Origin of the sequence: Burkholderia sp. AU16741 (assembly GCF_002223345.1) — a bacterium.
Classification (GTDB): Bacteria; Pseudomonadota; Gammaproteobacteria; order Burkholderiales; family Burkholderiaceae; genus Burkholderia; species Burkholderia sola.
Genome location: NZ_NKEZ01000008.1, coordinates 628,465 through 1,089,837, shown reverse-complemented (window position 1 = coordinate 1,089,837; position 461,373 = coordinate 628,465). Strand labels below are relative to the sequence as shown.

Sequence of the window (461,373 nt, the reverse complement as noted above, 5' to 3'; positions counted from 1 at the left end):
CTCGATCCAGCCGCTGCGCCCGCAGGCAGCGAGCGACGCGGCAGCCGACGCGACGAGGAACGTGCGACGGTCCATCAGCGCAGCACGTGCTTCCAGTCGTCGTCGAAGCGGCGCACGAGCGGCTGGTCGTTGAGTTCGTTCGGCGACATCGGCAGCGCCGGCATGTCGGCCGGAAAGTGGAACATCTCGGCGGCCGTTTGTGCATCGAGCCAGCGCGTCGGCACCGAGTAGTGCGTCGGCACCGTGAAATCGCGGCGCTTGCCGGCGATCACGAAGCCCCAGTCGCCGAACGACGGCACGTAGCAGTGGTACGGCCACGTGTTGAGCCCGGCTTCGCGCAGCGTCGCGATGATGGTCCAGTACGCGTGCGGCGCGAAATACGGCGACGTCGACTGGATCACCGTGTAGCCGTTCTCCGACAGGTGCCGCGCCAGCAGCCGGAATACGGGCACCGAATACAGGCGGCCGAGCCCGAAGTTGGTCGGATCGGGGAAGTCGACGACGATCGCGTCGTACACGTCGGCATTCGATTCGAGCCAGCGCACCGCGTCGTCGTTGATCACCTGCACGCGCGGGTCCTTCAGCGCGCCCTGGTTCAGCTTGACGAGTGGTGCCGACGTCGAGAACAGCTTCGTCATCGCCGGATCGAGATCGACGAGCGTGATCCGTTCGAGATGGCGATGCTTGAGCAGTTCGCGCACCGCGAGGCCGTCGCCGCCGCCCAGCACGAGCACGCGCTTCGCCCACGGCAGCGCTTCGATGGCCGGATGGATCAGCGCTTCGTGATAGCGGTGCTCGTCGCGCGACGAGAATTGCAGGTTGCCGTTCAGGTACAGCCGCATGTCGTCGTGCCACTGCGTGAGCACGATGCGCTGGTACGGCGTCGTTTCCGAATAAATCGTCTCGTCGCCGTACACGCCGTGTTCGGCCCAATGCGTGATGCGCTCCGACAGCACGAACCCGGCGATCAGCAGCCCGATCACGAGCGACGCGCGCATCAGCTTGCCGCGCACGTTGCGGATTTCGTCGCGGAACAGGTGCGTCGTCCACAATGCGACGAAGGCGTTCAGGAGACCGAACAGGAAACTCGTACGCAGCAGGCCGAGACGCGGCGCGAGCACGAGCGGGAAGATCAGCGACACGGCGAGCGAGCCGAGATAGTCGAAGGTCAGCACCTCGCTGACGGTATGGCGGAACGCCTGGCGCCGCTGCTGGAACGCGCGCATGACGAGCGGGATTTCCATTCCGATCAGCAGGCCGAGCGCGAGCACCAGTGCGTAAAGCGCCGCGCGAAACGGCGCGGCGAGCCAGGCGAACACGACGAACAGCAGCGCGGCCGATACGCCGCCGAGCAGGCCGACGAGCAGTTCGATGTCGACGAAGCGGTCGAGCACGTCGTCGTCCTCGACGAACTTCGCGAGCCACGAGCCGATCCCCATCGCGAACAGGTAGCAGCCGATCACCGACGAGAACTGCAGGATCGAATCGCCGAGCAGGTAGCTCGACAGCGCGCTGCTGATCAGTTCGTAGCCGAGCCCGCACGACGCGAGCACGAGAATCGACAGGACGAGCGCACGCTTATGCAGCATCGCGCATCCGTTGTGCAGTGTTCGGCAATCTGGATATACTGGCGCGGATTTTCGTCTGGCGGCCCCGCGCGGGCCGACCGGCGACGGGGCGGCGAACCGAGCACAAAATCCGAGGAAAAGAATGAATAGTGCCTATCTTTATGCGGTTCATTTACTGTCGGCGTTCGTGCTGCTGCTGGTGTTCGCGGCAGTGTACCTGAAGGTCACCCCGTTCGACGAACTCGCGCTGATCCGCGACGGCAACGCGGCCGCGACGCTGTCGTTCGGCGGCGCGCTGATCGGTTTCTGCCTGACGCTCGCGTCCAGCATCGCGCACAATTCCACGCTCGGCGAAGTCGTGATCTGGGCCGTCGGCGCGATGATCGTGCAACTGATCACCTACGCGGTGCTGACGCGCGTGATGCCCGGCATGAATCATGCGATCGAGGATCGCAACGTCGCGATGGGCGGCCTGATGGGCACCGCGTCGCTCGTCGTCGGCATCATCAATGCCGCCTGCCTGACCTGACGCGCCACGCGTTTCGAGGAGACCGACATGAGTCTGGGTTCATTCATCCGCAAGCAGTTCATCGACGTCCTGCAATGGACGGAAGACACCGACGGCGTGCTGGCCTGGCGCTATCCGATGGAAGACCAGGAAATCCAGTACGGCGGCAAGCTGACCGTGCGCGAAACGCAGGTCGCGATCTTCGTCAACGAAGGCAAGGTCGCCGACGTGTTCCAGCCGGGCCTCTATACGCTGGAAACGCGCACGCTGCCGGTGCTCACGAACCTGAAGAACTGGGACAAATTCTTTCAGTCGCCTTTCAAGTCGGACGTCTACTTTTTCAGCACGCGGCTGCAGCTGGGCCGGCGCTGGGGTACCGCGCAACCGGTGACGATCCGCGATCGCGAATTCGGCTTCGTGCAACTGCGCGCGTTCGGCATCTACTCGTACCGGATCGTCGATGCGGCCGCGTTCCATCGCGAGGTCAGCGGCACGCGCGCGGCGTATACGGTCGACGATCTCGAGCAGCAACTGCGCAACCTGGTCGTCACCGCGATGAGCACGACGTTCGGCTCGGCCGACGTGCCGTTCGTCGACATGGCCGCGAACCAGTCGCTGCTGTCGCAGCGCGTCGCCGACGCGCTGGTGCCGGTGTTCACGCGCTACGGGCTTGCGCTCGACGCGTTCGCGGTCGAGAGCGTGTCGCTGCCGGCCGAGCTGCAAAAGGCGCTCGACTTGCGGATCGGAGCGGGGATGGCCGGCGATCTCGCGCGCGCCACCCAATACCAGACCGCGCAGGCGATTCCGCTCGCCGCGCAAAACCCGGGCGGCATCGCCGGGGTCGGCGCGGGGCTCGCCGCCGGGGCGGCGATCGGGCAGGCGATGGCCGGCCAGATTGCCGGCGCCGCGCAACCGGCGCAGGCTGCGCCGCCGGCGCCCGTTGCGGCACCGGTGGCTGCGGCAGCGACCGAGGGCACCGATTACGTGCAGCGGCTCGAGCAGTTGAAGGCGCTGCTCGACAAGGGCCTCGTGACCGAAGACGACTATTCGCGCGCGAAGGCCGAGATCCTCGCGAAGCTCACGCGGTAAGCGTCACGCATGTTCCGTACCTCGTGCCCCCAATGCGGCGCGCCGGTCGAGTTTCGCTCGGCGGCGGCGGTGATGGCCGTTTGCGGGTTCTGCCGCAGCACGTTGCTCAAGCGCGGCGCCGACGTCGAGCGCATCGGCGAATTGGCCACGGTGCTCGACGATGCCTCGCCGATCCAGATCGGCACGGCCGGGCGCTACGGCAACCGCGCGTTCACGGTGCTCGGCCGCATCCAGATGACGTACGACGCCGGTGCGTGGAGCGAATGGTACGTCGTGTTCGACGACGGCGCGTTCGGCTGGCTGTCGGATGCGTCGGGCCAGTACGCGATCACGGTGCGCGAACCCGACGATGCGGCAGGCGGCACATGGCCCGCATTCGGCACGCTCGACCCGGGTATGCGGATCGACCACGGCGGCCGCGCGTATCTGGTATCCGACGTGCGTACCGCGCGCTGCACGGGCGGCGACGGCGAGTTGCCGTTCCGTGTCGATGCCGGCTGGGAGGCGCGCGTCGTCGACCTGCGCACCGGCAATGCCTTCGCGACCTACGACTATTCCGACGCCGAGTCGAACGGCGGCATCCCGGCCGTCTATTCGGGCGAGGCGCTGGAATTCGATGCGCTCGCGTTCACGGGATTGCGCGATACCGAAAACGATACGCGCGAGAAACGCGGCGCCGAGATGGTGCCGTTTGCGTGCCCGAGCTGCGGTGCGCCGCTTGCCTATGCGCCGAACGTGGCCGACTACGTCGTGTGCGGCAGTTGCCATGCGGGCGTGCAGTGCACGGCCGAGCAGCAAACCGTGTTCGCGGCGCAGCGCAAGCTCGAATCGGTGAAGGGCGCGCTCGAACTCGGCGCGATCGGCACGTTCGACGGCGTGAAGTACACGGTGATCGGCATGATGCGCTGTCGCGTGCCGGACGATGCCGAGACCTGGGACGAATACCTGCTGCTGAACCCGAAGCGCGGCTTCCTGTGGCTCGTGCAAAGCGAAGGGCGCTGGGAGCGCGTGCAGGTGCTCGACCACTGGCCGACGATCGGCAGCGAATCCAGCGTGACCGATGGCGGCAAGACCTACCGTTTGCGCGAGGAATACGAATCGGAGGTCGTCTACGTGGTCGGGGCATTCAACTGGCGCGTGCAAGCGGGCGACCGCACGTCGATCGTCGATTACGGCTGGCAGAAGGACAAGCTCACGCGCGAGCGCAGTGCCGCGGAGATCGTCTGGTCGCGTGCGCGGCCGCTGTCGGGCAGCGCGCTCGCCGAGCGTTTCGGCACGCCGGCGCTGGCAACGGCCACCGCGGCTGCCGCGGGCGCCAGCGGCGCCACCGGATCGATGGGCCTGTTCGGCAGGAAGGGGCCGCACAGTTTCGCGCCGCTGCCGTTCATGTTCAGCGCGTTGCTCGTGATCTTCAATCTGGGCTCGCTGTTCTCGTTCACCGGACGCTCCGTCTACGTGCTGGTCGGCCTGCTGGTGCTGTGGCTGCCGGAATGGCTGTGGGCGCGCTTTGCGTCGGACGGGGGCAACGCGTGATCCGCTACATCCTCTATGGCATCTACGGGCTGATCGTCGTCACGCTGTTCAGTTGCGCGTCGCTCGGCGGCGGCGGTTCGGGCGGCGGCGGGTGGGGCAGTTCGTCGGCGCGCAGCGGCTACTCGTCGTACGGGTCGCACAAATGACCGCGCGCGACGGGATCGCGCCGCCGTGCGCGACACTCGGCTCGCACGTGCTGGCGGACCTGGCCGGCATCGACGCGGCGCTGCTGCGCGACGCCGCGCGGCTCGAAGCGATCCTCACCGACGCGGCGCAACGGGCCGGCGCGCGCGTGATCGGCGCGCACTTCCATCACTTCGGCGGCGAGCATGGCGTGACGGGCGTCGTGCTGCTGGCGGAGTCGCACATCACGATCCATACGTGGCCCGAGCATCGCTTCGCGGCCGTCGACGCGTTCATGTGCGGCGCGGCGCGCGCGGCCGATGCGGTCGATGCGATCGCCACGGCGCTCGGCACGCACGCGCAGGTTCGGCAGCAGGTGGCGCGCGGCGGCATGCCGGCTTGAATACGCATTTCGCACCTGGGTCGTCAACGCGGCAGCGATGTTGCGCCGCGAAGCGGGCGCGGAAACGTTCGTGACGCGCTAGCGTTCGAACCGGGACGTCGACAACGACAGGCCGATCACGGCCAACGTGAGCGCAACGCGAATGCCGAACATGGGCATCTCCTCATCGGGGAGCGAGCGACTGTCACGCAGCCGTCATTTGCCGTGGCGGCGCGCGGATCGTTTAGAGAGCGTTCGACCCCGCACGCCGTGCGTCAATGTGCGTCTCAGCGATTGATTTCGTTCGCCGAGATCAGCTCGGCCACCAGCACTTGTGCGGGCCCTTGCAGGTAGTACTCGCTCTCGAGCGGCTCGCGCAGCTTCATGAACGTTTCCGTGCCGACCTGCATCGTTTCGCCCGCATGCATCCGCGCGCCGCTGTCCAGCAGGTAGTGCATCACGTTGTTGAAGATGCCGGAATAGCGTTCGCCTTCGTGATGGCCCGCCGCGAGCGCGGCGAAATCGGGCAGGCCGAACACGTCGGCGCCGTAGGTGCGCATCCACACGCCTTCGACGCCTTCGACCTCGTATTTCACGAAGCCGCAGAAGAACAGGTTCAGCGGGATGTCGCGCAGCACGTCGAGGCTTTCTTCGCCGAGTTCCTTCGCGTTGAAGACGCCGGCCGGCAACGACGTGTGCGCGTGCTCGTTCAGCACCGCGACGCCGTTCTGTTCGGCCAGCGCGCCGGCGACGGCCGCCAGCGCGACATACTGGTCGAGCGGATTCGCTTCATGTCCGGCGTAGTAGAGGATCACGTGGCTGCGGCTCGCGCGTACCTGCTGCTTCAGGTCCTGCCCGTAGTGGGCGGGCGCGACGCAGGTTTCCAGCGCGTCGGACGGATAGGGCGCATCGAAGCCGACCAGCCGGACGACGTGGTTGCCCCAGCCGGCGAGCCCGAATATCTGCTCCAGCGTCGGCTCGGTTTCGACGCGTGCCTGCTTCATGCTCGGGTGGTACGCGCGCAACGCAGCCGTCAGTGCGGCGATGTCGACCTGCAGCGGACCGTCGAAGACGACCGCCACGCTCAGCGGATTCTCGACGTCGGGTGCCGCGACCAGCGCGACGGGGTTTTCGGGCGTTTCCTTGCGGCCAAAGAATCGGGATATCAGGCTCATCGGATTATGTTTGTGTCGATGCCGTTACAGGGAGCGTGCCCTGTTCTCTCGGTCAGGGCATGCCGTCGGGATGACGGTGGCCCGTAGTTTCCCCGGCTTCGGCGAATCTGGCAAATATCCGATGGCGCGAGCGCCGGCGCATGCCGATCAGCGCGGCAGCGCTTCCGCCTCGGCCCAGCGCTTGAACGAATCGAGACGCCGGCGCGTCTGCACGAGATAGAACGCGCCGATCAGCGGTTCGAGCAGCCAGCGCAGCCAGGACGGCTGCGCACGGAAGTGGTACGTGAACTTCACCTCGGTCGACCCGGGCGTGCGCTCGGTGAAGTTCCAGCTGCCGCTGAAGCGTTCGAGCACTTTCGGCCCTTCGACCATTTCGACGGCGGCGACCTGCGGCGGACGGTACGAGATGTAGCGCGACACCATCGTCGCGCCCGACTGGCTGCGGCAGAACGCGTCCACGCCGACATCGGCGGTCGTTCCGTCGAGCAGATAGGCATCGATGAGAAAACTGTCCCACACGAGTCGCCGGCCGTAATCCTGCGACCACGTGAACAGGCGTCTGCGATCGACGCCGACGGTCCGGCTGACTGAGATCCTCATGAGGGCGGGTGCCAGGGTTCGGATTGGGATGCAGTCGAGTGTACCGCGCCAATAACCTGTGTTTCGTCAGACTTCGTCAAGTCGAGCGTGCGCTCGAATGGGATCGATTGACGCACCTCGGGAATTCCCCTAGGATTTGTCTCAACCCTTCGGGACAGACCCGGAGCGTTTCAATCTCTTGAGGGAGCCTCATGAGCACGCAACAGAACCGGCGCTTCGACGCGCTCGTTTTCATTGGTCGTTTCCAGCCTCCGCATCGTGGTCACCTGAACGTGCTGAAGTCGGCGCTGAGCCGGGCCGAGCGCGTGTGCGTGCTGATCGGATCGACCGACAAGCCCCGCACCATCAAGGATCCGTTCTCGTTCGACGAGCGCCGCCAGATGCTGGCCTCGCTGCTCGACGCGTCCGAGCGCGACCGCGTGACGATCGCCCCGCTGCAGGATTCGACCTACAACGACGGCGACTGGGTGCGCTGGGTGCAGGATGCGGTGGCCGGCGCGCTCGGCGACGTCGCGCAGCGCAAGGTCGGGCTGATCGGCCACGAGAAGGACGCCACGTCGTATTACCTGCGGATGTTCCCGCAATGGGAGCTCGTCGACGTCGACGCGACGGAAGACATTTCCGCTACCGAGATCCGCGACCAGTATTTCGCCGAACGGACCAACAGCTTCGTGCAGTGGGCCGTGCCGGAACCCGTGTTCGGCTGGCTCGAGCGGTTCCGCACGCAGCCGGAATTCGCGCAACTGAAGTCGGAAGCCGAATTCATCGCCGCGTATCGCAAGGCCTGGGCGGCCGCGCCGTATCCCGTCACGTTCGTGACGGTCGACGCGGTGGTCGTGCACTCGGGGCATATCCTGCTCGTGCGCCGCCGCAGCGAACCGGGCCGCGGCCTGTGGGCGCTGCCGGGTGGTTTCGTGAACCAGGACGAACGGCTCGATGCGGCGTGCATTCGCGAGCTGCGCGAGGAAACTGGCCTCAAGCTGCCGGAGCCCGTGCTGCGCGGCTCGATCAAGGATCGCCAGGTGTTCGATCACCCGACGCGTTCGCTGCGCGGCCGCACGATCACGCACGCGTGCCTGTTCAACTTCCCGACCGGCGAGTTGCCGCGCGTGAAGGGCAGCGACGACGCCGACAAGGCGCGCTGGGTTCCGCTCAACGAATTCGCGCAGATGCGCAACGTGATGTTCGAGGATCACTTCGACATCGCGTATCACTTCCTGGGGAAGCTGTGACGCGCTGATTCCCCGCATTCGGTCCGCCGCGACAGACGCGGCGGCACTTCAACGGCCTAGAGGAGCTCTAGCCATGCAAAACGATCCCGGCGGCTTTGCCGCGGTTCTCGCCAATCCGGTTCTCAACACGGATTCGTACAAGGCTTCCCACTTCCTGCAATATCCGCCGGACGCATCGGCGATGTTCTCGTACGTCGAATCGCGCGGCGGCCGCTACGACCGCACGCTGTTCTTCGGGCTGCAGATGCTGCTGAAGGAGTACCTGTGCAAGCCGGTCACGCACGCGATGATCGACGACGCGCGCGACTTCTTCACCGTGCACGGCGAGCCGTTCAACGAAGCCGGATGGCGTCATATCGTCGAGCACTACGACGGCTATCTGCCGGTGAAGATCCGCGCGGTGCCGGAAGGTTCGATCGTGCCGGTGCACAACGTGCTCATGACGATCGAATGCGACGATCCTCAGGTGTTCTGGCTCGCGTCGTATCTCGAGACGATGCTGTTGCGCATCTGGTATCCGGTGACGGTGGCGACCCGCAGCTGGCACTTGCGGCAAACGATTCGTCGCTTCCTCGACAGGACCGACGACGATCTCGCGCAACTGCCGTTCAAGCTGCACGACTTCGGTGCGCGCGGTGTGTCGAGCGCGGAATCGGCCGCGATCGGCGGCGCCGCGCACCTGGTGAGTTTCATGGGTTCGGACACGGTGCTCGGCGTGCTGGCCGCGAACCGCTTCTATCGCGAGCCGATGGCCGCCTACTCGGTGCCGGCGGCCGAGCACAGCACGATCACGTCGTGGGGGCGCGAAGGCGAGGCCGATGCGTATCGCAACATGATCAGCCGCTTCGGTTTGCCTGGCGCGATCGTATCGGTCGTGTCGGACTCCTACGATCTGTTCGCCGCGCTCGATCTGTGGGGCGGCGAACTTCGGCAGGCGGTGATCGATTCGGGCGCGACGCTCGTCGTGCGTCCCGATTCCGGCGACCCGGTGACGATCGTGCTGCAAACGGTGCGGGCGCTCGACGCATCGTTCGGGTCGACCGTGAACGGCAAGGGGCGGCGCGTGCTGAACCATGTGCGCGTGATCCAGGGCGACGGCGTCGACGAGCAGTCGATCGAAGCGATCCTCGCCGCGCTCGACGATGCGGGCTACGCGGCCGGCAACGTGGTGTTCGGCATGGGCGGTGCGTTGTTGCAGCGCGTGAACCGCGATACGCAGCGCTTCGCGATGAAGTGTTCGGCGATCCGGCGCGGCGGCGTGTGGCACGACGTCCGCAAGGATCCGGTGACCGATCAGGGCAAGCGCTCGAAGCAGGGGCGGCTCACGTTGCTGCGCAATTGGCGCACCGGCGAGTATCGGACGGTGACGCTGCCCGTTGCGTGGGACGATCGTGCGCTCGAAGGCGAATGGGACGAGGCGCTCGAGACGGTGTTCGACACCGGGCGTCTGCTCGTCGATACGTCGTTCGCGGAGGTCAGGGCGAGGGCGCACGCGGGGGAGGTGTGACGCAGGCGGTGGGGCAACCCGCCGCGGCACGGCCGGCGCGCGTCACCTGCCGGCCGGTATACGGCCGCCGGCATCCGCCGGCGCGCCGTCGCGCTCCGCTCCCCGCGCCGCATCCATCGCTCGCGCGAGCGCATCGAACACGGCGGGCCCCTTGCAGCGCGACACGTTGAAGCGCAGGTACGACGTCGCGCTGCGCGACGCGCTGAACACGTCGCCGGGGGCGAGCACCACGTCGTGGTCGAGCGCATGACGCGCGACGCGCGCCGCGTCGAGCCCGTCCGGCAATTGCGCCCATACGAACAACCCGCCGCGCGGCTCCGTCCAGATCCCGAGCCCGGCCCGCGCGAGGCGCCGGATCGTCTCGCCCATCGCATCCGCAAGACGCGCGCGCAGGCCGTCGAGATGGCGCCGGTACGTGCCGTCGATCAGCAGCCGATGCACGACGTTCGCGCCGATCTGCGCATTGCCGAACGACGTCGCGAGCTTCAGGTCGACGAGCGCGTCGATCCATTCCGGCCGCGCGGCGACATAGCCGCACCGGATCGCGGCCGACAGCGTCTTCGAGAAGCTGCCGATCGACACGACGCGCGACAGCCCGTCGAATGCCGCGAGGCGCGGCGCGGGCGTGCTTTCGAAATCCGCGAAGATGTCGTCCTCGACGATCAGCAGGCCGTGCTCGGCCGCGAGCGTCAGCAGCCGGTGCGCGACGGGCGGCGCGAGCGTCGCGCCTGTCGGGTTGTGCAGCGCGGCGTTGGTGATGTACAGGCGCGGTCGATGCTCGGCAAGGACTTGCTCGAAGCGCACGAGACCGGGGCCGTTCGGCGTGAACGGCACGCTGACGATCCGGGCGCGGTGCGCGCGCAGCAGCGCCTGGAAGTTGAAGTAGCACGGATCGTCGAGCACGACTGTATCGCCGGGCTCCAGCAGCAGGCGGCACACGAGGTCGAGCGCATGCGTGCCGCCGTCGGTCAGCATGATCTGCGCGGGCTCCGCGTGGACGCCGTGCTGCGCGAGCCGCCACGCGAGCTGCTGGCGCAGCGCCGGCAGGCCGAGCGGCGTCGCGTAGTCGGTCAGCGCGTCGGGTTCGTCGCGCGACACGGCGCGCAGCGCGCGGCGCAGGCTTTCGTCGGGCAGCCACGACGACGGCAACCATCCGCAGCCGGGCTTCACCGACGTCGGCGCCGCTTCGAGCGACTGGCGCGACAACCACAGCGGATCGAGCTCGCGATCGAGGCGCGGGCCCAGCTCGGCGAGCGCGAGCGGCGGCGCGTGGCCCGACACGTAGAAGCCCGAACCGCGCCGGGCGACGAGCACGCCTTCGCTCGCGAGCCGCTCGTACGCATCGACGACGGTCGATTTCGATACGCCGAGCGCGTCGGCCATCATCCGGATCGACGGCACACGCGCACCGGGCATCAGCGCGCGGCTCGCGATCCGCGCGTGGAGGGTGTCCATGACGGTTTCCACGCGCGTGCGCGACGGGGCGGGCGGAGCGGGCATCGGGGCGGAAGGGCTCATGACGAACGATGAACTGTACGGTCGTTTGTCCAGTACAGTTTGTCTGAATTGTATTGGGCTGTAGCTTACGCCGCTTTCGCCGGCGGCGGATCATCGGTCATCCACTTTCCATTCAGGGTTGACCGTGCAAAAGACGACCGACGGATGGCTCAGCGGCATGCTGGGCGTCATCATCTTCAGTGGCTCGCTGCCCGCGACACGTGTCGCGGTGCAAGGGCTCGATCCGCTGTTTCTCACGTTTGCCCGCGCGACGATCGCCGGCGCGCTCGGCCTGCTGCTGCTCGTCGTGCTGAAGCAGAAGCGGCCGTCGCGCGCCGAGGCCGTGTCGCTGGGCGTCGTCGCGCTTGGCGTCGTGGTCGGTTTCCCGCTGTTGACGGCGCTTGCGCTGAAGCACGTGACGTCGGCGCATGCGATCGTGTTCGTCGGGCTGCTGCCGCTCGCGACCGCGCTGTTCGGCGTATGGCGCGGCGGCGAACGGCCGCGGCTGCCGTTCTGGATCTTCTCGATCGTCGGCAGCGGCGCGGTGGCCGCGTTCGCGCTGCGCAACGGCGGGCAGGCGTCGGTGGTCGGCGATGCGCTGATGCTGGCCGCGATCGTCGCGTGCGGGCTCGGTTATGCGGAAGGCGCGCGGTTGTCGCGCCAGCTCGGCGGCTGGCAGGTGATCTCGTGGGCGCTCGTGCTGTCGCTGCCGCTGATGCTGCCGCTCGCGTGGCTGACCTGGCCCGCGTCGTTCGACGGCGTCGATGCCGCCGCGCTGTGGGGGCTCGCGTACGTGTCGTTGTTCAGCATGCTGATCGGCTTCGTGTTCTGGTATCGCGGGCTGGCGCTCGGCGGAATCGCGGGCGTCGGCCAGTTGCAACTGCTGCAGCCGTTCTTCGGCCTCCTGTTCGCGGCCGGGCTGCTGCACGAGACGGTGCCGCCGTCGATGGTCGTCGTGACGGTCGTCGTGGTCGGCTGCGTGGCGGGCGCGAAGTACTTCTCGAAGATGGCGCCCGCGCGGCGCGCGGGGTAAGGCAGGCGCCGCGGCGTGCCGCGCATCGGGCCGACGTTACCCGCTGCGCGGCTGGCGGCAAGCCTGGCCGTCGGCGTTCGTCACGCCGGGCGCGCGTTACTCGAACGTTTCGAGCGCGAGCAACTCGCCGATCGTCTGCCGGCGGCGGATCAGCCGCGGTGTGCCGCGATCGACCAGCACTTCCGGCGCGAGCGGCCGGCTGTTGTAGTTCGAGGACATCGACGCGCCGTACGCGCCCGCGTCGTGCAGGAACAGCAGATCGCCGATCTGCGGCTGCGCGAGCTTGCGGTGCGTGACCACGCCGCCTGCGTCCTGCGTGAACACGTCGCCCGATTCGCACAGCGGCCCGGCGATCGCGAGGTCGACGAGCGGCCGGCCGGCGGGCAGCGCGCCATCGTGCGCGTGCACCGACACCGCGTGATAGCTGCCGTACATCGACGGGCGCATCAAGTCGTTGAAGCCCGCGTCGATCAGCACGAAATCGTGCTTCGGCCGACGGTTGACGGCCTGCACCTCGGTGACGAGCGTACCGGCCTCGGCGACCAGAAAGCGCCCCGGTTCGATCTCGATGCGCACCGGGTGGCCGAGATGCCGTTCGATCCGCTTGCGCGCGGCGTCCCACTGGCTGAAGTAGTGGCCGACGTCGACGCGCGGCTCGCCGTCGCGATACGGAATCGACAGGCCGCCGCCGGCCGAGATCGCGTCGATGTCGTGGCCGAGCGACGTGACGAGATCGACCATCGCGTCGCACACCTGCGACAGGTGGCCGTAGTCGACGCCCGAACCGATATGCATGTGAATGCCGACCAGCTTCAGCCCGTACTGGCGCACGATCCCGATCGCGCGCGGCACGTCGTCGATCCAGATGCCGTGCTTGCTCTGCGGGCCGCCGGTGTTGGTCTTGTTGCTGTGGCCGTGGCCGAACCCGGGATTGACGCGCAGCCACACGCGATGGCCGGGCGCGTGCTCGCCGATGCGCGCGAGCATGTCGAGCGAGCCGGCGTTCACGGTCACGCCGTGCTCGAGCACCGCCGCGAGCGTCGGGCGGTCGATCAGGTCGGCCGTGAACACGACGCCTTCCGGCTCGCCTGCGGGACTGAACCCGGCCGCGAGGCTGCGCTCGATTTCGCCGAGCGACACGGCGTCGACGCACGCGCCTTCGTCGCGCATCAGCTTCAGGATATGGACGTTCGAATTCGCCTTCTGCGCGTAGCGGATCACGTCGAACTGGCGCAGTTGGGCGATGCGGTCGCGGATGACGTCGGCGTCGTACACCCACAGCGGGGTGCCGTATTGCTGCGCGAGCGTCGCGAGCTGGCGGGAATCGAGGGACATGGCGGATGAATCGGATCGAATGAACGGATAGCCGGATGATGCGCCCGATTGGCTATACAGTAAAATGCCTGTTTGTCATCATTCGATTCATTTCTGATATATACGATCATGCTGACGCACCGTCATATCGAGGTTTTCCGCGCGCTGATGGTTACCGGCAGCACGACCCGCGCGGCCGAGATGCTGTACACGTCGCAGCCGACGATCAGCCGCGAGCTGACGCGGATGGAGCAGGTCGTCGGCTTTGCGCTGTTCGAACGCGCGCACGGCCGGCTCCGGCCGACGATGGCCGCGCTCACGTTGTTCGACGACGTGCGGCTCGCGTATGTGGGGCTCGAGCGCGTCGCGGCGACGGCCGCCCGCCTGCGCGAGTTTCGCGACGGGCAACTGTCGGTGATCGCGCTGCCGGCGTTCTCGCATGCGATCCTGCCCGGCGCGTGCCGGCGCTTTCACGACGCGCACGCGGGCGTCAGCGTGTCGGTCGCGACGCAGGAATCGCCGGTGTTGGAGGAGTGGCTCACTGCCCAACGCTACGACCTCGGGCTGACCGAGCACGATGTCGCGCCGGCCGGCACCGTGCTCACGCCGCTGCTCGAAGTCGATGAAGTGTGCGTGCTGCCCGACGGCCATCCGCTGCTCGCGCAGGATGCGGTCGACCTGCTGGATCTCGCCGACCGCCCGTTCGTGAGCCTGTCGCTGAACGATCCGTACCGCATCCTGATCGACGAGGCGTTCGCGCAGCTCGGCGTCGCGCCGCGCTCGGTGGTCGACACGCCGTCGGCCGTGTCGGTATGCGCGTTCGTGCGGCAGGGGCTCGGGGCCGCGATCGTCAACCCGCTCACGGCGCTCGATTTCGTCGGCCGCGACCTGCACGTGCGGCCGCTGACGCGGTCGTTTCCGTACCGGGTCAGCATGATCGTGCCCGAGCACCGGCCGAAGAACCTGCTCGTCGATGCGTTCGCCGATGCGCTGCGCGCCGAAGCGAAGGCGATTCGCCGCCGGCTGGCCGCCCACCTCGGCTAGCGGCACCGCCGTATGATGGATGTTTCGCTGTCGTCATCGCTATCGTTGCCATCGCCGCCGTTTTCCGGAATCCCGTCATGACCGACGCATCGTCTTCCGTCGAACAACCGACCCTCACCGGCGCACGTATCGTCCTGCGCCCGCTCGATGCATCCGACCGGCAGGCGCTGCTGGACGCCGCGGCCGACGGCGAGTTGTGGAATCTGACGGTCACGGTCGTGCCGGGCGCGCAGACGATCGACGCCTACCTCGACGCGGCGTTGCAAGAGCGGGCGGCCGGCACCGTGATGCCGTTCGTGATCGTCGATCGCGCATCGGGCCGCGTAATCGGCAGCACGCGCTTCTGGAAGATCGACCGCAAGAATCGCAAGCTCGAGATCGGCCATACGTGGCTGAGCGAATCGGCGCAGCGCACGCGTGCGAATACCGAAGCGAAGCGGTTGCTGCTGGGCTATGCGTTCGACACGCTGCACTGCGTGCGCGTGCAGTTCACGACGGACGAGCTGAACGAGAAATCGCGCGCGGCGATCCTGCGGCTCGGTGCGAAACAGGAGGGCATCGTGCGTCACGAACGGATCATGCCGGATGGCCGCAAGCGCAACTCGGTGCGCTTCAGCATCATCGACGACGAATGGCCGGAAGTGCGGGCGCGACTCGACGCGAAGCTGGCGACGTAACGTGCGACGTGCGAGGCGGGGCGCTCGATGCTTGAGAAGTGCGTCGCTCCGCAGGCAGGGGAGGCGGCGCGACGGCGGGGAAACGGTGCGCCGCGCACGATGCGCGGCGCTGCATTGCATGAATTACTGCGCCGATGCGAGGTGATGACGCTGCGCGAGCTTCTGCGCGTCCGCGTAGTGCGCCTGCAGGATCGGCAGCGCCTGGCGGGCGACTTCCTTCAGCTTGGTGTCGCGGCCCGATGCGATTTCGGCCTGGAACGCCGAGATCGCCTTCTGCTGGCCGGCGAGCGCGACCTGTTCGATATACGCCTTGTCGAACTCGGCGCCGCGCAGGCTCTTGATGCTGTTCAGCACGGTCGTGTCGGGGTCGTTGGCCGGCACGTCGACGCCGCGCGGGCTGGCCGCGCGCATCGCCTGGATGATCTTCGCATCGTCGGTCGACACGCGTTGCGCGAACGCCTTGACCTGGCTGTCCGACGTGCGCGAATCGGCGATGCGCGCGGCGTCGTGCTGGGTCGACACGGTCTTCGTGCCGTCGGTGATGAAGGTCTGGTCGGCTTCGTGGATGCGCGTCGCGGTCGCGGCCGGCGCAGCCGATGCGCCGGGTGCCGGTTGTGCGGTTTGCGCGGTCGCCGTCACGGCGACGAGAAGCAGGCCGGCGGCAGACAAGGCAAGGCGCGAAATGTGGGGAAAGCGGTTCATGGGACCTCCTTTCGATCGGGGCTCTGGTTGAAAAACGGATCGTGCGATCCGTCGCTGTGCGAGAGACCGGGCGCGCCCGGGCCGGGTTCGACTGTCGCTCTGCCGCGGCGGCGTTCGAAGTGTTTTCCGGCCCGACTGATTCTAGGAGAGCGGTCGGCAGGCAGGTGCAACCGTGCTGTGGCTTGTGTAACGGTTGGTAAGACGAGTCGATTGGCCCGCGTGCAGGCCGGTAGCGCGTACCTGATGCGCATGCGGCGGCGGCAATTTTTGCGCGAGTGTGGCGCATGCAATGCATGAGATGCGCGTACGTGTCATCGGCATTTCATCGGCGCGATGTCGTCGCGGCTATTGCCGTGGCGGCGCGGCGGAGGCGAGTGGGCTGCGCGTGTGCGCGGCGTGCGTGAAGCGTTATACGCGATCGAGCAGCGCATCGAGGCGCGGCAGCAACGGCGTCGCGCAATGTGCCTGCAACGCGTCGGGCGCCGTGTAGCCCCACGCGACGCCCTGGAACGCGATATGTGCGCGGCGTGCCGCGTCGGCATCGCGGATTTCGTCGCCGACGTACAGCACTTCGTCGGCGCGCACGCCGGCCTCGCGCACGAGCGCGCGCAGACGGCGCGCCTTGCCGAACAGCGGAATGCCGCACGCGAAATGGTCGACGCGCGAGCCGGCGCGCGGGCCGAGCCGGTCGCGCACGACCTCCTCGGTATTCGACGTGGCGATCGCGATGCGGATGCCGCGCGCGGCGAGCGCGTCGAACGTTTCGTCGACGCCGGGAAAGAGCCGCACGTTCGCGACGCGCGGCCGCATCAGGCGGCGCATGTCGATCGTCACGCGTGGCACTTTCCACATCGGCACGTCGAGCGCGCGAATGATGTCGCGCGCCGACATCCCGCGCAGCGCCGGGCGCAGTTCGGGCGTGGCGTCGCGAAAGCCGTGCAGGCGCGACGCTTCCGACAGCGCGGCGAGAAAACTGTCGAGCGAATCGGCGAGCGTGCCGTCGAAGTCGAAGGCGACGAGGCGGTAGGTCATGAAGCGGCGTGGCAGGTTGATCGGGCACACGACATTGTCACCGAATCGAGGCCGGCGATGTGGCTACGTGGCCGCCGCGGATCGTGGCGCCCCTTGTCCCCCGCCCGACGGCGCGGTATCGTCGATGCTCCGCCTTCCGCCCCCGAACCGGAGAACAGACGTGCCCGCCGCCACTCCCGCCACGCTGAGATTTTCCACCGACAAGCGCGAACTCGACGTCGACGCGATCTTCGACTTCCTGCATCGCGACGCGTATTGGTCGCCGGGCATCCCGCGCGACGTGGTCGAGCGGGCGATCGAGGGCTCGCTGTGTTTCGGCGCGTATGTCGGCGACCGGCTCGTCGGGTTTGCGCGGCTCGTCACCGATCACGCGACGTTCGCCTACCTGTGCGACGTGTTCGTGCTGCCGGCCGAGCGCGGCAACGGCTACGGCCGCGCACTGATCGACCATATATTCGCGCAGGAGATGGTGCGGCGGCTGCGGCGCATCATGCTCGCCACGACCGACGCGCACGAACTCTATCGGCCGGTCGGTTTCGGTCCGCCCGCGAACCCCGAGCGGCTGATGGAGATCCGCCGCCCCGACATCTACGCGAAACGCTGACGCGCGGCGCAGCGCATACAATACGCGCTTTCCGTTTTTGCCGAAGAGCTGCCCACCATGACCGAACAGGAAGCCGAACAACTCGCGACGCACCGCCACTACAAGGGCGGCCTGTACCGCTACATCGGCGTTGCCCGCCACTCCGAAACCGAGGAATCGGTGGTCGTCTACGAGCATCTGTGGCCGCATGCGCGCGGGCTGTGGGTGCGGCCGGAAGCGATGTTCAACGGCAATCTCGAAGACGGCACGCCGCGTTTTCGCAAGCTGCGCGACTGAGCGCGCGACACCGGCGCGGGAGCCGGTGTCTAGCCGGCGCCGCCCGGCTTGTCGTGCGGCGCCTGTTGCCGCAGCGCCATCGCGAAGAAGCGCCGGATTTCATCCATCAATTCCACCCGGGCCGACGCGAAATCGAACGCGCGCCGGTTTTCGTGCGCGTAGCGCCGGCGCCAGTCGTCGGCCGCATGCCGTGCTTCCCGCGCGCGCAGATCGTCGAGCTCCGGCGTGCGCAATGCGTGATCGGCGATCAGCGTCACGCCGTCGCGGCTCACTTCCAGCACGCCGCCCGCGACGAGCAGGCGGCGATGTTCGCCGGTCGGCGCATCGACGAGCATCACGACGCCCGGCCGGATCCGCGTGAGCAGCGGCGCGTGGTGCGGGTAGATCCCCAGTTCTCCGCTTTCCCCCGGAACGACGACGAAATGCGCGTCGCCGGCATACAGCACCGCTTCCACGCTGACGATGTCGAGCTTCATCGACGTCTTCATGCGTACTCCTTCAGACTGCCGCCGCGCCGGCGACGATTTCGCACAGCTCGGTGGTGATCTGCGCCTGTCGCGTTTTCTGGTACAGGTGCCGCAGTTCGCGCAACACGCGGTCGGCGTTGTCCGTCGCGGTCTGCATGCTGAACATCCGCGCGCATTGCTCGCATGCGTGGTTCTCGACGACGGCCTGATAGAGCATCGCCTCGACGTAGCGCAGCAGCAACGTGTCGACGACCGGTCTGGGCGCGGGCTCGTACAGATAGTCGGACGCGGGCGCGCCGTCGGTCGGCGCGGCGGTGTCGAGCCCCACGATCGGCAGCATTGCATCGATGCGCGGCTCGTACGCGAGCGGACTCGTCAGCCGGTTGTACGCGATGTGCACTTCGTCGAGCTCGCCGTTGACGAACGCGGTCAGCGGCACGAGCAGCGCACCGAGCAACTGCTCGAAGTGCGGCTCGGCGGCCAGGCCGCTCGCGCGTGCGGCAATGGTCGCGCCGTGGCGCAGCAGCGGCGCGAGGCCGCGCGCGCCGATCACGCTCAGTTCGCACGCGACGCCGGCCCGGTCCCAGCGTTCGAGCGCATCCACGCACTCGACGAGCAGCCGCGCATTGAGCGGCCCGCACAGCCCGCGATCGGTGCTGACGACGATCAGGCCGACGCGGCGCACGGTGTCGCGTCGCGCCATCAGCGCCGATACGTGGTTCGGACGGTCGCGCAGCACGCGTTCCGCCATCGCGCCGATGAGCGCCGCGTACGGGCGGAATTCGCGCGCGCGTCGCTGCGCGCTCGCCATCTTGGTGCGCGCCATCATTTCCATCGCCTTGGTGATCTTGCGCGTGGACGAGGTACTGGCGATCTTCGCGCGGATTTCGCGTATGTGCATGTCAGGGGGCTCGCGGCTGTCCGGATGTCATCGTGCGGATTCATGCTATCGGGACTTCACCTGAAACGATTGACGGAAATCAAACGACTTCGCCCGGTCCCGCACCAGAATCCGTTCACATGATCCTCGCGAAGGGGCAGTCGATGACCGAGTTGCGCACGCATCAGAAATACGACGCGCTGATTGCGCGCTGCCGCGCATTGCGCCCGGTGACGGTCGCGGTCGCGCATCCGTGCGACGAGGTATCGCTGCACGCGGCGGCCGAGGCGGCCCGGGCCGGCATCATCGTGCCCGTGCTGGTCGGCCCGGTGGCGCGGATCACGAGGCTCGCCGCGACGCTCGGTGTCGACCTGTCCGGCTATCGGCTCGTGGACGCGCCGCACAGTCATGCGTCGGCGGTGCGTGCCGTCGAGCTGGTGCGCGCGGGCGACGCGCAGGCGCTGATGAAGGGCAGCCTGCACACCGACGAGTTGCTGGCGGAGGTGGTGCGCGCCGATACGGGGCTGCGCACCGGGCGGCGCCTGAGCCACGTGTTCATCATGGACGTGCCGACTTACCCGAAGCCGCTGTTCATCACCGACGCGGCCGTCAATATCCATCCGACGCTCGAGCAGAAGGCCGACATCGCGCAGAACGCGATCGATCTCGCGCATGCGCTCGGCATCGCCCGGCCGAAGGTGGCGATCCTGTCGGCGGTCGAGACGGTCAGCTCGAAGCTGCCGTCGACGCTCGACGCGGCCGCGCTGTGCAAGATGGCCGAGCGCGGCCAGATCACCGGCGCGCTGCTCGACGGGCCGCTCGCGTTCGACAACGCGATCAGCCCGGAGGCCGCGCGGCTCAAGCATCTCGGCTCCGCGGTCGCGGGCGATGCGGACATCCTGCTCGTGCCGGACCTCGAGGCCGGCAACATGCTCGCGAAGGAGCTGACGTTCCTCGCGAATGCCGATGCGGCCGGCATCGTGCTCGGCGCGCGCGTGCCGGTGATCCTGACGAGTCGCGCCGACAGCGAACGCACGCGCCTCGCGAGCTGCGCGGTCGCGGCGCTCGTCGCGGCGGCGGCGCGCGAGACGGCGACGCCCGTGGATGCGCCGGCGGTTGCGGCCGACGCACACTGACGAGGCCGCGATGCGACATCCCGTCCTGGTGCTCAACGCCGGCTCGTCGAGCCTCAAGTTCTCGGTCTACGACACGCGCGACGATCGTTCGCTCGATGCGGGCCTGCACGGGCAGGTCGAGAACCTGCATGACACGCCGCATCTGTTCGTGGCCGACGCGCACGGCGCGACGCTCGTCGACAGCCCCGTCGCGCGACCGGGGCATCAAGGCGCGATCGAGGCGCTGCACGCGTGGTTCGCCGCGCACGTCGGGCGGGAGGCCGCGTTCGACGGCGTGGGGCACCGGGTCGTGCATGGCGGCCCGTATTTCACCGCGCCGGTGCGGATCGACGCGCGCGTGCTCGATGCGATCGCGTCGCTTTCGCCGCTCGCGCCGCTGCACCAGCCGCATCACGTCGACGCGATTCGCGCGGTTGCCGCGGTTGCGCCGAACCTGCCGCAGGTCGCGTGTTTCGACACCGCGTTCCATGCGACGGTGCCGGCGCTCGAACGGGAGTTCGCGTTGCCGCGCGCGCTGACCGAACAGGGCATCGTCCGCTACGGGTTTCACGGGCTGTCGTACGAGTACATCGCGACGGCGCTCGCGGCCCTCGATCCGTCGTGGGGGCGGCAACGCACGGTCGTCGCGCACCTCGGCAACGGCGCGAGCCTGTGTGCGCTCGAGAACGGCCGCAGCGTCGCGACGACGATGGGCTTCACGGCCGTCGACGGGCTGCCGATGGGCACGCGCACGGGCGCGCTGGACCCGGGCGTGATCCTGTATCTGCAGCGTCACGCAGGCCGGTCGCTCGACGAGGTCGAGCATCTGATCTATGCCGAATCGGGCTTGCTCGGCGTGTCCGGCGTGTCGAGCGACATGCGCACGCTGCTCGCGAGCGACGCACCGTCGGCCGCGCATGCGGTCGAGCTGTTCGCCTATCGCGCGGCCCGCGAGCTTGCCGCGTTGGCCGGCGTGCTGGGTGGTCTCGATACGCTCGTGTTCACGGCGGGCATCGGCGAGCACGCGCCGCAAGTGCGCGAACGGATCTGCCGCCGCGCCGCGTGGCTCGGCATCGTGCTCGACGACGCGGCGAACGCCGCCGGCCTGCCGGTGATTTCGAGCGACGCGTCGCGCGTGACGGTGCGCGTGATCCCGACCGACGAGAACCTGATGATCGCGCGGCACACGCGCCGCGTGCTGGACGACGCGATCCCTTCCACGCCGTATCCGACCCGCTGAGACCTCCGATGACAGCACGCGACACGCCTTCCCCTGCCGTCAGCGCCCCCGCGCTGCCGATTTTCTGGCCGATGGCCGCCGCCACGGCGTTGTTTGCGGCCGGCTCCGAGATCACGGCGCGCAATCTCCGCTTCCTCGCGGAAGAGGAGAAGCTCCATTTCGAAGCGCATCCGGCGCTGGCGTCGGCGAACCGGCCGTTGCTGGCGCTGCGGACGATGACGTTTCGCGATTATTCGGCCGCGCCGGCGCACGGGCTGCCGACGATCGTCGATGCGCCGTACGCGGGGCACAGCGCGATGATCGCCGACTACCAGCCGGGGCAGAGCCTGATGCAGACGCTGCGCGAGCACGGCGTGACGCGTCCGTACCTGACCGACTGGCGCTCGGCCACCGAGGACATGAAGGACCTCGAGATCGACCAGTATCTGGCCGAGCTGAACGTGTGCGTCGACGAGCTCGGCGGCCGCGTGAATCTCGTCGGCCTGTGTCAGGGCGGCTGGATGTCGGCGATGTATGCGGCGCGTTTCCCGCACAAGGTCGCGAGCCTCGTGCTGGCGGGCTCGCCGATCGACGCCGACGCGGGCGACGGCCCGATCAAGCGGATGGTGCACACGTATCCGACGTCGTTCTACGAAGAACTCGTCACGATGGGCGGCGGGCTGATGCGCGGGCGCTTCATGCTGCGCGGCTGGAAGAACATGCATCCCGACCAGCACTATCTCGTCGAGCACGTCGACCTGTACGAGCATCTCGACGATCCCGACTACCTGCGCAAGCGCGAGGTGTTCGCGAACTGGTACGAAAGCCCGATCGACCTGCCGGGGCGCTGGTACCTGCAGGCGATCGTGCAGATCTTCAAGGAGAACCGGCTCGCGAAGGGCACGTTCGTCGCGCTCGGGCGCACGCTCGACCTGAAGGACGTCGCGTGCCCGGTCTATCTGCTCGCCGGCGAGGCCGACGACATCACGACGCCGGAGCAGGTGTTCGGCGCGCGCGATCTTCTCGGGACGCCCGCGTCGCGGATCGAGAGCCGGCTCGTGCCCGGCGGCCATATCGGCCTGTTCATGGGGTCGCGCACGCTGACGACGGTGTGGCCCGACATCGCGCGGTGGATCGCGGCGCAGCGCTAGATCGACACGGGGGCGACATGACGTTGCGACACAAGCGTGGGCTCGTCGTCGGCATCGCGAACGCACAGAGCATCGCGTGGGGATGCGCGCGCGCGTTTTGCCGGGCGGGCGCCACGCTCGCGGTGACCTGGCAGTCGGACAAGACCTTGCCGCACGTCGAGCCGCTGTTCGCGCAACTCGACGCGCCGATCCGGATGCCGCTCGACGTCGGGCAGCCCGACCAGATGGCGGCGGTGTTCGACGCGATCGCGGCGCAGTGGGGCGAGATCGACTTCGTGCTGCATTCGGTTGCGTATGCACCGAAGGCCGATCTGCAGGGCCGCGTGGTCGACAGTTCGCCGGAGGGCTTCTCGCTGGCGATGGATACCTCGTGCCATTCGTTCATCCGGATGGCGAGGCTCGCCGAGCCGCTGATGACGCGCGGCGGCAGCCTGATGGCGATGAGCTATCTCGGCGCGGAGCAGGTCGTCGCGAACTACGGGGTGATGGGACCGGTGAAGGCCGCGCTCGAGGCGAGCGTGCGGTATCTGGCGGCCGAACTCGGCGGCGCGGGCATTCGCGTCAACGCGATTTCGCCGGGCGTGCTGCCCACGCGCGCGGCGTCGGGCCTGCCGGACTTCGGCCGGCTGCTCGACGACACCGCACGCCGGGCGCCGCTGCATCACGCGCTCGACATCGACGACGTTGGCGCGTTCTGCGCGTTTCTCGCCAGCGACGGCGCACGGGCGATCACGGGCGGCACGCACTATGTCGACGCCGGCATGCACATGCTCTGACGCGCCCGCGGCACGCGGTGTTCAGGGCCGCGCGAATGCCTGCACGAGGGCCGGTGGCGCGTGGCCGACCGTGACCTCCGGCGTGCCGTGCCACGCCGCGAGTTTCTTCACGGCCTTCGCGACGTCGGCCGCGAGCCCGGTGCCGAACCGCACGCCGGGCTCGACGTGCACGGCCTTCAGTTCGAACGTGCCGAGCGTGCGATGCGCTTTCGCATCGACGCGGCCGACCAGCCGGCCACGATGCAGCACGGGCAGGCAGAAATAGCCGTAGCGTCGCTTGTGCTCGGGCGTATAGCACTCGATCGTGTAGTCGAAACCGAACAGCGTCGACGCGCGCCGGCGATCCCACACGACCGGGTCGAACGGCGACAGCAGCGTCGTGACCGTCGAGCGCAGTGTGTCGGCCGCGGCGGCAGGCAGTAACGCGTCGAGCGAGCGGTGCACGTAGGCCGGCTCCTTCCAGTCGTCGATCTGCACCGGTATCAGGTCGCCGGCCTCGGCGAGCCGCTCCAGCTCCGCGCGGTACGAACGGCGCGGCAGCCGATAGTAGTCGGCCACCCAGTCCGCGCGCACGACGCCGAGCGCGCGGCACGTATAGTCGAGCAGCGCCGGCAGCACCGCATCGCGCGGCGGCAGGTCGCGCGCATCGTCCCAGTCGGGCAGCACGCGCTCGCGCACGTCGTACACGCGCTGGAAATTGCGGCGCTCCGACACCATCAGGTCGCCCGTCGTGAACAGCACTTCCAGGTGGCGCTTCTCGGGCTTGCGATCCCACCAGCCGTTGCCCTTCACGCCATCCTCGCGCGCGAAATCGGCCGACCGCACCGGGCCTTCCTCGCGAATCCGCGCGAGCAACCGTTCGATCTCCGGACGATTCTGCTCGTGCCATTCGGCCGCATATTTCCAGCCCATCCCCGACGGATCGAGCATCTTGTAGCGCATCAGCCCGAACTGTTCGATCGGCAGGAAACACGCTTCGTGCGACCAGTATTCGAACAGGCGCGCCTCGGCGAGATGTTCGTCGAGCCAGTGCGGCGGGAAATCGCCGAGACGGCTGAACAGCACGAGATACGGGCTGCGCGCGACGACGTGGATGGTGTCGATCTGCAACTGCGCCATCCGGCGGATCGTGTCGAGCACGTCGGACTTGGTCGCCTTGCGGCGCGGCGGTGTGAGCAGGCCCTGTGCGGCGAGATGGAGGGCGCGGGCGGCGGCAGGCGAGAGCGTGAGCATCGGCGGGACGGTCGAGGATGGCGATCGGGAACCACTTTAGCGCGAAAGCGGCGCGCGCGTGCGACGTGCGACTGCAACGCGTCTGACAATGGTTGACAGATGCGTTTTGCAAGTTTCCCTATAGTGCAGTTCATGGCGCGACGACAAATGCGCGCAACGATTCCGCTTCCGACGCACATATGTCCATGGCACGCAGGAAGCGAATCCGGGATTCCCAACCCCCATCGGGAGACCCGGAGCCCTGAGCGGACATCCATGCGGCTGTGCACCGGCCCCGTGTGGATGTCCGCTGATTTTTTTGTTTTTCCGGTTTTCGTCCATTGCCGCGAGACAGGCCACGCCGCGCGCCAGCCGCTTATGCCCGCTTGCCGCGCGCGACTTCGTCGCCGGCGCCGGGCGGCAGCCGGCGCGTGATCGGAATCGACGCGAACGAGCACAGCCCGACCACGAGGAACGCCGGCCAGAAATCCGACCACATCATCGTCTGGTGGCCCTGGAGCCAGTGCGACACGTGCAGCACGAGGCCGGCCACCGTCACGCCGAGGCCGAGCGACATCTGCTGGACGACGCTGCCGAGGCTCGTCGCGCGGCCTGCGTCGCGCGGCGAGATGTCCGCGTAGATCATCGAATTCAGGCTCGTGAACTGCAGCGCGGGGAAGATGCCGCCGACGAGCACGATCAGCCAGATCGCCCAGGTCGCCATGCCGGGATGGAACACGCCGTACGCGGCGATCGCGAGGCCCGCGAACGCCGCGTTGTAGATCAGCACCGTGCGAAAGCCGAAGCGGCGCAGCGTATGCGTGGCGGTCGAGCGGCTGACCGCGCCGCCGAGCGCGGACGCGCACGTGATGAGCCCTGAGTGGAATGCGCTCATGCCGAGCCCTTCCTGCAGTGCGAGCGGCAGCAGGAACGGCACCGCGCCGAGCCCGATGCGGAACAACGAGCCGCCGACGACGCTCGCGTGGTACGTCGGGATCTTCAGGAAACTGAGGTCGAGCACCGGCCGCTCCTTGCGGCGCGCGTACGGCACGTACAGCGCGAGCATCGCGGCGCCCGCCGCGCACATGATGACGGCGTTCGAGCGCGACGTGAGCGAACCGTCGATCAGCGTGAGACCCATCAGCAGCAGCGCGGCGCCGCTGGCCGACAGCAGGAAGCCGAACCAGTCGAGCGGGCCGGGATCGGGCTCGTGCGTGTTCGCGATGTGCTTGCTCGCGAGGTAGATCCCGTAGAGGCCGATCGGCACGTTGATGAAGAAGATCATCCGCCAGTGCAGATAGGTCGTGATGAAGCCGCCGACGAGCGGCCCGACCGTGGGCCCGAACAGCGCGGGGATCGCGAGGTAGTTCATCGCGCGCACGAGATCGGCGCGCGGCACCGCGCGGAAGATGATGATGCGGCCGACCGGCACCATCATCGCGCCGCCCACGCCCTGGATGAAGCGTGCGAACGTGAGCACGCCGAGGGAGTTGGACGCCGCGCACATCAGCGAGCCGACGACGAAGATGCCGATCGCGGTGCGGAACACGGCGCGCGCGCTGAAGCGGTCGGCGAGCCAGCCGCAGATCGGGATGAACACGCCCAGACCGACCACGTAGGCCGTGATCGCGATGTTCAGCGTGACGGGGTTGTGCCCGAAGTCCCTCGCCATCGCGGGCAGCGCGGTGACGATGATGTTCGCGTCGACGCTTTCCATGAACAACGCACAGGCAACGATGAGCGGTGCTAGAAAGACGGGCGACATGGGCAGGGCGCGCGGTAAAGACGCCATTATGCCCACAATGTGACCGCTGCGTCACGTACGACAACAGTTGTTCCGCATGTTGCAACAGTCGTCTTTTCCGGCGGATGGCGCGGAAAGGACGACCGCGCACGTGCGAGCGATGCGCTGCCTGGGCGATGAACAACGCAGCATCGTCGTAGCGATGCGCATGCGTTTTCGATGCGAGGCAGGAGGGCGACGCGGCGATCTCCGAACCGCGTGTCGCGCGGCAGGTCGACCGCGCGTTCGAGCTGGAATGCGCGCAGAAGGATCGACGTTGGCCCGGCCATGTCGATTCCTTTTGACGGCGTGGCCGTGCGTTTCTAGAATATGAGCGCTTGCTCACATTCCAAGGCTGCCTTCCCGCCATGTCCGAATCGTCGTCGCGCATTCCGCTTTCGCCGCGCAAGGCGCCGCGCCAGCGCCGCTCGGTGGCCACGGTCGATGCGATCGTCGAGGCCGCCGCGCGCATTCTGGAGCGCGACGGTTTCGACGGTTACACGACGAACGCGGTCGCCGCGCTGGCCGGCGTGAGCATCGGCTCGCTCTATCAATACTTCCCGAACCGCGATGCGCTGACGGTCGCGCTCGTCGAGCGCGAGAGCGCGCATCTGCTCGACGACGTCGACCGGGCGGCCGCGCTGTCGTCTTGCGACGACGTGCTGCGCACGCTGGTGCGCGGCGCCGTCGCGCACCAGATGCGCCGGCCGGTGCTCGCGCGGCTGATCGATTTCGAGGAGGCGCGGTTGCCGCTCGGCGCGCGCGCCGCACGCGTCGCGGACCGCATCCACGCGACCTTGCTGCATGCGCTGGAGCTGCGCGATGCGCCGCGCGTCGCCGCGCCCGACGTCGTCGCGCACGATCTGCTCGCGATCGTGAAAGGCATCGTCGATGCGGCGGGCGCGCGCGGCGAGACCGATGCGGATGCGCTCGAAGCGCGTGCGTGGCGGGCGGTACGCGGTTATCTCCGGGAGTCGCGCGAATCGAAACTTGCTTGACATGCATGTTTCGTGCGACAGTCAGGCCCATTCGCACCACAACACATGACGCGTATCGATCGAAGGCCATCGAGACGAACGCGCGCGCGAACGAGACCTCGTGCCGATCCACTCACCATTCGAAAGGAGGGGACACGCCATGACGTCACGTCGTGCCGCACCGCTTGCATCTCGCTTCCCGTCGCGTCAGTCACCGCCCGCGCCGCGTCCGCGCTGGGCCGCCGCACTGGCCATCGCCTATCTCGCCGTCGCCGGCTGCGCCGCGCAGGCCGACAATGCGCACCAGGGCGCCGCGCAAGCGGCCAGCCAGTCCGCGTTGCCGGCCACATCCGCAGCCGTGCCCGCTCCCGCATCCGGCACGCTGCTGCCGCCGCCGAGCCAGCTCTACGGCGATCTGTTCGTCGCGGTGCAGACCGCGCAGCTCTATCCCGACCAGAAGACCTTCGTCGACGCCACGCCCGATACCGATCCCGCGACGATCGTGCAGTTGTATCAGCAACAGAAATCGCAGCCGGGCTTCTCGCTGAAGGCGTTCGTCGACCAGCATTTCACGCCGCCCCCGGAAGGCGGCGTGACGCCGCCGCCGAATCAGACGCTGCGCCAGCACATCGACTGGCTGTGGCCGCAGCTCACGCGCACGAGCACCACGGCGCCCCCGTACAGTTCGCTGATTCCGCTGCCGAAGCCGTACGTCGTGCCGGGAGGCCGCTTCCGCGAAGGCTACTACTGGGACACCTATTTCACGATGCTCGGGCTGCAGGTGTCGGGGCGCGAGGATCTCGTCGACGACATGCTCGACAACTTCGCATACCTGATCGATACGGTCGGGCACATCCCGAACGGCAACCGCACGTACTACGTGAGCCGTTCGCAGCCGCCGTTCTTCGCGTACATGGTCACGCTCGCCGCGCAGGTCGAAGGCGACAAGGTCTACCAGAAATACCTGCCGGCGCTGCGCAAGGAGTACGCGTACTGGATGCAGGGCGAAACCACGACGCCGCGCGGGCAGGCGGCGCGCAACGTGGTCGCGATGCCCGACGGCGCCGTGCTGAACCGCTACTGGGATGCGCGCGACACGCCGCGCGACGAGTCGTATCTCGAGGACGTGACGACCGCGAAATCGGTGCCGTCCCGTCCGGCGAACGAGGTGTACCGCGATCTGCGCGCGGGCGCCGAAAGCGGCTGGGACTACAGCTCGCGCTGGTTCGGCGACGGCAAGACGCTCGCGACGATCCGCACGACCTCGATCGTGCCGGTCGACCTGAACAGCCTGATGTTCCATCTCGAGACGACGATCGTGAAGGGCTGCGCGGTCACGCGCGACATCGCCTGCGTCGCCGATTTCTCGGCGCGGGCTGGACGGCGTGCGGCCGCGATCAATCACTACCTGTGGAACCGTCGCGGCTATTACGGCGACTATGACTGGCAGTTGCGCAAGCCGCGCGACGGCGTGACGGCGGCCGCGCTGTATCCGCTGTTCGCGGGCGTCGCGTGGCCGGAGCGTGCGAAGGCGACCGCGCGCGAAGTGCGCAAGACGCTGCTGCAGCCGGGCGGCCTCGCGACGACGACCGAGAACACGGGCCAGCAGTGGGATGCGCCGAACGGCTGGGCGCCGCTGCAGTGGATCGCGATCGACGGGCTGCGCCGATACGGCGAACCGGCGCTCGCGAAGGACATCGGCACGCGTTTCCTGTCCGACGTGAAGCAGGTGTACGCGGCCGAAGGCAAGCTCGTCGAGAAGTACGTGGTCGAGGGCGCCGGCACGGGCGGCGGCGGGGGCGGCGAATATCCGCTGCAGGACGGCTTCGGCTGGACCAACGGCGTGACGCTGAAGCTGCTGGGGCTGTACGGCGAGTAATGCACGGCGCGTGCCGCGTGCCCGCATTGCAACCCGACGCACGGGCCGGCCGGTCGCGCAAGCGCCTGGCCGGCCCGTGTTTTTATGCGGCGGGTATCAGAACGTGATCGTCGTGCGCACGCCGACCACCGTCTCGTCGCCGATGCGCGCGCCGGCCGCGTTCGGGTTCGGGATGCCGCCGCCCGGACGGAAGAAGTGCTGCAGGTCGGCCTGCACTTGCCACCACGGCGCGACCTGATACTGGTACGTCGCCTCGATGACCGTCTCCGCGCGGCGCACCGGATAGCCGGGCGTCGTGTACGCGCCGGTGTCGCCGTCGAGCCCGCGCGCATGCGAGCCGATCTTCGCATAGCCGATTGCGATGCCGGCGACGTCGTTGTCGCGTCCGACGAACGGCGCCTTCAGCGTCACGCCGGCGTTGGCCGCGAAATCGACGATGTTGCGGTCGCCTGGCGAGCCCATCACGCGCGCGAACACGCCGACCGAGCGCGGGCTGTCGGCCGACGGCCGCCACACCATCTGGTCCGCGACCGCGTAGAAGCCGTAGTTGCCGCGATGCGTGGCAGGCGTGCCGTTGCTCGCCGGATCGGCGAGCGACAACCCGTCGGTGCCGTAGCGCGGATCGTTCGCGTGCTGCGACTGATACCAGACGCCGAGTTTGTAGGTGCCGGGCAGGCCGGCCGGCTGCGGGGCCTTCGGATCGGCGGGCGGCGCGTTCAGCGCGTACTGCACTTCGCCGATCACGAATGCGCCGCTGCGCAGGTTGAAGTTGGTGCCGTGCGCGTTCAGCACCTGGGCGTCGCCGTCGCTGCGGCCGGCCGGGTTGCCGTCGAACACGCCGACCATCGCGCTCCACGCGTCGGCCGGCTTCACGCGCAGCCGCACGCCGAGCGACGACAGCGGATACGCGGGGCCGCCGGACGGCAGGTCGGTGGACGGCAGCACGGGCCAGCCGAACGTCGCGTTCATGAACGTCGCCGCGTTCTGGCTCACCATGAATTCCTGGTCGACGCTCTGCTGACCGACTTTCACGTCGACCTTGCCGTCGAACAGCGACTGCTGATACCAGAGCTCCCACAGGCGCGTGGTCGAATTGGCTTCGATGCCGGTCGCGGTCTGCAACGTCTGCAAGTAGCGCTGCGTGAGGTTGGTGCCGTGTATCTGCAGCCCCGACACGTTGAACGTGCCGCCCGGCAGGCCGATCGCCTTGCCGGTGTCGACGTTGAAGCCGAATTGCGTGAGCCCCTGGTATGCGCCGCCGCGACCCGTGCCGCCGGACGTGTCGTACAGGTACTCGCTGGTTTCCTGCAGGCTCAGCGTGACGCCGTGCTCGTCGAGCGCGTCGCGCAGGCCGCCGATGTTGCCGAGCAGGTTCGATCGCTCCCACAAGCCGGTGGGCGCGGGCGCGGCAGCATCGGCGGCCTGTGGTTGCGCGGAGGCGGCCGCATCGCGCGCGCCGGCCGCCGGTTCGGTCGTGGTGGGAGACGCTGCCTGCGCGAATGCGGGGCTGGCGGCGAGCGACAGCAGCAGCGTGGCGAGCGCATCGACGCGCAGCTTGCGCGGGACGGATTGCGGATGATTCTTCATGTGGTTCCGTTGGCGGTTTGATTAGTTAAGCTGAGGAAACGGGAACGTGATGCGGGGCGCATGGCGAGGCGGCCCGCACGAAGGACGAGGGATTACGGCAGCCAGCTGCCGACGCGCCACACCTGCGCGAAGCCGATGCGTGGCGCGACCGAGCACAGCAGCGCGGCGAGCGCGACCGCCGCCACCGTCACGGCGATCAGCACGCAATCGAGCCGGCGGGGCGCCGCCGGCACGTGGGCGAGCGCGAAGCCGCGCCGGTGGCCGAATGCCCAGGCGAACGGCGAGCGGCCGAAAAACGAGCGGTTGCACACGACGTGCACGACGCGCTTGAGTCTGACCGCGAACGATGGAAAGAACATGACGCTGCCTCCGTTTCCGTCCGGCGAACGCAGGACGACGTGATCGAGCGCGGCTGCGTGACGCGGCCTGCGATCGGAGGGTGGAACATAACGGAGCGTGCGACTGACGAACCGGCGATGGCCGGCCCGGGCGGAGGCGCGCTAACCCGACGAATGCGAGCTAGCGGCGAAAGACATGCGTCTGGCTGCTATCTCGCGATGGCTTGGCCGGCCTGGACCGGCATCGAACTGCAACCAGAGCATGTGTCCACGGAGGGACTCCCTTGATGAATTGGGGCGGATTGTAGTCGCGACGTTTGCTGCGGCGCAAGCAAAAAACGCACGAAGGATGCGCTATGTCGGGTGCGCGTCGCCGTGGGGCGGGGCTGCCACGCGGCCGCCTGGCGATCGTGAAATGGATGCGCGGCAGGGGGCCAGGTCCGTTGCTCGCGCGCATCGGCGCGCGGCTGCGTGACGGGGCCGCTGAAAGGTTTCGGAACGGTATTTCAAGGGCAAATCTTTCAGTCGCGTCAGGCGGGACATTTATTTCGAAAAATGGGGTTTCAAGGGGTTGACTTCACTTTCGGGCGGTCCATAGAATCCGCCATCTTCACTCTTGGGGCCGCCGCCTTGGACGCCTGCAGTAGTCGATCTTCGAACGAAATTTCCGCCTGAGCGACCGACGTCCGCGCCTCATCGAAGCCGCCGTTTGTCTCCCGGGCAAACGGTGCGCGCAGCAGTATTCCGCAGCAACTCCCTACGTGCACCCTGATTCGCGCCGGTTAGCGTGATGCGTTCTCGCATGCGTTGCCCGGTTTCGCCGCCGTCCGGCAGGCGGCCGTGTTCGCGCATCCGTTCTCCGGGTGCGCGAATGCCGGCCCGCCCGCCGGACGGCGGTCAACCGTGTTCCCCGGAACACCGCACAGGAGCCGCCATGAACGACAGTGACAGTTGTCCCTTATGCCCGTTGCATACGCAGACCCTTTTGAACCCGGGTCGCGGGGACATTCCGGCCAACTAGCCTGACACGTCGTTCAGGCCCCGGACTGGCCCCGCGCCCACGACGCGGCCGGCACGCCTGCCGTCGCCGCACGGAGCCAGACCATGAACTTCGGCCTTCTGCTGTCGAACCTTCCGCACGTCACGGAATCGCGCCACCACTACGACGCGATGCTGACGCTCGACGCCCGTCCGCGCGTGTTCTCCCGCCTGCTGAACCAGCTGAAAGCGTTGATCCACTGAAAAGAAGCGCCGAGCGCGCCTCGGCATGCGCACGCGCGCCCGTCTTCGAGCGGCCGTCCCGTGCGCATTCCAAGGTCACACGCTCATCGAATCGCATAACCCTTAGCCGTACGGAATACATCATGTCCACGCCCTCCAACGTCTCTCCACCGATCGCGGTCGAGCGCAGCGCCGTGCTCGACGAAGCCCATCTGGGCGACATTCGCGGTGCGCTCGGCACCATCTCGCACCACGACACCGGTGCGCGCGGCACGTGGTGGGCACGCCTGCGCACGCTGCTCGCGATCATCGGACCGGGCCTGATCGTGATGGTCGGCGACAACGACGCCGGCGCGTTCGGCACCTATACGCAGGCCGGCCAGAACTACGGCACGACGCTGCTGTGGACGCTGCTGCTGCTCGTGCCGGTGTTGTACGTGAACCAGGAAATGGTGCTGCGCCTCGGCGCGGTCACGGGCGTGGGCCATGCGCGCCTGATCTTCGAACGCTTCGGCAAGTTCTGGGGCGCGTTCAGCGTGATCGACCTGTTCCTGCTCAATGCGCTGACCATCGTCACCGAGTTCATCGGCATCACGTTCGTGCTGGATTTCTTCGGATTGCCGAAGGTGGCCGGCGTGTGCGTGGCCGCGGCGTTGACGATGGCGGCCGTCAGTACCGGCGACTTCCGGCGCTTCGAGCGGTTCGCGATCGGGCTGTGCGTGCTGAGCCTGCTGCTCGTGCCGGTGCTCGTGTCGATCCACCCGCCCGTCGCGCAGATGACGCGCGATTTCTTCGTGCCGAACTGGCCCGCGCACGCGAAGCTGTCGGACGTGATGCTGCTCGTGATCGGCATCGTCGGCACGACGGTCGCGCCGTGGCAGTTGTTTTTCCAGCAGAGCTACGTGATCGACAAGCGCATCACGCCGCGCTTCATGAAATATGAAAAAGCCGACTTGTGGATCGGCATCGCGTTCGTGCTGGTCGGCGCGGTCGCGATGATCGGCTTCAGCTCGGCGTTGTTCGCCGGCCATCCGGAAGCCGGCAACTTCACCGATGCGGGCGGCGTCATCGCCGGCCTCGAGAAGTATGCGGGCCGCACGAGCGCGACGCTGTTCGCGGTCGCGCTGCTCGACGCGTGCATCATCGGCGCGGCGGCCGTGTCGCTGTCGACTGCGTATGCGATCGGCGACGTGTTCAAGATCCGCCACTCGCTGCACCGCGGCGTGACCGACGCGAAGGGCTTTTATCTCGTCTATTTCGGCATCGTCGCGGCCGCGGCCACGCTCGTGCTGATCCCCGGCAGCCCGCTCGGCCTGCTGACCGAAGCCGTGCAGACGCTGGCCGGCGTACTGCTGCCGAGCGCGACGGTGTTCCTGCTCGTGCTGTGCAACGACCGCCAGGTGCTGGGGCCCTGGGTCAACTCGGCGAAGCTCAACGTGTTCACGGGCGCGGTGATCTGGGTGCTGGTGCTGCTGTCGATCATCCTGACCGCATCGGTGATGTATCCGGACATCAGCGGCGAAGCGATCGTCGACGTGCTGGTGGGCGGTACCGTGCTCGCGATCGCCGGCTATCTCGCGACGGTGCTGATTCGCCGCAACAAGCGCGTCGTCGAGCCGGCCGTCGATCGCTCGCTGCGCGACACGTGGCGCATGCCGCCGCTCGACACGCTCGAGCCGCAGAACATGACGCTCGCGACGCGAATCTGGATGGCCGTGCTGCGCGGCTATCTGGTGATCGCGGTCGGTCTCGTGATCGTGAAGGTCGTGCAGATGACGCTGCTGAAGTAACGGCGATCGTCCGCCAGGATGCGGCGCCTGACCCGGCGCCGCGCCGCTACCCGCACATGCCGGCCCGCGAGGCCGGCATGTGCGTTTACGCGGGCGATGATGCGCAACGGCGTTGCGCCGCCACCGCGTGTCAGATCAGCTCGAGCTTCGACGTCAGGTACGTGAGCTGGATCCGGTTCGCGACGCCGAAGCGCTTGCGCAGCTTGCGCAGGTGATAGTCGACGTTGTGCGCGCTGGTGTCGAGGCGCCGGCCGATCTCCTTGTCGGACGCGCCTTCGGCGATGCCGAGCAGCAGTTCCTGCTCGAACGGCGTGAGCCCGTTGACCGCACGCTCGCGCGACGTCGAGATCAGTTGCGGCGACGCGAACTTGTGGACCGACAGCCCGATCGACAGCGCCTGCTCGATCGTCGCCGGCGTGATCCATTCGCGCGTGCGGCGCGGCGCGGTGAAGCTCATGAAAGCGTGCAGCCGCGTGCCGGGCACGGCCATCGAATACATGATGCCGCTGCACATTCCGTCGTCCTGCATCGTCTGCAGGAAGCCGTCGAGCGCGGCCGGGCTCACGGACGGCGCGTCGTCGCGCTCGCGGTGCGCGCGGCGCAATTGCTGCAGGTCCCACACGATCGGCATGTTGCACACGCGCGCGCCGAGCGTGCGTGGATCGACGTCGTGATGGCTGTGCCGCACGTAGTCGCCGCGATAGGTGGCCGGCGTGAACGCTTCGTGCAGGTAGAGGCTTTCGACGCGTTCGCGCGCGAATTCGAGGGCGAAGTACGCGAACGTCGAGAAGCCGGTCAGATGCAGCAGGCTCGTGACGATCCGGTTGCGTTCGGCCGTGCTCTGCGCGTGCGCGAGCGTATCGGCGACGCCGAGCTTCGGCGCGTGCGGCTGCGCGTCGTCGCCGCGCTTCAGGTCGTCGCACCAGACGACCTGCACGGTGCGCTCGCGCAACGCGTCCGTGTCGGCGTTCGACACGCGCGACGAACGCGGCAAGCTGGTTGGGGCGACCGCTTCTTCATGCAATGCAATATCGGACATGAGCCATCCCTCGGAATCGACGCGCATCGCCTGGCGGCGGCCGTATCGTGTACGGCATTCGCGGCGGTGCGACCGAGCATCGTTGTGATTGCGCCGCTCGTCATCCCTGACGAAACGCGGGGGCATTGTACAAAAATGCCGGCGTGTGGGTAATATGCCGTAATACTAATCGCGGCGAAAGTTTCATGTTCGCGTGCATATAACGATGGCCAGAAAATCCTAAAGAAAAAGACCAGATCGTGACGGGGCGCAGTTTCACATATTGGGAAAGGGTGGGCTCCTCATGACATATGCTGACGGCGCACCACGCGTCGAGTGGTTCTCACAAGCCGATATAGCGGCCGCTGCCGCTTATTCGAACGAATATCACGCAATCGAGCGCGACGTTTTTACCGGTATTCAAATAACGCCCGGTAAAACCGACCTGGCGTCATTCGATTTCGCGCAATGCCATGCGCGATTGCGGCAAATCGGATTCAGTACGCTCGGTTACGGCGCGTATGAAATGATCGGGCGGCGCATTCTGCGCGCGCATCTGCTGCGCGATCTCGCGCCGGCGACGTTCATGCAGCCGTTCATCGAAGGGATGCTGTACGAAAGCGACCCGCGCTTCGCGCAGGTGCGGCAAAGCGGCTTCCCGGTCGCGTGGCGGCTCGACGAGATCGAGGCGGTCGCGCAGGGCAGCGGCGACCGCAAGGTGCTGGCGCTCGCCGGGCACTTGCGTGCGCATGCAATGAACAGCGGCGTGATCTTCAGCCTGTCGGCGCCGCGCCTCGATCTGCGCGTCGCGGTGAACCTGACGTCGGAAACGCACGGCACCGAATGGATCGACGATCGCGTGATCGGCGGCGCGCTGTCGGTCAGTCTTGCCGTGCACCGCGTCGCGCTGCCGTTCCTCGAGGCGCGTGTCGCGCGCATGCGTGGCTTCGCGCTCGCCGACGAGCAGCAGCAAGTGCTCGACCGGCTCGTGCACGGGCTGTCCGACCAGGAGATCGCGAGTGCGCTGCGCACGTCGCTGCACAAGGTCGGGCATCACATCCGCTCGCTGGAAAAGCAGTTCAACGTACAGAACCGCGCGCAGCTCGCGTACCTCGCCGCGCGGCGGCTGCCGTCCTGACCTGATGCCTGCCCGATGCGCGCCGGCAGCCGCCCGGCGCGCGATGGAAGCGGTTCCGGCCGCGCGTGCCCGAACCCGCCGCCGGGTTTCGTAGTCCGATTCGATCGTCTGAGGAAAACGCGCTTTCACGCTACGAGGCGCGCTTCTTTTTCCTTCAGTTCCCGTCGCTACACTCGTCCCATTCAACGGTCCGCGCAGCACGGGGAAGGGTTGCCCGTGCCAGCCGGCGATAACGACAGGACGACGGCACGATGGCTGAACCGAAGGCGCTCCCCCGCGACTGGCAGCGGTTGTTTTCCGCCGGCCGCGGCGTGTCCGGACGGCGCCTCGGAGGCGCGTCGCCGCGCGCCGACCTGTTTCTCGCGACCTTCATCGTCGCGGTCGTCGCGCTGTTCATCCTGCCGCTGCCGCAGACCGCGCTCGACGGGATGATCTCGCTGAATCTCGCGGCGAGCGTCGTGCTGCTGACGGTGTCGACCTACGTGCCGTCGGCGGTCAGCTTCTCGTCGTTTCCCGCGCTGCTGCTGTTTACGACGCTGTTCCGGCTCGCGCTGAACATCGCGTCGTGCAAGCTGATCCTGCTGCATGCGAACGCCGGCCACGTGATCGACGCGTTCGGGCGGCTGGTGGTCGGCAACAACGTCGTGGTGGGCGGCGTGGTGTTCCTCGTGATCGCGGTCGTGCAGTTCATCGTGATCGCGAAAGGGTCGGAGCGCGTGGCCGAAGTCGGCGCGCGCTTCTCGCTCGACGCGATGCCGGGCAAGCAGATGAGCATCGACGCGGACCTGCGCGCGGGCATCATCAGCGCCGACGAGGCGCGCGAGCGCCGCGAGCAGCTCGAGCAGGAATCGCAGATGCACGGCGCGATGGACGGCGCGATGAAGTTCGTGAAGGGCGACGCGATCGCCGGCCTCGTGATCGCGTTCATCAACATCGTCGCGGGGATCGCGGTCGGCACGCTGATGCACGGAATGGACATCGGCGAGGCGCTGCAACGTTACGCGATCCTGACCGTCGGCGACGGGATGGCGTCGCAGATTCCGTCGCTGCTCGTGTCGATCGCGGCCGGCATCGTGACGACGCGCGTGGCGACGCGCGATGCGCGGCAGCGCCAGCTCGGCGAACAGCTCGGCGAGCAACTGGGCGCGCATCCGCGCGCGCTGCTGATCGCGGCGTTCGTGCTGACCGGTTTTCTCGTCGTGCCCGGTTTTCCGAAATGGTCGTTCGCGCTGATCGCGCTCGGCCTCGGCGCGTTCGCGTTCTCCCAGCTCAGGCGCAAGACGGCCGCGCCGAGCTTCAACCTGATTCATGTCGCGGGGCGCGTCGGCGCGGCCGACGACGGCCAGCCCGCGAAGGTGTCGCACGCGGCGGGCGTCACGTCGCTGATCGCGGTGTCGCTGTCCGACGACCTGCGCACGGGCCTGAACCTCGCGCAATTGCAGGCGGCGCTGTCGAGCGCGAAGGCGCGCGTCGACGCGGACATCGGCACGGTGTTTCCGCGCATCACGCTGAACGACGACGAGGGCGCGCCGGCCGGCACGTACCGGATCTACCTGCAGGACGTGCTCGCCGCGCACGGCGCGCTGAAGCCGGGCTGGCTGCTGTGGGACGGCGTCGCGCCGCTGCCCGAGCGCGCGGAGCGCCAGCCGGCCGAGGCGTTCGGCCCGTTCGCGACCGCGCTGTGGATCAAGCCGGACGGCGCGGCGCCGGACGGCAAGTGGCTGTCGAGCGAGAGCGCGCTGGCCGCGCACGTCGAGCAGATCGTGCGCCAGCATGCGGACGAATTGCTCGGCATCCAGGAGACGCAGGCGCTCGTGCATCTGGTGCGCCGCGATCATCCGGAGCTCGTCGGCGAACTGACGCGGCTCGTGCCGCTGCAGCGCGTGACCGAAGTGCTGCGCCGGCTGCTCGCCGAACAGGTGCCGATCCGCAACTTGCGCGTGATCTTCGAGAGCCTGATCACGTGGGCGCCGAACGAGCCCGACGACGTGATCGCGCTGGTCGAACTCGTGCGCGTCGACCTGCGGCGGATGATCACCGACCGTCATGCGGGCACGGCGCGCCAACTGCGCGTCGTGCTGTTCGAGCAGAACCTGCAGGAGCGGATCGAGCGCGCGGTGATGCGCACGAAGCAGGGCAATTTCCTCGCGCTGTCGAGCGCGGTCAAGCAGGACATCGGCGAGCAGGTGCGCGCGATCGTGCAGGCCGCGCAGGCGGCCGGCCCCGGCGGCCACGGTGGCCACGGCAATGCGCCGGGCGCCGCGCGGCTCGCGGTGATGGTCGCGCTCGGCGCGCGCCGCTACGTGAAGACGATCCTGCAACCGGTGCTGCCCGACCTCGCGGTGCTGTCGTACCAGGAAGTCGAGGAGGACGTGCAGTTGCATACGGTCGGCTGGGTGAAGAACCCGCCGGACGACGGCACGGTCGGCGCGGGCGCCGACGTGCGCGTGCCGGGGGCCGTGCAATGACGAGTTCGACGATCCTCGACCTGACGCGCCAGGCGCTGATGCTCGTGCTGCTGCTGTCGCTGCCGATCGTGCTGATCGCGACCGTCACGGGCCTCGTCGTCGCGATCCTGCAGGCCGTCACGCAGGTGCAGGACGCCAACATCGGCATCGCGGTGCGCTTGATCGCCGTGATGGTCGCGCTCGTGCTGCTGTCGGGCTGGCTCGGCGGCGAGGTGCTGCGCTTCGCGCAGCAGGCGCTGGAACGCATGTTCGTTTCTTCCACAGGAGTCCTTTGATGCGTCGACGCGTCGCCTCGATCCGGTTTCAACCGCGCAGCCTGCAACGGGCCGCGCTTGCCGTGTGCGCGACCGCGCTGCTCACGGCGTCGCTGTGCATGGCGCCCGCGCAGCATGCGCGCGCCGCGGACCTGCGCTGGCGCAACAAGCCGTTCACGATCGTCGCGAACGGCAAGAAGATCGGCGACTTCATCCGCGAGCTCGCGTCGTCGCAGGGCGTGACGGCGGTGGTCGACCCGAAGGTCGACGGCGTGATCAGCGGCCGCTTCTCCGGCACGCCGCAGCAGACGCTCGATACGATCTGCTCGACCTACGGGCTCACGTGGTACTACGACGGCTCGTTCCTGTACGTCGATCCGGCCGACCAGTCGCAAACGCAGATGATCCCGATCCCGCCGAATGCGTCCGGCGAAATCGGCCGCGCGCTGCAGGCGATGCAGATTCCGGACAAGCGCTACACGCTGGTGATCAACGATCGTGCGAACAGCGTGTACGTCGCCGGCCCGCGCCGCTACGTCGAACTCGTGCGGCAGGCGATCGGCTCGGTCGGCGATCCGTCGGCGAACGGCGCGCATGCGGACATCCGCGCGTTCCGTCTGAAATACGGCTGGGCGTCGGATTTCACGATCAACCGCTCGGGCAAGGAAGTGACGGTGCCGGGCGTCGCGACGATCCTGCGCCGGCTATTCGGCAAGACCGGCGAAACGGTCGCGGCGCCGTCGAGCACGCCGCTCGGGCAGGCGGCGCGCCAGGTGAAGCTCGGCTCTGGGCTGACGATCGCGGTGCCGCGCCTCGACTTTCCCGACCTCTCCGGCGGCCCGCGGCAGGGCGGCTACAGCGGCGCGGACGGCAGCGCGGGCGGCGGGTTCTCGCCGTTCTCGAACACCCGCAGCGGCGATACGCTGCCGCAAATCGTCGCCGATCCGGCGATCAACGCGGTGATCGTGCGCGACCTGCCGGAGAACATGTACCGCTACCAGTCGCTGATCGGCGAGCTCGACGAGCGGCCGCGCATCGTCGAGATCAACGTGACGATCATCGACATCAACGAGGATTCGCTCGACAGCCTCGGGATCGACTGGCGCCTGCACACGACGCACGGCGACGTGCAGATCGGCAACGGCCAGAACGCGCTGAACGGCAACACGCAGTACAACGGCGCCGGCAACCCGCCGCTGACGTTCGGCATCGGCACGTCGGAAACCGGGCAGACGGGCGCCTTCATGCCGACCGGCATCGCGCTGACCGCGTCGATCGGCGGATCGCTGCGCAACTACCTGCTCACGCGCGTGAACGCGCTCGCGCAGAAGGGCCAGGCGCAACTGCGATCGAAGCCGAAGGTGCTCGCGCTCGACAACACCGAGGCGATCCTCGAGAACCTCACGCAGTTCTACGTGCAGGTGCCGGGCTACCAGGATTCGTCGCTGTACAGCGTGACGACCGGCACCAGCATCAAGGTGACGCCGATGATCGTCGACGAGGCGATCCGCAACGCGGCGGCCGTGTCGGGCAACATGCAGAGCGTGATGATGTCGATCGACATCCAGGACGGCAACATCGTGCCGGGGCAGGCCGTGTCGAACGTGCCGGTGATCCAGCAGCGCAACATCGTCACCAAGACGATGATCGACGAAGGCAAGAGCCTCCTGATCGCCGGTTTCAACGACGACGAGGTGCGGCTGAACAAGAGCGGCGTGCCCTGGCTGTCCGACATTCCGCTGATCGGCAACCTGTTCAAGTACACCGACAAGTCGGGGAACCACATGGAGCGGTTCTACCTGCTGACGCCGCGCGTCGTGACGAGCGCGTCGATGTATGCGCCGGACGGCTCGCCCGTGAACCCGGGCGTCGACGGTCCGGCGAACCCGGAAGGGCTGTCGATGTATCGGCCGCCGGACAACGACGTCGCGGTGCCGCTGACGCCGAAGCCGCTGCCCGGCACGAAGTTCGGTCCGCCCGCGTTGCCGCCGCCGCCCGTGGGCGCGGCGTCGCAGCCCGCGGCGACGACCGCAGGAGTGGTCACGCATGTCGACGAGCATCATTGATCCGCACGGCGACGGCGCGTTGCCCGGCGGCGCGGGAAGCGCGGGGGCCGGCTCGGCCGCGCTCGCGTCGCCGTGGAACCTGTGCTTCCTGAGCGGGCCGATGTACGGCCGCACGATGTCGCTCGCGCGCGGCGCGAACTGGGTCGGCACGGCGGCCGACTGCGAAGTGATCCTGCCCGATCGCGAGATCGGCGCGAAACAGGTGTGCCTGCAGGTCGGCGCGCTCGCGGTGACCGTGCAGAACCACGGCGGCGACGCCGGCGCGCCGGTGCTGTTCAACGACGAGCCGCTCGGCGCCGGCCGCCGCTCGCTGACGCCGAACGACGTCGTGACGGTCGGCTCGATCCGGCTCGGCATCGCGCGGCATGCGCAGGCGAGCGTCGCGGTGCCCGACGAAACCGATGCGCCGGACGCCGCGCGCGAGGCCGCGTGGCTCGGCTGGCTCACGGGCGGCCTGCGCCGGCTGGGCAGCCGGCGGCTCGTGATCGCGCTGGTCGCGCTGTGGGTCGGTGTGCTGCTCGGCGCGCTCGGCTATGGCTTCGTCGCATGGTCGGGGCGCCTGCCGTGGCAGCACGAATCGGTGCTCGCGCGCACGCATCGGCTGCAGCAACTGCTGCACGCGTATCCGGAGCTGGCGGTCGCGCCGCGCGACGACGGCGTGATCGTGTCGGGTTACGTGAGCGATCCGGCCGCGCGCGAGCGCGTCGCGCAGATCGTCGCGGGCGTCGACAACGCGGCGCTCGGCAACCTCTACGTGGTCAGCGATCTGGTCGCGACCGCGCAGACCTATTTCAGCGATACGGCGCTGACGGTCACGTATCTCGGGCGCGGCCGGATCGAATTGACGGGCACGGCCGCGCGCGCGCAGATCGAGCCGCGCATCCGCAACTACATGAAGGACGCCCGGCCGGCGCTCGAGGTGGTCGATCACGTGCGCGACGCCGATGCGGCCGCGCCGCGCACGGCGACGACACTTGGCGGCACGGCGGGCATTCCGGAGATCACGACCGTATTCGCCGGCGACGGCGATCAGCGCTACATCGAGACGGTCGACGGCAGCCGCTATTTCGAAGGCGCGCGGCTGAAGGAAGGCGCGACCGTCGTGTCGATCGGCCCGGACGAAGTGGTGTTCGAGCGCAACGGCCAGCGCATCACGATGCCGCTCGGCGGCCCGTCGGCGCATGCGCCCGAGCAGGCGCCGGCGCCACCCGTGGCGCCGCTCGCGAGCGGGGCGGCGGCGGGCGTCGCGCAGCCGGTGCCGGGGCCGACGCTGTTGCCCGATGCGCCGGCGACGCCGGCCGTCGCGGCGGCCGGCGCATCGAAGGGCGCGACACACTAGCGTCGCGACAGGATTTGCGCAGCGCGTTTCGCGATGCGCGCATTACGCGACACGCCGCGCGCATGCGGCGCGTCACGTCGCCGGCGGGGCATGGGGCCGCCGCCGGAAGGTGAAGTGTGGTTCACGTAAAGGAGCGAAGCATGGGTACCTCGGCAGCAGGTGGTGTGACGAACACGGGCGACGTGCAGAAGCAGGCCGACGACCTGACCAAGACGCAACTCGAACTGACCAAGATCAATTTCCAGGTTCAGCAATCGACTGCGACGTTCGAAACCAGCAACGCAGTGACCGCGCAGGAAGGGACGGCGAACGCCCAGGTTGCGCAACACCTGAGTTCCGCCGGCCGCGCGTGACGCCGGTCGCCGGCCGTGCCGCGCGACGCCGGATGCCGGGGCTGCCCGTGACGGGCGCTCGGCGTGGTGTCGATGCGTGCCGGCCGGCCCGTTTCCGGCTTTGCCGGTCAAGGAGGACACGATCATGTCGGTAACAGGCGTAGGCGCGGCGCCGCCGGGCGCGGCTGCGCTCGCGAGTGCCGCGCAGCAAACGGGCGCGACGTCCGATCCGGCGCAGGTGCGCCAGTTCGATGCGCTGATGCGGCCGGGCGCGTCGACGGCCGCCCCGCCGTCTGCGTCGGGCGTCGCGATGGCGCGTGCGCCGGCGGATGCGGCGCCGGCCGTGCAGATGACGCCCGCGCAGGCGAACCAGTCGTCGCTCGTCGAGCGGTTGCGCACGTACGGCAACGATCTCGATTCGCGGTACGCGAACATCGACAAGCACCGCAACGAGATGCTGACGTCGATGGCGGACAGCCGCAGCGACCCGCTGATGACGATGGTGAAGGCGATGGATTTCCAGTGGACGGCAACCACCACGATTTCGGAATACCAGTTGAGCCTGTCGGTTGCGCAGGCGGCGAACGGCTTCACGCATACGGTGCTGAAGACGCAGGAGTGAAAGCGCGCGTGCGGGCCGGAGGATCTGGCCTCACGCGCCCTGAAGCGGACAAACGATGACGACGATCGATTCGACGCCGCGCACGCATGCGTGGCGCAGCCGGGCGGCGCGCGCGCTGCTCGCGGGGCTGCTCGTGCTGTTGGCCGGGTGCCAGAAGGAGCTGTACTCGGGCCTGTCGGAGCGCGATGCGAACCAGATGATCGCGGTGCTCGGCGACGCGGGCATCAGCGCGTCGAAGGACAACGACGCGCGCGACACGTCGGACCGCAACGCGTGGCTCGTGAGCGTCGCGGACGGCGACATGCAGGCGGCGCTCACGGTGCTGCACGCGAACGGGCTGCCGAAGCCGAGCTATGCGAGCCTCGGCGAGCTGTTCCAGAAGCAGGGCCTCGTGTCGACGCCGGCCGAGGAGCGCGTGCGCTACCTGTACGGCGTGTCGCAGGATCTGTCGCGCACGCTGCAGGACATCGAGGGCGTGGTGGTCGCGCGCGTGCAGGTCGTGATTCCGGAGAACGATCCGCTCGCGGACAAGATCAAGCCGTCGTCGGCCGCGGTGTACATCCGCTACCGGCCGGGCATCGACCTGCGCGCGATGGCGCCGATGGTCAAGGATCTCGTCGCGCACAGCATCGAAGGGCTGCAGTACGACAACGTGTCGCTGTTCCTGCAGCCGGCCGCCGCGCGCGCGACGCGCGTGGACGGGATCGGCAGCGCGGTGTCGGACATCCTGCGGTTGCGCTCGCCGCTCGGCTGGCTCGTGTTCGCGTTGATCCTACTGACCTGCGCGGTGATCGCGCTGTCGGCCGCGCGGCGCGGGATGTTCGGCGCTCGGCTCGCGGGCCTGCTCGGCGCACCGCGCGGCGCGAACGGCGGCGGGGCGGCCGCGCAGCAGGCGGGCGGCGGGCTGCGCACGCCGGACGGCGCGCGCGACGGCGCATGAGCGATTCGCACGCGTTGCCGTCGGGCGAGCCGTACGATGGGGCCGCCGCGTCCGAGGCGGCGCGGCTGCCGTGGCTGCACCCGCTTGCGCCGCCGCCGGCCGCGCGCGCCGCCGCGTTCCATGCGCTCGTCTGCGATTTCAACCTGCGGCCCGACCGCTATCTGCACGTGACGCGCGTGCCGGCCGACTGGCCCGCGCGCTACCGTTCGCCGGACGCGTTCGGCGCGGCCGGCCGCAAGCTGCTCGCGCGGCATCTGCTCGCGTCGAACGGCGTGGCCGACCGGCACGACTTCGACGTCGCGAACCCGTGCGCGCGGCTCGCGCTGCTACCGGGCGCGGCGCTCGAGCAACTGGCCGCGTATGCGGGGCTGCTGCTGCACCGCGCATGGCTGCGCGACGCGCTGACCGGGCGCCGCATCCGCGCGGAAGTCGCGGCCCGGCTCGGCGGCGATGCGCTCGAACTCGCGCTCGAACGCGCGCCGGAATTCGGCGCGCTCGCGGAAACGCTCGAACCGTGGCGCGCCGATCCCGCCGCGCTGCCGGTCGTGATCCGTGCGCGCGGCGGGCGGCTGCTCGCGGATTTCATCGGCGTGGCCGGCGAGGCCGTCGCGCGGCGCGTGCGCCTGAAATTCAACCGCGCGATCGACGACGAGGCGCCGTACTGGCTGAACCGCGCGCAGCGCGATCAGTTCGGCGAACTGATGTTCCTGTTTCTTATTCCCGAGAGGCTTGCGTCATGGGACTGGCTTTTCTGATCACGAGCGACAACCTGCAGCTGCTGTCGGAGCGCAAGGTGCTCAAGGAGCGCGAATACGCGGCGCTGCTCGACGCGTCCGCGGTGATCGCGACCGCGCATGAAGAGGCCGCGCGCATCGTCGCCGACGCGCAGCGCGAATTCGACAAGCGTCAGGCGGCCGGCTACGACGAAGGGATGCGCCGCGCGCAGCGCGAGCAGGCCGCGCAGGCGTACACGCAGGCGCTCGCCGCCACGCGCACGATGGAGACGATGAAGGACGCGATGGCCGATATCGTCGTGAAGGCCGTGCGCGCGATCGTCGGCGAGATGAGCACGCAGAAGCTGTACGAGGCCGCGCTCGCGCGGATCGCGCCGCTGGTGCGCGACGAGGCGTTCCTGATCGTGCGGATCGCGCCCGGCCGCACCGACGAGATGCGCGATGCGCTCGACGGCGCGTTCGCCGGGCAGTCGAATCGGCAGAAGATCCGCATCGTCGAGGACGCGCAGCTCGAACGCCACGCGTGCACGGTCGAGACGCCGTCCGGGCGCATCGACGCGAGCCTCGACCTGCAGATCGACGCGTTGCGCCAGGCGATCCGCCGCGACGCGCTGAAAGGCGCCGCGCGATGAACGCGCCGCTCGACGAGCCGCAATCGTTCGGCGACGACGACGGCGCACCGTTCGATCGCGGCCGCCTCGTCGGCGAACTCGACGCGGGGCTCGCGTTCTTTTCGCCGGTGTCGGTGCAGGGCCGCGTCAACCACGCGGTCGGGCAGATATTGAATGCGACGGGCATCCGCGCGCGGCTCGGCGAGATCTGCGAGCTGCGCACGCCGAACCAGCCGACGCTGCTTGCGGAGGTGGTCGGCTTCTCGCGGCAGACGACGCTGCTCACGCCGCTCGGCGACGTGGCCGGGCTGTCGCCGGAGACGACCGTCGTGCCGTCCGGGCGCGAGCATGTGTTTCCGGTGGGCGAAGGGCTGTTCGGCCGCGTGCTCGACGGGCTCGGCCGCCCGCTCGACGATCGCGGGCCGGTCGCGGGCGCCGCATGGGTATCGACGCAGCAGGACCCGCCGAATCCGCTCGCGCGCAAGATGATCGACACGCCGTTTCCGACCGGCGTGCGCGTGATCGACGGGCTGATGACGCTCGGCGTCGGGCAGCGCGTCGGCATCTTCGCGCCGTCGGGCGTCGGCAAGAGCACGCTGCTCGGGATGATCGCGCGCGGCGCGCAGGCCGACGTGAACGTGATCGCGCTGGTCGGCGAACGCGGCCGCGAGGTGCGCGAATTCATCGAGCACAGCCTGTCGCCGGAGGTGCGCGCACGTTCGATCGTCGTCGTGTCGACGTCCGACCGCCCGGCGATGGAGCGCGTGAAATCCGCACTGGTCGCGACCGCGATCGCCGAGCACTTTCGCGATGCGGGCAAGCGTGTGCTGCTGCTGGTCGATTCGCTGACGCGCTTCGCCCGCGCGCAGCGCGAGGTCGGCTTGGCGAGCGGCGAGCCGCCGACGCGGCGCAGTTTTCCGCCGTCGACGTTCGCGGTGCTGCCGCGCCTGCTCGAACGCGCGGGGCAGGGCGCACACGGATCGATCACCGCGCTGTACACGGTGCTCGTCGAAGGCGATGAGGAATCGGACCCGATCGCCGAGGAAGTGCGCTCGATCCTCGACGGCCATATCGTGCTGTCGCGCAAGATCGCGCTCGCGAATCGCTATCCGGCGATCGACGTGCTCGCGAGCCTGTCGCGCGTGATGCCTCTCGTCGCGAGCCGCGCGCACCAGCATGCGGCCGCGCGCGTGCGCGAGCTGATCGCGAAGTATCAGGAGATCGAGCTGCTCGTGCAGATCGGCGAGTATCGCGAAGGCAGCGATCGGCTCGGCGATCTCGCGCTGCGCGCGCGCGACGCGATCGGCGCGTTCTGCGCGCAGGCGTCGGACGAGGACGTGCGCTTCGACGCGCTGCTCGCGAAACTGACGAAGCTGGCGAACGATCATGTCTGAAGCCGACGACCGTCTCGTGCTCGCGACGCTCGCCCGCCTGAAACGCGTGCGCGAGATGCGCAGCCAGATCGCGCGCGTCGCAGCCGCGCGTCAGCAGGGCATCGCCGCGCAGAGCCGGCGCGCGCTCGCGGCCGCGCAGGCGCAGCTCGCGCAGCAGGTCGCCGCGAAGGCGGCGATCCAGACGCGGCTCGCCGACGACGTGCGCGAAGCGCGCGCGTTGCAGGACGCGGCGGCCGATACGCGCACGTTCGACCGGCATATCGGCACCGCGAACGCGTCGGTGAGCGAGGCCGCGCACGTGCATCGCGGCCACGAGGCGACGCTCGCCGACCTGCAGCGCGCCGCGCGCAAGGCGAAGGCCGCCGAGGACAAGCTGGAGAAAGCCGGCGAGAAGGCGCTGCACGCGCGCGCCGCGCGGGTCGAACGCGATGCCGACGAAGTGGCGGACGGCTACGCGGTGCGGCGCTTCGCGACGGGCGGCACCTGGGTGGCCGGCGCGGGCGACGCGGCCGTTCATGCGTTCGCGCCGCCGCAGGCCGCGGCCGCGTTCGATGCGGCCATGACCGAAGCGGAAACGGGCGCGAACGCTGAAATCGCCGCTGAAGCCGACGCATCCGCCGCGCCCGACGATCCCGCCCCGCCCGCCGCCGCGGAGCGCCGATGCTAGACCAGGCCGCGGGTTTCAACGACGTCGCCGGCATGCTGCGGCCGCTGCTCTACGTGATGCCGCGCCTGCTGCCGATCATGTTCGTCGTGCCGGTTTTCAACGAGCAGATCATCACGGGCCTCGTGCGCAACGGGATCGCGGTGGTGATCGCCGCGTTCGTCGCGCCGACGATCGATGCCGCGCAGGTCGCGGCGCTGCCGTTCCTGATGTGGTGCCTGCTCGTCGCGAAGGAAGCGATGGTCGGCATGCTGCTCGCCGGCGCGTTCAGCGCGGTGCTGTTCGCGATCCAGGGCGTCGGCTACCTGATCGACTTCCAGACCGGCAGCGGCAGCGCCGCGTTCTTCGATCCGATGGGCGGGCACGAGGGCGGCCCGACTTCCGGATTCCTGAATTTCGTCGCGATCGCGCTGTTCGTCACCGCGGGCGGGTTGCAGGTGCTCGTGCAACTGTTCGCGCAATCGTACGCATGGTGGCCGATCGGCTCGCTCGGCCCCGATTTCTCGTCGATGCTGCAAACCTTCATCGTGCGGCAGACCGATACGATCTTCGAATGGATGGTGAAGCTCGCCGCGCCGGTGACGATCGTGCTGGTGCTCGTCGAACTCGGCATCGGCCTGGTCGGGCGCGCGGTGCCGCAGCTCAACATCTTCGTGTTCTCGCAGCCGCTGAAGAGCGCGCTCGCGCTGCTGATGATGGTCCTGTTCCTGCCGGTGGTGTACGCGTCGCTGCATTCGCTGCTGAGCCCCGACAGCGGGCTGATGGCGCTGCTGCGCGCGCTGTTCGCCGCGCACGGCGGCGGCTGAACGCGCGGGAGCCGAGATGGCCGAAAAGGACCAGAAGCCGACCGCGAAGCGCCTGCGCGAGGCACGCGAGAAGGGCGACGTACCGAAGAGCGCGGAAACGGTTTCGTCGGCGTTCTTCGTCGGCGTGTGCGTGGCACTCGCGGTGGGCATCGGTTCGCTGTTCGCGCGATTGCAGGCGCTGTTCCGGCTCGTGTTCGACGCGGTCGGCGCGGCCGATCCGTCCGCGCGGCTCGCGGTGCTGATCGACGGCGCCGCGCGCGACTGGGCGACGCAGTCCGCGCAGATCGTCGCGGCCGGGTTGCTGGCGGGGCTGCTCGCGGGCTTCGTGCAGGTGGGCGGCGTGATGGCGTGGAGCCGCCTCGTGCCGCAGTTGTCGCGGCTCAACCCGGCCGAGGGGATGAAGAACCTGTGGTCGCCGCGCAACCTCGTCAACCTCGCGAAGATGCTGCTGAAGACGGCGCTGCTCGTCGCGACGCTCGGCTGGCTGATCGTCGAGTCGCTCGATCCGTCGGTGCAGTCGGGCTTCACGCGGCCGGTCTCGATTCTCGCGCTGATCGTGAAATTGTTGATGCTGCTGTTCGGCTGGGCCGCGCTGATCTACATCGTGATGGCGTTGATCGACATCGTGCACCAGCGGCACGAATTCAACCAGAAAATGAAAATGTCGATCGACGAAGTGCGGCGCGAGCACAAGGAGGACGAAGGCGATCCGCACATCCAGGCGAAGCGCCGCCAGCTCGCGCGCGAAGTGCAGTTCGCGTCGCTGCCCGACCGGGTCGGCTATGCGTCGGTGGTCGTCTATTCGCCGCGCGTCGCGGTCGCGCTCTACTACGGCGGGATGGGCTCGCTGCCGTGGGTGCTCGCGCGCGGCGAGGGCGACGCGGCCGAGCGGATCGTGCGGCTGGCCCGCGATGCGCTGCGCCCGACGCTCGCGAACGTCGGGCTCGCGCAGGCGCTGTACGAGACGACACCCGAGAACGGCACGATCCAGCCGCAGCATTTCCGCGAGGTCGCGCAGTTGCTGAAATGGGCGACCGGGGCTGCTTGATGTGACGTGGCGGCTTGCCGCGGTGGCGTCATGTCGGCATGCGCTCCCTTTTTTTCCTGCCCTGCCGGCCGGCCCTCCGGCCGGATTCGATATGGCCCCGTCATGCGGGCATCCGCACGCGGCGCTTGACGTCCATTTTTTTCCGGACGGTGCCCGCATTCACTGGTGAATTATTGCTGATTTATTTCTTCGTAATATGGCTCGACCGTCATGCCCGACGGCGGGCCGCGAGGTGCGCGGTGCGTGACGGAACAGGTCAACAGGGGCAGACAAATCAATGTGCGGAATCGACGGCTTTCTGAATAGCGTCGCCTTCGATGAGGAGACAGCGCGCGGCACACTCGCGCGAATGACGGCGAGCCTTGCGCATCGCGGGCCGGACGGGCAGGGCATCTGGGTCGACCCGGAAGCCGGCATCGCGCTCGGCCACCGGCGGCTCGCGATCGTCGACCTGTCGGTGCACGGCCGGCAGCCGATGGCTTCCGCGTGCGGCCGCTACGTCCTCGTCTTCAACGGCGAAATCTACAACCATCGCGAACTGCGCGCGGAGCTCGAGCGCGCGGGGCGCGCACCGGCGTGGCGCGGCCATTCCGACAGCGAGGTGCTGATCGCGGCGATCGTCGCGTGGGGTGTCGAGGCCACGTTGCGCCGCGCGACCGGCATGTTCGCGTTCGCGCTGTGGAATCGCGCATCGCGGGTGCTGACGCTCGCGCGCGACCGGATCGGCGAGAAGCCGCTCTACTACGGCCGGATCGGCGACGCGCTCGTGTTCGCGTCCGAGCTGAAGGCGCTGCGCGGCTATCCGGGCTTCGACGGCACGATCGACCGCGACGCGCTGTGCCTGTATCTGCGCCAGGCGAGCGTGCCCGCGCCTTACACGATCTATCGCGGCATCCGCAAGCTGCCGCCCGGCACGTATATCCAGTTCGAACATGCGCGCGACACGCCGTGCGTGCGGACGTACTGGACGCTCGAACAGGCGATCGAGGCGGGCCGCGCGCAACCGTTCGAGGGCAGCGCCGGCGAAGCCGTCGACCAGCTCGACACGATCCTGCGCCAGGCCGTCGCACGGCAGATGGAAGCCGACGTGCCGCTCGGCGCGTTCCTGTCGGGCGGCGTCGATTCGTCGGCGATCGTCGCGCTGATGCAGGCGCAATCGGCGTCGCCGGTCGACACGTTTACGATCGGCTTTCACGAAGCCGGCTACGACGAAGCCGGTTACGCGAAGGCCGTCGCGCGCCATCTCGGCACGCGCCATACCGAGCTTTACGTGACGGCCGACCATGCGCTCGGCGTCGTGCCGAAGTTGCCGTCGATCTACGACGAGCCGTTCGCCGATGCGTCGCAGATCCCGACCTTTCTGGTGTCCGAACTGACGCGCCGGCACGTGAAGGTGAGCCTGTCCGGCGACGGCGGCGACGAGCTGTTCGGCGGCTATACGCGCTACTTCCTGACGCCGCGCCTGTGGCGCAAGCTGCATCGCGTGCCGGCGGCGGTGCGCGCGCGGATCGCCGCCGCGCTGCATGCGTTGCGTCCCGATCACGCGGACCAGCTCGCGGCCGTCGCGCAGGGTGCGTTCGGCGGCGGCGTGGAGGCGCGCGAATCGTCGTCGCGCATCGGCGATCGCCTGCACAAGCTCGGCCATGTGATGACCGCCGAGAGCCGCATCGGGCTGTACCGGCTGCTGATGTCGTCCGTGCATCATCCGGAGCGCATCGCGCTCGCCGGGCAGGAGCCGCCGACGCCGCTCGATACGGTCTCCGCGTGGCCCGCGCACCTGAGCTTCGCCGAGCAGGCGATGGCGATCGACACGCTCACGTACCTGCCGACCGACATCCTCGCGAAGGTCGATCGCGCGGCGATGGCCGTGAGCCTCGAGACGCGCATGCCGTTCCTCGATCATCACGTCGTCGAATTCGCATGGCGCGTGCCGGCGTCGGTGCGCTTGCCGGAAGGGCAGTCGAAGGCGCTGCTGCGCCGGCTGCTCGACCGGTACGTGCCGTCCGCGCTGATCGACCGGCCGAAGCAGGGCTTCTGCGCGCCCGTCGACCACTGGCTGCGCGGCGCGCTGCACGACTGGGCCGACGCGCTGTTGCGGCCGTCGCGCCTGCGCGAGGAAGGCTTCTTCGATGCGGCGGCGGTCGAGCGGCTGTGGCGCCAGCACCAGACGGGCCGGATGAACTGGCAGCACCAGCTGTGGACGGTGCTGATGTTCCAGGCGTGGCTGGAACATCAGCGGGCGACGTGATGCGACGTGATGCGGCGTGCCGCGCGCAACCGGTGCGCGCGGCGCGACGCGCCCCGCGCGCGGGGATCAGCCCACGATCAGCGGCGTGCCGATCGACAGGCGGTTCGGATCGCGTGAAACCGACGGATTGAGCTGCAGGATCTCGTTGAACGCGCGGGTATCCTGCTCGCCGTGCGTCATCGCCTGCTGATCGGCGCGCGACACGTGCGCGGCGTCGAGCAGCGACTGGCGATGCCGGTCGGCGATGACCCACAGCGAATCGCCGGCGACGACGATGTAGGGCTGCGGCGACCCGGACGGTTGCGCGGTCGACGGCGTGGCGCTGGCCGACGGCGAAGCCGGCGCGGCGGGCGACGCGCTCGCCGAAGCGCTTGGCGCGGCGCTTGCCGAAGGGCTGGCGGACGCGCTCGGCGACGCGCCGGGCGCGAGATTCGATTGCGACGAATTCGACGGGTTCGACTGATTCGACGAACCGGACCCCGAGCCGAAGAATGTCGTCCACAGACCTTCGATCAGCTTGTACGCGAAGGCGCCGACCGGAATCAGCACGACGGCCGTCGGAATCTTCTTGATCAGCGGCGTCGCGTTCGGGAAATGCGTGTTCAGACGCCCGCCGAGCAGCAGCGCGGTGGACACGCCGGTCGCGATCGCGAGGTCGTAATGGCCGCCGCTCCACTGCACGCCGGTGCCGAGGCCGCCGTACGCGACGGCCATGAAGTCGCTCGCCGAATCGGTGAAGCGCACGATGCGGCTGCGCTTGTCGGCATTCACGCGGTGCGCGCCGATCGTGTAGACGAGGCCCGCATACGTGGCGCCGAACGCCCCGCTCGCGATGGCGGCCGAGCCGTATGCGAGATCGAACGCCCCGTGCGCGTGCACCACGCCGCTGATGCCGACCGCGAGCGTCGCGGTCGACGTGATCGCGGCGCCCGCGCGGCCCGCGATCCCGAACAGGTGACGCGGGTTGCCGGTATGGAGCTGTTGCAGCGACGTGCCGCCGACGGTGCCCTGCATCTGCGCGAGCACGTCCGCGGCGAGCGCCTTGATGTGGGTGGTCGCGTCGTCGAAACTCATCAGCCCGACGCGGTTCAGCTCGACATACTGCGCGGCCAGCGTTCGCGCTTCGTTCGAGATCTGCTCGAGTTGCGCGCGCCGGTTCTGGCCGTAGTCGTGCGCACCCGAGCGCAACTGCCGCGACAGCGTCACTTCGAGCCGCGTGAGCACCGCCTGCGCGGCCTTCGGATCGCCGGCCTGCAGGCTGCGCACCGCGCCCTGGTGCATGACCTGGAACACGCGGCCCAGACGCGCGCCCAGCAGGAACGACGACGTCGCGCTGCTCAGCATGTCGTGCCGCAGCACGTGCGTGGCGCCGAGCGTATCGGCGATCACGAGCGCGCCCGCCCCGGTGACGAGCGAGCTGAAGCCGATCGACTTCCACAGCTCCGCCTTGCGGAACGACGGCCGATGCACGCGCAGCGCATTGATCTGCGCGAGCGCCTGCAGTTCCTCGATCATCTTGGCCTGTTTCGGGTTCGCGGCGATCTGCCGGCCGACGCTGATCGGCTTCGACGGATCGTTCTTCAGCGCTTCGCGCTCGACCACCGATTGCCAGTACGCGCGACTGTCGGGCAGCGGGCCGGCGGGATCGGCGGTCGACACCACGGTGCCGCGTGCCGGCGCGCGGCCGCCGGCTTCCGCGAGCCAGCGTTCGCCGAAGCGGCGGGCGAGTTTTTCGGTGCGTGTGGCGGGCGGGTGATCGGCCGACGCCCACTGCGTCATCGCATGCTCGATCGTCGCCTTGCGTGCCTGGTTGACGAGCGCGGTCGTGTTGCGTTCGTACAGTTCGCCGCGCAGCGTCGCGAGCGCGTCGTCGGACAGCCCTTTCGACTTGCCGATGCGCACGATTTCCGCGAACAGCACCTGCTGCTGGTTCGCGAACGCCTCCGGGCTCACCGGTTCGAACACGCGCGTGAGCGCATCGGCGCCGTGCAGCCGCGCGAACTTGCCGTGACGGTCGGTCTGGTAATAGTCGACGATCCGTTCCGCCAGCGCCCGCGTCAGGTCCTGGTTCGCGATGAAGTCGGCGCCGTGCGTGCCGTACGACAGCCCGACGTGCAGCCAGTCGGTCGCCTTGCGGTCGAGCAACGCATCGAGCAGCTCGACGTGGCCCGCGCCCGGCACCGGCTCGAGCACGGCGTCCCATCCGTGAAAGCTCAGCATCACGTTCGGCGCGGGCTCGCCGGCGTGACGGTGCGACCACGTCTCGAACGACGTCATCAGCCGCGTGTATTCGGCATAGCTGTCGTTGGTGCCGGCGATCGTGCGGCGATCGTCCGCGGAGACGAGCGGGCGGCCCGACGCCGCTTCGAGACGAAGCTGGAAGCCGTGGCGCGACGCCGCGGTGAGCCATTTGTGCAGATGCGCGATGTCGTCGAGTTCGAGCGTGCGCGTGGTGCCGTCCGGCGCTTCGCGCGTGATCGTCGCATCGGCCTCGTTGTAGCGCGCGCCGATCGGGGATCCGAACTTGCGCGCGCGGCGGATGAACGCCGGATCGTGCTTGCCGCCGCGTGCGGCCGCGAGCGTATGCGGATCGACCGGAATCGACACCACCGGCATCGCGCCGCCATATTGCTCGACGTAGCGCACCGCGAGCGCGGGATCGTCGCGCAGGTTGAACGCACGCGCCATCGGCGCGACGCGGTCCTGGATCTCGGCCGGCGCGCGCACGAACGCCTGGATCGCGCGCTTGTCGATCATGCGCGCCGCGCTGTGGCGCGTGGCGTACGCCTGCATCCACTTCACGAACCGGTTGTGATCGCCGCCGGGATCGGCGACCGGCCCGCGCGACGGCATGCTCGACACCTCGCGCGCGAGGCCGATGGGGATGCCGAGCGCTTTCAGCATCGGTGCGTCGGCCAGGATCGTCTGCGGTTCGTCGGTCAGCGCGAGGCCGCCGGCATCGGGCTGGTTCCTGCGTGCGGCGACCGCCTTCACGCGGTCGATCGTCGGGAACCAGTCGGGCACCTTGGCGGCGCCGTAGCGCATCACCCATTCCGCGACCGTGCTCGAACCGAGGCTCGGCTGGTAGGGCCGCAGCGTCAGCGGCTTGGCCGCCGGCGTTTTCGGCGGCTTCGGCGTGGCCGGCGCGTTCGATGCGTTTGCCGCATTCGCGGCGCGGCGGTTGCGCCGGCCGCGCTTGCCGCGCAGCGCATTGCGCACCCGGCCGGCGGGGCCCGTGGGGCCGCCGGCCGCCGGCTGCGCGGCTTGCTGGGCCGCGGCGAGGTCGGCCTGAGCGGCTTTCACGCGATCGATCTGGCCGGCGATCTGCGTGCGGATCCAGCGCGTCGCGAGGTCGAACTTCTGCGGCAGCGCGTCGAAATACGACTTCTCGTCGAGCAGTTGCGTGAGTCGTTGCGCGAGCGCGGCCTTCTGCGTGGCGGTCGCGCGCGGATCGAACGCCTCGGGCGCGAGCGTCGACAGCAGGAAGTGCTGGTTCGCGCCGAACGGGCCGCGCCCGAGCGGCATCTCGTCGAGCGGGCGGCCCGCGTCCGGGTGGTCACGCAATTGCTCGGCATGGTCGTACCAGAGCGCGTTGCCGTCGTGGATCGCGATGATGCCGCGGCGCGTATGCAGCGATTCGGCAACCGGATGATCCGTCTCGTACACGTACACGTAGTGATCGCCGCGCAGCGCCTTCAGCTCCAGCGCGCGCATCAGGTGCAGCGTGTTCGCGCCGCTGAAGTCGATCGCGAGCTGCTCGCTGTCCGGGACGAGCTTCGGCGGCAGGAACGGACTGTCGGCGCCTTCGATCGCGGCGATCTTGCGGCGCACGCCGGGGTCGGCTTTCGCGAGGCCGCGCTGTACGCGCGTGCCGAGTTTCTGCATCGGCGGCTTCTCGTCGCCGAGCGCCTTGCGCATTTCCGCCGGCGCGAAGCCGCCGTAGCGCTCGACCGTGTCGTGCGCGACGTCCGTCACGACGAATCGCACGCCGCGCCGGCCGCCGGACAGGTTGCGCGCGCGCCGGCGGAACGCGGCGCCGAGATCGCGCGGCGCGATCGTCGCGTCGCCGAGCGAGGTCGACTCGTGATAGGTCCAGTCGTGCGCGGCGTTGCGCGTCGCGTAGCCGAGCACCTTGCCGGTTTCCTTGTCGATCGCGTAAAGCGTCGCGCCGTCGCCGGCCGCTTTCGCCGCCTGTTTCGGCCGGCGAAAGCGCGGCGCGTCGGCCAGCGATTTCAGCGTCGTGACGACGTTCGCGTCGGGCGTCGCGGCCGCCTGCTCGGCCTCCCAGGCGCGGCCGTCGCTGCGCGCTGTGATCCGCGCGGCGCCGCCGTACTCGCGCAATTCCGCGAGCGACACGGGCGACACGTAGAAATCGACGTTCGCCCGTTCCGCGCTGCCGTTGTCCTTCAGCGCGCGATAGACCGCGTCCGGGATCGGCACGGCCGGATCGGCGGACGCCTTGTCGACGAACGTACCGTGCTCGTCGGTGCGCATGCCCGCGATGAACTTCGGCTGCGCATGGCGCGCGTCGATCGACGCGTCCGGCCGCGCGTCATGCTCGGCGATCAGCACGTGCGCATTCGTGCCGAACGCATCCTTCATTTGCTGGAGCGACGCGAGTTGCGAACCGTCGATGCGGATCAGGTCGCGCTTGCCGTGCGAGGCGAGGTGATCGAGCGCATGCTGGCGGCGCGCGGCGTCCTCCGTCGCCGCGGGCACCGGCGCGTTCGACGCGGGCTGCGGCGCGGGCGCCGGCATCTCGCGCGGCGCGCCGAGCCCGTGCATCGCATCGGCCTGGCTCGCATAGTACGCGCGATAGGTCGCGTGGCCCGGCACGGACGGCGCGACGTCGCCGAAGGCGGCCGCGAGCCGGCGCAGCCCGGCTTCGTCGCCGGGCATCACACGGTCGGCTTCGCGTGCGATCGCATCGGGCAGGCGGGCGTCTTTGGCGACGTCGATGCCGGCATCGTCGAGGATTTCGCGGCGCACCGCGAACGCGTTCGCCTGCGCGCGCGCTTCGGCCATCAGCGCGCTGTCGGTCAGCGCCTCGGGCGACGAGCGGTCGAGCGCGAGGCGGCGCGTGATCGTCTCGACCGCGTGCTGCGCTTCGTGCGCGAGCGTGTAGACGAGCGTGCCGGCGCCGTGGAACTGCCCGTCGAGCACGATCCGCTGCTTCGCGGTATCGATCCGGCTGCCGCGCCCGGGCCGGCCCACCACGATTTTCCAGCCGGCCTCGCCGGCCAGCGCGACCTGCTGGCGCAACAGGCTCGAGCGGTCGACCAGTGCATGGGCGGCCTTGGGCAGCGGCGCGCCGCCGAACCGCATCCGGATGCGCGTGATGACGGACGGCTTCTGCACGAACGCGTCGGGCGGCAAGTGCTCGGTGATGCCGGGATGCGCGAGCTCGATCGCGCCGCGCGCGATGCCGTCCTCGAGCATCACGCGCAGCGTGCCGATCTCGCGGACGATGCCTTCCACGTTCAGCTTCGGCGCATCGGTCATGACCGTCGACGGATCGCTCAGGTAGAAGTCGCCGTGCGCGTCGAACACGCCTTCGAAGTCGTAGTACAGACGGTGCCGCGCGGTGATGTCGCGCGCGCGATCGAGCTGCGCGAAGGCGTCGCGGGTGATGCGCGACGGCAGCATGCCGGCCATCACGTCGTGGCTGCTCAGCGATGCGAATGGCGCGTACATCACGGCCACGCGATCGAATGCCGCGAACGGGCCGCCGACCGTGAGCGTGCGCAGCCCGTGCGCGCGCAGCGCCGCGAGGCCTTCCTGTTCGAGGCGGATCGATTCGATGTGGCCGAGAATCGCGCGATTGTCGGTGCCCTCGTAGAGACCGATCGCATTGCGGCGGCCCAGTTCGAACACGGTCTTTTCGATTCCGGCGCCGGTTGCTGCGCCGGTGAAGCGCTCGACCGGCACGCGCGCGGCCGGATCACCGCTTGCGTGGACGCCGTTGCCGTCGACGTCGAGCGCACCCAGGTCCGGGCGCTGGTGCGGCGCCGGATCGTAGCGCAGCCACGCGTTGGTATGGCCGAGCCGCGCCTCGGCGCCGAGCCCGACCGCGATCGTCGGCGGCGCGTAGACGGGGCGCTGCCAGACGTTCGCGAGCCAGGCGGCGGCGTCGCGGCCGTTGCGTGCCGACAGGATCACCGACGAGCCGGGCAGGCCGAGCACCGAGCGGTGCGCGAGCGTGACCTCGACCGGCGTGTACGGCCGGCCGTCCGGATCGACGAGGCGGCCTTGCGCGTCGGTGACGCCATGCACGATCACGATGCGGCCGTCGCGGTCGTAGGACAGCGGGCCTGAGCGATCGAGCGTCAGCGCGTCGACGCTCGCGACCGGCTTGCCGTCGAACGGCGATGCCTTCACCGGACGTGCGCGCGACCATGCCGCTTCTTCGGCGAGCGTCGCGGCCGTCTCGCGCGGCGCCGGCATCGTGACGCCGGTGCGCTGCGCGGCCTGCGCGTGGCGCCGATACAGCTCGCCGTAGGTGACGCCGCCGTCGAGCGACGTCGGGCTGTGCTCGAACGCGTCGGCGAGCCGCGCGAGCGAGGCGGCGTCACCGGCCCGTGCGCGGCCGTATTCGTTGGCGATCGCGTCGGGCAGCGCGACGTGGCGGCCGATGTCGATGCCGAGGTTCGCGCGGATCTCGTCGCGCACCGCGAATGCGTTGACCTGCGCGCGCGCCTCGGCGAGCAGCGCGCTGCGTACGTAGCGCTGTGTCGAGCCGTAGTCGAGCCCGAGCGTGCCGGTCGCGGCCTCGAGCGCATGGCGAGCTTCGTGCGCGAGCACGTAGACCATCGATCCGGTCGACTGCAGGCCGCCATCGATCGTGACGCGCCGCCGTCGCGTGTCGATCTTGCTGCCGCCCCCGGGCTTGCCGAGCACGACTTTCCAGCCAGCGTCGGCGCCGAGCCGAAGCTGCTGCGACAGCAGGCTCGATGCGTCGATCAGCCGGTACGCTTCCTTCGGCAGCGGGGCGCCGCCGAAGCGCATCCGCACGCGCGTGATGACCGACGGCTTCTGCACGAACGCATCGGGCGGCGGCGTTTCGGCGAGCCGCGGATGCGCGAGTTCGACGTGGCCGCGCTCGAGGCCCTGCGTCAGCGCGCGCTCGATCACCGCGAGCCGCTGCAACGCGGTGAAGTGCTCGCCCGCGCCCATGCCGATCGAACCCGGGTCGCTCAACAGGAAATCGCCGCCGCGCGTGAAGAGGCCTTGCAGGTCGAAGCCGATGCCCGTGCGTTCGACGACTTCGCGAATCTGCCGGATGTGCTCGAGCGCCGCGCGCGAGACCACGCGCGGCAGCGCGCCCGTCTCGAAGCCGAAGCTGTGGAACACGCCGAGCGGCCGGTACAGCACGGCGACGCGATTCAGCGCGGAGAACGGACCGTCCATCGTCACGGTCTTCAGGCCGTACGACGCGAGATCGTCGAGCGCGATGCTCTCGTCGATCGCCGCCTCGATCTGGCGGGCTTCCGACGTATGCGGGCCGTTGTCGTACACCGCGAGCGCGGCATCGTGGCCGAGCGCGAACACGGTTTTCTCGCCGCCGGCGCCGAGCAGCTCGCCGACGTGACGCTCGACGTCGATCCGCACCGCCGGATTGCTTTCGAGGTGCACGCCTTCGGCGTCGGCCGCCAACTGCCCGAGATCGTGCGGTGCCGCGGGCGCCGGGTCGTAGCGGCGGAACACGCCGGTATCGAGCAGCGCCGCGCGTTCGCCGACCGCGTGCGGGGGCGGCGCATATACCGGCCGCTGCCACAGATTCGCGAGCCCGGCGGCAGCCGCCTCGCCACCGTGCTTCGCGGACAGCACGATCGAATAGCCGTCCCTGACCAGGAACGACGGCGCCTGGTCGAGCGCGTATTCATGCACGCCGGCCGGCTGCCCGCCCGCGAGCAGCGTGCCGTCCGGCAACGTGTCGGCGTGCAGCATCAGCACGCCTTCGTCCTGCAGCATCGTGAAGTGGCGGCTGCGCGCCGCCTGCAGATCGGCCGCCGCGGGCACGGGCCCGTCGCCGAACGGCGACGCATATTCGGCATGCGCGCGGCTCCATGCCACGCGTTCGTCGAAGCTGCGCACGCCGTGCGGCGCGTCGCCGGTCTCGCGCGTCTGCGGCGCGGGCATCCGGCGCGGGATGCCGCCGCGGCGCTTCTGCCGCGACCATACGTCGTCGTAGAAGTCGCGATAGGTCTCGCCGTCGCGGCCCGACACGGGCGCATCGGCGAAGGCGTCGACGAGGCGTCCGACCGTGCCCGCATAGTCGTGCGACGGCGCGCGCCACGCGGCGCCTTCGCGTTCGATCGCATCGGGCAGGCGCACGTGCGCGGCGATGTCGCCGCCGCCCGCGAGCTCGATTTCGTAGCGTGCCTCGAACGCGTTGATCTGCGCGCGCGCCTCGGCTTCGAGCGCCTTGCGCGTGAAGCGGCTGCGGTTGCCGTAGTCGAGGTTCAGCACGCCGGCCATCGCCTCGACCGCATGGCGCGCTTCGTGCGCGAGCGTATACGTGATGCTGCCCGGATGCTGGAGCGCGCCGTCGATCGTCACGCGGCGCTTGCGCGGATCGATGCGGCTGCCGCCGCCGCGCTTGCCGAGCGTCACGCGCCAGCCGGCGTCCTGCAGCATGCGCAGTTGCGTGGCAAGCGTGCCCGACTGCATCGCGAGCGCCTGAGCGGCTTCGGGGAGCGCCGCGCCGCCGAAGCGCATCTGCATCCGCGTGACCCAGCCCGGCTTCGAGGCGCCGGAGTTGGGCGGGGCGGTCTCGGTCGTTTCCGGGTGCGCGGCGGCGAGGCCGATGTCGTCGTTCGCCGCGGTGCGACGTTCGCCGCCCGTCGGCGCGCGGGCGGCCTGGCCGTCCGCGTCGTCGAGCGCGCGTGCCCCGCGGTCGGCCGCGGCGGTTTCGCGTTCCGCGATCCGCTCGGGCGTGCCGGCGCGTTCCGGCTTGACGAGCACGAGCACGCGGTTCGGCGCGCTGAACACGCCATCGAGCGCATTGACCGGCTCGGGCGGCGCAGCCGTACGCGGCATCGCCGGTTCGTTCGGGCCGCGCTTGCCGGCCAGCACGATCACCGTGTCGTCGGCCGCCGCGCGGGGTGCCGCCGGCGGCGCTTCGTCGGGCGCGATGCCGGCCGGCAGGCCGGCTTCATGGGCCGCCGCGGCCGTCTCCGGCGCGGGATCGAAGCGCAGCACGCGCGCGCCCGCGCGCAGTTGGCCGTCCGCACCGAAGGCCTCGGGCGCGGCCGCGTAGACGGGCTTCTGCCAGCGGTTCGCGAGTTCGGGCGCGAGCGCCGCGTCGTGTTCGCCGGCGACGACGATCACCGGTTCCTCGAGATCCTGCGGGCGCGGCGACGACGGCCGCGCCCCCGGCGCGTCGGGCGTCGCGCCGCTGCGCACCACGTAGACCGTGCGATCGCCGACTTCCATCGGCTCGGCGCTCGGCCCGCGCGGCACGGCGATGCCAGCCGGATCGGACGTCGCCGCGCGCGTGACGGGCGCGTCGTCCGTCAGATCGACGACCTTCGCGTCGACGCGCGGCGGCGCGCCGTCCGGCTTCGCGCGCGTGCCCGGGCCGGCCGGCTCGTCGGCCGCGATGGGCCGCCAGCGCATCGATTGCGTGTCGGCGCTGCGCCGGTTGGTGCGCGCGGTCGTGCTGCTTTCGGCATCGGTTTCGTCGCGCTGCTGCTGCACGCGGGCGCGCTCCTCGCTGGTGCGGCGCGTGCTGCGCGCGTCGGCGGACACGCTCGCGGCTTCGCCTTCGGCCGCCGTCTGCGCGAGGCGGCGCGGCGCCTGCGCGCCGGCGATCGTTTGCCGGTATGCGTCGCTCGCCTGGTCGAGCACGTGTTGCAGCACGTCGAGCGGCGTCTTCGCGACGATCTTCGGCGTCACGCTCATTTCGCCGTCGGAGCCGAACGACATGCGCTCGCCGGTGCCGGTCACGTCGTCGACGCGCGTGCCGTTGGTCCACGCCTTCGGCGACACCGAGACGACGGACAGCGTGCCGTCCTCGCCGAGCACCACCGATTTGCCCGGCGGCAGGCGCTTCGCGGATGCGCGGTCGAGCACGCGAATCGGCGTGTTCTCGTAGGTCAGCACCTTGTCGCCCACGCGCAGCGTGCCGTCCGGCGACACCTTGACGGCTTCGCCGTCGAGCGTCACGCGCGTGCGACCGGCCGCGAGCGACGACGCGTCGCCGCTGTCGAGGATTCGGCCGATCGTCCGGCTATCGACGCTGACGGTCTTGCCGTCCGCCCCGCGAATCGGCACCGGCTGGCCGATGCGCGTGCGCACCGACGTCACCGCGCGCTCCTTGAGGCCCCCGGCGGCCATCAATGCGACGTTGGTGATCCCGGACTTGAGCTGCTCGCCGGCCGCCTTCTTGTCGCCGGTGACGAAATACTCGTAGCCCGCTTCGCCGAACGCCTCGACCGCGCCGCCCACGCCCGTCACGACCGCGGTGGTCCGCGCGCCGGTGGCGAGCACCGACGCGACTTTCGGCGTGCGCGTGAGCGCCGTGACCGCGCGCGTGAACAGCTTGCTGCCGGCCAGCTTCGCGGCGCCCGCCGCGCCCATCGGCACGAGGTTGATGAAGTCGGCCCGTGCACCCGCGTCGGTAAACGGATTGAGACTGCGCCCGTGGTCGGCGCGGTTGGCGAGGTCGAGGCCGGCGCTCGTCATCGTCGCGCCGATCGCCGTGTACATCATCCCCGCGCCGAGGATGTTCAGCGGCACGCCGACGATCGCGCCGATGCCGGTGCCGTCGAGCAGCGTGCCGAGACCTTCGAGCGCCATCCCGCCGACCATCATGCCGATGTTCAGGCCCGTACTCGTCAGCGTGTTCAGGAAACTGTCGAAGCCGCTTTCGTGATGCGCGGCTTTCGACACGAGTTGCAGCGTGCCGTCCGCGTTGTGGCCGGTCGCGATGTCGACCGTGCCGTCCGTGGACAGCTCGTTGTTGTCGATGTAATCGTTGATGTCGTCGTAGTTGCTCGCCGTCTCGTCGACGTACTGCGTGCCGTCCTTGCCGCTGACCTTGAACAGCGCGCTGGTGGTCATGCCGGCATCCTTGGCGGCGTAGACCATCGGCAACACGCTGACCTGCGTCGTCGCGCCGCCGCCGATCGACAGCAGCTTGTCGCGCACGCTGTTGATCGTCTTCAGCTTGTCCTTGTCGGTGTAGCGCGCGACGTCGTCCTTCGTCGGCGATACGGGATCCGAACCGTCGCCCGACGCCGCGTCGTTACGGACGTCCGGCTGCATGCCGAGCGCGACGCCGATCAGGTTGCGCTGCTCGTTGTCGGTCAGCTTGCCGAACGCGATCGTGCCGCCGTTGTTCGTGCTCGCGCTGGCGGCGTCGAGCAGCGAATTCGACAACTCGCCGCGATGCGCTTCGTAGAAATCATGCAGCGCCTTCTTGTAGTCGTTCTCGGCGTCCGAACCGGGGGCCGCATAGCGCAGCCGTTCGTCGAGGCCGGCGTCGAACCCGTCCATCAGCACCTGCTGGTGCGACGTTTCGCTCAGCAACTGCAGGCGCTGCACCGCGTTGTCGGCCTGCGTGACGGCCGCCTTCGCCTTGTCGAGCTCGCCCTGATACAGGTTCGGACGCGGCGCCGACGGCGCCGGGATCATGTCGTCGCCCGCGACGGTGCGAAAGCGCATCGGCGGCGGATTCGCGGCTGCCCAGTCGTCGTACTTTTTCTGCACCGACTCGAGCGTGCTCTTCGCCTGCGTCTGCTTGATGCGCGCCTGCGACAGCGCGAGTTGGGTCGCGCGCTCGTTGACCGAATCCGACATCCGGCTGTCGGCCGCGCGGATCGCGCCCGCGACGGTCTGCATGCGCTTCACGTCGAGCATCGTGGGGCCGGCCTGCGCGGCGGTCGGGCCCGACGACTGCGGCAGCAGGAACGGGCGGTCGAGCAGCGGCGACGCGGGCAGCGGCGAGGCGCCGTTGGACCCGGGCAACGTCGGCGAGGCCTGCGGCGCCGCGCTCGGCAGCGTGGGCGTGCCGGTGGGGGCGGCCGACGTGGCCGTCGACAACGACGATGCGGGCAGGCCAGGCAGGCCGTTCGCGGTCGACAGCGACGGCGTCAGCAGCGGCGACTGAAGCGCGGGTTTCGCGAATAATGATTGCGGGTTCACCTTCGCCTTGATCTGCGCGGCCTGATCGTCGTACTGCTGCGCGAGCGTCGCGCCGTACGCGACGACGAAGCCGTCGTGCGCGATGCTCGCCTGCTGCCTCGCCTGATCGAGCTTCGCATACGCATCGCCGAGGTCCGTGTCGACCTGCGGATCCTTGATCATCGCGTGCGGATTGTCCTTGTGCCACGCGTTGGATGCGTCCAGCTTCGTCGTATAGTCGGCCTGCAGCGTGTCGACCTGGCGCTGCGCGGACAGCATCTGCAGATAGCCGCCGCTCGTGTTCGCGGCCGTTTGCGCGCGGGCGAGCGCGGTCTTCGCGTCCGACACCTCGTTCGGGACGACCACCGTCGGTCCTTCCTTGCCGCTGGCCGAATCGTAGCGCTGCTGGGCGTTCGTGAGCGCCAGGCTGTCGTTGGCCGCGCCGTACGCGGCGTTCGCGTAGTTCGCATCCTTCGCGGCCGACGTGACGGCCTGCTGCGCGGCGTCCTGCGAAGCGGGCGCATCGGGCATCGTGACCTGCAGCTCCAGCGGCTGCAGCGCGTCGTTCAGCCGCCCGACGCCCGCATCGAGCGCGGCCTTGTAGTCCGGATCGGCGAGGTACGACTGGAACTGCGTATACGCGAGATTGGAATTCGCGACGTCCGCGAAGTATTTCGACGCGCCCACGGCCGCCTTCGCGCTCGCGGTCTGCCAGTCGTCGTAGAGCCGGATCTGCAGCGGGTTCTTGCAGTCGCCCGGCTGCGGCACCCAGTTCGGATCGTTCGCATGATCGGGGAAGGCGGCCAGCAGCGTCTTGAACTGCTGGTCGGCCGCGTGCTGCGCGTCGCCGGGGTCGGTCACCTTGCCGGAATCGTCGATCTTCATTCCGGCCGGCATGTCGGCGTTCGCCTGTTCGCCGTACAGGATCATGTAGCCGGCGTCGGTCGTCACGTTCAGCTCGCGCTGCGCGGTGTCGGCGGCCGTGCGCGCCTTCGCGTAGTCGGCCTGCGCGGTCTTGCGGTCGTCGGCCGTCGACTCGGGATCGCGGCTGACCAGATGCAGCACGTTCTGCGCGCCCTGCAGCGTCTGCGACGCGTTGTCGTACTGCGTCTGCGCGTCCTGGATCGCTTTCTGTACCGCGCGCGTCTTGTCGTTCTCGACGGTGATGTCGGGCGGCGGCGCCGTATATTGCGCGGCCATGCTCTGGATCAGCGACGTCGCGGACTGGATCTCGGCGTTGGTCGGCTTCGACGGATCGGTGGCGAGCGAGGCGGTGACGGGAATCGGCGGCGCGGCGCTCGGGTTCGCGGGCCCGGCGGCCGGATCGTCCTTCTTCGGCGGCGGAGGCGGCGGGGGCGGCGGTGCAACGACCGGATTCAGCGTTTCCGACAGGAAGCGCTGCCAGTTGACACCCAGCCCCAGTCCGTCGATCAACAGCATGCTCGTCTCCGTTGAGCCGCGCGATGCGCGGCACGCGCGGCGCCCTGCACGCCGCGACGCGATCGTTCGAGTGTACGGACGCACCCGGCAGCGGGAACGCCGCTGTTTCGTAGCGGCAGGAAGGAGCCGGCGCCCCGGCGCCGCGCGGGCTACGAGACGCGCGCGGCGTGCGGCAACCATGCCGCGCGTCGTCGTTCGGACCCTGAAAGCGGCGTGGGCGGCCGCGCACGCCGCCGCGCGCGATCATCCGATCACTGATCGAGACACCGCACGCACAGCCGCTTCGCCTGGCTCGCCGGCAAGCCGCGGCACATCATCACGACCGGACGCGCGTGGCACGACGGGGCGTCGGCGGAGGCGGCCGGCAACGGCAGCCTGCGCGCGCGATCGGGCGGCGTGGTCGCGGCCGCGTCCATGCGTCGCTGCCGCGCCGGCGGCGGCACGTCGCGCACCACCGGGATCGGTTCGATGCCGCCTTCGTGCGCGTTGCGCTGCGCGCTCGCGACGACGCGGCTCACGTAGCCGCTCGAGAAGCCGGTCGTGAAGTTGCCGCTGTAATAGCACGACAGCGCCGCGCGCAACGCGGCCTGCGTCGCGCGGCCGGTGCCCGACGAGCGCGCGAAGCATTCGGTCAGGATCGCGCCGCCGGCACGCAGGTTGCGGCACGGCTCGAACATCGTCGCTTCGTCGAGCCCGTATTTCGCGAAATTGCGTTCGTTCACCTGCGCGAGCCCGACGCTGTAGCTGAAGCCGCGCGACGACAGTTCGCGCGCGGTCGCGCGCGCCTCGTCGAGCGAGGCGGGCTGGCGCGCCAGATGCCCGCCGACCACGCCGATCGCATACGGATTGAAGCCCGACTCGGTGCGCACGAGCGCGGCGAGCGTATCGGGGTCGACGTTCGGCGCGCACGCGCGCGCCAGTTGCGCGAAACCGGCGGCGCTGCGGGCCGCCTGCGCGACGCCGGGCTGGCCGCACGCGAGCACGAGCGCGACGAGCGCGGCAACGCACGCGGCGGCGGTTCGCAGTGCGTGCGCGCGCATCATCCGGCTCCCGCGACCCGATACGACAGCACGAGCCCGTGCACGAGCAGCGACCAGCCGTCGAGCGCGACGAACAACAGCAGCTTGAACGGCACGGAGATCGTCGTCGGCGAGATCATCTGCATCCCGAGCGCCAGCAGGATGTTCGCGACCAGTAGGTCGACCACGATGAACACGATGTAGATCACGAAGCCGATCTGAAACGCCTTCGTCAGCTCGGCGAGCGTGAAGCTCGGCACCAGCACGAGCAGGTCGTCGTCCTTGATGCCGTCCGCGCGGTTCTTCGGCCACACCGACGTCGCGGTGCGCACGAAGAATTCGCGATCGCGCTGCCGCGTATGCGAGACGAGGAAATCCTTGATCGGCGGCAGCGCGGCATCGGCGAGCGCGCCGATGTCCGAGGTCGACAACTGTGCCGACGCATCGAAGTGGCGCGCCTGCAGCGCGTCGCGGATCGACATCCCGACGGGCGCCATGATGAACAGCGACAGGATCAGCGCGATGCCGTTCAGCACCAGGTTCGGCGGCACCTGCTGGATCCCGAGCGCGGAGCGCAGCAGGCCGAGCACGACCACCAGCTTCGTGTAGCTCGTCACCATCAGCGCGGCGAACGGCGCGATGCCGAGCGCGGCGATCACCGCGATCAGCGCGACCGGATTCGGCAGGTTGCCCATCGTTTCAGCGCTCGCGCGGCGCGGGTTGCGTCAGCGTGACGACGCGTACGCCGAGCTTCTGGCCGACCGCGATCAGATGACCGGTGCCGATCAGCATCCCGTTCGCGACGAGATGGATCACGCTCTGGTTGATGCCCTGCTGCAGCTCGATCACGGCGCCCGGCTGCAGCGCGCTCAGCTCGCCGAGCGGCATCGACGTGGGCGGCAGCTCGAAGCGCAGGTCGACCGCGAGGCCGTCGAGGGAGCGCGGCGCGTCGGCGGGCGGTGCGTCGTGCGTCGTCGGCGGCGCGGAGTCGGTGCGGGTCGGTTCCAAAGGCATCTCCCTGATTCGTTCGACGGTCAGCCGGTTGCCCGACGGCCGTCCGGTGATTTCCCACGCCGGCGCGGCCGGCAGCCGCGCGACGCACAGCAGGTTCTGCTCGTGCGCCTGCCAGCGCTCGATCGCGATGATGTCGCCGCCGACGACGTCGGCGAGTTCGGCCGTCGTCAGCTCGGTGCGGCCGATCTCGAACACGAGCGGCACGGGCAGGCTCGCGTAGGCCGCGCGCGCGTCGGCGAGCGCGGCCGGCGCGGCCGCGAAGAACACGGCCAGCGCGTCCGGCGCGTCGAACAGCAGCGCGCCGTGGCCGCGCCACGCGGCGTCGGTGCGCCGCAGCTCGAACCGCAGCGCGGCCGGCGAGGCGCGCCAGGCCGGCGCGCCGTCGGGCGGCGGCAGCAATTCCACGCGCTGCCGCGTCGCCGCCTGCAGCACGGCCGTGAGCGGTGCGGCGAGATCGGCGAGCAGCGCCGCGCGGATCACGGCCGGGACCGCCGGATCGGCCGCGTCGCCGAGCCATTCGGTTTCCGCGATCGGGTCGATCCACAGCGTGCCGGCGGCCGGGCCGACGACGAAGCGGTATGCGTGCGCGTCGGCGGCCGGCTCGGCGTCGACGCGCCAGCGCACCTCGTACGCGTGCTCGCCGAGCGTGACCGGGACGGCGCCGGTCGCGCAGTACGCATGCGACAGCCCGCGCGCGGCGGCGGCGGACAGACGCGGCAGGTGGGGCGACGCGTCGAGCGCGACCGCGGCCGGCGCGGCGGCGGGCGGCGGGGAAGCGGCGGGCATGGCCGGGTTCGCGGCGTCGCCGGCGTCGGCATTCGTCAGGAACAGCGCAGGCACGGCGGGATCGGGGCGGATTCGGCGTCGGTTCGACGGGTTGTTCTGATGCCGGCGGCGCCGAGGGGCGCGCGGCTGCTGCGTCGATTGTAGGGACGGCGATGGCCGCGTGCCGCGCCGGAATCCGTAGTCGCGGCCATCGCGCGCGGATGGCGGGAGCGGGGCGCTACGAAGCGTGACGAGGTGCGGCGGCGTGGGATGAAGCGGGCCGCGCGACGGCTGGCGGTCAAAGGCAACCGCCGCCCGGAGGCGGCGGTCGGGGCGCGGCTGGTTGGCCGGCCGGGCGGCGTGCAGGCCGCATCCGGCCGGCTGGCCGCGAGGGGCTGCGAATCCGCGCAGCGCGGTGGGGAGGCGTTGCCGGCGCGCCGCGAACGGGCGGCGCGCGGATGAAGCGTTACGCGTAGTCGGCGGCCATCGCGGGCTGCGGCGCCGCGCGCACGAACGGCGCCGCGTCGTGACGCTCGACGTGCGTCATCGCCGCACCGAACAGCACGAGGCGATAGCCGACCGCGTAGATCGGGATGATGCGCAGGTTCTTGTCGTGTTCGAGCTGCAGCTTCGAACGGATCCGCGAGATATGGGTGTCGAGCGTGCGCGACGACACGCCGAGCTCACGGCCCCACACGGCTTCCTGGATTGCCTGCCGCGGCACGATCTTGTTCATGTTGTCGAGCAGGAATTCGACGACGTCGAATTCGCGCGGGGTCACGTCGACGACCTTGTTGTCGATTTCGATCGTGCGGCGGACGAAGTTGATTTTTATGTTGTCGATGTACAGGTATTTGCAATCCATGGTGGCCCTCGCATGTCCGTAAAGGAGTGTTTGCGGGGTCCTGTGCTGCAACTTCCGGGCCAGGGAGCGGTTGTCGGGTGATAACGGCGTGCGGGAGCGTCGCGGGCGGCGGGGAAGCCCTGAATTTAAAAGAATTTTTAACGCGCAACGCCGGGCGCGTGATGAAAGGGCCAGAGCAATAGTGAAGGATTGTTACGTAGCATCGGGCGCGGACGTTACGGGCGTTACGTCTGACGTAACGGGGGGCGACGCCGGTAACAAGCGGCACAACTCGAGTCGGCAGCGTGCGATTGGAACCCTACATGGAACCCTACATTGGACCCTACATGTTTACCTGAAAAATCAATATAAATCAGTGGGATAAGTGATTATAATTGCCGACTTGGAACCCTACATGGAACCGTACAGCGAAGCATGACGACCGTCGCTACCTTCGAACCGTTGTTTCCCGAGGATTGCGTACTCGATCCACTGCTCGAGCAGGCCGCCGAACTCGTCGATTCTTCGCAGCGGTTACTTGCCATACGCGATACGCCGCTGGCCACCGCACTCGTGCCGCAATTGCGCGCGATGAATTCGTATTACACGAACAAGATCGAAGGCCAGCACACGACGCCTGCCAAGATCGAGGCGGCACTGCATCGGGATTATTCGACCGATATCGTCGAACGCAAGAAGCAACGTTTCGCAGTTGCGCATATCGCCGCGGAAGCTGCGCTCGAGGAGGAGTGGCGTGCGCTTTCGGTCGCGGCGTTGTTCGAGCCGGCGCGAATCTCGGCCATTCACGATCGCTTCTTTTCCTGCCTGTCTGACGACGAGCGATTGACCACTGACGGGAATGTCGTCGTCCCGGGCGAATTTCGGCACGCGGATGTGACGGTCGGGCGCCATCTGGCGCCGGAACCGGAAATGATCGAGCCGCTGCTTCAGGCCTGGGCGACACGTTATGCCCGCATTCGCGCCAAGGAATATCAAGTGATCGGCATCGCCTGTTCGCATCATCGTCTCGCCTGGGTGCACCCGTTCATGGACGGCAATGGTCGCGTGGCGCGGCTGCATTCGCATCTCGGATTGCGCGCTGCCGATCTGACCCACGGTCTCTGGTCGCCGCTTCGCGGGCTGGCGCGAGAGCATGAGCAGTATTACGAGAGGCTGAGCGAGGCCGATCAGACGCGTCGCAACGATCTGGACGGTCGTGGCAACCTATCCCAGGAAGGATTGGTCAAGTTCGCCCGGTTTTTTCTCGACTGCTGTCAGGACCAGGTCGGTTTCATGGTGCATATGACCCAGTTCGATGGAGTGACGGGACGGCTGCTGGATTTGCTGAGGTTCCTGGAAGCCAATCCGTGGACGATTCGCTCGGAAAAATCCGTGATCAAACCGGAGGCCGCTGCGCTGGCGATGGAGTTCGTGGCGCTGCGCCGAACCGTCACGCGTGCGGAATTCGCGCAGATGCTGGGTGTCAGCGACGTATTGGCGCGCAGGATCATTCGATCGCTGCTGGACTGCGGGCTGCTGACCTCGCCTTCGCATCGCGGCGAACTTTCTTTTGGATTGCCGTTGAATAGCCTCCGGTTTCTGTTTCCGAGGCTTTGGCCTGAAGTCGAGCAGGAATGAGCGTGGCGGGCCGCGTCCTGTCACGCGGCTTCGGCCCGGATGAGCATCGCGTTCTCGCGATGTGCCGAAAAACGCCGGCCACGGGGCCTGCCTCACCCCGCAGCCGGCGTCCCGGTACCTCAAGCCTTCGTGCTTTCCGCCGAATCGAACGGCAGCACGTAATGCCGCTTGCCCGTCGCCGCGAAGATCGCGTTCGCCACGGCCGGCCCGACCGGCGCGACGCCCGGCTCGCCGACCCCGGTCGGCGCCTCGGCCGACGGCACGATATGCACCTCGACCTTCGGCATCTCGGCCATCCGCAGCACGTGATAGCCGTCGAAGTTGCGTTGCTCGACCTGGCCGTCCTTCAGCGTGATCGCGCTGTGCATCGCCGCGCCGAGCCCGAAACCGATGCCGCCTTCCATCTGCGCGGCGACGATGTCGGGGTTGATCGCGATTCCGCAGTCCACCGCGCACACCACGCGCTCGACCTTCACCTTGCCGTCCGCGTCGACCGACACCTCGGCCACCTGCGCGACATAGCTCTTGAACGCCTCGGCCACCGCGATCCCGCGCCCGCGGCCCTTCGGCAGCGGCTTGGCCGGATCCCAGCCGGCCTTCTGCGCGGCGAGGTCCAGCACCGCGCGCATGCGCGGCTCCTTCGCGAGCAGGTCGCGGCGGAACGCGTACGGGTCCTTGCCGGCCGCATGCGCGGCTTCGTCGATGAACGCCTCGACCGCATAGGCCGTGTGCGAGCTGCCGACCACGCGCCACCACAGCACCGGCAGGCCGACCCGGGTGGTGGTGAGCTCGACCGACACGTTCGGCACCGCGTACGGCAGGTTCGCCGCGCCCTCGACCGACGTCGCGTCGATCCCGTTCTTGACCATGAACGCCTCGAACGGCGTGCCGGCGAGGATCGACTGGCCGACGATCCGGTGACGCCAGCCGACCAGCTTGCCGTCCGCGGTCAGGCCCGCGTCGAGCTTGTGGAAGTACATCGGCCGGTAGAAGCCGCCCTGGATGTCGTCCTCGCGGGTCCATTGCAGCTTGACCGGCTTGCCGTCCGCGCCGAGCGCCTTCGCGATCGATACCGCCTCGACCACGTAATCCGACCACGCATTCGCGCGCCGGCCGAAGCTGCCGCCCGCATACAGCGTATGGATCTTCACCTGTTCCGGCTTCAGCCCGGCCGTTTTGGCCGCGTTGCCCTGGTCGACCGTCTGGAACTGGTCGCCGGCCCAGATCTCGCAGCTGTTCGCCGTCAGCTTGACGACCGCGTCGAGCGGCTCCATCGGCGCATGCGCGAGATACGGGAATTCGTACGTCGCGCTGATCTTGCGCGTCGCGCCGGCGATCGCCGCATCGGCATCGCCGTCCTTGCGCGCGGACGCGCCCGGCTTCTCGGCGAGTTGCCGGTATTCGCGCATCAGCTCATCCGAGCTGCGCTTTTCCGCCTTCGTTTCGTCCCAGTCGATCTTCAGCGCGTCGCGGCCCTGTTTCGCGGCCCAGAAGCCCGTCGCGACGACCGCGACGCCGCCCGGCACCTGCACGACCGAGACGACGCCCGGCACGGCCTTCGCGGCCGTCGCGTCGAACGATTTCACCGTCGCGCCGAAGCGCGGCGGCCGCTGCAGCAGCGCGACGCGCATGCCGGGGAACGTCGTGTCGAGCGTGAAATGCGCGGTGCCGTTCGACTTCGACGACGCGTCGACGCGCGGAATCCGATGCCCGATCAGCTTGAAATCGGCCGGCTGCTTCAGCGTGACCTTGTCGGGCACCGGCAGCTTCGACGCATCGGCGACGAGCGTGCCGTACGCGGCCGTCTTGCCGCTCTTCGCGTGCGTGACGACGCTGTTGGCGGTGGTCAGCTCGGCGGCCGGCACCTTCCAGCGGGCCGCCGCGGCCGACACGAGCATCGCGCGCGCCTTGCCGCCCGCTTCGCGCAGTTGCTGCCACGAGTTCGCCATGGCCGAGCTGCCGCCCGTGCCCTGCATCGTGCCGAACGCGAGATTCGCGTAGCGCTTCGCGTCGGCCGGCGCGCTTTCGACGCGCACGCTCGACCAGTCGGCGTCGAGCTCCTCGGCGACGATCGTCGCGATGCCCGTATAGGCGCCCTGGCCCATTTCGACGTGCTTCGCGATCACCGTGACGGCGCCGTCGGGCGTGATGCGCAGGAATGCGTTCGGCGCGAAATCGCCGGCCGGCGCGGTCGCGGCGAGCGCGCGGCGGCCGAGGCCGGCCCAGTCGAAGCCGATGGTCAGGCTGACGGCGGCCGTGGCGCCCGCGGCTTTCAGGAACGTGCGGCGCGACGGGCGCACCGAGTCGGTGTGGTCGAGTTCGATCGTCATGGTCAGGCTCCCAGCGTCGCGGCCGCGTCGTGGATCGCGGCCCGGATGCGGGCGTAGGTCGCACAGCGGCAGAGGTTGCCGTTCATCGCGGCGTCGATGTCCGCGTCGGTCGGCTTCGGGTTCTGTTCGAGCAACGCGGTGGCCGACATGATCTGGCCTGACTGGCAGTAGCCGCATTGCGGCACCTGCAGCTTGACCCACGCGGCCTGTACGGCCTGCGCAGGCTTGCTTTGCACGCCTTCGATCGTCGTGACGTGCTTGCCCGCGATGCCGGCGAGCGGCAGCACGCACGAGCGCACGGCCTGGCCTTCGAGATGGATCGTGCACGCGCCGCACTGCGCCATGCCGCAGCCGAATTTCGTGCCGGTCAGTCCCGCATGTTCGCGAATCGCCCAGAGGACGGGCATCGACGGATCGGCGTCGAGCGTGACGTTCTTGCCGTTCAGGACAAACGAGGTAGGCATGTTGTATGTCTCCGTGGGGAAAACCCGCCGCACGGGCAGGTTAGCCGGGAGTGTGCGCGAGGAGCCGGTGTTTGCGTCTACCCAATCCTGCAAATTTATTGAACAATCCTGCAAATCCCCGGCACGCCGCAGGCCGTTTCGCTATGCTCGCGCGACACGGGAAATCTTTCGAGGATGCGTCATGGACATGACCGATATCGTGGCGTCGCGCGAATCCGGGCGGCGCGAACTGGCGTCGCTGATCGGCCGTTTCGCGCCGGCGGACGGTTCGCATTCGACGGCCGTGCCGGGCCTGATGCTGCATCGGCACACGCGGCCGGTCGATCTCGGCTGCGGCGTATCGCGCGCCGCGCTGGTGATCGCCGCGCAGGGCGCGAAGCGCGTGATCGTGGCCGGCCAGGCTTACGAATACGACACCCACAATTGCCTGATTACGTCGATCGACTTGCCGATCCTCTCGCGCGTGACGCGTGCGTCGATGGACGAACCGTACCTGTGCCTGTCGCTGACGCTCGATCCGCAGCGCATCGTCGAGCTGGCGGCCGAGATGCGGCTCCCCGAACCCGACGCGGGCCCGGAAGGCGAGGGAATCGCGCTCGCGGAGCTGACGCCGCCGTTGCTCGATGCGGCGCTGCGGCTGCTGCGGCTGCTCGATACGCCGGCCGATATCGCGGTCGTCGCGCCGCTGATCGAAAAGGAAGTGCTGTATCGGCTGATGACGAGCGGGCAGGGCACGCGGCTGCGGCACATGGCGATCGCGGGCAGCCAGACGCACCGGATCGCGCGCGCGATCGAATGGATCCGCGATCATTTCGCGGAGCCGATGCGCGTCGAATCGCTCGCGCAGGCGGTCAACATGAGCGTGTCGTCGCTGCACCATCATTTCAAGCACGTGACGACGCTCAGCCCGCTGCAGTACCAGAAGCAACTGCGGCTGCACGAGGCGCGGCGGCTGTTGCTGCGGCAGGGCGGCGACGTCGGGTCGGTGGCGGCCGTCGTCGGCTACGAAAGCGCGTCGCAGTTCAGCCGCGAATACAGCCGGCTGTTCGGCGCGCCGCCGATGCGCGACGTCGTGCATCTGCGGAAGAAGGAACTGCTCGGCTGACGGGCGGCCGGCCATCGATCGTCATCGCACGACGGCAGCGCGTTGTGCTCGAGGACGTGTGTGGCGACGAGCGGCCCGCTGCGATTGCGCGCGGTGCCGGCTGGCGCCACTTCGCGACTGAAATCGTTGACCGTCCTCCGACGCAGGCCTTCGTCGATCGCGAACGTTTGTGTCTCACGCATGCGTCGTCGGAACAGGGACGAGCCCACGGCGATTGCCGGATCGATACGGTTCGATGCGACGAAGCGCGCGATGAATCAGGCTTTTACGAGATTGAAGGTCTGGGCGATTTTTTTAATAGAAATGTTTCAGTGATGAGAATCAAGCGGATAGCTGGATGAAGATGTCTATTCGATGAATCGACCGTTATCGCTTCGTGGGCGAAAGGTGAGTCGAGTGGAAACAAAAAAATGCACACGACGTTTTTTTTTGGGATCGCACGTTTTCATTGGTTCGGTTATTGCGCCTGAAACATGCCGGATGGCGCGATTTTTCACCGCGTGATCGTGGGGGGATTTTCACGGATGAATCAAATTCCTTGTGCATTTCAGGGAGAACCCGTGTTCCCGCCGTATCGGCGGCCGTTCGGCAGGAGGCACCGAGTGAACGGCCCCCGATCGTCGGGGTAATGGACGGCATGCTGGCATGCCGCGACACGCGGTTTGTCAGCGGAAACGCGCGGACTACGCGCGGTGAGTCGAGATTCGCTTCTCAAGATTGAAACACCCGTTCGCACGGGTGTCCGCCAACGCGCGGCGAGCCGGATTCTTCCGTCAAATCACGGGATTGCGCCACGATCTTCAATGATCGCTGTAGGGCCCGCCCCGTTATCGCGATACATTCATGAAACGAAAAAACGCCGTTTCCGGAGAAATGATCAGGCCTGGCGGACGCACGCCGCATGCAATGCTCGGTGGAATATCGCATGGCATGGGGTTTGCGATATAGGCCATACCGGCGAGCGGTCGACACGATGCAACAACGATGTGGGGGCGGCCAGTTCGTCACGAGCCTGTCGGGGAAACGGCGATGAACACTATAAGCAGTGGCATGATCCGCGCATTTCTTGCGCACCAAAGGGGTAGTGGGAACGATCGGGGTAGCGCTTGCGACGCAGTGCCAGCGTCGTCGGTAGCGCGTTGCCTGTTTCCTGCCCGCCGCGCACGCCGCGTGCTGGCGCGGCCGTCGCTTCGTGCGGCAACCCGCCGACAGCGGTGCTCGACTTCATTCAGCGTTTCCGGATGCGGCCGGCTGTTCGTTCCGGACAGCGTGGCGCCGATTCCTCTTCAACCGTGCAGCGCCGTTTCGATCGCGCCGGGCCAGCCCCGGCGTGGGGCGGACTAGATCGAACGCGCGTAGGCCGGATTGTCCGGTAGGACTTTCTTCGTCAGCTCAGGGAGCAGACATGTCGTCTGGCTGCAATGCAGGCCCGTTATCACCCGGATGAAGGGTGCGTGTCGAGCGGGCACTGCATTTTGCGGTAGTCAATACAATCGCCAATTTTCAATTCCGGAAACGGGTGCCAGTGCGGCATTCGTTTTCGACGGGGTATTGAAAAATAGCGAGCCGAAAAGGCGTGCGTGTCATTTCGGTTAATTGAATCAAGGTGTTTTTTGGATCTTCTCAATGATCTTAAAAATAATAGAAAACACCTACTCTGAAATTTTGGACAACGTAAAAACATAAAATTAGACTTCGACTTGGCAAAAATAATGTTGCCGATTTGTGATCGCAGATTTGCGAGGCGGCAATTGTTTATTGATTTGATAGTGATCCTTATTTTTAAGGATTGCTCGTGGCTGGAAGGTCGATGGCGTGCGATCTTCCGTGCTCATTCTCTCCACGCCGTTAGGAGTCCACCATGAAGAAGCTTCTGATTGCAGCAGCAGTTCTGGCGGTTTCGGGTGCAGCGTTTGCCGGCAGCGGCACGGTGTCGACCAGCAACTCGTCGAGCGGCGGCCAGACGATGGCCGGGGTCACCGGGTTCGGTCACTTCTCCGCGACCGATTCGGGTGCGGCGCTCGGCGCAGCCGGCGCAATGGCTGGCGGCGGCGGCAGCGGTTCGATCTCGTACACGAACCACACCCAAACGTCGACGGTCGGCGGCTTCGGCTTCGGCGGTGCGCAGGCTGGCGGCAGCAGCGGCGCGAATGCCGGCTCGACCGGCTGGACGTACCACCACTAAGCCGCGACGCGTAGCGTTCGTCATTGGCTGGCGGGTCGGATGCCGGGCCTTGCCCCGTGCGGACAGGCCCGGCTCCGCCACCGTCGAACTTCCTCACGGCAAGGAATTGCTATGAAAGCCAAAGTCATATTAGCGACAGCGCTCACCGTCCTATCGTCGGCCGTATTGGCAGCAGGTTCGTTCACGACCAACCAGACGCAATCCGTCGCAGCGGGTGTGTCCGGTTCGGTACTGGTCGGGTCCGGCAGCTATACGAGCAATTCGACATCGACGGCTGGTGCGAGCGCTGGAAGTACCGTGACACCCGCCGGTTCCGTCGGCACGGCGTCCGCCAACCACAACTCGACCTCGACGGCCAGCGGTTTCGGCACGAACGGGGGCGCGTTTGCGGCAGGCGGCGGTATCGGTGCCGCAGGCTCGTACGGCGGAAACAGCAAAACGAACGAGAACGCAAACGCACTGTCGGGAGGGGTGACCGCCACGATCGTACTCGGCGCGAACCACTACACGGCCACGGGCGCGAACGACAACGGTAATGCCAACGCGGGTGCCGCGGGGTGGACGGGCGGGGGTGGATCGGGCGCGATCACCGGCTCGAATCACACCAACGCGTCGACCGCGTGGAGTACCGGTCCGGCCGGTTCGCCGTCCGCGTCGGGCGGAAGCCAGAGCAGTTCGAGCGCGACCGGGAGCAGTCATTAGTCAGGGGTGGGGGGCCAGTTTCCCAGCGACGCTGGTCTCTTTTCCCGCCTTGTTGTCACGTAAGGAGTTGGCATGAAGCAGAACCTGATTGCCGCCGCTCTGATGCTCGCGTCACTGACGGCATATGGCACCGACCGTGCTGCCGATGGTGGGCAATCGACTATGCAGACGTCAAACAACCCTGCTCAGACAACCAAACCGTCAGAACAACAGTCGCTTTCGTCGGGCAGTGCCATCGGCGCACCGGGCACCCAGCAGCAGGGCATGCCGGATGGCCCGTGGTCCCAGCTGGGTAGCGGCTGGAAGCAGTTCGGGGAAGCAGCAAAAACTGAAGTCATTCAGGGGAAGTAGCACGGTTGCCTGGGTAGGAGGTCCAACCTCGTCCGGAGAGTGAAATGAACAGCAACAGGATCAAGGTGGCATGCGCGGCGATGTTCGCGATGTCCGCAATCGGTGCCCAGGCGCAAACTGCCGACTCGACTTCGAGCGCGCAATCCTCGACGTCGTCGACGGCGGTCAGCCAGGGCGGCGGCTCGAGCATGAACACGAACACCACGAGTTCGCGCGGCGGTAATGCAACGAGCAGCAGCGGGGTGCGCGGCAGCGGCAATTCGAGCGTGAACGTCAACGTGACGATGCCGTCCGGCACGGCCGGCGGCAACGTGACGCCGCAGAGCGTGAACTCGCTGCAGTCGTCCGGCGCGCCCGGCACCAACCCGTACAACACCCAGATTTCGGAAAACGTCAACTACTCGGGCACGCAGACGATCAAGACGAACCCGTCGATCCAGGCGCCGGGCCTCACGACCACGCTGTCCGATACCTGCATGGGCTCGGTGAGCGTCGGCGTGTCGTTCCCGGGGTTCGGCGCGACGGGCGGCACGACGCTGGTCGACCAGGCCTGCGTGCGGCGTCTCGATGCGCGTGAATTCCGTGCGATGGGCCTGACCGACGTGGCGCTCGCGCTGCTGTGCCAGAGCGACGCGAACCGGCGCGCGGTGGAAGCGACCGGGCACCTGTGCCCGGGCACGACCGTACCGCTCGCGCGTTCGAACGTGGCGCCCAGCGTCGAAGCGACCGTCGCGGACGACATCAAGTATCGCGATCCGATCGTGCGCAACCGGATGGGCCTGCCGCCGCTCGGCTCGGCCGCGCCGGTACCCGCGCCCGCGGCGACGCGCCCGATCGAGACGGCGTCGATGCGCGCTGCGCCGGTTTCGGTGCCGGTGCCGGCGATGGCGCCTGTCGCCGCCGCTCCGGCCGTTGCGACGCAGGCTGTTGCCGCAGCGGCCCCCGCTGTTGCAGCGCCGACGGTTGCCGCTGCAGTCCCGGCAGCCGCGGCACCTGCGGCTGCTACCACGCCCGTCGCGCCTGTTGCGGCCGCCGCCGCGCCCGCCGCATCTGTCGTGCCGGCCGTGCCGGCTGCCGCGGTCATCGCCGCGCCGGCTGTGGCCGACAAGGCATCGCCAGCGCCTGCCGCACCGGTTGCCGAGACGAAGGCGCCGGAGCCCGCGCAACCGGTCGCCGAGAAGGTGCCCGAGCCAGCGCCGGCTGTCGCCGACAAGGCCCCCGAGCCTTTACCGGCCGTCGCCGACAAGGCCCCCGAGCCCACCCCGGCCGTCGCCGGCAACGCATCGGAGCCGATGCCTGCCGCGACCGACGCCGCGCAGGCCGCGGGCGAACCGGTGGCCGAACCGATGCCGGCGGCCGCCGTCGTTGCGGCGCCTGCCGCTGACGCGAAGGCTACCGAGCCGGCGCCGCAGGCAATCGCCGAAGCGCCTGCTCCGGAAGCCGCGCAGCCTGCCGTCGCCGCGGCGCCCGCCGACATGCCGGCAGCCGCTTCTACCGTGCCGGACGCAGTCGAAACTGCTGGCACAGCGGCTGCGCATGCCGCCGGCATGCCTGCATTGACCGATCCCGCGCAAGCGTTGCCGCCCGCCACGGTCGAACAGCAGGCCGCACCGGCTGCGCCGCTCGCGCCGGCGCCGACCGTCATCTCGACGAGTACCTCGTCGTGAGCATGCGGGCCGGCCTGCCGTGCGACCGGCGCGCCGATCGCACGGCAGGCGTTCGGCCCGTTGCCCGATCGTCTTTTCCGGTTTGACGGGTGTTGTTCCGATCCCCGAGGTCAACACCTCTTTTTGCGTGACGAGGATGCAGGGAGGCCTCAATCATGAGGATCTTTTGGGTCGCTTTGCTGCTGGCCAGCGTGCAAGCCGCTGCGCAGTCGATTTTCCAGAATCCCGCGGTCTTCGTCATCCTGAACGAGCAGACGCTCGCGAACGCCGCGAGCGTCCAGCAGGCGCTGTCGACGCTCGGCCGTCCCGACAACACGGCGTGCGCGCCGATGATGATGATCGGCGACCCGCAGATGGTCTACATGATGCCGGAGGCGGGCCACGCGCCGTCGTGGCAATCGCCGGTGTACGGCCGCGGTGCGCCGTTCGACGCGCGGAACGGGCCGAAGTCCACCGGCAAGACGGTCGGCGCGATGCAGCACGCCGAGGACATGCAGACGCAACCGTGGAGCGACGGCGGCGCGATCACGCAGAAGATCGCGGGCGAGTCGAACGTCACGGCGGCGGACCGGGTGAACGAATGGCGGCACACCGGGCTCGACAGGATCGAGACGGCCCGCGCGTCGGACGTGACGGTGAACGGCAAGACCTACCGCGCCTATCGCGACGATCTCAACGGCCAGGCGCAGCCCGTCGTCGAGCCGCAGATCTACACGCAGCGCGTCGTGTTCTGCCGATGACGCATCGATTCGAGGACGGAGCGGCGTCGCGCCGCGGGATGGCGATCCCGCGACGCGCGATCGGGAAACGGCCGCTCCGATACACAACCTTATGCGGCGAGGCGATCGTGAACCATTGCTGTCAGCTCGGCATGTCGGTCCTGCAGGATGTAGAACGGGCGTTGAGCGCGCTGCCGTTCATCTCGGTCCGGCGCGACCCTGCCGCGTCGTCGCGGCCGCTCGTCTACCTGTCGCGGCAACACGATGCCGCGCTCGTCGATGTGCTCGCGTCGCGCGGCTGGGACGTGCGGCGCGCCAAAACCGTCGCGGACGCGCTGAATCTCGTCAAGGCGAACCGTCCGCACGCGGGCATCGTCGACTTCGCCGGTTTCGCGGCGCCGGACGTCGCGTCGTTCGAGACGCTGCTGCGCGACCCGCGCGTCGGCTGGGTCGCGCTCGCCGACGGCGAGCGGCTGCGCAACGTCACGATCGCGCGCCTGATCCGCCGCTGCTGCTTCGACTACGTGCGCAATGCGGCGGCCTACACGACGATCGGCTATCTCGTCGGCCATGCATACGGGATGCTGAATCTCGCGGACGGCGACCCGGCCGCGGAGGCGCCGCCGCCCGACGGCGCGATGATCGGCGCGTGCGACGCGATGCGCCGGCTGTTCGCGACGATCCGCAAGGTCGCGAACACCGAGGCGAGCGTGTTCATTGCCGGCGAATCCGGCACCGGCAAGGAGCTGACGGCGGCGGCGATCCACCGGCAGTCGTCGCGTGCCGACGCACCGTTCGTCGCCGTGAACTGCGCGGCCATCCCGGCGACGCTGCTGCAATCCGAATTGTTCGGGCACGAGCGCGGGGCGTTCACCGGCGCGCACCAGCGCTTGATCGGCCGCATCGAGGCCGCGCACGGCGGCACGCTGTTTCTCGACGAAATCGGCGACATGCCGTTCGAGAGCCAGGCGAGCCTGCTGCGGTTCCTGCAGGAGGGCACCATCGAGCGGCTCGGCGGCCACGCGTCGATTCCGGTGGACGTGCGGATCGTGTCGGCGACCCACGTCGATCTCGAGGCCGCGATGCAGGCCGGGCGCTTCCGCGCCGACCTGTACTACCGCCTGTGCGTGCTGCGTATCGACGAGCCGCCGCTGCGCGTGCGCGGCCGCGACATCATGCTGCTCGCCGATCACGTGCTGCGGCGCTATCGCGGCGACGGCTCGTACCGGATTCGCGGCTTCACGCCGTGCGCGATCGCGGCGATCCACAACTATCCGTGGCCGGGCAACGTGCGCGAGCTGATCAACCGCATCCGCTTCGCGGTCGTGATGACGAACGGCCCGCTGATCTCGGCCGCCGATCTCGAGCTGCGCCCGTACACGTCGCTTCGGCCGCCGACGCTCGCGCAGACGCGCCGGCAGGCCGAGCGGCACGCGATCGAGGAAACGCTGCTGCGTCACCGCCACCAGCATGCGGACGCCGCATCGGAGCTCGGCGTCTCGCGCGCGACGCTGTACCGGCTGATGAACGCGCACGGGCTGCATGGCTGACGCGCCGCGGCGCGCGACCGCTCAAGACCTCGCGGCGGCAGCCGTTAAAACACCCAACGGCCCCGGCCGGTTGCGCGCGGCGATCCGCGCGCAACCGGCACGCGGCGCATCACGTTTATCCGAGGTCATCGTGGCAGAGTGCAATCACTGCGGCAGGACGTTCCTGGTCGGCGGGCAGACGATCGACGGCCGCCGCTATTGCAGCCCGGCATGCGCGCGGGCGCATCCGGTCGTCGTCGAGGCCGAACGGGTGCCCGAGGCGAAGGTGCGGCAGTACGTCGACGACTGGCGCTACGGGCCCTGCCCGATCTGCCTGCGCGAAGGGCAGCCGGTCGACGTCCACGCGTCGCATCGCGTCGTGTCGCTCGTGTTCGTCACGCGCTGGGCGACGCGGCGCCACGTGTGCTGCCGCCGGTGCGGCCGCAGAAAGCAGGCGGTCGCGCTGCTCGCGTCGGCCACGCTCGGCTGGTGGGGGCTGCCGTGGGGCATCGTGCTGACGCCGATCCAGCTCGCGCGCAACCTGCTGGGCCTGGCCGCGCGCGACGCCGAGGCCGCGACGCCGCAGTTCGAGGCGTTCGTGCGGCGCAAGCTGGCCGCCCGCCGGCTCGCGCGCGCGGAGCGGGGCGCCGGCGCCTGACGCTTCGTCGCAATCCTCGCGCTCGGCCCTGCTGGCGGCCCGCGCAAGCCGTTATTAGCGTGAACAGCCCTATGCCGGCCGGTCGAAGCCCGATGCGACCCAGCGTTCGGCGCTGGCCTTGTTGAGCTTGAACCCGGCCGACACCTTCGCTTCGGCCAGCAGCTCGCCATACGGATCGAACGCCTTGAGCTGCGCATACGGCTCGAACTCGTCCGGCACGATGTCGAGCGTCACCGACACATCCTGCCCGGCTTCGTCCTGCACCGTCACTTCCTTGTGCAGCAGCGCGCGCCGCTGCTGTTCGTGCCGCATCAGCACTTCGGTCGCGGTTTTCACGAGCGTGCGGAACGCGTTCGCGTCCATCGGCTTCGGGTTCTTCTTGTCGCGGCCCATGGTCCACGGCCCGACGAGCGCGGGCTCGGACTCGCCGTCCTTGACCATCTCGACGGCCCAGCCGTCGTCGTCTTCGTTCTTGATGATGCGGGCCGTCCAGCCGTTGTCGCGCCAGAGGCCGTCTTCGTGGAGGGTGGTGTCGTCGGATTGCAGGTCGGAATCGGTCATGAGGAAAGCGGAGAGATCGGGCAAGCCGGCGAAGGGGCGGTGGCGCGCGGCCGGCATCGGCGCGTCGCTCGCCGCCGGCGAGCCCGGGGTGGCATGCAAACGCGCAATTTTACCTGCTGGCCGGCCGTGCGGCGCGCAACATCGGCCATCGGGCCGATGCCGCGACGGTCGAGCGCCGGCCGCCGGGCGTCGAGCCGGGGCAAATATCAAACCCGTATTACGTCTTCTGCAGCCAATTCGTACGCCGTCCGATATCGCGCGCGGGCAGACCTTCATAGAATCGACATTCGGGCTAAAAATAGCCTGAATGTCCTTTCAACGCCCAACCGGTCGCGTGCGTGTCGCGTGGCGCGGCCGGTGAACCACCAGGAATTGCGCATGAGGAAATTCAATGTTCGCATCGTCGTCGCGTACGACTGGCCGTTGACGCTGGCCGGTATCGAGCAGATCGCAGGCGGCGCCTGCGCGATCGAGCTCGCCGCGGTCTACCGGAGCACGGCCGAACTGATCGCGTCGCTCGGCGGCGTCGACTGCGACGTCGTGCTGGTCGACTATGCGATTCGCGGCGACGAGCAGATGGACGGCCTCGCGCTGTTCGACTGGCTGCGCCGCACGCGGCCGAACGTCGGGATCGTCGCGCTGGTCGCCAACGAGAACCCGCTGATCTTCCGGTCGATCCTCGCGATCGGCGGCGTGAGCGTCGTCAGCAAGCTCGACGAGGTCGGCCATATCGTCACGGCGATCCATTCGAGCTACAGCGGCGCGACCTACCTGTCGCCGTCCGTCCGCCGCGCGGTCGATGCGCTCGGCGCGCACGGCGACGCGCCGGTGAAGCTGTCGGCGCGCGAAATCGAGGTGATTCGCCTGTATCTGTCGGGCGTGCCGATCAAGACGATCGCGCAGCGCCTGAGCAAGGGCAAGCAGACGGTCAGTGCGCAGAAGATCAGCGCGATGAAGAAGCTCGGCGCGAGCAACGACGTCGAGCTGATCCAGCGCGCGGCGGGGCTGGGGCTCGGGAGCGGCGAGGCCGCGCTGCGGGCGGGCAGCGCGGCGTGAGTGCGGGGCGGGGCGCTTGCCGTCAGGCCGGCAACGCGAACCGCGTCACCGCGTCGCGCAGCGCCTCGGCCTGATCGCGCAGCGAATGCGCGGCGGCCGCCGCCTGTTCGACGAGTGCCGCGTTCTGCTGCGTGACCTGATCCATCTCGCCCACCGCGCGGTTGACCTGCTCGATCCCGGCGCTCTGCTCGCGCGATGCGTGGCTGATTTCGTCGAGGATCTCGTTCACGCGCCGCACCGACTGCACGATCTCGGCCATCGTCTCGCCCGCGTGCGTGACGAGCGTCGCGCCGTGCTGGACCGTCTCGTTCGACGACACGATCAGCGATTTGATCTCCTTGGCCGCCGTCGCCGAGCGTTGCGCGAGCGACCGCACTTCGGCCGCGACCACCGCGAAGCCGCGGCCCTGTTCGCCCGCCCGTGCCGCTTCGACGGCCGCGTTCAGCGCGAGGATGTTGGTCTGGAACGCGATCCCGTCGATCACGCCGATGATGTCGCCGATCTTGTGCGAGCGGTCGGTGATCTCGTTCATCGTGCGCACGACGTCGTCGACCACTTCGCTGCCGCGCGTCGCGACCTGCGCGGCCTGGCCGGCGAGCGACGCGGCCTGCGCGGCGCTGTCCGCGTTCTGCTTCACGTTCGCGGTCATTTCGTCCATGCTCGACGCGGTCTGCACGAGCGCGGCCGCCTGTTCCTCGGTGCGCTGCGACAGATCGGTGTTGCCGGATGCGATCTCGCTCGCGCCGACGTTGATGTTTTCGGTGCCCGTGCGCACGCGCGACACCATGTCGATCAACCCGCCCTGCATCGTGTGCAGCGCTTGCAGCAGGCTGCCGCGGTCGTCGTGCTTCACGCTCACGCGCGCGGTCAGGTCGCCCTGCGCGATGCGCTGCGCGGCGTCGAGCGCCGTTTCGAGCTCGCCGCCGAGGCTCGCGCGCACGCTTTTCAGCACCAGCACCATCACGGCCGTCGCGATCGCGCCGAGCACGGCCGTCATCACGAGCCAGCGGCCGATGCTCGCGAGCACCGCCGAGCGCACGTCGTTCATGTACATGCCGGTCACCAGATACCAGTCCCACGGCGCGAAGCGCTGCACGGCGCTGGTCTTCTCCTGCGGCTTGTCCGCGCCCGGCTTCGGCCACAGATACTCGACGAAGCCCTTGCCGCCTTCCGCGTTGCCGGCCTTGACGATCTCGACGAACAGGTGCTTGCCGTTCGGATCGGTGAAATTCGACACGTCCTTGCCGTTGAGCTCGGTCTTGATCGGATGCATCACGATCACCGGCTTCGAATCGTTGATCGACACATAGCCGTCGGCGCCGTGGCGCATCGCGGCGATCGCCTCGAGCGCCTTCTGCTTCGCATCGGCTTCCGGCAGCGCGTTCTGCTGCGACAGCTTGTAGTAGTGATCGGCCACGCTCGTGGCCTGCGCGACCAGCGACGCAAGCTGGTCGCGGCGGTCCGCGATCATCGACGCGCGGGTCTGCCATGCGCCGAGCCCGGCGATCACGAGCAGGCCGAGCCACAGGATGACGATCATCGAGGCGAGTTTCTGATTCAGGGAGAGGTTGCGCATGGTATGAGGTCGGTCAGTCGTGGAAGCTCGCCGGAGCGGTGTGACGGGATACATGTCTTGACGGCGCGCCGTGCGTGTCGCCGTAGACGGGAAATCCCTTAGAGATAGTCATTTTCCCGCTGCCCGAGACGCGGGCGCGGGCATCTATGCATATGCATAACAGTGGCCGCTATACTGTCGGGCGATGGTTTGCGGCGCGCCCGCACGGGCGGCAGCGCGACTTCGAACGAAACCGAAAGGAGGCAACGATGCGAATTCTGGTGGTAGGAGCCGGCGCGGTCGGCGGATACTTCGGCGGCCGGCTGGCCGCGGCGGGGCGCGACGTGACATTCCTGGTGCGCGATGGCCGCGCGGCCGCGCTCGCGCGCGACGGGCTGCTGATCCGCAGCCCGCGCGGCGACCTGACACTCGCGAACGTGCAGACCGTGCGCGCGGGCGACGCGGGCGCCGGCGTCGCGCCGTTCGATCTCGTGCTGCTGAGCTGCAAGGCGTACAGCCTCGACGACGCGATTGCATCGTTCGCGCCGTTCGTTGGCCCGCGGACGCTGATCCTGCCGATGCTCAACGGAATGCGTCACGTCGACGTGCTGCGCGAGCGCTTCGACGCGTCCCAGGTGCTCGGCGGGTTGTGCGTGATCGCGGCGACACTCGATCGCGAGCAGCGCATCGTGCACCTGAACGACACGCACGGCGTGTCGTTCGGCGAACTGGCCGGCGGCGAATCGCCGCGCGTGCGCGCGGTGGCCGACGTGCTCGGCGGCGCGGGCTTCGACGCGACGCTCAGCGACGACATCGCCGCGCGGATGTGGGACAAGTGGGTGTTCCTCGCGACGCTCGCCGCGAGCACGTCGCTGTTTCGCGGGTCGATCGGCGACATTCTCGCCGCGCCGGACGGCCGCCGCCTGCTCGAGACGATGCTCGCCGAATGCAGCGCGATCGCCGAACACAACGGCCACCGGCCCGACTCGGCGGCCAGCGAGCGGATGCAGCGGATGGTGCTGACGCCGTCGCCGCTGACCGCGTCGATGCTGCGCGACGTCGAGAATCATGCGCGCGTCGAAGCCGATCACGTGATCGGCGACCTGCTCGCGCGACGCGATCCGCACGCGGCCGATACGTTGTCGCTGTTGCGGATCGCGTACAACCACCTGAAGGCATACGAGGTGCGCACGGCGCGCGAGCACGCGGCTGCGTAAGCCGGCGCGGGCGGCCGGAGCCGGCGGCCGTCCGCACCGTTCCGCGCTGCAACAAATTTGCCGGCCTGCGCCATTTCCGCGCATGGGCGGCAAAAAAGTATCGGAAATCAGGCGTAAAGTTGGTGGAGCCGCGTGCTCGATCGACCTACATTGCTTCCCATGCGACCGGTCGCGGTGCCGCGCGAGACACGCGAATCACGCGGCGCCTGCGCGCACAGCCGAACAGGCCGGCCAGCGAATCATGGGAATGGAGACGCCAACATGATGCACCCCGATCTCGAAGTGGTCGACGTGCGACGCGACGAGTCGTTCAAGGTCTGGTCGCACGGCTATCCGTATCGCACGATCCGCTGGCATTTCCATCCCGAATTCGAGCTGCACCTGATCGTCGCGACGCACGGCAAGTACTTCGTCGGCGATCACATCGGCTCGTTCGGCCCCGGCCATCTCGTGCTGCTCGGCCCGAACCTGCCGCACAACTGGGTCAGCGACATGGCCGAAGGCGAAACCGTCGAGCGCCGCAATCTCGTGATCCAGTTCGATCCGTCGTTCGTGCGCCGCTGCATGGATGCGTTTCCCGAATGCCGCGATGCGCAGGCGCTGCTCGACGACGCGCGGCGTGGCGTCGGCTTCGACGCAGCGACGAGCGCCGCGATCGCACCATTGTTCGACGAACTGTTGAGCGCGCGCGGGATGCGCCGCATCGCGCTATTCATGACGATTCTCGAGCGCCTGTGCGATGCGGCCGAGCGCACGCTGCTCGCGAGCCCCGCGTACGACCAGGCCGATGTCACGCCGACGCGCCTGAGCCACGCGCTGTCGTATATCGGCAAGAACCTCGCGTCCGAGATGCGCGAATCCGATCTCGCGCAACTGACCGGCCAGAGCATCAGCGCGTTCTCGCGCGCGTTCCATCGCCATACCGGCATGCCGTTCGTCCAGTACGTGAATCGTCTGCGGATTGAATCCGCCTGCCAGATGCTGCTCGCCGACGACGCGAGCATCACCGACATCTGCTTCCAGGCCGGCTTCAACAACGTGTCGAACTTCAACCGCCAGTTCCGCGCGGTGAAGGGGATGGCGCCGTCCGAATTCCGTGCGCTGCAACGCCTGAACGCGCGCAGCCGCGAGCTGGCGCTGCATGCGGCGCCGACCGGTAACCCGCTGCCGCCGCGCGTGCTGACGCCCGGGGCGCCCGAACTCATGCCGCAGCCCGGATGATCGCCGGGCCGCCGCCCGCCCGAGTTTTCCTCGCCGTTTTACCCGCCGATCGCGTCGCTCACGTCGCGAGGGGCGCATTCACCCACGAAAAAGCCGCACACAATTCTGGAGACACCGTCATGACGCACGCATCGCCCGCTTCATCCCCTTGTCGCGCCGCCCGCCTGGCGGCCGTTGCCGCGCTCGCCGTCGCGGCGCTGTTGCCCGCCGCCGCGCACGCCGCGCCGCTGCGGATCGGCATGACGTTCCAGGAACTGAACAATCCGTATTTCGTGACGATGCAGAAGGCGCTGAACGACGCGGCCGCGTCGATCGGCGCGCAGGTCGTCGTCACCGACGCGCATCACGACGTCAGCAAGCAGGTGAGCGACGTCGAGGACATGCTGCAGAAGAAGATCGACATCCTGCTCGTGAACCCGACCGATTCGACCGGCATCCAGTCGGCGATCACGCAGGCGAAGAAGGCCGGCGCGGTGGTCGTCGCCGTCGATGCGAACGCGAACGGCCCGGTCGATTCGTTCGTCGGCTCGAAGAATTACGACGCGGGCGTGATGTCGTGCGAATACCTCGCGAAGGCGATCGGCGGCAGCGGCGACGTCGCGATCCTCGACGGCATTCCGGTCGTGCCGATTCTCGAACGCGTGCGCGGCTGCAAGGCCGGGCTCGCGAAATTCCCGAACGTGAAGCTCGTCGATACGCAGAACGGCAAGCAGGAGCGCGCGACCGCGCTGTCGGTCACCGAAAACATGATCTCCGCGCATCCGAACCTGAAGGGCCTCTTCAGCGTGAACGACGGCGGCTCGATGGGCGCGCTCGCCGCGATCGAGGGTTCCGGCAAGGACATCAAGCTGACGAGTGTCGACGGCGCGCCCGAGGCGATCGCCGCGATCCAGAAGCCGAACTCGAAGTTCATCGAGACGACCGCGCAGTTCCCGGCCGACCAGGTGCGCATCGCGCTCGGCATCGCGATCGCGCGCAAGTGGGGCGCGACGGTGCCGAAGGCGATTCCCGTCGACGTGAAGGTCGTCGATCGCGGCAACGCGAAGGGTTTCAGCTGGTGAACGACGTGCGACGCGACGCGAAGGGCGGCGGCACGGCCCGCGCCCTTCGCACGGAGAAGCCGATGGACACGATACTCAGGCTCAGCCACATCACGAAAAGCTTTCCCGGCGTGAAGGCGCTGTCCGACATTCATCTGGAGATCGCGCGCGGCGAGATTCATGCGCTGCTCGGCGAGAACGGCGCGGGCAAGTCGACGCTGATGAAGATCCTGTGCGGCATCCACCAGCCGGATGCCGGCACGATCGAGATCGACGGCGCCGCGCGCCATTTCGCGGATTATCACGACGCGGTCGCGGCCGGCGTCGGCATCGTGTTCCAGGAGTTCAGCCTGATTCCTCACCTCGATGCCGTCGACAACCTGTTCCTCGGCCGCGAGCTGCGCAACCGCTGGGGCGCGCGCGACCGCAAGCGGATGCGCGCCGCGGCGGCCGCCATCTTCGCACGGCTCGGCGTGACGATCGATCTCGATGCGCCGATCCGCGCACTGTCGGTCGCGCAGCAGCAGTTCGTCGAGATCGGCAAGGCGCTGTCGCTCGACGCGCGCATCCTGATCCTCGACGAACCGACCGCGACGCTCACGCCGGCCGAGGCCGAGCACCTGTTCGCGATCATGCGCGAGCTGAAGCGGCAGGGCGTCGCGATGATCTTCATCTCGCATCACCTCGACGAGATCTTTACGGTGTGCGACCGCATCACGGTGCTGCGCGACGGCCAGTACGTCGCGGCGACCGAGGTCGCGCACACCGACGTCGAGCAACTGGTGCGCATGATGGTCGGCCGCCGGATCGAGAGCAGCTTTCCGCCGAAGCCGGCGCTGCCGGCCGACGCGCCGGCCGTGCTCGAAGTCGATGCGCTGCAGATCGAGCGCGACGGCCCGGTGAACCGCTTTGCGTTGCATGAAGGCGAGATCCTGGGTTTCGCGGGCCTGGTCGGCTCGGGGCGCACGGAAACCGCGCTCGCGGTGATCGGCGCGACGCGTGCGCATCGCAAGGAACTGCGCGTGCGCGGCGCGGCGGCGAGGCTGGCCGATCCGGCCGATGCGCTGCGTGCCGGTATCGGCATCCTGCCGGAAAGCCGCAAGACGGAAGGGCTCGTCACGTCGTTCTCGATTCGCGACAACATCTCGCTGAACAACCTCGGCAAGTACCGGTCGATGCGCTGGCTGATCGACCGGCGCGGCGAGGCGCGCACCACGCACGACGTGATGCGCCGCGTCGGCGTGAAGGCGCCGTCGATCCATACCGAGGTCGCGACGCTGTCCGGCGGCAACCAGCAGAAGGTCGTGATCGCGCGCTGGCTGAACCATCACACGTCGGTGCTGATCTTCGACGAGCCGACGCGCGGCATCGACGTCGGCGCGAAAGCCGACATCTACGGGCTGATGCGCGAACTCACCGCGCGCGGCTACGCCATCATCATGATCTCGTCCGAATTGCCGGAAATCGTCGGCATGTGCGATCGCGTCGCCGTGTTCCGGCAGGGCCGCATCGAGGCGACGCTCGAAGGCGACGAGATCGATCCCGACACGGTCATGACCTATGCCACGGCCGGCACGCGAGGAGCGACCCATGAACCTGCCTGATTCTTCTTCCACGCGTTCCACGACGCTCGCGGCCGCGGCCGGCGACGCGCCGCCGCCGCGCCCGATGTGGGCGCAACTGCGCCGCTCGACGCTGTTCTATCCGCTCGTCGGCCTGATCGTCGTGTGCATCGCGATGATGATCGCGAGCCCGAGCTTCCTGTCCGCGGCGAACCTGGAAAACGTGCTGCGCCAGGTCTCGATCAACGCGATCATCGCGGTCGGCATGACCTGCGTGATCCTGACGGGCGGGATCGACCTGTCGGTCGGCTCGGTGATGGCGCTGTCGGGCACGCTCGCGGCCGGGCTGATGGTCGCGGGTGTCAACGCGGTCGCCGCGCTGGCGATCGGGATTGCGGTCGGGCTCGGCTTCGGCTTCCTGAACGGCGTGTTCGTCGCGTTCGCGGGGATGCCGCCGATCATCGTCACGCTCGCGACGATGGGCATCGCGCGCGGCCTCGCGCTGATCTATACGGGCGGCTATCCGATCGACGGGCTGCCCGACTGGGTCGCGTTCTTCGGCAGCGGCAAGGTGCTCGGCATCCAGGCGCCCGTGCTGATCATGCTGGCGGTCTATGCGATCGCATGGCTGCTGCTCGACCGGATGCCGTTCGGCCGCTACGTGTATGCGATCGGCGGCAACGAACAGGCGACGCGGCTCACCGGCGTGCGGGTCGCGCGCGTGAAGCTGATCGTCTACACGCTGGCCGGGCTCACGTCGGCGCTCGCCGCGATCGTGCTGACCGGGCGCCTGATGAGCGGCCAGCCGAACGCGGGCGTGGGCTTCGAGCTCGACGCGATCGCGGCCGTCGTGATGGGCGGCACGTCGATCTCCGGCGGGCGCGGCGCGATTCTCGGCACGCTGGTCGGCGCGCTGCTGCTCGGCGTGCTCAACAACGGACTGAACATGATCGGCGTGAACCCGTACGTGCAGAACGTGATCAAGGGCGGAATCATCCTGCTCGCGATCTATATCAGCCGCGAGCGATCGCGGTAACGCTTGATTCATCCGTCCTCCGCATCATTCAGGAAAGAGACAACTCATGACGACACCCGAAGCCCAGCCGCGCATGACCGCGGTCGTCTGCCACGGCCCCGAGGACTATCGCGTCGAACAGGTCGCGATGCCGCATCCCGGCGCGAACGAGCTCGTGATCCGCATCGCCGCGTGCGGCATCTGCGCGAGCGACTGCAAGTGCTACACCGGTGCCAAGATGTTCTGGGGCGGACCGAGCCCGTGGGTGAAGGCGCCGGTGATTCCCGGCCACGAATTCTTCGGCTATGTGGAAGCGCTCGGCGACGGCGCGGCCGAGCATTTCGGCGTCGCGCCGGGCGACCGCGTGATCGCCGAGCAGATCGTGCCGTGCGGCAAGTGCCGCTATTGCAAGTCGGGCCAGTACTGGATGTGCGAGGTGCACAACATCTTCGGCTTCCAGCGCGAGGTCGCCGACGGCGGGATGGCCGAGTACATGCGCATTCCGCCGACCGCGATCGTCCACAAGATCCCGTTCGGCGTATCGCTCGAGGATGCCGCGATCATCGAGCCGCTGTCGTGCGCGATCCATACCGTGAACCGCGGCGACGTGCAGCTCGACGACGTCGTCGTGATCGCCGGCGCGGGCCCGCTCGGGCTGATGATGACGCAGGTCGCGCACCTGAAGACGCCGAAGAAGCTGGTCGTGATCGACCTGATCGACGAACGGCTCGAACTCGCGTGCCAGTACGGCGCCGACGTGACGATCAACCCGCAACGCGACGACGCGCGCGAGATCGTCCGCGCGCTCACCGACGGCTACGGCTGCGACGTGTACATCGAGACGACCGGCGCGCCGGTCGGCGTGAACCAGGGGTTGGACCTGATCCGCAAGCTGGGGCGCTTCGTCGAATTCAGCGTGTTCGGCGAGGATGCGACCGTCGACTGGTCGATCATCGGCGACCGCAAGGAGCTCGACGTACGCGGCGCGCACCTCGGGCCATACTGCTATCCGGTCGCGATCGACCTGCTCGCGCGCGGGCTCGTCACGTCGAAGGGCATCGTCACGCACGGTTTCGCGCTCGAGGAGTGGGACGACGCGATCCGCGTCGCGAAATCGCCCGAATCGATCAAGGTGCTGCTGAAGCCGGCCCGCTGACAGCCGGCGCGCGCCTCACCGGAGACATCATGGAATACGTGATAGGCGTCGACATCGGCACGCAGAGCACCAAGGCGCTGCTGGTCGACCGGCACGGCACGATCGTCGCGCGACGCTCGGCCGGCTACCAGCCCGATACGCCGCGCCCGCTGTGGGCCGAGCAGTGGCCGCAGGTGTGGTTCGACGCGGTGCTCGACTGCATCGCGGGCTGCGTGAGCGACGCGCGCGCGCAGGGCGTGCCGGCCGATGCGATTCGGGCGGTGTGCGTGAGCAGCCTGTACGGCGGCTCGGGCATCCCGGTCGACATCGACATGCGGCCGCTGCATCCGTGCCTGATCTGGATGGACCGGCGCGCGACCGCGGAAGTCGACTGGGTCGACGAACACGTGAACGTCGAGCGGCTGCGCGTGATCACCGGCAACGGCGTCGACAGCTACTACGGCTTCACCAAGATGCTGTGGCTGCGCGACCACCGGCCGGACGTGTGGGCGAACGTGCGGTATTTCCTGCCGCCGAACGCATATGTGATCTACCTGCTGACCGGCGAAGTCGCGGTCGATCACAGTTCGGCCGGCAATATCGGCGGCGTGTACGACGTCGCGCGCCGCGAATGGTCCGACGACGCGCTCGACATGCTCGGCATTCCGGCGACGATGATGCCCGAGCGGCTCGTCGATTCGACGGACGTCGTCGGCGGCCTGCTGTCGCAATGGACTGCGCAACTCGGGCTGCCGGCCGGCACGCCCGTCGTCGCGGGCGGCGTCGATGCGGCGGTGGCGACCTTCGCGGCCGGCGCGACGCGTACCGGGCAGCACGTCGCGATGATCGGCACCAGCATGTGCTGGGGCTACGTGAGCCGGCACGTCGATGCGCGACACGGCCTCGTCAGCATGCCGCACGTGTTCGACGAGCAGCGCGACCTGTACGTGTTCGGCGGCGCGATCACGGCCGGCGCGTCGGTCGCGTGGTTTCGCGACCAGTTCTGTCACGCGGAAATCGATGCGGCGCGGCTGCTGTCGCACGGCGATCCGCACGTGCTGCTCGAGGAGGCGGCCGAGCGCGTGCCGGCCGGCGCCGACGGCGTGCTGTTCCTGCCGTATCTGATGGGCGAGCGCAGCCCGGTGTGGGATGCGAAGGCGAGCGGCGCGTTCGTCGGGCTGAGTCTCGCGCATACGCGTGCGCATCTTTATCGCGCGGTGCTCGAAGGCGTCGCGTTCGCACTGCGCCACAACATCGAGGCCGGCCGCCGTGGCGCGGTGGCGCTGGATAATCGATTGATCGTCGTCGGCGGCGCCGCGCATTCGGCGCTGTGGATGCAGATCATCGCGGACGTGACGGGTTTTCCGGTGTGGACGATCGAGCAGGACGTCGAAGCCGCGATGGGCGCGGCGCTGCTCGCCGGTGTCGGGGCAGGGCTCGTGTCGCGCGACGACGCGCAGGGCGGCTGGGTCACGCTCATCGAGCGCGCACGGCCCGATGCGGAGCGCGCGAAAACGTACGACGCGCGTTTTGCGCTCTACACGGCGCTGTATCCGGCACTCAAGCCGATCATGCACAGGCTGGGCACATCATCATGAACACACGATTCGATTTCGGCGGGTCAACGGTGCTCGTCACGGGCGCGTCGAGCGGCATCGGCCGCACGTGCGCGGTCGCGCTGGCGCACGCAGGCGCGCGCGTCGTCGCGGCGGCGCGCGACATGGCCGCGCTCGACGCGCTTGCCGGCGAGATTGCGTGCGAAACGTTGCGCATGGATGTCGGCGGCGACGAATACGCGATCGATGCCGCGCTCGCCTCGTACGAGGCATTCGACGGCCTCGTCAATTGCGCGGGGATCGCGTCGCTCGAACCGGCGCTCGAGGTCGACGCCGCGCATTTCGATCGCGTGATGGCCGTCAATGCGCGCGGCGCCGCGCTCGTCGCGCGAGCCGTGGCGCGCAAGATGATCGAGCGCGACGGACGCGGCGCGGCGAACGCACGGGGCAGCATCGTCAACGTATCGAGCCAAGCGGCGCTCGTCGGCCTGCCCGCGCATCTGAGCTATTGCGCGTCGAAGGCGGCGATGGACGCGATCACGCGCGTGCTGTGCATCGAACTCGGGCCGTACGGCATTCGTGTGAACAGCGTGAACCCGACCGTCACGCTCACGCCGATGGCGCAGTTCGCGTGGAGCGAACCGGAGAAGCGCGCGCCGATGCTGGCCGCGATTCCGCTCGGCCGCTTCGCGCAGCCTGACGAAGTCGTCGAGCCGATCCTGTTTTTGCTGAGCGACGCGGCGTCGATGATCAGCGGCGTGTCGCTGCCGATCGATGGCGGGTATACGGCGCGCTAGACGCGCCACGGTAGTGGCGCGCTGCATTCGCGGAGCGGGGCGGTGTGCGGCTAGACCGGATCCTTGCTCGGCGGTCCGTCCGGCTGCTGCGGGTTGTCGTGATGGCCGGGCGGCGACGAGAACGGATCGTCTTCCGGATCTCGGTTCGGGTCGGCCGGTGGCTCGGGCGTTGGGGTCGTGTGGTCGCTCATGGAGAACTCGTGGCGTGCGTGACGGGGTGGCGCGGCGGACGCGCCTCGTCTTCGTTATAGCCAATCGGTCGCGCGTTTGCAGCGGGATTCTTGCGACGGGTTGTCGATCGTCGGAGAAATCCGCCTGTTGGCGGTGTTTGGGCGGGAGCCCGCGGGCCCGCGCAATCGACGTCAGCGCAAATCCGCCGGTGTATCGACGTCGCGCAGGATGCCGGGGTCGTCGACGTCGAGCAGGGTCACCGGCGCGCTGGCGAACAGCGCGCGGGCGCCCGCGTCGCCGTCGAGGGCGGCGAGCGCCTCGAAGTGGCGCGCGGCGAAACCGACCGGATGGCCGCGCACGCCGCGATGCGCGGGCGCGACGATCGACGCGCCGTCGGCTTCGAGCGCGCGCGTGACCGTTTCGTAAGTGGAAGCCGCGATCCACGGCATGTCGCCGAGCGCGACGAGCCAGCCGCTCGCATCGGGCGCGGTGCGGACGCCGGCCGCGAGGCTCGCGCCCATGCCGCGTAGCGCGTCGGGTGCATAGACGACCTGACAGCCGGCTTCGTTCAGCAGAATCGCGAGCTTTTCGGCGCCGGGGCGCACGACGGCGATCACGTCGGCGGTGGCAGCCGCGAGATGGCGGGCGGCGGCCACCGCCACCGGCGTGCCGTCGGGAAGCCGGGCGAGCAGCTTGCTGTGCAGGCCGGTCGGGTCGAAGCGTTGACCAAGGCCGCCGGCGAGCAGGACGCCGGTCGCGAGTGACGCATAGGACATCGGCGTGCGGGGAGTGAGGCAGGTGCTGCGATTGTGCGGTAGCACACGGGGATCGGCAAGTGAGAATGTTACCGAGTCACGCATGTCGAATCGGGAAAACCGTCACCGCGAGGCTTCTTCGAGCATGCTTTCGTCGACAGGACTGTAAATTGCATGCGATTCGTTCTGCGGGGTGGCCCAATAGCGATCGCCGAACGACCCGTGCCACCATTCGGACGGGTAATGCGTTAAGCCGGCGCGGGCACTTGGCGCGACGACGGCTGCGGGCCGCTGGCCGATATGGGATGGGCCGGCCGCGGTCGTGTTGGTCGGACGAATCGCCAATATGCGGGAGTGGGGCGGAAGATGCGCCGTAGTTCGACCCACGGGCGGGCGACGCCTACCAGAGCGTCTTGACGTGTGCGTATGCGCGGATTTTTTCGTCGCGAGTGACGAGCGGTGCGCCGAGCCGCCGCGCGGTCGCGACGATCATGCGATCGGCCGGATCCTTGTGGAACGTGCCGGGCAGATCGGTGGATTTCGCGGCGATGTCGGCATCGATCGGCACGAACCGCATGCCGTCGATTTGCGCGACGGTGGCGAGCCACGCGTCGACATCCATCGTCAATGCGAGGCGGTCGTTGCGCACCAGCATCGCGATTTCCCACGCGGAGATGGCCGATGCGGCGAGCGCGCCTTCGCTCCGTGCGCGATCGATCGCGCTTCTCGCCTTCTTGCTGAGCGCAGGGTCGCCTGCCACCCACCACACCAATGCATGCGTATCCAGCACGATCACCGCGACGCCTCCCAATCATCTTCCGCAATCGGATCGAGAGGATTGTCGTAGCGCATGACCGACCCGCGCAATATGTCCAACGGCTGAGCTTCGCGCGAGCGATACGGCCGGATCTCGAGCGTCGGCTTGCCGTGGTCGGTGACGATCAGGCTTTCGCCCGACGCCTCGACGAGCCGGAAGTATTCGAGTGCGCGAGCCTTGAATTCGGATTTCGATACGGGAGCGTGCGGCATCATGATATGAGCATGGTCATTTGACGATGGTCATTTTAGACCCGCATTTCGACGCGGCGCAAGCGCCGTGGGGCATGACCGGCTCACGCTACGCATCCGCCCACTTCCTCAACAGGTTGTGATAAATCCCGGTCAGGGAAATGACCATCGGATCCTTCGCGCCTTTTTCGGCGGAAAGCGCCTGAATCTGCGTATCGAGCTGAAACAGCAGCGTGCGATCGCCATCGTCGCGCACCATGCTCTGAATCCAGAAGAACGACGCCACGCGTTCACCGCGCGTCACAGGCGTCACGTGATGCAGGCTCGACGCCGGATACAGCACGAGATCGCCCGCCGGCAGCTTCGCGCGATGCACGCCGTACGTATCCTCGACGCACAGCTCGCCGCCGTCGTACGCGTCGGGTTCCTCGAGAAACAGCGTCGCCGACAGGTCGCTGCGCACGCGGAAATCCGTGCCGCGCAGCAGCCGGATCGCGTTGTCGACGTGCGTGCCGAACGTCTCGCCGCCTGCATAGCGATTGAACAGCGGCGGAAACACCTTGAGCGGCAGCGCCGCCGAAAAGAACAGCGGATGGCGGGCGAGCGCATCCTGGATCGCGTCGCCCACCGCGCGCGCGACCGGCGAACCTTCCGGCAATTGCCGATTGCGTTTCGCGAGCGCCGATTGCGCGCCGGACGTCGCATTCCCGTCGACCCATTCGGCGGCATCGAGCAGGTCGCGGCATTGCGCGACTTGCGCCTGGGTCAGTACGCCGGGGATATGAAGCATCATGATGCGGGTTCCAATGCGTGCGGCGTCAATTGCATGGCCGCCGAACGAAAAGCGTCGAGCGGCGACGACACGAGATACGCGCGCATCTTCGCGATGAACGCGGGCGTCGCGGTGGCCGGCACGCGCGCGAGCCAGGCGAGCGCTTCGTCGACGCGCCCGCGTTCGGCGAGCAGCCGCGCATAGTTGAACTGGCCGCGAAAATCGCCGGCTTCGGCCGCACGGCGATAGTGGTCGAACGCGGCGTCGATATCGGCCGATACGACCCAGCCGTCCTCATAGAAGCCGCCGATCAGGTTGATCGATTTCGCATGGCCGAGCGCGGCCGCGCGGCGGAACCAGTCGAGCGCGCCGCCGCGGTTCTCGTCGACGCCGTTGCCGAGCGCAAGTGCGGTCGCGTAGTTGTACATGCCCCAGTCGAGGCCCGCCTGCGCGGCGAGCCGATACCAGTACACGGCGACCGGCGCGCAGGCGGCCGTGCCCCAGCCGAACTCGTAGCAGCGCCCGAGCATGTTCATCGCCATCGGGTGGGCGGCCCGCGCCGCGTGCCGGAACCAGTTGAACGCGGCGGCCGGATCGCGTGCGACGCCGTGCCCGTCGAGCAGGTATTGCCCGTAGACGGCCTGCGCGTCGACGATGCCGTGGTCGGCCGCCGCCGCGACCCACGCGGCGGCGCGCTCGGGCGGCCCGGCCAGGATGTCGGCGAACTCGCGCGGCGATACCGACGCGAGCGCCTTCAGCGATACGGCCTCCATCGATCAGTAGCGCGCGTTCAGCGTGACGAACGCCGAGCGGCCCGGCGCGATCGACGCATAGTGCGCCGGATACGCCTGATCGAAGTACGTGCGGTTGAACAGGTTGTTCACGTTCAGCTGCAGGTCGAGCTTCTTGTTGATCCGGTACTGCGCCATCGCGTCGAAGCGCCAGTACGACGGCACGGCGCGCAGGTTCGCGGGGTCGCCGAACACTTCCGACATGTAGAACGCGCCGCCGCCGACCGTGAACTTCGGCGTGACGTCGTAGTTCGACCACATCGTGAGGCTGTGTTTCGGCGTGTTCGGGAAGCGGTTGCCGTTGTTCGCCGCGTCCTTGCCGTTGTCGCGCAGTGCGCTCTTCATGTACGTGTAGCCGCCGAACACCTGCCACTGTTTCGTGATCTGGCCGGCGAGGCCGAGCTCGAGGCCCTGCACGCGCTTGTTGCCGACCATCGCGTACTGGTTGTTCGGCAGCGTCACGCGTGCGTTCGTCGTGTCGATCTGGAACAGCGCGGCCGTCAGCGACAGCTTGTCGTTCAGCACGTTCCACTTCGTGCCGAGTTCGATGCTGCGGTTCTTCTCGGGCGCCATCTGGTCGGCGTTCGGGCCGACGCCGCCGCGGCCCGGCGTCAGCGACTGCGTTTCGCTGCCTTCGCCGAGCAGCATGCCGGCCGGCGTCGACGACGTCGCATACGACGCGTAGATGCTGCCGTTCTGCGCGGGCTTGAACACGAGGCCGGCCTGCCAGTTGACGAGCGTGTCGTCGCGCGTCGTGGTCTTGCCGCCATTCGCCTTGGTATCGGTGAAGCGGGTCGAGTAGTCGTCGACGCGCACGCCGGCGTTGACCTGCCAGCGCGGCGTGATCTCGATCGTGTCGAAGCCGTAGATCGACTTCGTCGTGGTGCGCGCATGCGCGTAGTCGTTGTTGCGCGTGATCGAGCCGGCCCACGGATCGTTCGGGTTCGGCGACCAGAGGCTCGTGCAGTTGTAGCCCGACGCGGCGCCGATGCCTTTCTGGCAGATCTTGCCCGTGTCGGTTGCGACCTTGTACGAATCGCGCTTGCCCCATTCGCGGGACAGCTCGATGCCGGTCGTGAAGCTGTGCTTGAACGGGCCCGTGCGGAATTCGCCGAACAGCTCGGTCAGGTTCGCGAGGCTGTTGATCGAGCTGTCGCGGTTGTTGTTGCGGCGCCAGACCTTGCCGTTCACGACGTTGCCCTGGCTGTCGTCCGGCTGCGTCCAGATGTAGTCCTGCGTCGATTCCGTGTAGCGCGTGGTGTTGCGCACCGTGAGGTTCGGCGTGATGTCGTGTTCGATCCTGATCGTGCTGATGTCGGACGTGGTCTTGCGGAAGTCGCGGTCGATCAGGCCGTAGAAGTTGTGGCGATCGACGGGCGCCGGATAAATCGTGCCGACGTTCGCGGGCTTGTTCGACGTCGTGTAGAAGTACGGGATGCCGCCGTCGGGCATGTCGTCCGTCTGCAGATGGTAGTAGCTCGCGGTCACGCGCGTGGGCGTGCCGAGGCCGAACGCGATCGACGGCGCGACGCCCCAGCGCTCGTTGTTGACGGCGTCGCGGCCGGCCACGTCGTTGTTGTGGCTCATCAGGTTCAGGCGGAATGCGGCGTGATCGGCGAACTGCCAGTTGCCGTCGGCGGTGAAGCGGCGATAGCGGTCGGTGCCGAGGCCCGCGCTCGCGACGGCCGTCGTGCCGAGGTGCGGGGCCTTCGTGATCAGATTGATGCTGCCGCCGGCGCCGCCGCGGCCGCCGTACGCGCCGTCGGAACCCTTGGTGATCTCGACGCGCTCGGTGTTGAAGATCTCGCGCGTGGTGGCGCCCGTGTCGCGCATGCCGTCGACGAACATGCTGCCCTGCGTGTCGTAGCCGCGGATGAACGGACGGTCGCCGAGCGGGTTGCCGCCTTCGCCGGCGCCGAACGTGATGCCGGGCACCGTGCGCAGCGCTTCGGTCAACGTCGCCGCGCCGCTGTTCTGGATCAGTTCCTGCGGGATCACGGTGACGGATTTCGGCGTGTCGACGAGCGGCGCGGTGAATTTCGCGGAAGCGGAAAAGTCGGCCTTGTAGCTGTGCTCGGTCTTGCCCTGGATCTCGATCGGCGCGAGATGGCCGTCGGTGCTGACGGGCGTCGCGGGCGGCGTGCCGTCGGCGAACGCGGGGCTCGCGGCGAGCACGCTGCACAGGGTGGTGAATTTACCGAGCTTCAGCTCGTCGGGACGGGACTTCATGGTGCGCTTCGACCTCGCGATGTGGCCCCGGGGCGGTCGTTGCGGAAATGTGCATGCCGCCGGGAATTATTACGATTTGTTTTCAGGCGGCATTCTATGTAGTTTCTTGTTGAATGAGAAGCGTTCTTGTTCTCATTTGTGGAGCGATTGTTGACGAATGTTGCGGAGGGGTTGTGAGGGGCTGGCGGGGCGGGAGGATGGCCGAACGGCCGAATGGGAAAGGCGTGACAGATGGCTTACGGTGGCTGCATCCCAACCCGGATCAAATGACAGCAAGGTGTTGGTATGACTGCATTGAAAGCAAATGTGGTGATCCTCGTCGATACCAACGTCATTTCCGAGCCGCTGCGGCGCCGGTGCTGAAAATGACAACGCGCCGTGCAAGCCGGCGCGTTGGAGGGGCGTTGCGTCACTGCGCGCGGCCCTCGAACTGAAGCAATTTCGCGTTCAGGCGCGCGATGCCGCCCGCAGCTCAATCGATTCCGTGAAACACGGCATCCTCCGGCCCAAGGTACGCCGGCGGACGCCACGTCGCATCGCGCATCGAGTGCTGGACGAGATTCTCGACACCCAGCAGCACCGCGAAGATCGCCATCCGCACCGGAATGCCGTTGTCGGTTTGCCGGAAGATCGCGAGGCGCGGGTCGCGGTTCAAATCGACCGAGAGATCGTTCGCGCCGGGCCGGCTGTCGCGCGGCAGCGGATGCATGATCAGCGTGTCGGGCTTGCATACCGAATCGACGAGCGCCTGGTTGATCTGGAAATCCGGCGTATAGCCTTCGAACGACTCGTCGGTGAAGCGCTCTTTCTGGATCCGCGTCGCGTAGACGACATCCGCGCCGCGCAGCCCGGCCGCGAGGTCGTTCGTTTGCTCGACCACATGGCCGTTCGTCGAAATCTGATCGATGATGTACGCCGGCATTTCGAGCGTCGGCGGCGACACGAGCGTGAACTTCAGCCCGCGGTACAGCGCGAGCAGCTTGACGAGCGAATGCACGGTGCGGCCGTATTTCAGGTCGCCGACCAGCGCGATGTGCGCGCCGTCGACGATCTTGCCGAGCCGCGAGAATTCGCGCTGGATCGTATACAGGTCGAGCAGCGCCTGGCTCGGGTGCTCGCCGGGGCCGTCGCCGCCGTTGATCACCGGCAGGTTGGTCGCACGGGCGAATTCGGCCACCGAGCCTTTTTCCGGATGACGGATCACGAGCGCGTCGACGTAGCCGGCCATCACGCGGCTCGTGTCGTAGATCGATTCGCCCTTGGCCATCGACGAGAACGTGAAGCCCGTCGTGTCGCACACCGAGCCGCCGAGCCGGCAGAAGGCCGCGCCGAACGACACGCGTGTACGCGTGCTGGCCTCGAAGAACAGGTTGCCGAGCACGGCGCCTTCGAGCACGCGCGAAATCTTGTGGCGCCGCGCGATCGGCTGCATGACGTCGGCCACGCGGAACAGCGCCTCGACCGAATCCCGCGAGAACTGATCGACCGAGATCAACTGCGGCTTGCCTTCGAACAGGAATTGCTTCGCGAGCCCTTGTTTGTCTACGCTTTGCGTATAGTTCTCCCCGTCCGGCGCCGAGCGTTCGACGATTTCCGACACGAAACGCTCGACGATTTCGGGCATCCCGCGCGATTCCTGCGAATCGTCCGGAAGCAGCCAGGTATCCAGCGCGCGCCGGCTGACGCCGATGCGATTCGCGAAGGCCTCGCGAGTCATGTTGAGGCGGCGCATCGCGTCGCGGAGGAAGGCTTGCTGGGGAACGGTCATCGGCGGCTCCTGGGCGGAAAATATACGCGGTGCGTATATTAGTTCCTGCCACAATGAAGTCAAGAAAAATCTTCGCGCATGCGCGGTGTGGCGCGCCGGACACGCGGCGGGGCCGTACTGGCGCGCGGCGCGGCTCTCCGTATAATCAGGTCAGGCCCCGTGTCCGGCAGCATGCCGGGCGCCACGCCACACACGATTCGCCCGATCGGGCTTGTTGATTCCAAGGAGAATGAGAATGACGCGTACGATTGCTGCAATGCTGCTGGTACTGACCGCCGCGCTCGCCGGTTGCAATACGGTCGCCGGCGTGGGCCAGGACATTTCGAAGGGCGGCCAGGCGATCAGCGATTCGGCTGAAAAGGCCAAGTAAGCCAGCCGTTCCGGCATGCAGAAATGCAGAAGGCGCCGGGCCTTCCCGCGATGGCGGGGCGGCCCGGCGCCTTTTTTGTGCGCGAGTCGACGCCGCCGGCGTCAGGTGCGTTCCACGAATGCGTAGCTGCCGTCGACCTTGCGCGGCGCGAACCAGCCGTAGTCGGGGAACAGCCGGTTGCGGACGAACCACACGTAACCGACCAGCACGACCGTGATCGCGACGCTCGGCAGCGCGCCCGCCGGATCGCGCCCGAGATCGGCGATGGCCTTCGGCATCTGCAGCAGCGACAGCACGATGAACGCGTGATACGCGCCGACACGATGGGTCGCGAAGCCCCAGATGAACAGCAGCGACAGCGGCACGGTCAACGCAAGGAATACGGTGACGAGGACGGTGCCGGCGTCGGATGCGAAGAAGTAGTACGCAAGCATCAGGCTGATGACCAGCTGGGCGATGCCGAGCGCGATCAGGATCCGGATGTGCACCCTGTTCTTGCGGCAGCGTTCGGAGTCCGGGCGCGACGCGATCAGGTGCGCGAGCACGCGATCCTTGAGCCCCTGTCCGGACAGTTCGGCCAGCGCGTCGGCCTTCCTCGTTCCCGCGGACAGCAGCACCGCGATTCTTGTTTTGGCTTCCTTCCTGTTCATTGCTTGGCGGATTGTCGTTCGAGGGTGGTCAAAGGGGCCGGCCACGCGAATATTGCATCTTGCGCAGCCGTGCGCAACGGTTTTGCGGCGCGCGGACACATTCCTGCAGTCGCCGGCTGCATGGCGGGAAGACGGAGAGCGACAGGCGAGGCGACGGCAGGGCGCGGCTGCCCTTTCCGCCGGGACGCGACGAACGCGCGTCAGTCGGTGGCGGCCCGCGCCGCGAGCGTCGTGCGCGATTCGCCGGGCGGCTCGCGCCGTCGCGTCGCGCCGACGAGCATGCCGGCGACGACGAGCGCGATGCCGGCGACACGCGTGCCGCTCAGCGCTTCGTCGAACAGCGCGACGGCGAACAGCACGGCCGAAACCGGTGCGACCGCGGTGAACAGGGCGGCCTCGGTGCCGCTCGTGCGCGCCGAACCCGCATACCAGCACAGATAGCCGAGCACGGTCGGAATCAGCGCGTAGTACGCGATCGCCGACACCGCGCCGACGGTCCAGCCGCTCGCCACCGCATGCCATTCGAACGCGGCCGGCACGAGGGCGAGCACGAAGCCGAGGCCCGACATCGCGGTGGAAAGCGCAAGCGGCGGCAACGGCGCGGCGAGCCGCCGGTTGAGCAGGATGAAAACCGCTTCGCATGCGACGGCCGCCAGTACCAGCGCATCCCCGGCAAGCGTCTGCAGCGACGGCATCGCGTGGCCTGGCGCGAACGTGACGAACAGCACGCCGGCGGTGGCGAGCGCGGCAGCCAGCCAGTCGCGCGGCGTCTGCCGCTCGCGCAGCACGACGGCCGCGATCAGCGTCGACATGGCCGGCAGCGTGCCGAGCATCACGCCCGCATCGAGCGGCGACGACAGCTTCGTCCCGCTGATCAGCAGCACCGTATAGCCGACGCCGCCCGCCGCCGCCTGGATCACGAGCAGCGCGGCGTCGCGTGCGCAAATGCGTGGCCAGCGCATGCGCTGCGCGCGCATCAGCGCGAACAGCAGCGGGGTCGCGATCAGGAAGCGCAGCGCGGCGGCCGCGAACGGCGGCAGGCCGCCCGCCGCGAGACGGCTCGCGATGACGGTGCTGCCGACACCGGCCATCGCGGCGGCGAGATAGAGATAGCCAATCAGTCGTGTCTTCATGCGCCGCATCGTCGCGTACCGGGCACGGGGCGTCTTGAACGAAATTGCAGCAGAGTGGGGCGTTGAATACGGGGCGCCGTCGACGTGCCCGGACGCAATGGGTCGCGGCCGCCGTCGAGGCGGCAACCGCCTGCGAATGCGGTGCGCCCGGCGGCCTCGCGCTGCGCGCAGGGCAGCGGGACAGTGCTACTTAACCCGCCTGCGTGAATCGCCCCGGCGTGATCCCGAAGTGGCGCGCGAACGCCCGCGTCAGGTGGCTCTGATCGGCGAAGCCGGCTTCAGCCGCGGCATCGGCGATCGGCAGGCCGCTGGCCAGCAACGTGCGCGCCAGCCGCGTGCGCGACTGGACCAGATAGGCATGCGGCGTGATGCCGAGCTCGCGCGCGAAGCCGCGCAGCAACTGGAAGCGGCTGACGCCGCTCAGGTCGGCCAGCTCGGCGAGCGATACGGGCGCGGCCGGCGCCGCGTCGAGCCGCTCGCGGGCGATGCGGACCGCCGGTGCGACGCCGGCCGTGGGCAGCGTGCGGTTTGCGTGCCGGGCCAGCAAACCGGCGACGAGCATCACGAGCGCTTCGTCGCGGGCCAGCGGCTGGGTTTCGCCTGCGACGATGCGCGCATGCAGCCGGCCGACGGCGGCCGCGAGCCGCGCGTCGCGCACGGCTGGATGCGCGAGCTCGACGGCGCCGACGCCTTCTTCCGCCGCGACGCCCGCGACCAGCGCGGGAGTGAGGTAGAGCATCCGCCAGCGCCGGCCAGTGCCGGCCTCGAGCGGCGCGCCGTCGTGCATCTCGCCGGCGTTGACCATGATCGTGTCGCCGGCCAGCGCGTCGACTTGCCCGCGGCCGCTCCACGACCGGTGCGCACCGCTGACGATCACGCCGACCCCGAATTCGTCGTGCGCGTGGCGCGGAAACGCGCGATCGGATTCGAGGCTGATCGCCTCGATGCCTTCGCCGGTGCGTCGGTAGTGGGTGACACGGTGCATGTGCGCTCCTCGCGCCGGTGGCGGCGCGGATCACGTGCACTGTAGCGCGTTCCGACGCCGCGCGCCCTTCATCCTTTTGGCCGATACCGCGCCGCGCGCGCAGCCCGCACCATGTGCACATGAGCAGCGTACACGGCCCGCCGGGCCTGAAGCTGCGCGGGAGAGGGCAGGTGGAACGACAGGATCCGGTATTCATTCAGGTGGGCGCGCTCGCGGACGGCTTCGCGCCGGACGCGAACGTCCTCGCCCCCGTCGACGCACTCGTCGCGCGGACGCTGACGCTCGACGACGCATCGGGCGCATGGCGTGTCTATACGTTCGAGGCGGGCGCGCTGCAGTGGCGCGATGCGGCGACCGATACGGAGGGCCGCGTGGCGTGCCGCGTGACGCGGCTGCGCGACGGGCTGTACTTCGTCGACTACATCGATGCTACGGCGCGGGCGACGTCGGTGAGCCTCGTGATCGATCTCGACACCGGCGTGTGGACGTCGGTCGTCGGTACGCTGCCGACGGAAGCCGACACGCGCATCGATGCGTTCACGCGCGTCGCGCGCGGGCTGCCGTTGACGGCCGTCGATGCGCAATTCCGGCACGGCACGCTCGGCGGCCACGCCCGGCCGGGGCCGCTGCATGCGCCCACGCGCGAGCTGATCGGCAAGCGGACGATGTACCGCTACAGCCCGACCGAATGCTACGAGCACATCTACCTGAACGAGAATTTCTACGCGTGGCAGTGCCTGCAGGGCGTCGAAGGCGGGCTGGCCGATGTCGACCGCTGTCATTACTTCAAGATCGCGGACGAGCTTTACTTGTTCGTGTGGCGCGAGAAGGTGGTGCCGACGCTCGGCGTCGTGCTGATCGACTTCGCGCAGCACAAGACCGACGGCAAGATCTTCGGCTATCAGGGCAGCGATTTCGGCTCGTTGTCGAATTTCCCGGTCGGCGCGTACGCGCAGGTGCTGAACGAAACCGTGCATTCGCTCGGCGACGAGGCGCAGCGATGACCGCCGTGCTCGGCGGCGGCCGCTTGCGTGCGGATTTCAGCGGCCGCGTCGTGCTCGTCACCGGTGCCGCGCAAGGGATCGGCGCGGCGATCGCGCGCCGCTTCGCGGAATCCGATGCGTTCGTCGCGGTCGCCGACCTGAATGGCGAGGCGGCAGCCGCGCAGGCCGACGCGCTGGCCGGGGCGGGCGGCGACGCACGCGCGTACCGGGTCGATGCCGCGAGCCGGGCCGAACTGGATGCGCTCGTCGCGGCAGTCGAGCGCGACGGCGGCCGGCTCGATGTCGTCATCCACAATGCCGCGTACTTTCCGTTGACGCCGTTCGCGCAGATCGACGAGCCGACGCTCGACCGGACGCTGTCGGTCAACCTGTCGGCGCTGTTCTGGCTGGCGCAGGCCGCGTTGCCGGCATTCGAGCGCGCGGGGGCCGGGCGGCTGCTCGTCACGTCGTCGGTGACGGGGCCGCGCGTCGCCTATCCGGGGCTGGCGCATTACGCGGCGTCGAAGGCCGGCGTGAACGGCTTCATTCGGGCGGCGGCGCTGGAGCTGGCGCGCCGCAACGTGACCGTCAACGGCGTCGAACCGGGGATGATCCGCACGCCGGCGGCCGGCAATCTCGGCGACGCGTCGGTCGCGGCCCAGATCGCGCGCGACATTCCGCTGGCGCGGATGGGCGAGCCGGAGGACATCGCGAACGCGATGCTGTTTCTCGCGTCGGCCGATGCGGCGTACATCACCGGGCAGACGATCGTCGTCGATGGCGGGGCGACGTTGCCGGAGAGCGGCGCGGTGCTGGCAGACGGGTAGCGGCGAGCCAGCGAGGGCGAGCGCGGCGAGGCCTCGCCGGCACAGGCATGCGGCCCGCGCCATGGGCGCTCGTGTCGCAGGCCGCCGCTGTCGCGACTACAGCCAGCCGTTGCGGATGAATTCGACGATCGAATAGCGACGATGCTCGAGATCGTGCTGCCGCACGGCCTCGACGATGCGCGATACGCCATCCGCATAGGGCGTATCGCCGGATACGCGCGATTCGAACTGCAGGCTGCAGGCGCCGTCGTCGATGCGTATCCGGTGAACCGCATGGCGGCCGAGCTGATCGTCGCGGATGCCGAATTCGCTGCGCTGCACGGCCGAGTCGCGCACGGAGCGGATGGTTTCCGGCCGTACGCCGAGCGACTGGGCGATGCCGACGGCCGTGCCGGGCACCGAGGTCTTGCCGGCCTGATGCGACTCGGCCACGCTGACGTCGCAGTCGCGGAACAGGTGGCCGCTGGCTTCCAGCATGCTCATGAACTTGAGCATCAGGATGTTCGTGTTCGGGCACAGCACGACCGGAAAGCCGTACGTTCCGGTTTCGAGACCGGAGCCGGTCGACAACTCGACGAGCGGCGACGCGGTGCCCTGACAGAACGCGATCGCCGCAGCGAGTTCGCGGCCGGAGCCGGCATGGACGACGATCGACCGGGCCTCGGTTCGCGTGCTGTCCGACCACGGCATCACGCGACAGGTGGCCGGGTCGAGCTTGTGCGAGCCGAGCAACTCGTTGGCGAGCTTGCCCGTTCCGATGACGAGTACTTGCATGGGATTGACGGGTTGAGGTTCGGGATGCGAGACGGCGGTGGCGCGGGCCGTCGGGCGGGCCAGCCCGGCTGCCTCCTCGCGCGCCATGGGTGCCGGGCATCGCGCATTATGCCCGGCCGTCCGACCGCGTGCTCGTGGGCTCGCGCAGGCGTCGCCCCGTCTCGCGACGTATGAGCGGCGATCCGTTCGCGATGCAGCCACCGGCTCGCAGCCAATCTCCCGTCGACCGTTCGCCGACTTCCCCCCGGCCAGCCACGGCTCACCGACGGACGAGCTGCGCCGCCGCACCCTCATCGCCGCGCGCACGAACGCGTGAACGGCGCTACGCTGTCGGCATTTCATCCCATCACCCTCGATCCAGGAGAACACATCGATGGAACACGATTTCAAAGGCAAGGTAGTCGCGATTACCGGCGGCTTCGGTCATCTGGGCGTCGCGACGGCCGCGTGGCTCGGCGAGCGCGGCGCACGCGTCGCGCTGATCGGCCGCGGCGCGGCCCCGGCGGCGCAGGCGCTGCCCGGCGTGCCGGCCGATGCGCTGCGCATCGGCGGCATCGATCTCGTCGATCCGCAGGCCGCCACGCAGGCGCTCGACACGGTCAACCGCGAATTCGGCCGGGTCGATGCGCTGCTGAACATCGCCGGCGCATTCGTGTGGCAGACGATCGCCGACGGCGATGCCGCCACGTGGGACCGCATGTACGAACTGAACGTGAAGACCGCGCTGAATGCGTCGAAGGCCGCACTGCCGTACCTGGTGGCGAGCCAGGCCGGCCGCATCGTCAACATCGGCGCGGGCGCGGCGTTCAAGGCCGGCGCGGGGATGGGCGCGTATGCGGCCGCGAAGGCGGGCGTCGCGCGGCTCACCGAGGCGCTGGCGGCGGAACTGCTCGATCGCGGCGTGACCGTGAACGCGCTGCTGCCGAGCATCATCGACACGCCGCCGAACCGCAAGGACATGCCCGACGCCGACTTCTCGCGCTGGGTCCGGCCCGAACAGCTCGCGGCGACGATCGGATTCCTGCTGTCGGCCGGCGCGCAGGCGATCACCGGTGCGTCGATTCCGGTGAGCGGCCGCGTCGCGTAGTGCGCCGGCGGAGGGCTCGCCGGGGCCGGCCGTGCGTACAATGTCGCACCGGATTGCGCGACCCGAACCCGACACCATGACTCAGCCCACCATCCTGATCGTCGAAGACGAACAGGCGATCGCGGACACGATCGTCTATGCCCTCGGCACCGACGGCATGCAGACCGTTCACTGCACGCTCGGGCAGGCGGCGCTCGACCGCCTGCGCGACACGCGTGTCGATCTCGTGGTGCTCGACGTCGGCCTGCCGGACCTCGGCGGTTTCGAGGTATGCCGGCGGCTGCGCACGTTCACCGACATTCCGGTGATTTTCCTGACCGCGCGGCACGACGAGATCGACCGGATCGTCGGGCTCGAGATCGGCGCCGACGATTACGTCGTCAAGCCGTTTTCGCCGCGTGAGCTGGCCGCCCGGGTGCGCGTGATCCTGCGCCGCTTCCATCGGGCGGCCACGGCGGAACCCGCACCCGCACCCGCACCCGCCGACGCGCCTGCCCCGGTCGCCGCCGGCTTCACGCTCGACGCGGACGGCGCGCGTGTGGCGTGGCTCGGCCACGCGCTGGACCTCACGCGCTATGAATTCGGGCTGCTCGCGCTGCTGGTCCGGCATCCGGGCCGCATCTACTCGCGCGAACAACTGATGGATCTCGTGTGGCGCGAGGCGCTCGATTCGGCCGACCGCACGGTCGACACGCGCGTCAAGACGCTGCGCGCCAAGCTGCGCGCGATCGATCCCGAGCGCGACCCGATCCGCACGCATCGCGGAATGGGCTATTCGCTGCAACCGTAACGATCGACACCGCCCATGCATATCGGCCTGCGCATCTTCTTCGGCTTTTTCCTGATCGTCGGCCTGGCCGCGCTGATCACGCTGCGCGTGTTCGTGCAGGAGGTGAAGCCCGGCGTGCGCGAAGCGATGGAGGACACGCTCGTCGATACCGCGCAGGTGCTGGCGACGCTGGCGGCCGACGACATGGCGAACGGCCATATCGCCGACGGCACATTCGCACGGCAGCTCGGGAAACTGCACGAGCGCCCGGTCAGCGCGAACGTGTGGGGCATCCAGAAGAATGCGATCGGCTACCGTCTCTACATCACCGACGCGCACGGCATCGTCCGCTACGACTCGTCCGGTCGCGCGGTCGGGCAGGACTATTCGCGCTGGAACGACGTGTACCGGACGCTGCGCGGCGAATACGGCGCGCGCAGCACGCGCAGCGATCCGAACGACGACGGCAGCACGGTGATGCACGTGGCGGCGCCGATCCGGCGCGGCAACGAGATCATCGGCGTGCTGACGATCGCGAAGCCGAACCAGACGGTCGCGCCGTTCATCGCGCGCAGCCAGCGCAAGATCATGCTGTACGGCGCGTTGCTGATGGGCGGCGCGATCCTGATCGGCGCGGCGTGCACGTGGTGGCTGGTACTCGGGCTGCGGCGCCTGCAGCGCTATGCGCGCGCGATCGCGGCCGGCGAGCGCGCGTCGATGCCGCTGCAGGGCGCGAACGAGCTGGCCGAACTCGGGCGCGCGGTGGAAAGCATGCACCAGCGGCTGGAGGACCGGCAGTACGTCGAAACCTACATCCACACGCTCACGCACGAGATGAAGAGCCCGCTGGCCGCGATCAGCGGCGCGGCCGAACTGCTTCAGGAAGACATGCCGGTCTCCAACCGCCGGCGTTTCACCGAGAACATCCGCCGCCAGGCCGGCCGCCTCGAACAGATGATCCGCAAGCTGCTCGCGCTGGCCGAGGTCGAGCAGAAGCAGCGGCTGTCGGTGCACGAGCCGGTCGCGCTGCGACCGGTGCTCGAACAGCTCGTCGACGATCTCGAGCCGCGCGCGCGGCAGCGCGGCGTGAGTGTGCGGATCGATGCGAACGATGCGGCCGATCCCGCGGTGGTCGACGGCGATCCGTTCCTGCTGCGGCAGGCGCTCGGCAACCTGCTCGACAACGCGCTGGATTTTGCGCCGCACGGCAGCACGATCCGGATCGCGCTCGAGCGGCAGCCGGCGGGGCGGGCGCACGTGGCGGTCGTGCGCGTCGACGACGACGGCCCCGGCGTGCCCGACTATGCGTTGTCGCGCGTGTTCGAACGCTTCTATTCGCTGCCGCGCCCGGACGGGCAGGATCGCAGTACGGGCCTCGGGCTCTGTTTCGTTCGCGAAGTCGCGATGCTGCACCACGGCCAGGTCGCGCTCGCCAACCGCGCGGAAGGCGGCGCGTGCGCGACGCTCACGCTGCCGTCGGCCGGCTGACTGCGCTTCACGCTCGCCACACATTCGCTTCACACAGGCTTCAATCGGCCTTCACCGGGGCCGCTCATGCTGACCGTACCTTCCATCCCGGTACTTGCCAGCCATGAATCGAGTCCTGTTGTTCAAGTCCATGATCACCGCGTTCCTCGCGCTGGCGATCCTGATCCCGCTGCAGATGGTCCAGAGCATCGTGCGAGAGCGCGCCGACTATCGGCAGAGCGCGCTGCAGAGCATCTGGGCGAGCTACGCGGGGCCGCAGACGGTGACGGGGCCGGTGCTCGTCGTCCGTTACACGGAAGTCACGCGCGTGAGCGACGACGTGCGCGCCGGCGGCAAGGCGAAAACGAGCCTGAAAAGCGAGACGAAACGGCTGCTCGTGTTCCCGAAGACGCTGAACGTCGACGGCACGCTGTCGGTCAGCGTGCGTTATCGCGGCATCCACAAGGCACTGGTGTACGCGCTCGACAGCGGGGTGACGGGCACGTTGCCGCTGCCGGACCTGAAGAAGCTGCCGCAGGCCGACGGCCACGTGAGCTTCAAGATCGACGGCGCGTATGTCGCGCTCGGCATCGGCGACCTTCGCGGGTTGAAGGCGCAGCCGGACCTGCGCATCGGCGGCAAGCGGATCGACGTGGAGCAGGGCACGCGGCTCGACAGCCTGCGCCAGGGCGTGCATGCGAACGTCGATCTCGCGGCGCTGGCGGACGCAAACGCCGGCGCGGCGGTCGTGCCGTTCAGCATCGGCCTGCCGCTGGCGGGCGCCGAATCGGTCGCGTTCGCGCCGGTGGGCGACCAGAACGACTTCTCGCTGAAATCGACGTGGCCGCATCCGAGTTTCGGCGGCGAATTCCTGCCGGCCGAGCGCACGATCGATGCGCGCGGTTTCGTCGGCAACTGGCACGTGACGTCGTTCAACACGAAGGCGCGCGAGCAAGTGGCGTCCGGCAACGGCGGGGGCGAGATCGAGATGGCGTCGGTGTCGGTGATCGAACCCGTGAACGTCTATCTGCAGGCCGAACGCGCGACGAAATACGGTGCGCTGTTCGTGATGCTCACGTTCGCGAGCTTCTTCATGTACGAGCTCGTCAAGCGGCTGCGCATTCACCCGATCCAGTACGCGCTGGTCGGCTTGTCGCTCGCGCTGTTCTTCCTGTTGCTGCTGAGCCTGTCCGAGCACATTGCGTTCGGCTACGCGTATCTCGCGGCGAGCGGCGCATGCATCGGGCTGCTCGGCTTCTACCTGTCGTTCGTGCTGCACAGCGTGAAGCGCGGCGCGACGTTCACGGCGCTGCTCGCGGTGCTGTATGCCGCGCTCTACGGGCTGCTGCTGTCGGAAGACAATGCGCTGATGCTCGGTTCGCTGCTGCTGTTCGCGATCCTTGCCGGCATCATGACGCTCACGCGCCGCGTCGACTGGTATTCGCTCGGCGCCGCGTGGCAGCCGCTGGCCGACAAGCCGGGGGCGGTGAAGCCGGGCGCGCCGGCGAAGTAAGCGCGAGGGAGGGAGCATGAGCGCGCGCCGGTCGGGAATATAGCGGCCGGCGCGCGTTTTCACGCGGGCCTGATGCCTTTCGCACGGCCATCCCGGGGCGACGAAACCGCGCCAGCGGAATCTCGGCGATGGCCGCGATCTCGATCAGCGGTCGGGATGGGAGAGACGCTCGGCGCGGCCGGCCGAACGCGGCGGCGGCCCGTCTCGCCCTATACTCTCCACTCCACGTTACCGGACCATGCCGTGCCGAACCCAGTTTCCGGAGATCCGTCCATCGACGATCCCCGTCCGACCCCGCCTATCCCACCCGAATTGGAAGACTGCTGCAACAGCGGCTGTTCGCCGTGCGTCTTCGACCTGTACGACGAAGCGCTCGCGCGCTATCGCGTCGAACTGGCCGAATGGGAGGCGCGACAAACGCAGCGCGAGCATCGCGAATAAACCGGATGCCGGCGAGCGGCCATGCGTTGCATGCGCCGCATCGGTTGCCGGCGTTGGACTGACGCGGCCATTTCCGTCCCGCGTCATCCGTCACGCATCCGCATGCAGCCGCCGATGCAGCGGCCCGAGCGCCATCGACAAGGCGATGCAGCCCAGCAACACGATCGTCAGCGTGAACATCGACGCCCTGAACCCCTGCACGTAATCGAGCGCGGCCGGATGCACGCCGAGCCGCGCGAAGAACACGCCGCCGATCGTCGCGGCGCCGACCGCCGCGCCGATCTGCAGCATCGCGCTGACCATCCCCGACGCGACCCCCGCGCGGGCCGTGTCGACTTCCGCGAGCACGATCCGCACGACCGACGGCAGCACGAGCCCTTGCCCGATGCCGATCGCCGCGATGCCCGCATAGAAGCCGGGCCCCGGCGCGCCGTCGCGGGCGAGCGCGGCGGCGACCGCGACGCCGCCCGCGAGCATCGCGAAGCCGAGCGTGAGCACGCGATATCCGCCGAAGCGGGCGACGAGGCGCGGCATCAGCAGCGGGCTCGCGAGGAAGCCGAGCCCGAGCGGCAGGATCGCGAAGCCGGACGCGAGCGGCGACCAGTTCAGGCAGCCCTGCAGATAGATCCCGTAGCTCAGGAAGAACGCGCTCAGCATGTAGAACAGGAACGCGAGCAGGAGCCCGAGCGCGACGACCGGGTTGCGGAACAGCCGCACGTCGAGCAGCGGATCGTGGCCGCGCGCGAGCTGGCGCGCTTCGACCGCCAGCAGCGCGCCGAGCATCGGCAGCGCGCCGATGCCGCACGCGATCATCCACAGCGGCCAGCCGGCTTCCCGACCGTGCGTGAGCGGGTACACGAGCATCAGCAGGAACAGCGACATCAGCACCGTGCCCGGCACGTCGATGCGCTGGCCGCGCGGCGCGCGGTTTTCCGGGATGAAGCGCCAGCTGCCGATCAGCGCCAGGATGCCGATCGGCAGATTGACGAGGAAGATCGCGCGCCAGCCGAGCCCGAACGGATGCAGGCTGATCAGCGCGCCGCCGCCGAGCTGGCCGATCACGGCCGCGAGGCCGAACGCGAACCCGTAGAAGCCCATCACACGCACCTGTTCCTGCGGGCTGAACACGCTGCGGATCGTCGCGAGCACCTGCGGCGCGAGGATCGCGGCGAACAGGCCCTGCAGCACGCGGCCGCCGACGAGCACCGTGCCGTTGCCGGCGAGCCCGCACAGCGTCGACGCGAGCACGAAGCCGGCCATGCCGACCATGAACATGCGCTTGCGTCCGTACAGGTCGCCGAGACGCCCGCCGGTGATCTGGACGACCGCGTTCGCGCACGCATAGGCCGACACGACGAGCTGCAACTCGGCCTGGCGCGCGCCGATGCCGTCGCGAATGGCCGGGAGCGCGAGATTCACGATGAAGTAGTCGAGCGGCGGCAGAATGGCGCCGACCAGCAGGACCACGAGCGCCCAGCCGTGGTGGCTGCGCGGCATCGCCGCAGCAGCCGCGCCGGCCGGCGCGCGGGGAGCAAGGGTGTGGTTCGTCATGAGGAAAGCAGGATCCAAAAAATGAGGGCCGGGTATGCGATCGACACAGGCAGGCCGTTGACCCCTTATTCTGGATATCGCTCATGATTCGGAAAAGCGGGAAAGAGTGGTAGCATCCATCGGGTTATTCGATGGATGGAGGAGGCGATGCGCGGTTTCGACCTGGATCAGTTGCGCACTTTCGCGGCGGTCGCGGACGCCGGCAGCCTGACGGCCGCCGCGCCGCTGCTGCACCTGTCGCAATCGACGGTCAGCGAGCAGGTGCGCAAGCTCGAATCGCGCGCCGGCGTGCCGTTGTTCGTACGCAGCAAGCGCGGCGTCGAACCGACGCCGGCCGGCTCGCGGCTGCTGCAGCACGCGCGGCGCATCGTCGCGCTGAACGAGGCCGCGTTCGACGAACTGCGCGGGCAGGCGATCAAGGGCGAGCTGCGCGTCGCGATCACCGATTACTACCGTACGAATGAAGTGGCGGGCATGCTGGCGCGGCTGCGCGAGTGCTACCCGCAGTTGAGCCTGCACGTGAGCGCGATGAAGAGCGCGGAGATCGAAGCGGCGCACGCGCGCGGGCAGATCGATCTCGGCGTGGTGATGAACATGTCGAGCGGGCCGTTCCGGCCGGTGTCGGCCGACACGCGCTGGGTGCTGCGGCGCGAACCGCTGTCGTGGGTCGCGTCGCCGGCGCTCGCCGAGCAGTTGCCCGAGCCGCTGCCGCTGGTGCTGCTGCCGGACGACTGCATGATGCATCAGGTCGCGGTGCGCTCGCTCGACGAGCAGCACACGCCGTACGTGCTCGTGCACAGCGCGTCGGGCGTCGCGGGGTTGCAGTCGATGCTCGCGGCGGGGCTGGGAGTCGGCTGCCTGTGCGCGTCGGCGATTGGCGACGGCCTGATGCGGCTCGGCCCGAAATACCGGCTGCCGCCGCTGCCCGACGCGGTGTTTTCGCTGACGCCGCCGCTGCCGGGCGAGCGCGAAACCGTTACCCAGGCGCGCGAGGTGCTGTCGCGTCAACTGCTGATGTAAAACCATGCCGCGCGACACGCGACGGCGCGTAACGAGAGGCGCGCCAGGGGGACCACAGGCATGAACGACGAACTGAAGCGCGAGATGGCCGCGAAGCTGCAGGATGCGCTGGAGCGCGTGGTCGACGAGCGTTCGCTGATCCACTTCCTGCGCGTGCTCGGCCATGACTGGCACACGGAGCGGCAGCTCGAGGCAGACTCGCCGCTGTCACCGTACGCGCACGCCGCGCTCGGCTGGGAAAACCGGTCGATCGGCGAGTACCTGGAAGCGATGATCGACTGGGCCGAGGCGTCGGAAGAGGGGCTGCGTTTCTACGACGTGCCGGACAACCCGTGGCGGCGGATCGCCGACATCCTGTTCGCCGGAAAAATCTACGAATAGCGCGGCCTGCGCGATTCACGCCCGCCGCTTTCTACTCGGCGGCTTCACCGTCCGCATACGCACGCAGCCCGTTGGCCAGTGCATCGAACACGGCGCGGCAGCGCGGGCTCGTGCGCAGGTCTTCGTGCATCACGACCCAGGTTTCCAGCCGCATCGCGGGCCCGTCGGGCAGCACGCGCACGAGCCGCGCGTCGCGTTTCGCGAGCGCCGTCTGGCAGAAGCCGATCCCGTAGCCGGCGCGGATCATCGCGAGCTGCGCGAGATTGCTGTCGGTGCGCAGCGCGAACGCGTCGCGTTTCCAGAGCGGCATGCCGCGCCCCGCCGAGCGGATGAACGGCGTGACCGTATCGAAGCCGATCAGCGCGTGATGCGCGAGTGCGTCGCTCGTCGCGGGCGCGCCGTGGTGCGCCAGGTAATCGTCGCGCGCATACAGCCCGACTTCGATGTCGCCGACTCGCCGCGCGACGAGCGCGTCCTGCGTGAGCGGCGCCATCCGGACCGCGATGTCGGCCTCGCGCTTCAGCACGTCCTGGATGCGGTCGGTCGGCACCAGTTCGATCACGAGCCCCGGATGGTCGCGCCGTAACTGCGCGAGCATCGGCGGCAGCACCTCGACGGCGATCACGTCGCTGGCCGAGATCCGCACGATGCCGCGCACGCCGGCGCCATGGCTGGCCGCCGCGCGCTCGAACGCGGCCGCCGCGCTGCGCAGCGCCTCCGCGTGGCCGCGCAGCGCGAGCGCGGCCTCGGTCGGCAGCAGGCCCGACGGCGAGCGCGTGAACAGCGTCTGGCCGAATGCGGCTTCGAGCGCCGCGACATGGCGGCCGGCCGTCGGCTGCGTGATGCCGAGCGCGCGCCGCGCCGGACAGCGAGCCTTCCGTCAGCACCGCGAGGAAGGTGCGGTAGCGTTCCCAGTTCAGATCGGTGGTCATGCATAAATGTATAGCCGATCTACCAGGTTCGGCAATTCCTTGCTAGTGGCCCGCGCGCCAGAATGCGTGTCGTGATGACGCCATTCAAGGAGAGCGGCAATGTTGGCAAACGCAGGCGGGACGCAACGGCAGGCACTCGTGCTGGGTGCGAGCGGCGGGATCGGCGGGGAAGTCGCGCGGCAATTGCGCGATGCGGGCTGGCAGGTGCGGGCGCTCAAGCGCGGGCTCGATGCCGAGGTCGTGGAGCGCGACGGCATCGCATGGGTGCGCGGCGACGCACTGGATCGCGATGCGGTGGTGCGCGCCGCGCGCGGCTGCAGCGTGATCGTGCATGCGGTGAACCCGCCCGGATACCGGAACTGGGCCACGCAGGTGCTGCCGATGATCGACAATACGATCGCGGCGGCCCGGGCCGCGCAAGCCACCGTCGTGCTGCCGGGCACGGTCTACAACTTCGGCGCCGATGCGTTTCCGGTGCTGCGGGAAGATGCGCCGCAGCATCCGGCGACCCGCAAGGGCGCGATCCGCGTCGAACTGGAGCGGCGGTTGCAGGACGCCAGCGTGCACGGCGTGCGGGCGATCGTCGTGCGCGCCGGCGATTTCTTCGGGCCGCAGCTCGGCAACAGCTGGTTCTCGCAGGGGCTGATCAAGCCCGGGCGGCCCGTCGCGACCATCAGCGTGCCGAGCCGCGGCGTCGGCCATCAATGGTCGTATGTGCCGGACGTGGCCCGCACGATGCTCGAGCTGATCGAGCGGCGCGAGACGCTGGAGCCGTTCGCGCGTTTCCATCTGGGCGGGCATTGGGATGAAGACGGCATGCAGATGGCGCAGGCCGTGCAACGCGTCGCGCAGCGGCACGGCATGCGGCCGGCGCTGCGCGATTTCCCGTGGTGGCTCGTGTGGGCGGCCGCGCCGTTCGTCACGACGCTGCGCGAATTGCTCGAGATGCGTTACCTGTGGCGCGAACCGATCCGGATGGACAACGCGCGCGTGACCGCGGTGCTTGGCCGCGAGCCGGTGACGCCGCTCGATACGGCGGTGGAGGCGACGCTGGCGGGGCTCGGGTGTCTCGGGTGAGCAACGGCGGGGAGCACGGGCGGCGCCCGCGCGCGGAAACGTGTCACGGTAAACCGAAGTGCCCCCGGGACCACAATTCTCCACATACCCGCGTGCGTCCGGTGCGCATCATGTCGGTCGATACCGATAAGGCGAAAACGGAGGCGCGATGGGATATTTCGGGTGGAAAATGTCGGTTGCGGGAGCAATCATGTTCACATTGAGCGGGTGTACCAACCTGGCAGGTGTGCTGTACTGCGGCAACGCGCAGTTCAACTTCCCGGACTATCACTGCTTCGAGTCGTACAGGTAGGAACAGGCGTAACGACCGACAGCCGTCGCGCCCGCGTCTCCGTCGCGTGCGGTTTTCCGCTCGCCGTCAAGCCACGACCGGCAACACCTCGACTGCATAGCGATGCGTGAGGCTGCGTCCGAGCACCGGATCGTGCAACTCCATCTCGAACGCATCGCCGTCACCCATCGTCGCGATCGTGCCGTGCACGGCGACCGTGCCGCCATACATCGCGCAGCGCGCGGGCATCGTGCGGCGATCGTCGAACCGCTGCCACAGCGCGTCGGGCGCGAGCAGGCCGCTGACCGCGCCGTGCTGGTACGCCGTTCGCTCGCCGTCGCGCGTGATCAGCCACGAACGCATCTCCAGCGCATCCCAGTGATCGGCGACATCCGCATGGCGCCACGCGTCGCGGCCGAGCGGCTTCGCGCATACCTGCTTCGACACGGCGACGCCGTACGCCTCGATTTCGCGATCCGTATGATCGGAGCCGACCGTGACCAGCGTGCCGGCCGGGCTGTCGATCAGCACGCATTCGATCTCGCCGCCCGAGCGCGTGCCGAGCACGCCGATCGACGGCGCCTGCGTGAGCAGCGCCGACGACACGCGATAGAAGCACGGCGTGGTCGATGGCGGCGCGACGCCGAGCGCCGCGAGTTCGTCGATGTGCGCGCGGATCGCGGCCGGGTCGCGGCCGGCCCAGCCGGCGATCACGACGCGTTCGATATCGACGTCGACGGCGGCTGGCGCGCCGTGCAGGGAAATCACGTTGAACGACAGGGTTGGCATGCGGATATCCGTTCGAGGTGCAAGGGAATGAACCGGCTGGCGGCGACGCTCAATCCGCGAGCGGCCGGTGCGCGGTCTCGCGCGCCGCGACGAGCGCGATCGACGTGACGACGAGCGCGGCGGTGACGTACAGCGACACGGCCGTCGTCGTGCCCGTCTGCCGGAACAGCGCGGCGATCACGAGCGGCGCGAAGCCGCCGCCGACGATGCCGGCGAGCGTGTACGCGAGCGACGAACCCGCGTAGCGCACGCGCGTCGGGAACTGTTCGGTCACGAACGCGCCTTGCGGGCCGTACATCACCGCATGGATCACGAGGCCGATCGCGACGGCCGCGACGATCGCCACGGGGCGCGCCGAATCGAGCAGCGTGAAAAACACGAACGCCCACACGATCCCGGCCAGGGCGCCGGCGAGATACACGGGACGGCGGCCGAAACGGTCCGACAGCGCGCCGAAGAACGGCACCGCGAGCGCGTTGCAGGCCGTGCCGATCATCACGGCCGTCAGCGCGACGGGGCGGGACAGGTGCAGCACGGTCGTCACGTAGGTCAGCGTGAACACGACGATCAGCGCATACAGCACGTCCGAACCGATTCGCGAGCCGCCCGCGATCAGCAGGCGCTTCCAGTGGTACTTCAGCACGTCGGCGACGGGCACTTCGGCGGTCGCGTGCGATTCGGCGAGCTGCTCGAACTGCGGCGTTTCGTCGACGCCGCGCCGCACCCAGAAGCCGAACGCCACGAGCAGCGCGCTGGCCGCGAACGGCACGCGCCAGCCCCACGACAGAAAGTTGTCGGACGTGGTCGACAGCGTGACGAGCGCGATGCAGCCGGTGCCGAGCAGCGTGCCGAACGACGGGCCGATCTGCGTCCACGACGCGGACAGCCCGCGCCGTTTCTGGTCGCCGTGCTCGACCGACAGCAGCACCGCGCCGGCCCATTCGCCACCGAGCGCGACGCCCTGCACGAAACGCAGCGCGACGAGCAGGATCGGGCTCAGGATGCCGGCCTGCGCATAGGTCGGCAGCGCGCCCATCAGCGCGGTCGTCACGCCCATCAGCACGAGCGTGAGCATCAGCACCGCGCGGCAGCCGATGCGATCGCCGAGGTTACCGAACACGAAGCCGCCGAGCGGGCGCGACACGTAGCCGACCGCATAGGTCGAGAACGCGAGGATCGTGCCGGCCAGCGGATCGACCGACGGGAAGAACAGATGGTTGAAAACGAGTGCGGCGAGCGTGTTGTAGATCGTGAAGTCGTACCACTCGAGCGACGTGCCGATCATGCTCGCGGTCGCGAGTCGGCTGTTGCGGACACGGTGGGGCGTGTGGGCGGCGGGCTGGGCGAGAGTGCTCATGGTATCGGGCAGGTCGTGACGGGTGACGGGGCCGGCGTGGGTGCCGGCGTCGAGCGTTCAGGCAGGCAGCGCGGCAGCGGTGGCCGGTTCGGCTTCGGCCTCGCGGTGCGCAGCCGGCAGCGGTGCGGCGGCGCGCCACAGCAGCTCGAAGGTGCGTACGTCGTCGTGTCCGGCGAGCGTGGCGGCCACGCGGCGCGCGGCTACTGCGTCGCTGCCTTCGATCAGCACCAGCGCATCGGCGGCGGGCCGGGCCGCCGCCGCGGCGCCGATCGGTGCGGACAAGTCCGGCGCGGTGCGGAACAGCCGCGCGGCGTGGATGCCCGGTTCCTGCAGTGCGGCGTCGAAGCCCTCGCGCAGCTGCGGCACGTCGATGCGATCCGGCGGCAGCACGAAGAGCGCGAGATGCGCGCCTTCGCCGTCGCCGGCTTCGATCGTCAGTTCGCCGACGCGCCGCTGGGTGCCCGTCATGCGTTCGAAGTTCGCGAGCGACCACGCGGTCTGCTGCGTGAATGCGCGCCGGTACGCGTCGCCGCGGAACACGTCGAGCGCGTCCGTCACGTACAGCGCGAGGTATCGGCGCGGGCCGCCGTCGGTCGCGCGAAACCGCCGCGCATGCGTGAAGCCGGGAATCGCGACACGCTCCTGCATGTGCTCGCGGTCGTACCACGCGTTGAAATCGGCTTCGTGCGCGGGGTCGATATCCGTCCAGACGCAAAGCTGGCCGTGCGGAAGGGAAAGGCGGGTCATCGCGGCGTTCCTCGTGACGGGTAGGTCGGGAACCCCAGTGTCCTGAAGACGGCCCGTGCCCGTCCAACAAGAAAACAAATTCGCGGTGAACAGGTTTTCTTATGAGCGGCGCGAGCGCCGTGTTGCGGCAGGCGAGGCGGGCGAGGCGGCTTTCGTCGTGCGCTTCGGCTTCGTTTTCGCGGGCGTATTCGCCTTTGTCGCGGTTGCCCTGCGCGCGGGCATTGTATCGACTCGATCGGAGGCGGCCGGCTTCGCGAGGTTCGCGGCAGCCGCCGTCGCACGCGCCACTTCGCTCGCGAGTTCCGCGACACGCGCGGCGACCGGCAGCCCCTGGCTGCGGTACGTCGCGACGAGCGGCAGCGCCGGGAATTCGGGCTCGACGTCGAGCAGTTCGAGCGTGCCCTCATGCAGTTCGCGCCCGATGATCGCAGGCGGCAGCGCAGCCACGCCGAGCCCGTCGGCGACGAGGCGGATCATCGCGGCGACCGACGTGATGCAATTGATGCTGGCCGGCCGTTCGACCGCCGCGAACAGCCGCTCGATCGTCGCGTGCGGCCCCGAGTGCCGCGAGAAGCTGATGATCGGAAACCCGGCCAGGCGCGCGGCGTCGAGCGGCTGGCCGCCGAGCCCGAGGCGCGGGCTCGCGGCCCAGCGCACTGGGAATTCGCCCAGCGGCAGATTCGTGAAGTCCGGGCCCGGCACCGGATCGGTCTGCAGGATCAGGTCGACGCCGTCGGTGCTCAGCAGGCGAATCAGGTGCAGCGTCGTGTCGCTCGTGATCTCGACGTCGAGGCGCGGATAGCGCTCGCGCAACTGCGCCATCAGCGCGGGGAACCAGCTGTGCACGATCGATTCGATCACGCCGATCCGGATCAGGCCGGCGTCGCTCGCCGCATCGATGTCGCGCCGCATTTCGCCGTCGAGCCGCACGATCCGCTCCGCGTAGGCCAGCATGCGCCGGCCCGCGGGCGTGAGCGTGGCCGAGCGCGTGTTGCGGTCGAACAGGCGCACGTCGAACGCTTCCTCGAGCGATGCGATGCGGCTCGACACGGCCGCCTGCGTCGTGTGCAGTTTCTCGGCCGTGAGCCGGAAGTTTTCCAGCTTCGCGAGCCAGACGAAGGTTTCCAGAAACCGGATGTTCATCGCATTCCGAACGGTGAGGCAGGGCCGCGCCAGGCGGCGGATCGGGACGATGTTAACGGATTCGGAAGCGGTCAGGCACGCGTGACGCGTTCCTGCGGCGTCAAAGCCGGTCGAATGCGAGCGTCGGCACGTCGACGACCGTCGCGCCGCCGTCCGCGACGAGCGTCGCGCCGGTCACGAACGACGCGTCCGGCGATGCCAGGAACGCGCAGACGGCCGCGATCTCGTCGGGATCGGCCGCGCGCCGCAGCGGCACGTCGGCGCTCACGCGTGCGTATGCATCGTCGAGCGAATCGCCGTGCGCGGCCATCAGCGGCGACATTTCCGCATCGGCCATCGGCGTGCGGACCCAGCCCGGGCAGACGGCGTTCGCGCGCACGCCGTGCGGGCCGTAGTCGCGTGCGAGCGATCGCGCCAGCCCGAGCAGCGCGTGCTTGCCGACCGTGTAGCCGCATACGCCGGGGCCTGCCGCGAGCGACGCGATCGACGCGACCAGCACGATATTGCCGCGCTGCGCGATCAGGTCGGGCAGGCATGCGCGTGCGCTGACGAATGCGGTGTCGAGGTTCGCGTGCATCGCGTCGCGCCACTGCGCGTCGTCGGTTTCGTCGGCGCGGCCGATGCCATGGCCGCCCGCGCATGCGACGAGCGCGTCGATGCGGCCGAAGCGTTCGGCGATGCGCGGCAGGAAGCCGGCCCAGTCGGCGGGGCTGGCGGCGTCGCCGGCCAGCGCGAGGCCGCCCGTTTCGGCAGCCAGTGCGTCGAGCGGCGCCTGGCGGCGACCGATCAGCACGACGCGCTCGCCGCGGCGGGCGAAGCGGCGCGCGCACGCGGCGCCGATGCCGGTGCCGGCGCCGGTGATCGCGATCGTACGGGGTGGCGGGTGTGTCATGTCGTGCTCCGGGAAGATGCGTTCCGGCTACTTTAGGCGGCGCCGGCACGCGCCGGTATCCGCCGAAAGGATGAACGGGCGTCGTCCGGACGGCCAGGCGCGGCCACCGTGGCCCATTTTGCAAAGGCTGACGATGTCCGCCGCCGAATCGCTCTATCCTCCACATTTTTGCGATAAGCCGCGAAAGCCCGGCAAAATAGCGTGAGCGGCCGTGCGCGACCACGCGCGCCGCGTCGGCCGGCCGATTCCGTCGTACGAATGGTGCGGCCGGCACGGGCGCGCCAAGCAATGGCGCGGCAGGCCGGATCGACGGGAACGGGCGTCCGATGCGCAGGTATCGCGTCCGCCGACGGCGCATGTCGCCACGGCGTATCGCCCGGTTGCGCGCTGACGCGGCCGGGCCATCGACAAGAACAGGGAGGGGCCGGCAATGAGGCTGGACGACGAAAGAGAAAGCGCCAACGTCGAGGATCGACGCGGCGGCGGCGGGTTCGGCGGCGGGCGCGCGACGATCGGCATCGGTACGATCGTGATCGCGCTGGCCGCATCGTATTTCTTCGGGATCGACCCGCGCGTCGTGCTCGAGGGCGCATCGGCGCTGCAGGGCCGCCAGCAGCAGGCGCAGCCCGCGCCGACCCAGCACCAGGGCGCGCCGGCGAACGATCCCGGCGCGGTGTTCACGCGCAAGGTGCTCGGCAATATCGAACGCACGTGGACGGGCGTGTTCAACACGCAGCTGCACGCGCAGTACGAACCGCCGAAGCTCGTGATGTTCACGAACTCGACGCCGACCGCGTGCGGCACCGGCCAGACCGCGATGGGGCCGTTCTACTGCCCGGGCGACCGCAACGTATATATCGATCTCGGCTTCTACGACGAGCTGCGCAAGCGTTTCGGCGCGGGCGGCGATTTCGCACAGGCCTACGTGATCGCGCACGAAGTCGGCCATCACGTGCAGAACCTGCTCGGCATCGCCGACAAGGTCGACGCCGCGCGCCGGCGCTCGAGCCAGACGCGCGCGAACGCGCTGTCGGTGCGGATGGAGTTGCAGGCCGACTGCTTTGCCGGCGTGTGGGCGAATAACGCGCAGCGCGCGAACCAGCGGCTGATGGAGCCGGGCGACTTCGAGCAGGGATTGAAGGCGGCGGCCGCCATCGGCGATGACCGGCTGCAGCAGCAAGGGCAGGGCTACGTCGTGCCCGAAAGCTTCACGCACGGCACGAGCGAGCAGCGCGTGTACTGGCTGCGGCGCGGGATGGAGTCGGGCGAGGTGAGCGCCTGCGACACGTTCGCCGCGAACGCTCGCTGAAACGAGGCGCGGATTCCTTCGCGCGCCCGTATCGTCCCGGTCGAACCGGCCGCCCTGGCCGCCCCGGGACGAATTGCCGATTTGCGCTCACTGGCGCGTTTCGGCGCCACTAGGCTGGCAAGGCAGTCGAAATTCGACGCCTTCGCGTGCCCGCCGATCCCCATGCCGACCTTCTCCGCTCCCGCCGACCACGCTCCCGCCGACTGGCAACGCGCGCTGCGCGCGTGCGTGGACGCATTCGACGCATTCGCGAGCCCGTCCGCAATCGTGTTCTACCGGCTCGACCAGGGCGGCGAGGCAGCCGATTTCGAACTGTTCGGGATGCCGGAATCGATGCACCGCACCTATGTCGCGCGCTACCGGATGCTCGATCCGCTGCATCCGTCGCGCTGCGCGGCCGGCGAAAGCGCGGTCGTCACGCTCGCGTCGCAATTGCCTGACGAACGACGCGGCGCGTCCGCGTACTGGACCCGCTTCCTGCGTCGGCACGACGTGGCCGACGTCGTCGAAATCTGGCTGCGCGACGCGGGCCGCACGGTGGGCGCGTTTTCGCTGTTGCGCTTCGGCCTCGGTGACGCGCACGGCAACGGCACGGCGGGGCGGTTCGCCCCCGGCGAGATCGACGCGCTTGCGCGTCTGCAGCCGGTGGCCGAAGCCGCGCTGAGCCCGCTGCTGCGCGCCCGGCGCGGGATTCATCGGATCGCCTGCGAGGAACGGCTCACCTACCGCGAGGAGCAAATCGCGCGGCTCGTGCGCGACGGCCGCTCGAACAAGGAGATCGCGCGCGACCTCGCGCTCGGGCAACCGACGATCAAGACTCACCTGATGCGGATGTATCGGAAGCTGGGCGTGTCGAATCGCACGGAGCTGGTCGGCGCGCTGTTCCTGTAAGTTTTTCCCTCTCCGCAATCACATCGCGTCATTCCGTTGGACGATAACGCGGCGTTCGTCCGGTGCGACGCCACGCTTGCGCGCGTCCGGCTCACACGCATCTGATTCCCCCACGCGCTGCCAATTTGCGCTCACCCGGCGTGAATCCTCGTCGATACAGTGGTCCGACGCCCGCGTGCTCACCGGCACACGGTCCAGCCACGACAATCAACGAGACGCCCATGAGCAACACGAACTTCGTCGCCGTCAGCGACACCGTGCGCACCTTCGTTGCGCGCGACTTCGGCCTCTTCATCGACGGCGCCATGCAGCCCGCGCACGCGGCGGCGCGGCTCGACGTGCACGACCCGGCCACGGGCGAGCGGCTCGCGACCGTCGCCGATGCAGACGCACACGACGTCGACCGCGCGGTCGCCAGTGCGAAACGCGCGTTCGACGCGCGCGTCTGGAGCGGGCTGCGGCCGGCCGACCGCGAACGCATCCTGCTGAAACTCGCGGACCTGATCGAAGCCGACGCCGAAACGCTCGCGCAGCTCGAAACGCTGAACCAGGGCAAGTCGATTCACGTGTCGCGCGCGGTCGAAGTGGGCGCGAGCGTCGAATACGTGCGCTACATGGCCGGCTGGGCGACCAAGATCACCGGCCAGACGCTCGACGTGTCGATCCCGTTTCCGCCCGGCGCGCGCTATACGGCCTATACGCGCAAGGAGCCGGTCGGCGTGGTCGCCGCGATCGTGCCGTGGAATTTCCCGCTGATGATCGCGGTGTGGAAGCTGATTCCCGCGCTCGCGGCCGGCTGCACGATCGTGCTGAAGTCGTCGCCGGAAACGCCGCTCACCGCGCTGCGCCTCGCCGAACTCGCGCGTGAAGCCGGCGTGCCGCCGGGCGTGTTCAACGTCGTCACGGGCGGCCGCGTCTGCGGTTCGGCGCTCGCGAGCCACCCGTCGATCGCGAAGATCTCGTTCACCGGGTCGACCGCGACCGGCAAGCTGGTCGGCGCGGCGGCCGTGCAGAACATGACGCGCTTCTCGCTGGAACTCGGCGGCAAGAACCCGATCGTGATGCTCGACGACGTCGACGTCGCGCACGCGCTCGACGGGGTGGCTGCCGGCGCATTCTTCAACCAGGGGCAGGTGTGCGCGGCCGCGTCGCGCATCTACGTGCATCGCAGCAAGTTCGCGCAGCTCGCGGACGGCCTCGCGGGCGTCGCGCAGTCGATGAAGCTCGGCGCGGGCCTCGACACGACCGCGCAGATCAACCCGCTCGTGTCCGCGCACCATCGCGACAAGGTCGTCCAGCACATCGAAGGCGCGCGTCGCGCGGGCCTCACGTTCCTCGCGGGCGGCACGCCGGCCGACGACCTGCCCGGCTATTACGTGAAGCCGGCCGTGATCGCCGATCCGCCCCCGGACAGCGCGATCGTCCACGACGAGGTATTCGGCCCGGTGATCGTGGTCGTGCCGTTCGACGACGCGGCCGATGCGGTGCGCCTCGCGAACGCGTCGCCGTACGGTCTCGCCGCGAGCATCTGGAGCAACGACCTGAAACGCGTGATGAACCTCGTGCCGCGGATCGAGGCCGGCACCGTGTGGGTGAACTGCCATATCCCGCTCGACCCGTCGATGCCGTTCGGCGGCTACAAGCAATCGGGCATCGGCCGCGAATTCGGCCAGTACGCGATCGAAGGCTTCACCGAAACCAAATCCGTCTGCATCGCGCACTGACGCGCGGGCCAATCCCAAAACCGCGAAAACCGATCCTACCGTGGAGATTGCAATGAGCTACAACGAAGCGAAATTCTGGCATCCGATGCTGCACCCGAACGACATGAAACAGCGCAAGCCGATCCGCATCGTGCGCGGCGACGGCTGCTACGTATTCGACGAAACCGGCAAGCAGCTCGTCGACGGCGTCGCGGGCCTGTGGAACGTGAACGTCGGCCACAACCGCCGGGAAGTGAAGGACGCGATCGTGCGCCAGCTCGACGAACTCGAATACTTCCAGCTGTTCGACGGCATTTCGCATCCGCGCGCGGAGGAGTTGTCGAAGAAGGTGATCGACATGCTCGAACCGGAAGGGATGCGCCGCGTGCTGTACAGCTCGGGCGGGTCGGACTCGATCGAGACCGCGCTGAAGATCGCGCGCCAGTACTGGAAGGTGCGCGGCCAGGCGGATCGCACGAAGTTCATCTCGCTGAAGCAGGGGTATCACGGCACGCATTTCGGCGGCGCGTCGGTGAACGGCAATACGGTGTTCCGCCGCAATTACGAGCCGAACCTGCCCGGCTGCTTCCACGTCGAGACGCCGTGGCTGTACCGCAACCCGTTCACGCAGGACCCGGAGGAACTCGGCCGGATCTGCGCGGAAATGCTCGAGCGCGAGATTCAGTTCCAGAGCCCGGACACCGTCGCCGCGTTCATCGCGGAGCCGATCCAGGGCGCGGGCGGCGTGATCGTGCCGCCGGCCAATTACTGGCCGCTGGTGCGAGAGGTGTGCGACCGCTACGGCGTGCTGCTGATCGCCGACGAGGTCGTGACGGGCTTCGGCCGCAGCGGCAGCCTGTTCGGCAGCCGCGGCTGGGGCGTGCGCCCGGACATCATGTGTCTCGCGAAGGGGATTTCGTCGGGCTACGTGCCGCTCGGCGCGACGGTCGTGAACGCGCGGATCGAGGACGCGTTCGCCGCGAACGCCGATTTCGGCGGCGCGATCATGCACGGCTACACGTACGCCGGCCACCCGGTCGCATGCGCGGCCGCGATCGCGAGCCTCGACATCGTCGTGAAGGAAGACCTGCCGGCGAATGCGGCGAAGCAGGGCGCGTATCTGCTCGAAGCGCTTCAATCTTTCCCGGAACGCTTCGCGGCGGTCGGCGAGGTGCGCGGCAAGGGGCTGATGCTCGCGCTCGATCTCGTCGCGAACAAGGACACGCGCGAGCCGATCGATCCGCTGTCGGGCTATGCGAACGCGGTCGCGGAAGTCGCGCGCGAGAACGGCGTGCTGGTGCGCCCGGTCGGCACGAAGATCATCCTGTCGCCGCCGCTCGTGATCCAGCGCGAGCAGCTCGACCGGATCGTCGACGCGCTCGCGGCCGGTTTCGAGGCCGTGCCGTTCGCCTGACGGCCTGACCGCGCGACGGCCAACCCGAGGCGGCGGGTAAACGCCATCGCGGGTTTGCCGATTTGCGCTATGACCGGATTATTTTGCCTGCGTATTTTTTCGACATCGGATCACGCCGTGATCGACGAGGGGCCCCGGAATCGACGCGCTGAAGCACCGCCCGGGGCCGACCGCACAGCATCTGGCCCCGGCCGCCGACGAAGCGCCGGTTCGGGCCAACCCACGAAGGAGGCAACGATGTCGGGATGGTCGGGATTGACCGGCGCCGCGGGCGATACGTCCGCCGGTGCGTCGGCCGAAGCAGGCGGCGGCACCGCATTGAAGGCCGGTGCGGTCGGTTTTCCGACCGCGCTGGCGAGCGCGGTCGGGCTCATCATGGCGAGCCCGGTGATCCTCACCGCGACGTCGGGCTTCGGGATGGGCGGCTGGGCGTTCGCGGTCGCGATGATCATCGCGTTCGTGATGATGCAGGCGCAGGCCACCACGTTCTCCGAAGCCGCCGCGATGCTGCCGACGGCAGGCTCGGTTTACGATTACCTGTCGTGCGGGCTCGGCCGTTTCTGGGCGATCACCGGCACGATTTCCGCGTATTTCCTCGTCCACGTGTTCGCCGGCACCGCGGAGACGATCCTGAGCGGCATCATGGCGCTCGTGAACTTCGAATCGCTGAACGCCGCGCTCGAGAAGCACAACAGTTCGTGGCTCGTCGGCGTCGGCCTCGTGGTCACGTTCGCGATCACCAACATCATCGGCATCAAGGTGTTCAGCAAGCTCGAGATCGTGCTGACGGCCGGCATGTGGCTGTCGCTGATGATCTTCGGGATTCTCGGTCTCGCTGCGGCGCCGGCCGTGCATCTCGACGGCTGGTTCGGCGGCTCGGAAGTCGGCACGTCGGTCCCGGCCGTGCTGTCGCTGGTCGGGATGGCGATGTTCATGTTCGTCGGCTGCGAGTTCGTCACGCCGCTCGCGCCCGAAATGAAGGCGCCGGGCCGCACGATCCCGCGTGCGATGGCGCTCGGCCTCGTCGGCGTCGCGATCTGCATGTTCCTGTACGGCGCGGCGATCCGCCGCCAGGTCGCGAACGTGCCGGTGAGCCCCGACGGCCTCACGCACCTGCTCGACACGCCGGGCGCGATTCCCGCGTTCGCGCTGCAGGTGCTCGGGCCGTTCGGGCGGATCTGGTTCGGCATCGCGTTCCTGTGCGCGGGCGCCGCGACGATCAACACGCTGATGGCCGGCTTGCCGCGCATCCTGTACGGGATGGCGATCGACGGCGCGCTGCCGCGCTATTTCGCATACCTGCATCCGCGTTTCAAGACGCCGGTGGTCGGCATCGTCGCGTCGGCGATCGTGCCGATCTTCCATGCATGGCTGATCAACGGCAATCTCGACAGCATCCTGCACCTCGTGCTCGCCGCGACCTGCGCATGGGGCACCGCGTACCTGCTCGTCACCGCGTCGGTCGTGATGCTGCGCATCCGCCGCCCGGATCTGCCGCGGCCGTACCGTTCGCCGCTGTTCCCGCTGCCGCAGATCGTGTCGAGCGTCGGGATCGTGCTCGCGATCTGGTACATCACGCCGCCCGGCATGAACGCGCGCGACATCTACGTGCCGTTCGGCGCGATGCTGGGGCTCACCGCGTTGTACGCGTTGTTCTGGACGCTCGTCGTGCAGCGCCGACATCCGTTCAGGCCGGTGCCGGTGGAGGACGTGCTGCGCAACGAGCACGTCGCATCGTGAAGGCCGCGCTCGTCCGGTGGCGCGCGGCGCCCGATGCGTCGCCGCCCGGCCATCGGCCCGGCGCGATCGCCGCGCGCGTGCTCGCCGATCTGCGGGCCGTGCGCGATGCGGACGATGCCGGCGGCGTCGGCGGCGTCACGGCACGGCTGCCGAACGGCGTGCGCGTGAGCGTCGACGAGTGCGTCGAGCGCCAGTTCCTGATGCATACGGTCAACGTGATGGTGACGGTGGCGGCTGACGGCCCGGCCGCGCAGGGCGGCGCGCGCGTGCGGCAGACCGGCTGGTTGCGCCGCACGGGCATCGATGCCGCGCTTGTGTCCGGATGCGACCCTGTGTTCGTCGACACGCTGGCCGCGCTGCTTGCCGAGCCGGCGCTGGCCGACGCGCTGCGGCCGCTGCACCTGACCGACTGCGCGATCGGCGCGCGCGACGGCCGCTGGACCCTCGCGATCGTGCCGTTCGGCGGCAGCGAGGTCGTGAACCGGATGCCGTCGTTTCGCCGTTACGTCAGGCTGATCGACGAGCAGGCCGCCGCGCTGTCGGCGGCCTGTCTTGCGTTCGAAACCGTACTACGCAGGATTTTGCGAGGGTAAGCTGTGGCGATGCGTGCCGTGCGAACCCGGCGGCCGCATCCAGCACCCAAGGGTTTTACCGGAGACGCCGATGCTGTTCCAGTCACGCTCACACGAAGACGTGCACGATCACGGGCTCGCGATCGCGGGCTGGCATCAGGTGTACCGTCAGATGACGCCGGGCCGCTTCAAGGGCACCGTCACGCAGGTGCTGTACGACGATTTCCACTTCTTCCGCGAGACGACCAACCGCCGCGTCGCGCAAACCGGCCTCGCGCCGGCCGGTCGCACGTCGCTCGCGGTGCCGCTGTCCGTGCCGCTCGCGGGGACGTTCCAGGGCCAGCCGGTCGACGGCTATGCGCTGCTCGCGCTGCGCGCCGGCGAGGATTTCGAATTCCACACGCCGGAAGGGATGGGGCTCGTCGGGATCAGCGCGGCGTCCGACATGGTCGACGAGCTGTGCGAAGCCGAATTCGGCGCGGCCGCCGCGCGCAGGCTGCGGCACGTGACGCGGCTGTCCGACGCGCAGGGCGTCGCGCTCGGCGCGCGGCTGTCGGCGCTGATCGACGATGCGCAGCGCAACCCGGGTTGCCTCGAATATGCGGCCACCCGCAAGATGTTTCGCGACGCGATGCTCGGCATGTTCCTCGATGCGCTGGAACACGGCATCGACGTCGAGCGCCGCGACATCACGCACGCCACCTACAGCGATATCGTGAGCCGCTGCGAGAAGCATCTGCGCGAGCGGCCCGAAGAACCCGTCACCGTGCTCGAACTGTGCCGCGTACTGCGCTGCAGCCGCCGCACGCTGCAGACGAGCTTTCAACGCGTGGCCGACGTCACGCCGGTCGGCTACCTGCGCACGATCCGGCTGAACGCGGTGCGCCGCCTGCTGCGCACGACGTCGGCGCAGCAGCTCGGCGTCGGCGAAGCCGCCGCGAGCTGGGGGTTCACGCATCTCGGCTATTTCGCGCGCGAGTATCGCGACCTGTTCGGCGAGCTGCCGTCGCAAACCTTGCGTCCCGACTGACGCCTTCCCACCGTGGCGCCGCCGCCGGGCGCCGTCGTGTATTGCCCGTCCCCATCACGGTTTGCTGATTTGGGATAGAGGTCCGGAATTTTCGCTGGATAAAGTCCTGCCAACCCATATCGACAACACCGTCGGTTTGCACTGCCAACCGATGACCATTGAGGGGCGGGACATGAAGAACGGACGACGACTGGCCGCGGCCGCGGCCATGCTGGGCTGCCTGCACGCGCACGCGCAGACTTCGGGAAGCGTGACGCTGTACGGCACCGTGGACACCGGCATCATCTACTCGACGAACCAGCAGTTCACGCGCGCCGACGGCAGCACGGGCGGCGGCCATGCGTGGCAGATGGGCGGCGGCAACCTCGTGCCGTCGCGCTTCGGCTTCCAGGGCGCCGAGCCGCTCGGCGGCGGCCTCGATGCGGTATTCACGCTCGAGCAGCAATTCCTGTCCGCGAACGGGCAGGCGCTGCAGGGCGGCACCGCGTTCAGCCGGCAGGCCTGGGTCGGGCTGCGCCAGGACGGGATCGGCACGCTCGGCCTCGGCCGGCAATACGACTCGTACACCGACATGCTCGGCGCGTACGTATCGAGCAACAACTGGGCGACGCCGTACGGCTCGCATCTGGGCGACGTCGACAACCTGAATGCCGCGTTCAACTTCAACAACGCTGTGAAGTTCACCAGCGCCGATTTCAACGGCCTCACGTTCGGCGGCACGTTCAGCTTCGGCGGGCAGGCCGGCGATTTTTCCGCGAAGCGCGGCTATGCGGTGGCCGCGACGTACACGCGCTCGCCGGTGGCGTTCTCGGTCGGCTACCTCGACCTGCATCAGCCGCTCGACGCGGCGCTCGGCGGCGCGAGCGGCTATATCGGCGATTTCGCGTGCAGCAACCCGGGAGCGATGTATTGCCTGCTCCAGGATGCCGGCTCGATGCGCGCGTTCGGCGCGGGCGGGTCGGTCACGCTCGGGGCGGCGACGGTCGCGCTGACCTACACGCATACGCGCCTCGGCGACAGCCGCTATTTCTCCACCGCCGCGCAGCCGCGCACGCAGGCGTTCACGTTCGACATCGGCGAGCTGAACGTCACGTACATGTTCACGCCGGCATTGCAGGGCGGCGTCGCGTATATCTTCAACGCCGCGCATACGGACGGGCGCGGCACGACGCGCTTCCACCAGTTGAACGTCGGCACGAACTACAGCCTGTCGAAGCGCACCGCGCTGTATGCGGTCGCGATCGGCCAGATCGCGAGCGGCACGGGGCTCGGCACCGACGCGGACGGCAACGCGGCGAACTATGCGCAGATTCCGGTGCTCGTGAACAGCAATTCGAGCCGGCAACTGGCGGTGATGGCCGGGATTCGTGTGAACTTCTGACGCTGAATGCGGTTGGCGGCGGCACGCCGGTCGCGTGCCGCCGGCGCATGGAGGCGGCGACGGTCGGATGATGGAAAGCGATGTCTGAAAAAACCGTCCGTCTGCTCGACTGAACGGGCCTGGAGAGGGAATGCGTGCGTCAGGTCGCCCGGTTTTGCGGGTTGCCACAATACCTTCACGGTCTGCGTGAACAATGGCGACGCTTCAGGCGACCCGACGTGTCGCCGGCGTTGCACACGTGTGCAACGCATGACCGTTCCGCTCCACACGCCGATCGAGAGAGACCACATGACCCTGCTGAGTCGCCTGCGCGCGCTGTCCGCCGCCGTTGCGCTATCCGTTGTCGCCACGCACGCCTTCGCGGCGGATCTCGTCATCGCGGGCCGCGACGACATCTACGGCAAGGGGCTCGCCGACGCCGTCGCCGGCTTCACCAAGCTGCACCCGGGCACCGACATCGAATTGCTCAAGCTGCCGAACGCGAACCTGTACCAGAAGCTGAAGCTGTCGATGCGCGAAGGCACCGGCGCGTACGACCTCGTGATGATGGACGACACGTGGGCGCCCGAATTCATCGGCAACGGCTGGCTGAAGCCGCTGCCTGCGTCGCTCGCCGACGCCGATCTCGTGCCGTCCGCCGTCGCGCTCGGCCGCAACGCGGCGGGCGCGCTGTACGCGCTGCCGATCGTCGGCAACGTCGAGATGTTCGCGTACCGCAAGGATTTGCTCGCGAAGTACAAGCTGCAACCGCCGCGCAATTGGGACGACGTGCTGAAGATCGCGCGGACCGTCGGCGCCGCGGACAAGAGCGTGTCGGGCGTCGTGTTCCGCGGCACGAAGGGCAACCCGGTCGTCACGGGCTTCCTGCCGATCCTGTGGGCATACGGCGGCGACGTGTTCGACCGTGCCGGCAACGTGACGATCGATTCACGCGAAGCGCAGGCCGCGCTGAAGACGTTCCTCGCGCTGAAGGCGTTCGCGCCGAAGGACGTCGACGTGTACGGCGCGGCCGAAGTGCGCGACGCGCTGCAGCGCGGCACGGCCGCGCAGTCGATCGAGGTGTGGCCGGCTTGGGTGCCGGCGCTCGACGATCCGAAGCAGTCGCGCGTGGTCGGACAGATCGCGCTGCAGCCGCCGCCCGGGCAGACCGCGGGCCCGGCGCCGATGCTCGGCATCTGGCAGATGGGCATTCCGAAGGACGCGCCGCACGCGAAGCTCGCGCAGGACTTCCTCGCTTACCTGAGCTCGCGCGATACGCAGACGCGCCTCGCCGGCATCGGCATTCCGCCGACCCGCCGCAGCGTGTTCAACGATCCGGCGCTGGTGCGCCAGTACCGCTGGTATCCCGATCAACTGAAGGCGCTCGAGGCCGGCCGTGCGCGGCCGCGCGTGACCGACTGGCAGCAGGTCGAGAGCATTCTCGGCGACCAGTTGCAGCTCGCGCTGACGGGGCAGGCCGCGCCCGACGCCGCGCTGCGCCAGGCGCAGCAGAAGATCGCGCAGGCGACGGCCGCGGCCGGCAAGTGACCGCGCACGTCGACGTCGACCCGGTGACCGGAGGTCGCGCATGAAAGCCTTCGGCCGCAGCCTGCCGTTCGCCGCGCTGCTCGGGCCCGCGCTGCTGGTGCTCGCCGCGCTCGCGCTGTATCCGGTCGCGCAGGTGCTGATCGACTCGTTCTGCCGGGTCGATTATTCGGCGGGCCATCGCGCGTTCGCGGGGCTCGCGAACTATCGCGCGGTGCTCGGCGACGACGCGTTTACGGCCGGCTTCGGCAACACGCTGCGTTTCACGATCGTCGCGTCGCTGGCCGAAGTCGCGCTCGGCTTCGGCCTCGCGCTGCTGTTCGTGCGCGCGTTTCCGGGCCGGCGCATCGCGCTGCCGCTCGCGATCCTGCCGATGATGCTGTCCACGCTCGTGTGCTCGGCGATCTGGCGCAACTGGCTGAACTTCGACGGGTTCCTGAACGCGCTGCTCGCCGCGTTCGGCATCGAAGGCGTGCGCTGGCTGTCCGATCCGCATCTCGCGCTGTGGTCGCTCGCGCTCGTTGACGTGTGGCAGTGGACGCCGATGGCGTTCCTGATCGTGCTGGCCGGGCTGCAATCGATCCCGCAGGAGCTGTACGAAGCCGCGCGCACCGACGGCGCGAGCGAGTGGCAGTGCCTGCGCGACGTCACGCTGCCGCTCGCGGCCCCGCAGATCGGCCTCGCGCTGCTGCTGCGCTCGATCGACACGTTCAAGCTGTTCGACAAGGTCTATGCGCTGACGGGCGGCGGCCCCGGCAATGCGACGCAGACGCTGTCGACCTATATCTACGACACGGGCTTCCGCTTCTTCAACGTCGGGCCGGCGAGTGCCGCGTCGGTGCTGATGCTCGCGGCGTCCGCGCTGCTGGTCTCGGGGTACGTATGGCAGACGGTTCGCAAGCGGCGCGCATGACGACGCAAGCCGCAGGCATCTCTCGCGCACGAACGGGCGCTGCATTCGGTCACGCGGTGCCATGGGCACTGCGCGTCGTCGCGCTCGCCCTGTTGCTGTTGCCGTGCCTGTGGATGGCCGGCGCGGCCTTCATGCCGACGCTCGAACGTCTCGATCATCCGTTGCGGATCTGGCCGGCCGCGCCGACGCTCGCGCATTTTGCGTCGGTATGGTCGAACGGCATCGGCGCGCCGCTGTTCAATTCGCTGCTGGTCGGCTTCGGCACGACGCTGCTCGCGCTGGCGCTCGCGTTTCCGGCCGCGTATGCGCTCGTGCGGCTGCGGTTTCCGGCGCGGCTCGACCTGCTGTTCCTGATGCTCGTGCTGGCGTTGAAGCTGATGCCGCCGATCACGATCGCGGTGCCGCTGTTCGCGCTCGCGAAGCGGCTGCACCTGCTCGATTCGACGCTCGGCCTGATGCTCGCGTACCAGATCTACGCGTTGCCGATGGCGATCTGGATGCTGCTCGCGTTCGTGCGCGACGTGCCGATCGAATACGAGGAAGCGGCGTGCATCGACGGCGCGGGGCTCGCGCGGCGGCTCGTGCAGATCGTGCTGCCGCTGTGCGCGCCGGGCCTGATCGCGACCGCGATTTTCGTGTTCATCGCGGCGTGGAACGAATTCCTGATCGCGCTGCTGTTCGTGTCGACGCCGAGCCGCTTCACGCTGCCGCTCGCGATCGCCGGCTACGTGACGGAGAACGGCATCGACTGGGGCGACCTGATGAGCGCGGGGCTGATCGCGTCGCTGCCGGCGCTGGCCGTGGCCGGTTATGTGCAGCGCTACCTGTTGCGCGGGTTCGCGGGCGGGCTGAAGTGACGCGCGGCTTGGCCGCGTCCCGTCCTGCGTCGTCACGCGCAACTGTTGCGCACCACCTGCGTGACCGGCACCACGCGCGTGCGCGACGGGCCGTCGAACGTCTGCATCCGGTCGGCGAGCAGGTCGATCGCCGCGTGCGCGAGGCCGCGCGTGTCCTGCCGCAGCGTCGTCAGCCGATACGCATCGTATTCGGCGGCGGGAATATCGTCGAAGCCGATCACGCGCAGGTCGTCCGGCACGCACAAGCCGAATTCGCGACGCGCGACGTCGATCACGCCGAGCGCGAGCAGGTCGGACGAGCAGAACACGCCGTCGGGCCGCTCGCCGGTCGCGAACAGTTGCCGCGCGGCGTCGACGCCGCTGGCGTGGGTGTCGGACGGTGTATCGAGCACGCGTACGAGCGTCGCGTCGGAGGCGTCGCGTGGCCCGAGCGCTTGCTCGAACGCCGCGGCGCGCGAACGCGCGCTGTAGCTGGTGCCGCGCGGCCCGACGAACGCGAGCCGGCGCGCGCCGGCCTGCACGAGCCGCTGCGCGGCGCAGGTGGCGGCCGCCGCGTTGTCGCTGACGACCACATCCGCACCCGGCAGGTTCGCTTCGCGGTTGATCATCACGACCGGGATCCGGTGTTCGAGATACTGTTGCGCGACCGACAGCGGTGGCGACGCGGACGTCATCACGAGCCCCGCGATCCGGTAGCTGAGCAGTTGTTCGAGCGATTGCCGAACCTGGCGCGGATCCTCCGCATTGGTCACGAGCGGCGTGAGCGCGCGCTGCCCGAGCACGGCCATCAGGTCCGACAGCAGCCGCGCGCGAAACGGGTTCTCGAATCCAGCCGTCACGACGCCGATCATGCTGCTGCGCTGCGTGATCATGTCGCGCGCGATGAGGTTGACCTGATAGCCCAGCGCACGCGCGGCGACCATCACGCGTTCGCGCGTTTGCGGCGCGATGCTTGCCGTCGGCGAGAACGCGCGCGACACTGCAGAGCGCGAGACGCCGGCCCGCGCCGCGACATCCGACGCCGTCACCCACGGTTTTCTTTCCTTGTCATTCATCGATTCATGATCCCTTCGCGCCACGATACGTGCATGCCGCCTGCCGACTGGATGTCGGCGCTCGACGACGCGCGGCCGCTGCATACGCTGACCCTACCGGGCAGCCATGACACCTGTGCGTATACGGTCGACGATTTACTCGTGCGCACGCAGCGTGCGCCGCTCGATGCGCAGCTCGCCCATGGCGTGCGGCTGCTCGACATCCGCTGCCGGCACGTGCGCGATGCGTTCGACATCCATCACGGCGGCATCGCGCTCGGCATGACGTTCGACGACGTGCTGGCCACCTGTACGCGCTTTCTCGAAGCGCATCCGCGCGAATGCATCGTGATGTCGGTGAAGGACGAGTGGCCGGCGCATGCGTGCACGCGCGGTTTCGATGCGACGTTCGATGCGCATCGCGCGCGGCATCCGCGGTTGCGCTGGCATGCCGGCGGCACGCTGCCCGCGCTCGGCGACGTGCGCGGCGCGGTCGTGTTGTTGCGGCGCTTTCGCAGCGGCCGGCCGCTCGGCATCGACCTGACCGCGTGGCCCGACAACGCGACGTTTACGATCGACCATCCGGACGGCGCATTCGTGATTCAGGACGAATATCGCGTGCCGGTGGCCGCGTCGATTGCGTGGAAGTGGCGCGCGATCGACGCGCTGCTGACGCATCTGCCGCTGCCGGACAGCGGCCGCTGGGCAATCAATTTCTGCAGCGGTACGGGGATGGGCGCGAATCCGTCGGTGGTCGCCCGTGGGGATGGCCGCGTGCAGGGCATTCATGCGCGACTGGCCGAACGCTTGCGCGAGCAGCCCGGCCCGTACGGTGCGATGCTGCTCGATTTCTGCGATGACGACGACTGGGCGTTGGTGCGTGCGTTGATCGAATGCAACGACTACACGCCGGAGCAGGGTGTCTGGCGCAAGGCGTTTCGCTGTTAGTCAGCGAAGATTCGCGTTGAAGAACGCGAGTGCTTGGGCGTCGAACGTCTGGTGAAAGGCGACGCGATCGAATCCGTTCGCATCGACGCACACGCGTGGCGATATTCGTTTCAATGCGTCGGAACACGGCGCGACGAACGCGAAATGCGCGGCGTTCCGGACCACGTGGAACTCCGGCCGCCGTGGCAACAGGCCGGCCAGCGCGGGGACGGTGGCCGGTTCGACGCCGTCGCCCCCTTCTTCCGAGGCCCAGAGCTGGATCGGTGCCCGGACGTTCTTCACCGTGTCGGCGGCCGGGAATTCGTCGAGCGGATCGGCCAGCACGTAGGCCTTGATACGCGGATCGCGGGCCGGGGTGGGAAGAACGAGGTCCCGGTCGCGAATCTGTCGGCAGATCAGCCAGGTCGGGTCCGTGCACGCGACCGGCGCATGCACGTAATCGGGATTGCCGCCGGCCAGCACCAGCCCGGTATAGCCGCCGCGCGAAAAACCGAAGAAGCCGATCCGAGCGGGATCGATTCGCGCGGCGTCGGCCGAGCGGGCGAGCATGTAGTCGACCAGGCGCTTGATGTCGACGGGGCGTTCGACGAACTCGTGAATGTCGTCCGCGCGGCTCATGTCGAGCGCGGTGTCGCCGGGATGGTTGATGGCCGCGACCACGTAGCCCGCATCGGCGAGCGTTTGCGCAAGATCGTGATGGCCGAGAAGCGTGCCGCCATGCCCGTGCGAGATCACGACGAGCGGCAGCTTGTCACCGACGGTCGGGCAGTCGCGCCGTCCTTTCAATTCGAAAGGACCGATCGTGAGCGTCTGGGCGGCATCCGCGCAGGGTGTCCACACGGCCGCCTTCAGTTCGGGGCCGATCGCATCGGCCGGGATCCGGACGAACTTGACACCGGCCGCGTGCGCGATCGTGGCGGACAGGCAGAGCAGGACAGCCGACAGCCAGCTTTTCATGTTGAATCCCTCCAGGGGCATGACTGGATCGCTGCTGCGGATCGTCGGCCGGGCCAGCGCGCGGGGACTCCGGAATCGATAGTGCGGCGAGTGGGGCTGGAGTTCGCACGGGCGGTGACATCACGGGCGGCAGGCGTTGGCGTCGTGCGGCCCGCCGGACTACCGCGTCGCGATCGCCACCGCCGCGCCGGCCATCGCGGTCGCGCTCGTGCGGTTCGCGATCCGCTTTGCGCGCGCCGACGTCAGGAAGGCGCGGGCTCGCGACGCGAGCAGCGACCAGAAACAGTCGGCCAGGATCAGCACCGCGAGCATCGTGCCGACCAGTTCGGCCCACGCGCCGACGCCGACGTGCGTGAGATCGACGATGGTCGGCAGCAGCGCGAGATAGAAGATCATGATCTTCGGATTGCCGAGCGTGACCAGCATGCCGGCGACGAACATGCGCCACGGCGACTGGCCGCGCGGCAGGTCGTCCGCATCCGTGCCGGTCGGCGCGGTCCACATCTTCCACGCGAGGAACAGCAGGTACGCGACGCCGAGCAGCTTCAGCACGGTCAGGCCGGTCGCGAACGTGTGCGCGAATGCCGACAGCCCCGCGACCGCGAGCGTGAGCCACAGCGCTTCGCCGAGCCACATGGCCGCGAGGAACGGCAGCACGTCGCGCACGCCGTTCGTCAGCACGCGCGCGACGAGCGCGGCGACGCTCGGGCCGGGCGTGCCGGCGGTGACGAGCAGGGCGAAGGCGAAGACGGCGAGTGCGGACAACGTCATGGCAAGCCTCGTAGGTAGGGCGTTCGAAACGTCTGAAGTTTCGATTATAGTGACGGCCGTTCCAGACTGCCTGCCTGAATTGCCGTCATGCCTGCATCGATCCTGATTCGTCCCGCCACGCGTGAAGACGCGGCCGCGATGGCCGCCGTGGAAGTCGCCGCCGCGCAGCGGTTTCGCGAGATCGGCATGGCCGACATCGCCGACGGCGAGCCGACCGATGCGGCTGCCGTGCTCGAGCGCATCGACGGGGGCCGCGCGTATGTGGCGGTCGATCCGCCACGCACGTGCGTAGGGTTCGCGTTCTACCGGCTGCTCGATGCGCGGCGGCTGTATCTGGAGGAACTGGACGTCGCGCCGTCGCATGCCGGACAGCGGATCGGCGCGCGCCTGATCGAGCAGGTGAGGGCGCGGGCGGCGCGGGAGCACGTCGAGCAGGTGGTGCTGTCGACGTTTCGCGACGCGCCGTGGAACGCGCCGTATTACGCGCGCCTCGGTTTCCGGATCATCGACGATGCAGCGCTCGACGACGCGCTGCGTGCGATCCGCGCGCACCACGTCGCGCTGGGTCTCGATGAAACGCGGCGCGTGTTCATGCGGGCGGACGTGCACGCCTGAACCCGCGCCGTTCCATCGTCAGGCCGCGTCGCTCAAGGCCGGGTAGTCGGTGTAGCCCGTTTCGCCTTTCGCGTAGAACGTCTCCGGCACCGGCTGGTTGAGCGGCGCGCCGATTTCGAGGCGGCGCGGCAGGTCCGGGTTCGCGATGAACAGCTTGCCCCAGGCGATCGCGTCGGCGCTGCCGTTCGCGAGCGCGGCCTGCGCGGTGTCGAGCGTGAACTGCTCGTTCGCGATCAGCGGGCCGCCGAACGCTTCCTTCAGACGCGGGCTCAACTGGTCGCCCGAATACGATTCGCGCGTGAAGATGAACGCGATCTTGCGACGGCCGAGTTCGCGCGCGACATAGCCGAACGTGGCTGCCGGATCGGAATCGCCCATCGTATGCGCGTCGCCGCGCGGGGCGAGGTGCACGCCGACCCGGCCGGCGCCCCACACGTCGATCGCCGCGTCGACCACTTCGAGCAGCAGGCGCGCGCGATGCTCGATCGGGCCGCCGTATGCGTCGGTGCGGCGGTTGGTGCTGTCCTGCAGGAACTGGTCGAGCAGGTAGCCGTTCGCGCCGTGAATTTCCACGCCGTCGAAGCCGGCTGCCTTCGCGTTCTCGGCGCCCTTGCGGTACGCGGCGACGATGCCCGGAATTTCGTCGAGTTCGAGTGCGCGCGGCGTCACGAACGGACGTGGCGGACGCACGAGGCTGACGGTGCCGCCCGCGGCGATCGCGCTCGGCGCGACCGGCAGGTCGCCGTTCAGGAACATCGGATCGGAGATCCGGCCGACGTGCCACAGTTGCAGCACGATGCGCCCGCCGGCCGCGTGCACGGCCTGCGTGATCCGCTTCCAGCCCTCGACCTGCTCGTCGGACCAGATGCCCGGCGTGTCGGCATAGCCGACGCCTTGCGGCGTGACCGACGTCGCTTCGGTAATGATCAGGCCGGCCGACGCGCGCTCGGCGTAGTAACGCGCCATCAGCGCGTTCGGCACGCGCGCCGCGCCCGCACGGGAGCGGGTGAGCGGCGCCATCACGATGCGGTTGGGCAGGGTCAGGTCGCCGAGGGTAACGGGATCGAACAGCGTGGGCATGGCAAATAACCTCTTCACGAAAGGCGGGGAAGCCTGCGCGTCATGCGCGATGGCGCCCCGCATGGCCGGTTCGGCCGTTGGCTAGAGTTCGCGGCGCAGGGCGTCGAGAAATGCGTCGATGACGGCCTCGTTGCGCTGGAAGAACGCCCACTGGCCGATCCGCGTCGACGTCACGAGCCCCGCGCGCTGCAGCGTCGCGAGGTGCGCGGAGACGGTCGACTGCGACAGCCCGCAGCGCGCGTCGATCTGGCCCGCGCAGACGCCGTGTTCGTACGGCAGCGTCTGTTGCGGAAAATGCTCGCCGGGCGTTTTCAGCCAGACGAGGATCTCCCGGCGCACGGGGTTCGAGAGCGCTTTCAGGATCGCGTCGATGTCGAGTTCGGTCGGCATGGAAGACTGGGTGTTTCGATCGGGCAAACGAGTATCGTCGATGGGCGAATCTTATATCGTATTTTGACGATATGCTCGAAAGCACTGCCGGCAATGGGGTTGATAGAAAGCCGTCATCTCGGGGCCGGATGAGCGGCGACGTGAGCCGACGTCGACGGAACCGGCGCTTTCAGTTCGTCTTGCCGGCAATCTCACCCGCCGCCCGCGTAACATACGTGGCGTCGTGCTTGATTCATTGAGTCCTTTCATGTCTGTCCGGGCCGTCATATTCGATTTCGACCTGACGCTCGCGGATTCGTCCGCCGCGATCGTCGCGTGCACCGAGCACGCGTTGCATCAGCTCGGCGCCGCCGGCTCCGTGCCCGCGCAGATCGGCGCCGTGATCGGGCTGCCGCTGCCGGACATGTTCCGTGCGTTGACGGGCGAAACCGGCGCGGCGCGGGCCGATGCGTTCGCGCGGCACTTCGTCGCGCGCGCCGACGAGATCATGGTGCCCGGCACGCGGATCTATCCCGAAGTGCCGCCGCTGCTCACGGCGTTGCGCGAGCAAGGGCTCGCCGTCGCGATCGTGTCGTCGAAGTTTCGCTACCGGATTGAGGCGATCCTCGAGCGCAACGGCTTGCAATCGCTGGTCGACGTGCTGATCGGCGGGGAAGACGTGCAGCGCCACAAGCCGGACCCTGAAGGGCTCGTGCAGGCGCTGGCGCGGCTGGGCTTGCCTGCTGCCGCGGCAATCTACGTCGGCGACCATGCGGTGGACGCACTGGCAGCCGAGCGTGCCGGCGTGCCGTTCGTCGGCGCGGTGAGCGGCATGACGTCGTTCGACGCGTGGGCGCGCGTCGGCAAGCGCGCGGTGCCGACGCATATCGGCGAACTGGCCGGGATCGTGCAGCAGATGCGGTGCCGCTCGGGCGAACGGTGCGTCGACGCCGAACGCGGTGCGCAGCCGGCCGGCTGACCGGTTGTTCGCCACGGACCGGCGGCGCGCGACGGATTCTGCGACCATCGCCGTTCAAGTCATATCTGCCACCCGAGCCGCCGCCATGTCCGTCTTCTCCGTCGCGTTTGCCCGTCTCCGACGCTCGTGTGCGCTGCCGGCCACGCGTACCCTGTCATACGCCGTTCCGTTCGCGGTAGCCTGCGCCGCCGCGTGCACGCTGGCCGGCGCGCAGCCGGCCGAAGCCGCCACGGCCACGCGGCGCGAACGTCTCGAAGCGCCGGTCAAGGCCGTCGCCGATCAGCGCATGGCCGTCGATACGCCGCAGGGCAGCGCGATGCTGCCGGTCTACGCCGACCATCCGCTCGACCGGGCCGCGCCCGACGTCACGCGCGTGTTCATCGTGATTCACGGCACGCTGCGTAATGCCGATGCGTACTACGCATCGGGGCGCGCAGTCGTCGCAAAGGCCGGTGCGGCCGGCGCGGGCACGATGGTGGTCGCGCCGCAATTCCTGACACGCGCCGACGTGCGCGCGTTTTCGTTGCCCGTATCGACGCTCGCGTGGACGCAGGAAGGATGGAAGGGCGGCGAACCGGCACGCCAGCCGGGCCCGATCAGCTCGTTCTCGGCGCTCGACGCGTTGCTCGCGCATTTCGCCGACCGCGGCCGGTATCCGTCGTTGTCCTCGGTCGTCATGATTGGCCACTCCGCCGGCGCACAATTGCTGCAGCGTTATGCCGTGGCCGGGCGGGAAGGCGACGCGCTCGCGCGTACCGGCATTGCCGTGCGCTACGTGGTCGCGAACCCGTCGAGTTACCTGTATTTCGACGACGACCGACCGAATGCCGAAGCACTGGCCGGCGGCCTCTGCCCGCGCGCGACCGAATGGAAGTACGGGTTGAAGTCGGCGCCGCCTTACGTTGCGTCGCAGGACGTGCGCGATCTCGAGACGCGCTACGTCGCGCGCCATGTCGTGTACCTGCTCGGGCAGGCCGACACGAATCCATACACGCATTTCATCGACCGTTCATGCGCGGCGATGGCGCAGGGGCCGTACCGGCTGGCGCGCGGGCTCGCCTATTTCGATTACCTGAAGAAGCGGCATCCGGACGATCTCGCGCAACAGGTCGTCGAAGTGCCGGGTGTCGGGCATGACGGTCTCGGCATGTTCACGTCCGCTTGCGGGCTGGCCGTGCTGTTCGGGCACGCGGTGCCGCAGTCGTGTCCGGTCGTCGCCGGCACCGCGCCGGACCTGCGCGCAGCGGGGCAGTGAGGCTGCATGCAAGGCCCGCCCGCGACGAACGTCGATCGACCGGAAAATGCAGGAATCGTAGGCGGCGCCGCGTGCGTCGCGGGCGAAGGGGGCGACGGTCATTGAAGGCGGCAGTCGCCCGTCGTTCGCCCGCGCGTTCGTGGCGAGCCGCGTCATTCGACGGTGATCGTCTCCTTCATGTACGGATGAATCCCGCAGAACACCTTGTAGACGCCCGGCTTGTCGAAGCGGAACGAATATGTTTCGTCCTGGTCGAGCGCCTTCGAATGAAAGATGCCGGCGTCGTTGACGACGGTATGCGGCTCCGCGTCGAGGTTCTTCCACGTGATCGTCGTGCCGGCCTTGATCGTGGTCGACATCGGCGAGAACATGAAATTGCGGATCGTCACGAGCGGGCCGGCCGGGCCCTGCGCGAACGCGGCGGGCGACGTGCCGGCGGCCGCGCCGCACAGCATCAGCACCGCGAGGATCCGAGAGGGATTGAAGCGGATCATATCGGTCTCCTCATATTTGTCACGCGAGCGTCGCATCGTGCAGCGACGACGCAACCGGATGGCCGGTGAATTCGACGGTCGTCACGCCGAGCATCGACGGCAGCCGGTCGTGCGGCACCGTGAGCGGCACGGGGCCTGGCCCGTTGCCGGCCGTCGGCTGCGGGAACGCGGTCGAGCGGGCGGTATGAAACGTCACGTTGCCCTCGACCTTCGACACGATCTGGTGGATGTGCCCGTTCAGCACGGTGACCGAGCCGAAGCGGCGCAGCAGCGCCATCGTCTGCGGCGCGTCGCCGGTGCCCCAGCCCCACGGTTCGTAGATGGTCCACATCGGCATGTGCGAGAACACGACGATCGGCGTGCTCGACGAGCGGCCTTTCAGGTCCTGTGCGAGCCACGCGAGCTGTTCGTCGCCGAAGCTGCCGAGCCCGTTCGGCTTGAAGTGCATCACGTTGACGAGCGCGATGAAATGCACGCCCGCGTGATCGAAGCTGTAATAGCCGCGATTATCCGACGCCTTGCCGAACCGGCCGAAATATTCGGCGCCCGAACCATCGGTGACGTCGTGTTCGCCGGGCACCGTGTGCAGTTCCGGCACGCGCAGCGCGGACAGCAATTGCGACGCGTGGTCGAATTCCTCCGGCTTGGACAGATGCGTGATGTCGCCGGTGTGGATCGCCAGCGCGGGCAGCGCGGGCATCCCGTTGACGAGATCGATCGTCTGCTTCAGCGTGGCCGACACGTCGGGATTCGCGTCCTTGTTGAAGCCGATGTGCGTATCGCTGATCTGCACGAACAGCGGCCGGCCCGCGTCGGCCGGTCGTGCATCGCCGGTCTGCGCGAGCGCGAGGTCGAACGGGGCGAGGATGCCGCCCGACAGCGTGAACAGCGTGCCGAGCCCGCCGAAGGCCATGCACTGCAGGGCCTTGCGGCGCGACGGGCGGGTGGGGGTCGATGAAGACATGTCAGCCTCGCATTCGTGTGACGAAATCGGACGGCCGGATCGTCCTGGAATAAGCCGGCGCCTTCGCCTGCAATACCGGCGAAGCGGCGGATTTATTCCCGATCGTTGCGAGATCGAACCTCCGTGCGGGCGGCCGACGGCGCGATGCGCGACGCCCGCCGGATGACCCGTCAATGTCCTGTAAGTGACACGTCACATTTGCGTCACGGCCGCCCGATAGCCTCCCACTCCGAATCATCTCTCCGGAGCCCTTCATGGCGAACCTCGCGGCAACGGACACGGGCGGTGCGGTCGGTCGCCGCATGCGCACCTTGGGCCTCGTGCTGTCTTTTCCGATCATTGCCTGCGGCATCGTCCCTGTCGGCAGTCATCCCGGTGCCCGTCTCCGCCTCGTCAAGGAAGGCTCGGTGCTGCCGCTCGCACTGCACGGGCAGTCCTGATTCGCCCCGCGGCTGCGGCGCCGGCTGCGCGGCACGCGTCCGGACCCATCGATTTTTAATTCAACACAAGACACAAGACGCTACCGATGGATATCCGTTTCTTCGATCCGAATCGCACCGCCAACGCGTCCGCGTGGCGCGTGCTGCCCAACCGCTGGGACGCGGTCGCGTTTCCGCTGATCATCGGCATACTCGCGATGGCGATCGTCGGTTTTCACGAGACGATGGCGCCGATCGGCGTGCTGCAGACGCAGAAGATCTCGCTCGATCCGTCGAACCTCCCCGAATATGCGCTGCGCACCACGCTGCGGATGCTCGCCGCGATGGTCGCCTCGCTCGCGTTCACGCTCGTCTACGGCACGCTCGCCGCGAAAAGCCGCCGTGCGGGCATGGTGCTGATCCCGATCCTCGACATCCTGCAGTCGGTGCCGGTGCTCGGCTATATCTCGTTTACGGTCACGTTCTTCCTCGCGCTGTTTCCGGGGCGCGTGCTCGGCGCCGAACTGGCCGCGATCTTCGCGATCTTCACGAGCCAAGCGTGGAACATGACGTTCAGCTTCTACCAGTCGCTGCGCACGGTGCCGCGCGACCTGAGCGAAGTGTCGCGCGGTTTCCACCTGACGCCGTGGCAGCGCTTCTGGAAGCTCGAAGTGCCGTTCTCGATGCCGGGCCTGATCTGGAACATGATGATGTCGATGTCGGGCGGCTGGTTCTTCGTCGTCGCGTCGGAGGCGATCACCGTCGGCAACCAGACGATCACGCTGCCGGGCATCGGCGCGTATCTCGCGCAGGCGATCTCCGACAAGAATCTCGGCGCGGTCGGCTGGGTGATCGTCGCGATGTCGGTCGTGATCCTTGCCTACGACCAGTTCCTGTTCCGCCCGCTCGTCGCGTGGGCGGACAAGTTCCGGATGGAGAACACCGCGTCGGGCGATGCGCCGCAATCGTGGCTGCTCGACATGATGCGCCGCACGCACCTGATCCATCAGTTGCTCGTGCCGGCCGGCTGGCTGCTGTCGCAGGCCGCGCGGGTTCCGCTGCGCGTGCCGTCGCCGGGTACGCGCGCGCGCCGCGCATCGTCGCCTCGTTCGTCGCGCATCGGCGACATCGCGTGGGCCGCGTTCGTGATTGTGCTGACGGCGTACGTCGCGTGGCGCGTCGTCAGCTTCGTCGCGACCGGCGTGACGATGGCCGAGGTCGGCCACGTGCTCGTGCTCGGGCTCATCACGCTGCTGCGCGTGCTGGTGCTGATCGCGATCGCATCGGTGATCTGGGTGCCGCTCGGCGTGCTGATCGGATTGCGCCCTAAGCTGGCCGAGAAGATCCAGCCGCTCGCGCAGTTCCTTGCCGCGTTCCCGGCGAACCTGCTGTTTCCGGTGTTCGTGATCGTGATCGTCCACTTCCGCCTGAACGCGGACATCTGGCTGTCGCCGCTGATCGTGCTCGGCACGCAGTGGTACATCCTGTTCAACGTGATCGCCGGCGCGATGTCCTATCCGAACGATTACAAGGAAGCGACGAAGAATTTCCGCATCCGCGGCTGGCAGTGGTGGCGCCAGGCGATGCTGCCCGGCATCTTCCCGTACTACGTGACCGGCGCGATCACAGCGTCGGGCGGCGCGTGGAACGCGAGCATCGTGTCCGAGTTCGTGCAGTGGGGCGACACGAAGGTCGTCGCGCACGGCCTGGGCTCGTATATCGCGCAAACGACCGCCGCCGGCGATTTCCCGAAGATCATCCTCGGCATCGCCGTGATGTCCCTGTTCGTTACCTTGTTCAACCGCCTGCTGTGGCGTCCGATGTACGCCTATGCGGAATCCCGGCTCCGTCTCGATTGAGAGTAAGCGCGATGCAAAATTCGACCGTTATCAACGCCCCCGTCAAGACGTCCCAGCCGCTGCAGCCGCCGCGGCTCGGCGAAGAAATCCTGCGCGTCGAGCACGTGAACCGCGGCTTCAACAAGACCCAGGGCGAGCTGCTCGTGCTCGACGACGCGAACCTGTCGCTGCGCGAAGGCGAGATCGTCGGCCTGCTCGGCCGCTCGGGGTCGGGCAAGTCGACGCTGCTGCGCATCATCGCCGGGCTGATCGAGCCGACCGGCGGCGAGGTGACCTATCTCGGCAAGCCGCTGCGCGGCCCGGCCGAGGGCGTCGCGATGGTGTTCCAGACCTTCGCGCTGTTCCCGTGGCTCACCGTGCTGCAGAACGTGGAAGCCGGGCTGGAGGCACTCGGCGTCGGCGCGCGCGAGCGGCGCGAGCGTGCGTTGGCCGCGATCGACCTGATCGGTCTCGACGGTTTCGAGAACGCGTACCCGCGCGAGCTGTCGGGCGGGATGCGCCAGCGCGTCGGTTTCGCGCGCGCGCTCGTCGTCGATCCGACGATCCTGCTGATGGACGAGCCGTTCTCCGCACTCGACGTGCTGACGGCCGAGACGCTGCGTACCGACCTGCTCGATCTGTGGACGCAGGGCCGCATGCCGATCAAGTCGGTGCTGATCGTCACGCACAACATCGAGGAAGCGGTGTTCATGTGCGACCGGATCCTCGTGCTCTCGTCGAACCCGGGTCGCGTGATCGCCGAGATCAAGGTGCCGTTCAAGCACCCGCGCAATCGTCTCGACCCGGCGTTCCGCAAGCTCGTCGACGATATCTACGCGAAGATGACCGCGCGTCAGACCGGCGAGGCGACGAAGAAGGGGCTGGAGCTCGGTAGCTGGCTGCCGCAGGTGTCGACCAACCTGATGGCCGGCCTGATCGAGACGCTCGCGATGGCGCCGTACCACGGCCGCGCGGACATGCCGGAAATCGCGCGCACGCTGCACCTCGAGGTCGACGACCTGTTCCCGATCGCGGAAGTGCTGCAGTACCTCGGCTTCGCGGACGTGCGCGAAGGCGACGTGTTCCTGACGCCGCCGGGGCGCGTGTTCGCGGAATTCGGCACGCAGGAGCGCAAGCTGATGTTCGCGGATCATCTGCTGAAACATGTGCCGCTTGCTGCGCGGATTCGGAAGGTGCTGAACGAACGTCCGGGCCATCGCGCGCCGCGTGTGCGCTTCGAGCAGGAGCTCGAGGATTTCCTGTCCGACGAAGCCGCGGAGGAGACGCTCGATGCGGTGATCGACTGGGGGCGATACGGGGAGGTCTTTTCGTACAACGACAAGACGGAAGTGTTCAGTCTGGAGGATGTCGAGTCGTAAAGTCGGAAAGTAGATATGTAGGGCGCGACATTCCTCCGTCACCGATGTCGCGCCGACGTTGGGGCGTGACAATTTTCTACATTTCAAAATTCGGTTATTTATCAGATTGGTGGCTCGATATCGTTTGACATGTCGAGGATTTATAGGGGATTTTTAGGATATCATTCTGTATAAAATTCACTTGAATTTCGAGAAGATTTGTTTTCTCCTTTGATGGGCGGGACCCTCGTTGTATCAGCATGAAGATTTATCTTTCAAATTCGGTGGTTAGATTTTAATGATGGTTGTTGAAATCGTGGTTTGAGGTAATAAGAGATAGTAAAAAATAGAGGTATGATTAAAAGTAAATAAAAATTTATAAAATAAATAAGTGTTTTATATGATTCTGTAAAAATTCCGAATTGCCAGATCTGTGGCCGGTGCGTGTTCATTTTCGTGAACACATGCTTCACTGGCGAGAGCGTTGTGGCACTGCGGCCCTGAATGCGTGAATGGGAGACGTGCCGGTGTAAAACCTCTCGTTCAACGGCAACCATGCGAACCATCCAGGATGTACTGAAACACCCCAATTCGGTCGTCACCCAACCGCTGCATCTCGAGATCGCGGCGCTCGATGCGCCGGTCTCCGTTCTGTCATTCGTTCTGACCGAGGAAATGAATACGCGATTCCTCGCGGACATCATCGTGACTTCGCAGAACAAGCGGATCGACGGTGCGACGATTGTGGGCCAGCCGGCAGTCTTCACGATCGAGGAACACGCTTCCGTGCCCTCGATGGCGGCTGTGATCGATCCGCTTCGGCATGCCGCGCGTACCGTGCACGGCGTCGTAACGCAATGGACTCGCGTCAAAACGTCTCGCGACGAAGCGACCTACCAAGTCCATCTGAAGCCGCGTTTCTCGCTGCTTGAAGAGGTGCACGATTCGGCCGTATTGCTGGACAGGTCGTTTCGCGAGTTGCTGAGCGACATGATCGTCGATCGCGACTTGTTCCAATCCTTCGACGTCGAGTTCGAACTGGAAGGGCTCGACGGGAAGCTGGAACAAACCGTGATGTATGAGGAGACGGCCGCGAACTTTATCGATCGGCACTGCCGGCGCGCGGGAGTCTATTACTACTTCAAGCAGGCGAAGAAGGAGGACGGCCCGCAACGCGACACGCTGGTGTTCGGCAATACACCGCGCGGCTATATGCGAGCGCTTGAGGTACCGTTGATGCCGCATTCCGGTCTGACGAGTTGGCACGAGGCGATCTTGACGCTGGAAGTCACGCGCGCGCTGGTGCCGCAGACGGTGCGCGAATGGGATCGCAACTATCGCGTCCCCGACGATCCGCTGCAGGTCGAATCAATCGTGGCCTACGACGACCGCTCGGTATACGGGAGTGTGAACCGCAGCGTCGAGCATTTCCATTCGGTCGAGGAAGGGCAGGCGCTGGCTGACGCGCGGCGTGACGAACTTCTCACGCGGCAGATTCGGCTCACGGGCACGAGCAACGTCATCGGCATGACGCCTGGCATGGTGGTGCGGATTACCAATGACGAGGTGCACGAGGCGCCGCACGGGATGGTGATCACGAAGCTCGTCACGACCGGTAGCCGGAGCCAGTCGGCGGTCAACACCTTCGAAGCGATCCCCGCACATCAGACCTACCGGCCCGAATACGTTCCTGAAAAGCATTGGCGATGGATCGCCGGCATGCTGATCGGTGTGGTCGAGTCCGGCGATGACGAGCCGTACGCATGGATGGACGAATATGGCCGCTATCGCGTCAGGCTCCTGTTCACCCGGCACAGCGGCAAGCGCGGCACGAACAGCATGCCGTTGCGTGTGCTGCGTACGTCGGCGTCGTATCAGGGCGGCCTGCACATCCCCTTGCTGCCGCGGTCCGAAGTACGCGTCGTCGCGACCCAGGGAAATTGCGACCGCCTGCTGATCGCGGGGGCCCTGCATGACCATGCGCGTCGCGACCTCGTCCACGGCAAGGAAGGGTGGTACAGCCGCGCCGTATTCCGCTCGCCATTGCTCGGCAACAAGTTGCGCTTCGAGGATCTGAAAGACCACGAGGGCATCCGGTTGGCGACGGTATTCGGGCAGTCGTCGCTCAACATGGGCCATCTGGTCGACCGGGACAAGAACAAGCGCGGCCAGGGTTTCGAATTGACCACGCAGAACTGGGGCACGTTGCGCGCGCCGAAGGGGCTGTTCGTTTCGGCAGACGCAGCAGGTGGATCCGAGACGCCGCATCTCGACATGCCCGCCGCTATCGCGCAACTCAAGACAGCATTGCAGCGCGTAACGGACCTCGCGGCTGCGACGACGCAAGCCAAGGCCGACCCTGCGGACCGCGCGACGCAGACGGCGCTGCTCGAAGGCCTCGATCAGCTTCGCGACGCGGGGCTGCTTGCGAGTGCTCCCGGCGGCATCGCGTTCGTGACACCGAAATCACTGCAGCAATCGGCGGGCGAGAACGTGATCGTCACCGCAGGCCGGGACATGGACGTGAGCATCGTGAAGCGATTGCGCATGGTGGCGGGTGACCTGATCTCGCTGTGTGCGCACAAGCTCGGGCTGAATTTTGTCGCAGCGAAGGGCAAGGTCATGATGGCGGCGCTTACGGACGGGATGGACTTGTTCGCGAAGCAGCAGTTGCGCGTCGCGAGCCAAAGTGCCGACGTCCAAGTATCGGCCAAGTCGAAGATCACACTCAACAGCGGCGGAGCTTCGCTCGTAATCGAGAACGGCAACATGACATTTCACTGTCCCGGCGCCTTCACGATAAAGGCGGCGTCATTTTCGTTTCACGGGCCGAACAACGTCACGACACCATTGCCGTCGCTACCGCAGACCAACCTGAAGATTTCTGACCAGTACTCGTCGTCCTACTGAAGCCATGATCATCAGCCCTCCCTTCCTGCCCGTATCGGGCGCGACGTCTAGTGATGTGTCAAAGACGGACCCTATGATGGACGTCGTCGATCAGTTCGAGATTGGTCATCATGGGGTCTATCCCGTTGCTTTCGACCGGCGCTTTCACTGTGGCATTCATCTGGATCCGGGCGAGCAGCACGAACCGGTGCGGGCAATTGCTGATGGCGAGGTGGTCGCGTATCGCGTTTGCAAAAGCGCTCTGTCTGATGGTGCGAAAGATCCGACTGGACAACTGTCGCTGAACTCGAACGCGGGATTTGTCTTACTCAGACATAAGACCGATACAGGACATGGGCGAACGATCACATTCTACTCACTATATATGCATTTACTGGACATGACCGAACAGGAGCGGCTTGCTCCCCAGCCGACCAATCCGCCGGCGGAGGGATCGATGAATGCCCTGCCCAAATGGCTGCTCGATACGGCCGGCGGCAAAGACGGGGTCGTTCAGTTGGGCGACACAAAGAAGGTGTACCGCAAGGACATGCTCGGGTATGTCGGTCAGCATCAGGGGGTTCGGCATCTGCATTTTGAAGTTTTCATGTCGGATGCTGACTTTACAGCTTGGTTTGATCAGGACGGCCACAGGGTTCAACTGGGTGAAAAGGACCCTGTTCAGCCTGCGTCGAGCGACTACTGGGGACATTCCTATTTCGTTATTAAGGGTCCACAGGATTTTGTTGCGCAGCCGGCGGGTATGACGGACGACTGGTTTCCGCGACTGCCAGGCGGCTCAATTGGTGAGCAAGACATCCTGTATGTGGAAGCGTGGTTCAACAAGGGGCGGCGCTATACATGCGCGTGGATCGACCGTGGTAGCAGCGGCAACGTTATCCTGCTTACACAAGTTCCAGTTGCTGACCCGTACGACGGAGAAACGGAACAGTATGAATATGACCTATATGATCGAGCGGTAGCACTCTATTCAGAGTGTCCGAGCGATGGCTATGAAATGCTGCGCTTTGGGCGAATTCTTTCCAGGACGGCCGTGCCGGGAGATGCCCCTGCTACCTGGGTCGCAGTTCCGATCGACGAGAATGGGGCGCAAGGATATATCAACATCGCTTCCGACGCGATCATTAAATTGTCGGACGCTGACTTTCCGTTCTTCAAGGGTTGGCAAAAAGTTGACGAAGGCAATACGCCGTTTAATCAAGATGGGTTATGCGGATACGATGAGCTTTGCCGTCTGATCGGCGTTGCTGATCCACAGGCAACGTCCGGAATGATCCGGCCGCTCGAATACGACAATAACAACGACGATAATGCCAACCAGCTGCTTGCAGGCTACGTGAAAAATGCAGAGGGTGTACGCACAAAGCTCAGGGGGTTGGTGTTCAACGCGCGTAGCGAGTGGGATCCGTCGGACAACGACGATCGCTATAAAGGTCTGAATGAACCAGATGGATTTTTTGGCAAGCAGAACGATACCAATCCAGATGGCTATGACTTGTTTATTGAGTTTCTCGGTTGCTTTCAGTTTCTGGATGAGTTGCCGCATGAATTATCGCTAGCAGGCCAGAAGCTATGGTATTTCCATCCGCTTGAATTTATCCGGCATTTCAGGAAATGTGGATGGCTTGATAAGAGGGAGATGCTCCAGCTTATACCGGATCGCGTTATTAGAAAGCCCGGGTCACATAATTCCCCCTCTCAGGGAGTATGGGAGTCGCCAAATCCAGATTATGCTTCGTCTTTACTTGATAGATTTGGGCTGGGTTTGAACAATTCGATGAGGAAATTTAAGCTTGACACCCCCGATCGACAGGTTTGTTTTATGGCAAATGCCACACAAGAAACAGGGTGGTTCCGCTATCTTGCGGAAGGGAACCGAAATGATAGTGCAAAGATTTGCACAATGGTTGGTTTGGTCGAGGTTTTTTGCAGTTGACAAATCCTAATGGAAATATGGGTGGCGGAAATAATAACTATTATAAATACTTCAAATTCATTGGGCGAAACCCGCGCTTGCCGCCCGGGGAGCAGGAATTGGAATGGCGAAATGAGATTGCAAGAGATGTTTGGCATGCGAGTCATAGTGCAGGTGCTTATTGGGTTTGGTCCGGAAAATCAATGCCAACGGCGAAAAATCCGTCGCGACCACAGGTGGATAGTGCCAATAAATATGCGGACGAGATGAGTGTGAACGAAAGAAGGATAATTCGGACAAATTCTGGAGTTAAGGTGTGGTATTACAACCAGTCCTTTGCGAATTGTGCGGCAGCAGTGAACTATCCGGGTGCCACGGGCAAGAATCCACCAAACATGAATGGTCTAATAGATCGCTCGACGTCGTTCGCTAATGCACTAATGGTTTTGACTGATATTGCGATTTTCAAGGGTCCAAATCAGGAGGATCTAGCGTGGCCCGAGAACTTCACAAGACGGAAGTTGTCGTGAGAAATATACTTTTGATGTTGTCGGCTATTTTGTGGCTTGATGGGGCTGCGAGAGCTGAGTTGGCTTCTAATAGTCGTCCCAATTATCGAGATAATATATTTCTATTGGAGAGTCGATGTGGATATGTCATTGGTGAAAATATATCTTCAAAAACAGTTGGTTCAACTGTAAATGTAAATAATGGAATTATATCGTTTGTTTTTGATCTTGTGATGAAGCTGGATAAGGAGGCTATACGCGGGAAGCTATCGTTTAGTTGTTTTTTGGGTGGATCGGGTTCGAGTGTTGAGAATAAAACTACCGCAGTCGAAGAAATCGCTTTGGAAGATTCTGGTGGGCGATATGTGCGTAATATCGTATGGCAAAAGAAATATGAGGGAAAGGGGTGGGGTGGAACCGTTGCCTATGTTAATTCGGTATATGGCGATCGAGAAAGATTGACTGTTCCTGATTATTTTTTAATATGTCCTGGTGTAATATATTTTCCATGTTTTTCGTTTGAGGTTGTGGGGAGGAAGCTTGGCAAAAAGGAAAGCGATCGAATTCCTGCGGCGCTTGGCGGAATTGAAGTTGTTGCCTTGCGATCGACGGCTCCTGAAACAAACGAAGGGGATCGATAGATTTTAATTCGCCATTAATTTGTCCGTGAGCTTGGGCGCACGGTGTGCTGGGAATTCAGAAAATCCTTGCTCAACTAGATAACCAAAATATATGCAATCTCCCATTCGAAAAGGTGACAAGCTCGAGCATGGCGGCGAAGTCACCGGCGGCTCGCCATGGATGACGTTCATGGACAGGCCGCTTGCACGTAAAGGCGACGATGCGACCTGCGAGCTGCATGGTCCGACCGTGATTGACGAGGGCGCCGACAAATATCCCGATCGCGACGAGAAGTTGTTCGCACTGGACGGCCATCGCTGCGCATGTGGTTGTCGATTGATTTCGTCGCTACCAAACGTCCACTTTGAGTAATGCCGGTCGATCTTTTTTCCGCCGGACGCCCCAGCGCGTATCCGCCCAGGATGCGTTTCTGGCCGTGGGCATTAACTTGGTTCGTCTGTAATGTGTTCGGTCCGGTGGTTGTTTTGCTGGCGTGGCCGAAAGGCGAGCCTGCGAGCGGCCTTAGGTTTTGGGGCTTGATTATTGGGGTGCCGAACGGGCTGTTTCTGGTCCTGCTCGGCTTTGGCCGCGCTGGCTACGAGGGGCTGTGGTACCGCGCATACTGGCGCAACCATCATCGTGACCGCTGGCTTGCGGAGAAAATCGGGTTCGCGCAGCGACCGCTTTATGTACTCGGCGCAGGCTATTGCCTGCCTCTTGGTGGGACATCTCTGTCCGACGCTCTGATAGGGAAGCGCTCCATCATGAAGGTGCAAGCCCCGCGGCACGGCTCGGGAAAAGTTTTATGCAATCGCTTTGAGGACAACGACCCGCTACTGGACGACCCGTCCAATGACCCGCCACTGGACGCTTCATTCATGGCGGATGAAGAGGAAACCCCAACTGACAATGCTGCCGTACCGAAGAGTGCCAATCCAGTTGTGCAGATGATCCGCGTTGCGCTTGAGCCTCTCGCTGGAACCATGCAGGCATTAACTCGATACGAAAGGGCATATTGGCCCCAAGTACGCGTATTGACCGAGTCGGACGTCGCGAACATGCGTTTGACCCAGGTTCGCGCTGCGATGCATCTGGCGGCGCTTCCTCCCTTGGAAGTCCGGGCCGTCCCGGCTGCCGACGGGTTGTTTGTGGCCGATGTATGGCTTGATGCGCATGAATCCCGTCCGCTCCTCGTCATCGCTGCGACGTGGTACGACGATGATATCGATGAGGGCCTCGCCGAGGGATGCGTGGCTGTGTTGCTCGATGCCGGCCGTTTCGGGCTTCCGCAGGCGGTCAGCAGAAAGGCTGCGCTACATAGGCCAGTTGTAGGTGACTCCGCTGAACCAGAATATGGTTTCGCGAACGCCGCGATCTGGGGCAAAACCGATGCCGCGTCGGTGACACGCGCGTGGATAACGCGGCCGGTTGAAAACTGCGACCGCGCTTTGAACGCTGCTGGGTTTGTGGCCGCAGCCAAAGACGCTGCGCAGAGTCGGCTGGATCGTATGGTTGGCGACATGCGGGCAGCGAATGCTCTGCTGGCGATCGCTGCGGCGATCGAGTCCGGCGCCTGTGACGGACCGCAACTCGTCGTCGATGGCGCGCAGTCTGCCATCCTCCATGTCTTACCCCAAGACCAAACGGCTTCAACGCATGTCGATATCCAAAAATAATTTGCATAACGCGCAGCCTCAAGTGGCCTTAACCGACGAAGCTCCCAGCCGGGTCGCAATCTGGGGGTTGCCTCTTGCCGTGTTGGTTATTGCCGCTGCAGCGCTCGTGCTGGCTTGGTTCCAGGGCGAGCGCCTCGGTGTCCCCGATGGCACGCCTCGTACACTGGCATTGATCGGTATTCCGGTATTGCTGGTTGTCATCGTGATCATTCATCTGATTGCGATATCGACTGGCGCATATGCGGGCGCTGCCAAACTGTTTCGTTTGCAAACCAGCGAGAAAGAGGCTGCTTCAGCGACGGGACAGCTGCTCAAACGCGATGCCCGTCTGCAACGCCTGTTCGAGGAACTACGGATATCGCAGGGTCGGCGCTGGCGATACCGCTTACCGTGGCTGATGGTGACCGGTGCGGACACATTGCTCGATCAGGTCGCGCCGGGCCTGAAGCGCGCGGGCGCAATGCCGGTTGGCAACGCGGTCCTCGTACACGCAGCACCGGACGGCATCGACGCGGGCGTGTGGCGCCGGCAGATCCGTAAGCTGCGGAGCAGACGGCCCGTCGACGGCGTGGTGCACGTCACGCACGTGGACGATCGCGATATCGAATTGCCGCGCGTCCTCGCCGCGCTGGCCGCCGACATGGGCTGGGCCGCGCCTGTCACGTTGCTGCACGCCGTGCCCGCGCAGGGCGAACGACCCGAAACGTTCGAAGCGATCGGTGCATTTCCGCGGGCGGCATACAAAGGGGAGCAACCGACGCTGGTCCTGCGCGATCAGCTTGCCGCGATCGAGCGTGGTACGGCGGACGCGGGCGTGCAGCAATGTACAGCGCCCACGCGGGTCAGCTATCTAGCCGAAATCTCGCAATACATCGGGACACAGCTCGAACACATCGTTACCGGCTGGCAAGCGCTTCGTGCATCGCAGTGGCTGCGCACGCCGCTGGCTGGCGTGATGTTCGCCCCCGTATTCAAGGCGACAGCGGCGATGCCGACGCCGGTGCCGATCGCTGCGGACGCGAGCACAACGGTGATCAACATCCCGATCGAGGTCCCGCCGCAACCGGCTGCACTGCTACCCGCATGGGGCGCAATCGCCGGCCGGCAACGCATTGGCCGGCGGGTGGGATTCTACTGGCCGGATGCGCTGGCGATGGGCGTGACCGTTGCGGCGATAGCGTGGTGCACATGGATGACCGTATCGTTCATCGGCAATCAGCAACTCATGCGCGAAGCCGAGGCGACAGCGCGCGCGGCGGTCGATGCGCGGCCGCAAACAGCAGTTGCCTGGCGCGCGCAACTGGCGCTACAGCAGTTGATGGAAAAGCTCGAATACCGGCAGCAGCATGGCGCTCCGTGGTACCTGAGGGCCGGCTTGTCGCGCAATGACGATATCCTCGCCGGTCTTTGGCAACCGTACCGACTCGCCGCGACGCGCAACTTGCAGGCGCCGGCGGTGCAAACGATCGGGGACGTGTTGAAGGCGGCAGGTCAGACGCGCGCCGATAGCCTGCAATCGCAGGACACGCGAGGGAGTACCTACAACGCGCTCAAGACTTATCTGATGCTCGGCGAGCCATCGCGCGCCGACCCCGAATTTCTGAAGCGCATGCTCGCCGCCCTGTGGTCGCGCCCCGTGGAAATGCCGCTCGGCGAGCGCGACGATACTGGCAGGCGGCTTGCAGGCTTCTACGCCGATCACCTGAAAGCGCATCCCGAATGGCGGATTGCGACGGACGACCGCATCGTGACCTCGACCCGCAACATGCTGGTCACGCAAATGGGACTCGCGTCGGCGGACGACACGGTGTACCAACGTATCCTTGACGAAGTCAAAAACAAATACGCCGACGCGTCGCTCGGAACCCTGCTGAATGGCGCGGATGCGCACGGGATGTTCAAGGCATCACAGACCGTCCCGGGGATCTATACGCGTGCGGCATGGGACGGGATGGTCGCAGCGGCTATCGACAAGGCGTCGCATGAACGCCGGATCAGCAGTGACTGGGTGTTGTCGGGCTCGCAGGCTTCGCAGAGGGTTGGTAATACGCTCGCACAGGGTATGACCCAAACGCCGGCGATCGACGATGAGAAACGCGCAGCCGAGGAACTGAAGCAGCGATTGACGGCCCGGTATTTTAGCGAGTACACGGCTGCATGGCAGCGCATGCTCAATAGCCTGCAGTGGCAACCGACGTCCAACCTCGGTGGCGCGGTCGAACAGCTTTCTCGACTGGCGGACGCGCAGACGTCCCCGTTGATCGCACTGATGAAATCCGTGCAGTATCAGGCGCAAGCGGGGCGACCGTCGCAGGCGCTGGCCGCCACCCTGGTGAGAAAGGCGCAAAACCTGATCGGGGCTGACGAGCAGGCAGGGACGGCCGTCGTCAACCCGCTCGACAAGGCATTTGGTCCGCTGCTGGTGCTGATGGGCGACCCGGGCGCATCGTCTGCCGCGGAAAACGGGAAGCGTGCCACGCCAGCCGACATCGCGCTAAGCGGTGTCAGCTTGTCGCGCTACCTGACGGCGGTCACGACGATGCGACTGAAGCTGCAACAGATCGCGAGCAGTCCGGACGCTCAGGTAATGGCGCGTTCGCTCGCCCAGGCCGTGTTTCAAGGCAAATTGTCGGAATTGTCCCAGGCGCGCAACGACGCGGCGCTCACGGCCGCGAGCCTGGGTACGGCGTGGGCGGGCTTCGGCGATACGGTGTTTGCGCAGCCGCTCGAAGCCGCATGGCAGACGATCCTGCAACCGGCCGCAGCGAGCCTGAATGACGCATGGCGAGCCGGTGTTGCCGCACCGTTCAACGCAGCGATGAGCGGCCGCTATCCGTTCTTCGATACGCAGGCCGATGCGTCCTTCGCCGAAATCGGCCGCTATGTACGGCCCGATACCGGATTGATTTCGCGCTTCATCACGACGCAACTGGCCGGCGTGATGAAACTCGACGGTGACCGTTGGGCGCCCAGCGAACTTGCCCCGCAGGCGTTGCAGTTTGATCCGGCATTCCTGAGCGCTGTCCGGCAGTTGTCGACGGTTGGGGCGCAACTCTACTCGCAGGCCGATGCCGGGGAGAAATTCGACATGATGGCGCTGCCGACGCCGAACGTGGCTCGATCGGAACTGTCGGTCGACGGCATGCAGATCGTCTATTTCAATCAGCAGGAGCGCTGGACTCCACTGGCATGGCCCGGCAACGGCCTGAACGGGCACGCGAGGCTCACATGGCAGACGCTCGACGCAGGGCTGCGACAGGCATTTGATTCAGCCGGCGATTGGGCATTCCTGCGTCTGCTGAGCGAGGCCGAGATCAACCCGCTCGATGGCACGCGTTACCGGCTTACGTGGAACACGGAGCGCGGCGAGCCGTTGTCATACGTATTGCGTACGCGCATTGGAGCCGGGCCGATCGACTTGCTGAAACTGCGCGGATTCCGCATGCCGGATCGCATTTTCGTTGTCGGCAAGGCAGGCGCCGTGCCGACGATGCCGCTTCTGCCGCCGCTGCCATCGGATGTCCAGCCATGAGTGAAGACGAAAACAATCCGACGAAGCCTGCCGGGAGCGGTTTCAGCGCGGATGATGATCGATATCTGCGCTACTTCGATGCGGAGATGCGTTATCTGCGCGAGGCGGGGAGGGAATTCGCGAGGTCCCAGCCACAAGGCGCCCGCCGTGTGGGGATGACGATGCCTGGCGCGCGTCACGACAGTGTCGAGCAGACCTACGAGGGTTTTGCGTTCCTCGCGAGCCGGCTGCGGATGAAGCTCGACGACGCGGCGCCGGAAATCACCGATCCACTGCTCGATCATCTGTGGCCGCATACAGGCCGCACGATTCCGTCGCTGACCATCCTCGAATGCGTGCCGCGCAGCGGCGAGGCGCGGGTACTCGATACGTTACCGCCCGGGTTGCAGGTACGTTCGACACCGGTCGGACCGGACGGGACGATCTGCGTCTATCGAACGACTCGGGCGATACACTTGCTACCGCTCAACGTGCGCGAGGCGGGCGCGCGCATGCGCGAGGATGGCCGTACGGTAATCCGGCTCGCGTTCGATCTGCTGCACCGCGAGCAGCGATTGCTGGATGATCTGTCGCGTATCCGGCTATACCTGCATGGCGACCGGCCCACTGCATCGGCGCTGTACGCGGTTTTCACGCGCCAGGTGGAGTCGATCGGCGTACGCATGCCGCGCCTGCTCGACGGCCAGCTACAACCGCGCCCCGCGATGACGATCGAGGCAGCGGGCTTCGGCGCGCAGGCGCGACTGTGGCCGACCGACCTCGACGTACGCGACGTCGATCTCGACCGCGAGCAGACGATGCTCGAATATTTCGCGTTCCCCGAGAAGTTCCACTTCGTGGACTTGTGCGGTTTCGACGCGGCCAGCGTGCCACCGGGCGAAACCTGTCTTGAATTCGAGATCGTGATTCGAGACCGGATCCCCGGTGACGCCACGTTCGGTGCGGACAACATCCGGTTGTTCTGCACGCCGGTGATCAATCTGCTCGAACTGGACGCGCAGGCAATCCGCCCCAATGCGCATGATCGCGACTATCCGGTGCGCGCCCCGACCGCCGCGGGCGAGCACATCGAACCCTACGATGTATTGTCGGTGGTGGCGACCGATCCGCGCACCGCCAGGCAATACCCGTATCAATCGATCAAGGCATTTCGGCACCGCGGCGGGATGATGCGGCACGAGTCGCCGCATCGGTATTACCACGCGTCGATTCGGCAGGGCGTAACGGGCCAGCGCGAGATGGTCGTGACGTTGGGCGGGCATCCGTGGGAGGAACCGGGCAGCTTGCCTGACGGACACGTAACGGTCCGGGTGCTGGCAAACAATGGGCGCCTGCCGCGCATGGCGCTGCGTGAATCGATGGTTGCCACGCCTGTTTCGACCTTTAATGGTGTCGAGCGCGTGCGCAATTTGACGGCCCCGACGATGCCGCTGTATCCGCCGCGCGGCGGCGACTATGACTGGCGGGTGATTTCTCACTTCAATGGGGCCGGCACGACCGAGCTGAACATGATGGACGCGAATGTGCTGCGCGGCGCGCTGTCGCTGTACGACTGGACGCGAGCTGACGATAACCGGCGACGCATCGACGCGATTCGTCACGTTTGGCTCGATGAGGAAACGGAACGGGTGGGGGCGCGTGTCGACCGTATCGTGAATGTGAACGTGGGTATCGAGCCGTCGGGTTTTGCCGGGCCGGGTGACGTCGCGCTGTTCGGCGACGTACTCAGCCGCTTCGTCGGCCGCTATGCGTGCTTCCATTTTGTGGTGCGGCTCGTTCTGTATGAAGGCGTGGGCGGCCCGAGCCGACGCTATCCATGCACGATCAAGACGGGAGACTGGCTGTGACACCGCGAGCACATCCGATGATGCGAAGCATTCGATGGGCGGCTGCTACCGCGATGGCGGTCGCGTTGCTGTCTGGCTGCGGCATGTGGCAATCGACGAAAGAGGCGACCGCCGGCATGACCCGCGCGATTTTCATCACGAAGGTCAAGCAGATGAACCTCGTGATCGACAGCCGCGCCGCACTCAACGAAAACGAACAGGGACAATCGCTACCGGTCGTGATGCGCGTCTATCAGTTGAAGGACGCGAAGGTCTTCGAGAACGCAGCTTACGTCTCGCTGCTCGATGACGACAGTGCGTTACTGAGGGCCGATCTGCTCGACAGCATGGAGACCACGCTCGCGCCTGGTGCCGCGGTGACGCTGTCCGCGCCAATGGCAGCCGACGCGCAAGCCGTGGGCGTGGCGGCGTTCTTCCGCGATCAGCGCGGTGCCGAATGGCAACGGGTGATTCCGAAGTCGAAGTGGAAGGAGACGGATCCCGTCAAGTTGGTCGTGACGGGCAACCGGCTGGAGCTGGCACCCTGAACGAGGGAATGCGCTGGCGGCGGGCATGGTCGTTGACGTATGGGGTTTGCAGGTCGGGCTTCAAATTGCACACGCCACGAGGCCGAATGCTGACGCGCACGCCCGAATGGCCCACGCCATCACTCCGGCAAATCCCGCTGACTCACGTCCCACTCGATCCCGCCCGCATTGAGCTGTTCGATCTTTTCCATCCGCTGCCGCGCCAGTTCCGGCAGCCGGTTCGTCACGCCGATCACCAGCGCTTCGGCGAGCGCCAGCGCCGGCACGTTGGTCTGCAGCATCGCGAAAGGGCGGCCCTGGATCCGCAGCACGATCTCCGCGAACTCGCCGATCGGCGAGCGCCATTCGTCGGTGATCAGCACGATCCGCGCGCCGAGCCGGTGCGCGGCCTGCGCGAAGCGGATGCTGTCCTTCTGGTAGCGGCGAAAGTCGAAGATCACGAGCACGTCGTTGCGCCCCATGTCGGCCAGCGCGACGGACGCGAGATTCACGTTCGGCTCGACGGATTGCACATGCGGCCGTGCATAGGCGAGCGTGAACGAGAACAGCGACGCGAGCGGCGCCGTATAGCGCCCACCGCCGCAGAACACGCGCACGTCCGGATCGGCCAGCATCGCCACGGCTGCATCGAACGCGGCTGCGTCGAGCCCTTCGATCGTGGTCGCGAGCGATTCCGACAGCCGCTGGAAAATCGCCGCATGGCTGTCGCGCCTGCCCGTTTCCGAATGAAACGCATCCATCCGCGCGAGCGGCGAATTCATCGCGGTGTCGATCTCGTCGTGCAGCGCCTGCTGGAACGACGAATAGTTCGGGAAGCCGATCCGGACGACGAAGCGGAATACGGTCGGGTCGCTGACTTCCGCCTGCTTCGCAAACTGCGCGATCGGGCCCAGCCCGAGACTGGGGTAGCGATCCAGCAACGCCTGCGCGACCTTCTGTTCCGACGGCGTGAAGCTATCCATCTGGGATAACAGCAACGCCCTGATGCTTGTCCCCATCGGCACTCCGGCTCTCTATCTGAATGGATTGACCCAACGGCAGGCGGGAGCCTGCCGGCAACTGCACGCATGTTAGCCGATTGAAGATCGGCCACCCGCGTCTGGCTCGAAATTAGAGGGACGCATCACCCGACTCCCCAATACGTTCATATGTGTAATGAAACAGACATGCATCGGACCGTAAGTCGGCGTCCCTTGGTGATGAATTCGGTGATTGCCCTAGTTTTTGGCACAAAAAAGTGGGTGTTATGATCGCGGCCTCGCTGGAATGTATCATTCATTACATGCCGGATAGGCGGTGTCGATACGCCGTTGCGCACCGATGCATCCCGGCATGGCCCGGTTCATTCGTCTGGAGGATCCCGTCATGAGGCGGCTGGTAATACTCACCCTGTTGTCGGCGATGAGCGTGTGCGCGTTCGCCGCGTCGGACCCGGCAGTCGAAGCGAAGAACGGCATGGTCGTGTCGTCGCAGCACTTCGCGTCGCAGATCGGCGTCGACATCCTGAAGGCCGGCGGCAACGCGGTGGACGCGGCGGTGGCCGTCGGCTATGCGCAGGCCGTGACCAACTCGTGCTGCGGCAACATCGGCGGTGGCGGTTTCATGACGATCCACCTGGCCGACGGTCGCGACCGCTTCATCAATTTCCGCGAGACCGCGCCAGCCGCGGCCTCCGCGAACATGTATCTGGATGCGTCGGGCAACGTCATTCCGGACCAGAGCCTGTACGGTTATCGCGCGGTGGGCGTGCCGGGCACGGTGGCCGGCCTCGATCTCGCGCAGCGCAAGTACGGGAAGCTGACGCGCAAGCAGGTGATGGCGCCGGCGATCCGGCTCGCGCGCGACGGCTTCGTGCTGACGCGCGGCGATACGGACATCCTCGACACGACGGTCGAGCGCTTCAGGAAGGATCCGGAAGCGGCGCGCATCTTCCTGCGCCCGGACGGCACCGCGTTGCAGCCGGGCGACCGCCTGGTGCAGAAGGATCTGGCCCGCACGCTCGAGCGCATCGCGGAGCAGGGGCCCGACGCGTTCTATCACGGCGAAATCCCGAAGATCGTCGAGGCGGCGTCCAAGCGCGGCGGCGGCGTGATCACGGCGGCCGATTTCGCGTCCTATCGCGCGCAGGACATGGCGCCGCTGACCTGCACGTATCGCGGCTACGAGTTCGTGTCGGCGCCGCCGCCGAGTTCGGGCGGCGTGACGATGTGCGAGACGCTGAACATCCTCGAAGGGTATGACCTGCGCAAGCTCGGCTACCACTCGGCCGCGGCGGTCCACTACATGACCGAAGCGATGCGCCACGCGTACGAAGACCGCAACACGCTGCTCGGCGATCCGGATTTCATCGACAACCCGATCGCGAAGCTGACGAGCAAGGAATACGCGGCGCAGATCCGCAAGAGCATCCATGCCGATACGGCGACGCCGTCGGTCGACGTGCAGCCCGGTGTCGGCGTGCACGAGAAGCCGGAAACGACGCATTACTCGATCGTCGACCACGACGGCAACGCGGTGTCGACGACCTATACGGTCAACGGCCGCTTCGGCGCCGTGGTCATCGCGCCGGGCACGGGTTTCTTCCTGAACGACGAGATGGACGACTTCACCGTGAAGGTCGGCGCGCAGAACCTGTTCGGCCTCGTGCAGGGCACGCGCAACTCGATCGCGCCGGGCAAGCGTCCGCTGTCGTCGATGGCGCCGACCATCGTGAAGAAGGACGGCAAGGTGTTCATGGTGGTCGGTTCGCCGGGGGGGCTCGCGCATCATCACGATCACGCTGCAGACCGTGCTGAACGTGATCGACTACGGGATGACGCCGCAGGACGCGGTCGCCGCGCCGCGTATCCATCACCAGTGGCTGCCCGACGCGGTCTATTACGAAACCTACGGCCTGTCGCCCGACACGCTCGCGATCCTGCGCAACATGGGCTACAAGATGGTCGAGCAGACGCCGTGGGGCGCCGCCGAGTTGATCATGGTCGGCCTGCCGGGCACCGAAGCGGCGAGCCGCCAGAGTTCCGGGAACGATTCGTCCGTGTCCGGCAACGTGCGCGTGGGCTTCATCTACGGCTACAACGACCCGCGCCGTCCGGCGGGCGCCGCGATCGGCTACTGACCGATCGTTTCATGCCGAATCGCTGCCGCCGGCATTCGCGTCGCCGCGAATGCCGGTGCGGCGGCGTGTCCGTCGGCGGACATTCGCCAGCGTGAGCGGCACGCGCGCCTCTTTTCCGCCAACTCCATCGCCATGCGGCGAATTCCCTCATGAACGAACGAATGTCCGCGGCAGGCTGGATCCTGCTCGCGATGGCAGCCGGCATCCTGGTCGGCTACCTGATCTATACGCAGCTTCCGGACAAGCAGTCCGCCGCGGAAATCGCCGGCTACATTTCGCTCGTGTCCGACGTGTTCCTGCGGCTGATCAAGATGGTGATCGGCCCGCTGGCGTTCTCGACGCTGGTCGTCGGCATCGCGCACATGGGCGATGCGTCGTCGGTCGGGCGCGTGTTCGTGAAGGCGCTCGGCTGGTTCGTCACCGCGTCGCTGGTCTCGCTGCTGCTCGGCTTGCTGATGGCGAACCTGCTGCGGCCCGGCGAGAACCTCGGCCTGCCGCTGCCGGAAATCGGTGCGTCCGCGCATCTGGCGACGTCCAAATTCACGCTGAAGGATTTCGTCGGCCACATGGTGCCGAATTCGATCGCCGAGGCGATGGCGAACAACGAGATCCTGCAGATCGTCGTGTTCTCGATGTTCTTCGGCGTCGCGCTGGCCGCACTCGGCGAGCGCGGCAAGATCCTCGTCGCCGCGATCGACCAGCTCGCGCACGTGATGCTGAAGATCACCGGCTACGTGATGAAGCTCGCGCCGCTCGCGGTGATGGCGGCGATGGCGTCGACCGTCGCGGTCAACGGCTTGTCGATCCTGCTGAAGTTCGCGGTGTTCATGGGCGACTTCTACGTGAGCCTCGTGCTGCTGTGGGCCACGCTCGTCGCGGCCGGGCTGCTGTTCCTCGGCCGCCGCGTGTTCAAGCTGCTCGTGCTGATCAAGGAAGCGTTCATGCTGTCGTTCGCGACCGCGAGCTCGGAAGCCGCGTATCCGAAGATCCTCGACGCGCTCGACCGTTTCGGCGTGCGCCGCAAGATCTCGAGCTTCGTGATGCCGATGGGCTATTCGTTCAACCTCGACGGCTCGATGATGTACTGCACGTTCGCGTCGCTGTTCATCGCGCAGGCGTACAACATCCACCTGTCGCTCGGCACGCAGGTCACGATGCTGCTGATCCTGATGCTGACGTCGAAAGGGATGGCCGGCGTGCCGCGTGCGTCGCTCGTCGTGATCGCGGCGACGCTGCACCAGTTCGACATTCCGGAGGCCGGGCTGCTGCTGATTCTCGGCGTCGACACGTTCCTCGACATGGGCCGCTCGGCCACGAACGCGGTGGGCAACTCGATCGCGAGCGCGGTGGTCGCGAAGTGGGAAGGCGAGCTGATGTCGGAGTCCGAAGCGAATGCACATGCCGCGCATCTCGATGCCGAACTCGAACGACAGAACAACGCGCCGGCCTATGGCGCCGGTCAGGCCACGTCGACCTGACGCTCAGGCCGCCAATGCGTCGTCGATGCACGCCGCAAGCACCATCGCGGCGGCATTGCCCGGCGCCGAACCAAGCAGTTGCGGCGCATAGACGCTGTCGCCCGCCTTGATCGATCGCCCCGACAGCGCGCACACGCCGCGCTTGCGCGTCGTGAACAGGCGCCACTTCTGGTAGCCGTAGTGTCCGGTGCAGGCGTCGCACCACGAAATCATCACGGTGTCGGCCGTGGGCCGTTCGAGCACGCTGATGGTCGGCTTGCTCGTCGCGTCCCACGACGGCAGCCGGTCGCGCGTGACGCTGCGCCGCCGCGGCCCGCTCCACGAGACGGACGGCATGTCGAAGCTGCCGATGGCGGCGACGGTCATGAGCCAGGGCGCTGCACGGTTGTTCATGTCTCAGTTCCTCGAAACGTTACGCGGTGCCGCGACGCGGGGCATCACGACAGGCGGATGCGCGGCTGCACCCAGCCGTTGATCCGTTCGGCGATCCATAGCAGGGTCGCCTTGGAGAAGCCGTGCAGCGCCTGCTGGTGCCGCCGGTAGAGCATCAGGTGGCTGAACTGCGCGAAGCGCCCCTGGATGAAGCCGCCGCGGAAGAACCCGAACTGCCCGAGCGTGCCGAACGCGTCGTAATCGCTGATCGACACCAGCGCGCCGAAATCGTGGAACGCGAACGGCGGAATCGGCGTGCCGTCGAGCCACGCGGGCAGGTGCCTCGCGAGATGCTCGGCCTGCTGCGTCGCGACCTGCGCGGTCGGTGGCAGCGGCCGTTCCTGACCGTCGAGCTGCAGGCTCGCGCAATCGCCGATCGCGAACACGTGTTCGTCGCCGGTCGCCTGCAGCGTCGGGCCGACGACGATCTGGTTCGCGCGGTTCGTGTCGAGCCCGCCCAGCGCCTGCATGAAATCGGGCGCCTTCACGCCGGCCGCCCACACCATCAGGTCCGCTTCGGCGAACGAGCCGTCGCCGTAGTGGAAACCGTTCGCGTCGGCCGACGTGACACGCGTCGACGTCAGCACGCGAAAGCCGATCTGTTCGAGCCGCCGCTGGGCCGACGCGGAAATCCGCGGCGGAAACGCGTTGAGGATGCGCGGGCCGCTTTCGAGCAGCGTGAGCTGCAGCCGCTCGCGCACCGTTTCGTCACCGTACGCCTGCGCCACTTCCAGCAAACGGCTGAGCTCCGCCGCGAGTTCCACGCCCGTCGCGCCGGCGCCGACGATCGCGACGCGAAACGGCTCGTCGCGCGCGATGCTGCGGAACACGCGCATTCGCAATGCCTCGTTGAAGGTCTCCGCCTGCTGCTGGCTGTCGATGAAGTAGCAGTGCTCGCGCACGCCCGGCACGCCGAAATCGTTGGCCTGGCTGCCGAGCGCGAGGATCAGCACGTCGTAGTCGAGTTCGCGTGCGTCGATCACCACGTCGCCGTCCTGCGAGCGGATTTCGCCGAGTTGCACGCGGCGGCGCGCGCGATCGAGCCCTTTCAGTTCGCCGGGCTGGTACGTGTAGCCGTGGTCGCGGGCATGAGCGAGAAAGATCACCTGTTGCTGCTGGACGTCGCGCGTGCCGGCCGCGATCGTGTGCAGCATCGGCTTCCAGATGTGCGTCGGACTGCGGTCGACGACCGTGATCTGCGCCCGCCCGGGCCGGCCGAGACGCTCGCCCAGACGGGTCGCGAGTTGCAGTCCGGCGATTCCGCCGCCGACGATGACAATGCGTTTAGGGGTTGTCATTCATAAATCATCAGGTGATGAATAAGGTATGATCGTAGCGCTTCTCGGCTCCGCGTGTCAACGGAGCGGGGCAGGCCACCCGATCGCGGGCCGGGAAACCGGCGCCGGACCGGGGCATTCGAATCGTTCAAGGAGCAGGAAAAACGTGGCAGAAGTCACTGAGCGCGCGCCGTCGAAGCGGCGTACGCGCGGACGGCCGTTGGCGGATGCGTCCGTCGGCCCGGACGTGATATTGCGGGCCGCGCGCCGCACGTTCGCGAAGCGCGGCTACGACGCGACGAGCGTGCGCGAAGTCGCGCGCGAGCTGGGCATCGATGCGGCGCTGATCGCCCATCACTTCGGTGCGAAGGAAACGTTGTGGCTGGCGGTCGTCGAGCAGATCGTCGAGCTGGTCGAACCGATGTTCGACGCGTTGCGCGCGTTGCGCGCGTCGCCGCTGCCGCATCGCGACCGCGTGCGGCGCGCGCTCGAGCTGTGCGTCGATCACGAATTCGCGGAGCCGGATATCGGCATGTTCTTCTTGACCACGGCGACCGAGGAGGGCGGGCGGCTCGATCGGCTGCAGGAGCGGATCGTGCGCCCGTATCACGATGCGATGTTTCCGCTGATCGCGGACGCGGTCGAGGCCGGCGCGATCCGTCCGGTCGATCCGAACGTGCTGTTCTTCATGATCGCGAGCGCGATCGGCACGACAGTGTCGTACAGCCACATGATGCTGGAGTTCACGTCGCTGCCGACGCGGCCGGAGGCGTTTCGCGAGGCGGTGCTCGCCGTCGCGTTCAGCTTCCTCGGCGACTGAGACCGAGCGCCGCGCGCGCGATGCGTGCGTCGCGACGCGCAAGCGGCCGGCGCGTCATTCGGAATCGAGCGGCGGCTTGTCGCCGAGCCAGCGCCGCGCGCCGGGCCCGTTGCGGCCCGCGCGGTCTTCCGGGTTGGTCAGCTTGCAGCGTTTCAGCGACAGGCAGCCGCAGCCGATACATTCGTCGAGGTTGATGTAGAGCCGCTGGAGTTCCTCGATCCGGCTCGCGACGCGCTGCTTCCAGCCGCGCGACAGCCGCTGCCAGTCCTTGTTGGTCGGCGCGGTGTCCTCGGGCAGGCTGACGAGCTGCTCGGCGATTTCATCGAGCGAATAGCCGATCTTCTGCGCGAACACGATGAACGCGATCAGCCGCAGCACCGTGCGCGAATAGTGGCGATGGCTCGAACCGTTGCGGTGCGACTTGATCAACCCGCGCGTCTCGTAGAAACGCAGCGTGGACGCGGGCACGCCGCTGCGCGCGGCCACTTCGCGGATCGACATCAGCGGCCATTGCGGGGTTTCCTGGATACCCATGACACCCTCCGGGAAAGCTTGACTTGAAGTTAACTTCAACTTTTATGCTACGCGGCAGTTTAACCCGTCGCGAGGCATCATGCTCTCCTTTTCCCTCCGCAGGACGCCGCCGTTGGGCGCCGCCTGCGCCCTGCTGCTGGCGTTGTCGGGTTGTCACGACGGCCAAGGCGCATCGTCGGCCCATCCCCTTCCCGAAGTCGGCGTCGCCACCGTCGCGCCGCGTACCGTCCGCCTCGCGGACGAATTCAACGGACGCGTCGAAGCGGTCGACGCGGTCGAACTGCGGCCGCGCGTGAGCGGCTATCTGCAGCGTGTCGCGTACAAGGAGGGCGACGTGGTCGCGCAGGGCGCGCTGCTGTTCGAGATCGACCCGCGCCCGTACCGGATCGCGCTCGACCGCGCGAAGGCGCAGCAGCAGCGCGCCCGTGCGGCGGCAAGCCTCGCGAACGTGCAGCTCAAGCGCGTGCAGACGCTGATCGATGCGCATGCGACGTCGCAGGAAGAACTCGACAATGCGCGCGCCACCGCCGAGCAGGCGCGCGCGGACCTGCAGGCGGCCGACGCGGCCGTTGCCGATGCGAAGCTCAATCTCGGTTTCACCGAAGTGCGCGCGCCGATCGCGGGCCGCGTCGGCCGCGCGGTCGCGACCGTCGGCAACCTCGCGCGCGCGGACGATACGCTGCTGACGATCGTCGTGGCGCAGGATCCGGTCTACGTGTATTTCGATTGCGACGAGCAGAGTTACCTGCGCTACAACGCGCGGCGCGCCGATCCGAAACATCGTGCGATCGGCGCCGATCCGGTGCGCATCGGCCTCGCGAACGAGACGGGCTTCCCGCATGCGGGCACCGTCGATTTCCTCGACAACCGGCTCGACTCGCAAACCGGCACGATCCGCGCCCGGGTGCGGCTGCCGAACGCGGACCATACGTTCACGCCGGGCCTGTATGCGCGCGTGCAACTGGTCAGCGGCCGCGACCAGGACGCATTGCTGGTGGACGACAAGGCCGTGCTGACCGACCAGGATCGCAAGTACGTGTACGTGATCGGGCCCGGCGACAAGGCGCTGCGCCGCGACGTGACGATCGGCCGCGAACTCGACGGCGAGCGGATCGTCGAGAAGGGGTTGCAGGCGGGCGATCGCGTGGTGGTCGACGGTGTGCAGCGCATCTACTATCCGGGCGCGCAGGTGAAGCCGAAGGCGCTGCCCGCGCGCGCGGCGGCGGACCCCGGCGCCGGCACGCAGGCCGTGGCCGATGCCGGCGCGCCTGCCGCGCAATGACGGGAGCGATACGATGGATTTCTCCCGCTTCTTCATCGACCGGCCGATCTTCGCGGTCGTGCTGTCGATCGTTATTTTCGCGCTCGGCCTGATCTCGATTCCGATGCTGCCGGCCGGCGAATATCCGGAAGTCGTGCCGCCGAGCGTCGTCGTGCGTGCGACGTATCCGGGCGCGAACCCGAAGGAAATCGCCGAGTCGGTGGCCGAACCGCTGGAAGAGGCGATCAACGGCGTCGAAGGCATCATGTACATGAAGTCGGTCGCCGGGTCGGACGGCAGCCTGCAGGTCGTCGTCACGTTCCTGCAGGGCGTCGATCCCGACACGGCCGCCGTGCGCGTGCAGAACCGCGTGAGCCAGGCGCTGTCGCGCCTGCCCGACGAGGTGCGCCAGTACGGCGTGACCACGCAGAAGCAGTCGCCCACGCCGCTGATGTACGTGAGCCTCTATTCGCCGGACAACAGCCGCGATTCGCTGTACCTGCGCAACTACCTGACGCTGCACGTGAAGGACGAGCTGTCGCGTCTCACCGGCATCGGCGACGTCGGCGTGTACGGCTCCGGCGATTACGCGATGCGGCTGTGGCTCGACCCGAATCGACTGGCGTCGCGTGGACTCACCGCGAGCGACGTGATCGCGGCCGTGCGCGAGCAGAACGTACAGGTGTCGGCCGGCCAGCTCGGCGCGGAGCCGTCGCCGAAGAAGAACGACTTCCTCGTGTCGATCAACGTGCGCGGCCGGCTGCGCACCGTGCAGGAGTTCGGCGACATCGTGCTGCGCAACGGCGACGACGGCCAGGTCGTGAAGCTGTCCGACGTCGCGCGCATCGAGCTCGGCGCGGGCGACTACACGCTGCGCTCGTATTTCAACGACAGGCATTCGGCCGTGGTGGGCATCTTCCTGTCGCCGGGCGCGAACGCGCTCGACGTCGCGAAGGCCGTGTATGCGAAGCTCGACGAGTTGTCGAAGCGCTTCCCGCCCGGCGTCGCGTACCGCCCGGTGTGGGATCCGACCGTGTTCGTGCGCGAATCGATTCGCGCGGTGCAGCACACGCTGATCGAGGCCGTCGTGCTGGTCGTGCTCGTCGTGATCCTGTTCCTGCAGACGTGGCGCGCGTCGATCATTCCGCTCGTCGCGGTGCCGGTGTCGGTGGTCGGCACGTTCGCATGGCTCTACCTGCTCGGCTATTCGATCAACACGCTGACGCTGTTCGGGCTCGTGCTCGCGATCGGGATCGTCGTCGACGATGCGATCGTCGTCGTCGAGAACGTCGAGCGCAACATCGCACGGGGCCTGGGCCCGCGCGATGCCGCGCACCAGGCGATGCGCGAAGTGTCGGGGCCGATCGTCGCGATCGCGCTCGTGCTGTGCGCGGTATTCGTGCCGATGGCGTTCATGTCGGGTGTCACCGGCCAGTTCTACAAGCAGTTCGCGGTGACGATCGCGATCTCGACGGTGATCTCCGCGATCAACTCGCTGACGCTGTCGCCCGCGCTCGCCGCGAAGCTGCTGCGTCCGCACGGCGCGCCGAAGGATCCGTTGACGCGCGCGCTCGATCGCGCGTTCGGCTGGCTGTTCCATCCGTTCAACCGCTTCTTCGAACGCAGCGCCGATCGCTATCACGGCGTCGTCGGCCGCACGCTGAAGCGGCGCGGCGTGGTGTTCGCGGTCTACGCGGCGCTGCTCGCGGCGACCGCGCTGCTGTTCAACGCGGTGCCCGGCGGTTTCATTCCGGTGCAGGACAAGCTGTACCTGTTCGCCGGCGCGAAATTGCCGGAAGGCGCGTCGCTCGCGCGCACCAGCGCGGTGACCGAGCAGATGACGAAGATCGCGCTCGGCACCGACGGCGTCGAGATGGTGCCGGCCTTTGCCGGGCTGAATGCGCTGCAGGGCGTGAACACGCCGAACATCACGAACTCGTACGTGATCCTCAAGCCGTTCGACCAGCGTCATCGCAGCGCCGCGCAGATCAACGCCGACCTGAACGCGCGCTTCGCGGCGATCGGCGGCGGCATCACTTATGCGCTGATGCCGCCGCCGATCCAGGGGCTCGGCAACGGCTCCGGTTATTCGCTGTATCTCGAGGATCGCGGCGGTCTCGGCTATGGCGAATTGCAGAAGGCGCTTGCCGCGTTCCAGGCCGCGGTCGCGAAGACGCCGGGGATGAGCTATCCGGTCAGCTCGTACCAGGCGAACATCCCGCAGCTCGAGGTGAAGGTCGACCGGCTGAAGGCGAAGGCGCAGGGCGTCGCGCTGACCGATCTGTTCAATACGTTGCAGGTGTATCTCGGCTCGATGTACGTGAACGACTTCAACGTGTTCGGCCGCGTGTATCGGGTGATGGCGCAAGCGGATGCCGGCCATCGGCAGACGGCTGCCGACATCGCGAACCTGCGCACGCGCAACGCGAAGGGCGAGATGGTGCCGATCGGCTCGATGGTGACGGTCGGGCCCGCGTACGGCCCCGACCCGGTCGTCCGCTACAACGGCTATCCGGCGGCCGACCTGATCGGCGACGCGGATCCGAAGACGATGTCGTCGTCGCAGGCGATCGCGAAGCTGCAGCAGATCGCGAAGGACGTGCTGCCGCCGGGCATTGCGCTCGAATGGACCGACCTCAGCTATCAGCAGGTCACGCAGAGCAACGCGGCGATCGTCGTGTTCCCGCTCGCGGTGATGCTGGTGTTCCTGGTGCTCGCGTCGCTGTACGAGAGCTGGACGCTACCGCTCGCGGTGATCCTGATCGTGCCGGTGTGCATGTGCGCGGCGCTGTTCGGCGTGTGGCTGTCCGGCGGCGACAACAACGTGTTCGTGCAGGTCGGCCTCGTCGTACTGATGGGGTTGGCGTGCAAGAACGCGATCCTGATCGTCGAGTTCGCGCGCGAGCTCGAGATCCAGGGCAAGGACGCGGTCGAGGCGGCGCTCGAAGCGTGCAAGCTGCGGCTGCGTCCCATCGTGATGACGTCCGTCGCGTTCATCGCGGGCTCGGTGCCGCTGCTGATCGGCAGCGGCGCGGGCAGCGAGGTGCGGGCGGCCACCGGCGTCACCGTGTTCGCCGGGATGCTGGGCGTCACGCTGTTCGGGCTGTTCCTGACACCCGTGTTCTACGTGGCGATCCGCAAGCTCGCGGGCGGCACGCCGGCCGTCTGGAGCGAACAGCACGGCAGCCTCGAAGGAGAAAAACGATGAGCGCCGCTTTCCGTCTTTCCGCGCTTGCGATGTCGGTGACGCTTGCCGCATGCGCGGTCGGCCCCGATTTCAAGCAGCCCGATATGACCACGGCTGCGCGGTTCGCGCGCGACGCTCACCCGGCGACGCAGCACGACGCGGCGCCGGCCGATACACGGCCCGATACGCCGCCCGATGCATCGGCGGCCGCCGACGCCACGTTCTGGCGCGGCTTCGGCGATCCGACGCTCACGCAGTTGATCGATGCGGCGCTCGCGGCGAACCAGGACCTGCAGGTCGCCGTATCGCGCTACGACGCGTCGAACGCGCTGCTGTCGCAGGCGGCGTTCGACCGCTATCCGACGATCACCGCGAGCGGTCGGATCGGCCATCAGCTGATGAGCAAGGATCAGGCATTCGGCGCGCCGCGCAGCCAGCGCGATACGCCGATGTCGAGTGCCGGCATCAATGCCGCGTGGGAACTCGACCTGTTCGGCCGCGTGCGCCGCTCGATCGAATCGCAGCGCGCGGAAACGGCGGCCAGCGCGGCCGACGTGCGCGCGGTGCGCGTCGTGATCGCGGGCGAGGTCGCGAGCACGTATGTCGACCTGCGCGGCTCGCAGGCGCGGCTGCGGATTGCTCGCGAGAACGCCGACAACCAGAAGCAGACGCTCGCGCTGATCAATGCGCGCGTCGGCGCGGGGCGAGGTTCCGAACTCGACGCGGCGCGAGCACGCGCGCAGTACGAATCGACGACGTCGCGGATCGCCGTGTACGAAGCCGCTATCGGCGTCGACGAGCATCGGCTCGCGGTGCTGACCGGGCAGACGCCGGATGCGCTGATCGGCCGGTTCGACCTGCCGAAGACGGCTGCGCAGACGGGCACGCCGGTGCCGTTGCCGGCGCTTGCCGCCGATATCGATCCCGGCACGCCGGGCGACCTGCTGCGCCGCCGTCCCGATGTCGCGGCCGCCGAGGCGCGGCTGCATGCGGCGACCGCACGCGTCGGCGTCGCGACCGCCGACCTGTTTCCGCGCTTCACGCTGTCCGGGCTGCTCGGCAGCGCGACGAGCAGCTACGGGTTCTTCCGCGCGGGCAGCGACACGAACCTGATCGCGCTCGGCATCGACTGGTCGTTCCTCGACGTCGGTCGCGTGCGTGCGCGGATCGCCGCGAGCGACGCGGAAGCGGCCGGCCAGCTTGCGCAGTACCGGCAAACCGTGCTCGGCGCGCTGGAGGAAACCGAGAACGCGCTGCTGCGTGTCGCCCGCACGCGTGACGAGACCGCGCACCTCGTGCGCGCGGCCGACGACAGCGCGCGTGCCGCGCAACTCGCGCAGGCCCGCTTCTCCGCCGGCGCGATCGACTACTACGAAGTGCTCGACGCGCAGCGGACGCTGCTGCAGGCGCAGGATGCGGCGGCCGACGGGCGGATGCGCAGCGCGGCGTCGACGGTCGCGCTGTACAAGGCGCTGGCGGGCGGCTGGCCGGCGGGCACGGGGCAGGGCATGCCAGGCCCGCTCGCTCGGTCGGGGCAGTAGCGCGAGCGGTGCGGCGCGCGGCAGGCCGGCGCGATCCTGCCTGCCGCGCGCCGCATGACTACACCGTGGCCGGATCGACCTTGTCGATATCGATGCCGTAACGCCGGATCGCTTCGCCGACGCGCGCACGTTCGATCACGCCGTCGTCGGCGAGCGCCTTCAGCGCGGCGATCGCGATGAAATGCCGGTCGACCTCGAAGAACGCGCGCAGCGCCTCGCGCGTATCCGAGCGGCCGAAGCCGTCGGTGCCGAGCGACACGAAGCGGCGGCCATCGACGAATGCCCGGATCTGGTCGCCGACGATCTTCATGTAGTCGGTCGCGACGACCACCGGGCCCACGCGGCCGTCGAGGCATTGCCGCACGTACGGCACGCGCGGCGCCTGCTCCGGATGCAGCAGGTTCCAGCGTTCCGCGGCGAGTCCGTCGCGGCGCAGCTCGGTCAGGCTCGTCGCGCTCCATACGTCGCTCGACACGCCGAAGTCCTGCGCGAGCAGGTCGCTCGCGGCGAGCGTTTCGCGCAGGATCGCGCCGCTGCCCATCAACTGCACGTGCGGCGCATCGGCCACGCGCGGCGTGGTGCCTGCGCGCAGCAGGTAGAGCCCCTTCAGGATGCCGGCCTCCGCGCCGTCGGGCAGCGCCGGATGCGGATAGTTTTCGTTGAGCAGCGTGATGTAGTAGTAGACGTCCTCCTGTTCCGCGAACATCCGCCGCAATCCGTCGCGCACGATCACCGCGAGTTCGTACGCATAGGTCGGGTCGTACGACACGCAGTTCGGAATCACCGACGACAGCACCAGGCTGTGCCCGTCGTTGTGCTGCAGCCCTTCGCCCATCAGCGTCGTGCGGCCCGATGTCGCGCCGATCAGGAAGCCGCGCGTGCGCGCGTCGCCGGCGGCCCACGCGAGATCGCCGACCCGCTGCAGCCCGAACATCGAATAGAAGATGTAGAACGGGATCGTCGGCAATCCGTGGTTGCTGTACGCGGTGCCGGCCGCGATCCACGACGCGATCGCGCCCGATTCGTTGATCCCTTCCTGCAGGATCTGCCCGTCCTTCGCTTCCTTGTAGTAGCTGAGCTGGCCCGCGTCCTGAGGCGTATAGAGCTGGCCGAGATGCGAGTGGATGCCGATCTGGCGGAACAGGCCCTCCATCCCGAACGTGCGCGATTCGTCCGGCACGATCGGTACGACCAGCTTGCCGAGCCGCGGGTCTTTCAGCAGCGTGCCGAGGATGCGCACGAACGCCATCGTCGTCGACAGGCCGCGCTCGCCGGTGTCCTTCAGTTGCGCGTCGAACGCGGCGAGCGGCGGCGTCGGCAGCGGCGCGACCGCATGGAAGCGGGCCGGCACGTGGCCGCCGAGCGCGGCGCGGCGCTCCGCGAAATAGCGTGCCTCGGCACTGCCCGGTTCCGGCTTCAGGTAAGGCAGCTCGTCGAGTTGCGCGTCGTCGACCGGCAGCGCGAAGCGGTCGCGGAATGCGCGCACCGCATCCGCGCTCATCTTCTTCAACTGGTGGTTCACGTTCTGGCCTTCGCCGGCTTCGCCCATCCCGAAGCCCTTGACCGTTTTCGCGAGCACGACGGTCGGCCGGCCGTCCGCGCCCATCGCCTGCGCATAGGCCGCATGCACCTTCTCCGGATCGTGGCCGCCGCGCGCCAGTTTCCAGATGTCGTCGTCGGACAGGTCGGCGACGAGATCGAGCAGTGCCGGATACTTGCCGAAGAAATGCTCGCGCACGTATGCGCCGCTTTGCGACTTGAAGGTCTGGTAATCGCCGTCCACGCATTCCATCATGCGCTGGCGCAGCAGGCCCGTCGCGTCGCGCTCGAGCAGGCGGTCCCAGCCGCCGCCCCAGATCACCTTGACGACGTTCCAGCCGGCCGCGCGGAACGTGCCTTCGAGTTCCTGGATGATCTTGCCGTTGCCGCGCACCGGGCCGTCGAGGCGCTGCAGGTTGCAGTTGACGACGAAGATCAGGTTGTCGAGCCGCTCGCGCCCGGCAAGCGAGATCGCCGCGAGCGATTCGGGCTGGTCCATTTCGCCGTCGCCGAGAAACGCCCACACCTTGCGGCCCTGATGCGCCTTCAGCCCGCGATATTCGAGGTAACGCATGAAACGCGCCTGATACGCGGCCGTGAGCGGCCCGAGCCCCATCGACACGGTCGGGAACTGCCAGAAATCGGGCATCAGGCGCGGATGCGGATACGACGACAGCCCGTCGCGGCCTGCTTCCCGACCGGTTTCGCGGCGGAAATTGTCGAGCTGCGCGGCCGTGATGCGGCCTTCCAGATACGCGCGGCCATAGATGCCGGGCGCCGAATGGCCCTGGATATAGACCATGTCGCCGTCGAACGTGTCGGTGCGGCCGCGGAAAAAGTGGTCGAAGCCGACGTCGTACAGCACGGCCGCCGACTGGTAGGTCGCGATGTGGCCGCCGACGTTCGAATGCCGGCCGGCGCGCAGCACCATCACCATCGCGTTCCAGCGGATCATCGCGTTCAGCCGCCGCTCGAGTGCGAGATCGCCCGGGTAGGGCGGCTGCCGCTCGCGCGGCACCGTGTTCACGTATGCGGTCGTCACGCGGCCGTGCAGGTCGCCATGGCGGGCCGCGTCGAGATCGGCGAGCTGGTCGAGCAGGTAGTGCGCGCGCGGGCGGCCTTCGAGCGCGATCACGGATTCGAGCGCGTCGAGCCATTCACGGGTTTCCTGAGGATCGATGTCGGGTAACGCGAGAGGTGCGGTCATGCAGTGTCTCCAGAAGCATCAGGCAGCGCGCAGCGACGGTCGTGGCGCCGCGTCGCGCGACGAAACGTCCACCGGTCGGCGGGCAAATGGTTGCAATTGCAATCGTATGGCGGGCATTGTTATCGAGGTAAAATTTAATTGCAACTGCAATTCAATGAGAGGAACGACCTGACATGAGCGCACCCGAACCCGATCTGTGGTTCTCGTTCGTCCGCGCGCACCGGACGATGATTCGCGAGATCGAACGCCGTCTTGCGGCGGCCGGCCTGCCCGCGTACGCGTGGTACGACGCGCTGTGGGGGCTCGAAAGCGGGCCCGACGGCACGCGCCGCATGCACGAACTGGCCGACGTGCTCGCGATCGAGCGCTACAACCTCACGCGGCTCGTCGACCGGCTCGAACAGGACGGGCTCGTCACGCGCGCGCGGTCGGCCGACGACGGCCGCGCGGCGTTTGCGAGCATCACCGACAAGGGGCGGACGCTGCGCAGGAAGATGTGGAAGGTGTACCAGTCGACGGTCGCGGAGCTGTTTCTCGACCAGTTCACCGGCAAGGAGCAGGCGGCGATGGCCGCCGCGCTCGATCGCGCGAGCGCCGCGGCGCGCGACGCGGCGGCCGACGCGAAGTAGCGGCGTCCGGCGCGCGCATCAGCCGCGCGCATGGCCGCGCATCGCCTGCGCGGCCCAGTCGGCCGGCACGCGGCCGTCGTCGGCCAGCAGGCGCAGCGCGACCGCGACGATCCAGCGTGCGGTCGGCACGCGTGCGCCCGGCCCGGCCGAATCCGCGCCGAGCGCGGTGAAGCGGGCCGGCACGAACGCACCGATCTGCGCGGCGACGTGCCGTGCATAGCCGGTTACCGCGAGCACCGGCGTGCCGCCTTCGCCGAGACAGGCTCGCACGTGCGCAACGCGCGGTACGTCATGCGGATGCAGCAGGTTCCAGCGTTCGGCCGCGCGACCGTCGCGGGCGAGCTGCGTATAGCTCGGGCAACTCCAGATCGTCGAGGCGATCCGCCATTCGTCGTGCAGCAGGTCGGCCGCTTCCATGACCTGCGCGAGCGTGCTGCCAGCGCCGCACAGCCGGATCTGCGCCGCGGCGTCGGTGGCCGTACGCCGGCCGGCCCGCACCATGCCGTTGAGCGCGTCGCGGGCGGCGGCCGCCGACAGCGGCTTCGTATCCGGCCCGCAGTCGTCATGGCTCGCGAGATAGAAGAAGCCGGGCTGGCCGGCGACGTAGAGCGTGCGCAGCGCGTGGCGCAGGATCGCGATCGCTTCGTGCGCCGACGCGGGATCGTACGGCGTGCACGCGGCGTTCGCGGCGAGCCAGTGCGGGACGTCGGGCGTCACGCCCTTCGGCCATGACGACGCGGCCGTTTCCGCGTCGTTGACGAAGATTCCGCGATCGACGGTTTCGATCGATGCCAGCCGCAGCCGGTCAATCGCGCGCGCATGCAGCAGATACAGCAGCGGCCGCTCGAAACGCTTGCCCGGATCGAGAAACCGCAGCGGCCACGCACTGATGTGGCGATGCGCGTGCGCACCGGAAGACGACTCGCACGCATCGGCGCGGACGATCCACACGCGTTTCGACGTCACCGCATCGCGTTCGAGGCACTCGGCGGCCGCGCGCATCGCGCCGAGCGGCGATATCGCCGCGCCCGGCGGCACGAGCCGCCGCGTCGTCAGCCGTTCGAGGCAGGCCGTCGCGGCGCGGCGGGTGTCGGGCGTCCGCACGGGCGGACCGGATCGCGCAGTCTGCATGTCCCTCCTTCGAGTACTGGCATGTCGCCGGCATCGTCGATTCCGGCATAGGATTGCAATTGCAACGATTGTAGTTGCAACGATAACCCGATGACAAGGACCGACATGACCTCGACGCACGCCCTCACGTTCTATACGGCCGACACGCCGAACGGACACAAGATCGCGATCTACCTGGAAGAGGCCGGGCTTGCCCACGATCGCGTGCAGGTGAACCTGTCCGCCGGCGAGCAGCGCAGCCCGGCATATCTCGCGATCAATCCGAACGGCAAGATCCCGGCCATCGTCGACCACGACACGGGGCTCGCCGTATTCGAATCCGGCGCGATCCTCAGCTATCTCGCCGAGAAAACGGGCTACCTGCAGCCCGACACGCTGGCCGAGCGCACGGCGGTCCGGCAATGGCTGCATGTCCAGATCGGTGCGATCGGGCCGATGCTCGGCCAGCTGTGGTGGTTCCTGCGCGCATCGAAGACGGGCAATGCGGAAGCGATCGACCGCTACCGGAAGGAGGCGCTGCGTCTCTACGGGGTCGTGAACGGCCGCTTGTCGGAATCGGCGTATCTCGCGTCGTCGCGGTATTCGATCGCCGATATCGCGGCGTTTCCGTGGCTGCGTACGGCGGCCGAGCTCGATCTCGACGTCACCGGTTTTCCGCACGTCGAGCGCTGGCTTGCCGATATCGCCGCGCGGCCGGCCGTTCAACGGGGCCTGGCCGCGTGCCGCGCGCCAGTGACCGGGGCGGCGCACTGACGTCGCATCGCCCGCGCCGCGTGGACGGCGCGGCCGCCGGCCGCCCGCTGCCGGTGAAACATTGTCCCTTCGTCGTCAACGTCTCGAATGCGTGATATTCGCGCCGCTCGATCCGGTTTGGCGTGGCCGTGAATCGATGACGATGTGGCGCATGGCCGGCCACCGGGCCGTACAGATGCACGAAGCGCAGGAGAGAGCCGATGCTTAGTATCGCGGCCGGCGGCCTACCGCGACCGCCGCCCGCTCATTACGCTGGGGCGATCATCCACTCTGTCCGGAAGGTCGCCATGTCCCGGCTCGACTACACACTGCTCGGCCCCTGTCTGCTCGCCATCGCGCTCGACGCGATGGGATTCGGGCTCGTTTATCCGATGATGTCCGCGATCTTCAGCGATCCGCACGCGGGCATCCTGCCGGCCGACGCCGGCGCGCACGCGCGCAATTTCTATCTCGGCCTCGGCTACGGGATCTACCCGCTGTGCATGTTCTTCGGCTCGTCGCTGATGGGCGAGCTGTCCGACCGCTACGGCCGCCGCCGGATCCTGCTGCTGTGCGTGCTCGGCCTCGCGGCCGGCTACGCGATGATGGCGGCCGGCGCGTGGCATGCCAGCGTCGCGCTGCTGCTGGCCGGCCGCGGGCTCACCGGCCTGATGGCCGGCTGCCAGGGCATCGCGCAGGCGGCCATCACCGATCTCAGCACGCCCGACACGAAGGCGTACAACATGAGCATCATGTCGCTCGCGTTCAGCGCGGGCGTGATCGTCGGCCCGGTGCTCGGCGGCGTCACGTCCGACCGGACGATCTCGCCGCTGTTCGACTACGGCACGCCGTTCGTGCTGGTCGCCGCGCTATCGCTGATCTGCGCATGCTGGACCTGGGCGTCGTATCGCGATTCCGCCGCGCCGCGCGGCGATACGCGCATCGATCCGCTGCTGCCGCTGCGGATCATCATGGAGGCGGCGCGCCAGCGCAACGTCGCGTTCCTGTCGGTGGTGTTCTTCCTGATGCAGGTCGGCTACGGGCTCTACCTGCAGACCATCATGCTGCTGTTGCAGGCGAAATTCGGCTATACGAGCGCGCGGCTCGGGCTGTTCAGCGGCGTGATCGGTATCTGCTTCGTATTCGGCCTGCTGTGCGTCGTGCGGGTGATGCTGCGCGTGTGGCGCGTGATCGATATCGCGAAGACGGGCCTGCTCGTCGCCGGGCTTGGCCAGATCCTGTCCGCGCTGTTTCCGCACGAACCGGTGCTATGGGCGCTTGCGATGGTCGTCGGCTGCTTCGACATGGTTGCGTACACGACGATGTATACGGCGTTTTCCGATGCCGTCAGCGACGACCGGCAGGGCTGGGCGCTCGGCGTCGCGGGCTCGGTGATGGCGGTCGCGTGGGTCGTGACGGGCGCGCTGACGAACCTGCTGCCCGTATTCGGCGAGACCGGGCTGCTGCTGATCGGCGGCGCGGGTTTCCTGCTCAGCTTCGCGATGATGGTCGCGTACGGCCGCACGCGGCCGGGTGCGCGAACGGCCGTGCTGTCGTAGGCGGCTCGCACGTACGTTAGTCTGCCCGCGGCGATGATCCGGTGAGCTTACGAACATCATCGTGCGCTCTGCGCGGCGCGCCGTCGTGCGCGTGAGCTGGCAGGAGGCGGGCGTCGGGCGCGACGCACGCATCGGTCGGTTGGCTGGCGGTATGCGGCAGACGAGCGCGAGGGGGGGGCGAGCATGGCCGGATGCATTCGCATCGCCATGGCATGACTTCGCGATCCGAACGATGTCGTCGGAATGGCGGCCAAACGATATGTTGACCGTCGCGCATGATTCCGTGGCGCGGACGGCATTTACGCTCGCGCGCGATTCGGCTCCGGGCCTTGATCGGCCGGAGCCGAATCGCTGCTTACCGCCACGAACCGTCGACGTAGACCCACACCGGCCCCTGCCGGCGCCAGTAGCCGGGTACCCAGCGGCGTCCCGGGCGCCGTGCGACCCAGCGGCCGGGCACCCATATATAGCGGCCGCGCTGCCAGCGCCAGTAGCCGTCCGTCCATATATAGCCATGCGGCCGTGGCGGTGGCGGGCGACGGTCGTGACGGGCCGCCGGCGGCGCGAAGCCGGGGCGATCCGCATACGGCGGCCCGCCGGGAACGCGGTGCGGGCCGGATGGCCGGTACACGGGCGGGGCGGCCTGGGCCGAGGCGGCACGCAGCCAGCCGGTGCCGACGAAGGCGGCGGTCAATCCGATGGCGCGCAGCAGCGAGCGTCGATTCATGGCGGTTCCTGTTCTGTATCCGAGGCCGTCCTACATTAGCCTGCCGCCGCGCCCGCCGGGTTACGCGGGCGGTCAAGGCTGTTACCGAGTGTCACGGCAGGCGCGAACTGCCTTTCCTTTCTGACGGCTGACGGGATCTCGGCTGGGTGCCGGCGCCGCCCGCTGTTTACGGGTCGAGGGGACGTTTGGGATGCGGCTTCGCCAATATTTGAGATGGAGTTGGGTAATAATTACCGTTTTTGGGGTGGCGAACCGAATCCGTTTGTTGTTTCTATGCAACCGTCAAGACGATGACATGTAAGAATGGTGCGATGAAAGCCTCCAAAAAGTCCTCGTCAAGAAGTCAAAAACAAACGTTAAAACAAATACTTATGACACGCCCCCACTTTCATTATTTCTAGTTCTGGAAAAGCTTATTTCTTTATTTGCGGATCGCTCCCCTAGGGTACACCCCTAAACTCACGGTTCCCAAACGGGCAACTATCCGGGCGCCGCCAGCAGGACCGATGGCGCTCCCGGGCGGTTGCAGACCGTTTATGAACAAGGTCGCGAGACCTGCCTCTTTTTAGAAGGGAGCTCCACGAATGAACAAGACTCTGATCGTTGCAGCAGCTGCAGCATCGTTCGCTACCGTCGCTCACGCGCAAAGCAGCGTCACGCTGTACGGCGTGCTGGACGCAGGCATCACCTACACGAGCAACGTCCAGCCGGCACTCGGCCAAGCTGGCAAGTCGCGTTGGGCGATGGGTTCGGGCATTGACCAGAGCCGTTTCGGCCTGCGTGGCTCGGAAGACCTGGGTGGCGGCCTGAAGGCAATCTTCACGTTGGAAAGCGGCTTCGGCATCGGTGACGGCAAGCTGGGCAACAACGGCGGCATGTTCAACCGTCAAGCATTTGTCGGCCTGTCGAGCCAGTACGGCACGGTCACGCTGGGCAAGCAGTACGATGCAGCGCAAGACTACCTGGCGCCGCTGACGGCAACGGGCTCGTGGGGCGGCACGTACTTCGCGCACCCGCTGAACCTCGATCGTCTGAGCACGACCGGCGATGTCGCGTCGAACAACACGATCAAGTTCACGAGCGCGAACTACGCTGGCCTGCAATTCGGCGGCACGTACTCGTTCTCGAACAACACGAACTTCGGCAACAACCGTGCGTACAGCGCGGGTGCCGCATACCAGTTCCAAGGTCTGAAGCTGGCTGCTGCATACTCGCAAGCGAACCTGGGTGACGGTACGAACGGTAGCGGCGCAACGTCGTCGGCGATCGGTGGCCTCGCTTCCCAAGGCCGCGTCCGCACGTACGGTGCTGCTGCTGGCTACGCATTCGGCCCGGCACAAGTCGGCGCTGCATGGACGCAAGCACGTCTGGACAACAACGCAGTTGGTGTGGGCACGCTGCGCACCGACAACTACGAAGTGAACGCGAAGTACAACCTGACGCCGGCTCTCGGCCTGGGCGCTGCTTACACGTACACGAACGCGAAGATCAACAACGGCAGCACGCACTGGAACCAGTTCGGTCTGCAAGCTGACTACGCACTGTCGAAGCGCACGGACGTCTACGCACAAGCTGTGTACCAGCGTGCAGCGAAGAACGGCATCGGCGCGTCGATCTACAACGGCAACAGCTTCGCTGACAACCTGCCGAGCTCGTCGATCAACCAAACCGCAGCAACGGTTGGTCTGCGTCACCGCTTCTAAGCGTGACGGGCGGGGCAACCCGCTTCGCAGCATCGAAAAGGCGCCTTCGGGCGCCTTTTTTTCGTCTGTGGAAAGCAATGACGATGATCCGGATCGTCCGGATGCAAAAAAGCGAGGCTCGTGCCTCGCTTTTGTCGTTCTGCGCACTGTATGGCGCGACGTTGGCCGCCGGTGGTTCAGCGCGTGTATTCGCCGTTGGCTTCCGGCTGGAACACGATCGCGGCAACCTTCATCAGCTTTTCGGCGCCGCTCGGCTGCATCACCTTGACCATCTGGCCGCGCTGCGTGCCCAGCAGCGCCATGCCGACGGGCGAGAACACGTTCAGGCGTCCGAGTTCGAGGTTGGCGGCGTCCGGATAAACAATCGTCCAGGTAGCCTGTTCCTGGGTCGCTTCGTCGAGCAGCGTGATTTGCGAGTTCATCGTGACGACGTTCGCCTTGATGGCGTCGGGCTGGACGATATCGGCGCGTTCGAGCAGCGTGTCGAGCATCGTCTGGAAACGCGGGTTGTGCTCGGCGTGCTTTTCGAGGCGGGCGACGTCGAGTTCGGTCAACTGGTAAAGGCGTTGTTTCATGGTGGTTCTCCAAATGATCGGCAGGGGCAGGCGTGGCGTGCCTATGAGGATCGCCCGGAGCCTGTCTAACCTGGCTCCGGGTGGAGACCGAGCGGTCAGATCAGGCGCCGGGCAGGGGCGAGCGGCGCCTGGGCCGTGCGTCGAGCGAGGGGATGCGCCGGCTGTCCGACGCGCGCGCGCACGCCGGCCGGGCCGGACGGCGAAACCGAGAGGGGCGTGAGCGCGTACATGGTGGATGGAATATCGACTGGCGAATGGAACCTTACGATTCTACAACACAACCTTCCCAACAGGTGATCCGGCTGTTGGCGTTTCGTCAGCGATTGTTGTGTGGGTGAAGCAAGTTGGAGCGACCCTGTCCCGAAACAGTGGGCGATCTTTTCCAAAAACGCAACGCTGTTTATTCAAACTAAGGGTTTCCCCTTGGAGTGGCGAACACTACACTGAATTCAATCGCTTCAGACAGTCACTGCAGGGGCGACGTCAAAAGAGAACATATTCCGGAGGTAAATCATCATGAAGTCGATCATCTACGCAGCCATCGCCGCATCCGTCCTTGCCGCTCCGATCGCATCGTTCGCGCAGTCCGAGCAGGGGTTGACCCGCGCTCAGGTCAAGGGCGAACTCGTGCAACTCGAGCAGAACGGGTACAAGCCGCTGGCGAGCGACTCGCAATATCCGAGCGACATCCAGGCTGCCGAGCAGCGCATCCAGCCGAACCAGCCGATGCTGGCGCAAGCCGATACCAGCGGCTACGGCGCTGTCGCAACGGGTGCCGCGCAAACTGGCCGCCGTGTGACGCGGGAAGCGCCGAATCCCGTGAATTCGGTCTACTTCGGTAACTGATTGAACGTCCCCGGGTCTGCCCGAGCGCACCGCTGAATCGACGAGACGCGCGCCAGTCGCGCGCGTCGTTCGCCCGCAGGAGCAGAACCTCCGTCGCCGCATGCCGGCGGCTTTCCGCCCAGACGCTCACGCGTTTGGGCCTTTTTTGCTGGGGCGGATCAGGCGGACGTGACGCTCGGCGTGCCGTGGATGTAGTGTTCGAGCTGGCTGATCGTGAACTGCTGATCGGCAATCACGCTCTTCACGAGGTCGCCGATCGAGATGAGGCCGACCAGCTTCCCGCCGTCGAGCACGGGCAAGTGGCGCATCCGGTGCTCGGTCATCAGCGCCATGCACTCGTCGGTGGATTGCGACGGTTCGACGTAGCGCACCTTCGCCGTCATGATTTCCTCGACGCGGGTGGCTTTCGACGAGCGGTCCTGCAGGACGATCTTGCGCGCGTAGTCGCGCTCGGTGACGATGCCCGCGATGTCGTCGCCGTCCACGACCAGCAGCGCGCCGATGCCTTTTTCCGCCATCAGCTTGATGGCGTCGTAGACGAGATCGGTCTTCGTGACGGTGTAGATGGTGCGGCCCGAATCCGGCTTGGCCTTGAGAATCTGCGCGACAGTCGTGCTCATTCGCTTTCTCCGTGTGCAGGTCGATGCAGGGCAGGCGGGGCGTGATGCGCGTCACCCGGTGAGCCCAGTATAGCCGGGCGGGCGGCGGCAGTCGCGTGACGTTTCCAGATTAGCGGTAAACTCCCGTCACGCACCATCCACATAACTCCTACATTCCCGAAGTTTCGATTGAATTCATGATGTCTTCGCGTCCCCAATCGCCCCCGCCGGGCAATGGCCAGGCAGACGAGTGCGTGACGCTCGTCGCTACCGCGTCGCTGCCTACGCGCTACGGTACGTTTACGTCGTACGCGTTTCGCGTATCGGGCAGCGATGCCGAACACCTTGCGCTCGTGATGGGCGACGTGACGGGCGAGCAGTCCGTGCTGACCCGGCTGCACTCCGAGTGCCTGACCGGTGACGTGTTCGGCTCGTACCGCTGCGATTGCGGCGAGCAACTCGATCTCGCATTGCGTTACATCGCGGCCGAAGATCGTGGCGTACTGCTGTACCTGCGCGGCCATGAGGGCCGCGGCATCGGCCTGAGCAACAAGATTCGCGCGTACGCGCTGCAGGAGCAGGGGCGCGACACCGTCGAGGCGAACCTCGATCTCGGCTTGCCCGACGACGCTCGTGAATACGACTCGGCCGCTGCGATCCTCCGCATCCTCGGTGTGACGTCGGTGCGGCTGATGAGCAACAATCCGAAGAAGTTCGATACGCTCGTGAAGCACGGCATTCCCGTTTGCGAACGCGTGGCGCTCGCGGTGCCCGTGCGCGAGGAAAACGAACGGTATATCCGCACGAAGCAGACGAAGTTCGGGCATTACTTCGAGGAAAACGAGTAACCGGAGCGGGCGCGCGAGCGCCCCGTTTCTCGTCATCTGTTCTTCCGATCGTTGCCGGGACACGCAACGATCGCGATCGCCTTCCCCTCATGTGTTCCAGTGCCGGGCTTGTGATGTCGGCTGTGTTGTGCGCGGCGTCCGCCCACTCCGTACTCGCGGAACGATCACGCCGTCGAATCGAAACCGTATGCCCGACGCTGCCTCGCTCGCAATCGACCGATGCAGGGGCGCGACCGCCACGACGGCCATGCCCGCGCGTAACGGCTCACGCGAACCTGCTCGTCAGCGCCACGTGCCGTTCTGCAACACGATCCGGTAGCCGTCGGCATCCTCGAAGGTCTGGCCTGATATTTCCCAGTATGGATTGAACGACGTCACGGGAATGAAGTCGTGTGCGGTCGCGCGCTCGCAGGCGGATTCCCATTCCGGACGATCGGGCAGGTAGAACACGATCAGATCCTCGGGTGTCGGCGACGGCGCGATCGGATGGTCGGGACAGTGCGTGAACTCGAAGTGATAGTCGAGGCCTTCGCGTCCGAGCATCACGCCGGAAAAGCCGTCGTGATCTTCGAAGCGCGCCAGTACTGACAGCTCGAGGGCGTCGCGATACATGCGCTCGGTGCGGGCAAGGTTGCTGACCGGGCGGGCAATGCGCAGATGGGCGTGCAAGATGGCCTCGGCGGGAAGTGGCGGGCCGCTCAATGATAAGCCGGCCGATCCCGATGCGCGAGGCGAGTGGGCCGCCCTTCGGGGGATACTTGCGGTATCGAACGATATCGATTCGGCCCGGCCCAACGGATCGAATTGTGTCGAGCTTCATCTTGCGAAAGAAAAAACATGACGCTTCTCGATCCAATGTGGGCATGCCGCGTCGCAGCAGCCACTCGTCGGCAAGACATTCGAATTCGTGCGTTGGGCAGCGCCCGTCGCACGACGTGCGCATACGTGCATGCCGGGCCGGAGATGATGCATGGGTAAGCCCGATCTTCGTCGGCCGGTTGCCGGACCTTATCGTCAGTGGCGATGGGTGGCTGGACTGGAGGCCGGTTTCGGGTGGGTGGCAAAGGGGACGTTGGTGCTGGCGGGCCTGGCGATGGTCGCGTTGGCGGCGCTGACGGGCGACGTCGGTGCCCTGACGGACCTGCCGGCGACCAGGAAGGGTTGGTTGTACCTGCTGTTGGCGCTTGTGGCCGCGGTCGCGCTGACATTTGCGGTGTACTACTACTGGCTGCGACCGACTGATATACGTCCAGCGGCCTAGCCAGACGGGGAAGGCGATGCGGCCCCACAAACCGTTCGGGCAATAAAAAAGCCCGCTGCTTGAGCGGGCTGAATCCATGTTTGGAGACATGGAGGAGACAGACGTAAATTTAAGGGAAAACCCGGACCTTTGCAAGCCCTCGTTGCATCCGCACAACGTGCCGCCGCGCAGACCGCTGTGTGGCGGCGCGCGGCACGGCCTCATTCACATGCCGCCGGCCCGCGCATGCGCCGCCAACCCGCCGAACCGCTCTTGCGCGACCGGCAGCGCGTATTTGCTGCGCATTTCCGTCTCGATCCATGCACACGCCTCGCGCGCGCAGTCGGTCAATGCGTGCCGCGTCGCATGTCCGTCGATGTCGTAGACGAAACGCACGCCGACCTCGTCATCGTCAACCTGTCGTTCGAGCTGATTGAGCTGCAGTCGCGGCCCGTGCTGTTGCGACAGCGCGCGCAATTCGTCGAAGTGATATTCGAGCCAGTCCGCGAAGAACAGCGCGTCGCTGTGGCTGGGCAGCCGGAAAGCCGCGCTGCGCGACGGGCGCGCCGCGAATTCGCCAGCCGCCGCATGCGGTTCGCGGTCCGAGGCGACCGGCGCGAGCGGGTGCCGAATCTGCCGGTACGGCTCGCGATCGCGCAAGGCGTGCCACAGCAATTCGTCGCCGGCAGCGCCGGACGGCTGCATCGTCAGGTCGTGCCGGCCATCGCCGGTCGCGGCGATCTCGCGGATCACGAGGCGCAGCGAGCATAGCGGCTCGTCCGCGACCAGCAGGGTTGCCGGGCGCGGCAGCCCGCACACGAGCGGCGCGGCGCCGGCCGCACGAAACACGAGCCCGCGGCGGTCGAGCCGCACGAGCGGCAAGGGCCTGGGAAACGCTGGATAGGCGACCGCGATGCGGGCGCCACTGGCGCTCGTCAGGCCGGGCATCATCGCGCGAAAGACCTGGGACTGGTCCACGTTGGTTCTCCTTCGTTACGATACCGCCCGGACGGAAACGTGCGTTCCGGCTCAGGCGGCGATAGCTTGCCGGGCAGCCTGCCCCGGCTCGATTCCTAGCGCAGCAAACGTTTGCGAGTCGATGTCGATCCAGCATGCGACCACCAGGCGTCCGTCGACCTGCTTCGGTGGGCCTGCGCGGTGCGCGTGTATGCCGATCCGGCGGAACAGCCGCTCCATGCTCGCGAACGTCACGCCGATCAACTGCCGTGCGCCGAGCTGCGCCGCGCACTCGACGACGGCCGCGAGCATCGGGCGCACGGCCCATTCGGCGTTGCCGGGCCCGCCTTCGTCGTCGGTCGCCGCGAATCGGGACAGTTCCCAGACGGCGGCCGATTGCGGCAGCGGCATGTCCTCGGCGACCAGGTCGGCGAACAGCGACTTCAGCAGATACGGGCGCGTCGTCGGCAGCAGGCGCGCGCAGCCGCACATGTCGCCGTCGGCGTTTCGTGCGAACACGTAGACGGTATCGTCGCGATCGAACTGGTCACGCTCGAAACTTTCGTTCGCCGACGGGAGCGCCCAACCCAGCTGTTCGACGAACACGCGGCGCCGATAGCGCCCTAGATCCGCCGCGAGTTCGTGTGGCAACCGCCCTTCCTCGTGAACGAAGGTCTGCATGGATGTCCTCGGATCTGTGCTTTTGTATGCACGCATTACAGCGCGCGGCACGAGGAGCCTGTAACTGGTAACTCTTACAGGGTCACGGCGTAAAGACGCCATTTGCGCGGTGGTAACGGTTTCTTGATCGACGGGATTGAAAACCGGGCCGCTTTTGCTTATAAAGAGCGCCAGTCTTGCAAAATTGTCAGAGGAATGCGCAGCCGGTTGTCACTGGAGCGTGGGACCGGCATGATAGGCGTCGTTGTGCCCGAGGAGGGCCGACGCGACCGCGGCAGGCCAGTCGATGGCGGCGAGCCGCGCGGCGAGTGCGGCGGCGGTGCGGAACATGCCGATGTCGGCGCCCTTGGCGTCGATGGCCATCACGTTGCTGCGGACGTCGCCGCCCGCGATGATGAACGTGCCCGTCGTGCGTTCGAGGTACCAGTCCCAGCCGACCGTCACGTAGGCGACGCCGGCACCCGCCGCGCGATGCCATTCGGTATAGCCGGCGAGGCGGGCGTCGATCGCGTTGTCGCGCAGTTCGGCCAGCAGCGAGGGGTCGAGGCCGCTCGCGACATGGTCGAGCACAAGTGTGGCCAGTGCGCCTTCTGACAGGCGTACGTAGCCGTCCGGGGACGGGCCGGGGACAGGGTGCAGCAAGGGTGAAGTCATGCGCGGAATGTATCAGCCTCAAACGGGTGCTGGAACCTGACAAGTATGACAGCGTGACGTTGTCGGAGAAAGAATGGAACTGCGCTGGCAGGATGCCTACCAACAATTCAGCGCCGCGGAAGACGAGCAGCAACTCTTCCAGCGGATCGCCGCCTATTCCAGGCGGCTGGGATTCGAATATTGCTGTTACGGCATTCGCGTACCGCTGCCCGTTTCGAAGCCGGCGGTCGCCATCTTCAATACCTATCCGGACGGCTGGATGGCGCACTATCAGGCGCAGAACTATATCGAGATCGACTCGACGGTTCGCGACGGCGCGTTCAGCACCAACATGATCGTCTGGCCGGACGTCGACAACATCGACCCATGTCCGCTGTGGCGGGACGCGCGCGACTTCGGGTTGTCGGTGGGCGTCGCGCAATCGAGCTGGGCGGCGCGCGGCTCGTTCGGCCTGTTGAGCATCGCCCGTCATGCCGACCCGCTGACGCCGGCCGAGATCAACATGCTGACGCTGCAGACGAACTGGCTCGCGAACCTGTCGCATTCGCTGATGAGCCGCTTCATGGTGCCGAAGCTGTCGCCCGCGGCGGGCGTCACGCTGACCGCGCGCGAGCGCGAGGTGCTGTGCTGGACGGCCGAGGGCAAGACCGCTTGCGAAATCGGCCAGATCCTCAGCATCTCGGAGCGGACGGTCAACTTCCACGTGAACAACATCCTCGAGAAGCTCGGCGCGACCAACAAGGTCCAGGCGGTCGTCAAGGCGATTTCGGCCGGCCTCATCGAAGCACCTTGACGCGACGTCGCGCGACGGCGGCGCCGGATGCGGCGGCCGCCGCGCCGCGGCTCATTCCATCAGCGGCTCCGCTTCCTTCGCGGTCCAGCTCACGCTGGAAATGCTTTTCTCCATGCTCATCCGGCTCGCGATCTGCTCGAGCTTCTGCTGATCCTTCGGATGCAGCTTCAGCGTCGCGGTCACCTTCAGCCGGTCGGGCTGCTCGGGCACGTCCTCGCTCGTGAGGCTCTGGAACGACAGCGGCTTCGCATACATCGAATTCGACAGCAGCGTGCGGATGTGCACTTCGTCGGCGGCGAGGCAGATCACGGTGATCTGGTATTCGCGCACGAGATCGGCATTCGACACGGGCGTCGCGTTGATGGCCTGGCTGACGCCGCGCAGCACCGTATTGGTGAGCAGCACGACGCCCGTGCCGGCGAGCGCGGGCACGTAGTGGCCGGAGCCGGCCAGCACGCCGACGGCGGCCGAGCACCACAGCGTCGCGGCGGTATTGATGCCCTGGATCGAGCCCTTGTCGCGCATGATCACGCCGCCGCCGAGAAAGCCGACGCCCGACACGACGTACGCGGCGATCTGCGTGACGCCCGCGACGCCGTTGCCGGTCAGCACGCCGAGCGTGACGAACAGGCACGCGCCGCTCGCGACGAGCGTGATGGTGCGCAGGCCGGCCGTGCGCTGGCGCATCTGCCGCTCGAGGCCGATGGCGACGCCGCAGGCGAACGCGGTGAAAAGACGGAGTGCGAAATCGAAAGTCATGGTTGTCCTGCCGTGCAAGAAGCGCATGCCGGCGCGCGTCGCCTCGGCGCAAGGCCGAACGCGGCGCGGCGATAGCCGTCATCGCGCGGTACTGTACCGCGCGAATGCGTCATTCAATGTGAAACGGATGGCGTGCTGCTCGCGGAACGCGAGCCGGGCAGGAGAACTGCGGCGGACAGGCGTTCAGGCGGCAAGCGGCGCACGCAACGGAGTGCTGCAACTGTCCACGATGGTTCCTGAAGGAAGAATGGGCGGCATTCTAGTGGGCGGCGCGCGCCTGCGTCAACCGCCTTGCGGCCAGCGCTACTGCGCCGCGCCGATCGTCCCCGTCGCGAGCGCGAGCGCGGCGGCGGCCGACAACGCGCCGGCATAGCTGTCCACTTCCGCGTTCCGCGCGGCAAGCAACTGGCTTTGCGCGATCGTCGCATCGGTGACCGAGCCGACGCCGTTCCGGTACGCGGTCAGCGCCGCGTCGTAGCTGGTTTGCGCGGCATTGACGAGCGCCTTCACGGCGTCGTGCGACGCCAGGCTCGTCTGCACCGCGTTCTGCGCGGCGACCACCTGCCGCACGGCTTCCTCCTTGGTCCGCGTGAGGCGCGCGGATGCGCTTTCCGCGTCGTTGCGCGCCTGCATCAGCACGGCCGAGCGCAGGCCGCCGTCGTACAGCGGAATCGTCACGCCGACGAACACGCCGCCGCCGTAGCGGCTGCCGTTCAGGTTGACGGTCGGCGCCTGGTCGCCGATCGCGGGCAGCGCGGAGAGGGACGTGCCGCCGCTCGCATATGACGTCGACGCGGACAGGAAGATCTTCGGCATGAACGCGGCTTCCGCTGCCTTGATCTTCGCGCGATTGGCCTTCTCGACCGCGCCGCGCGTGAGGTTGTTCGCTTCCGCGATGCGCACGAAAAATTGACGTCGACGAGAACGAAGCGCATGGACCTGGCGGCGGGACGATGCCCATTGTCGCGTCAAGCCGCACGGCGCTGCACCGCCGGCCGCGACCCGTCGTCGCGGCCGGGATCTGTGTACCATCGTGCGTAGGGTGCGACGCGCGGCACCGGCCATCACGGCCCGTGCCGTGCGCGTCGCGGAAGCGGTCGTGCAACGAAGGTGAACGTTCCATGCGAAGTTTCTTTGTCCGGTTCATTGCAATCGGCGTGCTGTTCCATCTGTACGTCGGGATGCGGATCATTCCCGATGCGTTCGCGTCGCCGCTCGCACGCACGATCGCGGCGCTCGTGCTCGCGAGTTTCGTCGTCTTGATTCCGGTCGGCATGTTCTCGCGTCGCTTCGACGAAGGTTGGGCCGCGACGCTGGTCGGCTGGGCCGGCGCGCTCGCGATGGGTTTCTTCTCGTCGCTGCTGGTGCTCACGTTCCTGCGCGAAATCGTGCTGCTCGGCGTGTTCGCGTGGCGGCATCTCGGGCATGACGGCGCATGGAGCCGCGCGGCGCCCGACACGGCGCTCGGCGTGCTGGTGGCCGCGGTGCTCGCGACCGTGATCGGGTTCGTCGGCGCGCGCCGCACCGCCGCGGTCAAGCGCGTGTCGATTCCGGTCGCCGGGCTGCCGGCCGCGCTCGACGGGCTGACGATCGTGCAACTGTCCGACATCCACGTCGGGCCGACGATCAAGCGGCCCTACATCGAACGGATCGTGCGCGCGGTCAATGCGCTCGACGCCGACCTGGTGGTCGTGACGGGCGACGTGGTGGACGGTTCGGTCAAGCGCCTGCGCGAACATACCGCGCCGCTCGGGCAGATGCGCTCGCGGCACGGCACCTTCCTCGTGACGGGCAACCACGAGTACTACGCCGGTGCGCATGCATGGATCGACGAGTTTCGTCGTATCGGGCTGACGGTGCTGCTCAACGAGCACGTGCTGATCGAGCGCGGCGGCGCGCGGGCGGTGCTCGCGGGCGTGACCGATTTCACGGCGGGCGGCTTCGATCCCGCGCATCGCAGCGATCCTGAGCAGGCGCTGGCCGGTGCGCCGCGCGACGTCGGCACGAAGATCCTGCTCGCGCACCAGCCGCGCAGCGCGGCAGCGGCGAACCGCGCGGGCTTCACCGTGCAGTTGTCGGGGCACACGCATGGCGGCCAGTTCCTGCCGTGGCCGCCGTTCGTGCGGTTGCAGCAGCCGGTGATCGGCGGGCTGAACCGCTTCGGCGACATGTGGCTGTATACGAGCCGAGGCACCGGCTATTGGGGGCCGCCGAACCGTTTCGGCGTGCCGTCCGAGATCACGCTGATTCGGCTGACGCGCGGCTAGTCGATGGGTCGGGGGGCGGCCGTCGCGCGACACGAACGCGCATCGCGGTGCACGGCGGCTTCCTTTCGGCCGTTCGGCGGCGAATGACAGCGCATGGCGGCGCGCGGCGCCGTTGGCTAGTATGCAGACATGTCTCGTTCACGCCGTTCCTCGCCCGTTCCTGCCGACATGTCGACGCCCGATCTCTTCGCTGATACGCCCGCGCCCGACGTGGACTGGTACCCGGACTGGCTGGCACCCCCCGACGCCGATCGCGCGCTGGCCGCGCTGATCGGCGAGGTCGCATGGCGGCAGGACACGATCCGCACGCCGCGCGGACGCATTCCGTTGCCGCGGCTCACAGCGTGGCAGGGCGAACCGGATGCCGTGTACGTGTACTCGGGCATCCGCAACGTGCCGGAGCCCTGGACGCCGGCCGTGCTCGGGCTGAAGCAGGCGGTCGAGGCGACCTGCGGCGTGCGTTTCAACAGCGTGCTGCTCAATCGCTATCGCAACGGGCTGGACAGCCTCGGCTGGCACGCGGACAACGAACCCGAACTCGGCGACGCGCCGGTGATCGCGTCGGTGAGCCTCGGCGCGATGCGCGTGTTCGATCTTCGCCATCGCGCGACCGGCGTCACGCATGCGTATCGGCTCGTGCACGGCAGCCTGCTCGTGATGCGCGGACGCACGCAGGCCGAATGGCAGCACCGCGTGCCGAAGGCGCCGGGCGTGCCGGGCGAACGCGTGAACCTGACCTTCCGGCGCGTATCCATGGCGGCCGGGTAGGTCGCGTCCCATTTCTTCGATCCGTGAAAGGCGGATGCAAGCAACCGGTCGCGCGTGCGGCACGTTGCCGCACGAACGCGATGCCGGAGGCGTGACCGGGCGCCGAGGCGCGTCCCATATAGGTTTCAGATAAATTCGATCGACCGGCCGGTTTCGATAGGTGAGTGAAACCTCTGATGGTGCGTCGCAACATTCCTTGAATAAACTGTCGAATGACAGAAGTGCGCCGGCTATCGGCGCGACCCTTTCGACATGTCTCCGTGCGTGGCCGACGCAGCGCGCAACGGGGCAGGAGCAAAACGCGTGACCGTACTCGACCCTTCCTTCGCACCCTCGCTGCACGTCTTCGAGCAAGACGGCGGATGGCAATGGGCGCTGACGGTGAAGCGGGCGACCGGCGTCGGCGTGAAAGTCGTGGCGTTCAGCCGCGAAGGTTTTCGCGGCGAAGCCGAGGCATACGCCGCCGGCCAGCTTGCCCGCGCCGAATATGACGCCGCCGTGACGGCCTGACGCCGTCGCGGCGATTCCGCCCGAGGATCGTCTTCCTCTGTGCCGCCCGTTGCGGGGCGGTGCTTTCCCGATTGTCTTTCATTTTTCGCTGTTCGCTGGTGGCGAGAGGCGGTCTGCCAGGGTCGGGCGGGCATGTCGGCCAATCCGGCATCGCCGAGCGGCAAAAACACGCGCAGGCGTTGATGTTCGGGGTGGCGAACATCGACGAATACGTGTCCGGCGGCGTTTGCTATGACGCCGCGGCGTACGTCCGGTATCTGCTGCGCCCGGCGCGCTACTCGATACGATTGGCCAGTTGTGGAAGACGCGCTTCAACTTCGAGACCGGCAATCAATGGGACGAGCGCGCGAGCATTCCGGCGGGCACCGCGGTGGGCTTCGCGCGCGGCGCGGATGTCTTTCACGCCGCGATCGCCGTCGGCGGCACCCGAATCCGCGGGATCAACGGCGGCTTGCTGGGTGCCGGATGGCTGCGTCCGGTCGATCTGACGCGGGTACTGCAGCCGGATCCGGCCGGCAGCTTGCATACGACCGCACGACCATTCGCGTTTATCTGTCGCGCCTGTAGGCAATCCGGGCGGCGAATCCCACGCTCCGTCCATCGTCGCCCGACCGCGTGCCGCGCACCAGCGCCGCGCGCGGCCGCCGTCCGGCGATTTCCGCATGGCGTCGCGCCGTCCAACGCTGCTATCCTCTCGACCTTGAATGACGCGTCATGGCGGCGTGGCGGCGCATCCTGCATCGCGGCGCCGCGTGCCGGTGCGAGCCTGTCCGCGCACTGAGGTAGCATGACTGAATATCCACGACGATCGACGACCTGTTTCGTGACTGACTTCCTTCCGTCCATGTCCACATGGTCAAGACAACGATGAGCGGTACACCCGATCCGGCGACGCCCGGCGACGACGAGTCGTCGGGCGGCGCTTCGTCCTATCTGGTGCCGGGGCTCGAACGCGGGCTGCGGATTCTCGCCGAATTCTCCGCGCGCGAGCCCGTGCTCGGCGCGCCCGAGTTGTCGAAGCGCATCGGCATTCCGCGCACGACCACGTTCCGCCTGCTGCAGACGCTCGAGGCGCTCGGTTTCCTCGAACGCGTGAACGGCGACCGCTATTTCCGGCTCGGCGTCGGCGTATTGCGGCTCGGCTTCGAATACCTGAATTCGCTCGAACTGACCGATCTCGGCACGCCCGTGCTCGAACGGCTGCGCGATTCGACCGGCCTGTCGACGCACCTGCTGATCCGCGACCAGCGCGACGTGGTGTTCGTCGCGAAGGCGCAAAGCAATGCGTCGATGTTCGGTTCGGTGAAGGTGCACGTCGGCACGCGGCTGCCGGCGCACGCGACCGTGCATGGCCACGTGCTGATGGGCGACCTGACGCGCGATGCGCTGCGGCAGCTCTATCCGGAGAAGAAACTCGAACAGTTCACCGAGCGCACGCCCGGCACCGTCGACGAACTGTACGAACGTGTGCGTCATTACGCACGGCTCGGCTACGCGGTCAGCGAGGCGGCGTTCGAGAGCGGCATTTCGGCCGTGACCGCGCCGGTGCGCGATCATTCGGGCTCGATCGTCGCGGCGATCACCGCGACGGTGCCGCGCTCGGAGATCGGCGACGCCGGCGAGAAGGAGCGGCTCGTCGAAGCCGTGTGCGGCGCGGCGGTCGACCTGTCGCAACGGCTGAACTATCGTCCGCTCGAAAGCGACCCGACGTTCGCGCATGCGCGCCACAAGGTCGCGATGTTCTGACTCTGACGCATGCGCGTCGTATCCGCCGCGGCGCGCGGCATTGCAAACGAAGAGAGCGACCCGCGGGCCGCTCTTGTCGTTTTCGGGCGCCGAAACCCGGCGCCTCAACGCGCTCAGAACGAGTGATGAATCCCGGTCAGCACGATCACCTGATTCGCGGTGCTCGACACGCCGGCCGTGAAGAACGCGGCCTTTGCGCCGCCCGAGCCGTGTTCGTAAAGCACGTTCGCATACAACTGCGTGCGTTTCGACAACGCGTAGATGTCGCCGAGCTCGACCTGGGTCCAGCGGCGGCCGGCCAGCGTCGTGGTCGCCGCACCGCCCGCGATCGTGTTGAACGCGCTGCTGCGGTAGTTCACGCCCGCGTCGTAGCTCTGGAACGTGTCCGAAAACCCGTTCGACTGCATTTTCACGCGCGTGTAGAGACCGTGCACGAGGAAGTCGCCGATCTGGTACGACGCGCCCGCGCCGATGTTCTCGACCTTGTTCGCGAGGTAGCCGTTCGCGGTGTTCTGCCCCTGGAACGACGCGATGCCGGTCTGGCCGATCAGGATCGAGCGGTCGTGCTCGTTCGAGTAGACGGCCGACGCCTTGAACGGCCCGTTCGCATAGTTCAGCGCGACGCCGACCGATTTGCCGGTCGAGAAGTTCGTCGTGTTGCCGAGCGCGAGCATGGCCGCGGCCGAGAAACCCGCGAACGTCGGTGAGCGGTACTTGACCGAATTGTTGTACGGCACGTTACCGGTCGCGGCGAGCCCGTCGATGTTGCCCGGATGGAACGCGTACCAGCTCAGCGCAAGGTACGCGGTGCTGAGCGGATCGAGATAGTCGAACGACAGCGGCGTCTGGCGGCCCAGCGTCAGCGTGCCGTAGTGCTCCGAGCCGAGGCCGACGAACGCCGCCCGGTTCCAGATCGTGTTCGCGGTCGCGAACTGGCCGTTGTTCGTATAAAAGCCGTTTTCCAGCTGAAAGATCGCCGACAGCCCGCCGCCGAGATCTTCCTTTCCCTTCAGGCCCCACCGGTCGGGCTGCGTATTGCCCTGGATCATTGCCCACTTCGCGTGGCCGCCGACGTTGTTCACGTACGCGACACCCGCGTCCATGCTGCCGTACAGCGTCACGCTGCTTTGCGCCCACGCGCCCGACGCGGCGCCCATTCCGATGACTGCCGCTGCTACCGCATGCTTGACCATTTCGTCTCCTGACTCTCCAACCTGATGAATACGTGTTGTGACGGCCTGCGCGGGGACGGCCGGCCGTCGCGCATGTTCATTGCCGAGTGGGTGTTCGTATGTTCCATATAAGGAACAATGTGCCTTTTATGGAATGGAGTATAGGGGCGTCGCGCGTCGGATCAAAAATAATTTTTTCGGGACGGATGGGCGCCGTAGGGATGCCCGGTCATCACGCGGAACGTCTCGAAAAAGCCGATAAGCACCCGTTTTCAAACAAAAAATCACATTCGAGCGGTGAGGTCGTGGTGTTCGCCGCCCTGACGGTCGGTGTTTTCCCTAGGACATGAAGCTTTTTGTTTTACTCGTGGAAGGTCGCTCCTATAATCACCATCCATAAACTGTTGTTCCTGATATGGAACAAATCGGAACAAACCGAGAGTCGATCAGAAGGAAGGGTGCGAGATGTCAGAGCAATGGATTTGCGCCGGTCACGCCGGTGCGCTGTCGGAAGACACGCCGATCGAGTTCAAGCGGACCGACGGCGTGGAAATCGGGATCTACCGCGTCGGCGACGACGTGTATGCGCTCGAGAACGTGTGCCCGCATGCGTACGCGCTGCTGACGCAAGGGTTCGTCGACGAAGGCACGGTGGAATGCCCGCTGCACGAGGCCGTGTTCGACATCAAGACGGGCGAATGCCTGAAGGGCCCGGGCGGGCGTGCGCTGAAGCAGTACGCGGTGCGCCTCGCCGGTGAAGAAATCCAGATCAAGGTGGAGTGACATGAAAGAAGCGACCGTCAATTTCAATCCCTTCCTGAAGCCGTGGGTGGCGCCGCAGCCGAACAACGTCGCCGGCAAGGGGCAGATCGAGATTCCCGGCCAGGTCGAGAACCAGGTCTGGCAGAACCGCAAGGCCGAACCGACGCAGTACGAGAACGACCTCGGCGATGCGCTCGAGCGCGTGTTCGAAGCAGGGGCGACCGAGCTGCACGACGTCGTCGCGGGCCTGAATCGCATCGGCTTCCGCGCGCCGGACGGCACGGTTTGGACGCCTGAGCGTTTCCGCGCCGCAATGGCCTCGCTGGCGGAATGAACGCACCGACCGCGCCGCGCGCCTGAGCGCCGACCCGACGACAACCGCATCCGGAGCACACTGATGACGTCCCCCGACCAACACGAAACCCGACACGACCCGGTCCGCGACTATCTCGACCGTGGCATCAAGAACTACTGGTATCCCGTCGCGCCGAGCTGGCAGGTGTCGAACGCGCCCGTCGGCCTCACGCGCCTGTCCGAGCAGATCGTGCTGTGGCGCGATCACGAAGGAAAGGTCCACGCGCTGGAAGATCGCTGCCCGCACCGCGGCGCGCGACTGTCGCTCGGCTGGAACCTCGGCGGCAACATCGCGTGCTGGTATCACGGCATCGAAGTCGACGGCGGCGGCACGGTCAACCGCGTGCCGGCCGTGTCGAACTGTCCGCTCGAAGGCACGAAGTGCGTGAAGTCGTATCCGGTCGAAGAGAAGGCCGGCGCGATCTTCCTGTGGTTCGGCGACGAAGCGCACGGCAAGCCGGCGCCGCTGAACCTGCCGGAAGAACTGGTCGCAGACGAGTACGCGCACTTCCTGTGCGTGTCGAACTGGAAGTGCAATTACCAGTACGCGATCGACAACGTGATGGACCCGATGCACGGCGCGTATCTCCACGCGACGTCGCACTCGATGGCCGAAGGCGACAAGCAGGCCGACATGCGCGTGCGCAAGACGGACACGGGCCTGATGTTCGAGAAGATCGGCCAGCGCGACGTGAACTTCGACTGGGTCGAACTCGGCGAAACCGGCTGCCTGTGGATGCGCCTCGCGATTCCCTATAAGCAGAAGTTCGGCCCCGGCGGCAACTTCGGGATCATCGGCTTCGCGACGCCGGTCGACGGCGACCACTGTCAGGTCTACTTCTGGCGTACCCGCAAGGTCGGCGGCTGGCAGCGCGACGTGTGGCGCTTCATGTACCGCAACCGCCTCGAAGGCCTGCACTGGGACGTGCTCGAGCAGGATCGCTACGTCCTCGAAAGCCTCGCGCCGCACGCGCGCGATCACGAATATCTGTACCAGCACGACGTCGGCATCACGCGCGTGCGCCGGATGCTGCGCCAGCGTGCGCAGGAGCATCTGTCCGCGCTCGACGCGCATCGCGCGGCCCACGCCGCTTCGGAGCCCGCGAATGGCTGAGCTCGCTCCGGTCGTGGCGCTGCCCGGTCGCCGCGTGCTCGTCACGGGCGGCGCGCGCGGGCTCGGCGCCGCATTCGTGAAGGCGCTGGTCGAAGCGGGCGCGCAGGTCGCATTCGGCGACGTGCTGATCGAAGAGGGCCGCGCTTTGGCCGCGCAGCTCGCGCAAGCCGGCCACACCGTGCATTGCTTCGCGCTCGATCTCGCCGATCCGGCCAGCATCGACGCATTCGTCGCGCAGGGCGCGGCGGCGCTCGGCGGCATCGACGCGCTGATCAACAACGCGGCGATCACGAACTCGGGCGGCAAGCTGTCGACGGAGCTCGACGTGTCGACGTGGGACGCGGTGATGAACGTGAACGTGCGCGGCGTGTGGCTCGTCAGCAATGCGGCGCTGCCGCACCTCGCGCAATCGGGGCGCGGCGCGATCGTGAACCTCGCATCGGACACCGCGCTGTGGGGCGCGCCGAAGCTGCTCGCCTACGTCGCGAGCAAGGGCGCGGTGATCGCGATGACGCATGCGCAGGCACGCGAGTTCGGCGCGCATGGCGTGACGGTCAACGCGATCGCGCCGGGGCTCACCGAAGTCGAGGCAACGGCCTACGTGCCGGCCGAACGCCACGCGTTCTACCTGCAGGGCCGTGCGCTTGCCCGCGCGCAGGTGCCCGACGACGTGACGGGCCCCGTGCTGTTCCTGCTGTCGGACGGCGCGCGCTTCGTGACGGGTCAACTGCTGCCGGTGAACGGCGGCTTCGTAATGAACTGATTTGAAGTTTTCACTCGGAATGAAGGAGAGGACGATGGCGGACGCCGATCTCGAACGCAAGTCGTGGGACCAGCCGGAAGGCGCAAGCTTCAACGACTGGATGGAAGGGCGCGTCGCGCGCTACGCGACGCGGCGCTACGACTGGGACGCACTGAAGTTCCAGGCCGACTACGACCCGAAGTACCGCCGCGCACAGATGCGCTATGTCGGCACGGGCGGCACGGGCGTCGCGAAGGACGTCAACACGGTGCCGGCCGGCAACTTCACGTTCTCGACGATGGTGATCCCCGCCGGCAACATCGGCCCGAGCCATATCCACATCGACGTCGAGGAAATCTTCTTCGTGCTGCGCGGCAAGATGAAGGTGATCTGCGAGCGCGACGGCGAGACGTGGGAAGCGATCCTCGGCGAGCGCGACCTGATCTCGGTGCCGCCGGGCGTGTATCGGACGGAAATCAACATCGGCGAGGAAGATGCGCTGATGTGCGTGATGCTCGGGTCGTCGAAGCCGATCACGCCGACGTATCCGCCCGATTCGCCGCTCGCGAAGATCAAGCGTTGAGACGGAGCCGGTGAAGCAATGCGTGTCATCGACAAACGCGAACCTGAACGCGACCGCACCGCGGCGTTCGCCGCGCTGCTCGGGCAATTTCCCGAGCAGCGTTGCGAAGCCGGCGCGGCGGGCACGATCGGCTACCGCGCGGCCGGCGTGCAGCGTGCGGGCCGCGCGCTGCCCGTCGTGCTGCTGCACGGGATCGGCTCGGGCGCCGCATCGTGGGTGAGCCAGCTCGACACGCTGGGTGCATCGCGCCGCGTGCTCGCGTGGGATGCGCCCGGTTACGGCGTGTCGACGCCCGTGCACGGCGGGTCGCCGGCCGCCGCCGATTACGCGGCGTCGCTGAACGCGTGGCTCGAGGCACTCGGCATCGAACGCTGCGTGCTGGTCGGGCATTCGCTCGGCGCGATCATCGCGGGCGGGTTGGCGCGTGTGATGCCCGCGCGGATCGCCGGCCTGCTGCTGATCTCGCCCGCGGGCGGCTACGGCAGCGCACCGGCCGACACCCGCGAGTCGCGCCGCGACGCGCGGCTCGCGATGCTCGCGGAACTTGGCCCGGCCGGGCTCGCCGAGCAGCGCAGCGGCAACATGTTGTCCGGTTTCGCGAACGAGGAGGCGCGTGCGTGGGTGCGCTGGAACATGGCGCGCGTCGTGCCGGCCGGCTATGCGCAGGCCACGCACCTGCTCGCGAACGCCGATCTCGCGGCCGATCTCGCCGGTTTCCGCGGTTGCACGGCGGTGGCGGTCGGTGCGTACGACGCGATCACGCCGCCTGCCGCATGCGAGCGGATCGCCGCGGCCGCGCAGGTGGAGCTGCAGGTGATTCCGCAGGCCGGTCACGCGGGCTATGTGGAGCAACCGGCGGTTTATTCGTCGCTGATCGACGGCTTCTGCCGTCAATGCGATCGTCAACGGGGCCTGAAATGAACGACCGTCACGCTTACGTTTGTTCGCTGCGCCCAGAGGGGACGCATGTCTCCCTTCGGGCGGCCCGGCCGGAGGCATCATGAGCGAACCGTTACAACGACAGGACGCGGACAACGCGAAGGCCGAAGCCGGCTACGTGGTGCCGGGCCTCGAACGCGGGCTGCGCATCCTCGCCGAATTCTCGCCGCGCGAGCCCGTGCTCGGCGCGCCCGAATTGTCGAAACGGCTCGGCATTCCGCGCACGACGGTGTTCCGTCTGCTGCAGACGCTCGAATCGCTCGGCTTTCTCGAACGTGCGGACAAGGATCGCAACTACAAGCTCGGCATCGCCGTGCTGCGGCTCGGCTTCGAATATCTGAGCTCGCTTGAATTGACCGACCTCGGGCTGCCGGTGATCGAGAGCCTGCGCGATGCGACCGGCTTCACGACGCATATCGTGATCCGCGACGGCCGCGACGTGGTGTTCGTCGCGAAGGCGCAGAGCCAGTCGCCGGTGTTCAGCTCGATCCGCGTGAACGTCGGCACGCGGCTGCCCGCGCATGCGACGACGCACGGCCATGTACTGATGGGCGACCTGTCGCTGAAAGCGCTGCACGCGCTGTATCCGGAAGGCGCGCTGAACCGGATGACGAGCGCGACGCCGGAGACGGTCGACGCGCTGTACGAAGTGATCCGCGAGGATGCGCAGCGCGGCTACGGTGTCAGCAATTCGTCGTTCGAGCGGGGCATCTCGGTCGTCACGGCGCCGGTGCGCAACGAGACGCAGAAGATCGTCGCGTGCATCACGGTGACGGTGCCGCGTCCGGAGATCGACGCGGCGCTGATCGCGGACGGCCTGATCGACAAGGTGCAGCGCGCGGCCGCGGAATTGTCGCGACGGCTCAATTACCGCTCGGATGACGAGCACACGTTTTTGAAGGCTTTAGGACTCCGATGATCCAGATCGATCTGACCGGGCAAGTGGCGGTGGTGACGGGCGGTTCGTCCGGCATCGGCCTCGCGACGGCCGAACGGTTCCTGCAGGCCGGCGCATCGGTCGCGATCTGCGGCCGCGACAGCGACCGCCTCGCACGCGCCGAAGCGATGCTTCGCGACAAGCACGCAGGCGCACACCTGTTGACCGCATGCTGCGACGTGCTCGACGAAGCGGACGTGACCGCATTCGCGCAAGCGGTGTCCGCGCGTTTCGGCCGCGCCGACATGCTGATCAACAACGCCGGCCAGGGCCGCGTGTCGACTTTCGCCGACACGACCGACGACGCATGGCGCGAGGAACTCGAATTGAAGTACTTCAGCATCATCCGCCCGACGCGCGCATTCGTGCCGCTGCTGCGCGATGCGCCCGCGCCGACGATCACCTGCGTGAACTCGCTGCTCGCGCTGCAGCCCGAGCCGCACATGGTCGCGACGTCGTCGGCGCGGGCCGGCGTGCTGAGCCTCGTGAAGTCGCTCGCGACCGAACTGGCGCCGCAGCGCATCCGCGTGAACTCGATCCTGATCGGCATCGTCGAGTCAGGGCAATGGCGCCGCCGCTACGACACGCAGGCGCAGCCCGGTGAAAGCTGGGAGGCGTGGACGGGCGCGCTCGCCCGCAAGAAGAACATTCCGCTGAATCGCTTCGGCAAGCCCGACGAGGCGGCCTGGGCGCTTTTTTATCTCGCAACGCATCTGTCGTCCTACACGACGGGCAGCCATATCGACGTTTCTGGAGGCTTTGCACGCCATGTCTGAAAAAACCACGGTCGGCGAGCTGATTGCCGCCTTTCTCGAGCAGTGCGGCGTGAAGACCGCATTCGGTGTCATCTCGATCCACAACATGCCGATCCTCGACGCGATCAACTCGCGCGGCAACATCCGGTATGTCGGTGCACGCGGCGAAGCCGGTGCATTGAACATGGCCGACGGGCTGGCCCGCGTGTCGGGCGGCCTCGGCGTCGCGTTCACGAGCACGGGCACGGCGGCGGGCAATGCAGCCGGCGCGATGGTCGAGGCGCTGACGGCCGGCACCGCGCTACTGCACATCACCGGGCAGATCGAGACGCCGTACCTCGACCAGGATCTCGCGTACATCCACGAAGCGCCCGACCAATTGTCGATGCTCGACTCGATCTCGAAGGCCGCGTTCCGCGTGCGCACGGTCGAAACCGTGCTGACGACGATCCGCGAAGCCGTGCGCATCGCGCAGACCGCGCCGACGGGCCCCGTCTCCGTCGAGATTCCGATCGACATCCAGGCGGCCGAAATCGAATGGCCGGAAGACCTCGCGCCCGCCCACGTCGCGGTGCGCGAGCACGACAGCGCCCGCGTCGCGAAGCTCGCCGACGCACTCGCGGCCACGCGCCGCCCGCTGCTGTGGCTCGGCGGCGGCGCGCGCCATGCACGCGACGAAGTCGAACGCCTCGTGAAGCTCGGCTTCGGCGTCGTGACGAGCGTGCAGGGCCGCGGCGTGCTGCCGGAAGATCACCCGGCGACGCTCGGCGCGTTCAACGTGCATGCGTCGGTCGAAGCGTTCTACAAGACCTGCGACGCGCTCGTCGTGGTCGGCTCGCGCCTGCGCGGCAACGAGACGCTGAAATACAAGCTCGCGCTGCCGCAGCCGCTGTTCCGCATCGATGCCGATGCGCTCGCCGACAACCGCGGCTATCGCAACGCGCTGTTCGTGCATGGCGATTCGAAGCGCGTGCTGGCCGAGCTGGCCGACCGCCTCGAAGGCCGCCTGTCGGTCGATCCGCAATTCGCGGCCGATCTCGCGGCGGCCCGGGAGGACGCGGTGGCCGACGTGGCGAAGGGCCTCGGGCCGTACAGGAAGCTCGTCGACACGCTGCAGAGCGCCGTCGGCCGCGATTACAACTGGGTGCGCGACGTGACGATCTCGAACAGCACGTGGGGCAACCGCCTGCTGAAGCTTTTCGAGCCGCGCGCGGGCGTGCATGCGCTCGGCGGCGGCATCGGCCAGGGCATCCAGATGGGCATCGGCGCGGCGCTGGCCGGTTCGGCGGCGAAGACGGTCTGCCTCGTCGGCGACGGCGGCCTGATGGTCAACGTCGGCGAACTCGTCACGGCCGTGCAGGAAAACGCGAACGTGATGATCGTGCTGATGAACGACCAGTGCTACGGCGTGATCCGCAACATCCAGGATGCGCACTACGGCGGCCGCCGCTGCTTCGTGCAACTGCACCAGCCCGATTTCGCGCAGTTCTGCGCGAGCTTCGGCCTCACGCACTACCGGATCACGTCGCTCGACCAGGCCGAAGCGATCGTGCGCGAAGGGATCGCGAAGGAAGGGCCGGTGATGGTCGAGGTCGACATGCTGTCGGTCGGCTCGTTCGCGTCCGCCTTCGCGGGCCCGCCGGTGAAGAAGGAAGCGCCGACGGAGCGCCAGTATGCATAACGGGCACAAGCGGGCACCCGTCGACGTCGCGATGATCGGCTTCGGCGCGATCGGCGCGGCCGTGTACCGCGCGGTCGAGCACGATGCGTCGCTGCACGTCGCGCACGTGATCGTGCCGGCGCATCAGCGCGACGCGGTGCAGCGCGAGCTCGGCAGTGCGGTGGAGGTCGTGTCGTCGGTCGACGCGCTGGCTCGCCGCCCCGAGTTCGCGCTCGAATGCGCGGGCCACGGCGCGCTCGTCGATCACGTCGTGCCGCTGTTGAAGGCCGGCACCGATTGTGCGGTCGCGTCGATCGGCGCGCTGTCCGATCTCGCGCTGCTCGACGTGCTGTCGCAGGCCGCCGACGAAGGCGGCGCCACCGTGACGCTGCTGTCCGGCGCGATCGGCGGCATCGATGCGCTGGCGTCCGCGCAGCAGGGCGGGCTCGACGAGGTGCTATACGTGGGCCGCAAGCCGCCGCTCGGCTGGCTCGGCACGCCGGCCGAGGAACTGTGCGACCTGCGCGCGATGACCGCGGAAAAGGTGATCTTCGAAGGCACCGCGCGCGACGCCGCGCGGCTGTATCCGAAGAACGCGAACGTCGCGGCGACGGTCGCGCTCGCGGGCCTCGGCCTCGATGCGACGCACGTGCGCCTGATCGCCGATCCGGCCGTCGAGCGCAACGTGCACCGCATCACCGCGCGCGGCGCATTCGGCGAGATGTCGCTGGAAATGAGCGGCAAGCCGCTGCCCGACAACCCGAAGACATCCGCGCTGACGGCGTACAGCGCGATCCGTGCGTTGCGCAACCGCGCGGCCTGCTGCGTGATCTGACCGGACCATCGAGCGTCCGCCCGCGCCACGGCGCGGGCGGACGTGCAGAGACAGATTTGTGGGACTTGTGACATGACTCCTTTCGATACGAGCCTCGTGCCCGACGGCAACATCCTGATCGGCGGCGCGTGGCGGCGCGGCCGTGGCGCGCCTCACGCGAGCCACTATCCGGCCGACCAGTCGCTGAACATGGAAGTGTCGACGGCGAACGCGGAAGACGCGGCCGACGCCGTGGTGGCCGCCGACGCCGCATGGCGACGCGCCGACTGGGCCGGGCTCAAGCCGCATCAGCGCGCGCAGGTGCTGTACCGGATCGCCGACCTGATCATGCAGCGCCACGAGGCGCTCGCGAACCTGCAGCGCCGCGACAACGGCAAGCCGATCGCCGAGACGCGCGTGCTGGTGGCCAGCGCGGCGAACACGTTTCGCTATTTCGCGGCCTGCCTGGAAACGCTCGACGAAGAACTGACGCCGTCGCGCGGCGATTACCTGACGATGAGCGTGTACGAGCCGATCGGCGTGATCGTGGCGATCACGCCGTGGAATTCGCCGATCGCGTCCGATGCACAGAAACTCGCGCCGGCGCTGGCCGGCGGCAACGCGGTGGTGCTCAAGCCGGCCGAAGTCACGCCGCTCGTGTCGCTCGCGCTGGCGCGCCTTTGCGAGGAAGCCGGCGTGCCGAAGGGCGTGCTGAGCGTGCTGCCGGGCAAGGGCTCGGTGATCGGCGACGTGCTGGTGCGTCATCCGCGGGTGAAGAAGGTGTCGTTTACCGGCGGCACCGAAGTGGGCCGCGGCATCGCGCGCATCGCCGCCGAGAAGCTGATGCCGGTGTCGCTCGAACTCGGCGGCAAGTCGCCGACGATCGTGTTCGACGACGCCGACCTCGATCACGCGGTCAACGGTGTGCTGTACGGGATCTTCAGCTCGTCAGGCGAAGCATGCATCGCCGGTTCGCGGCTGTTCGTGCAGCGCGCGGTGTACGACGCCTTCATGCAGCGGCTGGTGGCCGGCGCACGCAAGCTGCGCGTGGGCGACCCAATGCGACCCGACACGCAGATGGGCCCGCTGATCACCGCCAAGCATCGCGAATCGGTCGAACGCTACGTCGCACTCGGGCTGGAAGAAGGCGGCCGCCTGCTGTGCGGCGGCGAGCGGCCGTCGGGCGACGGGCGCGAGAACGGCTTCTTCTATCAGCCGACGATTCTCGAAGGCTTGCAGAACAGCGCACGCATCTGCCAGGAGGAAATCTTCGGGCCGGTGCTGGTCGCGATGCCGTTCGATGACGAAGCATCGCTGATCGCGCAGGCGAACGACAGCGTGTTCGGCCTCGCGGCCGGCATCTGGACGCGCGACTACAAGCGTGCATGGCGCATCGCACGGGCACTGGAGACGGGCACCGTCTGGATCAACACGTACAAGCTGTTCTCGATCTCCACGCCGTTCTCGGGCTGGAAGGAGAGCGGGATGGGCCGCGAGAAAGGGCGTCTGGGCATCCGCGAATACATGCAGCAGAAGAGTCTCTACTGGGGCTTGAACGACGCGCCGCTGCCGTGGGCGAACTGAGCGAAGGGGAATGACGCAATGAGCATCTTGGGAATCGAGCAGATCACGTACGGTGTCGACGACCTCGCAAACTGCCGGCGCTTTTTCGCCGACTGGGGTTTGAAGGAAGTCGCGCACGACGACACGCGTGCGCGTTTCGAAACGATGAACGGCTGCACCGTGCTCGTCGTGAAAGCCGACGATCCGTCGCTGCCGCCCGCGTTCGAAGCAGGCCCGACGCTGCGGGAAGTCACGTGGGGCGTCGCGACGCAGCGCGAACTCGACGCACTGCGCACGAAGCTGGCCGGCCAGCCCGGCTACTACGCCCAGGACGAGGCGGTCGGCTGCATCGACCCCAACGGGATGGCGATCCGCGTCGAAGTCACGCGCAAGCGCGCGCTCGACATCACGGGCTCGCCGTCGAACGTGTGGGGCCAGACGCTGCGCGTCGACCAGCCGAGCCCGATCTATGCGCGTGCGGAGCCGGTCGAAGTCGGGCACGTCGTGTTCTTCACGAATTGCCTCGACGCGCAGGAAACGTTCTATCACGAGTTGCTCGGCTTCGAGACGTCGGACCGTTATCCGGGCCGCGGCGCGTTCATGCGCTGCGCGCCGCATGGCGGCCACCACGACCTGTTCCTGCTCGCGCTGCCGAACGGCAAGCGTGGCCTGAACCACGTCGCGTTTACCGTGCGCGACATCCACGAAGTGTTCGGCGGCGGCATGCACATCGACCGCTGCGGCTGGGAAACGCAACTCGGCCCGGGGCGTCATCCGGTGTCGTCCGCGTACTTCTGGTACTTCCGGAACCCGGCCGGCGCGCTGATCGAATACTACGCGGACGAAGACGTGCTGACGCCCGAATGGCAGCCGCGCGAATTCGAGCCGGGCCCGACCGTGTTCGCCGAATGGGCCTTCGACGGCGGCCTCGACGGCAACACGCGCCGGCAGAAGAACGCGAAGGCGCCGGAAGGCAAGTTCATGACGGAGCGGAAATCATGACCGAAACGAATACGCCCGCGCAGCCCGCGCCGGGCACGGTCGTCGTGATCGGCGGCGGCCAGGCGGCCGGCTGGGTGCTGAAGACGCTGCGCGCGCAAGGCTACACGGGCCGTCTCGTGATGATCGCCGACGAGCCGCATCTGCCGTACGAGCGGCCGCCGCTGTCGAAGGCCGTGCTGGCCGGCGACGCCGACATCGAGACCGTGCGCGTCGTGCGCCCCGACGAATTCGACGCGCTGAACGTCGAAGCGTGGCAGCCGGAACGCGCGGCGTCGATCGATCGCGCACGTCGCTTGGTGAAAACCGAGGGCGGTCGCGAGATCGAATACGACCGGCTCGTGATCGCAACCGGCGGCACGTCGCGCCGCTTGCCCGATGCGCTCGTCCACACGCCGAACCTGCACTACCTGCGCACGCTCGACGAAGCGGCCGCGCTCGGCGAGAAGCTGCGCGCGAGCCGGCGCGTGCTCGTGATCGGCGGCGGCTGGATCGGCCTCGAAGTCGCGGCGACCGCGCGCAAGCTCGGCGTCGACGCGGTGGTCGTCGAAGGCGCGCCGCGCCTGTGCGGCCGCTCGGTGCCGCGGGTCGTGTCCGACTTCCTGCTCGACCTGCATCGTTCGAACGGTGTCGACGTGCGACTCGGCGCGGCACTTGAATCGCTCGATGCGCAGCCCGGCGACGCATCGAAGGTGCGCGCGACGCTCGCCGACGGCACGACGATCGACGCCGATTTCGCGGTGGCCGGCATCGGCCTCGCGCTGAACGCGTCGCTCGCGAGCGATGCGGGGCTCGCGGTCGACGACGGCATCGTCGTCGACGAATACGGTGCGACGAGCGACCCGTCGATCTTCGCGTGCGGCGACGTCGCGAACCATCACAACGGCTGGCTGAAGCGCCGCGTGCGGCTCGAATCGTGGGCCAACGCGCAGAACCAGGCGATCGCGGCGGCGAAGGCCGTCCTCGGCGTGCGTGCACCGTACGCGGAGATTCCGTGGTTCTGGTCCGATCAGTACGACGTGAACCTGCAGATCCTCGGCGATCTGCCGGCCGATGCGCGGCTCGTCGTGCGCGGCGATCTCGCCGCGCGTCGTGCGACGCTGTTTTTTGTGGGCGACGGGCATGTGAGAGGTGTCATCGCCGTGAACAACGCACGTGAGCTGAAGCTCGCGCGCAAGTGGATGAACCAGGGCCGGGCAGTGGATACGGCCGCCCTGGCGGACACGACCCAAGCGCTTGCCTGACCGGCCCGCCCGGAAAGAGACCCAGGAGACACCCCGCATGAGCACTTTCGACAACGTCGTGGCCGGCAGGGCCACGATGGAAGCTGCCGCCTCCACGCCCGGCGCGATCATCGCGCGGCTCGAGCGGCTTCCGGCCAATGCGATGCAGATCCGCGCGCGCGTGCTGATCGGCACCGCGACGTTCTTCGACGGCTTCGACGTGATCACGATCGCGGCGACGCTGCCGCTGCTGATTCACAAGTGGGGGTTGTCGCCGACGCAGATCGGCATGCTGATCGCGTCCGGCGCGATCGGCCAACTGATCGGCGCGTTCCTGTTTCCCGCGCTCGCGGAAAAGCATGGCCGCGTGAAAGCGATCGCGTGGAGCTCGGCCGTGATCGGCATCACGAGCATCGCATGCGGCTTCGCGCCGACGTTCGAGATCTTCGTGTTGCTGCGGATTCTGCAGGGAATCGGGCTCGGCGGCGAGTTGCCGGTCGCCGCGACGTACATCAACGAGATCACGCGCGCGCATGGCCGAGGCCGTTTCGTGCTGTTGTACGAGATCGTGTTTCCGATCGGCCTGCTGGTGTCGATGGCGCTCGGCGCGTGGCTCGTGCCGCGCTTCGGCTGGGAGATCATGTACTTCGTCGGCGGGCTGCCGCTGATCCTGTCGCTCGTGCTCACGCGCCTCGTGCCCGAATCGCCGCGCTGGCTCGCGTCGCGCGGGCGCCTCGCGGAAGCCGGGCGCGCGGTCGGCGTGTTCGAAGGGTCGGTACGCGGCGAGCTGCCGCCGGTCACGCACGCGGCTGCGTTCGACGAGATGGTGCGCCAGCATCCGAGGCGCCGGATGAGCGATCTGTTCCGCGCCGCGTATCGCAAGCGCACGCTCGCGGTGGCGACGCTGTGGGCAACCTGCGGGTTCATCCAGTACGGGTTGTCGACGTGGCTGCCGACGATCTACAAGAACTTCTATCACGCGCCGCTGCAACTCGCGCTGAACCTCGCCGTGATCGGCTCGGTAATGGGCGTGCTCGGGTCGCTGGCCTCCGCGCTGCTGGTCGACAAGCTCGGCCGCAAGCCGGTGATCGTGTGGTCGTTCGTGCTGTGCGCGCTGTCGCTGGCGCTCGCGGGTATTTATCACGCGTCGTCGGTGTACGTGGTCGCGGTCTTCTGTTCGCTGTCGCTCGGGTTGATGGCGTCGGGGTTCATTACCGCGTACGTCTACACGCCGGAGCAGTATCCGACGAGCATCCGCGCGGCGGGCTGCGGGCTCGGCAGCGCGTGGCTGAAGATCGCGTCGTTCGTCGCGCCCATGGTCGTGCCGCATGCGATCATCGGCGGGAACCTCGCGCCGGCGTTCTATCTGATCGGCGTGGTGCCGCTGATCGCCGCGCTGACCGTGCATTTCGTCGGGATCGAGACGAAAGGGAAGGTGCTGGAGGCGCTCGAGGCGTAAGCGCGCCGCCGGTAACGGATGAGGTGCTCGGGCCCGGGGCGATGCGCCCCGGGCTTTTTATTTCGCGGTGGTTCGGTCGTTTCATGTCGAGCGTTGCGAACGGGCGCCATGGCTGCCGCACGGCTTACGTGCTCTAATTCACGGTCCCCATTTTTTCAGACCGCCGCCATGCCCCTGTTCGAACCCGTCACGCTGAATACCTCCCGCCTCGTGCTGCGGCCGCTTCGCGACGCCGACGCACCGGCCTTCTTCGAGATCTGGTCCGATGCGGAAGCGATGCGCTATTTCTCGTTCTCGCCGATGACGGAAATCGAGCAGGCCGAGGCGCGCGTCGCGCGCAACGTGCAGACGTCCGCGAGCGGGGAGAGCCTGACCTGCGTGCTCGAACTGCGGGAAACCGGCGAGGCGCTCGGCGAGTGCGTGCTGTTCCATGCGAATGCGCAATGCCGGCGCGCCGAGATCGGCTTCAGCCTGCGGCGCGCGTTCTGGCGCGGCGGGTATATGCGCGAAGCGGCGTCGGCCGTGCTCGAGCATGCATTCGGCACGTTGCGGCTGAACCGGCTCGAGGCCGATATCGATCCGCGCAACGTCGCGTCGGCGCGGCTGCTCGAACGGCTGGGTTTCGTGCGGGAAGGGCTGCTGCGCGAACGCTGGATCGTCGGCGACGAAGTGTCGGACAGCGCGCTGTACGGGTTGCTGGCAAGCGATCGCGGCTGATGCTGCCGCGGTGGTCTGTTTTCCGACCGGGACGAGCGCGCACGCGCTGACGCAATCGCGCGGCGCAACCGGATTCGGCCAGCCCGCTTCGATTCAACGGCCGGCCGGTGGTTGCATTCACAGCTTCGCGAGCCAGCCCTCGACCTTGTCTTTCCCGCGCAGCGCTGCAATCCATCGCTCGGGCAACGCCTGTTCGCCGTACAGCGCGCCGGCGAGGCCGCCCGCGATGGCCGCCGTCGTATCCGTGTCGTTGCCGAGCGCGATCGCGCGCTTCACGCAGTCCTCGTAGCTGCCCGTCGACAGCAGACAATGGATCGCCGACCAGAAGCTGTCGACCACATAGCCGGATCCTTGCGGCGCGTCGAAGCGGCCGTCGAGCACGGTCTTCAGTTCGATTTCGTCGGCCGTGCCTTCGTGGCGCGCGAGCAGTTCGTCCTCGGCTGCGCGCACCGCATCGGGCGCGGGCCGGCCATCGACGATCCCCAGCGCCGTCAGGCAATAGAGCGCGCAGCAAAGCTGCGAACGTACGTGGCCATGCGTGACGACGCTCTGCTTGTGTGCGAGCCGGATCGCGTCGTCGCGCGACGCGGCGACCATCACGACGGGGAAGCAGCGCATCAGCGAACCGTTGCCGTTGTCGCGCTCGTCGCGGGGCCCGGCCACTGCGGGCGCGGCGCCGGCCGCCAGCGCATGGAACGCGCGTTGCGTCTGCAGGCCGACGTCGAACACGCGGCCGTCCGGCGTGAATGCACCGCGCTGAAACCAGTCCAGCAGGTTGCCGGCGAACGTATCGAGATTCAGGTCGTGCTCGTGCAGCAGTGCGTCGAGCAGCGCGAGCGCCTGCGCACCGTCGTCGCTCCAGGTGCCGGGCGGCACGCCGTCGTGCGCGCGTGCGAAGCCCGGCGGCGCAATCATGTCGATCGCGGCAGGCGGCGGGATCGAAGCGGCGTCGTGGAATTCGTACGGCACGCCGAGCGCGTCGCCGATCAGCAGGCCAAGCAGGCCGCCGCGCAGGCGGGATCGTCGGTTCGGAATGACTGTCATCGGAGAGGGTTCGGGTCGGGAGGGCTTGCGTCGCGAAATACCGTGCAGACTAGACCAATCGCGTCCGCATGCCTAGCCGATGGCGTTGCGGCCGGAGAGAAATCATGCGAGTGCGCCGAGAAGAGGCGGGGCGGTGTTCGTCAGGGTCGGCGACTTGCCGGATGCCGCCCCCGAACGTACCCTTGGTCGAATCGACAGTCCGTCCGCAGGAATCGACCATGCATGCCCATCCTTTGCGCCTTTCTCCCGGCGACGATCTGCGCGGCGCCATCGAGGCAGCGCTACACCAGCTTGAAGCGCCTGCGGCCTTCGTGATCCAGGGCATCGGCAGCCTGAGCGTCGCGCAGTTGCGCTTCGCCGGCGTCGATCGGCCGACCGAGCTGCGCGGAGACCTCGAAATCCTGACGCTGGCCGGCTCCGTATCGCCGGACGGCGCACACCTTCATATGTCGATCTCCGATGCAGCCGGCCGCGTGACGGGCGGCCACGTCGCGAGCGGCTGCGTGGTGCGCACGACGGCCGAGATCCTGCTCGCGCTGCTGCCCGCGCATCGCTTCTCGCGCGAGCCGGATGCGGGCACTGGCTTCAACGAACTGGTGATCCGTCGCGTGTCGGGTGGCGACCCGGCATAAAGGGGCAGCGGCGCTAGAATCGCCGGTCATCGAAGACTTTCCCGTTACCGCTCATTCCGCCAAGCGCAATCCATGGACGATACCGAAATCGAACAGCAAGCGTGGGACATCGTCCGGGCCTGGCTCGAAGGCGCGACGCCCGAGCAGTGGCACCGGTTCGCCGCACGCTCCAATTACGACGGCAACGGCCGCGCGTTGCGCTGGCTGCTGGACAACCGCAACGTCGATCGCGCGACCGCATTGCTGATCTACTGGAATCTCGGCGCCGCGTGGTTTGTGCAGTATGCGAGCGAAAGCGATCTGGGCGACGCGTCGTATCAACTCGATACGTTTCGGCTGCTGCGCGACATCGAGCAACGTTACGCAGACGGCTATTACGCCAATCACGGCATCTGGTTCGATCCGCACGACTTCGATGGCGCGGGGCCGAACGATTATCCGGACGTACCGGTCGCGCGGCCCGTGCCGGCACTGATGCTGCAGCCGACCGACGGGCGCGAGTACGTCGATCTCGACGAAGCCGACGGGTATGACGAAGGCTTGCCGTTCGACGTGGTCGAGCGGCTGCACGCGCTGTACGACTGACCCCGCGGGCGCGTCCGGTCGCTGACGCACAAAAAAAAGGCGCCGCGGCCTTTCAGCCCGCGACGCCTTTCAGTGCGCTGCGACGTCGACCACCCGCCGCCGCCCGACTGCGTGCTTACAGCTGCACGGTGTCGGCCACTTCCTTGAAGTCCTCGATCTGGTCGAAGTTCATGTACTGGTAGATCTTGTCGCCGTTGGCGGTGAGCACGCCCATGTCGGCCATGTACTCTTCCTTGGTCGGGATCTTGCCCAGACGCGAGCAGATCGCGGCCAGTTCAGCGGAACCGAGGTACACGTTCGTGTTCTTGCCGAGGCGGTTCGGGAAGTTGCGGGTCGACGTCGACATGACCGTCGCGCCTTCGCGCACCTGGGCCTGGTTACCCATGCACAGCGAGCAGCCCGGCATTTCGGTGCGCGCGCCGGCCGTGCCGAACACGCCGTAGTGACCTTCTTCCGTCAACTGCTTCTGGTCCATCTTGGTCGGCGGCGCGACCCACAGCTTGACCGGGATGTCGCGCTTGCCTTCGAGCAGCTTCGACGCCGCACGGAAGTGGCCGATGTTGGTCATGCACGAGCCGATGAACACTTCGTCGATCTTGGCACCCGCGACGTCGGACAGCGTCTTCACGTCGTCCGGGTCGTTCGGGCAGGCGACGATCGGCTCGTGGATGTCGGCGAGGTCGATCTCGATGACGGCCGCGTATTCGGCGTCGGCATCCGGCGACAGCAGTTGCGGGTCGGCCAGCCACTGTTCCATCGCCGCGATACGGCGCTGCAGGCTGCGCGGATCCTGGTAGCCCTGCGCGATCATCCACTTGAGCAGCGTGACGTTGCTGTTCAGGTATTCGATGATCGGTTCCTTGTTCAGGTGCACCGTGCAACCGGCCGCCGAGCGCTCGGCGGACGCATCGGACAGCTCGAACGCTTGCTCGACCTTCAGGTCGGGCAGGCCTTCGATTTCGAGGATGCGGCCCGAGAAGATGTTCTTCTTGCCTTGCTTGGCGACCGTCAGCATGCCTTGCTTGATCGCGTACAGCGGAATCGCGTTGACGAGGTCACGCAGCGTGACGCCCGGCTGCATCTTGCCCTTGAAGCGGACCAGCACCGATTCCGGCATGTCCAGCGGCATCGTGCCGGTGGCGGCCGCGAACGCGACCAGGCCCGAACCCGCCGGGAAGCTGATGCCGATCGGGAAGCGCGTGTGCGAATCGCCGCCGGTGCCGACGGTGTCGGGCAGCAGCATGCGGTTCAGCCACGAGTGGATCACGCCGTCGCCCGGGCGCAGCGCGATGCCGCCGCGCGTGCTGATGAAGTTCGGCAGCGTCTGGTGCGTCTTCACGTCGACCGGTTTCGGATAGGCGGCGGTGTGGCAGAACGACTGCATCACGAGGTCGGCCGAGAAGCCGAGGCAGGCCAGATCCTTCAGTTCGTCGCGGGTCATCGGGCCCGTGGTGTCCTGCGAGCCGACCGAGGTCATCTTCGGTTCGCAGTACGTGCCCGGGCGCACGCCCTGGCCTTCCGGCAGGCCGCACGCGCGGCCGACCATCTTCTGCGCGAGCGAGAAGCCCTTGCCGCTGTCGGCCGGCTGGTGCGGCAGGCGGAACAGCGTCGACGGCGCGAGGCCGAGCGCTTCACGCGCCTTCGCGGTCAGGCCGCGGCCGATGATCAGCGGAATGCGGCCGCCGGCGCGCACTTCGTCGAACAGCACGTCGGACTTGACCTGGAATTCGGCGATGACCTTGCCGTCCTTCAGCGCCTTGCCTTCGTACGGGCGCAGTTCGACCACGTCGCCCATGTTCATCTGCGACACGTCGAGCTCGATCGGCAGCGCGCCGGCGTCTTCCATCGTGTTGTAGAAGATCGGGGCGATCTTGCCGCCGAGGCACACGCCGCCGAAACGCTTGTTCGGGACGAACGGGATGTCTTCGCCGGTGAACCACAGCACCGAGTTGGTGGCCGACTTGCGCGAGGAGCCGGTGCCGACCACGTCGCCGACGTAGGCGACCAGGTGCCCCTTTTCCTTCAGCGATTCGATGAACTTGACCGGGCCGCGCTTGCCGTCTTCTTCCGGCGTGATGCCCGGGCGCGCGTTCTTCAGCATCGCCAGCGCGTGCATCGGGATGTCCGGGCGGGTGGTGGCGTCCGGCGCCGGCGACAGATCGTCGGTGTTGGTTTCGCCCGTCACCTTGAACACGGTGATGGTCAGGCTTTGCGGCACTTCCGGACGGCTCGTGAACCATTCGGCGTCGGCCCAGCTCTGCAGCACGGCCTTCGCATGCGCGTTGCCCTGGTCGGCGAGTTCCTTCACGTCATGGAACTGGTCGAACATCAGCAGGGTTTTCTTCAGCGCGTCGGCGGCGACCGCGGCGACGGCTTCGTCGGACAGCAGCTCGATCAGCGGCTGGATGTTGTAGCCGCCGAGCATCGTGCCGAGCAGCTCGGTCGCGCGTTCGCGTGAGATCAGCGGGCAGGCCGTCTCGCCCTTCGCGACGGCGGCCAGGAAGCCGGCCTTCACGCGGGCGGCTTCGTCGACGCCGGCGGGCACGCGATGGGTGATCAGCTCGAGCAGCGTCTGCTCTTCGCCGGCAGGCGGGTTCGTCAGCAATTCGACCAGTTCGGCGGTCTGCTGAGCCGTCAGCGGCAGGGGAGGAATACCGAGCGCGGCGCGGGCGGCCACGTGAGCACGAAAGTTTTCAAGCATGGGGAGACCTGCTGATATTGCGTTTGAGGGGAAGGCCTTGCCGGCACTCCGGGGCTATTCCAGGCACTGCTTTGAGCGGGATTCTAATCTCAATGGTCTGGAACGTCAAATGTCTTATGTCTTATATAAGACTTGGTGAGGCGAAAGACGGGCGGCGCGGCTGCATGGCGGGGCGGCCTTGTCGGGCGGGGGCGGCGGGCGGGTGCGCGGTGTCGGTTGAGGTCGCCGGTGGCGCACATATCTGCACAAGGCCGCAGGAAACGGCACACACCGGGCGCGTTCGGGCCGCTACGCTTGCCGTCACGCAGCTTGCAATCGGGTGCCGGAACGTGAGGCGGAAGTCGTCGCGCGCCGGTCGATTCGGCCCGGGCGGTAGCGATTCCCTTGACTCCGGCGATCCGCGACATGCACTCCAGAGACGCGATTTTCCTGATGGCGGCGCTCGTTGCGTCGCCGGCCGTTCACGCGGCCACGCCCGGCGACGAAGCGCGGGAGGCGGCGAGCCGGCCGGTCGCGCTGGTCTATCGCGGTCCTGCCGCGTGCGACGGGTGCGCCGAAACCATCGCCAGACGCCTGCGGGAATCGGATCAGCGGTTCCGGGTGGTCTACGTGGGGCCGGCGGAAAAACTCAAGATCACGCCCGCGGCGCTCGCCGGTGCGGCGCTCTACGTGCAGCCCGGCGGCGGGCAGGACATTCCCGGCGCGGCAGCCGGCATCGGCCGAAATGAAATGCGGGCCGTGCGGCGATACGTCGCGAACGGCGGCCGATACCTCGGGCTGTGCATGGGCGCCTACCTGGCCGGCGCGCAGGGTTTCGCGCTGGTTGCCGGCGATATCGACGGCGAGGTCGACCGGCCGGGCTCGACGCTTCACGGCATTGCCGACACGGTGACGCCGGTCGTCTGGCGCGGGAAAAAGCGCTGGATCTACTTTCAGGACGGCGCGAGGCTCCCGGTCGCGCCGATCGGCTCCGGCTGGACCGTGCTGGCGATCTACCCGAACAAGGACATCGCGGCCGCCACGTATCGCTACGGCAAAGGGCGCGTCGGCCTCGCCGGCCCGCATCCGGAGGCCGATGAAAGCTGGTATCGCCAGAATGGCCTCGAGAATCCGGACGGCGTGGCGCCGGACATGGCCTACGACCTGATCAACGCGACGATGAAGCCGTAGCGGAGGGGCCGCGGCGGGCGCGGTTCATTTATTTCCGTTTGGCGCGATACGCGTCGAGATTTTTCCGTGCCTGCGCGCGGATCGCGCGCTGCATGAACGGCGTCCAGCCGAGCAACGCGCCTTTCATCCCGAGCGCCTGACGTGCCCAGCGCCACAGGTCGAAATGGTCGCGATGCTCGACGATGCGTCCGTCGCGAAACCGGAAGCGCGCATCGATCCGATTGACCACCATCCGTCCGGTCGCGGCGAACCGGTATTGCGCGCGCCATGTCGCGCGGCCGGCCTGGTCGTCCGCGGCGACTTCGCCGAACGTCAGCGAGAACTCCTGCGCCCGCGCGACCAGCATCCGCCACATGTCGCGCGCCAGTTCGCCGCGCAGCTCGCCGAATGCGGGATCGCTGAACACGATGTCGTCGGCATAGCACGCGAGCATCGCGTCGATGTCGCGCTGCTGGAAGGCCGTGTAGAAGCGCTGGATCAACGCGGTGTTCGGATCAGTCATTTTGGGCGTAAAGGAGGGAGAGGGACGGTGACGTCCGTCGAAACATCGATCGGGAAAGTGCGGCAGACAGCGCGAACCGGCGCCCGCGCTTGCCGCGTCGGGCGCAGCCGGCTTGCCGCCGGGATGATACGCGTCAGCGGGCCGCCATCGCAACGTCCTGACTGCTGCGTCCCGTCACCAGGCAGCCCGACATGAAGGCCTCGCTCTGGCTGCCGGCGGCGGCTTCGCCGAAGCCGCGACCGAGCGCGTCGGCCTTCACCTGCGCGGCGCCCTGCTCGCACGCGAGCGGGCTGGCGTCGCGGCCCTGTGCGTGCAGGATCGCGCGATCGCCGATGAGATAGGCCAACAGGGCAAAAACGGCGATATGGACGGCTCGTCTCATGGTTCGTCTCCTCGTTGCTCAAGCGTAACGCGGACACGTTCGACGAAGCACTTGGGGCTTCCCCCGGTAAACGTCTGCTGAAAGCGGTGGCGGCAGGGCGATCCTGTCCTGTTTTTCCGTCGCCGCCGCCCGGCGGGCGGGCAATGCGCGGTAGTTTGACGAATGTCAGGGTACGGGCGGGCGGCGGCGGTCGCGCGGCCGTTCAAGGCGATAGCATGCATGCATGATTTGACGGAGCGCGATGCAAGGTCAACGCGTCAGGTCCGGCAAGCACGCAGGTGTTGAATATCGCTGTCGAAATAGTGAGGAATCCAAATGTTGAACGTCTCTTCCGTCCTGATCAGCCTTGCCCCGATGTGGGCGATCCTGCTGCTGGCTTCCTCGGCGGCCGCCTATTTCGTGTTCTGGCGCAAGGTCATCAAATGAGCGCCGCGCGACCGCGTGCGCACGATGCGCACGCGTGACGCGTTTTTCCGTCATTGCACCGCCGTCACCGGCACGTTCGAAATTTGCACCAGCCGGGCCATGACGCTGCGCCGAAACACTGACATCAGCGCGTGCAGCGGATCGCGTCTCGGCGCGGCCACGACGATCTCGTCGCAGCCGGCCTCGGCCGCTGCGGCCGCGATCGTATCGGCCACCGGGCCGACCTTCATCACGACGCTGAATTTCACGTCCGCATCGCGCAGGATCCGCTCGGCCATCGCGAGATCGTCGGTCGCGAATTGCGTCTCGATCGCGCGCAGCCGCGGCAGCGGGTGATAGGCCTCGAGCCGCGTCGATTCCAGCGGCGCCTGCACATTGATCAGCACGACCTCCGACGCGCAGCGCTCGCGATACAGGAATGTCGCGTGACGAACCGCCTGAAGCGAGCGGGGCGAATGGCCGACCGGAACCAGCAGCTTGAGCATGGACGATGAACCCGGAAACGAAGTGCTTCCAGCGTAGCGGGCGGCCGGACGAAGCGATCTAAAGAGATCGGTTGGCTGCATAAAAATGTCGTTAACGCGCGCGGTCCCGTGACGCACCGATTAAAAATATAAGAAATTTAAGTTTATGCGCATAAACGGCAGGGAGCGGCGGCGCCGGCCCCCCCGGTCGCCAGCGGCATCGCGATTCAGTCGAATCCGCAATGAATTGCGCCGCGAAATATCGGAGGTTGTCCGGATCGCGTCGCGTAGAGTAGAGCGGCCGCCGCCGCCGGGCGGCGCGCTACCCGATACCGCTTCCCAGGAGACCTCGCATGCCGCACGGCGCCCCGCAGTTTCTCGCTCCCGCTTCCATTTCCGTCGATCCGATCGTGCGCCTGTCGGCTGGTGAGCTTGCGTCGGCGATCCGCAGCAAGGCGGTTTCGTGCGTCGAGACGATGCGTGCGTATCTCGACCATATCGAGCGCGTGAACGGCGCGATCAACGCGATCGTCGCGCTGCGCGACCGCGATGCGCTGCTGGCGGAAGCCGCGGAAAAGGATGCGGAGCTGGCGCGCGGCGGCTATCGCGGCTGGCTGCACGGGATCCCGCAGGCACCGAAGGATCTGGCGATGACGAAGGGGCTGCGCACGACCTACGGCTCGCCGATCTTCCGCGAGAACGTGCCGCAGGCCGATTCCGTCGGCGTCGCGCGGATGCGCGCGGCCGGCGCGATCTTCATCGGCAAGACGAATACGCCGGAGTTCGGGCTCGGTTCGCACACGTTCAACGAGGTCTACGGCGCGACGCGCAACCCGTACGACCCGACGAAGAGCGCGGGCGGCAGCAGCGGCGGCACGGCGGCGGCGCTCGCGTCGCGGATGCTGCCGGTGGCGGACGGCAGCGATTTCGGCGGGTCGCTGCGTAATCCGGCGGCGTTCTGCAATATCTACGGCTTCCGTCCATCGCAGGGCCGCGTGCCGCGCTGGCCGGGCGTCGACGTGTTCATGCAGCAGCTCGGCATCGAAGGGCCGATGGGCCGCACCGTCGGCGACGTCGCGCAACTGCTCGCGATCCAGGCCGGCTACGACCGCAACGATCCGCTGTCGCTCGCGGAAGATCCGGCCGTGTTCGCGCAGCCGCTCGACGCGAACCTGCGCGCCAAGCGCATCGCGTGGGTCGGCGACTGGAACGGCTATCTCGCGACCGAGGCCGGCGTGCTCGCGCAGTGCGAGCGCGGGCTGGCGACGCTGCGCGAGATCGGCTGCGACGTCGATGCGGCGCTGCCGGCCTTCGCGCCCGACCGGATCTGGCGTCTGTGGCTCACGCACCGGCACTTGCTGTCGGGCGGCGGGCTGCTCGCGCATTATCGCGACCCGGCGCGCCGCGCGCTGCTGAAGCCCGAGGCGATCTACGAGGTCGAAGGCCTGCTCGCGATGCCGGGCGCGGCGGTGTTCGACGCGAGCGTCGAACGGACCGCGTGGCATCAGGCGGTGCTGAGCTTCTTCGACCGTTACGACTTCATCGCGGCGCCGACCGCGCAGGTGTTCCCGTTCGACGTCGACCAGCGCTGGCCGAAGGAGATCGCGGGCCGCGCGATGGATACCTACCACCGCTGGATGGAAACGGTCGTACCGTGGACGCTGGCCGGCTGCCCGGTGATGAACGTGCCGGTCGGCTTCAACGACGCGGGGTTGCCGATGGGGATGCAGCTGATCGGGCGTCCGCGCGCCGATCTCGCCGTGCTGCAGCTTGCGCGCGGTTATGAGCAGGCGGCCGATTGGGTCGGCGAGCGGTTGCCGGCGTGGATGGCAGCGTAACGGCGCTGCCGGCACGCCGGCCGTAGCGGCGCGGTGACGAAGCGGGCGGCGACGCGTTGCCGGTTTTGCTTCGCATCGCCCGACGCGACACGCGCCTCTGGCGGTGTTTCGTCGGGCCGCCTGCGCACACCGGAGCCAGCGTCCATTGACGCAACCGGAGAAAGAATGTCGGCACGCGCGCGACATCGCACCGCAAACGCGGACGAATCGGCGCGACGACGTTCGTTGGTCCCGGAATTGCAAGCAGCGGCGCGCGGCGATTTCGTTTCGATGTGTTTCAGTCGTTGCGGCGCCGCGCGACGCGCTTCGACAATATCGCCTCGACCATTCGGGCACGAGGGAAACACATGAAGCACATTCGCGCGACGGGCCGGTATCTGGCCTCGGCAGGCATCGCGTTCGGCATCCTGGTGAGCGGCGCCGCACATGCACAGCTCGATCTGCAGTCGATCGGCGCGTCGCTGCTCGGCGGCGGCCAACAGCAGGCGGCGCCGGCGCAGGGCGGTGTCGCGCAGTTGCTGCAGGCCTATGTCGGTGCGAACCAGCAGGTGCTGAACGGCCAGTCGTCGCTCGCATCGGCGATGGGGCTGACGGGGGCGGCCGGGCAGGCGCGGCAGGCCGCGAGCCAGTTGTCCGGCGGCGATGTGCTGTCGCCCGCCACGCTGTCGCAGATGGGCGGCGCGCAGCAATCGGTGTCGCAGGCGCTCGGCCAGGCGTTCGCGAGCGGCGGCGCCACGCACGGCCCGATCGACAAGCAGGCGTTCAGCAACGGCCTCGCCTCGCTCGGGCAGGGGCTCACGCAGTATTCGCAACTGCAGTCGGGGCTCGGCAATCTCGGTTCGACGAGCGCGGCGTCGCTGCTGCAGTCGGGCCTGAATCCGCAGAACATGCAGGCCGCGACGTATATCGCGCAAAGCGCGCCGGGCCAGTTGCAGTCGCTTGCCGCGACGCTCAGCCAGGCCGTGCAGTTCGCGACGAGCCAGGGCATTTCGGTGCCGTCGGTCGCGTCGTCCGCGCTGAAGCTGCTGCCGTGACGTAGCGCGACGGCGGGTGCGATGCGTGGCCGGCATCGCGCACGCCGGCTCCGGACGATCGTCCCGCACAACATGGGGATTTCGCGCGATGCTATCGTGACGGGTCCTTTTTATCGGTGCCGGTTCATGACTGACTCGTTCGACCTCTCGCGCTATTTCTCCCGCATCGGCTACGACGGCCCGGCCGAGCCGACGCTCGACGTGCTGCGCCGGCTGCATCTGCTACACCCGCAGGCGATTCCGTTCGAAAACCTCAATCCGCTGACCGGCGCGCGTGTCGCGCTCGACCTGCCCGCGATCGTCGACAAGGTGATCGAACGCCGCCGCGGCGGCTACTGCTTCGAACTCAACAAGCTGTTCTATACCGCGCTCACGACGATCGGTTTTCGCGTGACGCCGCTGATCGCCCGTGTGCGCTGGATGCGGCCGCCCGAGATCGTCACCGCGCAGACGCACATGCTGCTGCGCATCGACCTCGACGGCGCGGCGTGGCTTGCGGATATCGGCTTCGGCAGCGCGACGCTGACCGCGCCGCTGCGCTTCGCGCCGGGCGAGCGGCAACCGACGCCGCACGGCGCGTTTCGCGTGATCGATGCGCCGGTCGACGGCGAATTCGACATGCAGTTCGAGATTCCCGACGGCTGGCACACGACCTACCGCTTCTCGCTGAAGCCGGCCGAATGGATCGATTACGACGCGGCGAACTGGTTCACGTCGACGTATCCCGAATCGATCTTCGTGAACGACCTGATCGCGTGCCGCGTGCTGCCCGACGGCCGCGCGGCGCTGCTCAATACCGTGCTGACGCTGCGCGACGCGGCGGGGGCCGGGCGCACGGTCACGTTCGAGAATGCCGCCGACTGGGCCGCGTGCCTGCGCGACACGATCGGCATCAACACGGCGGGATTCGATCTCGACACGCTGTTCGCGCGGCTTGCGGCGCGCTCCGCGAGGTAACGCGGACGGACACCCCCGACGGCGGCCCGCCGTGATCGAGTCGGCCGCCTCCTTCATTGCCGCATTTGACTTTTACTAGTTTGCTAGCATACTAGTCTCCATGACCGACGAAGAAGTGAAGCAATTCAACGTATATCTGCCGCTCGGCCTGATCCGGCAGGTCAAGCATCGCGCGATCGAAACGGAGCAATCGCTGTCCGCGCTGGTGGCCGACGCATTGCGCGCGTATCTGGCCGCGCCGCCGCCCGGCGCGGAACCGTCCAACAAGGAGGCGTGACATGTCATCCGAGCGTATCGAAGCCGTGTACCTGACGACGCACAACTGGGGCAAGTCGGCGAAGTTCTTCCAGGCGCTGGGCTTCGAGCTGGAATTCGAAACCGATCACCAGTCGGGCCAGTTGAGCAGCGGCGACGGCCCGTTCCTGTTCATCGCCGAAGTGCCGCCGAGCGAAAAGCCCGACATGCAGGTCGTGATCAAGGTGGCCGACGAGCAGGCGGTGCAGCCGCAGCCGATCGTCGAGGTCGTCACGCCGTTCGAGGACACCCACTGGGGCACGCGCGACATGACCGTGCGCGATCCGGACGGCCGGGTGTGGCGCCTGCAGGCGCCGGGCAAGCAGCACACGTGAGGTCGCCATGACGGATACCCGCGAAGACGACGCGCCCGACAGCACGGCCGCGCGCGTCGCGCTCTGGCGCGCGCTGCACGTCGAGCTCGATGCACCGCCGCATGTGCTCGCCGACGAAATCGGGCTGCAACTGCTCGCGCCGGCACCCGGCTGGCAGCAGCGCGGCGACATGGATCCTCAGTTCACGCGGCCGTTTCGCGCGTCGATCGTCGCGCGGGCGCGTTTCATCGAGGATCTCGTTATCGAGCAGGCCGCGTGCGGCGTGAGCCAGTACGTGATCCTCGGCGCGGGGCTCGACAGCTTCGTGCAGCGCCGGCCGGACATGGCGTCGCGCGTGACCGTGTTCGAAGTCGACCCGCCGGCGCCGCAGCGCTGGAAGCAGTGCCGCCTGGCCGAGCTCGGCTTCGGCGTGCCCGACTGGGTGCGTTTCGTGCCGGTCGATTTCGAGGCAAGGCAGTCGTGGCGCGACGCGCTCGTCGGCGCGGGCTTCGATGCGGGCCGGCCGGCGGTCGTGGTGTCCACCGGCGTCAGCATGTACCTGACGCGCGAAGCGAATGCGGCCGCGTTGCGCGAAGTCGCGTCGCTCGCGCCGGGTTCGACGTTCGCGATGACGTTCCTGTGGCCGCTGGAGAATGCGGATCCGGACGTGCGCCCGGGGCTGGAAATGGCCGCGAAGGGCGCGCGCGCGAGCGGCACGCCATTCATCAGCTTCTTCGTGCCGGACGAGATCCAGGCGCTTGCCCTGGAGGCCGGCTTCGCGCAGGCCGAACACGTGTCGGCCGCCGAGCTGACGCGTCGTTATTTCGCCGATCGCACGGACGGCCTGCGGCCGCCGAACCGCGCGGAAGAATTACTCGTCGCGACAGTCTGACCCGTCGCCTTCGTCATGCGCGTCATGCGCGTCACGTGCGTCACGCGCGTTCGAGCACGGCCATTTCCCGCACGACCACGAGCAGCACCGCGAGGCTCGCGCCGCCGGATGCGCGCAGGTCCGCGAGCAGGTGCTCGTAGCGCGCGAGCGCGGCCTCGCGGCGCACGCGCCACGCGCCGACGATCGTGTCCGGCGTGGTCGAATCCGGCGATTCCGCGAGCGCGCTCGTCGCGAGCGTGCGCTTGAGCCGCGCAATTTCCGCGAGCGCGGCGGCGCGCGCGAGCATGTCCCAGTGCGTCGGCGTCGGCAGGTTCGCCGCGCGTTCGCCGATCCATCCGTAATTGAGCAGCATGCCGAGCGAGAAATAGACGCCCGCGACGAGTTCGAGACTGCGGTTGCAGGTCGCCGCCACTTCGGCGATGTCGAGCAGCGCGGCCGAGATGTCGCCGCTCGCGACACGTACCGCGAGCGCGCTGTCGACCCCGGCGTCGACGAGCACGCGCTGCCGCTCGGACAGCGCTTCCAGATCGTCGGCCGGCAGCAGCGACGGCAGTTGCGGCGCGATGCGCTGCACCGCGTCGCGGCAGCGCGCGATCAATCCGGCGACACCGCCGTCGGCCACCGCGCCGGACTGCAGATGCCGCAGGAACCACAGCGCCGCGCGCTCCAGCAGCCGCGCGACGTCGACGAACATGCGCGCCTGCACGTCGTCGGCGACGCGGTTGTCGAGCGCGTCGATATCGCGCCACACCGCATCGAGGTCGAACACGTCGCGCGCCATGATGCACGCGCGCACGATGTCGCCGGGCTTCGCGTCGGTTTCCTCCATCAGCCGGTGCACGAATGCGCAGCCGACGCGGTTCACGAGCGCGTTGGTCAGGTGCGTCGCGAGAATCTCGCGGCGCAGCGGATGGCGGCGCATCGGCTCGCTGAAGCGCTGTTGCAGCGGCTTCGGGAAGTAGTCGACGAGCATCGCGGCCACCAGCGGATCCTCCGGCACGTCGGATTCGAGCAGCGCGTCGTAGAGCCACATCTTGCTGTACGCGAGCAGGACCGCACGTTCCGGCGACGTGAGGCCGAGCTTCGCGGCCTGCCGCTCGGCGACTTCGTCGTCGGTCGGCAGGAATTCGATCACGCGGTTCAGGCGGCCCGCGCGCTCGAGCCAGCGCATCAGGCGCGCCTCGGCGTCGAGCAATTCGACCGCATAGCGGCCGGCGATCGACAGCGCCTGCGTCTGGTAGTAGTTGTCGCGCAGCACGAGCAGCCCGACTTCGTCGGTCATCTCGGCGAGCAGCGCGTTGCGCTGCTTCTCGGTCATCTCGCCGTCGGACACGACGAGCCCGAGCAGGATCTTGATGTTGACTTCGTGGTCCGAACAATCGACGCCGGCCGAGTTGTCGATCGCGTCGGTGTTGATCCGGCCGCCGCGCTGCGCGAACTCGATGCGGCCGAACTGCGTGCAGCCGAGATTGCCGCCTTCGCCGACGACCTTGCAGCGCAGGTCCGCGCCGTTCACGCGCACCGCGTCGTTCGCGCGGTCGCCGACCTGCGCATGGGTTTCGCGCGCGGCCTTCACGTAGGTGCCGATGCCGCCGTTGTACAGCAGGTCGACCGGCGCCTGCAGGATCGCGCGGATCAGCTCGGTCGGCGGCAGCGCGTGCGCGTCGATGCCGAGCGCGGCCTGCACGGCAGGGGACAGCGGGATCGTCTTCGCGGTGCGCGGATACACGCCGCCGCCGGGCGAGATCACCGACGTATCGTAGTCGGCCCAGCTCGAGCGTTCGAGCGCGAACATGCGCTGGCGCTCCGCGAAGCTCGTTGCCGGGTCGGGGTTCGGGTCGAGGAACACGTGCCGGTGATCGAACGCGGCGACGAGCCGGATATGCGGCGACAGCAGCATCCCGTTGCCGAACACGTCGCCCGACATGTCGCCGACGCCGACCACGGTGAAGTCGGTCGCCTGCGTGTCGATGCCCATCTCGCGGAAGTGCCGCTTCACCGATTCCCACGCGCCGCGCGCGGTGATCGCCATCTTCTTGTGGTCGTAGCCGACCGAGCCGCCGGACGCGAACGCGTCGTCGAGCCAGAAACCGTATTCGTGCGAGATCGCGTTCGCATAGTCGGAGAAGGTGGCCGTGCCCTTGTCGGCGGCGACGACGAGATACGGATCGTCGGGGTCGTGGCGCACCACGTCGCGCGGCGGCACGATCGCATTGCCGGCGAGGTTGTCGGTGAGGTCGAGCAGCCCGCGCAGGAACGTCTGATAGCACGCGATGCCTTCGCGCATCCACGCTTCGCGATCGCTCGGCGGCGGCGGGTTCTTCACGACGAAGCCGCCTTTCGAGCCGACCGGCACGATCACGACGTTCTTCACCATCTGCGCCTTCATCAGCCCGAGCACCTCGGTGCGGAAATCCTCGCGGCGATCCGACCAGCGCAGGCCGCCGCGCGCGACGCGCCCGCCGCGCAGGTGCACGCCCTCGACCCGCGGCGAATACACCCAGATCTCGAACATCGGCTTCGGTTCGGGCAGGCCCGGTACCTTCGCCGGGTTGAACTTGAACGACAGGTACGGCTTCGGCTCGCCGTTCGCGTCGGCGAGGAAGTAGTTCGTGCGTTCGGTCGCGTTGATCACGCCGAGGAACTGGCGCAGGATGCGATCCTCGTCGAGGTTCGGCACCTGGTCGAGCGCGCCTTCGATCGCCTTCAGCAGCCGTTCGGCCTGCACGTCGCGCGTGTCGCCGATGCGCGGGTCGAAGCGCAGCACGAACAGTTCGACGAGCTGCCGCGCGATCGCCGGATTGCCGGTCAGCGCGCGTTCGATATACGCGTCGCTGAAGGTCGAGCCGACCTGCCGCAGATATTTCGCATACGCGCGCAGGATCGTCACTTCGCGTGCGCTGAGGTGCGCGCGCAGCACGAGGCGGTTGAAGTCGTCGTTCTCGATCCGGCCGCTCCAGATCCGGTCGAACGCATCCTCGAACAGCCCCTTCACGCGCTCGATGTCGAATTCGGTATCGTCGGCGAGCTCGAGGCCGAAATCGTGTACCCACGCATGCGTGGCATCCTGCGTCTGGATCCGGTACGGCCGCTCCTCGTCGACGCGCACGCCGAGATGTTCGAGCATCGGCAGGCTGCGCGACAGCGCGATCGGGTCGCCCGCGCGATACACCTTGAAGCGGAACGCGCGCGGCTCGGCCTCGATCGGCCGGTACAGGTTCATCGCGAGCTGGCCCGAATCCTTCACGCGCTCGATCAGCTCGATGTCGCGCACGGCCGTGCGCGCCGGATAGTCGTCGCGATAGCCGGCCGGGAACGACTCCGCATAGCGCTGCAGCAGACGGTTGCCTTGTTCTTCGCCGAATGCGTCGAGCAGCGCGTCGGCGAGATCGTCCTGCCAGCGGCGCGTGACCTGCACGAGCCGCGTTTCGAGTTCGCGTGTGTCGACGTCGGGCATCGTGCCCGGCTCCGCATGCACGACGAAGTGAATGCGGGCGAGCGCCGATTCCGACAGCAGCGGCGTGAATTCCACGTTCACGCCGTTGTACGCGTCGACCAGCAGCTTCGCGATGCGGCGGCGCAGGTCGGTGTTGTACTTGTCGCGCGGCACGAACACGAGGCACGACACGAAGCGGTCGAACCGGTCGCGCCGCACGAACAGCCGCGTGCGCTGGTGTTCCTGCAGGCGCAGGATGCCGAGCGCGATGTCGTAGAGCTGGTCTTCGTCGGCCTGGAACAGTTCGTCGCGCGGATAGGTTTCGAGCACCGTCACGAGCGATTTGCCGAGATGCCCCTTCGGCAAAAAGCCCGCGCGCCGCACGATGTTCGCGCACTTGCGGCGCACGATCGGAATCTCGGTGTACGAACCGAAATAGGCGGTCGACGTGTAGAGCCCGATGAAGCGGCGTTCGCCGGTGACCTTGCCGTCGGCGCCGACGAGCTTCACGCCGACGTAATCGAGGTAGCCGGGCCGGTGCACCGTCGCGCGCGAATTCGCCTTGGTCACGAAGATCGGCCATTGGCCGGTGATGATGTCGGCGGCGGCGGGCGGCAACGGCGTCACGTCGGCTGCGCCGGACGTGCGCAGCGATTCGCGCAGGATCCCGAGGCCCGAGCCCTCGATGCCGCGCAGGCCGAAGCCCGTGCCGTCCGACACGAGCGCGTAGTCGCGCTGGCCGAGGAACGTGAAGTGATCGGCGGCCATCCATTCGAGGAACGCGCGCGCCTCGATGTCCTCCGCCGTCGATTCGCGCGCCTTCATCTCCTTGATCGTCGCGCGGGCGATGTCGACGATCCTCGGCCAGTCCTCGACCGACGCGCGTACGTCGCCGAGCACGCGCGCGATGTCCTCGCGCAGCGTGTCGAGCAGCGCGGCGTCGCCGCAGCGGTCGACTTCGAAATGGATGAACGACGCGAGTTGCGACTGGCCGTCGCCGGAGGTCGCGCCGCCCGCGTCGACGCGCTCGATGCCGCCGCCGGCGCCGCGCCAGATGCGGAACACCGGATGCAGCGCCGAATGCAGCGCGAGCCCGAGACGGTTGATGGCCATCGTCACCGAGTCGACCAGGAACGGCATGTCGTCGTTGACGATTTCGATCACCGTGTGGTCGGAATGCCAGCCGTGCTGTTCGAGGATCGGGTTGTACACGCGCAGGCGTTCGCTGCCGGGCACGAATTTCTGGGCGGTCTGCCAGTGCGCCATCGCGGCGCCGTACAGGTCGGCGATGCCGCGGCTCTGCAGATCGTCGGCATCGACGAAATCGTAGTAATGGCGCAGGAAGGGTTCGACGGTCCGGAACGTGGCGTCGGGCAGGCGGGCGCGCGCGAATTCGACGACATCGGCGAGCAGGTGTGCGACGACTTCCTCGTTCTTCGCTTCCATGGCGGTCTCCGTCGGGTGGCCATTGGCTGCTGCGTCTGTCCGGCATTATGCGCCGATTGCGTGACAAAGCGATGTGCGGGCGCACAAGGGCGCAGGGCGGAGAAACCCGCATGCAGCGCCGCTCGCGCGCGCCGCGATGCAGGGTTCAGCGCAGGGCGGACGGCGCCGACGCGACGCTGCCGTCGGCGCTCAGCGCTCGTCGCTCCACAGCTTGCCGGCGGTTGCCCAGTTCTCTTTCTTCACGTCGGTGAGGATGATGTCGACCGAGCCCGGCGTGCAGTCGAGCGTCTCGCACGTGACGCGCGTGATTGCTTCGACGAATGCGCGCTTCTGCTCCACGGTGCGGCCTTCGAACAGCTGGATGTTGAAAGTCGGCATGACGTAGGCTCCGGTTGGGATTGAACGATTCGGTCGGGTGCGCAGGCAACGTCAGTCGCGATACGACGGATCGATCCGGTCGAGCCGGCGCAGCAGCGCCGGCCATTCCAGTTCGCCTTCGACCGCGCCGCCGTCGCGCAACTGTTCGGCGGTGCGCTCCGCGATGGCCGGCGCCGGCAGCACGAGCGGTCCGCCGCCTGCTTGCGCGCGCACCTGGATGTCGCACGCCTTGATCAGCGTATCCATCAGCACGTACGCTTCGGCGACGGTCCGGCCGACCGTCAGCGTGCCGTGGTTGCGCAGCAGCATCGCGGATTTCGCGCCGAGGCTCGCGGTCAGCCGCGCGCCTTCGGCCGGCGAGAACGCGAGCGCTTCGTAGTCGTGGTACGCGAGATCGCCATGAAAGCGCAGCGCGTGCTGCGATGCCGGCAACAGCCCGTCGCGCTGGATCGACACGGCGATGCCGGCCGTATTGTGCAGGTGCATCACGCAGACGGCGTCGGCGCGCGCGGCGTGCACGGCCGCATGCAGCGCGAAGCCGGTCACGTTGACCGCATGCTCGCTGTCGCCGATCCGGTTGCCGGCCACGTCGATCTTCACGAGGTTCGATGCGCGAACCTCGTCGAACGTGAGGCCGAACGGGTTGATCAGGAAGTGGCCGGGTTCGCCGGGCACGGTCGCGGACAAATGCGTGTAGATCAGGTCGTCCCAGCCGTTCAGCGCGACGAGCCGATATGCGGCGGCGAGGTCGACGCGCAGCCTGCGTTCGGCGTCGGAGATCGGGCCGCCGGGCTTCACGGCATCAGGACGGTGTGCGAATGACATCGGGTTCTCCGAGGGTGAGGCGGCGCGCGACGGTGATGGTCACCCACGTCGCGAGCGCGAACGGTGCCGTGAACACGGGGAAGCCCGCGCGCATCGCGAGCCACTGGATCAGCGCGGCGAGTGCGGCGGCCGCGAACGCCGCACGCGGCCCGCGCGCCATCAGTGCGAGCGCGGCGAGCGCGCCGTTGAAACCGAGCAGGCCGTCGGCGAACGACGCGTCGCTCGCGCCGAGCGCGACCAGCAGCACGGTCGACACGATCGCGCCGCCCAGCGCGAATGCGGCCGCGCGGCGCGACGCGAGGGCGAGGCCGGCGACGACCAGCGCGCCGGCCCATGCGCCTTGCGCGAAGGTGGTCTGAGCGATGCCCGACAGCAGCGCGTCGGTTGCGCCAGCGAGCGTCGGCACCGGTGCGGCGGTCGCACCGTCCGCATGCTGCACCGCGACAAACGGCAGCCACAGCGCGGTGACGGCCAGGCACGGGCTCGAATACGGGCACTGGCGCCAGCGCGCGAGCGACGTCCGCATCGCGCGTTGCACGAGCGCCGCGCCGATCGCGACCAGCGGCACCAGCGCGACCGCGACGAGTGGACTGGGCGCGAACGATACGGCGATCAGCGCGGCCAGCGCGCCGTTGAAACCGTGCAACCCCTGTTCGACGTCGCGGCGTTCGGCGCCCGTCAGCACGGCCGTCATGCTGGCGGCGGCCGAGCCGACCAGCGCCGCGCAGGCGAGCCGCAGGTCGTTCAGCGCCAGCGCGGCGAGCAGCAGCGCACCGGTGAGCGCATTCGCCTGCAGCACGATCTGCCCGATGCCGCGCAGCAGCATGCGCAGGTCGATCGACGGCGAGGCGGGACGGGCGGTAGGCATGATGGCGGCGGGATGGGATGAGCCGCGAGCATAGGACACAATCCGGTGCACCGAAATAGGGAATCCTGGATAGTCAGGATTTGGGGCTGGGTTGCCGAGGGGGTGATCCATGCGCGTTGGCTTCACGGCTCCAGCGACCGGGCTACCGTACGAGTGGCCGGACCTGGCCGACGAACACGACTGATGCGAGTTGGACTCGATCGACGGCGGCATTCCGGATAGCGACGATTTATGTGACGATGCCCCGACGCGGGATACCAAGGAGGTGGAACGATGCGCGAACTACGTTGGTCGTCGCTCGAAGGCGACGGGGTCGAACATTTGACGTTCGACCGGAGCGGCGGCGCGATCGTCGTCGAAAGCGCCGTGGTCGGTCAGCGGTACGGCCGTGCGTACGGGCTCGCGTACCGGGTCGAGTGCGATCCGCAGTGGCGGGTGAAGTACGCGGTGCTCAAGGTGATGGGCGGCGGCACGCTCGAACTGCACGGCGACGGAGCCGGGCACTGGCGCGACGGTTCAGGGCGGGAGCTGCACGAGCTGGATGGCTGCATCGACATCGACATCGCCGCGACGCCGTTCACGAATTCGCTGCCGATCGGCCGCCTGGGGCTCGCGCGCGGAGAGCGGCGACCGATCGACGTCGCGTACATCTCGACGCCGGATCTGAAGGTCACGCCGGTCAAGCAGGCGTACGCGTGCATCGAACCCGGCCGCCGCTATCGCTACGAAGGCATCTTCCGGAATTTCACCGCGGAGATGGACATCGACGACGACGGGCTCGTGATCGACTACGAAACGCTGTTCAAGCGCCTGCCGCCGCTGCGCTGAACCGCGGCTTCCGTTCGCGCGGCCGGTGCGGTCGCCGATGCCTCGGCGACCGCGGGTCTTTCATGCGCGGCCGCGAACCGGTCGATCCGCGACGCGATCAGGTCCGGATGGCGCAGCACGATCCAGTGCGTGCCGTCGATTTCCTCGCGCACGTGCTCGCCGAGCCAGCGGTCGAGGTCGACCGACATCTCGGGCGTCACGTAGCGGTCGCGCACCGGCACGAGGATCTGCACCGGCGCCTGTGCGTACCGCTCACGCGGCTTGCGGGCCCGTGCAAGGAAGTTCGCACGGTACATCTGCATCCCGTTCAGCGCGTTCTTCAGTTGCACGGGATCGCGCTCGGCGCGCACGCGTTCGGTGAGCTGCAGCCAGTGCGGCCACAGCGCGGCGCCGCCGAGCCGCCACACCAGCGACGGCACGACCGGCAGATGGAAGAACGCGATGTACCAGGATTTCAGGCTCTGCCTGAGCCGCATCTTCGCGCGGAACACGTGATCGAGGCACGGGCCGGAGATCGACGTGTACGACGCGATGCGGCCGCGGAACGCGGGGTCGGTCACGGCCTCCCAGCACTGGATCGAGCCCCAGTCGTGGCCGACCAGGTGGAACGGCCGGCCGCCGCAGGTCGCGTCGGCCACCGCCTTCAGGTCGCCGGCGAGCCGCTCCAGCGTGTAGTCGGCGCGGCGGCGCGGCGCATCGGATGCACCGGCGCCGCGCACGTCGTACGCGATCACGCGGTAGCGCTTCGCGAGCCGCGCGCGGATCGGCGCCCACACGGCCGCCGAGTCCGGGTAGCCATGCACGAGGATAAGCGGCGGCGCGCGACGCGACCCGCTGACGTAGACGGCGAGTTTCACGTCGCCGGACCGGACGGTCAGCATCTCGTGAGCGCGTGCCATCGCGTCATGCCTGCGCAACCGAATGCAGCGGCACGCGGCGCGGGGCGGCTTGCGCCGCATAGCGCGCGTTGGTCGCGTCGATGTTCTCGAGCAGCGTGTCGAGTTCCTGCAGGTACTGATGGTTGTCGTGATCCCACGGGTGGAAGCCCGGGCGGAAGTAGTCGAGCCATTCGCGCGCGATGCTCGGGAACACGCCGGTCCGCGGGCTGTACAGATACTTCACGAGGCGCCACATGCCGCCGAACCGGCCATGCTTGCGACGGTGCGACAGCATCAGCCGCACGTGGAAGTCGAACACGATCGTCCAGAACATCATGGTCGTCAGCAGCATCGTGCCGGTGCGCAGCAGGTAGCTGCCGAGGCCGGGCTTCATCACGACGTTCCATACGTCGTACGACACCGCCTTGTGCTCGGTTTCCTCCATCGCGTGCCACATCCACATCTGCTGGTAGCCTTCGACCGAGCCGTCGATCCGGTGCTCGTGGCCCGACAGCAACTGGTTCGCGAGGATCGCCGTGTAGTGTTCGAGCGCGATCGTGATCGCCAGCTGCATCGAATGCGGCAGCGTCTTCTTGAAGAAGCCGAGGATCGTCCACAACCGCTTGTCGAGCTTGTGCGCGGGCAGCCCGGACGCCTGCAGCAGGTCGTTGTATTCGATGTGCTCGCGCGTGTGCATCGCTTCCTGCCCGATGAAGCCGATCACCTGCTTCTTCAGCTCGGGATCCTCGATCCGGTCGCGGTAGTTGCGCACCGAATCCATGAAGAAGCGTTCGCCGGCCGGGAACAGCAGCGACAGCGCGTTCATGAAGTGCGTGACCGGCACGCCCTGCACATGCCAGTCCTTCGCGCGTTCGGGTGGCAGCGCGAAACGGATGTCGCGCCGTACGGGCATCATGTTCGGTGTCGTCATGATTGTTCTCCCTGATTACCTGCATTGTTGTAGGTGGCATGCACCGGTGCCGGCGTGCCGCGTGCGGCACGGCGGGCCTTCGCGGCCTCGCGGCGCGTCGCGAGCACGACCAGAGCCTGGTACGCGGCCGGCAGGATGCGCGCCATCCAGTCCGCGCCCTTCGCGTCGCGGCCGATCAGCACGCGGCGCTTGTTCTTGCGCACGCCGGCGAGGATCGTGCGTGCGGCGTCGTCGGCGGTCGTGATGAAGAACTTCTCGAAGCTGTCCTTGCCTTGCTGTTCGCTCTCGACGATGAAGCCGACCATGTTCTTCGCGACGCGGCTCGACTGCGCGATGTTCGTGCGGATGCCGCCCGGATGCACGCAGGTGGCCGACACGCCGCACTTCATCATGTCGAGTTCCTGGCGTAGCGATTCGGTGAAGCCGCGCACCGCGAACTTGGTCGCGTTGTAGCCGCTCATGCCCGGCTGCGCGAAGATCCCGAAGATGCTCGACGTGTTGATCACGTGGCCGTCGCCCGATGCCTTCAGGTGCGGCAGGAACGCTTTCGTGCCGTGCACGACGCCCCAGAAGTTGATGTTCACGATCCACTCGAGATCGCTGTAGTCCATTCCTTCGATCGTGCTCGACAGCGCGACGCCCGCATTGTTGAAGATCAGGTTGACCTTGCCGTGCTCCTTCGCGGTGTCGTCGGCCCACGCGAACATCGCGTCGCGATCGCCGACGTCGAGCACGCGCGTCGACACGCGCACGTTCGGCGCGATCGCACGGACGATCCGTTCGGTTTCGGCGAGGCCGACGCCGTTCTTGTCGGCGAGCGACACGTGGCAGCCGGCCTGCGCGAGCTGGATCGAAAGCGCGCGGCCCATGCCCGAGCCGGCACCCGTGATCGCGGCGACCTTGTTGGTGAAATCTCTCATGTCGATGGCTCCTTGTCTGGCTCAGGCCGCTTCGGCGGACGTGGAAGCGGAAGCGGCCGGCGCGGCGGCGGGCCGCGCGGTCGTGTCGTGCGGCGCGCGATACGCGTGGTAATCGGCGATCGAGAACTGCGCCGTGGCCTGGCGGAAGCGCCACGTGAAGCCTGGCCACAGTGTCGTGTTCTTGCCGGTGCGCGGGTCGAGGTACCAGCTCTTGCAGCCGCCCGTCGACCAGATCGCCTTCTTGAGCTTGCCCTGCAGGTCGTCGTTGTACTGCGCCTCGACGAGCGGGCGCACCTCGATCGCCTCCGCGCGCTCGCGGCGCATTGCCTGCAGCGCGCCGAGGATGTATTCGATCTGCGACTCGATCATGAACACCATCGAGTTGTGGCCGAGGCCCGTGTTCGGGCCGACGATCATGAAGAAGTTCGGGTAGCCGGGCAGCGTCGTGCCGAGGTAGGCGTGCGCGCCGTCGCGCCACGCATCGACGATGTCGAGGCCGCCGCGGCCGATGATCGCGCCGCGCGGATACGGGTCGGCCACCTGGAAGCCGGTGCCGTAGATCAGGCAGTCGACTTCATGGCGCTTGCCGTCGGTCGTCACGACCGCGTCGGCTTCGATGCGATCGATGCCGGTCGTGATCACGTCGACGTTCTTGCGCGACAGCGCGGGGTAGTAGTCGTTCGAGATCAGCACGCGCTTGCAGCCGAGCGTGTAGTTCGGCGTGACGGTCTTGCGCAGTTCCGGATCGGGAATCTGCTTGCGGATGTGGCGCAGCGCGAGCTTCTGCACGTTCTTCATCAGCGACGGATGGATCGCGAAGCCGAGCACGCGCGATTCGAGCATCCAGTAGATGCCGCTGCGCACGATCTTCTGCGTGAACGGCAGCGTGCGGAACAGCCATTTCTCGACGCCGGTCAGATTGCGGTCGGGCTTCGGCATGATCCACGGCGGCGTGCGCTGGAACAGCGCGAGCGTCTTCACGCGCGGGGCGATCTGCGGCACGAACTGGATCGCGCTCGCGCCGGTGCCGATCACCGCGACGCGCTTGCCTTCGAGCGGGTAGTCGTGATCCCACTGCTGCGAATGGAACGCGCGGCCCTTGAAGGTTTCCACGCCGGGAATCGCCGGCAGCGCGGCGCGCGACAGCCCGCCCATTCCGGACACCAGCACGCGCGCCGACAGCCGCTTGCCGTTCGCGAACGTGAGGCGCCAGCGTTGCGCGGCATCGTCGTACTCGGCGCGCTGCAGCTCGTGGTTCAGCCGCAGGTGCGGGCCGACGCCGAAGCGCTGCACGCAGTCTTCCAGATACGCGCGGATCTCCGGCTGCGGCGCGAACATGCGCGTCCAGCGCGGGTTCGGCGCGAACGAGAAGGAATAGACGTGCGATTGCACGTCGCATGCACACCCGGGGTAATGATTGTCGCGCCACGTGCCGCCCACCGACGCGGCCTTCTCGAGGACGACGAAGTCGGTCACGCCGGTTTGTTTCAGGCGGATCGCCATCCCGAGGCCGGCGAAGCCGGTGCCGATGATGGCGATGTCGATGGTTTCATCCAGGCCGTCATGGCCGGGCGGACCGAAAGGCAACGTGCGAGCATTCATCCGGGTGTCTCCGATCTGGCTCATTTTTTAATGTTACATTGGTTGATGTAACGATAGTGGGTGAACCCGAAAACCGCAAGAGGCTAGAGGCGACGCTCTAAGGGCCGAAAGCCACGCGGGGAAAGGCTACGCGGAGTTTGGAACGGCCCCGTTTCCGCAATGCGGAATGCGCGGAAAGGGCCGTCGGCAGGGCGAGAGGAAGAAAAGGCGGGGCCGCAGGCGGGTGGTGGCCTGTTTGAAACGGTATCAGGGACGGACCGGGTGGCCGACTGCCTCATGGAAAACCCCCGCCACGATCGTGACCTGCGCGAGCGCATAGAGGCCCCAGATCGGGTAGTCGATGCCCGGAAAACCGCCGAGGAACCGGCCGACGCCGATCAGTGTGTCGGAGCCGACGAAGATCAGGCTGCCGATCGCGACCAGCGGGCCGTGCGTGCGTGCGGCGAGCGCGAAACTCGCCATCGCGCACAGCACGAGCATATAGACGGCGACCGGCGCCAGCAGCGCGCCGAGGTGCGGGAAGAACGCCACGTACAACGCCGGCGCGGCGATCCACAGCCCGACGAGCGCAACGATGCGCCAGCCATGCGGCCGCGCGCGCCACCGGAAGAAGATCGCGCAGTAACACAGGTGCGTGAGCAGGAACGCGCCGAGGCCGAACACGAACGACGGCGGCCACTCGGGCAGTGCGAGCAGCACGTCGCCGAGCACGGCGGTCGCGAGCGCCGCGCACAGCCACGCGCGTTCGCGCGGCGCGCCGCAGGTGCTGCCTGCCGCGAGCAGCAGGACGCCCATCGCGGCTTTCGCGGCGGCCTGGCCCGGATAGGGGGCGGCGGCGAGCGACAGGCCGTACAGCAGCGCCGCGGCGATGGCGAGCGGCCAGAGCCGGCGGTAGGTGGCGGGAAGCGTGGCGATCAAGGCGGGTGTCTCCGGTTTGTTGTTGTCTGCGGTGGACGGTGCGCCGTCGACAGCGCGGCTGCCGGCCATTATCCGGAAGGACGGGCGTGCGAAAACCGGCGAATCCTTCTAGGAAACGACGGCGACCGGCGGCGACGCCGCTACCGGACTTTTTTCGCGCGTTGCCCCGGCTGAACCGGGGCAACGGTTCCGATTCGGCTTGCTACGATCGCCACGGTATTGCCGTTGTCGATGTCCCGCCTCGCTCCGCGACCGGATGCGCGAGCCGGTACATGCCCGATGAATCCCGCCGTGCCTGGCCCGCGCACTCAGTCGAAGCGGGGCGGCGCGGTCACCACGAAAACAGGTCCGACCATGACCGAACTTCTCCACGGCGACGGCGCGATCCGTCGCACCACGCCGTACGGTTCCTCGATCGAAAACACCTATGCGGGCGTGCTGTCGTTCATGCGCCGCAATTACTCGCGCACACTCGATGGCGTCGACGTCGCGATCTCCGGCGTGCCGCTCGATCTCGCGACGACCTATCGCTCCGGGGCGCGGCTCGGGCCGGCCGCGATTCGCGCGGCGAGCGTGCAGCTCGCGGAGCTCAATCCGTATCCGTGGGGCTTCGATCCGTTCGACGATCTCGCGGCCATCGATTACGGCGACTGCTGGTTCGACGCGCACAACCCGCTGTCGATCAAGCCGGCGATCGTCGAGCATGCGCGCACGATCCTGCGCTCCGGCGCGAAGATGCTGACGCTCGGCGGCGACCACTACATCACTTATCCGCTGCTGGTCGCGCACGCGGAGCGCTACGGCAAGCCGCTGTCGCTGATCCATTTCGACGCGCACTGCGATACGTGGGCCGACGACGATCCGGACAGCCTCAATCACGGGACGATGTTCTACAAGGCGGTGAAGGAAGGGCTGATCGATCCCGCGACGTCGGTGCAGGTCGGCATCCGCACGTGGAACGACGACTTTCTCGGGATCGAGCGACTCGATGCCGCGTGGGTGCATGACCATGGCTCGCGGGCGGCGGTGGAGCGGATCGTCGAGATCGTCGGCGCGCGGCCTGCGTATCTGACGTTCGATATCGATTGCCTGGATCCGGCGTTCGCGCCGGGGACGGGGACGCCGGTCGCGGGCGGATTGTCGTCGGCGCAGGCGCTGGCGATCGTGCGGGCGCTCGGGGCGGTGAATCTGATCGGGGCGGATGTGGGGGAGGTGGCGCCCGCGTACGATCACGCGGACATCACGGCGATCGCGGCCGCGCACGTGGCTTGCGATCTGCTGTGCCTGTGGCGGCAGAAGAAGGTGGCGGAAGCGTTGCGTTGAGCGCGTGCCGCGCGGGACGCGAAAGCGGCCGGCGGGGCGTCGCGCCCGGCCGGCCTGCTGATGGATGAGGCCGCGAGCGTTACTTCGCCGCCAGCGCACTCGCCACGTTTTTGTCGACCCATGCGTTCTCGGCCACGTTCAGCTTCCGCGGAATCAGCTTCGCCGCGTAAAACGCATCGGCAACACCCTGCTGCGCGGCGACGATGCGTTCGTCGATCGGCACCGCACCGAACGGCACCCGCTTGATCCACGTCTCGACGAGCGCCTCGGGCAACCCGACCTTCGGTGCAAGCAGCGCGGCCGTGTCGGCCGGATGCCCGTTGACCCACTGGCCCGTTTCGCGCGCCTGTTTCAGGATCGCGCCGACCACGTCGGGATGCTGTTGCGCGAAACGCCGCGTTGCCTCGTAGAAGTTGTTGGTCGCCGCGAGCCCCGTGTAGTCGGATAGCGTGCGCACCTTCAGCGCGTTCTGCGCGGCCGCGTAGTACGGATCCCACACGGCCCACGCATCGATATTGCCGCTTTCGAACGCGGCGCGCGCGTCGGCCGGCGCGAGATACACCGGATGAATTTCGTCATAGCGCACGCCGGCTTTCTTCAACGCCTCGAGCAGCAGGTAGTTCGCGCTCGAGCCTTTCTGCAGCGCGACCTTCTTGCCGCGCAGGCCGGCCACCGTCCGGATCGGCGAATCGCCCTTCACGAACACGGCTTCGTCATGCGGCGCCGGCGGTTCCGCGCCGACATAGACGAACTGCACGCCGGCCGCCTGCGCGAACACGGGCGGCGGCGCGCCGGTGTAGCCGAAGTCGATGCTGTTCGCGTTCAGCGCTTCGAGCAGTTGCGGGCCGGCCGGGAACTCGAACCATTGAACGTCATAGCCGAGCGGCTTGAGTCGCGCTTCGAGCGCGCCCTGCGCCTTGACGATCGACAGCAGGCCGGCCTTTTGATAGCCGATGCGCACGATCCTGTCGGCGCCGCCTTGCGCGAATGCCGACGCGGCGGACAGGGCGACGAGCGAGACGGCGGCGGCGCGGGTGATCCAGCGGGTGAAACGAATCATCGAATGAACTCCATGCGAGGCATCTTCGGGGAGCGGCCGGCGCCGCTCGGTTGGAAGAATCGTCGCATGGGCGATAGCGGCCGCAAACGAAGCATTGCCGATATGGATATGACGGCGGCGGCCCTATGCTTTGGCATCGTGGCCTGCCGGGGCGGACGACTGCGTCGTGCCGGACTGCGGTGAAGGAGGTGAACGGGCGCGCCATGCAAAAAAACCGACGGGCACGTTGCCCGCCGGTTTTTTATGACCGTCTGCGGATATCGACAGCCGCGCAACCTTTAACCGCGCGTATCGACCCAGTTGCGCGCCCAGCGTGCCGAATGCGCGAGCGCCTGCGCTTCGCTCGGGAAGTAGTCGAGCGAGTAGAACTGGTAGCGGCCTTCGTCGCGCGTGCTATCGGCGCGTTCGAGCAGCAGGTTGGATGAAAAACTCCCGTCGGGCAGGCGATGCGCCGAGGGTTGGACGGCATAGCCGTTGTACTGTTGAATTCGTTGGTTGTGCATTTTAATTTTAATGATGATCGAGTGCGCGCGTGCCGTGCGAAATGCGCACGGGTACGCCGATTCAACGCCATTGCGAGCGGAATCTGACGCAGTCGGAAAGCGAAAATAAGGCGTTGCGGCCGGAGGGGGGATGAAGTGCAACGAGACGTGTAGCGCGTGGCAAGCTGCTGAATAAACAGATGCAGCTGAAGCCGATCGCGCCAACTTTAGGAGACGAAGCTCCGTGGGGATGTCGCTGCGACCCGGCGTCCGTCGACGGACGCCGGGCCCTTCAAACTTTACAGCGGCTTGATGTTGGCCGCTTGCAGACCCTTCGGGCCCTGCTTCGTTTCGAAGCTCACTTTTTGGTTTTCAGCCAGCGTCTTGAAGCCGTCGGCACGAATTTCGGAGAAGTGAGCGAAGAGGTCGTCGCCGCCGTTGTCCGGCGTGATGAAACCAAAGCCTTTGCTGTCGTTGAACCACTTGACGATACCGGTATCCATGAAGATTCCTTGAGAAAAAAATAGAGATTTGCTCTGTTGAAGAGCGCGTGAAGCGTCAAGGAGGGAGAGGACAACGAATACCGCTTGGGAGGAGCGAGCAATTGATGAACAGCAATCGGACTTCTTGGACTTCGGCGCATACACTAACCGTCGGGCGGGCTTGCGTCAACGAATAACTTGTAACTGTGTCGCGACGAGGGGGCCGTGGGCGGAGCGATGCGGGGCCGTCTGGCTGGAATGCGCGCCGAGCGGCGCTTCTGGCCATTCACCGGTAATGGCCTGCGACCTTGCCGCGAACCGGATCCCCGCGTGTCGTGGCGACAAGCCGACGCATGCACGACGGCCGCGCGCCTATGCGTTGTCGCCGTCGCGTTGCGTGTCGCTCGTACCGGACTGCCGCGCCGCTTCGGCTTCGTCGTTGAGCTTCTTGTCGAGGATCGTCGCGACCCGGCCGCCGAGATACGCGCCGGCCGCGGTTTCGAGCGCGCGGTTCGTCTCGCCTTCGACGAACACGGCCGCGAGCGGGCGCAGCCGCCAGATCGCGTCGACGAGTTCGGGCACGTCGGTGGCCGGCGGCAGCGTGCCGGCGTCGTAGCGGTCCAGCCGCTTCACGACGAGATCGACGAGCAGCCGCGCGATCGCGTCGAAATGCGGCCGCGCGAGGCTGATCACGTCGAGCAGCTCGCGTGGCGGAATCCCTTCCTTCGTCATTGCGGCCGCCGCCTCGAGCAGCGCTGGGCTTTTCGCGACGAACGACAGACCGCGCCGTTCGAGCAGCCCGAGTTCGGTCACGCGCGACAGTTGCGTGGTCGCCTGCGGGCCGAACATCTGCGCGAGTTGGGCGAGCGAATAGGTTTTCGGCAGCTCGTGCGACCAGCGGCCGCCGATCGCGTTTTCGAGGCCGAGGATCGAGCGCAGGTCGTGACCTTCGTCGATCGCCTTGATCAGGTCCTGGATGTTCGACAGCGTGTAGCCGCGCGCGAGCAGATGGTTGATCAGCTTCAGGCGCGCGACGTGCGTGTCGTCGTAGATGCCCACGCGCCCGCGTTTCTCCGGCGGCGCGAGCAGCCCGCGATCCTGATAGGCGCGGACGTTGCGCACGGTGGTGTCGGACACGCGCGCGAGTTCGTCCACCGTGTACTCGTTGCGGGAATCCGGCACGGCCTCGTCGGGCGTGGAAGAAGTCTGTTTTGACATGCGGCCATTTTAGCGCGCCGCGGCAGGCTCGGGCGAGGCGGGGCGCGTGTTCGCGCCGGCGCCGAGCGGGCGCTGCATCAGCGCCGTGTCGATCCAGCGGCCGTGCTTGAAACCGACCGCCTTCAGCAGGCCGGCCGGTTCGAAGCCAAATGCGCGATGCAGCGACGTCGAGCCGCCGGTGCCGCCGTCGGCGATCACCGCGATCATCTGCCGCCACGGGCCGCCTTCGCAGCGCGCGATCAGCGCCTCCAGCAGCGCGCGGCCGATTCCGCGCCCGCGCTGCGCCTCGTCGATGTAGATCGAATCCTCGATCGTGAAGCGGTACGCGCTGCGCGTGCGGTACGGCGTCGCGTACGCGTAGCCGGCCACGCGGCGGCGTCGGGCGGCGTTTCCTCGAACGACGCGACGCTGTGGCGAACATGGTGCGCATAGATCGCGTGGATCGCATCGAGGTCGGCGTCGGTCGCGTCGCGCACGACGCAGGCGGGAGCTGTGGACATGGCGGCAGGGCGGACGAAGTGAAGGCATTACTATGCCGGCCGCCGCGGCGCGTGGCAAAGCCCGTTTGCGTTTCGGCGGCTTTACAGCCGTCCGTCCGCTGCATGAACCGCATCGGCGATCGCGTCGGCCACGCGCTGCACGCGCGGCGACCGGCGCACGTCCGGGTGAACGACGAGCCAGATCTCGCGCTCGATGTCGCAGCGCGGCGCGTTCGTGAGTTCGACGAGCGGTGCGCCGGCGTGCGCGGCCGGATCGTCGAGGAGAAACCGCGGCAGCAGCGCGACACCGGCCCCGGCTGCGCAGGCGCGGTGCTGCGCGGCCAGGTCGTTGGCGATGAACGCAAAACGGCGCCCGGCCGCGAAGCGTTCGAGCCATTGCTGCTGCGGCGTTTGCGCGAGTGCATCGTCGTAGCCGACGAACGGCCAGCTGTCGGGCGGCACGTCCGCCCATTCCGGTGCCGCGCACAGCGTGAAGCGCATCGTGCCGAGCCGGCGCGCGGCGAGCCCCGGCTCGCTCGGCCGCGACAGCCGCACCGCGAGATCGGCTTCGCGCGCATACAGGTTCGCCGCGTGCATCTCGCCGATCAGGTCGATCCGCAGCGCCGGCCATGCGCGCTGCGCCCGGGCCAGGCGCGGCGCGAGGAAATGGCTGGCGAACACCGGCGACGCCGATACGCGCACCACGCCGTCAAGCGCGGCCGCGCCCTGCGCCGCCCGTGCGAACGCATGCGCGTCGGCTTCGAGGCGCGCGGCGTGCTCGGCGAGGTGCAGCCCTTCGTCGGTCGGCGGCCAGCCGCGCGGCAGCCGGTCGAATAGCCGGATCCCGAGCGCCGACTCGAGCGCGTCGATGCGCCGCGCGACCGTCGAATGCTGGACCTGCAGCGCCCGGGCCGCGGCCGACAGGCTGCCGGCGCGCATCACCGCAAGGAAGTAGCGGACATCGTCCCAGCTCATCTGCAGCGCGCGCGCGGCGGGAGAATCGTGATCGGTCGAATTTTGCACAGTAGATGGGCGTTCAGCGTGAATTCCGTTCGATTATGCACGATGGGATGATCGTGTCACTTCATTCGATAGAGAGGAACGTCATGACCCAAACTGCCAACGCCATCCGGATCGGAATCGACCGTTACGGCGACGCCGACGTGCTGCGTCGCGTCGATGGGCCCGTCGCGCCGCCCGGCGCCGGCGAAGTGCGGATTCGCCAGACCGCGATCGGCGTGAATTTCGTCGACATCTATTTCAGGACGGGCGCGCACGCGTTGCCCGCGCTGCCGGCCGCGCTCGGCGTCGAGGCGGCCGGCGTGATCGACGCGGTCGGGCCGGGCGTAACGGCGCTCGTGCCCGGCCAGCGCGTCGCATATGCCGGCATGCCGACCGGCAGCTATGCGAGCCTGCGCACGATGCCGGCCGAGCGCGTGCTGCCGATTCCCGACGGGTTGAGCGACGAAGCCGCCGCCGCCGGGCTGCTGAAGGGGATCACCGTCTACATGCTGCTGCATCGCGTCCGGCAGGTCGGCGCCGGCGATACGGTGCTCGTGCATGCGGCGGCCGGCGGCGTGGGGCTGCTCGCGACGCAGTGGGCGCGTGCGCTCGGCGCGCGGGTGATCGGCACGGTCGGATCGGCCGCGAAAGCCGCGCTCGTGCGCACGCACGGCGCCGAAGCGGTGGTCGATTATCGCGAGGACGATTTCGTCGCGGCCGCGCGTGCGTTCGGCGGCGGTGCAGGCGTCGACTATGCGATCGACGGAATCGGTGGCGACGTGCTGGCCCGCACGCTCGGAGCGGTCCGTCCGTTCGGCATGGTTGCGAGCATCGGGCAGGTGGCGGCGATCGGCGCGCGGCAGACGTTCGATCTCGACGAACTCGGGCCGGCCCGTTCGATCGCGCTTTCACGACCGAGCGTGCTCGGCTTCATCGCGCGCGACGTCGGTGCATATCGGGACGCCGCGCGTGCGACGCTCGACCGGCTCGCGGGCGGGATGCACGTCGAGATCGGCGCGCGGCTGCCGCTCGAACAGGCGGCCGATGCGCACCGGTTGCTGGAGTCGCGCGCGACGACGGGCGCGGTTGTGCTGCTGGCGTGACGGCGGGTGCGGGCGGGCCGCGTCGCGCTCCGCCTGCCGCTTCAGTGATGCTTGCGCAGCGGCGCATCCTCGACGAACCACGCGAGCACGAACGCGATCGCGATGATCGCCGCGGCCGCCAGATACACGACGTGCAGCGAGCCGGCGAACGCGTGCAGGTACGCGTCGCGCATGGCATCCGGCAACTGATGCACGGCGGCCGGGCCGAGCGCGGGCGGCAGCTCGGTGCCGGCCGGCAGCGCATGCGTCATCCGCGATTGCAGCCCGTGCGAAAACAGCGCGCCGAACCCGGCGACGCCGAGCGAGCCGCCGATCGAGCGGAACAGCGTCGCGCCCGACGTGGCCACCCCCATGTGCCGGAATTCGACCGTGTTCTGCACGGCGAGCGTCAGCACGGGCATCACCATCCCGAGCCCGATCCCGAGCAGCGCCATGTACGCGTACATCGTGTGCAGCGGCGTATCGAGCGTCAGCGTCGACAGCAGCGCCATCGCGACGCCGCCGGTCAGCGTGCCCGCGATCGGAAACGGCCGGTACGAGCCGAGCCGCGAGATCAGCCGCCCGCTGACGATCGACGTGACGAGCATCCCGCCCATCATCGGCAGCAGCTGCATGCCGGCCTGCGACGGCGTCGAGCCCTTCACGACCTGCAGGTAGAGCGGGATGAACGTGACCGAGCCGAACAGCGCGACGCCGACCACGAAGCCGATCAGGCTGACCAGCACGAAGGTGCGATGACGGAACAGGTCGAGCGGCATGATCGGCTCGGCCGCGACGCGTTCTTCGTAAATGAAACCGCCGATCGCGACGAGGCCGAGCACGAGCGTCATCCACAGCTGCGGCGAGGTCCACGGCAGCAGCGAGCCGCCTTCGCTCGTGAACAGGATCACGCAGGTGAGGGCGGTCGCGAGGAACGCGGCGCCCATGTAGTCGATCCGGTGCTTCACGTGCGCGGTGTGCGGCCGGAACGCCATGCCGATCACCGCGAGCGCGAGCAGGCCGAGCGGCAGGTTGATCGTGAAGATCCAGCGCCATGAAAGATGCTCGACCAGGAAGCCGCCGAGCAGCGGGCCGACGATCGTCGCGAGGCCGTAGACGCCGCCGAACATCCCCTGGTAGCGCGCCCGGCGATCGGGCGGAACCAGATCGCCGATGGCGGCCATCGTGACGACCATCAGGCCGCCGCCGCCGAGCCCTTGCAGCGCGCGCAGCACGATCAGTTGCGTCATGTCTTGCGCGACGCCGCACAGCGCGGAGCCGGCGAGGAACAGCACGATCGCGGCCTGCAGCACGATCTTGCGGCCGTACAGGTCGCCGAGCTTGCCGTACAGCGGCAGCACGACGGTGGACGACAGCAGGTACGCGGTGACGACCCACGACAACTGGTCGAGCCCGCCGAGTTCGCCGACGATCGTCGGCAGCGCGGTCGACACGATCGTCTGGTCGAGCGCGGACAGCAGCATGACGAGCAGCAGCGCGGCGACGATCAGCCCGGTCGGCGCGTCGCGTCGAGCCGCTTCGGCGGCGGGCGGGGTAAGAAAGGTGTCCGTTGTCATCGAGATATCTGCCATGGCAGGGAATTGGATCGAAATATAGTCATGGATGATTGACTAGTCAATTTCTGCCCAGCCTTGATATGTTGCAGTCGTAACAGGAGATTGCCCGCCTGAAAAATTGACCACGATCAGCCGCAATGCAGGGACGGACTCAAGTTTTTTGCAGGCAACCCGTAATACAGAGGGCCGCGGACCGATTGCCGCGGCATTTTTCATCGCTCACGTGCCGTCATGAACCTGAACGCCCTGTTTTCCCGTTTCTCGATCCGTACGCGGATTTTCTCCACGCTCGGCCTCGTCGCCGCGCTGCTCGTCGTGTCGGGGCTGATCGGCCTCGCGGGCATGCAGAGCTCGAACCGCGCGCTCGACGAGGCCTATACGCAGCAATTGGCCGCGAAGACCGCGCTGTCCGCGGCGAGCCTGAACCTGACGATCGTGCGCACGACGCTCGACCGGGCGCTGCTCCATCCGGAAGCGCCGGAAGTGCCCGATCTCGTGAAGAAGGCCGAGGGCTATCTCGCGAAGGCGGACACGGCGTGGCGCAACTACGCGACGATGCCGCACGACGGCGACGAAGGCCCGCTCGCGAGCCGCCTCGATGCCGCGCGCCAGGCGCTGATCGGACAGGCGCTGAAGCCGCTGATCGATGCGATCCGCGAAGGGCGGCGCGACGAAGCCGACCGGTTGTTGATGACGGTCGCACCGCCGCTGTCGGTCGCGCTCACGCAGGCGACCGACGCGCTCGATGCGTACCAGGCGGCGCGCGGCAAGGACGTGTACGACACCGCGCAGACCTATTACGGCTGGATGCGCATGGGCGCGATCGCGGGCATCGCATTCGGCCTGGCCGCGTGCCTCGGTTGTGCGATCGGCCTGCATTTCGCGATCACGCAGCCGGTGAATCGCCTGTTGTCGCATTTCCGCCGGCTGTCGGACGGGGATCTCACGTCGGAAGTGCATTGGTCGTCGCGCGACGAGATGGCCGAACTGGTCAAGGGGGTGACCGGCATGCAGCGCAGCCTCGCGGATACGGTACGTCAGGTGAGCCAGGGTTCCGAAGCGATCTCGACGGCGACGCACCAGATCGCGGCCGGCAACACCGACCTGTCGCAGCGCACCGAGGAACAGGCGTCGGCGCTGCAGGAGACGGCCGCGAGCATGGAGCAGCTCACGGCAACCGTGAAGCAGAACGCCGACCACGCGCTCGAGGCGCAGGCGTGCGCGGACAGCGCGAGCGAGATCGCGACGCGCGGCGCGACGGTCGTCGGCGAGGTGATCGGCACGATGAACGAGATCGACCGGAGCTCGCAGAAGGTCGCCGACATCATCGGCACGATCGAAGGCATCGCGTTCCAGACCAACATCCTCGCGCTGAACGCGGCGGTCGAGGCCGCGCGCGCGGGCGAGCAGGGCCGCGGCTTCGCGGTGGTCGCGGGCGAGGTGCGCACGCTGGCACAGCGCTCGGCGTCCGCGGCGAAGGAAATTCGCACGCTGATCGGCGAATCGGTCGAGCGTGTCGCGACGGGCTCGCGGCTCGTTGGTACGGCCGGCGCGACGATGCAGGACATCCAGCAGGCGATCGGGCGCGTGACGGGCATCATGACGGAGATCGCGGCCGCATCGAGCGAGCAGCGCGACGGAATCGAGCAGGTGAACCGCGCGGTGTCGCAGATGGATCAGGTGTCGCAGCAGAACGCGGCGCTCGTCGAGCAGGCGGCCGCGGCGGCCGCGTCGCTGGAGGAGCAGGCGGATGGGCTGCGTCGCGCGGTGGGGGCGTTTCGGGTGGCTTGAGCGTGACGGGGTGAATTGCCGCGGATCTGTGGGCTGATGCGACCTGTTTCGCGGGTTGGTCGATGCTCTCGTCGGTGATCCGAGCGCGCAGTCTGTCGAGAAACAAAGCCCCGCTAGTGGGGCTTTGTTTCTTATAAATCGAAAACTTAGGGTATAACCTTTAAAACAAAGGCAATCTGGCGCGAAGCCAATCCCACTTGGAGGGGGGGATCATCAGATGTTTTTTTATATTCGATTCATCGGTCAAGTCGATATAGCGAACCAGGTTGCCCTCGTAACGCAGGGGCGGGTGAGAGCTATCTCCGTGATACCAGTTGACGGAGAAATATCGTCTCGCAAGAAGCTCGCCATTTTCACTAAACACGCTTAGTTCGATGTTGTCGTCGGTCGCGTCCTGATCATTCCCGCCAGTGCCACACAGCTTGAATCGATACCAAACGCCATTCATGTTTTTTGTGCCGCCATCCAATGTATCCGCTCGATCATAGAAATCGCATCGTCCGTAGGCGGGGCGACTGAAATGAATGATCAAACCTGCGCATAGGTAAATGGCAATGGCTAGGCCAATGTATCTGGTGGCTCTATTCGGCATATTTCACCAAGATTAAGGTCGATCGGTTTATTAAGCTTCAAATAGACTGGCTTCGAATATAGCATGAAGTCTCTGCCTCTGTGATGCCTCTCTCTCCAGCGACTGTAATCTGCGTTGTAGATCGGAAAGTAAACGTCGGGTTTTTTGAATTTCCCGAACATGCTTCTTCGGGTGTCGACTGGTTTGTTGATATTTTTTGACCAAATATCAATGTCGAATTCTCGCCTTGGCGAGCCTGATCCGGTGAGAAGCGACCCTGTCGCAATGATCACTCCATGCGTGTTCCAGTGGCCTAAATATTGTTTTCCGTTGAATGAGTAGTTGTCTTTCACGTAAACATAGATGTGCGTAATTTTCCATGTGGCGCTTAGGCAATAAAAGGTGCTTGATTTTTCATATTTGAAGTATTTTTCACCGGAAATTTCGACGTTTCCAATGGCCGCATAAATATTAAAATTGGCCAATGCCCCTGTGAGATCCGTCGGGGAAAGGTTTTTCAGGGTGTCAAAATTTCCTATTTTAGATAGTTGAAATTGCCAATTTTTATGAAATTTTTGCAAATTTCCTATAAGCGAGGAGGTGTTGAAATTGAATGTCGAATTTCTGTCAAAAAATAGCTCTTTGACAAAGGACTTCGTGATGTCTGTTGCTGTGCGTATGGAGCGCTCGCTGTAGATATCGTTTGCAAGAAGTTTCTCGTATTTTTTCCTGACATTTCCGAATTTCAACACCCAATCAAGAGTAACGTCATCGTTATTCATTGGCTGGACCGACGTTGGATCGTCATTGTAGGTATGCGCCGCGCCCGCAAACCAGATTCGCGCAAGCCTGGCTGAAACCTTCCAGCCCAGATTGTCCATCGCAATCGGCACGTCCTGGAGATCGAAAGGCGGCGGGTTTTCGCAAACTTCCGATTCCGCCTGCGTCGGCGGTTCTTTGGTTCTTGCCTGATCGGTTTGCGGCGGCGGTCGAGGTGGCGCAGGAGGCTTTGGGGCATTCGAAGGCCTGGAAATCGCTTTCGGAGGCGGTGGCGGCGGCTTTTCCCCCGGTGCAAGCCGGTCGATCGATACGCTCCTTTGCGTATCAAGCGGAACGCACCCTTGGGAACCCTTGTATTCTCTCAACGCTGATCCGAACAATCCCTTTTTCGGTTTGTAGTACGGCAGTTTTTTCACGTCGGCCATGGGCTATTCCGTTTGCAACGAATGGCCTGGCATCGTAAAAGCCGGCTGCAAACGGGCAAACCGTCAGGTATGGCCTAAAGAGGTCGAAACGAGCGTGGACAAGGGGCCGGAGCATCGAGAAATGTGCCCGATTGTGTCAACGGCCACGATATCGGAGAGTGTCCCCGGGGCGGACAGGCGTTCGCCCGCCCGCCGCATCAACCCGCCGCGTCCGCGAGTTGCGCGGCCGCGCGCGACGACGCGACGATCAGCAGCTTCATCGTCGCGCGCGTTGCGCCGACGAACAGCTTGCGCGCGGCACGCGCGTCGAGCGTGTCGAAGTCGACGTCGGTGAGGATCACGCACGGCGCCGACTGGCCCTTGAAGCGGTAGATCGAATCGAGCAGCACGTCGCCTTCGCGATATTCGGGGTTGCCGAACAGATCGTACTTGCCGGTGAAGCGCTTGATCCGGTGGGGGCCGAGCTGGTCGAGCGGCGCGAGCACCGAGCCTTCGCGGCCGCGGTACGACAGCACCGCGATGTCCTGCTTGCGGAAGCCGAGCGACAGCGCCTGCGTGATCGCGCGCTTGGTCGCGTCGATGCAGGCTTGCGCCAGTGCGTCGTCCGGCGCGCCATCTTCCCCGTATGCGGACACCGACGGGTCGGAGCCGTCGAACGGGCTGCCCGAGCGCAGTTCGGCCGCGAGCGGCTCGACGCGGCCGACGACGTCGCGCACGAAGTCGAGCAGGTCGCGCGGGCTGCGGTAATTCGTGAGCGCCTTCAGCGTGACCCAGCCGGGCAGCGCGACCGGTTCGCGCATGTACAGGTTCTGCAGCGGATCTTCCAGCCACCACCATGCGCCGTCCGGCACGAGCAGGCGCTCCAGCGCGGCCGCCCACGGCGCATGGAAATCCTGCCCTTCGTCGACGATCAGCACGTCGAAGCGCCAGCGGTCGGGAATCGGCGCTTGCGCGAAACGCGCCTCGAGCCGTTCGAATTCTCCGGGCACCTGGAAGTCGGGCGTATAGCCGCCGTCGCGCGCGACCCAGTCGCACAACTGGTGGTAATTCGCGATCTTCGCGCCGGGCGGCGCGATGCGCGCGATGTAGTCGGCGAGCGGCCGGTTGAAGCATACGTAGAGCACGCGCCGGCCGGCCGCGACGGCGTCGCGCATCACCTGTACCGCGAGCTGTGTCTTGCCCGACCCTGCGGTGCCGGTGACGCGCAGCCGGAACGGCGTGAAGTCGAGCTGGCGCGCCCATGCGGCGAGCCCGCCCGACAACCGCGTGACGAGCGTGCCGGCCTGCCCGACGAGCGCGCTCGTGTCGGGCGTGAGCGCGAGTTCGTCCGCGAGGAAATGGTGGAGCTTCGGCGCGTTGGGAAAGTGTTCGTCGTCCTCGGGCAGGATCCGCAGGATCACTTGCGCGAGCTGTGCCTTGCGCGACGCATCGACGATGCGGTCGGGCGCGACGCCGGCGATCGACGCGTCGCGGATCGAGTAGTCGGGGCAGTACAGCAGCGCCTCGACGCCGTAGACGCCCGCGCCGAGCGCCGCCGTCAGCCGCCGGTGCAGCGTTTCCTGCGTGCGCGCGAGCTGGATCGGGACATTGCGCTCCTTCTGCAGGTAGACCTTCACGAGCCCTTTCGGGGTTTCGCGCAGGAAGCCGGCCTTCTGCTCGATCAGCAGCACGCGGCCGGCGGGGCTCACGACGACGAACGCGGCTTCGCCGAACACCGAGAACGCCTGGTCGGCGCGCGTCCAGTGGACGCCGTGATACACGGTGTAGCTGTCGGGGAGCGCGTGTTCGAGCGAGGCGAGCGTTTCGCGTTCGCGTTCGGCCGCGCCGGTCGCGGCGAGGCTTTTCCAGTCGTCGGGGATGAGGCGGGCCATGGAGTCGGGCGGCGGATGCCGGCGTGGGCGTGAACGGGTGCGGCTATTGTACTGAGGAACCCGTTCATGCCCGCGGCGCCGCGCGTGCGTCGGCCGTTCGACGGGCGGCCTGCCCGGCGGACGTCAGCCGCGCGCGAGCCGCTTCGCGAGATCGGCGCTGAGGATCGCCATGCGCGCGGGTTTTTCGTAGCACACCACGTCGAACGCGCGGATCACTTCGCTGATGTCGGCTTCGCTCGCGCGGCCGGTGAGCAGGTCGCCCGTCAGCACGAAAATCGGCGCGCCCGGGTTGTCGGACGTGCGCACGGCCTTGATCGCCGTGGCGGCCGTGCCGTCGTCGAACAGCCATTCGGTCAGGACCGCGTCGAAGGCCTGGCCCTGCAGCGCGTCGACGAACGCCGCGAGGCCGTCGAACGCGGCCGTCGCGAAACTTTGCCGTTCGAGATAGCGGCACAGCTCGGTCGCGCTGACGCGATCGGGATCGATCACCGCGATGACGAGCTTGTCGCTCTCCGCGCGGCGCGGGTAGATCTCGATCTTGTGTACGTCGTATGCGTTCTGGTACAGCACGCCGGTATGGCGCAGCACGCGCCAACGGCCGTTCTGTTCGTACGCGACGAACTCGGGGCGCGCGCCGGCTTCGAGCGGCGCGCCGATCCAGGCGGTGCATGGAATCTCGGCGACGCCCGCATACAGGACGGCTTCCTGCGAATAGGCGCCGACCATGCCGGGGTCGAGCGTTTGCGCGCCGAACAACTGGGCGGCGGGCTCGCCGTACGCTTCGGCGACTTTCTTGATTTGCGCGAGCGTCCAGGGGCTGCTGCCGCGCAGTTTGCGGTGGCCTTGCGAGAAACTCAGATCGAGGATGCGGCACAGCTCGGTGGTCTGCTGGCGCTTGCCGATGCCGTTGCGGGTCATCAGCTCGCGCACGCGCTCGGCAACCGCGAGGGAATCCGTGGTGATTGCTTCAGTGGTCATGCTACGGGAACGGATCGTGACGTTCAGAACGACGCCTTGCGGCAGTCTCGGCGGACAGTCTTCATGACGTCCAATGGCGAGCCGACCGGCCACGCACGGAAAAGATAACTTTACCGCAAAATGGTCGGCATTCAGTGTGGTGAAAGGTGCGTTTGTGTGAAAGGTGTGTCATGAAGTTACGTCCGGCCTGTCGCGGCGCGTGGGCGGGAAGGCGCGTTCGGCACCGTCGGGGCGGATTTCAACCGGCCCGGATGCGATTCCATACGAAGCGGTGGGTAATCGCCGCGCCATGCACCAACGCGGGGCGCGTACCGCCCGGAACGAGGTATTCGCCCCGAGTTTTGGAGGATATCGCGCGACGGCCGGCCGAAGCTTCCACAAGATGGGCGATCGACGGTTTCCTCTAGTGAAACCAACGCGGATACATTTTCGGCGCCAGCGCAGCGGCGTGCTACGATTTTCCTGTCTCAAAAAAGTGTTGAACCGATGCAGAAGAAATTCTTGATGCGCGGATACGAGATGAACTGCGAGCCGCGCGTGACGGAGTCCGGCAAATATGCCGCGCAGGTCGAGGTCACGAAGGTGGGTTTCAGCCGGGAGGCTGCGTTCCGCAAGCTGGGTGAATTCGAGACCGAAGCCGAAGCAGTCGCGTACGCAAGACAAGGCTCAGAAGAGTGGCTGAGCCGCTATGCGTAGCGCGGCGCGTGCGCATGCCCGTGCAATGCGGGCATCGGTCGACCGGTGCGGCGCCCCGAGCGACGGGAATTCCTGCCTGAATATTGCGAATGCGTTCGGAAATTTGTGGATTGATGATTCCATCTGCCGCTGCTTCGGTGAGCGCGGCGCCGACCCGCTTGCGCGCCCGCGCAACGATCACGGATCGCTGACGGGCAATCTCGATCACCATTCGTGTTGTTCGACGTTTCCGTTCGAGAGGAGGGGTGTCCGGGCCCGCGCCCGACGACGACCGGGATGGTCTCCGGCCGCGGGTTGTCGGGCGCTTCTTCCCCGTGACGGATCGCGTCCGCTCGTTCTCTTTGTGCAGACGATTACCCCTCGCTGCGTCCACGAGCACGGACCGAACATACTCGGTCACGCCGGATCGGCCGCGGTTCCGGTAGCAGGAAGCGATTGTCGCGATCGCTTGTTGACCGGGGCCGACCGCACATGACATTGCCAGTTCTTCGACATGGAGCGGGCATGGTTTGACGTTGTATTTGCAGTCCTTATCGAATAAAAAATCTTGGATTGCGAGAGGACGATCGCGTCGGACGTCGAGTCCATTTCGACGCGGCGGTTCGCGTTGCGCTCCGCGGCCTCGCCTCGTCGAACGGAATTTCCGCAACGGCCTCGGGTGCCGGAGCGCCGGCGTCGGTCGACGAGTGCATCGCGGCCGGTATCGACGCGCAAGCGACGGCAACCGTCAATGCAACACGCGGCTCCGGCGCCGTGGCTTCGGCGGGCCGCGCGACCGCAATCGGCGTCAATGTGATGGTCGGCCACGAAGGGATGGCCGAATGACGGTTTCCCGCAATTTATCGCTTCATGCGACGACGTTGCCGCGATAAGCTTTGCCGGCCATGCATTGACACTCGATAGAAAACAATGACCACCACCTATCCGCTGCACGACGCATTGAGCCACCCCGATACGGCGTTTCCGCCCGAAGCCGACGTCGTGATCGCCGGGGCCGGCATCATGGGCTGCGCGGCGGCTTACTACCTCGGCCTGCGCGGCCTCAAAGCCGTCGTGCTCGACAAGTCGCGCATCGCCGGCCAGCAATCGACGCGCGCGTGGGGCTTCGTGCGACAGCAGGGACGCGAATCCGCCGAAGTGCCGCTGATGATGGCCGGCATGCGGATCTGGGAAGGCCTGGAGCACGCGCTCGGCTTCGATCTCGAATGGCGGCAGGGCGGCTGTCTCTACATGGCGGACAACGAAGACGACTGGGCATCGTTCCAGGCGTGGCTCATGGTCGCGCGCGAGCACGGGCTCGACACGCGCACGCTGACGCGCGCGCAGATCGACGAACGCGTGAATGGGCTGTCGACGCACGCGCGTACCCTCGGCGGCTTGTATACGGCGACCGACGGGCAGGCCGAGCCGCGTCGCGTGGCCGCCGCATTCGCGGCGCGCGCGATCGAGGCCGGCGCGCGTTTCTTCGAAGGCTGCGGCGCGACCGCGATCGAGACGGCCGGCGGCGCGGTCGTCGGCGTGGCAACCGAACGCGGGACGATCCGCACGCGGCGTGTGATCTGCGCGGCCGGCGCGACCAGTTTCCGCCTGCTCGACGGCGTCGGCATCCGGCTGCCGCAGCAGGCCGTGCGCGGCACCTGCATGCGCACCAACGTGGTCTCGCCGGTGACGGCGGCGACGGTATGGGGCCATGGCCTCGGCATCCGGCAGCGCAGGAACGGCGCGATCAATCTCGCCGACGACATGCAGGTCGACGTCGATCTGACGCTCGGCCATTTGCGCGGATTGAGCCTCTTCTGGCCGCAATTCTGGTCGCAGCGCGACAAATTCCGGCTGCAACTGGGTGCGTCCGCGTGGCGCGACGTGCTCGCCCGCATCAACGGCCCGACCGGGCCGATCGAGCCACGCGATCCGCAGCCGCAGCCGAATCGCGCGCATGCGCCGCGCGCGCTCGCGAAGCTCAAGGCGATCTTTCCCGCGCTGAAGGATGCGCAGATCGTCGAGGCATGGGCCGGCCTGATCGACGTGTTGCCGGACGGCATCCCGGTGATCGATGCGCCCGGCGCGCCGTCGGGGCTCGCGATCGCGACGGGGTTCTGCGGGCACGGTTTCGCGATGGGGCCGATCGTCGGCCGGCTGCTCGCGGAATGGATCGACACGGGCGCGCCGTCGCTCGACCTGTCGGCGTTTCGCGCGAGGCGTTTCGTCGACGGGACGATGGTGCGGCCGCGCAGCATGCTGTGACGGCCGGTCGCACGTGTTCCCGTCGTAGAATCGAGCCCGCATCCCTCAGGAGATTCCCCGTTGGCCACGCCATCCGATCAACGCCGCTCGTTGCGCATGCGCCTGCGTCGCGCCCGCAATCCGTGGCAGGCACCGCGTGCGCGCACGCTGTTCACGCGTCCCGCGACGTCGCCGCGGCGCACGCTGCTGTTCCGTCTCGGCGCGGTCGTGCTGTTGTGCGCGCTGGCGTTCCTCGTGCTGTATCTCGATCGCGACGGCCTGCGCGATTCGACGAAGAGCACGCCGATGACGGTCGCCGATCTCGTGTACTTCACGATGGTCACGGTCGCGACGGTCGGCTACGGCGATATCGTGCCCGTCACGGCGCGGGCGCGCCTGCTCGATGCGTTCTTCATCGTGCCGATCCGCATCGGTATCTGGTTCATTTTCCTGGGCACGGCGTATCAGTTCGTGATCCAGCGCGTCATCGAGGAATTCCGCATGAAACGCCTGCAGAAGCAACTGTCCGATCACATCGTCGTGTGTGGTTATGGCCTGTCGGGGTCAATCGCGGTGCGCGAGTTGCTGGAAAGCGGCACCGATCCCGCGACGATCATCGTGATCGATGCGCAGCAGCAGGCGCTCGAAGCCGCGACGTCGCTCGGCGTGACCGGATTGCTCGGCGATCCGGCGCACGAGGATCTGTTGCAGCAGGCGCAGGTGCGCGCGGCGAAGGCCGTGATCATTTCGGTGACCGACGATCCGACCGCGATCCTGCTGACGCTGTCGGTGCGCAGCATCGCGCCCGATACGAAGATCGTCGTGCGGATCCAGGAGAACCTGTACCAGCGGCAACTGCGGCAGGCCGGCGCGGACGTGATCGTGTCGTCGACGAAGATCGGCGCGCTGCTGCTGGCGGATGCGGTTCATAGCCGTTACATCGTGCCGTTCGTGAACGACATGCTGTCGACGCGTGGGCGCGCGACGCTGGTCGAGCGCGAGGCGTTGCCGCATGAGGTGGGCTGCCTGACGAACGTCGTGCCCGGCGCGATCGTGGTCGGGCTCGATCGTTGCGGGAAGATTTACTCGTTTTACGAGGACCCGCCATGCAGGATCGAGGCGGGCGATACGCTGGTGGTGATTCAATCGGCACGGATTCCGGATCCGGATGTTTGAGGGCGGTTGCCCGTCTTCGCAACACCGGGATCGGCGACACTTTATTTCTCGACACTCAAGCCCCTGAGTTTGCGACAGTTTTCCGTTTCTCAGTCGATGCCGACCGGCGAAGTGACACTTTCACTTCGCAAACGGTGACGACTTTATTTTTGTCTACGGAAGCAGATCGATCCTTCCCAAGGATATTTCACCACGGGTGCTTGCGATCTGATGTCCTAGGCTCCCGTCAAACGCATCCGCTTTGTATTCGGCAACGGCTCGTGCTGCATCGGCCCCTTGACGAGTTCGCTCATCGCGTCGCGGATCCAGCGGTTGGCCGGCTCGTGATGAAAACGCGGATGCCAGTGCAGATAAAGCTCGTACGTGGGCGCGGGGAAGGGCAGCGGCAGCAGCTTGACGTTCACGAGCTCCGCGAAGCGCCGCCCGACGGCCTGAGGCACCGCCGCGATCATGTCCGACCCGGCGACGACGAACGGCACGCCGATAAAGCGCGGCGTACTGAAGCGTACGTTGACGCGAATCCCTAGACGCTCGTGCGTGCGTGCCAGCACGTCCTGCTCGCGGCCTTCGGGATGCACCATCACATGGGCGGCGGCACGGTACTGATCGAGCGACAGCGTGTCCCCGATTTCCGAATGACCTTCGCGGGCGATACACACGTACGAATGCCGGTACAGCGCCTTGCGCTTCAGCGATTCGCTGTTCAACCCCGGAAAGTAGCCGATCGCGAGGTCGACGTCGCCGCTTGCCAGCCCCTCCTCCAGTTCCAGCATGCCGAGCGCGACCGTCTTGATGTTCACGTGCGGTGCGGCCTTGTCGAGAAAGCTCTCCAGGCGGGGCAGGAACACCATTTCGCCGATGTCCGACATGCACAGCACGAAGTTGCGCGACGACTCGGCCGGGCGGAACTCGGGCATCGGCAGGATTTCGGTCTGCACGAGATCCAGTAGCCGCGCTACCGGCTCGCCGAGGGCCTGCGCGCGCGGGGTCGGCTCCATGCCGCGGCCCGTGCGCACGAACAGCGGGTCCTCGAACAGTTCGCGCAGTTTCGACAATGCGTAGCTCATCGCCGGCTGGCTGAGCCCGATGCTGACGCCTGCCTGCGTCACATGGCGCTTTTTCAGCAGCGCATCGAACACTTTCAACAGATTCAGATCGACCTGACGAATATCCATGGTTTGGATGATACCTATCGATTTCACATAATTGACGGATTTTATCGGGCTTCCTACCATCGTTTCCACAACAAAGGAGTGAGACACCATGTCCGATGGACGCAAGCCGCAACGCCCGTTGCGCAGCAATTTTCCGCGCGGTTCGTACCTCGGCGCGGTGCGCGCCGCTCAGTGGCGCAATCTCGGCATCCGCGAGGAAGACCTCGACAAGCCGAAGATCGCCATCGTCAATTCCTCGTCCGAACTCGCCACCTGCTTCAGCCATCTCGACGGCATCGCCGCGCAACTGAAACAAGCGATCCGCGCCGCGGGCGCGCTGCCGTTCGAGATCCGCACCGCGGCGCCGAGCGACTTCATCACCGGAGCAGGCGCGCGCGGCGCCTACATGCTGGCCGCGCGCGACCTCGTCACGAACGACATCGAAGTGGCCGTCGAGGGCGCGCAGCTCGACGGCATGGTGTGCCTCGCGTCGTGCGACAAGACCGTGCCGGGCCAGCTGATGGCCGCCGCGCGACTGAATATCCCGAGCATCGTCGTCGCGTGCGGTTATCAGCCGAGCGGCGAATATCGCGGCGAGCACGTGGACATCGAAGACGTGTTCGTCGGCGCGATGCATGCACTGACCGGCACACTGCCCGTCGAGGACCTGATCGGCATGAGCCAGAACGCGATTCGCGGCCCGGGTGTGTGCTCGGGTCTCGGCACCGCGAACTCGATGCACATGGTCAGCGAGGCGCTCGGCATGTCGTTGCCCGGCAGCACGCCGGTCGCCGCCAACAGCGACAGGATGTTCGCGTTCGTGCGCGAAGCCGGCGCGCGCATCGTCGAGATGGTGCGCGACGACCTGAAGCCGCGCGACATCCTCACGCGCGGCGCGTTCGAGAATGCGGTGAAGACGGTGCTCGCGGTCGGCGGCTCGATCAATACGGTCAAGCACTTGCAGGCGATCGCGGCCGAAGGCCGGCTCGACGTCGACGTGTACGCGCTGTTCGAAGCATTCGCCGCGCAGATCCCGGTGCTGACCGGCGTGCGTCCGGTCGGTTCGCACACGATCGAGCAACTGGAGGCGGCGGGCGGCGGCCGCGGCGTGATGAAGCGGCTCGAAGCCTGGCTCGACACCGGTGCGCTGACGGTGACCGGGCGCACGGTGAAGGACAACCTGGCCGATGCGAGCGTCGCCGACGACGACGTGATTCGCCCGCCGCAGCGCGCGTTCGCGAACCATCCGGCCATCGTGCTGGTGCGCGGCAACCTCGCCCCGCAGGCCGGCATCGTCAAATTCGGCATCTCGCCGACCAAGCAGCGTGCGTTCAGCGGCGATGCGATCTGCTTCTCGACCTCCGACGAGGCGATCGCCGCGATCAAGGACGGCCGCGTACAACCGGGCAAGGTCGTCGTGATGCGCGGCGCGGGCGTGTGCGGCGGCCCCGCGATGGGCGGTGGGGCGTCGCGCGTGGTGTTCGCGATCGACGGTGCGGGCTTGTCCGAGCAGGTCGCGATGCTCACCGACGGGCATCTGTCGGGGCTCGTCTGCAAGGGGCTGGTGGTCGCGGAAGTCTCGCCGGAAGCCGCGACCGGCGGCCCGCTCGCGTTCGTCGAGGACGGCGATACGATCGAAATCGATCTGGACCGGCGCGTCTGCGATCTGAAGGTCGACGAAGCCGAGCTGGTGCGCCGCCGCGCCGCGTGGCAGCGTCCGGCGCCGGTCAACGATACCGGCTGGCTGAAAATCTACCGCGCGACGGTCGGCACGATGCCGCAAGGCGCGGTGCTCGGCGCCGAGCGGCCGGCGCGGGAGCGTTGAGATGGGCGACGAAACCGCAATCGACATCGGCACCGTGATCGAGCGGCGGCAGACCACCCGCTTCGGTGTGCTGCTGATCGTCGCGATGGGCGTGATGATGATGACCGAGGGCTACGACCTCGCCGCGATGGCGTTCGCGGCCCCGGCGCTCAGCCGCGCGTGGCACCTCGAACACGGCGTGCTCGGCCCGGTGTTCGGCGCATTCGTGTTCGGCACGATGATCGGCGCGTTCGTGCTCGGCTATCTGGGCGACGTGATCGGCCGCAAACGCATGATCGTGATCGGCAGCGTCGTGCTCGCGGGCTTCACGTTCGCCGCGTCGCGCGCAACCGGCCTCGAACAGCTGCTGGTACTGCGCTTTCTGGCGGGCATCGGCATCGGCGGCGTGGTGCCGAACGCGATCGCCTACACGACGGAGTTCGCGCCGAAACGCTGGCGCGCGACGTGGGTCACGCTGATGTACTCGGGCTATACGATCGGCAGCAGCGCGGGCGGCCTCGTGTCGGCGTGGCTTGTGCCGAAGTTCGGCTGGCAGGTGGTGTTCGTGATCGGCGGCATCGCGCCGCTCGTGTCGAGCGCGATGTTGTGGTTTGCGGTGCCGGAGTCGATCCGCTTCCTGACGCTCAAGGGCCGTCACGCCGAAGTCGCACGAATCGTCGCGCGGATCGCGCCGGGCGTCGTTGTCGCGCCGCATACCCGCTTCGTTATCGGCAGCGCTTCGCAGAACCTCGCACACGAGCGCCGCCGCGACGGCTCGCTGCGGCTGCTGTTCGCGGGCCGGCTGCGCGCGCTGACGCCGGTGCTGTGGGCCGTCTACATCGCGAACTCGATGGCGCTGTTCTTTCTCAGCAGCTGGCTGCCGGCGCTGATCGAAAGCGTCGGTCTCGCACCGCGCGACGCGGCGCTCGTCTCGACGATGTTCCAGGTCGGCGGCACGCTGGGCGGGCTCGCGCTGATGCGCTTCGTCGACACGCGCGGCGCCATCATCATCACCGTGCTGCCGCTCGTCGGCACGCCCCTCGTCGCGCTGCTCGGCACTGGACTGCCCGCGCCGATGCTGGTCGCGGCGGTGTTCCTGACCGGCTTCACGGTGGTCGGCACGCAGTTCGGCCTGAACGCGGTCGCGGCACTCGTCTATCCAACCGCGCTGCGCGCGAAAGGCACGGGGGCGGCGGTCGGTATCCAGAAGATCGGCGCGATCGCCGGGCCGGTGATCGGCGGGATGCTGATGGCCGCGCATCTGCCGGTCGAACGGATGTTCTTTCTCGGCGCGGTACCGGTCGCCTTCGTCGCGCTGCTCGCGTTCGCGCTCGGCCGCCTGCATCGCCGCGGCGACGATGCCGCGCCGGACAACGCTCAAACAGGAGCCGCCCATGTCGCTTGAAGTCGTTCCCATTGACGCCGCGCGCCCGGATTTCGTCGGCCTTGCCAGCGGCATCGATCTGACGGCGCCCGTTTCCGAACCGCTCGCGTGCGCGATCGACGCCGCGATGAACCGCTACGCGGTGCTGGTGTTCCGCGGCCAGCCGCTCACGCAGGACCAGCAGCTCGCGTTCGCGCGCGCGCTCGGGCCGCTCGATCTCGGTTTCAAGCGCGTGGCGCGTCCGCATGCGCGGCTCGCCTTCCAGGAACTCGCGGACATCTCGAACGTGGACGAGTCCGGACAGATCGCGGACCGCGCGCACCGGCGCATCGTCGGCAATCTCGCGAACCGGCTGTGGCACAGCGACAGTTCGTTCCAGCAGCCGGCGGCGCGCTATTCGATGCTGCATGCGGTGATCGTGCCGGAGTGGGGCGGCGAGACCGAGTTCGCGGACATGCGGGCCGCGTGGGATGCGCTCGATCCTCGCGATCGGCGCGAACTCGAAGGGCTCGAAGCGGAGCACTACGCGCTGCACTCGCGCTTCCTGCTCGGCGACACCGACTACAGCGACGAGCAGCGCAACGCGCTGCCACCGGTGCGCTGGCCGCTCGTGCGCGAGCACGCCGGGTCGGGGCGCCGGCATCTGTTCATCGGCGCGCACGCGACGCATGTCGTCGGCCGCACGCTGGCCGAAGGCCGCGTGCAACTGATGGAGCTGCTCGAGCATGCGACCGCGCGTCGCTTCGTGTATTCGCATCGCTGGCTGCCCGGCGACCTCGTGATCTGGGACAACCGCTGCACGCTGCACCGTGGCCGTCGTCACGATCTGTCGGTACGCCGCGAGCTGCGGCGTGCGACGACGGTCGACGTCGACCGGCACGCGGCGGCGCCGGCCGAGCCACTCCAACCTGCACTGGGAGCACGCTAAATGCAGTTGAACGACGACGAACGGGCAATGCTCGACGGCCGCGACGGTGCGGCCGTGCAGCGCGCGATGGATCTGCTGGTGCGCTACGGCGAAGCGCTCGGCGCGTCCCGCCTGGTGGATACGAACAACGTGTGCGGCACGGTCGGCGCGACGATGCCGTTCCTGCGCGATTACGCGGCGAAGCACGGCGGCCTCGACGCGGTGTTTTCCGAATTCAATCTCGACAGCCCCGAGGTGGTCGAGGTGCCGAAGGCGAAGGTCTTCAGCAGCCATCTGCAGCAGGGGCTCGACCCGCAGCATGCGCAGCGCCAGGGCGTCGACGGCGAGATCGTGAAGCTGTACCGCCAGGGCGAGGCGTTCACGGGACGGCTCGGCATTCAGCCGCTCAATACCTGTGCGCCGTACCTGATCGGCAACGTGCCGGTGCGCGGCGAGCATTGCGCGTGGATGGAGTCGTCGGCGGTCATCTACATCAACGCGGTGCTCGGCGCGCGCACCAATGCCGAAGGGCGCGAGAGCACCGGCGCCGCGATGCTGACCGGCAAGATTCCGTACTGGGGCCTGCACCTCGATGAAAACCGCGGCGGCACGCATCTGATCGAACTCGACGTCGAGGTCAAGACGGTGCAGGACTGGGGGCTGCTCGGCTACTACGTCGGCGAAGTCGTGCAGGACCGCATTCCGGTGATCGACGGGCTGCGCGACGTGCCGAACCTGCCGAAGCTCAAGCACTTCGGCGCGGCCGCGGCTTCGTCGGGCGGCGTCGAGATGTACCACGTCGTCGGCCAGACGCCGGAAGCGCGCACGCGCGACGAAGCGTTTCGCGGCCGCAAGCCGCTCGAGACGATCCGCTACGGCGCGGCCGAGCGGCGCATCGCGTACGAGCGCGTCAACACCACCGCGAAAGATGCCCAGGTCGACTTCGTGATGCTCGGCTGTCCGCACTATTCGATCGAACAGATCTGGGAGGTCTGCCAGTTGCTCGAAGGCCGCCGGATCGGCGCGAATACCGAACTGTGGATCTTCACCGCGCGCGCGACCCGCCAGCTCGCGGACCAGGCCGGCTATACGAAGCTGATCGAGGACGCGGGCGGCGTGCTGATGACCGACACGTGCTCGGCGATCGGCCGCGTGATGCCCAAGGGTACGCGCGTCGTCGCGCTCGACTCGGCGAAGCAGGCGCACTACCTGCCGGCGATCATGGGCGTGCAGGCGTGGTTCGGCACCACGGCCGACTGTATCGAGGCGGCGGTGAGCGGCCGCTGGCGCGGAGGGCTGGCCGCATGAGCACGAATCGCGACATGACGGGCAACGCCGGCACGCCGATCGTGCTGCGCGGGCGCAAGGTGGTCGGCGGCTGTGTCGAGGGCGAGGCGCTCGTCACGCGCGATCGCATCTCCGGCTGGGGCGGCATCGATCCGCGCACCGGCACGATCATCGAGACGCGTCACGAACTGCGCGGCCAGAGCTTCGCGAACAAGGTGCTGGTGTTTCCCGGTGCGAAGGGTTCGTCGGGATGGTCCAGCCAGTTCCATATCGCGCGGATCGCCGGCACCGCGCCGGCCGCGATGCTGTTCAACGAAATGACGACCAAGATCGCGCTCGGCGCGGTGGTGAGCCACGCGCCGTCGCTGACCGGTTTCGACGTCGATCCGCTCGACGTGATCGAAACGGGCGACTGGGTTCGCGTCGATGCCGAGCGCGGCGTCGTCGAAGTGCTCAAGCGCAGCCGCACCTGATTCCGGCGCGCGGCCTCGGCCGCGCCGCCGCCATGGCTTTTCAAGGTTTCAAGGAGAACATGTTTTGAAGACTGGTACTCGTATCGTCCGCCGCGACGGCCGGCCGACGGGCTGGACACTCGACGCCGACGTGTGCATCGTCGGCGCGGGCATCGCCGGCACCTCGGCTGCGCTCGAAGCGGCCGCGCTGGGCCGCAAGGTCGTGCTGGTGGACAGCCTGCCCGCGCTCGGCGGCCAGGCCGTCAACTCGATCATCGGCACGTTCTGCGGGCTGTTCTCGAACGGGCCGAAGCGCTTCCAGGTGACGCACGGGATCGCGGACGGCATCCTGCGCGATCTCGGCGAGAAAGGCGCGCTGCACTACAAGGAAGGGCCGCTGACGACCGTCGTGCTGTACGACGAAGTCGCGCTCGCGCGCTGGATCGAGCAGAAGATTCTCGACGCAGGCATCACCGTCGTGCTCGGGGCCGTGTTGCGCGACGTGGTGCGCGAAGGACGGCGCGTGCGCGAGCTCGACGTCGCGACGCGCTACGGCGACGTGCGCGTCGCGGCCGACGGCTTCGTCGACGCGAGCGGCGATGCCGCGCTCACGTGGCTGGCCGGGTTCGACTGCCAGGAGCCCGAAACGCCGATTCGCGGCACGCAGATGATCGTGCTCGAGAACCTCGACGAGACCGACCTGCCGACGCCGCCCGCGTTTCGCGAGCGCGTCGAGGAAAAGGCGCACGCGTATGGGCTGGAGCGCAAGGACGGCCTCGTGTTCTATTTCCGCGGCCGCAACATCGGCATTGCCAACATGACGCACATCGAGACGCCGCTCGAACCGATGGCGGCGTCGCGCACCGCGCTCGCCGGCCGCGAACAGGCGGACCGCGCGTTCGAGTTCCTGCGCGCCGAGTATCCGCACATTTATCGCAACGCGCACATCCGCAGCTACGGGCTGCCCGGCATCCGGCAGACGCGCTGGATCGTCGGGGCCCAGCAGTTGCGCTCGGAAGACGTGATCGCCGCCAGGAAGTTTCCGGACGCGGTCGCCCGCACGTCGTGGCCGATCGAATTGCACGATCGCGACGACGGCTATGAATGGAAGCCGTTCGGCGACGACCATCTGCATACCGTGCCGTTCGGCAGCCTCGTCGTGAAGGACGCGGACAACCTGATCGCGGTCGGCCGCTGCATCGACGCGGACGCGACCGCGCTGTCGAGCGTGCGGGTGATGGGGCCGTGCATCGCGATGGGCGCGGCTGCGGCGCACGCGTTCGATCTCGCGGATGGCGGCAGCGTCCACGACATCGATCGCGGCCTGCTGCGCGAGCGGCTCGCCGACAACGTCGATCGAATCGATCCACCGCATCTGCAGGACTGACGCAACACCCGCCGGCGGCACGGCAAGACCAAAGAGGTGCATCGGGCGCGCCGCAAGCACGCTCGCGAACAGCACCCACTGCCGCGCCGGCCAGAGACATGACGGAACGCGCGACGCGCCGGGATCTGCCGGGGCTCACGCGGCACCTGAGGAGGAGACGATGATTCAACCCTTGCCCGATGCGCGCACGGTGGACGTGTCGCGCCTGATCGACGAACAGAGGATCGGCCGCTTCGCGATCCTGCTGATCGCGTCGACATGGCTCGTGATGCTGACCGACGGCTACGAGCTCAGTGCGCTGGCGTTCGCCGCGCCTTCGCTGATTCGCGCATGGCACATCGAGCGCAGCGTGCTCGGCCCGGTGTTCGGCGCGAACATCTTCGGCATCATGATCGGCTCGATCCTGTTCGGCTATATCGGCGACCGGATCGGCCGCAAGCGCGCGATCCTGTCCGGTGCGTGCTGGTACGGGCTCGTCACGCTCGCGACCGCCTGGGCGTCGACGGTCGACCACCTGCTGTGGCTGCGCTTCGCCGCGGGTATCGGCATCGGCGGCGCGGTGCCGAACGCGTTCGTGCTCGTGTCTGAATTCGCACCGAAGCGGCTGCGAGCCACCTGGGTCACGCTGATGTTTACCGGCTATACGCTCGGGGCGGGCTTCGGCGGCGGCGTCGCCGTATGGCTCGTGCCGCACTTCGGCTGGCCCGCGGTATTCGTGGTCGGCGGGCTCGCGCCGCTCGTGGTGGCCGCCGCGCTGTCGTTCGTGATGCCGGAGTCCCTGCGCTATCAGGTGCTCAAGGGTTGGCCCCGCGACGGTATCGCGGCGACCGCCGCGCGCGTGCGGCCCGAACTCCCGTTCCCGCCGGATGCGCGCTTCGTCGTGACCGACGAGCCCCGGGTCGCGAAGTTCTCGCCGCGCATGCTGTTCGCCGGCCGTTTGCGCTACGTGACGACCGCTCTGTGGCTCGCGTACATCGCGAATTCGATGGCGCTGTTCTTCCTGCAAAACTGGCTGCCGGTGCTGATCGAGGCGACCGGCGTGGCCGCGCATCGCGCCGCGCTGATGACGACGCTGTTCTCGGTCGGCGGCACGCTCGGCGGCCTCGTGCTGATGCGCTTCATCGATCGTCATGGCGTGCGGCTCGTCACCTGTCTGCCGCTCGTCGGCTTTCCGCTCGTCGCGGCGCTCGGCATGAACCTCCAGACGGCCTGGCTGACGGCTGCCGTGTTCGGCGTCGGTTTTTGCGTCGCCGGCACGCAGGCTGGTCTCAATGCCGTCGCATCGATCGTCTATCCCACCAGCTTCCGCTCGAAAGGCACCGGCACCGCGATCGGCGTGGCGAAGATCGGCTCGATCTCGGGCCCGATGATCGGCGGGATGCTGCTCGCCGGACATCTGCCGGTGCGCGAGCTGTTCCAGTTCGCGGCGCTGCCGGTCGTTGCCGTCGCGGCGCTGATGTTCGTGCTCGGTCGCATGTACCGGCCCGGCGACACGCACGCCGACGGGCTCGCGGAGTGCGATCCCGCCGGCGCCGAGCCGCCGCTGCCCGCGGCGGAGCGCTAGGAACGGCAGCCGGGCCCGCCGGCTGGGCGCGGCGCGTGGTCGAGCGTGATCGCTAGAGCGATGCATGCGGCGCATTCGCGCCCCGACGCTCGTTTCCGCCGCCGTTGATCCGCATCCCCTCATTGCATCGAAACCGGAGAAGCACAATGAAAACGGCAGTCTGCACTGCTGCGGTGGCTTGCGTCCTCGCGGCGCCGCTCACGGTCCGCGCGCAAAGCTCGGTCACGCTGTATGGCATCGTCGATACGGGGATCGCGTGGACGAATACGGTTGCATCGTCGATCAGGGCGCAGGGCGCGTCGCGCTGGTCGATGGCGACCGGGTGGGGCAGCGGCGATCGCGTCGGCCTCCTCGGACGCGAGGAACTCGGCGGCGGCCTCTCGGCGGTGTTCCGGCTCGAAGCGGGTTTCAGCGGATTGAACGGCACGTCGTCGCAGGGCGGCCGGCTGTTCGGGCGGCAGGCGTACGTCGGCCTGTCGAGCACGCAGTATGGCAAGCTGACGCTCGGCCGCCAGTACGACTACACGTTCGACTACGTCGCACCGCTGATGGCGTGGCTTCAGTTCGGCAGCATCTACGGTGCGCACATCGGGGACGTGGACGACAGCTTCCAGACGTTTCGCCTGAACAACAGCGTCAAATACGAGGTGAGTCCGCTCGCGGGATTGAAACTCGGCGCGCTCTATGCATTCAGCAACCAGGGCGGCGGCGTCGGCCAGGGTTTCGCCAACAACCGCGCGTACGGCTTCGGGCTCGACTACGTGCGCGGGCCGATGCACGTGGTCGCGAGCTACCTGCAACTGAACAATCCGTCGGCGGGGATCGCGGCGTCGGGCAATAATCCGAACGGCGCGATCGGCGACGAGTACAGCGGCTCGACCAGCATCTTCTATAACGCGGGTTTCGTCGAGCGTCAGCGCATCTCGGCACTGGGCGGCGGCTACTCGTTCGGCGCGGCAGCGGTGAACGTGGTCGTCACCGACACGCGGCTCGACTATCGCGGCGGCCACAGCCTGCGCGTCGACAACTACGAGATCAACGGGCGCTACCACTTCACACCGGCGCTGATCGGCGGCGTCGGCTACATCTTCACGGATGGCCACGGGTACGCCGGCAGCGGCGCGACGTCGTTCGCGACCGGCGACCGGCCGAGATGGCATCAGGTGGATGCGGGCGTCACCTATCTGCTGTCGAAGCGCACGGATCTGCACATGTCGATGGTCTATCAGCGGCGGGCCGGCGATGCGAGCACCGTCGCGATCAACTTCTTCGGCCCGGCGGGGGCGGGGCGCAGCAGTCAGATCGCGGTGCTGGCGGGGCTGCGACATCGCTTCTAGCGTACGAACGGCGCGCAGCGGGCCCGCGCGCGTTGCCGAACGGGACAGCATCGTCACGACGAGCCGCGCAACGCGGCGGTCACACCAATTGAAAGTCCACGGCGGAAGATGCGCTGCGCGCCTTGAAGAGTCGCGTCGGGCGTAATAGGAGGGAGGGACTCCTATTACGGGTCGAGACGGGTCGTCAGGCGGTAGCGGCCGTGCGAGCCTGCGACGAATCCGAGAAGGGCAGGAATCGCGATCCCGTGGAGCTTCAACCGTTTAAGTAAGGCGGCGGTTTCATTCGACATGACCGGCCGCCCGGAAAATGCTCTAGCCGGAAGGAACCGGAGGTCTTGCTCACGATGGTGCGCGGCTCTGCTGCGAGCCCTACAGCTTGAAAAAGCGAACGGTAGAATTGAGTTCGTGACCCTGCGACTTGAGCGAATCCGAAGCGGCGGCTATTTCCTCGACAAGTGCGGCATTCTGCTGGGTCGATTGGTCCATCAAGGCGACCGCCTGATTCACCTCATCGATCGAACGACTCTGTTCGCGAGCCGACGTGGCAATCTTGTCCGTGATCGTCGCGACATGCGAAATGGCCGTGGCCAACTCGGCAATGGTCTTTCCGGCGAGGTTCACCTGTTCGGCACCCGCCTCGACATTCGCTACAGATGACTCCAGCAAGCCCTTGATCTCCTTGGCTGCGGTCGTTGAGCGTTGGGCAAGGTTTCGCACCTCGGCGGCGACGACGGCAAAGCCGCGTCCGCTTTCGCCCGCACGTGCCGATTCAACCGCTGCGTTCAAAGCGAGGATGTTCGTCTGGAATGCGATGCCTTCGATCATGCCGACGATCCCTACGATCTTGCTGGATTGCTCGACCGCGACGTTCATCGTGTTCGCGGCCTTCAAAACCGCTTCATTCCCGCGATGGGCTGTCTCGACTGCGCCGCTCGCCACGCTATTGGCGCTGGTTGCCTGTTCGGCCGCGCCGCGTACGGTTCTCGCAAGCTCCTCCATACTCGCAGCCGTCTGCTGTAGCGAAGCCGCCTGCTGCTCGGTCCTTGATGACAGGTCCAGATTCCCTGACGATACTTCCCCCGCCGCGAGCTCGAGGTGGCCGCTGGTGCTCGCGACATTCTGCATGACGCCGTGGAGCTTCGCGACAAAGGCATTGAAGTGACGCGCCAGAAGGCCAACTTCGTCTTTGCTATCGAGCGGCAGCCTCCGGGTCAGATCACCGTCGCCGGCAGCAATCTCATGCATGGAAATAGCGAGGCTGCGGATTGGGCCTGTCATCTTTCGCCCGAGCAGGATCGTCATGCCAAGCCCTGCGGCCAGCACGAAAAGGCCCGTCGCGATGAGCGTCAAAGTCAGCCTGTTGGAGGCCGCCATCATTTCCGGCCTAGGCACCAAGGCGAAATATTTCCAGCCGTTCCTTCGCGACGTATAGATGAAGGATTCGTATGAAACGCCGTCCATCCGTACAGTGGTCAGCCCGTCTGGCGACGCGGCCAGTTGCGTGTAGCCGCCGCCAAGGCTTTTCAGATCCTTGAACTCGTGTTCCTTGGCCTTTGGGTCGATCAGGATCTTTCCGTTGTTGTCTGCGACGAGCAGGTAACCTGTCTCGCCAAACTTGATACCGCTGGTGAGGCGAGCGAAGTCGGCAAGCGAGATGTCGCCCTCGAGCACGCCGAGGATTTCTCCCTTGCTGTCTTTCACGACTCGAGCAAACGAAATGATTGCACCGCCGGAACCCGCCGCGCTCAGATATGGAGCAGGGCGCACGACGCGATCGGGCGCCGTCAACGCTAACTGATACCACGGCCTCACGCGAGGATCGTAGTGGTCGCCATTCATGCTCTCGATGGGCCATTGGACGTAGCCACCCCAGCGAGTGCCTATATCGAGGTATCGCATGTTCGGGTGACTGTCGCCAAACTGCTTCAGCAGAGTGAAAATAGTTTTCTCAGTTTCACCGTTAGCATCCGGCGTCATCTGGCCACCATGAGTCAGATAGTCGGTGATGCTCTGATCAGCCGCTCTTAGTTGCGTTGTCTGTACAAGGTAGCTGATGTTTTGCTCGACCTCGCGAAAATTGGTGTCGAGCGATTCATCGGCCTGAAGAATGCGCTCATGGCTGGATCGCTCGAACTGGTCGACGGCCTGCTGTCGCACACTGCGCGCGCCGACCGCGGTTAGAAGGAGAACCGCAACCGCGAGTGCAGCACCGGCCACAGCGCTGAACTTGAATGCGATCGAACTCGTAAGCTTCACAAATGCCCCCTGAGCAGAATCTGAACTTGAACCGTAATGTCTTGCGGCGCGCAACGAACGCAGAGCGGATGGTTATTAATGGTTGTCGGCTTCTTTTCCGGTGGCTTGAGCAGTATCGGTGCAGAACTTCGACGTATTTCTGCGCCAGGCACGGGCGCCGTGTTGGTGTTTGAAAGATTGAGGACGGTTTGTGGGGATGAAGTACGTCTCTCTCGATACAAACACGCATTTCAAAAAGCGCTTGAGCTATATCCGGATCCCGCCCGACGCGTTCGGTCCCATGCGCGCGCAGCTTCAGACGGCTGGCATCAACCGCGGTGTGCCGTTCCCCGATCTCGACGGGGTGGCAGGCCGGATCGCCGACGCAATCCTCTACCCCGACGATCAACCGACGCCAGGCGCCGGCAACCTTTGAGGAACCCGATCGGCTGTTTCTTATCAGGTGGGTGATTTGTCAGCTTCCCCGTTTTCGGGGGCACTGCAGTCTCCGGAAGCGACGCTAATCCAATGTCGTACCCGGCGCCTCTGCGTTGGAGGCCTCCCCGGAGCCCCTGACGGATATCCGCATTGCTGCCATGACCGCTGCGAACCAGGTCGGCGGGATCGCACTCGATCCCCCGGTGTTTGATGTGCAACAGCGCAAGCTCGAGGGCGGCTTGCCGTCGGAATCTGCATGCAATACGTCAGCGGTAGTGATACGAAGGCACGAGATCTTGAACGTGAGGCGAACCGTTGCGATCGGCTCGACGAATAAAAAGGCTGGCCGATGACTTGGCCAGCAAAAGGGTTCTGGCGATCCGAGGTTGATGTTTGCCAGAACCCAGGCGCTGTGCAGAACAGCGAAGCCCAGATGTCGATCTAGCGCGCCGACACCCAGCGTCTACCGATCATGTCGACGATGGAGGCCGCGTCGAAGCGATACGCCATCAGCGCAGCCAAACCGCGCCGTCCGTCGATGGACGCCTGAGCGCTCGTGAAGCCGTGCTTCGCGATCAATGCGGCCTCGATCGCGTCTGCGACAGCCTTGCCGGTTTCGAGCGCGCCCATGTCGTGCGTCACGTTATGAGCGAGGCCTGCGGCCTGGGTGGCTGCGATGCCCAACGCATGGCGTGCGCACGTTTCGTCGAGCCGGTACAGGCGTGCCGCGGCGAGTACAGCACCCAATACACCAATCGCCGATGCCACGTTCCAGCGCGCGCGGAACGCATCGCTGTCCACCGCGCCGAGCAGCCGAGCCGCGGCTTCGATGCCGACGGCCGCGGCTTGCGCCATCTCGAGCTCGGGTGTGTCGAGTGCATCGCCGATGGTCATGACGGCGGCGAGCACAGCCACGTTGTGCGTGGCGTCGACTTGCGCCAGCACGGCGCCCATCGTCCATGCGCGTACCCGTAGATCGCCGGCGGAACTGCCTTGCGACTGCAGCAGTGCCCCCAGTTGGGCCGCGATGGCGTCGTCAACGTGTGCGCGCGCCTCGGCGAGACGCGCGCGCGCGTGGTCGACGGCAGTGGCGGACGTCGCGTCGAGCGGGCCGCAGGCCAAGGTGGCCAGTGCTTCGGAGACGGTGGAATGTTGAGCAGTTTCATGCATGGTTCAGTTCCTTGTTCGGCGCGCACAGCGCAAACAGCGTGTCGAGCGACGGTGCAGAGTCGATCGTTTCGATAGTCGCGGCAAGGCTGGCCGCGCTGCCCTTGCCGAGTACGGGGTCGACCAACAGGCGGACTTTTTCCATCAGTTCTTCGTCGGTGAGCGGACGAGCGAGGCTGCCGCGCGCGTGTTCCACATGATGTTCGAGCACCGCGCCGTTCGTGAGCGTCGCGCGGATGAACACTTCGTCGCGATTGACCGTCGGGTCCGGTACGAGCCTCGTCAGCGCGCGAATGCGCTGCACGTCGTCCTTGACGACGCGTGCATCTTCGTACTGTGCGAGGCCCACGCGCCTGTCGCACAGCGCCGCCGCCACGCCGTGAATCGCGCTGAAACGAGCCTGCAGGCCGTCCTTCGGTTGCGGATTGCCCATCAGTTCGGGGACGAGCGGATGACATCGCAGTGCTATCGACTCGAGAGCGCCGACGTCTGCCACGTGTGGTGCGATCGCAAGGCCGGCGTCGATGGCCGGATGCGCGACGATGCCGCACGGGTAGGGCTTGTACGTGTTGAAGCGTAGCTCCCAGCGCTCACCGAACGCGTTATTCATCTGCCCGAAGTCAACGCGCGTCGACATTGAATGTGCATACCCTCCGCGTGCTTCGAAGATATCGCCGCTGGCCTGCAGGCCGGCCTGCGCGAGACGGGCTGCGGCGACGCCGTTGGCCGCGGCCTTGCCCGCGTGATACGGCTTGGTCATCGTGCCGAATGCCTCGCGCTGGCCGACGAACATGGAAGCGGCAATCGCCACCGCTTGCGCGAGCCGAGTTTCGTCGAGTCCGAGCAGCAACGCGGCGGTCGTCGCGCAGCCGATCACGCCGCAAGTGCCGGTGATGTGCCAGCCGCGATCGTAATGTTCCGGCGAGATCGATACGCCCACGCGCAACTGCGCTTCACAGCCGAGCGCGAACGCGGTGAGGGCGGTGCGCCCCGTAGGTTTCGTCTCGGGCGCGAGTGCGGTGATGACAGCCAGAATCGACGCGGCCGGGTGGATGACCGTTGCCAGATGGGTATCGTCGAAATCGTCCAGATGCCCGGCAAAGCCCGTAGCCAGCGCGGAAAAATGCACGTCCACGCGCTCGCTGCGGCCCGGCACCGGCGCGCACGCGGCGACGCCGAGTTCCCGAGCGGCGGCAAGAATCGCGTCGACGCCGGGATGGCCCGACGCACCGATCGCCGTGCCGATCACATTGATAAGCGAGCGTTGCGCTTCGCGCGCGACGGTAGCGGACAGCGGACGCTGCGCGAGGGCATACAAGCCATGCGCGAATGCGGCGGCAATCGAACTCATTGAGACAGCTCCTCTAAACGGATGCCGTTGGTGCGCGGCCCGAGGGCGCTCACCATCACGACGATGACCAACATGGCCGACGAAATCAGCACGAACACGGCGGGCACGCCCGAATGCTTGAGGAGCGCCGCCACCCAAAACCCGACAAAGATCGAACTCAGCCGGCTCCAGCAAAATACGAAACCGACCGCGCGCGCTCGTATGCGGGTCGGGTAGAGCTCTGCTTGGTAGGTATGAAAGATCCCGATCAGCCAGTTATTGGCGATCGTCACGGCCGCGCCGCACATCAGGATCGGCCCGGGCCCGCGCGCCATGCCGAACAGGACGCCTGCCACGGCGACGACAGCCGCGCAGCCCACCAGTTGCCATTTGCGCTGCACGCGCTCGGCGAAACACATCGCCCCGATCGCGCCGAGCGGTGTGGCGAAGGCGATCACCATGGTGTAGAGCAGCGAGTGTGTGAGCGTGATGCCCTTCGTAAACAACAGCACCGGCACCCACGCGCCGAAGCCGTACACGCCGAATGTCTGGAAGAAGTTGAAGCACGAGAGCATGATCGTGCGCGGCAGATAGCGACCTTTCCACATTTCGAGCCACGAGCCGGTGCCTTCTTCGGAGGCGAGCGGCACGTCGAGAGCGGGGGCGTCCAGCCGCTGCCCCGTTTCCGCGATGACCTGCCGCTCGATCTCGTCGACGATGGCGCGCGCTTCGGCGTGACGGCCCTTGCTTTCCAGCCAGCGCGGCGATTCAGGCAGTCTGCGCAGAATGAACCAGATCAGGACGGCGCCCGCCGAGCCGATGATCATCACCCACCGCCAGCCGTCCAGACCGAGGATCGTGTACGGCACGAGCAGATACGACAGCACGGCTACCGTCGGCACGGACGTCAGGATGACGAGAATACTGAACGCCGAATAGCGACCACGTGTGTGATTGGGTGTCAGCTCGGAAATGTAAGTGTCGACAGTGATGAGCTGCACGCCGATGCCGATGCCCGCCAGGAAGCGCCACGCATCCATGCCAAGCGCCGACGTCTGGAAAGCCGCCGCAAAGGTGGCGATCGAGTAGGTCACCATCGCCGCGGCAAACACCGCGCGGCGCCCGAAGCGGTCCGTGAATCCGCCTAGCGCGACGGTACCGACGAACATGCCGGCGAAGAACGATCCGAGGAAGCTCGCGAAGCCATTGACGTCGAACATGCTCGCCGTGGTGGCGCGATAGAGGCCACTGTGGATGAGCCCGAGCGAAATATAGGCAGCCATGAACATTTCGTAAAACTCAAACCAGCCGCCGATGGCGATGCGCGCGACCAGGCCACGAAAGTAGCGGGTCGGCGGGAGTCGATCGAGTCGGGCGGATACGCTCGCTTCGACCGTACTTGCGATGGCGACATCTTTCTCCAGATACATGACAGTCTCCAATGTTGATTTATGTGGCCCTTATTTGTCTGTCGACACTTTGGCAAGATTAAGCGAATCAATGGGATTTTTCAAAGTATTTTTCTTTAAAGTGGATACACTTTGGGGTGGTAACGTGCCTGCCTCGTCCGATCGCCTCTTGGTAGAATCAGCGCACCGGTGCAAAAGGCGCCTTGTCGGATGAGGGAAGGAAGCGGAATGAATGAAAGCGACGTCGTGCTGGCGGACACCGAAGACCCCGCGGAGGCCGGCGGCGAGAGTTCGCGGGTGGCGGAAATCGTCGACTGGGTGGCGCGAAGCATCATCGAAGGCCGGTTGCAGCCGGGCGACGACCTGAATTCGGTCGAGCTTGCCCGACGTTTCGGTGTCAGCCGGACGCCGGTGCGCGAAGCATTGTTTGTGCTGCATCGCGAGCGCATGGTCGACTGGTCGCCACGGCGGCGCCCGCGCGTGGCGGCGATGAGCCTGAAGGACGTTCGCGAGGTTTACCATCTGCGCGCGCTGCTCTATGCAGAGATGTCGCTGGCGATCGTCGAGCATGCGACGGAAGACGACATCGCGTCGCTCTGGAGAGCCTATGGGGCGCTGGCTCAGGCCGCCAGCCAAGGCGATGTCGACGCTTACTTCTGGGCCAACGTCGCGTTTCGTGACGAGGAGTTGCGTGTGAGCCGCAATGCAATCTTCAAGGAAGTGCTCGACTCCATGCGTATGCGGACCAATCGGATGCGGCATCTGAGCACGTCGTTGCCAGGTCGGATGCAACGCTCGTGCGCAGATCACCTGCGGCTGTGCGAAGCGTATGCGGAACGAGACGGCACGCTTGCTGCGGCGCTCAATCGTTCTATCGTGATAGGTGCGTTGAAATCCATCGAGAATATCTGGGTCGCCTGATCATCGAAGCTCTCCACTCGTATATCCGCTGGTACGAGGCAATCCGGATCAAGGTCTCGCCCGGCTCCCTCAGCCCACTTGAATACCGGAAGCGTGTTGGAATCGTGGCATAACCGGCCCCGGATTTTGGCCGCTCTCCTTCACGGCGCCGGCGGCAAGCTGCACCTCGATGCGCCCCGGACGCGTTGCCATCGCCGCCCTTTGGCGGTCGCGTAATCCAGATCGACGGAATGATCGGCACGGAAATGGCGGCCGAGACGTAGAGGATGTCGTTCAAGCTCATCGATCGAAAGCCAGCCCATCCCGACTCGTCTCACCACCGCACACGCTCGGCCATTCTCGATGCCGTCACGGCAGCGTGCTGCCCGTTCGGGTCGAAGCCATTCGATGGCATGGGGATGCTCATGGACCTGCGACCGGCAGTGTTGGCGCTGTCGCGAATGGCCATCGTCCACCTGGTTATATTTGTGATCACAAAGCAAAATATTTTTGCGGTAGCATACGTAAAACCCTATTTTTGTGATCACATCGTGAGTGACATGCCATGAATGACGCTTTGAGCGAGTTCCTGACCCGGCACCGCATCCGCGAGGTGGAGTGTGTCATCCCCGACATGACGGGCATCGCGCGCGGCAAGATCCTTCCGCGCGATCTGTTCATGGCGTCGGGAGAGATGCGCATTCCCAAGAGCGTGCTGCTCAACACCGTGAACGGGCAACAGCCGGACAACAGCCCCTTCGTGGGCGATACCGACCCAGACATGGTCTGCAAGCCCGACGCCGCCACCGTGCGCATCGTGCCGTGGGCGGCTGAACCGGTGGCCGTGGTCATCCACGACTGCCTGGAATGGGACGGCCAGCCGGTGCAACTCTCGCCCCGCGCGGTGCTCCGCCGCGTGCTGGCGCTGTACGAAGCACGCGGTTGGCAGCCCATCGTGGCGCCCGAGATGGAGTTCTATCTGGTGGCACGCAATCAGAACCCGCACGAGCCGCTGCAGCCGCCGCTGGGGCGCACCGGAAAGCCCGAGGTGGGGCGGCAGAGCTACTCCATCGACGCGGTGAACGACTTCGATCCGTTCTTCATGGAACTCTCCGCCTTCTGCGACCAGCACCAGCTGGGCGTGGAAACGCTGATCCACGAGGCTGGCCCGGGGCAGATGGAGATCAACTTCAGCCACGGCGACCCGCTCGACCTGGCCGACCGCGTTTTCCTGTTCAAGCGCACGGTGCGCGAGACGGCGCTGCGCCACGGCGTCTTTGCCACGTTCATGGCCAAACCCATGGAGGGTGAACCCGGCAGCGCCATGCACATTCATCAGAGCATCAACGACGGCGAAGGCCGCAATATCTTCAGTAATACCGACGGCACGGCCAGCGAACACTTTCACCACTTCATCGGCGGACTGCAAACCTATATCCCGCAGGTGATGCCCATGCTGGCGCCCTACGTCAATTCATACCGGCGGCTGGCGCCGTACATGTCGGCGCCCATCAACGTGCGCTGGGGGCAGGACAACCGCACCTGCGGTATCCGCGTCCCCAAGTCCGGCCCCGGGGCCCGCCGGGTCGAAAACCGCGTGCCCGGCGTCGACGCCAATCCCTATCTGGCCATGGCCGCCACGCTGGCCTGCGGCTACATCGGCATGCGCGACCGGCTGCCCCCCAGCGAGCCCACCGACGGCAGCGCGTGGAACGTCGCCCACGAACTGCCGCGCCATCTCGAAAACGCGATCGAGGCCATGCGCGCCTGCGATGCCATGAAGGAGGTACTGGGCGAAACTTTCGTCGATGCCTTCTGCGCGGTGAAGGAACTGGAATTTTCCACCTACAACCGTGTGATCAGTTCGTGGGAACGAGAGCACCTGTTACTGCTGGTTTGAGGAGTCCGTAATGAACCACACCCTTCCACATACCGGCATCGGGCGCGAACGCGTACAGGCCTTGCTCGCGCGTGAACGCGCCGAATACGCGCAACGCAACCCGAAGTCGCAAGCGATGTCCACACGCGCCGCGCCGCAGCTGATGTTCGGCGTGCCGCTGCACTGGATGAACGACTGGTCCACGCCTTTCGCGCTGCACGTGGCGCAGGCCCAGGGCGCGCAACTCACCGACGTGGACGGCCACACGCTGGCCGACTTCTGCCTGGGCGACACCGGCGCCATGTTCGGCCATTCGCCCGCCGTCGTGACCGAGGCACTGGCGACCCAGGCACGGCACGGCCTGACCACCATGCTCCCCAACGAGGACGCATCCGTCGTGGGTGAGTTGCTGGCTCGGCGTTTCGGCCTGCCGAAATGGCAGTTCGCCATGACGGCCAGCGATGCCAACCGTTTCTTGCTGCGCTGGGTGCGTGCCGCCACCGGGCGGCGTACCTTGCTGGTGTTCAACGGCTGCTATCACGGCACGGTCGATGACGTCTTCGTCGACCTGGTGGACGGCCAACCCACGCAACGTGCCAGCCTGCTGGGCCAGGTACACGATCTCACCGCCACCACGCGCGTGGTGGAATTCAACGACCTGGCCGCACTGGAAGCCGCGCTGGCCCCGGGCGACGTGGCCTGCGTTCTGGCCGAGCCGGTGATGACCAACATCGGCATGGTGCTGCCCGAACCGGGCTACTGGGCGCGGGCGCAAGACATCATCCGCCGCCACGGCAGCCTGCTGATACTGGACGAGACGCACACGCTCAGCAGCGGCCCCGGCGGCTATGCGCGCGCTCACGGCCTGCAGCCCGATGCCGTGGTGGTGGGCAAGGCACTGGGCGGCGGCATGCCATGCGCGGCCTATGGTTTCAGCGCCGTGCTGGCCGAGCGCGCCGAGGCCGCCAAGCGCACGGCACCGCCGGGCCACTCGGGCATCGGCACCACGCTTACCGCCAACCTGCTGGCCATGGCGGCGATGCGCGCCACGCTCACTCACCTGATGACGCCCCAGGTCTTCGCCCCCATGCACGCGCTGGCCGAGCAACTGGCCGCCGGGCTGCGCACGATCTTGGCCCGCCACGGCCTGCCGTGGTGCGTCACCCAGGTGGGCGCCCGGGTGGAGTTCCAGTTCTGCCCGCAGCCGCCGCGCAACGGCAGCGAGGCCGAGGCGGTCATGGATGCCGAACTGGAGCACGCGCTGCATCTGGCCTTGCTGAACCGCGGCGTGCTGATCACGCCTTTTCACAATATGATGCTCGTTTGCCCTGACACGACTCCGATGCACGTGCAGCGCCTGCTCACCGCATTCGATACCGTGCTGGCTTCGCTCACCGCCGCTACCGATTCATGAGTAACGACATCGAACCCACCACCACGCAGCAGGACACGATCTACGCCACGTTGCGGCAATGGGTCACCGTAGGCCGCTTCCTTCCCGGCGAGCGCTTGAAGATCCGCAACGTGGCAGCCGAGATGGGGGTGGGGCAGATGCCGGTGCGCGCCGCGCTACAGCGTCTGGCCGCCGAAGGCGCGCTGGTGAACGTGCCCAACGCCGGAATGATCGTCCCCAGGCTGACGATGCCCGAATTCGACGATCTGCTGCAAATGCGCATGCTGCTCGAGGGCGAGGCCGCCGAGCGCGGTTGCCTGAGACTGGAGCCGGCCGAACTCGCCACGCTGCGCAAGCTTTGCCAGCGCATGGCGAAGGCGTTGAAGAACCCCGCGAATCGGCCGGCTCGCGCCCGAGCGCCCGCGGGAGACAAGCAAACGCTGCGGCAGCCCGCCGTTTCCTTGAAGGCCGACCAAGCCACCGATTACCTGGCCGCCAACGAAGACTTCCATGTCCTGCTCTACAAGGCGGCCGGCTCGCCGTTGCTGTTCGAGCTGATCGATACGCTGTGGCTGAAGGCCGGCCCAATCTCGAACCGTCTCTTCGACACGGCCGAAGCCTCCGCCGTGTTGAACGACGCCCACGAAGACCTGATGGATGCGCTGGACAGGCGGGATGCCGCCGCGGCGCGACGCGCGGTGGAGCGCGACATCTTCGTGGCGGGACAGTTTCTGAGGTCAACGCTAAAACGCGATTGAGCGCAGGCGCGACTCGACCGTCGCGCCGTCGCGCAGCTAGCGCCGACCTGTCCCGTCTCGTCCTCGAGCGTCATGAACGGCATACCGTTCGCGGTTCCCGGCCTGTGCCGTACCGTGACCACTCCTCACGCGCGCAAGTTGGACGCTGTGCAACGTCGCCCGTTGCCCGGCCGGCCTCCGAGGCCGCGGCCGGTTCGCGCGCGTGCGGACGTCGCCCCGATTCTGGTCGCTTGACGAAAAAGTGGATCATTTATAGAATGATCACTTCCTAAATGGAGTGATCAAAATGGTTCAGCCAGTCGCAGGCCGCTCCCGGGGCCGACCCAGAACCTTCGACGAGCAGCGGGTTCTCAGTCGCGCCATTGCCTTCTTTAGCGCGTCGGGGTATTCGGCCGCCGGGATCAGCGATCTGTCCAGGGCGACCGGTTTAACTACCGGTAGCCTCTACAAGGCCTATTCCGATAAAGAAGGCATCTTCGCCAAAGCACTCGAGTGTTATATCGCCCGACGCGAGGCGGAGGTGGCCGCCATACTGGCTGATGCGGAGAGCGGGCGCGCCGCTATCGCGGCATTGCTTGGCCTTTATGCCCGGCTTAGTCAGGGCAAAGAGGGCAAACTCGGCTGTCTGTTGGTGGCAGGGATTACAGAGTTACCCCAGTTTTCCCGCGTGGGCGTTGTGATGCGTGACCAGCTTGCGCGGCGTCGCGATCTGCTGATCGGACTGGTCGGCCAGGGGCAAGACGACGGCTCGATCACGACCACGGCTGCCCCGGCGACGGTGGCCGATCTGTTGCTTGCGCTGCTGCAGGGAATGCGCGTGCTCGGGAAAGCCGAATCGTTCAGTGAAGATACGGACGCGTTCGTTGCGCTTGCACTCAAAGTCCTGGAATAACCATGAACGGCTCCATTTTTTGGGCTCTCATCGGCGGGACCATGTTGCCATTGCAGGCGGTGATCAATGGGCGACTTGCGCGCCCGTTGGGATCGCCTCTTTGGGCAGCCGCCGCATCCGGCGCAGTCACAACGGTCGCGCTGGTCGTGATCGGTTTGGCGACCACTGGCGGTTTGCCGCGCGGCGAGGGCGGCGTCGATCTGCCGGTCTGGTCATGGAGCGGCGGCCTGTGCGGCGCGCTCGCACTGACAGCAATGACCGCCGCCGCGCCGCGACTCGGCGCTGCGACCATGATTTCGATGGTCATCACCGGGCAGGCGCTATTTTCCGTCGTGATCGATCAGTATGGGTTGTTCGGATCGGCCTCCCATCCCCTCACCGCACGGCGAGTCATCGCGGTCTTTCTGCTGATTGCGGGTGCCGTGCTTTTTTCGAAGAGGAATCCTTGATGATACATGGCGAGATGCCGGCGGCGCCCGCCGGCTTTGAACATCGTTTCGCGACGGCGAAAGGCTTGCGTTTTCACTATGTCGATGGCGGTGCGGGTGCCGCACGCACCATCGTCCTGCTCGCGGGCTTTCCCGAGAGCTGGTATGCGTGGCGCAAAGTGATGCCGTTACTGGCTAGCCGCTTTCGCGTCGTCGCCATCGATCTGCCGGGCCAGGGCGATAGCGATCGGCCGATGGATGGTTACGACACGCAAACGGTCGCGCAGCGCGTGCACGACCTCGTAAGCCATCTCGGACTCAAACGATACAGTCTCGCCGCCCACGACGTCGGCGCGTGGGTGGCATTTCCGTATGCGCATCTGTTCGGCGAGGAGGTTGACGCACTGGCATTGCTGGATGCGGGCATTCCAGGCATTACCTTGCCGGACATGCTGCCGTCTTCGTCCGACCGGTCGTGGAAGACCTGGCACTTTTCCTTTCATGCCGTTCCGGACCTTCCCGAGATTCTTCTCGAAGGTCGTGAACGGGCCTATCTGGAATGGTTTTTCTGGAGCAAGACGGCCAACCCGGCGTGCTATGGCGAGGACGAGATAGCCGAGTATTTGAGGATCTACCGCGCGCCTGGGGGCATGCGTGCAGGCCTCGCGTTCTATCGCGCCGCGGCGCTTTCGGTCGAGCAGAACCGGGCGCTGTCGCACGAGCGGAAGCTGACGATGCCGTTGCTCGGCCTCAGCGCGGATCAGGGATCGATCCCGGACATGGCAGCCGCGCTTCGCCCGTTTGCAAACAACGTCACGGGCGAGATCGTCGCGAATTGCGGACACTTTCAGCCGGAGGAGCAGCCCGAAGCCGTGTCGGAGGCGTTGGTGCGGTTCTTCGCTTCGCCGTGAGTTCGGTCGACCCAATGGATACGCGGCAACCGCTCCATTCTTTCAAAATGCCGCCGCATGTCCGGTGTGCTCGCCCGTTGCGTGGACGAGCCGATTGCCGCCGAGCGATTTTGCTCGATACAGTGCCTGGTCGGCAACCGAGAGCAAGTGGGTAAGCGAGGCCGTCTCATGATCCGATTCGGCCAGGCCGATGCTGACGGTCGCGCGGATGCGATTGCCGTCAGCGCCATGCGATATCGCCGCAAACCGGTTTGCGACGGTCTCGGCCACCGCGCTTGCGCGGTGGGCGTCGTAACCTGGCAGCAGCGCAGCGAATTCTTCGCCGCCGATGCGCGCGAGGACCACGCTCGTCTCGGTGTCGACAACGGATCGGACCGTATCCGCGAATGACTTCAATACGTCGTCGCCGGTTTTGTGCCCGAAGCGATCGTTGATTCTCTTGAATTGATCGAGATCAAATGCAAGGAGAGTGGTCGGTAGCCGACGTATCCCGTGCTCGTTGATCACCCGCTCCCCCTCTTCAAAGAACAGCCGGCGATTCCCCAGGCGAGTCAAGTAATCGGTACGGGACTCCTGCAAGAGTTCGCCATGAATTTCTTCCCGCGTCAGGCGGAGCAACGTCATCGGCAAAATAACGGAATAAAGGACGCCCTCGTACATGGTGATTTTGCTGGCAATCGATTGTGCGCCCGCTCCACAGGCCGAGACCAGCCATGGCAGAGCGAATGCTCTGGCGGCATAGAACAGTGCGTGGATCCCCGTGACCGCCACTGCGACGCGTCGGGATTGAACCGCTGGAATGCCGTCGCGTCGCGTGAGTTCGAGGGCCGTCATGGCGGAGACGAGCGCGATCGGGATGGCGCTGACATAGAGCCATATGACCGTCTGGGAGGACGCTGTAGAGGCCGCCCATGTAAGCCCCATCAAGAGAAGCAAACCCATTGAGCTTCCGACATACCGTCGGCCATTGAACATTGCCACGGCGTGCAGAACCAGGAGATAGCCACCCAGAATCACGAGGTTGCTCACGGCGGCGCCAGCGGCGCCCAGCAATTCGCGCCGAAATGCCGCCAGCGCGCAGCCGCTTCCGAGTGCCGCATATCCAATCGCCAGCATGCGCAGTTCGTCGCCGCGCTTGGGATGGGAAATATGCTCCCAGTACGTCATGGCGGAACTGGCAAGCAACGTTCCGATCGCCAGGAGGTAAAGGGTAGCTAGATCGACTGTCATTGCCGACGCCAAGGCGGGTCCCCGCCACGACGAGGAAAGGTTGAGGGAATACCGGGATAACGGCAGATGCGTCGAATTCTTGAAAAAAGTCCGGGCGGACCGCCGGCGGCATGAACCCGTGTTTCCGACAGAGGCGGCCAGGCATCGCGAGCAGCGATGGCGGGGCGACGATCAATGCCACGTTGCGAATGGGTGGCCGCGCCTCGATGTTGCAAGCGCCGCGGTTTCGAGGTGTTCCGGAAAAGGGGCCATGTCCGCCATGAAGACGCCAACGATCGAGGCACTTCCGGCAGCCGCCTGCTTCGTCGACGTGTGCCTGACGTTATGCTTTCCTACGCGAAGCATTTCGCGAACGCGGCGGCTGCTCGATCTGCCGGAACGGAACACTTCGCAGCGGAATCGGCGGTCTTCATGAAACCGTCTCCCAACCCGGACGCGCGTCGCGGGCGGCAGCAGGCGCACGAGCCAGGCCGGCCCTCGCTAACGAAACGCCCGCATCTGCCCCGTCATCATCTGCAGCATCTTGTTGGCCGCCACCGACAGCTTGCGGCCCACGCGCGTGACCATGTGCGCCTCGGCGTTCTCGAGGATCGGATGCGCGATCTCGATTGCGAACAACTCCTTGGCCTGCAGTTCGGCCGTTACCGCGAAGGCCGGCATCACCGCGATGCCGAGCCCGGACTTCACGAACTCCTTGAGGATCGCGAATGAATTGGTGGTGACGCTCGGGGCGAGCCGCACGCGCTCGGCGTATTCCACGGCCTCCATCATCTGCCGCGTGCCGTAGGACGGGTGGGTGGCCGCCAGCGGGTAGGTGGCGAGCTGCTGCACCGTCAGCACCTTGTGGCTGCGGCGCGGGAAGTCCGGGCCGACGATCGCCATCATCGGCTGCCGCTTCGACGCGCGCGACACCAGCTTGGGCTCGGCGGGCGGGTTGTAGACCAGGCCGATCTCGCCCTCGTCGTTCGAGATCTTGCGGATCACGTCGTTGGTGCTGCCCACGTCGAGGTTGACGCGGATCCCGGGGAACTGCCGGCAGAACTGTTGCATCGGCCCGGCCAGCAGGTCCGAGACGAAGCCCTCGCCGAGCACCAGGCTGACCTCGCCGGTCTTGAGCCCGCGCAGTTCCTGCAGGCGCGAGATGAGGTCGTCGCGGTGCGCGAGCTGCTCGCGGAAATACTCGATCACGCAGCGTCCCGCCTCGGTGGGCGTCACGCCGCGCGCGTGGCGCTCCACCAGGGTGGCGTCGAGCTCCTTCTCCAGCAGCCCGATCTGGCGGCTCACGGCCGACGGCGCCACGTCGAGCCAGTCGGCCGCGGCGCGAATCGTGCCGCAACGCACGGCCTCGTAGAAATAGACGATCCGGCTGTCGGTCAGGGTATCGCTCATGATCCGGGTGTTCTAAAAAAGAGAACAATATCAATATTGGCGTTGATTGATTATACGGGTCGCCGGACGGAACATCGTTGTCATGCAAGGCGGGCGCAAGCTGATGCGCCGGCCTCGAACCAACAGCTATCAGGAGTCGTCGGATGAAAACGGTGGGCGTGATCGGTCTGGGCAACATGGGGCGCGGCATGGCGGGTTCGCTGCGGCGCGGCGGCTACACGGTGCTCGGTTACGACGCGGCGCCCGGCGTGGCGCTCGCGCTGGCCGGGCAGGCGGTGCTGTCGGCGCGCGATTCGGTGGCCGAGATCGCGCGCGACGCCGACGTGCTGCTGCTGTCGCTGCCGACCTCGGCGGTGGTCGAGGCGGTGGTGCTGGGCGCGGGCGGCGTGCTCGAGAACGCAAAGCCGGGCAGCATCGTGATCGACACCACCACGGCCGATCCGGACAGCACGCGGCGCGTGGCGGCGGCCCTGGCCGAGCGCGGCATCGGCTTCGTCGACGGCCCGGTGAGCGGCGGCCCGAAGGGCGCGGCCACCGCCACCATGACCATGGTGCTGGGCGGCTCGGACAGCGATATCGCGGCCATCGAGCCGATCCTCGCGGTGATCAGCGCCAAGCGCGTGCATGTGGGCCCGGTGGGCGCCGGCCACGTCACCAAGCTGCTCAACAACCTGTTGACCGGCGTGCACCTGCTGGTCGCCAGCGAGGCGGTGCGCACCGCGCACGCGGCCGGCGTCGATCCGGAGAAGCTGGTCGAGGCGCTCAACGGCGGCTCCGGGCGCAACAGCGCGACGCTGACCAACTACCCGACGTGGATCTTCAACGGCAAGTTCGATTCCGGTTTCACCATGAAGCTGATGCGCAAGGACGTGCGGCTCGCGCTGGGGCTGCTCGACCAGTTCGACAGCGTGGCGCCGGTGGCGCGCGAGGCCGCGCGCGTGTGGGCCGCCAGCGAGGGTTCCGTCGCCGACGGCGAGGACTTCAACCGCATCGTCGACTTCCTCGACCCTGCCTGAGGCCGGGCAGCTCGCGCCACGATCCCGTTCGACCTACTTATACGGATACCCGACATGACCCAGCACGCAGACCAGTTGCTCGCCGCCTTCGCGCATTTCTTCCCCGGTGTCGCCACGATCGGCTCGTATATCGACGGCGAACTCGTCGCCGGCCAGGGCGACACGATCCAGCTTGACGATGCGGCGACGGGCGAGGCCACGCTCGCCTATCGCGACGCCGGCGCGGCCGTGATCGACCATGCCGCCGAAAGCGCGCGCCGCGCGCAGCGCGAATGGTGGGCGCTCACGCATGCCGCGCGTGGCCGCGTGATGCAGGAAGTGGCGCGCGCGATCCGCGCCGAGGCCGAGGCGGTCGCGCGGCTGGAGGCGCTGGGGTCGGGCAAGCCGATCCGCGACTGCCGGGGCGAGGTGGCCAAGGTCGCCGAGATGTTCGAGTACTACGCGGGCTGGACCGACAAGTTCTACGGCAGCGTGATCCCGGTGCCGACGTCGCACCTCAACTACACGCGCCGCGAGCCGGCCGGCGTGGTGCTGCAGATCACACCCTGGAACGCGCCGGTGTTCACTTGCGGCTGGCAGGTCGCGCCCGCGGTGGCGATGGGCAACGGCGTGCTGCTCAAGCCGTCGGAGCTGACGCCCTTCACGTCGCTGGCGCTTGCCCGGCTCGGCGAGCGGGCCGGGCTGCCGCGCGGCCTGGTCAACGTGCTGGCCGGCTTCGGTCACACCACCGGGCAGGCGGCGATCGCGCATCGCGTGGTGAGCAAGGTGGTGTTCGTCGGCTCGCCGGCCACCGGCGCGCGCATCGCCGAGGCCGCCGCGCGCCGCGTGCTGCCCTGCGTGCTGGAGCTGGGCGGCAAGTCGGCCAATATCGTGTTCGCCGATGCCGACCTCAAGCGCGCGGCGCTGACCGCCCAGGCGGCGATTTTTGCCGGCGCGGGCCAGAGCTGCGTGGCCGGCTCGCGTCTGCTGGTGCAGCGCGCCGTCTACGACGAATTCGTCGCGATGGTGGCTGCCGGCGCGAAGAAGATCCGTGTCGGCGCGCCGCTCGACGAGGCGACCGAGGTCGGCCCGATCAACAATCGCAAGCAGTACGACCACGTGATGTCCATGATCGCGCGCGGCGTGGCGGCAGGCGCCACGCTCGCCAGCGGCTCGGCCGAGCGCGTCGGGGAGGGCGGCGGCTACTTCGTGGCGCCCACCGTGCTGGCCGGCGTGTCGAATGCGATGGAGGTGGCGCGCACCGAGATCTTCGGGCCGGTGGTGGCCGCCATCCCGTTCGACACCGAGGAGGAGGCGATCGCGATCGCCAACGACACCGACTTCGGCCTGGCCGGCGCGGCCTGGACCACCGACGTGGCGCGCGCGCATCGCGTGGCCGCGCAGGTGAATGCCGGCACCTTCTGGGTCAACGGCTACAAGACCATCAACGTGGCCTCCCCGTTCGGCGGCTACGGCATGAGCGGCTACGGCCGCTCGAGCGGGGTCGAGGCGCTGTACGAATACACGCAGACCAAGAGTGTGTGGGTCGAGACGGCCGAAGCGCCGCCCACCGCGTTCGGTTATCTGTAACCACCGGCCCGCATGCGACGGCAGCCGGGCTTCAAGGGGAGACTCGTCATGGAACACGCACTGGGTATCGAGCGCCGCGAGCTGGGCGGCGCGGCCACCGCCAAGGTCCTGCTTTACGCGGCCGGCATCCTGCTGGTGGCGGAATGGATCGGCTCGTTCACGTTCAAGATCGGACCGGGCAAGGTCGTGCTGCTGCCGATGATCTGGGCGCTGCTGCTCGGCGCCGCGGTGGGGCTGGCCAGCGCGCGCTGGAACAGCAGCGCGCGCCTGAGCGTGCCCGACCAGTTCTTCGCGGCCGCGATCCTGCAGCCGGCGCTGCTGCTGTTCGTTTCCAAGCTCGGGCTGATGGTGGGCAGCGCACTGCCCAAGCTGGCATCGGCGGGCTGGGCGCTGGCCTTCCAGGAATTCGGCCACTTCGTCGGCACCATCCTGCTCGGCCTGCCGCTCGCGTTGCTCCTCGGCATCAAGCGCGAGGCGATCGGCGCGACCTTCTCGGTAGGCCGCGAACCGAGCCTGGCGATCATCGGCGAGAAGTACGGGATGGATTCGGCCGAGGGCCGCGGCGTGCTGGCCGAGTACCTGACCGGCACCGTGTTCGGTGCGGTGTTCATCGCCGTGTTCGCCGGTTTCGTGAGCAGCCTCGGCATCTTCGATCCGCTCGCGCTGGCGATGGGCTCGGGCGTCGGCTCGGGCAGCATGATGGCGGCCGCGTCGGGCGCGATCGCCGCGCAGCAGGACCCGGAGACGGCGAAATCGGTGCTCGCGTTCGCCGCGGCCAGCAACCTGATCACCACCACCATCGGCACCTACTTCACGCTGTTCATCTCGTTGCCGCTCGCGGTCTGGGGCTATCGCGTGCTGGAGCCGCTGATCGGCCGCACCACCAAGGCATCGGCGCAGCCCGGGGCGGCCAGCCCGTCGCTGGGCGACGTGCGGACCGAGGCACCCACGCTCGGCTATGGCGGCAAGCTGCTCGCCTGGATCGTGACGGCCGCGATGGCGCTGGTGTGCGACTGGATCGCCCACGGCACCACCCCGCTGGCGGGACTGCCGGGAATGGCGATCATGGTGGGCGCGACGATCGTCGGCGATGCGCTGGCGCGTGTGACGGGGCGTCGGATTCCGGCGGTCTGCTGGGTATCGGTGGTGGCGATGTTCCTGACCTCGCCGTGGTCGCCGTGGGCTTCGCAGATCGCCGCGCTCAGCTCGCACAACGATTTCCTTGGCGTGACCACGCCGATGCTGGTGTTCGCGGGGCTGTCGATCGCCAAGGACATCCCGGCCTTCCGCCGGCTCGGCTGGCGCATCGTGCTGGTGTCCTTCGTGGCCAATGCCGGCACCTTCATCGGCGCGACCCTGGTGGCGCAGCTGTTCCATATCTGACCCGAGGCCTCGCGGCACGGCGGCGGTCGGCATGGCCGTCCGCCGCCGTGCCGCGACGACCGACGAGAGCGCTCCCATCCGCATGAAACTGATCGATTCCATCGTCGCGCACGCCGACGAACTGACGGCGATACGCCGCGATATCCATGCCCATCCCGAGGTGGGCTACGACGTATTCCGCACCGCCGAACTCGTCGCCGAGCGGCTCGAGCAATGGGGTTACGCCGTCACGCGCGGCGTCGGCCGCACCGGTGTGGTCGGCACCTTGAAGCGCGGCGGCAGCATGCGTGCGATCGGCCTGCGCGCCGACATGGATGCGCTGCCCGTGCAGGAGGCCAACACCTTCGCGCATCGTTCGACGGTGCCCGGCGCGATGCATGCGTGCGGCCACGACGGGCACACCGCGATGCTGCTGGGGGCCGCGCGCCATCTGGCGCGGCATGGCGAGTTCGACGGTACCGTGCAACTGTTCTTCCAGCCGGCCGAAGAGACGGGCGGCGGCGCGCGCGCGATGATCGAGGACGGCCTGTTCGAGCGTTTTCCGGTGGATGCCGTGTTCGGGCTGCACAACTGGCCCGGCATCGCGGCCGGCGATTTCGCGGTGCGGCCGGGGCCGCTGATGGCCTCGACCAGCCTGTTCCGGATCAACCTGCGCGGCGCCGGCTGCCACGCGGCCATGCCGCACCTGGGCCGCGATCCGGTGTTCGCGGCGGGGCAGGTGCTGAGCGCCTTGCAGGGGATCGTTACGCGCAACCGCAATCCGATCGACGGCGCGGTGCTGTCGGTCACGCAGGTGCATGCGGGCGAGGCGATGAACGTGGTGCCGACCGATGCCTGGCTCGGCGGCACGGTGCGGACCTTCTCCGAGGCGACGCTCGACCTGATCGAGACGCGCATGCGTGCCGTGGTGGCCGCGACGGCCGCGGCCTTCGATTGCGAGAGCGAGGTGGATTTCCAGCGCCAGTATCCGGCTACCGTGAACGACGCCGAGCAGACGGCGGTGGCGGTGACGGTGATGCGCGAGCTGGTGGGCGACGCGCATGTGAACGCCGCCGTCGATCCGACCATGGCGGCGGAGGACTTCTCGTTCATGCTGCGCGAGAAGCCGGGTTGTTATGCGTTCCTCGGGAACGGGGTGGGCGATCATCGCGTGCATGGGCATGGCGGCGGGCCTTGCCTGCTGCATAACGCCAGTTACGACTTCAACGATGCGTTGCTGCCGGTGGGCGCGAGTTATTTCGTGAGGCTGGTGGAGCGGGTTTTGGCACGGTAGGCAGGCAGTGGCGAGTTTTCGCGGCCGAGCGTGATGAACGAGCGCCGCCGAGGTGAGCTCGGTGTGGGGGGCGCCCGTCCGCAAGCCGCATGCAGTCACGCGTTCAAGCGTATGTCCGGACATGCGCCCACGGTATATCGACGTGGGCAGCGAGCGCGGCGGCGTTTGACGAGAACGTGATGCGAAGGCCGCGACGTTGCCGGGCTCGCTCACGAGAGGTAGTCCGCGGTGCTGACGCTTCCTCTCGCCCCTGGAGCGTGGCGGCCGCGCGACAGCCCTGGATGGGCGTTCTCGGCAGGTGTTATATTGCGCGCGCATGCGCCCCGACCGATGAGCCAGAAAAATCAGTATCCGCGGATCGGCGCGCCATAGAACGACAACAACGACGGGTCCGTCGCGCCATCGGTACAGCCTCTTCGTGACCAGCGCCAGGCCCATGGGTCTATGCACCGAGGGGATCGACATGAACCGGGTCTATCGGCTGGTCTGGAGCCGTAGCTTGCGTGCTCCGCAAGTGGTATCCGAACGCACGAAGGCGTCACACGGCGGGGTCGACGCCGGTCATGGCGCCACGCCCGCGCACCGCCGCGCTTCCATCGCTTCGATCGTTTCAATCGGCGTGTCGCTCGGCCTGGCCGGTGCGTCTGTCCCGGGCTGGGCCGTCACGTGCTCTGCCGGCACCATCGCGAATTGCAGCGCCCCCGGCGGCGACGGCATCCCGGACCGAAGCGGCAACGGCGGCAGCGGTAACGGCGGTGGCGGGGGTTCCTCCACGTTGGGCGGAGGCTCCGCCACGGTCCAGGTTCCCGGCGGCGCCACGTCGGGCGGGACAGGCGGCACCGGCGCGACGAACGACAGCGGTCAGGGCGGCCCCGGCGGCGCACCCGCGGTGGTGCTCGCCGGCGATGCGGTGATCAACGCGAACGCGCAAGGCGGCGCAGGTCAGTCCTTCGATGGATTCAATTTTGCCGGCGGCGCCGGCGGCGGTGGCGCGGGCGTGTATTCGACCGGCACGAGCGTGACCGTCGGCAACGGCGTGACCGTGCAGGGCGGCACCGGCGGGAATGGCGGGGCCGGCACGTCGGGTCCTGCGTCGAACGGCGGCGGTGGCGGCGGCGGAGGCGGTGGGCTGGTCATGGTGATACCGGCGGGCGAGGTGACGAACCAGGGGGCGCTCGTCGGCGGAAACGGCGGCAACGGGGGCGGCGGCGGAAACCCGGGTGGCGGCGGTGGCGGCGGCGACGGGCTGCTGACCTTGGGGCCCGGTTCGCAGGTGACCAATCTCGGGACCATCGTCGGTGGTGTGGGCGGCGTCGGCGGCGGCGGCGCAAGCACGGCCGGCGCCAGCGGCGCGGGCGTCAACCTCGCTGGCGGCTTCACCGTGCTGGTCAACGTCGGCATGATCGGCGGCGGCGCCGGCAACGGCGGGGCCGCCGGCGCCGGTGTCATCGCCAATGGCAGCGATGTCGTCGTCAACGGCGGCACGATCGCGGGCGGCTTGTACGCGGACGGCGTGACGCGTGCGGCAGCCATCCGTTTCAACGGCACGAACAATACGCTGCAGTTGGTCACCGGGTCCAACATCGTCGGTAGCCTCGAGGTGGCGGCCGGGGCGACGACCACCATCACCGCGGGCTCCGCGGGGCTCTCGTTGTCCAACCAGGTCACGCTCGGCGATGCCGCCTCCCGCGTGACCTTCGATTCCACCACGACCGACCTCGTGGTGTCAGGCGTGGTATCCGGGGCGGGCAACGTGGCCGTGCGCGGTGGCCGAACGATCACGCTGACGGGAGACAACACCTATACCGGCGGCACGACGATCAGCGCCGGCACGCTGCAGATCGGCAGTGGCGGCACCACGGGCTCCGTCGTCGGCGACATCGTCGACAACGGCACGTTGGCGTTCAACCGCAGCGACACGGTGTCGTATGGCGGCACCATCAGCGGGACGGGCAACCTCGTGCAGGCGGGAAGCGGCACGCTCGCGATAGCCGGCGCTGCCGGCTATGCGGGGAGCACCGCCATCAATGCCGGCACGCTCGCGCTGATCGGCGCGGGCAGCATTGCCGCTTCCAGCGGGGTCGTGAACAACGGCACGTTCGATATCTCGGGGACGACCGCCGGCGCCACGATCAACGCGCTGACCGGCACGGGCACGGTCGCGCTGGGCGGCCGGACGCTGACGCTCGCCAATGCGGCCGGCACGTTCAGCGGCGCCCTCGGCGGCACGGGCGGGCTGACCGTGGCGGGCGGCACGCAAACGCTGTCGGGGGCCAACGGCTTTACCGGCGCAACGTCGATCAACGCCGGCACGCTGGCGTTGACCGGTTCGGGCAGCGTCGCCGCGTCCAGCGGCGTCGTCAACGACGGTGCGTTCGATATCTCGGGGACGACTGCGGGGGCGACGATCAATACGCTCACCGGGACGGGCACGGTTGCGCTGGGCGGCCGCACGTTGACGCTGGCCAGTGCAGCCGGCACGTTCAGCGGCGGCATTGGCGGCAGCGGCGGGCTCACCGTGGCGGGCGGCACGCAAACGCTGTCGGGCGCCAACGGCTTTACCGGCGCAACATCGATCAACGCCGGCACGCTTGCGCTGACCGGTTCGGGCAGCGTCGCCGCGTCCAGTAGCGTCATCGACAACGGCACGTTCGACATCTCGGGGACAACCGCCGGCGCCACGATCAACGCGCTCACCGGCACGGGCACGGTTGCGCTGGGCAGCCGCACGCTGACGCTCGCCCATGCAGCCGGCACGTTCGGCGGGACCCTCGACGGGACGGGCGCACTGACCGTCGGCGGCGGGACGCAAACACTGTCGGCGGCGAATGCCTACACGGGCGCCACCACGGTCAATGCCGGCACGCTGGCGCTGACCGGCGCCGGCAGCATTGCCGCCTCGAGCGGCGTCGTCAACAACGGCACGCTGGACATCTCGGCGACCACTTCCGGCGCCACGATCAACGCGCTCACCGGCACGGGCACGGTCGCGCTCGGCAGCCGCACGCTGACGCTCGCCCATGCATCCGGCACGTTTGGCGGCACCGTCGGCGGCAGCGGCGGGCTGACCGTGGCGGGCGGTACGCAAACGCTGTCCGGCGTGAACACCTATACAGGGGCGACGACGGTCAACGCGGGCACGCTCGCGTTGTCGGGCGCCGGGCGGCTGGGGTCGTCCACGTCGGTCGCGCTGGCCGGCCCCGTGGCCGCGCTCGACCTGTCCGCGGCCGGCAGCCAGACGGTCGCGCATCTGTCCGGCGTGGCAGGCAGCCGCGTGATGCTGGGCGGCAACGCGCTCACGCTGTCCGACGATTCGTCGCAAACATTCAGCGGCAGTCTCGTCGGCACCGGCGGCTTGGTCAAACAAGGCGCGGGCATGCTGACGCTGAACGGTGTCAGCAACGCGTTCTCCGGAACGACGACGGTGGCGGGCGGCACGTTGGCCGTCGGCGACGCGGCGAATGCCGGCGCGGTGCTCGGTGGCAATGTCGTGGTGAATCCGCTCGGCGCGTTGCGCGGCCACGGCACGATATCGGGCGACGTCGACAGCAGCGGCGTGGTCGCGCCGGGCGGCTCGATCGGAACGCTGTCCGTGGGCGGCAACTATACGCAGGCGGCCGGCGGCACGCTGTCGATCGAGGTCAGCCCGACGGAGGCATCGCAACTGCGCGTAGGCGGTGCCGCGACGCTCGACGGCGCGTTGGCCGTTCTGTTCGATCCCGGCACCTATACGTCCCGCCGCTACACCGTGCTGAGCGCGGCCAACGGCGTGACGGGTCAATTCGCGAAGGTCGTCACCACCACGGCCGGCGCGAATCTCGGCGCGCTGCAACCGTCGGTGGACTACGGCGCCAACGCGGTCGACCTGCTGCTCGCCGAGCCGACCGGCCCCGGTACGCCGGCCGGCCCGACGATCATCGCGCCGACCAGGACGTCGATCTATACGGCGCTCGGCACGACGGCCTTGCTGCAGGCGCAGAGCGCCAGCTCGACGCTGCTCGGGCGTCTGGCGGCTCCGGAGGATGACGCGGCCGGCGCCAGCAACGTGTGGGCCGTTGCCAGCGGGTCCAGCACCAAGGTGGGCGGCACGAGCGGCGCGCCGGGCTTCCTCACGCACGCGTATGGGTTCCTGGCGGGCGGGCAGGGACGGCTCGGCGACGCCACGGTCGGTGCGGCCGGCGGCTACACGCACACCGCGTTGTCCGAAGACACGACAGGCGCATCGGGCGCCATCGACACGCTGCGCGTCATGTTGTACGGCGCGCAGCCGATCGGCGCGGTCAACCTGTCGGCCACGCTCGGCTACGGTCTCGATTTCCTGTCGCAGAAACGGCCATTCGGTAGCGCGGGTACCGCCGAAGGCGACCATCTCGGCCACGAATTCACCGCCGCCACGCAGGCCAGCCTGCCGATGGCGGCCGGCGGCTTCCGGTTCGCGCCGCACGTCGGGCTGCGGTATGCGTACGTGCGCGGCAGCGGTTTCGGGGAGGACGGCGCCAACGGCCAGAACCTGCACGTCGGCCCCGACAGCGCGAGGAGCCTCCAGCCGTACGTGGGTGTATCGCTCGACAAGGCGTTCGGCGATGCCGTGCGCCCGGTCGACGTCCAGCTTCGCGTCGGCTATGCGCACGAGGTGCTGCGCGGCCGCCGCGTGGTCCAGGTGCAGAGCCAGGACGGGACCGTGTTCGCGGCGGCGGGGGCCGATCTGCCGCGCTCGTTCCTGACCACGGGCGTCAGCGTCACGCTGCAGGCCGCCAAGACGACCACGGTATCGCTCGGGCTGGATGCGACGATCGATACGGGCCATGTGTCGGCGCAGTCGGCATATGTGCGAGTCAATTCCAGGTTCTGACCGCATGGGAACGGCGATGGTGAAACGGGTCTTGGTTCGAAGCGAAGAAGCGGGCCAGCAAAACTGTGACGCCGTCGGGCGTGCCCGAGCGGCTCGGTCCTGTCGACGGGCTTGCTCGCGATCCATTGATGTGACGGGTTGTCGTCGTATTCAATCGATCGATTGACCGACGCAAATTCCCTATGACAAAGACACACATCGGAAATCGCACGATCGCAGGTGCGCGCGCCGGCCGCCCACTTTCCGTGTGCTTTGCCATCGTGATCATATTGAGTCTATGCCCGCCATTCGGCAGTGTGCATGGGCAGCCACCGGACGAAGCGGCATCGGGCTCGCGCGTCGAATCCCGATTCCCGGCGAGCCTGACTGCAACGCAGGCACTGCAAGGCATGCTCGAGCTGATTCAGGGCAGCCATCGCGTGACCGACATCACGCCCGAAACGGTGCACCGTCTCTTTGGCGTGCAGACCCAAGCGTTGGGCCAAGACGAATTCGGCTACGGCCAACGCCTGCAAGGTAACTGGGCATTCAGCCTCCAACGGCTGACGCGCGGGGATACAGGCCCGCGCATGGATCTGATCTTTGACCCGATTCCCGGAACACCGGCTTCCCCGCTGCCGGCGACATGCGAGCCGGATTTCGCGCGGTTCACGGGCGCACTGGAGTCCATGGGATTCAGGCGCCAATCGCGCTATGGCGAACACGGCCGCTGGATCTCCGATGTCTTCGAACGGCAAGGCATGTCCGTGGAGGTATTCCCGCTCAGGGCGTCTGCCGACAATGGCGAACCGCTCGGCCCGACCTGCGTAAAAATGGTGCTGGTGCGATAGGGCCATCTGTTTGCACGCCGCGCACGCGAACACCGCGCGGGCCACACGCGTGCCGCGCCGGTGTTGCACGGCAGAATCATTTTCCGTTGAATTTTCCGTTGATCCACGGCGCGCTTGCCGATGCCCGACCAGGCCGGCAGCGATCGGGCGCCCCGTCCGACGCAGCGCCAAATTGCCTCGCATCGTCCGTCGAGACGATTCTCGCCGCTTCATTCCATTACCGGCCGCGTGCGCCGTATCGGCGTTGTAACGTTTTGAGGTCGGTTTTCCCGTGCCGGATGCTCGACATCGCCGCTGGCCGTCCCGACAACGCAGTTGCGAGACTGGCACGGTGTTCGCTTCACCGGGGGCGGTAGGAACGATAGTCGCCATGCACTCCTGATCGTCCGACGAATCGACGCGCATGCGTCGCGGGGCGCCCGAAACACGGCACGTTCGCTCTGCGCCGCCAGCCGATGGCGCGCCCCGATCCGGACGCAGACCGCTCGATCACGATGAGCGCAACGCGCAGGCCGTGACGAGTCGCGCATCGGCTGTCATCCCACCTCCTACGGGGAGAGAAAAAATGTCGGCCAAGTCAATCCGGACCCTACGAGCGTTTCTGATCGTCTTTTCCGTTTGCCTGATGACGTTGGCACCCGGGCGGGCGAGCGCACTGTCGAACCAGTTGCTGTTGCTGCTGCCGGACAACTTCACGCTGCCGGACCCGCGTGTGTCCGCGTGGCTCGATTCCGCGTCGGAGGAGGGGCTGCAGATCTCGCTGATCAGCGACACGCAGTTCAAGCAGGGCGGCGCGTCGCTGCAGCAGTACCAGGGGCTCATCCTGCCCGACCAGGTGCATACGGTCGCCGACGACACGCTCGTGACCGCGATCCAGAACTACGCATTGAACGGCGGGCGCGTGATGCTCGTCTATGATTTCGGCGTACTGAACGCGACGGGTTTCTATCCGGCCGGGCAATCGCGCTTCAGCTCGATGGCCGGCGTCAACTACGTGCTCTACGACACGCTCGGCGGGAACATGATCGGCCTCGGCAACGTGACCGGCATGAGCAGCACGTTGCGCGCGCTACAGGTTCCTCCGGGGAAGTCGATGGCATGGCCGGGCTCGACGACGGCCGCGACCGCGTTGGCCGCAACCGCGTCGACGCCGTCGACCGGCTCGACGACGAACCCGCTGCTCTACCTGCAGCCGAGCCCGTCGAACCCGGGCGGCCTTGCCGGTTACAACCATCAGGCGTATTTCACGTACAAGACGGTGAACGGGCGCATGACCGGCGTGCCGCTGAATCTCGGGCGCGTGTCGGCCGGTGCAAAGGTCCGGTCCGGATCGTATGCGCCGACCTCGACGATGCTGTCGCCGGTATCGACGGCGACGAATGGCGCGACGTCGCTCGCGAGCGCGTCGCCCGCCGCGGCGACCGACGTGCTCGAAGGCATCTCCGGCTACGTATACGGCTTCCTCACCTATCCGAGCTACGTCACGCAAGGCACGTATACCGGCACGACGCTGCTGACGTCGCCGAACTTCGGGCTCGTCGCCGGCTATCAGGCGTATGGAAACGGCGGCGTGATGTTCGTCAACCTGCCGCTCGCGTATCTCGACGGGCAAACCGACGGCATGCCGATCCACGGCTTCCTGCATTACTTCACGACGAACATCCTGTCGATGCCGCACCTGTCGCTGCAGCCGCGCGCGCAGGCCGGGATGGTGCTGAACTGGCACTTCTGTGCGCGAGATCAGATTCAGCCGGCGCAGTACCTGAAGAATTACGGCGTCTGGAACAGCGGCCCGTATTCGATCGTGATGACGGCCGGCCCTGACGACGTGACGATCGGCGACGGTCTCGGCATCAACCTGACGAACAATACGCAGGCGAAGCAACTGGTCGCGTTCCTGCTCAAGCGCGGGCACAAGATCGGCAGCCACGGCGGCTGGGCGCACGACTACTGGGGGGCGAACGCCAGCGAAACCAACGCGAGCACGTTCACGCAGTATCTGGTGCTGAACCACAATGCGGTGCAGTCGGTGACGGGTAAGCCGGACGTCGAGTGGGCGGCCCCGGAAGGCAATACGCCGACGTGGTCGGTGAACTGGCTCGAAGCGAACGGCTACTCCGGCTACTACTTCACCGGCCATACCGGCAACGCGCAAACGCGTGCGTATCGCAACGGCTCGCTGCTGAATCCGGGCATCTGGGCGTTTCCGGTGATGCCGTTCGGCAAGTATGCGACGTTCGAAGAGTTCCAGGAGTTCGCGGTGCCGACGACGGACGTCCAGGACTGGTACATGTCGCTGATGAATTTCGTCGTCGCGAACCGCACGAGCCGGTTGATCTACATGCACCCGCTCGGCGCGTCGTGGTATCCGAACGTCGTCACGGCGATTCTCGGCTACGCCGCGTCGCTGGCGACGACCGGCCAGTTCAAGTGGTTCACGATGGATCAGCTCACGCAGTTCGACCGGCGCCGCCTGCTCGTGAACTGGACGGCGACCGATACCGGCACGAGCTGGACGTTCAGCGCGACGCAGCCGACCAGTCTGCAGGACATGACGTGGCTGTTGCCGAAGAGCACGTACCAGTTGCCGAGCGTGAAAAGCGGCAGCGCGACGGTCGTGAGCACCGATCCGGTCAACTGGCTGGTCATCGCGGGTTCGGGCAAGTCGCTGTCGTTCACGAGCGCCAAGGTGCACTGACGCGCGCCGGCTCCTTAGTCAACGGGGAACACCATGAAGCAAACGTCGTTTGCGCGTGTGCTGTGCATGCTGGCCGTATCGGCGAGCATCGCGTCGATGGCCGGCGTGTCGTTCGCCCAGTCCGCGCATCGAGCGCCGAGCGGGTTTGCACGGCCGCCGCTCCATCTGCATGGATCCGCGAAACGGAATCCGGCGGGCCTGTCGCCGCAGCAGATTCGCCGCTTCTACGGATTCGACGCGTTGCCGGCGCGCGGCTACGGTGGCGACGATCAGGTCATCGCGATCGTCGATGCGTACGACAATCCGAACGTCGAGGCCGATCTGCGCTTGTTCAGCCGCACGTTCGGCCTGCCGCCGTGCGCGTCGCCGCGCTGCTTCACGAAGGTGTACGCGACGGCCGACAAGCGTCCGCCGCCGCCCGACGCACTGTGGGCACTCGAGAGTTCGCTCGACGTGCAGTGGGCGCACGCGATCGCGCCGAATGCGCGGATCGTGCTGGTCGAAGCCGCGTCGAGTTCGCTCGATGACCTGATGAGCGCGGTCGCGCTCGCGACGCGTCCGGCACCGGGCGGGGTCGGCGCGAAGGTCGTGTCGATCAGTTGGGGGAGCGGCGAGTTCCTGGCCGAAACGCAATTCGACGGACAGTTCGCCAGCGCGAACGGTGTGTCGTTCGTCGCGGCATCCGGCGACGGCGGCAACGGGGTCGACTACCCGGCCGCCTCGCCGTACGTGCTGAGCGTCGGCGGCACGTCGATCGCAACCGATGCGAGCGGCGCCTATGTCGACGAAACGGCGTGGGCCGGCAGTGGCGGCGGACAGAGCGCCGTCGAGACGGCGCCGACGTATCAGTCGAACTTCGGGCTGCCGTCGGACAGCCTCGGGTTGCGCGGCCTGCCCGACGTCGCCTATGACGCCGACCCGGCGTCCGGCTTCGCGGTCTACGATTCGTACGGCTATGCGGGGCAGAGCGGGTGGTTCGTCGTCGGCGGCACGAGCGCGGGCGCACCGCAATGGTCCGCGTTGATCGCGATCGCGAACAGCGTGCGCATCGCGCACGGCAAGACGACGCTGAACGCGGTGAGCACGATCCAGAGCGTGCTGTACGGGCTCGCGTCGAGCGCCTACGCGACGAACTTCCGCGACATCGTCGTCGGCTCGAACGGCGCATGCGGCGCGCTGTGCACCGCGGCAACCGGATACGACTACGTAACCGGCCTCGGGCGCCCGATGGCCGCCAATCTGGTTCAGGCATTGATCGCCGCGCCGTGACACGGGGACGGCCGTAGAAGAGGGCAGGCGGGCCCCTTTACCCGACGCCACCTGATCGCCATCAGCTCATCGCGAGATCGTGGTTGCCCACGTGAGCGCTCTTTGCCGTCGGCGCGGCCCGGACGCGATCGATCGCACGCGTTTCGGACGGACGCCCGAGTCCCGGGCGCGGTAGTGGGATGATGCAAAGGGACGGCCCTTCGGCTTGAATAACGTTTCCGCGACAAGCGGCGCGCATCGGGCCGCATCGACCTACGCCGTGGGCGCAACCGATGCGCCGCTGATCTTGTGCCGCGCGAGCGCCTGAGCGATGAACCCGGACGCCTTCGCTTCCTCGACGAATACCCGCAACGTCTCGGCCGCCGCCGCCCCGCGGCGCTTCGGCAAACCCATCGCCTGACGGATCACCATGAATCGCTCATCGAGCAAGCGCAGGCCAGGGACTTGACGTGCGTCTGACTCGAGCTGTTGCTTCACGCCGGCGGCGACTTCCAGGCCTTCATCGACGAACGTTCGGACGACCGTCGGGGATGTCCGTGCCCGCACGATCCGCGCATGCTTCAACTCGCGAGTGAGGAACAGGTCGTAAGCGCTTCCCTCGCCGACTGCCACGCGGATCGACGGCTGGTCGACATCGTCGTTGGTGCGAATCGACGATCCGTCGCGCACCATGTAATAGCCTTCGATCAACACGTACGGGTCGGTAAACGCGATGGTTTCTCCTCGTCGTGGATCGATTGCGAAGAAGCCGATGTCTGCCCGCTCGTCGCTGACCGCCTGGACGGACTTGCCCGCCGTATCGAACACCACCAGTTCAAGCTCCACCTCGAGCATGGCGGCAAAGGCGCGCGCCAGATCCACCGACACGCCGGTCGGTGCGCCTGACGGCTCCTTGCCCGCGAGAATGGGGTTCCCGAGATTGATCGATGCCCGCAGCTTGCCGGCAGGTGTGAATGCGCGAATGATGGATGGATCGGGTTTCATGTGGATAGCGTGAAGAACTGACATTCGTATGGGAGCACGGACCTTCAGCCGCAGACCCTCGCATCGCTGGACTTGCGTTGCGCCGATGCCCGGGGCCTCAGCAGTATCGCCACGGCCAGCACGCTGGCCAACGCGATACCGCCCGCGAGAAAGAATGCACTGAGGAACGTATGGCTTTCCTGCACGAGAAAGCCGGTTGCCGCCGGGCCGAGGACGCCCGCGCAGTTTGCGATCGCGTGTACGCATCCGCCGACACTGCCGAGTTTCGGGCCGGGGATCGTGTCCTGAATCAGCGCCCAATAGGCGCTGCCGCTCAGATAAAGGGCAAACACGGCGACGGCCATCAACAGCAGCGCACCGAGCGTCGTGGTCACGGCGCCGGCCAGCGTGACGCATACGCCTGCCGTGCCGAGACAGCCGATCAATACCCGCTTGCGCGCAAGCAGTGCATTGCCCGTCCGGCGAAAGATCCGATCGGACAGCACGCCGCTCAGTCCGTAGCCGATGAATCCCAGCAGCCAGGGCAGCACCGTCGCGAGACTCATGCTTTTCAGACTCAGGTGACGGTCCATCGTCAGAAAGGTCGGGAACCAGGTGAGAAAGAAAAACAGGATGTAGCTGTAACCGAAGTACGAAATCATCGCCGCGACAATGACGGGCTGCTTGAGGTAGAAACCGAGCGGCTGCATGTCCGAAGGGCTTTCAGGCACGCTTCGGTCGGATTCGATCAGGCGGCGTTCGTCATCGGATACGCGTGCATGCTGGTGCGGCTTGTCGGTCGCCATGCACACCCAGAAAACCAGCCAGAGCAAGCCGAAACACGCGATTCCGGCGAACGCGACACGCCAGCCGTAAGCAGCCGTCAGCAGACCGACTACCGGCCCTGCAACCGCGCCGCCCAGCGGCAGACCGCAATTGGCGAAGCCGAATGCGGTCGCCGACTCCTTGTGCGGGAACCAGTTGTTCACGATCTTGTTGATCGTCGTCGCGAGCGGACCTTCGGCCATCCCGAACAGGGTGCGGATTGCCAGCAGCGATCCAAAACCGCCGGCAAGGCCGGTCGCGCCGCAGAGCAGCGACCAGGTCAGGACGGCCCAGGAGAAGACGCGTTTGCCGCCCCAGCGATCCGCGGCCCATCCGCCAATGAAATTGAATGCCGCGTAGCCGATGAAGAACGTCGAAAACAACAGCCCGAGACTGCCCGGCGACATGCGCAGTTCCCGCATGACGGCGGGTGCGGCGACGGACAGCGCCGCACGGTCGAGATAATTGATGAAGCCTGCGATGAACAGCAGCAGGACGATGCGCCATCGAATGTTTGTCACCTGTCGCTCCCTGGAGCTTGTTATGTGCTTGACGGCCGGGCGCTCGAACGCGCTGCCCGGTCCGTCGCCTGTCGGTGCGCAGTCGCGCCCCGGATTCGGAACCGCGCGAGCGTGGTGAGCCACGCTCGCGAACGAGGCCCTCAGCGCTGCGGATGCGCGATCGCTTCCAGCATGGCGAGCTGGGCCGCGCCGATATCGATGCCTTCCGCCAACTGGCGTTCCAGGCGACCGAGTTCGATCTCGCCGGGCACGATCACCGGCGCGTCCGGATGGGCGGGTTTGGAGCCGTGCAGGATCGCCGCATAGTCGGTCATATGCGTGGCGAGCCACGCGGTGCTGCCGAGTCGGGTCGTATCGATGAGAATGAAGAAGTGGCCGAGATTCTGCGGCTGTTCAGGATCGTCTTCCCACGACTTGACGTGCGTGAGATACGCCGCGCCGGAAAGCAATCCCGCGAACAGGTCGACCACCAGCGCGAGACCGTAGCCCTTGTGGCCGCCGATCGGCAGCAGAAAGCCATCGAGGGCGGCTTTCGGGTCGGTGGTCGGTTTGCCGTGCGCGTCGGTTGCCCAATCGCCGGGAATCGGTTCGCCGCGCTTGAGCGCGTTGCGAATCTTCGCACGTGCCGCGACGCTGATCGCCATGTCGAGCATGAACGGATGACCATCCGGGTTCGGGACGCCAAAGCCGACGGGACTGTTGCCGAGGCGTGCGTCGGTGCCGCCCCACGGCGCAATCGTCGTTGTCGCGTTACTGCCGATGATGCTGGCGAACCCCTGCTGTGCGGCGAGGTACGAATAGGGTGAGACGGGGCCGAAGTGATTGCTGCCGCGCACGAACACACAGGCGATGCCGTGTTCGCGTGCAGCGGTCATCGCCAGATCGAGCGCGCGATGGCCGACGAGCGGGCCGATGCCGTTATCGCCGTCGAGGCGGTGAAGCGCCGGCGCCACCTGTTCGGCGGTGATCGAAGGCTTGGGATTGATGCCGCCGATGCGCAGGCGGGCGCCGTACGACTCGACACGGCTCGTGCCGTGCGTACGCAAACCGAACAGGTCGGCAAGCACGAGGATCGCGGCGGTGTCCGTCGCGTCGGCGCGTGTCAGTCCGAGCGTGCAGAGTGCTTCGATGGTCAGCTCGGTCAGATGGGCCCGGGTGACGATGCCGTGGGTGGGAGTAGGCTGGGTCATGGAATGCGTTGTCTCCTTCGATTTGAAAACCGCGCGGTTCAAGCGGCTGCAAATAGCACGACGCTTGCGTTTCGCACATGATCGTGCAGGAGCGGTTCACGCAACAAACGCATATTTTCGTTCGATTGGTGCGTCGTGCGCACGAATCCAGCCCAACTGACGGATACCCCACGAAGGCTTTGCCGTCCCGCCTGAGGCCGGGGCTGACGCTTCGCCTATTCGGAAGCGCTTGCGGGCGGCACATCGGGCGAGCGCCTCTCCGTCAACAGCTCAAGGAAGAAGCGGCCTGCGGAGGACAAACCGCGGCCGCGTCGCTGGATGACGCCCAGTGTTCGCCGGATCGGCGGATCGACGAGCGCGACGCTGGTCAGTGCCTTGTGCGGGCCGCGGGGCATGGCGAGCCGAGGCACGACACCGACTCCCAAGCCCGCTTCGATCAGGCTCACGAGCGCGGGCACATGGCGTACCTCGCAGAACCATTTGGGCCGGTCGGCGACGCCGGCCAGCGTTTCGTCGATGACCGCGCGATTGCCGCTGCCTTGTGCAATGGCCAGATACTCGAGGTGGGCGAGCTCCGCCCACGCGACGGATTTGCGCTTTGCGAGCGGATGACTGCGCGGGCAAGCGAGCACGAAAGGGTCATCGAGCAGCGGGGTGAATTCGATGTCCGGCTCTTCGGTGCCGACGTAAGTCAGACCGAAATCGGCTTCGCCACGCGCGACGGCGAGAAAGACCATCGACGACGGCTCGTCGATGAGACGAAGGCGAATGCCCGGGTAACGCTGATGGTAGGTCGCAATGGTTTCGGGAAGGAAGTAACGTACCGCCGACGGCACGCATGCGACCGTGAGTTCGCCGGTCATCTTGCGTGCAAGATCGTCGAACTCGAGCATCGAGTTGTCGACCTCGTTGAGGATACGGTGAGCGCGCTCGAGAAACCCGCGACCGACGATCGTCAGGTCCATTTTTCGCGTCGTTCGCTCGAACAGTCTGACGCCCAGCACCTCCTCGAGTTTTTCTATCCGGCGCGATAGCGCGGACGCCGATAGATGCAACGTGTCGGCCGCGGCGCGAAAGCTGCCCAGATCGGCTGTCGCGACAAAGGCCCGCAAGTCCGATATCTCGAAATTCATTTCGATGACCACCGCGATGGAAAAGGATGCTCAGTTTCGGCATACCGATGGGTGCTGTCAATTCGTGCGTATGGCACACGAATTCGCCGGCGCGATCGTCCTGTCTTGCGGCGCCCGGCGTGCCAGGCCATCCCGACTTGAATGACTCTTTCCAGATCCGCTGAAGCGCGCAAGCGAGTGATGTCGCGTGCCAGCGATATTCGTGCCTGAATTGCGACGGGCGCTCTGTCGAGCGTCCATGCAGAGATCCGGGCCACCCGCCAAACGGCTCGCGACAGTCCATGGAACGCGGGCCCGTCTGCTTTTCAACCGCCCGCTAGCCGTTTTCCGCGCCGACAAACATCCCCCATTTTGAAGAGCACCTTCCTGCCGAGAGGGGCTAACAGCAGAAAATCGGCTCATTACACTGCGCCCGTCGCATCGCCGAGCAGCCTCGACGCGGCACCTACGCAGCGCGGAAGCGTTACGACCGGCAAACGAAAAAACCAGGGGGAAATCGTCATGAACAAGCGTTGGGGGATCGTCGCGCCCGCGGCCTTGCTTGCTGCAGCCGCACATGCGCAGAGCAGCGTAACTCTGTACGGCAAGATCGAGGACGGCATCAACTACACGAGCAACGCACGCGGCCACGGCACCGTGCAACTGCAAAGCGGCTATGACTACGGCAGCCGCTGGGGTATCAAGGGCACGGAAGACCTCGGTGCGGGCTACCAGGCGATCTTCACGCTCGAGAGCGGGTTCGACGTCAATACCGGCAAAATGAACCAGGGTGGTCGGGAGTTCGGCCGCCAGGCCTTCGTCGGCATCGCGTCGGATCGATACGGCACGCTGACGTTCGGTCGCCAGTACGATCCGAGCGTCGACCTCTTCTCGCCGCTCACCGCGAACGGCAACTGGACCGGCTACCTGTTCTCGCATCCGTACGACAACGACAATACCGACTACTCGTTCCGCGTGAATAACGCGGTCAAGTACGTGTCGCCGGTGTGGCACGGCGTGACCGCGGAGGCGATGTACGGGTTCAGCAATCAGGCGGGCGGCTTCGCGAACAACCGCCTGTATGGCGCCGCGCTGCAATACCAGCAGGGCGGGCTGACGGTCGGCGCGTCGTATTTGAAGATCAACAACGCACGCAATGCCGATTCGACCGGGGCGATCACCGGCGACAACACGTTCGATGCGTCGTCGCAGCAGAACATCGGCATCGGCGTGAATTATGCGTTCTCGAATGCGCTCGTGGGATTCACGTATTCGCACGTCGACGTCTACGATCCGACTTCGAACGCGTATTTCACCGGTACGACGCAGCCACCGGGCGGCGCGTGGAAGTCATGGAAGTTCGACAACTTCGAGGTGAACGGCCTCTATCACTTCACGACCGCGTTCTATGTCGGCGCGGCATACACGTACACCCAGGCCCGCGTCGCGTCGACGGTCGGTGCGTTCAATCCGAAGTGGCATCAACTGAGCACGAAGGTGAATTACGACTTGTCGAAACGCACGTCGGTGTTCGTGGAGGGCGTCTATCAGCATGCGATGAACGCCCATACGGGGACCGACTTCGACTACGCGTACATTCCGGGCGCCGCCGATATCTCGTCAGGCCCGAATCAATATGTCGCGCGTATCGCGCTGCTGCATCATTTCTGACGCCAATGCCGTTCGCGGAGGCCGCATGGATCCGCGAACGCGGCTTGTGCGCCGACACATGCCCCGATTCGACAGAACTCGCCGGCGTGTCGCCCGCAGCGTTCCGTAGCGCCGTGCGCAATCAAAGCGGAAGCACGGAAGTCTGCTTGATCTTCTGCATCGGAATCTCGGTCTTCACGCTCTGCACGCCTTCGATCCGGGTCAGGTGGTCGATCTGGAGTTGCCGATAGGCGTCGATATCGGCGGTCACGACACGCAGCAGGCAATCGCAATCGCCCGCCATCAGGTGGCACTCGAGCACCTGTGGAAGACGTTGAACCGCCGCGGTGAAACGGTCGACGGTTTTCGCGTCCTGGCTCGTCAGCCAGATGCGGACGAACACGGTCAAGCCCGCGCCGATCTTCGATGCATCGAGCAGCGCCGCGTAGCGCTGGATGACGCCGGCCTGTTCCAGCTGCTTGACTCGACGCAGGCACGGCGACGGCGACAAGCCCACTTTCTGCGCCAGTTCCACGTTCTGGATTCGCCCGTCTTCCTGGAGCACTTTCAGAATGCGACGATCCATTTCGTCCAGTTCGATGACGGCCATTGGTGCGACCTATTCGGTTGAGGCACGCGGTGCCCGGGTTTTCGGTTTTTGAGGCATGGAATTGCCAAACCGCGTTCATCTTAAGGCGAACACGCAACCTGAAATTATTTTTTCTACGATAAATTTTTGCCCGTAGCAGCCGGGACGGTCCCGCTGCCGATCAAGGGGCAAACGATGAGCACCGATTCCGTCCAGCACTTCGAATTCGAAAAAAATCCTCGCCCCGTCGCGGCGGCCGAGCGCGCCGCGCTGCTCGCCAATCCCGGTTTCGGCCGGGTCTTCACGGATCACATGGTGACGATCCGGTACTCGGCGGACGAAGGGTGGCATCACGCGAAAATCGGGCCGCGCGAATCGTTCCGGTTCGATCCGGCGACGCTCGTGCTGCACTACGCGCAGGAAATCTTCGAGGGCTTGAAAGCCTTTCGGCTGCCGGACGGCGGCGCGGCGTTGTTCCGTCCCGATGCGAATGCGCGGCGCTTTCGTCATTCGGCCGAGCGGCTCTCGATGGCGCCGTTGCCGGAGGCGATGTTCGTCGAATCGGTCCGTGCGCTCGTCCGGGCCGATCGCGACTGGATGCCGGCGTTCGACGGCGCGGCGCTGTATTTGCGGCCGTTCATGATCGCGACGGAGGCGGTGCTCGGCGTGAAGCCGTCGCCGGAGTACCTGTACTGCGTGATCGCGACGCCGGTCGGCGCGTACTTCAAGAGCGGCGCGTCGGGCGTGACGCTGTGGGTGTCGGAGCAGTACACGCGGGCGGCGCCGGGCGGCACCGGCGACGCGAAATGCGGCGGCAACTATGCGTCGAGCCTGGCCGCACAGGCGGAGGCGACCCGCGAGGGCTGCGAACAGGTGGTGTTTCTCGATGCGGTCGAACGCCGCTGGATCGAGGAACTGGGGGGAATGAACGTGTTCTTCGTGTTCGACGACGGGTCGATCCAGACGCCGCCGCTGAACGGGACGATTCTGCCGGGCATTACGCGCGCGTCGTTGATCACGCTGGCCCGCGATCTGAACTACACGGTGCGGGAAGAGGGCTACACGATCGAGCAGTGGCAGGCGGATGCGCGCAGCGGCCGACTGGTCGAGGCGTTCGCGTGCGGCACGGCGGCGGCCGTGACGGCGATCGGCCGGGTGAAGGGCCGTGCGTACGACTTCACGATCGGCGACGGTGGCGCGGGGCCGGTCACGTCGCGCCTGAAAGCGGCACTGCTCGATATCCAGAACGGGCGCGCAGCCGATCGCCACGGCTGGGTGGACCGCGTGTTTTGAGTTCGGCGCGGCGGCCGTCGCGTCTTGCGGCGGCCGTCCTGAAAGCCGCGGCCGGCATGCCGGCCGGAACCAGACGCACGGCCTCCTGGAATGTTTCGATCATGTCAGTTGTTTCGTTGTCACGCGCCATTGACCGCCTGTTCGTTGTCGACCCCGGTCTTCATCGACTGCTGGGCGGTGCACGCGCCGCACTGGCGAGCGTGCTTGCCGGCGCGCTCGCCATTGCATCGGCGCTTCATCTCGGTTTGGCGATCACCACCGGCGCCGTGGGCATCCTGTTCGCGATGATCGCGCCACTCTTCCTGCGCGATGGTCGCCGGCCGGACTGGTATGAATCGCTTGCGTGGCAATACGGCGTCGCCTGCGCGAGTTTCGCTGCGGCCGCCGTCGCGAGCGCGTGGCCAGCCGTCGGCAAGGCGGGTTTCGTGATCGTGCTGTTCTGTTCGATGCTGTGCCAGACCCAGGGGCCGCGCACGATCGGATGTGCGTTCCTGGCGATCGCGATGTACTACCTCGGCCTCTATCTGCATCCGGCCGCGCCGCAGGTCGGCCATATGCTGGCGATGTCGATCGCGGGCCCGGCGGGTGTCGTGCTCGTCTGCCGGATGCTGTTGCCGACGCATGCGGCGCACACGCCCCGGCTCATCGCGCGCTCGGTATCGCTGCAAGCGGTATGCATCGCACGAAGCGACGTGTCGGACGCGGGCGCGCTGGATGCGATGGCGCATTTGCTCGCATTGAACGAAGCCGCCATCGCGCTCGAGCATCACGCGTCGACACTCGACGAGCGCGACGCGCGTGCCTTGCACGCCGCGCTCGTCGCATTGGAGATCGCCGCGGCCCGGCGCGTGCTCGAGCACGACCGGACGGATGCCGCCGCCGCGGCGCTACGCGCGGCGATGGCGCGCTTCGATAGCGTCGCCGGCGAAGTGGCGGCGCGCATGACCGCCGCCCGTCCGCCCGCGTCGCCGCGGCATGCGCGGGCGCTTCGGTGGGGCGCCGACTGGCGCACGCTTGCATGGTTGCCGGCGATCCGCGCCGCGGCGGCTGCGTGCGCCGCGATGTTGATTGGCGAGACGCTGTCGTCGGAGCGGTGGATGTGGGCGGTGCTCAGCACGTTCGTCGTGTTCTTTGGCACGTATTCGTGCGCGGACACGATCTATCGCGGCACGCAACGCGTCGCCGGTACGCTCGCCGGCGCGCTCGCGAGCGTACTCGTCGTCAGCGCCGTTCATCATGCGAATGCACTCGTGGTCGTCGTCATGGGCGTGTGTGTGTTCGCCTGGGCGTACCACATCCTGCACGCCTACGGGCGCGGCGTATTCTTTCTGACGGTGCTGATCGGCCTCGTCTATGCGCAACTGGGGTTCGAGATCGGTGCGCTGGCGGAACTGCGTATCGGCGAGGTATTGATCGGCTGCGCGGTTTCGCTCGCGGCGGCGATGCTGGTGATGCCGCTGGCGGCGTCGCGCCACATCGCGACGCGCTCGCACGGCCTGTTGGCCGCGCTGCGCGAACTCGTGCACGCGCGCGACGACGGCACATGGCCGGAGGCGGCGCAGACGCGCGCGGTCGATCGCCGTTTTCACGAGGTGCGGATGGCGATCAGGCCGTTGGCCGCGTGGCGCATGCTCCGTGTCTCCGGCGATGCGCGACGGTTGTCGGACACGCTGCTGGTCTGCTGGCTGTACGGCCGGATCGTGGCGACGCTTCTGCCCGTTGAAGCCGGCGCTCCGGCTGTCGCCTTCGAGCGGCGTACGCGCGCAGCCATCGTCACGCGAATCGAGGCGTTGATGAGCGATGCGGATCACGGCCGATCGATGCCGCTCGATGCGGCTGCGAGTGTCGGGCACGGAACGCTCGCGATATCCGGCGATCTTTCGTTGCAGCCCCATCGGGAACTGGCCCGGCTCGATGTCAAGTTGACCGAACTCAACCGCGCATTCGAAGATGCGCTGTTCGGAAAAAACATGGGCGAGGGGCGGTGGCGGAAGTAACCGCAGCGCTCGCATCACGCGCCCGTCGAGTGCCGGCACGTGTTCGGGTTCGGCAGGAATCGGCTGATCTCGCGCGACGGGCTACCGACTTGCGACCGTTGGCGGTACCCGCCATCCGCCAACGATCGTTCGGGCGGTCGTTCAACGCATCGCTCCGCCAGCAACGTTCTTGCCACCGATGTGCGGGAAGGCGATACCTTTTCACGTGCGCTCGAGCATCTTGATCGCCGCGGCGGCGGCTCCCGCGCGGGTCTCGACATGTAGCTTGCGGAACAGGTGTTCGAGATGCTTGTTCACCGTGCGCGGGGCGATGCCCAGAATGTCGCCGATATCGCGGTTGGTCTTGCCGTGCGACACCCACAGCAGCACTTCGGCCTCGCGCATCGTCAGGCCGAAGCGTTCGGCGAGCGCATTGCAATGCACGGTGTCGTCTCTTTCCTTGAGCACCACGATCCATTCGCCCGGTTCCGGGCCCAGCGTCGCACTGGCCGAGCGGCGTATCTGGCCCGAGCTGAATTCGTGGACGGCGTCGCCTTGGGCGCCGCGCGCGAGCCAGTCGATGAACCAGATGCGCAGCGGCGCAGGCAGTTTCGGCGGCGCACCGGTATCGCGCGCGTTCGTGGTTGGCGCGGCATCGGCGGGGGTGTCATGCGCTGCCGTGTATGCAGCGAGATGATGCGCAGCTTGCGGACTTTGCCATCGAATCGTGCCGTCCGCACCGACGATCAGCGCCGCGCGCGTGTCGAGCGACAGTGCGGCCTCCGCGTACAACTGGGCGCGTGAGCGCCGCACGTGGGCACCGATGCGCGCGCACAGCTCTTCGGGCTGCACCGGTTTGGTCACGTAATCGATGCCGCCCACGCGAAAGCCGCGTACGACATGTTCGCTCTCCGTCAATGCCGTCATGAAGATCACCGGCAGATGCTCGTGTCGTCCGTCCTGCTTGATACGCACACATGTTTCGAAGCCGTCCATGCCGGGCATCATGGCGTCGAGCAATACCACGTCGGGCGTCACGCGCGCGAGGCGTTTGAGCGCGTCCTCGCCGGACAGCGCGACGATCACCGCGTAGCCGTGCGCCTGCAGCGTATCGGAGAGGAAGGCGAGGTTCTCCGGCGTATCGTCGACGATCAATATCATGGGCCGTTCGCGCAGCCACGCGGCCGGGGCGTCGACGATCGGGGCAGCCACGATCGGGGTGGGCGCGTCATGCGTTCGCGCCGCGCGCGAGTCGGTCAAGTTCATGCTCGAGTTCCCTTAGCTGAAAGCGTTCCGCCAACGCGCGCAACGCGTCGATTTGTTGCAGCAACCCGGGCCAGGCCTCGCGGGCGGCGTCGAGCTGCTCGATCACGCCCTGTACGTAGCCGACTTCGAGATGCGCATGCAGATGTTCGATGAGTTCGCGTGGCCACACGGCAGGTGGGGGCGGCAGTGTCGCGGCAGGCAGGCTCGCCGCCGGTAGCGCGCTCGTGTTGGTTTCGGATGCAATCCAGTCGAGTGCAAGCAGTTGTGCAAGCTTGTCCAGCAGCAGGTTCACCTGCAGCGGTTTCACCAGATATCCCTTGCATCCGGTCGCGCTCGCACGGTCGCGGTCGTCGGCGAACGCGTTGGCGGAGAGCAGCACGATGGGCGCGTTCGACAACTGATTCTCGGAGATCAGGCGGCTGGTTTCGTAGCCGTCCATCAACGGCATCGAAATGTCCATGATGATCGCGTCCGCCGTGTGAATCGCCAGCCAGCGCAGCGCATCGGTGCCGCTGGCCGCTTCGGCGACGTGGAAGCCGAGCGGTGTGAGCAACTGCACGACGATGTCGCGCTGATCGTCGAGGTCGTCGACCACGAGAATGGTGCGGCGCGCACCCGTATAGCCGAGAATCGACGCGAGTTCGGCGTGGGTTTCGGCCGCCGCGTCGACGGCCGGGGCGAACAGGCGCACCACGAAGCGCGTGCCGTGCCCGACTTCGCTGTCCACTTCGAGGCTGCCGCCGAGCGCTTGCGTGAGCAGGCGGCAGATCGTCAGCCCGAGGCCGGCGCCGTGATCGTACGCATGGGCCGCTTCGCCGCGTTCGAACGGCAGGAACAGGCGCTCCATTTCGGCGGGCGGGATGCCGGGGCCGGTATCGATCACCTCGAATTTGAGCGTATCGAGCACGTGACTCACGCGCAGCGTGATCGTGCCGCTCGACGTGAAGCGGATCGCATTGCCGATCAGGTTCGTGAGGATCTGACTCATGCACTTCTGGTCGGTGCGCACGGTAGCCGGCAGCCGGCCGACCGTCTGCACGTCGAAGGCGAGCGCCTTTTCGAGCGCCTGCGGACGGAGCATCGACGTCAGATGCGCGACGAAATCGGCGAGGGATACCTTGGCGACGTTCAACTGAAGCTTGCCCGCCTCGATGCGCGCGATGTCGAGCAGGCCGTCGACGAGCGCGAGCAAATGCTCGCCGCTGCGATGGATCGTGCGCACGGCGTTGTAGCGGGTGGGCGCGAGTTCTTCCTTCGCCTGCAGCAGTAATTGTGCGTAGCCGAGAATGCTGTTCAGCGGCGTGCGCAACTCATGGCTCAAACCGGACACGTAACGGCTCTTGGCCCGGTTGGCCGATTCCGCGGCGGCGGTCGCGCGCTTGAGCGCCGCGTCGGTTTTCTGATGCGCGTCGATCTCGAGCATCAGCAATTCGTTTTGCCGCTGCGACTCTTCCTGCGTGACGCGGCGGTTTTCGCGCTCCAGCACGAACCACCAGGCTGCGATGCAGCCCACCAGCGACAGCGCGAGAAAGATATTCAGAAAACTGCCCGCAAGCGCATGGCCGATCGACGGCCCGGCGGCGCTCATCGAAGTCGCGCTCTGCGACCAGATCAGGTAGAGCACGCTGCCCAGCACGGCGAGCATGGCGAGCACAAGGCTCGCATAGTGGATGAGGCGCAGCGCGGCGGGGCCGAGCCGCGCGCCGGGCAGCACGCGATGCAGCGCGCGGTCGGCTTGCGACGTGAAGCGCGCGTGCGGCTTGCAGCGATCGTGGCAGCGCGAGTCGAGCGAGCAGCACAGCGAGCAGATCGTGCCGCCGTAGGCAGGGCAGTACGCCGTATCGTCGGGTTCGAAGGTGTTTTCGCAAATCGCGCAGCGCAGCGAGGTGGCGTCGCCGGTCGGTTGCGCGGCGCGGGCAATGTAATAGCGGCCGCGTGTCAGTATCGCGAGCACGGGTGCGCACGCGAACGCCGCGCCGAACGCGATGAACGACGACATCGCCTGGGCAAGCACGCCGAACAAGCCGCTATGCGCGAGCATCGCGACGGCCGCCGCGATCAGCATCGCACCGACGCCCACGGGGTTCACGTCGTAGAGGTGCGCGCGCTTGAATTCGATATGTCGCGGGCTGTAGCCGAGCGGCTTGTTGATGACGAGATCGGCGAACAACGCGCCGATCCACGCAATCGCGATGTTCGCGTAGAGCGACAGCACCTTGGCGATCGCATCGAACACGCCCATTTCCACGAGCAGCAACGCGATCATGACGTTGAACACGAGCCATACCACGCGGCCCGGATGGCTGTGCGTGAGCCGCGCGAAGAAATTGGACCACGCGAGCGAGCCCGCATAGGCGTTGGTCACGTTGATCTTCAACTGCGAGACGATCACGAACAGCGTCATCGCGGGCAGCGCCCAGCTCGCGAGCCCCAACGGGTCGAGCAGCAAGTGATAGGCGACGAGGTACATCTGCGTCGGCTCGGTGGCGTGGCTGGCATCGACTTCGTACTGGAGCGCGATGAAGGCGAGCAGGGCGCCGCCCAGCATCTTGAGCGCGCCGGGCACGATCCAGCCCGGCCCCGTCGAGAGCAATGCGAACCACCAGCGCGTGCGGTTCTTCGCGGTGAGCGGCGGGAGGAAGCGCAGATAGTCGACCTGTTCACCCACCTGCACGATCAGCGCGAACACGACCGTCGACGCCTGGCCGAAGGCGACCAGGCTGAAAGCGCGGCCTTGCGGCGCGAAGCCCGCGAAGGTGGTCCATTGCGCGATCAGGTCGGGATGGCGCCACAGCACGGCAGCGTAGGGCAGCACGAACAAGACGAGCCACAGCGGCTGCGTCCAGCTTTGCAGGCGGTTGATCAGCGTGATGCCGAACATGACGATCGGAATCACCACGAGCGAACTGACGACGTAGGCGATCGCCAGCGAAATATGGAAATAAAGCTGGAGCGCGAGCGACATGATGGCCGCTTCGAGCGCGAAAAAAATGAACGTGAACACCGCGTACAGCAGCGACGTGACCGTCGAGCCGATATAGCCGAAGCCCGCGCCGCGCGTGAGCAGGTCCATGTCCACGCCGTAGCGCGCCGCGTAATAGCTGATGGGCAAACTGGTGAGCCAGATCAGCACGGAGACGGCCGCAATGGCCCAGACCGCGTTCGTGAAGCCGTAGTTGACGACCAGGCTGCCGCCGATCGCTTCCAGCACCAGAAACGACACGGCGCCGATCGCCGTGTTGGCCACGCGCAGCTCCGACCAGCGCCGGAACGAGCGCGGCGTGAAGCGCAGCGCGTAGTCCTCGAGGGTTTCGTCGCCGACCCACGCGTTGTAGTCGCGACGCACCTTGACGATGCGTTGCGTACCGGGCGCGCCCACTGACGGGTGACTCTGGGACATGAAGATGATCCGAAATGGTGCGAAAGCGGCGCGAGCGGGGCGCGAACGGCACAACGGCGGGCCACACCGCTCAGGATCGCCCTGCAATGCAAATTACATTCCAGTCCACGCACCGGGAATACGTCGATTGACGTATTCCGATCCTCAAATTGGCTTTCTACATTGCGTCCAACCTCGACCCAGCCCGCAGCGCTCCGCGCCGGGCACCCGATAAGGAGAACGTGATGTCCGCAGACGATCGACTCGATGACGATGCCCGGATGCCTTCGCCGCTGCGCCGGAAAATGCTCGGCGGTCTCGCCGCCGCGCCGCTGATGGCGCTTGGCCTGCCGCGCGGCGCGTTGGCGCAGACGCCGCCCACGGCGAAGGTCAACACCACGCGCCTCGCGGTCACGGACACCACGGTGACGGTCGGCCAGCTTCACTCGGCCACGGGCACGATGGCGATTTCCGAAACCGGCTCGATCCAGGCCGAGCGCCTCGCCATCGAGCAGATCAACGCGATGGGCGGCGTACTCGGCCGCAAGGTGCAGATCATTCAGGAAGACGGCGCGTCCGACTGGCCGACCTTCGCCGAAAAGTCGAAGAAACTGCTGGAGAACGACCACGTCGCGGCGGTGTTCGGCTGCTGGACCTCGGCCTCGCGCAAGGCGGTGCTGCCGGTATTCGAGAAGGACAACGGCCTGCTCTATTACCCGACCTTCTACGAAGGTCTCGAACAGTCGAAGAACGTGTTCTACACCGGCCAGGAAGCGACCCAGCAGATTCTCTGGGCGCTCGACTGGGCGTCGAACACGAAGAAGGCCAAGACCTTCTTCCTGATCGGCTCCGACTACATCTGGCCGCGCACGTCCAACAAGATCGCGCGCCGCCATATCGAGCAGCATCTGCACGCGAAGGTGGTGGGCGAGGAGTATTACCCGCTCGGCACGACCGAATTCGCGTCGCTGATGAACAAGATCAAGCTCGCGCGGCCGGACTGCATCTTCGCGACCGTGGTGGGCGGCTCGAACGTGGCGTTCTACAAGCAGCTCAAGGCCGCGGGCATCACGCCGCAGAAGCAGTTCCTGCTGACGCTGTCGGTCACGGAAGACGAAGTGCTCGGCATCGGCGGCGACAACTTCGCGGGCTTCTATTCGTCGATGAAGTACTTCCAGTCGCTCGATAACGAGAACAACAAGAAGTTCGTCGCGGCGTTCAAGGCGCGCTACGGCCAGAAGTCGGTGATCGGCGACGTGACGCAGGCCGCCTATCTCGGCCCGTGGATCTGGAAGGCCGCGTGCGAGCGCGCGGGCAGCTTCGACGTGGACAAGGTGGTCGCGCACTCGGCGGGCATCGAAGTGGCGAACGCGCCGCAAGGCTACGCGAAGGTCGATGCGAACCACCACTTGTGGAGCCGCTCGCTGATCGGGCAGGGCCAGGCGGACGGCCAGTTCAAGGTCGTCGCGCAGTCGGAGCAACCGATCCAGCCGAATCCGTTCCCGAAGGGCTACATGTAATCCGTCAACCGCAGCGGCGCGGCGGCCGATGACGCCGCCGCGCGAGGAGCGTTCGATGTCCGCTACCGATATTTTCAACATCACGCTGATGCAGGGCTTCGCCGGTCTGAGCCTCTTCAGCGTCCTGCTCCTGATGGGGCTCGGGCTCGCCGTGATCTTCGGCCAGATGGGCGTGATCAACATGGCGCACGGGGAATTCATGACGATCGGCGCGTATACGGTCTACATGTTCTCGTGGTTTTCGCAGAACGTCTGGCACGCGCTCACGCCCGTGTATTTCTTCTTCGCGATTCTCGCGGCGTTCGCGCTGGCCTTCGCGGCGGGCTGGCTCGCCGAGTGGGCGCTGATCCGCCATCTGTACAAGCGTCCGCTCGACACGCTGCTCGCCACCTGGGGCTTGAGCCTCGGCATGCAGCAGGTGTTCCGCTCGACCTTCGGGCCGAAGGAAGTGAGTCCGGCGCTGCCCGACTGGCTGATGGGTTCGTGGGAGCCCACGCCCGGCCTCGACATTCCGGTGAGCGGCATGTTCGTGATGGGCCTCGCGCTGCTGATGACGGGCGGCCTGCTGCTCGCGCTCTATCGGTCGCGCTGGGGCTTGCGCGTGCGCGCCACGGTCGCGAACCGGCCGATGGCGAACGCGGCAGGCATCAACACGCGGCGTACCGACCGCATGACGTTCGCGATCGGCTGCGGGATCGCGGGCGTGGCGGGGGCGGCCTTCACGGCGATCGGCTCGACGGGCCCGACGAGCGGCTCGCTCTATATCGTCGACTCGTTTCTCGTCGTGACGTTCGGCGGCGCGGCGAGCCTGCTTGGCACCGTGGCGTCGGCGTTCGGCATCGCGCAGATGCAGTCGATCAGCGAGTTCTTTCTGTCGGGCTCGATCGCACGCGTGCTCACGCTGCTCACCGTCGTCGTGATTCTCATGCTGCGTCCGCAGGGCCTGTTCGCGTCGAAGGTGCGACGCGTTTAAGCCCGCGCTCATGCACAAGCCTCATTCACAGCTTCATTCGACTGGAGAGATGGACATGGAACCCATCCAACCCGCGGCGGTCGGCGTATCCCCGCGATCCGGCCGGGGTGCGCCGCCGGCCGGCTGGCGAGCCCGCGTGGCGCGGCTCGACACGTCGGGCTACGCGGGCATCGTGCTGCTCGCGCTGCTGATCGTGGTCGTGTTTCCGCTCGCGCTCGACACGTTCCGCCTGAACCTGATGGGCAAGTACCTGACCTACGCGTTCGTGGCGATCGGCCTCGTGATCGCGTGGGGCTACGGCGGCGTGCTCAGTCTCGGCCAGGGCGTGTTCTTCGGCCTCGGCGGCTACGCGATGGCGATGTTTCTGAAGCTCGAGGCGTCCGATCCGGCCGCCACGCACACGCAGACCACGCCGGGGATTCCCGACTTCATGGACTGGAACCAGCTCACCGCGCTGCCCACGTGGTGGAAGCCGTTTCACTCGTTGCCGTTCTCGATCCTCGCGGTGCTCGTCGTGCCCACCGCGCTCGCTTTCGTGATCGGCTACGCGATGTTCAAGCGGCGCGTGGGCGGCGTGTACTTCGCGATCATCACGCAGGCGGTCGCGCTGATCCTCTCGGTGCTGATCATCGGCCAGCAAGGCTATACGGGCGGCGTGAACGGCATCACCGATCTGCGCACGCTGCTCGGCTGGGACATCCGCACCGATCACGCGAAGCTGATCCTGTACTTCGTGAACGCCGCGTTGCTGATCGGCGCGCTGCTCGCCGGCCGCTGGGTTCAGCGCAGCAAGCTCGGCACGCTGTTGCTCGCGATGCGCGACAAGGAAGACCGCGTGCGCTTCTCGGGCTACGACGTCGCGATGTTCAAGGTGTTCGCGTTCTGCCTCGCGGCGATGCTCGCGGCGATCGGCGGCGCGATGTTCACGCTGCAGGTGGGCTTCATGTCGCCGTCGTTCGTCGGCATCGTGCCGTCGATCGAAATGGTGATCTACGCGGCCATTGGCGGGCGCATGTCGCTGGTCGGCGCGGTGTACGGCGCGATTCTCGTCAATCTCGGCAAGAGCTGGTTCTCGGAGAGCTTTCCGAACCTCTGGCTCTATCTGATGGCGGCGATGTTCATCGGCGTGGTGATGGTGTTTCCGAACGGGCTGGCCGGTCTCTACGACGAGCATGTGCGCCCGCGCGTGCGGCGGCTGCTCGGTGCGGCGAACGAGGAGGCGTGAAGCATGAGCAATACCGACTTTCTGCTCGCGATCGAGGACCTGACCGTGTCGTTCGACGGCTTCAAGGCGATCGATTCGCTCAATCTGTATCTCGAACGCGGCGAGCTGCGCGTGGTGATCGGCCCGAACGGCGCGGGCAAGACCACGCTGCTCGACCTCATCTGCGGCAAGACGAAGGAAACGGCGGGCAGCATCAAGTTCCGCAACGAGGAAATCACGCATCTCGCGGAATTCCGCCGCGTGCGCAAAGGGATCGGCCGCAAGTTCCAGACGCCGTCGATCTACGAAAACCTGAGCGTGGCGCAGAACCTCGAGGTGTCGTTTCCGCGCGGACGCGGCGTGTTCGGCGCGCTCGCCTATCGCGAGGATGCCGACGTGGCCGATCGCGTGCGCGACGTGGCCAACGAAATCGGCCTCGCCGCCGCGCTCGATCTGGAAGCGGGGCTGCTGTCGCACGGCCAGAAGCAGTGGCTCGAAATCGGCATGCTGCTCATGCAGGATCCCGAACTGCTGATGCTCGACGAACCGATCGCGGGCATGAGCGTGCGCGAGCGCGAACTGACCGCCGATCTGCTCGACCGCATCTGCCGCAACCGCTCGATGATCGTGATCGAGCACGACATGGCCTTCGTGGAGCGCATCGCGCACAAGGTCACGGTCATGCATCAGGGGAAGATTCTCGCGGAAGGGCCGATGGCGCAGGTGCAGGCCGATCCGCGCGTGATCGACGTCTACCTGGGTCATTGATTCGGTTACCGAACGACAACACGGAGAACACATCATGCTGGAAGTCGACGATCTCGTCGTCAGCTATGGGCAGAGCGAAGTGCTGCACGGCATCGACTTTTCCGTCGCGCAGGGCGAAAGCGTGGCCGTAATGGGCCGCAACGGGATGGGCAAGACCACGCTGTTCAAGGCGCTGATCGGCATGCTGCCCGCCAATCGCGGCACGGTACGCGTGGCCGGCGCCGACGTTTCGAAGGACGAGAGCTACCGCCGCGTGTCGAAAGGCATCGGCTACGTGCCGCAAGGACGGCAGATCTTCGCGTCGCTGACCGTCGAGGAAAACATTCAGACGGGCCTCGAAAATGCGCAGAGCCAGCGCGTGCCCGACGAACTGTACGCGTTGTTTCCCGTGCTGTTCGACATGAGAAAGCGCAAGGGCGGCAATCTGTCGGGCGGCCAGCAACAGCAACTGGCGATCGCGCGCGCGCTCGCGACCGACCCGAAGGTGCTGTTGCTGGACGAGCCGACCGAAGGCATCCAGCCGTCCGTCATCAAGGACATCGCCAAAGCGCTCAACCAGATTCGCACGAGCCGCAACATCGCCATCGTCGTATCGGAACAGGTGTTGAGCTTCGCGCTCGACGTGGCCGACCGCCTGTTCGTGATCGAGGGCGGGCGCTTCGTGCACCAAAGCACGCGCGATGCGGGCGACACCGACCGCATCCGCGAATACCTGTCCGTCTGAGCGCGGTGCGGCGTTCGCGCGCCGCGCCGTCTGTCAATCCGCGAACCCAGGAGCGAACGCCATGCCCGAGACTCTCATCAAGGTCGATCTGAACCAGTCGGCTTACGAAAACGAACAGGTGCACAACCGCTGGCACCCCGACATTCCGATGGCCTGCTGGGTCAAGCCCGGCGACGATTTCATCCTCGAAACCTACGACTGGACCGGCGGCTTCATCAAGAACGACGACAGCGCCGACGACGTGCGCGACATCGACCTGTCGATCGTGCACTTTCTGTCCGGCCCGGTGGGCGTGCACGGCGCGGAGCCGGGCGACCTGCTGGTGGTCGACCTGCTCGACATCGGCGCGAAGGCGGATAGCCAATGGGGTTTCAACGGCTTCTTTTCGAAGACGAACGGCGGCGGCTTTCTCACCGACCATTTCCCCAGCGCGCAAAAATCGATCTGGGATTTTCATGGTGTCTATACGAGCTCGCGCCATATTCCCGGCGTGAATTTCGCGGGCCTGATTCACCCGGGCCTGATCGGCTGCCTGCCCGACCCGACGCTGCTGGAGACCTGGAACGCGCGCGAAACCGGCCTGATCGCCACCGCGCCCGATCGCGTGCCGCCGCTCGCGAATCCGCCGTTCGCGGCCACCGCGCACATGGGCAAGCTCGCGGGCGAGGCGCGCGACCAGGCGGCCGCGCAGGGCGCACGCACGGTGCCGCCGCGCGAGCACGGCGGCAACTGCGACATCAAGGATCTGTCGCGCGGCTCGAAGGTGTTTTTCCCCGTGTACGTGGATGGCGCGGGCCTGTCGGTCGGCGACCTGCACTTCAGCCAGGGCGACGGCGAGATCACGTTCTGCGGCGCGATCGAAATGGCCGGCTGGGTGCATATGCGCGTGAATCTCATCAAGGGCGGCATGGCGAAATACGGTATTCGCAACCCCGTCTTTCAGCCCAGCCCGATCACGCCGACCTATAACGATTACCTCATTTTCGAGGGCATTTCCGTCGACGAGCACGGTGGGCAACATTATCTCGACGTCACCACCGCGTATCGCCAGGCGTGTCTGAACGCGATCGAGTACCTGAAGAAATTCGGCTATTCAGGGGCGCAAGCGTATTCGTTGCTGGGCTGTGCGCCGGTGCAGGGGCATATCAGCGGCGTGGTGGACATTCCGAACGCGTGCGCGACCTTGTGGCTGCCCACACAGATCTTCGACTTCGACATTCGCCCGAATGCCGACGGCCCGATCCGGCACATCCAGGGCGGCGTCGATCTGCCGTGTTCGCCGGATCTCGCGAACGCGTAACGACACATTGAAATGACGCAGGAACAGGAGGCCGTCATGCCAATCTACGACTTCGAATGCGCAAGCTGCGGGCCGTTCTCCGTGATGCGCCGCATCGCGGATCGCGAGAAACCGTGCCGCTGTCCCGACTGCGGCGCGGAAGGTGGGCGCGTCATCAGCGCGCCATCGCTGGCGCTGATGGGGGGCACGCGTCGCGCCGCGCACGCGACCAACGAACGTGCCGCGCACGCGCCGCGCCAGTCCGCCGACGGGCCGCCGCTACGTCATCTCGCCGGTTGCAGTTGTTGCTCGGGCGGCGCGTCGAAGCTGGCGGGCACGGCGTCGGACGGCCTCAAGCGGCCGGCGGGGCGTCCGTGGATGATCAGCCACTGAGGTGTGCCGCGCGCGAGCCGATGCCTGCGAACAGGCCGTCGCGCGCGGCGTCAACGAGTTCAAGGAGGAAGCGTCATGCGACATGGTGATATTTCGAGTAGCCGCGACTGCGTGGGCGTCGCGGTGGTCAACTACAAGATGCCGCGTCTGCACACGAAGGCGGAGGTGCTCGACAACGCGCGCCGTATCGCCGACATGGTGGCAGGCATGAAGCAGGGTTTGCCGGGCATGGATCTCGTGGTGTTTCCCGAGTATTCCACGCACGGCATCATGTACGACCGTCAGGAAATGTTCGACACGGCGTCCACGATTCCCGGCGAGGAGACGGGTATTTTCGCGGCGGCGTGCCGCAAGGCCAACGTGTGGGGCGTGTTCTCGATCACGGGCGAGCGCCACGAGGCGCATCCGCGCAAGGTGCCGTACAACACGCTCGTGCTGATCGACAATCGCGGCGAGATCGTGCAGAAGTATCGCAAGATCATGCCGTGGACACCGATCGAAGGCTGGTATCCGGGCGATCGCACCTATGTGACGGATGGGCCGAAGGGCCTCAAGATCAGCCTGATCATCTGCGACGACGGCAATTATCCGGAGATCTGGCGCGACTGCGCGATGAATGGCGCGGAGCTGATCGTGCGCTGCCAGGGCTATATGTACCCGGCGAAAGAGCAGCAGGTGATGGTCGCGAAGGCCATGGCGTGGATGAACAACACTTACGTGGCCGTGGCCAACGCCACCGGCTGGGACGGCGTGTATTCGTACTTCGGCCATTCGGCGATCGTCGGGTTCGACGGGCGCACACTCGGCGAATGCGGCGAAGAGGAAATGGGCGTGCAGTATGCGGAGCTGTCGCTCGGCATGATTCGCGACGCGCGGCGCAACATGCAGTCGCAGAACCATCTGTACAAGCTGCTGCATCGCGGTTATACCGGCACGATCCATTCCGGCGACGGCGCGAATGGCGTCGCCGAATGCCCGTTCGGCTTCTATCGCGACTGGGTTGCGGATCCCGACGCGATGCGCCGCCGTGTCGAAGCGCTCACGCGCGCAACGCCCGGCACGCCGGAGTGCCCGATCGACGGCATTCCGCACGAAAAGTGAGTATGCGCGCCGTGAGCATCGGGCGTTCATCGTGCGGCAGGTGCGGTACGCCATTCGGTTTTTTGCCGCGGCAAGGAAGTCTTCGATGAGTCGCGCTACTTCGGTCGGCGCCTCTAGCGTCGAGCGGCTTGGGTTCCCCGGGGCGATTCAGTTACCGCTCGACGCGACGGTATTGGCCGCCCCGGCACAATCGTGCCGGTACTTCTGCATCAGGCGCGCCTGCGCCGAATCGATATCGTCGGGATAGCTGCTCTCGTCTCCGGACGACGGGTCGTAGCCGACGGATTCCAGCTCGTTCAGTTCGTTGACGAGCTGTCGGTGGGAGACCTGTCCGTTCGTGTGCACGAACGGATAGTCATGGCATTGCGCCGGCGTAAGTTTCGTCTCGGCATGCGCGGAGACGCTCAATGCGAGCATGGCGGCGCAGACGAGGTAGCGGGCGGGGTGATTCATCTTCGGCTCCTGGATAGCGTTGAATAGAGGCCGTACGGCAGGATGCCTGCGTCGGCCGCGAGACGAAGATTAGGGACAGCGGGCTATCCAAACAGCAGCGCGAGGATGAAACATGTTTTATGCAAACCCGGATCGGGTCATGCACGGGTTGCCGCATGCGCTAAAAGTTAAAGAATCCTTCATGCGCGTGTGCCCGGATGGTCAGGCGCAGCGGCGTATCGTCGAGCGATGGATCAATCGAAGCCGCGCACCGCGCGGTGCGCCCAGGGGGTAACGCAATGAAATCAACCGTCATGATGGCCGGCCTGGTCGCGCTCGCGTGTTCGTCGCTGCCGGCGTTCGCGAAGGTGCAGCGTATAGGGCCGGGCGAGCGCGAGCCGGACAATTTTCAGCATGAGGTGCTGCTCCGTTCAATATCGTCGTGAAGAAGAGCCGGCTGTGCGCGTCCTCGGGAAAGACCCGATGCGCAACCGATGACCGGATTCTGCGGAGCGCCCACTAACAGCCGGTCGCAAAAAAGATGAAACAAGTTTTAAGGAACGGGCGGGCTCAGCCGGGCAGGTGGTCGCGAGCCGCCGATCGAAGCGGTAGCCCGCCAAACGGCCTCGAAGATTGTCGTGCGCGTGAGCACGCGGCCGGCGTTGCGCGTCAGGAATGCGAGCAAGTGGCACTCGGTCGGCAGCCGCGCGCCGTCGACCCGGTGGCCTTCGTCACGCAGCGTATGCGCAATGTGATCGGCGGAATCAGGCAGCGGCGAGCTGCATGGCGGCGCGGTCGGGCACGCGACAGTGGTCGACCGCGTAACCGATGAAGCCGCGCACTTTCCCGGCGCTTTCTAAAAAAAGCTTCATGCGCGGATCGCCAATCTTCAGCCGGTTCGCGTGTACCGAGGTCGATACTTGGATCGTGTAATTCCGGCAAGGACGACAAACATGGCACAACCGTTGAGCATCAAGATGATCGAAGAGCACGGCAAGCTCGTGGTGCTGATGTCGATCGAACGGGGCGCGGCCGTGCTCGATCCGGAAGACGTGGACGCGGTCATCCAGTACTTGAGCTTGCTGCGCGCGTCGATGCGGCCGGCGGTGCCGGAGCGTCCGCCGCACGGGCAGCCATTCGTGACGGAAATGGATCCCTGCTGGTATGCCGAGCGCCATCCGCTGGAAGGAGGCGTGGTGCTGTTACTGCGTCATGGCGGGCTCGGCTGGGCAAGCTTTGCACTACCGCCGCGCAGCCTCGAACGGTTGCACGCTTCGCTGACGCAACTGCTCGAGGACGAGCGGCGGGCGATCGGCCTGCCGCACTGAATCCGTGCCGTAAGCGCACTTGCATGCAGCGGCCGCGCGACGGGGTGATTCGGCAGCAGTCAATGCGTGATGCTGCCTCCCGGCGCCAGTCGCACCGCGCGCTATCCGCGCCCGACGAACGGCATCGTCGTCGCCATGATCGTCATGTTGAGGATGTTGGTATCGAGCGGCAGATTCGCCATCTGGACGAGCGCATTTGCGACATGCGCGACGTCCATCCGCGCCTCGGGCGCCAGGCTGCCGTCTGCTTGCGGGACGCCTTGCGTCATCCGTTCCGTGAGCGACGTCGCGGCGTTGCCGATGTCGATCTGGCCGCACGCGATGTTGTAGCGGCGGCCGTCCAGCGCCAGCGACTTCGTGATCCCCGTCACCGCGTGCTTGGTGGCCGTGTACGCGATCGTATCGGGGCGCGGCGCGTGCGCCGAGATCGAGCCGTTGTTGATGATTCGGCCGCCCTGCGGCGTCTGCGTTTTCATCAGCCGCCATGCGGCGCGCGCGCACAGGAATACGCCGGTGAGGTTGGTTGCGACGACGCTGTTCCACACGTCGAGTTCGTATTCGTCGAGGGACACGACCGGGGCGTTGCGCCCGGCATTGTTGAACAGGACATCGAGCCGGCCGAACCGTTGCGCGATCTGTGCGAACGCGTGGTCGACCGATGCTTCGTCGGTGACGTCGACGGGAAACACCTCGGCGTCGCTGCCGGCGACGCGGATGGCGTCCTGCGTGTCGCGCAGCGACGCCTCCGTGCGCCCGAGCAGCGCGACGGTGAAGCCGGCCTGGGCGAGCGCGATGGCCGTGGAGCGACCGATGCCGGAGCCGGCACCCGTGACGGCGGCGAATTTCTTCGAGACGGACATGGCGTGATTTCCTGCGGGTTGAATGGCGGGGGAGGCGGGCGAGGGGCGATGCCGTCGCCACTTCGGCAATGTAGTCGAAATGCACGACCGGCCGGTTGATGCAGAGCCGCGAAGCGCGATTGGCCGCGCGACACGCTCTCGCGATCGGTCGACTATATCGCCGTGGCGTTTGGCGCGCGCGGCAGCAAATCGATCCGGCTTCGCGTCAGGCATTGTGGCCAGGTCGCCGCCACGCCGTTGTGCGCGACGACGACGAAGTTCGTGAATGCGCGATCGGAAACGAGCATCTGCCCTTTGCCGATGTGTTCGCCGATAAAAGCGATGGCGGGTTCGATCGGCAGAAAATCGCCGATCTTGCGACGAACGTGGATGACGACGTCCGCGGAACCGATCGTCGACAGCATCTTCCAGAGAAGGTCGCGATCGACGCTGCCGGTCGACAGTAGATGAATCCATTCGCATTTGACCAGTTCCACGTCGGGACGATGTTTGAGATAGAGCGCATGCACGCGTCTGGGATTCATCGATGGGGTTCTCCGTGACAGGCGATCGCCATGATCATGTCCGCCGGCCGGCCGCGGCCTTTCGCGTTCGCGCACCGGTTTCCGCAAACAACTCGACCACCACATCGCGCAGCCAGCGGTTCCCTTCGTCCTGATTGACCCGCGTGTGCCACAGCATATGGATCGGCGCGCCGGGCAGCGTGACGGGCAGCGCACGCCAGCCGAGCGAGAACGGCGCGGCGAGTTGCAACGCGAGGTGCTCGGGCACCGTCGCGATCAGGTCGGTGCGCTGCAGGATGTAGCCCACGCTCATGAAATGCGGCACCGTCAACCGCACCTGGCGCTTCACGCGGCGACGCGTCAGCCATTCGTCCACTTGCCCGTGCCCGGTGCCGGCCGACACCACGACCAGATGTTCGGCGTCGCGCCACGCGTCGACCGTCAGCGGCGCCCCCTCGAGCGGATGCCCGCGCCGGAACAGGCATACATAGCGCTGATCGAACAGCCGGCGCTGATAGAACCCGCCCTTCAGTTGCGGCAGCAGGCCGATCGCGAGATCGACGCGGCCGTCGGCCATTTCGTCGCCGAGATTGACGCTCGTGTTGCGCACGGTGTTCAGCGCGATGCCCGGCGCCGCATGCGACAGGTGTTCGAGCAGCGCGGGCAGGAACACGACTTCGCCGATATCGGTCATGCCGATCGTCAGCGTGCGCGTGGCGTGCAGCGGATCGAAGCCGGTGTCGGGGTTCAGCGCGGCGTGCAGCGTCGCGAGCGCCTGCGACACGGGTTCCGCGAGACGCAGCGCGAACGGTGTCGGCACGACGCCGCCGGGCCCGCGCACGAACAGCGGATCGCCGAGCCGGCGGCGCAGCTTGGCGAGCGCGTTGCTGACGCCCGGCTGGCTCATGTTCATTTGCTCGGCGACGCTCGATACGCGCCGTTCCTGCATCAGCCGCTGGAAAAGCAGCAGCAGGTTGAGATCGATCTCGCTCAGTTCCATCGTTGTGCGTGGCCCAGTTCATTGCATTCAGTGATGAAGCAGATTCATTTCATTTTATTGCCGGATAAAAGTCCACTCCTGAAAATACCGATACGGCGCATGCATTCGGCACGAGCGCCGAGCCCGCCGCACACCTCACATACATCGGAGACACCTTCATCATGCAGACGAACCTGAAGATTGCGATCGTCGGCGCCGGCATCGGCGGCTTGACCCTCGCGCTCGCGTTGCGCGAGCACGGCATCGACGCGCAGCTCTACGAGCAGACGCCTGAATTGCGCGAAGTCGGCGCGGCGGTCGCGCTGTCGGCCAATGCGACGCGCTTCTACGAACGCGTGGGCTTGCGCGCGGCTTTCGATGCGGTGTGCGCGGACATCCCGGGGCTCGTCTACCGCGATGGGCGCAGCGGCGCGGTGATCGGCCATCATCGCGGCGCCCCCGACTATCGCCGGCAATTCGGCGGCGCGTACTGGGGCGTGCATCGCGCGGATCTGCAGGCCGTGCTGTCGACGGCGGTCGGCCTCGACTGCATCCATCTCGGCCATCGTCTGGTCGACCTCGCGCAACACCCCGATCGCGTGACGCTGTCGTTCGACAACGGCACGCAGGTCGACGCCGATCTCGTGATCGGCGCGGACGGCGCGCGTTCGATCACACGACGCTGGATGCTCGGCTACGACGATGCGCTGTATTCGGGCTGTTCGGGTTTTCGCGGCGTGGTGCCGGCCGCGCGCATGGACCTGCTGCCCGATCCCGACACGATCCAGTTCTGGGTCGGGCCGCACGGGCATCTGCTGCACTATCCGATCGGTGATGACGGCGACCAGAATTTCCTGCTGGTCGAGCGGCACCCGTCACCGTGGCCGTCGCGCGAGTGGGTCATGCCGGCCGAGGAAGGCGAGCAACTGCGTACGTTCCGGAACTGGCATCCGGCGGTGGTGCAGATGATCACGGCCGTGCCGATCAGCCAGCGCTGGGGGCTGTTTCACCGTCCGCCGCTCGGCCGATGGAGCCGCGGGCGCGTGACGTTGATCGGCGATGCCGCGCATGCGCTGGTGCCGCATCACGGGCAGGGCGCGAATCAGTCGATCGAGGATGCGGTGGTGTTGGCCGCGCAATTGGCGAAGGCCGGCCCGGGCAATTGGCGCGAAGCGCAGGAAGCCTACGAGCGGCTGCGCCGCGGCCGGACGCGCAAGGTGCAATATGCGTCGATCTCGGCAGCCGACGTGCTGCATCTTCCCGACGGGCCGGCCGCGCAGGCACGCAACGCGCGGCTGGCCGACCGCGATCGCGTGCTGCATCACCTGGACTGGATCCACGATTTCGATGCGCTCGATACGGAGCCGAGCGAGCGACAGGGCGGGACGTGGCTTTGAGCGGCGGGCGGCGCGCAGGGCACGACGGTCAGCGACGGCGGTCGGCCGATTACCGACCCGCCAGCCCGGAACGATCGCCGCAACGGCCGCCGGGCGTTACTTCACGCACTCCAGCGCATACTTCAACCCCTGCCCGAGCAACCCGCGCCAGACGTCCCACGTATGCCCGCCGTCGACGATGCGCAGCTCGGCCGGGTTCTGCGCGCGGCGCAGGTGCGTGTACAGCACGCTCGATTCCGCCTGGATCGTCAGGTCGTCGTCGCCGGCCGCGATGAACATCGGCACACGCCAGTTGCGCGCGAAATAGCCGCGCAGCAGCGCCGGATAGTTCAACTCGTGCCACACGCGCGAATCGAACTGCCGATCGCCGAACACGCCGACGTAGCGCGCGGCGGAATTGAGCGGCGGCTCGTTCGCGTAGATCGCCGGGCTCAGCAGCATCGCGCCGCAGAACAGCCCCGGTTCGAGCAGCGAGAAGCGCAGCGCGCCGAAGCCGCCCATCGACACGCCGCCGATCGCGCGGCCCGCGCGCTGGTTCGACACCGCGAAGTGCGCTTCGACTTCGGGCAGCAGGTCGTTGAGGAACGCGCTCTGCATCTTCTCCTTGCGATCGACGTACCAGTCGGTGCCGCCTTGCGGCATCACGATCACGACGGGCGGGATGTCGCGGTGCTCGATCAGCGTGTCGGCGGTGGCCTGCAGCCGGCCCTGCGTGACCCAGTCGTTCGCGTTGCCCGCGTTGCCGTGCAGCAGGTACATCACCGGGTAGCGTGCGCCTTCCGGGTTGTAGCCGGGCGGCAGGTAGACCGTGTACGACCAGTCGCGCTTCAGCGACGCCGACCGGAACGTGCGCAGCACGATGCCGCTGCCCGGATTGACGGGCGGCTCCTGCGCGGCGGACGGCGTCGTCGCGGTCTGGATGGCCGGCGGCGCGGGCGATAGCGCTGGCGCGGCGGCAGGCGCCGCCGACGGCGTGGCGTGGGCGGTGGCGATCGCGCCGGCGATCAGGGCGAGGGCGAACGGAAGGGCGAGTCGGCGCATGGCGAATCGTTTCGGGAGTGGCGCCGGCTATCGTAGCAGCGGCGCATGACGGCGCGGCGCGTCATGGCCGCGAGCGGAACGGCAGCCGCGCGACGAGCGGCCCGTAGAGTTTGGCCACGAGATACAGCAGCCCGATCGCGACGGCGTCGGCGGCGAGGCCGAGCGGCACGTCGAGATAGCCTTCGGTCGCCTGGTAGAGCACCGAATCGACCGCGAGCGAGATGCCGGTGCCCGCGACGAAGCACAGCAGCCCCTGCCGGCCGATCGTGCCGATCCACGGCATCGCGTGCGCGACCTTCTTCATCCAGCCGAGGTGCACGAGCTTGGCCGCGAGCCACGCGATCGCGAGGAAGTTCACGAGCCGCAGCGCGCCGAGGTTCTGCTTGATCGACGGATCGGTCGGGAACGGCTCGATGCGCAGCCGGTAGTACGCGCCGGCCGCGACGATCGCGAGCGCCGCGGCCGTCAGCAGCCAGCCCTGCGGCTTCGGCGCGAGGGTCTGGTAGACGGGCTGGCAGCGCGCGATCACGCCGAGCACGAACAGGAACTGCCACGCGAACGGGTTGAAATCCCACGGCGCGCCTTCGACGGTCGGCAAGAAGCGTGCGACGTGCGGCGCCGCGTACCACAGCGATCCGCTGAACGCGAGCATCAGCCACGGCTGCGTGCGCGCGAGCGGCAGCGCGAGCGGGACGAGCAGCGCGAAGAACGCATACATCGGCAGCACCGACGCGAGGTACGGCTGGCGGCGGAACAGCAGGATGTCGCGCAGCGCGGCGAGCGGCTTGTGCAGCAGCCCGTCGAGATCGTTGGTCGGCATGTTCGGGCCGTCGATCGCGAGCGCATTCAGCGCGGCGGTGATCAGCAGCATCAGGCCGGCCGTCACGAGGAACGCACGGTAGATCTCGAACGCACGCCGGATGAAACGCTGGCGCGCGGCGGCCTCGTCGTGCCGCTCGGCGAGCGAGTTGTACGCAATGGCGGTGGCGAAGCCGCCGAGGAACACGAACACCTCGGCCGCGTCGCACAGCGCGTACGCATGCAGCGTGACGCGCGACAGGATGCTGCCGCCGATGTGGTCGACGACGATGACGAGCAGCACGAGGCCGCGGAAGAAATCGAGCTCGGCGTAGCGGCCGGCCCGGGCCGGCGCGGTCATCGGAGCGCCTTCCGGCGCGGGCCGCGGGCACGGCCGGCACGCGCCGCGCATGAATCGGGGTGAAGCATGACTTCGTGAAGAAATGGCGGACGGATGCGCATTGTGCCACCGATGCGAAGCGTTCCGGGTTTACGCGGATGGCGGGCCGGCCGGCCGCTGCCGACAAGCCCCGTCAGGCTGTCCGTGCAACGGGGCAGTTGGACGAGCGCAACGCTTTGCGCGCGACGACCCGCACCCGATGGACGGACGGTTTGCGTCGTGACACCATTTTGTCCTCACGCGGCCGCACACCGCGTCGTCCGCCCTGCGGGCCACACATACAACAGATCGAACATTCGCCGGGCGTACGGCCAGCCCGGCCCCCGGCTCCGGAGATTCGTCATGAGGAAGCACGTCATTTTTGCCGCCGCGCTCGCTGCCTTCGCCGCGCCGGCCTTCGCCGAGACCAGCGTGACGCTGTACGGCGTGATCGACGAAGGCTTCAATTACACGAACAACGTCAACGTCAATGGGGTCGGAAAGACCAATTACCAGCTCGCGAGCGGTTATGCGCAGGGCAGCCGGTGGGGCCTGAAGGGCAGCGAGGATCTCGGCGGCGGGCTGAAGGCGGTCTTCACGCTGGAAAACGGTTTCGACGTGAACAACGGCCGGCTCGGCCAGGGCGGCCGGATGTTCGGCCGTCAGGCGTTCGTCGGGTTGTCCGAGTCGCGCTTCGGCACGCTGACCTTCGGCCGCCAGTACGATGCCGTCGTCGACTATCTCGCGCCGCTGACCGCGAACGGCAACTGGGGCGGCACGCTGTTCTCGCACCCGTTCGACAACGACAACACGGACAACTCGTTCCGCGTCAACAACACGGTCAAGTACGCGAGCGCCGACTGGAACGGCCTGACGTTCGGCGGCACGTACAGCTTCAGCAACAGCACGGGCTTCTCGAACAACCGCCAGTACAGCCTCGGCGCGCAGTATTCGCTGGCCGGGCTGCAGGTCGCGGCCGCGTACCTGCAGGCGAACAACCCGGGCATCGGCAACGCGGGCGCGATCGCGGCCGACGACGCGAACTTCGTCGCCGATCGGCTGCGCATCTTCGGCGGCGGCGTCAACTACACGTTCGGCCCGGCGACGGTCGGCGTCGTCTATACGAAGACCGACGTGAAGAACCCGGTATCGACGATCTATCTGCCGGCGTCGACGTTCGCCGGCCTCGGGCTGACCGCGACGAAGTTCCAGAACTTCGAGATCAACGGCAAATACCAGCTCACGCCCGATTTCTACCTCGGCGCGCAGTACGTGTACACGGACGGCAAGTACGATGCCGCGGCCGGCTCGTTCAAGCCGAAGTACCACACGGTCGGCCTGATGGCCGACTACAGCCTGTCGAAGCGCACCGACGTGTATCTGCAGGGCGCGTGGCAGAAGGTGGGCGGCGACAAGACGGGCACGGCCGCCGACGGCGGCTATGTCGTCGGCACGGACGGGCCGTCGGCATCGTCGAACCAGTTCGCGGTGCGCGCCGCGATCCGCCACAAGTTCTGACGGGGCGCCGGCGCCGGGGCGAACGGCCCCGGCACGGCCGCCGTCAGTCCGCCCGGTGCGCGCCGCCGAGCGTTTCCGCGAGCCAGTCGACGAAGATCCGCACGCGTGGGGCCAGATGCCGGCTGTGCGGAAACACGACCGACACCGGCAACGGCGGCGCCTGCCATTCCGGCAGCACCTCGACCAGCGAGCCGCCCTCGAGCAGCGGCGCGAGCCCGTCGCGCGGCGCCTGGATCAGCCCGAGGCCCGCGACACAGCACGCGAGATACGCCTGCGAACTGTTGACCGACACGACGCTGCGCATCTTCACCGTGTGCAGCTCGCCCGAATCCATGTCCGCATATTCCCAGTCCAGTTCGCGGCCCGTGCGGCTCGAGAAATAGCCGACCGCGACGTGGTCCGGCAGATCGTCCGGCGAGCGCGGCGTGCCGTGTCGCGCGAGATAGGCGGGCGACGCGCAGTTGATCTGCGGCATCTCGCCGACGCGCCGCGCGACGAGCGACGTGTCGGACAGCACGCCGACCCGCACCGCGCAGTCGATGCCGTCGGCCACGAGATCGACGAAGCGGTCGGTCGTGCTGATCGCGACGCGCAGGTCGGGGTAGCGCGCGTGGAAATCCGGCAGCGCCGGAATCACCTGGTTCAGCGCGAAACGTTCGGGCAGGTCGATGCGGATCACGCCGCGCGGCGACGCGCCGGCATCCTCGAACAGCGTTTCCGCGTCGTCGAGATCGGCGAGCAACCGCACGCAGCGCTCGTAGTAGGTCGCGCCCTCGGCGGTCAGCGCGACGCGCCGCGTCGTGCGTTGCAGCAGGCGGATCTTCAGGTGCTTTTCCAGATACTGGACGGCATTGCTGACCGTCGGGCGCGGCAACTGGAGCTGCTCGGCCGCTTTCGTGAAGCTGCCGAGATGGGCGACGCGCGCGAAGACGCGCATTGCTTGCAGATGGTCCATGCGGGCGAACACCTTGGCGGGAACGGGAACAGGCTCCATTGTTAATCAGCGTCGAATGGTTTGGTGGAGCGTTTCGCGTTTATCGGGCGGCGTCGTGCGGCCAGAATCCGTTTCATCCACTCACCATTCGAAGGAAACGGACATGGACACGCGTCAACTGGGCCGCACGGGCCCGCAGGTTTCGGCGATCGCGCTCGGCTGCATGGGGATGTCGGATTTCTACGGGCCGGCCGACCGCGACGAAAGCATCGCGACGCTGCATGCGGCGCTCGACCACGGCATCACGCTGGTCGATACCGGCGACTTCTACGGGATGGGCGACAACGAGATGCTGATCCGCGACGCGCTGCGCGGCCGGGCGCGCGACCAGGTGCTGATCAGCGTGAAATTCGGCGCGCTGCGCGATCCGGCCGGCGGGTTCGCCGGCTACGACGCGCGGCCCGCGGCGATCCGGAACTTCGTCGCGTACTCGCTGAAGCGGCTCGGCACCGACTACCTCGACATCTACCGGCCGGCCCGCGTCGATCCGGCGGTGCCGATCGAAGAGACGGTCGGCGCGATCGCCGATCTCGTGAAAGCCGGCTACGTGCGCCATATCGGGCTGTCGGAAGTCGGCGCGGACACGATTCGCCGCGCGGCCGCCGTCGCGCCGATCGCCGATCTGCAGATCGAATACTCGCTGCTGTCGCGCGGGATCGAGGCCGAGATCCTGCCCGCGTGCCGCGAGCTCGGCATTGGCGTGACGGCCTACGGTGTGCTGTCGCGCGGGCTGCTCGGCGGGCGCTGGACGGCGGCGCGGCAGGGCGAGCGCGATTTCCGCGCGGCGAGCCCGCGCTTCCAGGGCGAGAACCTCACGCACAACCTCGCGCTCGTCGACGCGCTGCGCACGATCGCCGACGAGAAGGGCAGCAATCCGGCGCAGGTCGCGATTGCGTGGGCGCTGTCGCGTGGCGCCGACATCGTGCCGCTGGTCGGCGCGCGCAAGCGCACGCAACTGCGGGACGGTTTGCTGGCGACCGAATTGCAACTAACGGTCGAAGAGCTCGCCCGCATCGAAGCGGCGGTTCCCGCCGGGGCGGCTGCCGGCGAGCGCTATCCGGCCGCGCAGATGGCGCACCTCGACAGCGAGCAGGGCCGGGGGTGACGCATGGGGCCGGATCGACGGTCCCGAAAGCCCCGTCCGGCGGGCCCGAGCCAGCACTCAGGCAAAGCCAGATGGCGGGCGGCGTGGCGGGCAGGCACCATCGGCGCCGCACTCAACGGACGGGATGCCTGCCATGCCAATTCATACGCTGACGATCATCGTGCTGGTTTTCCTGCTGGCCGGCGCGGTCAAGGGGATGATCGGGCTCGGATTGCCGACGATCGCGATGGGGCTGCTGACGCTCGCGATGCCGCCGTCGGCCGCGGCGAGCCTGCTGCTCGTGCCGTCGTTCATCACCAACGTGTGGCAGTTGTGGCTCGGCCCGTCGTTCGGCGCGCTGCTGCGCCGGCTGTGGCCGCTGCTCGTCGGCCTGACCGTCGGCACGCTGACGGGCGGGTTGCCGGCGCTTGCAGCCGGCAGTACGTGGACGCACACGGCGCTCGGCATCGTGCTGGTGCTTTACGGGCTGTGGGGGCTGGCGGCGGCGCGGCTGCCCGCACCGGGCCGCCATGAAACATGGCTATCGGCCGTGGTCGGCTACCTGACGGGCGTCGTGACGGCCGCGACCGGCGTGTTCGTCGTACCGGCCGTGCCCTATCTGCAGGCGCTGCGGCTGTCGAAGGACGATCTGATCCAGGCGCTCGGGCTGTCGTTTACCGCATCGACGATCGTGCTCGGCCTGCAGTTGCGCGTGACGGGCGCACTGCAGACGGTCGATCTCGGCGTGTCGGCGCTCGCGCTGGTGCCGGCGCTCGCAGGGATGGCCGGCGGGCAATATGCGCGGCGCGTGATGAGCGAGAAGGTGTTCAAGCGTTGCTTCTTCGTCGGGCTGATCGCGCTCGGCGCGTATATGGCGGGATCGGGGTGGAGGTGAACGCGCGACCCCGGCGCTGAATGATCCCGAAGCCGGTTTCGGCAGCCGGCTTCGGGAACGGTCACGCGGTGGCGGTCGTGCCGCTTACGCCGGATCGGCGTACCTCAGCGTCCATCCGACGGTACGCGTCGCGCCTGCGCCGAGCGCGAACGGTTTCGTCGTGCACGCGAAGTTCGAATGCAACTGCCCGATCGGCGTCGTCGACAACGGATTCGTCGCGCCGTTCGCCGTGTCGAAGGCGGACAGCGCGCAGTTGTCGAACCCGGATGCCGTATAACCGGTCGCGGCGCTGTTCGCGTACGTCACCGACACGCCGTCGCCATTGGCCTGCGTCGACGCGAAATCCGCGAACGACGTGAAGTCCGTCTCGACCGCGAGGTTGCCCGCGAGCGTGCCCGAACTCAGCGCATCGCTGCGCGAAATCGCGCCGTGCGCGAACGTCAGCACAGTGTGCACCTGCAGGTCGAGATCCGTCGTGTACGCGGCGTTCTTCGATGCGAGCCGGAACTTCGTCGTGTCGAACGACACGATCACCTGGCCGTTGCTCTGCTGCACGTTCAGGTTCCTGTAGTACGTGACGGGAATGTAGGTTTTCGCGTTGTACGTCACCTGCGGGAGCAGCAGCGCATAGCCGAGGTCGGTCGTGCCGTAGATCAGCTTGTCGGAGAACGGCACCGGGTAATACGGCGTGTACGAGTCGTAGTCGGGCGCCTGGCTGAGGTTCAGGTTGATCACGCGCCGGCCGTCGCGCACGGTGAGCAACGCGGCGCTGTACGGATGCGCGGCGTCGCCCGGCTGGTTGTACCAGGTGAGCGTGTAGCGCGGCAGCGCGTCGAGCCACGCGCGGTAGTCCGCATCGCCCATCGGCGCCCGGCCGCCGAAGCCGAGCTTGTTCCACCACGCGTTCACGTACAGGTACTGGTGCAGCAGGCTGAAGTTCTCGCCCATCACGCGCGGCTTGCCGCGATACGTGTCGGTGCCGCGGCCCTTGACCCACATGTTCACCGACGGCGTCGGCAGCGACGGGTCGTACCAGTACGTGTCGAAACGACGCGCGGCCTGGTAGATGAATGCATACGCAACCTGTTTCTCGCGATCGGTCAACACGCCGGCATTGGCCGCGGCCGTCAGCACCTCCATGAACGCGGAATCGCCGTACGGGCCGATCGAGCGGCCGTAGTCGAAGCCCTGGCCGTCGGCGTTCAGTTGCGGCAGGATCAGGTCGACCGACTTGCGCAGATAGCCCTTCAACTCCGGCGTGAGATTCGCTTCGTTGCCCATCTCGAACGTGCGCTCGACCACTTCGCCGATCAGCAGCGTGCTGTAGCGGTCGAAGCGCGCCTGGTCGTAGTAGGTCGTGTGCGTGTTCGACGCTTCGTCGGAGAACCCGCCCGACGAGTCGTTGCGGATGTGGTTCGTCAGCGTGTACAGCAGCGCGTCGCGTGCGCTCATCGTCGCGACCGCCGGATCGGTCTTCGATGCGAACGACGGGCTGCTCCAGCCGAGCTTCTGGCGCAGCCCGGCAATGCCGTAGGACACCGCATAGTAGTTTTGCGCGGTGTTGAGCGACGCGATGTCGATCGGCGTGCCGGCGGCCGGGCACGTATTGGTCTTGCCGCTCGCGTCGGTGCCGAACATGTCGCAGAAGGTGAGCCGCTGCTGCAGCGTCGCGAGCATCGCGTCGCTGAAGACTTCGTTGAGCATCCCGCGCGCCTTCAGGTTGTTCAGCGCGACGAGGTAGTAGTACTCGCCCCACGACGTGTTCGCATACGCGTAGGTGCCGCCCGACTGCGCCATCATCGCGGTCGTGATCGTCTGGTACGTCGCGAGGTAGCTCGCGTATTGCGGGTCGTTCTTCGCCTTCATGTCGATCAGGATGTATGACAGGCCGAGCGCGAGCTTGCCGGGCAGGAATTTGTCGCCGGTATTCGTGTCGAGCACGTGGACGGGCGTGCCGTCGCCGAGATCCATCACGACCTGCGTGAAATCGGGCGATTTCCGGATCAGGTCGAACAGCGCGCGCATCTGGCCCATCATCGTGACCGGGACGTTCGTGCCGGCGGGCACGCTGGTGTCGGGCGCGCCATAGACGACGGCCTGCAGCGAGTTCGATGCAAGCGCGGGCGGGGTGGACGGAGGGGACGACGACGGTGTGTCCGTCACGTCGTTGCCGCCGCACGCGCTCACGAGCACGACGGAAAGGGCGCTGAGCGCGGCGCCGAGCGCGAATCTGCTGCGCGGATGCATGGTGTCTCCAGTTTTGAATAGTGGTGAAGCACGGTCACGTATCGCCGATACCGCGCTCGGTGCCGTACCTGGCGCCCGACCTGCAAACCCTGATCCCTGAGGCGGACGGCCTGCCTCGCACATCGAGCAGGCAAGCGTTCCCCCTGCGCGGGTCATGACGGACATCTCGCTCGAGCATTGGAAAACGTTTTCCAAATTTAGGCATCGAGCGGCGTGATGTCAATGAACTTTCACGTCGGAGACGGCGGTAGAAACCCGAATGGGTGTGAGGGAGGGGGAGTCGAAATTACACGTAAGTAGCGGGAATTTTATCTTGATGACCGCGTCATCGCGCGACAGAGAAGCTGTGAAGCGGCCAGCGGGAGCATGCCAAGGAAACGGGTTCTCGCTGCATGAGGAGAGAAAACGTTATCCATAAGAATCCAGACGCAGCGAGCCGCTCAAGGCCACCCGCAGCCACATGCGCCGCCCCGCCGCTTCGACGACGTTCAAAGCTGCTTCTCGATCGCCGCCTTGTCGATCACCGACCACACCTGCCGGATCTTGCCGTCGTGAAACTCGTAGAACACGTTCTCGGCGAACGTGACCTTGCGGCCGTCGACGGCGAGCCCCATGAACGTCCCTTTCGGCGAACACGCGAAGCGAAGGCGGCATGCGACATGCGGCGGTTCGCACACGAGCAGCCGGATGTCGAAGCGCAGGTCGGGAATGTCGCGGAAGTCCTGTTCCAGCATCGCGCGGTAACCGGCGAGGCCGAGCGGCCGGTCGTTGTGAATCACGTCGTCGGACACGTATTCGCCGAGCGCCGTCCAGTCCTGCCGGTTCAGGCAGTCGATATACGCGCGATAGCGGGTTGCGAGGTCGATGTCGGTCATGGTCACGTCTCCGTATGTCGATGGGGCGAGTCGGATGCGGCGCGCGTTACGGCGGCGGTGCGTCGCCAGACAGGAACGCGACGAACTCGCGCGTGTACTTCGGCAGCGCGTCGAATGACCGCGCGCAGAGCGTCAGTTTCCGATGGCTCCACGGATCGGACAACTCGACGAGCCGCACGTCCATCGTCTGCATTGCGCGCTCGGCCGCATGCCGCGACACGATGCCGATGCCCACGCCGCTCGCGATCACGCGGCAGATCGCGTCGAAGCTCTTCAATTGCACGCGATAGCGGATTCGCCTGCCGAGCGCGCGCGCCTGGTCGGCGAGATGCACCTGCAGCGCGCTGCCGTCGGTGAGGCCGATGAAGTCTTCGCCGGCGATGTCGTTGAACGCGACCTTGTCGTGCGACGCGAGCGGATGCGCGGCCGGCACGACGACGATCAGCCAGTCTTCGCGGAACGGTTTCTGTTCGAGCCCGCCGAGCCCGACCGAATCGGCGACGATGCCGACCTCGGCCGTCTTGTTGCGGATCGCATGCACGATCTCCTGGCTGGAACGTTCCTCGACGCTGATCGACAGCTTCGGATGGTGCGGCAGGTAATCGGCCAATGCATCGGGCAGGTATTCGCTCAGCGACGCGGTGTTGCACAGCAGCCGGATATGGCCGCGCAGCCCCTGGCCGTATTGCTGCAGTTCGCCGCGCATGTGATCGATCTGCTGCAGGACGGTGCGCGCGTGATGTTCGAGCGCGCGCCCCGCATCGGTGGCCTGCGCGCCCGACTTGGTCCGGTGCAGCAGCGGCACGCCGAGCTCGTCCTCCATCCCGCGAATGCGTTCGCTCGCCGCCTGCAGCGTGATGTGCGTGCGTTCGGCGCCGCCCGTGATCGTGCCGGCTTCGCAGATGTTCAGGAAAAGCCGCAGGTCGGTCAGGTCGAAGCGCATGATGGGCGGAGCGATGGGTGGGGAATGGCCGATAAGTTAGCAGGAACCGCGGCGCCGGTCTCAGGGGCGGCCTGAGACCCGGTTCGCCGCTTCCGCATTTTCGGGACGCGATCGGCGGCCGATCATGAACGCACATCAACCGGGGAGCCCGTCATGCAGATCGATTCGTCATGGGGCGTGTCGTTCAAGATCGCGCTGCATCTGCTGTTCCTGTGTATCGGCATCGCGTGGGCGGGTGCCGAATTCGTCGCATGGTTGCGGTGAATGTCGTCGTGTGAGGCTATCGAAACGAATCAATCATAGTTTTTTGTGACGAAAATTCTTCCGTTTTTCCGCGTCGAGACCATCAAGTTTTTCCGGATCGGGCCGTACTACCGGTAGTGAATGCCGGCCGGCATCCGGTCCGTGATCGTTTGTCATCATTGTTTGCATCCGGTTACACGTCGGCCGTTCCGTTTTTGAGATGCTTGAAAGATTGTCAAACCGGAGTCGGATCGTCCATGAAAACGCGCGAGATTCACCGCAAGGCGGCGTGGCTGTCGGGGCTGGCCGCCGTGCTCGTCATGGCCGGTTGTGCAAATACGCAGTCCGTTCCGCCGAGCAACACGCTGGCGGCCCAACCCTCCGATTCGAGCCCGTCCGCGGCGCCGTCGCCCGCGCCGATGCCGCCTGCGCCCATTCTCGTCGCGCGCAAGTACGTCGTGAAACGCGGCGACACGCTGACGGGCATCGCGTCCGCGAACGATTGCAGCGTGACCGACTTGCGCACCTGGAACAAGCTGGCCGCGAACGGCAGGCTGCGCATGGGGCAGGTGCTGCGCATCGTCAAGCAGCAGCCGCTGCCGCCCGCGGGCGCGGCCGGCACGCAGGCCGTCGCGAGCAATGATGCGGCGGGGAATCAGGCCACCGCGCAGGGAACTTCGCAGGCCACTTCGCCGGCCAGCGCGTCGACCGCGAACGACCGTCAGGTCGTCAAGGAAACGAAGCGTCATGCGGGCGGTGTCGCGCTCAAGTGGCCCGCAAGCGGCAAGATCGTCGAAGGGTTCCGGCCCGGGCAGAACCGCGGCATCCAGATCGCCGGCCGGCCGGGCGACCCGGTCCGCGCCGCGGCCGACGGCCGCGTGATGTACGCGGGCACCGGCCTGAACGATTACGGCAGCCTGATCATCGTCCAGCACAACGCGGATTTCCTGACCGCCTATGCGCACAACCGCAAGCTGCTCGTGAAGACGGGCGACATCGTGCATCAGGGCGATGCGATCGCCGAGATGGGCGACCTCGACAACTCGCGCGTCGCGCTGCTGTTCGAGGTGCGGCGCGACGGCAAGCCGGTGAATCCGATGCCGTACCTGCCTTCGTCGCAAGGGTGAAGTCGGGTCGTTTCGCTGGAACGCGACGGCGGTCGCTGCTACGCTAGGTGTTCATGCGAATCCCGCCACCGCGCGGGGGCGACGGGCGTCTTTCGGGGATGCGCGGCGAATGCCGTCGCGGGCCGGCCGTCGGCGTGAACGGTCGTGCGTCGTCGATGCGCGGCCGCGTCGCTTCGCGCCACCGTTTCCGACAGAACAGACCTCATTCATGGAACACTCTCCGACACGCCGCTCGCTGTTGCTTGCCGCCGTTGCCGCGCCGTTCGTTGCCGCGTGTACTTCCGCGCCGGTCGCCGACCAGGGGCGCGCCCATACCGCGCAAGCCGAACTCGCCGCACTCGAAAAAGCGTCGAACGGACGGCTCGGCGTCGCCGCGCTCGATACGTCGAACGGCGTGCGCATCGCGCACCATGCGCGCGAGCGCTTCCCGCTGTGCGGCACGTATGCGGTCATGGCCGCCGCCGCGATGCTCGCGCGCGGCTCGCTCGACGCGTCGCTGCTGCCGCGCCGCATCCTGTACCGCCGCTATGAAATCGTGTCCGGCTCGCCGGTGACGGAGAGCCACGTCGATACCGGCATGACGGTTGCGCAGCTGTGCGCGGCGATGCTGCAGTCGGGCGACAAGGGCGCGGGCAACCTGCTGATGGGCGTGCTCGGCGGCCCGCAGGCCGTCACGGCGTTTGCGCGCGAAAGCGGCGACACCACCTTCCGTCTCGATCACTGGGAACCCGAACTGAACCGGGCCGCCCCCGGCGACGAGCGCGACACGTCGACGCCGGTCGCGATGGTCGACACGCTGCAGCGGCTGCTGCTCGGCGACACGCTGCGCGAGCCGCAGCGCGCGCAACTGACGGAATGGATGGCCGGCGGCGCACGCGGCGCGGCCGGCATCGCGGCGGGCGTGCCGCCCGGCTGGCGCGTGGCCGACAAGGCCGGCACCGGCGGCTACGGCACGACGACCGACATCGCGGTGCTGTGGCCGCCGTCGCGCGCGCCGATCGTGATGGCCGTGTCGTTCACGCAGCCGGACGCCGCCGCCGCGGCGCGCGCGGACGTCGTCGCATCGGCGGCGCGCATCGCGGCGGGCGCGCTGACCGCCGCGGCCTGAACCTTCGGCGTCTCGCGCGAAGCCGGCGTTTGGCTTATCGTGTCGATCAGCGCGCGCCGGCGTCGGCGCGCGGTTCTTCCGCGTCGTTTTTCGTTTCCCGTTCGCCATGCGCCGACTTCCGCCCCTGCACGCGCTGCAGATCTTCTCGACGGTGGCTCGCCACCGCAGCTTCACGCGCGCGGCCGAGCAGCTGTGCATCACGCAGGGCGCGGTGAGCCGGCAGATCCAGACGCTCGAGGCGCACTACGGTTTTCCGCTGTTCAAGCGGCATGCGAAGGGCCTCACGCTGACGGCCGAGGGCGAGCAACTGTTGCCGGTGGTCGACGAGAGCTTCGCGCGGATCGAGGACATCTCGATGAAGCTCACGCGGCAGCGCACCGATCTCGCGCTGAAGGTGCCGACCTGCGTGATGCGCTGGATGCTGCCGCGCATCATGCGCTTCCAGGGCGAACATCCCGATCTCCACGTGCAGATCACGACCGCGTGGCAGCACGTCGTCGATTTCTCGAGCGAGCCGTTCGACGCGGCGATCGTCTACGGCACGTCGCCGGGGCCGGGCGTGGTCGCGCTGCCACTGTTCGACGAGCGGCTGACACCCGTTTGCGCGCCCGAACTGCGGCAGGCGTCGCCGCTCGGCACGGTCGGCGATCTCGCGCGCCATACGCTGCTGCATCCCACGCGCGACCATCGCGACTGGCGTGCGTGGCTCGACCATGCGGGCGAGCGTGGCGTCGATCCCGCGCGCGGGCCGACGTTCGACACGCTCGATCTCGCGACGAACGCGGCGATGCAGGGCTTCGGCGTCGCGATCGGCGACGTGACGCTCGTCGACGACGACGTCAGCGCGCGCCGGCTCGAACGGCCGTTCGACATCGTGCTCGAAACGGGCGCGCGCTACTTCTTCGTCTATCCCGAGAACCTCGGCAGCCAGCAGAAGATCCGCGCGTTCAGCGACTGGATCGCGCGCCATCGCGACTGACGCGCGACGTTTCCCCGCAGCGAGTGCTACTGATAGGTGACGACCGCGATCATCGGCGCGTTCGCGTTGCCCGGACGGACAGGTAAAACGATTGCGCGCGAGGCCTGCGTAAAGGCCGTGGTCTTGATCGTGCGCAGGCTGGCCGCGTCGACGAACGCGACTTGTCCGCTCGCCGGGCGCGGGCAGTCGGGGCGCACGTGCGCATGCGCGGCGTCGGCCGTGTCGAGCGCGAACGAGCACGGCGGCTCGACGATCATGCCGGTGAAGTGGATGATGCCGGACGCGCCGGCGGCAAAGGACGAGGACGAGGCCAGAAGCGAGGCAGCCAGCGCGAGCGAGGCGGCAAACGAACGATGCTTCATGACAGGCTCCAGAGAGGAAGCGCGTCGCAGCGAGGCCGCTCGAATGGCAGTCCGTCAACGCTGCGGTGCTGTATGCGTAAACGGCAAGTTCATCGAACCTCTTGAGGGAGAAACCCGGAAATCACGACGCCGAGCAAACGACGCCGCGTTCCTTCAATCAATTTATCTCAAATTTGTGCGGCCGCAAGTCAGGGTATTGCCGATAACGTACGCTCGGCTGACGCGCGTCAATGGATGCAGCGTTTGCGGGTAAATCGTTGAGGACTCAACGAATCGACAATCCTGAGGATGACGATTCGCCAAAAGAAAACGGCCGCTCGTGCGGGACGAGCGGCCGTTTGCGTCGGAGCGCGGTATGCGGTGTTCAGCCCGCGCGCTTGCGGATCGCACCCACGACGACGAGCAGCACGATCGCGCCGATGATCGACGCGATCCAGCCGGCGCCCTGGCCCGGTGCATACCAGCCGGCGGCGCGGCCGACGTAGCCGGCAACCAGCGAACCGACGACGCCGAGCACGACGGTCATCACGATGCCCATCTTGTCGTCGCCGGGCTTCAGTGCGCGGGCGAGGAGGCCGACGATGAGCCCGACCACCAGGGTTTCGATGAATTGCAGCATGGATGCCTCCCGGTTGCTGTTGAGTGGTTGACGAAACGTCATGGACCCGCGCGGCGCACCAGGGTTCCCGGTAGCGGCGAACCCGCGCGCGGCGTGCCGAGTATCGCACGCCACGGTGTCGCACGGATGTCGGCGCTGCCGCGCACACATATCGTTCATTGGTAGTCGAGCAGCACCTGCGCCGCGGCATGCACGGAACCGCCACCGATCTTCCCGCCTGTTTGAAGATAGGACGCCCTGAGCGGAATCGACGGCGATCCGCCGGTGGCCGCGTTGTAGCCGGTCACCGTGTGCGATTTTCGCAGCGTCAGCGGCTGACCGGTCGTCGCATCGGCGATATGGATGCCGATGCCGGCTGCAGTCGCATCCGGACGCAGCTGCATGCCACCCGGTATCCCGGCGACGACGTCGTCGAGCGGCGCCAGTTGGTATCCGATCCGGTTGTAGCCGGCCGGGCAGTTGTTCAACCGCACCTGGAACTCGGTCGCGCCGGCGGTGGAGCCCACGCCGTTGAAGTCGCGGCGCTGCACGGGCGGCAGCGTGACGGTCTGGTCGGGAACCGAGCAGGTTCCGTTGATGAAGCTGACCTTCGCGGCGAGGAAGACGGGAGTCGATCCGCCCAGGAGACCGGATTTGTAATAGATCGTGTAATAGGCGCTGATCATGCCTGAATTGAGCGAGCCGTCCTGAGGCTGGCGGCTGTCGCGAAACAGCATGACTTCGAGCGTGTTACGCAGCGTCGTCTTCGTCGACGACACAGCCACGTTGCCGTCGACGAGCATGCGCGTGGACAGGCCGGACACGTTGGTTTCCAGGTCGGGGCCGTCGGACGTCATCACGCCGCCTTTCGGATACATCCTGATGCTCGTGATCTGGCAAGTGCTCGCGCCGCATACGTCCTGCGGCGTGAAGTAATGACGCGCGACGACGACCCCGGGCGCCGCGTTGGCCGGGCTCGAAACCGTGGCCTGCCCGAACGCATAGAGGCCGGCTGCGGCCGCGTCGGTCGCGAACGCCGCGCATGCGAGCAGCAACGTCGATGCAATCGCGGCGACGCGCGACGCGCGTCGGGCAACGCCGCCCCGAACTTCACTCGAGTGCGCCATGCGTGGGCGGCGCGCTGCGCGGATCGATGTGGACGATGAAGAGAAGTGGGTCATCTGGGTTCCTTATTGTGCGGCGGTCGTCGAATCGGCGCGGCAGACGCTCTTGACGGTCTGTATGCCCGACGCGTGCCCGCGACGGTCGACGACGGGGAGCGCGTATGCGATCCGGCAGAACGAGCGGCGGTCGGCGCCCCATCGAACGGTGAGCGTGCCGCTGTCGCCGAGCCCGCGCGCGAAGATCTTGCTCGCCTGGGCGACGACGCCGATTTCCTTGCCGGTTTCGTCCTGCACGGTGGCGCCGAACGGCAACGGCGTGCCGTCGGCCTGCGGCGCCTGAATGAGCGCCGCGCGGCCAGTGTCGGTCGCGAACCGGATCAGCGGCACCGCGCCGGCGCGCGGCGCGATCTGTCGGCTGGTTTCCTTCAGCTCGACGTCCATCGAGATTCCCTTCGGATCGAGCGCGACCGTGTTGAGGCTGTAGGGCGTCAGGTACGGGACGACCGCGAAGCCGTTGCCGTCGACTTTGACGCCTGCCGCGTTCGTGATGCGCGCGCCGGCCGCGCCGGGCGCCTCGACGATCGCGAACGTCTCGGACACCGGCTGCGAGAACGTGATGCCGCCGCGGTGCGCGACGAGCGCGCCGCGCACGCCGAGCGAACCCTGCTGGAAGTCGGTGCTCGCGCCCGCGCTCGCATTGATTTCGGCCATGCGCGCGCGGTACGTGACGTTTGCGCTGCCGTCCGTGGCCGAGCCCGACCCGGACGCGTGGTTCGCGCTGACGCTGTACGACAGCGCGTGATCGTCGCCGAGCGAGCCGGACAGCGTCGACTGCAGCCGGGTGCGGCCGAGCGTGTCGCGCGACACGTTGCCCGAGACGGTCGTCGGGCTCGCGTGGCCGAGCGGGATCGTGACGCTCGCGTAATAGAGCGTGCCCATGTCGCCGCCGGCATTGCGCTGCCGTGTGGCCGTCAGGCTATACGACACGTTGCGGAACTGGTTCGTGTAGCCGATCGAATAGTTGACGTCCGAGCCGGAGCGGTTCCAGTAGTTGACGGTCGAAGCCGTGGCGTTGATGCGTCCGCCGGTCGCGCCGAGGCGCTGCGTGAGCGCAAGCGATGCGCGATGGCGCTGACGCCAGACCGAACTGGCCGGGCGTCCGTCCCGGACGGCATCGCGCGCCTGCATCGCGTCGTTGAGGCCGAAATAGCCGTCGGTCGAATAACGATAGGCGGCCAGCGCGATGTCGGTGCCGGTCGTATCGATGGACTTCGCATAGCTGACGCGCACACTCGAACCGCTGTAGCGCTTCGCGCCGGGAATCGAGGTCATCGCATGCGTCACGTCCGCGCCGAATGCGCCGAACGACGTATTGAGGGCGCTGCCCAGCATCGCGGACGCATAACCGCCGGCGAGCGTGACGCCGCCATAGGCCGTCAGCAGGTTCGTCAGGCCGCGCTGGTACGTGGCCTGTGTGAACAGCGGCTGGCTCGATCCGTACGGATTGCGCAGCGTGCCCGCGACGAAGCTGTAGCGGCCGATGCCCGGCCGCAGCGACATCGGCACGGCGGCGTAAGGCACGGAGAACGAGTGCACGGAGCCGTCGGCCTCGGCGACCGACACCTGCAGGTCGCCGCCATACCCGGTCGGGTACAGGTCGTCGATCTCGAAATTGCCGGGCGCGACCGTCGTCTCGTAGATCGTCACGTCGTTCTGGCGGATCGTGACCTTGGCATTGCTGTTCGCGATGCCGCGCACCACGGGCGCGTAGCCGCGCAGCGAATCGGGCAGCATCCGGTCGTCCGTCGACAGGCGCACGCCGCGGAACTGCGTCGAATCGAACAGTTCGCCCGACGTGTAGCTTTCGCCGACGACGAGTTGCGACGACAGCGACGGCAGGTCGCGCTGCAGATAGGTCGCGATGCCCTGGTAACGGCTCTGCCCGCGCGACGACCACGAATACGAACCTTCGTGCCGAAAGCGCCAGGCGCCGAGATTCACGCCGCCGTTCAGGCCGAGGTAGCCCTGCGTCTGCGCGGTATGGCCGCTGGCCTTCGACGTGTAGAGATTGAAGTTGTAGCCGAGCAGGCCGACGGTTTCGCCGGCGGTCCATTGATCGGGGTTCACGTAGCCGCGCGCCTTGCGCGCGAGCGACGCCTGCGGAATCGAGAGCCGCAGCGTTTGCCGCGCGAAGTCGAACGTCGCGCTGACTTCCGGCACCGCTTGCTCGACGCGCAGGCAGGCGTCGGGGCTCGCAAGCTGCGCGATGACATCCGGCGCGAGCTTGGTGAAATCGATACCGACGCGCTCGAACAGCGTGCGGTCGAAGCATGGCCGCGCGTCGCCCGACTCGGGCGCGGCCGCGAAGCGCACGTCGTAGCGGCCGATCCAGTCGGGGCCGACATGGAGATCCACGGTATACGTGCCGGGCGCCGTCACGTTGCGCTGCGCGAAGCGCGACACGTCGAAATGCTTGCCCAGGCGGTTCTGCAGGAAGGCGCCGTCGAACTCGACTTGCGCGAACGTGCTTGCGGCGGCGGCTTGCGTCGTCGCACGGCCGTCGCTCGACCACGCGCCGACGCAGGCCATCACCAGCAGATGGATCGGCTTGACGCGTGGCAGGTCGGCCGCCCGATGGCATGGCAGTCGAGTCGAGGTCATGAGCAGTACTCCAGATGGTTTCGGATCGAACGGATGCGTTTCGCCGGCGCAGTCGCGTGGGCGTGCGCGTTGCTGCGTGACGAATGTCGAGTCAGGGGATTCCGGGTCCGGGCCGTCCGGTCGAGACGGCGGAAAGGGCGGCGGACGAAAGGAAGGGAAGCGGGCGGCCGCACCCGCGGTGCGCGCGGCCGGCTTCTGCCGCGTTACGGAGCGATGCCGACCGGACGCCTGATGTCGGTCGACCGGCCCCAGTCGTCGATGCTGCCGAACTCGACCGTTGCACCCGCGGCGGGCGCGTCGGCGAGATGCTTGATCGGGAATCGTTGCGTGCTTCGGGGCAGCACATAGCCCATGCCGGCGTCATGCTTGCGGCCCGCGGCATTCAGCAGCACGTTGCCGAAATTGACGACGAACGGCGTCGGGTTGCGGGCCTCGAGCGCGTAGCCGCCATCGGCGCGCACCACGCGCCAGTCGAGCTGGCTGGGCGCATCGTCGGCGCTGCCGGCCAGCCCGGCGGGGCGATACATGATCTTGATGCGGGAGCGGAACGCAAGCTGGATGCGGTTCCGGTTTTCTTCCGCCGACGCTTTCGGCGGCACTTCGAGCACGTTCAGCCAGAACAGCGATTCCCGGTCGGCTGGCAGCGGTTCGCCGGTGTGCACGAGACGCAGCGTCTGGCCATTGCCGGCTTCCATCCGGAAGATCGACGGCGTCAACGTGAACGGCACGTCGATGTGCTCGGGCAACGCGCTGCTGTCGCCGTCGTCGAGCCACGCCTGCACCAACGCCGGACGCTTGCTGTCGTTCGTGAGCTGGATCGTGACCTCGCGCTCGCTGGACGGGAAGATCACGCGCGTGCCGGCGATCACGACGCTTGCGTCGGCTTGCGACGCGAATGCGGTGACGGCCAGGGTCAGCGTACGGAGGAGCTTCAACAGTTTCATGGGCGTGGAGAGTCGGATCGTTGGACGGAAGCGGACGGAAACGGCAGTTCCGTGCCGCGCGGCGTGACGGGGTGGAGATCGCCGGGGCGGCGACCTCCACGCGTGCGTTCTTACTGATAGATCAGCGAGTACTCGACGCGCGAGTTGACGTCGCCGGCCTTCACGGCGCCGGACGCGTAGTACTCGGCGAAGTAGTTCAGCTTCGCGTTGCCTTCGGCGTCGATATCGGCGATTTGAGTGCTCGCAGAGGTTTGAGCGCCGATGGGGATCAGCTTCTGTTGATCGTCCAGCACGTTAATCTGGACGCCTGTCGCGGCCTTGGCGCCCGTGTCGATCGTCAGGCGGCCGCTCGACTGATCGACGTTCGCGCCGTTTTCGAAGATCACGCCGACCTTCACCGGATTTTCGCCGCCGACCGTGCAGCCCTTGAGCGCCAGCGAGAATGCGCTGCGACCGGCGACGGAGCCGACGTCGGTGAGCGCGGTGGTGCTGACCGGCGGCAGCGGGACGGTGAGATCCGATCCGCCATCGACGCTGCAGGTCGATGCAATGACCTTGCCGACGAAGCTGACCGTGCCGTCCGCCGCGTGGGCCGTGGACGAAAAGGCTGCGCCGGCTGCGACGAGGAGAAGCGGGATGGCGCTGTGCTTGATGTTTTTCATGGTTGAAGTCCCAAATAAAGTTCGACGTTCGAAAGCGCGAATTGAATTTAAATTTCAGAATGGCGCGTTTCGGGTCAAATTATGCGGACTTCGTAATGATTTTGTAATGCGACTCGTACGAATCGATAATCCATTTATCTAGTACGCGTACGAAGTTTTTGGTTGACTGCCGCAGGGGCGGTCAGAGGGAAGGGAGGGGGCAGGCAGGGCGGCGCGTATGTGCCCCGTTATCGAAATCGGTCGGGGTACCGATTTCGTGGTCGCGCCGCCCGATATTCGCGCTATCCGCCGTTCGTGGGCGGTCATGCGTTATTCGAAGCGAATTGAAGCGGGAACGGCCGGCCGGCGGAGGGGCGTGGCGGCCGACATGCCGCGTTGCGGACGCGGCATGGCATGCAACGGTCGCGGGATCGGGGCGGCGCGTGTCAGGCCGTGGGCGCGTCGATTGCCGGGTCGAGCCGGCGATACCCTTCGGTCGCGTTCAGCAGCGTGCGCGTGTAGTCGCGTGCGACCTGCCCGGCCCGTACGTCCTCGATCCGCAGTTGCTCGACGATCTCGCCGTGCTGCATCACCGCGACGCGCTGGCACAGGAAGCCGATCACCGCGAGGTTGTGGCTGACGAGGATCATCGTCAGGTTGCGTTCGCGATGCAGGCGGCGCAGCAGGTTCAGGATCTCGGCCTGCACCGACACGTCGAGCGCGGACGTCGGCTCGTCGAGCAGCAGCACGCGCGGCTCGACGATCAGCGCCCGCGCGATCGCCACGCGCTGCCGCTGGCCGCCCGACAACTGGTGCGGATAGCGGAAGCGAAACGCGGGCCCCAGCCCGACTTCGGCAAGCGCGCGGGCGATCCGCGCGTCGGCGTCGCCGATCGCATGGATCGACAGCGGCTCGCGCAGCGTCTGGTCGACCGTGAAGCGCGGATGCAGCGATGCGTACGGATCCTGGAACACCATCTGCACGTGCCGGCGGAACGCGCGTTCGGGCGTGCCGCCCACCGGGCGGCCGTCGATCGACAGACTGCCGCCCGCGAGCGGCACGAGGCCCGTCAGCGCACGCAGCAGCGTCGATTTGCCGGAGCCTGATTCGCCGACGAGCCCGAACACTTCGCCGTCGCGCACCGCGAAGCTCGCGTCTCGCACGGCGTCGACGTGACCCGTGCGGGTCGGGAAACGAATCGAGACGCGATCGACGTCGATCATCGCGAGGCCTCCTGTCGATCGGCGCGCGCGACGGCCGGCGCCGCCGCGTCGAGCCACGCCGGATCGCGCCGTAGCACCGGCAGTTCGTCGGGCGGATTCGCGAGCGGCGGATTCGCCGCCAGCAGCCCGCGCGTATAGGGATGCGTCGCGTCGCGCAGGTCGCGCGCGGCGCAGGTTTCGACCACGCGGCCGGCATACATCACCGCGACGCGGTCGCAGAACGACATCACGAGCGGCAGGTCGTGGCTGATGAACATCAGGCCCGTGTCGTGCCGCGCGATCATCGCGTCGAGCACCGCGAGCACCTGCATCGATACCGCGACGTCGAGCGCGGACGTCGGCTCGTCGGCGATCAGGAGGCGCGGGCCGGTCGACACCATCATCGCGATCATCACGCGCTGGCCCATGCCGCCCGACAGCTCGTGCGGATACGCGTCGGCGACGCGCGCCGGATCGCGGATCTGCACGGCCGCGAGTGCCTCGACGATCCGCTCGCGCAGCGCGCGGCCGCGCAAGCCCGGCTCGTGCCGCCGGAACGCTTCGCCCATCTGCTTCGCGACCGTCATCACCGGGTTCAGCGAATATTTCGGGTCCTGCAGGATCATTCCCATCTGGCTGCCGCACAGGCGCCGGCGCTCGCGCGGCGACATCGCGAGCAGGTCGTGGCCCGCGAAGCGCATCGTGCGGGCCGACCAGCGCGCGGCGTCGGGCAGCAGGCCGAGCAGCGCGCGGCCCGTCAGCGACTTGCCGGAGCCCGACTCGCCGACGATGCCGAGTCGTTCGCCCGGCGCGAGCGTCAGCGACAGGTCGCGCACCGCGTCGGTGACGACGCCGTCGTGCCCGCGAAAGCCGATCTTCAGGCCGTCGATCTCGCAGAGCGGTGCGGCGGCGTGGGCGGAATTCAATGACATGTCACGCTCCATGACGCGGATCGAAGACGTCGCGCAGCCCGTCGCCGAGCAAGTTGAACGCGAGGCTGACGAGCAGGATCGCGATGCCGGGCAGCGTCGCGACCCACCATGCGTCGAGCAGCACGTTGCGGCCCGACGCGACCATGAAGCCCCATTCCGGGCTCGGCGGCTGCGCGCCGAGGCCGAGAAAGCCGAGGCCCGCGACGGTCAGGATGATGCCGGCCATGTCGAGCGTCGCGCGCACGATCACCGACGACATGCACAGCGGCATGATGTAGCGCAGCAGGATGCGCGGGCCCGACGCGCCCTGCAGCCGCGCCGCATGGATGTAGTCGGCCTGCGCGATGCGGATCGTCTCAGCGCGGGCGAGCCGCGCATACGCCGGCCACGCGGTGATCGAGATCGCGACGACCGCGTTGATCACGCCGGGCCCGAGCGCGGCCGCGAACGCGAGCGCGAGCACGATCTTCGGGAACGCGAGCGCGATGTCGGTGATGCGCATCAGCACGCTGTCGACGAAGCCGCCGCAATAGCCGGCCGTCGTGCCGATCAGCAGGCCGATCGGCACGACGATCACGACGACGAGCAGCGCGATGCCGAGCGTCAGGCGCGACCCCGCGATCAGCCGCGAAAGGATATCCCGGCCGAGCTGGTCGGTGCCGAGCCAGTGCGATGCGGAGCCGGGCGGCAGCAGCCGGTCGGGCAGCACCTGGCGCAGCGGATCGTGCGGCATGATCAGCGGGCCGACGATCGCGACGACGATCAGCGCGACCAGGATCGCGAGCCCGAACAGGTTGAGCGGATTCGTGGCGAACCGGCGCCAGCGGCGGTACGCGAGGCCGAACGCGGCCTGCGAGCGCGACGCGGGCGCATCGGAAAGCAGCCACGCGCGCAGGGTGAGACGCTCGGCGTTCATGGTCGGGTGGCCTTCGACATGGGTGGAACAGGACGCAGGATGGAAGCGGTCATATCGAACCGGCCCTCAGCGCGCACGCGGATCGAACACGCGGTACAGCGCGTCGGTCAGCAGGTTGACGGTGATGAACATCGCGCCGATCACGAGCGTCGCGCCGAGCACCGCGTTCATGTCGGCGTTCAGCAGCGCGCCGGTCAGGTACGAGCCGAGCCCCGGCCACGCGAACACGATTTCGGTCAGCACCGAGCCTTCGAGCAGGTTGCTGTACGTGAGCGCGATCACGGTAAGCAGCGGCACCGCGATGTTGCCGAACGCATGCCGCCAGATCACGCGGCGCTCGGACAAGCCCTTCGCGCGCGCGGTGACGATGTATTCCTGGCTCAACTGGTCGAGCATGAACGAGCGCGTCATCCGGCTCAGGTAGGCGACCGAGTAGTAGCCGAGGATCGCGGCCGGCAGCGCGATGTGCGACACCGCGTTGCGGAACACGTCCCACTCGCCGGCGAGCGCCGCGTCGATCAGCAGGCTGCCCGTGCGCGGCTCGACCATCCCGTCGTACACGGGATCGAGCCGGCCCGGGCCGCCGACCCAGTGCAGCCGCGCATAGAACAGCAGCAGCCCCATCAGCCCGAGCCAGAACACCGGCACCGAATTGCCGATCAGCCCGACGAAGCGTGCGATGTGATCGATCGGCCGGTTGTGCTTCACGGCGGCCGCGACGCCGAGCGGCACGCCGATCGCGATGCCGATCAACGTCGCGATCGTCGCGAGTTCGAGCGTGGCCGGAAATACGCGCTTGATGTCGTCGAGCACCGGGTTCGCGGTCAGCAGCGACATGCCGAGATTGCCGTGCAGCACGTCGCGCGCGTAGATCAGGAACTGCGTGACGAGCGGCTTGTCGAGGCCGAGCGCGATGCGCTCGGCCGCGTAGGCTTCGGCGGACGCGCGATCGCCGAGGATCGCGAGCACGGGATCGATCGGCACCTTGCGGCCGATCACGAACGTCAGCGCGAGCAGTCCCGCGAACGTGACGGCGAGCGTGAGCGCCCAGCGCAGCACGCGCAGCGCCCAGCGGACGGCCGGGCGCCGCGCGGGCAGCGTGCGCAGCGCTTCGAGGGAGGAGGCGGGGGTCGACATGCGGCGAATCTTATTGCTTCTTCAGGTTACGGTACGACACGAGATCGTTGATCGGCCCGACTTCGAGCCCGCTCACGCCGGGCCGCGTCGCGACCTGCGCGACTTTCTCGAACATGATCACGAACGGCGAGCGCGCGAGCATCTCCTTCTGCATCGCCTGGTACCGCTGCGCGCGTTGCGCGGCGGTCGGCTCCGCGAGCGCGGCGTCGGTTTCCTTCGTCAGTTGCGGAATGTCCCAGCTGTTGCGCCAGGCCAGCATTTTATAGCTCGACTTGTCGGTGTTGTCCGGATTCCATGCGAAACCTTGCGCGTTGCTGTGCGGGTCGATGTAGTCGGCCGACCATTCGCCGATATAGATGTCGTGCTGGCGTGCGCGGTATTTCGCGAGCGTCTGCTTGTTGTCGCCGGGGATCAACTGCACCTTGACGCCCGCCTGCGCGAAATTCGCCTGCACGGCCTGCGCGATCTCCGTGTACGGATAGTCGTTGCGCACGTCCATCGTCACCGAGAAGCCGTTCGGCACGCCGGCCTTCGCGAGCAGCGCCTTCGCCTTCGCGACGTCGAGCTTGTACGGGTTCGCATTCAGCGTGCCGAGGAAACCTTCGGGCAGGAAAGTCTGGTGCACCTTGTAGGTCGTCTTCACGACGTTGGACTGGATGCCCGAATAGTCGACCAGCCACTTCAGCGCTTCCTGCACGTCGGGCTTCGCGAGCGTCGGGTTCTTCGTGTTCAGGCCGAGATACAGCAGCGTCGCCTGCGGCGACGCCGTTACCTTCGCCTTGCCCGATTTCACGACCGCCGCGAGATCGTCGGGGCTCAGGTCGCGCGCCGCGTCGACGTCGCCGTTTTCCAGCAGCAGGCGCTGGCTCGCGGCTTCGGGCACGTGGCGCAGCACGATGCGCTTCATCGCGAGCGGCAGCCGGTAGCCGTCGAAGCGCTGCAGCACGAGGCTGTCGCTGGGCGACCACTTGACGAGCTTGTAGCCGCCGGAGCCGGCCTCGTTGGTCTTCAGCCACGCGTTGCCGAAGTCGTTGCCCTGCTGGTGCGACAGCAGCAGCTTCTTGTCGAGCACCGACGCGGGCCACGAGCCGAGCACGTTCAGCACGAAGGTCGGCGCGTATTTGTGGTCGGTCGTGATCGAGACCGTCTGGTCGTCGAGCTTCTTCACGTTCGCCGCGACGTTGGCTTTCGTGAGCCCGATGCCGGTCAGCACCGCGGCCGGGCCCTTGTCGAGCAGCACCGTGCGCTGGATCGACCATGCGACGTCGTCGGCCGTCAGCGCGTTGCCCGAGTGGAACTTGAGGCCCGGGCGCAGCTTGAACGTATAGGTCAGCCCGTCGGGGCTCACGGTCCACGATTGCGCGACGTCGCCGTTGAATTTCGACGGATCGCGCAGGTCGACGCGCACGAGCCGGTCGTACGTGTTCGCGACGTATTCCTCCGGCACCAGTTCGTAGACCTCGCCCGGATCGAGCGTCGTGAATTCGTCGAGCAGCGTGGCCATCACGAACATGTCCTTCGGCGTTTCCGCGCGGGCGGCGGAAAGCGGCACGGCGGCGAGCAGGGATGCGGCGGCCAGCGCCGCGACGAGCCGGGAGGTCGGGAAATTCATGGGCGCTTCTCCATCTGTCGTTTGAGTCGTTGAACGTGAACGTGCATGAAAAAGAGGGCGTGCGGCGTCGTCACATCAGGCGCCACGGGCCGCTCGCCGCGTTGTCGATCGGCGACAGCGCGTGCGAATCCGGCAGCTCGTAGTGCCACCACTCGCTGTCGATGTGGGTGAAGCCGGCCGCGTGCATCACGCCGAGCAGCAGCAGCCGGTTGCGTTGCACCGGCTCCGGCAGCCCCGCGTGGAAGTGGCCCGACGCGGCGACCATCTCGTCGAAGCCCGTGCCCATGTCGAGCGGCTCGCCGTTCGCGCCGACGAGCGTCAGGTCGAGTGCGGTGCCGCGGCTGTGGTTCGACCCGCGGCCGAGATCGGCGACGAAGTTCGGGTCGGGCAGGAAATCCCACAGCACCTGCTGCGCCTGCGGCGGCCGGTATGCGTCGTAGAGGCGCAGCGTGAAGCCGGCCTGCGCGGCGATGCCCACGGCGCGGCGCAGCGCGGCTTCGGCCGGCTCGAGCAGCAGACAGTGCGCGGAGCGGTAGATCGGCTTGCCGGTCAGGTTGCGCTCGGTCGCGTAGACGAGATCGATCTCGACGCGATGCGTGGCGGGCGTGATTTCGACGAGACGGTGACGGTTCATCGGCGGTCCGGTTCGCTCAGGATTCGAATTGGTCGAACGTGCGCTGCAATTCGCGGTTGCGCGCGACGCGCCGGTCGATCGCGGGACCGAGGCGGTCGACCACGGCGGTGATCAGCAGGTTGAACAGGCAGGTGAGCGGCGCGAGCGAATCCCAGAACTGGCCGACGTCGGTCTTCACCTGCAATAGGTCGGCCGGCCACTCGCGCGCCCACGGGCAATACAGATCGGTGACGAGCGCGAACGGCTGGCCGCGTTCGGCGGCGGCCTGGCAATAGCGACGTGCGCTGCGCGAATAGGCGCGCGTGTCGGTGACGATGCAGTACGGCCGTTCGAACTCGGAATTCAGCGAATCGACGTACGAGCCCGACTGGCCGTCGGAATAGAACACGCGCGGGCGCAGGTATTCGAGGTAGCTGCTGAACGCGTTGCTGATGCCGCGCGTGGACTGGATCCCGAGGATGAAGACGGCATCGGCATGCGCGATCCGGTCGGCCACCTGCGCGAACACCGGTTCTTCGGCAAGCCGGTACACGTGGCGGATTGCGTCGAGTTCGCGCTCGAGCGAGGCGGCGAGCGTGCCGCGGCTGCGATCGCCGTCGCGCGCGTCGGCGGTGGCGGTTGGGGGCGAGGTGGTGGCGCGGCGGTACTCGTCGAGGCGGTCGGTGATCATCCATGGACGATCGCTGCCGCCGCGCAGTTCGCGTTTCAGATCGTCGAGATTCCGGTAACCGACGCTGCGCAGGAAACGTCCGACCGAAATGCCGCTGGTGCCGGTCTGCTGCGCGATCTGGTCGGCGGTTTCCAGGCCGAGCCGATCGAGGTTCGCAAGCATGTAGCTGGCGATGCGTTTCGCGGTCGGCGTCAGGTCGGCGAAGCGGGATTCGACGGTGTGGGCGAATGCGCAGGTCATCAGGCTGTTAGATCGTTGTCATTTGATGATTCGATGTCATCTATCTGACAAAGCCAAAATCACGCGCGCCAGCGAATAAAAACTATGGGTTTGCGGTGGATGATAGGGGGATGGGCGTGCGTGCAACGGCGGGGCGCAACGCCCGACGTGAAAAATATTTCTGACACGAATATTTTGCGTTTATCTCTAACAGAGATAATTTGCGTTTATGCCTGTCAGAGATATACTGCATGAATCGCATAGAGGGCCCCCGCCGTGAATCTCATCGTCAATACCCCTGCTCAACTGGGCGAGATCCTGTCGTCAGCGCGTCAGGCCAAGGGGCTGACGCAAGCCGAGGCGGCGGCACGCATCGGCGTCGGCCAATCGCGCCTGTCGTCGCTGGAAACGATCCGCACCGAAAGCCTGTCGCTCAAGCAGTTGCTCGAATTGACCGCGCTGTACGGTCTCGAGCTCAGCATCCGCACGAAGGACGGGCGCGACGCTGCCAACGTCGAGTGGTAATCGATGGGGCGCAAATCGCACAGCCGCGCGCTATCGATCTGGGCCAACGGCGTGCGGGTCGGAATCTGGCGGATTCCCGCGCGCGGCGACATGGAACTGCACTACGACGCCGGCTGGAAACAGTCGGATGCCGGCCGCCCGCTGTCGCTGTCGCTGCCGTTCGGCATCGGCCCTGCGCCGTTGCGCGGCGAGCGCGTCAATCACTACTTCGACAATCTGCTGCCCGACAGTGACGCGATTCGGCGTCGGCTTGCGTCCCGGTTCGGCACGGCGACGACCGAGCCGTTCGATCTGCTCGCGGCGCTCGGCCGGGACTGCATCGGCGCGGTGCAGTTGCTCGGCGAGGATGAAACCCCGGCCGGCCATGACCGGATCGACGGTACGCCGTTGTCCGACGACGACGTGGCACGCGTACTCGATCAGGCGAGCGGGGCGGCGGGCGGCGCGCAGGACGATGACGATTTCCGCCTGTCGCTGGCCGGCGCGCAGGAAAAGACCGCGCTGCTGTTTCACGACGGGCGGTGGATGCGTCCGCATGGCGCGACGCCGACCACGCATATCCTCAAGTTGCCGCTCGGGCTGGTCGGCAACAAGCGTGCGGATCTGACGACATCCGTCGAAAACGAGTGGCTGTGCCTCGCGATTCTGCGCGCGTTCGGCTTGCCGACGGCGCAGGCCGACATCCTCCGTTTCGGCGAACACAAGGTGTTGTCGGTCGCGCGCTTCGATCGCGCGCTGCATCGTGACGGCGGATGGCTGTTGCGCTTGCCGCAAGAGGATTTCTGCCAGGCGCTCGGCGTGCCGCCGCATCTGAAATACGAAGCGCAGGGCGGCCCCGGCGTGCCCGATCTGGCCGGCATCCTCCGCCGGTCGGAAACGGCGCAGGCCGACCTCGACACGCTGTTCACCGCGTTGGTGGTGTTCTGGATGCTCGCCGCACCGGACGGGCATGCGAAGAACTTCAGCCTGCGCCTGCTGCCGGGCGGCCGCTTCCGTCTGACGCCGCTCTACGACGTGATGTCGATCTGGCCGGTCGAGGGGGATGGCGCGAACCAGTGGTCGTGGCACAAGGCGAAGCTCGCGATGGCCGTGCACGGCAAGCGCAAGCACTATGCGATGCGCGACATCACGCGCCGCCACTTCACTGCGATGGCGGAGTATTGCCTGCTTGGCGACATCGCTACGCCGATCGTCGAACGACTCATGGCGTCGACGCCGCACGTGATCGAATCGGTCGGCGCGGCGCTGCCGGCCGGCTTTCCGGCGAGGATCGCCGAACGCATTCTCGGCGGATTGCGCTTCGCCGCGCAACGACTTACCGACATGCCGCAGGCGTGACCCGGTCCCGGCCCGGCCGGTCCGGGTACGTGAAAGCCGGCGCATCCGCATTTTCCCGTTCCGGTCGATGGCATGGGGCCGCCATCGACCGGCGCGCATATCGATCCCTTCTTCCCGACATTCATCCTCTGCTGCATCGCAACAATTACAAAATTAAAGCCGATCACATTCAGTCATTAATTCAGGTTAATAATTCATTTAATTTTTAGATGAATATGGATTTAACTTGCGTCACGGGATGTTCGATTTTCGATCATTCGAAAACGGCAGGTATTCCGTAATGGGAATTCTCTCGATGACAGAAATGAAGAGGAAATCATGACGAATCTTTCTCGACGCAGGATGTTGACGAATACGGCCGGCGCCATTGCGGCCGCGGGCATTGCGGTAACGGCGAAGGCCGCTTCGTTCGGTAACCCGGACAGCCCGCCGGAAGGGGCGGTGAATGCCCGCAACCGGCAGAGCCTGACCGACCCGGGGCCTAAAAATCCGGCCATCGCCAATCAATTCCCGTCTTTTCAGGATCCGCCGGCTACCGATATCAACGGGATGCCGTTATTCTGGGCGTCTTTCAATAATGCCCATAAACGCATTCAGAATGGCGGATGGGCGCGCGAAGTGACGCAGGACGATTTCGCGATTTCCGAAACCATTTCCGGCGTCAACATGCGGCTGACGCGCGGCGGCATTCGCGAGATGCACTGGCACCAGCAGGCCGAGTGGGCCATCATGCTCGACGGCCGCTGCCGGATCACTGTGCTCGACGAACTCGGGCGGCCGTCGGTGCAGGACGTCAAAACCGGCGATCTCTGGTATTTCCCGCCCGGCCTGCCGCATTCGCTGCAGGGCCTCGGCAGCGACGGCGCCGAATTCCTGCTCGCCTTCGATAACGGTCGCGCGTCCGAATTCAACACGCTGCTGTTGACCGACTGGATCGCGCATACACCGCCCGACGTGCTCGCGCTGAACTTCGGCGTGCCGGCCGACGCGTTCAGGAACGTGCCGCTCGACAATCTTTGGATCTTCCAGGGCGACGAACCGGGCCCGCTGGCGGATGCGCAGCGCGCGTCGGCCGCGTCGGCCGGTGCGCCGCCGCATCCGTTCGTCTTTTCGCTCGGCGACATGAAGCCGGTCAGGAAGACGCGCGGCGGCGAGGTGCGGATCGCGGACAGCACCAACTTCAACGTGTCGACGACCGTCGCGGCGGCGCTCGTCACCGTGCATCCGGGCGGCATGCGCGAGCTGCACTGGCACCCGAACGCGGACGAATGGCAGTACTACCTGCAAGGCGAGGCGCGGATGACCGTGTTCGACACGGGGCCGAAGGCGCAGACGGCCGACTTCCGCGCGGGCGACGTCGGCTATGTGAAGAAGAGCCTCGGTCACTACGTGCAGAACACCGGCCAGACCGACCTCGTGTTCCTCGAGATCTTCAAGACCGACCGTTATGCGGAGGTGTCGTTGTCCGACTGGCTCGCGCACACGCCGCCGAAGCTCGTCGAAGCGCACCTGAACGTCGCGCCGGACGTGATCGCGCAATTTCCGCGCAATCGTCCCGACGTCGTGCCGCTGTAACGCCGCCGGCGTCCTGCCGTGGCCGGCACGCGGCTTGCTGGTCGTGGCGGGGTGAACCCCGAATCGGTCCTCCTCATTCGAACGGAATACTGACCATGATTCCCGTCCCGAGCAAACCTGCCGGCGGCTTCGCGCTGCCGGGCCGGTCCATCGAGCATACCGACGGCGCGGCGCGCGCCGCGCTGGAAGGGCGCCGCACCGGCGTCGCCGCGCTGCTGCCGTTCGTCGGCCCGGCCGTGATCGCGTCGATCGGCTACATGGACCCCGGCAACTTCGCGACCAACATCCAGGCCGGCGCCGCGTACGGCTACCGGCTGCTGTGGGTCGTGCTGGCCGCGAACGCGATCGCGATGCTGTTCCAGGCGATGTCGGCGAAGCTCGGCATCGTGACCGGCCGCAATCTCGCCGAGCTGTGCCGCGACCGCTTTCCCGCGCCGGTCGTGTGGGGCATGTGGATCGCGTCGGAGATCGCCGCGATGGCGACCGATCTCGCCGAATTCCTCGGCGGCGCGCTCGCGTTCGGGTTGTTGTGCCACCTGTCGCTGTTCGCGGGGATGATCGCGACCGCGTTCGCGACCTGCGCGATCCTCGCGCTCGAAAAACGCGGCTTCCGGCCGCTGGAAGCGGCGATCGCGGCGCTGGTCGGCGTGATCGGCGCGTGCTATCTCGGCGAACTGCTGATCGCGCCGCAGGACTGGCATGCCGCCGCGTTCCATCTGGTGGTCCCGCAGATTCCGGATCATGCGGCGCTGACGATCGCAGTGGGCATCATCGGCGCGACGATCATGCCGCACACGCTGTATCTGCATTCGGGCCTCACGCAGGATCGCACCGCGCCGCGCGACGACGGAGAGCGGCGCCGGCTCGTGCGGTTCTCCAACCGCGAAGTCGTGATCGCGCTGGGGCTCGCCGGGTTCGTGAATCTCGCGATGGTGATGATGGCGTCGTCGGCGTTTCACGCGGCCGCGCCCGGCATGACCGACATCGGCGACGCCTATCACACGCTGATTCCCGTGCTCGGGCCGGCGGCCGGCGCGCTGTTTCTCGTCGCGCTGCTGACCTCCGGCGTGTCGAGCTCGGTGGTCGGCACGATGGCGGGGCAGGTCGTGATGCAGGGCTTCATCCGCCGCCGCATGTCGATCTGGGTGCGGCGCGCGGTGACGATCGCGCCCGCGTTCGTGGTGGTCGCGCTCGGCTGCGACGTCACGCGCGCGATGGTGGTCAGCCAGGTCGTGCTGAGCTTCGTGCTGCCGATGCCGATGATCGCGCTGCTGATGCTGTCGGCACGCACGGACGTGATGGGCGCTTACGCGATGCGGATGCCGCTGCGGATCGTCGCCGGCGCGGCGACGGTCGTGATCGTCGGGCTGAACGCGTACCTGGTATGGGCGGCATTCAATTGAACGGGGACCGGCCGGCAGCTTGCTGCCGCGTGTCCGGCGCTTCGCGCCGCCGCCGGATCGCGTTGCACTGCGGCCGCCGAGGCTCGTCGCGCGCAGCGTGACGACAAACGTGCAGAACAGCGGGTCGGCGCACACGTGGAGCCGGTCGTCGCCGATCCGCGAGAACAGGTCGAACAGCGGCGCGCAGAACCGGATGCCCGCGTCGTACAGCACGCGCTTGCGGATCTGCGGATGGCGCGCGCAATACGCGGCGGCCTTGATGAAGCGGCCGATCGGCAGCGCATAGGCGCCCGGCGGCCGGCACGGCGGCTCGCGGCGGATTGCCCGCGCGGCGGCGTGGCCACGCGCGCGGGCGGCCGCGATTACTTCGCGAGCGTGCGGTATGACACGAGGTCGTTGATCGGCCCGATTTCCGGCCCGGTCACGCCGGGGCGTGTGGCGACCTGCACGACCTTCTCGAACATGATGATGAACGGCGAGTTCGCGAGCACGGCCTTCTGCAGCGCTTCGTAACGCTGCGCGCGCTTCGCGGGCGACGGCTCGACGAGCGCGGCCTCGGTGTCCTTCGTCAGTTGCGGAATGTCCCAGCTGTTGCGCCACGCGAGCATCTTGGTCGGCGACTGGTCCGAGTTGTCCGGATTCCACGCGAAACCGCGCGCGTTGCTGTTCGGGTCCATGTAGTCGGGCGACCATTCGCCGACGAAGATGTCGTGCTGGCGCGCGCGGTACTTGCCGATGGCCTGCTTCGCGTCGCCCGGGATCAGCTTCACGCGGATGCCGCCCTGCGCGAAATTCGCCTGCAGCGCCTGCGCGATCTCGAGGTGCGGATAGTCGTTCGGCATGTCCATCGTCACGTCGAAACCGTTCGGCAAGCCGGCCTTCGCGAGCAGCGCCTTCGCCTTCGCGACGCCCTGCTTGTACGGCCGCGCGTTCGACGCGCCGAGGAAGCCTTCCGGCAGGAAGGTCTGATGCACCTTGTAGGTCGTGCTGACGATGTTGCGCTGGATGCCGTCGTAATCGACGAGCCACTTCATCGCCTGCTGCACCTCTGGCTTCGCGAGGTTCGGGTTCTTCGTGTTCAGGCTCAGGTACAGCAGCGCCGACACGGGCCACGACGCGATCTTGATCTTGCCGGCCTTCGACAGCGCGGCGAGGCTGTCGGGGCTCAGGTTGCGCGCGGCATCGGCGTCGCCGTTCTCCAGCAGCAGCCGTTGCGCGGACGCTTCGGGCACATGGCGCAGCACCACGCGCTTCATCGGGTACGGCGTGCGGTATTTGTCGAAGCGCTGCAGCACGATGCTCTCGTTGGGCGTCCACTTGACGAGCTGGTACGGGCCCGAGCCCGCGTCGTTGGTGCGCAGCCAGCCGCTGCCGAAATCGTTGCCTTGCTGGTGCGACAGCAGCAGCTTCTTGTCGAAGACCGACGCCGGGCACGCGCTCAGCACGTTGAGCACGAAGCTCGGCGCGTACTTGCGGTCGGTTTCGAGCACGACCGTTTGCGGATCGACCACGCGCACCTTCTGCGTGACGTTCGCCTTCGTGAGGCCGAGATCGGCGAGCACGCCGGCCGGCCCCTTGTCGAGCAGGATGGTGCGCTGCAGCGACCATGCGACGTCGTCGGCGGTGACCGGGTTGCCGGAATGGAACGTCAGGCCCGGGCGCAGCTTGAACGTGTAGGTCACGCCGTCGGCGCCGACCGTCCACGATTGCGCGATCTGTCCGTCGAAGCGCGTCGGGTCCTTCAGGTCGACGCGGACCAGCCGTTCGTAGGTGTTCGCGACGTATTCGGACGGCACCAGCTCGTAGATCCCGCTCGGGTCGAGGGTCGTGAATTCGCCGAGTTGCGTGGCGACGACGAAGATGCCGGGCGGCGTGGCAGCCTGCGCCGGCAGCGCCGGAACAAGCGCGACGAGCGCGGCGCTGACGAACAGCCGGGACAGCAGGTGCTTCATGCGGGCTCCGTTGAAAGGGAATCGTGGAGCGATTCTCTCATCGACGGCCGTTCGGATGAAAATATTCGGCAGGCGCGCCAGGTGGCGCGCAGCGGCAGGCAGGTGGGCCGGGCAGGCGCCCGGCGCCGAAGGATGTCAGATCGCGCAGCGCGCGACCGCGAAGCGCATCGCTTCCTCGGCCGGTTCGTTGCCCGAGCCGCGCACGACCTTGATCACCGAGCCGTTGCCCGACGGCGTCAGCGTGACGAAGTACGAATTCGAGCCGACGGCGATGTCGGTCACGCCGTTGTGCTGCGATTGCTCCGTGCCCGACAGGCGGCTGTCGAGGCAGTTCGCGACCGCGTAGGCCGGACGTTGCGACGACACGTAGATCATCGGCGCGGCGCCCGAGGCGGCCGACTCGGACGAGGGCGCGGACCCGCAGGCGGCGAGCAGGGCGGCGGGAAGGAGCAGCAGGAATCGTTTCATGGTCGGTCGTCGGGTGTCTCGTATCGAGGCTGGGGCGCGGGGGAGCGAAACGCGAAGCTTCGCGACGAAACCGCCCGGAATCGGGTCGTTTTTGACGGACGACGACACGGCAGGCGGCTGACGACGGAGTATACCCGCAGCATTCGACGCCGTCGGCGCGTTGAAACGATTCGATACAACCGGCGCCCGCTGTCGGACGCGCGTTTGCTCCCGTTGTCGCCGTGAGCGGCGGATCGCCCGGTCGTCGCGCTGCTGCCGCGCATGCGGATTAATGCGCGCCGGCCGCCGCCGCATCGGCATCGCCGCCGCCCGAGCGCACCGGTTTCGTGATCCAGATCAGCGGGATGATCGCGACGAAGATGATCGCCGACACGTAGAAGATGTCGTTCAATCCCATCACGGCCGCCTGCGAATCGACCGACGCATTGAAGAACGCGAGCGCCGAATCGGGGCTCAGGTGCAGCAGCGAACGGGACGTGTCGAGCTGTTGCGTGAAGACCGGATTGGTGACGCTCGCCTGTTCGGTGAGCCGCACGTGATGCAGGATCGTGCGGTCGTTCCACGCATTGCTGATCAGCGACGTGCCCACCGCGCCGCAGAACGTGCGGCCGAAATTCGACAGGCCCGCCGCGGCCGGAATCTTGTCCGGCGGCAGCCCGGACAGGATGATCGACGTCAGCGGCACGAAGAACATCGCCATCGGAATGCCTTGCAGCAGCGTCGGCAGCACGAGATCCCAGCGCGACACGTCGGTGTAGAACGTCGTGCGCATCATGAACACGACCGCGAAGCCGACGAACGCCGTCGTCGCGATATAACGCGGATCGGTGCGCGGCAGCAGGCGCCCCATGAGCGGCGTGAGCAGGATCGCGAACACGCCGAGCGGCGCGGTGGCGAGCCCCGAATCGACCGCGCGGTAGCCGAGATAGCCCTGCATCCATTGCGGCAGCAGCACGAGCGTGCCGAAGAACATCCCGTACGCGACGGAGATCGCGATCGTGCCGCCCGCGAAGTTGCGTTGCGTGAAGAGCCGCAGGTCGACGATCGGGTTGGCTTCGTTCAGCTCCCAGATGAGGAAGAACGCGAAGCCGATCAGCGCGACGATGCCCAGCGCGACGATCACGGGCGAGTTGAACCAGTCGAGATCCTTGCCCTTGTCGAGCATGATCTGCAGCGACGCGACCCACAGCACGAGCAACAGCAGGCCGACCGTGTCGATCGGCAGGCGGCGCGTGGCCGACTCGCGATCGCGGAACACGAACCACGTGACGGCCGCCGCGAAGAAGCCGACCGGAATGTTGATGTAGAAGATCCACGACCAGTTGTAGTCGTACGTGATCCAGCCGCCGAGCGACGGCCCCGCGATCGGGCCGACGAGCGCCGTCATCGACCACAGCGCGAGCGCCGTCGACGACTTCTGCCGCGGCCACGCGCCGAGCAGCAGCGCCTGCGACAGCGGCGCGAGCGGTCCTGCCACCGCCCCTTGCAGGATCCGCGCGGCGAGCAGCGTCGGCAGGTTCGGCGCGATTCCGCACAGCCACGATGCGAACACGAACAGCAGGATCGACGTGACGAACAGGCGCACCTGGCCGAAGCGCTGCGTGAGCCAGCCCGTCAGCGGAATCGACACGGCGTTCGCGGCCGCGAAGATCGTGATCACCCACGTGCCTTCGTCGACCGACACGCCGAGGTCGCCCGAGATCGTCGGGATCGCGACGTTCGCGATCGATGAATCGAGCACGTTCATGAACATCGCGAGGGATACCGCGATCGTGCCGATCGCGAGCTTGCTGCCCGACAGCGGCGCCTGGGGTGACGGAGATGACATGGTGTTCCTGCGTGATGAAAGGTGGCCCGCGGGGCGCATGCGCCGACGGCGCACGCGCGTGCGGACACGCGCGACGTGCGCGCGGCCCGGCAAGCGGACGCCGCTCGCGCGCGGCGTGCGGGTCAGGCGTGGGATCGGATCGGCGAAGCCGTGACGGCTTCGGCAAGCAGGCAGGCCGGTCAGGAAGGCGCGACGCGCGTGACGCGTCGGCGGGCAGCGCTCAGGTGGCTGCCGTGGCGTTTGTGGTCGTTTTTCATCGGCACAGGCTAACGATGCGGCGAACGGCGATCAACGCCCGCGTGCTCATTAATTCCTTTCCTGCGCCGCAATAATGCGGCGGACGTGCATCGATTGCCGGTCGTGCGATGGGGTGACGGCGCGGCTACGCCGCCGTCCGCCACGCAGTGAAGACTTCCGTCAGGAATTCGACGAACGCGCGCACCTTGCTGTCGAGCGTCGCGCGCTTCGGGTACAGCGCGTGCAGTTCGACGTCGTCGGTGCGATGCCAGTCGGGCAGCACGATTTCGAGTTCGTTGTTCTCGATCCGCCGCGTGGTGAAGTGGGTCGAAATCAGCGCGATGCCGCCGCCGCTCGCGGCCTGGCGCAGCACCGTGACCGATTCGTTCGAGATCAGCACGGGCCGCACCGGCACGTCGGCCACGTCGCCGGCCGCGTTGGTCAGGCGCAGCGTCAGGCCGGGCACGTCGCGGCCGACGAACAGGATGTCGTGATCGGCGAGATCCTGCGGCGTATGCGGCCGGCCGGCGCGGTCGAGATAGTGCGGGCTGGCCGCGAACTTCGCGTGCGACCAGCCGAGCGAGCGGGCGACGTAGCCGGAATCCGTCAGCACGCCGGTGCGCAGCGCGACGTCGAAGCCGTGTTCGACGAGATCGAGCGCGCTGTTGTCGTAGATCAGCACGAGCTGGACCAGCGGATAGCGCCGGCGAAACTCGGCGAGCGCCGGTTCCAGTTCGAACAGGCCGATCGCGTAAGGCACCAGCACGCGTAGCGTGCCTTCGGGCTCCGTGCGCAGCGCGCGCACCTGGCGGTCCGCGTCGAGCAGGATTTCCTCGGCGCGCAGGCAGCGTTCGTAATAGTCGCGCCCGGCTTCGGTGACGGACACGCGGCGCGTCGTGCGGTACAGCAGCTGGACGCCGAGGTCGTCCTCGAGCTGCCTGATCTTGCGGCTCACGCGGCTGAGCGGCATGTCGAGTTGTGTGGCGGCGCCGGTGAAGCTGCCGCGCTCCACCACGCGCAGGAATATCCGGATGCTCTCGAGGTCCATGCGATTCGTTTCAATGTTCGGCCTGCGCGCATCTTACCGTCACGGGCCGGATCGCTGCAGGTCGAGCCGATTATCCCGCCCGGCGCAATAACGCATCCCGCCGCCGCCGCTTAGTGGCGGCCGGCGCGCGATCGTATGCTCGCCGGATGAAATTCGCCTTCCCCAGCATGCCGCCGCTCGCGGCCGTCCGGGCCGCGCTGCGCGACGCGCGGCCGACGCTGCCGCCCGGCGCGCTTGCATTCGCGCTGCGCAATACGGCTGCGTCGCTGCTCGCGCTCTATATCGCATTCCGGATGAATCTCGACGATCCGAAATGGGCCGCGTCGACGGTGTGGATCGTCGCGCAGGGCAGCCGCGGGATGGGGCTGTCGAAGAGTCAGTACCGGATTCTCGGCACCGCGATCGGTGCGGCCGTCGCGCTCGCGTTGACCGGCGCGTTCGCGCAGACGCCCGAGCTGTTCCTGCCGGCGCTCGCCGCGTGGATCGGCCTGTGCGCGGGCGTCGCGACGTTCCAGCGGAATTTCCGCGCGTATGCGGCGGTGCTCGCCGGCTATACGGCCGCGATCATCGCGATGGATGCGGTATCGGCGCCGCTGCACGCGTTCGATATCGCGGTCGCGCGATTTCTATACGTGGTGGTCGGCATCCTGTGCGGGGCGCTGTTCGAAACGGTATTCGCGCCGGGCGCGCCGCTGGACGAAGTCCGGACGCGGCTCGCGCGCTATCTCGAGCGCGCGGTGGCGCTCGGCGCGGGCGCGCTGCGCCGCGAGCCGAATGGCGCGGCCGTCCACCGGCTGTTCGCGGACGCACTCGACCTCGACACCGCGGCGGAATATGCGGCGGCCGGCGCACCGTCGGTGCGTCGCGCGATCGGCCATTTGCGCGCGGCGGCGCTCGGCGTGCTGACGGCGCAGGCGGCCGCGCAGGCGATCCGCGAGCATGCGGCGCGCGCGCATGACGCGCCGGACCCACTGGTCGACGAGGTCGCGCGTGTGCTCGACGGTATCGCCGCGGCAGGCGACGCGGCGCCGGAGATGGCCGCACTGCGCGCACGCGTGAACGACGCGCTGCGCGCCGAGGCGGCCGCGCCGGCTGCGCCGGACACGTCGCGCCTGCTCACGCTCGACCGGCTGGCGGCGCTGCTCGGCGGATTCGATCGCGCGTGGGCGAGCCAGGCGCTGCTCGACCGGCCCGAGCTGCCGCCTTCGCGGGTGCGCTACGCGTTCCACCGCGATCCGGTGCTCGCGTGGCGCAACGGCCTGCGCGCGTTCATCGCGGTGCTGGCCGCGTCGGCGATCTGGATTTTCACCGCGTGGCCGTCAGGCGGCGGTTTCGTCGCGATCACGGCCGTGGTCGGCGCGCTGTTCTCGACCCGTCCGAACTCCGTGCGCGCGGCCGTGGGCTTCCTGAAAGGCTCGGCATGCGCGGCGATCGCCGGCGTCGTCTGCAACTTCATCCTGCTGCCGGCGGTGTCGGGTTTCGAAATGCTCGCCTATATCCTGGGCGTGTTCCTGATCGGCACCGGGATCGCGATGCGCCATCCGCGCACGGCCGCGATGGGCAGCGCGTTCTCGATCTTCTTCTGGAATTTCACGTCGCCGGACAACACGACGCGCATCGGCGACGCCGCGTTCCTGAACAGCGCGCTCGCGACGATGCTCGGCATCGCGTTCGGCGCGCTGATCTTCGCGCTGGTGTTTCCCGGCGATGCCGGCACGAGCCGACGGCGTCTGCACCGCGCGGTGCGTCGCGATCTGGCCGCCATCGCACGCGATCCGCGTGCGTGGCCGGCCAGCGTATGGCTGAGCCGCACGGCCGACCGTCTCGCGCGCGAGCTCGGTTTCGCGGGCAGCCTGCCGCAGACGCTGATCGAGCGCGACATGCGCGACCTGCTCGCGATCTGGGGGCTCGGCGACAGCGTGCTGTCGCTCGCCGACCTGGCCACGCGCGAGTCGGCCGCGCACCGCGCGGCGGCCGCGGTGCGCGCGCGCGTCGCGCGAGCGGATTTCGCGCGGCTCGAGCAGACCTGCGACGCCGCCGCCCGCTTGTTGCGACGCCGCGTGGCCGCGCGCGACGGCGACGCCGCGCATGCATTGCTGGGCGGCATCGTCCTGCTGCGGCGGATCGCGGACGCCGCCGCCGAGCATGACGGCTTTCTGCGCGGCCGCCGCGACTGAGCGGCGCGAGTCAGGTGAGGCGGTACGACGGGCCGGGCGTCACTTCGGCCGGCAGCGGCTCGCGGTTCAGTTCGAGCAGCGTGCGCTCGATCTGCCGCGTCATCGCATCGAGCGCGAGGTGGTTCGGCCCGTTGCCGAACGGCTCGGCGATCGCATGTGCGATCGCGTCGAGCGCGATCAGCGTATAGGCGACGAAAACCGTGACGAAGGGTGTCGCCGCGCCGATCGAATCGACGAGACCGAATGGCAGCAGTACGCAATACGCGTAGATGGTCCGGTGCAGCAGCACGTCGTATGAAAACGGAATCGGCGTCGATGCGATGCGCTCGCAGCCGCTCACCATCGCGACGAGTTCGTCGAGGCGCGCATCGAGCATCCACAGTCGCGTGTCGGCGAGCTGGCCGGCGTCGGCGCGCGCGGCGAACGCTTCGCGCAGCGCGTGCACGATGACGACCGGGCGAAACCGGGACGCGGCGATGCGCGCATAGGCGGCGCCGTCGAGCAGCCCGCGCAGGTCCGCGGCCGGATCGGTGCCGCGCAGTTGATGCTTGAGCGCATGGACGAACGCGACGACCGTGCGCACGAACGCGCGGCGCGACGCGTCGTCGCGGTCGACCGCGCCGTAACAGAGCGCCTGCGACACCAGCGTGCGCGTGGCGGTCAGTACACCGCCCCACAGTTGCCGCCCCTCGCGATAGCGTTCGTAGCTCGCGCTGTTGCGAAACCCGGCGAAGATCGCGAGCGTCAGGCCGATCAGCGTGAACGGCGTCGGGTTCAGCGGCACCTTTTCGCCGAGCACGCGGCCGCCGCCCCACACGGCGACGAGGCTGATCGCGAGCGTCAGCACGAGCTGCGGCAGGATGGTCGGCAGCACCGAGCCATTCCAGACGAGCAGCATCCGCAGCCAGTGCTCGCGCGGACGAACGATCATCGTCGTGCTCCGTCAGGCGGCGATCGAGGCCGGCGCGGCCGCGCGATGCAGCAGCACGGGCACCGATTTCGACGTCGGCGTGTTGCACACGTCGCCCACGCTGTCGAGCGGCACGAGCGGGTTGGTTTCCGGGTAGTACGCGCCGATGCAGCCGCGCGGGATGTCGTATTCGACGAGCAGGAAGCCGTTCGCGCGCCGCTCGATGCCGTCGTGCCACACGGTTTCCATGTCGACCCAGTCGCCGGCCGCGAGGCCGAGCATCGCGAGATCGTCGCGGTTGACGAACACCACGCGGCGCTGGCCGAACACGCCGCGGTAGCGGTCGTCGAGCCCGTACACGGTGGTGTTGTACTGGTCGTGCGAGCGCGTCGTCATCAGCGTCATCAGCCGTTCGCCGTGCAGCACGCGGGCGCGCTGGATCGGCGTGTCGGTCGGCAGCCCATGCGCGATGAAGTTCGCCTTGCCCGTCGGCGTCAGCCATTCGCGGTCGCGCGACGCCACGCGCAGGTGGAAGCCGCCGGGCCGCGCGATGCGCGTGTTGTAGTCATGGAAGCCGTCGAGCGTCGCCTCGATCGCGTCGCGGATCTTCGCGTAGTCGTCCTTGTACGCGAGCCAGTCGATCTTGCCGCTGCCGAACAGCGCGTGCGCCATGTGCGCGACGATCGCGGGCTCCGACATCAGGTTCGGCGACGCCGGCTTGTTCATCCCGTACGACACGTGGACCATGCTCATCGAATCCTCGACCGTCACGCCTTGCGCGACGTTGTCCTGCAGGTCGATCTCGGTGCGGCCGAGCGTCGGCAGGATCAGCGCGTCGCGGCCGTGGATCAGATGGCTGCGGTTCAGCTTCGTCGTGATGTGCACGGAGAGCGCGCAGCGGCGCATGCCTTCCCACGTGCGCGGCGTGTCCGGCGTCGCCATCGCGAAGTTGCCGCCGAGACCGATCAGCACCTTCACGCGGCCGTCGAGCATGCCTTCGATCGTCTCGACGACGTCGTAGCCGTGATGGCGCGGCGGTTCGAAATCGAACACGTGGCCGAGCCGGTCGAGGAACGCCTGCGACGGCTTTTCCTCGATGCCGACCGTGCGGTTGCCCTGCACGTTCGAGTGGCCGCGCACCGGGCACAGGCCGGCGCCGGGGCGGCCGATGTTGCCGCGCATCAGCATCAGGTTGGTCAGCATCTGCACCGTGGCGACCGAATGCTTGTGCTGCGTGATGCCCATGCCCCACGTCGCGATCACGCGTTCGCTGCGCGCATAGCGCTGCGCAAGCGCGTCGATCTGCTCGTACGGCACGCCGCTTTCGGCCGTCAGCGCGGACCAGTTTTCGGCGCGCAGATCGTCGGCGAACGCGTCGAAGCCGGCCGTGTGTGCGTCGATGAACGCGGTGTCGAGCACACGCGGCGCACCGGCGGCGCGCGCGGCGTCGTCGAGTTCGAGCACGCGCTTGGCCATCCCCTTGATCAGCGCGAAATCGCCGCCGATGGTCGGCTGGATGAACGTCGATGCGATCTTCGTGCCCGACATCGTCAGCATCTCGAGCGGGCTTTGCGGATCGGCGAAGCGCTCGAGCCCGCGCTCCTTCAGCGGGTTGATCGACACGATCGTCGCGCCGCGCTTCGCGCACTCGCGCAGCTCGCCCATCATCCGCGGGTGATTGGTCGCCGGGTTCTGGCCGAAGATCAGCAGCATGTCCGCATGCTCGAAATCGTCGAGCGTGACGGTGCCCTTGCCGACGCCGACCGACGCCGGCAGCCCGCGGCTCGTCGCCTCGTGGCACATGTTCGAGCAATCGGGGAAGTTGTTCGTGCCGTACAGGCGCACGAACAATTGATAGAGGAACGCCGCCTCGTTGCTCGCGCGGCCGGACGTGTAGAACGCGGCCTGGTTCGGGTCGGGCAGCGCGCGCAGATGGCGCGCGATCAGCGCGAACGCATCGTCCCATGCGATCGGCACGTAGCGGTCGGCCTGCGCGTCGTACACCATCGGGTCGGTGAGCCGGCCGTGCTGTTCGAGCTCGAAATCCGACTGTTCGAGCAGTTCGGTCACCGTGTGCGCGGCGAAGAATTCGGGCGTCACGCGCTTGCTCGTCGCTTCCGCGGCCACGGCCTTCACGCCGTTCTCGCAGAATTCGAACGTCGACGCGTGCTGGCGGTCGGGCCATGCACAGCCTGGGCAGTCGAAGCCGTCCGGCTGGTTCTGGCGCAGCAGCGTGCGGTAGTTGCCGCCGGCGACCTTTTCCTTGATCAGGTTGATCGTGACGGCTTTCAGCGCGCCCCAGCCGGCGGCCGGGTGGGTGTACGGTTCGATGCGCGCGGTGGCGGATTTCGTTTTCATGATGCAGGTGTCGGGGTCGATGCGTGCAGAGTACGCGCGGCGCCCGTACGGCTGTGTGTACACCTGTTCACTTCAAAAAAGAGTACAGTTTCGGCCATTCATCCCGTGCGGATGGCAACTGTGTTGCTGAAGGGAAGTTGAAAGGGAGGCGCGTGAAGCGTTACGAACAACTGGCCGACGATCTCCAGGCGCAGATCGAGCGGGGCGTGTACCGGCCCGGCGAGCGGATTCCGTCGGTGCGGCAGGCGAGCCGGCAGCAGCAGCTCAGCGTCACGACCGTGCTGCGCGCGTACCTCGTGCTGGAAAGCCGCGGCCTGATCGAAAGCCGGCCGCAGTCGGGCTACTTCGTGCGGGCGCGCGCTGCGGCGCCGGCCGAGGCCGAGCTGCATGTCTCCGCGCCGGCTGCCGAGCCGTCGGCCGTGGACGTGAGCCGGCTCGTGCTGTCGACGCTGCGCTCGATCGCGCGCGACGACGCGGTGCCGCTCGGCTCGCCGTATCCCGACGCGTCGCAGTTTCCGGTGCAGCGTCTCGCGCGCTATGCGCAGGCGATCGGGCGGCGCCGCACGCGCTGGGGCGTGATCGACGACCTGCCGCCCGGCAACCAGGAGCTGATCCGCCAGATAGCGCGGCGCTATGCGGAGCGCGGGGTCGCGGTCGAGCCGGGCGAGATCGTGATGACGATCGGCGCGACCGAGGCGATCAACCTGTGCCTGCAGGCCGTCGCGAAGCCGGGCGACACGATCGCGGTGGAGTCTCCGACGTTCTACGCGATGCTGCACGCGATCGAGCGGATGGGCATGCGTGCACTGGAAGTCGCGACGCACCCGGGCGACGGCATCGATCTCGACGCGCTCGAACGGATTCTCGCGCGCGAGCGCATCGCCGCGTGCATGGTGATGCCGAATTTCCAGAATCCACTCGGCTTCCAGATGCCCGATGCGCGCAAGCGCGCGCTGGTCGAGCTGCTCGCGAAGCACGGCGTGCCGGCGATCGAGAGCGACGTCTATCACGAGCTGCACTTCGGCGACACGGCGCCGAGCGCGCTGAAGTCGTTCGATCGCGACGGGCTGGTGCTGCATTGCGCGTCGTTCACGAAGAGCCTGTCGCCGCGCTACCGGATCGGCTGGGCGATGCCGGGCCGTTACCGCGACCAGGTCGAGAAGCTGAAATTCCTGAACACGCTCGCGACGCCCGCGATCGAGCAACTCGCGATCGCCGAGTACCTGAAACACGACGGCTACGATTTTCATCTGCGGCGCATGCGTAAGCAGTACGCGCAGCAGGCGAACCTGATGAGCGCGATGGTGCGGCGCTTCTTCCCGGAAGGCACGCGGTTGTCGCAGCCGCGGGGCGGGTATGTGCTATGGGTCGAGCTGCCGCCGCGGGTCGATGCGATGAAGCTGTATACGCTGGCGCTCGCGCGGCGGATCACGGTCGGGCCTGGGCACATGTTCTCGGCCGGCACCGATTACCGGCATTTCGTCCGGCTCAACTACAGCTACCCGTGGTCGCGGCAGATCGAGGATGCGCTGAAGGTGCTGGGGCGGCTCGCGTCGGAGTGCGCGGCGCGGTGAGCGTTGCCGCCCGCCGGCAGGGCAGGCGGCGGGCGGCGGCCTGCCGCCGTGGCCGGTATCACGCCGCGCGCGGCGCCTGCAGCCCGGGCTGCGCGGCGTCGACCATCCGGCGCATGTCGAAGCCCGACGGATGCTGGTACACGCGCAGCCCGAACTCCGGCAGCACCGCGATCAGGTGGTCGAACAGGTCGGCCTGGATGGTCTCGTAGTCGACCCACGTCGTCGTATCGGTGAAGCAGTACAGTTCGAGCGGAATGCCTTCGGCCGTGAGCGGTAGTTGTCGCGCCATGTTCGTCATGTCGCGGCGGATGCGCGGATGGCCCTTCAGGTAGTTCGCGACGTACGCGCGGAACGTGCCGAGATTCGTCAGCTGGCGGCGGTTCGCCGGGCAGTCGCCGGCCGCGCCGAGCGTGCCGTTCCATTGCTCGATCGCGTCGACCTTGTCCTCGAGATAGTCCTTCAGCAGCGTCAGGCGTTCGAGCCGTTCGATCTCGTCGTTCGTGAGAAAGCGCACGCTCGTCGCATCGATGAACAGCGCGCGCTTGATGCGGCGCCCGCCCGCCTCGGTCATGCCGCGCCAGTTCTGATAGCTCTCGGTGATCAGCTTCCAGGTCGGCACCGTGATGATCGTGTGATCGAAGTTCGCGACCTTGACGGTGTTCAGCGTGATGTCGATGACCGTGCCGTCCGCGCCGGCCGACGGCATCGTGATCCAGTCGCCGATCCGCAGCATGTCGTTCGACGACAGTTGCACGCCGGCGACGAGGCCGAGCAGCGTGTCCTTGAAGATCAGCATCAGCACCGCCGACATCGCGCCGATGCCGGACAGCAGCAGGCCGATCTGCTTGCCGGTCGCATCGCCGATCACGACGAGCGCGGCCGTGATGAACATCACGAGCTTGACGAGCTGCATCGCGCCTTTCAGCGACAGGCGCGGCTGATCGCGTTGAGCGGTGCGGTGCGCGTGTTCGAGCGCGGACAGCGTCGCGCTGATGGTCATCGTCACGAGGAACACGATCAGCGCGAACAGCACCTTGTCGACCACCTGCGCGACCAGGCCGGGAATGCCGGACACCGCGCCGAGCCCGAGCTTGATCACGACGAACGGGACGATGCGGTTCAGCCATTTGAAGGCGCCGAATTCGAACAGCGCGTCGTCGACGCGCGTGGCGGACAGTCGCGCGAGCCGCGCGACCACGCGAAACAGCAGGAAGTGGACGACGGCGGTAATCGCGCCGGCGGCGGCGAGCAGGACGAGGATGCCGACGAGCGGCGCAAACCAGGATTCGTTCAGGGTCATAGGGGCGGACAGGGGCCTTCTCGTGCGTTGAATCGGCGCCGCGATGCGGCGCGCGCCCGATGAAGGGCACATGAAAGGGACCGTGATTGTGCCATCGGATTCCGGATGCGTGCCGTGAAGGCGGGGCGAGCGGCTCCCGAATCGGCTCACCATTGTGCAGGTATCCTCTGCATCGGGGTGAAGGCGAGCCTCGAATCGACATCACCGCAAGCCGGCGTGCGAGCCGATTGCCGGACGCGTCACCCGCCAGCATGCATTCGGCCGGAAGCCATGACGGCAGGGCTTTGCGCTTCGCTACGCACGATCCGCGATCCATGCAATCATGCGGACGTCGCCGGCGTCGTCGGTGTGCCGCTCGCGTTGGCGTGCGGCCTGTCCGGCCCCTCCGGCGACGGTGAGCGACACGCACCATCGTCGCGCACCCGTTCGTGGCCCCCGTCACTCGACCTCACGCATTTCACGCATGCAAGATTCCAACGAAAGCCGTCCGTCACGCGTATGGCTGCTGAAAGGCATCCTCCCGATCCGCCGCGCGGGCGCCATCCGAGACATCTTCGCGGGCATGTCGCTCGCGTCGATGGACATCCCGCAGGTGCTCGGCTACGCGCGCATCGCCGGCATGCCGGCCGTCACGGGGCTCTACACGGTATGCCTGCCGCTCGTTGCGTTCGCATGCTTCGGCGCGTCGCGCCATCTCGTGGTCGCCGCCGATTCGGCGACCGCGACGATTTTCGCGAGCCGGCTATCGTCGATGGCGCCGGCCGGCAGCGCCGACTATGCGGCGCTCGCCGGCATGGTCGCGTTGCTGACCGCCGCGATGCTGCTGCTCGCGCGCATCTTCAAGCTCGGTTTTCTCGCCGATTTCCTGTCGCGCACGGTGCTGGTCGGCTTTCTCGCCGGCGTCGGCGTGCAGGTGTCGATCGCGATGCTCGGCGACATGCTCGGCTTGCCCGTGCCGTACCCGGCGTCGCGCAGCCTCGCGCAACTCGACTACGTCGCCACGCACCTGCTTCATGCGCACCGGCCGACGCTCGCGCTCGCGGCGCTCGTCGTCGTCGCGATTCTCGCGTGCAAGCGGTTCCTGCCGCGCGTGCCGATGCCGATGATCGCGGTCGCGGGCAGCATCGCCGCGAGCGCGGCGTTCGGTTTCGCCGCGCACGGCATCGCGGTGCTCGGGCCCGTGGCGGGCGGGTTGCCGCCGCTGCGCTGGCCATCGGTCACGTGGCAGCAGTTCCTCGATCTCGTGCCGGTCGCCGCGTCGTGCTTCGTGATGATCATCGCGCAGAGCGCGGCCGCCGCACGCGTGTTCGCGCAGCAGTACGGCGAGGACGTCGACACCAATGCCGACATCCTCGGCCTCGCGGCCGCGAACGCGGCGGCGGCGCTCGGCGGCGCGTTCATCGTCAACGGCAGCCCGACGCAGACGGCGATGGCCGACGGCGCGGGCGTGCGCAGCCAGATCGGCCATCTCGCGTTCGCCGCGGTCGTCGCCGTCGTGCTGCTGTTCTTCAGCCCGTATCTGCAGTATCTGCCGCATGCGGTGCTGGCCGGCATCGTGTTCACGATCGCGCTCGGGCTGATCAACGTGCGCAGCCTCGCGGCGATCCGCCGGGAAAGCCCAGGCGAATTCACGCTCGCGATGATCACGGCCGCGGCGGTCGTGACGATCGGGGTCGAGCACGGCATCCTGCTGGCCGTCGCGCTGTCGTTGATGCGGCACGTGCGGCACAGCTACCGGCCGCATACGATGGTGCTCGAACCCGTCGCCGGCAACGGACGGTGGCAGCCGGTGCCCACCCGGCGCGGCGTGATGACGGCGCCCGGGCTGATCGTCTACCGGTTCGGCTCCGATCTGTTCTTCGCGAACGATCACCTGTTCGCTGCGGAGGTGACCGAGCTCGTCGACGCGGCGCCGGTGCCGACGCGCTGGTTCGTCGTCGACGCGGGCGCGATCACCGACGTCGACTATTCGGCCGCGCGGACCTTGGTCGATCTCGTCAGGGCGCTGCACGCGCGCGGAATCGGCGTGCTGTTCGGGCGCGTGAACCGCTACCTGCGCGCGGACATGGATCGTCACGGGATCACCGAGGCGGTCGGCGCGTCATGCATCTTCGCCACGCTGCATCAGGCGCTGGAGGCGGCGGGCACGACGCCCGCGCGGCAGGAGCCGGACACGGTGTAGGGATCGTTCCCGCGAACAACGGGCCAGCCCAACGAATGCGTTTTTCCAGACTGGGGAACGTGCGTTGCCGGCCGCATTGCGGCGTCGATCGTGCCGATGTGGTTGCCGTAGCGGGAAACCGCGCACGTGGTGCGGCGCGGCGCCCGTTCAGCGCGAACCGGCCGGCGCGTTGCCGGCCCGTCGGTCGCCGCCTGCACCGGCCGAGCGCAACGGCAGCCGCAGCGTCGTCACGAAGCTCGCCGCATGCAGCGTGCACAGCAGGCCGAACGCCCACGCATACGCGACGGCTTGCGTGCCGCCCGCCGCCGTCGATTCGGCGTGCAGCCGCCACGCGAGGAACAGCGTGCATAGCGTCGTGAACGTCGGACCGCCGAGCCGCTGCACGATATTGAGCGACGTGGTCGCCATCGGCAGGTCGCGGCGCTCGACCGACGCATACGCGGCGGCGATCGACGGCGCGCCGATCGCACTCTGACCCATGCCGCGCAGAAACAGCGCCGGTACGAGCACGACCGGATCGTAGCCGGTCAGCGCGAGCAACACGAGCGGCAGCGTGGCGGCGAGTGCGAGCAGGGCGCCGGCGGCGGCCAGCCGGCGTACGCCGAACCGGCTCGTCAGCGCGCCCATCGACGGATAGGTGACGAGCATGCCGAGCCCGAGCGGCGCGAGCAGCCAGCCCATTTCGCCCGGCGAGCGCCCGCACGCCTGGATCAGGAACACGGGAATCAGCATCTGGCCCGCATACAGCGCGCCGTTCGACAGGAATTGCGTGCCGGCTGCCGCGCCGAACACGCGCGAGCGAAACAGCGCGAGATCGATCAGCGCACGCTCGCCCTGGCGGCGCTCGACGCGCAGGAACGCGACGAGCAGCAGCGCCGCGCCCGCGACCGCCGCGATGCCGGGCATCGAGCCGATCCGCTCGATGCCGTACAGGAACAGCACGAGGCCGGGCGACAGCAACGCGAGGCCGATCCAGTCGAGTTCGCGCCGCGGCGCATCGTCCCGGTCGCCGGGCAGGAACCGCACGGCCAGTGCGAGCGCGAGCGCGCCGACGGGCAGGTTCACCAGAAACAGCCAGCGCCACGACGTGTGCTGCAGGATCGCGCCGGCCACGACCGGGCCGAGGATCGGCGCGAGCAGCACCGGCACCGCCGCGTAGCCGATCACGCGTGCCATCTGCTGGCCGGCGACGCGCGCGATCATCATCTGCGCCATCGGCGCGAGCAAGCCGCCGCTGACGCCTTGCAGCACGCGGAACGCGATCAGCGACGGCGCCGACCACGCGAGCCCGCACAGCGCCGACGTGAGCGTGAACGCCGAGAAGCACCACAGGTATAGCGCCTTCGCGCCGATGCGGTCGACGAGCCAGCCGCTCAGCGGCAGCACCAGCGTCAGCGCGAGCAGGTAGCCGCTCGTCACCCACTGGATCGTCGACAGGCTCGCATGCAGGTCGGTCGCGAGGCTCGACAGCGACACGTTGACGATCGTCGCATCGAGCTGCGACAGCAGCGAGCCGAGCGTCGCGACCGCGCTGACTTTCCAGATTGACGGGTCGAGCCGGCCGATCGCATGGCCCGGCGTCGGCTGTCTGCGTTCGTCGCTCACGCGCCGCGCCGGTCGAGCAGCGCGACGATGTCCTGCGTCGTGCCCGTTTCGCCGAGGCGGGGGAACAGCCGCTCGACGCTGTTGGCGTGCGCGTCCGCGTTGAGGTCGGTCATCGCGTCGACGGCGAGCGTCACGTTGTAGCCGAGTTCGTGCGCCTGTCGCGCGGTCGATTCGACGCCGATGCTCGTCGCGACGCCGGCCAGCACGATCTGCGTGACGCCGGCTGCCTTCAGATGCGCGTCGAGACCGGTGCCGGTGAACGCGCCCCAGGTCCGCTTCGTCACGACGTGGTCGCCTGGCTGGCGGTTCAGTTCGGGCACGAGTTCGGTCCAGTCGGCCGGCAGGGCGTCCAGGCGCACCTGCTGCTGCGTGCGGCCCGGCGCGCCGCCCGCGACGTTGACCAGCACGACCGGCAGGCCGCGGCCGCGGAATGCGTCGAGCAGTTCGCGGGCGTGGGCGATCACCGGTGCGACCGGATGCGCGGTGGGGAGGGCGACGATGCCTTTCTGCAGGTCGATGACGACCAGCGCCGTGTTCGTGTCGAGACGGGTTGCGCTCATGATGGGGCTCCGGGGGAAAGGGCGAAGAAAGCCGGCCGCGCGCATGCCGCGCGGCGAACCGGCCGGGTTTATTGCTCGCCGATGCGGCGGATCAGCGGGATGGCCGCGGCAAGCGTGTCGATGTCGTCCGGATCGAGTTGTCCGATCGCCGTGCCGAGCCACTTGTGTTTCGCGGCGTTGCGCTTGCGCCGCGCGTCGACGCCGGCGGCGGTGAGCTTGAACAGGATCTGGCGGCCGTCGGTCGGATGCGGTTCGCGCTCGACGAGCGCGTCTTCCTCGAGGCTCGCGAGGATCGCCTTCATCGACTGCGGCTTCATCGCTTCGGCGCGAGCGAGATCGGCGGTCGTCATCGGCCCGTGCCGATCGAGCCGCGCGAGCGCGCTCGTCTGGGACATGCCGAGCCCACCGGAATCGATCTCGGAGCGCAGCCGACGGATGAGCTGGCCGACCGCGAGGGTCAGGTCGGCGGCGACGGTTTCGGCGGAAACGCCGGGTTTGCGTGGCGGGTTCATGCGGCGAATCTTAGAACACGGCAGCCAAACTTGCAAGTTTGACTGTTGAATTGATCGCCGGCCTGACGGCGCCGTCCGGCGCGCGATTACGCGCGTCGATGCGCGACCGGTACGACTTCGCTGTAGCGCGGGGTCGCGTTTTCGTGCAGCAGATCGCCGAGGTACTGGCCGAGTTCGTCCGCGGCGAGCGCGGATGGAATCTGCAGATTGGCCGGGCGCCGTTTGCCTTCGGCGCCGAGATCGAACACGGCCCAGCGGCCGTCCGCGCGCACGACGGCGAGCAGCCGGCCGAAGGCGTTGAAGCGGTATTCGTGCTGCATCGTGTCGCTCCCGTGGCGTGAACGTGCCGGCTGCCCGTGTGCGCTTACCGGATCGAACAGGACAGCCAGCGATGGATGTTGATTGCGTCGCTGGATACGCCGGCACGCGTCGGTGCGCCGAGCAGCACGACCGTCTCGCGGCGGCCTTTCACGCGCAGGCGCATCACGACGCCGTGCCCCGATTCGTTGATGAAGCCGGTTTTCTGCAGCCGGATCGGCAGGCGGCGGTAGCGCACGAGCGGGTCGGAGTTCACGTACACGAGCTCCCCGTCGCCGGGGCGCACGGTGGTCGACAGATCGGTCGAGAAATAGCGGATCAGCGGATCCTGCGCGGCCGCGCCGACGAGCCGCGCGAGGTCTTCCGCCGTCGACACGTTGTGCGGCGACAGGCCGGTCGGCTCGCGGAAGTGCGTATGCCGCATGCCGAGCCGGCGCGCTTCGCGGTTCATCGCCTTCACGAACGCGGCGCGCCCGCCCGGATAGTCGCGGCTCAGCGCGGCGGCCGCGCGGTTCTCCGACGACATCAGCGCGATATGGAACATGTCGCGGCGCGACAGTTCCGAGCCGACCTGCAGGCGCGAACCGGTGAACTTGATCGTGTCGCGGTCGCGCGCGGTCACGCGCAGCACGCCGTTCAGCGGACGATCGGCGTCGCGCGCGACGACGGCCGTCATCAGTTTCGAGATCGATGCGATCGGCCGTACGGTGCGTGCGTTGCGCGCGAGCAGCGGGGTGCCGGAATCGACGTCGAGCACGTAGGCCGCGCGTGAATGCAGCGACGCGACCGCGCGCGGCGTATAGCCGCAACTTGCGAGCAATTTCGGTTTCGCGGACGGGCGCGGTCGCACGGCGGTCGTGCGTTTCGCGCGCCGCTGCTGCGGTGCGGGTGCCGCGTGGCGTTTGGCCGCTTGATGCGTCACGCGCGAGCGGCGGTGCTTGATGGCCTTTTTCTTGCGATGGGCTGTCTTCTTGACGGCCTTCGTATGGGCATGCGGCTGCGCATGGGCGGTGCGATGCGGCTGCACGCGTTGCGCGGACGCATGCGCGGCGAATGCGAGCAGCAGGAACGACAGGGCGAGGATCAGGATGGTCCGGGCGCGAGGCAGGTGCGCGATGAGGCCGGTCAAGCGAAAGTCTCCTTTTCACGCGCGATGCGGCTGCGCGGAATGCATGGGCGGTCAGCGGGTGCGGGAAATTATACGGTCGATCGCGCGGCGATGACGATGGGATGACGCGCAATGACGCTTCATGCGGGAAGATTCCGGTCGTTTTCGCGCTGCCGGGCAAGCGGTGCGCGGTGGCATGCAAGGCGGGCAGGTACGCGGTTCAGCGTGGCCAGTTCCGCCGCGACACGACCGCGAAACTGATCGCGATCGAACCCGTCACCGCGCGCGGCGGCGCGTCTTCCAGCGCATCGCCGAAGCGGAAGCGGCGGCTGCGCCCGTCCGTGCGTTCGGCGCGACGCTTCGGTGCGCGCGCATCGACGGCAGCCGCGCATTCGCTTGCAGTCGCGACGTCGGATGATGGCTCGGCCACGTAGTCGGCCGCTGGATCGAGGGACATGGAAGTGAGTTCCGGGAAGGGCATGTCCGTATTGAACGCCATCGCATTCGATCGGTAAAATGAATCTTTCGATCACTCAGATTCCTTTAAAGAATGGAACTGAAACTGCTTCGCACGTTCCTGACGGTGACCGAGCTGTGCCATTTCAGCCGTGCGGCCGATGCGCTGCACATGAGCCAGCCTGCGCTCAGCAAGCAGATCGGCGCGCTCGAGGCGAGCCTCGGCGGCAAGCTGTTCGAGCGCGGCCGGCATGGCGCGGAACTGACGCCGTTCGGCGAACGCTTCCTATCCGACGCGCAGGCGCTCGTGCGCGATGCCGACGAAATCCTGGCCCGTGCGCGGGAAGCGACCAGCGGCCAGCGCGGGCATTTGCGGCTCGGCATCTGCCTGTCCGTGCTCACGCTCGTGCCGAAACTGATCGCCGAATTCCGTCGCCGCAATCCGGGTATCGCGGTGACGCTGAGCGACCTGTCGTCGTCCGAACAGACGCGCCGGCTGCACGCCGGCAAGCTCGACGCCGGTTTCCTGCGTCTGCCTGCCGACGAAGGCTTGTCGTCGTTCAAGGTGACCGACGAAGCGCTCGCGCTCGCGGTGCCGCCGCATCTGGGCTTCAAGCGCGTGCCGGCCAACCTCGACGTGCTCAACGAGATCGGCTTCATCGCGCTGCAGCGTGCGCGCGGCCCGGGGCTGGCCGCGCAGATCGACCGGTGGTGCGTCGAGCGCCGCTTCGTACCGCACGTGATGCAGCAGGCGGAGGACGTGCAGTCGGTGCTGACGTCGGTCGCGGCCGGCGTCGGCGTCGCGTTCATTCCGTCGAGCGCGCGGTACCTGCTGCGCGACGCGACGGTGCTGCCGCTCGACGGCCGGGACGCGAAGTGGCGCGTGGGGCTCGGATGGCGGTCCGAACGCGACGATCCGGTCACCACGCGTTTCGTGTCGTTCATGCGCGCCGCGCTCAAGGGCGCGTGACGCGGCGTATAGTGTCCGCGATGGTTGTCTTCATGCATGCCGGCCCGACGCCGGCCGACGAACCCGAACCGATGACTTCAGACTCCGACGAATCCCCGCTCGATCCCGCGCTCGTCGCCACGCTCGCGACGCTGAACGAAGCCGCGAGCGATCCGGCCGGCAAGGCGTGGTCGCTGCCGAAGATCGCGAAGCGCACGCAACTGCCGATGAGCACGCTGCGACGCGTGCTGACGCAGTTGGACGCAGCGGGCCTGAGCGCGGCGACGCTGAACGAGGACGGTACCGGCAGCGCCGCCCTGACCGACGAAGGGCGCGCGGTGTGCGCGCAACTGTTCGGCGCGAACGACGCGCAATGAATGAAAAAACGGGCCGCGGATGCGGCCCGTACATTACCGAACGACGTTTGGCCCGCGCGGGTGGCGCACGGGCCGGCACGTCGTCATCGGCGCACCATCAGAACCACTGCTTGTACCGGCGCACGTAGATCGTCTTGACGATCTGCGCGAGCACGATGTAGCCGACCATCGTCGCGGCGAGCCACAGCCAGTAGGTGCCCGGCAGGTGCATGAAGCCGATCGATTCCGCGAACGGCGAGAACGGCAGCCAGCAGCCGATCGCGATCGCCGTGAAGGTCGACAGCAGCACCGGCAGCGACGCCGTGCTCTGCAGGAACGGGATCTTCTGCGTGCGCAGCAGGTGCACGACGAGCGTCTGCGACACGAGGCTCTCGATGAACCAGCCCGAATTCATCACGATCTGGCCGCTCGCGCCGCCGTTCAGGTGATAGAGCGCGCCCGCCCCGAACACGGTCCACATCAGGATGTACGTCGTGATGTCGAATACCGACGACGTCGGCCCGACCCACAGCATGAAGCGGCCGATGTTGCCGGCTTCCCACTTGCGCGGCTTCTTCAGGAACTCGCGGTCCATCTTGTCCCACGGCAGCAGCATCTGCGACGTGTCGTAGATCAGGTTCAGCACGAGCAACTGCGTCGCGAGCATCGGCTCCCACGGCAGGAATGCGCTGGCGACGAGCACCGAGAACACGTTGCCGAAGTTCGAGCTGGCCGTCATGTTCAGGTATTTCAGGATGTTGCCGAACGTCTCGCGACCCTTGATCACGCCTTCCTCGAGCGCCATCAGGCTCTTCTCGAGCAGGATGATGTCGGCGGTTTCCTTCGCGATGTCGGCGCCGCTGTCGACCGAGATGCCGACATCGGCGTCGCGCAGCGCGGGTGCGTCGTTGATGCCGTCGCCGAGGAAGCCCACCGTGTGGCCGTTCGCCTGCAGCGCCTTGACGATGCGCGCCTTCTGCAGCGGCGTGAGCTTCGCGAACACGGTCGTGCGTTCGACCACCCGCGCGAGGGTTGCATCGTCGAGCGCTTCGATCTCCGTGCCGAGCATCGGCTTACCGGGTTCGAGGCCGACCTGGCGGCATACCTTCATCGTGACGGTCGGATTGTCGCCCGTCAGCACCTTCACCGCGACGCCGTTCTCGCGCAGCGCGGCGAGCGCCGGTGCGGCCGATTCCTTCGGCGGATCGAGGAAGGTCAGGAAGCCGCGCACGACGAGGTCGCGCTCGTCGGCGGTGCGGTATTGCGCGCGTTCGTCGCCGCGCGGAATCGTTCGGGTCGCGAGCACGAGCACGCGGAAGCCGTCCTCGTTGTACGCGGTGGCCTGTTCGAGCAGCCGCTTGCGGGCCACGAAGTCGAGCGGGCGCATGCCGTCCTCATCCTGCACGTGCGTGGACACCGCCAGCATTTCCTCGACCGCGCCCTTGCAGATCAGCAGGTGCGTGCCGCGCGTATCCTCGACGACGACCGACAGGCGGCGCCGCACGAAGTCGAACGGCAGTTCGTCGATCTTCTTGTAGCCCTGCGGCTTCACGCGTTCGCCGATCTCGTCGGCGCGCGCGACGACCGCGATGTCGATCAGGTTCTTCTGGCCGCTCTGGTGAAAGCTGTTCAGCCAGCCGAGCCGCAGGATGTCCTCGTTCTTGCGGCCGGACAGGTCGAGATGGTGTTCGAGGATGATCCTGTCCTGCGTGAGCGTGCCCGTCTTGTCGGTGCACAGCACGTCCATCGCGCCGAAGTTCTGCACCGAGTTCAGCCGCTTGACGACGACCTTGCGGCGCGCCATCGCGACCGCGCCGCGCGCGAGATTCGCGGTGACGATCATCGGCAGCATCTCGGGCGTGAGGCCCACGGCCACCGCGAGCGCGAACGTGAGGGCGCTCAGCCAGTCGCCCTTGGTCAGCCCGTTGATCATGAACACGATCGGCACCATCACGAACATGAACTTGATCAGCAGCCAGCTCACGCTCGCGACGCCGCGGTCGAAGCTCGTCTCGATGCGCTTGTGGCTCACGACGTTGCGCGCGAGCGAGCCGAAGTACGTGTCTTCGCCGGTCGCGACGACGACGGCCGTCGCCGTGCCGCTGACGACGTTGGTGCCCATGAAGCAGACGTTCTCGAGATCGAGCAGCGACGCCGGTGCGTCGTTGGCCGCGCCGGCCGCGCGCGTGCTCGCGGATTTGCCGGCCACCGCGCCGAGCGTGTCGTACTTCTCGACGGGCAGCGCCTCGCCGGTCAGCACGGCCTGGCTGATGAACAGGTCGCGCGACGCGAGCAGCCGCACGTCGGCGGGGATCATGTCGCCCGCGGAAAGATGCACGATGTCGCCGGTCACCACTTCGCGCATCGGTACCTCGCGGCGCGTCGGTTCCAACGAATCGGTCACCGCGCGCTGCACGGTCGCCGTCGTGCGCACCATCGCCTTGAGCTTCTCGGCCGCGCGCAGCGAACGGAATTCCTGCACGAAGCGCAGCAGCGCGCTGATCGTGACCATCGTCAGCAGGATCGTCATGCCGACGTAATCGCGATCGTCGGGCGCCGCGAAATAGACGTCGGTGCAGAAGCTGATGGCGGCCAGCACCAGCAGCACGTAGACGAACGGGTTGTGGAACGAGAGCAGCAACTGGCGGGTCCAGTGCGGCGGCTTGTCGTGCGCGATTTCGTTCGGGCCGTCATGCTGCAGGCGGTCGGCGGCCTGGTCGTAGGTGAGGCCGCGCGTGCTGGTGCGCAGCGACTTCAGCGTGTCTTCGAGCGGGCGGGCCGCTTCCTGCGCGACGCGCATGATGCGCGGGTCGGCCTGCTGGCCGGCGCCGGCCTTGATGAAGCCGCGTTGTTTCTTGTGAGAGGTGTTGTGTCGTGTCGTCATGAGTCGCTCCTAGCGCATGAGGCGGCGGGCGGGGAGCGGCCGCGACGGTATCGACGCGCGAGCGCTCCCCGCCGCGTCGCGTCAGGCGCGATCGGCTGTGGATCGGTAAAGGCGGGAACGCTCGCCGGCGCGCAGGATGCGGACGGCGTGTCGATGCGCAGCGTCGCACCGGCGAGCGGTAATCGACTACTGTCGTCCGAGTTCATCTGCACTCCTGTCGGTTGAGGATAGTCGGCACGGGCGATCGGCAACGGCGCGCAACGAGGCGCGCGGCCGGACGGCACGCGAACGGAGAGCGCACGCGGCCGGCGCCGCGCGCAACGCGAACGCACACGCGCGACGGTGCGTCGCGTGCATTCGACAACATCGAAAATTCGGCGGGAGATCTGGCCCGTGGTCAGGCCGGAAGGGCGCCGCATCCTGCTTCCCGGGATGCGGCAGAAGACGAGGCTCTGCGCGTTTTCCTCAGGCAGCAGTCAAGTTGGCCGGATACCAACTACAACTCGCATCGGTGTTCACAGAACACTCCATGTAACTAGACGGGGGCGATGGTAATGGCTCGCTGTGCGAAGCGTCAACCCTTTTGTCGGGCGTTATTTCGAGATGCTTGATCGGGCCGGTGCCCGTTCGCAAGCGCCCCCGACAACCCGCAATGAAACAGCCGCGCGCACACCTTGTCGGCATGCGCGCGGCCGCGTCGAACGAGGTGCGGTTACTGGTTCGCGGTCGCGACGGCGGCCCCTGCGTCGAGGATGCCCGAGCCCGCCGGCAGCGCGGTGCACGACGTGCCGGCCGCGAGCTTCGCCGCGCGCGTGCCGCCTTGCAGCTTCTGCAGGATCTGCGCGGGCGTGAGGTTGCCGTTCACCGACAGCATCAGCGCGGCGACCCCCGTCACCTGCGGCGCCGCGAGGCTGGTGCCGTTCGCGGGGCCGTAGGTGTCCGAGCCCGGCGTCGTCGTGCCGGTGTTCGACGTCGACAGGATGTTGACGCCCGGCGCGCTCAGCGCGACGTCGGCGCCGAAGTTGCTGAACGACGCGCGTCGGCCCGTCGCGTCGGTCGCACCGACGGTGATCACGCCGCGGCAGTTCGCGGGCTGGTCGAGCCCGGTCGACAGGCCGTCGTTGCCGGCCGCGACGACCACGGTCACGCCCTTCGCGGTCACGTCGTCGATCGCCTGCTGGAACGTCGTGCTGCATGCGCCGACGCCGCCGAGGCTCAGATTGATGATCTTCGCCGGGCGGGGGTTCGTCGGTACGCCGTTGACGGGAATGCCGGCTGCCCAGCGCATGCCGTCCGCGATGTCGCTCGTCACGCCGCCGCACTTGCCGAGTACGCGCACGGGCAGGATCTGGCCGAGCCACGATACGCCGGCGACGCCCGTGCCGTTGTTGGCGGTCGCGCCGATCACGCCCATCACGCGCGTACCGTGCCAGCTGCTGTTGCTGGGCTGGCTTGCGCAGTGATAGTACGGGCCGTTGACATTGTCGAGTTCCTGCTGCGTGACCCAGTCGCCCGGATCGGTGGCGTCCGGGCCGCGCGTCAAGCCGTTGTTGCTGGTGTTGACGTTGCTGATGAAGCTGTAGCCGGACAGCAGGTTGCCGACGAGGTCGCCGTGCGGCCGGTAGCCGGTATCCAGCACGGCGGTGACGACGGTCGGCGAGCCCTTGGTCACGTTCCACGCCGGCGGCATGTCGATGCCGGCGGCCGGGTCGGACAGGTTCCACTGCTGGTTGTAGAGCGGGTCACTCGGCGTGTCGCGGATCTGCATCGGGTGATCCGGTTCCGCGTAGTCGACATCGCTGTCCGCCGCGAACGCCTGCGCGAGCGCGGCGGCATCGGTGGCGTCCATGCGCTGGCCGAGCGACAGCACGGCCGCGCCATTCGAGATCGTGCGCTCGACCTGCACGTTCACCGGTGTTTGCGCGACCGTGCTCGCGTACGCGCGCGCGTTGCCGGTCACGGGCGCCGTCCAGCGCGTCATCGCGCGCTGGATCACCGCATCGAGTCGCGAGCCGTTGTCGATGGTCGCCATCGCGCGCGTGGCCGTCAGCGTTTTCAGCTTGACGATGAGGTGATCGACCGGCGGCTCGGCCGGTGCGGTCTGCGCGGCCATCTGCACGGCGGCCTGCTGCGACGTGCACGCATTGCCGCCGGACGATGTGGGCGGGGTGGTGGGGGCGGGCGCGGGAGTGGGTGCCGGTGCGGGCGTCGGCGCGGGTGAAGCGTTGGACGAAGACGGGTTGCTGCCGTCGCCGCCGCCTCCGCCGCAACCGGCGAGGGGCAGGAGGGCGGCGGCGGACAGCATGCCAGCGAGCATGCGCGCATGGGCCGAACGGGCCAGCGCGAAATTGAAGCGTTTGGCTTTCATGTCGAAAGTCGATCCTCGTAGATAACCGTCGTGCCGGTGGTGCATGGTCCGGCGCAAACCGGACCTTGTTTTTGTCGGCGCCCGCAGGCTGCTGCGACGCGCCATGCATTGGGTAACGGCTAATGAGGCGGCTTCTTGAATATGTTGTGTGTGAAAAAGGGGTGGGACGCAAACGATTGCGATGCTGTCTTGCAGCATGAACGCGCGTTTGGAACGGGTGATATGTTCATGGAGTGCAAGAATGCGGGCGGTCGATCCGGCGAAACATGCGGCGCAGGCGCTTTTGCGCGACGCGGAAACGATTTCTCCCGATGAAGGCGCGCGACGGAAGGCTTGACGGTTTCCCCGATGCGGCGCGAATTTTTTCGGGCGTACGATCGCGATTCGATCAACGTTTCGTCAGGAGAAAAGCATGGATCGCCGCTTTCGTTGGCTGGCCGTTGCGCTCACCTGCGCGCTGGCGGGCGCCGCCCACGCGCAGGCCCTTACCGGTACGCTGAAGAAGATCAAGGACACGGGCGTCGTGTCGCTGGGCATTCGCGAGTCGTCGGTGCCGTTCTCGTATTCGGACAACCAGCAGAAGAACATCGGCTATTCGCGGGACATCGCGTCGCGCATCATCGACCAGTTGAAGACGGATCTGAACCTGCCGAACCTCGCGGTGAAGGAGATCCCGATCACGTCGCAGAACCGGATTCCGCTGCTGCAGAACGGGACGATCGACTTCGAATGCGGCTCGACGACGAATACGCTCGAACGGCAAAAGCAGGCCGCGTTCTCGAACAGTATCTTTTTGTATGGCATCCGCTTCAGCACGCGCAAGGATTCGGGCGTGAAGGACTTCGCGGACCTGGCCGGCAAGACGGTCGCGACGACGGCCGGCACGTCGGACGAGCGCCTGTTGCGCAAGCTCAACGAAGAGAAGGCGATGAACATGACGATCATCAGCGCGAAGGATCATGCCGAAGCGTTCATGAACGTCACGACCGGGCGCGCGGTCGCGTTCGTGATGGACGAGCCGCTGCTGTACGGCGAGATCGCGAAGGACCGCAACCCCGCTGCGTATACGGTCGCGGGCACGCCGCTCGTTCACGAGAACTACGCGTGCATGATGCGCAGGGACGATCCGGCGTTCAAGCGTGTGGTCGACGGCGTGATCGCGAAGATGCAAACGTCGGGCGCGGCCGAGAAGCTGTACGACCGGTGGTTCATGCAGCCGATTCCGCCGAAGGGCGTGAGCCTCAACTATCCGCTGTCGGCTGAGATGAAGCAGTTGTTCAAGAATCCGACGGATCAGGCGCAGTACTGATTCGGCCGTCGCAATGAAAAACCGCCGGCGCGTGCCGGCGGTTCGAGCGCAGGGCGCCGAGCGGCGCGAAGCGCGTCAGGCCTTGATTTCCGGGCCGCGTGCGGCGGGTGCGGCCGGTGCGGCCGGTCTTGCGGGGGCCACCGACGGCATCGGCGGCTGGGCCGGGACGATGACGAGCACCGGTTGGGGCGCGGCCCACGCCGGTATCGCGAACCCGACGGGCTGCGGCATCGGCATTGCGAACGCGTTGGCGAGCGCGATGTGCTGCAGCGCCATCATCTGCTGCTGCATCGCGACCATTTGCGCCTGCGCCGCCTGCATCCGGTACTGCGCGGCCTGTATTTGCCGCAACGCCGCCGCGGGCGGCACGCCGCCCGACGACGACGTCTGCATCTCGAAGCTCGCGCCGCCTTGCGGGCTACTCCAGCTCCACGTGCTGACCTTCATCGGGCCGACGGCCGTCTGGACGACGCGCGTTTCGGCTTTCACGGGCACGGCTTGCCCGTCGACGTTGACGAACATCGGGTGGGCGGCCGCCGCCGCGCCGGCCTGCCCGGCCAGCGCGAACACGGGCACCAGCGCCAGCGCACCCGCCGCCATATACGAACGGAATCGCATCTTCGTATCTCCATCAAACGACTGATCGAATCAACAATGACGTACGGCTCACGAAGTGAGCCATCCGGGACAATGCGACCGTCGGCTTAAATCAACATTAAAATTGCCGCCGGCCGGCCCGATCAGCAGATTTCAGGACGTGCCGCCATCGGCATTCAACCTCGCCCGTGCCAGGGGAATCCTGTCGCCCGGTGCAACAACGGGCACAATACGGAATTCGCCACGATCGCACGCATGTTCGGCATTCGAACATTGCCGGTGCGGCCTGCTGCCCGACCTCCTTCCCAGTCTTCATGAACGCCACGCCCACGCCCGCGCGCGAGTCCAATTCGCCGCGCTTCCTGCTGTTCCTGATCTGCCTGTTCGCATCCGCCGGCCAGCTCGCGATCGATATCTACGTGCCCGCGCTGCCCGACATGGCTCGCTCGTTCGCGACCACGCCGCAGGCGATCCAGTCGAGCGTGTCCGGCTACATGGCGGCCTACGCGCTCGGCCAGCTGATCTTCGGTCCGATCGCCGACGCCTACGGACGCAAGCGCGTGCTCGCGTTCGGGCTCGTGATCTACACGATCGGCTGCCTGCTGTCGCTCGGCGCGCCGAACCTGGAAACGTTCGTGCTCGCGCGCTGCCTGCAGGGCTTCGGGATCGCGACCACCAACCTGCTGGCGAAGGCGATCATCACCGATTCGTTCTCCGGCCAGGCGTTGATGCACGCGTTCACGTACATGTCGATCGCGTGGGGGCTGGCGCCGATCATCGCGCCGGTGATCGGCGCGCACCTGCAGGAATGGTTCGGCTGGCGCGCGTGCCTCGTGTTCCTGCTGGTCTACTCGCTGGCGATGTGGGCGCTGCTGTGGCGCTACCGCGAAACCTTGCCGAAGCCCGTGCATCTCGAGCCGCGCACGCTGATGACGAACGCGGGCAAGGTGCTGGCGAGCCCGGTGTTCCAGAGCTGTTTCCTCGCCCAGGGGCTCTGCTACAGCATCCTGCTGGTGTTCAACATCGTCGGCCCGTTCATGGTGCAGACCACGCTGCACAAGCCGCCGACCTTCTTCGGTTATCTCGCACTCGGCATCGGCCTCATGTATTTCCTCGGCGGCCTGTCGAACCGGATTCACGGCCGCGGGCTGCCGAGCGCCGAGCAACGGCTGCGTATCGGCGCGCGCGTGATGGCGGGCGCGTCGATCGCGATGCTGGTGCTGGCGCTGACCGTCGGCCTGCGTGTGTGGACGCTTGCGACGCCGGTGCTCGTGATGGGCTTCTGCGCGGGTGCGATGTATCCGACGCTGATGGCCAAGGGCAATTCGCTGTTTCCGCATATCGCCGGCCTGACGAGCGCGATTCTCGGCTGTGCGCTGCTGCTCGTGTCGTCCGCGATGATGGGCCTGGCCGGGTTCGTGTCGATTCACGTGCTGACGCCGCTCGCGGTGTTCTTCGTCGCGTTGTCGTTCATCGTCGTGTGGATGGTGACGAAGCTGCTGCGGTATCTGTCGCAGCAGCAGGCGGCGACGGTGGTGTGCGGAAGCGGGGAGGCGGCGTAAGCGCCGGCTCGCGATCGACTCATGAACCGGATCCTGCTGAATCGCGTTGCCCGGTCCGACGCCGCCGATCTGATCGCCGCGAACCGCGCGAGCCGGAGCCATCATCTGCCGTGGGTCGATTCGTTCATCGACCAGGCCGGGTTCGATCAATGGTTCGCCCGCTGCCTGACGGGGCCGAACGTCGGGTTTGTCGCGCGCGAGCGGGCGTCAGGCGCGGTGGTCGGCGTGGTGAACCTCAACGAGATCGTCGGCGGCGTGTTCCAGAGCGCTTATCTTGCGTACTACGGAATGGCGGATTTCAGCCGCAAGGGGCTGATGACGAATGCGCTGCGCGCGGCGATCGACGTCGCGTTCGGCGAACTCGGGCTGCACCGGCTCGAAGCGAATATCCAGCCCGGCAACCATGCGTCGATCGCGCTGGTTCGGCGGCTCGGTTTCAGGCAAGAGGGATTTTCGCCGCGCTATCTGCGCATCGGCGGCGAATGGCGCGACCACGAGCGTTGGGCGTTGCTGGCCGACGACGCGCACGAAGCCGACGCCTGACGGTCGATTCTCGTCCCGCCTCGCGGCGCTTACAGCGGATGGGCGGCCCCGGCCTGCTGCAACAGCGACACGGCCGCCGGATCCGGCAGTCCGTTCGGGGCGATCGCTCCGGCCTTGGCCAGCGCGACGAGATCGCTGTCGACGCCCGGCTGCCCGACCACGAACGACGTGGTCAGGAACGCCGGCGCGGCGAGCGTGACCGCATAGCGCTGTTGCAGGTTCGTCACCACGGCCGATTGCGCGGCCTGCACGGTGTCCAGGCTGTTCATCGCCCGCTGGTAGCGCAGGGTGCCCTGGAAATTACCGATCAGCCCGGCCGTGTTCGTTCCGAGTTGCGCCGCGAGATAGACGAGCATCAGCTCGGTCTCGGGCGTCGTGTTGAAGGTGCCGCCCGCGTAGGCGAGCGAATGCAGGCTCGCGCCGCCCGACGCCACGGTGATCACGCATGGCAGCGCCGCGTCGAGCGTCACATGGTAGTTGCCGCCTCCGTCCGTCAGCGTCGTTGCCGAGCCGGCCGCGCAATTGACCGTGACTTGCGCGCTCGCGAGCGCGTCGCCCGTCGCGGCCGTGCCCGACAGCGAGACGGTTTGCGTGTTGTCGTTGAAGCACGCGTCGACGCCGAAGCAGGCATCGCCGTTGCAGGCCTGGAGGGCGGCGAGCGTTGCAGCGCACAACGCGCCCAGCGCGGGGCGGGTGAAGCGCGTAAGGCGAATGTTCATGGTCGCGGGCAATCCGAGAGAATGAGGCAACCGGTGCGCGTGGGGGAATGCGGCGCTGTTGTCATTCTATGTCGTGATCCGGGGAAAGCGAATACGGCCGGCCAATAAGGCCGGCTCGCCGGTTCAAGGCTTGCGCGTGGCCGGCTTCGCGAACGCGCCGCGCACCTCGAAGCCGATCGCATCCGCGACGTTGCCGCGCGCGTCGACGAGTTCGAGCCGGTGCCGGCCCGGCCACGGCAGCCACGCGACGCGATCGGCGTGGCCGATCACCTTGTCGTCGAGCCGCCACGCGAACTTCGTTGCCCGCCCGGCCGAGCGTTCGAACCAGATCCGCTGGTTCTTCGGCGGAATGTCCGGGTCGATCGCGAAGATCGTGCCGTCGGTCGGCGCGCCGATCGTCAGCGGCGCGCGCGCCGCGTCCTTGCCGGGCGTGACCGGCGCCGCGAGCCGTATCGTGTCGACCGCCGTGCCCGCGATGAACCACTCGTTGCGGGCCGGCTCGATATCGCGCTCGAACGCGATGCGGCGCGTCTCGACGCCGGCCGGCGCGCGCGGCGCACGGCTCGGCAGCTCGCGGTGCAGGTAGCCGACGACGGCCGACCACACGGGCGACGCGCCCGTGACGCCCGACACGTCCCACATCGGCGAGCCGCCCGCATTGCCGACCCACACGCCGACCGTATAGCGCGACGTGAAACCGATCGTCCAGTTGTCGCGCATGTCCTTGCTCGTGCCGGTCTTGACCGCGGAGAAGAAGCGTGTCGCGAGCGGGTTGTCGAAGCCGAAGGTGCGCACGCGCGCGTTGTTGTCGGACAGGATGTCGGTCACGATGAAGCTGGCCGCTTCACTGAACACGCGCGTGCCGGCGTCCGTACGCGCGGATGCCGATGCGCCGGATGCGCCGGAGGCCGGCGTCGATGCAGCGGCGGGCAGGTCGACGACCTTGCGTGCGACGCCGCCGTTCGCGAGCGCGCGGTATGCGTTGGTCAGCGACAGCAGCGTGACGTCCGCGCTGCCGAGCGCGAGACTGAAGCCGTAGTAATCGCCTTCTTGCGCGAGCGGCAGGCCGAGCGCGGTCAGCGTGCGCGCGAAGCGGTGCGGCGTGACGAGCACGAGCGTGCGCACGGCCGGCACGTTCAGCGAGCCGCCGAGCGCGCTGCGCACGCTCACCCAGCCCTTGAAATCCTTGTCGTAGTTCTGCGGAATATAGAGGCCGCCGCCGGCCGCGAGGTTGATCGGCGCATCGTCGAGCAGCGACGCGGCGGTCAGCCGTTTCTCGTCCAGCGCCTGCGCATAGAGGAACGGCTTGAGCGTCGAGCCGGCCTGGCGCGGCGCGAGCACGGCATCGACGTCGCGCGCGCTCGACAGCGCCCCCGACGAGCCGACCCACGCGCGGATCTCGCCGGTCGCGTTGTCGATCACGACGACCGCGCCGTCCTGCACGTTGCGTCGGTGCGCGGGCGCATTGAGCTCGGTCAGCGCGCGCATCAGCGTGTCCTGCGCGAAGCGCTGCAGCGGGGCATCGAGCGTCGTGCGGACTTGCGCGCCGGCCGCCGGCTTGACCTCGGCCGCGATGCGCCGCGCGAAATGCGGGGCGAGGGCGGCGCCGTCGTCGCGTACGGCGTTGGCCGGGCGCGCGGTGACGAGTTGCACGTAGCCGTCGAGCGACGCGCACGCCTGCGCGGCCTGCATGTCGCGCAGGATCCGGCACGCGCGTTCGGCGATCTTCGCCGGGGCCGCGTTGGGCGCACGCACGAGTGCGGCGGCGATCGCGGCCTCGCGTGCGTCGAGCCCCGACGGCGCCTTGCCGAACAGCACCTGCGACAGCGAGCCGAGCCCGATCGTCTCGCCGCGGAACGGCACCAGGTTCAGGTACGCCTCGAGGATCTGGTCCTTGCGCCAACTGCGTTCGAGCCACAGCGCGTTCACGGCCTGCGTGGCTTTCTGGGGCAGCGAGCGCTGGCCCGAACGGCGCGGCGAATCGCTGAGCAGGCCCGCGAGCTGCATCGTGACGGTCGACGCGCCGCGTGTGCGCTCGTTCCACAGGTTGCCCCATGCCGCGCCGGCGATCCCGCGCCAGTCGACGCCGCTGTGTTCGTAGAAGCGCTTGTCCTCGGACACGACGATCGCCTCGCGGAACGCGGGCGATACGTCGGCGAGCGACACCCAGTCGCCGCGCCGTTCGGTGAGGTCCACACGCGTGCGCTGCAGCGGCGTGCCGTCGCGCGCGAGCAGCACCCAGTCGGAGCTGCGCCAGTTGCGGCGCACGTCGTCGTAGCCGGGCAGCGCATGCGCGACGAGCGGCGCGGCCAGCACCACGGCGACGAATACGCGGCCGGCGAAACGCGCCGGCCGCGGCAATGCCAGATCGATCATCGCGGTCTCGTCACTTGCCCGCGTCGGCCGGCTTCACGGTCATCGGCGGGTTCGGCCACAGGCCGTACACGGACGGCGCATACAGCGCCTCGACGCGCGTCGGCGGCAGTCCGAACGTGCCGACGTTGTTCAGCCGCACCGTGTACTCGACCGAGAATTTGCCCTTCGGCAAATAATCGTAGTACGCGCGGTAGCCGTCGAAGTCGCGCTCGATGAACGCCGGCCACGCGCCGTCGGGCGTTTTCTCGCCCTGCGTCGCGGCTTCGGAATCGCGACCGAGGCCCGATCCGAGGATCGTCGCGCCGGCCGGGATCGGATCGTTGACGGCGACCCACGTCATGTCGCTTTGCGCATCGATGTCGAGATGCACGCGCACGACGTCGCCGCGCGTCAGCACGCCCTTGACGGCCGGCGACACGGGCGTGACGGTCTTCGTGATCCGGTAGCCGGCCGCGAACGGCGCGCGCAACGGCACGGCCGCGAGGCTTTCGACCGTGGCCCACGGGCGGCCCGTGCCGTCTTGCGTGACCGACAGCGTGGCCGGCCCCTGCGACGCACGCGGCCACGGCATCAGCACGCTGCGCGCGGCGGCCGCGCGGGTCGCCGGCGTGGCTGACGCCGGCGCATCGGCGGGCGCGGCCGATGCCGCCTGCGACCACGAGATCGTGCGCTCGTCGCCGCCCAGCGCCACCTTCGTCGCGCCGGCGACCGGCGTGCTCTCGTAGGTGCGCGAGAAGCGCTCGATCGCGAGCAGGCCGAGCGCGTTCGACGTCGTCGTCTGCCATGCACCCTGGCGCTGAAGTGCGAGCAGGCCGGCCGTCACGCGCGGCATCTCGTCCTTCCATGCCGGGTCGCCCGCGAACTCCAGCGCGAGACGCGCGGCGTTGGTCTCGTTGCTGGTCATCAGCCACCACAGATCGTCGTCGCGCGCGGTCGAGAACACGAGCTGCGTGCCCTGGTACGTCAGGCGCGCCCGCAGGATCTGCTCGACCTGCGCGCGTTTCTCGTCGCGTTGCGGGATGTCCTTCACGCGCGTGAGAATCGCGTGATAGTCGATCACCGCCGACGTCGGCCACTGGTTCGGCGCGATCTCGATCGAACCGAGCATGCGGCCCTGCGCGGCGCCGTAGCGCGACAGCGCCTCGATCGCGGCGAGCTTGCGCAGGTCGCGATCCTGGCGCGGCGCCCACGTGTTGCGCTCGAGGCGGCCGTCGACGAAGCGCGCGAGCCCGGCTTCGAGCTGCGTGCGCAGATCTTCCGGCAGCGCGAAGCGCGGATCGAGGCGGCTTGCCTCGTCGGACACGACGAGCAGGTATGACGACAGCGTCGCGCTGCCGTGATGCGAATCGTCGGACGACGGCGGGAAATAGCTCGCGAGCCCGTCGCTGTCCAGATAGACGGGCATCCGTGCGATCAGCGCCTGCCATTGCGCGGGGTCGCGCAGCCCGATTGCGCGCGACGTCTGCTGTTCGAGGCAGCGGTACGGATAGCGCTCGAACCAGCGCCGCACGCCGGGCAGCCCGTCGGCAAGCTTCGACTGCAGCGATACCGCGATGCCGCCGCGCGGTACGCCTTGTGCGTTGCTCACGGCACCGGCCGGGGCCGCGACGGGCACCGTCAGCGTGCCGTCGACCTGCGCGAGCGTCGCCTGCTGCACGGTCACCGGCAGCGCGGGCACGACCTTCTGCGCGACGGCCAGCGCGTCGGACGCGCGCTTGCCGCCTTGCTCGGCCGCCTCAATGCGCCAGTTCAGCGCACCGGCCGCATCGAGCGCCTGCTCGGGCACGGTGATCGTCCATGCGACCTCGGTCGCCGCATTCGCCGCCAGCGATACCGTTTGCGGCGCGACGTCGAGACCCGTCACGCGTGGCGTCACGACGACCTGCATCGCACGGTCGGTCGTGTTGCGCAGCGTGACCTGCGCGCGGAACGCGTCGCCTTCGCGCACGAGCGGCGGCAGGCCGGAGATCAATTGCAGATCCTGCGTGCTGCGGATCGACGTGCTGCCCGTGCCGAAGCGGTCGGGGCCGACCGCCGCGATCGCCACGATCCGGAAGCGCGTGAGCGCATCGTTCAGCGGCACGTCGACGGTTGCGCTGCCGTTCGCATCGAGCGTCACGCGCGGGTTCCACAGCAGCAGCGTGTCGAATAGCTCGCGGGTCGGCGCGCTGCCGCCGCCGCCGCCGGCCGGCACCGCCTTGCGGCCGAAGTGGCGGCGGCCGACGATTTCCATCTGCGCGGTGGCTGTTTCGACGCCGTACGCGCGCCGGCGCAGCATCGCGCCGAGCAGGTCCCAACTGTTGTTCGGCATCAGTTCGAGCAGCGCTTCATCGACGGCCGCGACGGCGATCTGCGTGCCCGCCGGTGCCGGCTGGCCGTTCGGCAGCGTGACCTTCACATGCGCCTGCGCCTTGCTGCGTACCGTGTAGCGGGTCGCGTCGGTCGTCACGGTCACACCGAGGCGATGAACGCCCGTGCCGACCTTGATCTCGCCGAGGCCATAGCGGAACGCGGGCTTCGACAGGTCGACGAACGCGGTCGGCGCCTCATAGTGGCGGCCTTCGCGCCAGAACGCGCGCGCCCATTCGACCGGCGCCTTCCAGCCCCACGTGAAGAACGAATACCACGGCACCTCGCGAATCCGCCCGCGCAGCGCGAGCACCGACACGTAGACGTTCGGCCCCCACGATTCGCCGACCTTCAGGTCCACGGTCGGGTTCTTGCCGTTCAGCTCGACGATGTGCGTCTCCATCACGCCGCCGCGCTCGACCGCGACCAGCGCGGTCGCGTAGCGGAACGGCATGCGGACCTGGAAGCGGGCCGTTTCGCCCGGTTCGTACGACGTTTTTTCGGGGATCACGTCGATCCGGTCGGTATTGTCGCCGCCGAACCAGAGTTCGTCCTCGCGCGTGACCCATACCGACGTCGATGCATTCGACGTACGGCCGTCGCCGTCCTTCGCGACCGCGATCAGCTGCACGTTGCCGGCCTGCTCGAGCGTCGCGTCGCAGGCCATGCGGCCCTTGTCGTCGGTCTTGCCCGAACACAGCACGCCGAGGTCGCGCGTGTCGCTCTTGTTGTCGTACGCATAGAAGCCGCCGACCATCCGCTTGCGCGACGACGTCGTGATGCGCGCGACGCCCTTGATCTCGATCGGCACCGACGCGCGCGGCTTGCCCTGCAGATCGACCGCCAGCGCCTGCACCGGCACGCGCTGGCCGACCGACACCCAGCGGCCGGCCTTGATGCCGGCCACCACCGCGGCCGGCCACAGGATCGTGTCGCCGCGGATCGTCTGAACTTCGCCGTTCGGGTCCGCGAACGTCGCCTCCAGCGCGATGCGCTTCGGTGCGTCGACGTCCGGCAGGCCCTTGAGCGTGACCGAGCCCGCACCGTTGCGGTCGAGCGTCAGCGGCAGCTTGTCGGCAATCAGCTTCGTCGCGTCGGGATCGTTGCTCGACGCCGACGACGATGCGTTGTCGCCGTCCTGCGCATCGTCGTCGGCATTGCCGTCGCTCGTGTCCGGGCGATACGGCGTGAAGCTGAAATCCTCGAAACGATCCGCGAACGGCGGCGACGCCCACTTCATCAGCGCCGACACCTGCACGGGCAGGTTCGATGCGCCGCCGCCCGACACGTAGTCGATCTGCACCGCGAGCGGCGCTTCCTTGACCGCGACGAGCGGGCTCTTCTGCGCGTCGCGCGCGCCGATCGAGCCTTTCAGCACCGGCAGGCGGAACGCCTCGACGCGGAAGCTGCCGCTGTAGTAGGTGGCGGTCGGCGCATCGTCCGGGCCGCCTTCGAGTTCGACGCTGTATTCGCCGAGCTTCGCGGCGGCCGGCAGCGTGAACTGCGAATCCGCGCTGTGGTCGGCCGCCCACGTGAGCGGCAGCTTGTACGTCTGGCCCGTGCCGAGATGCCGGATCGTCACGCGCGTCGGGTATTGCGACGGGAACGCGAGGCTTTGCAGCGTCTCGGTGCGGATGAAATGCTTCATCGACACGGTTTCGCCGGCGCGCAGCAGCGTGCGGTCGAACACCGTATGCGCGCGCACGGTCGGCGCGCTGTCGGTGTCGGTCGGCACGTTGAAGCGCCACGATTCGATCCCGCGGTTCCAGCCCGAGCTGACGAACGCCATGTCGGGGCCCGTCTTCGGATCGTCGACGCGTGCCGACACGAAGTAGTCGTCGAAACGCTGTTCCGACGAGCTGCACGCGCGCTTCGGCTCGAACGGCCCGTCGATCTTCAGCAGGCCCTGTGCGTCGGTCTTGCCGGCCGCGATTTCGTCGCCGTTGCAGTCCGACACGCGGATCTGCGCATTCGGCACCGGCTTGCCCTTGTCGAGCGTCGTGACCCACACGAGGTTGTTTTCGCGGCCCTGTTTCAGGTGCACGCCGAGGTTCGTGACGAGCACGGTGGTGCGCACGTACATGCTCGACGGCTTCGCGAGCAGCGAGCGGCCGAGCGCGGGCGACGCGAGTTCGAGCACGTAGAAGCCGGGCTTCTCGATCGGCACGCCGACCACTTCGAACGGGCGCAGCGCTTTCGGATCGGCTTTCGGCAGTGTCAGCACCTGCGCGCCGGGCTCGCCCGCGAGCAGCGACAGCGAGCGCACGTCGATGCGGCGGTTCTTCGGCGCGGGCTGCTTTTCGCCGGCCTCGAGCGGCACGTAGACGGGGCGTTGCCCCTTGCGTTCCAGCAAGCCCGGAATCTGGCTGTCGATCGAGCCGGCCGTCATCGACCAGTTGTCGAAGCGATCGACGGTGCGCATCCATTCACGGATCGCGGTGTCGTTCTCGACCTTCAGGTTCGCGAATTGCGCGCCGCCCGCATTGAGGCCCGCGATATGCAGGTCGGCCTCGACGTTGCGCAGCGTGACGGGCACCAGCGCGGGCGTGCCGGGTTCGGCGAAGCGCTCGACGATCCCGAAGGTGCCCGACGAGAATTTCGCGAGCGGCGGCATCGGTGCCGTGCGCGTCGCGAGCGGGAACAGGTCGGCGTTGGACAGCGGCCGGTCGGTCACGTCGTGCAGGCCGGACGGCAGCTCGACGGTCAGGCCGGCCTGCGCGGGCAGCGGCGGATTGAACGTGACGGTCGTCACTTCCTCGCTGTGATCGTCGGCCGCGAAGGTCGGCGACAGCGTGCCGTCGGGGCCGCGCAGCTTGATCGCTTCGGCCAGCTTGCGCGCGATCGGCGCATTGAACGACAGCGTGAGCGGGCGCAGCGGCGTGCAGGGCGCTTTCGCGTTCTCGCGTTCGCACGAGAAGCTCGCGGCGAACGGGGCGCGCACGGTGAAATCGAAGCGCCGTTCGGTTTCGTTCGCGATGCCGCTCGGGCTCGCGACGCCCTTGCCGTACACGAGCTGCATCTTCGCGCTTGCCGGCAGCGCCTGCGCGCACGACAGCGTCAGCACGCGCGCCGCCTCTTTCTTCAGCCCGAAATGGTCGAGCAGCGCGTTGCGCGTATCGTCGTCGGCCGCCGTGACGGGAATGCGGTTGCCGATGCCGGCCGCCTCGCACCAGATGTTCGCGAGTGCCGAACGCGGCTCGGCCGGGCCGTTCAGCTTCATCACGAAGACCTGCCGCTCCTCGATCTCGCGCGAGCCGGGGCGTACCGACACCGGGAACGGGCCGCCCGTCTGGAACGTGAAGCGACGCGGGCCGCTGGCCGCATTGCCGGCGACCGAGCGCAGCGTGTCGTTGAGCGCGACCGAGCAGCGTACGCCCGGCGGCAGGTCGCTTTCGAAATCGTAAACCCAGGTCTTGTCGTCGAGCCAGTGGCCCGAGCCGCGCGTGGCCGTCGAATCGTTGCAGGTCACGCGCGCCGGACTCGGCGCGGAGGCCGAGCCGAACGCGACCATCGGTTCGTCGAACTTGACGACGCTCTGCCGGACTTCGGTGACGGTGCCCTGCGGCGACACGCTCACCGTGCGCGCCGCGCCCGCATGCAGCGACAGCGCCGCGGCGCCGCCGAGCGCCGCGACGGCGCCGATGCGCCAGAGCAGCCGGGTCGTGTGGTTGGTCAGGTTGGTTTCTTTGTTGTGCTTGTCGTGCTGCTTCATCGCTCGATTGCCCTCGGAGGGAAGCTTTCTGTTTGATTGCACGCGATTCTAACCGACCGCCATGCGCGCGCAGTGCGGCGTGCGGGTGCAGTGTGTGGTCGGCACGCGACACGGGTATGCCTGCCGCAGATTTGTCGCGTCGACGACACAAAAATGAAGCGAAATATCGATTGTCGCGGATTGCGGAACATTTAATGGACTATAAAAAGATTGTTCTATCCGATTTGTGCGCGTACATTGCAGGTCCGCGCCAATGTTTGAGAAATATCAAGCGTGGTTTTCCCGAATCCGGTGTTCGAGAGAAGGAAACATGCACAACGACAACACCCCCCAATCGCGTCGTGACAACGACGCAGCCGCAACCGGCATCACGCGGCGTCAATGGCTGCAGGGCGCACTGGCGCTGACGGTGGCGGGCCTCACCGGCTCGCTGGCGTTGCGGGCCCTGGCCGACGATCCCGGCACCGCGCCGCTCGATACGTTCATGACGCTTTCCGAAGCATTGACCGGCAAGAAAGGGCTGAGCCGCGTCACCGGCGAGCGCTATCTGCAGGCATTGCAGAAGGGCTCGTTCAAGACGGCCGACAGCCTGCCGCAACTCGCCGGCGCGCTCGCATCCGGCTCGCTGAATCCCGACCAGGAATCGCTCGCACTGACGATTCTCGGCGCGTGGTATCTCGGCATCGTCGACAACGTCGTGATTACCTACGAAGAAGCATTAATGTTCAGCGTGGTGTCCGATACCCTCGTGATCCCGTCGTATTGCCCCAACAAACCCGGCTTCTGGGCCGAAAAACCGATCGAGAGGCAAGCCTGATGGCCGATACCGATACGCAAAAAGCCGACATCGTCGTCGTCGGATCGGGTGTCGCCGGCGCGATCGTCGCGCACCAGCTCGCGATGGCGGGCAAGTCCGTGATCCTGCTGGAAGCCGGCCCGCGCATGCCGCGCTGGGAAATCGTCGAGCGTTTTCGCAACCAGCCCGACAAGACCGATTTCATGGCGCCGTACCCGTCGAGCCCGTGGGCCCCGCATCCGGAATACGGCCCGCCGAACGACTACCTGATCCTGAAGGGCGAGCACAAGTTCAACTCGCAGTACATCCGCGCGGTGGGCGGTACGACGTGGCACTGGGCCGCGTCGGCGTGGCGCTTCATCCCGAACGACTTCAAGATGAAGACCGTGTACGGCGTCGGCCGCGACTGGCCGATCCAGTACGACGACCTCGAGCATTACTATCAGCGCGCCGAGGAAGAACTCGGCGTGTGGGGCCCGGGCCCCGAGGAAGATTTGTACTCGCCGCGCAAGCAGGCATACCCGATGCCGCCGCTGCCGTTGTCGTTCAACGAGCAGACCATCAAGAGCGCGCTCAACGGCTATGACCCGAAGTTCCACGTGGTGACCGAGCCGGTCGCACGCAACAGCCGCCCGTACGACGGCCGGCCGACTTGTTGCGGGAACAACAACTGCATGCCGATCTGCCCGATCGGTGCGATGTACAACGGCATCGTCCACGTCGAGAAGGCCGAGCAGGCCGGCGCCAAGCTGATCGACAGCGCGGTCGTCTACAAGCTCGAGACCGGGCCGGACAAGCGCATCGTCGCCGCGATCTACAAGGACAAGACGGGCGCGGACCATCGCGTCGAGGGCAAGTACTTCGTGCTCGCCGCGAACGGCATCGAGACGCCGAAGATCCTGCTGATGTCCGCGAACCGCGATTTCCCGAACGGCGTCGCGAACAGCTCCGACATGGTCGGCCGCAACCTGATGGACCATCCGGGCACCGGCGTGTCGTTCTACGCGAACGAGAAGCTGTGGCCAGGCCGCGGCCCGCAGGAGATGACGTCGCTGATCGGTTTCCGCGACGGCCCGTTCCGCGCGACCGAAGCCGCGAAGAAGATCCACCTGTCGAACATGTCGCGCATCAACCAGGAGACGCAGAAGATCTTCAAGGCCGGCAAGCTGATGAAGCACGAGGAACTCGACGCGCAGATCCGCGACCGTTCCGCGCGCTACGTGCAGTTCGACTGCTTCCACGAAATCCTGCCGCAACCCGAGAACCGCATCGTGCCGAGCAAGACGGCCACCGACGCGATCGGCATCCCGCGCCCCGAGATCACGTATGCGATCGACGACTACGTGAAGCGCGGCGCCGTGCACACGCGCGAGGTCTATGCGACGGCCGCGAAGGTGCTCGGCGGCACCGACGTCGTCTTCAACGACGAGTTCGCGCCGAACAACCACATCACGGGTTCGACGATCATGGGCGCGGATGCACGCGACTCCGTCGTCGACAAGGACTGCCGCACGTTCGACCATCCGAACCTGTTCATCTCGAGCAGCTCGACGATGCCGACCGTCGGTACGGTGAACGTGACGCTGACGATCGCGGCGCTCGCGCTGCGGATGTCGGACACGCTGAAGAAGGAAGTCTGACCGTGCGGAAATCTACTCTCACCTTCCTCGTCGCCGGCTGCCTCGCGCTGCCGGGCCTCGTGCGCGCGGCCGATTCCGCCGATCCCGCGCAGATCAAGCGCGGCGAATACCTCGCGGTCGCGGGCGACTGCATGGCCTGCCACACCGCGAAGGGCGGCAAGCCGTTCGCGGGCGGCCTCGGCATGCCGGTGCCGAAGCTCGGCACGATCTATACGAGCAACATCACGCCCGATCCCGATACGGGCATCGGCAACTGGACGTTCGATGACTTCGAGCGCGCGGTGCGTCATGGCGTGTCGAAGAACGGCGACAACCTGTACCCCGCGATGCCGTACGTGTCGTACGCGAAGATCAACGACGACGACGTGCAGGCGCTGTACGCGTACTTCATGCACGGCGTCGAACCGGTCAAGCAGGCGCCGCCGAAGAACGAGATCCCTGCGCTGCTGAGCATGCGCTGGCCGCTGAAGATCTGGAACTGGCTGTTCCTGAAGGACGGCGTCTACCAGCCGAAGCCGGCGCAGAGCGCCGAGTGGAACCGCGGCGCGTATCTCGTGCAGGGCCTTGCGCACTGCAGCACGTGCCACACGCCGCGCGGCATCGCGATGCAGGAGAAGTCGCTCGACGAAACGGGCGGCAGCTTCCTGTCGGGCTCGGTGCTCGCGGGCTGGGACGGCTACAACATCACGTCCGACCCGAACGCGGGGATCGGCGGCTGGACGCAGCAGCAGCTCGTCCAGTACCTGCGCACCGGCAGCGTGCCGGGCCTTGCGCAGGCGGCCGGCCCGATGGCCGAGGCTGTCGAGCACAGCTTCTCGAAGATGACCGAAGCCGACATCGGCGCGATCGCGACGTACATCCGGACGGTGCCGGCCGTGGCCAATGGCGATGCGAAGCAGTCGCGCTCGTCGTGGGGCAAGCCGGCCGAGGACGGCCTGAAGCTGCGCGGCGTCGCGCTCGCGTCGTCGGGCATCGATCCGGCGCGGCTGTATCTCGGCAACTGCGCGACCTGCCACCAGATGCAAGGCAAGGGCACGCCGGACGGTTACTACCCGCCGCTGTTCCATAACTCGACGGTCGGCGCACCGAATCCGACCAACCTCGTGCAGGTGATCCTGAACGGCGTGCAGCGCAAGGCCGGCAGCGAGGACGTCGGGATGCCGGCATTCCGTCACGAACTGTCGGATGCGCAAATCGCCGCGCTGACGAACTACGTGACCGGGCAGTTCGGCAATCCGGCCGCGAAGGTGACCGAGCAGGACGTCGCGAAGCTGCGCTGACGCGGCGCGCGACGAAGCAGGGCGACAACGTAAAAGAGGAGGAGCACAGCACATCGGGCGAGCCCCGATGCCGGTTGTTGCAGAGCGAGGCGGGCGGCGCGATTGGCCGCCCGCTCCGGTTCACAGGCAATCCGGTGCGTGCGGTTGCGCGCGCATCGTTTTCGTTGATCACACCATGACACCGAATCAACCGTTTCTCGCGTCCCAGCGCGATATGCTGCTGCTGTCCCGAATCCTGCTCGTGATCCTGTTCGTGATGTTCGGCTGGAAGAAGATTGTCGACTTCTCCGGTACGATCGCATTCATGGGCAGCGAGGGCGCGCCGGCGCCGATCATCTCGGCGGCGATTTCCGTCGTGATGGAGTTGTTCGTCGGGATCGCGATCCTCGTCGGTTTCCAGACGCGACCGCTTGCGCTGCTGCTTGCGCTGTATACGATCGGCACCGGCATCATCGGCCACCACTACTGGACGATGACGGGCGGCGAGCAGATCAACAACATGATTCATTTCTACAAGAACATCGCGATCTCGGGCGGCTTGCTTGCGCTCTGCGCGGCCGGCCCCGGACGTTTTTCGATCGATCGCGGATAAGCAGACCCGAGGCGCGTGCATGGGGCGCGCGACGGACGGTCGAGATTTCGAGGGGGCATCATTTTGCGACTCAAATACTTCGCATGGCTGATTGCGGCCGCCACGCCGGCGGCTGTGTTTGCACAGACGAGCATCACGCTGTACGGCCGGATCGACGGCGGCGTCGAATACCTGAACCACATCGCGAAGCCGAACGGCGGCAGCGGAACGCGCTGGAGCGCGGAGAGCGGCGACTGGGGTACCAGCATGTTCGGGCTGAAAGGCGTCGAGGATCTCGGCGGCGGGATGTCGACGGTCTTCAACCTGGAAACCGCGTTCCAGGTGATGAACGGCCAGACGGGCGGCGGGCGCATGTGGTCGCGGCGCGCGTACGTCGGGTTGAAGAGCGACACGTGGGGCCAGCTGCAGGCCGGCCGCAACCTGTTCATCGACAGCGACGGCGTGTGGGAATTCGATCCGTTCGTCCAGCAGGCGTTTTCGTCAGCGTCGCTCGTACGCGGCCGCAACTGGCAGCAGAGCAGCAACAACATCGAATATCACAGCCCGGTGATCGGCGGCTTCGACGTGCAGGCGCAATACGCGTTCGGCAATCAGTCGCGCGGCTTCAACTACGGCGCTGCCGACGATTTCGGCCGCTCGGACGGGATCATGATCTCGTACCATTCGCCGGTGCTCGACGTGCGCGGCATCTACGACGAGCTGCGCGACAACAACGGCAAGTTCAGCAACATCTTCACCGCGTCGCGCGAGTACTTCGTCGGTGCGAACGTGAAGGTGTCGAAGTTCAAGATTCAGGGCGCGTATACGCACTACCAGGCGCCGGATAGTCCGGCCGGTGTCGCCGATCGGGCGGATCACTACTGGCTTGGCGCGACCTATTCGGCGACGCCGCAGTGGGCCGTGACGGGTGGCGGGTATTACGTGAAGGTGGGTGATGGCGGTGGCGATGCGTCGCACGATCCGTCGGGCCACGCGATCATGTACGTGCTCGGCACCACGTACAACCTGTCGAAGCGGACGTTCCTGTATGGCACGGTCGCGTATGTGCGAAACGGTGGAAATTCGAACTTCTCGCTACTCGCGACGCCGCGGGATGCGACGTCGGGGACGAGCCCGATAACGGGTGAATCGCAGACGGGTGCGTATGTGGGGATGATGCATACGTTCTGAGTGCGGGCGGTTTGTGTTGGTGAAAAAGGCTCGGATGATCGAACCCGAGCCTTTTGCATTTACAGCGCTTGGAGGGCGCATAGTTTGCACGAGCATTGCATTGCGGGAGGCCGTGTCCGATGGCTTCACAGTTTTTGACGTTTATAGACTGAAAGCTCCAAGGTAAACGACGGTTATTCGATTTATCGCTATCTGGCTGGCCCGGCTACGGTGGGCACTGTCGTTACCGTTGCCGCATGCAGCGGCCCCACGGGCGGCGTGCCTGCGCCGCCTGCGGATATCGTTGTGCTCGAAAGCATGGCGTAAGTTGCATCCGAGTTGGATTTGATATGATGAATTCCGGCTCGATCCGGTGTGCGGCTTGAATCCTTTCTATGCCGAAAGCCCCAGCAGTGGCCGGAAAATTCTGGGCCTTTTTCCTATTTCGATGAGATACCAATCTGCCGCCCGGCGCTTCCCGGCGGCCGTTTTTGTTACTACACGGTACGGGGTAGCCTGATGGTTTCCGATCTCCTGAACAAGGCACTGCGCACGCAATACGTGCAACACGGACGAATTGTCCGCCTCGATACGCCGCTTGGCGAAGACTGGTTGGTCCCGCTTTATGTCCGGGGGCGCGCGTGTCTTGGGCGAGACTTCGAATTCACGATCGATGCAACATCGACGCGGCTCGAAACAATTCCGGCGAAGGCGCTGATCCGGCAATCCGTGACGCTGTGGATCCGGCAAACGGATGGCAGCGAAATGCCAATTCACGGTTATGTGACGGCGTTCAGCCGCTTGGGCGGGGACGGAGCCAATACGTACTATCAACTCCGCTTCAATTCATTTCTCGCGCTGCTGCGCCTCGGCAGTGACCGACGCGACTGGATCGAGACGCCTGCGCAACAAACCGTGTCCGATGTGCTGGGAAAGTATCCGCAGGCGACCGGTAACTTTACTTGGCAACTGCGTCAATCGTTGCGCTCGTATTCTCAGCGGATGCAATGGGAATCCGACTGGAATTACGTCCACCGCACCTTTGAAGAACTCGGTCTTTTTCCGCGTTTCGATATCGCGCAGGACGGCAAGTCTCACAAGGTCGTCATCATGGACGATCTTTTCTCGGTTCCCGAGTTAAAGCAAAAGACCATTTTGTTTAGCCGCTCGGTACAAGACGAGGAATTCGACGGCCTGAGTGAGTGGATCGACTCGCAAGAAATTCAGTCGGCCGAACTCGATACGGGCACATTCGACTACAAGCGTCCGGACCTTTCGAAGCACGTCACGATGCCCGCGTTCGATCTTGACGATGTGCCGGGGCTGGGCGAGCAGTACGAATACACGGGGTCGCATACGTGGTCGGATCGCGACATGGGCGAGGCTCAGGCAAACGTTGTCACAGAAGAATGGCGCTCACGGGCGCAACGCTTCTACGGTGTGGGCGCATTGCGTTGCGCATGGCCTGGTCGCTATGGCCTGCTGACCGGGCACCCTGTGCACGATGCACAGTCGGAACAGGATCGCGAGATGGCGATTCTTTCCGTGAACTGGCTCATCCAGAACAACGTGCCGGGTCTTGAAAACCTGATGCGGTTTCGCAAGAGCGTGCGCGCAGAGGTCGAGCAAGCGCGTGCGAACGGTGCGGGTTCGGCGGTGCGCCACGACGACGGCGGTGTCGGATTCTTCCACGTCGAAATCGAAGCGCAACGGCGTCGCGTCGCGTTTCGCAGTCCGTTCGAACACAAGAAGCCCGTCATGCAGCTTCAGACCGGCATCGTCGGCGGGCCGGAGAACGAAGAAATCTATACCGACGCGATGCTCCGGGCGAAGGTTCGGCTGACATCCGATCGACTCAATGACGGCGACCAGAACGTCTCGGCGTGGATACGCGCGGCGATGCCCGACGCGGGCCACAAGCGTGGCGGCATGTTTCCGCTGCGCAAGAACGATGAAGTTTTGATCGGCTTCATCAACGGTGATTGCGATCGGCCCGTGATCTTGTCGAGAATGCACGGCGGCGAAAGCATGCCGGAATGGCACACGCATGGGCTGACCTCCGGCTTGCTGTCGCGCGAATACGGCGGTGAAGGTTACAACCAGCTGATGATGGACGACGCCAGCGGGCAGAACCGCGTGCATCTGTACTCGACGAGCTATAGCTCGCATTTGCACCTGGGCTATCTGATCCAGCACTCAGGCAACACGCGCGGCGCGTTCATCGGGCAGGGTTTTGATCTCAAGTCACTGGGCTACGGTGCGGTGCGGGCCGAACAAGGGCTTTACGTTTCGACGCAACCTGCCACGACCCAACCGCTGAGTGTGACGGCAGCGTCCGAACAGCTTACCCGCGCCGAAGCGATGCTGTCGACGACGTCGAAGGCGAGCCAGGCGAATCGGGCGCAGAGTCAGCAAGACGGCCACAATGCACTGAAAACTTTCACGGACGCAACGCAGCATCCGGTGGCCGGCACGACCAAGGGCGGTCGCACGGCCGGCGGCGGTACGGGCAACGCGAATGGCTTCGCGAAGCCGATCATGCTGCTGTCGAGTCCCGAAGGCATTGCCGCATCGACGCAAGGGTCGGCACATATCACGGCAAACAAGCAAACCAACGTGGTTGCAGGGGAAGACATCAACCTTGCAGCCGGTCGGGCGCTGCTCGCCAGTGTGTTGGAGCAAATCAGCCTGTTTGCGGAAAAACTCGGCGTCAAGATCTATGCGGCAAGTGGCCCGATAGATCTCCAGGCTCAGAACGATTCGATGAGTTTTGCCGCCTCGCAAGATGTGAAGATTACGGCGGGCAAGAAGATGTATCTGTCGGCCGACGAAATCTGGATCGGCGCGAACGGGTCATATATCAAGCTGACGGCGAACATGATCGAGAATGCAACGTCGGGCCAGATTGTAGAAAAGTGCGCGAATTGGGAGAAAACGGGAGCCGCAAGCGGCACGCTGAAAAACCCGCTGCATTCGTCGCCGGTATCGGCCGACGGCGGTCGTTTCACAGTGTTCTCCGGTTAAACCGCGCGGCGGGATCGTTCCAATACAAGAAATCCTGAAACCGAATCCGAGTCGGGAATCATGAGCAAGACAACGCCTAAAAAGAAGCATCATCCGCCGGCCGCTCCAAAATCGGTCCCCAGACCTGCCGAACCGGCGGATACGTCGCTGAGCTGGGCCTACCCCTTCACGCCGGTAGGCAAGGACGACGCGGCCGACCCGATGACCTATTTCACGGCGCTGGCCAAGTGTGAAAACGGCTTTTATCCACTTGGCGTCAGCGGCATGTGGCACGGTGGCGTGCATTTCGCCGACGGCAGCGCGGAAATGCTGAAGCAAGACAGCGGCGTGCGCGCGATTGCGGACGGCAAAGTCGTGGCGTACCGGCTGAACTCGAAATACGAGGAAACGACGTACCCGAACAACGTTGGTCTGGCGCACTTCTCGACGGGCTTTGTACTGGTCCGGCATGAACTGAAATTACCGCCGAAACCGGCCCCGAAAGAACCCGCGAAACCGGCTCCGGCATCGGCCCCCGCATCGGCTCCCGCGCCTGCATCGACTAACACCGCGCCCCCGACGTCTGCACCAGCCGACAATCCGTCGTCCAACAGCAAAGACAAATCCCTCGTGTTCTTCAGCCTGTACATGCACACGATGGATTGGGAAACCTATCAAAAGGGGATGGGGCAAGCGAAAACAGACCGGCATCCGGACCAGCCACTTCCGTCACCGATGTCATATTGGGAGGGCGACCGCTACTATCGGGTGGGCAGCAAGGCGAAGGACAAGCAAACCGTTCCGAAGCCGAAGGCGCCTGCGCAGCCGCCCGCGACACGGACCGATGGGGCCGACAATCTGCCTATCAACAACACGAGCCAGAACGAACCGCCGCCCGCAGATAGCGGTCAAGATGCCACTCCTCCCGCGCCGGAGACAGGTTTGCACATTCGCGAGTTGCCGAACGGAAAGAGCAAGATTATTGGCGTGTTGCCGACAGGAACCGAAATCATTGCGGGCGAAGGTGACCCTGCACACCCGGACTGGATCAAGATCAAGTCCATTAAATCGGGCACGGTTTTGTCTGCCGAAGTTGGTAAGCCGGTGTCTCCGCAAGCACAGTGGAGCTACGTGTTCAAAGGGGAGCTGGACGCTGTAGTCGATCCGAAGCCGCTTGATACGGTCGTGATTCTGAAGGAGCCGCAGCGCGTCAAGGCGGGCGAAGTCGTCGCGCATGTCGGCCAGTATCAATGGCCCAGGAAGGCGAGCCCGATACCGCCGAAGCCGAACTACCCGATGTTGCATCTCGAAGTGTTCGCGGGGCCGGACCTGAAAGACTTCATCGACCGAAGCCGTGCGCGTGCGAAAGAACTGAACGAGAAAAACAAACCGCTTCTGGAAATCGAACCGGGGGCGAAGCTGGTCAGCGAAATTCCCGCACCGGACCAGAAACTGACCCAATCCGGGTTGAAGCTCGTGCCAATAGGCGATGCAAAGGGTTCGCGCTGGATCAAGGTGCAGCCGAAGAGCGTGACGACCGTGCCCGCGAAGGACAAGCAAAAGGCCAAGCAAAGCTTCGCAGACGCTGGGAAACCGATGTGGGTTGAAAGCAGTCTTGCGAACACGATCAGCACGGCGAATGTTGCGGGATGGCAGAACTTTCCGCTGGATGTTTCCAAGGCGAGCGGGCCGGGCGCGGACTTCCGGGACGTGCTTCTCCGTACGCAGCTCGGCAAACTTGGTGCGGACAATGTCGCGATTGACGACAACGGGCATCATTGGTGGAACATTACGATTGGTTCGAAGGATGGTTCGGCGCGACAGGGATGGGTGTGCGAGACCGGCCACCACGGCGTGCAGTTTCGTAGCCCTTGGGAATGGCCGGGTTTCGAATTGGTAGACAATGGCAGCGTGAGCCCTGCCGACATGTTCAAACGCCATATCCATACGACCGAACAATATCTGGCGGACGAGGAAGGTACCGAGTTCATGGGGACGGCAGCGAAGGTCAATGCTGGCGAACTCATCACGAAACTTGAAAAGGCGATCGACACGAACCAAGACGGGAAGGTAACGGCGCAAGAACTGAAGCACGCACTGGAAACGCGTTGGATGGCCGAAGCGGTTTCGCATCTTGTGGTGCGCAATGAAACCGAATGGGGCGGTGGTCTCGGCAAGTGGGAAGATCTCACCCCGCTTATGCAGAAGCAGACCGAGATGTGGAAGACGGAGCTTGATCGGCTCGCGAAGCTTCAATGGTGGGAGCAAATCAAGGGTGTCGATGGCTTTCCCACGGACCTTTCGCCTTGGCACCTCCATCCGATTGGGTTGATCGGGAATTTCACGGCGAAGGAGGTGAGTATCGGTCACGCGCTTTCTGACGATGGGTTATGGTTTATATTTTCACACGAGGCGCAGGCAGGCACGACCAACCGATTGCATTGGCCCGGCGGAGCGAGCGGTGTTACGTTGGGGGCTGGATATGATATGAAGGGGCGCAGCGAGGCTGGGATTATTGCAGACATGAAAGCTATTGGCTTGTCCGACGAAACCGCTGAAGGTATTGCGAAGGCCGCGGGAAAACAGGACTCTGACGCCAATGATTTCGCGAAAAATAATCGAAACGTGGTCGATCTGACACATGAGCAAGAGGTCGGCTTGCTGCGTCATACCGTCAAGCCATATGAGGAAATGGTTCGACGTTCAATAAAAATCGAACTCTCGCAGAATCAATTTGATGCGCTTGTAAGCTTTGCTTACAACCCCGCCGCGCGATGGGATAGTGTGACGGATTTGATTAATAATGGAAAAGTTGATGCTGCAATGAGTAAGATTAAAGAGGGCATTAAATCAAAGGGAACGGTGCTTCCCGGTCTTGTGCACAGGCGAAATGATGAGGTGAATTTGTATCAAGAGGGGCGGTATGAGATGAATGGCGTGCCGATTAATCATGAATGATCGATTTTGTAAGTCCATGGGGGGGGGTATGTCGATAAGGTGGCGAGAAAGTTTTAAACTACTGTTGGTTGGGTTATTTATTTTTCTCCAATCATTGCACGCTGCTGCTGCCGAATGGAATCCGGTCATTGAAGGTCGGTGGGAAGTAGAGTCGGTGCACTTGAATGTTGATGCGGAGTGGACTCCAAGCTACGGATGGAATGATCCAAGACTAGTAGGAAGGTTGTTCATTTTTAATAAAAATAGAATATGGACTGACGCTCCTGAAAATCGACCATGCGTCGAAATAAATAGCAAGACCTCGCAAACCAACTTGCGTGATCTAATTTCAACGAGCATGTCTGGATTTGGAAATCCCGCAACGAATGCTACCGAAAAAAATTACAAAATTGATATTCCTGGATCGACGATGGTTGATGTTGTTAGGGTCTTTTGTGGCAGTCAGCCTTGGCAAGGTAGTTTGGGGGCCTCGGATAAAGCAAGTGGTGCGTGGATGCTTTCGCCCAGTCCTGGAAAGCTTCTATTGCGCTGGTATGGAGAAACAATTCTCACTCTAAAGCGGGTTCGTGACAACGAGAAACCAAATCCATCTTTCAACTGCGCAAAGGCAAAGAGCGAAGTAGAGATGGAGATATGCAGTTCATATGAACTTTCATCATTTGATAAAAGTATTGCCACGTCTTTTTCGCAATTAATCGAGCAAAGAAAGTCGGCAGGGGATGCGGTGGGTGACGTAATTCGCAAGCAAAGAGAATGGATTTCGAAACGAAATTTATGTGGCAAAGATGCTGCCTGCATTCTTGACGCTATGAAGGTACAACTTCTGCAACTTGACGGCATGAGCCGAAATTAGACAAAAAATGCATTGCTTGGGATGGAGTATATAACCAAGGGATGAGGTGTGGATTTGTATGCGAATATTTTGTTGTCTTTGTTACTGATTTTTTGCTCCGACGTTCTCGTTTGCAAAAGAGTGTTCAAAGTCTGCTCCATGTGAATTTTACGTCAACGAGCAATCGGATTTAATGAATCGGTCTGACGAAAATATCAGTCAGAGTGGAAGGAGGATTAATAGTTCCTCCATGCGGGGTGTGTATGTTATGTTGCGAGGTGGTCAATACTGCCTCGCAAAAGAAAGCGAGGCTAACGATAAATCATTCATGGTTGTCAGTATTCTAAAATCGGATGATCATCCTCGCAGAGGGGATGCAATGTTTGGTCGGGCGACGAGCTTGCGCTGAAGGCTCCGCAGGGATTGTCGAAATTCTCATGGAACTTGGCATCGCAGTGGCAGAATAATTTTGAACCGAGGGAGACGTCTTCTCGAAAGATCACAATCCAAGACGGTTTCCGATCGGTTGAATCGTCTGTCCATAATGTCAATGGTAAAATAATTGGGCGCCGCACTTATATCTACCCTACTCAACTTGATGTAACTCCTGAGAGCCTTGTTTGCTTCGAATTTTGCCCGACGAGTCAGGCAAGTTTTCCGGTGAATCGCGCGGAGGCATTGGGGGATATCCAATTGAACCATCCATTATAGATGAAAATTCATTGATTAACTATAAGTGCCAATCCCAAATAAAATAAATTATATTTGTCTGGTCGCTAGGGTGGGGAAGGGATTGTCATGATTGAATGGCTAGATGGTGCGCACTTGGTTATATGCAAGTAACGTGGATTGTTTAGTTGAGGGGTGATGTGGGTGGCAGCCAGTTGGAGGAATTCGAGTGATTAATTTGATTAGAATTGGTGATGCTACCGACCACGGCGGCAAAGTCGAAACGGGCTCATCGACCATGAAATTCGATGGCCGCTACGTCGCACGCAAAGGCGACCGCGTATCGTGTCCACAGCACCCCGACGTGTCGCCGAACATCATCGAGGAAGGTGACGAATCGATGAAGGACGACGGCATTCCGATAGCGCGACACGGCCATCGCGCTACATGCGGTTGTCACCTGATTTCAAGCCTGGTGTAACGCTACAACAGCGGCGCGAGGCCCGGTCGCACCGGGCAACGAACGATCACGGAGCCGTCGTTCTTCGACAGCACGACAAGCTGCGTAAAGCCGTTGGCTGGTGCATACCGCGACAAGTATAGGTCCAGCTGAAGGATCAGCGCGCCCATGCTGTTTTCAATGAACGCATTCTCGTCCGCCGTCACCACAATTTCGAAGCCTCTCACGAAGACCGAATGCGGCTTGATCGCCAGTAGTCGCTCAACGACGTTTCTTTTGACGAACGAAATCGCCGCGACGTGTTCGGCGCGTCGATCGTTCGGCGCAAGCTGGCGCATGAATTCCACAAAATCCGGCCACCCCTCGCGTGTCAACTGCGTCAAGTTGGCTGTCGTCAGCGCGAGCACGCGCCACTGCGCTTTCGACTCACGGGACGCGCTATAAGTCAGCGTCGGCTGTTTCAGCAGCGCAATCGTGCAAGGCACTCGATCATTTTCGTTTTTCAGATCGCCCTTGAGAGAGCCGATCCGCATCCGCGAAGGCCAGTCGCGATTCGTGCAGGTGAGGTCGGCACTCAATTGCAGCGGTGTTTTCACCACCGCTGTCCCGTCCGCGCGGAGCAGTACGAGCGACGTTTCACGTCCGGGGTGATGGATTGCCGCGTAGGGATCGTGGCGCGTGATCCAGAACCGTTCGCCAGCCCCGACTCCCCATGCATTCAGCGGCGGAATAGTGGTCCCGTCTGACGGATCGCTAACCGCATCAACCGAATAGATGCCGCGTATGTCTGGCCGGTTCGGTTTCGGCACGAGGGGATAATCGGCGACAATTTCGCCGCGCGACGACTTGACGCCCATATGCTTGAACAGGTTCACGATTGGCGTACAGAACAATCCGATGTTGTCCGCCGATAGCGGGGTGAGCGCTTGTGCGACGCGCGAATCCACGTGCACGCCTCCAATCGCCAGGTGCAGTGTTACGCGCCGCGCGCGGTTCATTTGGACGGGTTCAAGACATCGGCGCAAATGAATGTCGACAAAATCGAACTTGTCCGGAAATCCGACGTATTCGAGCAGCGGCTGAATCAGCGGCGAGGTTTGGGGTGGTGGCAGCAGCATATCGTCAGGACCGAACCCGATCGGTGTGACCGGTATCCCCGCAATTGGCATCCACCGCCCGCTGTCGTCCGCTTCCACATATGCGCCCCGGACGCGCAGCAGGACCGTATCCAGCAGCGCGACGACTGTCTGGCGTTCCCCAGCGAAATGGACGCGCAGCGTGTCGGGCGAAACCGCGCCGAGAGGCGAGGCGGCGACCGTCGACTCAATCGTGATGGAAATGAAGCAGGTTGTGTTCGGCGGCAAGGCGACTTGTGCCGGTGCGACGGTGCTGCGCGAGAATCGAGCGTTTGCGATGTGGAGCGGCGCAAGCGTTACGTCATAAGCGGTTCGAAAGCGAACTTCCCCGCCGCGCGACGTGAGCTCCATGCCACGCGGCAAGACGACCGGCTTGCCCGGTAATTCCTTGATCGGATCGAAGCGAGCGATCGAACATGCCGGGAACGGTCGCAAGTAGTGCGGGTGCAAGACATGAAGCAGCGCTTCGGTGAACTTCGGTGCGCCGTCGTCCAGGTCGGCTCGGATTTCGGCTGCAATCAACGCGAACGCCTGCATCATCCGCTGGACGTGTGGGTCTTCCGCCTGTCCGCCTGTAAAGTTCAGGCGGGCGGCGATTCGTGGATACTCGTTGGAGAAGGTTGCGAACTGATCCTCCAGCTTCGTCAGTTCCTGTTCATAGTAGCCGCGCAGCTTGTCGTGCATATCCAACGTCGTAAGGCCTCTGCAGGTCACGACGTGCGTCGTATTGTCCAACGGTCATCGTAGTGGAATCTTCATTCTCCGCGTTCCCGCAGCCCAACAGTCCGACGCCAAAACATGAGTCTGATGCGATTACGGCAACTGCATGACGGCGGGAAAAGCCGCTCAAGTTCGCATGCAATTGATATTCAGTAACCGATATTGATGGGTTTTGGTTTCAGCCGCCGTTTCTTCAATTTCGGCGCGAATATGTTTCGCAATGTGAACTTCGAGGGGCGGCTCGTCGAGATAAAGCCGTGACGGCAGCCGCCGACGCGGGACAAGATCTCCAGGTGATGAGCGGTCAGACGGAGGTACTACGCGAAGGTGGGCGACGGTGGCGATGCGTCGTACGATCCGTCGGGGCACGCGATGATGTACGTGCTCGCACGACGTACAACCTGTCGGAGCGCACGTTTCTGTACGGGACTGTTGCGTACGTGCGCAACGGCGGCAATTCGAATTTCTCGCTGGTCGCGACGCCGCGTGGCGCGACGTGGGGTACGAGCCCGATGACGGGCGAGTCTCAGACGGGCGTGGGGATGATGCCTACGTTCTGAGTGTAGGCGCAGTGCACGCAAGGCACGGGCGAGGGCAGCCCCTGCCTTGTTGCGTTTGCGGCTTTGCCGGATCATTGTGACGTCCACATCAGCGCCGGCGCGCAGATTGAAGTGCGCCGGGCCTGCTGCAGGCCGCTATATGGCTCCCGCGCATCGCTTGTTCATCTTTTCGCCGCGAGTCTTATAGCTGGCGTTACGCGTCGTGCTACCGATAACGTGCGCTGGAGGGATTCACATTTTCTGACGTTTATGGGCTGAAAATTCTGCGACGGCTTGGCTGTCCCGGAGGATAGAAGTGGTTTTGGCTGAAAACACTATCGTGCAAATCAACAACAAGGTAATGGTCTATCTTACGTGGCGGGATAGATTGCTCACGTTTACCCAACCGAAGTTCCCGGAAGCCGGGAGGCAAGTGGTTGCCGGCACGATGAACCACGGCGAAGTGCCAACAGCCGCCGCACTACGCGAGCTTCGCGAGGAAAGTGGTATCGGCGACGCTCAAGTCGTGCGCGTTCTCGGCGGTTACTTCTATTCGATGCAGAAATTCGGAAGAAGCGAGATTCAACACCGACATGTCGTGCATGTCATGGTGAGCGACGCCATTGCAATGAAGGCGCATTGGGCGCATTTCGAGAGCGATCCAGGTTCCGGTGGTGAACCCATTGAATTCAGCTTCCAGTGGGTTCCACTTTTTGGAGCGGAATTCACGCTGATCGGTGGGCACGATTTCTTCTTGCCCATGCTGAAACACTTCATGCGCGAGCATCAACATGAGCGGTTGAACAGAGACTGAAACATGAAGGTTTGCATCGTAGGCCCGTCGGGTGCGGGGAAAACGACTATCGCCCGGCAGTTGGCTCGGAGGTTCGATACTGACGCGTATGAATTCGACAACGTCTATTGGGACAAGAGCGGTGAACAGTACGTGAAGAATTCGGATCAGGCGATGGCTGACGCTATCGCGACGATCATCGCCGAAGCCGGCTGGTTCGTCGAAGGCGCGTACGATAAGCGAATGTATCCGCTGCTTGCCGAGTGTTCACTGATCTTGAAGGTCGAAGTCCCGTTCCGTGTGCGCGTGATACGCCTGATCAAGCGCTTCATCGGGGCGATGGTGACCGGAAAGTTACCTAGGGAGACCTTCGGAACACCATCGAATTGATCAAGTTTTCGTTCCGCTTCGATAAGCGGCTCAGCGATTTTCTGTCCGCGGACGCAGTGCCTTCGATGAAGGTCGTTTCAGTCCGCGACACATCATCGAGCATTGAAGCAATACGTATGGCAGGTCTCTGCTGACGCTATTGCAGGCCTGCGCTGGTCCATCGCGATCGATCGGCGCCGTGCGTCAGAACACGAACGCCTCGGTCGTCGTCAGCACCGCAAACGGTCCGCCAAGCGTCGCATTGTGATGCGCGACGATCCGCTCGGCGGCCAGCGCGGGCGTATCCATGCAAGTATGCGCATCGGCCACGAGCACCGCGCGAAAGCCGAGATCGCCGGCCGCACGGCACGTCGTATCGACGCAGTACTGCGTCTTCATCCCCGCTATCACGATCTCGCCAATACCAGCCGCATGCAGCCACTCCGCGAGCCGCGTGCCCGCGAAGCAACTCGGGCGAGTCTTGTCGAACACGATATCGCGAGCGGCATCGATCGCAAGCGCCGGCAGCAGCGCGGCCAGCGGCGCGTCGGGCGCAATCGGCGAGCCGGCCGGACCGGTGTGACGCACGGCGAATACCGGCGCGCCGGCTTCATGCGCCCGACAAATCAGCCGGTTGATGTTGGCCAGCACGCGTTCGCCGTCATACGGGCGATCGGGGCCGTGGAACAGCCCGACCTGCATGTCGATCACGAGCAGTGCGCGTTTCGGGGAAGGGACTTCGGACATGGCGTTTCTCCTGAGTGGCCGATGCGGACGGAGAAACGAAAAGACCCCGTCCGGAAACCGGCGGGGCCTGTGGGAATCGGTGACGCTACGATCTTGCGCGCACTCGCCGCACGGGCCCGCCGAAGGCGGTCGTGCGCGTGGTGGTCGAAAGGGTGATCGTGGCGTCGTGCATTGATCAATGATGCCCGATGCGCGCGCGCGACGTCAATGGCGCTTCACGTGCCGCGCATCCTCCACCGCTCAATCCAGCGCCTTCCCGGCCTTCTCGTCCATGCAACGAATCGCGAGCAGCGTGAACACACCACATCCGATCGCATACCACGCAGGCGCATTCGGATTCCCGGTCGCCGCGATCAGCCACGTGACGAAGAACTGCGCGAAGCCGCCGAAGATCGCGACGCCGACGCTGTACACCAGCGCACCGCCCGTCGCACGCACCGCCCGCGGAAACAACTCGCCGAGCATTGCCCCCGTCGCACCGATGTTGATCGCATGCACGATCGACAGTGCGGCGATGATCGACAGCAGCGACACGGCGCCCGGCCAGCGGTTCAGCGCGATGAACGCCGGGTAGATCGAGGCCATCAACACGATGCGCGTCCACCAGACGATCCGGTTGCGCCCGTACACGTCGGACAGATGGCCGCCGATCGGCGTCACGAGCATCAGGATCGCGCCGGCGACGCAGCCGGCCGTCATCGAGAGCCACGTCGGCAGGTGCAGCACCTGCACGCCGTAGATCGCCATGTAGAACACGATGATGTAGTGGATCGACGTGCCGCCGATCGTCACGCCGAGGCCCGCGAACACGGCCTTGCCGTGATGGCGCAGCACGTCGGCGAGCGGCAGCGACGCAACCGGTTCGTCGTGCGCGGCGGCGGGCGAGGGCGCCGCCGCCGGGACTTCCTCGACGGTGCGGCGCAGCCAGTAGCCGAGCGGCACGAACAGCGTGCCGATGATGAACGGCACACGCCAGCCCCAGCTTTCGAGTTGCGCGGCGCTCAGCGTCGACGTCAGCGCGACGCCGGTGAGCGCGCCCGCGAGCGCGGCGAGCCCCTGGCTCGAGAACTGGAACGACGCATAGAAACCGCGCCGATGCTGCGGCGCCTGTTCGAGCAGCAACGTCGTCGATGCGCCGACTTCGCCGCCCGACGCAAACCCTTGCAGCAGCCGCGCGAGCACGAGCAGCAGCGGCGCGGCGATGCCGATCTGCGCGAAGGTCGGCGCGACCGCGATCGTCGCGGTGCCGAGCGCCATCAGCAGCAGCGTGAGGATCATCGCCTTCTTGCGGCCGGCGCGGTCCGCGTACATGCCGATCACGAGCCCGCCGAGCGGACGCGTGACGAAGCCGACACCGAAGCTCGCGACCGCGAGCATCAGTTGTCCGAACGACGAATGCACGGGAAAGAACAGCTTGCCGATCAGGATCGCGAAGAAGCTGTAGACCGTGAAGTCGTAGAACTCGAGCGCGTTGCCGACGGCGGCGGCCGCGATCAGCCGGCGTTTCTTCGCGGCGGCGCGGGCATCGACCGGCGTGCCGGCGAACGGAAGGGCGGACGTTTCCATGGGGTTTCCCCGGGTAAGCACGAAACTGCGTGGTGAAGGGCCGTCAGGCCGCGAGCCAGGCTTCGGCGACGCGGACCCAGTAGCTCGCGCCGATCGCGAGGATGTCGTCGTTGAAGTCGTAGCCGGGGTTGTGCACCATGCAGCCGCCCTTGCTGCCGATCCCGTTGCCGATGAACGCGTAGCAGCCGGGGCGCGCCTCGAGCATGAACGCGAAATCCTCGCTGCCCATCAGCGGCGCGGAGTCGGTTTCGACGCGTTCCGCGCCGAGCATCTGGCGCGCGATGTCGGCCGCGAACGCGGTCGGTTCCGCGTGATTGACGAGCACCGGATAGCCGTAGTCGTAATCGACCTCGGCGGTGACGCCGAAGCTCTCCGCCTGGCCCTTCGCGAGCGCTTCGATGCGGCGCGCGAGCAACGCGCGCACGTCGGCGTTCAGTGCGCGCACCGACAGTTTCATCACGACGGTTTCGGGGATGATGTTGAACGTCTCGCCGGCCTGCACGCTGCCGACGGTGATCACGGCCGCATGCTGCGCATCGACTTCGCGCGCGACGATCGTCTGCAGCGCGACCATGATGCTGCCCGCGGCCGACATCGGATCGCGCGCGAAATGCGGCATCGCGCCGTGGCCGCCGACGCCGCGCAGCGTGATCGTCACGCGGTCGGCCGACGCCATCGCGGCGCCGGTGCGGAACGCCATGTCGCCTGCCGCGCGGCCCGGCATGTTGTGGATCGCGAAGATCGCGTCGCACGGGAAACGGTCGAACAGGCCGTCGTCCATCATCGCCTTCGCGCCGCCGAAGTTTTCCTCGGCCGGCTGGAAGATCAGGTTCAGCGTGCCGGAGAACCGGCGCGTGGCCGCGAGGTGGCGCGCCGCGCACAGCAGCATCGCGGTGTGGCCGTCGTGGCCGCATGCATGCATCTTGTTCGCATGGCGGCTTGCGTACGGCAGGCCGGTGGTTTCCGTGAGCGGCAGCGCGTCCATGTCGGCGCGCAGGCCGACGGTGCGCGCGCCTTGCCCTTCGCGCAGCACGCCCACCACCCCCGTCTTGCCGATGCCACGATGCACGTCGTAGCCCCAGCCGGCCAGCAGTTCGGCGACAAGGTCGCTCGTGAGCGTCTCTTCGAATGCAAGCTCGGGGTGGGCGTGGATGCGGCGGCGCACCTCGACGAGCTCGGGGGCGATCGCGGCGATGCCGGGGATGACGGGGTTCACGGCTTGCAGCATGGTCTCTCCAGTGGGGCTGGTGGGGCGTTTGACGCGCATGTGACGACCAAGCATATAAATTTCTTTTGCGTACCAGAAGCTGCTAAATTGCTTTGGTGCACACCGTCGGTTGCCGCTCGGGAATACCCTGAACCACTGCACGGCGCGGCGCAGAGAGTTTCCACGGATCACGCATTGCCCCATGAAATACCATCAGCTGAAAGCGTTCGTCACCGCCGCGGAGGAAGGGAGCATTCGCGCGGCCGCGCGGCGCCTGAACGTATCGCCGGCCGCGCTGACGAAGGCGGTCAAGGAGCTGGAGATCGCGCTCGGCGTATCGCTCGTCGTACGCACCGCGCGCGGCGTGCAACTCACCGCGTTCGGCCAGCAACTGCAGGTGCGCGCGCGGCTGATCGTCGCCGAAATGCAGCGCGCCCGCGACGACATCGAGCAGGCGCAGGGCGCGATGACGGGCTCCGTCGCGGCGGCGATCACGCCGGCGGCGGCGGTGACGATCCTGCCCGACGCGTTTCGTGCGTTCCGGCGTCGCTTTCCGGTCGCGCGCGTCAATCTGATCGAAGGATTTCCGGGCGTCGCGCTGCCGCGCCTGCACGACGGTTCGCTCGATTTCGCGGTGGCCGTCGTCGTGCCGGAGCTGCTGGCGGCCGAGTTCGATCATGCGGAGCTTTACGCGAGCCGCTCGCTGATCGTCGCCCGCAAAGGGCATCCGCTCGCGTCGGCCACCTCGCTTGCCGATCTCGTCGAGGCCGACTGGCTGATGAATCCGTCGCCGGAAAGCTCCACGCAGGTGCTGTTCAACTCGTTCGTCGCGTATGGGCTGCCGGTGCCGGCGCGTGTCGTCGAATGCCCGAGCTTCGGTCTCGCGCACAGCCTGATGACCGGGTGCGACCTGATCGCGTCGATGCCCGAGCAACTGCTGCAAGGCGAGTGGGCGCGCGCTCAGCTCGCGGTGTTGCCGATCCGCGAGCGCTTGCCGGGCGTATCGGTGCAAGTCGTCACGCGCCGCGACAGCCCGCTGACGCCGGCCGCGGCGATGCTGCTCGATTGCCTGCGCGACTCCGCGCGACGCAAGGGATTAAGGTGAGCATGCGCCCCGCGTGGATCACGTAGTGATCCTGACGACCATGAGGCGGGCATGGGCCGGCCGCGGGCCATTCGGGCGCCCCTTGCGCGAGCCGGTATCATAGCGGCCGGCCCGCCGCTCCGGCCGGCCTCCAACCACACCGCCATCCGGCATCCAGCAATCAGAGGCATCCCATGACCAGTGCAACCCAATTCGACAACGTATCGGTCGTCAAGCGCGCGAACGTCTATTTCGACGGCAAGTGCGTGTCGCATACCGTGCTCTTCCCGGACGGCACGCGCAAGACGCTCGGCGTGATTCTGCCGTGCGCGCTCAACTTCGGCACGGATGCGCCCGAATTGATGGAAGTGCAGGCCGGCAAGTGCCGCGTGAAGCTCGACGGCAGCAGCGAATGGCAGACCTACGGCGCCGGCGAATCGTTCTCGGTGCCGGGCAAGAGCCGCTTCGACATCGAAGTGCTCGAGACGCTCGATTACGTCTGCAGCTACCTGTAACGCGCTTCCCGCGCGGCAAAGAAAAAGCCCCGCCGAAGCGGGGCTGGTCGCAAGCGGACGGCGCAAGGCCATCCGAAGCGCCTGTTCTCGTTACATCGTTACAGGCAGGCGTTGATGTCGCCGGCGGACGCTGCATCGCCGCGCACGCCGACCCACGTTTTCGCACCCGGCTTCCACGAAGGGCGAACCATCGCGGCGGCGCCGTTCGGCGGCTGCTGGCCCGGTGCGTACACGTCGGTCGCGAGGCCGTTGGCCAGCACGTTCTGCGAGATCACCTGTTGTTGCGACTTGTCGGCCCAGGTCTTGGCGATGCACGCGGAGACTTCCGGGGCGTCTTTCTGGCTTTGTCCCACGTTCTGCACGGCCGGTTCGGCGGCATGAGCAGAAATTGCCACGGTCAATGCGATGAGCGGTAAGTATTTCACGTTCACGTTATCTCCCTCGAGTCGTGATTGATTGAGTGGGATGCGCAGCAATGCTGCGTGCAAGTGAGATTCCATCCTGCAAGCACGGTTCCGACCATTCCGAAACAAGTTGTTAACGCGCTTGCCAAATGGCGGCTCGGATGCTGCGCCCGTTGCTGCGGCGCGGCATGCGTCGTGTACGGCTCGACGTCATGCATGGCCGGGTCCCGCGCGCTGCCCGATCGTGGTGTGGTGAAGTGACGGCCGCGGCATGCGGGATGTCGATGCATCCCGCGCCGCGACTCTTTATCTGATGACGAAGTGGAATGGCTGATGGATGGCCCCGTCGCATGAGCACGATGATGACAAACTTTCGTCTGCCGCATTGTTAACCAACTTCAAACGGCGGAAGACGACGGGGACACGATGCGCGGCCGGGCGAACGCCGCGCATGCGGGCCGTATCAGCCGGCCTTGCGCGAGCCGACGTCGCGCAGGTTGACCGGGACGACCGGACGGAAACGCTCGCGCTTCTGTTCGTCGTCGAAGTGCTGGAGCGCCGGCTTGATCAGGTCGCTGCGAGACACGATGCCCGTGATGCGCAGCGATTGCTCGTCGGCAACCACCGGCAGGCGTTCAAGGCCGAGCATCGCGAGGCGCGACGCGACGACGCGGCACGTTTCGTGCACCAGCGCGATGGTCGGTGCGCGGTTGGCGAACGCGTCCGAGATCGGCGTATCGGCGCCGGCCTGCGCGCGCTGCGCATCGAGCGTCGCGCGATCGACGAGGCCGAGCAGGCGGCCGTGCTGCACGACCGGATATGCGCGGTGCGTTTGCTTCGCGCCGAAGTATTGCGCTTCGACGGTATCGAGCGTCGCTGCGCCGTCGATCGTGACGAGCTGATCGGCCGACGTCATCACTTCGCCGATGTCATGCCGTTCGAGCGGATCGACGCCGTATTCGCGATAGATGTGATAGCCGCGACGTGCGATTTTTTCCGTCATGATCGAGCGTTTCATCACGATGGTCGCGAAGCCGTGCGCGACGAGCGTCGCCGCGAGCAGCGGCAGCAGCGCGTTGGCGTCGTGCGTGAGGCCGAACGCGAACACGATCGCGGTGAGCGGGGCGCCGAGCGTCGCACCGAGCGTCGCGGCCATGCATACGAGCGGCCACAGCGCCGGGTCGCCGCCCGGCAACACCGGCGACAGCACGGTGCCGAGGCCGGCGCCGAGCATCAGCAGCGGGGCGAGTACACCGCCCGAGGTGCCCGAGCCGAGCGCGATCACCCACATCACGGCCTTCACGATCAGCAGCGCGAGCGCGATCTTCAGCGCGATGTGCTGGTGCAGCAGGTCGCCGATCACGTCGTAGCCGACGCCGAGTGCGCGCGGCTCGAGCCAGCCGCCGACGCCGATCACGATCGCGCCGAGCGCCGGCCACCACATCCAGTGCACGGGCAGCTTCGCGAACGCGTCCTCGACGCGGTAGAGCGCCGCCGACAGGCCGCACGCGAGCATGCCCGACAGCAGGCCCGCGACGAGGCACGACAGCAGTGCGACGGACGTCGGCGCGGCCGTGGTCAGCGGAAACAGCGGACCGACGCCGAAGAACACCGCGCGTGCGAAGCCCGCCACCGCGCACGCGAGCGCGACCGGCAGGAAACTGCGCGGACGCCATTCGAACAGCAGCAGTTCGACCGCGAGCAGCACGGCGGCCACCGGCGTGCCGAACACGGCCGTCATGCCGGCGGCCGCACCGGCGACGAGCAGCGTCTTGCGCTCGGCGGCGGTCACGTGCACGCATTGCGCGATCAGCGAGCCGAGCGCGCCGCCCGTCATGATGATCGGGCCTTCGGCGCCGAACGGGCCGCCGCTGCCGATCACGACGCCGGACGACAGCGGCTTGAGGATCGCGACCTTCGGCGACATGCGGCTCTTGCCGAACAGGATCGCCTCGATCGCCTCGGGAATGCCGTGGCCGCGGATCTTCTCCGAACCGAAACGCGCCATCAGGCCCACGATCAGCCCGCCGATCACCGGGACCGCGATCACCCAGGCGCCGAGCGTGTTGTTCGCGGGCGAATGGTCGGCGAACGACAGTTGCTGGAAGAAGAACAGGTTCGTGAACAGGCGGATCAGGCTCAACAGCACGAACGCGGCGAGCGTGCTGAGCAGGCCGATCCCGGCGGCAAGCAACGCGATCCTGGGCAGGCGTTCGTTGGTCGAGAAATCGCGTTTGTGGGGTGCGTTCATCGGCGAGGCAAGGGTCAATAATCGATCTGGGGAACCAGGAACGTGCCCTTGAGCGACTTCAGCTCGGCACGATGCATGGCTGCGAGACGGGCAAGCAGCGTTTCGCCGGCCGGCTCGAGGTGGACTTCGACCTGGCGGCGGTCGGCTTCGCTCGGCTTGCGCTTCACGAGTCCGAGCGTTTCGCAGCGCGTCACCAGCGCCACGACGCCGTGGTGCTGCGCCTGCAGGCGTTCCGCGAGCTCGCCGATGGTCGCCCATTCGCGATGCGGATAACCCTTGATGTGCAGCAGCAGCAGGTATTGCAGCGGCGTCACGCCTTCGCTTTGCGCGGCGCGTTCGGAGAAGCGCTCGAAGCGGCGCATCTGGTAGCGGAACTCGGACAGTTGCTGGAAATCGCTTTTCGTCAGGGCGCGTCGGGTATCGGTCATCGAGGTCGTTCGGGCAGTCGGTTACGGTGCGTATAAATATATCATTATGTGATATAAATGTCCGAAATATGGCTAAAATGTTGTATTTCTCGTTCAGAAGGTGGCTACATGGCGTGATGCGCGCTACGCGGCTTCCAGCATTTTGGTCTGCTGATAAAGGCCGGTGACGAGATCCGTCTGCGTGATGATGCCGACGAGCCGGCGCGATGCATCGACCACGGGAATATGGTGGTGGCCCGAATGCGTGAACAGCGGCACGAGCGCCGTGATCGGCATCGTTTCCGGCACCGACGCGACGTCGCGCGTCATCACGGACGCGACGCTCGCAGGCTGGCCGCCGAACGCTTGCGGCAGCCGCGCGGACAGGCGCTGCCACAGCGGGATTGGACGGCGCAACTGTCGCGTGAGGTCGGCGCGCGTGACGATGCCGGTCAGGCGGCCTTCGCCGTCCACCACGGGCAGCGCCTTCACGCGATGGCGGTCGAGCAGCGTGAGCGCGGCCGTGACCGACGTCGATGGCGCGACTTCGATCGCATGCTTCGTCATCAGGTCCGCGCACTTCAACTGGCCGAACGTGCGCGTATAAGCCTGCATTTCGGTTTCGCGCAGCAGCGTTTCGAGATCGTCTGGATCGACGTCGAGCCATTCGCCGCGGCGCTTCAGCACCGCGTCGAGGTCGCCGCGCGTGAAGCCGCCGCGCGCGGGTGCGGCGCCGGCTTGCGGTTTCGTTTCGGGGCGCATGCCGCCGTGCGGGTAGCGGTGCCCGGTCAGCGCGTGATAGACGAGCGCGGCCGACAGCAGGATCGCCGATTGAAGCGCGATCGGCTGCAGCACGAAGCCGAAGCCGAGCGCATGGATCGCCGGGCCGCCGACCACGGCCGTGAGCGCGACGGCCCCCGACGGCGGGTGCACGCAGCGCAGCGCGAACATGCCGCCGATCGCGCAGGCGATCGCGACCGCGGCGGCCGTGATCGGATCGGCGATCCATTGCGCGCACGCGACGCCGACGGTCGCCGCGACGAGATTGCCGCCGACGATCGACCAGGGCTGCGCGAGCGGGCTCGCCGGCACCGCGAACAGCAGCACGGCCGACGCACCCATCGGCGCGACGAGCAGCGGCACGAGGCCCGGCACGCCGGGCAGCAGCCGCATCGTGACGCCGACCGTCGCAATGCCCACGAGCGCGCCGGTGCACGCGCGCAGGCGCTCGCGCCAGCCGAGGGTCATCGGATGCGGAATGAAGCTGTGCAGCCATTGCCGCAACGTGCGGCGCGACGGGGAGGAGCCTGACGACATGGAGGATAAGCGGTAAAAGGACGGTGCCGCGGCGCGGTGACAAGCGCGGAATTATATCGTGTTGTGATACAAATTGCCGCGCCACGTCATGGCGTTGCGCGCGCGCGACGCGCGAGTCTTGCAAAATCCTTTCATCCGACGGGAGCTTGGGCACGCATGAGCGCGCAAATTTGTCTGCAGCGGCGTACAATTCGGCGCAGTCAATTCCCCCGTCATGCCAGAACCCCGTCCTCGATGCCCGCTCTCCCGCCTTCTCCCCGGCACGGTGATCGATTCGACGCGGTTCGCGGCCGCGTTCCGTTGCCCCTCTGACGCGAGCGCCGCCGACGCCTCCCCACCGACTCTCCCCAAGCCAATTCAATGGACATGCTCGAAAACATGCGCCTGTTCGTGCGCGTCGTCGAAGCCGGCAGTTTTACTGCGGTCGCGAAGGAAATCGACGCGACCACCGCGCAGGTGTCGCGCGCCGTCTCGAACCTCGAAGCCCACGTACAGACGCGTCTGCTGCATCGCACGACCCGCCACCTCGGCCTGACCGAAAGCGGCGAACGCTATTTCGAGCGCGCGAAATCGATCCTCGCGGAACTCGACTACGCGAACGCGGAGGCGCGCAATGCGCTGCTGCGGCCGAGCGGCAAGATGCGTATCCATGCGATGACGGGGCTCGGGCAGAGTCACGTCGTGTCGTCGATCGTGCGCTACCAGGAGGACAATCCCGACGTGTCGGTCGAGCTGACGCTCGCGCAGCGGATGCCGAATCTGGTCGAGGAGGGCTATGACGTGTCGATCGTCACAGCATCGCAATTGCCCGACTCCGGCTATGTCGCGCAGACCTGCGGTACGAGCTGCAGCGTGCTCGTTGCATCGCGCGAATACCTGGCGCGGCACGGCACGCCGCAGACGCCCGACGAGCTGCCGAACCACGTGTGCCTGCGCCTCGACACGCCCGCGTCGCCGGCCGGCGAATGGCGGCTCGAACGCAGCGACGGCGAGGAAGCCGTCTACGCGCTGCAGCCGGCGCCGTTCCAGGTCAACGTGCCGGATGCGCTGTGCGTCGCGGTGCGTGCCGGACGCGGGATCGCGTGCGTGGCGCTGTATACGGTGCTCGACGATCTCCGCGAAGGGCGCTTGATCCGCGTGCTGCCCGACTACCGGCTGCAGACGGTGAGCGTCTATGCGGTCTACGCGACGCGCCGTTATCTCGATGCGAAGATCCGCACGTTCCTCGATCACCTGCGCACGACGCTCACGCCGGCGCTGGAGAACGATCTGCGCGAACTCGACCGGCTGACGACCGAGCACGCGCCGGCAGGCCGCCAGCGCGCATAACGGTGCGCCGGCGCGTGGCCGCGGCGTTCATGCGGCCGGCGCGATGCGGATCCGCTCGAAGCGGCCCGCGAGCCACGTGTACGCGACAATGCCGATCAGCCCGTGCGCGGCGACGAACCACAGCGCGCCGGCGAACGAACCCGTGCTGGCGACGAAGTAGCCGATCACGAGCGGCGTGACGATCCCGGCGATGTTGCCGAGACCGTTGAAGACGCCGCCGCTCAGCCCGACCATGCCTTCCGGCGCCGTGTCGGCGAGCACGGCCCAGCCGACCGCCGCGAGCCCCTTGCCGAAGAACGCGATCGTCATCAGCGCGATCACGACCGTGTTCGACGTTGCGCCGTTCGCGAGCACGAGCAGCGTCGCCATCGCCATCCCCGCGACGAACGGCGTCTTGCGCGCCCGCGACGGATGCATGCCGCGCCGGATCAGCCAGTCCGACAGCAGGCCGCCGAGCACGCCGCCCGTGAACCCGCAGATGGCCGGGAGCGCGGCGACCCAGCCGGCTTCCATGATCGTCATCCCGCGCCCCTTGATCAGGTAGATCGGAAACCACGTGATGAAGAAGTAGGTGAGCGCCGTGATGCAGTACTGGCCGACGTAGATCGCCCACAGGTTCCGGTGGCGGAACAGTTGCGACACGTCGCGCCACGACGCGCGCGGCCGTTCGCGCACGCGGTTCGCCTCGAGATCGACGAGCGCGCCGTGGGCGCGCAGGTAGTCGCGCTCCGCGTCGGTCATGCGCGGGTGGCCGTGCGGTTCGCGATACCACGCGAACCACAGCGCGGCGAGCGCGATGCCGAGCAGCCCCATCCACAGGAATACGTGCTCCCAGCCGAGCGCATGCGTGAGCCACGCCATCGCCGGCGTGAACAGCACGACGGCCATGTATTGCGCGGAATTGAACAGCGCGGATGCGGTGCCGCGTTCGGCCGTCGGGAACCAGCAGGCGACGATCCGCGAATTGGCCGGGAACGCAGGCGATTCGACGAGGCCGAGCATGAAGCGCATCACGAACAGCGCGAGCGTCGCGGCCGCGCCCTGCACGGCGAACGTGCCGACTGTGCCCTGCAACATCGTGAATATCGACCACAGCAACAGGCTCAGCCCGTACACGCGCCGCGCGCCGAAGCGATCGAGCAGCCAGCCGCCCGGAATCTGGCCGATTGCATAGGCCCACGCGAACGCCGAAAAGACGATCCCCAATTGCACGGGCGTGAGCCCCAGGTCGTGCGCGACGCCGGTGCCCGCGATCGACATCGTCGCGCGGTCCGCATAATTGATGACGGTGACCGCGAAAATCAGCGCGAGAACCGCATAACGGACGCGGCCGATCGTGCGAGACGCGGCGGGCGATGCGGCGAGCGCAGCGCCGCTGGATCGATTGGACATGCATGTCTCCTGGCCTCCGTCGTGCGAAGGCATCGGGTGTCGTAACGGAAGGCCGGCGCCACGCTCAGCGCGTGACACTGGTCGGCGGGCGCTGGCCCGCGAAGCACGCGGCGAGGTTCGCGAGCACGATGCGGCCCATTTGCTCGCGCGTCTCGTGCGTGGCGCTCGCGCGGTGCGGCTGCACGACCACGCGATCGAGTTCGAGCAGCGCGGCCGGCACGTGCGGTTCGTTCGCGAACACGTCGAGCCCGGCGCCGGCGATCGTGCCGTCGGCCAGCGCGCGCACGAGCGCGGCTTCGTCGACCAGCTTGCCGCGTGCGACATTGATCAGGAATCCTGTTGGACCGAGCGCGGCGAGCACGTCCGCCGTCACCAGCACGCTGCCGTGATCGGCCGACGCCGCGATCACGAGCACGTCGCTGTCGCGTGCGAGCGCAGCAAGGTCGGGCACGAAGCGATAGCCGCTGTCGCGATGCTCGCGCGGGCCGAAGTAACTGACGGGCATCCGGAACGCTTGCGCACGCTGCGCGATCGCGCGCCCGACGCGGCCGAGCCCGACGATACCGAGCCGCTTGCCCGTGACCTGCGTCGCGAGCGGCTGGGCCGTCTTGCCCCAGCGGCCGGCGCGCACGATCCGCTCGCCGGCCCCGAGGTCGCGCAGCGTCATCAGGATCAGCCCGAGCGCCATGTCGGCGACGTCGTCGGTCAGCACGTCGGGCGTCGTCGTCACGTGGATGCCGCGCGCCCGCGCGCGCTCGAGATCGACCGCGTCGGTGCCGATGCCGCTGATCGCGATGATCTCGAGCGCGGCGAGCCGGTCCATCAGCGCGGCGGACAGGCCGTTCGCGCCGCCGGTCACGACGCCGCGAATGCGCGGCGCCACGCGATCGAGCAGCGCGTCCGGTTGCTCGGCCGCATACAGTCGATGCACGGTGTAACGGGCGGACAGTTCGGCGTCGATGGTGTCGGGGAGCGGCTGCGTCAGCAGGATGTCGATGGTCATGAAGGTCTCGGTCGTCGTGCGCGGCGCGGGCCGCGCATCAGGTGGAACCGAGTATAGAAATCGCATCGATATCGGTCTAACATCAAAAGACTATCGATTGATTCAACATTTGAATGATTGAACTGCACCAGCTTCGCTGCTTCGTCGCGGTGGCCGAAGAGCTGCATTTCGGCCGTGCGGCCAAGCGGCTGTTCATGACCCAGCCGCCGCTCAGCCGGCAAATCCAGTTGCTCGAGCACGCGCTCGGCATCGCACTGCTCGAGCGCAGCAGCCGGCAGGTCAGCCTCACCGCGGCCGGCGAACGCTTCCTGCGCGACGCGCGGCACATCCTCGAATTCTCCGCGCGGGCCGAGCAGGCCGCGCAGCGCGTCGCGCACGGCGGGGCCGGGCGCATCACGCTCGGGTTCACGGCCGTCAGTGCGTACCGGATGATTCCGGTGCTGCTCGCGCATGCCGCGCATGCATTGCCGGACGTCGACGTCGAATTGCGCGAGATGGTGTCGACCGTGCAGATCGACGCGCTCGCGTCGCGGATGCTCGACGCCGGTTTCGTGCGCCAGCGCGCCGCGCGCCAGCCGCTCGAATACCGGCTCGTGCAGCGCGAACCGATGCTCGTCGCGGTCGCGCAGGGCGCGCCGCTCGCCGCCTATGAGCAGATCGGCCCCGACGAACTCGACCGGCAGCCGTTCATCGCGTATTCGCCGAACGAGGGCAAGTATTTCCACGACATGATTTCGGGGATGTTCGCGAGCGCCGGGCGGCTGCCGAACTACCTGCACTACGTCGGCCAGACGCATACGATCCTCGGCCTCGTGCGCGCGGGGCTCGGCGCGGCGCTGGTGCCGGCGTCGGCGCGCGAGCTACACGTGGACGGTGTGGTGTTCCGGCCGCTGGCGGGCGTCAACGTGGCGGCCGAGTTGTATCTCGCATGGCGCGCGGACAACGACAATCCCGCGCTGCCGGTGTTCAACGCGATGGTCGAGCGGTTTCTTGCGCAGGAGCAGGGCGGCGCGTCGGCGTAGCGGCATGACAAGGGCGCGCGACGTCACAAGCTTTCGATCGGGCGGCGTGCGCTGCCGCGATGGCAAGCGATCCCGAGCGAGCATCGAAGGCAGGAATCCTTTCAATTCGAAAAGCTGACCTCGTGCAAGGCGCTGTCGGATGGAGCGGCGACAGCGGCGTCGCCAGCCCGACGAAGGGTTCCACGTGGACTGCTTGGCGCTGAATGCCGCTCGGCGCAGGATACGTCCGTGCATTTGGAGCGGGACGCGCCGGCCGCGCGGTTCCTGCACCCGCGACACGCAAAAGAACAACGATGGGCCTTTACGACTTCGTACCGGGAAACCGGCCGTGCGTTCGCGGTCAGCTCGATCAAGGGCACGGATCTGAAGTTCGCGGTGACCAAGCTCGACGGCTCGAACATCGCGTACAAGATCGACGTGCGCGCCGACGACCAGGACCTGCTGATCTACCTGAACGCCGCGATCGCGAAGCTCAGGCAGTCGCCGCGGTATCTCGACCTGCTGCGCAAGTACTTCGTCGGCGACCAGACGATGACGACCTCGGCCGCATCCGGCGAGCATACGTACGTGGTGAAGGCGGGCGATACGCTGACCCTGATCGCGGCGAGCAAGCTGGGCAGCGGCCAGCGCTATCGCGAGATCCAGCGCCGCAACAACCTCGCGAACCCGAACCTGATCCCGGCCGGCCAGCATCTGGTGATTCCGGTTCGCTAGCCGCGGCGTGAGGCGGGAGAGGTGAAGCGAGGAAAGTGAAGCGATACGCGGGGCCTGACGGAGAATACCCGCCGGGCCCCGCGCCGTTTCGCATCAGTGCGTGAACGACAGGAACAGGTACGCGGCGAACAGCGCGACGTGCACGACGCCGTGCAGCACCGTCGTGCGCCCTTGGCTCAGCGTGAGCGTGCTGACCAGCAGCGTGAGCGCCAGCAGCACCGTTTCCATCGCGCCGATCCCGAGCGTGAGCGGCTGGCCGACCCAGATGAACACGGCGGCGACGGTCGGGATCGTGAGCCCGATGCTCGCAAGCGCCGAACCGAGCGCGAGGTTCATGCTGGTCTGCAGCCGGTTCGCACGCGCGGCGGTGACGGCCGCGAGCCCTTCCGGCAGCAGCACGAGCGCGGCGATCACGATACCGACCGCGGCTTCGGGGGCGCCGAGCTTCAGCACCGCGTGCTCGACGGCCGGCGACAGCAGCTTCGCGAGCAGCACGACCGCGACGAGGCTTGCGAACAGCAGCACCATGCTGATGACGGCGGTGCGGTTGCCCGGTGCGGCCGCGTGCACCGCTTCGTTCGCGCTGTCGTGCTCGGCGAGGAAGTAGTCGCGGTGGCGCACGGTCTGCACGAACACGAACGCGCCGTACAGCACGAGCGACGCCACGCCGGCGAACGCGAGCTGCGATTTCGAGAAGAACGGGCCCGGCGCGGCGCTCAGGTAGTTCGGCATCACGAGCGACAGCACCGACAGCGACGCGAGCACCGCGAGCGCCTTGCTCGCGCCGCGCCCCTGGAAGTCCTGTTCACCGTGCTTCCATGCGCCGACCAGCAGGCAGATGCCGACGATGCCGTTGCAGATGATCATCACGGCGGCGTACACGGTGTCGCGGGCGAGGCCCGATTTTTCGGGGCCCGCGCCCAGCATCACCGAGACGATCAGCGCGACTTCGATGACGGTCACGGCGACCGCGAGCACCAGGGTGCCGAACGGTTCGCCGACCCGGTGCGCGACGACTTCCGCGTGATGGACGGCGGCGAACACGGCGCCGGCGAGCGCGGCGGCGAACACCGCGATGGCGAGGCCTTCGGCCGGCACCACGCGCGACAGCGCGAGTACCAGCCACGCGGCAAGCGGGGCCCAGAGGGTCCAGCGCGGGAGCTGGTTGGACGAGAGCGGCATGAGGGTTTCCTTATGCGAGTGGCGGCGCGCGACGCGCCGTCACGGGTTGACGAAGCCCGGCCGTACTATCCGCCGAACGAGGACGATGAAACCGATGGGTGGCGGCACGCAGCGGTGCTGCCCTGGGTTCGCTGCCGCGAGGCGGCGAAGGCGCGGGCGGGCCGAAGCCCGTCGCGGGATGAAACGATTCGATGCGGTTGCCCGCAGACGGCGAGACAAGGTCACGTGGCGACGTGCGGCCGGAAGCTTGATTCGCCCCCGGAGAGGAGCGATGGACGGCGGTGACGGCGCGACACGCGTTTCCCCTGGAATCCGGCAATTTGTCGAATTTTATCAGGCGTTGGGGGATCACTATCTCATATTCGAACCCTTACGTTGACCTTTCGGTTTATAAAAAGTGCCCCGAACTTTCGACTTTTTCGCCATTGCAGCTTTCGTAACGGTGTCTTGCACGACACATTCGGGCGCGCCCTGACATAAATCTACCGACCGGTCGGTTTATAATCGCTCGCACCTCCACTTCATGACGGATCGCAAGCGATGGCTGTTTCCTCTGCACATTCGGTGAACTCCAGCGCGCTGGCGCAGTCGGCCGTCGTCGGCGTGATCGGCGCCGGCGCGATGGGCGCGGGCATTGCGCAGGTCGCGGCGGCGGCCGGCCATCCGGTGCGGCTGTACGACCTGAACGAAGCGGCCTGCGACAAGGCGCTGGCCGGCATCCGCGCGCAGTTCGCGCGGCTCGCCGAGAAGGGCCGGCTCGAACCGGCGCAGGCCGACGCGGCCGGCAACCGGATTCGCGCGGTGCGCGCGTTGGCGGATTTCGCGGACGTCGCGCTGATCGTCGAGGCGGCGGCCGAACGGCTCGACGTGAAGCGCGAGATCTTCGCGACGCTCGAACGTCATGTCGACGACGCATGCGTGCTGGCGACCAACACGTCGTCGATCTCGATCACGTCGATCGCGGCCGGGCTGCGCGTGCCGCAGCGCGTCGCCGGCCTGCATTTCTTCAACCCGGCGCCGCTGATGGCGCTCGTCGAGGTGGTCAGCGGGCTCGCGACTGCCCCCGAGGTCGCCCGGATGCTGCATGCGACAGCCGCCGCGTGGGGCAAGCAACCGGTGATGGCGAAATCGACGCCGGGCTTCATCGTGAATCGCGTCGCGCGGCCGTATTACGCGGAGGCGCTGCGCGTGCTGAACGAGCAGGGCGGCGCGCCCGCCACGATCGACGCGGTGATGCGCGAAGCCGGCGGCTTCCGGATGGGGCCGTTCGAGCTGATGGACCTGATCGGCCACGACGTGAACTTCGCGGTGACCGAATCGGTGTTTCGCGCGTACTTCAACGACCCGCGCTACACCCCGTCGCTGATCCAGCAGGAACTCGTGAACGCGGGCTTCCTCGGGCGCAAGTCCGGGCGCGGTTTCTATCCGTATGCGGATGGTGCGACGCCGCCTGCTCCCGATCTCGAACCGCCGCGCGACGCGCCGGCCAACGTCGTGCTGTTCGCGCAGGACGGCCCGGCCGCCGCGCTGCATGTGCGCTTCGCCGAACGTATCGCTGGCGCGCGGCGCAACGACGCGCATCCGGACGAATGGCTCGCCGTGGCCGGCCGCGCGTCGATCGCGCTGACCGACGGCCGCACCGCGACCGCGCGCGCCGCCCAGACGGGCGTGGCGGATCTCGTGCTCGTCGACCTGGCGCGCGATTACGCGCAGGCCGGGCTGGTCGCGCTGACGCGCGCGCTCCAGTGCAGCGATGCCGCGTATGCGGACGCGGTCGGCCTGTTCCAGCAGGCGGGCTTTCGCGTCGTCGGCGTCGCGGACGTGCCGGGGATGGTCGCGATGCGTACCGTCGCGATGCTCGCGAACGAAGCGGCCGACACGGTGAACCAGGGCGTGTGCTCGCCGGCCGATCTCGATCTCGCGATGGAGAAGGGCGTGAACTACCCGTGCGGCCCGCTCGCGTGGGCCGATGCGATCGGCATCGGCCGCGTGCATCGCGTGCTGTCGAACCTGGCGGCGAGCTACGGCGAGGACCGTTATCGCGTGTCGCCGCGCCTTGCCGCGCTGCACGCGGCCGGCCGCACGTTCCGGTCGTAGCCCGGGCGCCTCGTCACCTCGAACACGACAACGACATCACTCCATTGGAGGAGCACCCCGATGACTCACCCGACGCATCCCGCCGCCGCCCTCGAGCCGATCGAGACCGCCAGCCGCGACGAACTGCAGGCGCTGCAGCTCGACCGCCTCAAGTGGTCGCTGCGCCACGCGTACGACAACGTCCCGCACTATCGGCGCACGTTCGATGCGGCGGGCGTGCACCCGGACGACCTGAAGTCGCTCGCCGATCTCGCGAAATTCCCGTTCTCGACCAAGAGCGACCTGCGCGACAACTATCCGTTCGGCCTCTTCGCGGTGCCGCGCGAGCAGGTCGTGCGTGTGCACGCATCGAGCGGCACGACCGGCAAGCCGACCGTGGTCGGCTACACGGCGCGCGACATCGACACGTGGGCGAACGTGACCGCACGCTCGATCCGCGCGGCCGGCGGCCGCCCGGGCGACACGCTGCACAACGCGTTCGGCTACGGCCTCTTCACCGGCGGCCTCGGAATTCACTACGGTGCGGAGCGGCTCGGCTGCATGGTCGTGCCGATGTCGGGCGGCCAGACCGAGAAGCAGGTGCAGCTGATTCGCGATTTCGAGCCGAAGATCATTCTCGTCACGCCGTCGTACATGCTGAACCTGATCGACGAGATGGTGCGGCAGGGGATGGACCCGGCCGAATCGTCGCTGAAGATCGGCATCTTCGGCGCGGAGCCGTGGACGCAGGCGCTGCGCAATGAAGTGGAGACGCGCGTGGGTATCGACGCGCTCGATATCTACGGGCTGTCGGAAGTGATGGGGCCCGGCGTCGCGTGCGAATGCGTCGAGACGAAGGACGGCCCGGTGATCTGGGAAGACCATTTCTACCCGGAGATCATCGATCCCGTCACCGGCGAAGTGCTGCCCGACGGCAGCCAGGGCGAGCTCGTGTTCACGTCGCTGACGAAGGAGGCGATGCCGGTGATCCGCTACCGCACGCGCGACCTCACCGCGCTGCTGCCGCCGACCGCGCGCGCGATGCGCCGGCTCGCGAAGATCACGGGCCGCTCCGACGACATGCTGATCGTGCGCGGCGTGAACGTGTTCCCGAGCCAGATCGAGGAAATCGTCGTCGCGCTGCCGCAGTTGTCGGGCCAGTTCCAGATCACGCTGTCGCGCGACGGTCACATGGACCGGCTCGACCTCGCGGTCGAGCTGCGCTCCGAGGCGGCATCGTCGGTCACCGACGGCGATCGCGCGGCACTCGCGCGCGAGCTGCAGCACCGGATCAAGACGATGGTCGGCGTGTCGTCCGGCGTGACGGTGCTGGCGGCCGGCGGTATCCCCGCGACCGCGACCGGCAAGGCGCGCCGCGTGATCGATCGCCGCCAGGCCGCGTGATGTCGATGTGTGCCGTTCTACCCGAGGAAACCTGTTCGATGGATGAATTGAAGACCCTGGCCGTCACGGTCGATGCGCGCGGCATCGCGACCGTCGCGCTGCAGCGAGGCGACGTGCTGAACGCGTTCGACGAGACGATGATCGCGGAATTGACCGACGCATTCACCACGCTCGGCCGGCGCGACGACGTGCGCGCGATCGTGCTGCGCTCGGACGGCCGCGCGTTCTGCGCGGGCGCCGACCTGCAGTGGATGCAGCGCGCGAGTGCGAACGACGCGGCCGCGAACCTGCGTGACGCCGAGCGGTTCGCCGCGATGATGCGCGCGATCCGGCAATGTCCGAAACCGACGGTCGCACGCGTGCAGGGCCACGCGTTCGGCGGCGGCGTGGGCCTGTGCGCCGCGTGCGACATCGTGATTGCGAGCGACCACACGCGCTTCTCGGTGAGCGAGGCGCGCTTCGGGATCCTGCCGGCCGTGATCGGCCCGTATCTGGTCGAGGCGGTCGGCCAGCGCCAGGCGCGCCGGCTCGCGCTGACCGCGACGCAGCTCGCGGCCGCCGAGGCCGTCGCGATCGGCCTGATCCATCAGGCCGTGCCGCTCGATGCGCTCGACGACGCGCTCGAGCGGACGCTCGCCGAACTGGGCCGCAACGGCCCGCATGCGCTGATGGAGATCAAGCGCTTCTTCGATGCGATCGGCGAGTACCCGCCGTCGGACGAACGCGCGGCGTTCACCGCGCAGACGATCTCCCGCGTGCGGGCGACGCCGGAAGCGAAGGAAGGCTTCGCGGCCTTCTTCGCGAAGCGGCCGCCGGCGTGGGAGACGGGCGCCGAATAAGGCCGCGCGACGAACGTCCGCGACGATCGGCGGCGCAACCGGGCCGGCCGCATTTTGCGTCTCGGGCCGGGGCGCTTGCACTACAATGCGTGACCTCCGGCGCGCTGCCGGCCCCGTCCCGACCGATGCTTCGCACGATGATCGTCAATCGCCTTGTCTCCGAGATCCTGTTCGGCTTTACCGGCCTGATCGGCATCATCAATCCGATCGGTATCGCGTTCCTGTTTCTCGAACGAACCGAGGCGCTCACCGCGCACGAACGGGATCTGCTCGCGCGGAAGGTCGCGTTCAATGCATTCGTCGTGCTGATGGTCGCGTTCTTCGCCGGCACGCCGGTGCTGCATTTCTTCGGGATCTCGATGGAAGCGCTGCGGATCGGCGGCGGCTTCGCGGTTGCCGTGGCCGGCTGGCAGATGCTGAACGAACCGGACGGGCCGGGCGGCGGCGACACGCCCGTCAAGCCGATCGACGCGAACGCGATCATGACGCGCGCGTTCTTCCCGTTGACGGTGCCGCTGACGGTCGGCCCCGGCTCCATCGCGACCGCGATCGCGCTGAACGCGAACCGCACGCACAAGCTGTCGGAATTCATGCTGTCGAGCATCGTGTCGATCGCCGTGTCCGTGCTCGTCGCGCTCGTGATCTGGCAGGTCTACAGCCGCTCCGCGCTGCTCGCGCGCTACCTCGGCAGCGAAGGAACCAAGGTCGCGAAGCGCGTGTCGGCGTTCCTGCTGCTGTGTATCGGCGTGCAGATCATGCTGACCGGCTTCTCCGCGTTCCTGCAGCCGATCGCCGACCAGGCCAAGTAACCGGAGCGTTCCGGTTCGCCCTTCGAGGTTCAACCTTTCACGCAGCCTGCACGCGGCGCGCGGTCATACGCGTTCGCGGCATGCGGGATACCATGCGACGTCTGGCGGATGCGCGGCGCGCATCCGGCCGCAATCCCCAACTTGAGTGGCGAGGCGCGCAATGGAATACGTGAAATTCGGGTCGACCGGGCTGGACGTGTCGAAGCTGGTATTGGGCTGCATGACGTTCGGCGAGCCGTCGCGCGGCACGCACCCGTGGACGCTGCCGGAAGCGGAAAGCCGCCCGATCATCCAGCGGGCAGTCGAGGCCGGCATCAACTTCTTCGACACCGCGAACATGTATTCGGACGGCACGTCGGAGGAGATCGTCGGCCGCGCGCTGCGCGATTTCGCGAAGCGCGACGACGTCGTGATCGCGACGAAGGTGTTCTACCGGATGCGGCCGGGACCGAACGGCGCCGGCCTGTCGCGCAAGGCGATCATGACCGACATCGACCAGAGCCTGAAGCGGCTCGGTACCGACTACGTCGATCTCTACCAGATTCACCGCTGGGATTACGGCACGCCGATCGAGGAGACCCTCGAGGCGCTGCACGACGTCGTCAAGGCCGGCAAGGCGCGCTATATCGGCGCGTCGTCGATGTTCGCGTGGCAGTTCGCGAAGGCGCTGCACACGTCGAAGCAGAACGGCTGGACCCGCTTCGTCAGCATGCAGAACCACCTGAACCTGCTGTATCGCGAAGAGGAGCGCGAAATGCTGCCGCTGTGCGAGGACGAACGCATCGCGGTGATCCCGTGGAGCCCGCTCGCACGTGGGCGCCTGACGCGCAACTGGGACGAATCGTCGGAACGGCAGCAGAAGGACGACGTCGGCCAGCGGCTGTACGACGCGACGGCCGACGCCGACAAGGCGGTCGTCGACGCCGTCGCGGCGATCGCCGCCGCGCGCAACGTGCCGCGCGCGCAGGTCGCGCTGGCGTGGGTCGCGCAAAAGCGCGGCGTGACCGCGCCGATCGTCGGCATTTCGAAGCCGCGGCAACTGGACGATGTGCTCGGCGCGCTCGCGCTGAAGCTGACCGACGACGAGATCGCCACGCTCGAACGCCCGTACGTGCCGCACGCGGTGGCCGGGTTCAACTGAGCGGCAGCGCGGGCGGCGCCGGTGCCGGCGTCGCGATCAGCGCGCGGTGGCGAGCATCGGGTAAGTGAACAGGCCGAAGTGGACGACGTTCAGCCCCGCATGCGCGAGCGCGGCGGCGAGCAGGCCGCCGCGTCGCCACGCGAGCCCGTAGCCGATGCCGGCCACCGTGCCGAGCACGATCCACGGCCAGCCGCCGGCCGCGTGCGCGGCGCCGAACAGCACCGCGCCGGCCGCGAGCGCGACCCACGGGCCGCATGACCACGCGCGGAGCACGCGGGTCAGCCCGCCTTGCACGTAGCTGCGGAACAGCGCTTCCTCGGCGAGCGTCACCAGCAACACGTTATTCGCGAGCCACAGCCAGCCGGACGGCGGCCATTTGGGCGCCCAGCCGACCATCCCGAACGCGAGCGCGCCGGCCAGGCACGCGGCCGCCGTCGCGACGGCCGCCACCACGCCGGTGCGCAGCGCGCGCGACAGCGCGACGTCCGGCGCGACCCACGGCAGCACCCACAGCAGCCACAGGCCGACGAGCGGCTTGTCGAAATTCAGGTACATCGTGAACGGCACGGCGTCCGGCGTGAAGCGGATCGGCCCGATCACGCGCGGATTGTGGAAGCCGGGAATCAGGTGCAGGCTCAGCGCGATCGCGAGCGCGGCAAAGACGAGGTGCGCGGCGATGCGTACCGCGAGCGGGCGCGCGGGCAGCACGCCCCAGCCGGCCGCGATCAGCAGCGCGATCGGCGCGAGCGCGATCGGCGCAAGCTGGCCGAACGCCAGCGCGCCCGCATAGCCGAGCGCGGCGAGGCCGATGCTCAGGCCGTGCAGCGGGCGATGCCACGCGAATGCGGCGGCCGCGAACAGGGCGACCCAGATCGTGGCGCACGGAAGGAGCGTAAGGGACATGACGGGAAACGGATCGGCGGACGAGACGCCGCGCATCATACAGCAGGCGCCGTGACACGCCGCCGGGCAGCGGGCCAGCCGCGCGTCAGCGGCCGGCGGTCTCGGTCACGCCGCTGCGGCCCGGGATGTCGACGCTGTTGCGCGCGCGCATCCGCCGCCGATACCAGAACGTCCACAGCAGCAGGCAGCTGAACACCGTGTAGCCCATCACCGGCGACACGACCAGCACGCGCTCGACCGGCCAGTTGGCGACCATCCACCAGCGCAGCAGCATTTCGATCGTCATGATGGCGCCCCACACGAACGTCATCCGCCGCAGCATCTGCCGCAGGCCCGGCTGCGCGTCCCAGACGGCTTCGAAGTGCGCGGCGCCGCCGTCCATCTCGCGGGCCACGGTGGCGCGGGCCAGATAGTAGATCAGCGGGCGTTCGCGGAACAGCGACAGCAGGAACACGATGCCGATCGTGCCCGACCCGATCGATTCGCGCATCAGCAGCGTGCGCGGGCTGCCGCCGAACGCCATCCCGACGATCGACAGCGTGATGCCGAGCAGCACGATGGCCGCCACCGCGTCGATGCGGCGCGAGCGGATGAATTCGACGATCGACCAGACGATCGGCGGAACCGCCGATGCGTACAGCGCGCCGGTTTCGCCGAAATGCGGATGCGCGACCCGATAGGCCACCCAAGGCAGCACGAGGTTGACGAAGAGTTCGAGAATCAGTCCGGCTCGCGGTTTCACGGTGCGCCATTCCACGCAGGTTGGGGCGGACGCGCGAAAGGCGTGGTTGCCCCCGGTTGCCCCGAAAAGGGTTCGGTCCAGTATATCGAAGAATCGGGCGGGGTTGCGGTGTCGCTTGCCGGCACGGCGAGCCGCCGTACTCGCGTGCAGCGGCCGGCGGATCGATCGGCGCACGCGGCGGCGGGGCGGGGACGTCCTGCACGATCGCGCCGTCGCGTGGCGTCGTGTCGCGGCCCGTCGTCGATCGGGATGCGTTGGCCGTGCGCGAGCCGGCGCGGCGCGGCATGAATCGATGCCGCGGCCGCGCGCGGGCGGTCAGGCGAGGGCCGGCTGGACGATGATCTTCACGTTGCGGTCCTTGTGATTGACCAGTTCCTCGAAGCCGTGCGCGACGATGTCGCCGAGCGCGATGCGCCCGGTGATGAGCGGCTGCACGTCGATGCGGCCATCCGCGATGAAGCGGATCACGTCCGCGAATTCGCCGTTGTACGCGAGCGAACCGATCACTTCCTTCTCGGTCGACACGATGTCGAAGAAGTTGAACGGCGTCGGCTCCTCGAAGATGCCGACCATCACCGACTTGCCGGCCTTGCGGATCACGTCGATCGCGAGCTTCGCGGTGGCCGTGTGGCCGATGCACTCGAACGACACGTCGGCGCCGTAGCCGCCCGTCAGTGCCTTGACTTCCGCGATCGCATCAGAGGCCTTCGGATCGATCACGACGCTCGCGCCGACCTCCAGCGCCTTCTGCTTGCGCGCGGCCGACATCTCCAGCGCGATCACGCGTCCGGCGCCCGCGGCCTTCGCGCACATGATCGTGCACAGGCCGATGGTGCCCGCGCCGACCACGACGACGGTCTGCCCGACGATGTTGCCGGCCTTCTTCACCGCATGCAGCCCGACCGCGAGCGGTTCGATCAGCGCGCCGGCCTCGGTCGGGAAATCGTCGGGCAGCTTGTACAGCAGTTCGGCCGGCACGTTCACGTATTCGGCGAACGCACCGTTGTTCATCAGCCCGGTGAACGCGAGGTTCTCGCAGATGTTGTACAGCCCGTGCCGGCAGTACCAGCAGGTGCCGCAATGCTGGCATGCGTCGGCCGTCACGCGGTCGCCGACCGCGAAGCCCGACACGCCCGCGCCGAGTTCGGCGATCTCGCCGCTGAACTCGTGGCCGAGGATGCACTGGCCTTTCAGGCCGGTGAGCGGATGCGGTGCGTCGACCGGGATGAACACCGGCCCGGCGACGTATTCGTGCAGGTCGGAGCCGCAGATGCCGCACCAGTGCACGCGGATCGTGACCCACCCGGCGGGCGGGCGCTCCGGAACGGGAACCTGTTCGACGCGGATGTCGTGGCGGCCATGCCAGACGGCGGCTTTCATGCTGGGCGGGGCGGTCGATACCGGTGTGCTCACGTTGCTGTCTCCATCAGGTTGTCGTCGGGCGTGCGGCGACGCCGCCGGTGCGCCCGTCGCGCGATTGCGCGATCGACCGGTATGCAGGAACGGGGCCAGCGCGAATCGGGGCGGTGCGGGGCGGTCGGAAGGGGGGGCGCGGGCGCGCTGCATCATGGCGGATTGCGCCGTCCGGTAAAGGCTCGGAAGAAATGGCGTGTCGGATTTGCTGCGATAGCGAAACGGCGAGTCGAATGAGACGCCGGGACGTTCGTCTCAGCGCAATGAGACGAATCGCGAGACGAACGGTGACGGGAACCGCGGTTCGACCCGCGTTCAGGCGAGCACTTCGTCCACGGCAGCCGTAGCGAGCGGCGTGAATCCGGCGGCACGGTACAGCGGCCGGCCGGCTTCGGACCCGGCCTCGTCGAGCGGGAACAGCGTGGCCGGTGCGAGGGAGGCGGTCGGCATGCGTAGATGTTCAGCGTTGTCGGAGCGAAGCCAACGGCTTAGACCAGGACGCCTCCGTCGCGCGTCGCGCCGGCCATTGCCGTCATCGCCGAAACGGATCGTTGCGCACGCTACCCCTTTACTTGAAGTTAACTTCAATTTGTATCATGTGCGCCAGTCCGATTGCGCTCGCGTGCGACATCCCGTTGCACGCTGCCGCTTCGATGGCGGTGAAGACGACCGAAGCGCCTGTCGCGGCCGGTGCCGCCATGCTGCCGTCGCATGGCCACCGGTGCGCCGTCGCTAGCGCGGCGATCGGTCTGTTCTTGCTGCGCGAACCGATGGGCCGGCGCCGAGTGGAGTGTCTGCGTCGGTCAACCTGCACGGAAATCCGTCAAGCATGCTCGACACCATGGAAAGCCTGATCTGCGAAGAAGACCGGTCGTGCGACGTGTCCGCGTCCCCGTCCGCGCTCGACGAAGACGGTGCGCTGCCGTCGCGCGACGGCGTGGTCGCGCATCCGCTCGCGCCGATCGGCCGTGCGCCGGTTCCGGCGCACGCGACGGCCGCGGTGTCGCCGTTGCGCCCGCAACTGTTCGTCACGGTGCTGGAGGCTGGCGACGACGCACTGCTGGTGCGATGGGTCGAGAGCGGCCGCTGTCATTACGGCGAGCAACGCTGGCGCCTGCGCGTCGCGCTGCAGCCCGGTCGCTGCGCGCTCTCGGGGCAGACGATCGAGCCGGGCGAGCCGGTGTTCCGGCCGGTGCGGCGGCCCGTGCCGGCCAATGGCGACGAGATGATCCACCCGGCATCGGTGCCGGGTAGGGACGGTGCGGCGTGCGACGGGACGCCGGAGGACGGCGACGCACGCCATCCGGCCGATGTTCACGACTGAACCTCGGCCGTCCGGAGGACGACGTTATTTCTTCAGGTCGTGCCGGTACTGGATGAACCCGGCGTTGTTCGCGAGCTTGTCGTACAGCGCGCGTGCGGTCGTGTTGGTCTCGTGCGTGAGCCAGTACACACGGCTCGCGCCGGCTTCGCGGGCCCGTTCGTACACGGCCTCGATCAGCGCGCCGCCCGCGCCTTGCCCGCGGGCGTCGGGCGCCGTGTACAGGTCCTGCAGGTAGCAGTACGGCCCTTCGGTCCAGCACGAGCGATGGTAGATCGCATGCACGATCCCGACCATCGCACCCGACGCGTCGAACGCGCCGAGCACGAACATCGGCTCGGCCGGGTCCATCAGGCGCGCCCAGGTCGTCGCGAACACCGCGTCGCTCAGCGCGGTGTCGTAGAACGTCTGGTAACCCTGCCACAGCGGGCGCCACGCGGCTTCGTCGGCGGCGACGAGCGGGCGCACCGTCACGCGCGTCGCGTCGTTCGCGCGGCTGGCGGCGTCGCGCGCGGCGGCCTGCGCGTGGCGGATCGCGGTGAGCGACTGGCGCTGGTTGCCTTCGGCGTCGAAGTTCTCCGGTGCGAGCCACGCGTCGAACGCGGCGCGAACGTCCGGCCATTCGCCGTCGATGATCGAGAACCACGCGGTGTCGCGATTGCGGGCGCGGTAGACGATCGCCTGCCGGAACGTGCCTTCGTAGCGGAAGCCGAGGCGCGCCGCCGCCTTGCGCGACGGCGCGTTCAGGTCGTCGCACTTCCATTCGTAGCGCCGGTAGCCGAGCGTGTCGAACGCATACTTCATCAGCAGGAACTGCGCTTCCGTCGACACCGGCGTGCGCTTGAGCAGCGGCGAGAACGTGACGGAGCCGACCTCGATCACGCCGTTGGCCGGATCGATGCGCATCAGCGCGAGCGTGCCGACCGCGCGGCCGGTGGCCCGGTCGATCACCGTGTAGTGGAGCGGATCGGTGCTCGCCTGTGCGCCGCGCGCGTAGTCGCGGTAGCTGGACGCGTCGGTGTACGGGCCGTGCGCGAGATAGGTCCAGTCGCTGCCGTCGGGCGCTTGCGCGTAGGCGGCGTACAGATCGGCCGCGTGGCGCTCGGCGTCGAGCGGTTCGAGCCGGCAGTAACGGCCTTCGAGCGCGATGCGCTCCGGGCGCGGACGCGCGGACCAGTCGGGAACGGGGTGGCCGATGGGCTGCTGGAAAGCGTTGGTGAGCGTGGGCAAGGTCGATCTCGCTTCGGTTGGCGGCCGGCGACATGCCGGCATGCAGACGATCGTAGTCGCGGCGAGGTACCATGAGAAGCGCCAGAGAACGGCAAATTTATGGTGCCACGAGCGGTGGCCGTCAGCCGTGTGCACGCTTGCCGCGCTTACCGTGCGCCGCTGGCCGTACGTCCCGTTCCCGTCTTTCACGCTGCGATGTTCCGATGACGATTGCCTTTCCTTCCGGCGACGCGCCGTCGTTGCCGCTCGATGCGCCGCTGGCGCGCACGCCCGGCGCGCCTTCGCTGCAGCGCCAGTTGCTGCGCCGCGTGCGCGACGCGATTCTCGGCGGCGCGATGCCGGCCGGCACGCGGCTGCCCGGCACGCGCGCGCTGGCCGAAACGCTCGGCGTGTCGCGCAATACGACGGCCGCCGTGTACGAGCAGCTCGTCGCCGAAGGCTTCCTGCAGTCGGATCGTCGCGGCACGCGGGTCGTCGGGCTGTCGCGGCCGGCGCCGCCCCGCCGGCGTGCCGCGCCGCCGGCCGTCGCGCAGCGGCTCGAGCGGATTCGCCCGAGCCTCGTCGGCACCGGCGAATCGGAGGGCTTCCGGCCGGGCGTGCCGGCGCTGTCGCATTTCCCGGTGGATGCGTGGCGGCATGCGATCGACCGCGCGTTGCGCCGCGCGGGCCGCGACCTGCTGGCGTACGGCGATCCGCTCGGCGAACCCGCGTTGCGCGAATCGATCGCGCGCCACCTGGCCGTCACCCGCGGCGTGCGCTGCGACCCAGAGCAGATCGTGATCACCGAAGGCGCACAGGGTGCGATCGCGCTGTGCGCGCAGTTGCTGACGAATCCGGGCGATACGGTGTGGGTCGAGGAGCCCGGCTATCGCGGCGCGCGCACCGCGATGCAGGCGGCCGACCTCGACGTCGTGCCGATGCCGGTCGACGCGGAAGGGCTGCGCGCGGAACCGGACGACTGGCGCGAGCGACCGCCGCGCCTCGTCTACACGACGCCGTCGAACCAGTTCCCGACCGGCGCCGTGCTGTCGATCTCGCGCCGGCTCGCGCTGATCGATGCGGCGCGCCGCCATCGCGCGTGGATCATCGAGGACGACTACGACAGCGAATTCCGTCACACCGGCGAGCCGATCGGCGCGATGCAGGGGCTCGCGCCCGATTCGCCGGTCGTCTATCTCGGCTCGTTCAGCAAGACGATGTTTCCGGCGCTGCGGATCGGCTTTCTCGTGCTGCCCGACGCGTTGCTGGCCGCCGTGCGGCCGGCGCTGCCGGAGATGCTGCGCGGCGGGACGCGCCACGTGCAGCTCGCGCTGGCCGATTTCATCGAGACGGGCGAGTACGGCCGGCATCTCGGACGGATGCGCCGGCTGTATCGCGACCGGCGGCGTTTGCTGCTCGCCGCGCTCGATAGCAGCCTGAGCGTGCCGCACCAGGTCGAGGGTGGCCCGTGCGGGCTGCATCTCGCGTTACGGCTGCCGGCGCGTTATCGCGATCGCGCGATCGTCGATGCGGCGCGCGCGCATGGCATCGGGCCGTTTCCGCTGTCGGGTTTCGCGATCGATGCGGCGCGGGCCGGCAACGGGCTCGTGCTCGGTTTCGGCAATACGTCGGCCGACGCGTTCGAGCCGATGTTGCGGATGGTGTCGACGCTCGCGGAGCGGGTCGGCGCGGGTGGCGCGTGATGGTGGGGTGTCGCGATTTCAACGTCCCGCTGCCCGATCGTGATGATGCTGCGCCCGTCGTTCTGGTTCGTTGTCGTTGCATGCATGTCGCGGGTGGTCGTCGGTTACACGGCTGCGTTGCCGAATACCCAAGGAGTGGGCGGGGTCGCGGTGTTGTCGTGCCACTGAACGGAGCGGGTGCCGGCTCGTCGGCGGATGCGGGCCGATGACGGACCATCCGCGGTTCGCGCGCCGTCTGTCGGTGACGTGCGACAGCCTGACGATCGACCGCGGACCGCCACGATGACGCCGGCACGCGCACCGATGCGTGGTGGATATTCGGATTGACGAACCGCGCGCTTTGTTCGAAACGAATGCCGTCGCGGCTTCGCCGCCACGGCGCCTCCCGGCATACGGGTTTCGATTCGTGTGTTCCAACCGGCGCGTGAGCTATAAATGGTTGGGTGTACCGGTGCTTGTCGGGCGCCTGCGCGTCTCGCGCAGGGTGGCGTCGCGGCTGCCGGGGGAGGTGGCACCGTGGTTTGCCAGACGCTTGCTCGCGCCGTGCTTCGCACCGCGTTGATCGGGGGCGTGTTTGCCGGATGTTTGCCGCCGCCCGCCGCCGTCGCCGGCACCCTCGCGCCGCACGCCGCACCGCCGGCGATGAAGGCGCGGATTCCCGCCGCGTCTTACGCGATGCCGGTCGACTTTCCCGCGATCGTCGAGCGCTACGGCCCGGCGGTCGTGACCATCCTGGCCGCCACACCCGATCCGCAAACCGGCGGGCCGGCCTTTGCAGCCCTCGATCCCGACGATCCGCTCGCCGCGTTCTTCCGGCACGGCGCGGCGCCGCCCGCGCAGGGGGCGCAGGCGCCCGATACGCCGCCGCGTGCGGTGTCCGGCAGCGGCTCGGGCTTCATCGTCAGCGCCGACGGCCTGATCGTCACGTCCGCCCATGTGGTCGACGAGGCGACCGACGTGACCGTGCGGCTCATCGACCGCCGCGAATTCAAGGGGACGGTGCTGGCCGTCGATCCGCAAAGCGACGTTGCCGTGCTGCGCGTCGACGCGACGAAGCTGCCGTTCGTGCGCGTCGGCGATTCGTCGAAGGTTCGCGCGGGCGAACCGGTGATGACGATCGGCGCGCCGGACGGGTCGGGCAACACGGTCACGGCCGGCATCGTCAGCGCGACGTCGCGCCGCTTGCCGGACGGCAGCGCATTTCCGTTCTTCGAGACCGACATCGCGCCGAACCCGGACAACTCGGGCGGCCCCGTGTTCAATCGCGCGGGTGACGTGGTCGGCATCGCGGTGCAGGTCTATACGGGCACGGATCGCTACGCCAGCACGACGTTCGCCATCCCGATCGCGTTCGCGTCAAGGATGCGCGCCCAGTTGCGCGCGCAACAGCAGGCGCAGATGCAGACGCAACAGCAGGCTCAGGCGCCCGCGCCGGGTGCGCCGTCGGGCAATGCGTTCGGCGCGGACGTGCAGGACGTCGGCGTCGGTCTGGCCGCGGCGTTCGGGCTGCCGCGTCCGGCAGGCGCGCTCGTCAACGGCGTCGCGCCCGGCTCGCCGGCCGCCGCGGCCGGCCTGAAGCCGGGCGACGTGATCGTGAAGATGGGCGACAAGGCCATTGGTCGCTCGGCCGAACTGGACGACCTGGCCGCCGCGCTGCCGCCCGGCGCGAAGGCGCCGCTGCGCGTGATCCGCAACCGTGCGCCGGTGAAGCTGACGATCGTCGGCGCCGACGACGCGGGCGGGAGCGCGGCCGCCACGGTCGGCATGGCCGCGCCGAAGGCCGCCGCGCGGCCGGGGCCGGCAGCCGGCGACGCAAGCGGCAGCGGCGACCACGGCGACCGCCTCGGGCTGACGATGCACGCACTGAGCGACGACGAGCGTCGTTCGACGGGGCTCGCGGTCGGAATGATGGTGGACGCGGTGCACGGCCCGGCCGCGCGCGCGGGCATCCAGCCGGGCGACGTCGTGCTGTCGCTCAACGACACGCTGCTCGAGACGCCGGACGACGTGCCGTCGCTCGAAGCGAACGGCGGCAGCGTGATCGCCGTGCTGATCCAGCGCAACAACGCGCGGAAGTTCGTCTCGGTGCGCGTGCGTTAGGGCGTTGACGCGGCTGGCGTCGTCCGCCTAACATCGTCCGCTATCGCTGACGGTTCGCCATCCATTCAGGAGCCATTCGGCATGAAAACGGCTTGCTTCATCGTAGTAGCCCACAGGCGCAGGGTCCGGTAGCAGGATCGCGCCGGCACCCATGCGCCCCCGACTCGTTCGGGGGCTTTTTTTTGTGTTGCGCACGGCCGTGCGGCCGGTGCGCGGGAGGGCGTCCGCTTGCCATCGAACCCGTCGACCGTTTCCGACCCGGCGTCGCCGCGATACGCCACGCTGATCCTGCTGTGCGCGTTGTCGGTGCTGCCGCTGAGCCTGTTCCTGCCGTCGCTGCCGGCAATCGTGCGCGACCTGCACACCGACTATGCGCTCGTCGCGCTGTCGCTCGGCGGGTATGCGGCGGTGGCCGCGTCGCTCGAATGCGTGACGGGACCGCTGTCCGACCGCTTTGGGCGGCGGCCTATCGTGCTGACGAGCGTCGCGATATTCGCGCTCGGTTCGCTGGGTTGCGCGATGGCGACCGATATCCGCGTGTTTCGCGGCTGCCGGCTGATGCAGGCGGCGATCACGTCGGTGTATCCGGTGTCGATGGCGGCGATCCGCGACACCGGCGGCGGCGCGCGTGCGGCAAGCCGGATCGGCTATGCGGCGATGGCCGCCGCGTTCGCGCCGATGCTCGGCCCGACGCTCGGCGGCGTGCTCGACCAGACGGCCGGCTGGCGCGCGAGCTTCTGGTTGCTGGGCGCGGTCGGCATCGCGCTGTTCGCGTGGTGCGCGCTCGATCTCGTCGAAACCCATACGCGCCGGCCGTCGAGCTTCGCGCAGCAGCTTCGTGCGTATCCGGCGTTGCTGCGTGCGCGCCGTTTCTGGGCCTATGCGCTGTGCATGGCATTTTCGACGGGCGCGTTCTATGCGTTCCTGGCCGGCGCACCGCTCGCCGCGAAGACGCGGTTCGGCATCGCGCCGGCCGAGATCGGCTTCTATATGGGGACGATCACGGCCGGTTTCGTGGGCGGCAGCTTTCTGGCCGCGCGGGTCGCACGCCGCCATGCGCCGGCTACGACGATCCTGGGCGGGCGAGTCGTGGCGTGTGCGGGCCCGCTGATCGGGCTTGCGCTGATGTTCGGCGGCGCGACGCACGCGCTTGCGTGGTTCGGGCCGTGCGTGCTGGTCGGCATCGGCAACGGACTGAGCAATCCCGGCGCCCATGCGGGCGCGGTGTCGGTGCGCCCGGAGCTGGCGGGCAGCGCGTCGGGGCTGGCCGGCGCGATGACGATCGGCGGCGGCGCCGCGCTGTCGTCGTTGACGGGCGCGCTGCTGACCCCGCGCAACGCAGGCTGCCTGCCGCTCGCGATGATGCTGCTGTCGGCGGCGATCGCGCTGGCGGCCGCCGTGTGTGTGCGGGCGTTCGACGGGCAGGACGCCGGGCGGTGAGCGCGGGTGCGCCCCGGTACCGGCGCGCGGCCGAATGACGGACAATCCGCCGCATGCCGGGAGACGACGCACGATCCGCGCGCCGCGCGTCCCGACGAGCGCGAAGGGCGACTGGACGAGGATGCGATGAGCGACTTTTCTGATTTCCAGCGGGACATTGCCGATGCCGCGAAGGCGACCTTCAGGGCGTTGCGGGCGTTGCACCCGGACGAGCATTTCTACGCGTTTGCGTTGTACACCGACAGCGGCGCGATGACGGTGGTGCCGGCCGCCAATTCGGTCGAAGGGCTGGGCCGGATCCGCGCGCAACAGGCGGTTGCGGACGACGATCCGTGGTTCGTGTGGGGCGTGTCCGAATGGGCCTACGAGGCGGCCGAGGCGTCCCCGTTCAACGCGATCTGCGGCAGGCTGGCCGACGAAGTGCTGAGCCCGCAGTTCGTCCGGTCGCGATTCGCGGAATTTTCCCGGCAACTGCACACCGACATGATCGAGGCATTGCGGCTGCTCGATCGCGACGGCGTGTTCGGTACGGGCGACGACCGGGCGGCCATCACGCTGTTCGTGTCGATCAGCGACGACGATGCGGCCGAGGCGCTGGAAAACGCGTCGGCGAAAGCGCTGAATCCGCCGGCCGTCGCCGACGCGTTCCTGCGCCGCTACGACTGACCGTCATCGGGATCCCATCCCGCGCGGCGGCCCCTGGCAGGCGGCCGCCCCACATGCCGCGTTACGGCTTCGCGCCGACCACGAATTCGAACGTCGCGACGCCGTCGACGCCCCCCGTCACGCGATCGCCCGGCTGCAGCGCGCCGACGCCGGCCGGCGTGCCGGTGAAGATCAGGTCGCCGGCCTTCAGCTCGACCGACCGCGACACGTACGCGATGACGTCGGGCACGGGCCAGATCATGTCGGCGAGGTCGCCTTGCTGGCGCGTGTCGCCGTTGACCGCGAGCCAGATGCCGCCGGTCGCCGGGTGGCCGGTGGCCGTCACGGGGCGCAGCGCGGTCACGGGGCCCGACGCGTCGAAGCCCTTCGCCCAGTCCCACGGCCGGCTCAGCTTCTTCGCTTCGGCCTGCAGGTCGCGGCGCGTGAGGTCGACGCCGACGCCGTAGCCCCACACGTGCGACAGCGCGTCGGCCGGGTCGATCGACCGGCCGTCCTTGCCGATCGCGACGACCAGCTCGATTTCATGATGGAGATCGTTCGTCAGCGGCGGATAGGCGACCGTGCCGCTGGCCGGAACGATCGCGTCGGCCGGCTTCGCGAAGAAGAACGGCGGTTCGCGGTCGGGGTCGGCGCCCATTTCGCGGGCATGGTCGGCGTAGTTGCGGCCGACGCAGAAGACGCGGCGCACCGGAAAGCGCGCGGACGACTGTTCGACTTCGACGGAGGGACGCTCGGCGGCGTCGATGACATAGGCGGACATCGGAGGGCCTCGTTCGGTAGGAAGACGGATGGCCGGCGCAGCGGCCGGCATGCGTGCAACGATACCCGACGCGCGTGCGCGCGGATGCGACGCAACTGCGCTTTACCGGGACAAAACTACGCGTCGGCGGCCGGCTGCGCGTCGTCGGCGGCGGGCAGCGCGGCGTTGGCGTCGCGGTACGCCTTCGGCGACACGCCGACCCGCGCACGGAAGCGCCGTGCGAAATAGCCTTCGTCGCGGAAGCCGACCGAGCGGGCGATGTCCGCGATGCGCCGGCTGGTATGGGCCAGCAGCGACTGCGCGAGCGCGATCCGGCGCTCGGTCACGAGATCGGTGAAGGTGCTGCCGGTTTCCTTGCGCACCAGGTGCGCGAGGTAGTTCGGCGACAGAAACGCGGCTTCGGCGGTGGCGGCGAGCGTCAGGTCCTCGCGGGTCAGGTTCGCGCGCACGTGGCGCAGCACGCGGGCCAGCGCGTCGCGCCGGCCGGCGCGCTGGGCGCCGCGCTGCGCGAGCTTGTCGAGCGCGCCCGCGTACTGCGTGCAGACGAGCCCGATCAGTTGCAGCAGGTAGCCGCGCAGCAGCGTGGTCGAGCCGAACGTGCGCACGCGATCGGCGTCGAGCATGCACAGCGCGAGGCGGCGCGCTTCGTCGTACGTATCGCCGGTCAGGATGAAATCGAGATGCTCCTGGAAGCGGAACGGCGTGAGTTCGGGGAAGCGGTGCGCGGGCACGTCCTCGAGATCGAGCGGATCGACGTCGAGATCGGCGCGCAGGAACGCCTGGCTGAAGTTGATCACGATGAAATGCGCGCCTTCCGGGTGCGGAATCAGGTGCTCGCGGTGCGGCAGCACGAACGCGAGCGCGCCGCGCGGAAACGGCCGCGTGACGCCGCCGATGCGCTGCTCGGTGTCGCCGCCGAGGTTGAACTGGATCTGGAAATACGCGTGCCGGTGCGGCTCGGTGATCGCCTGGCGCGACGCCTGGTCGCGGATGTAGAAGTCGAGCCGGTCGCTGCGTTCGGGCATCCCGTACAGGCGCGGCGGGGCGGTGGAGGGCATGAAGGATTGTGCTGTTCGTGACGCGGTTGAGCCGCGATGGTACAGCGAACCGGGCGCGACGGCGATCCGTGCGGCCGCGCGGCTTCGCCCGCTGCCGCCCGCGGCGCGGCGCGCGGCGATCATTCGTCCGGGTGGAAGCCGAGATAACGGGCGTGCGGGCTGCGGCTACCTGCACGCTGACTGGTCGCGCCGACCGACACGAGCGCATCCACCGTCGACGTACGGTTCGACACCAGCGTCCACGCGATGGCGTCGTCGGCGCCGGACGGTGCCGGCTCCGCCGCGCGCAGCGCCGTCAGCGCCGCGAGCAGCGTGGCGGCCGGCGGCGCATGGATCGCGAACCCTTCGTTGGCAACTGCCGCCGTATCGATCCCCAAGGCCGCGCAAAGCCGTGCCCGCAGCGGCGTCTCGGCTTCGCTCGCTGCACGCGAGCGCGCGATGTTCTCGCGGGTATTCGCGTCGACGATCGTGCCGCCGCGGACGAACGGTGTCTGCTGCCACGCGTCGGGCGTGCATTGCTTGCCGCCCGGCACCAGCGGCACGAACGGATTGACTTCGGCCGGATAGATCCGGCACACGAGCGGGCGCTCGTCGTAGATCGCGCAACGCAGGTCGTCGAGCAGGTTAGGGCACGGTCCGGCATGGGTCGCGGTGAGCATGATCGTGATGCGGACGGGCAGCGAGCCGCTCGCCGCGGCGGTCGAGCGCACGCGCGGCGAACGCGTTGTCGGGTTCGGGCTCGACGAGCCACGGCATCGCGTCGCACAGCAGCTCCACGTGGCCGCCGCGCTGCAGCCACGCAATGGCTTCGTCGATCGTCAGCGGAATGCGCAGTCGCGGCAGCATCCGCCGCAGCCGTTGCAGGCAAAGTCGATATCGGTTGGGGTGTCGTTCATGCTCGATTCGATACCGATAACAGGGATGTTGCGAAGCGTCGCGGCATGGCCGTGGTGGCGTTTACCGGGCGACCAGCGGCGCGATCCGGCGCCGCAGCTCGGGCACGACGTCGGCGTCGAACCACGGATGGTGCTTGAACCATGCCTGGTTGCGCGGCGACGGATGCGGCAGCGGCAGGATCGCCGGGCCGTAGTCGCGCCAGGCCTGCACGGTGTCGGTCAGCGTCGCCTTGCGCGTGTCGCGCAGGAAATGCCGCTGCGCGTACTGGCCGATCAGCAGCGTGAGCCGGATCGACGGCAGTTCGGCCAGCAGCCGGTCGAGCCACAGCGGCGCGCATTCGGGGCGCGGCGGGTTGTCGCCGCTCGCGCCGCGGCCCGGGTAGCAGAAGCCCATCGGCACGATCGCGAAGCGCGTCTCGTCGTAGAAGCTTTCGGCGTCGACGCCGAGCCAGTCGCGCAGCCGCTTGCCGCTCGCGTCGTCCCACGGGATGCCGCTCGCGTGGACGCGCGCGCCCGGCGCCTGGCCGACGATCAGGATGCGTGCGGCGCGATGCGCACGCACGACCGGGCGCGGGCCGAGCGGCAGGTCGGCTTCGCAAGCACGGCACGCGCGGATTTCGGTGAGCAGCACGTCGAGCGGCGCGCGCGTTCGTTTCGGCATCGATTCGGAGCGGGGATGGAGTGGCAAGGTGCTGTCGCACGAGCGGCACGAGCGGCAAGCGCGGGCAGCGGAAGGGCCGCCGGCTCGGCGTGGCGCCGGCGCGCACCGGCTGCACTGCGCGGCGCGCCCTACGCCTGCGCGCTACGCCAGCGACAGACCCGCCGCGCCGCCTTCGGCGACCGCAGCATCATACAACGCGGTCTGCGCGATCGCCGCGGCGATGCCTGCGTCGTCGTGCGAGCCGCCGAGCATGCCCCAGCGCCGGTATTGCGACAGGAACCACTGGCCCTCGCGCGGGTCGGGCCGGTTCACCGCGCCGCCGTCGTGAAAGCGGATCGGCAGCGGCGGCGTCGCGAACGGACCCGCGCCGTAGTCGCCGAGCAGGCGCGGTGCGATCAACCGGGCCGGCACGCCGAGCGCGTCGGGCGACGCGAGCCAGTCGGCCGCCTCGCGGCGGTGCGCGGCGCTGTCGAGCCACGCGCATGCGTCGACGAGCGTGCGGATCAGCGCGCGGGCGGTGGCCGGATACAGCGCGACGAAATCGCGCCGGGTCGCGAGCACCTTCTCCGGATGATCGGGCCAGACCTCGCTCGTGACCGCCACGGTGCGGCCCGCGCCGCACGCTTCGGCCACCGCGTGCCACGGCTCGCCCGCGCAGAAGCCGTCGAGCTCGCCGCCCGCGAGCGCCGCGACCATCTCGGGCGGCGGAATCACGACGCTGCGCACGTCGCGCAGCGGATCGACGCCGTGCGACGCGAGCCACGCGTTCAGCCACATCGCATGCGTGCCGGTCGGAAAGGTCTGCGCGAGCAGCGGCTTGCGGCCGAGCGTCGCGAACGCGGTGCGCACGCTGCCGGTTTCGCGGTAAGCGTCGGCGAGGCCGCGCGACAACGTGATCGCCTGGCCGTTGCGGTTCAGCACCATCAGCGCGGCCATGTCGGCCTGCGGGCCGCCGATGCCGAGCTGCAGCCCGCAGACGAGCCCGTACAGCGCGTGCGCGGCGTCGAGTTCGCCGGTCAGCAGCTTGTCGCGCACGGCCGCCCACGACGGCTGGCGGCTCAATTCGAGCGTGAGGCCATGACGCGCGCCGAGGTTCAGGCGCTGCGCGACGATCAGCGGGGCCGCGTCGCTGAGCGCGACGAACCCGAGGCGAAGATGCGCGCGTTCCGGCGCGGCGGGGAGAGAGGTATGCATGGCACTCATGACTGGGGTGGCGCGTCGAGCAATTGTCGCGCGACGTCGACGATGCGCAGGCCGTGATCCATCGCACGCTTGCGCAGCGCCGCATAGGCGTCGTGTTCGGACAGCTTGCGCTGGTCCATCAGCACGCGTTTCGCGCGGTCGATCAGCTTGCGTTCCTCGAGTTCGCGCTCGACGTCGGCCAGCCGGCGGCGCAGCGCATCGTCGTGCGAGAAGCGCGCGAGCGCGACTTCGAGAATCGGCGCGAGGCGCTCGGCCGACAACCCTTCGACGAGATACGCGCTGACGCCCGCGCCGACCGCCGCGCGGATCAGTTCCTGATCGGCGTCGTGGCTGAACATCAGCACGGGGCGCGGCGCGGTCGCATGCATGACCGCGAGCTGCTCGAGCGTGTCGCGCGACGGCGAATCGGTGTCGATGATCACGACGTCCGGGCGTTGCTCCTCGACGGCCGCCGGCAGCCGCGCGGGCGTCGCGACGTCGTTCAGCATCTCGTAGCCGAGGCGCGCGAGCGCGTCGCCGAGCTCGCCGATCGGCTTGTCGGTATCGGTGACGAGCAGCACGCGCAGGCGGGTGGGGGCGGACGCACTCATGAGGCGGGCAACAGGGGCGGTGACGCGTCGGTACAACCGGCGAACGACGCATGCGGGCCGCATGCACGGCCGGGGCGGAAGGAAATGGGGAGCGGCTGACGCCGCACGATGCCGCGCATGTCAGGCGGCCCGCGCGAGTGTCGCATCGGTTGCCGCGTCCGCGTCCTGCGCGGCCGCTTCGCCGATCGCGCCGCCGACGAGGATCACGGCCGGGCTGCCGAGCCGCGCGGCGTCGATGCCGCGCGCGAGCGTGCCCAGCGTGCCGGTCCAGCGGCGCTCGTCGGGCGTGCCGGCCCATTGCACGGCTGCTGCCGGCGTCGAAGCGGGAAGC

General features: G+C 67.1%; 394 protein-coding genes and 7 pseudogenes (2 of these 401 cut by a window edge). 227 read left to right on the top strand and 174 right to left on the bottom strand.

Annotated features, from left to right (window positions below; translation table 11 throughout):
• Positions 1 to 75: the 5' portion of an NAD(P)/FAD-dependent oxidoreductase gene (locus CFB89_RS25335; RefSeq protein ID WP_089470252.1), read on the bottom strand. 1,545 nt of this gene lie to the left of the window's left edge; 75 of the gene's 1,620 nt are visible here — the first part of the coding sequence; it begins with the start codon at positions 73 to 75; its stop codon lies off the left edge, out of view.
• Entirely contained in the window at positions 75 to 1,589 is a 1,515-nt protein-coding gene (locus CFB89_RS25330) for a polyamine aminopropyltransferase (protein WP_089470251.1), read from the bottom strand. The genes CFB89_RS25335 and CFB89_RS25330 overlap by 1 nt, the downstream gene beginning before the upstream one ends.
• Before the next feature lie 121 nt (positions 1,590 to 1,710).
• Here CFB89_RS25330 and CFB89_RS25325 point away from each other — a divergent pair, with 121 nt between their 5' ends.
• From CFB89_RS25325 to speD, 5 genes are read left to right on the top strand one after another with little or no spacing between them, the layout of a single operon-like run.
• Positions 1,711 to 2,097 (top strand): DUF350 domain-containing protein, encoded by a 387-nt coding sequence (locus CFB89_RS25325; protein WP_006480820.1) that lies wholly within the window; start codon positions 1,711 to 1,713, stop codon positions 2,095 to 2,097.
• 27 nt (positions 2,098 to 2,124) lie between these two features.
• A complete protein-coding gene (locus CFB89_RS25320; RefSeq protein ID WP_089470250.1) occupies positions 2,125 to 3,165 on the top strand; it encodes an SPFH domain-containing protein in 1,041 nt (346 codons plus the stop codon).
• Between the two features lie 9 nt (positions 3,166 to 3,174).
• A complete protein-coding gene (locus tag CFB89_RS25315) occupies positions 3,175 to 4,698 on the top strand; it encodes a DUF4178 domain-containing protein (protein WP_089470249.1) in 1,524 nt (507 codons plus the stop codon).
• Positions 4,695 to 4,844 (top strand): hypothetical protein, encoded by a 150-nt coding sequence (locus CFB89_RS35070; RefSeq protein WP_179233498.1) that lies wholly within the window; start codon positions 4,695 to 4,697, stop codon positions 4,842 to 4,844. Before CFB89_RS25315 ends, CFB89_RS35070 begins: the two co-directional genes overlap by 4 nt.
• Positions 4,841 to 5,224, top strand: coding sequence for an adenosylmethionine decarboxylase (speD, locus tag CFB89_RS25310; protein ID WP_089470248.1), 384 nt, complete (start codon positions 4,841 to 4,843; stop codon positions 5,222 to 5,224). Before CFB89_RS35070 ends, speD begins: the two co-directional genes overlap by 4 nt.
• Before the next feature lie 266 nt (positions 5,225 to 5,490).
• Here speD and CFB89_RS25305 read toward each other — a convergent pair whose 3' ends face one another.
• Positions 5,491 to 6,378, bottom strand: a complete 888-nt coding sequence (locus CFB89_RS25305) for a DUF4261 domain-containing protein (RefSeq protein ID WP_089470247.1) — start codon at positions 6,376 to 6,378, stop codon at positions 5,491 to 5,493.
• A 147-nt stretch (positions 6,379 to 6,525) separates the two neighbouring features.
• A complete protein-coding gene (locus CFB89_RS25300) occupies positions 6,526 to 6,978 on the bottom strand; it encodes a type II toxin-antitoxin system RatA family toxin (protein WP_089470246.1) in 453 nt (150 codons plus the stop codon).
• 191 nt (positions 6,979 to 7,169) lie between these two features.
• On the opposite strand from CFB89_RS25300, the gene CFB89_RS25295 reads away from it, so the two are divergent.
• Together CFB89_RS25295 and CFB89_RS25290 are read left to right on the top strand one after the other, a co-directional pair.
• The gene (locus CFB89_RS25295) at positions 7,170 to 8,210 is read left to right on the top strand and encodes a bifunctional nicotinamide-nucleotide adenylyltransferase/Nudix hydroxylase (protein ID WP_069617299.1); all 1,041 of its coding nucleotides are present in this window, start codon (positions 7,170 to 7,172) and stop codon (positions 8,208 to 8,210) included.
• 73 nt (positions 8,211 to 8,283) lie between these two features.
• Entirely contained in the window at positions 8,284 to 9,717 is a 1,434-nt protein-coding gene (locus tag CFB89_RS25290) for a nicotinate phosphoribosyltransferase (protein ID WP_089470245.1), read from the top strand.
• Between the two features lie 42 nt (positions 9,718 to 9,759).
• Here the strand turns inward: CFB89_RS25290 and CFB89_RS25285 are convergent, their stop codons facing one another.
• The gene (locus tag CFB89_RS25285) at positions 9,760 to 11,235 is read right to left on the bottom strand and encodes a PLP-dependent aminotransferase family protein (RefSeq protein ID WP_089470244.1); all 1,476 of its coding nucleotides are present in this window, start codon (positions 11,233 to 11,235) and stop codon (positions 9,760 to 9,762) included.
• Positions 11,236 to 11,359: 124 nt separating this feature from the next.
• Between CFB89_RS25285 and CFB89_RS25280 the strand changes: the two genes are divergently transcribed.
• Positions 11,360 to 12,247 carry a DMT family transporter gene (locus tag CFB89_RS25280; protein WP_089470620.1) on the top strand — a complete coding sequence of 296 codons (888 nt, stop codon included), beginning with the start codon at positions 11,360 to 11,362 and terminating at the stop codon, positions 12,245 to 12,247.
• A gap of 96 nt (positions 12,248 to 12,343) precedes the next feature.
• On the opposite strand, the gene lysA is transcribed toward CFB89_RS25280, so the two are convergent.
• Positions 12,344 to 13,582, bottom strand: coding sequence for a diaminopimelate decarboxylase (gene lysA / locus CFB89_RS25275; protein WP_089470243.1), 1,239 nt, complete (start codon positions 13,580 to 13,582; stop codon positions 12,344 to 12,346).
• Between the two features lie 108 nt (positions 13,583 to 13,690).
• Here lysA and CFB89_RS25270 point away from each other — a divergent pair, with 108 nt between their 5' ends.
• Entirely contained in the window at positions 13,691 to 14,605 is a 915-nt protein-coding gene (locus CFB89_RS25270; protein ID WP_089470242.1) for a LysR family transcriptional regulator, read from the top strand.
• A 77-nt stretch (positions 14,606 to 14,682) separates the two neighbouring features.
• On the top strand, positions 14,683 to 15,282 hold the full coding sequence (locus CFB89_RS25265; RefSeq protein ID WP_089470241.1) for a GNAT family N-acetyltransferase: 600 nt from the start codon (positions 14,683 to 14,685) through the stop codon (positions 15,280 to 15,282).
• 123 nt (positions 15,283 to 15,405) lie between these two features.
• On the opposite strand, the gene CFB89_RS25260 is transcribed toward CFB89_RS25265, so the two are convergent.
• Both CFB89_RS25260 and CFB89_RS25255 read right to left on the bottom strand, forming a co-directional pair.
• Complete coding sequence (locus CFB89_RS25260) at positions 15,406 to 15,984, bottom strand: DUF4142 domain-containing protein (protein WP_089470240.1); 579 nt, start codon at positions 15,982 to 15,984, stop codon at positions 15,406 to 15,408.
• Positions 15,985 to 16,392: 408 nt separating this feature from the next.
• Positions 16,393 to 17,016: an HAD hydrolase-like protein gene (locus tag CFB89_RS25255; RefSeq protein WP_089470239.1), complete on the bottom strand. Its 624-nt coding sequence runs from the start codon at positions 17,014 to 17,016 to the stop codon at positions 16,393 to 16,395.
• Positions 17,017 to 17,176: 160 nt separating this feature from the next.
• On the opposite strand from CFB89_RS25255, the gene CFB89_RS25250 reads away from it, so the two are divergent.
• The gene (locus CFB89_RS25250) at positions 17,177 to 17,620 is read left to right on the top strand and encodes a GNAT family N-acetyltransferase (protein WP_089470238.1); all 444 of its coding nucleotides are present in this window, start codon (positions 17,177 to 17,179) and stop codon (positions 17,618 to 17,620) included.
• Between the two features lie 57 nt (positions 17,621 to 17,677).
• Positions 17,678 to 17,896, top strand: coding sequence for a DUF1653 domain-containing protein (locus tag CFB89_RS25245; RefSeq protein ID WP_006480837.1), 219 nt, complete (start codon positions 17,678 to 17,680; stop codon positions 17,894 to 17,896).
• A gap of 29 nt (positions 17,897 to 17,925) precedes the next feature.
• Here CFB89_RS25245 and atpC read toward each other — a convergent pair whose 3' ends face one another.
• Together atpC and atpG are read right to left on the bottom strand one after the other, a co-directional pair.
• Positions 17,926 to 18,384: an ATP synthase F1 subunit epsilon gene (gene atpC / locus CFB89_RS25240; protein WP_089470237.1), complete on the bottom strand. Its 459-nt coding sequence runs from the start codon at positions 18,382 to 18,384 to the stop codon at positions 17,926 to 17,928.
• A gap of 10 nt (positions 18,385 to 18,394) precedes the next feature.
• Entirely contained in the window at positions 18,395 to 19,264 is an 870-nt protein-coding gene (atpG, locus tag CFB89_RS25235; RefSeq protein WP_089470236.1) for an ATP synthase F1 subunit gamma, read from the bottom strand.
• Between the two features lie 32 nt (positions 19,265 to 19,296).
• Here atpG and CFB89_RS25230 point away from each other — a divergent pair, with 32 nt between their 5' ends.
• The 4 genes from CFB89_RS25230 to fabI are packed head-to-tail and all read left to right on the top strand — an operon-like array spanning position 19,297 to position 23,504.
• On the top strand, positions 19,297 to 20,379 hold the full coding sequence (locus CFB89_RS25230) for a phosphate acetyltransferase (protein WP_256979758.1): 1,083 nt from the start codon (positions 19,297 to 19,299) through the stop codon (positions 20,377 to 20,379).
• Between the two features lie 10 nt (positions 20,380 to 20,389).
• Positions 20,390 to 21,598 carry an acetate/propionate family kinase gene (locus CFB89_RS25225; protein ID WP_089470619.1) on the top strand — a complete coding sequence of 403 codons (1,209 nt, stop codon included), beginning with the start codon at positions 20,390 to 20,392 and terminating at the stop codon, positions 21,596 to 21,598.
• An 8-nt stretch (positions 21,599 to 21,606) separates the two neighbouring features.
• Positions 21,607 to 22,728: an alpha/beta fold hydrolase gene (locus CFB89_RS25220; RefSeq protein WP_089470234.1), complete on the top strand. Its 1,122-nt coding sequence runs from the start codon at positions 21,607 to 21,609 to the stop codon at positions 22,726 to 22,728.
• Positions 22,729 to 22,745: 17 nt separating this feature from the next.
• Positions 22,746 to 23,504 (top strand): enoyl-ACP reductase FabI, encoded by a 759-nt coding sequence (gene fabI, locus CFB89_RS25215; RefSeq protein ID WP_089470233.1) that lies wholly within the window; start codon positions 22,746 to 22,748, stop codon positions 23,502 to 23,504.
• Positions 23,505 to 23,525: 21 nt separating this feature from the next.
• Here fabI and CFB89_RS25210 read toward each other — a convergent pair whose 3' ends face one another.
• Both CFB89_RS25210 and CFB89_RS25205 read right to left on the bottom strand, forming a co-directional pair.
• Entirely contained in the window at positions 23,526 to 24,737 is a 1,212-nt protein-coding gene (locus CFB89_RS25210; RefSeq protein ID WP_089470232.1) for a winged helix-turn-helix domain-containing protein, read from the bottom strand.
• A 355-nt stretch (positions 24,738 to 25,092) separates the two neighbouring features.
• The gene (locus CFB89_RS25205) at positions 25,093 to 26,481 is read right to left on the bottom strand and encodes an MFS transporter (protein ID WP_089470231.1); all 1,389 of its coding nucleotides are present in this window, start codon (positions 26,479 to 26,481) and stop codon (positions 25,093 to 25,095) included.
• 386 nt (positions 26,482 to 26,867) lie between these two features.
• Between CFB89_RS25205 and CFB89_RS25195 the strand changes: the two genes are divergently transcribed.
• The gene (locus CFB89_RS25195; protein WP_089470229.1) at positions 26,868 to 27,497 is read left to right on the top strand and encodes a TetR/AcrR family transcriptional regulator; all 630 of its coding nucleotides are present in this window, start codon (positions 26,868 to 26,870) and stop codon (positions 27,495 to 27,497) included.
• A gap of 139 nt (positions 27,498 to 27,636) precedes the next feature.
• Positions 27,637 to 29,355, top strand: a complete 1,719-nt coding sequence (gene treA / locus CFB89_RS25190) for an alpha,alpha-trehalase TreA (protein WP_089470228.1) — start codon at positions 27,637 to 27,639, stop codon at positions 29,353 to 29,355.
• A gap of 96 nt (positions 29,356 to 29,451) precedes the next feature.
• Here the strand turns inward: treA and CFB89_RS25185 are convergent, their stop codons facing one another.
• Positions 29,452 to 30,942 carry a carbohydrate porin gene (locus CFB89_RS25185; protein ID WP_089470227.1) on the bottom strand — a complete coding sequence of 497 codons (1,491 nt, stop codon included), beginning with the start codon at positions 30,940 to 30,942 and terminating at the stop codon, positions 29,452 to 29,454.
• A gap of 92 nt (positions 30,943 to 31,034) precedes the next feature.
• Positions 31,035 to 31,301: a hypothetical protein gene (locus tag CFB89_RS25180; protein ID WP_089470226.1), complete on the bottom strand. Its 267-nt coding sequence runs from the start codon at positions 31,299 to 31,301 to the stop codon at positions 31,035 to 31,037.
• A 1,083-nt stretch (positions 31,302 to 32,384) separates the two neighbouring features.
• Between CFB89_RS25180 and CFB89_RS35065 the strand changes: the two genes are divergently transcribed.
• Both CFB89_RS35065 and CFB89_RS25175 read left to right on the top strand, forming a co-directional pair.
• Entirely contained in the window at positions 32,385 to 32,522 is a 138-nt protein-coding gene (locus CFB89_RS35065; RefSeq protein WP_162838124.1) for a hypothetical protein, read from the top strand.
• A gap of 122 nt (positions 32,523 to 32,644) precedes the next feature.
• Positions 32,645 to 34,291: an Nramp family divalent metal transporter gene (locus CFB89_RS25175; RefSeq protein WP_089470225.1), complete on the top strand. Its 1,647-nt coding sequence runs from the start codon at positions 32,645 to 32,647 to the stop codon at positions 34,289 to 34,291.
• 130 nt (positions 34,292 to 34,421) lie between these two features.
• On the opposite strand, the gene CFB89_RS25170 is transcribed toward CFB89_RS25175, so the two are convergent.
• Positions 34,422 to 35,330 (bottom strand): LuxR family transcriptional regulator, encoded by a 909-nt coding sequence (locus CFB89_RS25170; RefSeq protein ID WP_089470618.1) that lies wholly within the window; start codon positions 35,328 to 35,330, stop codon positions 34,422 to 34,424.
• 283 nt (positions 35,331 to 35,613) lie between these two features.
• On the opposite strand from CFB89_RS25170, the gene CFB89_RS25165 reads away from it, so the two are divergent.
• From CFB89_RS25165 to asnB, 15 genes are all read left to right on the top strand, one after another.
• A complete protein-coding gene (locus tag CFB89_RS25165; RefSeq protein WP_089470224.1) occupies positions 35,614 to 36,447 on the top strand; it encodes an autoinducer binding domain-containing protein in 834 nt (277 codons plus the stop codon).
• Positions 36,448 to 36,698: 251 nt separating this feature from the next.
• Positions 36,699 to 38,915 (top strand): type III secretion system export apparatus subunit SctV, encoded by a 2,217-nt coding sequence (gene sctV / locus CFB89_RS25160; protein ID WP_089470223.1) that lies wholly within the window; start codon positions 36,699 to 36,701, stop codon positions 38,913 to 38,915.
• On the top strand, positions 38,912 to 39,190 hold the full coding sequence (sctS, locus tag CFB89_RS25155) for a type III secretion system export apparatus subunit SctS (RefSeq protein ID WP_006480854.1): 279 nt from the start codon (positions 38,912 to 38,914) through the stop codon (positions 39,188 to 39,190). The genes sctV and sctS overlap by 4 nt, the downstream gene beginning before the upstream one ends.
• Positions 39,190 to 41,235 (top strand): type III secretion system outer membrane ring subunit SctC, encoded by a 2,046-nt coding sequence (sctC, locus tag CFB89_RS25150; protein WP_089470222.1) that lies wholly within the window; start codon positions 39,190 to 39,192, stop codon positions 41,233 to 41,235. Before sctS ends, sctC begins: the two co-directional genes overlap by 1 nt.
• A complete protein-coding gene (gene sctD, locus CFB89_RS25145) occupies positions 41,216 to 42,574 on the top strand; it encodes a type III secretion system inner membrane ring subunit SctD (protein ID WP_089470221.1) in 1,359 nt (452 codons plus the stop codon). The genes sctC and sctD overlap by 20 nt, the downstream gene beginning before the upstream one ends.
• Before the next feature lie 140 nt (positions 42,575 to 42,714).
• On the top strand, positions 42,715 to 42,927 hold the full coding sequence (locus tag CFB89_RS25140; RefSeq protein ID WP_006480857.1) for a hypothetical protein: 213 nt from the start codon (positions 42,715 to 42,717) through the stop codon (positions 42,925 to 42,927).
• Between the two features lie 124 nt (positions 42,928 to 43,051).
• Entirely contained in the window at positions 43,052 to 43,528 is a 477-nt protein-coding gene (locus CFB89_RS25135; RefSeq protein WP_089470617.1) for a hypothetical protein, read from the top strand.
• A gap of 55 nt (positions 43,529 to 43,583) precedes the next feature.
• Positions 43,584 to 44,468: a type III secretion system inner membrane ring lipoprotein SctJ gene (gene sctJ, locus CFB89_RS25130; protein ID WP_089470220.1), complete on the top strand. Its 885-nt coding sequence runs from the start codon at positions 43,584 to 43,586 to the stop codon at positions 44,466 to 44,468.
• Positions 44,465 to 45,223: a SctK family type III secretion system sorting platform protein gene (locus CFB89_RS25125; protein WP_089470219.1), complete on the top strand. Its 759-nt coding sequence runs from the start codon at positions 44,465 to 44,467 to the stop codon at positions 45,221 to 45,223. Before sctJ ends, CFB89_RS25125 begins: the two co-directional genes overlap by 4 nt.
• The gene (gene sctL / locus CFB89_RS25120) at positions 45,205 to 45,834 is read left to right on the top strand and encodes a type III secretion system stator protein SctL (RefSeq protein ID WP_027781117.1); all 630 of its coding nucleotides are present in this window, start codon (positions 45,205 to 45,207) and stop codon (positions 45,832 to 45,834) included. The genes CFB89_RS25125 and sctL overlap by 19 nt, the downstream gene beginning before the upstream one ends.
• Positions 45,831 to 47,207 (top strand): type III secretion system ATPase SctN, encoded by a 1,377-nt coding sequence (gene sctN, locus CFB89_RS25115; protein WP_089470218.1) that lies wholly within the window; start codon positions 45,831 to 45,833, stop codon positions 47,205 to 47,207. The genes sctL and sctN overlap by 4 nt, the downstream gene beginning before the upstream one ends.
• Positions 47,200 to 47,874 carry a hypothetical protein gene (locus CFB89_RS25110; protein ID WP_089470217.1) on the top strand — a complete coding sequence of 225 codons (675 nt, stop codon included), beginning with the start codon at positions 47,200 to 47,202 and terminating at the stop codon, positions 47,872 to 47,874. The genes sctN and CFB89_RS25110 overlap by 8 nt, the downstream gene beginning before the upstream one ends.
• Complete coding sequence (gene sctT / locus CFB89_RS25105; RefSeq protein WP_089470216.1) at positions 47,868 to 48,677, top strand: type III secretion system export apparatus subunit SctT; 810 nt, start codon at positions 47,868 to 47,870, stop codon at positions 48,675 to 48,677. Before CFB89_RS25110 ends, sctT begins: the two co-directional genes overlap by 7 nt.
• A gap of 16 nt (positions 48,678 to 48,693) precedes the next feature.
• Positions 48,694 to 49,725 carry an EscU/YscU/HrcU family type III secretion system export apparatus switch protein gene (locus CFB89_RS25100; RefSeq protein ID WP_089470215.1) on the top strand — a complete coding sequence of 344 codons (1,032 nt, stop codon included), beginning with the start codon at positions 48,694 to 48,696 and terminating at the stop codon, positions 49,723 to 49,725.
• A gap of 277 nt (positions 49,726 to 50,002) precedes the next feature.
• Complete coding sequence (gene asnB / locus CFB89_RS25090; RefSeq protein ID WP_089470213.1) at positions 50,003 to 51,973, top strand: asparagine synthase (glutamine-hydrolyzing); 1,971 nt, start codon at positions 50,003 to 50,005, stop codon at positions 51,971 to 51,973.
• A 66-nt stretch (positions 51,974 to 52,039) separates the two neighbouring features.
• On the opposite strand, the gene CFB89_RS25085 is transcribed toward asnB, so the two are convergent.
• From CFB89_RS25085 to CFB89_RS25065, 5 genes are all read right to left on the bottom strand, one after another.
• Positions 52,040 to 65,539 carry an LWXIA domain-containing protein gene (locus tag CFB89_RS25085; protein ID WP_089470212.1) on the bottom strand — a complete coding sequence of 4,500 codons (13,500 nt, stop codon included), beginning with the start codon at positions 65,537 to 65,539 and terminating at the stop codon, positions 52,040 to 52,042.
• A 251-nt stretch (positions 65,540 to 65,790) separates the two neighbouring features.
• The gene (locus CFB89_RS25080) at positions 65,791 to 66,579 is read right to left on the bottom strand and encodes a lytic transglycosylase domain-containing protein (RefSeq protein ID WP_089470616.1); all 789 of its coding nucleotides are present in this window, start codon (positions 66,577 to 66,579) and stop codon (positions 65,791 to 65,793) included.
• Positions 66,579 to 67,253, bottom strand: a complete 675-nt coding sequence (gene sctR, locus CFB89_RS25075) for a type III secretion system export apparatus subunit SctR (RefSeq protein WP_089470211.1) — start codon at positions 67,251 to 67,253, stop codon at positions 66,579 to 66,581. Before sctR ends, CFB89_RS25080 begins: the two co-directional genes overlap by 1 nt.
• Positions 67,254 to 67,257: 4 nt before the next feature.
• On the bottom strand, positions 67,258 to 68,412 hold the full coding sequence (gene sctQ, locus CFB89_RS25070) for a type III secretion system cytoplasmic ring protein SctQ (RefSeq protein ID WP_089470210.1): 1,155 nt from the start codon (positions 68,410 to 68,412) through the stop codon (positions 67,258 to 67,260).
• A gap of 391 nt (positions 68,413 to 68,803) precedes the next feature.
• Positions 68,804 to 69,202 carry a winged helix-turn-helix domain-containing protein gene (locus CFB89_RS25065; protein WP_089470209.1) on the bottom strand — a complete coding sequence of 133 codons (399 nt, stop codon included), beginning with the start codon at positions 69,200 to 69,202 and terminating at the stop codon, positions 68,804 to 68,806.
• 414 nt (positions 69,203 to 69,616) lie between these two features.
• Here CFB89_RS25065 and CFB89_RS25060 point away from each other — a divergent pair, with 414 nt between their 5' ends.
• Positions 69,617 to 70,819, top strand: coding sequence for a Fic family protein (locus CFB89_RS25060; protein WP_089470208.1), 1,203 nt, complete (start codon positions 69,617 to 69,619; stop codon positions 70,817 to 70,819).
• Between the two features lie 119 nt (positions 70,820 to 70,938).
• Here CFB89_RS25060 and CFB89_RS25055 read toward each other — a convergent pair whose 3' ends face one another.
• Positions 70,939 to 73,149 (bottom strand): xanthine dehydrogenase family protein molybdopterin-binding subunit, encoded by a 2,211-nt coding sequence (locus CFB89_RS25055; RefSeq protein WP_089470207.1) that lies wholly within the window; start codon positions 73,147 to 73,149, stop codon positions 70,939 to 70,941.
• A 2-nt stretch (positions 73,150 to 73,151) separates the two neighbouring features.
• On the bottom strand, positions 73,152 to 73,613 hold the full coding sequence (locus tag CFB89_RS25050) for a (2Fe-2S)-binding protein (RefSeq protein ID WP_050015050.1): 462 nt from the start codon (positions 73,611 to 73,613) through the stop codon (positions 73,152 to 73,154).
• A 181-nt stretch (positions 73,614 to 73,794) separates the two neighbouring features.
• Here CFB89_RS25050 and CFB89_RS25045 point away from each other — a divergent pair, with 181 nt between their 5' ends.
• A complete protein-coding gene (locus CFB89_RS25045; protein ID WP_089470206.1) occupies positions 73,795 to 74,718 on the top strand; it encodes an AraC family transcriptional regulator in 924 nt (307 codons plus the stop codon).
• 44 nt (positions 74,719 to 74,762) lie between these two features.
• A complete protein-coding gene (locus tag CFB89_RS25040) occupies positions 74,763 to 75,059 on the top strand; it encodes a hypothetical protein (protein ID WP_179233529.1) in 297 nt (98 codons plus the stop codon).
• Between the two features lie 695 nt (positions 75,060 to 75,754).
• On the opposite strand, the gene CFB89_RS35060 is transcribed toward CFB89_RS25040, so the two are convergent.
• The gene (locus CFB89_RS35060; protein WP_179233528.1) at positions 75,755 to 75,946 is read right to left on the bottom strand and encodes a hypothetical protein; all 192 of its coding nucleotides are present in this window, start codon (positions 75,944 to 75,946) and stop codon (positions 75,755 to 75,757) included.
• Positions 75,947 to 76,579: 633 nt separating this feature from the next.
• Between CFB89_RS35060 and CFB89_RS25030 the strand changes: the two genes are divergently transcribed.
• The 3 genes from CFB89_RS25030 to CFB89_RS25020 all read left to right on the top strand — a co-directional run bounded on the left by CFB89_RS25030 (position 76,580) and on the right by CFB89_RS25020 (position 77,956).
• Positions 76,580 to 76,903: a hypothetical protein gene (locus CFB89_RS25030; protein ID WP_089470204.1), complete on the top strand. Its 324-nt coding sequence runs from the start codon at positions 76,580 to 76,582 to the stop codon at positions 76,901 to 76,903.
• A gap of 111 nt (positions 76,904 to 77,014) precedes the next feature.
• The gene (locus CFB89_RS25025) at positions 77,015 to 77,605 is read left to right on the top strand and encodes a hypothetical protein (protein ID WP_089470203.1); all 591 of its coding nucleotides are present in this window, start codon (positions 77,015 to 77,017) and stop codon (positions 77,603 to 77,605) included.
• Positions 77,606 to 77,677: 72 nt separating this feature from the next.
• Positions 77,678 to 77,956: a hypothetical protein gene (locus tag CFB89_RS25020; protein ID WP_089470202.1), complete on the top strand. Its 279-nt coding sequence runs from the start codon at positions 77,678 to 77,680 to the stop codon at positions 77,954 to 77,956.
• Here the strand turns inward: CFB89_RS25020 and CFB89_RS35495 are convergent.
• Positions 77,940 to 78,233: a hypothetical protein gene (locus tag CFB89_RS35495; RefSeq protein ID WP_256979757.1), complete on the bottom strand. Its 294-nt coding sequence runs from the start codon at positions 78,231 to 78,233 to the stop codon at positions 77,940 to 77,942. The genes CFB89_RS25020 and CFB89_RS35495 overlap by 17 nt on opposite strands.
• Here CFB89_RS35495 and CFB89_RS25015 point away from each other — a divergent pair.
• The 4 genes from CFB89_RS25015 to CFB89_RS25000 all read left to right on the top strand — a co-directional run bounded on the left by CFB89_RS25015 (position 78,223) and on the right by CFB89_RS25000 (position 82,529).
• Positions 78,223 to 79,623 carry a chemotaxis protein CheA gene (locus CFB89_RS25015; protein WP_256979756.1) on the top strand — a complete coding sequence of 467 codons (1,401 nt, stop codon included), beginning with the start codon at positions 78,223 to 78,225 and terminating at the stop codon, positions 79,621 to 79,623. The genes CFB89_RS35495 and CFB89_RS25015 overlap by 11 nt on opposite strands.
• A 155-nt stretch (positions 79,624 to 79,778) precedes the next feature.
• Positions 79,779 to 80,363, top strand: a complete 585-nt coding sequence (locus tag CFB89_RS25010; RefSeq protein ID WP_089470200.1) for a hypothetical protein — start codon at positions 79,779 to 79,781, stop codon at positions 80,361 to 80,363.
• Between the two features lie 131 nt (positions 80,364 to 80,494).
• Positions 80,495 to 81,892 (top strand): sigma-54 dependent transcriptional regulator, encoded by a 1,398-nt coding sequence (locus tag CFB89_RS25005; RefSeq protein WP_089470614.1) that lies wholly within the window; start codon positions 80,495 to 80,497, stop codon positions 81,890 to 81,892.
• A 130-nt stretch (positions 81,893 to 82,022) separates the two neighbouring features.
• The gene (locus CFB89_RS25000) at positions 82,023 to 82,529 is read left to right on the top strand and encodes a hypothetical protein (protein ID WP_089470613.1); all 507 of its coding nucleotides are present in this window, start codon (positions 82,023 to 82,025) and stop codon (positions 82,527 to 82,529) included.
• A gap of 69 nt (positions 82,530 to 82,598) precedes the next feature.
• On the opposite strand, the gene CFB89_RS24995 is transcribed toward CFB89_RS25000, so the two are convergent.
• Positions 82,599 to 83,090, bottom strand: coding sequence for a hypothetical protein (locus tag CFB89_RS24995; RefSeq protein WP_089470199.1), 492 nt, complete (start codon positions 83,088 to 83,090; stop codon positions 82,599 to 82,601).
• A gap of 378 nt (positions 83,091 to 83,468) precedes the next feature.
• On the opposite strand from CFB89_RS24995, the gene CFB89_RS24985 reads away from it, so the two are divergent.
• Positions 83,469 to 84,146, top strand: a complete 678-nt coding sequence (locus tag CFB89_RS24985; protein WP_089470612.1) for a response regulator transcription factor — start codon at positions 83,469 to 83,471, stop codon at positions 84,144 to 84,146.
• Between the two features lie 22 nt (positions 84,147 to 84,168).
• On the opposite strand, the gene CFB89_RS24980 is transcribed toward CFB89_RS24985, so the two are convergent.
• The gene (locus tag CFB89_RS24980; RefSeq protein WP_089470198.1) at positions 84,169 to 85,722 is read right to left on the bottom strand and encodes a methyl-accepting chemotaxis protein; all 1,554 of its coding nucleotides are present in this window, start codon (positions 85,720 to 85,722) and stop codon (positions 84,169 to 84,171) included.
• A gap of 248 nt (positions 85,723 to 85,970) precedes the next feature.
• Here CFB89_RS24980 and panE point away from each other — a divergent pair, with 248 nt between their 5' ends.
• The 8 genes from panE to CFB89_RS24940 all read left to right on the top strand — a co-directional run bounded on the left by panE (position 85,971) and on the right by CFB89_RS24940 (position 95,244).
• Positions 85,971 to 86,918, top strand: coding sequence for a 2-dehydropantoate 2-reductase (panE, locus tag CFB89_RS24975; protein WP_089470197.1), 948 nt, complete (start codon positions 85,971 to 85,973; stop codon positions 86,916 to 86,918).
• Between the two features lie 261 nt (positions 86,919 to 87,179).
• On the top strand, positions 87,180 to 88,139 hold the full coding sequence (locus CFB89_RS24970; RefSeq protein ID WP_089470196.1) for an AraC family transcriptional regulator: 960 nt from the start codon (positions 87,180 to 87,182) through the stop codon (positions 88,137 to 88,139).
• 119 nt (positions 88,140 to 88,258) lie between these two features.
• Positions 88,259 to 89,200, top strand: a complete 942-nt coding sequence (locus tag CFB89_RS24965; protein WP_089470195.1) for a substrate-binding domain-containing protein — start codon at positions 88,259 to 88,261, stop codon at positions 89,198 to 89,200.
• A 62-nt stretch (positions 89,201 to 89,262) separates the two neighbouring features.
• Positions 89,263 to 90,783 (top strand): sugar ABC transporter ATP-binding protein, encoded by a 1,521-nt coding sequence (locus CFB89_RS24960; protein ID WP_089470611.1) that lies wholly within the window; start codon positions 89,263 to 89,265, stop codon positions 90,781 to 90,783.
• On the top strand, positions 90,770 to 91,777 hold the full coding sequence (locus tag CFB89_RS24955) for an ABC transporter permease (RefSeq protein WP_089470194.1): 1,008 nt from the start codon (positions 90,770 to 90,772) through the stop codon (positions 91,775 to 91,777). Before CFB89_RS24960 ends, CFB89_RS24955 begins: the two co-directional genes overlap by 14 nt.
• Positions 91,778 to 91,823: 46 nt before the next feature.
• Positions 91,824 to 92,912 carry an alcohol dehydrogenase catalytic domain-containing protein gene (locus tag CFB89_RS24950; RefSeq protein WP_089470193.1) on the top strand — a complete coding sequence of 363 codons (1,089 nt, stop codon included), beginning with the start codon at positions 91,824 to 91,826 and terminating at the stop codon, positions 92,910 to 92,912.
• Positions 92,913 to 92,941: 29 nt separating this feature from the next.
• The gene (locus CFB89_RS24945) at positions 92,942 to 94,489 is read left to right on the top strand and encodes an FGGY-family carbohydrate kinase (protein ID WP_089470192.1); all 1,548 of its coding nucleotides are present in this window, start codon (positions 92,942 to 92,944) and stop codon (positions 94,487 to 94,489) included.
• Entirely contained in the window at positions 94,486 to 95,244 is a 759-nt protein-coding gene (locus CFB89_RS24940) for an SDR family oxidoreductase (protein ID WP_089470191.1), read from the top strand. The genes CFB89_RS24945 and CFB89_RS24940 overlap by 4 nt, the downstream gene beginning before the upstream one ends.
• Before the next feature lie 50 nt (positions 95,245 to 95,294).
• On the opposite strand, the gene CFB89_RS35055 is transcribed toward CFB89_RS24940, so the two are convergent.
• The 8 genes from CFB89_RS35055 to CFB89_RS24900 form a co-directional block, all read right to left on the bottom strand.
• On the bottom strand, positions 95,295 to 95,435 hold the full coding sequence (locus tag CFB89_RS35055) for a hypothetical protein (RefSeq protein ID WP_012339712.1): 141 nt from the start codon (positions 95,433 to 95,435) through the stop codon (positions 95,295 to 95,297).
• A 171-nt stretch (positions 95,436 to 95,606) separates the two neighbouring features.
• The gene (locus CFB89_RS24935; protein WP_089470190.1) at positions 95,607 to 96,191 is read right to left on the bottom strand and encodes an NTP transferase domain-containing protein; all 585 of its coding nucleotides are present in this window, start codon (positions 96,189 to 96,191) and stop codon (positions 95,607 to 95,609) included.
• Between the two features lie 379 nt (positions 96,192 to 96,570).
• On the bottom strand, positions 96,571 to 96,966 hold the full coding sequence (locus tag CFB89_RS24925; protein WP_089470610.1) for a type II toxin-antitoxin system VapC family toxin: 396 nt from the start codon (positions 96,964 to 96,966) through the stop codon (positions 96,571 to 96,573).
• On the bottom strand, positions 96,963 to 97,202 hold the full coding sequence (locus CFB89_RS24920; RefSeq protein ID WP_021158157.1) for a type II toxin-antitoxin system Phd/YefM family antitoxin: 240 nt from the start codon (positions 97,200 to 97,202) through the stop codon (positions 96,963 to 96,965). Before CFB89_RS24920 ends, CFB89_RS24925 begins: the two co-directional genes overlap by 4 nt.
• An 85-nt stretch (positions 97,203 to 97,287) precedes the next feature.
• Positions 97,288 to 97,971, bottom strand: a complete 684-nt coding sequence (locus CFB89_RS24915) for a Fe2+-dependent dioxygenase (RefSeq protein WP_089470189.1) — start codon at positions 97,969 to 97,971, stop codon at positions 97,288 to 97,290.
• Complete coding sequence (locus CFB89_RS24910) at positions 97,968 to 98,723, bottom strand: tetratricopeptide repeat protein (protein ID WP_089470188.1); 756 nt, start codon at positions 98,721 to 98,723, stop codon at positions 97,968 to 97,970. Before CFB89_RS24910 ends, CFB89_RS24915 begins: the two co-directional genes overlap by 4 nt.
• Before the next feature lie 3 nt (positions 98,724 to 98,726).
• Positions 98,727 to 100,970, bottom strand: coding sequence for a TonB-dependent siderophore receptor (locus tag CFB89_RS24905; protein ID WP_089470187.1), 2,244 nt, complete (start codon positions 100,968 to 100,970; stop codon positions 98,727 to 98,729).
• A 472-nt stretch (positions 100,971 to 101,442) separates the two neighbouring features.
• Positions 101,443 to 102,738 (bottom strand): aspartate carbamoyltransferase, encoded by a 1,296-nt coding sequence (locus CFB89_RS24900; protein ID WP_089470186.1) that lies wholly within the window; start codon positions 102,736 to 102,738, stop codon positions 101,443 to 101,445.
• Between the two features lie 235 nt (positions 102,739 to 102,973).
• Here CFB89_RS24900 and CFB89_RS24895 point away from each other — a divergent pair, with 235 nt between their 5' ends.
• Complete coding sequence (locus CFB89_RS24895) at positions 102,974 to 103,108, top strand: entericidin A/B family lipoprotein (RefSeq protein ID WP_050017418.1); 135 nt, start codon at positions 102,974 to 102,976, stop codon at positions 103,106 to 103,108.
• A 101-nt stretch (positions 103,109 to 103,209) separates the two neighbouring features.
• On the opposite strand, the gene CFB89_RS24890 is transcribed toward CFB89_RS24895, so the two are convergent.
• The 3 genes from CFB89_RS24890 to CFB89_RS24880 all read right to left on the bottom strand — a co-directional run bounded on the left by CFB89_RS24890 (position 103,210) and on the right by CFB89_RS24880 (position 105,876).
• Positions 103,210 to 103,758: a permease gene (locus CFB89_RS24890; RefSeq protein WP_089470185.1), complete on the bottom strand. Its 549-nt coding sequence runs from the start codon at positions 103,756 to 103,758 to the stop codon at positions 103,210 to 103,212.
• 200 nt (positions 103,759 to 103,958) lie between these two features.
• Positions 103,959 to 104,891 carry a DMT family transporter gene (locus CFB89_RS24885; RefSeq protein ID WP_089470609.1) on the bottom strand — a complete coding sequence of 311 codons (933 nt, stop codon included), beginning with the start codon at positions 104,889 to 104,891 and terminating at the stop codon, positions 103,959 to 103,961.
• 190 nt (positions 104,892 to 105,081) lie between these two features.
• Positions 105,082 to 105,876 carry an AraC family transcriptional regulator gene (locus CFB89_RS24880; RefSeq protein WP_089470184.1) on the bottom strand — a complete coding sequence of 265 codons (795 nt, stop codon included), beginning with the start codon at positions 105,874 to 105,876 and terminating at the stop codon, positions 105,082 to 105,084.
• 170 nt (positions 105,877 to 106,046) lie between these two features.
• Between CFB89_RS24880 and CFB89_RS24875 the strand changes: the two genes are divergently transcribed.
• On the top strand, positions 106,047 to 106,880 hold the full coding sequence (locus tag CFB89_RS24875) for a molybdenum cofactor biosynthesis F family protein (RefSeq protein WP_089470608.1): 834 nt from the start codon (positions 106,047 to 106,049) through the stop codon (positions 106,878 to 106,880).
• On the top strand, positions 106,877 to 107,686 hold the full coding sequence (locus CFB89_RS24870) for an SDR family oxidoreductase (protein ID WP_089470183.1): 810 nt from the start codon (positions 106,877 to 106,879) through the stop codon (positions 107,684 to 107,686). Before CFB89_RS24875 ends, CFB89_RS24870 begins: the two co-directional genes overlap by 4 nt.
• A gap of 96 nt (positions 107,687 to 107,782) precedes the next feature.
• Here the strand turns inward: CFB89_RS24870 and CFB89_RS24865 are convergent, their stop codons facing one another.
• The gene (locus CFB89_RS24865) at positions 107,783 to 108,460 is read right to left on the bottom strand and encodes a dihydrodipicolinate reductase C-terminal domain-containing protein (protein ID WP_089470182.1); all 678 of its coding nucleotides are present in this window, start codon (positions 108,458 to 108,460) and stop codon (positions 107,783 to 107,785) included.
• A gap of 373 nt (positions 108,461 to 108,833) precedes the next feature.
• On the opposite strand from CFB89_RS24865, the gene CFB89_RS24860 reads away from it, so the two are divergent.
• The 5 genes from CFB89_RS24860 (at position 108,834) to CFB89_RS24840 (ending at position 113,737) form a co-directional block, all read left to right on the top strand.
• A complete protein-coding gene (locus CFB89_RS24860) occupies positions 108,834 to 109,547 on the top strand; it encodes an SDR family NAD(P)-dependent oxidoreductase (protein ID WP_089470181.1) in 714 nt (237 codons plus the stop codon).
• 76 nt (positions 109,548 to 109,623) lie between these two features.
• The gene (gene creB, locus CFB89_RS24855; protein ID WP_089470180.1) at positions 109,624 to 110,337 is read left to right on the top strand and encodes a two-component system response regulator CreB; all 714 of its coding nucleotides are present in this window, start codon (positions 109,624 to 109,626) and stop codon (positions 110,335 to 110,337) included.
• A 15-nt stretch (positions 110,338 to 110,352) separates the two neighbouring features.
• Entirely contained in the window at positions 110,353 to 111,804 is a 1,452-nt protein-coding gene (gene creC, locus CFB89_RS24850; protein ID WP_089470179.1) for a two-component system sensor histidine kinase CreC, read from the top strand.
• A 103-nt stretch (positions 111,805 to 111,907) separates the two neighbouring features.
• On the top strand, positions 111,908 to 113,296 hold the full coding sequence (gene creD / locus CFB89_RS24845) for a cell envelope integrity protein CreD (protein WP_089470178.1): 1,389 nt from the start codon (positions 111,908 to 111,910) through the stop codon (positions 113,294 to 113,296).
• A gap of 243 nt (positions 113,297 to 113,539) precedes the next feature.
• Positions 113,540 to 113,737 (top strand): oxidoreductase-like domain-containing protein, encoded by a 198-nt coding sequence (locus CFB89_RS24840; protein WP_089470177.1) that lies wholly within the window; start codon positions 113,540 to 113,542, stop codon positions 113,735 to 113,737.
• A 90-nt stretch (positions 113,738 to 113,827) separates the two neighbouring features.
• Here the strand turns inward: CFB89_RS24840 and CFB89_RS24835 are convergent, their stop codons facing one another.
• Positions 113,828 to 115,288 (bottom strand): MFS transporter, encoded by a 1,461-nt coding sequence (locus CFB89_RS24835; protein WP_089470176.1) that lies wholly within the window; start codon positions 115,286 to 115,288, stop codon positions 113,828 to 113,830.
• A 147-nt stretch (positions 115,289 to 115,435) separates the two neighbouring features.
• Here CFB89_RS24835 and CFB89_RS24830 point away from each other — a divergent pair, with 147 nt between their 5' ends.
• A complete protein-coding gene (locus CFB89_RS24830) occupies positions 115,436 to 116,308 on the top strand; it encodes a LysR family transcriptional regulator (RefSeq protein WP_089470607.1) in 873 nt (290 codons plus the stop codon).
• A gap of 60 nt (positions 116,309 to 116,368) precedes the next feature.
• Positions 116,369 to 116,689: a hypothetical protein gene (locus CFB89_RS24825; RefSeq protein ID WP_089470175.1), complete on the top strand. Its 321-nt coding sequence runs from the start codon at positions 116,369 to 116,371 to the stop codon at positions 116,687 to 116,689.
• A gap of 31 nt (positions 116,690 to 116,720) precedes the next feature.
• On the opposite strand, the pseudogene CFB89_RS24820 reads toward CFB89_RS24825, so the two are convergent.
• Positions 116,721 to 117,621: pseudogene (locus tag CFB89_RS24820) on the bottom strand (LysR family transcriptional regulator).
• A gap of 99 nt (positions 117,622 to 117,720) precedes the next feature.
• Here CFB89_RS24820 and CFB89_RS24815 point away from each other — a divergent pair.
• Positions 117,721 to 118,698 carry an NAD-dependent epimerase/dehydratase family protein gene (locus CFB89_RS24815; protein ID WP_089470174.1) on the top strand — a complete coding sequence of 326 codons (978 nt, stop codon included), beginning with the start codon at positions 117,721 to 117,723 and terminating at the stop codon, positions 118,696 to 118,698.
• 358 nt (positions 118,699 to 119,056) lie between these two features.
• On the opposite strand, the gene CFB89_RS24810 is transcribed toward CFB89_RS24815, so the two are convergent.
• From CFB89_RS24810 to CFB89_RS24790, 5 genes are all read right to left on the bottom strand, one after another.
• On the bottom strand, positions 119,057 to 119,758 hold the full coding sequence (locus tag CFB89_RS24810; RefSeq protein WP_089470173.1) for a DUF2848 domain-containing protein: 702 nt from the start codon (positions 119,756 to 119,758) through the stop codon (positions 119,057 to 119,059).
• Between the two features lie 49 nt (positions 119,759 to 119,807).
• The gene (locus CFB89_RS24805) at positions 119,808 to 121,127 is read right to left on the bottom strand and encodes an MFS transporter (protein WP_089470172.1); all 1,320 of its coding nucleotides are present in this window, start codon (positions 121,125 to 121,127) and stop codon (positions 119,808 to 119,810) included.
• 45 nt (positions 121,128 to 121,172) lie between these two features.
• On the bottom strand, positions 121,173 to 121,862 hold the full coding sequence (locus CFB89_RS24800) for a DUF4286 family protein (RefSeq protein ID WP_089470171.1): 690 nt from the start codon (positions 121,860 to 121,862) through the stop codon (positions 121,173 to 121,175).
• Between the two features lie 99 nt (positions 121,863 to 121,961).
• Positions 121,962 to 123,005, bottom strand: coding sequence for a LysR family transcriptional regulator (locus tag CFB89_RS24795; RefSeq protein ID WP_089470170.1), 1,044 nt, complete (start codon positions 123,003 to 123,005; stop codon positions 121,962 to 121,964).
• A 100-nt stretch (positions 123,006 to 123,105) separates the two neighbouring features.
• A complete protein-coding gene (locus CFB89_RS24790) occupies positions 123,106 to 123,897 on the bottom strand; it encodes an SDR family NAD(P)-dependent oxidoreductase (protein ID WP_089470169.1) in 792 nt (263 codons plus the stop codon).
• A 430-nt stretch (positions 123,898 to 124,327) separates the two neighbouring features.
• On the opposite strand from CFB89_RS24790, the gene CFB89_RS24785 reads away from it, so the two are divergent.
• From CFB89_RS24785 to CFB89_RS24735, 11 genes are all read left to right on the top strand, one after another.
• Positions 124,328 to 125,206, top strand: coding sequence for a neutral zinc metallopeptidase (locus tag CFB89_RS24785; RefSeq protein ID WP_089470168.1), 879 nt, complete (start codon positions 124,328 to 124,330; stop codon positions 125,204 to 125,206).
• A 162-nt stretch (positions 125,207 to 125,368) separates the two neighbouring features.
• Complete coding sequence (locus tag CFB89_RS24780; protein WP_089470167.1) at positions 125,369 to 126,097, top strand: LuxR C-terminal-related transcriptional regulator; 729 nt, start codon at positions 125,369 to 125,371, stop codon at positions 126,095 to 126,097.
• A 221-nt stretch (positions 126,098 to 126,318) separates the two neighbouring features.
• Entirely contained in the window at positions 126,319 to 127,821 is a 1,503-nt protein-coding gene (locus tag CFB89_RS24775) for an aldehyde dehydrogenase family protein (protein WP_089470166.1), read from the top strand.
• Between the two features lie 52 nt (positions 127,822 to 127,873).
• Positions 127,874 to 129,214: an aspartate aminotransferase family protein gene (locus tag CFB89_RS24770; protein ID WP_089470165.1), complete on the top strand. Its 1,341-nt coding sequence runs from the start codon at positions 127,874 to 127,876 to the stop codon at positions 129,212 to 129,214.
• A 237-nt stretch (positions 129,215 to 129,451) separates the two neighbouring features.
• Entirely contained in the window at positions 129,452 to 130,954 is a 1,503-nt protein-coding gene (locus CFB89_RS24765) for an APC family permease (protein ID WP_089470164.1), read from the top strand.
• On the top strand, positions 130,951 to 131,547 hold the full coding sequence (locus tag CFB89_RS24760) for a DUF3156 family protein (RefSeq protein ID WP_089470163.1): 597 nt from the start codon (positions 130,951 to 130,953) through the stop codon (positions 131,545 to 131,547). Before CFB89_RS24765 ends, CFB89_RS24760 begins: the two co-directional genes overlap by 4 nt.
• Before the next feature lie 70 nt (positions 131,548 to 131,617).
• Positions 131,618 to 132,556 carry a helix-turn-helix domain-containing protein gene (locus CFB89_RS24755; RefSeq protein ID WP_089470162.1) on the top strand — a complete coding sequence of 313 codons (939 nt, stop codon included), beginning with the start codon at positions 131,618 to 131,620 and terminating at the stop codon, positions 132,554 to 132,556.
• A 172-nt stretch (positions 132,557 to 132,728) separates the two neighbouring features.
• Positions 132,729 to 133,937 carry a porin gene (locus CFB89_RS24750; protein WP_089470161.1) on the top strand — a complete coding sequence of 403 codons (1,209 nt, stop codon included), beginning with the start codon at positions 132,729 to 132,731 and terminating at the stop codon, positions 133,935 to 133,937.
• A 288-nt stretch (positions 133,938 to 134,225) separates the two neighbouring features.
• On the top strand, positions 134,226 to 135,464 hold the full coding sequence (locus CFB89_RS24745; protein WP_089470160.1) for an ABC transporter substrate-binding protein: 1,239 nt from the start codon (positions 134,226 to 134,228) through the stop codon (positions 135,462 to 135,464).
• A 40-nt stretch (positions 135,465 to 135,504) separates the two neighbouring features.
• Positions 135,505 to 136,374 carry a carbohydrate ABC transporter permease gene (locus CFB89_RS24740; RefSeq protein WP_089470159.1) on the top strand — a complete coding sequence of 290 codons (870 nt, stop codon included), beginning with the start codon at positions 135,505 to 135,507 and terminating at the stop codon, positions 136,372 to 136,374.
• Complete coding sequence (locus CFB89_RS24735; RefSeq protein WP_089470158.1) at positions 136,371 to 137,231, top strand: carbohydrate ABC transporter permease; 861 nt, start codon at positions 136,371 to 136,373, stop codon at positions 137,229 to 137,231. Before CFB89_RS24740 ends, CFB89_RS24735 begins: the two co-directional genes overlap by 4 nt.
• Positions 137,232 to 137,263: 32 nt before the next feature.
• On the opposite strand, the gene CFB89_RS24730 is transcribed toward CFB89_RS24735, so the two are convergent.
• The gene (locus CFB89_RS24730) at positions 137,264 to 138,286 is read right to left on the bottom strand and encodes a LacI family DNA-binding transcriptional regulator (protein WP_089470157.1); all 1,023 of its coding nucleotides are present in this window, start codon (positions 138,284 to 138,286) and stop codon (positions 137,264 to 137,266) included.
• Positions 138,287 to 138,292: 6 nt separating this feature from the next.
• On the opposite strand from CFB89_RS24730, the gene CFB89_RS24725 reads away from it, so the two are divergent.
• Positions 138,293 to 139,213, top strand: a complete 921-nt coding sequence (locus CFB89_RS24725; protein ID WP_179233527.1) for a phosphatidylinositol-specific phospholipase C — start codon at positions 138,293 to 138,295, stop codon at positions 139,211 to 139,213.
• Here the strand turns inward: CFB89_RS24725 and CFB89_RS24720 are convergent, their stop codons facing one another.
• Both CFB89_RS24720 and CFB89_RS24715 read right to left on the bottom strand, forming a co-directional pair.
• Entirely contained in the window at positions 139,214 to 140,170 is a 957-nt protein-coding gene (locus tag CFB89_RS24720) for a prolyl oligopeptidase family serine peptidase (protein WP_089470156.1), read from the bottom strand. It abuts the gene before it with no gap.
• Between the two features lie 159 nt (positions 140,171 to 140,329).
• The gene (locus CFB89_RS24715; RefSeq protein WP_089470155.1) at positions 140,330 to 140,941 is read right to left on the bottom strand and encodes a LysE family translocator; all 612 of its coding nucleotides are present in this window, start codon (positions 140,939 to 140,941) and stop codon (positions 140,330 to 140,332) included.
• Positions 140,942 to 141,028: 87 nt separating this feature from the next.
• On the opposite strand from CFB89_RS24715, the gene CFB89_RS24710 reads away from it, so the two are divergent.
• A complete protein-coding gene (locus CFB89_RS24710) occupies positions 141,029 to 141,556 on the top strand; it encodes a GNAT family N-acetyltransferase (RefSeq protein ID WP_089470154.1) in 528 nt (175 codons plus the stop codon).
• Positions 141,557 to 141,574: 18 nt separating this feature from the next.
• Here CFB89_RS24710 and CFB89_RS24705 read toward each other — a convergent pair whose 3' ends face one another.
• Together CFB89_RS24705 and CFB89_RS24700 are read right to left on the bottom strand one after the other, a co-directional pair.
• On the bottom strand, positions 141,575 to 142,636 hold the full coding sequence (locus CFB89_RS24705; RefSeq protein ID WP_089470153.1) for an alkene reductase: 1,062 nt from the start codon (positions 142,634 to 142,636) through the stop codon (positions 141,575 to 141,577).
• 81 nt (positions 142,637 to 142,717) lie between these two features.
• Entirely contained in the window at positions 142,718 to 143,026 is a 309-nt protein-coding gene (locus tag CFB89_RS24700; RefSeq protein ID WP_011547377.1) for a helix-turn-helix transcriptional regulator, read from the bottom strand.
• 247 nt (positions 143,027 to 143,273) lie between these two features.
• On the opposite strand from CFB89_RS24700, the gene CFB89_RS24695 reads away from it, so the two are divergent.
• Both CFB89_RS24695 and CFB89_RS24690 read left to right on the top strand, forming a co-directional pair.
• Positions 143,274 to 143,984, top strand: a complete 711-nt coding sequence (locus CFB89_RS24695; RefSeq protein WP_089470152.1) for an HAD family hydrolase — start codon at positions 143,274 to 143,276, stop codon at positions 143,982 to 143,984.
• An 85-nt stretch (positions 143,985 to 144,069) separates the two neighbouring features.
• The gene (locus CFB89_RS24690) at positions 144,070 to 145,239 is read left to right on the top strand and encodes an alpha/beta fold hydrolase (RefSeq protein WP_089470151.1); all 1,170 of its coding nucleotides are present in this window, start codon (positions 144,070 to 144,072) and stop codon (positions 145,237 to 145,239) included.
• Positions 145,240 to 145,391: 152 nt separating this feature from the next.
• On the opposite strand, the gene CFB89_RS24685 is transcribed toward CFB89_RS24690, so the two are convergent.
• Complete coding sequence (locus tag CFB89_RS24685; protein WP_089470605.1) at positions 145,392 to 145,733, bottom strand: cupredoxin family copper-binding protein; 342 nt, start codon at positions 145,731 to 145,733, stop codon at positions 145,392 to 145,394.
• 19 nt (positions 145,734 to 145,752) lie between these two features.
• On the bottom strand, positions 145,753 to 146,697 hold the full coding sequence (locus tag CFB89_RS24680; RefSeq protein WP_089470150.1) for a metallophosphoesterase: 945 nt from the start codon (positions 146,695 to 146,697) through the stop codon (positions 145,753 to 145,755).
• A 254-nt stretch (positions 146,698 to 146,951) separates the two neighbouring features.
• Between CFB89_RS24680 and CFB89_RS24675 the strand changes: the two genes are divergently transcribed.
• The 11 genes from CFB89_RS24675 (at position 146,952) to tssJ (ending at position 163,849) form a co-directional block, all read left to right on the top strand.
• Entirely contained in the window at positions 146,952 to 147,137 is a 186-nt protein-coding gene (locus CFB89_RS24675) for a phosphate transporter (RefSeq protein ID WP_089470149.1), read from the top strand.
• Between the two features lie 86 nt (positions 147,138 to 147,223).
• Positions 147,224 to 148,975, top strand: a complete 1,752-nt coding sequence (locus CFB89_RS24670) for an ABC transporter permease subunit (RefSeq protein ID WP_089470148.1) — start codon at positions 147,224 to 147,226, stop codon at positions 148,973 to 148,975.
• Positions 148,976 to 148,986: 11 nt separating this feature from the next.
• Complete coding sequence (locus CFB89_RS24665) at positions 148,987 to 150,333, top strand: AAA-associated domain-containing protein (RefSeq protein ID WP_089470147.1); 1,347 nt, start codon at positions 148,987 to 148,989, stop codon at positions 150,331 to 150,333.
• A 534-nt stretch (positions 150,334 to 150,867) separates the two neighbouring features.
• Positions 150,868 to 153,222, top strand: coding sequence for a type VI secretion system Vgr family protein (locus CFB89_RS24660; RefSeq protein ID WP_089470146.1), 2,355 nt, complete (start codon positions 150,868 to 150,870; stop codon positions 153,220 to 153,222).
• A gap of 76 nt (positions 153,223 to 153,298) precedes the next feature.
• Positions 153,299 to 155,158 carry a hypothetical protein gene (locus CFB89_RS24655; RefSeq protein WP_256979755.1) on the top strand — a complete coding sequence of 620 codons (1,860 nt, stop codon included), beginning with the start codon at positions 153,299 to 153,301 and terminating at the stop codon, positions 155,156 to 155,158.
• A gap of 472 nt (positions 155,159 to 155,630) precedes the next feature.
• Positions 155,631 to 156,287 carry a hypothetical protein gene (locus CFB89_RS34490; RefSeq protein WP_144030160.1) on the top strand — a complete coding sequence of 219 codons (657 nt, stop codon included), beginning with the start codon at positions 155,631 to 155,633 and terminating at the stop codon, positions 156,285 to 156,287.
• A gap of 91 nt (positions 156,288 to 156,378) precedes the next feature.
• Positions 156,379 to 156,639 (top strand): PAAR domain-containing protein, encoded by a 261-nt coding sequence (locus CFB89_RS24650; RefSeq protein WP_089470145.1) that lies wholly within the window; start codon positions 156,379 to 156,381, stop codon positions 156,637 to 156,639.
• Positions 156,639 to 157,943: a hypothetical protein gene (locus CFB89_RS24645; protein ID WP_179233526.1), complete on the top strand. Its 1,305-nt coding sequence runs from the start codon at positions 156,639 to 156,641 to the stop codon at positions 157,941 to 157,943. Before CFB89_RS24650 ends, CFB89_RS24645 begins: the two co-directional genes overlap by 1 nt.
• Positions 157,891 to 161,475, top strand: coding sequence for an ImcF-related family protein (locus CFB89_RS24640; protein ID WP_256979754.1), 3,585 nt, complete (start codon positions 157,891 to 157,893; stop codon positions 161,473 to 161,475). The genes CFB89_RS24645 and CFB89_RS24640 overlap by 53 nt, the downstream gene beginning before the upstream one ends.
• Positions 161,472 to 163,322, top strand: a complete 1,851-nt coding sequence (gene tssF / locus CFB89_RS24635; protein WP_089470143.1) for a type VI secretion system baseplate subunit TssF — start codon at positions 161,472 to 161,474, stop codon at positions 163,320 to 163,322. Before CFB89_RS24640 ends, tssF (CFB89_RS24635) begins: the two co-directional genes overlap by 4 nt.
• A 17-nt stretch (positions 163,323 to 163,339) precedes the next feature.
• On the top strand, positions 163,340 to 163,849 hold the full coding sequence (tssJ, locus tag CFB89_RS24630; protein WP_089470142.1) for a type VI secretion system lipoprotein TssJ: 510 nt from the start codon (positions 163,340 to 163,342) through the stop codon (positions 163,847 to 163,849).
• 119 nt (positions 163,850 to 163,968) lie between these two features.
• Here the strand turns inward: tssJ and CFB89_RS24625 are convergent, their stop codons facing one another.
• Complete coding sequence (locus tag CFB89_RS24625; protein ID WP_089470141.1) at positions 163,969 to 164,847, bottom strand: MurR/RpiR family transcriptional regulator; 879 nt, start codon at positions 164,845 to 164,847, stop codon at positions 163,969 to 163,971.
• A gap of 367 nt (positions 164,848 to 165,214) precedes the next feature.
• On the opposite strand from CFB89_RS24625, the pseudogene ggt reads away from it, so the two are divergent.
• Together ggt and CFB89_RS24615 are read left to right on the top strand one after the other, a co-directional pair.
• Positions 165,215 to 166,967: pseudogene (ggt, locus tag CFB89_RS24620) on the top strand (gamma-glutamyltransferase).
• 149 nt (positions 166,968 to 167,116) lie between these two features.
• A complete protein-coding gene (locus CFB89_RS24615) occupies positions 167,117 to 168,445 on the top strand; it encodes a dicarboxylate/amino acid:cation symporter (protein WP_089470140.1) in 1,329 nt (442 codons plus the stop codon).
• Positions 168,446 to 168,448: 3 nt separating this feature from the next.
• Here the strand turns inward: CFB89_RS24615 and CFB89_RS24610 are convergent, their stop codons facing one another.
• The gene (locus CFB89_RS24610) at positions 168,449 to 168,838 is read right to left on the bottom strand and encodes a DUF3331 domain-containing protein (protein WP_089470139.1); all 390 of its coding nucleotides are present in this window, start codon (positions 168,836 to 168,838) and stop codon (positions 168,449 to 168,451) included.
• A gap of 44 nt (positions 168,839 to 168,882) precedes the next feature.
• The gene (locus tag CFB89_RS24605) at positions 168,883 to 170,175 is read right to left on the bottom strand and encodes an NAD(P)/FAD-dependent oxidoreductase (RefSeq protein ID WP_089470138.1); all 1,293 of its coding nucleotides are present in this window, start codon (positions 170,173 to 170,175) and stop codon (positions 168,883 to 168,885) included.
• A 145-nt stretch (positions 170,176 to 170,320) separates the two neighbouring features.
• Here CFB89_RS24605 and CFB89_RS24600 point away from each other — a divergent pair, with 145 nt between their 5' ends.
• Positions 170,321 to 170,974 (top strand): TetR/AcrR family transcriptional regulator, encoded by a 654-nt coding sequence (locus tag CFB89_RS24600; RefSeq protein ID WP_089470137.1) that lies wholly within the window; start codon positions 170,321 to 170,323, stop codon positions 170,972 to 170,974.
• Between the two features lie 54 nt (positions 170,975 to 171,028).
• On the opposite strand, the gene soxR is transcribed toward CFB89_RS24600, so the two are convergent.
• Positions 171,029 to 171,508 carry a redox-sensitive transcriptional activator SoxR gene (gene soxR / locus CFB89_RS24595; protein ID WP_089470136.1) on the bottom strand — a complete coding sequence of 160 codons (480 nt, stop codon included), beginning with the start codon at positions 171,506 to 171,508 and terminating at the stop codon, positions 171,029 to 171,031.
• A 79-nt stretch (positions 171,509 to 171,587) separates the two neighbouring features.
• On the opposite strand from soxR, the gene CFB89_RS24590 reads away from it, so the two are divergent.
• From CFB89_RS24590 to CFB89_RS24580, 3 genes are read left to right on the top strand one after another with little or no spacing between them, the layout of a single operon-like run.
• Positions 171,588 to 172,790 (top strand): efflux RND transporter periplasmic adaptor subunit, encoded by a 1,203-nt coding sequence (locus CFB89_RS24590; protein ID WP_089470135.1) that lies wholly within the window; start codon positions 171,588 to 171,590, stop codon positions 172,788 to 172,790.
• Between the two features lie 13 nt (positions 172,791 to 172,803).
• Positions 172,804 to 175,977, top strand: a complete 3,174-nt coding sequence (locus tag CFB89_RS24585) for an efflux RND transporter permease subunit (RefSeq protein ID WP_089470603.1) — start codon at positions 172,804 to 172,806, stop codon at positions 175,975 to 175,977.
• Entirely contained in the window at positions 175,974 to 177,497 is a 1,524-nt protein-coding gene (locus tag CFB89_RS24580; RefSeq protein WP_089470134.1) for an efflux transporter outer membrane subunit, read from the top strand. The genes CFB89_RS24585 and CFB89_RS24580 overlap by 4 nt, the downstream gene beginning before the upstream one ends.
• Positions 177,498 to 177,555: 58 nt before the next feature.
• Here CFB89_RS24580 and aceE read toward each other — a convergent pair whose 3' ends face one another.
• Complete coding sequence (aceE, locus tag CFB89_RS24575; RefSeq protein ID WP_089470133.1) at positions 177,556 to 180,243, bottom strand: pyruvate dehydrogenase (acetyl-transferring), homodimeric type; 2,688 nt, start codon at positions 180,241 to 180,243, stop codon at positions 177,556 to 177,558.
• Between the two features lie 173 nt (positions 180,244 to 180,416).
• On the opposite strand from aceE, the gene CFB89_RS24570 reads away from it, so the two are divergent.
• A complete protein-coding gene (locus CFB89_RS24570) occupies positions 180,417 to 180,872 on the top strand; it encodes a MarR family winged helix-turn-helix transcriptional regulator (protein ID WP_089470132.1) in 456 nt (151 codons plus the stop codon).
• Between the two features lie 18 nt (positions 180,873 to 180,890).
• Here CFB89_RS24570 and CFB89_RS24565 read toward each other — a convergent pair whose 3' ends face one another.
• Positions 180,891 to 182,003 carry a pyruvate dehydrogenase gene (locus tag CFB89_RS24565; protein WP_089470131.1) on the bottom strand — a complete coding sequence of 371 codons (1,113 nt, stop codon included), beginning with the start codon at positions 182,001 to 182,003 and terminating at the stop codon, positions 180,891 to 180,893.
• Between the two features lie 105 nt (positions 182,004 to 182,108).
• On the opposite strand from CFB89_RS24565, the gene CFB89_RS24560 reads away from it, so the two are divergent.
• Together CFB89_RS24560 and CFB89_RS24555 are read left to right on the top strand one after the other, a co-directional pair.
• Positions 182,109 to 182,756: a glutathione S-transferase family protein gene (locus CFB89_RS24560; RefSeq protein WP_089470130.1), complete on the top strand. Its 648-nt coding sequence runs from the start codon at positions 182,109 to 182,111 to the stop codon at positions 182,754 to 182,756.
• Positions 182,757 to 183,043: 287 nt separating this feature from the next.
• Positions 183,044 to 184,294, top strand: a complete 1,251-nt coding sequence (locus CFB89_RS24555) for an MFS transporter (protein WP_089470129.1) — start codon at positions 183,044 to 183,046, stop codon at positions 184,292 to 184,294.
• Positions 184,295 to 184,649: 355 nt separating this feature from the next.
• On the opposite strand, the gene CFB89_RS24550 is transcribed toward CFB89_RS24555, so the two are convergent.
• Positions 184,650 to 185,021, bottom strand: a complete 372-nt coding sequence (locus CFB89_RS24550; protein ID WP_089470128.1) for a YXWGXW repeat-containing protein — start codon at positions 185,019 to 185,021, stop codon at positions 184,650 to 184,652.
• A 584-nt stretch (positions 185,022 to 185,605) separates the two neighbouring features.
• Here CFB89_RS24550 and CFB89_RS24545 point away from each other — a divergent pair.
• The gene (locus CFB89_RS24545; protein ID WP_089470127.1) at positions 185,606 to 186,724 is read left to right on the top strand and encodes a porin; all 1,119 of its coding nucleotides are present in this window, start codon (positions 185,606 to 185,608) and stop codon (positions 186,722 to 186,724) included.
• Between the two features lie 176 nt (positions 186,725 to 186,900).
• Here the strand turns inward: CFB89_RS24545 and CFB89_RS24540 are convergent, their stop codons facing one another.
• A complete protein-coding gene (locus CFB89_RS24540) occupies positions 186,901 to 187,299 on the bottom strand; it encodes a GreA/GreB family elongation factor (protein WP_006486027.1) in 399 nt (132 codons plus the stop codon).
• Positions 187,300 to 187,815: 516 nt separating this feature from the next.
• Here CFB89_RS24540 and CFB89_RS24535 point away from each other — a divergent pair.
• A complete protein-coding gene (locus CFB89_RS24535; RefSeq protein ID WP_089470126.1) occupies positions 187,816 to 188,145 on the top strand; it encodes a DUF4148 domain-containing protein in 330 nt (109 codons plus the stop codon).
• A gap of 158 nt (positions 188,146 to 188,303) precedes the next feature.
• Here the strand turns inward: CFB89_RS24535 and CFB89_RS24530 are convergent, their stop codons facing one another.
• A complete protein-coding gene (locus CFB89_RS24530) occupies positions 188,304 to 188,765 on the bottom strand; it encodes a CBS domain-containing protein (protein WP_069619283.1) in 462 nt (153 codons plus the stop codon).
• Between the two features lie 176 nt (positions 188,766 to 188,941).
• Here CFB89_RS24530 and ribA point away from each other — a divergent pair, with 176 nt between their 5' ends.
• The gene (gene ribA, locus CFB89_RS24525) at positions 188,942 to 189,592 is read left to right on the top strand and encodes a GTP cyclohydrolase II (protein ID WP_089470125.1); all 651 of its coding nucleotides are present in this window, start codon (positions 188,942 to 188,944) and stop codon (positions 189,590 to 189,592) included.
• A gap of 282 nt (positions 189,593 to 189,874) precedes the next feature.
• On the opposite strand, the gene CFB89_RS24520 is transcribed toward ribA, so the two are convergent.
• Positions 189,875 to 190,261, bottom strand: a complete 387-nt coding sequence (locus tag CFB89_RS24520; RefSeq protein WP_089470124.1) for a VOC family protein — start codon at positions 190,259 to 190,261, stop codon at positions 189,875 to 189,877.
• A gap of 301 nt (positions 190,262 to 190,562) precedes the next feature.
• On the opposite strand from CFB89_RS24520, the gene CFB89_RS24510 reads away from it, so the two are divergent.
• A complete protein-coding gene (locus tag CFB89_RS24510) occupies positions 190,563 to 190,853 on the top strand; it encodes a hypothetical protein (protein WP_089470123.1) in 291 nt (96 codons plus the stop codon).
• Positions 190,854 to 191,057: 204 nt separating this feature from the next.
• Here CFB89_RS24510 and CFB89_RS24505 read toward each other — a convergent pair whose 3' ends face one another.
• The 3 genes from CFB89_RS24505 to CFB89_RS24495 all read right to left on the bottom strand — a co-directional run bounded on the left by CFB89_RS24505 (position 191,058) and on the right by CFB89_RS24495 (position 193,124).
• Positions 191,058 to 191,810 (bottom strand): hypothetical protein, encoded by a 753-nt coding sequence (locus tag CFB89_RS24505; protein ID WP_179233525.1) that lies wholly within the window; start codon positions 191,808 to 191,810, stop codon positions 191,058 to 191,060.
• 51 nt (positions 191,811 to 191,861) lie between these two features.
• Positions 191,862 to 192,470, bottom strand: a complete 609-nt coding sequence (locus CFB89_RS24500; RefSeq protein ID WP_089470121.1) for an acyl-homoserine-lactone synthase — start codon at positions 192,468 to 192,470, stop codon at positions 191,862 to 191,864.
• Between the two features lie 210 nt (positions 192,471 to 192,680).
• Complete coding sequence (locus tag CFB89_RS24495; RefSeq protein ID WP_089470120.1) at positions 192,681 to 193,124, bottom strand: DUF4902 domain-containing protein; 444 nt, start codon at positions 193,122 to 193,124, stop codon at positions 192,681 to 192,683.
• A gap of 73 nt (positions 193,125 to 193,197) precedes the next feature.
• Between CFB89_RS24495 and CFB89_RS24490 the strand changes: the two genes are divergently transcribed.
• Complete coding sequence (locus CFB89_RS24490) at positions 193,198 to 193,917, top strand: autoinducer binding domain-containing protein (protein WP_089470119.1); 720 nt, start codon at positions 193,198 to 193,200, stop codon at positions 193,915 to 193,917.
• A 51-nt stretch (positions 193,918 to 193,968) separates the two neighbouring features.
• Here the strand turns inward: CFB89_RS24490 and CFB89_RS24485 are convergent, their stop codons facing one another.
• Both CFB89_RS24485 and CFB89_RS24475 read right to left on the bottom strand, forming a co-directional pair.
• Positions 193,969 to 194,676, bottom strand: coding sequence for an MgtC/SapB family protein (locus tag CFB89_RS24485; RefSeq protein ID WP_089470118.1), 708 nt, complete (start codon positions 194,674 to 194,676; stop codon positions 193,969 to 193,971).
• A 303-nt stretch (positions 194,677 to 194,979) separates the two neighbouring features.
• Positions 194,980 to 195,543 (bottom strand): annotated as a pseudogene (locus tag CFB89_RS24475) (TolC family protein); the annotation flags it as partial.
• A 254-nt stretch (positions 195,544 to 195,797) separates the two neighbouring features.
• Here CFB89_RS24475 and CFB89_RS24470 point away from each other — a divergent pair.
• From CFB89_RS24470 to CFB89_RS24450, 5 genes are all read left to right on the top strand, one after another.
• On the top strand, positions 195,798 to 196,943 hold the full coding sequence (locus tag CFB89_RS24470; RefSeq protein WP_089470117.1) for a metallophosphoesterase: 1,146 nt from the start codon (positions 195,798 to 195,800) through the stop codon (positions 196,941 to 196,943).
• A gap of 168 nt (positions 196,944 to 197,111) precedes the next feature.
• Positions 197,112 to 197,711, top strand: coding sequence for an alpha-ketoglutarate-dependent dioxygenase AlkB (locus CFB89_RS24465; protein ID WP_179233524.1), 600 nt, complete (start codon positions 197,112 to 197,114; stop codon positions 197,709 to 197,711).
• 303 nt (positions 197,712 to 198,014) lie between these two features.
• Entirely contained in the window at positions 198,015 to 198,221 is a 207-nt protein-coding gene (locus tag CFB89_RS24460) for a hypothetical protein (protein ID WP_034204546.1), read from the top strand.
• Positions 198,222 to 198,516: 295 nt separating this feature from the next.
• Entirely contained in the window at positions 198,517 to 199,002 is a 486-nt protein-coding gene (locus CFB89_RS35490; protein ID WP_256979753.1) for a hypothetical protein, read from the top strand.
• A 71-nt stretch (positions 199,003 to 199,073) separates the two neighbouring features.
• Positions 199,074 to 199,967, top strand: a complete 894-nt coding sequence (locus CFB89_RS24450; RefSeq protein WP_373559872.1) for an IclR family transcriptional regulator — start codon at positions 199,074 to 199,076, stop codon at positions 199,965 to 199,967.
• Positions 199,968 to 200,080: 113 nt separating this feature from the next.
• On the opposite strand, the gene CFB89_RS24445 is transcribed toward CFB89_RS24450, so the two are convergent.
• Positions 200,081 to 201,160, bottom strand: a complete 1,080-nt coding sequence (locus tag CFB89_RS24445) for a porin (RefSeq protein WP_089470115.1) — start codon at positions 201,158 to 201,160, stop codon at positions 200,081 to 200,083.
• Between the two features lie 444 nt (positions 201,161 to 201,604).
• Here CFB89_RS24445 and CFB89_RS24440 point away from each other — a divergent pair, with 444 nt between their 5' ends.
• From CFB89_RS24440 to CFB89_RS24370, 15 genes are all read left to right on the top strand, one after another.
• The gene (locus tag CFB89_RS24440) at positions 201,605 to 201,922 is read left to right on the top strand and encodes a non-heme iron oxygenase ferredoxin subunit (RefSeq protein WP_006489883.1); all 318 of its coding nucleotides are present in this window, start codon (positions 201,605 to 201,607) and stop codon (positions 201,920 to 201,922) included.
• 1 nt (position 201,923) lies between these two features.
• Positions 201,924 to 202,235, top strand: coding sequence for a recombinase-like helix-turn-helix domain-containing protein (locus CFB89_RS24435; RefSeq protein ID WP_089470114.1), 312 nt, complete (start codon positions 201,924 to 201,926; stop codon positions 202,233 to 202,235).
• Positions 202,236 to 202,298: 63 nt separating this feature from the next.
• Positions 202,299 to 203,369 (top strand): aromatic ring-hydroxylating dioxygenase subunit alpha, encoded by a 1,071-nt coding sequence (locus CFB89_RS24430; protein WP_089470113.1) that lies wholly within the window; start codon positions 202,299 to 202,301, stop codon positions 203,367 to 203,369.
• A complete protein-coding gene (locus tag CFB89_RS24425; RefSeq protein ID WP_089470112.1) occupies positions 203,362 to 204,132 on the top strand; it encodes an SDR family oxidoreductase in 771 nt (256 codons plus the stop codon). The genes CFB89_RS24430 and CFB89_RS24425 overlap by 8 nt, the downstream gene beginning before the upstream one ends.
• Before the next feature lie 34 nt (positions 204,133 to 204,166).
• On the top strand, positions 204,167 to 204,694 hold the full coding sequence (locus CFB89_RS24420) for a cupin domain-containing protein (RefSeq protein ID WP_006489904.1): 528 nt from the start codon (positions 204,167 to 204,169) through the stop codon (positions 204,692 to 204,694).
• Between the two features lie 18 nt (positions 204,695 to 204,712).
• On the top strand, positions 204,713 to 205,615 hold the full coding sequence (locus tag CFB89_RS24415; protein ID WP_089470111.1) for an alpha/beta fold hydrolase: 903 nt from the start codon (positions 204,713 to 204,715) through the stop codon (positions 205,613 to 205,615).
• 79 nt (positions 205,616 to 205,694) lie between these two features.
• Positions 205,695 to 206,552 (top strand): IclR family transcriptional regulator, encoded by an 858-nt coding sequence (locus CFB89_RS24410; RefSeq protein ID WP_089470110.1) that lies wholly within the window; start codon positions 205,695 to 205,697, stop codon positions 206,550 to 206,552.
• The gene (locus tag CFB89_RS24405) at positions 206,549 to 207,346 is read left to right on the top strand and encodes an SDR family oxidoreductase (RefSeq protein WP_089470109.1); all 798 of its coding nucleotides are present in this window, start codon (positions 206,549 to 206,551) and stop codon (positions 207,344 to 207,346) included. The genes CFB89_RS24410 and CFB89_RS24405 overlap by 4 nt, the downstream gene beginning before the upstream one ends.
• Complete coding sequence (locus tag CFB89_RS24400) at positions 207,339 to 209,006, top strand: thiamine pyrophosphate-binding protein (protein ID WP_089470108.1); 1,668 nt, start codon at positions 207,339 to 207,341, stop codon at positions 209,004 to 209,006. The genes CFB89_RS24405 and CFB89_RS24400 overlap by 8 nt, the downstream gene beginning before the upstream one ends.
• Complete coding sequence (locus tag CFB89_RS24395; protein WP_089470107.1) at positions 208,999 to 209,820, top strand: aspartate dehydrogenase; 822 nt, start codon at positions 208,999 to 209,001, stop codon at positions 209,818 to 209,820. The genes CFB89_RS24400 and CFB89_RS24395 overlap by 8 nt, the downstream gene beginning before the upstream one ends.
• A gap of 72 nt (positions 209,821 to 209,892) precedes the next feature.
• Complete coding sequence (locus CFB89_RS24390) at positions 209,893 to 211,383, top strand: aldehyde dehydrogenase (RefSeq protein WP_089470106.1); 1,491 nt, start codon at positions 209,893 to 209,895, stop codon at positions 211,381 to 211,383.
• Between the two features lie 18 nt (positions 211,384 to 211,401).
• A complete protein-coding gene (locus tag CFB89_RS24385) occupies positions 211,402 to 212,364 on the top strand; it encodes a VOC family protein (protein ID WP_089470105.1) in 963 nt (320 codons plus the stop codon).
• Positions 212,361 to 213,605 carry an NAD(P)/FAD-dependent oxidoreductase gene (locus tag CFB89_RS24380; RefSeq protein ID WP_089470104.1) on the top strand — a complete coding sequence of 415 codons (1,245 nt, stop codon included), beginning with the start codon at positions 212,361 to 212,363 and terminating at the stop codon, positions 213,603 to 213,605. The genes CFB89_RS24385 and CFB89_RS24380 overlap by 4 nt, the downstream gene beginning before the upstream one ends.
• A gap of 37 nt (positions 213,606 to 213,642) precedes the next feature.
• On the top strand, positions 213,643 to 215,043 hold the full coding sequence (locus CFB89_RS24375) for an MFS transporter (protein ID WP_089470103.1): 1,401 nt from the start codon (positions 213,643 to 213,645) through the stop codon (positions 215,041 to 215,043).
• Between the two features lie 168 nt (positions 215,044 to 215,211).
• On the top strand, positions 215,212 to 215,760 hold the full coding sequence (locus tag CFB89_RS24370; RefSeq protein WP_089470102.1) for a GNAT family N-acetyltransferase: 549 nt from the start codon (positions 215,212 to 215,214) through the stop codon (positions 215,758 to 215,760).
• A gap of 117 nt (positions 215,761 to 215,877) precedes the next feature.
• On the opposite strand, the gene CFB89_RS24365 is transcribed toward CFB89_RS24370, so the two are convergent.
• A complete protein-coding gene (locus CFB89_RS24365; protein WP_089470101.1) occupies positions 215,878 to 216,804 on the bottom strand; it encodes an ADP-ribosylglycohydrolase family protein in 927 nt (308 codons plus the stop codon).
• A 218-nt stretch (positions 216,805 to 217,022) separates the two neighbouring features.
• On the opposite strand from CFB89_RS24365, the gene CFB89_RS24360 reads away from it, so the two are divergent.
• Positions 217,023 to 217,436 (top strand): PPC domain-containing DNA-binding protein, encoded by a 414-nt coding sequence (locus CFB89_RS24360; protein WP_089470100.1) that lies wholly within the window; start codon positions 217,023 to 217,025, stop codon positions 217,434 to 217,436.
• Between the two features lie 72 nt (positions 217,437 to 217,508).
• Positions 217,509 to 218,021 carry a DUF4274 domain-containing protein gene (locus CFB89_RS24355; protein WP_089470099.1) on the top strand — a complete coding sequence of 171 codons (513 nt, stop codon included), beginning with the start codon at positions 217,509 to 217,511 and terminating at the stop codon, positions 218,019 to 218,021.
• Positions 218,022 to 218,136: 115 nt separating this feature from the next.
• On the opposite strand, the gene acnB is transcribed toward CFB89_RS24355, so the two are convergent.
• On the bottom strand, positions 218,137 to 220,722 hold the full coding sequence (gene acnB / locus CFB89_RS24350) for a bifunctional aconitate hydratase 2/2-methylisocitrate dehydratase (RefSeq protein ID WP_089470098.1): 2,586 nt from the start codon (positions 220,720 to 220,722) through the stop codon (positions 218,137 to 218,139).
• Between the two features lie 405 nt (positions 220,723 to 221,127).
• Between acnB and CFB89_RS24345 the strand changes: the two genes are divergently transcribed.
• Positions 221,128 to 221,892, top strand: coding sequence for a BPL-N domain-containing protein (locus CFB89_RS24345; protein WP_089470097.1), 765 nt, complete (start codon positions 221,128 to 221,130; stop codon positions 221,890 to 221,892).
• A 28-nt stretch (positions 221,893 to 221,920) separates the two neighbouring features.
• Here CFB89_RS24345 and CFB89_RS24340 read toward each other — a convergent pair whose 3' ends face one another.
• The 3 genes from CFB89_RS24340 to CFB89_RS24330 all read right to left on the bottom strand — a co-directional run bounded on the left by CFB89_RS24340 (position 221,921) and on the right by CFB89_RS24330 (position 223,687).
• Positions 221,921 to 222,394 carry a nuclear transport factor 2 family protein gene (locus CFB89_RS24340; RefSeq protein ID WP_089470096.1) on the bottom strand — a complete coding sequence of 158 codons (474 nt, stop codon included), beginning with the start codon at positions 222,392 to 222,394 and terminating at the stop codon, positions 221,921 to 221,923.
• Between the two features lie 133 nt (positions 222,395 to 222,527).
• Complete coding sequence (locus CFB89_RS24335) at positions 222,528 to 222,776, bottom strand: hypothetical protein (protein ID WP_059584900.1); 249 nt, start codon at positions 222,774 to 222,776, stop codon at positions 222,528 to 222,530.
• 476 nt (positions 222,777 to 223,252) lie between these two features.
• Complete coding sequence (locus CFB89_RS24330; RefSeq protein WP_089470095.1) at positions 223,253 to 223,687, bottom strand: universal stress protein; 435 nt, start codon at positions 223,685 to 223,687, stop codon at positions 223,253 to 223,255.
• Positions 223,688 to 224,019: 332 nt separating this feature from the next.
• Between CFB89_RS24330 and CFB89_RS24325 the strand changes: the two genes are divergently transcribed.
• The 6 genes from CFB89_RS24325 to CFB89_RS24300 all read left to right on the top strand — a co-directional run bounded on the left by CFB89_RS24325 (position 224,020) and on the right by CFB89_RS24300 (position 228,995).
• Positions 224,020 to 225,504 carry an amidase gene (locus CFB89_RS24325; protein ID WP_089470094.1) on the top strand — a complete coding sequence of 495 codons (1,485 nt, stop codon included), beginning with the start codon at positions 224,020 to 224,022 and terminating at the stop codon, positions 225,502 to 225,504.
• Between the two features lie 347 nt (positions 225,505 to 225,851).
• Positions 225,852 to 226,538, top strand: coding sequence for a hypothetical protein (locus CFB89_RS24320; RefSeq protein ID WP_089470093.1), 687 nt, complete (start codon positions 225,852 to 225,854; stop codon positions 226,536 to 226,538).
• Between the two features lie 126 nt (positions 226,539 to 226,664).
• Positions 226,665 to 227,495, top strand: coding sequence for an arylamine N-acetyltransferase (locus CFB89_RS24315; RefSeq protein ID WP_089470092.1), 831 nt, complete (start codon positions 226,665 to 226,667; stop codon positions 227,493 to 227,495).
• Between the two features lie 100 nt (positions 227,496 to 227,595).
• On the top strand, positions 227,596 to 227,772 hold the full coding sequence (locus CFB89_RS24310; protein WP_089470091.1) for a ribbon-helix-helix protein, CopG family: 177 nt from the start codon (positions 227,596 to 227,598) through the stop codon (positions 227,770 to 227,772).
• A 1-nt stretch (position 227,773) separates the two neighbouring features.
• Positions 227,774 to 228,124: a glyoxalase/bleomycin resistance/extradiol dioxygenase family protein gene (locus tag CFB89_RS24305; RefSeq protein ID WP_089470090.1), complete on the top strand. Its 351-nt coding sequence runs from the start codon at positions 227,774 to 227,776 to the stop codon at positions 228,122 to 228,124.
• 7 nt (positions 228,125 to 228,131) lie between these two features.
• Positions 228,132 to 228,995, top strand: a complete 864-nt coding sequence (locus CFB89_RS24300; RefSeq protein ID WP_089470089.1) for a class I SAM-dependent methyltransferase — start codon at positions 228,132 to 228,134, stop codon at positions 228,993 to 228,995.
• A gap of 40 nt (positions 228,996 to 229,035) precedes the next feature.
• Here CFB89_RS24300 and CFB89_RS24295 read toward each other — a convergent pair whose 3' ends face one another.
• The 4 genes from CFB89_RS24295 to CFB89_RS24280 form a co-directional block, all read right to left on the bottom strand.
• Complete coding sequence (locus CFB89_RS24295; protein ID WP_089470088.1) at positions 229,036 to 233,877, bottom strand: NAD-glutamate dehydrogenase; 4,842 nt, start codon at positions 233,875 to 233,877, stop codon at positions 229,036 to 229,038.
• A 189-nt stretch (positions 233,878 to 234,066) separates the two neighbouring features.
• Positions 234,067 to 234,255, bottom strand: coding sequence for a 4-oxalocrotonate tautomerase (locus CFB89_RS24290; RefSeq protein WP_089470087.1), 189 nt, complete (start codon positions 234,253 to 234,255; stop codon positions 234,067 to 234,069).
• A gap of 51 nt (positions 234,256 to 234,306) precedes the next feature.
• On the bottom strand, positions 234,307 to 235,080 hold the full coding sequence (locus CFB89_RS24285) for a class II aldolase/adducin family protein (RefSeq protein WP_089470086.1): 774 nt from the start codon (positions 235,078 to 235,080) through the stop codon (positions 234,307 to 234,309).
• Positions 235,058 to 235,948: an urea transporter gene (locus CFB89_RS24280; RefSeq protein WP_089470085.1), complete on the bottom strand. Its 891-nt coding sequence runs from the start codon at positions 235,946 to 235,948 to the stop codon at positions 235,058 to 235,060. The genes CFB89_RS24285 and CFB89_RS24280 overlap by 23 nt, the downstream gene beginning before the upstream one ends.
• A gap of 273 nt (positions 235,949 to 236,221) precedes the next feature.
• On the opposite strand from CFB89_RS24280, the gene CFB89_RS24275 reads away from it, so the two are divergent.
• The gene (locus CFB89_RS24275) at positions 236,222 to 236,776 is read left to right on the top strand and encodes a putative glycolipid-binding domain-containing protein (protein WP_089470084.1); all 555 of its coding nucleotides are present in this window, start codon (positions 236,222 to 236,224) and stop codon (positions 236,774 to 236,776) included.
• Here CFB89_RS24275 and CFB89_RS24270 read toward each other — a convergent pair.
• The 5 genes from CFB89_RS24270 to CFB89_RS24250 form a co-directional block, all read right to left on the bottom strand.
• Positions 236,737 to 237,675, bottom strand: a complete 939-nt coding sequence (locus CFB89_RS24270; RefSeq protein ID WP_089470083.1) for an alpha/beta fold hydrolase — start codon at positions 237,673 to 237,675, stop codon at positions 236,737 to 236,739. The two genes, CFB89_RS24275 and CFB89_RS24270, sit on opposite strands and share 40 nt — an antisense overlap.
• A gap of 4 nt (positions 237,676 to 237,679) precedes the next feature.
• The gene (locus CFB89_RS24265) at positions 237,680 to 238,585 is read right to left on the bottom strand and encodes a metal-dependent hydrolase (RefSeq protein ID WP_089470082.1); all 906 of its coding nucleotides are present in this window, start codon (positions 238,583 to 238,585) and stop codon (positions 237,680 to 237,682) included.
• Positions 238,582 to 239,505 carry an SDR family oxidoreductase gene (locus CFB89_RS24260; RefSeq protein WP_089470081.1) on the bottom strand — a complete coding sequence of 308 codons (924 nt, stop codon included), beginning with the start codon at positions 239,503 to 239,505 and terminating at the stop codon, positions 238,582 to 238,584. The genes CFB89_RS24265 and CFB89_RS24260 overlap by 4 nt, the downstream gene beginning before the upstream one ends.
• 21 nt (positions 239,506 to 239,526) lie before the next feature.
• Positions 239,527 to 241,107: an NAD(P)/FAD-dependent oxidoreductase gene (locus CFB89_RS24255; RefSeq protein ID WP_089470080.1), complete on the bottom strand. Its 1,581-nt coding sequence runs from the start codon at positions 241,105 to 241,107 to the stop codon at positions 239,527 to 239,529.
• Between the two features lie 246 nt (positions 241,108 to 241,353).
• Complete coding sequence (locus CFB89_RS24250; protein ID WP_089470601.1) at positions 241,354 to 242,025, bottom strand: lysoplasmalogenase; 672 nt, start codon at positions 242,023 to 242,025, stop codon at positions 241,354 to 241,356.
• Positions 242,026 to 242,379: 354 nt separating this feature from the next.
• Between CFB89_RS24250 and speB the strand changes: the two genes are divergently transcribed.
• Positions 242,380 to 243,348 (top strand): agmatinase, encoded by a 969-nt coding sequence (gene speB, locus CFB89_RS24245; protein WP_089470079.1) that lies wholly within the window; start codon positions 242,380 to 242,382, stop codon positions 243,346 to 243,348.
• Between the two features lie 79 nt (positions 243,349 to 243,427).
• Here the strand turns inward: speB and CFB89_RS24240 are convergent, their stop codons facing one another.
• The 6 genes and pseudogenes from CFB89_RS24240 to CFB89_RS24215 form a co-directional block, all read right to left on the bottom strand.
• Entirely contained in the window at positions 243,428 to 244,408 is a 981-nt protein-coding gene (locus CFB89_RS24240; RefSeq protein WP_089470078.1) for a sulfonate ABC transporter substrate-binding protein, read from the bottom strand.
• A 278-nt stretch (positions 244,409 to 244,686) separates the two neighbouring features.
• Entirely contained in the window at positions 244,687 to 244,911 is a 225-nt protein-coding gene (locus CFB89_RS24235) for a hypothetical protein (RefSeq protein WP_089470077.1), read from the bottom strand.
• Between the two features lie 278 nt (positions 244,912 to 245,189).
• Positions 245,190 to 245,393, bottom strand: a complete 204-nt coding sequence (locus CFB89_RS24230) for a cold-shock protein (protein WP_006485974.1) — start codon at positions 245,391 to 245,393, stop codon at positions 245,190 to 245,192.
• A 351-nt stretch (positions 245,394 to 245,744) separates the two neighbouring features.
• Positions 245,745 to 246,590 carry a MerR family transcriptional regulator gene (locus CFB89_RS24225; protein ID WP_089470076.1) on the bottom strand — a complete coding sequence of 282 codons (846 nt, stop codon included), beginning with the start codon at positions 246,588 to 246,590 and terminating at the stop codon, positions 245,745 to 245,747.
• Between the two features lie 9 nt (positions 246,591 to 246,599).
• Positions 246,600 to 247,090, bottom strand: a pseudogene (locus tag CFB89_RS24220) (N-acetyltransferase family protein).
• Positions 247,091 to 247,171: 81 nt separating this feature from the next.
• Positions 247,172 to 248,044 (bottom strand): LysR family transcriptional regulator, encoded by an 873-nt coding sequence (locus tag CFB89_RS24215; RefSeq protein WP_089470600.1) that lies wholly within the window; start codon positions 248,042 to 248,044, stop codon positions 247,172 to 247,174.
• Between the two features lie 131 nt (positions 248,045 to 248,175).
• Between CFB89_RS24215 and CFB89_RS24210 the strand changes: the two genes are divergently transcribed.
• Positions 248,176 to 249,174: a quinone oxidoreductase gene (locus CFB89_RS24210; protein WP_089470075.1), complete on the top strand. Its 999-nt coding sequence runs from the start codon at positions 248,176 to 248,178 to the stop codon at positions 249,172 to 249,174.
• 41 nt (positions 249,175 to 249,215) lie between these two features.
• On the opposite strand, the gene CFB89_RS24205 is transcribed toward CFB89_RS24210, so the two are convergent.
• On the bottom strand, positions 249,216 to 250,730 hold the full coding sequence (locus tag CFB89_RS24205; RefSeq protein WP_089470599.1) for an MDR family MFS transporter: 1,515 nt from the start codon (positions 250,728 to 250,730) through the stop codon (positions 249,216 to 249,218).
• A gap of 231 nt (positions 250,731 to 250,961) precedes the next feature.
• On the opposite strand from CFB89_RS24205, the gene CFB89_RS24200 reads away from it, so the two are divergent.
• Positions 250,962 to 252,521, top strand: a complete 1,560-nt coding sequence (locus CFB89_RS24200) for a methyl-accepting chemotaxis protein (protein WP_089470074.1) — start codon at positions 250,962 to 250,964, stop codon at positions 252,519 to 252,521.
• Between the two features lie 160 nt (positions 252,522 to 252,681).
• Here CFB89_RS24200 and CFB89_RS24195 read toward each other — a convergent pair whose 3' ends face one another.
• The 4 genes from CFB89_RS24195 to CFB89_RS24180 all read right to left on the bottom strand — a co-directional run bounded on the left by CFB89_RS24195 (position 252,682) and on the right by CFB89_RS24180 (position 257,146).
• Positions 252,682 to 253,053, bottom strand: coding sequence for a hypothetical protein (locus CFB89_RS24195; RefSeq protein ID WP_244132680.1), 372 nt, complete (start codon positions 253,051 to 253,053; stop codon positions 252,682 to 252,684).
• A 26-nt stretch (positions 253,054 to 253,079) separates the two neighbouring features.
• Positions 253,080 to 254,297, bottom strand: a complete 1,218-nt coding sequence (locus CFB89_RS24190) for a DUF6402 family protein (protein WP_179233523.1) — start codon at positions 254,295 to 254,297, stop codon at positions 253,080 to 253,082.
• A gap of 197 nt (positions 254,298 to 254,494) precedes the next feature.
• Positions 254,495 to 256,168 (bottom strand): ATP-dependent helicase, encoded by a 1,674-nt coding sequence (locus tag CFB89_RS24185; protein ID WP_089470072.1) that lies wholly within the window; start codon positions 256,166 to 256,168, stop codon positions 254,495 to 254,497.
• A gap of 123 nt (positions 256,169 to 256,291) precedes the next feature.
• Entirely contained in the window at positions 256,292 to 257,146 is an 855-nt protein-coding gene (locus CFB89_RS24180; RefSeq protein ID WP_069616873.1) for a helix-turn-helix domain-containing protein, read from the bottom strand.
• Between the two features lie 486 nt (positions 257,147 to 257,632).
• On the opposite strand from CFB89_RS24180, the gene CFB89_RS24175 reads away from it, so the two are divergent.
• The 4 genes from CFB89_RS24175 to CFB89_RS24160 all read left to right on the top strand — a co-directional run bounded on the left by CFB89_RS24175 (position 257,633) and on the right by CFB89_RS24160 (position 261,241).
• Complete coding sequence (locus CFB89_RS24175) at positions 257,633 to 257,842, top strand: hypothetical protein (RefSeq protein WP_089470071.1); 210 nt, start codon at positions 257,633 to 257,635, stop codon at positions 257,840 to 257,842.
• A gap of 552 nt (positions 257,843 to 258,394) precedes the next feature.
• Positions 258,395 to 258,667, top strand: a complete 273-nt coding sequence (locus tag CFB89_RS35050) for a hypothetical protein (RefSeq protein ID WP_089470070.1) — start codon at positions 258,395 to 258,397, stop codon at positions 258,665 to 258,667.
• A gap of 84 nt (positions 258,668 to 258,751) precedes the next feature.
• Positions 258,752 to 260,086, top strand: coding sequence for an FAD-binding oxidoreductase (locus CFB89_RS24165; protein ID WP_089470069.1), 1,335 nt, complete (start codon positions 258,752 to 258,754; stop codon positions 260,084 to 260,086).
• A 60-nt stretch (positions 260,087 to 260,146) separates the two neighbouring features.
• A complete protein-coding gene (locus tag CFB89_RS24160; RefSeq protein ID WP_089470068.1) occupies positions 260,147 to 261,241 on the top strand; it encodes a TrkA family potassium uptake protein in 1,095 nt (364 codons plus the stop codon).
• Positions 261,242 to 261,456: 215 nt separating this feature from the next.
• Here CFB89_RS24160 and CFB89_RS24155 read toward each other — a convergent pair whose 3' ends face one another.
• Positions 261,457 to 262,521: a LysR family transcriptional regulator gene (locus CFB89_RS24155; RefSeq protein WP_256979752.1), complete on the bottom strand. Its 1,065-nt coding sequence runs from the start codon at positions 262,519 to 262,521 to the stop codon at positions 261,457 to 261,459.
• Between CFB89_RS24155 and CFB89_RS24150 the strand changes: the two genes are divergently transcribed.
• The 8 genes from CFB89_RS24150 to CFB89_RS24115 all read left to right on the top strand — a co-directional run bounded on the left by CFB89_RS24150 (position 262,505) and on the right by CFB89_RS24115 (position 272,517).
• Positions 262,505 to 264,220 carry a dihydroxy-acid dehydratase gene (locus CFB89_RS24150; RefSeq protein WP_089470066.1) on the top strand — a complete coding sequence of 572 codons (1,716 nt, stop codon included), beginning with the start codon at positions 262,505 to 262,507 and terminating at the stop codon, positions 264,218 to 264,220. The two genes, CFB89_RS24155 and CFB89_RS24150, sit on opposite strands and share 17 nt — an antisense overlap.
• A gap of 1 nt (position 264,221) precedes the next feature.
• Entirely contained in the window at positions 264,222 to 265,604 is a 1,383-nt protein-coding gene (locus tag CFB89_RS24145) for an MFS transporter (RefSeq protein WP_089470065.1), read from the top strand.
• Complete coding sequence (locus CFB89_RS24140; RefSeq protein ID WP_089470064.1) at positions 265,594 to 266,511, top strand: TauD/TfdA family dioxygenase; 918 nt, start codon at positions 265,594 to 265,596, stop codon at positions 266,509 to 266,511. Before CFB89_RS24145 ends, CFB89_RS24140 begins: the two co-directional genes overlap by 11 nt.
• Positions 266,512 to 267,798, top strand: coding sequence for an aconitase X catalytic domain-containing protein (locus CFB89_RS24135; protein ID WP_089470063.1), 1,287 nt, complete (start codon positions 266,512 to 266,514; stop codon positions 267,796 to 267,798). It begins immediately after the preceding gene.
• Positions 267,795 to 268,250, top strand: a complete 456-nt coding sequence (locus CFB89_RS24130) for an aconitase X swivel domain-containing protein (protein WP_089470062.1) — start codon at positions 267,795 to 267,797, stop codon at positions 268,248 to 268,250. Before CFB89_RS24135 ends, CFB89_RS24130 begins: the two co-directional genes overlap by 4 nt.
• A 64-nt stretch (positions 268,251 to 268,314) precedes the next feature.
• A complete protein-coding gene (locus CFB89_RS24125; protein WP_089470061.1) occupies positions 268,315 to 269,616 on the top strand; it encodes an FAD-dependent oxidoreductase in 1,302 nt (433 codons plus the stop codon).
• 160 nt (positions 269,617 to 269,776) lie between these two features.
• The gene (locus tag CFB89_RS24120; protein ID WP_089470060.1) at positions 269,777 to 271,180 is read left to right on the top strand and encodes an MFS transporter; all 1,404 of its coding nucleotides are present in this window, start codon (positions 269,777 to 269,779) and stop codon (positions 271,178 to 271,180) included.
• Between the two features lie 146 nt (positions 271,181 to 271,326).
• Positions 271,327 to 272,517, top strand: coding sequence for a porin (locus CFB89_RS24115; protein ID WP_089470059.1), 1,191 nt, complete (start codon positions 271,327 to 271,329; stop codon positions 272,515 to 272,517).
• Positions 272,518 to 272,886: 369 nt separating this feature from the next.
• Here CFB89_RS24115 and CFB89_RS24110 read toward each other — a convergent pair whose 3' ends face one another.
• On the bottom strand, positions 272,887 to 274,773 hold the full coding sequence (locus tag CFB89_RS24110; RefSeq protein ID WP_089470058.1) for a methyl-accepting chemotaxis protein: 1,887 nt from the start codon (positions 274,771 to 274,773) through the stop codon (positions 272,887 to 272,889).
• 196 nt (positions 274,774 to 274,969) lie between these two features.
• On the opposite strand from CFB89_RS24110, the gene CFB89_RS24105 reads away from it, so the two are divergent.
• Positions 274,970 to 275,188 (top strand): hypothetical protein, encoded by a 219-nt coding sequence (locus CFB89_RS24105; protein WP_179233522.1) that lies wholly within the window; start codon positions 274,970 to 274,972, stop codon positions 275,186 to 275,188.
• A 443-nt stretch (positions 275,189 to 275,631) separates the two neighbouring features.
• Here the strand turns inward: CFB89_RS24105 and CFB89_RS24100 are convergent, their stop codons facing one another.
• Genes CFB89_RS24100 through CFB89_RS24090 form a run of 3 tightly spaced genes read right to left on the bottom strand, consistent with a single transcriptional unit; the run spans position 275,632 to position 279,117 of the window.
• On the bottom strand, positions 275,632 to 276,360 hold the full coding sequence (locus CFB89_RS24100) for an MmgE/PrpD family protein (protein ID WP_089470057.1): 729 nt from the start codon (positions 276,358 to 276,360) through the stop codon (positions 275,632 to 275,634).
• Positions 276,353 to 277,708 carry an MmgE/PrpD family protein gene (locus CFB89_RS24095; RefSeq protein WP_089470056.1) on the bottom strand — a complete coding sequence of 452 codons (1,356 nt, stop codon included), beginning with the start codon at positions 277,706 to 277,708 and terminating at the stop codon, positions 276,353 to 276,355. The genes CFB89_RS24100 and CFB89_RS24095 overlap by 8 nt, the downstream gene beginning before the upstream one ends.
• Positions 277,705 to 279,117 (bottom strand): MFS transporter, encoded by a 1,413-nt coding sequence (locus CFB89_RS24090; RefSeq protein WP_089470055.1) that lies wholly within the window; start codon positions 279,115 to 279,117, stop codon positions 277,705 to 277,707. Before CFB89_RS24090 ends, CFB89_RS24095 begins: the two co-directional genes overlap by 4 nt.
• Before the next feature lie 207 nt (positions 279,118 to 279,324).
• Here CFB89_RS24090 and CFB89_RS24085 point away from each other — a divergent pair, with 207 nt between their 5' ends.
• From CFB89_RS24085 to CFB89_RS24050, 9 genes and pseudogenes are all read left to right on the top strand, one after another.
• On the top strand, positions 279,325 to 280,017 hold the full coding sequence (locus CFB89_RS24085; protein WP_089470054.1) for a GntR family transcriptional regulator: 693 nt from the start codon (positions 279,325 to 279,327) through the stop codon (positions 280,015 to 280,017).
• A 2-nt stretch (positions 280,018 to 280,019) separates the two neighbouring features.
• Positions 280,020 to 280,130, top strand: a pseudogene (locus tag CFB89_RS34470) (IS3 family transposase); the annotation flags it as partial.
• 153 nt (positions 280,131 to 280,283) lie between these two features.
• Positions 280,284 to 280,565 (top strand): hypothetical protein, encoded by a 282-nt coding sequence (locus CFB89_RS34465; RefSeq protein WP_144030158.1) that lies wholly within the window; start codon positions 280,284 to 280,286, stop codon positions 280,563 to 280,565.
• Positions 280,562 to 281,896: a glutamine synthetase family protein gene (locus tag CFB89_RS24075; protein WP_089470052.1), complete on the top strand. Its 1,335-nt coding sequence runs from the start codon at positions 280,562 to 280,564 to the stop codon at positions 281,894 to 281,896. The genes CFB89_RS34465 and CFB89_RS24075 overlap by 4 nt, the downstream gene beginning before the upstream one ends.
• A gap of 10 nt (positions 281,897 to 281,906) precedes the next feature.
• Positions 281,907 to 283,289, top strand: coding sequence for an aspartate aminotransferase family protein (locus CFB89_RS24070; RefSeq protein ID WP_089470051.1), 1,383 nt, complete (start codon positions 281,907 to 281,909; stop codon positions 283,287 to 283,289).
• The gene (locus tag CFB89_RS24065) at positions 283,286 to 284,026 is read left to right on the top strand and encodes a GntR family transcriptional regulator (protein ID WP_089470050.1); all 741 of its coding nucleotides are present in this window, start codon (positions 283,286 to 283,288) and stop codon (positions 284,024 to 284,026) included. The genes CFB89_RS24070 and CFB89_RS24065 overlap by 4 nt, the downstream gene beginning before the upstream one ends.
• Before the next feature lie 286 nt (positions 284,027 to 284,312).
• On the top strand, positions 284,313 to 284,918 hold the full coding sequence (locus CFB89_RS24060) for a TetR/AcrR family transcriptional regulator (protein ID WP_089470049.1): 606 nt from the start codon (positions 284,313 to 284,315) through the stop codon (positions 284,916 to 284,918).
• 2 nt (positions 284,919 to 284,920) lie between these two features.
• The gene (locus tag CFB89_RS24055) at positions 284,921 to 285,367 is read left to right on the top strand and encodes a DMT family transporter (RefSeq protein ID WP_089470048.1); all 447 of its coding nucleotides are present in this window, start codon (positions 284,921 to 284,923) and stop codon (positions 285,365 to 285,367) included.
• On the top strand, positions 285,367 to 286,257 hold the full coding sequence (locus CFB89_RS24050) for an alpha/beta fold hydrolase (protein ID WP_089470047.1): 891 nt from the start codon (positions 285,367 to 285,369) through the stop codon (positions 286,255 to 286,257). The genes CFB89_RS24055 and CFB89_RS24050 overlap by 1 nt, the downstream gene beginning before the upstream one ends.
• 42 nt (positions 286,258 to 286,299) lie before the next feature.
• Here CFB89_RS24050 and CFB89_RS24045 read toward each other — a convergent pair whose 3' ends face one another.
• Entirely contained in the window at positions 286,300 to 287,487 is a 1,188-nt protein-coding gene (locus CFB89_RS24045; RefSeq protein ID WP_089470046.1) for a diguanylate cyclase, read from the bottom strand.
• Between the two features lie 480 nt (positions 287,488 to 287,967).
• Complete coding sequence (locus tag CFB89_RS24040) at positions 287,968 to 288,876, bottom strand: LysR family transcriptional regulator (protein WP_089470045.1); 909 nt, start codon at positions 288,874 to 288,876, stop codon at positions 287,968 to 287,970.
• Positions 288,877 to 289,004: 128 nt separating this feature from the next.
• Here CFB89_RS24040 and CFB89_RS24035 point away from each other — a divergent pair, with 128 nt between their 5' ends.
• The 8 genes from CFB89_RS24035 to CFB89_RS24000 all read left to right on the top strand — a co-directional run bounded on the left by CFB89_RS24035 (position 289,005) and on the right by CFB89_RS24000 (position 303,766).
• The gene (locus tag CFB89_RS24035; protein WP_373559877.1) at positions 289,005 to 289,892 is read left to right on the top strand and encodes an NAD(P)-dependent oxidoreductase; all 888 of its coding nucleotides are present in this window, start codon (positions 289,005 to 289,007) and stop codon (positions 289,890 to 289,892) included.
• 54 nt (positions 289,893 to 289,946) lie between these two features.
• Positions 289,947 to 291,461, top strand: coding sequence for an aldehyde dehydrogenase (locus CFB89_RS24030; protein WP_089470043.1), 1,515 nt, complete (start codon positions 289,947 to 289,949; stop codon positions 291,459 to 291,461).
• A gap of 48 nt (positions 291,462 to 291,509) precedes the next feature.
• A complete protein-coding gene (locus tag CFB89_RS24025; protein ID WP_089470042.1) occupies positions 291,510 to 292,844 on the top strand; it encodes a DUF3100 domain-containing protein in 1,335 nt (444 codons plus the stop codon).
• A gap of 82 nt (positions 292,845 to 292,926) precedes the next feature.
• Positions 292,927 to 294,117 (top strand): M20 aminoacylase family protein, encoded by a 1,191-nt coding sequence (locus tag CFB89_RS24020; RefSeq protein WP_089470597.1) that lies wholly within the window; start codon positions 292,927 to 292,929, stop codon positions 294,115 to 294,117.
• A gap of 463 nt (positions 294,118 to 294,580) precedes the next feature.
• Positions 294,581 to 298,969 (top strand): autotransporter domain-containing protein, encoded by a 4,389-nt coding sequence (locus CFB89_RS24015; protein WP_089470041.1) that lies wholly within the window; start codon positions 294,581 to 294,583, stop codon positions 298,967 to 298,969.
• A gap of 182 nt (positions 298,970 to 299,151) precedes the next feature.
• Positions 299,152 to 299,799, top strand: a complete 648-nt coding sequence (locus CFB89_RS24010) for a hypothetical protein (RefSeq protein WP_144030157.1) — start codon at positions 299,152 to 299,154, stop codon at positions 299,797 to 299,799.
• A 565-nt stretch (positions 299,800 to 300,364) separates the two neighbouring features.
• A complete protein-coding gene (locus CFB89_RS24005; RefSeq protein ID WP_089470039.1) occupies positions 300,365 to 302,497 on the top strand; it encodes a polysaccharide deacetylase family protein in 2,133 nt (710 codons plus the stop codon).
• A 33-nt stretch (positions 302,498 to 302,530) separates the two neighbouring features.
• The gene (locus CFB89_RS24000; RefSeq protein WP_089470038.1) at positions 302,531 to 303,766 is read left to right on the top strand and encodes a S53 family peptidase; all 1,236 of its coding nucleotides are present in this window, start codon (positions 302,531 to 302,533) and stop codon (positions 303,764 to 303,766) included.
• Between the two features lie 252 nt (positions 303,767 to 304,018).
• Here CFB89_RS24000 and CFB89_RS23995 read toward each other — a convergent pair whose 3' ends face one another.
• The 4 genes from CFB89_RS23995 to CFB89_RS23980 form a co-directional block, all read right to left on the bottom strand.
• Entirely contained in the window at positions 304,019 to 304,750 is a 732-nt protein-coding gene (locus tag CFB89_RS23995; protein WP_089470037.1) for an ABC transporter substrate-binding protein, read from the bottom strand.
• Between the two features lie 44 nt (positions 304,751 to 304,794).
• Complete coding sequence (locus tag CFB89_RS23990) at positions 304,795 to 306,075, bottom strand: MFS transporter (protein WP_089470036.1); 1,281 nt, start codon at positions 306,073 to 306,075, stop codon at positions 304,795 to 304,797.
• 140 nt (positions 306,076 to 306,215) lie between these two features.
• Entirely contained in the window at positions 306,216 to 307,265 is a 1,050-nt protein-coding gene (locus CFB89_RS23985) for an Ldh family oxidoreductase (RefSeq protein WP_089470035.1), read from the bottom strand.
• A gap of 215 nt (positions 307,266 to 307,480) precedes the next feature.
• Positions 307,481 to 308,398 carry a LysR family transcriptional regulator gene (locus tag CFB89_RS23980; protein ID WP_089470596.1) on the bottom strand — a complete coding sequence of 306 codons (918 nt, stop codon included), beginning with the start codon at positions 308,396 to 308,398 and terminating at the stop codon, positions 307,481 to 307,483.
• Between the two features lie 501 nt (positions 308,399 to 308,899).
• Here CFB89_RS23980 and CFB89_RS23975 point away from each other — a divergent pair.
• Positions 308,900 to 310,048 (top strand): porin, encoded by a 1,149-nt coding sequence (locus CFB89_RS23975; RefSeq protein ID WP_089470034.1) that lies wholly within the window; start codon positions 308,900 to 308,902, stop codon positions 310,046 to 310,048.
• A gap of 121 nt (positions 310,049 to 310,169) precedes the next feature.
• Here the strand turns inward: CFB89_RS23975 and CFB89_RS23970 are convergent, their stop codons facing one another.
• Positions 310,170 to 310,628, bottom strand: a complete 459-nt coding sequence (locus tag CFB89_RS23970) for an Lrp/AsnC family transcriptional regulator (protein ID WP_179233540.1) — start codon at positions 310,626 to 310,628, stop codon at positions 310,170 to 310,172.
• A gap of 183 nt (positions 310,629 to 310,811) precedes the next feature.
• Between CFB89_RS23970 and CFB89_RS23965 the strand changes: the two genes are divergently transcribed.
• Both CFB89_RS23965 and CFB89_RS23960 read left to right on the top strand, forming a co-directional pair.
• On the top strand, positions 310,812 to 311,909 hold the full coding sequence (locus CFB89_RS23965; protein ID WP_089470032.1) for a branched-chain amino acid aminotransferase: 1,098 nt from the start codon (positions 310,812 to 310,814) through the stop codon (positions 311,907 to 311,909).
• A 56-nt stretch (positions 311,910 to 311,965) separates the two neighbouring features.
• On the top strand, positions 311,966 to 313,906 hold the full coding sequence (locus CFB89_RS23960) for an FUSC family protein (RefSeq protein WP_256979771.1): 1,941 nt from the start codon (positions 311,966 to 311,968) through the stop codon (positions 313,904 to 313,906).
• 201 nt (positions 313,907 to 314,107) lie between these two features.
• Here the strand turns inward: CFB89_RS23960 and CFB89_RS23955 are convergent, their stop codons facing one another.
• Positions 314,108 to 315,046, bottom strand: a complete 939-nt coding sequence (locus tag CFB89_RS23955; protein ID WP_089470594.1) for a response regulator — start codon at positions 315,044 to 315,046, stop codon at positions 314,108 to 314,110.
• 67 nt (positions 315,047 to 315,113) lie between these two features.
• Positions 315,114 to 318,551 carry an ATP-binding protein gene (locus CFB89_RS23950; RefSeq protein ID WP_089470031.1) on the bottom strand — a complete coding sequence of 1,146 codons (3,438 nt, stop codon included), beginning with the start codon at positions 318,549 to 318,551 and terminating at the stop codon, positions 315,114 to 315,116.
• 224 nt (positions 318,552 to 318,775) lie between these two features.
• On the opposite strand from CFB89_RS23950, the gene urtA reads away from it, so the two are divergent.
• From urtA to CFB89_RS23910, 8 genes are all read left to right on the top strand, one after another.
• Complete coding sequence (urtA, locus tag CFB89_RS23945; RefSeq protein ID WP_089470030.1) at positions 318,776 to 320,050, top strand: urea ABC transporter substrate-binding protein; 1,275 nt, start codon at positions 318,776 to 318,778, stop codon at positions 320,048 to 320,050.
• 55 nt (positions 320,051 to 320,105) lie between these two features.
• Complete coding sequence (urtB, locus tag CFB89_RS23940) at positions 320,106 to 321,023, top strand: urea ABC transporter permease subunit UrtB (protein WP_089470593.1); 918 nt, start codon at positions 320,106 to 320,108, stop codon at positions 321,021 to 321,023.
• Positions 321,024 to 321,078: 55 nt separating this feature from the next.
• A complete protein-coding gene (gene urtC / locus CFB89_RS23935) occupies positions 321,079 to 322,248 on the top strand; it encodes an urea ABC transporter permease subunit UrtC (RefSeq protein ID WP_089470029.1) in 1,170 nt (389 codons plus the stop codon).
• 3 nt (positions 322,249 to 322,251) lie between these two features.
• The gene (urtD, locus tag CFB89_RS23930) at positions 322,252 to 322,995 is read left to right on the top strand and encodes an urea ABC transporter ATP-binding protein UrtD (RefSeq protein WP_089470028.1); all 744 of its coding nucleotides are present in this window, start codon (positions 322,252 to 322,254) and stop codon (positions 322,993 to 322,995) included.
• A 34-nt stretch (positions 322,996 to 323,029) separates the two neighbouring features.
• Entirely contained in the window at positions 323,030 to 323,719 is a 690-nt protein-coding gene (urtE, locus tag CFB89_RS23925) for an urea ABC transporter ATP-binding subunit UrtE (RefSeq protein ID WP_089470027.1), read from the top strand.
• A gap of 61 nt (positions 323,720 to 323,780) precedes the next feature.
• The gene (gene fmdA, locus CFB89_RS23920) at positions 323,781 to 325,019 is read left to right on the top strand and encodes a formamidase (protein ID WP_089470026.1); all 1,239 of its coding nucleotides are present in this window, start codon (positions 323,781 to 323,783) and stop codon (positions 325,017 to 325,019) included.
• A gap of 36 nt (positions 325,020 to 325,055) precedes the next feature.
• Positions 325,056 to 325,391: an FmdB family zinc ribbon protein gene (locus CFB89_RS23915; RefSeq protein WP_089470592.1), complete on the top strand. Its 336-nt coding sequence runs from the start codon at positions 325,056 to 325,058 to the stop codon at positions 325,389 to 325,391.
• Between the two features lie 75 nt (positions 325,392 to 325,466).
• Entirely contained in the window at positions 325,467 to 326,492 is a 1,026-nt protein-coding gene (locus CFB89_RS23910) for an aliphatic amidase (RefSeq protein WP_089470025.1), read from the top strand.
• A gap of 147 nt (positions 326,493 to 326,639) precedes the next feature.
• Here CFB89_RS23910 and CFB89_RS23905 read toward each other — a convergent pair whose 3' ends face one another.
• Positions 326,640 to 326,945, bottom strand: a complete 306-nt coding sequence (locus CFB89_RS23905) for a DUF4148 domain-containing protein (RefSeq protein ID WP_089470024.1) — start codon at positions 326,943 to 326,945, stop codon at positions 326,640 to 326,642.
• 278 nt (positions 326,946 to 327,223) lie between these two features.
• Here CFB89_RS23905 and CFB89_RS35045 point away from each other — a divergent pair, with 278 nt between their 5' ends.
• Entirely contained in the window at positions 327,224 to 327,370 is a 147-nt protein-coding gene (locus CFB89_RS35045) for a hypothetical protein (protein ID WP_179233497.1), read from the top strand.
• 107 nt (positions 327,371 to 327,477) lie between these two features.
• On the opposite strand, the gene CFB89_RS35485 is transcribed toward CFB89_RS35045, so the two are convergent.
• The gene (locus CFB89_RS35485) at positions 327,478 to 327,627 is read right to left on the bottom strand and encodes a winged helix-turn-helix domain-containing protein (protein ID WP_373559876.1); all 150 of its coding nucleotides are present in this window, start codon (positions 327,625 to 327,627) and stop codon (positions 327,478 to 327,480) included.
• A 61-nt stretch (positions 327,628 to 327,688) separates the two neighbouring features.
• The gene (locus CFB89_RS35040) at positions 327,689 to 327,916 is read right to left on the bottom strand and encodes a hypothetical protein (RefSeq protein ID WP_179233496.1); all 228 of its coding nucleotides are present in this window, start codon (positions 327,914 to 327,916) and stop codon (positions 327,689 to 327,691) included.
• On the opposite strand from CFB89_RS35040, the gene CFB89_RS23895 reads away from it, so the two are divergent.
• Positions 327,878 to 328,252 carry a hypothetical protein gene (locus CFB89_RS23895; protein ID WP_089470022.1) on the top strand — a complete coding sequence of 125 codons (375 nt, stop codon included), beginning with the start codon at positions 327,878 to 327,880 and terminating at the stop codon, positions 328,250 to 328,252. The genes CFB89_RS35040 and CFB89_RS23895 overlap by 39 nt on opposite strands.
• 101 nt (positions 328,253 to 328,353) lie before the next feature.
• Here CFB89_RS23895 and CFB89_RS23890 read toward each other — a convergent pair whose 3' ends face one another.
• The 3 genes from CFB89_RS23890 to CFB89_RS23880 all read right to left on the bottom strand — a co-directional run bounded on the left by CFB89_RS23890 (position 328,354) and on the right by CFB89_RS23880 (position 330,615).
• Positions 328,354 to 329,112: an SDR family oxidoreductase gene (locus tag CFB89_RS23890; RefSeq protein WP_089470021.1), complete on the bottom strand. Its 759-nt coding sequence runs from the start codon at positions 329,110 to 329,112 to the stop codon at positions 328,354 to 328,356.
• Positions 329,113 to 329,264: 152 nt separating this feature from the next.
• Complete coding sequence (locus CFB89_RS23885) at positions 329,265 to 329,636, bottom strand: hypothetical protein (protein ID WP_144030156.1); 372 nt, start codon at positions 329,634 to 329,636, stop codon at positions 329,265 to 329,267.
• 34 nt (positions 329,637 to 329,670) lie between these two features.
• Complete coding sequence (locus tag CFB89_RS23880) at positions 329,671 to 330,615, bottom strand: LysR family transcriptional regulator (protein ID WP_089470019.1); 945 nt, start codon at positions 330,613 to 330,615, stop codon at positions 329,671 to 329,673.
• A gap of 161 nt (positions 330,616 to 330,776) precedes the next feature.
• Here CFB89_RS23880 and CFB89_RS23875 point away from each other — a divergent pair, with 161 nt between their 5' ends.
• Positions 330,777 to 331,991 (top strand): FAD-dependent monooxygenase, encoded by a 1,215-nt coding sequence (locus tag CFB89_RS23875; protein WP_089470018.1) that lies wholly within the window; start codon positions 330,777 to 330,779, stop codon positions 331,989 to 331,991.
• 96 nt (positions 331,992 to 332,087) lie between these two features.
• Here CFB89_RS23875 and CFB89_RS23870 read toward each other — a convergent pair whose 3' ends face one another.
• Together CFB89_RS23870 and CFB89_RS23865 are read right to left on the bottom strand one after the other, a co-directional pair.
• On the bottom strand, positions 332,088 to 333,032 hold the full coding sequence (locus CFB89_RS23870) for an esterase family protein (RefSeq protein WP_179233521.1): 945 nt from the start codon (positions 333,030 to 333,032) through the stop codon (positions 332,088 to 332,090).
• 61 nt (positions 333,033 to 333,093) lie between these two features.
• Positions 333,094 to 334,191 carry an OpgC domain-containing protein gene (locus tag CFB89_RS23865; RefSeq protein ID WP_089470590.1) on the bottom strand — a complete coding sequence of 366 codons (1,098 nt, stop codon included), beginning with the start codon at positions 334,189 to 334,191 and terminating at the stop codon, positions 333,094 to 333,096.
• 381 nt (positions 334,192 to 334,572) lie between these two features.
• Here CFB89_RS23865 and CFB89_RS23855 point away from each other — a divergent pair, with 381 nt between their 5' ends.
• The gene (locus tag CFB89_RS23855) at positions 334,573 to 335,727 is read left to right on the top strand and encodes a porin (protein WP_089470017.1); all 1,155 of its coding nucleotides are present in this window, start codon (positions 334,573 to 334,575) and stop codon (positions 335,725 to 335,727) included.
• 43 nt (positions 335,728 to 335,770) lie between these two features.
• Here the strand turns inward: CFB89_RS23855 and CFB89_RS23850 are convergent, their stop codons facing one another.
• The gene (locus tag CFB89_RS23850; RefSeq protein WP_089470016.1) at positions 335,771 to 336,682 is read right to left on the bottom strand and encodes a LysR family transcriptional regulator; all 912 of its coding nucleotides are present in this window, start codon (positions 336,680 to 336,682) and stop codon (positions 335,771 to 335,773) included.
• Between the two features lie 142 nt (positions 336,683 to 336,824).
• On the opposite strand from CFB89_RS23850, the gene CFB89_RS23845 reads away from it, so the two are divergent.
• The gene (locus CFB89_RS23845) at positions 336,825 to 337,826 is read left to right on the top strand and encodes an aldo/keto reductase (protein ID WP_089470015.1); all 1,002 of its coding nucleotides are present in this window, start codon (positions 336,825 to 336,827) and stop codon (positions 337,824 to 337,826) included.
• 133 nt (positions 337,827 to 337,959) lie between these two features.
• A complete protein-coding gene (locus tag CFB89_RS23840) occupies positions 337,960 to 338,700 on the top strand; it encodes a sulfite exporter TauE/SafE family protein (protein WP_179233520.1) in 741 nt (246 codons plus the stop codon).
• A gap of 84 nt (positions 338,701 to 338,784) precedes the next feature.
• On the opposite strand, the gene CFB89_RS23835 is transcribed toward CFB89_RS23840, so the two are convergent.
• From CFB89_RS23835 to CFB89_RS23825, 3 genes are all read right to left on the bottom strand, one after another.
• Complete coding sequence (locus CFB89_RS23835) at positions 338,785 to 340,947, bottom strand: hypothetical protein (RefSeq protein WP_089470013.1); 2,163 nt, start codon at positions 340,945 to 340,947, stop codon at positions 338,785 to 338,787.
• Between the two features lie 488 nt (positions 340,948 to 341,435).
• Positions 341,436 to 341,822 (bottom strand): ester cyclase, encoded by a 387-nt coding sequence (locus tag CFB89_RS23830; RefSeq protein WP_089470012.1) that lies wholly within the window; start codon positions 341,820 to 341,822, stop codon positions 341,436 to 341,438.
• Positions 341,823 to 341,868: 46 nt separating this feature from the next.
• On the bottom strand, positions 341,869 to 342,765 hold the full coding sequence (locus CFB89_RS23825; RefSeq protein WP_089470011.1) for a LysR substrate-binding domain-containing protein: 897 nt from the start codon (positions 342,763 to 342,765) through the stop codon (positions 341,869 to 341,871).
• 500 nt (positions 342,766 to 343,265) lie between these two features.
• Between CFB89_RS23825 and CFB89_RS23820 the strand changes: the two genes are divergently transcribed.
• The 3 genes from CFB89_RS23820 to CFB89_RS23810 all read left to right on the top strand — a co-directional run bounded on the left by CFB89_RS23820 (position 343,266) and on the right by CFB89_RS23810 (position 346,222).
• On the top strand, positions 343,266 to 344,135 hold the full coding sequence (locus CFB89_RS23820) for a peptidoglycan DD-metalloendopeptidase family protein (RefSeq protein WP_089470010.1): 870 nt from the start codon (positions 343,266 to 343,268) through the stop codon (positions 344,133 to 344,135).
• Positions 344,136 to 344,343: 208 nt separating this feature from the next.
• Positions 344,344 to 345,243, top strand: coding sequence for a class A beta-lactamase (gene bla, locus CFB89_RS23815; RefSeq protein ID WP_089470009.1), 900 nt, complete (start codon positions 344,344 to 344,346; stop codon positions 345,241 to 345,243).
• A 106-nt stretch (positions 345,244 to 345,349) separates the two neighbouring features.
• Complete coding sequence (locus CFB89_RS23810) at positions 345,350 to 346,222, top strand: LysR substrate-binding domain-containing protein (protein WP_089470008.1); 873 nt, start codon at positions 345,350 to 345,352, stop codon at positions 346,220 to 346,222.
• Positions 346,223 to 346,248: 26 nt separating this feature from the next.
• Here CFB89_RS23810 and CFB89_RS23805 read toward each other — a convergent pair whose 3' ends face one another.
• The 13 genes from CFB89_RS23805 to sapR form a co-directional block, all read right to left on the bottom strand.
• Positions 346,249 to 346,584, bottom strand: a complete 336-nt coding sequence (locus CFB89_RS23805) for a hypothetical protein (protein WP_089470007.1) — start codon at positions 346,582 to 346,584, stop codon at positions 346,249 to 346,251.
• A gap of 364 nt (positions 346,585 to 346,948) precedes the next feature.
• A complete protein-coding gene (locus CFB89_RS23800) occupies positions 346,949 to 347,203 on the bottom strand; it encodes a GlsB/YeaQ/YmgE family stress response membrane protein (protein ID WP_089470006.1) in 255 nt (84 codons plus the stop codon).
• Between the two features lie 155 nt (positions 347,204 to 347,358).
• Entirely contained in the window at positions 347,359 to 348,039 is a 681-nt protein-coding gene (locus tag CFB89_RS23795; RefSeq protein ID WP_256979770.1) for a fimbrial protein, read from the bottom strand.
• A gap of 333 nt (positions 348,040 to 348,372) precedes the next feature.
• Positions 348,373 to 350,967, bottom strand: a complete 2,595-nt coding sequence (locus tag CFB89_RS23790; RefSeq protein WP_089470004.1) for a fimbria/pilus outer membrane usher protein — start codon at positions 350,965 to 350,967, stop codon at positions 348,373 to 348,375.
• Positions 350,968 to 351,170: 203 nt separating this feature from the next.
• Positions 351,171 to 351,911 carry a molecular chaperone gene (locus tag CFB89_RS23785; RefSeq protein ID WP_089470003.1) on the bottom strand — a complete coding sequence of 247 codons (741 nt, stop codon included), beginning with the start codon at positions 351,909 to 351,911 and terminating at the stop codon, positions 351,171 to 351,173.
• A 110-nt stretch (positions 351,912 to 352,021) separates the two neighbouring features.
• Complete coding sequence (locus tag CFB89_RS23780) at positions 352,022 to 352,573, bottom strand: fimbrial protein (protein WP_089470002.1); 552 nt, start codon at positions 352,571 to 352,573, stop codon at positions 352,022 to 352,024.
• Between the two features lie 425 nt (positions 352,574 to 352,998).
• Positions 352,999 to 353,775, bottom strand: a complete 777-nt coding sequence (locus CFB89_RS23775) for an ABC transporter ATP-binding protein (protein ID WP_089470001.1) — start codon at positions 353,773 to 353,775, stop codon at positions 352,999 to 353,001.
• The gene (locus tag CFB89_RS23770) at positions 353,772 to 354,686 is read right to left on the bottom strand and encodes an ABC transporter ATP-binding protein (protein ID WP_089470000.1); all 915 of its coding nucleotides are present in this window, start codon (positions 354,684 to 354,686) and stop codon (positions 353,772 to 353,774) included. The genes CFB89_RS23775 and CFB89_RS23770 overlap by 4 nt, the downstream gene beginning before the upstream one ends.
• Position 354,687: 1 nt before the next feature.
• A complete protein-coding gene (gene nikC / locus CFB89_RS23765) occupies positions 354,688 to 355,602 on the bottom strand; it encodes a nickel transporter permease (protein WP_089469999.1) in 915 nt (304 codons plus the stop codon).
• Positions 355,603 to 355,668: 66 nt separating this feature from the next.
• On the bottom strand, positions 355,669 to 356,739 hold the full coding sequence (locus CFB89_RS23760; protein WP_089469998.1) for an ABC transporter permease: 1,071 nt from the start codon (positions 356,737 to 356,739) through the stop codon (positions 355,669 to 355,671).
• Positions 356,740 to 356,749: 10 nt separating this feature from the next.
• Entirely contained in the window at positions 356,750 to 358,351 is a 1,602-nt protein-coding gene (locus CFB89_RS23755; RefSeq protein ID WP_089469997.1) for an ABC transporter substrate-binding protein, read from the bottom strand.
• A gap of 70 nt (positions 358,352 to 358,421) precedes the next feature.
• Entirely contained in the window at positions 358,422 to 358,985 is a 564-nt protein-coding gene (gene ddpX / locus CFB89_RS23750) for a D-alanyl-D-alanine dipeptidase (protein WP_089469996.1), read from the bottom strand.
• A 16-nt stretch (positions 358,986 to 359,001) separates the two neighbouring features.
• Positions 359,002 to 359,895 (bottom strand): sap1 transcriptional regulator SapR, encoded by an 894-nt coding sequence (gene sapR / locus CFB89_RS23745; protein WP_089469995.1) that lies wholly within the window; start codon positions 359,893 to 359,895, stop codon positions 359,002 to 359,004.
• A gap of 255 nt (positions 359,896 to 360,150) precedes the next feature.
• On the opposite strand from sapR, the gene CFB89_RS23740 reads away from it, so the two are divergent.
• From CFB89_RS23740 to CFB89_RS23725, 4 genes are all read left to right on the top strand, one after another.
• Positions 360,151 to 360,399 carry a helix-turn-helix transcriptional regulator gene (locus CFB89_RS23740; RefSeq protein ID WP_050012821.1) on the top strand — a complete coding sequence of 83 codons (249 nt, stop codon included), beginning with the start codon at positions 360,151 to 360,153 and terminating at the stop codon, positions 360,397 to 360,399.
• A gap of 3 nt (positions 360,400 to 360,402) precedes the next feature.
• Positions 360,403 to 361,737, top strand: a complete 1,335-nt coding sequence (locus tag CFB89_RS23735; protein WP_089469994.1) for a type II toxin-antitoxin system HipA family toxin — start codon at positions 360,403 to 360,405, stop codon at positions 361,735 to 361,737.
• 318 nt (positions 361,738 to 362,055) lie between these two features.
• Positions 362,056 to 363,312: an oxalate decarboxylase family bicupin gene (locus CFB89_RS23730; RefSeq protein ID WP_089469993.1), complete on the top strand. Its 1,257-nt coding sequence runs from the start codon at positions 362,056 to 362,058 to the stop codon at positions 363,310 to 363,312.
• 95 nt (positions 363,313 to 363,407) lie between these two features.
• Positions 363,408 to 364,715, top strand: a complete 1,308-nt coding sequence (locus CFB89_RS23725) for an Nramp family divalent metal transporter (protein WP_089469992.1) — start codon at positions 363,408 to 363,410, stop codon at positions 364,713 to 364,715.
• A gap of 362 nt (positions 364,716 to 365,077) precedes the next feature.
• On the opposite strand, the gene CFB89_RS23715 is transcribed toward CFB89_RS23725, so the two are convergent.
• The 4 genes from CFB89_RS23715 to CFB89_RS23695 all read right to left on the bottom strand — a co-directional run bounded on the left by CFB89_RS23715 (position 365,078) and on the right by CFB89_RS23695 (position 370,248).
• Positions 365,078 to 366,667: an ABC transporter substrate-binding protein gene (locus tag CFB89_RS23715; protein WP_089469991.1), complete on the bottom strand. Its 1,590-nt coding sequence runs from the start codon at positions 366,665 to 366,667 to the stop codon at positions 365,078 to 365,080.
• Between the two features lie 135 nt (positions 366,668 to 366,802).
• Positions 366,803 to 367,135 (bottom strand): sugar ABC transporter ATPase, encoded by a 333-nt coding sequence (locus CFB89_RS23710; RefSeq protein ID WP_089470589.1) that lies wholly within the window; start codon positions 367,133 to 367,135, stop codon positions 366,803 to 366,805.
• Positions 367,136 to 367,403: 268 nt separating this feature from the next.
• Positions 367,404 to 368,963 carry a DHA2 family efflux MFS transporter permease subunit gene (locus CFB89_RS23705; RefSeq protein ID WP_089469990.1) on the bottom strand — a complete coding sequence of 520 codons (1,560 nt, stop codon included), beginning with the start codon at positions 368,961 to 368,963 and terminating at the stop codon, positions 367,404 to 367,406.
• A gap of 382 nt (positions 368,964 to 369,345) precedes the next feature.
• Entirely contained in the window at positions 369,346 to 370,248 is a 903-nt protein-coding gene (locus tag CFB89_RS23695) for a LysR family transcriptional regulator (RefSeq protein WP_089469988.1), read from the bottom strand.
• A gap of 146 nt (positions 370,249 to 370,394) precedes the next feature.
• On the opposite strand from CFB89_RS23695, the gene CFB89_RS23690 reads away from it, so the two are divergent.
• Complete coding sequence (locus CFB89_RS23690; protein WP_089469987.1) at positions 370,395 to 372,425, top strand: FUSC family protein; 2,031 nt, start codon at positions 370,395 to 370,397, stop codon at positions 372,423 to 372,425.
• A gap of 10 nt (positions 372,426 to 372,435) precedes the next feature.
• Here CFB89_RS23690 and CFB89_RS23685 read toward each other — a convergent pair whose 3' ends face one another.
• Complete coding sequence (locus CFB89_RS23685) at positions 372,436 to 373,356, bottom strand: bestrophin family protein (RefSeq protein ID WP_089469986.1); 921 nt, start codon at positions 373,354 to 373,356, stop codon at positions 372,436 to 372,438.
• Positions 373,357 to 373,368: 12 nt separating this feature from the next.
• On the bottom strand, positions 373,369 to 375,693 hold the full coding sequence (locus tag CFB89_RS23680; RefSeq protein ID WP_089469985.1) for an FdhF/YdeP family oxidoreductase: 2,325 nt from the start codon (positions 375,691 to 375,693) through the stop codon (positions 373,369 to 373,371).
• A gap of 152 nt (positions 375,694 to 375,845) precedes the next feature.
• Here CFB89_RS23680 and CFB89_RS23670 point away from each other — a divergent pair, with 152 nt between their 5' ends.
• Positions 375,846 to 377,267 carry a PLP-dependent aminotransferase family protein gene (locus CFB89_RS23670; protein ID WP_089469984.1) on the top strand — a complete coding sequence of 474 codons (1,422 nt, stop codon included), beginning with the start codon at positions 375,846 to 375,848 and terminating at the stop codon, positions 377,265 to 377,267.
• 58 nt (positions 377,268 to 377,325) lie between these two features.
• Here CFB89_RS23670 and CFB89_RS23665 read toward each other — a convergent pair whose 3' ends face one another.
• Entirely contained in the window at positions 377,326 to 378,567 is a 1,242-nt protein-coding gene (locus CFB89_RS23665) for a mechanosensitive ion channel family protein (protein ID WP_089469983.1), read from the bottom strand.
• A 463-nt stretch (positions 378,568 to 379,030) separates the two neighbouring features.
• Between CFB89_RS23665 and CFB89_RS23660 the strand changes: the two genes are divergently transcribed.
• Positions 379,031 to 380,749: a SulP family inorganic anion transporter gene (locus tag CFB89_RS23660; protein ID WP_089469982.1), complete on the top strand. Its 1,719-nt coding sequence runs from the start codon at positions 379,031 to 379,033 to the stop codon at positions 380,747 to 380,749.
• A 147-nt stretch (positions 380,750 to 380,896) separates the two neighbouring features.
• Here the strand turns inward: CFB89_RS23660 and CFB89_RS23655 are convergent, their stop codons facing one another.
• The 6 genes from CFB89_RS23655 to CFB89_RS23630 all read right to left on the bottom strand — a co-directional run bounded on the left by CFB89_RS23655 (position 380,897) and on the right by CFB89_RS23630 (position 385,351).
• Positions 380,897 to 382,354 (bottom strand): DHA2 family efflux MFS transporter permease subunit, encoded by a 1,458-nt coding sequence (locus CFB89_RS23655; protein ID WP_089469981.1) that lies wholly within the window; start codon positions 382,352 to 382,354, stop codon positions 380,897 to 380,899.
• Positions 382,351 to 382,914, bottom strand: a complete 564-nt coding sequence (locus CFB89_RS23650; protein ID WP_089469980.1) for an isochorismatase family protein — start codon at positions 382,912 to 382,914, stop codon at positions 382,351 to 382,353. The genes CFB89_RS23655 and CFB89_RS23650 overlap by 4 nt, the downstream gene beginning before the upstream one ends.
• Before the next feature lie 68 nt (positions 382,915 to 382,982).
• Entirely contained in the window at positions 382,983 to 383,426 is a 444-nt protein-coding gene (locus CFB89_RS23645) for a MarR family winged helix-turn-helix transcriptional regulator (protein ID WP_089469979.1), read from the bottom strand.
• An 86-nt stretch (positions 383,427 to 383,512) separates the two neighbouring features.
• Positions 383,513 to 383,746 carry a hypothetical protein gene (locus tag CFB89_RS23640; protein WP_089469978.1) on the bottom strand — a complete coding sequence of 78 codons (234 nt, stop codon included), beginning with the start codon at positions 383,744 to 383,746 and terminating at the stop codon, positions 383,513 to 383,515.
• A 44-nt stretch (positions 383,747 to 383,790) separates the two neighbouring features.
• Entirely contained in the window at positions 383,791 to 384,873 is a 1,083-nt protein-coding gene (locus tag CFB89_RS23635) for a serine hydrolase (RefSeq protein WP_089469977.1), read from the bottom strand.
• 199 nt (positions 384,874 to 385,072) lie between these two features.
• A complete protein-coding gene (locus CFB89_RS23630; protein WP_089469976.1) occupies positions 385,073 to 385,351 on the bottom strand; it encodes a hypothetical protein in 279 nt (92 codons plus the stop codon).
• A gap of 51 nt (positions 385,352 to 385,402) precedes the next feature.
• Between CFB89_RS23630 and CFB89_RS23625 the strand changes: the two genes are divergently transcribed.
• On the top strand, positions 385,403 to 386,278 hold the full coding sequence (locus CFB89_RS23625) for a LysR family transcriptional regulator (protein WP_089469975.1): 876 nt from the start codon (positions 385,403 to 385,405) through the stop codon (positions 386,276 to 386,278).
• Between the two features lie 71 nt (positions 386,279 to 386,349).
• Complete coding sequence (locus CFB89_RS23620; RefSeq protein ID WP_089470587.1) at positions 386,350 to 386,634, top strand: transcriptional regulator; 285 nt, start codon at positions 386,350 to 386,352, stop codon at positions 386,632 to 386,634.
• 97 nt (positions 386,635 to 386,731) lie between these two features.
• Here the strand turns inward: CFB89_RS23620 and mgtA are convergent, their stop codons facing one another.
• Both mgtA and CFB89_RS23595 read right to left on the bottom strand, forming a co-directional pair.
• On the bottom strand, positions 386,732 to 389,497 hold the full coding sequence (mgtA, locus tag CFB89_RS23615; RefSeq protein ID WP_089469974.1) for a magnesium-translocating P-type ATPase: 2,766 nt from the start codon (positions 389,495 to 389,497) through the stop codon (positions 386,732 to 386,734).
• 712 nt (positions 389,498 to 390,209) lie between these two features.
• Complete coding sequence (locus CFB89_RS23595; protein WP_089469971.1) at positions 390,210 to 391,865, bottom strand: S8 family peptidase; 1,656 nt, start codon at positions 391,863 to 391,865, stop codon at positions 390,210 to 390,212.
• Between the two features lie 412 nt (positions 391,866 to 392,277).
• Here CFB89_RS23595 and CFB89_RS23590 point away from each other — a divergent pair, with 412 nt between their 5' ends.
• Entirely contained in the window at positions 392,278 to 393,174 is an 897-nt protein-coding gene (locus CFB89_RS23590) for a glutamate/aspartate ABC transporter substrate-binding protein (RefSeq protein WP_089469970.1), read from the top strand.
• Between the two features lie 75 nt (positions 393,175 to 393,249).
• Here the strand turns inward: CFB89_RS23590 and CFB89_RS23585 are convergent, their stop codons facing one another.
• Positions 393,250 to 393,792, bottom strand: coding sequence for a hypothetical protein (locus CFB89_RS23585; protein WP_089469969.1), 543 nt, complete (start codon positions 393,790 to 393,792; stop codon positions 393,250 to 393,252).
• Positions 393,793 to 394,085: 293 nt separating this feature from the next.
• Between CFB89_RS23585 and CFB89_RS23580 the strand changes: the two genes are divergently transcribed.
• Complete coding sequence (locus CFB89_RS23580) at positions 394,086 to 395,333, top strand: multidrug effflux MFS transporter (protein ID WP_089469968.1); 1,248 nt, start codon at positions 394,086 to 394,088, stop codon at positions 395,331 to 395,333.
• A 21-nt stretch (positions 395,334 to 395,354) separates the two neighbouring features.
• A complete protein-coding gene (locus CFB89_RS23575) occupies positions 395,355 to 395,876 on the top strand; it encodes a GNAT family N-acetyltransferase (RefSeq protein ID WP_089469967.1) in 522 nt (173 codons plus the stop codon).
• Positions 395,877 to 395,905: 29 nt separating this feature from the next.
• Here the strand turns inward: CFB89_RS23575 and CFB89_RS23570 are convergent, their stop codons facing one another.
• The 3 genes from CFB89_RS23570 to CFB89_RS23560 all read right to left on the bottom strand — a co-directional run bounded on the left by CFB89_RS23570 (position 395,906) and on the right by CFB89_RS23560 (position 405,032).
• The gene (locus CFB89_RS23570) at positions 395,906 to 396,595 is read right to left on the bottom strand and encodes a hypothetical protein (RefSeq protein ID WP_089469966.1); all 690 of its coding nucleotides are present in this window, start codon (positions 396,593 to 396,595) and stop codon (positions 395,906 to 395,908) included.
• A 123-nt stretch (positions 396,596 to 396,718) separates the two neighbouring features.
• Positions 396,719 to 398,971, bottom strand: a complete 2,253-nt coding sequence (gene pbpC / locus CFB89_RS23565; RefSeq protein ID WP_089469965.1) for a penicillin-binding protein 1C — start codon at positions 398,969 to 398,971, stop codon at positions 396,719 to 396,721.
• 10 nt (positions 398,972 to 398,981) lie between these two features.
• On the bottom strand, positions 398,982 to 405,032 hold the full coding sequence (locus CFB89_RS23560; protein WP_089469964.1) for an MG2 domain-containing protein: 6,051 nt from the start codon (positions 405,030 to 405,032) through the stop codon (positions 398,982 to 398,984).
• A gap of 310 nt (positions 405,033 to 405,342) precedes the next feature.
• Here CFB89_RS23560 and CFB89_RS23555 point away from each other — a divergent pair, with 310 nt between their 5' ends.
• From CFB89_RS23555 to CFB89_RS23520, 9 genes are all read left to right on the top strand, one after another.
• Positions 405,343 to 405,849 (top strand): sugar dehydrogenase complex small subunit, encoded by a 507-nt coding sequence (locus CFB89_RS23555; RefSeq protein WP_089469963.1) that lies wholly within the window; start codon positions 405,343 to 405,345, stop codon positions 405,847 to 405,849.
• On the top strand, positions 405,849 to 407,468 hold the full coding sequence (locus CFB89_RS23550) for a GMC family oxidoreductase (protein WP_089469962.1): 1,620 nt from the start codon (positions 405,849 to 405,851) through the stop codon (positions 407,466 to 407,468). Before CFB89_RS23555 ends, CFB89_RS23550 begins: the two co-directional genes overlap by 1 nt.
• Positions 407,469 to 407,470: 2 nt before the next feature.
• A complete protein-coding gene (locus tag CFB89_RS23545; protein ID WP_089469961.1) occupies positions 407,471 to 408,748 on the top strand; it encodes a cytochrome c in 1,278 nt (425 codons plus the stop codon).
• Positions 408,749 to 408,923: 175 nt separating this feature from the next.
• Positions 408,924 to 409,340 carry a DoxX family protein gene (locus tag CFB89_RS23540; RefSeq protein ID WP_089469960.1) on the top strand — a complete coding sequence of 139 codons (417 nt, stop codon included), beginning with the start codon at positions 408,924 to 408,926 and terminating at the stop codon, positions 409,338 to 409,340.
• A 63-nt stretch (positions 409,341 to 409,403) separates the two neighbouring features.
• The gene (locus CFB89_RS23535) at positions 409,404 to 410,510 is read left to right on the top strand and encodes a porin (RefSeq protein ID WP_089469959.1); all 1,107 of its coding nucleotides are present in this window, start codon (positions 409,404 to 409,406) and stop codon (positions 410,508 to 410,510) included.
• Between the two features lie 498 nt (positions 410,511 to 411,008).
• A complete protein-coding gene (locus tag CFB89_RS23530; protein WP_089469958.1) occupies positions 411,009 to 413,513 on the top strand; it encodes a type VI secretion system Vgr family protein in 2,505 nt (834 codons plus the stop codon).
• A 60-nt stretch (positions 413,514 to 413,573) separates the two neighbouring features.
• Complete coding sequence (locus CFB89_RS23525; RefSeq protein WP_089469957.1) at positions 413,574 to 416,450, top strand: glycoside hydrolase family protein; 2,877 nt, start codon at positions 413,574 to 413,576, stop codon at positions 416,448 to 416,450.
• Positions 416,443 to 417,303 (top strand): lysozyme inhibitor LprI family protein, encoded by an 861-nt coding sequence (locus CFB89_RS34455; protein ID WP_144030155.1) that lies wholly within the window; start codon positions 416,443 to 416,445, stop codon positions 417,301 to 417,303. The genes CFB89_RS23525 and CFB89_RS34455 overlap by 8 nt, the downstream gene beginning before the upstream one ends.
• An 877-nt stretch (positions 417,304 to 418,180) precedes the next feature.
• The gene (locus tag CFB89_RS23520) at positions 418,181 to 418,432 is read left to right on the top strand and encodes a PAAR domain-containing protein (protein WP_089469956.1); all 252 of its coding nucleotides are present in this window, start codon (positions 418,181 to 418,183) and stop codon (positions 418,430 to 418,432) included.
• A 2-nt stretch (positions 418,433 to 418,434) separates the two neighbouring features.
• On the opposite strand, the gene tssF (CFB89_RS23515) is transcribed toward CFB89_RS23520, so the two are convergent.
• Complete coding sequence (gene tssF, locus CFB89_RS23515; protein WP_144030154.1) at positions 418,435 to 420,231, bottom strand: type VI secretion system baseplate subunit TssF; 1,797 nt, start codon at positions 420,229 to 420,231, stop codon at positions 418,435 to 418,437.
• A 351-nt stretch (positions 420,232 to 420,582) separates the two neighbouring features.
• On the opposite strand from tssF (CFB89_RS23515), the pseudogene CFB89_RS23510 reads away from it, so the two are divergent.
• The 3 genes and pseudogenes from CFB89_RS23510 to CFB89_RS23500 form a co-directional block, all read left to right on the top strand.
• Positions 420,583 to 420,827: pseudogene (locus tag CFB89_RS23510) on the top strand (porin); the annotation flags it as partial.
• 295 nt (positions 420,828 to 421,122) lie between these two features.
• Positions 421,123 to 421,620: an NUDIX domain-containing protein gene (locus tag CFB89_RS23505; protein ID WP_144030153.1), complete on the top strand. Its 498-nt coding sequence runs from the start codon at positions 421,123 to 421,125 to the stop codon at positions 421,618 to 421,620.
• 3 nt (positions 421,621 to 421,623) lie between these two features.
• Complete coding sequence (locus CFB89_RS23500) at positions 421,624 to 421,989, top strand: AAA family ATPase (RefSeq protein WP_256979750.1); 366 nt, start codon at positions 421,624 to 421,626, stop codon at positions 421,987 to 421,989.
• 183 nt (positions 421,990 to 422,172) lie between these two features.
• Here the strand turns inward: CFB89_RS23500 and CFB89_RS23495 are convergent, their stop codons facing one another.
• From CFB89_RS23495 to CFB89_RS23485, 3 genes are all read right to left on the bottom strand, one after another.
• On the bottom strand, positions 422,173 to 422,715 hold the full coding sequence (locus tag CFB89_RS23495) for a cysteine hydrolase family protein (protein WP_089469953.1): 543 nt from the start codon (positions 422,713 to 422,715) through the stop codon (positions 422,173 to 422,175).
• Positions 422,716 to 422,955: 240 nt separating this feature from the next.
• Positions 422,956 to 424,281 carry an MFS transporter gene (locus CFB89_RS23490; protein ID WP_089469952.1) on the bottom strand — a complete coding sequence of 442 codons (1,326 nt, stop codon included), beginning with the start codon at positions 424,279 to 424,281 and terminating at the stop codon, positions 422,956 to 422,958.
• Between the two features lie 43 nt (positions 424,282 to 424,324).
• Positions 424,325 to 425,509 (bottom strand): M20 aminoacylase family protein, encoded by a 1,185-nt coding sequence (locus CFB89_RS23485; RefSeq protein ID WP_089469951.1) that lies wholly within the window; start codon positions 425,507 to 425,509, stop codon positions 424,325 to 424,327.
• 181 nt (positions 425,510 to 425,690) lie between these two features.
• On the opposite strand from CFB89_RS23485, the gene CFB89_RS23480 reads away from it, so the two are divergent.
• Positions 425,691 to 426,593 carry a LysR substrate-binding domain-containing protein gene (locus CFB89_RS23480; RefSeq protein ID WP_089469950.1) on the top strand — a complete coding sequence of 301 codons (903 nt, stop codon included), beginning with the start codon at positions 425,691 to 425,693 and terminating at the stop codon, positions 426,591 to 426,593.
• Positions 426,594 to 426,766: 173 nt separating this feature from the next.
• Entirely contained in the window at positions 426,767 to 427,087 is a 321-nt protein-coding gene (locus tag CFB89_RS23475) for a pyrimidine/purine nucleoside phosphorylase (RefSeq protein WP_006478890.1), read from the top strand.
• A 98-nt stretch (positions 427,088 to 427,185) separates the two neighbouring features.
• Here CFB89_RS23475 and CFB89_RS23470 read toward each other — a convergent pair whose 3' ends face one another.
• From CFB89_RS23470 to CFB89_RS23455, 4 genes are all read right to left on the bottom strand, one after another.
• Positions 427,186 to 427,518 carry a hypothetical protein gene (locus CFB89_RS23470; RefSeq protein WP_171984430.1) on the bottom strand — a complete coding sequence of 111 codons (333 nt, stop codon included), beginning with the start codon at positions 427,516 to 427,518 and terminating at the stop codon, positions 427,186 to 427,188.
• 436 nt (positions 427,519 to 427,954) lie between these two features.
• Positions 427,955 to 429,742 (bottom strand): chloride channel protein, encoded by a 1,788-nt coding sequence (locus CFB89_RS23465; protein WP_089469949.1) that lies wholly within the window; start codon positions 429,740 to 429,742, stop codon positions 427,955 to 427,957.
• 14 nt (positions 429,743 to 429,756) lie between these two features.
• On the bottom strand, positions 429,757 to 430,170 hold the full coding sequence (locus CFB89_RS23460; protein WP_089469948.1) for a MarR family winged helix-turn-helix transcriptional regulator: 414 nt from the start codon (positions 430,168 to 430,170) through the stop codon (positions 429,757 to 429,759).
• A 123-nt stretch (positions 430,171 to 430,293) separates the two neighbouring features.
• The gene (locus tag CFB89_RS23455) at positions 430,294 to 431,466 is read right to left on the bottom strand and encodes an HPP family protein (protein ID WP_089469947.1); all 1,173 of its coding nucleotides are present in this window, start codon (positions 431,464 to 431,466) and stop codon (positions 430,294 to 430,296) included.
• A gap of 360 nt (positions 431,467 to 431,826) precedes the next feature.
• On the opposite strand from CFB89_RS23455, the gene CFB89_RS23450 reads away from it, so the two are divergent.
• A complete protein-coding gene (locus CFB89_RS23450; protein ID WP_089469946.1) occupies positions 431,827 to 432,795 on the top strand; it encodes a LysR family transcriptional regulator in 969 nt (322 codons plus the stop codon).
• Between the two features lie 27 nt (positions 432,796 to 432,822).
• Here CFB89_RS23450 and CFB89_RS23445 read toward each other — a convergent pair whose 3' ends face one another.
• Entirely contained in the window at positions 432,823 to 434,187 is a 1,365-nt protein-coding gene (locus CFB89_RS23445) for an MFS transporter (RefSeq protein ID WP_089469945.1), read from the bottom strand.
• A 64-nt stretch (positions 434,188 to 434,251) separates the two neighbouring features.
• Complete coding sequence (locus CFB89_RS23440) at positions 434,252 to 435,190, bottom strand: 2-hydroxyacid dehydrogenase (RefSeq protein ID WP_089470586.1); 939 nt, start codon at positions 435,188 to 435,190, stop codon at positions 434,252 to 434,254.
• Positions 435,191 to 435,303: 113 nt separating this feature from the next.
• On the opposite strand from CFB89_RS23440, the gene CFB89_RS23435 reads away from it, so the two are divergent.
• Both CFB89_RS23435 and CFB89_RS23430 read left to right on the top strand, forming a co-directional pair.
• On the top strand, positions 435,304 to 436,212 hold the full coding sequence (locus CFB89_RS23435; protein WP_089469944.1) for a LysR substrate-binding domain-containing protein: 909 nt from the start codon (positions 435,304 to 435,306) through the stop codon (positions 436,210 to 436,212).
• Between the two features lie 228 nt (positions 436,213 to 436,440).
• A complete protein-coding gene (locus CFB89_RS23430; RefSeq protein WP_256979749.1) occupies positions 436,441 to 436,926 on the top strand; it encodes a LysM peptidoglycan-binding domain-containing protein in 486 nt (161 codons plus the stop codon).
• 93 nt (positions 436,927 to 437,019) lie between these two features.
• Here CFB89_RS23430 and CFB89_RS23425 read toward each other — a convergent pair whose 3' ends face one another.
• Positions 437,020 to 438,108 (bottom strand): calcium:proton antiporter, encoded by a 1,089-nt coding sequence (locus CFB89_RS23425; RefSeq protein WP_089469943.1) that lies wholly within the window; start codon positions 438,106 to 438,108, stop codon positions 437,020 to 437,022.
• A gap of 540 nt (positions 438,109 to 438,648) precedes the next feature.
• Here CFB89_RS23425 and CFB89_RS23420 point away from each other — a divergent pair.
• The 5 genes from CFB89_RS23420 (at position 438,649) to CFB89_RS23400 (ending at position 444,377) form a co-directional block, all read left to right on the top strand.
• On the top strand, positions 438,649 to 440,205 hold the full coding sequence (locus CFB89_RS23420) for a 3-hydroxyacyl-CoA dehydrogenase (protein WP_089469942.1): 1,557 nt from the start codon (positions 438,649 to 438,651) through the stop codon (positions 440,203 to 440,205).
• Positions 440,206 to 440,265: 60 nt separating this feature from the next.
• Positions 440,266 to 441,588, top strand: coding sequence for a phenylacetate--CoA ligase PaaK (paaK, locus tag CFB89_RS23415; RefSeq protein ID WP_089469941.1), 1,323 nt, complete (start codon positions 440,266 to 440,268; stop codon positions 441,586 to 441,588).
• Between the two features lie 38 nt (positions 441,589 to 441,626).
• Positions 441,627 to 442,427 (top strand): enoyl-CoA hydratase-related protein, encoded by an 801-nt coding sequence (locus CFB89_RS23410; protein ID WP_089469940.1) that lies wholly within the window; start codon positions 441,627 to 441,629, stop codon positions 442,425 to 442,427.
• 137 nt (positions 442,428 to 442,564) lie between these two features.
• Positions 442,565 to 443,236 (top strand): MarC family protein, encoded by a 672-nt coding sequence (locus CFB89_RS23405; protein ID WP_027780810.1) that lies wholly within the window; start codon positions 442,565 to 442,567, stop codon positions 443,234 to 443,236.
• Between the two features lie 160 nt (positions 443,237 to 443,396).
• A complete protein-coding gene (locus CFB89_RS23400; protein ID WP_089469939.1) occupies positions 443,397 to 444,377 on the top strand; it encodes an aldo/keto reductase in 981 nt (326 codons plus the stop codon).
• A 36-nt stretch (positions 444,378 to 444,413) separates the two neighbouring features.
• Here the strand turns inward: CFB89_RS23400 and CFB89_RS23395 are convergent, their stop codons facing one another.
• From CFB89_RS23395 to CFB89_RS35480, 4 genes are all read right to left on the bottom strand, one after another.
• On the bottom strand, positions 444,414 to 445,280 hold the full coding sequence (locus CFB89_RS23395; RefSeq protein WP_089470584.1) for a CPBP family intramembrane glutamic endopeptidase: 867 nt from the start codon (positions 445,278 to 445,280) through the stop codon (positions 444,414 to 444,416).
• Between the two features lie 85 nt (positions 445,281 to 445,365).
• Positions 445,366 to 446,022 carry a VC0807 family protein gene (locus CFB89_RS23390; protein WP_089470585.1) on the bottom strand — a complete coding sequence of 219 codons (657 nt, stop codon included), beginning with the start codon at positions 446,020 to 446,022 and terminating at the stop codon, positions 445,366 to 445,368.
• A gap of 315 nt (positions 446,023 to 446,337) precedes the next feature.
• On the bottom strand, positions 446,338 to 447,402 hold the full coding sequence (locus tag CFB89_RS23385) for a 2,3-butanediol dehydrogenase (RefSeq protein ID WP_089469938.1): 1,065 nt from the start codon (positions 447,400 to 447,402) through the stop codon (positions 446,338 to 446,340).
• Between the two features lie 348 nt (positions 447,403 to 447,750).
• Entirely contained in the window at positions 447,751 to 447,885 is a 135-nt protein-coding gene (locus CFB89_RS35480) for a hypothetical protein (protein WP_256979748.1), read from the bottom strand.
• A gap of 379 nt (positions 447,886 to 448,264) precedes the next feature.
• Between CFB89_RS35480 and CFB89_RS23375 the strand changes: the two genes are divergently transcribed.
• Positions 448,265 to 448,759 carry a DUF3331 domain-containing protein gene (locus CFB89_RS23375; protein WP_089469936.1) on the top strand — a complete coding sequence of 165 codons (495 nt, stop codon included), beginning with the start codon at positions 448,265 to 448,267 and terminating at the stop codon, positions 448,757 to 448,759.
• 24 nt (positions 448,760 to 448,783) lie between these two features.
• Here CFB89_RS23375 and CFB89_RS23370 read toward each other — a convergent pair whose 3' ends face one another.
• Positions 448,784 to 449,986, bottom strand: a complete 1,203-nt coding sequence (locus tag CFB89_RS23370) for a GNAT family N-acetyltransferase (protein WP_089469935.1) — start codon at positions 449,984 to 449,986, stop codon at positions 448,784 to 448,786.
• A 203-nt stretch (positions 449,987 to 450,189) separates the two neighbouring features.
• On the opposite strand from CFB89_RS23370, the gene CFB89_RS23365 reads away from it, so the two are divergent.
• The 4 genes from CFB89_RS23365 (at position 450,190) to CFB89_RS23350 (ending at position 455,874) form a co-directional block, all read left to right on the top strand.
• A complete protein-coding gene (locus CFB89_RS23365; protein WP_089469934.1) occupies positions 450,190 to 451,668 on the top strand; it encodes a PLP-dependent aminotransferase family protein in 1,479 nt (492 codons plus the stop codon).
• A 516-nt stretch (positions 451,669 to 452,184) separates the two neighbouring features.
• Positions 452,185 to 453,768, top strand: a complete 1,584-nt coding sequence (locus tag CFB89_RS23360) for a trypsin-like peptidase domain-containing protein (protein WP_179233519.1) — start codon at positions 452,185 to 452,187, stop codon at positions 453,766 to 453,768.
• 228 nt (positions 453,769 to 453,996) lie between these two features.
• Positions 453,997 to 455,208 carry an MFS transporter gene (locus CFB89_RS23355; RefSeq protein ID WP_089469932.1) on the top strand — a complete coding sequence of 404 codons (1,212 nt, stop codon included), beginning with the start codon at positions 453,997 to 453,999 and terminating at the stop codon, positions 455,206 to 455,208.
• A 126-nt stretch (positions 455,209 to 455,334) separates the two neighbouring features.
• Positions 455,335 to 455,874 carry a DUF4303 domain-containing protein gene (locus CFB89_RS23350; protein WP_089470583.1) on the top strand — a complete coding sequence of 180 codons (540 nt, stop codon included), beginning with the start codon at positions 455,335 to 455,337 and terminating at the stop codon, positions 455,872 to 455,874.
• Between the two features lie 61 nt (positions 455,875 to 455,935).
• Here CFB89_RS23350 and CFB89_RS23345 read toward each other — a convergent pair whose 3' ends face one another.
• The 7 genes and pseudogenes from CFB89_RS23345 to cobA form a co-directional block, all read right to left on the bottom strand.
• Positions 455,936 to 456,634 (bottom strand): fumarylacetoacetate hydrolase family protein, encoded by a 699-nt coding sequence (locus CFB89_RS23345; RefSeq protein ID WP_089469931.1) that lies wholly within the window; start codon positions 456,632 to 456,634, stop codon positions 455,936 to 455,938.
• A 116-nt stretch (positions 456,635 to 456,750) separates the two neighbouring features.
• Positions 456,751 to 457,692 (bottom strand): helix-turn-helix transcriptional regulator, encoded by a 942-nt coding sequence (locus CFB89_RS23340; RefSeq protein WP_089470582.1) that lies wholly within the window; start codon positions 457,690 to 457,692, stop codon positions 456,751 to 456,753.
• A gap of 119 nt (positions 457,693 to 457,811) precedes the next feature.
• A pseudogene (locus tag CFB89_RS23335) lies at positions 457,812 to 458,588 on the bottom strand (YkgJ family cysteine cluster protein).
• A 61-nt stretch (positions 458,589 to 458,649) separates the two neighbouring features.
• Positions 458,650 to 459,249, bottom strand: coding sequence for a uracil-DNA glycosylase family protein (locus CFB89_RS23330; RefSeq protein ID WP_089469930.1), 600 nt, complete (start codon positions 459,247 to 459,249; stop codon positions 458,650 to 458,652).
• 141 nt (positions 459,250 to 459,390) lie between these two features.
• Positions 459,391 to 460,443: a CmpA/NrtA family ABC transporter substrate-binding protein gene (locus tag CFB89_RS23325; RefSeq protein WP_089469929.1), complete on the bottom strand. Its 1,053-nt coding sequence runs from the start codon at positions 460,441 to 460,443 to the stop codon at positions 459,391 to 459,393.
• A 5-nt stretch (positions 460,444 to 460,448) separates the two neighbouring features.
• Positions 460,449 to 461,042: an ANTAR domain-containing response regulator gene (locus tag CFB89_RS23320; RefSeq protein WP_089469928.1), complete on the bottom strand. Its 594-nt coding sequence runs from the start codon at positions 461,040 to 461,042 to the stop codon at positions 460,449 to 460,451.
• Between the two features lie 120 nt (positions 461,043 to 461,162).
• On the bottom strand, positions 461,163 to 461,373 hold the 3' portion of the coding sequence (gene cobA / locus CFB89_RS23315; protein WP_089470581.1) for a uroporphyrinogen-III C-methyltransferase. It continues 551 nt past the right edge of the window; 211 of the gene's 762 nt are visible here — the last part of the coding sequence; the start codon falls outside the window, past its right edge; it ends in the stop codon at positions 461,163 to 461,165.

Coding starts and splice junctions, on each gene's coding strand:
- CFB89_RS25330 (WP_089470251.1), bottom strand. CDS start 1,589: ATGCTGCATAAGCGTGCGCTCGTCCTGTCGATTCTCGTGCTCGCGTCG.
- CFB89_RS25325 (WP_006480820.1), top strand. CDS start 1,711: ATGAATAGTGCCTATCTTTATGCGGTTCATTTACTGTCGGCGTTCGTG.
- CFB89_RS25320 (WP_089470250.1), top strand. CDS start 2,125: ATGAGTCTGGGTTCATTCATCCGCAAGCAGTTCATCGACGTCCTGCAA.
- CFB89_RS25315 (WP_089470249.1), top strand. CDS start 3,175: ATGTTCCGTACCTCGTGCCCCCAATGCGGCGCGCCGGTCGAGTTTCGC.
- speD (WP_089470248.1), top strand. CDS start 4,841: ATGACCGCGCGCGACGGGATCGCGCCGCCGTGCGCGACACTCGGCTCG.
- CFB89_RS25305 (WP_089470247.1), bottom strand. CDS start 6,378: ATGAGCCTGATATCCCGATTCTTTGGCCGCAAGGAAACGCCCGAAAAC.
- CFB89_RS25300 (WP_089470246.1), bottom strand. CDS start 6,978: ATGAGGATCTCAGTCAGCCGGACCGTCGGCGTCGATCGCAGACGCCTG.
- CFB89_RS25295 (WP_069617299.1), top strand. CDS start 7,170: ATGAGCACGCAACAGAACCGGCGCTTCGACGCGCTCGTTTTCATTGGT.
- CFB89_RS25290 (WP_089470245.1), top strand. CDS start 8,284: ATGCAAAACGATCCCGGCGGCTTTGCCGCGGTTCTCGCCAATCCGGTT.
- CFB89_RS25285 (WP_089470244.1), bottom strand. CDS start 11,235: ATGAGCCCTTCCGCCCCGATGCCCGCTCCGCCCGCCCCGTCGCGCACG.
- lysA (WP_089470243.1), bottom strand. CDS start 13,582: ATGTCCCTCGATTCCCGCCAGCTCGCGACGCTCGCGCAGCAATACGGC.
- CFB89_RS25270 (WP_089470242.1), top strand. CDS start 13,691: ATGCTGACGCACCGTCATATCGAGGTTTTCCGCGCGCTGATGGTTACC.
- CFB89_RS25265 (WP_089470241.1), top strand. CDS start 14,683: ATGACCGACGCATCGTCTTCCGTCGAACAACCGACCCTCACCGGCGCA.
- CFB89_RS25260 (WP_089470240.1), bottom strand. CDS start 15,984: ATGAACCGCTTTCCCCACATTTCGCGCCTTGCCTTGTCTGCCGCCGGC.
- CFB89_RS25255 (WP_089470239.1), bottom strand. CDS start 17,016: ATGACCTACCGCCTCGTCGCCTTCGACTTCGACGGCACGCTCGCCGAT.
- CFB89_RS25245 (WP_006480837.1), top strand. CDS start 17,678: ATGACCGAACAGGAAGCCGAACAACTCGCGACGCACCGCCACTACAAG.
- atpC (WP_089470237.1), bottom strand. CDS start 18,384: ATGAAGACGTCGATGAAGCTCGACATCGTCAGCGTGGAAGCGGTGCTG.
- atpG (WP_089470236.1), bottom strand. CDS start 19,264: ATGCACATACGCGAAATCCGCGCGAAGATCGCCAGTACCTCGTCCACG.
- CFB89_RS25225 (WP_089470619.1), top strand. CDS start 20,390: ATGCGACATCCCGTCCTGGTGCTCAACGCCGGCTCGTCGAGCCTCAAG.
- CFB89_RS25220 (WP_089470234.1), top strand. CDS start 21,607: ATGACAGCACGCGACACGCCTTCCCCTGCCGTCAGCGCCCCCGCGCTG.
- fabI (WP_089470233.1), top strand. CDS start 22,746: ATGACGTTGCGACACAAGCGTGGGCTCGTCGTCGGCATCGCGAACGCA.
- CFB89_RS25210 (WP_089470232.1), bottom strand. CDS start 24,737: ATGCTCACGCTCTCGCCTGCCGCCGCCCGCGCCCTCCATCTCGCCGCA.
- CFB89_RS25205 (WP_089470231.1), bottom strand. CDS start 26,481: ATGTCGCCCGTCTTTCTAGCACCGCTCATCGTTGCCTGTGCGTTGTTC.
- CFB89_RS25195 (WP_089470229.1), top strand. CDS start 26,868: ATGTCCGAATCGTCGTCGCGCATTCCGCTTTCGCCGCGCAAGGCGCCG.
- treA (WP_089470228.1), top strand. CDS start 27,637: ATGACGTCACGTCGTGCCGCACCGCTTGCATCTCGCTTCCCGTCGCGT.
- CFB89_RS25185 (WP_089470227.1), bottom strand. CDS start 30,942: ATGAAGAATCATCCGCAATCCGTCCCGCGCAAGCTGCGCGTCGATGCG.
- CFB89_RS25180 (WP_089470226.1), bottom strand. CDS start 31,301: ATGTTCTTTCCATCGTTCGCGGTCAGACTCAAGCGCGTCGTGCACGTC.
- CFB89_RS35065 (WP_162838124.1), top strand. CDS start 32,385: ATGAACTTCGGCCTTCTGCTGTCGAACCTTCCGCACGTCACGGAATCG.
- CFB89_RS25175 (WP_089470225.1), top strand. CDS start 32,645: ATGTCCACGCCCTCCAACGTCTCTCCACCGATCGCGGTCGAGCGCAGC.
- CFB89_RS25170 (WP_089470618.1), bottom strand. CDS start 35,330: ATGTCCGATATTGCATTGCATGAAGAAGCGGTCGCCCCAACCAGCTTG.
- CFB89_RS25165 (WP_089470224.1), top strand. CDS start 35,614: ATGACATATGCTGACGGCGCACCACGCGTCGAGTGGTTCTCACAAGCC.
- sctV (WP_089470223.1), top strand. CDS start 36,699: ATGGCTGAACCGAAGGCGCTCCCCCGCGACTGGCAGCGGTTGTTTTCC.
- sctS (WP_006480854.1), top strand. CDS start 38,912: ATGACGAGTTCGACGATCCTCGACCTGACGCGCCAGGCGCTGATGCTC.
- sctC (WP_089470222.1), top strand. CDS start 39,190: ATGCGTCGACGCGTCGCCTCGATCCGGTTTCAACCGCGCAGCCTGCAA.
- sctD (WP_089470221.1), top strand. CDS start 41,216: ATGTCGACGAGCATCATTGATCCGCACGGCGACGGCGCGTTGCCCGGC.
- CFB89_RS25140 (WP_006480857.1), top strand. CDS start 42,715: ATGGGTACCTCGGCAGCAGGTGGTGTGACGAACACGGGCGACGTGCAG.
- CFB89_RS25135 (WP_089470617.1), top strand. CDS start 43,052: ATGTCGGTAACAGGCGTAGGCGCGGCGCCGCCGGGCGCGGCTGCGCTC.
- sctJ (WP_089470220.1), top strand. CDS start 43,584: ATGACGACGATCGATTCGACGCCGCGCACGCATGCGTGGCGCAGCCGG.
- CFB89_RS25125 (WP_089470219.1), top strand. CDS start 44,465: ATGAGCGATTCGCACGCGTTGCCGTCGGGCGAGCCGTACGATGGGGCC.
- sctL (WP_027781117.1), top strand. CDS start 45,205: ATGGGACTGGCTTTTCTGATCACGAGCGACAACCTGCAGCTGCTGTCG.
- sctN (WP_089470218.1), top strand. CDS start 45,831: ATGAACGCGCCGCTCGACGAGCCGCAATCGTTCGGCGACGACGACGGC.
- CFB89_RS25110 (WP_089470217.1), top strand. CDS start 47,200: ATGTCTGAAGCCGACGACCGTCTCGTGCTCGCGACGCTCGCCCGCCTG.
- sctT (WP_089470216.1), top strand. CDS start 47,868: ATGCTAGACCAGGCCGCGGGTTTCAACGACGTCGCCGGCATGCTGCGG.
- CFB89_RS25100 (WP_089470215.1), top strand. CDS start 48,694: ATGGCCGAAAAGGACCAGAAGCCGACCGCGAAGCGCCTGCGCGAGGCA.
- asnB (WP_089470213.1), top strand. CDS start 50,003: ATGTGCGGAATCGACGGCTTTCTGAATAGCGTCGCCTTCGATGAGGAG.
- CFB89_RS25085 (WP_089470212.1), bottom strand. CDS start 65,539: ATGCTGTTGATCGACGGACTGGGGCTGGGTGTCAACTGGCAGCGCTTC.
- CFB89_RS25080 (WP_089470616.1), bottom strand. CDS start 66,579: ATGCGCGCGCACGCACTGCGAACCGCCGCCGCGTGCGTTGCCGCGCTC.
- sctR (WP_089470211.1), bottom strand. CDS start 67,253: ATGGGCAACCTGCCGAATCCGGTCGCGCTGATCGCGGTGATCGCCGCG.
- CFB89_RS25065 (WP_089470209.1), bottom strand. CDS start 69,202: ATGGATTGCAAATACCTGTACATCGACAACATAAAAATCAACTTCGTC.
- CFB89_RS25060 (WP_089470208.1), top strand. CDS start 69,617: ATGACGACCGTCGCTACCTTCGAACCGTTGTTTCCCGAGGATTGCGTA.
- CFB89_RS25055 (WP_089470207.1), bottom strand. CDS start 73,149: ATGACGATCGAACTCGACCACACCGACTCGGTGCGCCCGTCGCGCCGC.
- CFB89_RS25050 (WP_050015050.1), bottom strand. CDS start 73,613: ATGCCTACCTCGTTTGTCCTGAACGGCAAGAACGTCACGCTCGACGCC.
- CFB89_RS25045 (WP_089470206.1), top strand. CDS start 73,795: ATGGACATGACCGATATCGTGGCGTCGCGCGAATCCGGGCGGCGCGAA.
- CFB89_RS35060 (WP_179233528.1), bottom strand. CDS start 75,946: ATGAAGTCGAGCACCGCTGTCGGCGGGTTGCCGCACGAAGCGACGGCC.
- CFB89_RS25030 (WP_089470204.1), top strand. CDS start 76,580: ATGAAGAAGCTTCTGATTGCAGCAGCAGTTCTGGCGGTTTCGGGTGCA.
- CFB89_RS25025 (WP_089470203.1), top strand. CDS start 77,015: ATGAAAGCCAAAGTCATATTAGCGACAGCGCTCACCGTCCTATCGTCG.
- CFB89_RS25020 (WP_089470202.1), top strand. CDS start 77,678: ATGAAGCAGAACCTGATTGCCGCCGCTCTGATGCTCGCGTCACTGACG.
- CFB89_RS25010 (WP_089470200.1), top strand. CDS start 79,779: ATGAGGATCTTTTGGGTCGCTTTGCTGCTGGCCAGCGTGCAAGCCGCT.
- CFB89_RS25005 (WP_089470614.1), top strand. CDS start 80,495: ATGTCGGTCCTGCAGGATGTAGAACGGGCGTTGAGCGCGCTGCCGTTC.
- CFB89_RS24995 (WP_089470199.1), bottom strand. CDS start 83,090: ATGACCGATTCCGACCTGCAATCCGACGACACCACCCTCCACGAAGAC.
- CFB89_RS24985 (WP_089470612.1), top strand. CDS start 83,469: ATGAGGAAATTCAATGTTCGCATCGTCGTCGCGTACGACTGGCCGTTG.
- CFB89_RS24980 (WP_089470198.1), bottom strand. CDS start 85,722: ATGCGCAACCTCTCCCTGAATCAGAAACTCGCCTCGATGATCGTCATC.
- panE (WP_089470197.1), top strand. CDS start 85,971: ATGCGAATTCTGGTGGTAGGAGCCGGCGCGGTCGGCGGATACTTCGGC.
- CFB89_RS24970 (WP_089470196.1), top strand. CDS start 87,180: ATGATGCACCCCGATCTCGAAGTGGTCGACGTGCGACGCGACGAGTCG.
- CFB89_RS24965 (WP_089470195.1), top strand. CDS start 88,259: ATGACGCACGCATCGCCCGCTTCATCCCCTTGTCGCGCCGCCCGCCTG.
- CFB89_RS24960 (WP_089470611.1), top strand. CDS start 89,263: ATGGACACGATACTCAGGCTCAGCCACATCACGAAAAGCTTTCCCGGC.
- CFB89_RS24955 (WP_089470194.1), top strand. CDS start 90,770: ATGAACCTGCCTGATTCTTCTTCCACGCGTTCCACGACGCTCGCGGCC.
- CFB89_RS24950 (WP_089470193.1), top strand. CDS start 91,824: ATGACGACACCCGAAGCCCAGCCGCGCATGACCGCGGTCGTCTGCCAC.
- CFB89_RS24945 (WP_089470192.1), top strand. CDS start 92,942: ATGGAATACGTGATAGGCGTCGACATCGGCACGCAGAGCACCAAGGCG.
- CFB89_RS24940 (WP_089470191.1), top strand. CDS start 94,486: ATGAACACACGATTCGATTTCGGCGGGTCAACGGTGCTCGTCACGGGC.
- CFB89_RS35055 (WP_012339712.1), bottom strand. CDS start 95,435: ATGAGCGACCACACGACCCCAACGCCCGAGCCACCGGCCGACCCGAAC.
- CFB89_RS24935 (WP_089470190.1), bottom strand. CDS start 96,191: ATGTCCTATGCGTCACTCGCGACCGGCGTCCTGCTCGCCGGCGGCCTT.
- CFB89_RS24920 (WP_021158157.1), bottom strand. CDS start 97,202: ATGATGCCGCACGCTCCCGTATCGAAATCCGAATTCAAGGCTCGCGCA.
- CFB89_RS24915 (WP_089470189.1), bottom strand. CDS start 97,971: ATGATGCTTCATATCCCCGGCGTACTGACCCAGGCGCAAGTCGCGCAA.
- CFB89_RS24910 (WP_089470188.1), bottom strand. CDS start 98,723: ATGGAGGCCGTATCGCTGAAGGCGCTCGCGTCGGTATCGCCGCGCGAG.
- CFB89_RS24905 (WP_089470187.1), bottom strand. CDS start 100,970: ATGAAGTCCCGTCCCGACGAGCTGAAGCTCGGTAAATTCACCACCCTG.
- CFB89_RS24900 (WP_089470186.1), bottom strand. CDS start 102,738: ATGACCGTTCCCCAGCAAGCCTTCCTCCGCGACGCGATGCGCCGCCTC.
- CFB89_RS24895 (WP_050017418.1), top strand. CDS start 102,974: ATGACGCGTACGATTGCTGCAATGCTGCTGGTACTGACCGCCGCGCTC.
- CFB89_RS24890 (WP_089470185.1), bottom strand. CDS start 103,758: ATGAACAGGAAGGAAGCCAAAACAAGAATCGCGGTGCTGCTGTCCGCG.
- CFB89_RS24885 (WP_089470609.1), bottom strand. CDS start 104,891: ATGAAGACACGACTGATTGGCTATCTCTATCTCGCCGCCGCGATGGCC.
- CFB89_RS24880 (WP_089470184.1), bottom strand. CDS start 105,876: ATGCACCGTGTCACCCACTACCGACGCACCGGCGAAGGCATCGAGGCG.
- CFB89_RS24870 (WP_089470183.1), top strand. CDS start 106,877: ATGACCGCCGTGCTCGGCGGCGGCCGCTTGCGTGCGGATTTCAGCGGC.
- CFB89_RS24865 (WP_089470182.1), bottom strand. CDS start 108,460: ATGCAAGTACTCGTCATCGGAACGGGCAAGCTCGCCAACGAGTTGCTC.
- CFB89_RS24860 (WP_089470181.1), top strand. CDS start 108,834: ATGGAACACGATTTCAAAGGCAAGGTAGTCGCGATTACCGGCGGCTTC.
- creB (WP_089470180.1), top strand. CDS start 109,624: ATGACTCAGCCCACCATCCTGATCGTCGAAGACGAACAGGCGATCGCG.
- creC (WP_089470179.1), top strand. CDS start 110,353: ATGCATATCGGCCTGCGCATCTTCTTCGGCTTTTTCCTGATCGTCGGC.
- creD (WP_089470178.1), top strand. CDS start 111,908: ATGAATCGAGTCCTGTTGTTCAAGTCCATGATCACCGCGTTCCTCGCG.
- CFB89_RS24835 (WP_089470176.1), bottom strand. CDS start 115,288: ATGACGAACCACACCCTTGCTCCCCGCGCGCCGGCCGGCGCGGCTGCT.
- CFB89_RS24830 (WP_089470607.1), top strand. CDS start 115,436: ATGCGCGGTTTCGACCTGGATCAGTTGCGCACTTTCGCGGCGGTCGCG.
- CFB89_RS24825 (WP_089470175.1), top strand. CDS start 116,369: ATGAACGACGAACTGAAGCGCGAGATGGCCGCGAAGCTGCAGGATGCG.
- CFB89_RS24815 (WP_089470174.1), top strand. CDS start 117,721: ATGTTGGCAAACGCAGGCGGGACGCAACGGCAGGCACTCGTGCTGGGT.
- CFB89_RS24810 (WP_089470173.1), bottom strand. CDS start 119,758: ATGCCAACCCTGTCGTTCAACGTGATTTCCCTGCACGGCGCGCCAGCC.
- CFB89_RS24800 (WP_089470171.1), bottom strand. CDS start 121,862: ATGACCCGCCTTTCCCTTCCGCACGGCCAGCTTTGCGTCTGGACGGAT.
- CFB89_RS24795 (WP_089470170.1), bottom strand. CDS start 123,005: ATGAACATCCGGTTTCTGGAAACCTTCGTCTGGCTCGCGAAGCTGGAA.
- CFB89_RS24790 (WP_089470169.1), bottom strand. CDS start 123,897: ATGACACACCCGCCACCCCGTACGATCGCGATCACCGGCGCCGGCACC.
- CFB89_RS24785 (WP_089470168.1), top strand. CDS start 124,328: ATGAGGCTGGACGACGAAAGAGAAAGCGCCAACGTCGAGGATCGACGC.
- CFB89_RS24780 (WP_089470167.1), top strand. CDS start 125,369: ATGCCGACCTTCTCCGCTCCCGCCGACCACGCTCCCGCCGACTGGCAA.
- CFB89_RS24775 (WP_089470166.1), top strand. CDS start 126,319: ATGAGCAACACGAACTTCGTCGCCGTCAGCGACACCGTGCGCACCTTC.
- CFB89_RS24770 (WP_089470165.1), top strand. CDS start 127,874: ATGAGCTACAACGAAGCGAAATTCTGGCATCCGATGCTGCACCCGAAC.
- CFB89_RS24765 (WP_089470164.1), top strand. CDS start 129,452: ATGTCGGGATGGTCGGGATTGACCGGCGCCGCGGGCGATACGTCCGCC.
- CFB89_RS24755 (WP_089470162.1), top strand. CDS start 131,618: ATGCTGTTCCAGTCACGCTCACACGAAGACGTGCACGATCACGGGCTC.
- CFB89_RS24750 (WP_089470161.1), top strand. CDS start 132,729: ATGAAGAACGGACGACGACTGGCCGCGGCCGCGGCCATGCTGGGCTGC.
- CFB89_RS24745 (WP_089470160.1), top strand. CDS start 134,226: ATGACCCTGCTGAGTCGCCTGCGCGCGCTGTCCGCCGCCGTTGCGCTA.
- CFB89_RS24740 (WP_089470159.1), top strand. CDS start 135,505: ATGAAAGCCTTCGGCCGCAGCCTGCCGTTCGCCGCGCTGCTCGGGCCC.
- CFB89_RS24735 (WP_089470158.1), top strand. CDS start 136,371: ATGACGACGCAAGCCGCAGGCATCTCTCGCGCACGAACGGGCGCTGCA.
- CFB89_RS24730 (WP_089470157.1), bottom strand. CDS start 138,286: ATGAATGACAAGGAAAGAAAACCGTGGGTGACGGCGTCGGATGTCGCG.
- CFB89_RS24725 (WP_179233527.1), top strand. CDS start 138,293: ATGATCCCTTCGCGCCACGATACGTGCATGCCGCCTGCCGACTGGATG.
- CFB89_RS24720 (WP_089470156.1), bottom strand. CDS start 140,170: ATGAAAAGCTGGCTGTCGGCTGTCCTGCTCTGCCTGTCCGCCACGATC.
- CFB89_RS24715 (WP_089470155.1), bottom strand. CDS start 140,941: ATGACGTTGTCCGCACTCGCCGTCTTCGCCTTCGCCCTGCTCGTCACC.
- CFB89_RS24710 (WP_089470154.1), top strand. CDS start 141,029: ATGCCTGCATCGATCCTGATTCGTCCCGCCACGCGTGAAGACGCGGCC.
- CFB89_RS24705 (WP_089470153.1), bottom strand. CDS start 142,636: ATGCCCACGCTGTTCGATCCCGTTACCCTCGGCGACCTGACCCTGCCC.
- CFB89_RS24700 (WP_011547377.1), bottom strand. CDS start 143,026: ATGCCGACCGAACTCGACATCGACGCGATCCTGAAAGCGCTCTCGAAC.
- CFB89_RS24695 (WP_089470152.1), top strand. CDS start 143,274: ATGTCTGTCCGGGCCGTCATATTCGATTTCGACCTGACGCTCGCGGAT.
- CFB89_RS24690 (WP_089470151.1), top strand. CDS start 144,070: ATGTCCGTCTTCTCCGTCGCGTTTGCCCGTCTCCGACGCTCGTGTGCG.
- CFB89_RS24685 (WP_089470605.1), bottom strand. CDS start 145,733: ATGATCCGCTTCAATCCCTCTCGGATCCTCGCGGTGCTGATGCTGTGC.
- CFB89_RS24680 (WP_089470150.1), bottom strand. CDS start 146,697: ATGTCTTCATCGACCCCCACCCGCCCGTCGCGCCGCAAGGCCCTGCAG.
- CFB89_RS24675 (WP_089470149.1), top strand. CDS start 146,952: ATGGCGAACCTCGCGGCAACGGACACGGGCGGTGCGGTCGGTCGCCGC.
- CFB89_RS24670 (WP_089470148.1), top strand. CDS start 147,224: ATGGATATCCGTTTCTTCGATCCGAATCGCACCGCCAACGCGTCCGCG.
- CFB89_RS24665 (WP_089470147.1), top strand. CDS start 148,987: ATGCAAAATTCGACCGTTATCAACGCCCCCGTCAAGACGTCCCAGCCG.
- CFB89_RS24660 (WP_089470146.1), top strand. CDS start 150,868: ATGCGAACCATCCAGGATGTACTGAAACACCCCAATTCGGTCGTCACC.
- CFB89_RS24655 (WP_256979755.1), top strand. CDS start 153,299: ATGGACGTCGTCGATCAGTTCGAGATTGGTCATCATGGGGTCTATCCC.
- CFB89_RS24650 (WP_089470145.1), top strand. CDS start 156,379: ATGCAATCTCCCATTCGAAAAGGTGACAAGCTCGAGCATGGCGGCGAA.
- CFB89_RS24645 (WP_179233526.1), top strand. CDS start 156,639: ATGCCGGTCGATCTTTTTTCCGCCGGACGCCCCAGCGCGTATCCGCCC.
- CFB89_RS24640 (WP_256979754.1), top strand. CDS start 157,891: ATGTCTTACCCCAAGACCAAACGGCTTCAACGCATGTCGATATCCAAA.
- tssF (WP_089470143.1), top strand. CDS start 161,472: ATGAGTGAAGACGAAAACAATCCGACGAAGCCTGCCGGGAGCGGTTTC.
- tssJ (WP_089470142.1), top strand. CDS start 163,340: ATGATGCGAAGCATTCGATGGGCGGCTGCTACCGCGATGGCGGTCGCG.
- CFB89_RS24625 (WP_089470141.1), bottom strand. CDS start 164,847: ATGGGGACAAGCATCAGGGCGTTGCTGTTATCCCAGATGGATAGCTTC.
- CFB89_RS24615 (WP_089470140.1), top strand. CDS start 167,117: ATGAACGAACGAATGTCCGCGGCAGGCTGGATCCTGCTCGCGATGGCA.
- CFB89_RS24610 (WP_089470139.1), bottom strand. CDS start 168,838: ATGAACAACCGTGCAGCGCCCTGGCTCATGACCGTCGCCGCCATCGGC.
- CFB89_RS24605 (WP_089470138.1), bottom strand. CDS start 170,175: ATGACAACCCCTAAACGCATTGTCATCGTCGGCGGCGGAATCGCCGGA.
- soxR (WP_089470136.1), bottom strand. CDS start 171,508: ATGGGTATCCAGGAAACCCCGCAATGGCCGCTGATGTCGATCCGCGAA.
- CFB89_RS24590 (WP_089470135.1), top strand. CDS start 171,588: ATGCTCTCCTTTTCCCTCCGCAGGACGCCGCCGTTGGGCGCCGCCTGC.
- CFB89_RS24585 (WP_089470603.1), top strand. CDS start 172,804: ATGGATTTCTCCCGCTTCTTCATCGACCGGCCGATCTTCGCGGTCGTG.
- CFB89_RS24580 (WP_089470134.1), top strand. CDS start 175,974: ATGAGCGCCGCTTTCCGTCTTTCCGCGCTTGCGATGTCGGTGACGCTT.
- aceE (WP_089470133.1), bottom strand. CDS start 180,243: ATGACCGCACCTCTCGCGTTACCCGACATCGATCCTCAGGAAACCCGT.
- CFB89_RS24570 (WP_089470132.1), top strand. CDS start 180,417: ATGAGCGCACCCGAACCCGATCTGTGGTTCTCGTTCGTCCGCGCGCAC.
- CFB89_RS24565 (WP_089470131.1), bottom strand. CDS start 182,003: ATGCAGACTGCGCGATCCGGTCCGCCCGTGCGGACGCCCGACACCCGC.
- CFB89_RS24560 (WP_089470130.1), top strand. CDS start 182,109: ATGACCTCGACGCACGCCCTCACGTTCTATACGGCCGACACGCCGAAC.
- CFB89_RS24555 (WP_089470129.1), top strand. CDS start 183,044: ATGTCCCGGCTCGACTACACACTGCTCGGCCCCTGTCTGCTCGCCATC.
- CFB89_RS24550 (WP_089470128.1), bottom strand. CDS start 185,021: ATGAATCGACGCTCGCTGCTGCGCGCCATCGGATTGACCGCCGCCTTC.
- CFB89_RS24545 (WP_089470127.1), top strand. CDS start 185,606: ATGAACAAGACTCTGATCGTTGCAGCAGCTGCAGCATCGTTCGCTACC.
- CFB89_RS24540 (WP_006486027.1), bottom strand. CDS start 187,299: ATGAAACAACGCCTTTACCAGTTGACCGAACTCGACGTCGCCCGCCTC.
- CFB89_RS24535 (WP_089470126.1), top strand. CDS start 187,816: ATGAAGTCGATCATCTACGCAGCCATCGCCGCATCCGTCCTTGCCGCT.
- CFB89_RS24530 (WP_069619283.1), bottom strand. CDS start 188,765: ATGAGCACGACTGTCGCGCAGATTCTCAAGGCCAAGCCGGATTCGGGC.
- ribA (WP_089470125.1), top strand. CDS start 188,942: ATGATGTCTTCGCGTCCCCAATCGCCCCCGCCGGGCAATGGCCAGGCA.
- CFB89_RS24510 (WP_089470123.1), top strand. CDS start 190,563: ATGGGTAAGCCCGATCTTCGTCGGCCGGTTGCCGGACCTTATCGTCAG.
- CFB89_RS24500 (WP_089470121.1), bottom strand. CDS start 192,470: ATGCAGACCTTCGTTCACGAGGAAGGGCGGTTGCCACACGAACTCGCG.
- CFB89_RS24495 (WP_089470120.1), bottom strand. CDS start 193,124: ATGACTTCACCCTTGCTGCACCCTGTCCCCGGCCCGTCCCCGGACGGC.
- CFB89_RS24490 (WP_089470119.1), top strand. CDS start 193,198: ATGGAACTGCGCTGGCAGGATGCCTACCAACAATTCAGCGCCGCGGAA.
- CFB89_RS24485 (WP_089470118.1), bottom strand. CDS start 194,676: ATGACTTTCGATTTCGCACTCCGTCTTTTCACCGCGTTCGCCTGCGGC.
- CFB89_RS24470 (WP_089470117.1), top strand. CDS start 195,798: ATGCGAAGTTTCTTTGTCCGGTTCATTGCAATCGGCGTGCTGTTCCAT.
- CFB89_RS24465 (WP_179233524.1), top strand. CDS start 197,112: ATGTCGACGCCCGATCTCTTCGCTGATACGCCCGCGCCCGACGTGGAC.
- CFB89_RS24450 (WP_373559872.1), top strand. CDS start 199,074: ATGGTCAAGACAACGATGAGCGGTACACCCGATCCGGCGACGCCCGGC.
- CFB89_RS24445 (WP_089470115.1), bottom strand. CDS start 201,160: ATGGTCAAGCATGCGGTAGCAGCGGCAGTCATCGGAATGGGCGCCGCG.
- CFB89_RS24440 (WP_006489883.1), top strand. CDS start 201,605: ATGTCAGAGCAATGGATTTGCGCCGGTCACGCCGGTGCGCTGTCGGAA.
- CFB89_RS24435 (WP_089470114.1), top strand. CDS start 201,924: ATGAAAGAAGCGACCGTCAATTTCAATCCCTTCCTGAAGCCGTGGGTG.
- CFB89_RS24430 (WP_089470113.1), top strand. CDS start 202,299: ATGACGTCCCCCGACCAACACGAAACCCGACACGACCCGGTCCGCGAC.
- CFB89_RS24425 (WP_089470112.1), top strand. CDS start 203,362: ATGGCTGAGCTCGCTCCGGTCGTGGCGCTGCCCGGTCGCCGCGTGCTC.
- CFB89_RS24420 (WP_006489904.1), top strand. CDS start 204,167: ATGGCGGACGCCGATCTCGAACGCAAGTCGTGGGACCAGCCGGAAGGC.
- CFB89_RS24415 (WP_089470111.1), top strand. CDS start 204,713: ATGCGTGTCATCGACAAACGCGAACCTGAACGCGACCGCACCGCGGCG.
- CFB89_RS24410 (WP_089470110.1), top strand. CDS start 205,695: ATGAGCGAACCGTTACAACGACAGGACGCGGACAACGCGAAGGCCGAA.
- CFB89_RS24405 (WP_089470109.1), top strand. CDS start 206,549: ATGATCCAGATCGATCTGACCGGGCAAGTGGCGGTGGTGACGGGCGGT.
- CFB89_RS24400 (WP_089470108.1), top strand. CDS start 207,339: ATGTCTGAAAAAACCACGGTCGGCGAGCTGATTGCCGCCTTTCTCGAG.
- CFB89_RS24395 (WP_089470107.1), top strand. CDS start 208,999: ATGCATAACGGGCACAAGCGGGCACCCGTCGACGTCGCGATGATCGGC.
- CFB89_RS24390 (WP_089470106.1), top strand. CDS start 209,893: ATGACTCCTTTCGATACGAGCCTCGTGCCCGACGGCAACATCCTGATC.
- CFB89_RS24385 (WP_089470105.1), top strand. CDS start 211,402: ATGAGCATCTTGGGAATCGAGCAGATCACGTACGGTGTCGACGACCTC.
- CFB89_RS24380 (WP_089470104.1), top strand. CDS start 212,361: ATGACCGAAACGAATACGCCCGCGCAGCCCGCGCCGGGCACGGTCGTC.
- CFB89_RS24375 (WP_089470103.1), top strand. CDS start 213,643: ATGAGCACTTTCGACAACGTCGTGGCCGGCAGGGCCACGATGGAAGCT.
- CFB89_RS24370 (WP_089470102.1), top strand. CDS start 215,212: ATGCCCCTGTTCGAACCCGTCACGCTGAATACCTCCCGCCTCGTGCTG.
- CFB89_RS24365 (WP_089470101.1), bottom strand. CDS start 216,804: ATGACAGTCATTCCGAACCGACGATCCCGCCTGCGCGGCGGCCTGCTT.
- CFB89_RS24360 (WP_089470100.1), top strand. CDS start 217,023: ATGCATGCCCATCCTTTGCGCCTTTCTCCCGGCGACGATCTGCGCGGC.
- CFB89_RS24355 (WP_089470099.1), top strand. CDS start 217,509: ATGGACGATACCGAAATCGAACAGCAAGCGTGGGACATCGTCCGGGCC.
- acnB (WP_089470098.1), bottom strand. CDS start 220,722: ATGCTTGAAAACTTTCGTGCTCACGTGGCCGCCCGCGCCGCGCTCGGT.
- CFB89_RS24345 (WP_089470097.1), top strand. CDS start 221,128: ATGCACTCCAGAGACGCGATTTTCCTGATGGCGGCGCTCGTTGCGTCG.
- CFB89_RS24340 (WP_089470096.1), bottom strand. CDS start 222,394: ATGACTGATCCGAACACCGCGTTGATCCAGCGCTTCTACACGGCCTTC.
- CFB89_RS24335 (WP_059584900.1), bottom strand. CDS start 222,776: ATGAGACGAGCCGTCCATATCGCCGTTTTTGCCCTGTTGGCCTATCTC.
- CFB89_RS24330 (WP_089470095.1), bottom strand. CDS start 223,687: ATGCTCAAGCTGCTGGTTCCGGTCGGCCATTCGCCCCGCTCGCTTCAG.
- CFB89_RS24325 (WP_089470094.1), top strand. CDS start 224,020: ATGCCGCACGGCGCCCCGCAGTTTCTCGCTCCCGCTTCCATTTCCGTC.
- CFB89_RS24320 (WP_089470093.1), top strand. CDS start 225,852: ATGAAGCACATTCGCGCGACGGGCCGGTATCTGGCCTCGGCAGGCATC.
- CFB89_RS24315 (WP_089470092.1), top strand. CDS start 226,665: ATGACTGACTCGTTCGACCTCTCGCGCTATTTCTCCCGCATCGGCTAC.
- CFB89_RS24310 (WP_089470091.1), top strand. CDS start 227,596: ATGACCGACGAAGAAGTGAAGCAATTCAACGTATATCTGCCGCTCGGC.
- CFB89_RS24305 (WP_089470090.1), top strand. CDS start 227,774: ATGTCATCCGAGCGTATCGAAGCCGTGTACCTGACGACGCACAACTGG.
- CFB89_RS24300 (WP_089470089.1), top strand. CDS start 228,132: ATGACGGATACCCGCGAAGACGACGCGCCCGACAGCACGGCCGCGCGC.
- CFB89_RS24295 (WP_089470088.1), bottom strand. CDS start 233,877: ATGGAAGCGAAGAACGAGGAAGTCGTCGCACACCTGCTCGCCGATGTC.
- CFB89_RS24290 (WP_089470087.1), bottom strand. CDS start 234,255: ATGCCGACTTTCAACATCCAGCTGTTCGAAGGCCGCACCGTGGAGCAG.
- CFB89_RS24285 (WP_089470086.1), bottom strand. CDS start 235,080: ATGTCATTCGCACACCGTCCTGATGCCGTGAAGCCCGGCGGCCCGATC.
- CFB89_RS24280 (WP_089470085.1), bottom strand. CDS start 235,948: ATGCCTACCGCCCGTCCCGCCTCGCCGTCGATCGACCTGCGCATGCTG.
- CFB89_RS24275 (WP_089470084.1), top strand. CDS start 236,222: ATGCGCGAACTACGTTGGTCGTCGCTCGAAGGCGACGGGGTCGAACAT.
- CFB89_RS24270 (WP_089470083.1), bottom strand. CDS start 237,675: ATGGCACGCGCTCACGAGATGCTGACCGTCCGGTCCGGCGACGTGAAA.
- CFB89_RS24265 (WP_089470082.1), bottom strand. CDS start 238,585: ATGACGACACCGAACATGATGCCCGTACGGCGCGACATCCGTTTCGCG.
- CFB89_RS24260 (WP_089470081.1), bottom strand. CDS start 239,505: ATGAGAGATTTCACCAACAAGGTCGCCGCGATCACGGGTGCCGGCTCG.
- CFB89_RS24255 (WP_089470080.1), bottom strand. CDS start 241,107: ATGAATGCTCGCACGTTGCCTTTCGGTCCGCCCGGCCATGACGGCCTG.
- speB (WP_089470079.1), top strand. CDS start 242,380: ATGACCGAACTTCTCCACGGCGACGGCGCGATCCGTCGCACCACGCCG.
- CFB89_RS24240 (WP_089470078.1), bottom strand. CDS start 244,408: ATGATTCGTTTCACCCGCTGGATCACCCGCGCCGCCGCCGTCTCGCTC.
- CFB89_RS24235 (WP_089470077.1), bottom strand. CDS start 244,911: ATGCACAACCAACGAATTCAACAGTACAACGGCTATGCCGTCCAACCC.
- CFB89_RS24230 (WP_006485974.1), bottom strand. CDS start 245,393: ATGGATACCGGTATCGTCAAGTGGTTCAACGACAGCAAAGGCTTTGGT.
- CFB89_RS24225 (WP_089470076.1), bottom strand. CDS start 246,590: ATGTCAAAACAGACTTCTTCCACGCCCGACGAGGCCGTGCCGGATTCC.
- CFB89_RS24215 (WP_089470600.1), bottom strand. CDS start 248,044: ATGAGCTGGGACGATGTCCGCTACTTCCTTGCGGTGATGCGCGCCGGC.
- CFB89_RS24210 (WP_089470075.1), top strand. CDS start 248,176: ATGACCCAAACTGCCAACGCCATCCGGATCGGAATCGACCGTTACGGC.
- CFB89_RS24205 (WP_089470599.1), bottom strand. CDS start 250,730: ATGACAACGGACACCTTTCTTACCCCGCCCGCCGCCGAAGCGGCTCGA.
- CFB89_RS24200 (WP_089470074.1), top strand. CDS start 250,962: ATGAACCTGAACGCCCTGTTTTCCCGTTTCTCGATCCGTACGCGGATT.
- CFB89_RS24190 (WP_179233523.1), bottom strand. CDS start 254,297: ATGGCCGACGTGAAAAAACTGCCGTACTACAAACCGAAAAAGGGATTG.
- CFB89_RS24185 (WP_089470072.1), bottom strand. CDS start 256,168: ATGGCCCGCCTCATCCCCGACGACTGGAAAAGCCTCGCCGCGACCGGC.
- CFB89_RS24180 (WP_069616873.1), bottom strand. CDS start 257,146: ATGACCACTGAAGCAATCACCACGGATTCCCTCGCGGTTGCCGAGCGC.
- CFB89_RS24175 (WP_089470071.1), top strand. CDS start 257,633: ATGCAGAAGAAATTCTTGATGCGCGGATACGAGATGAACTGCGAGCCG.
- CFB89_RS24165 (WP_089470069.1), top strand. CDS start 258,752: ATGACCACCACCTATCCGCTGCACGACGCATTGAGCCACCCCGATACG.
- CFB89_RS24150 (WP_089470066.1), top strand. CDS start 262,505: ATGTCCGATGGACGCAAGCCGCAACGCCCGTTGCGCAGCAATTTTCCG.
- CFB89_RS24145 (WP_089470065.1), top strand. CDS start 264,222: ATGGGCGACGAAACCGCAATCGACATCGGCACCGTGATCGAGCGGCGG.
- CFB89_RS24140 (WP_089470064.1), top strand. CDS start 265,594: ATGTCGCTTGAAGTCGTTCCCATTGACGCCGCGCGCCCGGATTTCGTC.
- CFB89_RS24135 (WP_089470063.1), top strand. CDS start 266,512: ATGCAGTTGAACGACGACGAACGGGCAATGCTCGACGGCCGCGACGGT.
- CFB89_RS24130 (WP_089470062.1), top strand. CDS start 267,795: ATGAGCACGAATCGCGACATGACGGGCAACGCCGGCACGCCGATCGTG.
- CFB89_RS24120 (WP_089470060.1), top strand. CDS start 269,777: ATGATTCAACCCTTGCCCGATGCGCGCACGGTGGACGTGTCGCGCCTG.
- CFB89_RS24115 (WP_089470059.1), top strand. CDS start 271,327: ATGAAAACGGCAGTCTGCACTGCTGCGGTGGCTTGCGTCCTCGCGGCG.
- CFB89_RS24105 (WP_179233522.1), top strand. CDS start 274,970: ATGAAGTACGTCTCTCTCGATACAAACACGCATTTCAAAAAGCGCTTG.
- CFB89_RS24100 (WP_089470057.1), bottom strand. CDS start 276,360: ATGCATGAAACTGCTCAACATTCCACCGTCTCCGAAGCACTGGCCACC.
- CFB89_RS24095 (WP_089470056.1), bottom strand. CDS start 277,708: ATGAGTTCGATTGCCGCCGCATTCGCGCATGGCTTGTATGCCCTCGCG.
- CFB89_RS24090 (WP_089470055.1), bottom strand. CDS start 279,117: ATGTATCTGGAGAAAGATGTCGCCATCGCAAGTACGGTCGAAGCGAGC.
- CFB89_RS24085 (WP_089470054.1), top strand. CDS start 279,325: ATGAATGAAAGCGACGTCGTGCTGGCGGACACCGAAGACCCCGCGGAG.
- CFB89_RS34465 (WP_144030158.1), top strand. CDS start 280,284: ATGTCGTTCAAGCTCATCGATCGAAAGCCAGCCCATCCCGACTCGTCT.
- CFB89_RS24075 (WP_089470052.1), top strand. CDS start 280,562: ATGAATGACGCTTTGAGCGAGTTCCTGACCCGGCACCGCATCCGCGAG.
- CFB89_RS24070 (WP_089470051.1), top strand. CDS start 281,907: ATGAACCACACCCTTCCACATACCGGCATCGGGCGCGAACGCGTACAG.
- CFB89_RS24065 (WP_089470050.1), top strand. CDS start 283,286: ATGAGTAACGACATCGAACCCACCACCACGCAGCAGGACACGATCTAC.
- CFB89_RS24060 (WP_089470049.1), top strand. CDS start 284,313: ATGGTTCAGCCAGTCGCAGGCCGCTCCCGGGGCCGACCCAGAACCTTC.
- CFB89_RS24055 (WP_089470048.1), top strand. CDS start 284,921: ATGAACGGCTCCATTTTTTGGGCTCTCATCGGCGGGACCATGTTGCCA.
- CFB89_RS24050 (WP_089470047.1), top strand. CDS start 285,367: ATGATACATGGCGAGATGCCGGCGGCGCCCGCCGGCTTTGAACATCGT.
- CFB89_RS24045 (WP_089470046.1), bottom strand. CDS start 287,487: ATGACAGTCGATCTAGCTACCCTTTACCTCCTGGCGATCGGAACGTTG.
- CFB89_RS24040 (WP_089470045.1), bottom strand. CDS start 288,876: ATGAGCGATACCCTGACCGACAGCCGGATCGTCTATTTCTACGAGGCC.
- CFB89_RS24030 (WP_089470043.1), top strand. CDS start 289,947: ATGACCCAGCACGCAGACCAGTTGCTCGCCGCCTTCGCGCATTTCTTC.
- CFB89_RS24025 (WP_089470042.1), top strand. CDS start 291,510: ATGGAACACGCACTGGGTATCGAGCGCCGCGAGCTGGGCGGCGCGGCC.
- CFB89_RS24020 (WP_089470597.1), top strand. CDS start 292,927: ATGAAACTGATCGATTCCATCGTCGCGCACGCCGACGAACTGACGGCG.
- CFB89_RS24015 (WP_089470041.1), top strand. CDS start 294,581: ATGAACCGGGTCTATCGGCTGGTCTGGAGCCGTAGCTTGCGTGCTCCG.
- CFB89_RS24010 (WP_144030157.1), top strand. CDS start 299,152: ATGACAAAGACACACATCGGAAATCGCACGATCGCAGGTGCGCGCGCC.
- CFB89_RS24005 (WP_089470039.1), top strand. CDS start 300,365: ATGTCGGCCAAGTCAATCCGGACCCTACGAGCGTTTCTGATCGTCTTT.
- CFB89_RS24000 (WP_089470038.1), top strand. CDS start 302,531: ATGAAGCAAACGTCGTTTGCGCGTGTGCTGTGCATGCTGGCCGTATCG.
- CFB89_RS23995 (WP_089470037.1), bottom strand. CDS start 304,750: ATGAAACCCGATCCATCCATCATTCGCGCATTCACACCTGCCGGCAAG.
- CFB89_RS23985 (WP_089470035.1), bottom strand. CDS start 307,265: ATGACCCAGCCTACTCCCACCCACGGCATCGTCACCCGGGCCCATCTG.
- CFB89_RS23980 (WP_089470596.1), bottom strand. CDS start 308,398: ATGAATTTCGAGATATCGGACTTGCGGGCCTTTGTCGCGACAGCCGAT.
- CFB89_RS23975 (WP_089470034.1), top strand. CDS start 308,900: ATGAACAAGCGTTGGGGGATCGTCGCGCCCGCGGCCTTGCTTGCTGCA.
- CFB89_RS23965 (WP_089470032.1), top strand. CDS start 310,812: ATGAGCACCGATTCCGTCCAGCACTTCGAATTCGAAAAAAATCCTCGC.
- CFB89_RS23960 (WP_256979771.1), top strand. CDS start 311,966: ATGCCGGCCGGAACCAGACGCACGGCCTCCTGGAATGTTTCGATCATG.
- CFB89_RS23955 (WP_089470594.1), bottom strand. CDS start 315,046: ATGATATTGATCGTCGACGATACGCCGGAGAACCTCGCCTTCCTCTCC.
- CFB89_RS23950 (WP_089470031.1), bottom strand. CDS start 318,551: ATGTCCCAGAGTCACCCGTCAGTGGGCGCGCCCGGTACGCAACGCATC.
- urtA (WP_089470030.1), top strand. CDS start 318,776: ATGTCCGCAGACGATCGACTCGATGACGATGCCCGGATGCCTTCGCCG.
- urtB (WP_089470593.1), top strand. CDS start 320,106: ATGTCCGCTACCGATATTTTCAACATCACGCTGATGCAGGGCTTCGCC.
- urtC (WP_089470029.1), top strand. CDS start 321,079: ATGGAACCCATCCAACCCGCGGCGGTCGGCGTATCCCCGCGATCCGGC.
- urtD (WP_089470028.1), top strand. CDS start 322,252: ATGAGCAATACCGACTTTCTGCTCGCGATCGAGGACCTGACCGTGTCG.
- urtE (WP_089470027.1), top strand. CDS start 323,030: ATGCTGGAAGTCGACGATCTCGTCGTCAGCTATGGGCAGAGCGAAGTG.
- fmdA (WP_089470026.1), top strand. CDS start 323,781: ATGCCCGAGACTCTCATCAAGGTCGATCTGAACCAGTCGGCTTACGAA.
- CFB89_RS23915 (WP_089470592.1), top strand. CDS start 325,056: ATGCCAATCTACGACTTCGAATGCGCAAGCTGCGGGCCGTTCTCCGTG.
- CFB89_RS23910 (WP_089470025.1), top strand. CDS start 325,467: ATGCGACATGGTGATATTTCGAGTAGCCGCGACTGCGTGGGCGTCGCG.
- CFB89_RS23905 (WP_089470024.1), bottom strand. CDS start 326,945: ATGAATCACCCCGCCCGCTACCTCGTCTGCGCCGCCATGCTCGCATTG.
- CFB89_RS35045 (WP_179233497.1), top strand. CDS start 327,224: ATGAAATCAACCGTCATGATGGCCGGCCTGGTCGCGCTCGCGTGTTCG.
- CFB89_RS23895 (WP_089470022.1), top strand. CDS start 327,878: ATGGCACAACCGTTGAGCATCAAGATGATCGAAGAGCACGGCAAGCTC.
- CFB89_RS23890 (WP_089470021.1), bottom strand. CDS start 329,112: ATGTCCGTCTCGAAGAAATTCGCCGCCGTCACGGGTGCCGGCTCCGGC.
- CFB89_RS23885 (WP_144030156.1), bottom strand. CDS start 329,636: ATGAATCCCAGACGCGTGCATGCGCTCTATCTCAAACATCGTCCCGAC.
- CFB89_RS23880 (WP_089470019.1), bottom strand. CDS start 330,615: ATGGAACTGAGCGAGATCGATCTCAACCTGCTGCTGCTTTTCCAGCGG.
- CFB89_RS23875 (WP_089470018.1), top strand. CDS start 330,777: ATGCAGACGAACCTGAAGATTGCGATCGTCGGCGCCGGCATCGGCGGC.
- CFB89_RS23870 (WP_179233521.1), bottom strand. CDS start 333,032: ATGCGCCGACTCGCCCTTCCGTTCGCCCTCGCCCTGATCGCCGGCGCG.
- CFB89_RS23865 (WP_089470590.1), bottom strand. CDS start 334,191: ATGACCGCGCCGGCCCGGGCCGGCCGCTACGCCGAGCTCGATTTCTTC.
- CFB89_RS23855 (WP_089470017.1), top strand. CDS start 334,573: ATGAGGAAGCACGTCATTTTTGCCGCCGCGCTCGCTGCCTTCGCCGCG.
- CFB89_RS23850 (WP_089470016.1), bottom strand. CDS start 336,682: ATGGACCATCTGCAAGCAATGCGCGTCTTCGCGCGCGTCGCCCATCTC.
- CFB89_RS23845 (WP_089470015.1), top strand. CDS start 336,825: ATGGACACGCGTCAACTGGGCCGCACGGGCCCGCAGGTTTCGGCGATC.
- CFB89_RS23840 (WP_179233520.1), top strand. CDS start 337,960: ATGCCAATTCATACGCTGACGATCATCGTGCTGGTTTTCCTGCTGGCC.
- CFB89_RS23835 (WP_089470013.1), bottom strand. CDS start 340,947: ATGCATCCGCGCAGCAGATTCGCGCTCGGCGCCGCGCTCAGCGCCCTT.
- CFB89_RS23830 (WP_089470012.1), bottom strand. CDS start 341,822: ATGACCGACATCGACCTCGCAACCCGCTATCGCGCGTATATCGACTGC.
- CFB89_RS23825 (WP_089470011.1), bottom strand. CDS start 342,765: ATGCGCTTCGACCTGACCGACCTGCGGCTTTTCCTGAACATCTGCGAA.
- CFB89_RS23820 (WP_089470010.1), top strand. CDS start 343,266: ATGAAAACGCGCGAGATTCACCGCAAGGCGGCGTGGCTGTCGGGGCTG.
- bla (WP_089470009.1), top strand. CDS start 344,344: ATGGAACACTCTCCGACACGCCGCTCGCTGTTGCTTGCCGCCGTTGCC.
- CFB89_RS23810 (WP_089470008.1), top strand. CDS start 345,350: ATGCGCCGACTTCCGCCCCTGCACGCGCTGCAGATCTTCTCGACGGTG.
- CFB89_RS23805 (WP_089470007.1), bottom strand. CDS start 346,584: ATGAAGCATCGTTCGTTTGCCGCCTCGCTCGCGCTGGCTGCCTCGCTT.
- CFB89_RS23800 (WP_089470006.1), bottom strand. CDS start 347,203: ATGCTGCAATTCATCGAAACCCTGGTGGTCGGGCTCATCGTCGGCCTC.
- CFB89_RS23795 (WP_256979770.1), bottom strand. CDS start 348,039: ATGACGTCCGACGGCCCCGACCTGGAAACCAACGTGTCCGGCCTGTCC.
- CFB89_RS23790 (WP_089470004.1), bottom strand. CDS start 350,967: ATGACCTCGACTCGACTGCCATGCCATCGGGCGGCCGACCTGCCACGC.
- CFB89_RS23785 (WP_089470003.1), bottom strand. CDS start 351,911: ATGAAACTGTTGAAGCTCCTCCGTACGCTGACCCTGGCCGTCACCGCA.
- CFB89_RS23780 (WP_089470002.1), bottom strand. CDS start 352,573: ATGAAAAACATCAAGCACAGCGCCATCCCGCTTCTCCTCGTCGCAGCC.
- CFB89_RS23775 (WP_089470001.1), bottom strand. CDS start 353,775: ATGATCGACGTCGATCGCGTCTCGATTCGTTTCCCGACCCGCACGGGT.
- CFB89_RS23770 (WP_089470000.1), bottom strand. CDS start 354,686: ATGTCATTGAATTCCGCCCACGCCGCCGCACCGCTCTGCGAGATCGAC.
- nikC (WP_089469999.1), bottom strand. CDS start 355,602: ATGAACGCCGAGCGTCTCACCCTGCGCGCGTGGCTGCTTTCCGATGCG.
- CFB89_RS23760 (WP_089469998.1), bottom strand. CDS start 356,739: ATGTCGACCCCCGCCTCCTCCCTCGAAGCGCTGCGCACGCTGCCCGCG.
- CFB89_RS23755 (WP_089469997.1), bottom strand. CDS start 358,351: ATGAATTTCCCGACCTCCCGGCTCGTCGCGGCGCTGGCCGCCGCATCC.
- ddpX (WP_089469996.1), bottom strand. CDS start 358,985: ATGAACCGTCACCGTCTCGTCGAAATCACGCCCGCCACGCATCGCGTC.
- sapR (WP_089469995.1), bottom strand. CDS start 359,895: ATGACCTGCGCATTCGCCCACACCGTCGAATCCCGCTTCGCCGACCTG.
- CFB89_RS23735 (WP_089469994.1), top strand. CDS start 360,403: ATGGGGCGCAAATCGCACAGCCGCGCGCTATCGATCTGGGCCAACGGC.
- CFB89_RS23730 (WP_089469993.1), top strand. CDS start 362,056: ATGACGAATCTTTCTCGACGCAGGATGTTGACGAATACGGCCGGCGCC.
- CFB89_RS23725 (WP_089469992.1), top strand. CDS start 363,408: ATGATTCCCGTCCCGAGCAAACCTGCCGGCGGCTTCGCGCTGCCGGGC.
- CFB89_RS23715 (WP_089469991.1), bottom strand. CDS start 366,667: ATGAAGCACCTGCTGTCCCGGCTGTTCGTCAGCGCCGCGCTCGTCGCG.
- CFB89_RS23710 (WP_089470589.1), bottom strand. CDS start 367,135: ATGAAACGATTCCTGCTGCTCCTTCCCGCCGCCCTGCTCGCCGCCTGC.
- CFB89_RS23705 (WP_089469990.1), bottom strand. CDS start 368,963: ATGTCATCTCCGTCACCCCAGGCGCCGCTGTCGGGCAGCAAGCTCGCG.
- CFB89_RS23695 (WP_089469988.1), bottom strand. CDS start 370,248: ATGGACCTCGAGAGCATCCGGATATTCCTGCGCGTGGTGGAGCGCGGC.
- CFB89_RS23690 (WP_089469987.1), top strand. CDS start 370,395: ATGAAATTCGCCTTCCCCAGCATGCCGCCGCTCGCGGCCGTCCGGGCC.
- CFB89_RS23685 (WP_089469986.1), bottom strand. CDS start 373,356: ATGATCGTTCGTCCGCGCGAGCACTGGCTGCGGATGCTGCTCGTCTGG.
- CFB89_RS23680 (WP_089469985.1), bottom strand. CDS start 375,693: ATGAAAACGAAATCCGCCACCGCGCGCATCGAACCGTACACCCACCCG.
- CFB89_RS23665 (WP_089469983.1), bottom strand. CDS start 378,567: ATGACCCTGAACGAATCCTGGTTTGCGCCGCTCGTCGGCATCCTCGTC.
- CFB89_RS23660 (WP_089469982.1), top strand. CDS start 379,031: ATGCAAGATTCCAACGAAAGCCGTCCGTCACGCGTATGGCTGCTGAAA.
- CFB89_RS23650 (WP_089469980.1), bottom strand. CDS start 382,914: ATGAGCGCAACCCGTCTCGACACGAACACGGCGCTGGTCGTCATCGAC.
- CFB89_RS23645 (WP_089469979.1), bottom strand. CDS start 383,426: ATGAACCCGCCACGCAAACCCGGCGTTTCCGCCGAAACCGTCGCCGCC.
- CFB89_RS23640 (WP_089469978.1), bottom strand. CDS start 383,746: ATGCAGCACGAATACCGCTTCAACGCCTTCGGCCGGCTGCTCGCCGTC.
- CFB89_RS23630 (WP_089469976.1), bottom strand. CDS start 385,351: ATGGCGTTCAATACGGACATGCCCTTCCCGGAACTCACTTCCATGTCC.
- CFB89_RS23625 (WP_089469975.1), top strand. CDS start 385,403: ATGGAACTGAAACTGCTTCGCACGTTCCTGACGGTGACCGAGCTGTGC.
- CFB89_RS23620 (WP_089470587.1), top strand. CDS start 386,350: ATGACTTCAGACTCCGACGAATCCCCGCTCGATCCCGCGCTCGTCGCC.
- mgtA (WP_089469974.1), bottom strand. CDS start 389,497: ATGACGACACGACACAACACCTCTCACAAGAAACAACGCGGCTTCATC.
- CFB89_RS23595 (WP_089469971.1), bottom strand. CDS start 391,865: ATGAAAGCCAAACGCTTCAATTTCGCGCTGGCCCGTTCGGCCCATGCG.
- CFB89_RS23590 (WP_089469970.1), top strand. CDS start 392,278: ATGGATCGCCGCTTTCGTTGGCTGGCCGTTGCGCTCACCTGCGCGCTG.
- CFB89_RS23585 (WP_089469969.1), bottom strand. CDS start 393,792: ATGCGATTCCGTTCGTATATGGCGGCGGGTGCGCTGGCGCTGGTGCCC.
- CFB89_RS23580 (WP_089469968.1), top strand. CDS start 394,086: ATGAACGCCACGCCCACGCCCGCGCGCGAGTCCAATTCGCCGCGCTTC.
- CFB89_RS23575 (WP_089469967.1), top strand. CDS start 395,355: ATGAACCGGATCCTGCTGAATCGCGTTGCCCGGTCCGACGCCGCCGAT.
- CFB89_RS23570 (WP_089469966.1), bottom strand. CDS start 396,595: ATGAACATTCGCCTTACGCGCTTCACCCGCCCCGCGCTGGGCGCGTTG.
- pbpC (WP_089469965.1), bottom strand. CDS start 398,971: ATGATCGATCTGGCATTGCCGCGGCCGGCGCGTTTCGCCGGCCGCGTA.
- CFB89_RS23560 (WP_089469964.1), bottom strand. CDS start 405,032: ATGAAGCAGCACGACAAGCACAACAAAGAAACCAACCTGACCAACCAC.
- CFB89_RS23555 (WP_089469963.1), top strand. CDS start 405,343: ATGCACAACGACAACACCCCCCAATCGCGTCGTGACAACGACGCAGCC.
- CFB89_RS23550 (WP_089469962.1), top strand. CDS start 405,849: ATGGCCGATACCGATACGCAAAAAGCCGACATCGTCGTCGTCGGATCG.
- CFB89_RS23540 (WP_089469960.1), top strand. CDS start 408,924: ATGACACCGAATCAACCGTTTCTCGCGTCCCAGCGCGATATGCTGCTG.
- CFB89_RS23530 (WP_089469958.1), top strand. CDS start 411,009: ATGGTTTCCGATCTCCTGAACAAGGCACTGCGCACGCAATACGTGCAA.
- CFB89_RS23525 (WP_089469957.1), top strand. CDS start 413,574: ATGAGCAAGACAACGCCTAAAAAGAAGCATCATCCGCCGGCCGCTCCA.
- CFB89_RS34455 (WP_144030155.1), top strand. CDS start 416,443: ATGAATGATCGATTTTGTAAGTCCATGGGGGGGGGTATGTCGATAAGG.
- tssF (WP_144030154.1), bottom strand. CDS start 420,231: ATGCACGACAAGCTGCGCGGCTACTATGAACAGGAACTGACGAAGCTG.
- CFB89_RS23500 (WP_256979750.1), top strand. CDS start 421,624: ATGAAGGTTTGCATCGTAGGCCCGTCGGGTGCGGGGAAAACGACTATC.
- CFB89_RS23495 (WP_089469953.1), bottom strand. CDS start 422,715: ATGTCCGAAGTCCCTTCCCCGAAACGCGCACTGCTCGTGATCGACATG.
- CFB89_RS23490 (WP_089469952.1), bottom strand. CDS start 424,281: ATGGAAACGTCCGCCCTTCCGTTCGCCGGCACGCCGGTCGATGCCCGC.
- CFB89_RS23485 (WP_089469951.1), bottom strand. CDS start 425,509: ATGCTGCAAGCCGTGAACCCCGTCATCCCCGGCATCGCCGCGATCGCC.
- CFB89_RS23480 (WP_089469950.1), top strand. CDS start 425,691: ATGAAATACCATCAGCTGAAAGCGTTCGTCACCGCCGCGGAGGAAGGG.
- CFB89_RS23475 (WP_006478890.1), top strand. CDS start 426,767: ATGACCAGTGCAACCCAATTCGACAACGTATCGGTCGTCAAGCGCGCG.
- CFB89_RS23465 (WP_089469949.1), bottom strand. CDS start 429,742: ATGAACGCACCCCACAAACGCGATTTCTCGACCAACGAACGCCTGCCC.
- CFB89_RS23460 (WP_089469948.1), bottom strand. CDS start 430,170: ATGACCGATACCCGACGCGCCCTGACGAAAAGCGATTTCCAGCAACTG.
- CFB89_RS23455 (WP_089469947.1), bottom strand. CDS start 431,466: ATGTCGTCAGGCTCCTCCCCGTCGCGCCGCACGTTGCGGCAATGGCTG.
- CFB89_RS23450 (WP_089469946.1), top strand. CDS start 431,827: ATGGACATGCTCGAAAACATGCGCCTGTTCGTGCGCGTCGTCGAAGCC.
- CFB89_RS23445 (WP_089469945.1), bottom strand. CDS start 434,187: ATGTCCAATCGATCCAGCGGCGCTGCGCTCGCCGCATCGCCCGCCGCG.
- CFB89_RS23440 (WP_089470586.1), bottom strand. CDS start 435,190: ATGACCATCGACATCCTGCTGACGCAGCCGCTCCCCGACACCATCGAC.
- CFB89_RS23435 (WP_089469944.1), top strand. CDS start 435,304: ATGATTGAACTGCACCAGCTTCGCTGCTTCGTCGCGGTGGCCGAAGAG.
- CFB89_RS23425 (WP_089469943.1), bottom strand. CDS start 438,108: ATGCCGCTCTCGTCCAACCAGCTCCCGCGCTGGACCCTCTGGGCCCCG.
- CFB89_RS23420 (WP_089469942.1), top strand. CDS start 438,649: ATGGCTGTTTCCTCTGCACATTCGGTGAACTCCAGCGCGCTGGCGCAG.
- paaK (WP_089469941.1), top strand. CDS start 440,266: ATGACTCACCCGACGCATCCCGCCGCCGCCCTCGAGCCGATCGAGACC.
- CFB89_RS23410 (WP_089469940.1), top strand. CDS start 441,627: ATGGATGAATTGAAGACCCTGGCCGTCACGGTCGATGCGCGCGGCATC.
- CFB89_RS23405 (WP_027780810.1), top strand. CDS start 442,565: ATGATCGTCAATCGCCTTGTCTCCGAGATCCTGTTCGGCTTTACCGGC.
- CFB89_RS23400 (WP_089469939.1), top strand. CDS start 443,397: ATGGAATACGTGAAATTCGGGTCGACCGGGCTGGACGTGTCGAAGCTG.
- CFB89_RS23395 (WP_089470584.1), bottom strand. CDS start 445,280: ATGTCCCTTACGCTCCTTCCGTGCGCCACGATCTGGGTCGCCCTGTTC.
- CFB89_RS23385 (WP_089469938.1), bottom strand. CDS start 447,402: ATGAAAGCCGCCGTCTGGCATGGCCGCCACGACATCCGCGTCGAACAG.
- CFB89_RS35480 (WP_256979748.1), bottom strand. CDS start 447,885: ATGCCGACCGCCTCCCTCGCACCGGCCACGCTGTTCCCGCTCGACGAG.
- CFB89_RS23375 (WP_089469936.1), top strand. CDS start 448,265: ATGCTCGACACCATGGAAAGCCTGATCTGCGAAGAAGACCGGTCGTGC.
- CFB89_RS23365 (WP_089469934.1), top strand. CDS start 450,190: ATGACGATTGCCTTTCCTTCCGGCGACGCGCCGTCGTTGCCGCTCGAT.
- CFB89_RS23350 (WP_089470583.1), top strand. CDS start 455,335: ATGAGCGACTTTTCTGATTTCCAGCGGGACATTGCCGATGCCGCGAAG.
- CFB89_RS23345 (WP_089469931.1), bottom strand. CDS start 456,634: ATGTCCGCCTATGTCATCGACGCCGCCGAGCGTCCCTCCGTCGAAGTC.
- CFB89_RS23340 (WP_089470582.1), bottom strand. CDS start 457,692: ATGCCCTCCACCGCCCCGCCGCGCCTGTACGGGATGCCCGAACGCAGC.
- CFB89_RS23330 (WP_089469930.1), bottom strand. CDS start 459,249: ATGCCGAAACGAACGCGCGCGCCGCTCGACGTGCTGCTCACCGAAATC.
- CFB89_RS23325 (WP_089469929.1), bottom strand. CDS start 460,443: ATGCATACCTCTCTCCCCGCCGCGCCGGAACGCGCGCATCTTCGCCTC.
- CFB89_RS23320 (WP_089469928.1), bottom strand. CDS start 461,042: ATGAGTGCGTCCGCCCCCACCCGCCTGCGCGTGCTGCTCGTCACCGAT.